The 415,244-nt window shown below is 45.4% G+C and carries 382 protein-coding genes and 1 riboswitch (1 of these 383 running past the window's edge); of the genes, 202 read left to right on the forward strand and 180 right to left on the reverse strand.

All coding sequences use genetic code 11. The features are described 5' to 3' along the window. From MSG36_RS01885 to MSG36_RS01895, 3 genes are all read right to left on the reverse strand, one after another. Positions 1 to 384: the start of a sodium:solute symporter family protein gene (locus tag MSG36_RS01885; protein ID WP_048610233.1), read on the reverse strand. It extends 1,131 nt beyond the left edge of the window; 384 of the gene's 1,515 nt are visible here — the first part of the coding sequence; it begins with the start codon at positions 382 to 384; its stop codon lies off the left edge, out of view. 206 nt (positions 385 to 590) lie between these two features. Next, the gene (locus MSG36_RS01890) at positions 591 to 983 is read right to left on the reverse strand and encodes a RidA family protein (RefSeq protein ID WP_017065166.1); all 393 of its coding nucleotides are present in this window, start codon (positions 981 to 983) and stop codon (positions 591 to 593) included. A gap of 104 nt (positions 984 to 1,087) precedes the next feature. Continuing rightward, positions 1,088 to 2,521: a D-aminoacylase gene (locus tag MSG36_RS01895; protein ID WP_059017843.1), complete on the reverse strand. Its 1,434-nt coding sequence runs from the start codon at positions 2,519 to 2,521 to the stop codon at positions 1,088 to 1,090. 176 nt (positions 2,522 to 2,697) lie between these two features. Between MSG36_RS01895 and MSG36_RS01900 the strand changes: the two genes are divergently transcribed. Together MSG36_RS01900 and MSG36_RS01905 are read left to right on the forward strand one after the other, a co-directional pair. Then, positions 2,698 to 3,972, forward strand: a complete 1,275-nt coding sequence (locus tag MSG36_RS01900; protein ID WP_193841185.1) for an amino acid deaminase — start codon at positions 2,698 to 2,700, stop codon at positions 3,970 to 3,972. A 158-nt stretch (positions 3,973 to 4,130) separates the two neighbouring features. Then, on the forward strand, positions 4,131 to 4,994 hold the full coding sequence (locus tag MSG36_RS01905) for a MurR/RpiR family transcriptional regulator (protein WP_017062019.1): 864 nt from the start codon (positions 4,131 to 4,133) through the stop codon (positions 4,992 to 4,994). 110 nt (positions 4,995 to 5,104) lie between these two features. Here MSG36_RS01905 and MSG36_RS01910 read toward each other — a convergent pair whose 3' ends face one another. Beyond that, the gene (locus MSG36_RS01910) at positions 5,105 to 5,647 is read right to left on the reverse strand and encodes an AAA family ATPase (protein ID WP_248365943.1); all 543 of its coding nucleotides are present in this window, start codon (positions 5,645 to 5,647) and stop codon (positions 5,105 to 5,107) included. Positions 5,648 to 5,699: 52 nt separating this feature from the next. After that, positions 5,700 to 6,239: a hydrolase gene (locus MSG36_RS01915; protein ID WP_059017849.1), complete on the reverse strand. Its 540-nt coding sequence runs from the start codon at positions 6,237 to 6,239 to the stop codon at positions 5,700 to 5,702. A 342-nt stretch (positions 6,240 to 6,581) separates the two neighbouring features. On the opposite strand from MSG36_RS01915, the gene MSG36_RS01920 reads away from it, so the two are divergent. The 3 genes from MSG36_RS01920 to MSG36_RS01930 all read left to right on the forward strand — a co-directional run bounded on the left by MSG36_RS01920 (position 6,582) and on the right by MSG36_RS01930 (position 9,854). Next, positions 6,582 to 7,166 (forward strand): porin family protein, encoded by a 585-nt coding sequence (locus tag MSG36_RS01920; protein WP_248365944.1) that lies wholly within the window; start codon positions 6,582 to 6,584, stop codon positions 7,164 to 7,166. A 248-nt stretch (positions 7,167 to 7,414) separates the two neighbouring features. Further along, positions 7,415 to 7,999 (forward strand): porin family protein, encoded by a 585-nt coding sequence (locus tag MSG36_RS01925; protein WP_048610074.1) that lies wholly within the window; start codon positions 7,415 to 7,417, stop codon positions 7,997 to 7,999. Between the two features lie 232 nt (positions 8,000 to 8,231). Continuing rightward, positions 8,232 to 9,854, forward strand: coding sequence for a phosphoethanolamine--lipid A transferase (locus MSG36_RS01930; RefSeq protein WP_248365945.1), 1,623 nt, complete (start codon positions 8,232 to 8,234; stop codon positions 9,852 to 9,854). Positions 9,855 to 9,920: 66 nt separating this feature from the next. Here the strand turns inward: MSG36_RS01930 and MSG36_RS01935 are convergent, their stop codons facing one another. The 10 genes from MSG36_RS01935 to lafA form a co-directional block, all read right to left on the reverse strand. Beyond that, the gene (locus MSG36_RS01935; RefSeq protein ID WP_082242925.1) at positions 9,921 to 10,640 is read right to left on the reverse strand and encodes a lytic transglycosylase domain-containing protein; all 720 of its coding nucleotides are present in this window, start codon (positions 10,638 to 10,640) and stop codon (positions 9,921 to 9,923) included. 381 nt (positions 10,641 to 11,021) lie between these two features. Beyond that, positions 11,022 to 11,990: an OmpA family protein gene (locus tag MSG36_RS01940; RefSeq protein ID WP_248365946.1), complete on the reverse strand. Its 969-nt coding sequence runs from the start codon at positions 11,988 to 11,990 to the stop codon at positions 11,022 to 11,024. Between the two features lie 10 nt (positions 11,991 to 12,000). Further along, positions 12,001 to 12,873, reverse strand: coding sequence for a flagellar motor stator protein MotA (motA, locus tag MSG36_RS01945; RefSeq protein ID WP_048610084.1), 873 nt, complete (start codon positions 12,871 to 12,873; stop codon positions 12,001 to 12,003). Then, positions 12,861 to 13,568 (reverse strand): sigma-70 family RNA polymerase sigma factor, encoded by a 708-nt coding sequence (locus tag MSG36_RS01950; protein WP_048610086.1) that lies wholly within the window; start codon positions 13,566 to 13,568, stop codon positions 12,861 to 12,863. The genes motA and MSG36_RS01950 overlap by 13 nt, the downstream gene beginning before the upstream one ends. A 9-nt stretch (positions 13,569 to 13,577) precedes the next feature. Beyond that, positions 13,578 to 14,012: a flagellar biosynthesis sigma factor gene (locus tag MSG36_RS01955; RefSeq protein ID WP_048610088.1), complete on the reverse strand. Its 435-nt coding sequence runs from the start codon at positions 14,010 to 14,012 to the stop codon at positions 13,578 to 13,580. 2 nt (positions 14,013 to 14,014) lie between these two features. After that, complete coding sequence (locus tag MSG36_RS01960) at positions 14,015 to 15,313, reverse strand: flagellar hook-length control protein FliK (RefSeq protein ID WP_248365947.1); 1,299 nt, start codon at positions 15,311 to 15,313, stop codon at positions 14,015 to 14,017. Positions 15,314 to 15,315: 2 nt separating this feature from the next. Then, positions 15,316 to 15,615: a hypothetical protein gene (locus MSG36_RS01965; RefSeq protein ID WP_059017864.1), complete on the reverse strand. Its 300-nt coding sequence runs from the start codon at positions 15,613 to 15,615 to the stop codon at positions 15,316 to 15,318. Next, complete coding sequence (fliS, locus tag MSG36_RS01970) at positions 15,599 to 16,003, reverse strand: flagellar export chaperone FliS (RefSeq protein ID WP_048610093.1); 405 nt, start codon at positions 16,001 to 16,003, stop codon at positions 15,599 to 15,601. The genes MSG36_RS01965 and fliS overlap by 17 nt, the downstream gene beginning before the upstream one ends. Before the next feature lie 10 nt (positions 16,004 to 16,013). Next, positions 16,014 to 17,336: a flagellar filament capping protein FliD gene (gene fliD, locus MSG36_RS01975; RefSeq protein ID WP_248365949.1), complete on the reverse strand. Its 1,323-nt coding sequence runs from the start codon at positions 17,334 to 17,336 to the stop codon at positions 16,014 to 16,016. A 96-nt stretch (positions 17,337 to 17,432) separates the two neighbouring features. Further along, entirely contained in the window at positions 17,433 to 18,269 is an 837-nt protein-coding gene (gene lafA / locus MSG36_RS01980; protein ID WP_048610097.1) for a lateral flagellin LafA, read from the reverse strand. 166 nt (positions 18,270 to 18,435) lie between these two features. Here lafA and MSG36_RS01985 point away from each other — a divergent pair, with 166 nt between their 5' ends. Further along, positions 18,436 to 20,523: a flagellar biosynthesis protein FlhA gene (locus MSG36_RS01985; RefSeq protein WP_059017871.1), complete on the forward strand. Its 2,088-nt coding sequence runs from the start codon at positions 18,436 to 18,438 to the stop codon at positions 20,521 to 20,523. Positions 20,524 to 20,550: 27 nt separating this feature from the next. Here the strand turns inward: MSG36_RS01985 and flgA are convergent, their stop codons facing one another. From flgA to MSG36_RS02080, 19 genes are all read right to left on the reverse strand, one after another. Continuing rightward, a complete protein-coding gene (gene flgA, locus MSG36_RS01990; protein WP_048610364.1) occupies positions 20,551 to 21,258 on the reverse strand; it encodes a flagellar basal body P-ring formation chaperone FlgA in 708 nt (235 codons plus the stop codon). A 13-nt stretch (positions 21,259 to 21,271) separates the two neighbouring features. Further along, positions 21,272 to 21,691: a hypothetical protein gene (locus tag MSG36_RS01995; RefSeq protein ID WP_248365951.1), complete on the reverse strand. Its 420-nt coding sequence runs from the start codon at positions 21,689 to 21,691 to the stop codon at positions 21,272 to 21,274. Beyond that, positions 21,681 to 21,968, reverse strand: coding sequence for a flagellar biosynthesis anti-sigma factor FlgM (locus MSG36_RS02000; protein WP_248365954.1), 288 nt, complete (start codon positions 21,966 to 21,968; stop codon positions 21,681 to 21,683). Before MSG36_RS02000 ends, MSG36_RS01995 begins: the two co-directional genes overlap by 11 nt. A 61-nt stretch (positions 21,969 to 22,029) precedes the next feature. Beyond that, on the reverse strand, positions 22,030 to 23,037 hold the full coding sequence (locus MSG36_RS02005) for a hypothetical protein (protein WP_248365956.1): 1,008 nt from the start codon (positions 23,035 to 23,037) through the stop codon (positions 22,030 to 22,032). A 13-nt stretch (positions 23,038 to 23,050) separates the two neighbouring features. Further along, positions 23,051 to 24,055: a FliG C-terminal domain-containing protein gene (locus MSG36_RS02010; protein WP_248365958.1), complete on the reverse strand. Its 1,005-nt coding sequence runs from the start codon at positions 24,053 to 24,055 to the stop codon at positions 23,051 to 23,053. A gap of 33 nt (positions 24,056 to 24,088) precedes the next feature. Further along, positions 24,089 to 25,762, reverse strand: a complete 1,674-nt coding sequence (gene fliF / locus MSG36_RS02015) for a flagellar basal-body MS-ring/collar protein FliF (protein WP_248365960.1) — start codon at positions 25,760 to 25,762, stop codon at positions 24,089 to 24,091. 14 nt (positions 25,763 to 25,776) lie between these two features. Further along, positions 25,777 to 26,151 (reverse strand): flagellar hook-basal body complex protein FliE, encoded by a 375-nt coding sequence (locus MSG36_RS02020; protein ID WP_086968991.1) that lies wholly within the window; start codon positions 26,149 to 26,151, stop codon positions 25,777 to 25,779. A gap of 29 nt (positions 26,152 to 26,180) precedes the next feature. Beyond that, positions 26,181 to 27,083: an OmpA family protein gene (locus MSG36_RS02025; protein ID WP_050651145.1), complete on the reverse strand. Its 903-nt coding sequence runs from the start codon at positions 27,081 to 27,083 to the stop codon at positions 26,181 to 26,183. Next, the gene (gene flgL, locus MSG36_RS02030) at positions 27,080 to 27,964 is read right to left on the reverse strand and encodes a flagellar hook-associated protein FlgL (protein WP_248365962.1); all 885 of its coding nucleotides are present in this window, start codon (positions 27,962 to 27,964) and stop codon (positions 27,080 to 27,082) included. Before flgL ends, MSG36_RS02025 begins: the two co-directional genes overlap by 4 nt. 10 nt (positions 27,965 to 27,974) lie before the next feature. Continuing rightward, positions 27,975 to 29,354 carry a flagellar hook-associated protein FlgK gene (gene flgK, locus MSG36_RS02035; RefSeq protein WP_248365964.1) on the reverse strand — a complete coding sequence of 460 codons (1,380 nt, stop codon included), beginning with the start codon at positions 29,352 to 29,354 and terminating at the stop codon, positions 27,975 to 27,977. Beyond that, positions 29,354 to 29,872, reverse strand: coding sequence for a rod-binding protein (locus MSG36_RS02040; RefSeq protein WP_248365966.1), 519 nt, complete (start codon positions 29,870 to 29,872; stop codon positions 29,354 to 29,356). The genes flgK and MSG36_RS02040 overlap by 1 nt, the downstream gene beginning before the upstream one ends. Beyond that, the gene (locus MSG36_RS02045; protein WP_248365968.1) at positions 29,872 to 30,999 is read right to left on the reverse strand and encodes a flagellar basal body P-ring protein FlgI; all 1,128 of its coding nucleotides are present in this window, start codon (positions 30,997 to 30,999) and stop codon (positions 29,872 to 29,874) included. The genes MSG36_RS02040 and MSG36_RS02045 overlap by 1 nt, the downstream gene beginning before the upstream one ends. Further along, entirely contained in the window at positions 30,999 to 31,634 is a 636-nt protein-coding gene (gene flgH, locus MSG36_RS02050; RefSeq protein WP_048610372.1) for a flagellar basal body L-ring protein FlgH, read from the reverse strand. Before flgH ends, MSG36_RS02045 begins: the two co-directional genes overlap by 1 nt. Positions 31,635 to 31,768: 134 nt before the next feature. Next, a complete protein-coding gene (flgG, locus tag MSG36_RS02055) occupies positions 31,769 to 32,554 on the reverse strand; it encodes a flagellar basal-body rod protein FlgG (RefSeq protein ID WP_048610117.1) in 786 nt (261 codons plus the stop codon). 11 nt (positions 32,555 to 32,565) lie between these two features. After that, positions 32,566 to 33,300 (reverse strand): flagellar hook-basal body complex protein, encoded by a 735-nt coding sequence (locus MSG36_RS02060; RefSeq protein ID WP_048610119.1) that lies wholly within the window; start codon positions 33,298 to 33,300, stop codon positions 32,566 to 32,568. 4 nt (positions 33,301 to 33,304) lie between these two features. Then, a complete protein-coding gene (flgE, locus tag MSG36_RS02065) occupies positions 33,305 to 34,531 on the reverse strand; it encodes a flagellar hook protein FlgE (protein WP_048610121.1) in 1,227 nt (408 codons plus the stop codon). 152 nt (positions 34,532 to 34,683) lie between these two features. Beyond that, positions 34,684 to 35,352: a flagellar hook capping FlgD N-terminal domain-containing protein gene (locus tag MSG36_RS02070; RefSeq protein ID WP_050643541.1), complete on the reverse strand. Its 669-nt coding sequence runs from the start codon at positions 35,350 to 35,352 to the stop codon at positions 34,684 to 34,686. A 36-nt stretch (positions 35,353 to 35,388) separates the two neighbouring features. Beyond that, a complete protein-coding gene (gene flgC / locus MSG36_RS02075) occupies positions 35,389 to 35,817 on the reverse strand; it encodes a flagellar basal body rod protein FlgC (RefSeq protein WP_048610123.1) in 429 nt (142 codons plus the stop codon). A gap of 20 nt (positions 35,818 to 35,837) precedes the next feature. Next, positions 35,838 to 36,185 (reverse strand): flagellar basal body protein, encoded by a 348-nt coding sequence (locus tag MSG36_RS02080; protein ID WP_048610376.1) that lies wholly within the window; start codon positions 36,183 to 36,185, stop codon positions 35,838 to 35,840. A gap of 171 nt (positions 36,186 to 36,356) precedes the next feature. Here MSG36_RS02080 and MSG36_RS02085 point away from each other — a divergent pair, with 171 nt between their 5' ends. The 9 genes from MSG36_RS02085 (at position 36,357) to MSG36_RS02125 (ending at position 43,092) form a co-directional block, all read left to right on the forward strand. Beyond that, positions 36,357 to 37,124: a FliM/FliN family flagellar motor C-terminal domain-containing protein gene (locus tag MSG36_RS02085; protein ID WP_248365970.1), complete on the forward strand. Its 768-nt coding sequence runs from the start codon at positions 36,357 to 36,359 to the stop codon at positions 37,122 to 37,124. After that, positions 37,117 to 37,500: a FliM/FliN family flagellar motor switch protein gene (locus MSG36_RS02090; protein WP_048610127.1), complete on the forward strand. Its 384-nt coding sequence runs from the start codon at positions 37,117 to 37,119 to the stop codon at positions 37,498 to 37,500. The genes MSG36_RS02085 and MSG36_RS02090 overlap by 8 nt, the downstream gene beginning before the upstream one ends. A 26-nt stretch (positions 37,501 to 37,526) precedes the next feature. Beyond that, the gene (gene fliP, locus MSG36_RS02095) at positions 37,527 to 38,267 is read left to right on the forward strand and encodes a flagellar type III secretion system pore protein FliP (RefSeq protein WP_248365971.1); all 741 of its coding nucleotides are present in this window, start codon (positions 37,527 to 37,529) and stop codon (positions 38,265 to 38,267) included. Then, positions 38,264 to 38,533: a flagellar biosynthesis protein FliQ gene (gene fliQ / locus MSG36_RS02100; RefSeq protein ID WP_048610132.1), complete on the forward strand. Its 270-nt coding sequence runs from the start codon at positions 38,264 to 38,266 to the stop codon at positions 38,531 to 38,533. The genes fliP and fliQ overlap by 4 nt, the downstream gene beginning before the upstream one ends. Before the next feature lie 5 nt (positions 38,534 to 38,538). After that, entirely contained in the window at positions 38,539 to 39,318 is a 780-nt protein-coding gene (fliR, locus tag MSG36_RS02105; protein WP_050651150.1) for a flagellar biosynthetic protein FliR, read from the forward strand. After that, positions 39,311 to 40,450, forward strand: coding sequence for a flagellar biosynthesis protein FlhB (flhB, locus tag MSG36_RS02110; protein ID WP_248365972.1), 1,140 nt, complete (start codon positions 39,311 to 39,313; stop codon positions 40,448 to 40,450). The genes fliR and flhB overlap by 8 nt, the downstream gene beginning before the upstream one ends. Before the next feature lie 105 nt (positions 40,451 to 40,555). Next, positions 40,556 to 41,371, forward strand: a complete 816-nt coding sequence (locus tag MSG36_RS02115) for a GNAT family N-acetyltransferase (protein WP_248365973.1) — start codon at positions 40,556 to 40,558, stop codon at positions 41,369 to 41,371. A 114-nt stretch (positions 41,372 to 41,485) separates the two neighbouring features. Beyond that, on the forward strand, positions 41,486 to 42,325 hold the full coding sequence (locus MSG36_RS02120; RefSeq protein WP_248365974.1) for an AraC family transcriptional regulator: 840 nt from the start codon (positions 41,486 to 41,488) through the stop codon (positions 42,323 to 42,325). 134 nt (positions 42,326 to 42,459) lie between these two features. Then, complete coding sequence (locus MSG36_RS02125) at positions 42,460 to 43,092, forward strand: acetyltransferase (RefSeq protein ID WP_050647609.1); 633 nt, start codon at positions 42,460 to 42,462, stop codon at positions 43,090 to 43,092. Positions 43,093 to 43,226: 134 nt separating this feature from the next. Here the strand turns inward: MSG36_RS02125 and MSG36_RS02130 are convergent, their stop codons facing one another. Beyond that, a complete protein-coding gene (locus MSG36_RS02130) occupies positions 43,227 to 44,201 on the reverse strand; it encodes an arginine deiminase-related protein (protein WP_017061193.1) in 975 nt (324 codons plus the stop codon). A gap of 586 nt (positions 44,202 to 44,787) precedes the next feature. On the opposite strand from MSG36_RS02130, the gene MSG36_RS02135 reads away from it, so the two are divergent. Both MSG36_RS02135 and MSG36_RS02140 read left to right on the forward strand, forming a co-directional pair. Beyond that, positions 44,788 to 46,638 (forward strand): ABC transporter ATP-binding protein, encoded by a 1,851-nt coding sequence (locus MSG36_RS02135; protein WP_248365975.1) that lies wholly within the window; start codon positions 44,788 to 44,790, stop codon positions 46,636 to 46,638. A gap of 286 nt (positions 46,639 to 46,924) precedes the next feature. After that, the gene (locus tag MSG36_RS02140) at positions 46,925 to 47,629 is read left to right on the forward strand and encodes a hypothetical protein (RefSeq protein ID WP_017065155.1); all 705 of its coding nucleotides are present in this window, start codon (positions 46,925 to 46,927) and stop codon (positions 47,627 to 47,629) included. Positions 47,630 to 47,739: 110 nt separating this feature from the next. On the opposite strand, the gene MSG36_RS02145 is transcribed toward MSG36_RS02140, so the two are convergent. Further along, positions 47,740 to 48,228 carry an Lrp/AsnC ligand binding domain-containing protein gene (locus MSG36_RS02145; protein ID WP_004732526.1) on the reverse strand — a complete coding sequence of 163 codons (489 nt, stop codon included), beginning with the start codon at positions 48,226 to 48,228 and terminating at the stop codon, positions 47,740 to 47,742. 280 nt (positions 48,229 to 48,508) lie between these two features. On the opposite strand from MSG36_RS02145, the gene MSG36_RS02150 reads away from it, so the two are divergent. Beyond that, complete coding sequence (locus tag MSG36_RS02150; protein ID WP_179946884.1) at positions 48,509 to 48,679, forward strand: hypothetical protein; 171 nt, start codon at positions 48,509 to 48,511, stop codon at positions 48,677 to 48,679. A 61-nt stretch (positions 48,680 to 48,740) separates the two neighbouring features. Here the strand turns inward: MSG36_RS02150 and MSG36_RS02155 are convergent, their stop codons facing one another. The 5 genes from MSG36_RS02155 to MSG36_RS02175 form a co-directional block, all read right to left on the reverse strand. Continuing rightward, positions 48,741 to 48,965, reverse strand: coding sequence for a hypothetical protein (locus tag MSG36_RS02155; protein WP_076650547.1), 225 nt, complete (start codon positions 48,963 to 48,965; stop codon positions 48,741 to 48,743). Between the two features lie 605 nt (positions 48,966 to 49,570). Then, complete coding sequence (gene putP, locus MSG36_RS02160) at positions 49,571 to 51,097, reverse strand: sodium/proline symporter PutP (protein WP_248365976.1); 1,527 nt, start codon at positions 51,095 to 51,097, stop codon at positions 49,571 to 49,573. 149 nt (positions 51,098 to 51,246) lie between these two features. Next, positions 51,247 to 51,951, reverse strand: a complete 705-nt coding sequence (locus MSG36_RS02165) for a 1-pyrroline-5-carboxylate dehydrogenase (RefSeq protein ID WP_048614230.1) — start codon at positions 51,949 to 51,951, stop codon at positions 51,247 to 51,249. An 11-nt stretch (positions 51,952 to 51,962) separates the two neighbouring features. Then, the gene (gene putA, locus MSG36_RS02170) at positions 51,963 to 55,100 is read right to left on the reverse strand and encodes a bifunctional proline dehydrogenase/L-glutamate gamma-semialdehyde dehydrogenase PutA (RefSeq protein ID WP_248365977.1); all 3,138 of its coding nucleotides are present in this window, start codon (positions 55,098 to 55,100) and stop codon (positions 51,963 to 51,965) included. A 181-nt stretch (positions 55,101 to 55,281) separates the two neighbouring features. Further along, positions 55,282 to 56,106 (reverse strand): AraC family transcriptional regulator, encoded by an 825-nt coding sequence (locus MSG36_RS02175; RefSeq protein ID WP_019823315.1) that lies wholly within the window; start codon positions 56,104 to 56,106, stop codon positions 55,282 to 55,284. A gap of 483 nt (positions 56,107 to 56,589) precedes the next feature. Between MSG36_RS02175 and MSG36_RS02180 the strand changes: the two genes are divergently transcribed. From MSG36_RS02180 to MSG36_RS02190, 3 genes are all read left to right on the forward strand, one after another. After that, positions 56,590 to 57,693, forward strand: coding sequence for a PEGA domain-containing protein (locus MSG36_RS02180; RefSeq protein WP_248365979.1), 1,104 nt, complete (start codon positions 56,590 to 56,592; stop codon positions 57,691 to 57,693). A gap of 242 nt (positions 57,694 to 57,935) precedes the next feature. After that, a complete protein-coding gene (locus tag MSG36_RS02185; protein ID WP_248365981.1) occupies positions 57,936 to 59,765 on the forward strand; it encodes an SUMF1/EgtB/PvdO family nonheme iron enzyme in 1,830 nt (609 codons plus the stop codon). A gap of 364 nt (positions 59,766 to 60,129) precedes the next feature. Further along, complete coding sequence (locus tag MSG36_RS02190) at positions 60,130 to 60,912, forward strand: helix-turn-helix transcriptional regulator (RefSeq protein WP_248365983.1); 783 nt, start codon at positions 60,130 to 60,132, stop codon at positions 60,910 to 60,912. A gap of 101 nt (positions 60,913 to 61,013) precedes the next feature. Here the strand turns inward: MSG36_RS02190 and pdxH are convergent, their stop codons facing one another. Next, positions 61,014 to 61,649, reverse strand: coding sequence for a pyridoxamine 5'-phosphate oxidase (pdxH, locus tag MSG36_RS02195; RefSeq protein ID WP_017061203.1), 636 nt, complete (start codon positions 61,647 to 61,649; stop codon positions 61,014 to 61,016). A gap of 167 nt (positions 61,650 to 61,816) precedes the next feature. Between pdxH and MSG36_RS02200 the strand changes: the two genes are divergently transcribed. From MSG36_RS02200 to MSG36_RS02225, 6 genes are all read left to right on the forward strand, one after another. Beyond that, positions 61,817 to 63,739: an ATP-binding protein gene (locus MSG36_RS02200; protein WP_248365985.1), complete on the forward strand. Its 1,923-nt coding sequence runs from the start codon at positions 61,817 to 61,819 to the stop codon at positions 63,737 to 63,739. Positions 63,740 to 63,807: 68 nt separating this feature from the next. Beyond that, positions 63,808 to 65,103 carry a response regulator gene (locus MSG36_RS02205; protein ID WP_248365987.1) on the forward strand — a complete coding sequence of 432 codons (1,296 nt, stop codon included), beginning with the start codon at positions 63,808 to 63,810 and terminating at the stop codon, positions 65,101 to 65,103. 112 nt (positions 65,104 to 65,215) lie between these two features. After that, positions 65,216 to 66,607: an HlyD family type I secretion periplasmic adaptor subunit gene (locus MSG36_RS02210; protein ID WP_248365989.1), complete on the forward strand. Its 1,392-nt coding sequence runs from the start codon at positions 65,216 to 65,218 to the stop codon at positions 66,605 to 66,607. A 59-nt stretch (positions 66,608 to 66,666) separates the two neighbouring features. After that, a complete protein-coding gene (locus tag MSG36_RS02215) occupies positions 66,667 to 67,335 on the forward strand; it encodes a transglutaminase-like cysteine peptidase (protein WP_248365990.1) in 669 nt (222 codons plus the stop codon). Between the two features lie 5 nt (positions 67,336 to 67,340). Continuing rightward, positions 67,341 to 69,251: a LapD/MoxY N-terminal periplasmic domain-containing protein gene (locus MSG36_RS02220; RefSeq protein ID WP_048610189.1), complete on the forward strand. Its 1,911-nt coding sequence runs from the start codon at positions 67,341 to 67,343 to the stop codon at positions 69,249 to 69,251. 18 nt (positions 69,252 to 69,269) lie between these two features. Then, positions 69,270 to 71,384, forward strand: coding sequence for a type I secretion system permease/ATPase (locus MSG36_RS02225; protein ID WP_248365991.1), 2,115 nt, complete (start codon positions 69,270 to 69,272; stop codon positions 71,382 to 71,384). Between the two features lie 122 nt (positions 71,385 to 71,506). Here the strand turns inward: MSG36_RS02225 and MSG36_RS02230 are convergent, their stop codons facing one another. The 4 genes from MSG36_RS02230 to MSG36_RS02245 all read right to left on the reverse strand — a co-directional run bounded on the left by MSG36_RS02230 (position 71,507) and on the right by MSG36_RS02245 (position 77,982). Then, a complete protein-coding gene (locus tag MSG36_RS02230; protein ID WP_061037777.1) occupies positions 71,507 to 73,177 on the reverse strand; it encodes a FapA family protein in 1,671 nt (556 codons plus the stop codon). Positions 73,178 to 73,597: 420 nt separating this feature from the next. Then, positions 73,598 to 75,691, reverse strand: coding sequence for a GNAT family N-acetyltransferase (locus tag MSG36_RS02235; protein WP_248365992.1), 2,094 nt, complete (start codon positions 75,689 to 75,691; stop codon positions 73,598 to 73,600). Positions 75,692 to 75,784: 93 nt separating this feature from the next. Further along, positions 75,785 to 76,759, reverse strand: coding sequence for a ParB/RepB/Spo0J family partition protein (locus MSG36_RS02240; protein ID WP_248365993.1), 975 nt, complete (start codon positions 76,757 to 76,759; stop codon positions 75,785 to 75,787). A gap of 5 nt (positions 76,760 to 76,764) precedes the next feature. Next, entirely contained in the window at positions 76,765 to 77,982 is a 1,218-nt protein-coding gene (locus MSG36_RS02245; protein WP_017061213.1) for a ParA family protein, read from the reverse strand. Between the two features lie 1,261 nt (positions 77,983 to 79,243). On the opposite strand from MSG36_RS02245, the gene MSG36_RS02250 reads away from it, so the two are divergent. Continuing rightward, positions 79,244 to 81,223 (forward strand): replication initiator protein RctB domain-containing protein, encoded by a 1,980-nt coding sequence (locus MSG36_RS02250; protein WP_050632639.1) that lies wholly within the window; start codon positions 79,244 to 79,246, stop codon positions 81,221 to 81,223. 380 nt (positions 81,224 to 81,603) lie between these two features. Here MSG36_RS02250 and MSG36_RS02255 read toward each other — a convergent pair whose 3' ends face one another. The 3 genes from MSG36_RS02255 to MSG36_RS02265 are packed head-to-tail and all read right to left on the reverse strand — an operon-like array spanning position 81,604 to position 83,885. Further along, a complete protein-coding gene (locus MSG36_RS02255) occupies positions 81,604 to 82,122 on the reverse strand; it encodes a transcriptional regulator (protein ID WP_248365994.1) in 519 nt (172 codons plus the stop codon). Beyond that, positions 82,119 to 83,051, reverse strand: coding sequence for an ATP-binding cassette domain-containing protein (locus MSG36_RS02260; RefSeq protein WP_050620252.1), 933 nt, complete (start codon positions 83,049 to 83,051; stop codon positions 82,119 to 82,121). The genes MSG36_RS02255 and MSG36_RS02260 overlap by 4 nt, the downstream gene beginning before the upstream one ends. Positions 83,052 to 83,060: 9 nt before the next feature. Continuing rightward, a complete protein-coding gene (locus MSG36_RS02265) occupies positions 83,061 to 83,885 on the reverse strand; it encodes an ABC transporter ATP-binding protein (protein WP_248365995.1) in 825 nt (274 codons plus the stop codon). Positions 83,886 to 84,247: 362 nt separating this feature from the next. Here MSG36_RS02265 and MSG36_RS02270 point away from each other — a divergent pair, with 362 nt between their 5' ends. Then, positions 84,248 to 84,442: a hypothetical protein gene (locus MSG36_RS02270; RefSeq protein WP_248365997.1), complete on the forward strand. Its 195-nt coding sequence runs from the start codon at positions 84,248 to 84,250 to the stop codon at positions 84,440 to 84,442. 190 nt (positions 84,443 to 84,632) lie between these two features. After that, positions 84,633 to 85,193 carry an NADAR family protein gene (locus MSG36_RS02275; RefSeq protein WP_048614216.1) on the forward strand — a complete coding sequence of 187 codons (561 nt, stop codon included), beginning with the start codon at positions 84,633 to 84,635 and terminating at the stop codon, positions 85,191 to 85,193. A 174-nt stretch (positions 85,194 to 85,367) separates the two neighbouring features. On the opposite strand, the gene MSG36_RS02280 is transcribed toward MSG36_RS02275, so the two are convergent. After that, on the reverse strand, positions 85,368 to 86,126 hold the full coding sequence (locus tag MSG36_RS02280; RefSeq protein ID WP_048614214.1) for a transporter substrate-binding domain-containing protein: 759 nt from the start codon (positions 86,124 to 86,126) through the stop codon (positions 85,368 to 85,370). Between the two features lie 88 nt (positions 86,127 to 86,214). On the opposite strand from MSG36_RS02280, the gene MSG36_RS02285 reads away from it, so the two are divergent. Then, complete coding sequence (locus MSG36_RS02285) at positions 86,215 to 88,647, forward strand: response regulator (RefSeq protein WP_248365998.1); 2,433 nt, start codon at positions 86,215 to 86,217, stop codon at positions 88,645 to 88,647. 150 nt (positions 88,648 to 88,797) lie between these two features. Here MSG36_RS02285 and MSG36_RS02290 read toward each other — a convergent pair whose 3' ends face one another. Then, positions 88,798 to 89,550 carry an SDR family NAD(P)-dependent oxidoreductase gene (locus MSG36_RS02290; protein ID WP_248365999.1) on the reverse strand — a complete coding sequence of 251 codons (753 nt, stop codon included), beginning with the start codon at positions 89,548 to 89,550 and terminating at the stop codon, positions 88,798 to 88,800. Positions 89,551 to 89,562: 12 nt separating this feature from the next. Then, positions 89,563 to 90,258: a sulfite exporter TauE/SafE family protein gene (locus tag MSG36_RS02295; protein WP_048611165.1), complete on the reverse strand. Its 696-nt coding sequence runs from the start codon at positions 90,256 to 90,258 to the stop codon at positions 89,563 to 89,565. Positions 90,259 to 90,620: 362 nt separating this feature from the next. Here MSG36_RS02295 and MSG36_RS02300 point away from each other — a divergent pair, with 362 nt between their 5' ends. Then, positions 90,621 to 91,937, forward strand: a complete 1,317-nt coding sequence (locus tag MSG36_RS02300) for an aspartate aminotransferase family protein (protein ID WP_061038567.1) — start codon at positions 90,621 to 90,623, stop codon at positions 91,935 to 91,937. A gap of 167 nt (positions 91,938 to 92,104) precedes the next feature. Here MSG36_RS02300 and MSG36_RS02305 read toward each other — a convergent pair whose 3' ends face one another. Further along, positions 92,105 to 93,619: a PLP-dependent aminotransferase family protein gene (locus MSG36_RS02305; RefSeq protein ID WP_050653100.1), complete on the reverse strand. Its 1,515-nt coding sequence runs from the start codon at positions 93,617 to 93,619 to the stop codon at positions 92,105 to 92,107. Positions 93,620 to 93,882: 263 nt separating this feature from the next. On the opposite strand from MSG36_RS02305, the gene MSG36_RS02310 reads away from it, so the two are divergent. The 4 genes from MSG36_RS02310 (at position 93,883) to MSG36_RS02325 (ending at position 97,169) form a co-directional block, all read left to right on the forward strand. After that, positions 93,883 to 94,749, forward strand: coding sequence for a transporter substrate-binding domain-containing protein (locus MSG36_RS02310; RefSeq protein WP_248366000.1), 867 nt, complete (start codon positions 93,883 to 93,885; stop codon positions 94,747 to 94,749). 131 nt (positions 94,750 to 94,880) lie between these two features. Beyond that, positions 94,881 to 95,522, forward strand: a complete 642-nt coding sequence (locus MSG36_RS02315; protein WP_017066356.1) for an amino acid ABC transporter permease — start codon at positions 94,881 to 94,883, stop codon at positions 95,520 to 95,522. A 134-nt stretch (positions 95,523 to 95,656) separates the two neighbouring features. Next, positions 95,657 to 96,322, forward strand: a complete 666-nt coding sequence (locus MSG36_RS02320) for an ABC transporter permease subunit (RefSeq protein WP_017066357.1) — start codon at positions 95,657 to 95,659, stop codon at positions 96,320 to 96,322. Next, positions 96,315 to 97,169 carry an amino acid ABC transporter ATP-binding protein gene (locus tag MSG36_RS02325; protein ID WP_282452171.1) on the forward strand — a complete coding sequence of 285 codons (855 nt, stop codon included), beginning with the start codon at positions 96,315 to 96,317 and terminating at the stop codon, positions 97,167 to 97,169. The genes MSG36_RS02320 and MSG36_RS02325 overlap by 8 nt, the downstream gene beginning before the upstream one ends. Positions 97,170 to 97,313: 144 nt before the next feature. Here MSG36_RS02325 and MSG36_RS02330 read toward each other — a convergent pair whose 3' ends face one another. Then, complete coding sequence (locus MSG36_RS02330; RefSeq protein WP_248366002.1) at positions 97,314 to 98,042, reverse strand: UTRA domain-containing protein; 729 nt, start codon at positions 98,040 to 98,042, stop codon at positions 97,314 to 97,316. Between the two features lie 211 nt (positions 98,043 to 98,253). Between MSG36_RS02330 and MSG36_RS02335 the strand changes: the two genes are divergently transcribed. The 6 genes from MSG36_RS02335 (at position 98,254) to MSG36_RS02360 (ending at position 103,652) form a co-directional block, all read left to right on the forward strand. Beyond that, positions 98,254 to 99,357 (forward strand): ABC transporter substrate-binding protein, encoded by a 1,104-nt coding sequence (locus tag MSG36_RS02335; RefSeq protein WP_248366004.1) that lies wholly within the window; start codon positions 98,254 to 98,256, stop codon positions 99,355 to 99,357. A gap of 61 nt (positions 99,358 to 99,418) precedes the next feature. Continuing rightward, positions 99,419 to 100,297 (forward strand): alkaline phosphatase family protein, encoded by an 879-nt coding sequence (locus MSG36_RS02340; protein ID WP_248366007.1) that lies wholly within the window; start codon positions 99,419 to 99,421, stop codon positions 100,295 to 100,297. Then, positions 100,294 to 101,187: an ABC transporter permease subunit gene (locus MSG36_RS02345; RefSeq protein WP_017091956.1), complete on the forward strand. Its 894-nt coding sequence runs from the start codon at positions 100,294 to 100,296 to the stop codon at positions 101,185 to 101,187. The genes MSG36_RS02340 and MSG36_RS02345 overlap by 4 nt, the downstream gene beginning before the upstream one ends. Next, positions 101,187 to 101,972: an ABC transporter permease gene (locus MSG36_RS02350; RefSeq protein WP_004732591.1), complete on the forward strand. Its 786-nt coding sequence runs from the start codon at positions 101,187 to 101,189 to the stop codon at positions 101,970 to 101,972. Before MSG36_RS02345 ends, MSG36_RS02350 begins: the two co-directional genes overlap by 1 nt. Next, entirely contained in the window at positions 101,972 to 102,991 is a 1,020-nt protein-coding gene (locus MSG36_RS02355; protein WP_017078395.1) for an ABC transporter ATP-binding protein, read from the forward strand. The genes MSG36_RS02350 and MSG36_RS02355 overlap by 1 nt, the downstream gene beginning before the upstream one ends. Before the next feature lies 1 nt (position 102,992). Further along, complete coding sequence (locus tag MSG36_RS02360; protein ID WP_248366010.1) at positions 102,993 to 103,652, forward strand: HAD family hydrolase; 660 nt, start codon at positions 102,993 to 102,995, stop codon at positions 103,650 to 103,652. A 94-nt stretch (positions 103,653 to 103,746) separates the two neighbouring features. On the opposite strand, the gene MSG36_RS02365 is transcribed toward MSG36_RS02360, so the two are convergent. Continuing rightward, positions 103,747 to 103,929, reverse strand: a complete 183-nt coding sequence (locus tag MSG36_RS02365) for a hypothetical protein (protein WP_248366013.1) — start codon at positions 103,927 to 103,929, stop codon at positions 103,747 to 103,749. 83 nt (positions 103,930 to 104,012) lie between these two features. Between MSG36_RS02365 and hppD the strand changes: the two genes are divergently transcribed. Genes hppD through maiA form a run of 4 tightly spaced genes read left to right on the forward strand, consistent with a single transcriptional unit; the run spans position 104,013 to position 107,987 of the window. After that, complete coding sequence (hppD, locus tag MSG36_RS02370) at positions 104,013 to 105,086, forward strand: 4-hydroxyphenylpyruvate dioxygenase (RefSeq protein WP_248366016.1); 1,074 nt, start codon at positions 104,013 to 104,015, stop codon at positions 105,084 to 105,086. Beyond that, positions 105,079 to 106,209, forward strand: a complete 1,131-nt coding sequence (locus tag MSG36_RS02375; protein WP_017075602.1) for a homogentisate 1,2-dioxygenase — start codon at positions 105,079 to 105,081, stop codon at positions 106,207 to 106,209. Before hppD ends, MSG36_RS02375 begins: the two co-directional genes overlap by 8 nt. Positions 106,210 to 106,221: 12 nt before the next feature. Then, positions 106,222 to 107,259, forward strand: a complete 1,038-nt coding sequence (locus tag MSG36_RS02380; RefSeq protein WP_050651183.1) for a fumarylacetoacetate hydrolase family protein — start codon at positions 106,222 to 106,224, stop codon at positions 107,257 to 107,259. A gap of 38 nt (positions 107,260 to 107,297) precedes the next feature. Then, positions 107,298 to 107,987, forward strand: coding sequence for a maleylacetoacetate isomerase (gene maiA, locus MSG36_RS02385; protein WP_050651184.1), 690 nt, complete (start codon positions 107,298 to 107,300; stop codon positions 107,985 to 107,987). 212 nt (positions 107,988 to 108,199) lie between these two features. Here maiA and MSG36_RS02390 read toward each other — a convergent pair whose 3' ends face one another. Both MSG36_RS02390 and MSG36_RS02395 read right to left on the reverse strand, forming a co-directional pair. Next, positions 108,200 to 109,129: a carbamate kinase gene (locus MSG36_RS02390; protein WP_248366018.1), complete on the reverse strand. Its 930-nt coding sequence runs from the start codon at positions 109,127 to 109,129 to the stop codon at positions 108,200 to 108,202. Between the two features lie 523 nt (positions 109,130 to 109,652). Then, a complete protein-coding gene (locus MSG36_RS02395; protein ID WP_248366020.1) occupies positions 109,653 to 111,689 on the reverse strand; it encodes an acetoacetate--CoA ligase in 2,037 nt (678 codons plus the stop codon). Between the two features lie 199 nt (positions 111,690 to 111,888). On the opposite strand from MSG36_RS02395, the gene phhA reads away from it, so the two are divergent. From phhA to MSG36_RS02415, 4 genes are all read left to right on the forward strand, one after another. Continuing rightward, the gene (phhA, locus tag MSG36_RS02400) at positions 111,889 to 112,683 is read left to right on the forward strand and encodes a phenylalanine 4-monooxygenase (protein WP_017065113.1); all 795 of its coding nucleotides are present in this window, start codon (positions 111,889 to 111,891) and stop codon (positions 112,681 to 112,683) included. Beyond that, on the forward strand, positions 112,673 to 113,011 hold the full coding sequence (locus MSG36_RS02405; RefSeq protein ID WP_248366021.1) for a 4a-hydroxytetrahydrobiopterin dehydratase: 339 nt from the start codon (positions 112,673 to 112,675) through the stop codon (positions 113,009 to 113,011). The genes phhA and MSG36_RS02405 overlap by 11 nt, the downstream gene beginning before the upstream one ends. Before the next feature lie 251 nt (positions 113,012 to 113,262). After that, entirely contained in the window at positions 113,263 to 113,472 is a 210-nt protein-coding gene (locus tag MSG36_RS02410) for a DUF3283 family protein (RefSeq protein WP_004732615.1), read from the forward strand. A 96-nt stretch (positions 113,473 to 113,568) separates the two neighbouring features. Continuing rightward, a complete protein-coding gene (locus MSG36_RS02415; protein WP_017057670.1) occupies positions 113,569 to 114,285 on the forward strand; it encodes a YebC/PmpR family DNA-binding transcriptional regulator in 717 nt (238 codons plus the stop codon). Between the two features lie 151 nt (positions 114,286 to 114,436). Here MSG36_RS02415 and MSG36_RS02420 read toward each other — a convergent pair whose 3' ends face one another. Continuing rightward, positions 114,437 to 114,688, reverse strand: coding sequence for a DUF2798 domain-containing protein (locus MSG36_RS02420; RefSeq protein ID WP_248366023.1), 252 nt, complete (start codon positions 114,686 to 114,688; stop codon positions 114,437 to 114,439). Positions 114,689 to 114,773: 85 nt separating this feature from the next. Between MSG36_RS02420 and MSG36_RS02425 the strand changes: the two genes are divergently transcribed. The 15 genes from MSG36_RS02425 to rlmJ all read left to right on the forward strand — a co-directional run bounded on the left by MSG36_RS02425 (position 114,774) and on the right by rlmJ (position 134,450). Then, entirely contained in the window at positions 114,774 to 115,676 is a 903-nt protein-coding gene (locus MSG36_RS02425) for a LysR family transcriptional regulator (RefSeq protein ID WP_248366025.1), read from the forward strand. A gap of 12 nt (positions 115,677 to 115,688) precedes the next feature. Further along, on the forward strand, positions 115,689 to 116,564 hold the full coding sequence (locus MSG36_RS02430) for an NAD(P)-dependent oxidoreductase (RefSeq protein WP_017070192.1): 876 nt from the start codon (positions 115,689 to 115,691) through the stop codon (positions 116,562 to 116,564). A gap of 338 nt (positions 116,565 to 116,902) precedes the next feature. After that, a complete protein-coding gene (locus tag MSG36_RS02435) occupies positions 116,903 to 117,583 on the forward strand; it encodes a hypothetical protein (protein WP_248366027.1) in 681 nt (226 codons plus the stop codon). 87 nt (positions 117,584 to 117,670) lie between these two features. Then, positions 117,671 to 118,369 carry an ABC transporter ATP-binding protein gene (locus MSG36_RS02440; protein ID WP_050651191.1) on the forward strand — a complete coding sequence of 233 codons (699 nt, stop codon included), beginning with the start codon at positions 117,671 to 117,673 and terminating at the stop codon, positions 118,367 to 118,369. Next, the gene (locus MSG36_RS02445; RefSeq protein WP_248366029.1) at positions 118,357 to 119,655 is read left to right on the forward strand and encodes an FtsX-like permease family protein; all 1,299 of its coding nucleotides are present in this window, start codon (positions 118,357 to 118,359) and stop codon (positions 119,653 to 119,655) included. The genes MSG36_RS02440 and MSG36_RS02445 overlap by 13 nt, the downstream gene beginning before the upstream one ends. Beyond that, the gene (locus MSG36_RS02450) at positions 119,648 to 120,430 is read left to right on the forward strand and encodes an outer membrane lipoprotein-sorting protein (protein ID WP_248366031.1); all 783 of its coding nucleotides are present in this window, start codon (positions 119,648 to 119,650) and stop codon (positions 120,428 to 120,430) included. Before MSG36_RS02445 ends, MSG36_RS02450 begins: the two co-directional genes overlap by 8 nt. A gap of 9 nt (positions 120,431 to 120,439) precedes the next feature. Continuing rightward, positions 120,440 to 121,732, forward strand: coding sequence for a hypothetical protein (locus tag MSG36_RS02455; RefSeq protein WP_248366034.1), 1,293 nt, complete (start codon positions 120,440 to 120,442; stop codon positions 121,730 to 121,732). Continuing rightward, entirely contained in the window at positions 121,732 to 122,766 is a 1,035-nt protein-coding gene (locus tag MSG36_RS02460; protein ID WP_248366037.1) for a histidine kinase, read from the forward strand. The genes MSG36_RS02455 and MSG36_RS02460 overlap by 1 nt, the downstream gene beginning before the upstream one ends. A 72-nt stretch (positions 122,767 to 122,838) precedes the next feature. Further along, entirely contained in the window at positions 122,839 to 123,669 is an 831-nt protein-coding gene (locus MSG36_RS02465) for a LytTR family DNA-binding domain-containing protein (protein WP_248366039.1), read from the forward strand. A 175-nt stretch (positions 123,670 to 123,844) separates the two neighbouring features. Beyond that, a complete protein-coding gene (locus tag MSG36_RS02470; RefSeq protein WP_248366041.1) occupies positions 123,845 to 126,607 on the forward strand; it encodes a M16 family metallopeptidase in 2,763 nt (920 codons plus the stop codon). Positions 126,608 to 126,901: 294 nt separating this feature from the next. Continuing rightward, positions 126,902 to 129,676 (forward strand): M16 family metallopeptidase, encoded by a 2,775-nt coding sequence (locus MSG36_RS02475; RefSeq protein ID WP_248366044.1) that lies wholly within the window; start codon positions 126,902 to 126,904, stop codon positions 129,674 to 129,676. A 313-nt stretch (positions 129,677 to 129,989) separates the two neighbouring features. Further along, positions 129,990 to 130,454 carry a hypothetical protein gene (locus MSG36_RS02480; RefSeq protein ID WP_048610107.1) on the forward strand — a complete coding sequence of 155 codons (465 nt, stop codon included), beginning with the start codon at positions 129,990 to 129,992 and terminating at the stop codon, positions 130,452 to 130,454. Positions 130,455 to 130,627: 173 nt separating this feature from the next. After that, a complete protein-coding gene (gene secD / locus MSG36_RS02485; RefSeq protein ID WP_017065097.1) occupies positions 130,628 to 132,427 on the forward strand; it encodes a protein translocase subunit SecD in 1,800 nt (599 codons plus the stop codon). Between the two features lie 2 nt (positions 132,428 to 132,429). Then, complete coding sequence (secF, locus tag MSG36_RS02490; protein ID WP_048614133.1) at positions 132,430 to 133,383, forward strand: protein translocase subunit SecF; 954 nt, start codon at positions 132,430 to 132,432, stop codon at positions 133,381 to 133,383. A 200-nt stretch (positions 133,384 to 133,583) separates the two neighbouring features. Then, entirely contained in the window at positions 133,584 to 134,450 is an 867-nt protein-coding gene (rlmJ, locus tag MSG36_RS02495; protein ID WP_248366047.1) for a 23S rRNA (adenine(2030)-N(6))-methyltransferase RlmJ, read from the forward strand. A 258-nt stretch (positions 134,451 to 134,708) separates the two neighbouring features. On the opposite strand, the gene MSG36_RS02500 is transcribed toward rlmJ, so the two are convergent. The 4 genes from MSG36_RS02500 to MSG36_RS02515 all read right to left on the reverse strand — a co-directional run bounded on the left by MSG36_RS02500 (position 134,709) and on the right by MSG36_RS02515 (position 138,861). Next, complete coding sequence (locus MSG36_RS02500; protein ID WP_248366050.1) at positions 134,709 to 135,530, reverse strand: HNH endonuclease signature motif containing protein; 822 nt, start codon at positions 135,528 to 135,530, stop codon at positions 134,709 to 134,711. Between the two features lie 208 nt (positions 135,531 to 135,738). After that, positions 135,739 to 136,827, reverse strand: coding sequence for an alkene reductase (locus MSG36_RS02505; RefSeq protein ID WP_248366052.1), 1,089 nt, complete (start codon positions 136,825 to 136,827; stop codon positions 135,739 to 135,741). Positions 136,828 to 136,886: 59 nt separating this feature from the next. Further along, positions 136,887 to 138,095, reverse strand: coding sequence for an MFS transporter (locus tag MSG36_RS02510; RefSeq protein ID WP_248366054.1), 1,209 nt, complete (start codon positions 138,093 to 138,095; stop codon positions 136,887 to 136,889). 82 nt (positions 138,096 to 138,177) lie between these two features. Next, positions 138,178 to 138,861, reverse strand: coding sequence for an SDR family oxidoreductase (locus tag MSG36_RS02515; protein WP_248366056.1), 684 nt, complete (start codon positions 138,859 to 138,861; stop codon positions 138,178 to 138,180). 125 nt (positions 138,862 to 138,986) lie between these two features. Between MSG36_RS02515 and MSG36_RS02520 the strand changes: the two genes are divergently transcribed. From MSG36_RS02520 to MSG36_RS02540, 5 genes are all read left to right on the forward strand, one after another. Continuing rightward, entirely contained in the window at positions 138,987 to 139,916 is a 930-nt protein-coding gene (locus tag MSG36_RS02520) for a LysR family transcriptional regulator (RefSeq protein ID WP_248366058.1), read from the forward strand. 113 nt (positions 139,917 to 140,029) lie between these two features. Then, a complete protein-coding gene (locus MSG36_RS02525; RefSeq protein WP_017057647.1) occupies positions 140,030 to 140,422 on the forward strand; it encodes a GFA family protein in 393 nt (130 codons plus the stop codon). A 29-nt stretch (positions 140,423 to 140,451) separates the two neighbouring features. After that, complete coding sequence (locus MSG36_RS02530; RefSeq protein WP_248366059.1) at positions 140,452 to 140,919, forward strand: OsmC family protein; 468 nt, start codon at positions 140,452 to 140,454, stop codon at positions 140,917 to 140,919. A 122-nt stretch (positions 140,920 to 141,041) separates the two neighbouring features. After that, the gene (locus MSG36_RS02535) at positions 141,042 to 142,274 is read left to right on the forward strand and encodes a PatB family C-S lyase (protein ID WP_248366061.1); all 1,233 of its coding nucleotides are present in this window, start codon (positions 141,042 to 141,044) and stop codon (positions 142,272 to 142,274) included. A gap of 175 nt (positions 142,275 to 142,449) precedes the next feature. After that, positions 142,450 to 142,794, forward strand: coding sequence for a ribosome recycling factor family protein (locus MSG36_RS02540; protein ID WP_248366063.1), 345 nt, complete (start codon positions 142,450 to 142,452; stop codon positions 142,792 to 142,794). A gap of 144 nt (positions 142,795 to 142,938) precedes the next feature. Here MSG36_RS02540 and MSG36_RS02545 read toward each other — a convergent pair whose 3' ends face one another. The 16 genes from MSG36_RS02545 to MSG36_RS02620 all read right to left on the reverse strand — a co-directional run bounded on the left by MSG36_RS02545 (position 142,939) and on the right by MSG36_RS02620 (position 155,554). Next, positions 142,939 to 143,178 (reverse strand): RNA-binding protein, encoded by a 240-nt coding sequence (locus MSG36_RS02545; RefSeq protein ID WP_017061273.1) that lies wholly within the window; start codon positions 143,176 to 143,178, stop codon positions 142,939 to 142,941. A 131-nt stretch (positions 143,179 to 143,309) separates the two neighbouring features. Continuing rightward, on the reverse strand, positions 143,310 to 143,984 hold the full coding sequence (locus tag MSG36_RS02550; protein WP_248336347.1) for an SDR family NAD(P)-dependent oxidoreductase: 675 nt from the start codon (positions 143,982 to 143,984) through the stop codon (positions 143,310 to 143,312). Between the two features lie 245 nt (positions 143,985 to 144,229). Next, complete coding sequence (locus MSG36_RS02555; protein WP_048610083.1) at positions 144,230 to 144,496, reverse strand: hypothetical protein; 267 nt, start codon at positions 144,494 to 144,496, stop codon at positions 144,230 to 144,232. A 246-nt stretch (positions 144,497 to 144,742) separates the two neighbouring features. Further along, complete coding sequence (locus tag MSG36_RS02560) at positions 144,743 to 145,285, reverse strand: DUF3833 domain-containing protein (RefSeq protein ID WP_017061276.1); 543 nt, start codon at positions 145,283 to 145,285, stop codon at positions 144,743 to 144,745. Beyond that, complete coding sequence (locus MSG36_RS02565; protein ID WP_248366066.1) at positions 145,282 to 145,857, reverse strand: chalcone isomerase family protein; 576 nt, start codon at positions 145,855 to 145,857, stop codon at positions 145,282 to 145,284. The genes MSG36_RS02560 and MSG36_RS02565 overlap by 4 nt, the downstream gene beginning before the upstream one ends. Positions 145,858 to 145,860: 3 nt before the next feature. After that, complete coding sequence (locus MSG36_RS02570; RefSeq protein WP_248366069.1) at positions 145,861 to 146,382, reverse strand: DUF2878 domain-containing protein; 522 nt, start codon at positions 146,380 to 146,382, stop codon at positions 145,861 to 145,863. Then, positions 146,360 to 147,640, reverse strand: a complete 1,281-nt coding sequence (locus tag MSG36_RS02575; RefSeq protein ID WP_248366072.1) for a cyclopropane-fatty-acyl-phospholipid synthase family protein — start codon at positions 147,638 to 147,640, stop codon at positions 146,360 to 146,362. Before MSG36_RS02575 ends, MSG36_RS02570 begins: the two co-directional genes overlap by 23 nt. Positions 147,641 to 147,745: 105 nt before the next feature. After that, positions 147,746 to 148,552: a DUF1365 domain-containing protein gene (locus tag MSG36_RS02580; RefSeq protein ID WP_017061280.1), complete on the reverse strand. Its 807-nt coding sequence runs from the start codon at positions 148,550 to 148,552 to the stop codon at positions 147,746 to 147,748. Then, entirely contained in the window at positions 148,549 to 149,820 is a 1,272-nt protein-coding gene (locus tag MSG36_RS02585; protein ID WP_059017987.1) for an FAD-dependent oxidoreductase, read from the reverse strand. Before MSG36_RS02585 ends, MSG36_RS02580 begins: the two co-directional genes overlap by 4 nt. A gap of 2 nt (positions 149,821 to 149,822) precedes the next feature. After that, positions 149,823 to 150,554, reverse strand: a complete 732-nt coding sequence (locus MSG36_RS02590) for an SDR family NAD(P)-dependent oxidoreductase (protein WP_059017988.1) — start codon at positions 150,552 to 150,554, stop codon at positions 149,823 to 149,825. Continuing rightward, positions 150,554 to 150,985 (reverse strand): nuclear transport factor 2 family protein, encoded by a 432-nt coding sequence (locus MSG36_RS02595; protein ID WP_248366075.1) that lies wholly within the window; start codon positions 150,983 to 150,985, stop codon positions 150,554 to 150,556. Before MSG36_RS02595 ends, MSG36_RS02590 begins: the two co-directional genes overlap by 1 nt. Positions 150,986 to 150,999: 14 nt before the next feature. Continuing rightward, positions 151,000 to 152,415: a deoxyribodipyrimidine photo-lyase gene (gene phrB / locus MSG36_RS02600; protein WP_050632591.1), complete on the reverse strand. Its 1,416-nt coding sequence runs from the start codon at positions 152,413 to 152,415 to the stop codon at positions 151,000 to 151,002. Beyond that, the gene (locus MSG36_RS02605) at positions 152,412 to 153,359 is read right to left on the reverse strand and encodes a DUF523 and DUF1722 domain-containing protein (protein WP_048614107.1); all 948 of its coding nucleotides are present in this window, start codon (positions 153,357 to 153,359) and stop codon (positions 152,412 to 152,414) included. The genes phrB and MSG36_RS02605 overlap by 4 nt, the downstream gene beginning before the upstream one ends. Before the next feature lie 143 nt (positions 153,360 to 153,502). Further along, positions 153,503 to 154,183: a ChrR family anti-sigma-E factor gene (locus MSG36_RS02610; RefSeq protein WP_248366078.1), complete on the reverse strand. Its 681-nt coding sequence runs from the start codon at positions 154,181 to 154,183 to the stop codon at positions 153,503 to 153,505. Beyond that, positions 154,176 to 154,823, reverse strand: a complete 648-nt coding sequence (locus MSG36_RS02615) for a sigma-70 family RNA polymerase sigma factor (protein ID WP_017060967.1) — start codon at positions 154,821 to 154,823, stop codon at positions 154,176 to 154,178. Before MSG36_RS02615 ends, MSG36_RS02610 begins: the two co-directional genes overlap by 8 nt. Before the next feature lie 110 nt (positions 154,824 to 154,933). After that, positions 154,934 to 155,554, reverse strand: coding sequence for an LON peptidase substrate-binding domain-containing protein (locus MSG36_RS02620; RefSeq protein ID WP_248366081.1), 621 nt, complete (start codon positions 155,552 to 155,554; stop codon positions 154,934 to 154,936). A 252-nt stretch (positions 155,555 to 155,806) separates the two neighbouring features. On the opposite strand from MSG36_RS02620, the gene MSG36_RS02625 reads away from it, so the two are divergent. Further along, positions 155,807 to 156,193 (forward strand): tautomerase family protein, encoded by a 387-nt coding sequence (locus tag MSG36_RS02625; protein ID WP_017070218.1) that lies wholly within the window; start codon positions 155,807 to 155,809, stop codon positions 156,191 to 156,193. A 114-nt stretch (positions 156,194 to 156,307) separates the two neighbouring features. Here the strand turns inward: MSG36_RS02625 and MSG36_RS02630 are convergent, their stop codons facing one another. Continuing rightward, positions 156,308 to 157,105 carry a DUF4344 domain-containing metallopeptidase gene (locus MSG36_RS02630; RefSeq protein ID WP_248366083.1) on the reverse strand — a complete coding sequence of 266 codons (798 nt, stop codon included), beginning with the start codon at positions 157,103 to 157,105 and terminating at the stop codon, positions 156,308 to 156,310. 267 nt (positions 157,106 to 157,372) lie between these two features. Between MSG36_RS02630 and MSG36_RS02635 the strand changes: the two genes are divergently transcribed. Together MSG36_RS02635 and gltS are read left to right on the forward strand one after the other, a co-directional pair. Further along, positions 157,373 to 157,729, forward strand: a complete 357-nt coding sequence (locus tag MSG36_RS02635) for a YibL family ribosome-associated protein (protein WP_017060971.1) — start codon at positions 157,373 to 157,375, stop codon at positions 157,727 to 157,729. A 316-nt stretch (positions 157,730 to 158,045) separates the two neighbouring features. Beyond that, positions 158,046 to 159,272, forward strand: coding sequence for a sodium/glutamate symporter (gene gltS, locus MSG36_RS02640; RefSeq protein ID WP_017060972.1), 1,227 nt, complete (start codon positions 158,046 to 158,048; stop codon positions 159,270 to 159,272). Positions 159,273 to 159,474: 202 nt separating this feature from the next. On the opposite strand, the gene norW is transcribed toward gltS, so the two are convergent. The 4 genes from norW to MSG36_RS02660 all read right to left on the reverse strand — a co-directional run bounded on the left by norW (position 159,475) and on the right by MSG36_RS02660 (position 164,251). Then, positions 159,475 to 160,644, reverse strand: coding sequence for an NADH:flavorubredoxin reductase NorW (norW, locus tag MSG36_RS02645; protein ID WP_248366085.1), 1,170 nt, complete (start codon positions 160,642 to 160,644; stop codon positions 159,475 to 159,477). A 1-nt stretch (position 160,645) separates the two neighbouring features. Beyond that, positions 160,646 to 162,145, reverse strand: coding sequence for an anaerobic nitric oxide reductase flavorubredoxin (norV, locus tag MSG36_RS02650; protein WP_248366087.1), 1,500 nt, complete (start codon positions 162,143 to 162,145; stop codon positions 160,646 to 160,648). A gap of 291 nt (positions 162,146 to 162,436) precedes the next feature. After that, positions 162,437 to 163,093 carry an NAD(P)H-dependent oxidoreductase gene (locus MSG36_RS02655; RefSeq protein WP_104216093.1) on the reverse strand — a complete coding sequence of 219 codons (657 nt, stop codon included), beginning with the start codon at positions 163,091 to 163,093 and terminating at the stop codon, positions 162,437 to 162,439. A gap of 291 nt (positions 163,094 to 163,384) precedes the next feature. Beyond that, positions 163,385 to 164,251 (reverse strand): hypothetical protein, encoded by an 867-nt coding sequence (locus MSG36_RS02660; protein ID WP_048610279.1) that lies wholly within the window; start codon positions 164,249 to 164,251, stop codon positions 163,385 to 163,387. A 571-nt stretch (positions 164,252 to 164,822) separates the two neighbouring features. Between MSG36_RS02660 and MSG36_RS02665 the strand changes: the two genes are divergently transcribed. The 3 genes from MSG36_RS02665 to MSG36_RS02675 all read left to right on the forward strand — a co-directional run bounded on the left by MSG36_RS02665 (position 164,823) and on the right by MSG36_RS02675 (position 168,634). Continuing rightward, entirely contained in the window at positions 164,823 to 166,715 is a 1,893-nt protein-coding gene (locus MSG36_RS02665) for a PTS mannitol transporter subunit IICBA (RefSeq protein WP_248366089.1), read from the forward strand. Positions 166,716 to 166,898: 183 nt separating this feature from the next. Beyond that, a complete protein-coding gene (locus tag MSG36_RS02670; RefSeq protein WP_009846102.1) occupies positions 166,899 to 168,047 on the forward strand; it encodes a mannitol-1-phosphate 5-dehydrogenase in 1,149 nt (382 codons plus the stop codon). 50 nt (positions 168,048 to 168,097) lie between these two features. Beyond that, complete coding sequence (locus MSG36_RS02675; RefSeq protein WP_017065079.1) at positions 168,098 to 168,634, forward strand: MltR family transcriptional regulator; 537 nt, start codon at positions 168,098 to 168,100, stop codon at positions 168,632 to 168,634. 227 nt (positions 168,635 to 168,861) lie between these two features. On the opposite strand, the gene nagB is transcribed toward MSG36_RS02675, so the two are convergent. Both nagB and MSG36_RS02685 read right to left on the reverse strand, forming a co-directional pair. Next, complete coding sequence (gene nagB, locus MSG36_RS02680) at positions 168,862 to 169,662, reverse strand: glucosamine-6-phosphate deaminase (RefSeq protein ID WP_019819998.1); 801 nt, start codon at positions 169,660 to 169,662, stop codon at positions 168,862 to 168,864. 606 nt (positions 169,663 to 170,268) lie between these two features. After that, complete coding sequence (locus MSG36_RS02685; protein ID WP_017061517.1) at positions 170,269 to 170,622, reverse strand: DUF413 domain-containing protein; 354 nt, start codon at positions 170,620 to 170,622, stop codon at positions 170,269 to 170,271. Between the two features lie 154 nt (positions 170,623 to 170,776). Here MSG36_RS02685 and MSG36_RS02690 point away from each other — a divergent pair, with 154 nt between their 5' ends. Beyond that, positions 170,777 to 171,667, forward strand: a complete 891-nt coding sequence (locus MSG36_RS02690; RefSeq protein WP_029405267.1) for a LysR family transcriptional regulator — start codon at positions 170,777 to 170,779, stop codon at positions 171,665 to 171,667. Between the two features lie 214 nt (positions 171,668 to 171,881). On the opposite strand, the gene MSG36_RS02695 is transcribed toward MSG36_RS02690, so the two are convergent. Beyond that, on the reverse strand, positions 171,882 to 172,085 hold the full coding sequence (locus MSG36_RS02695) for a hypothetical protein (protein ID WP_048610044.1): 204 nt from the start codon (positions 172,083 to 172,085) through the stop codon (positions 171,882 to 171,884). A 242-nt stretch (positions 172,086 to 172,327) separates the two neighbouring features. Here MSG36_RS02695 and MSG36_RS02700 point away from each other — a divergent pair, with 242 nt between their 5' ends. The 3 genes from MSG36_RS02700 (at position 172,328) to MSG36_RS02710 (ending at position 174,824) form a co-directional block, all read left to right on the forward strand. Next, the gene (locus MSG36_RS02700) at positions 172,328 to 173,704 is read left to right on the forward strand and encodes an AlkA N-terminal domain-containing protein (RefSeq protein ID WP_248366091.1); all 1,377 of its coding nucleotides are present in this window, start codon (positions 172,328 to 172,330) and stop codon (positions 173,702 to 173,704) included. 79 nt (positions 173,705 to 173,783) lie between these two features. Beyond that, positions 173,784 to 174,266, forward strand: a complete 483-nt coding sequence (locus MSG36_RS02705) for a methylated-DNA--[protein]-cysteine S-methyltransferase (protein WP_060980897.1) — start codon at positions 173,784 to 173,786, stop codon at positions 174,264 to 174,266. 171 nt (positions 174,267 to 174,437) lie between these two features. After that, positions 174,438 to 174,824, forward strand: coding sequence for a hypothetical protein (locus tag MSG36_RS02710; RefSeq protein ID WP_248366093.1), 387 nt, complete (start codon positions 174,438 to 174,440; stop codon positions 174,822 to 174,824). On the opposite strand, the gene nhaD is transcribed toward MSG36_RS02710, so the two are convergent. Both nhaD and MSG36_RS02720 read right to left on the reverse strand, forming a co-directional pair. Continuing rightward, positions 174,821 to 176,260, reverse strand: coding sequence for a sodium:proton antiporter NhaD (gene nhaD / locus MSG36_RS02715; RefSeq protein ID WP_248366096.1), 1,440 nt, complete (start codon positions 176,258 to 176,260; stop codon positions 174,821 to 174,823). The genes MSG36_RS02710 and nhaD overlap by 4 nt on opposite strands. A 263-nt stretch (positions 176,261 to 176,523) precedes the next feature. Continuing rightward, on the reverse strand, positions 176,524 to 176,694 hold the full coding sequence (locus tag MSG36_RS02720; protein ID WP_248366405.1) for a hypothetical protein: 171 nt from the start codon (positions 176,692 to 176,694) through the stop codon (positions 176,524 to 176,526). 530 nt (positions 176,695 to 177,224) lie between these two features. On the opposite strand from MSG36_RS02720, the gene MSG36_RS02725 reads away from it, so the two are divergent. From MSG36_RS02725 to MSG36_RS02740, 4 genes are all read left to right on the forward strand, one after another. Continuing rightward, positions 177,225 to 177,962 carry a nucleoside recognition domain-containing protein gene (locus MSG36_RS02725; protein ID WP_048610036.1) on the forward strand — a complete coding sequence of 246 codons (738 nt, stop codon included), beginning with the start codon at positions 177,225 to 177,227 and terminating at the stop codon, positions 177,960 to 177,962. Next, on the forward strand, positions 177,962 to 178,429 hold the full coding sequence (locus tag MSG36_RS02730) for a YjiG family protein (protein ID WP_004737023.1): 468 nt from the start codon (positions 177,962 to 177,964) through the stop codon (positions 178,427 to 178,429). Before MSG36_RS02725 ends, MSG36_RS02730 begins: the two co-directional genes overlap by 1 nt. A 626-nt stretch (positions 178,430 to 179,055) precedes the next feature. Next, on the forward strand, positions 179,056 to 179,442 hold the full coding sequence (locus tag MSG36_RS02735) for an MAPEG family protein (protein WP_050620185.1): 387 nt from the start codon (positions 179,056 to 179,058) through the stop codon (positions 179,440 to 179,442). Positions 179,443 to 179,450: 8 nt separating this feature from the next. Next, positions 179,451 to 179,975 (forward strand): hypothetical protein, encoded by a 525-nt coding sequence (locus tag MSG36_RS02740; protein WP_017061527.1) that lies wholly within the window; start codon positions 179,451 to 179,453, stop codon positions 179,973 to 179,975. 42 nt (positions 179,976 to 180,017) lie between these two features. On the opposite strand, the gene MSG36_RS02745 is transcribed toward MSG36_RS02740, so the two are convergent. Further along, positions 180,018 to 180,653, reverse strand: coding sequence for an START domain-containing protein (locus MSG36_RS02745; RefSeq protein WP_248366100.1), 636 nt, complete (start codon positions 180,651 to 180,653; stop codon positions 180,018 to 180,020). Between the two features lie 225 nt (positions 180,654 to 180,878). Further along, the gene (locus tag MSG36_RS02750) at positions 180,879 to 181,355 is read right to left on the reverse strand and encodes a YHS domain-containing (seleno)protein (RefSeq protein WP_248366102.1); all 477 of its coding nucleotides are present in this window, start codon (positions 181,353 to 181,355) and stop codon (positions 180,879 to 180,881) included. A gap of 110 nt (positions 181,356 to 181,465) precedes the next feature. On the opposite strand from MSG36_RS02750, the gene MSG36_RS02755 reads away from it, so the two are divergent. Then, a complete protein-coding gene (locus tag MSG36_RS02755; protein WP_248366104.1) occupies positions 181,466 to 182,290 on the forward strand; it encodes an AraC family transcriptional regulator in 825 nt (274 codons plus the stop codon). Positions 182,291 to 182,522: 232 nt separating this feature from the next. Beyond that, positions 182,523 to 183,401 (forward strand): 6-carboxytetrahydropterin synthase, encoded by an 879-nt coding sequence (locus MSG36_RS02760; protein ID WP_248366106.1) that lies wholly within the window; start codon positions 182,523 to 182,525, stop codon positions 183,399 to 183,401. A 96-nt stretch (positions 183,402 to 183,497) separates the two neighbouring features. On the opposite strand, the gene MSG36_RS02765 is transcribed toward MSG36_RS02760, so the two are convergent. Together MSG36_RS02765 and MSG36_RS02770 are read right to left on the reverse strand one after the other, a co-directional pair. Continuing rightward, a complete protein-coding gene (locus tag MSG36_RS02765) occupies positions 183,498 to 184,538 on the reverse strand; it encodes an acyltransferase family protein (RefSeq protein ID WP_048663913.1) in 1,041 nt (346 codons plus the stop codon). A 123-nt stretch (positions 184,539 to 184,661) separates the two neighbouring features. Next, positions 184,662 to 185,618 carry an AEC family transporter gene (locus tag MSG36_RS02770; protein ID WP_248366108.1) on the reverse strand — a complete coding sequence of 319 codons (957 nt, stop codon included), beginning with the start codon at positions 185,616 to 185,618 and terminating at the stop codon, positions 184,662 to 184,664. 161 nt (positions 185,619 to 185,779) lie between these two features. On the opposite strand from MSG36_RS02770, the gene MSG36_RS02775 reads away from it, so the two are divergent. Then, a complete protein-coding gene (locus MSG36_RS02775; protein ID WP_050632571.1) occupies positions 185,780 to 186,373 on the forward strand; it encodes a TetR/AcrR family transcriptional regulator in 594 nt (197 codons plus the stop codon). Between the two features lie 260 nt (positions 186,374 to 186,633). Further along, positions 186,634 to 187,482 carry an alpha/beta hydrolase gene (locus MSG36_RS02780; RefSeq protein WP_059018026.1) on the forward strand — a complete coding sequence of 283 codons (849 nt, stop codon included), beginning with the start codon at positions 186,634 to 186,636 and terminating at the stop codon, positions 187,480 to 187,482. Positions 187,483 to 187,618: 136 nt separating this feature from the next. Here the strand turns inward: MSG36_RS02780 and MSG36_RS02785 are convergent, their stop codons facing one another. Next, a complete protein-coding gene (locus MSG36_RS02785) occupies positions 187,619 to 190,153 on the reverse strand; it encodes a glycosyl hydrolase family 18 protein (RefSeq protein WP_248366110.1) in 2,535 nt (844 codons plus the stop codon). Positions 190,154 to 190,553: 400 nt separating this feature from the next. After that, the gene (locus tag MSG36_RS02790; RefSeq protein WP_059018030.1) at positions 190,554 to 191,018 is read right to left on the reverse strand and encodes a DUF2850 domain-containing protein; all 465 of its coding nucleotides are present in this window, start codon (positions 191,016 to 191,018) and stop codon (positions 190,554 to 190,556) included. Positions 191,019 to 191,325: 307 nt separating this feature from the next. On the opposite strand from MSG36_RS02790, the gene MSG36_RS02795 reads away from it, so the two are divergent. After that, the gene (locus MSG36_RS02795; protein ID WP_017057600.1) at positions 191,326 to 191,607 is read left to right on the forward strand and encodes a pyrimidine/purine nucleoside phosphorylase; all 282 of its coding nucleotides are present in this window, start codon (positions 191,326 to 191,328) and stop codon (positions 191,605 to 191,607) included. Between the two features lie 225 nt (positions 191,608 to 191,832). On the opposite strand, the gene MSG36_RS02800 is transcribed toward MSG36_RS02795, so the two are convergent. Then, the gene (locus MSG36_RS02800; RefSeq protein ID WP_248366112.1) at positions 191,833 to 192,705 is read right to left on the reverse strand and encodes a pirin family protein; all 873 of its coding nucleotides are present in this window, start codon (positions 192,703 to 192,705) and stop codon (positions 191,833 to 191,835) included. Between the two features lie 157 nt (positions 192,706 to 192,862). Between MSG36_RS02800 and MSG36_RS02805 the strand changes: the two genes are divergently transcribed. Further along, positions 192,863 to 193,147 carry a hypothetical protein gene (locus tag MSG36_RS02805; protein ID WP_059018034.1) on the forward strand — a complete coding sequence of 95 codons (285 nt, stop codon included), beginning with the start codon at positions 192,863 to 192,865 and terminating at the stop codon, positions 193,145 to 193,147. A gap of 25 nt (positions 193,148 to 193,172) precedes the next feature. Here MSG36_RS02805 and MSG36_RS02810 read toward each other — a convergent pair whose 3' ends face one another. Beyond that, positions 193,173 to 194,363: a GGDEF domain-containing protein gene (locus MSG36_RS02810; RefSeq protein ID WP_248366386.1), complete on the reverse strand. Its 1,191-nt coding sequence runs from the start codon at positions 194,361 to 194,363 to the stop codon at positions 193,173 to 193,175. A 311-nt stretch (positions 194,364 to 194,674) separates the two neighbouring features. Here MSG36_RS02810 and MSG36_RS02815 point away from each other — a divergent pair, with 311 nt between their 5' ends. Continuing rightward, positions 194,675 to 195,013, forward strand: a complete 339-nt coding sequence (locus MSG36_RS02815; protein ID WP_050643617.1) for a DUF1840 domain-containing protein — start codon at positions 194,675 to 194,677, stop codon at positions 195,011 to 195,013. A 178-nt stretch (positions 195,014 to 195,191) separates the two neighbouring features. Here the strand turns inward: MSG36_RS02815 and MSG36_RS02820 are convergent, their stop codons facing one another. Beyond that, on the reverse strand, positions 195,192 to 195,977 hold the full coding sequence (locus MSG36_RS02820; protein WP_248366114.1) for a hypothetical protein: 786 nt from the start codon (positions 195,975 to 195,977) through the stop codon (positions 195,192 to 195,194). 369 nt (positions 195,978 to 196,346) lie between these two features. Between MSG36_RS02820 and uhpT the strand changes: the two genes are divergently transcribed. The 5 genes from uhpT (at position 196,347) to manA (MSG36_RS02845) (ending at position 202,845) form a co-directional block, all read left to right on the forward strand. Next, a complete protein-coding gene (gene uhpT, locus MSG36_RS02825) occupies positions 196,347 to 197,741 on the forward strand; it encodes a hexose-6-phosphate:phosphate antiporter (RefSeq protein WP_048610001.1) in 1,395 nt (464 codons plus the stop codon). A 147-nt stretch (positions 197,742 to 197,888) separates the two neighbouring features. Next, a complete protein-coding gene (gene uhpA / locus MSG36_RS02830; protein WP_017061545.1) occupies positions 197,889 to 198,497 on the forward strand; it encodes a transcriptional regulator UhpA in 609 nt (202 codons plus the stop codon). Next, a complete protein-coding gene (uhpB, locus tag MSG36_RS02835; protein WP_282452174.1) occupies positions 198,497 to 199,993 on the forward strand; it encodes a signal transduction histidine-protein kinase/phosphatase UhpB in 1,497 nt (498 codons plus the stop codon). Before uhpA ends, uhpB begins: the two co-directional genes overlap by 1 nt. Positions 199,994 to 200,001: 8 nt before the next feature. Next, positions 200,002 to 201,342 carry an MFS transporter gene (locus tag MSG36_RS02840; protein WP_248366117.1) on the forward strand — a complete coding sequence of 447 codons (1,341 nt, stop codon included), beginning with the start codon at positions 200,002 to 200,004 and terminating at the stop codon, positions 201,340 to 201,342. Between the two features lie 297 nt (positions 201,343 to 201,639). Then, positions 201,640 to 202,845 carry a mannose-6-phosphate isomerase, class I gene (manA, locus tag MSG36_RS02845; RefSeq protein WP_248366392.1) on the forward strand — a complete coding sequence of 402 codons (1,206 nt, stop codon included), beginning with the start codon at positions 201,640 to 201,642 and terminating at the stop codon, positions 202,843 to 202,845. On the opposite strand, the gene MSG36_RS02850 is transcribed toward manA (MSG36_RS02845), so the two are convergent. Together MSG36_RS02850 and MSG36_RS02855 are read right to left on the reverse strand one after the other, a co-directional pair. Next, positions 202,842 to 203,366, reverse strand: a complete 525-nt coding sequence (locus tag MSG36_RS02850) for a GNAT family N-acetyltransferase (protein WP_248366120.1) — start codon at positions 203,364 to 203,366, stop codon at positions 202,842 to 202,844. The genes manA (MSG36_RS02845) and MSG36_RS02850 overlap by 4 nt on opposite strands. 102 nt (positions 203,367 to 203,468) lie before the next feature. Further along, complete coding sequence (locus MSG36_RS02855) at positions 203,469 to 204,641, reverse strand: DUF5666 domain-containing protein (protein WP_248366122.1); 1,173 nt, start codon at positions 204,639 to 204,641, stop codon at positions 203,469 to 203,471. A gap of 84 nt (positions 204,642 to 204,725) precedes the next feature. Here MSG36_RS02855 and MSG36_RS02860 point away from each other — a divergent pair, with 84 nt between their 5' ends. Both MSG36_RS02860 and MSG36_RS02865 read left to right on the forward strand, forming a co-directional pair. Further along, complete coding sequence (locus MSG36_RS02860) at positions 204,726 to 205,394, forward strand: response regulator transcription factor (RefSeq protein WP_050651245.1); 669 nt, start codon at positions 204,726 to 204,728, stop codon at positions 205,392 to 205,394. Then, a complete protein-coding gene (locus tag MSG36_RS02865) occupies positions 205,366 to 206,637 on the forward strand; it encodes a HAMP domain-containing sensor histidine kinase (protein WP_248366124.1) in 1,272 nt (423 codons plus the stop codon). The genes MSG36_RS02860 and MSG36_RS02865 overlap by 29 nt, the downstream gene beginning before the upstream one ends. Before the next feature lie 81 nt (positions 206,638 to 206,718). Here the strand turns inward: MSG36_RS02865 and MSG36_RS02870 are convergent, their stop codons facing one another. From MSG36_RS02870 to MSG36_RS02890, 5 genes are all read right to left on the reverse strand, one after another. Then, positions 206,719 to 206,976: a YdcH family protein gene (locus tag MSG36_RS02870; protein ID WP_009846137.1), complete on the reverse strand. Its 258-nt coding sequence runs from the start codon at positions 206,974 to 206,976 to the stop codon at positions 206,719 to 206,721. Positions 206,977 to 207,177: 201 nt separating this feature from the next. Continuing rightward, positions 207,178 to 208,167, reverse strand: a complete 990-nt coding sequence (locus MSG36_RS02875) for a rhodanese-related sulfurtransferase (protein WP_048613324.1) — start codon at positions 208,165 to 208,167, stop codon at positions 207,178 to 207,180. A gap of 266 nt (positions 208,168 to 208,433) precedes the next feature. Beyond that, on the reverse strand, positions 208,434 to 208,865 hold the full coding sequence (locus MSG36_RS02880; protein WP_248366126.1) for a GNAT family N-acetyltransferase: 432 nt from the start codon (positions 208,863 to 208,865) through the stop codon (positions 208,434 to 208,436). A 75-nt stretch (positions 208,866 to 208,940) separates the two neighbouring features. Then, positions 208,941 to 209,276 carry a 5-carboxymethyl-2-hydroxymuconate isomerase gene (locus tag MSG36_RS02885; RefSeq protein WP_248366128.1) on the reverse strand — a complete coding sequence of 112 codons (336 nt, stop codon included), beginning with the start codon at positions 209,274 to 209,276 and terminating at the stop codon, positions 208,941 to 208,943. A gap of 154 nt (positions 209,277 to 209,430) precedes the next feature. Continuing rightward, a complete protein-coding gene (locus MSG36_RS02890; RefSeq protein WP_248366130.1) occupies positions 209,431 to 210,579 on the reverse strand; it encodes a PLP-dependent aminotransferase family protein in 1,149 nt (382 codons plus the stop codon). A gap of 115 nt (positions 210,580 to 210,694) precedes the next feature. Here MSG36_RS02890 and MSG36_RS02895 point away from each other — a divergent pair, with 115 nt between their 5' ends. From MSG36_RS02895 to MSG36_RS02925, 7 genes are all read left to right on the forward strand, one after another. Beyond that, a complete protein-coding gene (locus MSG36_RS02895) occupies positions 210,695 to 211,564 on the forward strand; it encodes a GyrI-like domain-containing protein (protein WP_050620166.1) in 870 nt (289 codons plus the stop codon). 246 nt (positions 211,565 to 211,810) lie between these two features. After that, positions 211,811 to 213,148, forward strand: a complete 1,338-nt coding sequence (locus MSG36_RS02900; RefSeq protein ID WP_248366132.1) for an MATE family efflux transporter — start codon at positions 211,811 to 211,813, stop codon at positions 213,146 to 213,148. Positions 213,149 to 213,382: 234 nt separating this feature from the next. After that, positions 213,383 to 214,141: an ATP-binding cassette domain-containing protein gene (locus tag MSG36_RS02905; protein ID WP_248366134.1), complete on the forward strand. Its 759-nt coding sequence runs from the start codon at positions 213,383 to 213,385 to the stop codon at positions 214,139 to 214,141. Next, entirely contained in the window at positions 214,138 to 214,989 is an 852-nt protein-coding gene (locus MSG36_RS02910) for an ATP-binding cassette domain-containing protein (protein ID WP_248366136.1), read from the forward strand. The genes MSG36_RS02905 and MSG36_RS02910 overlap by 4 nt, the downstream gene beginning before the upstream one ends. Before the next feature lie 48 nt (positions 214,990 to 215,037). Beyond that, positions 215,038 to 216,567 (forward strand): ABC transporter substrate-binding protein, encoded by a 1,530-nt coding sequence (locus MSG36_RS02915; RefSeq protein ID WP_248366139.1) that lies wholly within the window; start codon positions 215,038 to 215,040, stop codon positions 216,565 to 216,567. 4 nt (positions 216,568 to 216,571) lie between these two features. After that, the gene (locus MSG36_RS02920; RefSeq protein WP_248366142.1) at positions 216,572 to 218,308 is read left to right on the forward strand and encodes an ABC transporter permease subunit; all 1,737 of its coding nucleotides are present in this window, start codon (positions 216,572 to 216,574) and stop codon (positions 218,306 to 218,308) included. A gap of 151 nt (positions 218,309 to 218,459) precedes the next feature. After that, on the forward strand, positions 218,460 to 218,702 hold the full coding sequence (locus tag MSG36_RS02925; protein WP_248366145.1) for a hypothetical protein: 243 nt from the start codon (positions 218,460 to 218,462) through the stop codon (positions 218,700 to 218,702). Positions 218,703 to 218,823: 121 nt separating this feature from the next. On the opposite strand, the gene MSG36_RS02930 is transcribed toward MSG36_RS02925, so the two are convergent. The 3 genes from MSG36_RS02930 to MSG36_RS02940 form a co-directional block, all read right to left on the reverse strand. Beyond that, positions 218,824 to 221,679, reverse strand: a complete 2,856-nt coding sequence (locus MSG36_RS02930) for an FAD-binding and (Fe-S)-binding domain-containing protein (protein ID WP_248366147.1) — start codon at positions 221,677 to 221,679, stop codon at positions 218,824 to 218,826. Positions 221,680 to 222,121: 442 nt separating this feature from the next. After that, on the reverse strand, positions 222,122 to 223,261 hold the full coding sequence (gene lldD, locus MSG36_RS02935) for an FMN-dependent L-lactate dehydrogenase LldD (RefSeq protein WP_248366149.1): 1,140 nt from the start codon (positions 223,259 to 223,261) through the stop codon (positions 222,122 to 222,124). A 287-nt stretch (positions 223,262 to 223,548) separates the two neighbouring features. Continuing rightward, positions 223,549 to 225,243 (reverse strand): L-lactate permease, encoded by a 1,695-nt coding sequence (locus MSG36_RS02940; RefSeq protein WP_050620157.1) that lies wholly within the window; start codon positions 225,241 to 225,243, stop codon positions 223,549 to 223,551. A 234-nt stretch (positions 225,244 to 225,477) separates the two neighbouring features. Between MSG36_RS02940 and MSG36_RS02945 the strand changes: the two genes are divergently transcribed. The 4 genes from MSG36_RS02945 to MSG36_RS02960 all read left to right on the forward strand — a co-directional run bounded on the left by MSG36_RS02945 (position 225,478) and on the right by MSG36_RS02960 (position 232,324). Continuing rightward, the gene (locus tag MSG36_RS02945; protein WP_048611944.1) at positions 225,478 to 226,395 is read left to right on the forward strand and encodes a LysR family transcriptional regulator; all 918 of its coding nucleotides are present in this window, start codon (positions 225,478 to 225,480) and stop codon (positions 226,393 to 226,395) included. Between the two features lie 11 nt (positions 226,396 to 226,406). Further along, positions 226,407 to 228,461, forward strand: coding sequence for a prolyl oligopeptidase family serine peptidase (locus tag MSG36_RS02950; protein ID WP_248366152.1), 2,055 nt, complete (start codon positions 226,407 to 226,409; stop codon positions 228,459 to 228,461). 373 nt (positions 228,462 to 228,834) lie between these two features. After that, the gene (locus MSG36_RS02955) at positions 228,835 to 230,124 is read left to right on the forward strand and encodes a carbohydrate porin (protein ID WP_248366153.1); all 1,290 of its coding nucleotides are present in this window, start codon (positions 228,835 to 228,837) and stop codon (positions 230,122 to 230,124) included. 181 nt (positions 230,125 to 230,305) lie between these two features. Next, entirely contained in the window at positions 230,306 to 232,324 is a 2,019-nt protein-coding gene (locus tag MSG36_RS02960; protein WP_248366155.1) for a methyl-accepting chemotaxis protein, read from the forward strand. On the opposite strand, the gene MSG36_RS02965 is transcribed toward MSG36_RS02960, so the two are convergent. Next, positions 232,290 to 232,655, reverse strand: a complete 366-nt coding sequence (locus tag MSG36_RS02965; RefSeq protein WP_248366157.1) for a hypothetical protein — start codon at positions 232,653 to 232,655, stop codon at positions 232,290 to 232,292. The two genes, MSG36_RS02960 and MSG36_RS02965, sit on opposite strands and share 35 nt — an antisense overlap. Positions 232,656 to 232,759: 104 nt before the next feature. Here MSG36_RS02965 and MSG36_RS02970 point away from each other — a divergent pair, with 104 nt between their 5' ends. From MSG36_RS02970 to MSG36_RS03000, 7 genes are all read left to right on the forward strand, one after another. After that, positions 232,760 to 233,767: a LacI family DNA-binding transcriptional regulator gene (locus MSG36_RS02970; RefSeq protein WP_061015768.1), complete on the forward strand. Its 1,008-nt coding sequence runs from the start codon at positions 232,760 to 232,762 to the stop codon at positions 233,765 to 233,767. Between the two features lie 18 nt (positions 233,768 to 233,785). Further along, on the forward strand, positions 233,786 to 235,033 hold the full coding sequence (locus MSG36_RS02975; protein WP_050651261.1) for an extracellular solute-binding protein: 1,248 nt from the start codon (positions 233,786 to 233,788) through the stop codon (positions 235,031 to 235,033). A 67-nt stretch (positions 235,034 to 235,100) separates the two neighbouring features. After that, positions 235,101 to 236,087: a sugar ABC transporter permease gene (locus MSG36_RS02980; RefSeq protein ID WP_048614012.1), complete on the forward strand. Its 987-nt coding sequence runs from the start codon at positions 235,101 to 235,103 to the stop codon at positions 236,085 to 236,087. Positions 236,088 to 236,133: 46 nt separating this feature from the next. Continuing rightward, positions 236,134 to 236,982 carry a carbohydrate ABC transporter permease gene (locus MSG36_RS02985; protein WP_170930191.1) on the forward strand — a complete coding sequence of 283 codons (849 nt, stop codon included), beginning with the start codon at positions 236,134 to 236,136 and terminating at the stop codon, positions 236,980 to 236,982. A gap of 17 nt (positions 236,983 to 236,999) precedes the next feature. Next, on the forward strand, positions 237,000 to 238,349 hold the full coding sequence (locus tag MSG36_RS02990; RefSeq protein WP_048611929.1) for a GH1 family beta-glucosidase: 1,350 nt from the start codon (positions 237,000 to 237,002) through the stop codon (positions 238,347 to 238,349). Continuing rightward, positions 238,349 to 239,440 carry a sn-glycerol-3-phosphate ABC transporter ATP-binding protein UgpC gene (ugpC, locus tag MSG36_RS02995; protein ID WP_019826228.1) on the forward strand — a complete coding sequence of 364 codons (1,092 nt, stop codon included), beginning with the start codon at positions 238,349 to 238,351 and terminating at the stop codon, positions 239,438 to 239,440. The genes MSG36_RS02990 and ugpC (MSG36_RS02995) overlap by 1 nt, the downstream gene beginning before the upstream one ends. Before the next feature lie 108 nt (positions 239,441 to 239,548). Beyond that, on the forward strand, positions 239,549 to 241,963 hold the full coding sequence (locus tag MSG36_RS03000; RefSeq protein WP_248366159.1) for a glycosyl transferase: 2,415 nt from the start codon (positions 239,549 to 239,551) through the stop codon (positions 241,961 to 241,963). 59 nt (positions 241,964 to 242,022) lie between these two features. Here MSG36_RS03000 and MSG36_RS03005 read toward each other — a convergent pair whose 3' ends face one another. Continuing rightward, complete coding sequence (locus MSG36_RS03005; RefSeq protein WP_248366161.1) at positions 242,023 to 242,970, reverse strand: aldose 1-epimerase; 948 nt, start codon at positions 242,968 to 242,970, stop codon at positions 242,023 to 242,025. A 64-nt stretch (positions 242,971 to 243,034) separates the two neighbouring features. Here MSG36_RS03005 and MSG36_RS03010 point away from each other — a divergent pair, with 64 nt between their 5' ends. Beyond that, on the forward strand, positions 243,035 to 246,133 hold the full coding sequence (locus MSG36_RS03010) for a GH116 family glycosyl hydrolase (RefSeq protein WP_248366163.1): 3,099 nt from the start codon (positions 243,035 to 243,037) through the stop codon (positions 246,131 to 246,133). 97 nt (positions 246,134 to 246,230) lie between these two features. Continuing rightward, positions 246,231 to 247,244 carry a substrate-binding domain-containing protein gene (locus tag MSG36_RS03015; RefSeq protein ID WP_060980945.1) on the forward strand — a complete coding sequence of 338 codons (1,014 nt, stop codon included), beginning with the start codon at positions 246,231 to 246,233 and terminating at the stop codon, positions 247,242 to 247,244. A 200-nt stretch (positions 247,245 to 247,444) separates the two neighbouring features. Here the strand turns inward: MSG36_RS03015 and MSG36_RS03020 are convergent, their stop codons facing one another. Both MSG36_RS03020 and MSG36_RS03025 read right to left on the reverse strand, forming a co-directional pair. Further along, positions 247,445 to 249,073 (reverse strand): ABC transporter ATP-binding protein, encoded by a 1,629-nt coding sequence (locus MSG36_RS03020; protein ID WP_248366165.1) that lies wholly within the window; start codon positions 249,071 to 249,073, stop codon positions 247,445 to 247,447. 12 nt (positions 249,074 to 249,085) lie between these two features. Further along, positions 249,086 to 249,580 carry a hypothetical protein gene (locus MSG36_RS03025; RefSeq protein ID WP_029235272.1) on the reverse strand — a complete coding sequence of 165 codons (495 nt, stop codon included), beginning with the start codon at positions 249,578 to 249,580 and terminating at the stop codon, positions 249,086 to 249,088. A 240-nt stretch (positions 249,581 to 249,820) separates the two neighbouring features. On the opposite strand from MSG36_RS03025, the gene MSG36_RS03030 reads away from it, so the two are divergent. Next, positions 249,821 to 252,181 (forward strand): ATP-binding protein, encoded by a 2,361-nt coding sequence (locus MSG36_RS03030; protein ID WP_248366168.1) that lies wholly within the window; start codon positions 249,821 to 249,823, stop codon positions 252,179 to 252,181. A gap of 163 nt (positions 252,182 to 252,344) precedes the next feature. Here MSG36_RS03030 and MSG36_RS03035 read toward each other — a convergent pair whose 3' ends face one another. Beyond that, positions 252,345 to 253,091: a flagellar brake protein gene (locus tag MSG36_RS03035; RefSeq protein ID WP_017065025.1), complete on the reverse strand. Its 747-nt coding sequence runs from the start codon at positions 253,089 to 253,091 to the stop codon at positions 252,345 to 252,347. Positions 253,092 to 253,365: 274 nt separating this feature from the next. On the opposite strand from MSG36_RS03035, the gene MSG36_RS03040 reads away from it, so the two are divergent. From MSG36_RS03040 to MSG36_RS03050, 3 genes are read left to right on the forward strand one after another with little or no spacing between them, the layout of a single operon-like run. Then, positions 253,366 to 253,650, forward strand: a complete 285-nt coding sequence (locus tag MSG36_RS03040; protein ID WP_048611915.1) for a GNAT family N-acetyltransferase — start codon at positions 253,366 to 253,368, stop codon at positions 253,648 to 253,650. Positions 253,651 to 253,661: 11 nt separating this feature from the next. After that, positions 253,662 to 254,774 (forward strand): phosphotransferase, encoded by a 1,113-nt coding sequence (locus tag MSG36_RS03045; RefSeq protein ID WP_248366171.1) that lies wholly within the window; start codon positions 253,662 to 253,664, stop codon positions 254,772 to 254,774. Further along, positions 254,764 to 255,945, forward strand: a complete 1,182-nt coding sequence (locus MSG36_RS03050; RefSeq protein ID WP_248366174.1) for an MFS transporter — start codon at positions 254,764 to 254,766, stop codon at positions 255,943 to 255,945. The genes MSG36_RS03045 and MSG36_RS03050 overlap by 11 nt, the downstream gene beginning before the upstream one ends. A gap of 108 nt (positions 255,946 to 256,053) precedes the next feature. Here the strand turns inward: MSG36_RS03050 and MSG36_RS03055 are convergent, their stop codons facing one another. Continuing rightward, the gene (locus MSG36_RS03055) at positions 256,054 to 256,968 is read right to left on the reverse strand and encodes a DMT family transporter (protein ID WP_248366176.1); all 915 of its coding nucleotides are present in this window, start codon (positions 256,966 to 256,968) and stop codon (positions 256,054 to 256,056) included. 331 nt (positions 256,969 to 257,299) lie between these two features. Continuing rightward, positions 257,300 to 258,193, reverse strand: coding sequence for a DMT family transporter (locus MSG36_RS03060; RefSeq protein ID WP_248366178.1), 894 nt, complete (start codon positions 258,191 to 258,193; stop codon positions 257,300 to 257,302). Positions 258,194 to 258,316: 123 nt separating this feature from the next. Between MSG36_RS03060 and MSG36_RS03065 the strand changes: the two genes are divergently transcribed. Next, positions 258,317 to 258,799 (forward strand): MarR family transcriptional regulator, encoded by a 483-nt coding sequence (locus MSG36_RS03065; protein ID WP_017054932.1) that lies wholly within the window; start codon positions 258,317 to 258,319, stop codon positions 258,797 to 258,799. A 99-nt stretch (positions 258,800 to 258,898) separates the two neighbouring features. On the opposite strand, the gene MSG36_RS03070 is transcribed toward MSG36_RS03065, so the two are convergent. Together MSG36_RS03070 and aceB are read right to left on the reverse strand one after the other, a co-directional pair. Beyond that, positions 258,899 to 259,339, reverse strand: a complete 441-nt coding sequence (locus MSG36_RS03070) for a heme-binding protein (protein WP_008220964.1) — start codon at positions 259,337 to 259,339, stop codon at positions 258,899 to 258,901. Between the two features lie 101 nt (positions 259,340 to 259,440). Further along, positions 259,441 to 261,066, reverse strand: coding sequence for a malate synthase A (aceB, locus tag MSG36_RS03075; protein WP_248366180.1), 1,626 nt, complete (start codon positions 261,064 to 261,066; stop codon positions 259,441 to 259,443). A 313-nt stretch (positions 261,067 to 261,379) separates the two neighbouring features. Here aceB and gcl point away from each other — a divergent pair, with 313 nt between their 5' ends. The 8 genes from gcl (at position 261,380) to MSG36_RS03115 (ending at position 273,110) form a co-directional block, all read left to right on the forward strand. Beyond that, the gene (gene gcl, locus MSG36_RS03080; RefSeq protein WP_248366182.1) at positions 261,380 to 263,152 is read left to right on the forward strand and encodes a glyoxylate carboligase; all 1,773 of its coding nucleotides are present in this window, start codon (positions 261,380 to 261,382) and stop codon (positions 263,150 to 263,152) included. 117 nt (positions 263,153 to 263,269) lie between these two features. Beyond that, positions 263,270 to 264,046 (forward strand): hydroxypyruvate isomerase, encoded by a 777-nt coding sequence (hyi, locus tag MSG36_RS03085; RefSeq protein ID WP_048611853.1) that lies wholly within the window; start codon positions 263,270 to 263,272, stop codon positions 264,044 to 264,046. Positions 264,047 to 264,083: 37 nt separating this feature from the next. Further along, positions 264,084 to 264,980: a 2-hydroxy-3-oxopropionate reductase gene (locus MSG36_RS03090; RefSeq protein ID WP_248366184.1), complete on the forward strand. Its 897-nt coding sequence runs from the start codon at positions 264,084 to 264,086 to the stop codon at positions 264,978 to 264,980. Positions 264,981 to 265,167: 187 nt separating this feature from the next. Next, entirely contained in the window at positions 265,168 to 266,478 is a 1,311-nt protein-coding gene (locus tag MSG36_RS03095) for a glycerate kinase (protein ID WP_059018098.1), read from the forward strand. Positions 266,479 to 266,641: 163 nt separating this feature from the next. Next, positions 266,642 to 267,256, forward strand: a complete 615-nt coding sequence (locus MSG36_RS03100; protein WP_248366186.1) for a TetR/AcrR family transcriptional regulator — start codon at positions 266,642 to 266,644, stop codon at positions 267,254 to 267,256. A gap of 351 nt (positions 267,257 to 267,607) precedes the next feature. Then, positions 267,608 to 268,432: an efflux RND transporter periplasmic adaptor subunit gene (locus MSG36_RS03105; RefSeq protein WP_248366189.1), complete on the forward strand. Its 825-nt coding sequence runs from the start codon at positions 267,608 to 267,610 to the stop codon at positions 268,430 to 268,432. A gap of 2 nt (positions 268,433 to 268,434) precedes the next feature. Beyond that, positions 268,435 to 271,461, forward strand: a complete 3,027-nt coding sequence (locus tag MSG36_RS03110) for an efflux RND transporter permease subunit (protein WP_248366192.1) — start codon at positions 268,435 to 268,437, stop codon at positions 271,459 to 271,461. Positions 271,462 to 271,673: 212 nt separating this feature from the next. Next, positions 271,674 to 273,110, forward strand: coding sequence for an amidohydrolase (locus MSG36_RS03115; RefSeq protein ID WP_248366195.1), 1,437 nt, complete (start codon positions 271,674 to 271,676; stop codon positions 273,108 to 273,110). 98 nt (positions 273,111 to 273,208) lie between these two features. Here the strand turns inward: MSG36_RS03115 and MSG36_RS03120 are convergent, their stop codons facing one another. The 4 genes from MSG36_RS03120 to uraH form a co-directional block, all read right to left on the reverse strand. Further along, positions 273,209 to 274,570, reverse strand: a complete 1,362-nt coding sequence (locus MSG36_RS03120) for an 8-oxoguanine deaminase (protein WP_248366198.1) — start codon at positions 274,568 to 274,570, stop codon at positions 273,209 to 273,211. Positions 274,571 to 274,731: 161 nt separating this feature from the next. Continuing rightward, positions 274,732 to 276,183, reverse strand: coding sequence for a nucleobase:cation symporter-2 family protein (locus tag MSG36_RS03125; RefSeq protein ID WP_248366201.1), 1,452 nt, complete (start codon positions 276,181 to 276,183; stop codon positions 274,732 to 274,734). Positions 276,184 to 276,401: 218 nt separating this feature from the next. After that, a complete protein-coding gene (locus MSG36_RS03130; RefSeq protein WP_048611821.1) occupies positions 276,402 to 277,745 on the reverse strand; it encodes an NCS2 family permease in 1,344 nt (447 codons plus the stop codon). Between the two features lie 246 nt (positions 277,746 to 277,991). Continuing rightward, the gene (uraH, locus tag MSG36_RS03135) at positions 277,992 to 278,345 is read right to left on the reverse strand and encodes a hydroxyisourate hydrolase (protein WP_248366204.1); all 354 of its coding nucleotides are present in this window, start codon (positions 278,343 to 278,345) and stop codon (positions 277,992 to 277,994) included. Positions 278,346 to 278,756: 411 nt separating this feature from the next. Between uraH and puuE the strand changes: the two genes are divergently transcribed. From puuE to MSG36_RS03165, 6 genes are all read left to right on the forward strand, one after another. Then, a complete protein-coding gene (gene puuE, locus MSG36_RS03140) occupies positions 278,757 to 279,692 on the forward strand; it encodes an allantoinase PuuE (protein WP_048611817.1) in 936 nt (311 codons plus the stop codon). A gap of 22 nt (positions 279,693 to 279,714) precedes the next feature. Continuing rightward, positions 279,715 to 280,230, forward strand: a complete 516-nt coding sequence (gene uraD, locus MSG36_RS03145; protein WP_017067791.1) for a 2-oxo-4-hydroxy-4-carboxy-5-ureidoimidazoline decarboxylase — start codon at positions 279,715 to 279,717, stop codon at positions 280,228 to 280,230. 123 nt (positions 280,231 to 280,353) lie between these two features. After that, positions 280,354 to 281,340, forward strand: a complete 987-nt coding sequence (alc, locus tag MSG36_RS03150; protein ID WP_050052786.1) for an allantoicase — start codon at positions 280,354 to 280,356, stop codon at positions 281,338 to 281,340. A 14-nt stretch (positions 281,341 to 281,354) separates the two neighbouring features. After that, the gene (locus MSG36_RS03155; RefSeq protein WP_248366207.1) at positions 281,355 to 281,915 is read left to right on the forward strand and encodes an ureidoglycolate lyase; all 561 of its coding nucleotides are present in this window, start codon (positions 281,355 to 281,357) and stop codon (positions 281,913 to 281,915) included. 14 nt (positions 281,916 to 281,929) lie between these two features. Next, positions 281,930 to 283,234 carry a urate hydroxylase PuuD gene (locus MSG36_RS03160; protein WP_248366210.1) on the forward strand — a complete coding sequence of 435 codons (1,305 nt, stop codon included), beginning with the start codon at positions 281,930 to 281,932 and terminating at the stop codon, positions 283,232 to 283,234. A gap of 431 nt (positions 283,235 to 283,665) precedes the next feature. Next, positions 283,666 to 285,288 (forward strand): TIGR04141 family sporadically distributed protein, encoded by a 1,623-nt coding sequence (locus MSG36_RS03165; protein WP_348983437.1) that lies wholly within the window; start codon positions 283,666 to 283,668, stop codon positions 285,286 to 285,288. Positions 285,289 to 285,335: 47 nt separating this feature from the next. Here the strand turns inward: MSG36_RS03165 and MSG36_RS03170 are convergent, their stop codons facing one another. Further along, complete coding sequence (locus tag MSG36_RS03170; protein WP_181360282.1) at positions 285,336 to 285,971, reverse strand: M15 family metallopeptidase; 636 nt, start codon at positions 285,969 to 285,971, stop codon at positions 285,336 to 285,338. A gap of 257 nt (positions 285,972 to 286,228) precedes the next feature. Here MSG36_RS03170 and MSG36_RS03175 point away from each other — a divergent pair, with 257 nt between their 5' ends. From MSG36_RS03175 to MSG36_RS03200, 6 genes are all read left to right on the forward strand, one after another. After that, entirely contained in the window at positions 286,229 to 286,468 is a 240-nt protein-coding gene (locus MSG36_RS03175; protein ID WP_017086627.1) for a hypothetical protein, read from the forward strand. A gap of 16 nt (positions 286,469 to 286,484) precedes the next feature. Beyond that, entirely contained in the window at positions 286,485 to 286,958 is a 474-nt protein-coding gene (locus MSG36_RS03180; RefSeq protein ID WP_248366217.1) for a GrpB family protein, read from the forward strand. Between the two features lie 369 nt (positions 286,959 to 287,327). Further along, a complete protein-coding gene (locus tag MSG36_RS03185) occupies positions 287,328 to 287,831 on the forward strand; it encodes an RDD family protein (protein ID WP_050632518.1) in 504 nt (167 codons plus the stop codon). Positions 287,832 to 288,117: 286 nt separating this feature from the next. After that, positions 288,118 to 288,636, forward strand: a complete 519-nt coding sequence (locus tag MSG36_RS03190) for a hypothetical protein (protein WP_248366221.1) — start codon at positions 288,118 to 288,120, stop codon at positions 288,634 to 288,636. A 32-nt stretch (positions 288,637 to 288,668) separates the two neighbouring features. Next, the gene (locus MSG36_RS03195; protein WP_248366223.1) at positions 288,669 to 289,025 is read left to right on the forward strand and encodes a MerR family transcriptional regulator; all 357 of its coding nucleotides are present in this window, start codon (positions 288,669 to 288,671) and stop codon (positions 289,023 to 289,025) included. 59 nt (positions 289,026 to 289,084) lie between these two features. Further along, positions 289,085 to 289,465, forward strand: a complete 381-nt coding sequence (locus MSG36_RS03200; RefSeq protein ID WP_248366225.1) for a carboxymuconolactone decarboxylase family protein — start codon at positions 289,085 to 289,087, stop codon at positions 289,463 to 289,465. Between the two features lie 111 nt (positions 289,466 to 289,576). Here the strand turns inward: MSG36_RS03200 and MSG36_RS03205 are convergent, their stop codons facing one another. The 10 genes from MSG36_RS03205 to MSG36_RS03250 all read right to left on the reverse strand — a co-directional run bounded on the left by MSG36_RS03205 (position 289,577) and on the right by MSG36_RS03250 (position 301,058). Beyond that, the gene (locus MSG36_RS03205; protein ID WP_248366227.1) at positions 289,577 to 290,458 is read right to left on the reverse strand and encodes an AEC family transporter; all 882 of its coding nucleotides are present in this window, start codon (positions 290,456 to 290,458) and stop codon (positions 289,577 to 289,579) included. A gap of 255 nt (positions 290,459 to 290,713) precedes the next feature. Beyond that, entirely contained in the window at positions 290,714 to 292,048 is a 1,335-nt protein-coding gene (gene guaD / locus MSG36_RS03210; protein ID WP_248366229.1) for a guanine deaminase, read from the reverse strand. A 59-nt stretch (positions 292,049 to 292,107) separates the two neighbouring features. Then, positions 292,108 to 292,989 (reverse strand): xanthine dehydrogenase accessory protein XdhC, encoded by an 882-nt coding sequence (gene xdhC, locus MSG36_RS03215; RefSeq protein WP_248366231.1) that lies wholly within the window; start codon positions 292,987 to 292,989, stop codon positions 292,108 to 292,110. 54 nt (positions 292,990 to 293,043) lie between these two features. Continuing rightward, positions 293,044 to 295,434: a xanthine dehydrogenase molybdopterin binding subunit gene (xdhB, locus tag MSG36_RS03220; RefSeq protein WP_248366233.1), complete on the reverse strand. Its 2,391-nt coding sequence runs from the start codon at positions 295,432 to 295,434 to the stop codon at positions 293,044 to 293,046. Beyond that, positions 295,427 to 296,872, reverse strand: coding sequence for a xanthine dehydrogenase small subunit (gene xdhA / locus MSG36_RS03225; protein WP_282452176.1), 1,446 nt, complete (start codon positions 296,870 to 296,872; stop codon positions 295,427 to 295,429). Before xdhA ends, xdhB begins: the two co-directional genes overlap by 8 nt. A 452-nt stretch (positions 296,873 to 297,324) precedes the next feature. Continuing rightward, positions 297,325 to 298,059: a GntR family transcriptional regulator gene (locus MSG36_RS03230; protein ID WP_248366236.1), complete on the reverse strand. Its 735-nt coding sequence runs from the start codon at positions 298,057 to 298,059 to the stop codon at positions 297,325 to 297,327. Positions 298,060 to 298,252: 193 nt separating this feature from the next. Further along, a complete protein-coding gene (locus MSG36_RS03235; RefSeq protein WP_248366239.1) occupies positions 298,253 to 298,939 on the reverse strand; it encodes a DNA-3-methyladenine glycosylase I in 687 nt (228 codons plus the stop codon). Between the two features lie 97 nt (positions 298,940 to 299,036). Beyond that, on the reverse strand, positions 299,037 to 299,564 hold the full coding sequence (locus tag MSG36_RS03240) for an N-acetyltransferase (RefSeq protein WP_248366242.1): 528 nt from the start codon (positions 299,562 to 299,564) through the stop codon (positions 299,037 to 299,039). 43 nt (positions 299,565 to 299,607) lie between these two features. Beyond that, positions 299,608 to 300,234: an HD domain-containing protein gene (locus MSG36_RS03245; RefSeq protein WP_122082340.1), complete on the reverse strand. Its 627-nt coding sequence runs from the start codon at positions 300,232 to 300,234 to the stop codon at positions 299,608 to 299,610. A 164-nt stretch (positions 300,235 to 300,398) separates the two neighbouring features. After that, a complete protein-coding gene (locus MSG36_RS03250) occupies positions 300,399 to 301,058 on the reverse strand; it encodes an HAD family phosphatase (protein WP_248366244.1) in 660 nt (219 codons plus the stop codon). Positions 301,059 to 301,469: 411 nt separating this feature from the next. On the opposite strand from MSG36_RS03250, the gene MSG36_RS03255 reads away from it, so the two are divergent. Then, positions 301,470 to 302,798, forward strand: coding sequence for an anaerobic C4-dicarboxylate transporter (locus MSG36_RS03255; RefSeq protein ID WP_010432780.1), 1,329 nt, complete (start codon positions 301,470 to 301,472; stop codon positions 302,796 to 302,798). A 99-nt stretch (positions 302,799 to 302,897) separates the two neighbouring features. Here the strand turns inward: MSG36_RS03255 and MSG36_RS03260 are convergent, their stop codons facing one another. From MSG36_RS03260 to MSG36_RS03270, 3 genes are all read right to left on the reverse strand, one after another. Further along, a complete protein-coding gene (locus tag MSG36_RS03260; RefSeq protein ID WP_248366246.1) occupies positions 302,898 to 303,221 on the reverse strand; it encodes a DUF4144 domain-containing protein in 324 nt (107 codons plus the stop codon). A gap of 83 nt (positions 303,222 to 303,304) precedes the next feature. Next, entirely contained in the window at positions 303,305 to 304,096 is a 792-nt protein-coding gene (locus tag MSG36_RS03265) for a CLCA_X family protein (protein ID WP_248366248.1), read from the reverse strand. Between the two features lie 120 nt (positions 304,097 to 304,216). Further along, complete coding sequence (locus tag MSG36_RS03270; protein WP_248366397.1) at positions 304,217 to 304,906, reverse strand: flavin reductase; 690 nt, start codon at positions 304,904 to 304,906, stop codon at positions 304,217 to 304,219. 253 nt (positions 304,907 to 305,159) lie between these two features. On the opposite strand from MSG36_RS03270, the gene MSG36_RS03275 reads away from it, so the two are divergent. Then, a complete protein-coding gene (locus MSG36_RS03275; protein ID WP_248366250.1) occupies positions 305,160 to 306,491 on the forward strand; it encodes a ferric reductase-like transmembrane domain-containing protein in 1,332 nt (443 codons plus the stop codon). A 139-nt stretch (positions 306,492 to 306,630) separates the two neighbouring features. Beyond that, positions 306,631 to 307,038 (forward strand): hypothetical protein, encoded by a 408-nt coding sequence (locus tag MSG36_RS03280; RefSeq protein WP_017061620.1) that lies wholly within the window; start codon positions 306,631 to 306,633, stop codon positions 307,036 to 307,038. A 69-nt stretch (positions 307,039 to 307,107) separates the two neighbouring features. Here the strand turns inward: MSG36_RS03280 and MSG36_RS03285 are convergent, their stop codons facing one another. Further along, a complete protein-coding gene (locus MSG36_RS03285; protein ID WP_248366252.1) occupies positions 307,108 to 308,550 on the reverse strand; it encodes an N-acylglucosamine 2-epimerase in 1,443 nt (480 codons plus the stop codon). Between the two features lie 287 nt (positions 308,551 to 308,837). Here MSG36_RS03285 and MSG36_RS03290 point away from each other — a divergent pair, with 287 nt between their 5' ends. The 3 genes from MSG36_RS03290 (at position 308,838) to MSG36_RS03300 (ending at position 312,968) form a co-directional block, all read left to right on the forward strand. Next, positions 308,838 to 310,316 (forward strand): DUF1214 domain-containing protein, encoded by a 1,479-nt coding sequence (locus MSG36_RS03290; RefSeq protein ID WP_248366254.1) that lies wholly within the window; start codon positions 308,838 to 308,840, stop codon positions 310,314 to 310,316. 118 nt (positions 310,317 to 310,434) lie between these two features. Beyond that, entirely contained in the window at positions 310,435 to 311,925 is a 1,491-nt protein-coding gene (locus tag MSG36_RS03295; RefSeq protein ID WP_248366256.1) for a DUF1214 domain-containing protein, read from the forward strand. A 104-nt stretch (positions 311,926 to 312,029) separates the two neighbouring features. Then, positions 312,030 to 312,968: a LysR family transcriptional regulator gene (locus tag MSG36_RS03300; protein ID WP_248366258.1), complete on the forward strand. Its 939-nt coding sequence runs from the start codon at positions 312,030 to 312,032 to the stop codon at positions 312,966 to 312,968. 82 nt (positions 312,969 to 313,050) lie between these two features. Here the strand turns inward: MSG36_RS03300 and MSG36_RS03305 are convergent, their stop codons facing one another. Next, complete coding sequence (locus tag MSG36_RS03305) at positions 313,051 to 313,698, reverse strand: glutathione S-transferase family protein (RefSeq protein WP_248366260.1); 648 nt, start codon at positions 313,696 to 313,698, stop codon at positions 313,051 to 313,053. 117 nt (positions 313,699 to 313,815) lie between these two features. On the opposite strand from MSG36_RS03305, the gene MSG36_RS03310 reads away from it, so the two are divergent. Beyond that, on the forward strand, positions 313,816 to 314,667 hold the full coding sequence (locus tag MSG36_RS03310; RefSeq protein ID WP_248366263.1) for a LysR family transcriptional regulator: 852 nt from the start codon (positions 313,816 to 313,818) through the stop codon (positions 314,665 to 314,667). An 18-nt stretch (positions 314,668 to 314,685) separates the two neighbouring features. Here the strand turns inward: MSG36_RS03310 and MSG36_RS03315 are convergent, their stop codons facing one another. Continuing rightward, positions 314,686 to 316,473 carry a sigma-54-dependent Fis family transcriptional regulator gene (locus tag MSG36_RS03315; protein ID WP_248366266.1) on the reverse strand — a complete coding sequence of 596 codons (1,788 nt, stop codon included), beginning with the start codon at positions 316,471 to 316,473 and terminating at the stop codon, positions 314,686 to 314,688. A 327-nt stretch (positions 316,474 to 316,800) separates the two neighbouring features. Between MSG36_RS03315 and MSG36_RS03320 the strand changes: the two genes are divergently transcribed. Beyond that, entirely contained in the window at positions 316,801 to 318,321 is a 1,521-nt protein-coding gene (locus tag MSG36_RS03320) for an aldehyde dehydrogenase family protein (RefSeq protein WP_248366268.1), read from the forward strand. Positions 318,322 to 318,447: 126 nt separating this feature from the next. On the opposite strand, the gene MSG36_RS03325 is transcribed toward MSG36_RS03320, so the two are convergent. After that, the gene (locus MSG36_RS03325) at positions 318,448 to 319,185 is read right to left on the reverse strand and encodes an NUDIX domain-containing protein (protein WP_052880423.1); all 738 of its coding nucleotides are present in this window, start codon (positions 319,183 to 319,185) and stop codon (positions 318,448 to 318,450) included. Between the two features lie 225 nt (positions 319,186 to 319,410). Beyond that, entirely contained in the window at positions 319,411 to 319,812 is a 402-nt protein-coding gene (locus MSG36_RS03330; protein WP_017061631.1) for a hypothetical protein, read from the reverse strand. 306 nt (positions 319,813 to 320,118) lie between these two features. Here MSG36_RS03330 and MSG36_RS03335 point away from each other — a divergent pair, with 306 nt between their 5' ends. Next, positions 320,119 to 321,201, forward strand: a complete 1,083-nt coding sequence (locus MSG36_RS03335; RefSeq protein ID WP_052880422.1) for a pyridoxal phosphate-dependent aminotransferase — start codon at positions 320,119 to 320,121, stop codon at positions 321,199 to 321,201. Positions 321,202 to 321,278: 77 nt separating this feature from the next. Here the strand turns inward: MSG36_RS03335 and fghA are convergent, their stop codons facing one another. After that, on the reverse strand, positions 321,279 to 322,118 hold the full coding sequence (gene fghA / locus MSG36_RS03340; protein WP_052880421.1) for an S-formylglutathione hydrolase: 840 nt from the start codon (positions 322,116 to 322,118) through the stop codon (positions 321,279 to 321,281). Positions 322,119 to 322,275: 157 nt separating this feature from the next. Next, positions 322,276 to 323,424, reverse strand: coding sequence for an S-(hydroxymethyl)glutathione dehydrogenase/class III alcohol dehydrogenase (locus MSG36_RS03345; RefSeq protein ID WP_248366270.1), 1,149 nt, complete (start codon positions 323,422 to 323,424; stop codon positions 322,276 to 322,278). A gap of 510 nt (positions 323,425 to 323,934) precedes the next feature. On the opposite strand from MSG36_RS03345, the gene MSG36_RS03350 reads away from it, so the two are divergent. The 8 genes from MSG36_RS03350 to folM all read left to right on the forward strand — a co-directional run bounded on the left by MSG36_RS03350 (position 323,935) and on the right by folM (position 333,098). Beyond that, positions 323,935 to 326,106: a metallophosphoesterase gene (locus MSG36_RS03350; RefSeq protein ID WP_248366271.1), complete on the forward strand. Its 2,172-nt coding sequence runs from the start codon at positions 323,935 to 323,937 to the stop codon at positions 326,104 to 326,106. 220 nt (positions 326,107 to 326,326) lie between these two features. Continuing rightward, positions 326,327 to 326,671 (forward strand): multidrug efflux SMR transporter, encoded by a 345-nt coding sequence (locus MSG36_RS03355; RefSeq protein WP_017069768.1) that lies wholly within the window; start codon positions 326,327 to 326,329, stop codon positions 326,669 to 326,671. Positions 326,672 to 326,903: 232 nt separating this feature from the next. After that, positions 326,904 to 329,201: a formate C-acetyltransferase gene (gene pflB / locus MSG36_RS03360; protein ID WP_248366272.1), complete on the forward strand. Its 2,298-nt coding sequence runs from the start codon at positions 326,904 to 326,906 to the stop codon at positions 329,199 to 329,201. A 383-nt stretch (positions 329,202 to 329,584) separates the two neighbouring features. Continuing rightward, positions 329,585 to 330,466 carry a DUF4238 domain-containing protein gene (locus tag MSG36_RS03365; protein ID WP_248366273.1) on the forward strand — a complete coding sequence of 294 codons (882 nt, stop codon included), beginning with the start codon at positions 329,585 to 329,587 and terminating at the stop codon, positions 330,464 to 330,466. 295 nt (positions 330,467 to 330,761) lie between these two features. Further along, complete coding sequence (folK, locus tag MSG36_RS03370) at positions 330,762 to 331,259, forward strand: 2-amino-4-hydroxy-6-hydroxymethyldihydropteridine diphosphokinase (protein ID WP_248366274.1); 498 nt, start codon at positions 330,762 to 330,764, stop codon at positions 331,257 to 331,259. A 97-nt stretch (positions 331,260 to 331,356) separates the two neighbouring features. Beyond that, positions 331,357 to 331,728, forward strand: a complete 372-nt coding sequence (gene folX / locus MSG36_RS03375; RefSeq protein ID WP_017067658.1) for a dihydroneopterin triphosphate 2'-epimerase — start codon at positions 331,357 to 331,359, stop codon at positions 331,726 to 331,728. Positions 331,729 to 331,746: 18 nt separating this feature from the next. Continuing rightward, positions 331,747 to 332,385 (forward strand): GTP cyclohydrolase I FolE, encoded by a 639-nt coding sequence (gene folE, locus MSG36_RS03380; RefSeq protein WP_248366275.1) that lies wholly within the window; start codon positions 331,747 to 331,749, stop codon positions 332,383 to 332,385. After that, positions 332,382 to 333,098: a dihydromonapterin reductase gene (folM, locus tag MSG36_RS03385; RefSeq protein ID WP_248366279.1), complete on the forward strand. Its 717-nt coding sequence runs from the start codon at positions 332,382 to 332,384 to the stop codon at positions 333,096 to 333,098. Before folE ends, folM begins: the two co-directional genes overlap by 4 nt. A 17-nt stretch (positions 333,099 to 333,115) precedes the next feature. On the opposite strand, the gene mpaA is transcribed toward folM, so the two are convergent. Then, on the reverse strand, positions 333,116 to 333,823 hold the full coding sequence (gene mpaA, locus MSG36_RS03390; protein WP_248366282.1) for a murein tripeptide amidase MpaA: 708 nt from the start codon (positions 333,821 to 333,823) through the stop codon (positions 333,116 to 333,118). Between the two features lie 173 nt (positions 333,824 to 333,996). Here mpaA and MSG36_RS03395 point away from each other — a divergent pair, with 173 nt between their 5' ends. The 8 genes from MSG36_RS03395 (at position 333,997) to ugpC (MSG36_RS03430) (ending at position 343,411) form a co-directional block, all read left to right on the forward strand. Then, positions 333,997 to 335,622 carry an ABC transporter substrate-binding protein gene (locus MSG36_RS03395; protein WP_248366285.1) on the forward strand — a complete coding sequence of 542 codons (1,626 nt, stop codon included), beginning with the start codon at positions 333,997 to 333,999 and terminating at the stop codon, positions 335,620 to 335,622. 172 nt (positions 335,623 to 335,794) lie between these two features. Continuing rightward, complete coding sequence (locus MSG36_RS03400) at positions 335,795 to 336,679, forward strand: LysR substrate-binding domain-containing protein (protein ID WP_046224776.1); 885 nt, start codon at positions 335,795 to 335,797, stop codon at positions 336,677 to 336,679. A gap of 102 nt (positions 336,680 to 336,781) precedes the next feature. Continuing rightward, the gene (locus tag MSG36_RS03405; protein WP_017074494.1) at positions 336,782 to 337,666 is read left to right on the forward strand and encodes a sugar ABC transporter permease; all 885 of its coding nucleotides are present in this window, start codon (positions 336,782 to 336,784) and stop codon (positions 337,664 to 337,666) included. Between the two features lie 23 nt (positions 337,667 to 337,689). Further along, positions 337,690 to 338,637, forward strand: coding sequence for a carbohydrate ABC transporter permease (locus MSG36_RS03410; protein WP_248366288.1), 948 nt, complete (start codon positions 337,690 to 337,692; stop codon positions 338,635 to 338,637). A gap of 6 nt (positions 338,638 to 338,643) precedes the next feature. Further along, a complete protein-coding gene (locus MSG36_RS03415; protein WP_248366290.1) occupies positions 338,644 to 339,924 on the forward strand; it encodes an extracellular solute-binding protein in 1,281 nt (426 codons plus the stop codon). 105 nt (positions 339,925 to 340,029) lie between these two features. Further along, the gene (locus MSG36_RS03420) at positions 340,030 to 341,499 is read left to right on the forward strand and encodes a CehA/McbA family metallohydrolase (RefSeq protein ID WP_248366292.1); all 1,470 of its coding nucleotides are present in this window, start codon (positions 340,030 to 340,032) and stop codon (positions 341,497 to 341,499) included. After that, entirely contained in the window at positions 341,489 to 342,223 is a 735-nt protein-coding gene (locus MSG36_RS03425; protein ID WP_248366399.1) for an HAD family hydrolase, read from the forward strand. The genes MSG36_RS03420 and MSG36_RS03425 overlap by 11 nt, the downstream gene beginning before the upstream one ends. Before the next feature lie 57 nt (positions 342,224 to 342,280). Beyond that, the gene (gene ugpC, locus MSG36_RS03430; RefSeq protein WP_248366294.1) at positions 342,281 to 343,411 is read left to right on the forward strand and encodes a sn-glycerol-3-phosphate ABC transporter ATP-binding protein UgpC; all 1,131 of its coding nucleotides are present in this window, start codon (positions 342,281 to 342,283) and stop codon (positions 343,409 to 343,411) included. 149 nt (positions 343,412 to 343,560) lie between these two features. Here the strand turns inward: ugpC (MSG36_RS03430) and MSG36_RS03435 are convergent, their stop codons facing one another. Continuing rightward, complete coding sequence (locus MSG36_RS03435) at positions 343,561 to 344,301, reverse strand: amino acid ABC transporter permease (RefSeq protein ID WP_050620506.1); 741 nt, start codon at positions 344,299 to 344,301, stop codon at positions 343,561 to 343,563. Positions 344,302 to 344,425: 124 nt separating this feature from the next. Between MSG36_RS03435 and MSG36_RS03440 the strand changes: the two genes are divergently transcribed. Beyond that, positions 344,426 to 345,202: a transporter substrate-binding domain-containing protein gene (locus tag MSG36_RS03440; RefSeq protein ID WP_050651339.1), complete on the forward strand. Its 777-nt coding sequence runs from the start codon at positions 344,426 to 344,428 to the stop codon at positions 345,200 to 345,202. A gap of 75 nt (positions 345,203 to 345,277) precedes the next feature. On the opposite strand, the gene MSG36_RS03445 is transcribed toward MSG36_RS03440, so the two are convergent. The 4 genes from MSG36_RS03445 to MSG36_RS03460 all read right to left on the reverse strand — a co-directional run bounded on the left by MSG36_RS03445 (position 345,278) and on the right by MSG36_RS03460 (position 350,643). Continuing rightward, positions 345,278 to 346,690 (reverse strand): fructose-specific PTS transporter subunit EIIC, encoded by a 1,413-nt coding sequence (locus MSG36_RS03445; protein WP_061037618.1) that lies wholly within the window; start codon positions 346,688 to 346,690, stop codon positions 345,278 to 345,280. 13 nt (positions 346,691 to 346,703) lie between these two features. After that, positions 346,704 to 347,144 (reverse strand): PTS sugar transporter subunit IIA, encoded by a 441-nt coding sequence (locus MSG36_RS03450; RefSeq protein ID WP_054541497.1) that lies wholly within the window; start codon positions 347,142 to 347,144, stop codon positions 346,704 to 346,706. A gap of 266 nt (positions 347,145 to 347,410) precedes the next feature. Further along, on the reverse strand, positions 347,411 to 348,628 hold the full coding sequence (gene manA, locus MSG36_RS03455) for a mannose-6-phosphate isomerase, class I (protein WP_248366296.1): 1,218 nt from the start codon (positions 348,626 to 348,628) through the stop codon (positions 347,411 to 347,413). 110 nt (positions 348,629 to 348,738) lie between these two features. Then, positions 348,739 to 350,643, reverse strand: a complete 1,905-nt coding sequence (locus MSG36_RS03460; protein ID WP_248366298.1) for a fructose-specific PTS transporter subunit EIIC — start codon at positions 350,641 to 350,643, stop codon at positions 348,739 to 348,741. Positions 350,644 to 351,021: 378 nt separating this feature from the next. Here MSG36_RS03460 and MSG36_RS03465 point away from each other — a divergent pair, with 378 nt between their 5' ends. Both MSG36_RS03465 and MSG36_RS03470 read left to right on the forward strand, forming a co-directional pair. Then, positions 351,022 to 351,861, forward strand: a complete 840-nt coding sequence (locus MSG36_RS03465; RefSeq protein ID WP_048611710.1) for an AraC family transcriptional regulator — start codon at positions 351,022 to 351,024, stop codon at positions 351,859 to 351,861. Between the two features lie 564 nt (positions 351,862 to 352,425). Continuing rightward, positions 352,426 to 354,204: a transporter gene (locus MSG36_RS03470; protein WP_248366300.1), complete on the forward strand. Its 1,779-nt coding sequence runs from the start codon at positions 352,426 to 352,428 to the stop codon at positions 354,202 to 354,204. Between the two features lie 196 nt (positions 354,205 to 354,400). Here the strand turns inward: MSG36_RS03470 and MSG36_RS03475 are convergent, their stop codons facing one another. After that, complete coding sequence (locus MSG36_RS03475; protein WP_017070486.1) at positions 354,401 to 355,174, reverse strand: PTS sugar transporter subunit IIA; 774 nt, start codon at positions 355,172 to 355,174, stop codon at positions 354,401 to 354,403. Positions 355,175 to 355,181: 7 nt separating this feature from the next. Continuing rightward, the gene (locus tag MSG36_RS03480) at positions 355,182 to 355,484 is read right to left on the reverse strand and encodes a PTS fructose transporter subunit IIB (RefSeq protein ID WP_017070485.1); all 303 of its coding nucleotides are present in this window, start codon (positions 355,482 to 355,484) and stop codon (positions 355,182 to 355,184) included. A 328-nt stretch (positions 355,485 to 355,812) separates the two neighbouring features. Between MSG36_RS03480 and MSG36_RS03485 the strand changes: the two genes are divergently transcribed. Further along, positions 355,813 to 357,678, forward strand: coding sequence for a fructose-specific PTS transporter subunit EIIC (locus MSG36_RS03485; protein ID WP_248366302.1), 1,866 nt, complete (start codon positions 355,813 to 355,815; stop codon positions 357,676 to 357,678). Between the two features lie 125 nt (positions 357,679 to 357,803). On the opposite strand, the gene MSG36_RS03490 is transcribed toward MSG36_RS03485, so the two are convergent. Together MSG36_RS03490 and MSG36_RS03495 are read right to left on the reverse strand one after the other, a co-directional pair. Next, positions 357,804 to 358,388, reverse strand: coding sequence for a TetR/AcrR family transcriptional regulator (locus tag MSG36_RS03490; RefSeq protein ID WP_050632462.1), 585 nt, complete (start codon positions 358,386 to 358,388; stop codon positions 357,804 to 357,806). A gap of 139 nt (positions 358,389 to 358,527) precedes the next feature. Beyond that, a complete protein-coding gene (locus tag MSG36_RS03495) occupies positions 358,528 to 358,701 on the reverse strand; it encodes a hypothetical protein (RefSeq protein WP_017061661.1) in 174 nt (57 codons plus the stop codon). Between the two features lie 484 nt (positions 358,702 to 359,185). Here MSG36_RS03495 and MSG36_RS03500 point away from each other — a divergent pair, with 484 nt between their 5' ends. After that, positions 359,186 to 361,165, forward strand: coding sequence for a methyl-accepting chemotaxis protein (locus MSG36_RS03500; protein ID WP_086969303.1), 1,980 nt, complete (start codon positions 359,186 to 359,188; stop codon positions 361,163 to 361,165). Between the two features lie 109 nt (positions 361,166 to 361,274). Here MSG36_RS03500 and MSG36_RS03505 read toward each other — a convergent pair whose 3' ends face one another. Continuing rightward, positions 361,275 to 361,697, reverse strand: a complete 423-nt coding sequence (locus tag MSG36_RS03505; RefSeq protein ID WP_050651346.1) for an organic hydroperoxide resistance protein — start codon at positions 361,695 to 361,697, stop codon at positions 361,275 to 361,277. A 128-nt stretch (positions 361,698 to 361,825) separates the two neighbouring features. Here MSG36_RS03505 and MSG36_RS03510 point away from each other — a divergent pair, with 128 nt between their 5' ends. Continuing rightward, a complete protein-coding gene (locus MSG36_RS03510; protein ID WP_248366305.1) occupies positions 361,826 to 362,263 on the forward strand; it encodes a MarR family transcriptional regulator in 438 nt (145 codons plus the stop codon). Positions 362,264 to 362,414: 151 nt separating this feature from the next. On the opposite strand, the gene MSG36_RS03515 is transcribed toward MSG36_RS03510, so the two are convergent. Further along, positions 362,415 to 363,578, reverse strand: a complete 1,164-nt coding sequence (locus tag MSG36_RS03515; protein WP_017061663.1) for an aromatic amino acid transport family protein — start codon at positions 363,576 to 363,578, stop codon at positions 362,415 to 362,417. Positions 363,579 to 364,015: 437 nt separating this feature from the next. Between MSG36_RS03515 and MSG36_RS03520 the strand changes: the two genes are divergently transcribed. Beyond that, entirely contained in the window at positions 364,016 to 365,218 is a 1,203-nt protein-coding gene (locus MSG36_RS03520; protein WP_248366308.1) for an MFS transporter, read from the forward strand. Beyond that, complete coding sequence (yidZ, locus tag MSG36_RS03525; protein ID WP_248366311.1) at positions 365,193 to 366,179, forward strand: HTH-type transcriptional regulator YidZ; 987 nt, start codon at positions 365,193 to 365,195, stop codon at positions 366,177 to 366,179. Before MSG36_RS03520 ends, yidZ begins: the two co-directional genes overlap by 26 nt. Before the next feature lie 71 nt (positions 366,180 to 366,250). Here yidZ and MSG36_RS23885 read toward each other — a convergent pair whose 3' ends face one another. Both MSG36_RS23885 and MSG36_RS03535 read right to left on the reverse strand, forming a co-directional pair. Continuing rightward, positions 366,251 to 366,958 (reverse strand): AraC family transcriptional regulator, encoded by a 708-nt coding sequence (locus tag MSG36_RS23885; RefSeq protein WP_116870972.1) that lies wholly within the window; start codon positions 366,956 to 366,958, stop codon positions 366,251 to 366,253. Beyond that, positions 366,924 to 367,697, reverse strand: coding sequence for an EAL domain-containing protein (locus MSG36_RS03535; RefSeq protein ID WP_248366314.1), 774 nt, complete (start codon positions 367,695 to 367,697; stop codon positions 366,924 to 366,926). Before MSG36_RS03535 ends, MSG36_RS23885 begins: the two co-directional genes overlap by 35 nt. A 659-nt stretch (positions 367,698 to 368,356) precedes the next feature. Between MSG36_RS03535 and MSG36_RS03540 the strand changes: the two genes are divergently transcribed. The 3 genes from MSG36_RS03540 (at position 368,357) to MSG36_RS03550 (ending at position 370,947) form a co-directional block, all read left to right on the forward strand. Beyond that, a complete protein-coding gene (locus tag MSG36_RS03540) occupies positions 368,357 to 369,592 on the forward strand; it encodes a MerR family transcriptional regulator (RefSeq protein WP_248366317.1) in 1,236 nt (411 codons plus the stop codon). Next, positions 369,593 to 370,162: an N-acetyltransferase gene (locus tag MSG36_RS03545; protein ID WP_248366319.1), complete on the forward strand. Its 570-nt coding sequence runs from the start codon at positions 369,593 to 369,595 to the stop codon at positions 370,160 to 370,162. A 236-nt stretch (positions 370,163 to 370,398) separates the two neighbouring features. After that, positions 370,399 to 370,947: a carboxymuconolactone decarboxylase family protein gene (locus MSG36_RS03550; RefSeq protein WP_086969327.1), complete on the forward strand. Its 549-nt coding sequence runs from the start codon at positions 370,399 to 370,401 to the stop codon at positions 370,945 to 370,947. Positions 370,948 to 371,043: 96 nt separating this feature from the next. On the opposite strand, the gene MSG36_RS03555 is transcribed toward MSG36_RS03550, so the two are convergent. Further along, entirely contained in the window at positions 371,044 to 372,471 is a 1,428-nt protein-coding gene (locus tag MSG36_RS03555; protein WP_248366321.1) for a PLP-dependent aminotransferase family protein, read from the reverse strand. A 124-nt stretch (positions 372,472 to 372,595) separates the two neighbouring features. Between MSG36_RS03555 and MSG36_RS03560 the strand changes: the two genes are divergently transcribed. Then, on the forward strand, positions 372,596 to 373,495 hold the full coding sequence (locus MSG36_RS03560) for a DMT family transporter (protein ID WP_048611675.1): 900 nt from the start codon (positions 372,596 to 372,598) through the stop codon (positions 373,493 to 373,495). A 104-nt stretch (positions 373,496 to 373,599) separates the two neighbouring features. On the opposite strand, the gene MSG36_RS03565 is transcribed toward MSG36_RS03560, so the two are convergent. Continuing rightward, positions 373,600 to 374,025 (reverse strand): DUF3010 family protein, encoded by a 426-nt coding sequence (locus MSG36_RS03565; protein WP_017069797.1) that lies wholly within the window; start codon positions 374,023 to 374,025, stop codon positions 373,600 to 373,602. 259 nt (positions 374,026 to 374,284) lie between these two features. Here MSG36_RS03565 and MSG36_RS03570 point away from each other — a divergent pair, with 259 nt between their 5' ends. Then, the gene (locus MSG36_RS03570; RefSeq protein ID WP_050643733.1) at positions 374,285 to 375,922 is read left to right on the forward strand and encodes a methyl-accepting chemotaxis protein; all 1,638 of its coding nucleotides are present in this window, start codon (positions 374,285 to 374,287) and stop codon (positions 375,920 to 375,922) included. Positions 375,923 to 376,077: 155 nt separating this feature from the next. Here the strand turns inward: MSG36_RS03570 and MSG36_RS03575 are convergent, their stop codons facing one another. Next, positions 376,078 to 376,425 carry a DUF3316 domain-containing protein gene (locus MSG36_RS03575; protein ID WP_050653248.1) on the reverse strand — a complete coding sequence of 116 codons (348 nt, stop codon included), beginning with the start codon at positions 376,423 to 376,425 and terminating at the stop codon, positions 376,078 to 376,080. 209 nt (positions 376,426 to 376,634) lie between these two features. Between MSG36_RS03575 and MSG36_RS03580 the strand changes: the two genes are divergently transcribed. Together MSG36_RS03580 and MSG36_RS03585 are read left to right on the forward strand one after the other, a co-directional pair. Then, positions 376,635 to 377,504 (forward strand): LysR family transcriptional regulator, encoded by an 870-nt coding sequence (locus MSG36_RS03580; RefSeq protein ID WP_048611669.1) that lies wholly within the window; start codon positions 376,635 to 376,637, stop codon positions 377,502 to 377,504. A 4-nt stretch (positions 377,505 to 377,508) separates the two neighbouring features. Beyond that, complete coding sequence (locus MSG36_RS03585; protein ID WP_248366323.1) at positions 377,509 to 378,198, forward strand: endonuclease; 690 nt, start codon at positions 377,509 to 377,511, stop codon at positions 378,196 to 378,198. 5 nt (positions 378,199 to 378,203) lie between these two features. Here MSG36_RS03585 and MSG36_RS03590 read toward each other — a convergent pair whose 3' ends face one another. Further along, positions 378,204 to 378,422, reverse strand: coding sequence for a hypothetical protein (locus MSG36_RS03590; protein ID WP_081228951.1), 219 nt, complete (start codon positions 378,420 to 378,422; stop codon positions 378,204 to 378,206). Positions 378,423 to 378,652: 230 nt separating this feature from the next. Beyond that, a complete protein-coding gene (locus MSG36_RS03595) occupies positions 378,653 to 380,314 on the reverse strand; it encodes a methyl-accepting chemotaxis protein (RefSeq protein WP_081228950.1) in 1,662 nt (553 codons plus the stop codon). A gap of 275 nt (positions 380,315 to 380,589) precedes the next feature. On the opposite strand from MSG36_RS03595, the gene MSG36_RS03600 reads away from it, so the two are divergent. From MSG36_RS03600 to dgcA, 5 genes are all read left to right on the forward strand, one after another. Continuing rightward, positions 380,590 to 381,102 carry an RNA methyltransferase gene (locus tag MSG36_RS03600; RefSeq protein ID WP_017111519.1) on the forward strand — a complete coding sequence of 171 codons (513 nt, stop codon included), beginning with the start codon at positions 380,590 to 380,592 and terminating at the stop codon, positions 381,100 to 381,102. Between the two features lie 87 nt (positions 381,103 to 381,189). Next, positions 381,190 to 382,026 carry an SGNH/GDSL hydrolase family protein gene (locus tag MSG36_RS03605; protein WP_248366325.1) on the forward strand — a complete coding sequence of 279 codons (837 nt, stop codon included), beginning with the start codon at positions 381,190 to 381,192 and terminating at the stop codon, positions 382,024 to 382,026. Positions 382,027 to 382,081: 55 nt separating this feature from the next. Next, the gene (locus MSG36_RS03610) at positions 382,082 to 382,972 is read left to right on the forward strand and encodes a LysR family transcriptional regulator (protein ID WP_248366401.1); all 891 of its coding nucleotides are present in this window, start codon (positions 382,082 to 382,084) and stop codon (positions 382,970 to 382,972) included. A 91-nt stretch (positions 382,973 to 383,063) separates the two neighbouring features. After that, positions 383,064 to 384,071, forward strand: coding sequence for an N-acetyltransferase DgcN (gene dgcN, locus MSG36_RS03615; RefSeq protein WP_248366327.1), 1,008 nt, complete (start codon positions 383,064 to 383,066; stop codon positions 384,069 to 384,071). Between the two features lie 57 nt (positions 384,072 to 384,128). Continuing rightward, positions 384,129 to 385,115, forward strand: coding sequence for an N-acetyl-D-Glu racemase DgcA (gene dgcA, locus MSG36_RS03620; protein ID WP_248366329.1), 987 nt, complete (start codon positions 384,129 to 384,131; stop codon positions 385,113 to 385,115). Between the two features lie 132 nt (positions 385,116 to 385,247). On the opposite strand, the gene MSG36_RS03625 is transcribed toward dgcA, so the two are convergent. The 7 genes from MSG36_RS03625 to MSG36_RS03655 form a co-directional block, all read right to left on the reverse strand. Beyond that, on the reverse strand, positions 385,248 to 385,403 hold the full coding sequence (locus tag MSG36_RS03625; protein WP_017061679.1) for a DUF3012 domain-containing protein: 156 nt from the start codon (positions 385,401 to 385,403) through the stop codon (positions 385,248 to 385,250). 240 nt (positions 385,404 to 385,643) lie between these two features. Beyond that, positions 385,644 to 386,000, reverse strand: coding sequence for a ribosome-associated translation inhibitor RaiA (raiA, locus tag MSG36_RS03630; RefSeq protein WP_048611638.1), 357 nt, complete (start codon positions 385,998 to 386,000; stop codon positions 385,644 to 385,646). A gap of 338 nt (positions 386,001 to 386,338) precedes the next feature. Further along, a complete protein-coding gene (locus MSG36_RS03635) occupies positions 386,339 to 386,806 on the reverse strand; it encodes a hypothetical protein (protein WP_248366331.1) in 468 nt (155 codons plus the stop codon). Between the two features lies 1 nt (position 386,807). Next, entirely contained in the window at positions 386,808 to 387,215 is a 408-nt protein-coding gene (locus MSG36_RS03640; protein WP_248366334.1) for a hypothetical protein, read from the reverse strand. Positions 387,216 to 387,275: 60 nt separating this feature from the next. Continuing rightward, on the reverse strand, positions 387,276 to 387,770 hold the full coding sequence (locus MSG36_RS03645; RefSeq protein ID WP_248366337.1) for a hypothetical protein: 495 nt from the start codon (positions 387,768 to 387,770) through the stop codon (positions 387,276 to 387,278). 3 nt (positions 387,771 to 387,773) lie between these two features. After that, positions 387,774 to 388,244 (reverse strand): hypothetical protein, encoded by a 471-nt coding sequence (locus MSG36_RS03650; protein ID WP_248366340.1) that lies wholly within the window; start codon positions 388,242 to 388,244, stop codon positions 387,774 to 387,776. 22 nt (positions 388,245 to 388,266) lie between these two features. After that, entirely contained in the window at positions 388,267 to 388,614 is a 348-nt protein-coding gene (locus tag MSG36_RS03655) for a hypothetical protein (RefSeq protein ID WP_248366342.1), read from the reverse strand. 292 nt (positions 388,615 to 388,906) lie between these two features. Between MSG36_RS03655 and MSG36_RS03660 the strand changes: the two genes are divergently transcribed. Beyond that, positions 388,907 to 389,491: a hypothetical protein gene (locus MSG36_RS03660; RefSeq protein ID WP_248366344.1), complete on the forward strand. Its 585-nt coding sequence runs from the start codon at positions 388,907 to 388,909 to the stop codon at positions 389,489 to 389,491. Positions 389,492 to 389,905: 414 nt separating this feature from the next. After that, positions 389,906 to 391,336: a Na+/H+ antiporter NhaC family protein gene (locus MSG36_RS03665; protein ID WP_050651371.1), complete on the forward strand. Its 1,431-nt coding sequence runs from the start codon at positions 389,906 to 389,908 to the stop codon at positions 391,334 to 391,336. A gap of 117 nt (positions 391,337 to 391,453) precedes the next feature. On the opposite strand, the gene glgC is transcribed toward MSG36_RS03665, so the two are convergent. Further along, the gene (glgC, locus tag MSG36_RS03670) at positions 391,454 to 392,674 is read right to left on the reverse strand and encodes a glucose-1-phosphate adenylyltransferase (protein WP_050651372.1); all 1,221 of its coding nucleotides are present in this window, start codon (positions 392,672 to 392,674) and stop codon (positions 391,454 to 391,456) included. 400 nt (positions 392,675 to 393,074) lie between these two features. Between glgC and ompW the strand changes: the two genes are divergently transcribed. Further along, positions 393,075 to 393,716: an outer membrane protein OmpW gene (gene ompW / locus MSG36_RS03675; RefSeq protein WP_248366346.1), complete on the forward strand. Its 642-nt coding sequence runs from the start codon at positions 393,075 to 393,077 to the stop codon at positions 393,714 to 393,716. 202 nt (positions 393,717 to 393,918) lie between these two features. Beyond that, positions 393,919 to 395,736, forward strand: a complete 1,818-nt coding sequence (locus tag MSG36_RS03680) for a choice-of-anchor I family protein (protein ID WP_248366348.1) — start codon at positions 393,919 to 393,921, stop codon at positions 395,734 to 395,736. Positions 395,737 to 395,842: 106 nt separating this feature from the next. Here the strand turns inward: MSG36_RS03680 and MSG36_RS03685 are convergent, their stop codons facing one another. Continuing rightward, positions 395,843 to 396,562: an SDR family oxidoreductase gene (locus MSG36_RS03685; protein ID WP_004733012.1), complete on the reverse strand. Its 720-nt coding sequence runs from the start codon at positions 396,560 to 396,562 to the stop codon at positions 395,843 to 395,845. Between the two features lie 210 nt (positions 396,563 to 396,772). On the opposite strand from MSG36_RS03685, the gene MSG36_RS03690 reads away from it, so the two are divergent. After that, positions 396,773 to 397,678: a LysR family transcriptional regulator gene (locus tag MSG36_RS03690; RefSeq protein ID WP_248366350.1), complete on the forward strand. Its 906-nt coding sequence runs from the start codon at positions 396,773 to 396,775 to the stop codon at positions 397,676 to 397,678. A gap of 47 nt (positions 397,679 to 397,725) precedes the next feature. Here the strand turns inward: MSG36_RS03690 and MSG36_RS03695 are convergent, their stop codons facing one another. Next, a complete protein-coding gene (locus MSG36_RS03695) occupies positions 397,726 to 398,064 on the reverse strand; it encodes a helix-turn-helix domain-containing protein (protein WP_004733017.1) in 339 nt (112 codons plus the stop codon). A gap of 105 nt (positions 398,065 to 398,169) precedes the next feature. Between MSG36_RS03695 and MSG36_RS03700 the strand changes: the two genes are divergently transcribed. Both MSG36_RS03700 and MSG36_RS03705 read left to right on the forward strand, forming a co-directional pair. Next, on the forward strand, positions 398,170 to 398,937 hold the full coding sequence (locus MSG36_RS03700) for an SDR family oxidoreductase (RefSeq protein ID WP_248366352.1): 768 nt from the start codon (positions 398,170 to 398,172) through the stop codon (positions 398,935 to 398,937). Between the two features lie 135 nt (positions 398,938 to 399,072). Further along, positions 399,073 to 399,726, forward strand: coding sequence for a cupin domain-containing protein (locus MSG36_RS03705; protein WP_248366354.1), 654 nt, complete (start codon positions 399,073 to 399,075; stop codon positions 399,724 to 399,726). Positions 399,727 to 399,824: 98 nt separating this feature from the next. Here MSG36_RS03705 and MSG36_RS03710 read toward each other — a convergent pair whose 3' ends face one another. Next, positions 399,825 to 400,463, reverse strand: coding sequence for an NAD(P)-dependent oxidoreductase (locus tag MSG36_RS03710; RefSeq protein ID WP_248366357.1), 639 nt, complete (start codon positions 400,461 to 400,463; stop codon positions 399,825 to 399,827). A 154-nt stretch (positions 400,464 to 400,617) separates the two neighbouring features. Here MSG36_RS03710 and MSG36_RS03715 point away from each other — a divergent pair, with 154 nt between their 5' ends. After that, positions 400,618 to 401,514 carry a LysR family transcriptional regulator gene (locus MSG36_RS03715; protein ID WP_193841062.1) on the forward strand — a complete coding sequence of 299 codons (897 nt, stop codon included), beginning with the start codon at positions 400,618 to 400,620 and terminating at the stop codon, positions 401,512 to 401,514. Positions 401,515 to 401,638: 124 nt separating this feature from the next. On the opposite strand, the gene MSG36_RS03720 is transcribed toward MSG36_RS03715, so the two are convergent. Further along, the gene (locus tag MSG36_RS03720; protein WP_248366360.1) at positions 401,639 to 402,487 is read right to left on the reverse strand and encodes a hypothetical protein; all 849 of its coding nucleotides are present in this window, start codon (positions 402,485 to 402,487) and stop codon (positions 401,639 to 401,641) included. A gap of 341 nt (positions 402,488 to 402,828) precedes the next feature. Beyond that, positions 402,829 to 403,485, reverse strand: a complete 657-nt coding sequence (ribB, locus tag MSG36_RS03725; RefSeq protein ID WP_017054827.1) for a 3,4-dihydroxy-2-butanone-4-phosphate synthase — start codon at positions 403,483 to 403,485, stop codon at positions 402,829 to 402,831. 186 nt (positions 403,486 to 403,671) lie between these two features. After that, positions 403,672 to 403,822, reverse strand: a riboswitch (FMN riboswitch). 373 nt (positions 403,823 to 404,195) lie between these two features. Here ribB and MSG36_RS03730 point away from each other — a divergent pair. Further along, positions 404,196 to 404,939: a phosphatase PAP2 family protein gene (locus MSG36_RS03730; protein ID WP_248366363.1), complete on the forward strand. Its 744-nt coding sequence runs from the start codon at positions 404,196 to 404,198 to the stop codon at positions 404,937 to 404,939. Positions 404,940 to 404,967: 28 nt separating this feature from the next. Here the strand turns inward: MSG36_RS03730 and MSG36_RS03735 are convergent, their stop codons facing one another. From MSG36_RS03735 to MSG36_RS03745, 3 genes are all read right to left on the reverse strand, one after another. Further along, positions 404,968 to 405,330 (reverse strand): MmcQ/YjbR family DNA-binding protein, encoded by a 363-nt coding sequence (locus tag MSG36_RS03735; RefSeq protein ID WP_248366365.1) that lies wholly within the window; start codon positions 405,328 to 405,330, stop codon positions 404,968 to 404,970. Positions 405,331 to 405,409: 79 nt separating this feature from the next. Next, positions 405,410 to 406,135, reverse strand: coding sequence for a sulfite exporter TauE/SafE family protein (locus MSG36_RS03740; protein WP_248366367.1), 726 nt, complete (start codon positions 406,133 to 406,135; stop codon positions 405,410 to 405,412). A 224-nt stretch (positions 406,136 to 406,359) separates the two neighbouring features. Then, positions 406,360 to 407,571: an MFS transporter gene (locus MSG36_RS03745; RefSeq protein ID WP_048611602.1), complete on the reverse strand. Its 1,212-nt coding sequence runs from the start codon at positions 407,569 to 407,571 to the stop codon at positions 406,360 to 406,362. On the opposite strand from MSG36_RS03745, the gene MSG36_RS23890 reads away from it, so the two are divergent. Together MSG36_RS23890 and MSG36_RS03755 are read left to right on the forward strand one after the other, a co-directional pair. Next, a complete protein-coding gene (locus tag MSG36_RS23890) occupies positions 407,564 to 407,749 on the forward strand; it encodes a hypothetical protein (RefSeq protein ID WP_348983438.1) in 186 nt (61 codons plus the stop codon). The two genes, MSG36_RS03745 and MSG36_RS23890, sit on opposite strands and share 8 nt — an antisense overlap. A gap of 460 nt (positions 407,750 to 408,209) precedes the next feature. Next, the gene (locus MSG36_RS03755; protein WP_248366369.1) at positions 408,210 to 408,824 is read left to right on the forward strand and encodes a YitT family protein; all 615 of its coding nucleotides are present in this window, start codon (positions 408,210 to 408,212) and stop codon (positions 408,822 to 408,824) included. Positions 408,825 to 408,961: 137 nt separating this feature from the next. Here MSG36_RS03755 and sigZ read toward each other — a convergent pair whose 3' ends face one another. Together sigZ and MSG36_RS03765 are read right to left on the reverse strand one after the other, a co-directional pair. Further along, the gene (sigZ, locus tag MSG36_RS03760; protein ID WP_248366371.1) at positions 408,962 to 409,561 is read right to left on the reverse strand and encodes an RNA polymerase sigma factor SigZ; all 600 of its coding nucleotides are present in this window, start codon (positions 409,559 to 409,561) and stop codon (positions 408,962 to 408,964) included. After that, a complete protein-coding gene (locus MSG36_RS03765) occupies positions 409,545 to 409,841 on the reverse strand; it encodes a metalloregulator ArsR/SmtB family transcription factor (protein WP_004733042.1) in 297 nt (98 codons plus the stop codon). The genes sigZ and MSG36_RS03765 overlap by 17 nt, the downstream gene beginning before the upstream one ends. Before the next feature lie 233 nt (positions 409,842 to 410,074). Here MSG36_RS03765 and MSG36_RS03770 point away from each other — a divergent pair, with 233 nt between their 5' ends. Further along, positions 410,075 to 411,175: a permease gene (locus MSG36_RS03770; RefSeq protein WP_048613118.1), complete on the forward strand. Its 1,101-nt coding sequence runs from the start codon at positions 410,075 to 410,077 to the stop codon at positions 411,173 to 411,175. Positions 411,176 to 411,280: 105 nt separating this feature from the next. Here MSG36_RS03770 and MSG36_RS03775 read toward each other — a convergent pair whose 3' ends face one another. Next, the gene (locus MSG36_RS03775; protein ID WP_052880362.1) at positions 411,281 to 412,483 is read right to left on the reverse strand and encodes a hypothetical protein; all 1,203 of its coding nucleotides are present in this window, start codon (positions 412,481 to 412,483) and stop codon (positions 411,281 to 411,283) included. A gap of 382 nt (positions 412,484 to 412,865) precedes the next feature. Between MSG36_RS03775 and MSG36_RS03780 the strand changes: the two genes are divergently transcribed. Then, positions 412,866 to 413,168: a hypothetical protein gene (locus MSG36_RS03780; RefSeq protein WP_050620037.1), complete on the forward strand. Its 303-nt coding sequence runs from the start codon at positions 412,866 to 412,868 to the stop codon at positions 413,166 to 413,168. 105 nt (positions 413,169 to 413,273) lie between these two features. Here the strand turns inward: MSG36_RS03780 and trmY are convergent, their stop codons facing one another. Then, positions 413,274 to 413,873 carry a tRNA (pseudouridine(54)-N(1))-methyltransferase TrmY gene (trmY, locus tag MSG36_RS03785; RefSeq protein ID WP_050643762.1) on the reverse strand — a complete coding sequence of 200 codons (600 nt, stop codon included), beginning with the start codon at positions 413,871 to 413,873 and terminating at the stop codon, positions 413,274 to 413,276. 256 nt (positions 413,874 to 414,129) lie between these two features. On the opposite strand from trmY, the gene MSG36_RS03790 reads away from it, so the two are divergent. Further along, positions 414,130 to 414,654, forward strand: coding sequence for a DUF3087 family protein (locus MSG36_RS03790; RefSeq protein WP_248366372.1), 525 nt, complete (start codon positions 414,130 to 414,132; stop codon positions 414,652 to 414,654). The last annotated feature ends 590 nt before the right edge of the window (positions 414,655 to 415,244 follow it).

Below are 415,244 nucleotides of genomic sequence, written 5' to 3' on the forward strand. Positions count from 1 at the left end.
CGCGATAAAGATAAGCAGACCAACCACGTTTTTAACGATTCGGTTAGCGCCAACATAGTAAGCCAGCTCTTCACTCATGGTCATGAAGTTCAGTTTACGAACCGGAGCAAACCAAAGGGCTAGCAATAGGATGCCGATAGCACCGCCAATTCCGTACAAAGCACCTGCCCAACCATTCGCGTAGCCGAAGCCAACCGCCCCCATACTTGAGCCCGTGCCGACCATAGTCGCGACGGTTGTACCCAGTACTAAGAATAATGGCAGGCCACGGCCGCCTAATAAGAAATCTTCGCCAGATTTTTGATTACGCGAGACAAACCAGCCTAACCAAATTAAAAATAATACGTACACGCCGAAGCCTGTAAGAAAAAGTGTGCTGTTCATTTGACACCTCTCAGTGAAATATTAAGTTCATTCCTGAACTTTATTTATGATTCATTCATTTTATATTTCATATAATTACTTTATTGGTTTTGTATATTTTTAATTAAAGTAATTTTTATAAATGTAGGGTGAGAGTATTAAAGGATAATAACAGGGATGCTTACCCCCTAATACTCTCTAAGTAGGTTATTGTGATTAGGTTATAACTAAACGCGATCAGCGCGGTAGCAAGTCACATCTACTTCAACTTTCACGTCTACCACTAGGTCACAGACCATGCAGATACGTGCCGGTGGGTTAGCACCGAAGAACTCTTTGAATACTTTATTAAAAGATTGGAAGTAACGAGAATCCGTTAGCACAACCTTTACGTGCATTACGTCTTCTAGGCCGTAGCCCGCTTCAGTCATGATATCGACACAGTTTTGGATCGCTAGGCGAGACTGGTCAACAATGCCACCCTCAACCACTTCACCATCTGTCATCGGTGTCTGGCCAGAAACGTACAGGAAACCACCCGCTTCAGTTGCGCGTGCAAATGGTAAATGTTGTCCGCCTGTACCTGTACCGCCTTCAACACCGTAACGTTTAATAGTCATTTTTTAACTCCACTTCTTTATAGATAATATTGGCTATGTTCCAATATATTTAAATTAATTCGTCGTTTTTATATTCACCGTAAATTTAATTTGATAATTAGAATCTAGTTTCGGTAAATAAAAACGCCTGAACGATTATTTTTTACTTTTCCTTTTTGGTAAGTTAACTCACCATTTACAAATACACTTTCTATTCCCTCAGCAACTGAAATAGGATTTTCAAATGTTGCTGTGTCTTTAATATTCTTTGGATCAAATAAAACTAAATCGGCAAATGCACCGCAGCGAACTTCGCCTCGGCCCGCTAAGTTGTAACGCTCTGCCGACATTCCGGTCATCTTGTGAATCGCTTCTGGCAACGAGAACAGTTTTTCATCTCGGCAGTAGTGACCTAAGACTTTCGGAAAGGTGCCCCACAGTCTTGGGTGTGGATGCGGGTCATTTGGTAAACCATCAGAACCGACCATGGTCAGCTTGTATTTCAATACGCGCTTTACGTCGTTCTCATCCATACAGTGATAAACCGCACCTGCTGGTTGAAGTGCTTTCGCCGCATCCATCAGAGGTAGATTCATTTGATCAGCAATCTGCTTAAGCGTTTTTCCTGCATGTTCTGGCTTTGCTTCAGACCAAGTGATGAAGATGTCGAAATCATCCGTCACCTGTTTCAAATCCAGTGTTGAAGAGCTCGCTGAATATGGGTAGCAGTCACAAGACACATCTTGGTGCTCAGAAACCTTGTCCATCAAATCAAGTACTTCAACGGTTCTGCCCCAGTTGCCCGCACCTGCACATTTAAGGTGAGAGATGACAACTGGCACTTTCGCGTATTGTCCTGTCTCAAACGCCTCTTCCATCGCGCTTAAGATCTCTTCAAATTCGGTACGCATATGCGTGGTATAGATGCCGCCGTGGCTAGACAGTACCTTTGCTAACTGCATCACTTCGTTGGCATTCGCTTGTTTCGCACTTGCGTAAGCCAGACCTGAACTCAAACCTAATGCACCTTGCGCCATCGCTAAATCAAGGTTGCTTTGCATCGCTGCGATTTCGTCTTCGCTTGCGGTGCGTTGCAGGTCGTCCATCACTTGGTTACGCAGTGTGGTGTGGCCAACTAACGCTGCTACGTTTACTGCGGGTTGAGCTTGCTCTACCGCTTGTGCATACGCCGCAAAAGTTGGGTATTTAAAATCAGCCTGCGCGCCTAACAGATTCATTGGGTCAGGTGGATCACCAGCCAAAACCGTTGGCGATGCGCTGATGCCACAGTTGCCAACAATCACGGTTGTCACACCTTGGCTGATCTTCGGTAGGCAGTCTGGGTAACGAATTACGTTGGTATCGTCATGTGTATGTACATCGATAAATCCAGGAGCCAATGCTAAGCCTGCTCCCTCAACCAACTGGCCACAATCTTCGTGATCGATTTGACCAATTTCGGCGATTTTTCCATCAAGGATTGCTACATCGGCACAAAACGATTGTTCGCCGGTGCCGTCAAACACCTCTACATTTTTGATTATCGTATCGAACAACATTTTTCACTCTCTCAATCCACTGTGTTGATGGAGCTATATTAAGAATCCAGCCGATTATTTTCAGTGACAAAACACACATAATATTTTAATTTGTGTGATAGTTTCTACCACAAATTAGATTACAGATATATTTAAACATTAAATAACAACAACTTAAATCATGTTAGGAATCAGCAATGAAACATAACCCTGCACAAAAAGATGTTATAAAGTATCAAAAAGATAGTTTCGTCTTGACTGAAAAAGGCCAAAAAGGGAGAGCAGTATCACAATCTGAGAACGGTATTTACCGACTGGTTGATGAAGATATTTCGCTTCCGGTAGCAATTATCAAACAATCTGCCTTGACCAATAACCTGAATTGGATGCAATCATTCGCCGATCACCATCAGGTTAAATTGTCACCGCATGGCAAAACATCAATGACCCCTGCTTTTTTCCGCCAGCAGCTAGAAAATGGCGCTTGGGGTATTACAGTAGCGACACCTGCACAAGCAGAAGTTGCCGCTATGGCGGGTGCAAAACGAATCATCATGGCCAACCAGTTGGTGGGTAAAACCAACATGGCGATCGTTGAACAGCTGATCAGTGAATTTGATGTCGACTTTTACTGTTGTGTGGATTCATCGATAAACGTGCAGCAACTTAGCCAATATTTCGCTAATACAAAGCAGACACTAAAAGTACTGATCGAATTTGGTGTGCCGGGCGGTCGTTGTGGTTGTCGTTCACCACAAGAAGTTCTAGAACTGGCTCAAACCATCCAAGACACACCTGCCCTTTCGCTCGCGGGTATTGAGGTGTATGAGGGTGTGATTCACGGTGACAACGCAGAACAAGACATTCGCACCTTCTTGAAACAGGCGCTGACTTCGGTCGAAAGCCTCACATCAGATGGCCTAATTGCAGGGCAACCTATCATCACGGGTGCCGGCTCTGCTTGGTATGACGTGGTTGCAGAATGTTTAGCGAACCTAACCGATTACTTGGCGATCATCCGCCCGGGCTGTTATGCCATTCACGACACAGGGATCTACCTAGACGCTCAAAGCAAAGTGTTGCAGCGTGCCCAAGTAAACCAAGGTTACGCGTGTGAATTGGGTGGAGATCTGGAATCGGCACTTGAGGTATGGGCGTATGTAATATCTCGTCCGGAGCCTACCAAATTAGTGGTTGGGTTAGGCAAGCGTGATGTGGCCTTTGATGCGGGTTTACCTATTACCGAACGCGGCTATCGCAATGGCAAAGCTATCTCAGTGAAAGGCTTAACCTCTACCGCCGTGATGGATCAGCATACCTTTGTTGAAACGGACGGCTCTTCTGAAATTGAAGTGGGCGACATGATTGCATTCTCAACTTCACACCCGTGTTTAACTTTCGATAAATGGCGCTACATTGCCATCAGCGATGACGACCATCAGGTAACAAACTGGGTGGAAACCTGCTTCTAAATTGAATATTCGATAAGCTAGAATCAGCGAAGCAATAAGATATACTAACGGGGCTAAGGCTTAGTTTTAAATGGATTAGTGCTCATAAAAAGCTAAAGAGCTAGATTCTTAATAACTAGGTAATATCGATTAGCCCCATCAACAAAGGATCAGGATTCTTGAGTTTAGAAGTAGATATCATTTCACAGATAACGGAGCGTTTTCCCGCTCTTCGTGATGCAGAGAAAAAAGTCGCTAAGCTGATCATGGACGACATTGATTTTGCTGCCAATGCCAGCATCACAGAGCTTGCTGAAAGCGCTCAAGTGAGTGAAGCCACCATTACGCGCTTTGCTAAGGCTATCGGCTGTAGCAACGTACGTGATATGAAGATAAAGCTTGCTCAAACACTTACAGTCGGCCAACGTTTTATTCTCGAACCGGTTGACCAAACGGGTTATCAAGGTATCTACGAATCGATCAAGCAGAGCCTAGACATCAACCGCACCTTGTTCAAAGAGCAAGACGTTGAAACCGCAGTCAGCTGGCTGCATAACGCCAGACAGATCATCGCTATCGGCATGGGTGGTGGCTCGACCATCGCTTCTCAAGAACTGCAACACCGACTGTTCCGTTTGGGCTATCCCGTGGTGTCGTACAACGATGGTTTGATGTCACGCATGGTTGCTGCGACAGCAGATGCCAATGATGTGATGGTGATGATCTCCGCGACCGGTTTCACGCCTGTGATCACTGAAACCGCAGAGCTGGCTAAGCAGTATGGACTTAAGATCATCGCGATTACGCCACAAGATACACCGCTGGCAAAAATTGCCGATATCTTGCTACCCATCAAGCATATGGAAACTGACTTCATCTACAAACCGTCGGCTTCTCGCTACGCCATGTTGGCATTAGTGGATGTGCTTTCTATGGGGATCGCAGTCAATCATAAGAATCGTTCGCGCGACAAGCTGCGTCGTTTGAAGGTTGCGTTAGATTCCTACCGAGGTGGGGGCGACCGACAGCCTCTCGGTGATTAATGTTTAAGACGACTAAGTCATCAACTAGTCGATTTGAATAAAAAGCCCCGCAGTATTCACTCAATCGAGTCGATACTGCGGGGCTTTTTTAGTTGTGGCTTTTCTGGAAATCACTCGCCTGAGTCAATCGAAGCTAAGATAAAGTCGACTCTTTCCTCAACAGATAACTTGGGCACTTCCACCAGCTGATAACCAAACTGGGTATAAGCTGTCACCATCTTTTCGTAAGTGGCGATCGCTTCATTGAAGTCTTGTTTACGTTCTTCGTCATTGATGAAAATCGAATCCCATGGCGGGAAGATAAATACCTTGCTGTTGTATTCAAGCTCATTGCATTGATTCAACAGAGATTCAGAAATCGGCAAAGATTCCAACAAGCTGTAACCGTATGAATCTACGATACTTCTATCAAAGAAAACCGGCTGTTCACTTGCCTCAAACACTTGATAATTAACTAACTCTTCTCGCACCATCTCGTCACGGAAGGCTACTTTATCTAACCATGGCAAGGCACTCCCTTGTCGTGCTACTTGGTACTGAATGACTTTACGTCCAACCTCTGGTGCGCAGCGATAGCCGCGACTTTTTAACGCATCGATAACCGAGGTTTTTCCTGATCCCGGGCCACCGGTAAATACGATTAGATTATTCAAACAAACCTCTTCAAAAGGGAAAATAACGAATCGGGCCTTAACGAAACCCAAGTTAACGAATTAAGGCTAGGATCGGCTTAAATTCTGGTGCGCGACAATCTTTCACCAATTCGTATAAGCTCATTTCTAATCCCGTAATTTGGGCACCAGCATCGGTTAGTCGACGGATTGCCAGATCCTTGTTAAGTGCTGTTCGCGAACTAACACAGTCGCCAACTACCTGAACCTTGTACCCAAGATCTAACAACCCCATTGCGGTTTGATAGACACAAATATGAGCCTCAATGCCACACACCAACCAAGTCTCCACATCCTTGGCTTGAACAGTCTCAACAAACTTGGGTTCGTAACACGCGTTAAACGTAAATTTTGGTATCGGATTAACATCGCTCAGCAGGTCATTCAGCTCGTCGACCGTAGCACCTAGCTTCTCTGGATTCTGCTCCAAACGAATAATTGGCAGACCCAAAACCTGCGCTCCTTGAACCAACTTTCCGCAATTAGCAATCAGCACATCACTGTCATCAACAAGGCGTGCGAGCTTACCTTGCACGTCCACAACCACCAAACCTGTGCTTGCTCTGTTTAACATCCAACTCTCCTTGTCATCATTAGAATCAGCGTACTGCTTTGTTCTCAATAACACCGAAATAAATACTACAATAGAACAAATGCGATATTTATTATGTTTTATTTTTCAACAACTTAAACAAACCCCAGCTCACTCCAACCTTAAAAAACATCGTTTTATTTAGCAAATTTAACCATTTGTCAATATATGAATTTTATTTATAAACAATATAACCAAAAAATTTTCTGTTACCCCTTGATAAATCAAGGACCGAAGACAATCACGATATCAATGAAAAAATAGGTTTCATTTGTGAGGGTTTTATAAATCAATTATCAGCGATACCGTGATTTGCATCACAGGATGAGTAAACAAGGTATTATCAAGAAAAAATCAGCATTAGCACTCGGCTTAATCGGTTTAGTTTCACTTCCAACTTTTGCAGCAGGTATCGATGGTGGCGCATACGTAGGTGGCGGGCTGAGCGTCTATCAAGGTTCGGATACTGATGGCGCGCCAAGTCTGGATTCTAGCGGCATGGGCTACAACCTATACGGCGGTTACCAATTCAACCGTATCGTTGGCGTAGAACTTGGCTACAACGATTACGCAAACTACAAAAATAGCTACGAAGACCTATCACCGACGTCTATCTCTGTATCAGCAAACCTCGGTTATACATTCGACAATACCATTCGACCATTCGTATTAGCAGGTTTGAGTTCCGTAGACCTAAACGCAAGTAGTGGTTCAGGGTTTGATGATGACAGCGGCACTGGCTTTCACTTTGGCGTCGGCGTTGAATACTCGCCTATCGAACACTTAACACTTCGAGCTATTTCTCAGGCTGATGCGGTAAGTGTAGATAATACGATTGGTGGCAAGACATACAGTAGCGATACTTTAGCATTCAACAGTGTGAGCTTCGGTGGTTCATACGACTTCTAATATTCTCCCCAAACGACTACGTCGTAAGTAGCTCAAATTCACTTTGCTACTCTGCCCTGTGATAAGGCAGCACAGTAAAGTGAATTTTTGTATCTATGTAACGATTCAGCTTACAAAGCCATACAGTAATGAGCAAAAGACTCAGGGATAATTGTCAACAACGGTCGAGAGGCCAAAAACCAACAACGATTAAAAATCGACAGTGACCGACAATCACATTTGAAGACATGACAGAGTGAGTAACAAAGATGAACAAGATAACAAAATCAGCATTAGCACTGGGCTTAATCAGCGCAGTTTCTCTTCCAGCTTTAGCTGCAGGTACTGATGGCGGTGCATACATTGGTGGCGGACTTAGTGTCTACCAAGATTCTGATACAGACGGCCACGGTAGCTTAGATTCAGATGGCATGGGCTACAACCTATACGGCGGCTACCAATTCAACCGCATCGTTGGTGTTGAACTTGGCTACACAGATTACGCAAACTACAAAAATAGCGCTGAAAAGCTGTCGCCAACGTCTATTTCTGTATCAGCAAACCTAGGTTATACGTTCGACAACACAATCCGCCCATTCGTGCTAGCAGGTTTAAGCTCTGTTGACCTAAACGCAAATAAGAGTGCTGGTTACGCTGATGATAGCGGTACAGGTTTCCACTTTGGTGTAGGTGTTGAATACACGCCAATCGAACACCTAACGCTACGCTTGATCTCGCAAGCGGATGCAGTAAGCGTAGACGACACGGTCCAATTTGGTAACTCTCAGATATCAGCTGGTGACCACACGCTTGCCTTCAACAGCATTAGCTTCGGTGGTTCATACAACTTCTAATGTGATTGAACCACATAGAATAAGCTGAACATACTAATTCACTTTGCTGTTCCACCTTGTCATGAAGGTCACTTAGTAAAGTGAATTTTTGTTTCTACACGCCCTATTGCGTCATGTCACTTTAACCGGTTTATCGCTCACCATCACTTATTGAGCTTTATGCGTTGATATTAGAGCTTTCTTGGTAGCGAGACTAAAATAAAGGGATAAGAGACGCAGGAAAACAAGACCTATGAATCTACCAAGCTTAAACATGTCGATAAACAAGCTGCCTTTTGTGTTGGCCGTGTATTATCTGCTTGTCGTCAACCTACCTCTCTCCCAAGAACTGTTTAGTATTGTTCAGGCATCGAAATCTGAAAGCGTTGCGTTTCTTATCTCCATTCCTATCTTCTTCCTTGCTGCCTTTAACTTCATCTTCCAAGTCTTCAACTGGCCTATCTTCTCTAAGCCGTTTTTCATCTTATTGCTGATCACCTCAACCTTAGTCAGCTACAGCATGTTCAATTACGGCATATTCGTTGACTACGGCATGATAGAGAATGTGTTTGAGACCAATAGCGGTGAAGCAGCCAGTTATATCAGTGGTCACTCGATCTTATGGCTACTGGCTATGGGCGGTATTCCATCGTTCATCCTGTTGTTTACCAAACTTAAAAAAGAATCTTGGAAAGATTTCTTTGTCTGGAAATCGATTGGCTTGCTCTCTTCCTTGATCGTCATTGCGATTATTGCCGGGCTGTTTTACAAAGATTATGTCTCGATTGGTCGTAATAATTCGCACATCAAAAAGATGATCATTCCGACCGAGTATGTGGCATCAACGGTCAAATACATCAATAACACCTACATCAAAGAGCCTATCCCCTACCAAGAGCTAGGATTAGATGCGAAGCAAAAACCGCAAGCCAAAGCAGCAACCAAACCGACGTTACTAGTGTTTGTACTTGGCGAAACCGCTCGCGTGTATAACTACCAATATCATGGCTATGAGAGAGAAACGAACGCTCACACCAAACCTTACAACCCGATATTTTTCTCCGATGTTCAGTCGTGTGGAACCGCCACCGCTGTATCTGTACCCTGCATGTTCTCTAACATGAACCGTAGTAACTACGACCGTGATAAAGCCTACAACCAAGATAACGTGGTCGACATTATGAATCGAGCGGGCATTCACTCCATTTGGAGGGAGCATGATGGCGGAGACAAGGCGGTCGCGCACCGAATCAAAGAGATGACGCTCGTCGCCAAAGACAGCGACCCATTGTGTAATAACGACGTATGCTACGACACAGCGATGCTAGAGAACTTCGAACAAGATACGCAAGATCTCAAGCAAGATAGCATCATCTTCTATCATATTGCAGGTTCTCACGGCCCAACGTACTTTGAACGTTACCCAGAAGAACATAAGAAATTTACGCCTGATTGCCCTCGTGCAGATATTGAAAACTGCACCAAAGAGGAAGTGGTTAACACCTACGACAACACCATCTTGTACACGGATTTCTTTCTCTCACAGGCTATGCAAAAGCTAGAGAAACTCACCGATAAGTACAATGTGGCGCTGATGTACATTTCCGATCATGGTGAATCTTTAGGGGAAAACGGCGTCTACCTACATGGCATGCCTTATTCATTGGCACCGAAAGAGCAAACCCATGTGCCTATGATCATGTGGATGTCTGATGGTTTCGCAGAGCAGAAAGGGATAAACCAAACCTGCTTGAGAAAGGCAGGCAAAGAACAGAGCTTCTCCCAAGACAACCTGTTCGACTCTTTGCTTGGCCTAATGGATGTACAAACCAAAGAATACCGAGAGAACCAAGATATCTTCGCTGCGTGTCGCTAGTTTTATAGGTGACTTATGTAAATTAATTTCCAAAGGTTAGTTTACATAAGCACCATTCGGTCGCCATTACAGCGAAATCAATGGCGGCAAAGGAGTCAAGTTAACCAAAGGAGTACTTTGCCAGTGACTTTCACTGGCAAATAACCACATTGGAGCAACCGTATTCTGTTTGAGTGAAGTAACATCCACTAACACCAACAGGGCGTAAAAACGATGTACATAGTCAACCGTCTCTTTGGGTAACCTTAAATCGGAAAACTGCCGACTACCCGCCTTTTTTACTGCTCGTTGTACCCGTCCTTCTCCAGCGTTATATGCCGCAAGAGTCAGGTTAATATCACCATCAAACTTACGATATAAAAAATCGAGATACTGCATCGCCGCATGAGTGCTAGGCTCAATCTCAAACCTTTGATCTTGCCTGTCATTAACCGTTAAACCAAACCTTTCAGCAGTGGCTGGCATCAGCTGCCATAAGCCTGCCGCCTTAGCAGGGGATATAGCATTGGAGTTGTACGAAGATTCCAGCATAGGCACCAACACAAAGCTATCAGGTAAAGACCGCTCGGTAAGCTGTCTAAAGATTTCGTTAACCAGTGGGTCGAACTCTTCTAGCTTTTTCAGTATTTGGTTTTGGTATGGTTTAAGCGTGTTTATGTGGGGTTGGATGACATTTTGGGATGGACGGTTTTGCGCATAACTGGAGCTACTTTGAAAGCACATAATTAATAACACCAGTCCTAAAAACCAGTGCACCAGAAGTTGAAAGCCAAAGCCTTTAGCCAAAACATCGCTCCATCATCGTATTGTCCTTTATCCTTGTTTAAACCCCAACCCTACCTTCAGTATTAGAAGCACACCTAAAAATCTGTTCACTCAAAGGCTCACCAAAAAAAGGTTAATACCACGATGGTACAACCCAAAAATACCGCGAAACAAATGGGAATAACTAAATGCTTATCCTTCTCGAGAGAGATAAAACCTTGTGGCTGTTGAACGATAAACATGACTAGCAAAATATTGTAGATAGCAATCAGCAAACCTACGATAAAAACATCGAAATACAGCAAACTCGTCGCTAAATAGACGTAATAGCCTATTAAAATGTAATCAATGAGCACTAACCAAGCCAGGCACTTCCGTGAATTAAACATGACGTTGATTGATTCAGTCATAACGACTTAGCACTTCAAAAGAAGTGACAGGTTGGTTCAACTCCGCTTGTCTAACCGCCCTTCTCTTACTGTCGGGCAACACCTTATCCAACTCGTGCTGACCAAGTGGAGAAGCTCTTGTGGCACTGCCTATCGAAAACGACTTATAGACTTTATTCAGCTGCTCTAGGGTATTTTCGGTCAATATATACAACTCTATACGACGGTTGATTCCAGATTTCGTATTCTCATAGTCAACAGGGGCGGTATCACTCATACCCGTGACCTGAAAGATATGGTGCTCTTGAAGCCCCCCTTTATTGAGATAGTAACGCGCGCTGTTTGCCCTATTGCTTGATAGTTCCCAGTTCGTCATGCGGCTACCCTTATAACGACTGGCATCTGTGTGACCAGTAATGATCATCTTGTTCTCGATTTTTTCGAGTAGCCTTGCGAGGTTCAATAACAGGTCTTGATAAAATGGCGTCACTTTAGCTCCGCCTCGGAAAAACATCGGCCCTTTGTCTGAATCAGCAATCACCAATTTGGCTCCCTGAGGCGTAACGAAAACACTGACACTACCTAATGCATCAATACCTGAAAGCTCTTGGGTTATACGTTGTGCCAGCAATTCAAGCTCCTGTTGGCTATTAAACTCGCCTTCTAACACTGAGGTATCATTAATTCGATGAAGATCGGCATCATAGTGAGAGGTCGCGACATGAGGCAGTGGCAGTGGGTTTATGGAATTACCACCACTTTCACTGGTACCTAGGTGCATGATTGGATCATTTCCGTAAGCAAAGTAGTTAAGCAGTTTCTTCTGATCATCCACATCCACCACCTGCAAAATCCACAGCACCAAAAAGAGACACATCAACGAAATCATTAGATCCGCCATTGCGACCTTCCAACCACCATGTTGCAGTTCATTCCGCTTACGGCGACCTTTTTTCTGAATAATAACTTGAGGTTGTTGCATCATCGTCTCCTTAACTTGATGACGGCTGCTGTCTTAATACTTCAACCGCCTTCTCAAGTTCAACAAATGATGGTTTGTAGCGAGTCTCGATATTTTTTCGACCTGCATTAGCACACATGTGAGCCGACTGGCCTTGAGCATAAGCTGACAATATCGACTTAACACAAAACAGTGGCGCGAGCTGATTCTCAGACACATCTTTAATGCTGCTCGACATCGGACCTAACACACAGTAACACCCAAAAACGCCAGTGAAGGTACCCACCAATGCGCCAGCAATGTTCTTACCAATTTCGGTTATCTCACCATCCAGCCCCTGCATAGTGAGGATTATTCCCATCACAGCCGCTAAGATCCCTAACCCTGGCATCGCCTCAGCAGTGGCATGTAGCTTCTCCGACGGCTTAGTATATTCGTCTTCCAAATGTTCGATTTCTTCTTCAAGAAAAGCCTCGAGCAAATGCTGAGATTGCTTGCCCGTAATCACCTGACGAAATGAATCGATAATGAATTGTGTGGTTAACGCGTCTTTGGTAATTCGAGGATACTTCGCGAAAATCTTGCTCGATTCCGGGTTCTCAACATGAATATCCAACGCTTTGATGTTCTTCACTCTCGCGGTATTAATCAGCTCAAACATCAAAGACAGTAACTGCTGATAATAGTCCTTGTTGTAAGGAGTAGAGCGAAACGCAATACCAATCTGTTGCACCATCAATTTGAGGGTTGAAGAGGTCGTAGACATCAGCAAGCTAGCGAAGGCTGCACCAAAAATAATGATGATCTCTGACAGCTTAAAGATGAACTCAAACTTACCACCAAGGAAAATGAAGCCACCAAAAATCACACTTAATACGACAACAATGCCGATTAACTTTTGCATACATCACTCTCCTTAATTCTGCTTTTGAGAATGTCTAAGCCTCGATGTTTGAGCCTGTGAACCTTAATCTCATTGATATCGAGGACTAACGCCGTCTCTTTGGTGCTCAAGCTCTTCACGTAAATCAGATACAAAATCCGCTGTTCCATTGCTGGGAGTGAGTTCAGTACCAGCTTCACCTCGTTAAACAATACTTCTTTATCGGTTTCGGGCACTGCAGTAACTACAGATTCCAACTCAATATCATCAAAGACATCCACGAGGGTCATGGCTTGCTGGTAATCATCCGCTTCTACCCCTAAATGTCGACAGACTTCATTACTGGTTGGCTCCCTGCCGAGTAGCTGGAGTAACTGCCGCTCGGCATGTTTGATGCGGTTGACGAGCTGGCGTTTATCACGCTCCATGTAGTCACGTCGACGCAATTCATCGATCAGTTCACCACGAATGCGTACCGCAACGGCACGGCGAAAGTCATCATTTGCCACATGGTCAAACTTTCTCAGTTCAATCACTAAGGTCATCATGGCGGTTTGTTTAAGGTCCTCAAACGTCCCCTCATCAACCGCATAGCGATATTGATACAACAGCCCATTAATCAACTTAATGTTTTGCTGCAATACCAACTTCTCGAGCTCCTGTAGCGTCGCTTGGTCATCGGTTTGGGTATGTTGATACTTAGGCTGCATTAACATGATGGCGACCTATTGAAATACCGCTTTCGTCACAAGCACATCACCCACTTGTAAGCTGGGTAACTCGTCCAAATCGTCTTTTAAGTCGTCTTGAATGACATAAATAAACTGTTTGTTATAGAAGTAAGACGCCTCCTTCACACTGAATTTTTTTATGATTCGATTTTTGATTCGGCTGAGCTGCTCGTGCACGTAACCACTGTTCCGTTCTGGCGTAAACATAGAGACATCCAATAACAACAGACTTTGTCGGTTACCTAGGTTAATCGGTACGAGTACATTTTCTAACTGAACCTCGATCTGTTGCGTTGCAGCCGGTTCTGGCTCACTTGGGGTTAACCATGAACTCAACAGTCCCATATTCAGTTGATTGGTTTGATAAAACCAAAATCCGGTCACACATAATGCGAGAGTTAAAGCAAAGGTGATGAAAACTTTAATCATGTTCAGACCCTCGCAATATATGCTTGGTATTCCAGTACATACTCGGGTTGATCTTGCGTATGAGCATCACTAGAGGATAGGCGTTCTTGTTCGAACGGCTGATTTTGTTGCTTCGACTCAGGTTGATGGTGGCTAGGTTGGTCAAGACTAATGTTCACCTCAGACAACTCTGAATTTTGCGAAATCAATTCGTGTCGCAAACGTTCCGATGTCGCTAAGATCGCCTCTCTGGTTAGCGCCGATGACGCACTCATTTGGATGTTCACTTTGTCACCATCAACGCGAATGTACATCTCTACCTTGCCTAACTCTGGTGGATCAAAGCGAATTCGAGCCGCCTGATTTAACGTGTCGAACTGAAGCTGAATTTTATCCCTCAATACTTGATGTATCTGCCTTTGACTTTCTAAGCTAAGCTCTTTGGTCGTCTCTACCATCGGAGCCGAAGCCCTAACATAGCTGCTATCACTGGTAGCATTAACCGCTTCAACTATCGGCTGCCCCATTAACAATGGAGTGGTGGAAGTAGCCCCTAACTTGAGACTTGCTGGAGTGGCATTGAACATTGAACTGGCTAGCTGATGATTAAACGACAAGGCCAACTCTGAGCTGGTATACCTATTGGGGGTGTGACCAACAAATGAAGGCGTGCTCGCTTGCCAATCAGCCCCTGAATGATCCACTCCTTTAGAAGATAATAGCGAGCTGCTTTTTAAACTGAATTCAGAGCCCGCTCCCCGTCTTTGATTCATCAATTCCAACTGCTGGGTAACAAAATGAGCAATCGTACTTAACTGCGGCAGTTGAACCTGTGGCTGCTGCACGAAATCTTGTGGCGAGTCGAACGACTGCACTGCTGCTCTATCACTCAGATTCAACCCTTCCGCTGATGCCTCCAATCGAGTTAGAGGTGAGTGAGAGTGAGTAGTATCAAACCCAGGACTCAATAGTTCAGGATTAAATAGTTGTGAGTAAGAAAGTACCGAATGAGAAAAACTAGCCGTGCTTTCAGAGGCACTCGTATTAGGTATCAAAGCGGAATCTGGAGAAATTGCAGACATAGACGAACTCACCTGATCAAGCACCGAAAATAGCGACTGAAAAGACTGCGCAAGCGGCGTCATACGTATCTCGCCTAGTTCTGAAGCCAATGGTTCAAAAGCTAAAGCTTCAGAGGCTAAGGTTTCAGAAGCTATAGGCGTCGCTAACGTACTCGCGGTGTTACTTTTCACTGAAGGACTTGCCATCGACAGTAAATCCAAACTGCTCCTATAAGACGACGTTTGTGCTTGTAATTCCATAATTACTCTCCCGCTCTGACCTGTGTCTGAGCATAGGCTTTGTCACGTTCACGTAGACTGATATTGTTACTAAGCTGCTGTTTTAATAAGGCTTGCTCATGAGTCACTAAGATTCGACATTGCTCATGAGCCGACTTAAGTCGCCTAACGATAGCAACATAATCAGGGTGCGACTGTTCAACCTCTAGCAGCACCTTTTTCACCAACAGATTAAGCTTCACGATCTCAGCAAATTTTTTGCGATTTGCTGCGTCCTCTAACTTACTAACAAGACGTTCTACCTGTTTAGGATTGGGCTTCATCAAGCCACTCCATTGCGCCTTCCCATCCCTCTTTCAGATCGGTCACGACACCAATCAACTTAACGATAAGTTCGGTATTCATCTCTTTCGACGCCTCAAATACAGTCGCAATGGCGTGCTCATACAAGGCGTGTATGTTTTGGATAAGCTCTTCCCCAGTCGATAAATCCAGAGATGCATCGAGCCCAACTAAGATATCAATCGATTTTTGCGTTGCGTTAGATTTGAGCTCCAAGTCTTTGGTTTCAATTGAAAATTTGACACTTTCTAACTCTTGGATCAGTCGCTCGTGTAACATACAAATCAATTCAAAGCTCGACGACACTGAAGCATTAGCCGTCACTTGAACATTGGCATAGTTGGCTTGCTGCTGTTTCCCTAAAAGCATGTGTTGCTCCTTAGATCGTGAAAAGTCCAGATACCGAATCCAATTGACTACTGAGTGAGTTCAGTTGAGTAAACTGAGACAGGTAGCGGTTGTAGTAAGTCTCATAGCGAGTGTCGAGCGCCGCTAAGGCGTCATTAATGCGGCTCTTTTCATTATCGAGCGTATCTATTCGTCGACTCAGGGAGCCGTTAGAGAAGTCGATATAGGTTTCAAGTTTGCTTTCAAAAGCTTCAAAGACTCCACCGCTTCCAGTGAATAGTGTTTCAAAATCGACCGTCGTTGCCGCACTTTCAAATTTGTTGGAGTCGAGGCTAAGCTTGCCATCGCGGTCGATTTCGAGCCCTAACTCAAACAAACGAGTACCGTTGTAGTCATCACGTATAACGCTAGCCAGTTGGTTTTTGATGCTGCGCACTGCGCTATCCGAAGCCAATACGCCCCTTGTCTCATCTTCATTACCAGAAGCGGTTAGGTTAGTGATCTCAGTAACAGCGCTGTTATAGGCATCAACAAATTCTTGTAAGGAAGCGACCGTGGCGGAAAGATCATCGCCAATTTCAATCTTTGTTGCTGAATCTCCGCTGTTGTTCGATTTAGTCACCGTAAGGTCAACGCCATCAATGAGTGATTCAAAGGTATTACTTGAATTAGTAAGTTGAGTGCCAAACTCGCCACCGAGTGCGATCACCGCATCTTGGGCTGTTTGCATTGGTGCGGCGCTTGCTGCTGCCACCACCGTATCCCAACCGCTGGCGGCATCTGCAGACAAAGTAAAAGCAGCGTCAGCGCCTTCATTTTCAGAACCAAACAGCACTTTCATCGACCCTTGCGACTTAACGAGAGTGGCTTGAATAGAACCGTCAAATTGATCATTGAAGTAACTTACAAACTCGCTGTACGTAACATCACCACTTACGTCAGTGTCTGCATCCATAATGTTGATGTCTGTAGTAACGCCGCCTTGAGTGACAGAAAACACGCCTCCCGACGCCATAACATCATTTGAATCGACCGAGTTGGCATCAAAAACTACTTGATGATTGGAAGCCATCTGTTGCACAAAAACATCTAAGTTGATGTCATTCACACCAGAGTCGACGGAGAGAGAGAAATAGTCATCACTCGATGTCGAGGTTGACGTTTGAGTTAGGCTGGACCCAGATTGAGTAAACTCGTAAATTTTATCTTCAAGCGACTGAAGGGCCGTTTTAACTTTACCAATCGCAGAGGTCTTTGAGGTAATCGTTGACAACTTTTGGGTATAGCGCAACTCAAAAGGCTGCACATCTAGACTGGCAAAATTGCTAGCTAACTGAACCGCATCAACGTTCATAACCCTTCCCCTTAACTCGCATAGGAGGTACAGCTCTACCCTCCTGCTATTCGGCTATATGTATAGCCGCTACTGAGTAAATAATTGCTACTCAAACTAGCCCAATAGGCTCATCGCTAATTGAGGCACCATCTTCGATGCACTCAGCATAGAAGCACCCGATTGCATGAGCATTTGCTGCTTGCTCATCATTCCAGACTCAGAGGCAAAATCGGTATCCATGATTCGACCTTTAGAAGACTCTAAGTTTTCCGTCATATTGCCAAGGTTGGTAATAGTGTGTTCAAGACGGTTAATATTCGCACCGAACTCTGCTCGCGCAGTACCCAACAGCTCAATAAGACCACCTGTACCAGATAGAGCATCAATATTAGATGCTGCACTTAAAGCACCGCCACCAGCAGCTAGTGCGTGACCTGTCACCGCACCGACTTCAGTTGATGCATCAACCGATAAGGTTTCCGTTGATGAGGTACCTATCTGAAACACAACCGCACCGGCACCAAAGCTACCTGTAGTGAGCAAATTGGTACCACCAAAATTTGTATTCGACGCTATGTTAGCTAACTCATCACTGAGCGCATTAAACTCAACATCAATCGCAGTTTGGTCTGCTGTAGAATTAGTCCCATTTGCATACTGAACGGCTAGGTCGTTCATTCGATAAGCAATATTGGTCATCTCGTCAAAGGCCCCCTCTGCAGTTTGCATCATAGAAATCGCATCCTGAGAATTACGCATTGCTACATTCATCCCGCGTGATTGAGCTTCCAAGCGGTTAGCAATTTGTAGGCCTGCCGCATCATCGGCAGCTGAGTTAATTCGAAAGCCGGTAGACAGTTTTTCCATGGATTTGGTTAATGCACTGTTGGTCGACTGCAATGTATTTTGAGTCACTAAGCTTGCGTAATTTGTATGTACTGATATAGCCATCTGATGTTCCCCATCTGTGTTTGCTGTTCACTAACTGTTAACGACAGAGGAAAAATTTCATTTCATATTTTTCGGAAAAAAGATCACTAAATTTAAAAATAGCAAGACTCAAAAATGAGAAGTGCGTAAAAGTATCCTAGTATATTAATCAACAATATTCATAATAATGGTTGTTATGAGACACGTATTAAATGCAATAGCTGCTCGGCTAACAATTCCAATTGTGTTACTCATGATCTTGGCGATGGTGATTCTGCCGCTGCCACCAATTTTATTGGATACGTTTTTTACCTTTAATATCATGCTTGCCATCGTCGTCTTGCTGGTCAGCAGTACCGTTTCACGAGTGCTTGATTTCTCTATATTTCCCTCGCTATTACTTGTCGCTACCCTGCTTCGATTAACCCTCAATGTAGCCTCTACCCGTATCGTTCTACTCGAAGGTCACAATGGCGGAGACGCCGCTGGTAAGGTGATTCAGTCTTTTGGTGAAGTGGTTATCGGCGGGAGCTATGTTGTCGGTATCGTGGTGTTCGTGATCTTGATGATCATTAACTTTGTGGTCATCACCAAAGGGGGCGAAAGGATCTCCGAAGTATCAGCGCGCTTTACTCTGGACGCCCTACCAGGGAAACAGATGGCCATTGATGCAGACTTAAATGCAGGCGCTATCGATCAGAAAGAAGCCAAAACTCGACGTTTAGAAGTAGGAGAAGAAGCGGAGTTCTACGGCGCAATGGACGGTGCCAGTAAGTTCGTTCGTGGTGATGCGATTGCTGGGCTATTAATCCTGTTCATCAACTTAATCGGTGGGGTTCTAATAGGGATATTTGAGCACAACCTAACCGCAGAAGCGGCTTTCCAAACCTATGCCCTACTGACCATTGGTGATGGTCTGGTTGCACAAATTCCATCGCTGTTACTGGCCACATCCGCCGCTATCATCGTGACGCGAATTAGTGATAACGATAACGACATGGCACAAACGGTGAAAAGGCAGTTACTTGCGTCACCGAACAATTTATACATGGCTGCGGGAGTCATGTTTGTTATTGGTAGCGTACCAAACATGCCGCACTTAGCCTTTTATACCTTTACCGTATTGTTAGCGTTTGTCGGTTGGAGGCAATCTAAATTTCAGCATGTTACGCCCGATACAAGCCCCGATTTAGATACGCTTCCTCAGCCTCATCAAGAAAATACGATTGATTGGAGCATTATTCCCAACGTGGATGTGATTGCCCTGTCGTTAGGCTTCAAGTTGGTTCCTTTAGCAAGCTCTCAAAAGGGCGGTAACCTGATTAAGAGTATTCGTGGCAGCCGAAAAACGCTCAGTGAACAAATAGGCTTTGTGATGCCAGAGGTGGTGATAACCGACAACCTCTCACTCAAGCCTTCCGAATACGCCATTAGCATTGATGGCGATGAGATTGAGCGTGGCGAGGTTTATGCCGATAAAGCGATGGCAGTAGGCAACCATATTGAGCATCCAGATCTCGATGGCATTGTTGGCATCGACCCAGCCTATCAGCTTCCAGCGCTATGGATTAAAAAAGGGGATAAAACCAAGGCGATCAATCATGGCTTTCAAGTTATTGAGGTGCATGATGTCATCGCCACTCACGTCAGTAAAGTGTGCAGCGAACACCTAGACAACATCTTCAATTATGATGACGTGAAAGCCCTCAACCAGCGACTTGCTATGCAGCATCCTGAGCTTGCAGAGAACCTAGCAAACGTTATTAGTCCGAACCTACAAATGCAGGTCATCCGTCAGTTACTGGCTCAACAAGTGCCTATCATTAACGTGAGAACCATCGCCAACACTATTATTGAAAGCGTCGACACCATAAAGGATCCAATCTTGCTATCTTCTAATATCCGGGTCGCGTTAAAACGAACCATCGTCAATTTGATCTCGCCAAACAGCAAAACCATCCACGCTTTCATTATTGGTGCAACCTTAGAAGGAGAGTTAAAGGGCGCGATCTCTTTGAGTCAGCAAAGCGACCCCAATATTCCTCTAGACTCGATTCCTGTTGAGCCGACGATCTTGCAGAAATTCCAAAATCGCATGCCAACCATAGTACAAACCATGCAGAGCCAAAACCTGCCACCGGTCATCGTAGTGCCTCCCACCACACGCCCTATGATAGCCAAGTTAGCCAAGGCCTTTGCCAAAGAGCTGATTGTGCTGAGTTACAACGAGATCCCAAATGAGTATGGATTAAATGTGTTAGGGGATGTGGAGTAAATAATAATTCGCTCATTGAATCTGATTTTAGAACACACGAACTCTGTTTTTTTCAATGACGACGCCGCGTAGTAACTTTCCAGACTGTCGATTCTTAACAGAGACCGTGTCGCCTATCAGCCCACTTTCTAACGCCATTCCTAACGTTTCTAAACGTATACGATTCGATTGAAAAACCACATCCACAGAGTGCCCCTTTTCAACGTCATAATCCAAATACATAGAGGAAGTGGTCAACAAACCTCCCTTGTTCACTGAGCGCTTAATTTTGCTACCAACGATTTCGCTGGCCTTGAAGAACACTTTTTGGTCTTTGTAGAGTTTGATCGGTTCAATCGTAATATCGTCATGCGTTAGCCGTTGGCCTTTCTTAAGTGCTTTATTAGCTGTCGCAGTCCAGACGGTTATTGTCGACGTTGAGGTCGCAGAAAGGGTCCATCTCTCAGGCGCACAGCGCACATTCCACTTTTGTTTGCCAAGCTTGATCTTGCTTCTATGGGTCACTTCAACAGACTCAGTACAGGGCGGTAACTGATGAATAGCCCGAGAAAAACGCAGCTGAACATCGAGTTGGTACTGTTGGGGATAGCGGTAGCGAATGGTTTGCTCAATGAGCGAATGGATTTGAGTGGAGAGTTGTTGTTCAAGTGCAATGCTATCTGATTCTGCATTCACCTTGGTCACACAACCATAGACGAGCAGCAATGTACCAGCTAGCTTTAATAATCTAACCATACACCGCCTCAGCCTAAACATTGACTCTTAATTGATGCTTACCAAGCGCCTCTTCCATTGCTTGATGCTGCATCACCATGACACTGCCTTGGCGCGCCAACTTGTTTTTACACTGGTTTATCGACTGCTCAATTTCCGCATCCAACGTTTGAACGCGTTGCAGTGCCTTTCCTTTAAGCCGAGCCTGCATGTTTTTTGCGTACTGTCGCTCTTTACAACCGAGCCGTTTGGCCAGAGTAAATCGCTTGGCGTCAGCGTCAGCTAGCCGTTGAGTCAGTGATGTGACCGCTTGATTGAGGGATTCCAGCTTCTGATACTCACGATTCAATATCGCAGCACGAATATCATCTAAACGTGCAGATAACTCGCCCGACAATGCCAGCACATGCTGACCATAGGTAATATAACCAATCAGGTCACTTCTACGTTCCATGATCCAGTCTCGTAATGACTTTCGCTAGCTCATCCATATCAAACACTAACTCTCCCGTGGAAATTTGCGCTTTTATCTGCTCGACTTTAGCCGTATCGATATCGTCTACACCGTCAAAAAGACTCTTGGTATTATCGAGTAACTCCACTTCATGCTGAGAGAGGTTAATCGGCTTCACCTTCGCTTTTTGATCGGGCTCGGTTTTTTTGTTTTGAACCACATCTACCTGAGTATGAGGCACAACGTGTTTCACATTGTCGACCTTAATTTGACTCATCTCTGCCTACCCATTTTGCTGCACTACTAATTAACTATAACGGCAGTATTTCGTCTCTGTTTCACCTTTTTCTTAATAGTTTGATTACATTGTCTCTGGTTGGCCCACTAAAGCCGCGATGAATTGACCTAAGCGACAGCTCTGGGTTACTCACTAACTGATGCTTGAAGCTGCCTAATTTTTGCAACTCGGGGTGTGAACAAAACGCGATAAGCTGGTCAGCTTTTTGTCTTTTCATCTTCAACATTTTCGATAATGCCAAATACAGTTTATTAACCCGTTCAAGCAAGGCGTCGATTTGTTGATTTGAGCCCGGCTCATTGACCAACAAGCGACTGATGTCGTCCAACACGGGATAGCGAGCTTGAGCCGGCACCGCAATAGGAGGCCCTTCAGCATACCGACCACCTTGGCCTGAAACGAAAACCTGCCCATCCCACAAACGCCATTGTTGGTCCCGAATACCGATCACAAACTCTTGTTGTTCATTAATTCTGAGCTGCAAGTGCGCATAAGCAAACATCATCTTGAATTGTTCTAGCAATACCTCTCTGTCTTCTGAACGTTCAAACGCCAACGGTATCAAACGGTTATTGATGTACAGAGAAACAACCTCATCACGAAACCGTTCTCGCTGTAAGTCGAGCCCCGGAATCGTAAATTCGATAAAAGGGTTGTCGCCTTGAATCGGTGCAAAACTTGAGTCCACGACGTAGTCACTAAACAATCTTTTCTGACTCCAAAACACCAATTTTTTCTTAATCACATCAATGTGATTGGCTTGTTCTGGGCTGTACTGGTTCAGTTCTGCTAACTGGCGCAGCTTAATCAATTCGCTCGCCACAGTTCGTAGCACTTCCCCCGCCATCATAAGCCTGCTGTACATTTTGTGAGAATCGGCAACCTCAGCAATCAGCTTAGGCCTTTCTTGCAGGTTCATTTGCACCATTTGCTGCCTAACGAGTGCATTGTTCGGCTTGTTACTGGTTAGCTTTTCCGGCTTCTTAATTTTTCCCGTCGTTGTCGGATTCACCTGATTTTTGCGCTGCGTAATACCCGTGAGTTTCATACCACATCTCCGATTAGGTCAACCTTGGCTCGTTAGCAAAGTTCAGCTTGATGATCTCTTCCGATTGCATTTGTTTGACGATATCAATGATATCTTTACGTGCTTGCTCAACCTGACTGACCGGCACAGCACCAATACGTACCAGGTTTTCTTTGAGCTCTGTCGATACCCGTTGTGGCATAGAGTTAATGATGTAAAGGCGACAATCTTTATTGGTACCTTTGAGGGCATATGCCCATTGCTCCAGGCTGACTCTTTCGTTAATCAGGTTGATGGTTTCTAGGTCTTGATTAAATAAGGTGAAGAAATCAAACATCGCCTCTTCCACCAGCTCTGCGGCTTCAGCGTCTTGATCATGAAGGAATTGGAATAAATTGCTTTTGTCACCGGAATAACGGTTGATAAGGTTCGCGACCACTTTCGAACCTTGCAGGCTGGCAGACCCGCCGCTGTGATAATTGACTTTGCAGCGATCGATAAGGTCTTTTAGTGTCTCCATCAGACCAGAAGTTAACACTTGTGTCTTAGAGATCTGCAGGATTAACGCATGGCACTCTTGTTCCTCATACTTCTCCATAACACGACCGCTATATTCCAAAGGGAGGTGGGCAATCAACAGCGCTTGCAGATTGATGTGCTCTTTCTTGAGATCATTGACCAAAAGCTCCGGAGGGATCCATGCCAGCTTTTCAGCATGTGAGCGGATCTCGTCGCCATAAATCTCTGATACAAGATCTCTCGCCAAATTGCCGTTTAACGTTTTTTCCAACACATTGGTGATGTATTGTCGTGTCCCGCCGAGAATCCCGGAGTGCTTACGAAAATCATCAAAAAAGCCCGACAAAGAGACCAGCGCATCTTTGGCTTTGATGTCCTTCATTTTACTCATGGCATGCGTGATCTGTTTGATCTCTTCATGGGTGAAGCCTTTGAGTACTTCAGAACCGATGTCCTCTCCCATCGTCAACACCAACATCGCGACGCCATCCACTGATTGATAGGTTTGTTTGCCATCCATGCACCTTCTCCCTACTGACTTTTATTTGATTCGTTATGCTTGTATCCAAGTACGTAAAATCTCAGCCACCCTATTCGGGTCTTCTTTTGCGATTAATTTGAGATGTTTAATTTGAACTTCGAGTGGGCTATCCGCAGATGGCAAGTTGTCATCAAGCGCCTTAATACCGGTTGCATCAATACCTAACGATTGCAGTTTGGATTGTAAGGCTGCATCAGCGGCACGCTCTTCTTTGGTAATGACGTCATCGTATTCCATGCTTTCCGCTTCCAGCTCTTCTTGCTCCGCTGACTTAGTAAGGTATTGTGCTAGAGGTCGCAGCACCACCATGATCATCAAGCCACTGAGCATCACTCCAAGTAGATATTTAAGAGGCTGCATAATATGCGTGTTCTCAAACCAAGCAATCGGGGCTTGCTCTGGAATACTGGCAATCACAAAAGGGAAGTGAGTGATGTGAATGCTGTCGCCGCGCTCGGTATTGAACCCTATTGCCGAACGAACCACATTCTCAACATTAGTAAGCTCTTCAGGTGTCCAAGTTTGATTGGGGTTCGCTAAGTCGTTCACCACAATAGAGACAGAAAGGTTCTGCAATACACCTTGCTGATGCTGAGTATGGCGCACCTTGCCACTCACCGCATAATCACGCGATGTTTCACTTCGATTGACCTTGGCGTTAGGCTCTGGTTGAGGCTCTCCATCGGTCACTGGTGGTGTGTTGCTCAATGCCCCCGGAATCCCGAGCGCCATCGACGACTCGTTCATGTCACTCAATAAGGTCTCTTTTCGGACCACAGGATCAGCGTAGATTTCTTCTGTTTCTTCAACCTTAGAAAAATTAATATCACTGGCAATTTGAACTCGAAAGTTGGCTGCACCGAGAATTGGGGTCAGCATGTCAGTCGCTTGAGCGACCAAGTTTTTTTCAAGGTTACGCTTGTAATCGGATTGCTTGCCAGTCGTCACGGTAATGTCCCCAACCGTCGCATCATTTGATAACAAACGACCATGTTGATCGACCACTCGCACATGTTCCGATTTAAGTCCAATAACCGCACCAGACACTAAGTTAATGATGGACTCAACCTGAGTCGGCTTAAGGTCCATCCCATTAATAATATGCACAATCACCGAGGCTCTCGGCTGCTCAGCGTCATCACGCATAAACAAACTTTCCTTCGGTATGGCCAAATGAACTCGAGCCAAGCTCACTGCACTCATGGTGGTGATACTGCGTGCTAACTCGCCCTCTAGAGCATGGCGATAGCGAGCATTCTCCATAAACTGACTCTCGCCGAGGCTCTTTGAGCTATCTAGCGAATCAAAGCCACTCGGCAATTGTTCTTTTAATCCTTTAGACGCCAATATCATGCGGATTTTGGCGACATCACCTTCGGGAACCAGTATTTGCCCATCGTCCTGACTCAACTGGTAACGTATTGATTCCTCATCCAACATTTGCAGTACTTGGCTAGAATCGAAGTTCGCTGATTTGCTATAGAGAGGTCTAAACCGTTCTGATGACGTCCACAACATAATCACGATGATCGCCGCCGTGATCGTCGCAAAAATAGTGATGATAATGACGTTGCGTTGTGAACTCTGCCAAAACCTCGTGAGCCAACTAGAGGCCTCAGTGAGCTTCTCTTTGGCTACTCCCATATTATTGGTCAACGCGGGTTGAGTTTCTGCTTCTGCTGCCATCGCTAATCCCTAGCCTAAATTGGCATTTTTATGATGTCTTGAAAGTTGGACACCATCTTGTTGCGCACTTGCATCAATGCATTAAATGAGAGCTGAGCTTTCTGTGATGCGACCGTCGCTCCCAATAAATCATCGCTTTTACCTAACTCAACGGCGGTGATTTTTTCCGAAGCATGAGATTGGTATCTATCTACGGTATCGAGCACACTTTTCAAGGTGTTGCTGAACGCCAGTGAATTATCGGATACCGGGTTAACCGTGTGATTGTCATGCGTGATGCCTCTCACCATCGCTCCCGTGACAGCTTGGTTAGAGAACGGATTACTGGCAACCTCTTGCTGCTGCTCTATCTTCCCTAACATTGCTTGTTGCATTTGGACTGCAGTCATCTTTTCCATTGTTTACCCTCGCAGTTGCATCACTTGCGCACTAACCGAATCTCTACGCGACGATTCTTATCCCGGCCTTGCTGAGTCGTGTTGTCATACTTTGGATAACGATCACCGTGGCCGCGTATCTCAATCATTTTCTTTGACACGCCATTGCCCATAAACCACTGCGCAACGTCGGATCCTCTCTGCTTTGAAAGTTGTAAATTAGCGACGGAATCACCGGAATTATCGGTGTAACCATCAATCAGGATTCTAATGATTCTCGAGTCTCGTTTGACCAAGGTGCTGATATCATTAATGGTGCGTTTCTGCCCTTCGGTGAGTGACACCGCCCCTTGCTGAAAGCGCAATTCAACTCGACGCGCATGCTGGAAGTTGACCGGTGGCAAGCCATAACGGCACTCATTAAATTGCTCTAAAGCTGGCTTAAAGTTGGTGGTTGGGAAATAGACATCAAAATCCATCGCATTAACGTTAAACCAAGCGCCACTTGCCATATCATCCAACATCAAGGTTGCGCCATCGTCTGTCACCAAAGCGGCCCCTTGCTTATTTACTCTTTCGATGGTGGTTGTGGTGTAAGACTGGGACGTTCCCCAAACAGGCTCTGTAGTATTGAATGACGTTGATGTCGGAAGTGAACGCACACCACGCTTTTCCACTCTGACCTCCATCGGGCTTGCCGCCAACAAAATGAATTGCACAGAAAAGCCGGTGTGGGGATCGAAAGAGTTCAATTCACACTGATCGACAGACTCTGTGAACCGCCACTCGACACTATCGAACGGAACAATGTAGCGCTGCGCCAAAACCTGAGTCGACAGCATCACTCCCCAGCCTATTAGCAATGCGCTCAGCATCTTGCCAAGTACACGGCGAAAGACAGAGGAAGTGCCCAAGCTAACGGTTGCCCAAAAGTACTTATTCATAACAAATCAAACAGTGAAATTCCGGCAACACGCGCAAAGGTTTTTTGCGTAGCTTCTAGCGCGATCATACCTTGGTTAAGTTCAACGGATGCCTCTGCATAATCGAGTTCCTCTAGCTCAGAACGAACGGTTTCTGCAAAGAACACCATATCGATACTGGTCTCTTTCAACCTGTCTAAGGCGTTGTATTGACTCCCAATATCAGTTAATGAAACCAACAAGCTTTGATGAAGCGCTTGATTGGTATTGAGCGCGTTATCTAAAGCAGCAGTAAATCCCCCAGTTGGAAGCTCCAATTCTGCTATCGCATTGTCTAAATCAGTAAAAATTGCACTGCTACCTATGGTGTCGGTGATGGTTAAGTTACTCGGTACGTATTGATTATCACCGATCTTAGTCTCGCGATAATCTGAATTGGGGTTTAAGGCATAAGGCGGTGTTGTAGCGATCGCTGGGGTGCTGATATCCGTTCCTGAAAAGAGATAACTGCCATCATTGGCTTGGTTCAATGTGTTCAACATTTCCGTTTTGAGGGACTTAAGTTCTAGCACTATCCCCGCTCTACTCTGTGAATCAAGCGTACCGTTTTTCCCTTGTAGGAGCAGTTCGTTCACTTGTTGAGAGAGCTCCTCAAGCGTGTTGACGTTAGTTTCGTAGCGCGTCAGTTGTGACTGCACGTTTTCGATATTGCGTTGGTACTGCTGATTGTCAGAGACGGTCTTTTTGAGCCCTTCAAGGCGCACAGCGGCAATCGGGTCATCGGATAAATGATTGATCTTCAGCCCGGTCGACATTTGCTCAAAAACTTTGTTCAAGCGGATATTGTTGTCCATTAATGAACGCTGCATCACCGCGTTAAATTGGGAGTCCGTTACACGCATCACTTTTCTCCTAGAATGCTCTTAGCAAGGTCTGAAACATCTGATTCGCCGTACTAATGATTTTCATGTTGGCCTCATAAGCGTTGAGGTACAGCAACATGTTGGCAGCCTCTTCATCGGAATTAACCGCACTGACACTATCCCTCGCCACTTGTGCGTCTTCCATGCTGACTTGAGCTGCCGTTGCCTCGCTCTGCGCCTGTCGAGTGAAAATACCGATGTCACCGAGTAGCCCTGAATAGGCGCTGTAGGGTGTTTCTCCCACCACAGAGCCATTGGTTAGTGGTGTTTGTGACAACATCGATAAGTCTTTCAACACGTCGCCGTTTCCGGCAAGGGTCGCACTCGATGAAAAGGCTAAGTCTTGTGCAGTGAGGTTAGGATCAATCGCCAAAGATAAGGCTTCACTGCCTGGGGTGTAGGTAAACAAGTTCTGACCAGCTACACCATTAAGATCAAACCCTGAATTCAATGCCGTATTCACTCCATCAGCCAAGCCTTTGGCAAGATCTGCTAGCAGCGTTTGGATGGGATCGTATTGGTTCGTTTTTAGCGCTTCGAGCGCCCCTAACTCTCCACCTAACGAAGCATCAACAGGCGTCGTCATCGACTGAAAGGTAATGTTCAGATCTGTGCTGTAAGGATCGCCACTGGATAGGTCTCGCTCAAGCGATGCGGCATAACCACCAATTACTAAAGGCTGACCGTTTGGTGTCGAGAGTTCGACGCCGCCATTGGTGTAGATCACCTGAACATCGAGAGACTTAGAGAGTTCATTGAGGTGTTTATCCATCGCATCTTGTAAGCCACCAATGCTCTTGCCGAGCAGCGCATCTTCTTGCAGTTTTTGGTTTAGGGAAGCGATGCTTTCTAATTGACTATTCACGTGGGTAACCAGTGCGCCATAACGCTCACTTTGCGCGGCTTCTTGCTGACTCAACTGCGCAGATACGGCGTTAAACTGCTGCGCTAAAGCATCAGCATTTGTCAGTACTTGCTGACGGAAAGCGACGCTTTCAGGTGTCACACTGGCCTCATCAATGGCAGCAAAAAATCCGTTCATTCCCTGTGTGAGGCTAAGCCCATCAGCTCCTAACAAGTTCTCCAAATTGGACAAACCATTAAAGTAGCTTTGGCTATATTGGGCAGATTCCGTCGCTTCTCTTAGTCGATTAATAGACGATTGATCGGCAATCCGCAGGATATCGCTAACCTCAACGCCGGAGCCTAAGTTAATACCATTCACGGCATTGCCAGATAAACTGGCTTCCATCGTCACGATTTGACGGCTATACCCTGGGGTATTCACATTAGCGGTATTTTGTGCCGTTGTATTGAGAGCTACACGGTTGGCGAGTACGCCACTTAATCCAATGTTGGTCATTCCCATTACTGATTCTCCTTATCAAAAGGTCGGCCGATAACTTGTGATGACAACTGTTTAAAAATCATCTCGGCTAATCCAAACGACGATTGACGACTGATTCGTTGTGCAAGCTGAGCATCTAGCATGCCCTGAAACATATCGTCTGATTTCATCGACAACGGATTATCTTTGTCACTAAGCGCTTGGCTGGCAGAGCGCATTCGGGTCAGCATTTGTTGTAAAAACAACGCCTCAAACTGCTGTGAAGCCGCTAATAATCCTGAGGCAGAATTGTCATGCTTCAATTTAGCAAGCGCGTTGTTGTCTAAGTAAAAGTTGGTCATAGCTTGGCTTGAACCTGCGCTGGCTTTCGCCATGTGCACCGTTTCAGGCGCTCTATTCATCATTAATCTTGCAAATGGCAGCGGATGATCAGCATGTTTAACCGACACTGCCATTTTTGGGTTGTCCAGTATTGGCGTCGCTTGGTTACTCGATATCGGTTCAAGCGCCACGTGAGTCAAAGCCGTTAGATTCGTCATTAGATCACCACCAAGTCACCGTTAATGGCACCTATCTCATCGAGTGCCTGCAAGATTTGCATAAGCGCTTCTGGTGTCGCACCAATGTTGTTAATCGCATCAACGATCTCTTGCAGATTGGTCCCTTTCGGCCAAACCATAGTGGTCACATCTTCCTCATCAACACTCACTTGAGAGTTCTGAATAATCGCGGTTTCTCCAGCAGTATTGAAAGCACCGCCAGGTTGAGAAACAGATTGAGATTCCAATATCGTCACGGTAATCCCGCCTTGACTGACCGCCGCTTCAGACACCGTCACGTTCTGGCTGATCACCACAGTTCCGGTGCGAGAATTGAACACGACCTTAGGCAGTCGTCGCCCCTCTTCAACCTCAAGCTCTTGAATCATGGCAACAAACATCACTCGGTCTTCGCTATCAATCGGTGCAGAGACTTGGATCTGACCTTTATTGAGCGCTTTGGCTACCTGCCCGCCGAACATCTTATTAATGGCTTTGGAAACATTGAGCGCGGTTTCGTAATTCGGTTGTTTGAGTTGCAAGCGTATCGTTGGCTCTAAATCAGTACCGGTCGAGACCTCACGCTCCAAGGTCGCGCCATTGGGAATACGCCCGACGGTCGGTGTGTTCCTTGTAATGCTGGTTCCGTTTTCACCGGTAGCATTGAAGCCACCAACAACCAGACTGCCTTGTGCTATTGCGTAAACTTCGCCATCGATACCTCGTAATGGAGTCAGCAATAAGGTGCCGCCGCGTAAGCTTTTTGCGTCTCCCAATGAAGACACCGTCACCGTCAGGGTTTGACCTGCCCCTTGGTGAGGTTCCACCATGGCTGTGACACTAACGGCGGCGACATTTTTCAGTTTAGGGTTGGTGGAATCATCCAGTTGCACCCCAAATTGTTTGATCATGTTAACCACCGATTGTTGCGTGAATTTCACTTGCGATTTATCGCCAGACCCGTCCAAGCCAACAACTAATCCATAACCAATAAGTTGGTTTTGTCTGTCTCCATACACCTCTGCGACTTCAGCAATCGGCCGCGCTGCATCGACCACCGAAGTAAAACAGAGCAAGCACCAAGGCAACGCCAACGAGGTTAAGTAGAAGCGAATTAGGGATTTCATTAGAATGGCATCCATGGCGAATTGAAGAACTGGGTCAACCAACCTGCAGTATTGGTATCAGCAAACGAACCGCGGCCAGCATAAGTGATTCTTGCATCAGCGATTCGCTGGGAGGAGAGGGTATTGTCTGCCTGAATATCATCAACCCTGACATTGCCGGTCAGACGAATATATTCGTCCCCTTGGTTCAGCTTGAGCCACTTTTCACCTCTTACCCTAAGCACACCATTGGGCAAGACGTTGTAAACGGTGACAGTAATAGAGCCTGATAGGCTATTGCCTTGCTTTGAGGCAGCAGCACCATCAAAATCACGCGTGGCATCAACGGAAGCACTCACGTCATCAAACGTCTTGTTGCCCAATGTGGGCGCGGTAATGTTGGCACTGGAATCTTTGCCATATTGAGTTGAGGCACTCTTATCTGACTCTGTCTTTTCATCCAACAACACAGTTAAAATATCGCCCACACGGTACGCTCTTCGATCTTGAAACAGGGTCATCGAGGTGGTGCCCGTATAAAGGCTGCCTTTGCTGACTCTTGTCACTTGATAGTCCAGCTCTGGCGGTGCATACGCTTCATCATTCGGCGATGGTGGAATAAAATCGTCTTGACGACCAGCACAGCCGGCAACCATCACCACCAGCAAGGTAACTACGGTTAGGTAATAAATCACACAGATTGCATGCGCCTTACCCAACCCTGGTTTAATTGACTTTTCCATGTCAGAACTCCCTCACGACCATCGCTATTCGCTCGTTAAAGCGAAAGCTATGATTGTTGCGCGATGTACTGCAGCATCTCATCGGCTGCGCTGACCATCTTGGCGCTCATCTCATAAGCGCGTTGGGTGGCGATCATATCGACCATCTCTTCCACCACCTGTACGTTCGACCCTTCAAGTGCTCCTTGTTTTAATTGGCCTGAACCTTCTGTTCCGGCGACGAGCTCGACCGCTTCACCTGAACCTTCAGTTTCAATAAATAGGTTTCCCCCTTGAGCAGAAAGCCCCGCAGGATTCATGAATTTAACGATGGTGATTTGCCCTAGGTCTTCAGGGTTAACTTGGCCCGGTATCGTTGCGCTGACCACACCATCAGCAGTAATGCTGACTAGGGTCGCTTCTGGAGGAATGACAACTTCAGGAATCAAAGGGTAGCCTTGCGTGTTGACTAGCTGCCCATCAGAGTTAGTTTGAAATTGCCCATTTCGGGTATAAAGCAGTTCTCCTTCTGAGTTCTCTATCTGGAAAAAACCATCCCCCAAAATAGCTAAATCAAACTGTTGATTCGTATTCTGAATATTCCCTTGGGTAAACACTTTCTCGGTGCCGACTACTCGAACACCATTACCAAGCTGAATACCTGTTGGATGTTCATTGAGCTCTGTGGTTTCGGTACCCGCTTGTTTATCGACGCTATAAAAAAGATCTTCGAACACCACGCGGTCACGCTTGAAACCCACCGTATTGATATTGGCAAGGTTGTTCGAAATAGCCGTCATTTTTGCATCTTGTGCGGCCATCCCTGTTTTGGATATCCATAAGGCACTGTGCATAATTCCCTTCCTTAAGCTTTGAGAAGCTTATTGCCTATCTGAGCGATTTCATCTGCAGATGCCATCACTTCAATTTGCATTTCGTATTGTCGAGTCAGCGACATAATGCTGACCAACTCTTCTAAACTGGAGACATTACTCGCTTCTAAATAACCAGAACGAACCTGAACGGTAAAATCTTCAGCCAATGCTTGCCCACCTTTCGGAACAAAATGACCACTAGCATGCATGGTCATTTGCTCATTCTCAGGCTTAACCAGCTTAAGGGCGCCAACCTCTAGCGACGCCTCACCACCAATTGGGGTAATAGACACCAACCCATTCGAGCTCACCGACACAAACTCAAAATCTGGTAACACCATTGGACCTTCTGTCGACATCACCCGACGCTCACCAAGATAGAGTTGCCCATTACCATCCAATCGAAAATTACCCGCCCGGGTAAAGAGCTGAGCAGGTTCATCTTCTAACCCTTCGAGCGTAATAAAGCCATCACCATTGATCGCAATATCCAATGGTCGCTCTGTACGTATATCTTCACCCTGAGCAAAGTTATTAATCGATGAGTTGGTTCTGGAAGTAACGGAAGTCAGAAAGCCTGAGCCCTCAAGGCGCATCGGTGTTGAGTGCTCCATTAAGGCTTTAAAACCTACGGTGTCCGCATGTGACAGATTATTTGCGCGAACGTGCTGAGCGAGCATGGTTCGCTCTGCACCTTTCGCTGCACTAAATAGAATAGGATTCATAACGCTACACCACGTTGAACAAGGCTTGCGTCAGTTGATCCGATGTCGATATCGACTTGGTATTGGCTTGATAGTTACGCTGAGCCGTCATTAAGGCCACCAATTCAGACGTCAGATCGACGTTAGAACCTTCGAGTGCACCAGAAGTCAAATCACCGAATACCCCACTGCCCGCGGTACCAAGAACTGGCGTACCGGAACTGAAGCTTTGCAACCAAGCGGTATCACTGGTTTTGATCATGTTTTGAGGAGAAGCAAAGTCGGCAAGCACCACCTGACCTTGCAATTGAGATTGGCCGTTGGTGTAGGTCGCAAATATACGGCCATCGTTTTCCATACGAACACTGGCATAGTCACCAGAGGTATAACCATTCGGGCTGTTTTTGGAGACAACGAAGTCACTACCAAATTGAGTGACCGCAGCAAGATCAATATTAACCGTAACACTGTTCGCCCCATTCGCAGGGTCAAAACTGACTGAATAATTTCCCCCTGACGAAATGGTGCCATCGGCATTAAAAGTAAAATTTGCTGTGTCTGTTGCAGTTGGTGACGCGGCAGGTATCAAGGCATCAGCGCCATCAATCGCTTTACCATCGACCAAAACATGGACATCCCAATCATTGGATGCACCTTTTACAAAGTACTGACTCACCGTATGTGGGTTACCTAGAGAGTCATAAACTGGAGTGGTATAGGAATGGTTGTAGGTGGATGAATCACTGTAATCAAATGCGGTGGCGGGAACTTGCTCTCTGGCATCTAAATTGGCAACAAACTCAATGGCATCTGTTTCCCTAGCCTGCAAGGATGCAGTACTGATCTGCACGGTGCCTACCGACCCCAACAGCAGGTTATTATTGCCATCAACCGAGTAACCTTGCAGAGCCGCACCACTATTTGCTGTGATCACGCCATCGGCATTCATGTTGAAAATACCAGAACGGGTATAGAGGGTTTGCCCTTTACTGTCTTCAAGCACAAAGAAGCCATTACCACTCAATGCCATATCCAGAGATCGCCCTGTACCTGTAACCGTTCCACTTTTTTCAAAGTTTTGCGAAACCCCAACCACTTCAACGCCACCAGCTTCACTACCGCTATAAACGGAAGCAAACTCGGTTCTCGACTCTTTAAAACCTGTCGTAGAAACATTAGCAATATTATTCGAAATGGTGTTCAGCTCTGAGTTCGAGGCATTAAGCCCGCTCAGTGCAATACTAAAACTCATAATGTCTTCCTCTTCACGCTAAAGAGGCTATCTCCGCAGGTTTACTTAGCTAGCGAAGAACGACAGCCGCCATCTTACTTACTTTAAAAAAACAAACTAAAACCGGCAAAAGCCGAAAAATATAGCGAAAATCTTTTAACCTATTTCAAACTTTACTCATTTGAGAAGGCAGCAACGTCATAAAACGCCACCATGCCAACTCCCTTTACCTGCAAGTGACTGGTACCACCGATTAGAGGTGTCGTCACATGTTCCACTTGGCCATGCTGATAAATCGATGGCTGATAATCTTGTCCACTGTCCAATTTGATACGCATTTGGTACTCACCCGTCAGCCCCATGGCTTGCGCATCCAATGTGTAATCCACTCGCCCTGCACTGTTCGGGCCAAGGTTCATCGACTTAACGTTACCAAGTGAGTCAACTAACTCCAGTATCACGGTATTCGATGGCGCCTGTAACTCAACGTATCCCGCATGCTGATCAACACCCGATGCAGACAAGCGATCACTTTTTACCGTCACTGTTTTATCAATCAGCGCGGCGGTGCTAAGCACTTGTAAGTTATCGAGCATTGTCGAGTTGTTTTGCGTCAGCTGAACAAGGTTTTCTGTACTTTCAACCTGAGAGAACTGCGCCAACTGTGCGACATATTCCGTGCCGTCAGTTGGGTTGAGTGGATCTTGATTTTCAATCTGAGCCACCATTAAAGTAATGAACTCATTCTTTAATGCACTCGCACTATTCGGATTATCTTGAGGGGTGATCGTTGACGCAGACTCAATATTATTGACCTGCGCCGCACCGGATATCGTCGTCATGGTGTAATTCCTCTGGCGTCATTGGCAGCAGTTACATTAACTACGCCAAAGCCCCATCAGTGATTGTTGCATCGACTTTACGTTGCCGAGCACTTCTACGCTGGCTTCAAAACTACGAGTAGCCGATATCATGTCAGCCATTTCGTTAACGACATTAATGCCAGAGTAATAAACATACCCTTCGTCATTGGAGAGAGGATTGTTGGGCTCATAACGGCCTTCCATCATTGAAGAGACTTCAACAACATCGGCAATGCGAATCGGCACCACACCTTGCTGTTGAGTTTGCTGTGCATTGAAGTGGTTATAGACTGCTGAGAAAATCGGTTTCAGCGGTTTATAGACTTTTGATGGGTCACCAGATACTGAATCGGCATTCGCCAAATTACTGGAGATAGTATTAAGCCTGACGGTCTGTGCACTCATCGCTGAGCCTGCCGTCTCGTAGATACCTAAGAAAGCCATGATGTCCCTACCTAATTCACTTATTGTCCCTTGATGGCAGACTTTATCCCGTTGATCTTAGACTGCAAAAACGCAAGGCTCTGATGATAATCCATCACATTTTTTGCGAACCTAGCTTGCTCATTTTCTAGCTCAACAGTGTTGCCATCTCGTGTTCTTTGCACAGGAATCCGATATTGAGCCGTCGTACCTATGTACCAGTCTTTTGAGTGACCAATACCACTGAGTACCGCCTCGAATCTTAGATCCATCGCTTTGTAATTAGGCGTGTCCACGTTAGCAATATTGGAGCTCAATACTGCCGCTCTGTCCAAACGAAACTGCACCATTTTTGGGTGTACCCCAAGTGCATCGTCTAAGTGAATCATTGCCCTAGCCTCGTCGTTGTTTGGCCTTAATCCTTTTAAGAAGTAGGCCTTTAACTTTTTATATTTTCTCTCACAACCGAAGTTGAAATGAGATTGCTTTAACCTATAGTTAGGATTAATTAGCGTGTCAAATTTGAGAATGACCGCAAAAACCAACAATTGGTACTTGACATGAAGAAGTTATCATTGACTGAATTCGGAAATCCGAGCATAAAAATGCGTAAATTTCTGTTAAGACACTCAAGCCATTTCTCTACAGAAATTATTGATATTTTTAAATTTAACTTTGCGGGCCGTCACGTAAAAGCCACGTTTTCAGAAGCTCGTCGACCTCCAGCAAACAGCATCAAAACCGTTCTTCATATTGAGGAATTTGGGCATGTTTTTTTCTTTATTGCGCCACAAGCTGCCGATATTCTGCTACACAAGCACCTCAACAACCCATTACCACTCAAGAAATCAAAGCGTAGCAATAACGACATTGCGCTAACCCAAACCCACCTAAGGCTTTTTCAAAAATTCGCCATGGCGATAACCAACGCGCTGACTGCCGATGCCAATCACTATGCCATTGAGCACACCGACCATCAGCCCTCTGACATTGGTGTCACCATTACGTTTGAGTTCGACGACCAACAGCTCGATCTGACCTTCATGATCGACAACAAATACGTGAAAAAGCTGCGCGACATGATGGAAAGTAACGAAACCTTTGATCGGGAAGAGATACTCGACAACTTACGCTATCAGCCCGTTGAGCTAGGGTGCGTCATGCTTCACCGGCAGTGCACACTCCATGAGCTTTCTCAGCTAAAACCCGGGGATTTTATGCCCATGATCTTGTGCAAAAACCTCACGGTCAAGGTCAACGGACACCCTACTTTTTTTGGCAAACTTCAATCCATAAACTCTGAACTGGGAGTCGAAATCGATGGCTAACGACAAAGAGACACACAACATTGACAGCTCAATGAGCGACTTAAACCTTCATGATGAATTACCAGATCTTGATGACTTAGATTTGGATGATCTTACCGACGACTTGGACTTGGGAGACGACAAAGAGCATATGAGTAACATCTCTCTGCTAAAAAGTATCCCTGTCGACATCACCGTTGAGGTTGCACGTAAGACATTGATATTAGATGAGCTACTGAATTTAAAAGCAGGCAGTGTCGTGATGCTGGAAAAACATGAAGGCGACCCCGTCGATATCAAGATCAACGGCACCGCGTTTGGCACGGGGGAGATAGTATCCAAGAATGGTCAGTATGGCGTTAGATTACTGAGCATCATCAAGAAACCAAGTAAGTAGCTCCTTTGAATAACGCAAAGAGTACGATGCCGAAACGAATATTCTTCACGCTAGCTTTTGCGTTATTCGCGAGTACATCGCACGCAGAAGGGCTGACGATTCTCAGTGAAACAACCACATCTGACGGCACTGAATACAGCATTAAATTGCAGATTCTAATCCTGATGACATTACTGAGCTTCGTTCCAGCTTTCGTGATCATGTGCACCAGCTTCACGCGAATCGTCATTGTTTTGGCCATTTTAAGGCAAGCGCTCGGTCTGCAACAAACGCCACCAAATCAGGTGCTTGTGGGGATTGCACTCATTTTTACTTTGCTGATCATGAGGCCAGTCTGGACCAAGATTTACGATACCGCTTACATTCCATACTCGAACGATGAAATGTCCTTGATGGAAGCGTTAGCCACAGCAGAAAAGCCGCTGCGACGATACATGCTGGACCAAACGCAACGTAAGGCACTCGAACAAGTCTCCAAAATCGCAGGCGAAACCTCCATAGAGTCCGATCAAGATATTCCCTTCTTAGTATTACTGCCGGCTTATCTACTGAGCGAGCTCAAGGCCGCCTTTCAAATTGGCTTTATGTTGTTTTTGCCCTTCCTGGTCATCGATTTAGTGGTGGCTTCTGTTCTGATGTCGATGGGGATGATGATGCTGTCGCCCTTGATTGTCTCTCTGCCTTTTAAACTGCTGGTATTTGTCATCGTCGATGGCTGGGGCTTACTCATGGGGAGTTTAGCCAACAGTTTTTGGATAAGTGGATGAGTCCGGAAGAAGCCGTCACTCTGGTAAGCCAAGCAATCTGGCTGATCATTCTTATGGTGTCGGTTCTTATCGTGCCTAGCCTTGTCGTGGGTTTGGTCGTAGCAATTTTCCAAGCGGTAACTCAAGTCAATGAACAAACCCTTAGCTTCCTTCCTAGGCTATTAGTAACTCTGTTATGCATCATTCTTTCTGGCCATTGGTTATTACAAGAGATCAACGACCTATTCTTGTTTATCTTCAATACAATACCAAGCAAGGTTGGCTAGCCCTGATGCAAATAACCTTTACTGATATCACCCAATGGCTAGGGATACTCTGGTGGCCATTTGTCCGATTTACTGGGCTTTTTCTTATCGCACCATTTTTTGGTGATAACGCGATACCGGTAAGAGTTAAGTTGCTGTTTGCTTTTATTTTTTCTTTGCTTCTCGCTCCCTTAGTGAAGGAGGTTCCTCCATTTAACCCTTTCAGCATCGACACTCTACTGTTCTCTTTTTACCAACTCATATTTGGTTTTTTAATTGGCTTTGCAGTGATGATATTTTTCACTATTTTTTCAATTGCGGGGCAGGCGATTTCCATGCAAATGGGGTTAGCCATGGCAATAATGAATGACCCTGCCAATGGCGTTAGTATCGCCATCATTGGCAGAATCATGTTCATCACCTCTATGTTGCTTTTCCTCTCTTTAGATGGACACCTAGTGATGCTGCTTGTGTTTAAAGAAAGCTTTGAATATTGGCCTCTCAATTCAGCCTTCCCTTTCAACAGCATTGAATACGTCTTGAAAATGGTCTCTTGGATGTTTGCGACCGGCTTACTGGTAGCGGTGCCTGCTATTGTCGTGATGCTATTGAGCAACATCACGTTTGGTTTAATGAACAAAGCGGCACCGTCTCTTAATGTCTTTGCACTTGGTTTCCCAATGACCATGCTACTTGGCTTATTCGCATTAATGGCCTCCCTAACCGGTATTGGCGATCACTATTTTGATCTGGTATTAGAGTTGAACCAGCATCTGCACTATATGTTGAGGCTGCCTAATGTCTGATCATCAAGACTCCGGAGATAAGAGCGAGCAACCCAGTCAACATAAGCTCGCCAAAGCTAGACGAGAAGGGCAAGTACCGCGCGCTAAAGAGTTCGTTTCTTCAATAACCCTTGTCAGCGTCGTTGCTTACTACGTGTTGAATGTAGACATGATTAAACAGACCTTCATTGAACTGTTTCTTGTGAGCTTTCAGTTTGATAGCCAAACGGTCAGCCAGCCAATGGCTATCGTTGAGTTAGTAGGCACCGCGCTTTTTTCGATGATCACGCTATTTTTCCCGCTTCTGATTCATCAAATGATTGCCGCGATCGTCGGCTCAACGCTACTTGGTGGGTGGATATTCAGCCCATCTTTATTGATCCCCAAGTGGGAAAAGATAAGCCCACTCAAAGGACTGAAACGCATATTTTCCTCTCAATCGATCGTCGAACTGTTTAAGAACGTCATTAAGGTCTCTCTGTTCTTTACCCTACTGTATTGGGTAATATCGAGCTACATCTCGGTGATCACCAACCTAGTCAGTGCCCACTTTGATACCGTCGTACTTTCCGTAGCAACCATTACGATTGAGTACTTGGGTTACCTTCTTTTAATCGTCTTACTGTTTGGCTTGTTTGATTTCCCTTATCAGCGGCATGAATTTACAAAACAGATGAAAATGACCAAGCAAGAGGTCAAAGATGAGCACAAAGACCAAGAAGGTAGGCCAGAGGTTAAAGCTCGAATCCGTCAGATACAGACTCAAAATGCCAAGAGAAGTGCCAATGAGCGCGTGCCTAAAGCGAGCGTTGTGTTAACCAACCCAACCCGTTATGCCATTGCCCTAATTTATGATTTAAGCCAAGCAGAGGCACCGTTTGTTGTCGCGAAAGGGCAAGATGATGTGGCGCTTTACATTAGAGAACTTGCGACTAAAAATGAGGTTGAAGTCGTCGAGAGCCCTGCACTTACCAGGGCGATTTACAACACCACTCAAATCGACCAAATGGTTCCAAACCAACTCTTTGTCGCGATAGCGCACATCCTAACTTATGTGAATCAGCTAAAAGCATGGCGCAAAGGCGAAAGAAACAAACCCACCAACTTGCCCCACTTCAACATTCCTAAATCATGGTCCGATCCAAACGATTAGGCCGCTACTCCACTAGTGAAACACATAAAACTGTCGTTTTTATTCAATACCTTCTTAAAGCAGTCGCCTACACTTGCAGCTATCGAAACAACAGGAATTAACGCGATGTTAGACATCAAAAAAATCTCAGCACTTAGCGACTTGAGCGAACTTAAAACGGCTTACTTTGCTGAGTCAACAGCACCACTTGATGGAATGTGGCACTTCGGCTTTGTACCTATGTCTGACCATTACGGCTTTTACGAAGGTGGCAAACTTGTCGGTTATTGCGTATTGAATGGTGAAGGCTACTTACTTCAATTCTATCTAGCACCAACCGCCAACACCAATATTGCAGACTTGTTCACCTTAATCGTAGAAAACAACAGCTCTGTGGTTGGTGAAGTGAAAGGCGCATTCGTGAGCACGGCTGAACCACAATATCTGTCACTATGCTTGGACAATACTGAGTCCTTCAAAGTCAACGCACTGATGTTTCGCCAGCGTCCAACAGCCGTCGAAAACAGCATTGAAAACATCGAGATGACTCTCGCGACGGAAGAGCAACTCGATCAACTAGTCGAATTTGCTTCATCAGCAATTGGCGCACCAAAAGAGTGGCTGACCGGTTACTACAGCAACTTAATTGCTCGACAAGAGCTATGGGGCTACTGGGAAAATAACAATGTTCTCGCAACAGGAGAATGTCGGAAATTTGATGAACACCAAACGCAGTTTGCCGACCTAGGCATGATTGTCGCTGAGCAAGAACGCGGTAAAGGCTTAGCCACGCGTGTTCTTAACTTTCTAAAGCAGCTCGCTAAAAGCCAAGGGTTAGAAGCTATCTGTTCTACAGAAAGCAGCAACATTGGCGCGCAAAAGGCCATCACACGCGCAGGATTACCATCAAAACATCGTATCTTGCAGTTTGATTTTGACTAAATTTCAGAACTAAGCTGAAAGTTCAGTTCTGATAATAGATACTGATAAAAACTGTCACCGATAACGATATCCACATATAGTTGGAGGTGACAGTCATCTGAAATAGAAGGTCTAATGATCAATTGGTTACAGTCTCCAAAATCCCCTCAAGTCGCTAAGTTCATTGATTGCTACTGGCTGATTGAAAAGACACCCGACGCTCAAACTCATCAATTTCCGATACTCAATCCCGATCCATCGGCACACCTGATCTTATCGCCAAGCGAGCAGGCATATCACTACACGATTGAGCAACAGGTCGATCAAGGCGTTGGTTGCCATCTGCTGTTACCACACCATAAAGCCATCGAATTGGATCACTCAAAGCCCTTTGTTCACCTAGGTATTAAATTCCATGTCGGAGCCTTGTACACGTTAGATATTCCAGACTGTCCGCACCCCAGCCTAGACACTGTTAACCCTATCGATCTCGCGAGTTTGTTAGATAATCCTAATGCCGAAGCAATGTCGCTGATCAAGCTTGCTCAAACCGATGTTGAGGCCTGCTGTCAGCAGTTAGATGATTTGCTGCTTCCTTGGCTATCGACAGCTAAAACGGATAGGCACAGCGAACTCACACGCAAGGTGTTGGGTGTGCTTGGTTCGACACCGATTGCAGAGCTTGGCGACAAGCTGTTTTGCTCGCAAAGAACATTGGAAAGAAGCTTCAACAAGGTAACAGGGCTGACATTAAAACAGTGCCAATCGATGAACAAACTCGAAGCGATGTTGGAATACTTGTATAAGCGAAATTTGGATGACATCGACTGGATGGACGTCGCCTTTCAATTTGGGTTTAGCGACCAACCGCACCTGATTCGTTACCTAAAGAAAACCATCGGTCTAACACCCAATACTTACGCCAAACAAGGCGGCTTAACCATAGATGTTTATGGTGGAGTGAGATCGGACTAACCCACCCTTTATCTATAACAAAGGCTCTGTTTATAACGTACACCTCTGTCTTTTGTGTCCCATTAGTCGCAAGTTTTATTGAGTTTAGATTTGCGACTAAATATACTGGTAACATCATCAGACGGAGGACAAAAATGAATAATAAAAACAAACATATAGTTTTAATTCATGGTCTATATATGCCTGCGTTGATCATGCAATATCTGGATAGAAACTTCAAAAAACGCGGCTTTACAACGCACAAGTTTGCCTACAACTCGCTGCGTTTTCCTTCTGCAGCCAAACGCCTCAATCGCTTCGTGAATGCTCGCTTTAATGAGTACGATGAGGTCTATTTCTTCGGTCACTCACTCGGTGGCTTACTCATTCGTCACTACTTTAAGTTTTATCAGCCCAATTTTGCCGACACCTGCATTATTACCGCAGGCACGCCGCACAATGGGGCAACCATCGCCAAAACACTGTCTAATCATGGGCTTGGTTTTATATTTGGTTCGAGCAAAATGATCTTAAGCGATGGCCTGGGTGACTACGATATTGATGTGCCGATTGGCGTCATTACGGGTACCTACGACGCCGGAGTCGGACGTATTGTTCTGGGAAGAAACCCGGGTGATGGCACAGTCACACTCGAAGACGCCAACCTGAGAGGAGCAACGGATACTTACGCCCTCAAGCTCAACCACACGGCGCTTGTCTACTCCAAGGAAGTCGTGACACTGTCGGCTCAGTTCATCGAACACAGGGCTTTTAAGGACGCTTCATAGCTTATTTCCGTTAGCTTTTGCGCGTTGACTCCTGTATCGAGCTCTTGTTGTCTTATTTGTGATAGATAAAAACAAAAATACCACTCTGCGATGAGAGTGGTATTCAAAAATTCATTGCTGGAAATGAATGCTTGTTACAGACGATTCACTCGCGTTGGTAGGAACACCTCACCCAACATGCATCGCACCGAACCACCACCTATGTCTTCTATCGTTTTCACATTAAATGGTAGTAGTTTACCGTGTGTTGAAAGTTGCGCTAACTGGGCTGGAGAAAACGCATCGTAAGCCGATTGAGACATCGCGATCACCTTGTCGCCATTCACCGTCTCCAGTTGCAAAATGTTGCCGCAGAATCGGTTCATCTGATCAATTGAGATAGAGATAACCTGCTTATCTTTAGCAAGCGACTTCACCACAAAGCGGCGTTCAAACTCAGGGATCACTTCATCACAGATCACACAGAAGTTGTCGCCAATCGCCATCATCACATTGGTGTGGTAAATCGGCTGACCAGACGGTAATGCCGTTTGGAATGAAACCACGCGAGAATAACCAATACGCTTCGCGTAGTCTTCTAACACTTCACGGTCACAACGCTGAGAAAGCGCAGCATAGATAGTCTTGTTGATATGGTCGATAACCATCACGCCCGTGCTCTCTAGATAAGAACCTTGCGCGATGTAAGACTCTAGAGATTCACTGTGGTTAACAATGCGACCCGACGCTTCTAACGCTTCAATAAGAGCATTTGGCTTAACTTCATTTTGACGGTTTTCACACGCCATAGGGAAAGTAAATAAGCTTCCATCACTGCAGGTACTGAACCAGTTGTTAGGGAAAACAGCATCCGGAGTTTCAACGCCCAATTCAGGGTAATCAAACTCTACAACTTGCACTCCTTCTTTACGCAACGAAGCGACCATGGCCTTAAATTCGGCCATGGTTTCTACCTTCACCTCAGCTTCGGTCAGATTCACTCTGTGCTGAAATTCGTTATCACGTGCTGTTTCTTCGTTAAATTTAAACTCTTTTGGCGGCACCATAACAACGCAATTGGCGTTTTGAACATTAGTAATGTGAAGTGATTTTTTGTGTAGGTTTAACATTTCAACCGTCCCTATCTTTTATTTACTTCAGAATTGTAAACAACTTGTTACGACAAGATTCACTGAAAAGAATATTGATTTGAATATTTATCCCAAACAATTACTGCAGATCTTAGATTAATCGGTAATTTTTACTGCAAGATAACAGCACATCAGAAAGAACCAACTGTATGCATATTCGTTAAGTCACTTTATGGATAAATATTCTGATTCCATGCTCTCGCCTATCACGAGTTTTGATTACAATTTAATCCATTTAACGTTAGGATTATCACCGTTGCATAACAATCAATTACGTTTGAAATAAGCTTAACTTTTCCTGTCTAATTCAATCTAAAATAAGCGTCATGAAAGACATTCTTTGGACCTTTCCTGCATCGCTTAGACAAAGTTTTAGTGTTTTAAAGCCAAGTGCCTAAATAGGCGCTAGAACAAAATCCATCGAATGACTTAATACTGATAAGAACCCATGGGCGCTTATATAATTTCAAACTAAGACAGTTAAATTTCAAATCAAGACCATAAAAACAAAGCTGCACCAACGATGCAGTCGCTTATAGATGCACTAGTTTATAAAGGGAAATCTATGTACAAGAAATTTGAAGGCTTTACTGAAGCCTTTCCAAAGGGAGAGCCGATACAACCTCCTACTGGCATACTGGCATTCTGCCGCCATTACACTCGAGGTTTCGAAAAACCATTGATTTTGCTCGGGTTGATGAGCATGACCATCGCGATCATCGAAGTCGCGCTGTTCGGTTACATGGGGCAATTGGTTGACTGGCTATCAACAAGCAACCCAGACACTTTCTTAGCAGACAACGAGTCGACATTGATGGGGCTCGGTATTCTGCTGTTGGTTGTGATGCCAATCTTGATCAGTGTTTACTCGCTATTGCTTCACCAAACTTTGCTGGGCAACTACCCAATGTCGATCCGTTGGTTAGCGCACCGCTACCTTTTGAAGCAAAGCCTGTCCTTCTATCAAGATGACTTCGCCGGACGTGTCGCGACTAAAGTGATGCAAACCTCGCTCGCGGTGCGTGAAACCGTGACCAAAATGGTTGATGTGTTCGTCTACGTAACGGTTTACTTCACGGCGATGCTGTTCATGCTTGCTGAATCAGATTGGCGCTTGATGGCTCCGATGCTGATTTGGCTCTTCGTTTACATCGGTATTCAACTGCACTTCGTGCCAAAACTAAAAGACGTTTCTTCAGAGCAAGCGGATGCTCGTTCACTGATGACAGGTCGTATTGTTGATAGCTACACCAACATCGCAACCGTGAAATTGTTCTCACACAGCAAGCGAGAAACCGAATACGCCGAAGAAGGCATGGAAGGCTTCTTAGATACGGTCCATCGCCAAATGCGCTTGGTTACTGGCTTCAACATCTGCGTTGAATTCGCTAACTATCTATTGGTATTCAGCATTGCGGGTATCTCTATCTACCTATGGTTAGACAACGCAATCACCGTAGGTGCGATCGCGATTGCGGTCAGCTTGGCTCTGCGTATTAACGGCATGTCGAAATGGATCATGTGGGAAATCGGTGGTCTGTTTGAAAACCTAGGTACGGTTATTGATGGCATTAAAACCCTATCTAAACCTATCGCTATCGAAGACAAGAAAGACGCGAAGCCTCTGGACGTTCCACAAGGCGGTATCAACTTCGATAACGTGAGCTTTAATTACGGTGAGAATAAGGGTGTGATCAACAACCTAAACCTCAACATCAAACCGGGTGAAAAAGTGGGCTTGGTTGGCCGTTCGGGTGCAGGTAAGTCGACCCTAGTTAACTTACTGCTGCGTTTCCACGATGTAGAAAGTGGTCGCATCCTGATTGATGACCAAGAGATCTCGAGCGTTACTCAAGATTCTCTGCGTAGCAACATAGGTATGGTGACCCAAGATACCTCACTGCTGCACCGTTCGATCAAAGACAACATTCTTTACGGTCGACCAGAGGCATCAGACGAAGAGGTATACGCCGCAACCAAGCAAGCGCACGCGCATGAGTTTATCGAAACGCTAACCGACCCGTTTGGCAACGTTGGTTACGATGCTCAGGTGGGTGAACGTGGCGTCAAGCTTTCGGGTGGTCAGCGTCAACGTGTGGCTATCTCACGTGTTCTTCTAAAGAATGCTCCGCTGTTGGTTCTGGATGAAGCAACTTCTGCACTCGATTCTGAGGTAGAGGCAGCGATTCAAGAGAGCTTAATTGAGCTAATGGAAGGCAAAACGGTGATCGCGATTGCACACCGCCTGTCGACCATTGCAGCGATGGATCGCCTGATCGTGCTCGACCAAGGCAATATCGTAGAAGAAGGCACGCACCAAGAGCTGATTAACCAGAATGGTATTTATGCGCAGCTATGGAATCACCAAACCGGTGGCTTCATTGCCGATGACCTTGAGCAAGCCACGAGCGCTTAATTTTTGTGCTATTTTAAAAGTGCGGCGTGATTCACACCAATTTGTTTATTAGCGGTAAATTACACGTGGCAGAATGTTATGTCGTAATTATATAATGACATTAACACCAAAGACGCCTCGCTTGCGCGTTCTGGAATAAGGCTAGACTTCGGGGGGAGGCTAGCCTTTTTTATGCCTGCTATTTGGTGCTCTTTGTTACCTGTCCAATAAACTTCATCGATCCTTTTGTTTTTTTCTTGGCGTTTTTTTCTTAAAATGCGCGCAATATTCTTTCTAGAGATCAACCATGAACAAAAGTGTCTTAACTAACGTTATTGCGTTAGCACTGCTTGCTGGCGGCTATGCGACAGCAAACCAATACTTGCTTTATGCAGGCCTATTCGCCTTTTCTGGTGCCATCACCAACTGGCTTGCGATTCACATGTTGTTCGAGAAAGTACCCGGCCTATACGGTTCTGGCGTTATTCCAGCGCGCTTTGAAGAGTTCAAGGCAGCCATCAAGCAACTGATGATGGAGCAATTCTTTACAGAAAGTAACATCGATCGCTTCCTAAGCAGCGAGATGACAGGAAAGTCGCTCAATCTAGAGCCTGTGATTCAGAAGATCGACTTTAACCCTGCATTCGACTCACTGGTGCATGTTATCGAGAACTCTCAGTTTGGCGGTATGTTGGCAATGTTTGGTGGCACAGAAGCACTAGAGCCAATGAAAGCGCCGTTTGTTGAGAAGATGCAAGAATCAGTGATTGAAATCAGCAAGAGTGACTCTGTAAAAAATGCCATCAAAGACGAGCTAGAATCGCCTGCGATGATGGATGAAATTAAAGAGAACATTGAGGCGATCATCGATCAGCGCTTGAATGAACTAACACCTAAGCTGGTTAAAGAGATGGTTCAGACCATGATCAAGAAACACCTTGGCTGGCTTGTGGTTTGGGGCGGTGTCTTCGGTGGTGTGATTGGCTTAATCTCTGCGGCCATTACGCTGTAAGCCGGACACGTTTATCGGATTGCTCTTTATCTGACGCTCAACAAAAAATGGAAGCTTATTAGCTTCCATTTTTTATATCTAAATCACCTTGGTAAGGCGAAATCAGGCCACTATTTTAGAGTTGCCAACAACTCAGGGTTCACACCAAAGCCCTTTTTGTGCTCTTCAATCACCACTTCACTGCGTGTCTGAATCACACCAGGTAGAGTACCCAACTTCGTTGCCATAAACGCTTGATACGCCTTCATGTCTTTCACTCGAACCTTGATCATGGTGTCAAAGTCACCCGACAGTGAGTAGCACTCTTCCACCTCAGGCATCATCTCTACCGCTTGGGCAAATTTGTCGAAGATCGAAAAGCTAGTCTGATCGAGACGAATATGGATAAAGACTTGAACATCAAGTCCCAGCTTTTCTGAACAAAGCTCAGCATGGTAGCCCGTGATGTAGCCCTCTTTCTCCAATCGCTTGAGTCTATCAGAGCAAGGTGACGTCGTAAGGTTGACCTGTTTTGCCAACTCAACGACAGGCAAACGCCCTTTCATATGCAGAATTCTTAGTATCTCTTTATCGATACGATCGAGTTGATGCTGAGACATAACATTCCTTAAACATTCTAAGTTCCGCTCAGTATATTCCATACCAAGAGCAATCGAAGAAAACCTCGCTCACACATTTAGAAAACTAAACGTACCATTCGCATTCACGCTAAATATAAATCAACAAACAACGATAGCAACTCTTATAAATCAAGCTCTAATTATTAACAAATTATTATAGAAATGACCCGATTAACAAACAAGTTGAGCCAGAAACGAAAGAAAGGACATAGGTCAAAGTGAATAATAGAATTATCAAAGAGAAAGGATAACTCTAATTATGAAAACACAAGAACTCGCATACAAGCCTTACGGTATTGGTTCATGGACACACGTAACGGTATCAAAAGATGTTGCTCAAGCACTAGCAAGTGAATACTCAAACTATGGATGGGAAGTGAGGATTGATGGCGACGCCATTGACGTTGAGCCAGCGCTCAAAGCCGCATAGAAACACAAAAACCTCCTAAAACGGAGGTTTTCTCTCTAAGTTAGTGAGCGCTTACTATTAGCTATGCTAAACCAACTTGGGGGACAGTACTTCCTGTTTCGCAACGGCAGTTACACGTTCGACAAAAGTGCTGAGTTTCCATATCGTAATACAGGTTTCCACTAAATAACTTTGACGTCCATTGCATCATACGTCCAGAGGCTGTCTCAGGCTCTGATTCACAACGTTTCATTATAGACTTATGTAGTGTTGTTTTTTTACATCCTTTGCAATAGAGATCAGGCATACCTTTGTCCTATAGGTCTTTAGTGGTTACTGACAATTGACACATCATGTCCAATTCAGTTCAACAATTCACCGAGCTAATGACAAAAGTGAGCGCTAAGTTCAAAAAACAGCCAATTTTCCCTTTGTTTTTTGATATCAAGCGTCATCAAGATCCTTCTTCTTCTATTTATCCCCCCTTTAATCATTCGGTTTCGATTTACATTGTAAAACCCGATAACGGCAGTACTTCACCCGTATTCACCCGAATTTGAAATAAGACAAAAGTCGCACCCGGATAAAGAAAACTCGGCTTTTAATGATCACAAAAAACATATTGATCGAGCACGAAGCAATAAACACCAATATTGATAAAGAACGCTAGGGTCACGTCATGGAGAATTGCGGGGGCAATGAAAAATACATGTACAACTGATACAGGCTGTTTGAGATGATGGAGCCAAGTGCCCATCAAAAGAGTTTGGAGTCATTGAAGATAGACCAGCACGAGGTCGAAAGCATTAGGGAATGGTCAAAAAAATAGAGCCACCGAAGTGACTCTATTGTTTTTATCAATTGGTTGTTGCCAATGTTCTTAGCTAATTCACATCTGCTTTACAATGTAAATTAGTCTAGCTCAACTAGGTTCTTCTCGAACTCAGCATGTTGCTTCTTAACTTCATCTTCTGGCTCGCCAGTAATCAAGCTAACCACAATGATAGAAATCGTTGATAGGATGATTCCCGGTACGATTTCGTACACATCGAACCAACCGCCTGTGAACTGTTTCCAAAGTACAATCGTAACACCACCAACTACGATACCCGCTAGAGCGCCGTTACGGTTCATACGAGACCAGTAAAGGCTCAATACGATAGCTGGGCCAAACGCAGCACCAAAACCAGCCCATGCGTAAGACACAAGGCCAAGTACTGAACTGTCTGGCGTCATCGCTAGCACAAGTGCAATGAGAGAGATTAGGATTACCGCGAAGCGGCCGACACGAACGATCTCTTCAGACGTCGCATTTTTCTTAAGCACTTGCTTGTACAAATCTTCTGCCATTGCAGATGAAGAAACAAGAAGTTGTGAATCCGCAGTACTCATGATTGCCGCTAGGATTGCCGCCAGTAGGATACCTGCGATTACTGGGTGGAACATCGCGTTCACAAGAAGCATGAAGATCTTCTCGCCATCGTCTAACTTAGGCGCGCCAGAGTTCGTTACGTAGATTAAACCAACCAGACCAACCAGCATTGCACCAATCATAGACAGTGCAGTCCATACCACCGCGATACGACGCGCGGTTGTTAGGTCTTTATTGCTACGCGTTGCTTTGAAACGAGCAAGGATGTGTGGCTGACCGAAGTAACCTAGACCCCATGCTGCTAGCGAGATGATCGCGATAGCAGAAAGAGGCTCACCTTTCGCATCATTCCATAGCGTGAGTAGCTCTGGGTTGATGTTATGAAGGTCTGTAGATAGCTGGCCAAGGCCGCCATTCATTGCTGCGATTGGTACAATCAATAGCGCAGCAGACATTAGCAGGCCTTGAACTAAGTCAGTCCAAGATACCGCTAGGAAACCACCAAACAGGGTGTACGAAACCACACATACGGTACCGATGATTACCGCCGTTGTGTAATCTAGGCCGAATACCGTTTCAAACAATTTACCACCTGCTACCAAGCCTGAGCTTGTGTAGAAAAGGAAGAATAAAAGGATAAAGAAAGCAGAAATTGTTTGGATCAGCTTAGAGTTATCGTTGAAGCGACGAGATAGGAACTCAGGCAGCGTCAGTGATTCAGTTGTAATACTGTAAGTACGTAGGCGTTTAGCACTGATTAACCAGTTTGCCCAAGTACCAACCAGTAGGCCACCAGCAAGCCAGAATGCCTCAAAGCCAGCAGCGTAAGCGTAACCAGGCAGGCCAAGTAGCAACCAACCACTCATGTCTGATGCACCAGCAGAAAGTGCAGCAGGCCATGGGCCTAACGAACGACCACCTAGGAAGTAGTCAGTTGAGTTAGATGTACGTTTGTAAGCAATAACACCGATCGCTAGCATCATAATTAGATACGCAATGAACGTCGTCGTTATTGCAAAACTGTTTTCTATCATTTGATAGTCCTCATTTTGTAGAAAGCCTTCCATGCCTAATTCAATGCAAGGCACTCACCGTAAAGGCAAGCAAATGCATTGAGTTAGGTATTCAGGCTCCAAAGCACTAAGGGTTAAATCCAAAAATGGAAAAAACCAACAATGGAGAAACCAAAAGTGCTTAGAGCCAATTTTACTGAAGGTTAGTGAGCTTCGCTTCCAAGTTCGAGCAAGGTCGCGTTACCGCCCACGGCTGTTATATTTATAGTTCGCGTACGCTCGGTAATGAAGCGCAGCGATAGGTGTGGATCATTAGCAACATTCATTGTCGCCAGATCCGTTTCAGCCACTAAACCGACGATTGCACCGTCACGCTTAGCAAGCTGTAAATTGATAGCTTGTGCCGTTTGTGAATTACCCACGTAACCTGCACTTCGTACATCGCAAGACAGCAGCTGTTGAGCAGCGTCGTACGATGAAACCTGTACTAAGTTGGTTGGTAGATTCGCTTGTTTTGCAGCATCAGCAATTAAGGTGTTGAACTGCACGTCATCACTGCACAATTGAACGCTGTTACCTGCCAATAGTGCTGCAGTAATCATCGCCGTTGCAGTTTGCAGTGCCGGCAGCTTCTCTTCGCAATCATCAACAATCACCAAAGCCACACCGCGGCCAGCGGCATACAGCTCATTGGTTTCGCCCGTAGGACCCGCCATTAGATGATGCTCAGAAAGCAGCGCAGACGCTTGCTCTAGGTGATAAGTCGCCACTGCAGCCAAAGGCGCAGATTGGCTTTCGATCTCTGATTTAAATGAAAGTACCTGAGCACTCTTATGATCAAAGTCGGTAAGATTCCATTGTTCCCACGCTAACAAAGCATCAGAAAAACCTGTCACTTGATGAACCATGATACTGCTCCTTATGCCTTGTCTTGTGATTGAGAAAAATGAACATCTGTAAAGCGGTATAGGTAGTGAGGACCACCCGCTTTAGGGCCAGTACCCGACAAACCTTGACCGCCGAATGGTTGAACCCCAACAACAGCACCCACTTGGTCACGGTTGATGTAGCAGTTACCCACACGAATGTGTTTCTCGATCCAACGATAAGTTGTTTCGTTACGGCTGTGGATACCCATAGTTAGGCCAAAACCAGTTTGGTTGATTTGATCGACCACTTGCGCTAACTCACTCGCTTTGAAGCGAACAATGTGCAGCACAGGGCCAAACTGTTCTTCTTTCAAGCAACTGATGTCATCAATTTCAAACGCACTTGGTGGAACAAAGTCACCATGTTCACAATCCGTACCTAGAGAAAGTTGAGCCACCTTCTTCTGGGTATTGGTCATGTTTTCTAAGTGTGCCATTAGCTTCTGTTTCGCGTTTTGGTCGATAACAGGGCCGACATCGGTTTTATGAAGATGTGGAATGCCAACACTCAATTCGTCCATTGCACCGTGAATCAATGCAATCACACGGTCTGCGATGTCTTCTTGGATGTAAAGCACACGCAGTGCAGAACAACGTTGACCTGCTGAAGCGAATGCCGAACGAATAACATCACGGACTACCTGTTCTGGCAGTGCGGTACTGTCGACGATCATCGCATTCTGACCACCGGTTTCCGCGATAAACGGAACAGGCTTAGCGTTACGACTCGCCAATGACACGTTGATACGTTGTGCTGTTGGTGTTGAACCCGTAAAGGCAACGCCCGCAATCGCATCATGACTGGTTAGCGCACTGCCGATCTCAGCGCCACGGCCCGGTAGTAACTGAATCGTGCCAGCAGGGAAACCCGCTTCATTCATCAGTTCAACGGCGCGAGCTGCAATTAAGCTTGTTTGTTCTGCAGGCTTAGCCACAACCGTATTACCCGCAACCAAAGCTGCTGTAATTTGGCCAAGGAAGATCGCGAGAGGGAAGTTCCAAGGGCTAATACAAACGAACACACCACGACCTTGTCGAGAAGCGATACGTGTTTGGCCATCAAAACCTTTTAGTTCGAAACCTTGTAGGTTATCCGCTTGTTTTGCGTAGTAACGACAGAAGTCGACTGCTTCACGCACTTCATCAACACTATCGTGAATCGTCTTACCCGCTTCTTGATGACAAATCGCCACCAGCTCAGCTAGGTTGTCTTCCATCAGGTCAGCTAACTTATCAAGTGCAGCCGCTTTGGTTTCAACCGAAGTTGCGTTCCAATCAGCGAATGCAGCATCTGCGCCAGTGATCGCTGCGGAAACATGATCAAGGTTAGCAAAAGCCACCTGACCCACATTAATACGACGATCATAAGGTGCAGTCACTTGTTCAACGTTCTGATCAGCCTTGATCATGCTTTCGGCAAGAGATTCACCGTTGATCACAGGGCCAGCAGTCCATTGATTGTTTAAGAAGCCTTTTACTTGCTCTTCAAACTGATGCGCTTCGCTTTCGATATCAATGTTCACACCGTATGAGTTTTTACGCTCAGGGAATACCGCTGGAGGCAGAGGAATCTTAGTGTTGTTCAATGTATCGAACGCCAGAAGCATATCGACAGGGTGTTGAGTCAGCTCTGCCACTGGGCAACGAGCGTCAACCAAACGGTGTACAAACGAGCTGTTTGCGCCGTTTTCTAGCAAGCGACGTACTAGGTATGGCAGTAGATCTTTGTGGCTGCCAACCGGTGCGTAAATACGTACAGACTGTTGGTAAGCTTCCATCGCATGGTTGTAAAGAGAATCACCCATACCGTGTAAGCGTTGGAATTCAAAGTCTTTATGATCGGTCATTACGGCAATAGCAGAAACGGTGTGAGCATTGTGGCTCGCAAACTGCGGGAAGATATTGCCACGAACACTTGGGCTCAACAGGTAACGTGCACACGCAAGGTAAGCTACGTCTGTCGCTTCTTTGCGCGTATAAACTGGGTAATCAGTAAAGCCCGCTTGTTGCGACCATTTGATTTCGCTGTCCCAGTACGCACCCTTCACTAGGCGAAGCGGGATTAAATCACCCTGCTCTTTCGCTAGGCGGTTTAACCATACTAGAACCGGTAGTGCACGCTTTGAGTAAGCTTGAATAACCAGACCAAATTTACCCCACCCTTTTACAAGGTCAGTGCGGTACAGTTTTTCGAATAATTTAAGAGAAAGCTCTAGGCGATCCGCTTCTTCCGCATCAATCGTAATTGCAACGTCTAGCTCTACTGCACGGCGCAATAGCTGTTCTAGCGTGTCGCAAAGTTCCGTCAATACTCGGTCTTCGTTCGCCACTTCATAACGTGGGTGAAGCGCAGAAAGCTTGATAGAAACAGACGGTGCTGGGCTCGATTTTGAAGAGACGTATGTGTCTCGACCTACGGCTTCAATCGCCATTAGGTAATCTTTGAAGTATTTGTTTGCGTCAGCAGTGGTCAGTGCCGCTTCACCTAGCATGTCATATGAGTAGGTAAAACCTTTATCACGCATAGACTTACCGTTCTTTTGCGCTTCAGCAATGCTGCGGCCAAGAACGAATTGATGACCCATGACCTTCATTGCTTGGTGCATCGCTTTACGAATTACCGGCTCAGAAAGCTTGTTCACTAAGCGGTTAACCGCTTGACCTGCACTCTGCTCTTTAGATGAAAGCCCAACTACCTTACCCGTTAACATTAATCCCCAAGTGGATGCGTTAACAAACACTGAGTCAGAATTCTTTAGGTGAGATTTCCAATCCGCAACGCTGAGTTTGTCGCGAATCAATGCATCAGCCGTTGCTGAATCAGGAATACGCATCAAGGCTTCCGCCAGACACATCAGCAAGATGCCCTCTTGAGTATCTAAGCTGTATTCAAGCAACAGTGCATCGATCATCTGGATAGAAGTCTTATCCGCACGGATAGCTTCGATCAATGAGGTCGTTTTCTCTGAAATTTGCTGCTTTTCTGACTCAGAAGGGGTAGCTAGCGGCAGAAGTTGCTCTAGCCATTGGGTTTCATCCACCATATATAATGGTGAGATAAGCGACCATAGATCAGTAAGCGACTGCTCATTGAATTCTGGCTTTAACACATCAGTAGCTGTAAACATGCGTTTTCCTTAATCTCACACCCGGAATTAGCCCGGGATCTCTACAATGGCTGCAGTGTATTTAGAGTATATAAGGATTACTTGTCAAAAACTCCGAGTTTTTTGCTAAAAACTCGCTTTATTAACAAAACAAACACAACGTCACATATGAAACTTTAAAATAATATGCCGTTTTGTTTCACTATTTAACAGAAATTTTCTTTTTGTATTGGGATGGAGACATGCCTTGAAGGCGTGAAAAGGTGTGAGTAAAAGAGGATTGACCGGAGAAACCAGCCAGCTCAGCGACCTGGCCAAGGCTAAGATTACCTTGTTCAATTAAACGGCGAGAACGGTCGATACGCTTACCAAGAACATATTGGTGAGGGGTAATGCCCATTTGCTCTTTGAACAGCATATGGAACTGGCTTTCGCCCAAGAATACGCTGCCCGCAAGCTGAGCGACAGAGATCTTATTCGCGAGGTGTTGTTCGATGTAGCGATCCAGTGCTTCAAGATCAAAACGCGAGTCTTTAATTGAGGTTTCAAATGCCGAGATGTGCCTTTGCATCAGAGCGATCACCGTGTCATTACAGGCACGGCTTAACAATAGATCATCCGGGCTCGCCTGCATTTCTTGCACCAACATATGGATAAGCTTTTGAATTTGCGCGTCTAATTGGAAGTAGACGTTCGATGATTCTAACTGGTTAATCTTCTCTAACATCAGAGGGTCATCATCGGTTGGCACTGGCATATTGAGCACTAGGATATCCGACTGACCGACTACCCCACCGAAAGCATGATCAGAGCTCGCTGTTACCACACAACCTTGACCCGGCCCGATAAGATTACCTTTACCGCAAACTTCAAATTCTGCCTGACCTTTTAAACCAATCACGACCTGAGAATAATGGTGATCGTGACAATCCATATGCGAAGGCAAAGTAATGATCTCCGCAGGGCGAGGGCCAGTAAGGCCTAGCGGGGACAAGTCTAGGTTTGGAAAGGGTAAAGGTTTTGGCATGACAGCAAAATACTCAGATCGACATAGTAAGAATAATACTCTGAAATCCGCATAAGATGAATTTGTAAATGATCATGAGAGTCATTTCCTCGCGTTAAACAGAAGATCATTACCGCGATCGTCTTGATCATGCCTCCGGAAAGATGATCAAGAGTGTACAAACTACGGGCATTGTAAAACCAATCGTTCCGGCGAGTTTAGGGGCTTCACAAGCAATCACACAAGCGCGAAAAACCATGTGGTCAATAAATGCTTCTTCACGCCAACATAATGAATAAATTTTCTTATATAGCTCAAATAATTGACTATAAACCTGTAAAAAGTGTATCCGAAGTACCGAAACTTGGCTTTTGAGTAGATTGGATAGCAATAAAACGGTATAAAGACGGGTACTGTGTTAATTGCTAATAACTAGTGACTCACAACTAGGAAGTAGACACTTTATTAACGAGCCAATTTTCAATCTACAAGTTGCAGGGACCTATGACTAACTTTCGAATTTCAGCGCTTTTACTTGCGCTATCCCCACTTTGGGTATCTGCATCGGTATCCGCTGAAGAACTGAATCAAGTCGATCCCGTTTCAGCTATCGATGCAAAGCTAACAGAGAAAAACTCAGATATTGAGCGTATTTCAGCAACCAAAGTATCGGCGACTGAAAACCTAAAACAACTTCAAAACAAGAACAGCAAGTTGTTACGCGAAGGTGAAGAACTTAAGGCAAAACGTAACAGAGCCAAGTCTGTACTCGACAAACAGTACAGTCGCTTGCTTGAAGATCCAGAAACGGATTTGGTCTCTTTCCAGAAAAGTTACCAAGACGCTTGGTCTGCGGTTAAAGAGAACCAATCGTCTCAACTAGATAACGAACAAGCGATCAACGAGAGCGAAATTCATCTTTCTCAAATCAAGCAAAAGCAAGCTCGCCTGAATAATGAGCTGGCAAACTTGAGAGAATCAAAAGTTGAAGCTCGCGTAAAACGTATCGCAACAGAACTGCGTGAAAGTGCGGTACTTGAAACCAACTACACCACCACATGTTCATCAACAATGACACTGGGTGAGTGTACTGCACAGGGTAAACACCTGACCAATCAAAAAGCTGTGCAAACGTTCAAGAGCAAATTACTTGAGCAGCTCACAGAAAGCACACTTGCGAAGCAAAACTTACAAGGTGTTCAGCTGAATATCCATGTTCAAGACAGCCAAGCGATCAAGAGCGGCTTCTCTGGTAACAACTCTTACTTCATGCAGATGCAAGCTCAACTTCAAGCAAAACCTGAAGCAGTGGCAGCGTGTAACCTATTGAATGTTTCGACTCGCTACTGTTTAACAGGCAGTGACGCAGCAGTCGTTAAGAAGAGTGACAAACAGTGGGCTAACGTGACGGTACGTTCTGATCAGTACAACGACTCAGTAACCATCAACGGCATTAAGTATGGCAGCACCCCTCTTGAGGTTGCGCTACCAAGTGGTCGTCACCAAGTAACCATTTCAAAACAAGGTTACGAGTCTTACAACCGCACAGTTACCATCAACGGCAGCGACACGATTTGGGTTAAGCTTCTTCCTAGCAAAGAAAGCTAAACACCCTTTCTATATAGAGCTGAGCCAATTCAAACGCTTAGCTCTATATCAGATAGCCGTGCCTATTTCACAAAGCTGAATGAACACTCGCCATTTTGTTGATAGTTATAAACTGTATGATCGTTACAAACTTGTATGGTCGTTATAACCTTATTTTATCGTTATAAACAATAGCTGCAGACGAAATGGCGTTCTCGTTTAGAATATTCGATTAACCTAAATTACGATTGAAGTAGCCCATCATGCGCCAAGGTCTTCCTACTCTATTATTTGCACTTGCTCCCTGCTTAATGACGCCAGCTGTTTTTGCTGAGGCAACACCACCAGCGATCGCGTCATCTGTCACCGACATTGAAAGCTCACTTTTCGAAAAGCATGCCGACTTAACGGCTGTTGAGAAGAAATTGGCTGACAAACAAAATGAAGTCGACAATCAGGCGCAGCAAACGGCACGTCTAGCTGAGTTATCAGCTCAAGCAGAGCAAACACTCACAAAAGCGAAAGCCAGCCTAGAGCAAGATTACACGCGCATGATTGATGAGCCCGATTTCGATATCTCGCTTGCTCAAAACCGCTTCCAAGACGCTTGGAAAACCGTAAAAGAGGGCAAGCTTGCGATTTCAGACTCAGAGCAGAAGCAGCAGGGCTTGGTGATGGAGCTTGAGGCTATCCAAGCCGAGAAAGCCGCGGCAGAAGCTTCAATCGCAAACCTGAACCAAGATAAGCTAAGAGCAAGAGCAGAGCGACTAAGAAACGAAATCACTCAGACGGAAGAGCAAACCGTTAGCTTTACCAACCGTTGCAGCAGCGATATGACACTGGCGCAATGTTCAGACCAAACGGTGACATTGGCACTTCAAAAAGCGGTAAAACAGTTCCAGCATAGCCTAGTGGACAACGCGACTGAATCGAAAACAGTGAAAGAGCACCTTGCGTCTGCTTCGCTGAACATTCACGTTCTGCAACACAAAGTGAAATCCTCTGGCTTCTCTGAAGATAACCGTTACCGAGCGGTGATTGCGGCGAACCTAGAAACTCGTCCAGATAAGAACACCCCTTGTCGCCTACTTGGTATTCAGTCATCAAATTGTTTCTCTCAAAGCGAGCAACAAGCCAACGACCAACAAAAAGAAGTCGCTTGGGTTAACTTGGTGGTTCGTTCAAATCAATACAACGACAATGTCTCTATCAACGGCGTAAACTATGGCAGTACACCGGTTGAAGTGATGTTACCGACAGGCCAACACATGGTCACGATCGAAAAAGAAGGCTACCTTTCTTTCCATCAAGAGCTGAAGATAGCCCGCGATCACAACCTACGAGCCGTATTGCAAGCCAAACAAAATTCATTGAATGTCGGCACCAAGTTTGCCGATCCGATGGGTAACGACATTCAGAGCCCTGAAATGATTGTTGTCGGCTCGGGTCGCTACCTACTGGGTGAAAACAACGCACAACAAGTGACGATCAAACAGCCGTTTGCATTAGCAGCAACGCCAACCCGTGTTCAAGACTTCAGAGCATTCGTAAAAAGCACTGACTACCAGACAGACGCTGAGCTGATGAATACCTGCGATACGTTCGTCAATGCAGAGATCACAACCGTTTCAGATAAAGACTGGCAGAACCCAGGCTTTAAGCAAGCTGATAACTCACCGGTAGTTTGTGTTAGCCAAAACGATGCCAAAGCTTATACACGTTGGTTATCTAAAAACACCGGCTTCACTTACCGCTTGCCAACACCACAAGAGTGGGAAGCTGCAGCAAGAGCAGGCCAAGACACCAACTTCTGGTGGGGCAGTGAATTCCGTTCAGGCAAAGCCAATACTGGCTGGGCGGGTACACCTTGGTCAAACGTTAGCACATCTCCAGTTAAGTCATTCCTACCAACGCCAACAGGCTTCTACGACATGGTGGGTAATGTATGGGAATGGACAACCGTTCAGAAAGGCCTAGCGAAGGGTGGCGCGTGGAGCTTCTCTCCTGAAGAGGCAAAGGTGTTTAACGAACTGTACGTACCGCCTTCAACGGCAGCGAACTATCTAGGATTCCGAGTAGTACGAGAGCTGTAGGCTCTCAATCACAAGCTCAGAATCCCAAATATTTACTCTAGGTTCTCAATTATCACATTGAGCAGCATTTATAGGGGAATTCCCCCCTTATGCATAAGCACTCCTAGGAGTAGATTCGTCGATAGAGTAGTAAGTCACTCTGGGTATCAAATTGATGCCTCAGTTTAATTTACCTGACCCTCGTAAATTAGACTGAAAATCTTCTACATGTCGACAAGGCATATCTTGTCTTTAGCCAGCCCCTCTTCAGGCTGGCTTTTTTTTGCCTGATTATCACCCTTTATGCCCATCGATTCTCCGTGATTGACACAGTTAAACAGCAGTCCGTTTAACTGTCAGTCACCCCTTATTTTTCGTACTCTAATTGCCATTGCAGCGCTATAAGAAACTGATATTATTGCCATACCTCAGCTTACGAGATAAAACCTTGCCAGATCCACTCAACTCCATACATCGTTCTTTATTCGAACAACTTCCAGGCTGCTGGGGCTGCAAAGATACTGACTCGGTCTTCGTGTACGCCAACCTTGCTTACAACCAATTGATTGGCTTAAAACCCAATGAGACTTGTACTGGCTTGACCGACTTCGACATGCCCAGTCAAACCACTGAGTGCGCACAAGATTTCAGAGCTCAAGACAAACATGTGATGGATACACGCAGTACCCTTAAGATCCTCGATATTCACCCCTATCCAGACGGACGCTGGCACGCCCATATCTTTACCAAAACCCCTTGGCTTGATGATGACGACAACGTCCAAGGCACCATCTTCTATGGCCAAGAGCTTACCGATACCGCGATCTTAGAGGTCGGTCATTGGGTTTGTCAGGCCACAGGGACAAAAGGCGATCAGGCATCGCTTGCGGGGTCAGAGCCGCGCGTGTCTAAGCTGCAAAAGCGGCTGACTTCGAGAGAATCAGAGGTGCTGTTCTTACTGCTTTTCGGCAAGAAACCACAGTACATCGCGTCGACGTTAAACATTTCAATCAAAACGGTCGAAGGTCATGTCGCCAGATTGAAACAGAAGTTCGATGCACGCAGCAAAAGCCAATTGATTGAGTATGCATTGGATTCAGGATTGGGCTCAGTGATCCCAGAAACTCTGCTCAAAAAACAGATATCTGTTGTTCTACACAGTGATTGATTTACTAATCAGCTGAAAATTCAGACAAAAAAATGCCGTTGATTTGATAAGTCTAATCAACGGCATTTTTGGATCTGTTAGCAGCTAAGCGATCAAGCAGCCTAAGGTGCTAGGCGATCAATATCCCAACTATTGTCTTGGCGAGAGAACAAGAAACGGTCGTGCAAGCGGTGTTCACCACCCTGCCAAAACTCGATGCTATCTACACGTACACGGAAGCCACCCCAGAAAGAAGGCACAGGAATCTCGCCTTTGGCAAACTTCTGTTTAAGCTCTAGATACTTACCTTCTAAAATCCCACGAGCTGAGATGCGGCTACTCTGCTTACTTGCAATCGCGGCCAATTGGCTCTCTTTTGGACGTGACGAGAAGTATTTCATATTTTCCATAGCGGTCAGCTTTTCAGCCGTGCCCGTAATATGAACTTGTCGCTCAAGTGGATGCCAAGGGAAGTGCAAACTGATTTTGCTGTTGTGCTCAAGCTGGTGCGCTTTACGGCTACCTAAGTTGGTGTAAAAAACGAACCCGTCTTTATCAACATTCTTCAGCAGAACAATGCGTTGGAATGGCTGACCATTTTCATCAACCGTAGCAACTGTCATGGCAGTAGGGTCCGTCAACTTCGCTTCAATGGCTTGCTCTAGCCATAGATTGAATTGCTCAATCGGGTCTGCGGCCAAGTCTTTACGTCTCAATCCACCCTTAGCGTATTCGCGACGAATATCTGTCAGTTCCATTTGGTTGCTCCTTTTAATTTTTTTGTGATTTTGCGCCGTAATCCTTTGAAACACAAGTCTAAGCCATGGTTTTGTCTCACAGAAGGTGCTCTGTGTTAACAAGATCTCGGTACTCTCTCCATCATATTGATAATCTTTATACAAACCGATGACAAGCAGAGATCCGAGTGACCAAAATACTGCCTAACCTAATGACGCCCTTTGTTTTATTCTCATTGTTATTGGGAGCTGCAGGGCTGACTGCAACCCACTTTATGGCAGTGCAATTCCAAGAAAAAATCGTCACTCAGCAACTCGATGAAGCGGCGAATAAAGCCAATCTACAAATCGATTCTGAACTGGATAAATTCAAACAGATCCCAGATTTACTCAGCCATGACCCACGCTTGCTCTCTTATTTTGACTCATCACCGCAAGCAGACAAGATTTCCGCTGCGCAGCTCAATCAATTGCTGTTTGAATGGTCGAATCAAAGCCAAGCCGACACCATCTATATTCACGACCCGAGCGGTACTGTGGTCGCTTCCAGTAATTACCAAAAGCCTCGTACTTTTGTAGGTGAGAACTTCTCGTTTCGTCCCTACTTTGCTTCTGCCATTCAAGGTAACAACACACAATATGTCGCGCTAGGCGCTCGCTCGAACGTACGCGGTTATTTTCTATCTTCACCTCTGTATATCGACAAGGAAATTGTTGGCGTTATCACCGTAAAAGTGAGTTTAGAGAACCTCGAAAACATCCTGACCAGCGACGACTTTGAGATCGTAGTACTCGACTCTAACCAAGTGGTCTTTCTATCAAGCCAAGCTCCATGGCTTTATCATTCATTGTTGCCACTAACGCAGCAACAACAAACGGATATCGCACTTCAACGCCAATACGGTCAAAGTGAAATTTCGATCATCGAAGCCTTTCGTTCTTCAAGCTCTCAGTCAGAAGCTAGCAACGCCAATCAATCTAGCAACCTTCAATCCAATGAAATCCGAAAAGAGCTCACCGCCAACCAGTTATTCAAGCTTGGTGCATTTAATCTTTACCCCGCTACCATCAGCAACAATCAGTACCAAGTTGTCGCCCTAAAAGAGACCAAAGCTGAACTTATTAAAATCTTTCAGATCGATGTCATCTTCGTAGTGATTTACAGCTTGGTGATGCTCATCGCTTGGTCGTGGCGCCAGACTTATCTCGCGAAAGTGGCGTTGACCCGACTCAACCAAAACCTAGAGCAAACCGTTGATAAACGTACCCACTACTTGAAGCAATCCAATCAACAGCTGCAACAAACCCTTTTTCAATACCAAGAGTCGCAATCCAAGTTAAAGCAGACAGAACAAGAGCTGACACAAACCGCGAAATTAGCGGTACTCGGCGAGCTGTCAGCCAGCATTAACCACGAAATCAACCAACCACTAGCAGCACTGCGAACCTACAGTGAAAACAGCTTAAAGCTACTGGAAATGGAACGAACCGATTTAGTGAAAAGCAATCTTGAGAAGATGATTGGCCTCAACAACACCATTACCGACATCATCGCGCGACTCAAAGTCTTTACTCGCAAGGTCACCAAACAAGAACATCATGTGGCGAACCTGCATCAAGCGGTCAATAACGCCACCAGCATTCTCAGTGCGCTGATGATCAAGCAAGGTATTACGCTGAGGCTAAGCACGGTGCCAGATGATATCAATATTGCGATTCATCCAACCGAACTAGAACAAGTACTGGTGAACCTGATTCACAACGCGACTCAAGCGCTTCAACAGCAAGTTCTTGAACAGAAAATCTTGCAGGAGCAACAAAACCTGGAAAGCGTTGACCAACAGGCTAGCCCACAGATAGGCATCGAATGGCAACTGCATCATGACGCTTGTCAGCTGATCATTTGGGATAACGGAATTGGCATGCCGAACGATAAGCTAGATCAGCTGTTCGACCCGTTTTTTACCACCAAACCGGAAGGCTTAGGGCTAGGGCTTTCAATATCGAAACGGATTATTGAAGCGTATCACGGCACGATCAGCGCGAACCGGTTAGAGCCTTCAGGCATGGTATTCTCGCTAAACATCCCGTTATATAACGATAAGGGCTAACACGCCGTTGTTATCGCTGATTAGAAAACGAATCTCACATACTGCTAAGGACTCGACTTTTGCACTCTATGCCTAAACTCTACTTTGTCGACGATGAACCCGCCATTCGAGACTCCGTAGAACAAGCCATGCTCATTGAAGGCATCGATATTGTCTGCTTTCCCAATGCTATTGAGGCATTAAAGAAAATAGATACCACGCAAGCCGGAATTGTCGTCACCGATATTCACATGCCGGTGATGGATGGCATTCAATTGACGCAAAAGTTACTGAGCCAAAATCCTCATTTTCAGGTCATCGTACTTACCGGACATGGTGACGTGCAAACCGCGGTGTCCTCGATGAAAGCCGGCGCTTACGATTTTCTGGAAAAGCCCTTTGTGGTCGATGCCCTACTCACTGCCGTTAAAAAAGCCGCAGATAAACTCGCACTGGTTGAAGAGAACAACCTATTGCGTAAAGAGTTGGCAATGCAAAATCAGGTTGGCCCAAAACTGATTGGTCAATCGCCATCGATGCAGGCATTACGCCGAGAATTGATCACCCTAGATACCAAAACCAACCCACTTCTATTGTTTGTTGGTGATTTAGGGACGGGGAAAAGGGTCACTGCACAATACACCCATGATTTACACAGTCATCAAACCGCAGAGCTTTGCCCTGTCGCAGCATTTAATTTACCACGCAGTGACGAAGCAACATTCCATCAGTTTATTTTGCAACTGTTCTTGAAGCATCAAGGTGGAACACTCTATATCCATGAAACAGAAGCATTAACTCAGGATCAATGGCAGTGGTTAGCGAATCTAAAACCCACTCTACTTCGTGAAAACTCATGCAAGACCAATGCAACTTGTATCATTATCGCAACTACAGTAGTTCCGACTACAATTACAGGTGAACTGCGCCGATTTAATTTACTACCCTTGGCGCAAAGAACGGAAGATATTGGCTCTTTGTTTAAACACTTTGCTCGCGGTGCAGCCAGTCGCTATCAACTGCCGCCACCCGTCATTACGGAAAAAGAGGTTCAGCGACTCATTGCAACGCATTGGACGGAGAACATTCGCCAACTTCGCCAACATGCCGAACTAAGAGTGCTGACTCAAATTAAACAGCCGTCGCTCGACAGCGATACTAATGAGCCAAATGACGACAATGAACTCGATATAAGCATTGAAGAGCAACAACAGTCGTTAAACCAACGCACCGATAGCTTTGAACAAATTATCTTGATTGAGGCACTACATCGCCATCAAGGTCGTTTAAAAGAAGTACAACAAGAGCTGCAGGTATCGCGAAAAACACTGTATGACAAACTAAGAAAGCACCAGCTCGATAAAACGGATTTCAAGAACCGATAGGTCTTAAAAAATATATAAATTCAAAGATTTAAAGGAACAAAATCTTAACATTTATCAGAAGTAAGAATACACTCAATAGGCTTGCACTTTTATTTAGCGAACAAGGACTGTTATGAGTCAGAAAAATTTCAGCAAATTGAACGAGACCGAGCTTGAGTATGTCGATGATAAAACAGCGGCACTGCTCCTCAATACGCCCACCAGTGCGCGTATTATGTTGTGGGTGATCGTTCTGTTTTTTATTGCTGCTATTGGGTGGTCTGCCTGGGCAGAGATCGACAAAGTTACCGTTGGCCAAGGCAAAGTCATCCCTTCCTCTCAGATCCAAGTGGTGCAAAACCTTGAGGGTGGCTTGGTTAAAGAGATCTTAGTTAGAGAAGGCCAAAGCGTTCAAAAAGGTCAACAACTACTATTGATCGATGACACACGATTCCGTTCTGACTTCCGCGAACGTGAACAACAAGTCGCGAACTTGACCGCCAACGTGTTAATGCTTTCCGCTTCCCTGACCAGTGTTGTCATCAACGAAGAGTTCTCTGAAAAGGAATGGAAGAAAAGTGTCACTCTCGATTATGGCAAGCTTGCGTTCCCACCTAAATTCTATGAACTTCAACCTCAACTGGTTAATCGTCAAAAAGCAGAATATCGTCAAGATCTCAATAATCTGAGAAACCAGCTTTCCGTTTTTGATCAACAAGTTGAACAGAAACAGCAAGACCTAGTTGAGATTAAAGCGCGTGTTCGAAACCTAAAACAGAGCTACCAGTTTGCTCGCCAAGAGCTGGATATCACCAAACCTCTCGCCGATGAAGGGGTGGTACCACGAATTGAATTACTTAAACTGCAAAGACAAGTGAACGATACTCGCCGAGAAATGACCTCAAGCGAACTAAAAATTCCTCTTTTACGCTCAGCAATCAAAGAATCCATGCTCAGCCGTATTGATGCCGCACTGAACTTCCGCTCCGAACAACAAGAAAAACTCAATCAAGCCCAAGACAAGCTCTCTGCAATGACCGAATCGGCCGTTGGCCTTGAAGACAGAGTAAACCGTACCGTGGTGGTTTCTCCTGTAACAGGCACCGTTAAAACATTGGGTATTAATACTGTCGGCGGTGTTATCCAGCCGGGTATGGACATCGTTGAGATTGTACCGACAGAAGACTCTCTATTGGTTGAAGCGAAAATCGCCCCGCAAGATATCGCTTTCCTACGCCCAGAATTGACTGCCATCGTTAAATTTAGTGCCTATGACTTCACTAAATACGGTGGTCTAGAAGGCGTGCTAGAGCACATCAGTGCCGATACCACTCAAGATGAAGAAGGCAATAGCTTCTATATCGTGCGCGTGCGCACCGAAAAACACAATTTTGGACAGAACGAAGAGTTGCCAATCATTCCAGGTATGACCGCCTCTGTCGATATCATCACGGGTAAAAGAACCGTGCTTGAGTACATGTTGAAGCCACTATTAAGCGCTCAAAACAATGCACTAAAAGAGTAAGGACGTTTGATGTTTGATAACGCCTTTCAATACACAGTAAATAGACAAGAGCAGAGGCTATGAAGTCTCGGATTTCGCTATTGCTGCTGGTCCTCACCTCTTTTACCTCAGTGGCGCTCAACAAGAGTGACCAACGGTGGATAGATGCGGTGACCAAAACCTACGGCGACAGAGCCGGAAAGCGAGTGGCAACATGGCGCTCAAATATGACGTCATACGACGGGTTAAGTGAACAAGAGAAGCTCAGGTCGGTGAACCAGTTCTTCAACCAGATGTACTTTGTCGATGACAACATACTGTGGGGAAAGAATGACTACTGGGCAACACCACTGGAATTTTTAGGCAGCAACGCCGGTGATTGTGAAGACTTCACTATCGCAAAATACTTCTCTTTACTTGAACTGGGCGTCCCAGATAAGAAATTACGATTGGTGTACGTAAAGGCACTTGAGCTAAATCAGTTCCACATGGTGTTGGCGTACTACTCAACACCGAGTGCAGAGCCACTAATTTTAGACAACTTAAACCCTGAAATTAAACGCGGTTCCAAACGCCCAGATCTACGACCAATTTACAGTTTCAACGGTAAAAACCTTTGGTTGATCAAGTCGGCGGCAGGCAGCGGCAAGTTAGCAGGGAAATCTTCAAGATTGAGCTTATGGAACGACTTACGTTCCCGTGAGCGCTCTCTAAAATTAAACAAACCCATTATCAATTACGATGAGTAGGTACAATGACTTTATATAAACAGCTTGTGGTCGGGATGGTTGCAGTGTTCATACTGCTGATGACGTCAGTTTTTATGATCGAATTTAATACCACCCGTGGATACTTAGAGGAGCAGCAACGCTCTGAGGTAAGTAATACCATTAATACTGTTGGACTGGCTCTCGCCCCTTACCTAGAAGAAAAGGACAAGGTGGCAGTGGAGTCTGTTATCAACGCCTTGTTTGATGGCAGTTCTTATTCCGTCGTTCGATTAATCTTTCTCGACAGCGGTGAAGACATTCTCCGCTCATACCCTGTAAAGCCAACCGGCGTACCAGAGTGGTTTACCAACCTAAACCTGTTCGAACCTGTTCATGACCGCCGCGTGATCACCAGTGGCTGGATGCAATTGGCCGAAGTCGAGATCGTAAGTCATCCAGGTCCTGCCTACGATCAACTTTGGCAAGCATTCATCCGCTTACTGAGCATCTTTGGCACGATCTTCTTGCTCGGTTTGGTATCTATTTCTTGGATCCTTAAGCGCGCTTTACGCCCGCTCTCGTTGATCATTACCAAAATGGATCAGATCGCCAAAAATCAGTTTGGTGAACCTCTAGCTCGTCCAAAGACAAAAGATCTGACCTTGGTTGTCGATGGTATCAACCACATGTCGACTCAAGTTGAACTGGCATTTAAAAACCAAGCGAAAGAAGCTCAGAAGTTACGTGAAAGAGCGTATATCGACCCTGTATCTCAGCTAGGTAACCGTGCTTACTACATGTCTCAGTTGACTCAATGGTTAGAAGAGTCGAGCTTAGGTGGTTTAGCGGTACTTAAAGCGGAGTTTATTAGCGAAGAGTACGATGAAAAGGGCTATCAAGAAGGTGATGCCTTGGTTCATCAACTGGCTGAACAGCTGCAAGCTTCAATCTCATCACCAGATATCACCATCGCTCGTATTTCTAGTGACGAGTTCGGTTTCATCATGCCAAACATTGATGAGAGCGAACTGAAACTTGTCGCGAGCAGCATCGTAAACTGTATTCAGAGCCTAGGTTCAGACCCAACAGGTACTGCGAACCCACACATTGCTCTTGGTGTGACATACAGCAACAAGCGTAAGACCAGTACTGAAATCATGTCGCTGGTGGATAACGCGCTTTCAAGTGCCAAGGCGAATCGAGAACTTGCTTACGGCTACGTAACCGCAGACGATCACGGCGCTGTGATGGGCAAACAACAATGGCGTATGTTGGTTGAAGAAGCGATCATTAACGACCTCATTACCTTCCGTCTGCAGGCTGCAAACAATGCCTTTGGTAAAACGTATCACCAAGAAGTATTCTCTGCGATTGAAAAAGATGGTGTGCGTTACGGCGCCAACCAGTACTTATACGCGCTAGAACAGCTTGAAATGAGCCACATTCTCGACCAATACGTTATCGAGAAGATGATTGAAAAGCTCAATGCAAAAGAAGTAACCAGCCCTGTCGCTATTAATATTTCGCCAAGCAGTATTTCTCAACCAAGCTTCATCCGTTGGATCGGTAAGACGCTTGAACAGAATGCTTCAATCGCTCACCTGTTGCACTTTGAGATTCCAGAAAACTGCTTCATCAACGTTCCGCACTACACGGCACTATTATGTAACACCATTCGCAACGCTGAAGCGGTGTTTGGTGTCGATAACTACGGACGTAACTTCCAATCACTGGATTACATCAACGAATACCGTCCAAGTTATGTGAAACTAGATTACCTGTTCACACATAACCTTGATGACGAAAAACAGAAGTTCACCTTAACATCGATCTCTAGAACCGCTCACAACCTAGGCGTCACCACCATCGCGTCACGAATAGAAACTCAGACTCAGCTAGATATCCTGTCTGATAACTACGTAGAAGTGTTCCAAGGCTTCATTGTTGATAAATAGTTGTAAGGGTTATATCACATGCAAGATCCACTATTGAACTCACTGATCTACGTTAGTCGGTATTACGGGTTAGCTAACTCGCCCGAAGCGTTGATCAATGGGCTACCACTATCAGACGGAAAGCTAACCCCTTTCCTATTCCCACGTTCTGCTGAGCGAGCGGGATTAGTGGCGAAAGAAAACCGTTCCGACTTAGAAAAGATTCCTCACCTGATTCTGCCTGCAGTTTTACTGCTTAAACAAGGTGAGGCGTGCGTTCTCAACAGTATCGATTTAGAGAAGCAAGAAGCGGAAATCATTACAGCGGAAAGCGGAATGGTGCCAATCATCATTCCTGTCGAAGAACTGAAAGAACAATTCATCGGTCGCTACTTCTTGGTAAAGAAACAGTTCCGTTATGATGAACGTTCACCAGAGGTTCTAAAAACACGTAAAGGGCATTGGTTTTGGAGCACCATTTGGGAATCTAAAAACATATACCGAGATGTGTTGATCGCCTCCATTCTGATCAACATCTTCGCAATTGCCGCGCCGATGTTCACTCGCTTGGTGTACGACAAAGTAGTCCCTAACCTCGCCTTTGAAACCTTGTGGGTGCTAGCGAGTGGTATCTTCGTCGTATTCCTATTCGATTTGCTGCTCAAATTGATGCGCAGCTACTTCATTGACGTTGCCGGTAAGAAATCCGATATTCTCATTTCCTCCAAGCTGTTTAGTAAGGTGCTAGGGATTCGCATGGAAGCAAAGCCTGCTTCTGTCGGCGCTTTCGCTAAAAACTTGCAAGAGTTCGAATCCATTCGAGAATTCTTTACCTCTGCAACCATTGGCTCGTTAATCGACTTACCCTTCGCACTGATGTTCTTAGCACTCATTTGGTTAATGGCAGGAAACCTTGTGTTCGTTCCCGTTGCTGGCGTGGTTATTTTGATCATCTACGCGTTGCTAATCCAAGGCCCACTGCGCCGTACCATTGAGGAAGGCTCTCGTCTTGCTTCGCAGAAGTACGCGAACTTAATCGAGAGTTTGGCAGGGTTAGAGACGGTTAAGCTGTTCAGTGCGCAAAGCCAATTCCAATTCCGTTGGGAAGAAGCTGTTGCTCACATGGCGAATTGGAATATCAAAAGCCGACGCATCACAGACAGCATCCAAAACACCGCCGGCTTTGTTCAGCAAAGTACTAACGTTGGTATGATCATCTTTGGCGTGTATCTAATTGCAGAAGGTGAACTTACGATGGGTGGCTTGATCGCTGCAACCATGCTGAGTGGCCGAGCGATTGGTCCGCTTGTTCAGCTGTCGCTACTTTCGACTCGTTACAACCAAGCGAAGTCATCAATGACTCTGATTGAGCAAGTGATGTCGATGCCTGATGAACAAGAAGAAGGTAAACGCTACATCCACCGTCCAATTATTCAGGGTCATATCGCGCTAGATAAAGTGACGTTCCACTACCCTGATTCACCAGTGGCCTCTATCAGAGACTTAACCCTCAATATTAGTCCTGGTGAGAAAGTAGCAATCATTGGTCGTATTGGTTCAGGTAAAACCACACTAGAACGTCTGATTATGGGCCTCTACAAGCCCACAGAAGGCCATGTACGCATTGATGACACGGATATGGAGCAACTGCATCATGTCGACGTACGACGTAATATAGGGTGCGTGCCGCAAGACAGTAACTTGTTCTACGGTTCGGTAAGAGACAACATCACCTTAGGTCGCCCTTTGGTGGATGACCGTGACGTGATGGATGCAGCGAACCGTGCAGGCGTAACTGCGTTTACTCAGCAAGATCCTGCAGGTTTAGAACGCCAAGTCGGTGAAGGTGGTGCCTTGCTGTCTGGTGGTCAACGTCAGTCAATTGCCATTGCGAGAGCCTTTCTAGGACGCCCGCCAGTATTGCTAATGGATGAGCCGACCAGTGCTATGGATAACCGTTCAGAGATGCACATCAAACACCAACTAAACCAATTGCTACCAAGCGAGACGTTAATTCTAATTACACACAAAACGTCGATGTTGGACATTGTCGATCGAGTGATCGTAATGGAGAAAGGCTGCATCATTGCAGATGGTCCAAAAGCACAGGTTCTTTCAGACCTTAAACAAGGCCGAGTGAGAGCCGTTAGTTAGAGCGCTCAAGCCATCTAAATAAATCATTATCAGTAGAAACCAAAAGGGGAGCATTAGCTCCCCTTTTTCTATTTGTCAGTATCGTCACCTAAGCCACACATCACTCATGTTCAACACAAAACCTACAAAGCAATATCCTCTTGCTCCATCTTGAATGAACATTGGATCTCGTATTGGTTGAATGAGAAAACACTTCCGCCGTGAGTTCGCTTGGTTGTGACTGTCTCATCACCAAATTGAATCGTCACTCGGGTATACACTTTTTCGTGTACCTCTACCGTGCATTCAGCAAGGTTGGTTTCAAACTCCGCTTCGAGTGTATCTAACTGCGATTTTGTATTTTCAATTGCGAGGTTGTTCTTCTCTCGTTGCTGCTCAATTTCTAGAGCTTGCTCTTCGCTTCTCTCGGCTTTCGGACGCTTCTTAAATTCTAATTCTTGGCGAATCACACCCATGGTTTGCTCTTGCGTATGTTTATAAGTTTCCTTCAGCTCAGCTATCTTCTGTCGGTAACCATCGTATCGCGCAAAGCCATGTACTTTAGTTGCGGTGTCTCCCTCAACGCCTAAGAAGACACATTCTACTTTCCCGCCGACTTTGGCTTCACCACCGCTGAGCGTGCCGTGTTTTTTCAAACTGTCCATCACGATAAGGTTGTTACCACAGCGAATGTCATTACTCATACTGTGCACACCAAGTCTAAGGTCGTTGGCCGTTTGTAGCTCGGCATTCTGTGCGTAGCTTGCTGTGATAGAGCCTTTGCTAAATACCTTACAACTTTTTGGCTCACCCTCTTTGGTCGTATGGCCGATAATGCCTTTGGCGACTTTGATATCCCCCTGAGCTTGAACTTCGGCCGATTCGATAAAGCCACCAACCGTAACACTTCCGGTCGCCTTGACGATCATCCCCGGCTCGATGTTGCCAGAGACAAACACATTACCTTTAAATTTAACGTGCCCAGTTGAGACATCGACGTTGCTGACACATAAGGCGTCGTCCACTTCGATGGTTCGATCTTTAATGATGGGCAATCCAGGGTGTGAGGCGAGTAGTAAGTTGGGATCTTCAGGGGAGATATAGGTGCCCTTTCCAGGCTTGATTAAACTGTCTTGTCCAGGAAGCGGTGGGATAATTCGGCCTTGAACGGTAAAGCCAGCTATACCTTTGGTAGCGGGGGTACGTTTCATTAAGTGATCATTTTGACCAACGGTAATGGTTTGTCCCAAGTCTCGCATATCAATCTTGCCTTCGTCCTTACTGCGAGGCTTCAATACTTGACGAGTAATATCTTCAACCAAAGCGGCAAACTTAGCGTCTTTACCTTTTACTGGTTGTGTCCCTTTAGCGACTGGCTGAGTAAACTTTTCACCGGGCTTAAGTTTGCTACTCATCATCAGAACTTTTCTGAGCGCTAACTTATTTATTCCTTTTGTTATTTGAGCTTGAGATAAACAATGAATGATGTCGCTGCCACGCAGTGGGTGTCCATCGTATGGACCAGTGACCACGAGACTCGCCAACATCTCATCATCAGACAGTTCGACCGCAACAGTGGCATTTCGAACTTCGGCAATCAAGATTCCTTCATAAGCTTCACCCTTACCTTCTTTAGCAAGAGTAACGAAACGCAACACCTCTTCTTCGAAAAGAAAATAGTTTGATGCATTCAAAGCTTCCAAGGTTGGTGGCAGCGTCTTGTTATCAAAGCTTGCGTCAACCACAGTCCCGGTTGGCAGACATGCCATTACTTGTTGCTTGTCTTCCGACAATGTAACGATGTTATCCCACATTCGAGTTGAGTATCCCTAATGACTCAGTTGTTATTCAGTCTATATAATTCATTCTGCGCTGAGTATCACATTATTAGAATAATCAGCGTCACATCACTTACTTTCGATTCTGCAAACATGACTCATAAATAAGACTTACACATTTTATGATCTGCTTCGCCTTTACAAATACATAGGAAAATTTTTTCAGAATATTTCGTGTGATTGAATGTCGATTCGATATTGGTGCAAGATAGTAAAGGCGAATAGCTTTAGAAGATTAAAGGCTGTCATGGAGAGATGAAACGGAAGTGATGAAACAGATAATCAGGGTAAAAACGGATTTCAATATGGAGCTTCAGTTTACAGTGTAAATCCAACATTCTAATTTACACTGTAAATCTAATTTGTAGCGATCAGTCTATTTAAATGATGGCTAGCCTATTTACACTGTAAATTTGCTAACAGAGCATCGACATCTTTACGAAACTGAATCTCTGCTTGTTTACGACCAACCAGATTAAACTGTTCGACACAAGCCCCCCACTCTTTCTGCTGAACAACCTTTGCGATGAGTAAGTCAGAAATACCTATGTTTCGATCGTTACTGAGTAGAATCAAGTTCAGTACGCTGAAGCTGATCGCATCATAACTGTTGCCACCGTTCACGTAATTTCTAACTAACTGAGTTTCAAACTCGCTAACAGTTTGGACACTCTTTGGCAGCAGAGCTTGCACCATATCGGTTTCAAGTGAAACCAAAGAACCTGAAACAAGAAAACAGTAGCTACGCTCGAAGTGATTTTGAACTGGATTTATCCAACTTTGAGAGTTTGAGTTAAGCGCCTTAACCATCAGAACCGAGTGACAGCCACTGGCCTGATCTCGCTGGTGGCCGATGTGCACAGCTTCAAAATCACTACCACGCCAAAAAGAAATCAACTCGCTGGTCGCGCCAAAGCTTGTCGCCAGATAATCTGCTTGGCTGGTTTGATGTGATAACTGAGCCAACATCCAACGACCAATACCCAAACCTTGATGACGCGTTGAAACAGCAATGCGCATAATTCGAAGGCAACAACTGGTCGCCGCATGAGTACAGCCAAGTTGGTTTGCCAGTAATACAGGAGCAAGGTGACCTTGAGGCCTACGTTTTCCAAGTTGAATTTGAGCAATCAACTCGCTATCCAAACCACCCTCTTCCGTCACTAACATACAACCTAAACATTCATTTTGCTGCCAAGCGGCGTACAAACGGATTGCTGGATTGTTGAGAAACTGCATTAAGTCATTTGGCGACGTCTGATAGTGCGCATCCACAAGAAGAGAAAAACATTGTTGTAGCTGCTCAGGATTAGCCAAGCATTCTGCTTTTGATAACTCGACCAAGTTTAATTGGTTGATTGCGTCAGCAGAAAAGCCTTCGATTACATCAACCGTTGATTCAGTGACTGATGCGTCATTACCAAGTAGGAAGCAATCAAACAACCAAGCTTCTAGCGGATCGTTGTTATTCCAACGAATCGGCTGTTCGAGCTTAAAGCCTTTCCACCCCGGACGATGCTCAGAAAGCCAAGATTCAAACTTAATTCCGAACCCTCGCCCACTGCCTTCGTAACCATGTACCGTGGTTGAAAAGACCATACGGTGATAGATGTCGACCATGGATTTAAGCATCGGAATTGGAATTGCAGCTGCTTCATCAACCAATAACAGATCGCAATCAGGCTTAGATTTAAGTAATTCATCTGCTGCGACGAATCTTAAACTGCCACCTTGATGACGAATGTGAGTAGCGTTTACCACTTCGCAAGATTCTAACCCTTGGCTAGCATGAGAAAATACCGGCTCTACCGCTTTCACTGAAGGCGCGGTAACAATAATATTAAACCTGTGACGCTCAACTAACAGCTGCGCTGCGGCAATACCCAATGTCGAGCTTTTACCACGCCCTCTATCCGCAGTGAGAATCAAAGGACGTTTACGATGTCCAGACACTACCTTTTTAACTAATTCAACAGCCGTGTTTTGCTGTTCAAATTTATCCAATCCGTTTTGGGCGCTTTGCATCTCAGGAAGAGCGTGAGTTGCTTGAACTACATCGCCGACTTCATTGTGCTGTGAAACAGAAATCAGTTTATCGAAATGATGTTTTAGCCAACGTTGACCAAAGCTCTCGCTATCTTCAGAGGCATCAACTTTTGGCGGCAACACCAACAGCAGCCCACCACCGACTAACGAACCCAGCGCAGCACTAAAACCATTCGCATCAAACTGCTCTCTAAAGTCACAAACCAGAACTTGGCACTCACGACCAAGCAGTTGTTGGCCTTTTTTTACTGGAGCATGAATCACACCTTCAAATGGCGTACCGCCGATCTGGAAGGTGCTCGGAATGAGTGAGTCTTGAAGGAAGGTAAAAACAGCAGAGTTTTGCCAATCAAAATCGCCATCAAAGACCACGCCGTAACGGTGATCATTATGTTGAGCAATATTAGAAAGTGTATGCAAAAAAGTGTTGGTTGGGTTTGTCATAGTTAGCGTCCAGATTCATCTAAACACAGTTTATCACAGCCAAATAAAAAGCCGCATAAAGCGGCTTTAGAGGAGTAATGAAAAGTCGTCGACTTAGTCGAGCTTCGATTGAACGAAGGCGAGGATTTCTTCCATTGTTGCATCATCAACTTTCTTAAGGTTCAACGCCAAGTTTAAACCCTTGCGGCTGTATGATGCACGGCCCTTAATAAGCTCAACTTTTGGAGAAGCTTTCTTCGCTGGCGCTGGCGCCAATTCAAGAATCCAACCTTCCAAAGTTTCTGTCACGTCTTTGGTTAGACGAGTTACGCCTTGAGCTTCACTACGCTGCCATACAAAACCTTCAGAAGCATCACACTTAGTAAGCAGTGTTTGCTGCTGTTCACTCGTCAATCCACCAAACTGCTTGTGCAGTTTAACAATAGTTGGACGACCAAGGTCGCTCACATTTGGGTAAGCTTGTAGCAATTCAAGTGGCAAAGCGGCCGCTTTCAATGCACCACTCACCAAAGCTTCACTGCACTGGAACATTTTCGCCAGTGCTTTCTGGTCTTCAGCTTCGCCTTTATCGAGCTTCGCTTGCATCTCTTTACCCTTCTCATAAAGAGAAAGCGGTTTATGAGCGTTAGCTACGTCTGATAGGAACTTAGCGTGTTCGCCGTTAATGTTTTCAGCAACATAGATTAGGAATTCTTTGTCAGCCAAAATACATGACATACGACGACGGCTACCATCAAGAACTTCAATCTTACCGTCTTTGTTCTTACGACCAACCGCAGGGTATTGCTGACCACGTTCTTTCAATGTTGTAAGAACATCAGAAAGCGCGTGCTCGTTTAAGAAAGATTGCTCACGAGCGTTCTCTTCAAAAACAACCGTTCGAGTTGCCACTTCAGCCGCGGGGATTCGAACCAATTCAAATGAAACCAGATCTTCTCCAGCAACAGAAAGCTCGATCACTTGAGCCTGTTCTTTTGCCGCGGTTTGCGCTTCTTGTGGTGTTGCTACGCGACGTTTGTTTGCTTTACCAAATAGCTTTGCATTTAAGTCAGATGTTTTAATTGCCATTGTTGTTATCCCTGATTAAGTGAAGGCCAGTTGCTATGTAATACGCGCTCTAATTCTAGAGCACTTTTTTGTACTGCGTCTTGAGCAACAGCTAGAGTTTTCTTACCGCCCTCAAAGTCGCTCACCGTTAGATCGAAAACCGTGCTGTAAGTATCGGCACAGGTTTCAAAAGCACGGCTTCTTGGAATGGTTGCCATCATTACTTGGTCATTCAACAGGTAGTTCATTTCAGTCAGAACTGACACCTGTTTCTTGTTATCGTCTTCAAACATGGTTGGCATTAGACGAACAAATTCTAGCCCTTTCCAGTCATCCGGGAACATTTCGTAAACCGTTGGTAAGTGCTGGAAGAAGTTAACCGTTGAAGCCCAATCCAAACGCTTAGCAGCACATGGAATAAGAAGTGCGTTCGACGCGTACATTGCATTCCATACTAGAGGGTCAACGTGCGGGCCGGTATCAATCATAATCACATCGAAATCATCGGCGATTTTGTCGATAAGCTTCTCTTTTAACAGACGAACAATATCAAGTGACTGATCTTGTGAAAGGCTTTGCCACGCTTCAGCGTTAAACATCGCATCTTCTGGGAAAGCAGAAATTGTCTTCAGGTTTGGATACTGAGTTGGCAATAGTACGTTCTTACGAAGAAACTCTAGATCGACGTCTTGGCCTTCAGGCACGTTGTCCAACATGATATCGACAGCAGAATAGATGCTGTCGTGCTCTGCCCCACTAATTTGTGGATTTAAGAACAGACGCAAAGAGCCCTGTGGATCCAAGTCAATCAAACAGATACGGTAGCGCTTATCTAAATTCAGAGACAAACAAGCAGCTAAGTGAACCGCTGTCATTGATTTACCCGTACCACCCTTCTGGTTTTGTACGTTGATAATCCATGGCTTATTGTCAGCGTGCTGCTTACGCTCATGGAACTTTGGCACTTCTGCCGCGTCCATCAGCATGTGAGCTTCTGTCAATGAAATCGAGTAATGATTGGCGTTGTTCTTTGTAAACTGATGGCCATCAGCTTCAAGTTTAGTGATCGCTTCATCGAGTTTACGACGCGTTAAACCAGAACGAGTCTCCATCATAGCTTTAGACATTGGAGGGAAATGTTCATCACTTCGCTCTTCCAAAATAATCTCAATTCGGTCAGCCTGAACTTGTTGAGTTTGTTCGGCTAGCTGATAGAGCTTATCAATCGTTTGTTCTCTTTTCATTGCCAGTTTCCGTAATGATTAACTAAGTACAAATTGTACAGCGATTAACAACAAACACAACAAAAACATGAACATACATTTATGAGTAAAATCACATAAAATAGACCGCGTTTTTACAATTTGATGAAACATCGCCTTAGACAAACACAAAAATCACCGTTTTTATCATGCATAACCATGTTATTTCCACCCTACATTTAAAATGTTACAGCATCACTTATTTACAATGTAAATGGAATTTCAGAGAAAAACCTTCGGAACGATTGAAATACAACCGTAGATTACGGTTGGTGTGATTTGCATTCGAATTTATAGATTTTCAATACAATAAAAATAAAAAAACGCTCAATGAACAAAAAGATTCAAAACAGAAGAGAAGACGGGGTGTCAAAAAACAACAGAGGATTGAAGCCTAACCGGAAGAATGATCATGGAACACATCCAGTGTAAGATAATTAATAACGCCAAATTATGAAGCATGATCAAGGCGTAAACTGAGCAATATTGATCCGAGCAACTGCACATTGGAAATGATCAACTTCCGGAAAAATGATCAAGTAAACATAGTTCCGGAAGCATGTAATTTATGAGCTAAGTTACGGAGAAATGCTTTTGGAATGGGGATTCAACGCCTATAAGGGCTCAATGATTGAAAATTCAATCGACACAGACCGAGAATACATAAACATGACAATTTCATGATCATGCTTCCTAGTTAAGACCCACCAGCGCTAAATACATCAAAGCAATCCATTTCCAGCGGATACAGACTAAATTTTGCACTCAATAGGGTAGGAACGATAAAAAAGTATGCTCTCTTGATCATTGTTCCGATAGATTGGCCACCACAAGTGTCCACATAGACAAGTCAAAAGCGACTTAGAAACCGATGTTGAATTCCGATCTGTGGATAAGCTGTATAAGTATAATGATCATGCTTTCGAACCAATAATGATCATGCTTACAATGACTTAATGATCATCGTTCTGATGTTCTGTGATCATGCTTTCTTAAGTTTAATGATCATAGTTTCGGAACCTTTATGATCATGCTTTCCAAGGCGATTTATTTTAATACTTTAAATTCAGCCACTTAAAAGCAAAGCTACGTCCAGATCATTAGATCACTTAATCATTTAAGATCATATTAATCAAAAAGATCAGTTATTTAAAAGCCAATAAATTCTCTTTATTTATGATCATTCTTTCTTTATCATTCAGGAACTATAGTGAAATTACGGTTAGTGTGATACGGATCAAAAATGAAACCAGAAGAGAAATTGTTAATTAAGGCACGAAGCCACAAAGATGGTCATTTATTTGAGGTATCTGAAACAGCCGTTGAATGGATAGAACAATATCAACACTTCAAAGGTGTCACCAAAAGCATAGTTGAGCTTCTTAACCTAATTTCACTTCGTGGGTTTAGCAGCAAAGACGGATACGTTTCCACCACTGAGATTATTGAATCAACCGATGGTCAAGTCACTCGCGCGGCCTTACAGCAAAGGCTGAGAGCAGCAGTCAATATCGGGTTGTTCAAACAAATCCCCGTTCGCTTTGAAGAAGGCCTTGCTGGTAAAACCATGTTGCATCGCTTTGTGAACCCAAACCAATTGATATCGGTACTGGGTGCCACCAGCTTAGTGACAGAAAGCGTGAAGCAAAATGAAAAGCAAAAGCGCTCTAAAGCCCTAGCTCAAACCAAAGTAAACAAGCGCTTACTGAATGAACATGGACTGAATACCCCGCCAACGATGAAAGATGAAGCGGACCAATTCATTGTTTCGCCAACCAATTGGGCGGGGATTATTGATCAAGCGTTAGCGCCACCTAGAACTCGTAAGAGCTACCAGAAATCCATGGTTTCGATCTCTGGTACTCGAGCTGTGATCGAGACAAGATCTTCTAAAAATATCATGACCGTTGACGATCTGATGACGCTATTCGCGCTATTCACACTCACCGTTCAATATCATGATCATCACCAAGATGATTACCATCTAGACGCGAAACACACGCCGAACAAAACACCACTCTACATCACTGATATTTTGTCTTTACGTGGCAAGAAAGACAGCGGCCCAGCTCGTGATTCGATCCGCGATAGTATTGATCGTATCGAATTCACGGATTTCCAACTGCACGAGCTTACAGGCCGTTGGCTTAGTGAGAACATGCCAGAAGGCTTTAAGAGTGATCGTTTCCGATTCTTAGCTAGAACCATTACCGCATCGGAAGAAGCGCCTACAGAGGGCTCTGACGGCGAAATTCGCATTAAACCGAACCTATACATCCTGGTTTGGGAACCTTCGTTCTACGAAGAGCTGCTGACGCGTGATTATTTCTTCCTATTTCCGCCAGAAATCCTGAAACAACATACCTTGGTCTTCCAAATGTATTCGTACTTTAGAAGCCGCATGGCACGTCGCCATTCAGATAGCATGTTGCTCAGTGAGCTCAACCAGAAATTGGCGCGTAACATCGATTGGCGTCGTTTCTCGATGGATCTGATCCGCGAGCTTAGAAAGCTGGGTGAAGTCGGTGAGCAAGAAGATACCTTCCTGGTTAACCTTTGGGGTTATCACTTGACGATCACCGCGTTGATCGAAAAAGGGAAAACGACCGATTATCAGGTAGATATCAAATGTAATGTGGAAGAGGTCTTACGTTACTCAAGAGCGCGTACCACTAACGCTGGTAAGCGTAATATGGCACCAACGCTGCCGAACCCACTTCGTAACGAGATGGTGTCTAAGCAGAAGCTGGAAGAGCTGTCTGAGATTATCGATGGTGAGTTTGAGCCAATTCAGCGTAAAGCACCGTCGCCAAGAGGCAAATTGGGACGTCGAGTTAAGCAGCGTAAACACTCCGTTGAGATCAACGCTGATGAGATCATGATTACCCTCTCTAAATATACCTCTGCAGAGGCTCTAGAACGCAGCATAACGGCTTTATCTGCTATGACAGGGCACTCACATGCCTCAATCAAAGAAGAGTGCTCAGAGCTCATTGAGAAGCTTGATTGGTTGAGAGTAGGGGAGGACGTTATCCCATACGAAACACTGAGTCGCTTGATTGAGCTATACAACGACCGAGATAGCACCAGCAATCGACATCTGTCCATTGAACGTTTGATCTCTGGTTTAGCGGTGCGTCGTAAAGTGTGCAAACAAGTTCATGAAGGTCATTTAGACGAAAACGTGTTCCTTGCGCTCGATGAAATGGCGATTGGCCACTAGTGATTATCCTATCGCAATAAGCCTGTTTTATCGTGGCTGAATGGATAGTTTTGAACACATTAGGTGCTGATTAAAATCGCACCTAACGCTGACAAAGTGATGACAATGTAACGCATCTAGTTGATTATTATTTATCCCGAATAGACAACCTTTGTCCTTTCTTATGATTAATAGATTGGCTCATATTTTGTTACATCATACTGAATAGATTTTTGCGAGTTCCTAAGGGACTCGCTTTTTTTTGCCTGAAACTCAGCAAATCATTAAAATTCAATAGCTTACATAATTAAACGCCGAAGCATGATCAAGGCTAGATCATGCTTTCTACGGATCTAGCTCTGATGAGATTTTGATTTGATGTTTGATCGAGAAGGGCTTGATCAGTGCAGATGGCGTTGAATGCTGCCTTGATCATCGTTTCGGGGATGGGTTGCCATAAAGCGTACATGCGATTCGATCAATTTCTCTGATTCTGCTTTCCAACGTGGTTCTTGCTGTTGGTTCGTAAACTCCAAAGCCAATACACACAAGTGTTGTAGCCGCTGTGTACACCATTCTTGCAATCCTGCTTCTGATTTTGGGTCGCATGACACCGCTTGCAGCTTACTGTAGGCAAACATCAGGTATTGATAGGCTTTATCTTGATGGCTTGAGCTGCTGGTCTTCTGCGAAGCCAACTCCGGATCCGATGAATCCGCGAGGTGGCGATAGAAAGTAAAGATTCTCAGGCACCCGTCTAGCCAACATGCGATGCCTTTACTCTGCTCATCTGTGATCAATGGCCCCCAGAGCGCATCTGGAGGCGTTAAGATCAAAGGTTCTAACCGGTCCACTTGATCATGCTTTCGGTTTTTGTACCAATCTCCGATCCGCTCTAACCAAGTGTCTAGTTCATTCATGCAACGTTATCCCACTGTTTTACAAAGTGATTATCAGCAACTTGTTTGATTTCATGCTGTATTTCACTGCTCTGCTCTCGAATACGATCAGCATCTATTGAATAGTTTGGCTCATTTTTGACGAGTTCGCCAAATGGCAGATCGGGATCAGGGACGGCAGAGATCAACAACTTAGTGTACGGGTGTTGTGGATTGGTTAAGATCGACTGGGTTGATCCCCATTCAACGATCTGCCCTTTGTACATCACCGCTGTCTCTTCTGCGATGTAATGTGCCGTGGCAAGATCGTGGGTTATGTACAAAAAGCCAATCCCCAACTCTTTTTTCATTTTTTGCATTAGGTTCAACACGCCAAGTCGAATCGAAACGTCCAACATCGAGGTGGGTTCATCAGCAAGAATAACCTCAGCGCCAACGGCCAGTGCTCTGGCTAGGTTAACCCTCTGTCTTTGGCCTCCACTGAGCTCGTGTGGGTATTTAGCGAGCGTTTCGATGGGTAACTCCACCAGCGTTAATAACTCTTTGAGGCGCTCTGTGAGAGCCTGTTTAGTGGCTACCTGTTTATGGATCTTAAGTGGGCGGGTTAAATGGTGCTCAATGGTGTGGGTTGGATTGAGTGAACCAAAGGGGTCTTGAAAAACCATTTGCACACGGCTGCGATAATCCAAGATATCTTTACGGCTTTTCAGCGTAGAGATGTCTCTGCCTTTGAACAGTATCTCTCCCTCTGTCGCAGGGTAAACCTTGGTCATCAGTCGTGCGCAAGTGCTTTTCCCGCAGCCAGATTCGCCAACCAGTGCCAGTGTTTTGCCTGCATGTAAGTCAAAACTCACACCATGCAGTGCTCTAAAGATCTCTTCTTTGCCAAATCCACCACCAACAGTGAATTCTTTAACGAGGTTTTTTACTTGAAAAATAGGTTGTGACATGGAGCTCTCCTAGCACGCCGTCGCGTGAGCATGTTCATGAATATTAGGGAAAGAACTCCATAGCTTTTGGGTGTAGGAGTGTTGTGGGTTGTTACGAATCTCATGGGCGTTATTGACCTCAACTATCTTGCCGTGGCGCATGATGGCAATGCGATCGCACAGCTGGCTCATTAGTGCGAGGTCATGGGTGATAAAGAGTATCGAGAAACCAAACTCCTCTCTGAGTTGGTGTATCTGCTGCAATATTTCGCGCTGTACAACCACATCCAGCGCTGTGGTTGGCTCGTCCATGATGATCAGCTTTGGGTTAAGGGCGAGAGCAATGGCAATCACCAAACGCTGACGCATGCCGCCACTGAATTGATGCGGGTACTCTGTTAGGCGATGGCGTGGAATATTCACAAGGTCGAGCAGTTTCTCGGCGCGATCTTTGGCCTGTTCATTACTCATGCCTTTGTGGTGGCGCAATACATCAGCAAACTGCTCTTCGATGGTTAATACGGGGTTGAGTGAATTCATGGCGCTTTGGAACACCATCGCGATCTCACTCCAACGCAAGGTATTCAAATGGCTGTCCGATAAGCTCAGTAGATCTTGCCCACCAAACAGTATCTGGCCTCCTGAGATGAAAGCTGGCGGCTTATGCAGGCGGTTAATGGCAAATGCGATGGTGCTTTTGCCACAACCGGATTCTCCGGCTAAGCCGAAAATCTCGCCTTGCGCTATGTTAAAGCTAACGGATTTGACTGCATTGAAATCACCGTCATCGGTGATGTAGTCGACACATAGATTCTTCACTTCGAGAAGTGGTTTCTCTGAATTTCCCACAGACATGATAAATACTCAGTTATGATATTGATAACCATTATCATTAGCGTATGTTGGATTTAGTGGAAGCGACGAGCACGAAAAGGATGAAGTGCCTCGAAATTTATCTTGGGTTATTTCACGAATTTTCAGCAGAAGAGAAGCATTGAAAGCGGGGAAAATGAGAGTTGGATCAAACCACATTTCTTATGGGGAATCTTTTAAATGTAATTGCAGAAAATGGCTTTGGCAAAGTTTAAATGAGGCATTTATTAATTAGCTTTGTGAAGCGTCGGAATCATCACACTTCAGTACAGAATTTCTTAACAAGCGAAAAAGCATTTGCTACAGATTACCTGTCCATTACATGGTGCTTTTCGGAGGAAAACATGTCCATTAATTCTATCAACCATAATGAAATGACAAATATTGCAAACAAGTGGGATGCTGAAGAAGAAGTATCTTTCAAACCAGAAAAGAAAATGAAGTCTGCTGAAGCTCGTCGTCGTATCGAGACTCTAAGAGAAATTAGAGAAAGCGGTTTGAGTCTGGAAGAAGCGAGGGAGCTAGGTCTTATTCACTAATAATCCCCATTGCATTTAGAAGGGTGGTACAACGCCACCCTTTGATTTATAAGTACTTTTTCATGGTTCCTATCTCGATTGAATCAACCCCTTGATTCTTTAGCTCACTGTCCCGTTTAGCCTATCCCTTTTGACATTACGCTTTATTAGATGAAAAACACGTACATGGCATACTCTTGAACTAAGTTGTTTGACAGTAATATTCAACGCCACTAATTTTAAAGTTAAAGCAAAAATATGCGATGTCGTTGGTAAGGAGAAGGCTATGTCTAATTCTGTGGCTCAAGCTAAAGAAGTGCTGTTTTACGAACCCGAAGATCCGAACGGATACCTGTCAAATTTTGCCGCTTGTCCTATCAAGGTGGGTGATCAAGTTTGGGCAACCAGCGAACATTATTATCAAGCGATGAAGTTTGCCTCCGAAGCGCTACGCAATACCATTTTGGAAGCCAGTACACCTGCTGAAGCGTTCTCTTTAAGTCGTGACTACGAAGACCAAGTTCGCGACGATTGGTATGATATTCGTGTTGAAGTGATGCAGTTTATTGTGACGGAGAAGTTCAGACAGAATCCACAGTTTGCGCTGTTTCTTACCAACACCGGAGATTCGGTGATCAAAGAACATTCGCACAAAGATCACTTCTGGGGCGATGGCGGCGATGGAACCGGCGAGAACCATTTGGGTAAGATTCTGATGGCAGTGCGTCACCAGCTTCGTACTCAGCAACTGCATTTGATTGCTTCGCACTGATTCGTCGATTCAGATAGCGGCATGCTTATGATTACCCCTAAGACGCATTTAAAAGGCCGCCCTGCTATCTAGTATTAAGTAGGGCGGCCTTTTAGGTTTTAGAGAGTCAGGCATCAACGAGAGTTAAAGTGCGTTATCAAGCTATCCGTTGCTAAGTTCGACGTAACGCTGGTGCTACAAGTAACTCTGTACGATGTCGTCGAGCTGTCCATCGTCTTTCATTGTGTCTAGCCGTTGATTGATGAAGCTTTGCAGCTTAGGATCCATCTCAGGGTCAAACGCCAAATGGATAGGGTAGTTATTGATTACAGAACCAAACTCTTGCATCTGGTAATCATCAATACTCAGTTTTTGCTCGTTTAGGTTGTATTTGATTCGTGATTCCATTTCCACAAACACGGTATCGCCAGGTGCTCGGTTCAGGACACGAAACGCAGCAGTGTAATCTTTTACTCGAATCTCGTTGAGCTTGCCCTGTTGGATATAAGGTTCCAAGTTCGGATACTCAAATCCCACCAGCAATACCACGGCTTTCCCGTCTAGATCATCGATTGTGTTGAACTCAAATGGCTTTTTACCACTACTCAGTAACACGTGTTTTACATTGTAAATCGGATCTTCAGATAGGTTCACAGATTGGATGTTTCCCCAACTAGGGCTGCCATAGGTAACCCAGTTAGGGTTCTCTCTCGCATCGAGCTTGTCGATCATTCGATTAAAAGGGTAGGTGTGGTAGTTGATCTCATATTGGCTGTCATCAAACACGGCTTCCACAATATCTGAAACGATTCCTCTGTGAGATGACCCGTCAGTTTCGATCTGAAAAGGTTGCGCTTGGCTCGCAATAATGTAGTAGTGAAGAGGTTCGCTTGCAAAAGCATAACTGCTTGAAAACAAACTGACTATGGATGCAAAGATAAGATGTTTTTTCATAACCTTCCCTAGTTATTTGATGAATGACTACTATTATACTAGTTGAGTAATTGTAGTTTGCTAGGATAACAATAATGGTAATTTGTGTATGGTGACAAAAGGAAAACGCTATATTGGACTCTCCCGACAGTTGATCGGGGTAATCATCGCAATCAGCACCTTATTCACTGTTATAGTGACAGGTCTCGGGTTGTATGTGGAGTACCAAAATCGAGTTTCTTTTATCAGCTCTCAGGTCGAACAGGTTAAGGCCGGTTATCTCTCCGGTTTAACGTCCAGCTTGTGGGTCGAAGACCGTGCTCAACTGTTTGTGCAAGCAGAAGGCATCTTTCGTCTGCCGTCTGTGAGTTACCTTCTGATTGAAAGCCCCGATGAAAAAATTCTAGAGTTAGGTCAAAAGACCGAAGGCCAATCTTATTCCCAGTCTTGGGAAATGGTGCACCAAATGGGTGGTACAGATTTCCCATTGGCAACGCTCACGGTGCAATCTGATTTAAGTATGATTCTCAATGACTTTGAAGAACGAGTGCTACTGTTGCTCGCCTTCGAAGCCGTCAAAATATTCTTGCTGTCTCTTGTATGTTTAACCATAGTCTATCGCCTTGTCGTAAAACGTTTGATGACCATGTCTTCTCAGATCAACCAGCAACAGGTCGAAGACAACAAACCGCGCTTCTTAACGCCAACTGACTCTATTTACAAAGATGAGATCTCGACACTCGAGAGCAGTTATAACCAGTCTATTGAACGTATTCGTCAACAGTACAAAGAGCTGGAAAAAGCCAAAGACGTTGCTGAGGTGGCCAACCGCAATAAAAGTGAATTCCTTGCCAATATGAGTCACGAAATCCGTACCCCAATGAATGGGATTATCGGGTTGTCGTCTTTGCTTTCTGAAATGGATATGCCGAAAGAGCAAAAAGAGTACATCAACATGCTCAACACCTCTTCGCTTACTTTGCTCGACTTAATCAATGACATTCTTGATTACTCGAAGATCGAAGCGGGGCGACTAGAGCTTCAGCAAGAGCCGATGAAAATGATGGGCATTGCGGCCGACGTTGAATCAACCTTCCGAGTGAAAGCGGAGCAGAAAGGGCTTCGATTCCAATTAGCGATCGACCCTAAGATCCCAACTATGGTGATTGGCGACGGTACTCAACTAAGACAAGTCCTAAATAACTTAGTAGGCAACGCGATTAAATTTACCGAGCACGGCCACGTCACGCTCTCGCTTCGTTTGGAAGAGGTGGTTGAGCCTGAGCAAAAACTCAGAGTGAAGTTCGAGGTTGTCGACAGCGGTATCGGTATTGCAGAAGACAAACAGAAATCGGTGTTCGATAAGTTTCAACAAGCCGACGGCAGTACCACACGTATTTACGGAGGCACAGGGCTTGGTCTAACAATATGCGAGAAGATCGTGACATTGATGGGCAGCAAGCTTGAACTCACCAGTGTTGAAGGTAAGGGCAGTACATTCTTTTTTACGGCTGACTTTGACCCGTGTTTAGAAGCCGATGAAAGCAATATCGATTTCAATAAGGTTTCGGTTCTGCTTGTGGATGATAGCCAGCTGAACATGCGTATAACGTCTACACAGCTTCAATCTTTCGGCGTTAAGTCTGAGTGCTGTGAAACGGCAAACCAAGCGTTAGAGTTGGTTTCAGAGTCTGTGGCTAAGTCATCACCTTATGATCTCGTGCTGATAGACAAAGTAATGCCGTCCGTTGATGGCTTTCAACTGGCGAGAAGCTTAGTTGAACGCTTTGGTAGCGAGTGTCCTAAGTTAGTGATGATCTCTGCTGACCCTAGAAAGCAAGATGAAGCTCGTGCTAAACAAGTCGGTTTTGTTGCCTACATTGCGCGTCCTTACCAAGATAATCAGCTTAAATGGACCATCAGTGAGGTACTCGCGAGAGCCGCTGATACTTCAGTCTTTACTTATCCGAACAGAGGAGAGGTTGCGTTTAAAGACAATGAGCCTGTGCCGCTAACCAAACCTGCGGCGGTTGGTAAAGAGGCTCCCACTGTTTCTGTAAACGCCCCACAAGCCGGTAAACAAGCTCCAATTGAAGCAGAGTCAAAACCTGTCGCGGCTGCCGGAGAATTTAGTGGTACGGTTTTGGTTGTTGAAGACTCTCGAGTGAACCAACAAGTCGCCAAGATGATGCTCAAGAAGCTAGGCTTTGAAGTTGATATTGCCGACAACGGTGAAATTGGTGTCGATAAATTCAAGGCCAACGAATACGAGATGATCTTTATGGATTGTCAGATGCCGGTTCTCGATGGCTTTGAAGCGACCAAGCAGATCCGAGCGCTCGAAGAAGGGTCTTCAAAGCACATTCCAATCGTTGCGCTGACAGCCAATGTCGTACAGCGAGACAAGCACCTATGTTTTGATGTGGGTATGGATGAGTTTTTACCTAAGCCTGTTAACCAGGGGAAACTGAGAGAGATCGTAGCCAGTTTCTTGTCGAAAGAGACCGAATCAAGCAAGGAACACGAGCAGAAAATCGTTTAGTTGAGTATCTCTAATCTTACTTTCATTAAAAGAGTAATGAGGCGAGTTAGACATAGTCTTTTATGCCGTTGGTTATATTTGAAGTATCGTGTGAAAGAAATGATAAAGGTGGCCTGAAAGACCACCTTTTTTGTATGTGTCGGTTTGAACTTAATCTCTATCGATTGCGAACGCAGACCATGCTTGACGTGTCGGCATTACTTCGACTCGGTTAATGTTGATGTGATCTGGCAAGGTTGCGATATAAAACATCTGCTCGGCAATATCCTCTGCTGACAACGGTGTGGTACCTTGGTAAAGATTGTCTGAAGCCGTCTGGTTACCTTTGGTTCTTACAAGAGTAAATTCCGTTTCTGCGATGCCTGGAGAGAGGTCAGTTACACGCACTCCAGTGCCTTGTAGGTCGCAACGTAGGTTGTAACTGAACTGCTTTACGAATGCTTTGCTGGCACCATACACATGGCTTCCTGGGTAAGGCCATTGTCCGGCGATTGATCCAACATTGATGATCGAGCTTCCTGCGCCACTCTTAATTAACGTTGGCAACAATGCATGAGTGACATTGACCAAGCCAGTGACATTGGTATCGATCATTGTGTGCCAGTCTTTCAAGTCTACATCAGGCGAGCCTTCTGGTGCCAAAGCTAACCCAGCATTATTAACCAATGCGGTAATCGATGAGAATTCAGCAGGTAGTGAATCAATGGCTTGTTTTACGGCGTCTGCGTCTCGAACGTCGAGTTGAATTACATGTACAGGCACCGTTAATTCTTCCTTTAGGTCGAGTAACCTTTCGATTCGGCGACCAGACAACACTAACGACCAGTTATCTTCTGCAAAACGTTTTGCTGCCGCTTTGCCGAAACCAGAGGTTGCCCCTGTAATGAACGCTATCTTATCCATAAATACATCCTTCTAATTTGAAATTAACATAAGTAGTGCCATGCCGATCAAAATCGGCGCGGTCGTTGTTTTTGCAGACAAGTTCGGTACTGATAGGTACAGCTTTTGCCCCAGTACATTGCCAATCAAAGCTGCCGGTAATAGCCATAAACCTGTGATGAACGATTCTTGGTTAAATGCGCCAATCCATATGAAGCCAACCAGTGAAATTGCTGAACTCAGCAGAAAAAACACAATCGCGGTGGCTCTCTGTTCACTGGTTTTAATGGTTAGGTTCATCAAATACGTCACTAATGGCGGCCCTCCCGAAGAAGCGGTGGTCATGCTAAACCCCGAAATTGCTCCCGCCCAAAACGCGTGTCGTTGGTGTAGCCAAGTGAGGCGTAAGTCCAAAATAATCAGCGTGCCAGCGACCAAAGACATCATCGCTATAAAGGCCTTCAAGCCTGATTCCGATATCGTGCTAATGAAATACAGCGAGAAAGGCACCGCAACCAACATGCCAATACACAGTGGTGCAATAAGCCGGATATTGATGGTGGTTTTACTTCGCTTGAGCAGGGGAAAGGTACTTAAAAAGTCCAACAGGATAGCGATGGTTACCGCTTGCAATGGTGGAACAATAAAGCTGAGGGAGAGCGCTGCGATAATCGCAAACCCAAACCCTGAATAGCCTCGAACTACTCCTGCAAACAGAATCAATGTCATCGCTAATCCTAATTCCACTCTTGCTCACCTCTTTGCTTTTGATATTGCTGCTGCGTTAATTAGCGTTCGATGAGACTTGTCTCGTCTGCCTTTCAATCTATTCACACCTAAGAATTTTGAATAGAGCCAGATCGACGATTGGATTGGGTCAGGCTGTTGGTTGGATCGGGGAGCAGGTTTGGGCTGATTCACTGGCCCACGATTTTGTTGAAACTGACACTATGACCTCCGCCCTGTTTGGGATGAAGATTATTCCATCCGATAGCGCAGCCTTTTCAATGTCGTGTTTTGTGTCTTTCATTCTCGAAGACGAGCCAAGCACGAGCGGCTGTGAATCTAGTGTTGTTAATGGAGACGATGAAATGGAAGTATCAACAGAACAGCTTGTGAACCAAGATATTATCGACCTCGACAAGAGCGTATTTCATTCTTGGTCGATTCAAGAAGCAGCGGAGCCTATCGCCATTGCGGGTGGGCAAGGATGCAAAATGTGGGACTACGAAGGTAAAGAGTACCTTGATTTTAGTAGCCAACTGGTTAACACCAATATTGGTCATCAGCATCCACAAGTGATCAAAGCGATTAAAGATCAAGCGGACTCATTGGTAACCGTTGCCCCTGCGACTGCCAACCTCACTCGCGGTTTGGCGGCCAAGCGCATCTTGTCGAAAGCGCCAAGCACGTTTAAGAAGGTGTTCTTTACCAATGCCGGCGCAGACGCTAACGAAAATGCGATTCGCATGGCGCGACAATTCACAGGGCGTGACAAGGTGCTATCTGCTTACCGTTCTTACCATGGTAATACAGGCACTGCGATTGCTGCGACGGGGGACTTTCGTCGAATTCCAAACGAGTATAGCCGTGGGCACGTTCACTTCTTCAATCCATTTCTCTATCGAAGCGAGTTCAACGCGGCGACTGAGGCAGAAGAGAGTGAGCGTGCCCTGCAGCATTTAGAGCGAGTGATTGAATGCGAAGGGCCAACGGCGATTGCGGCGATTATCCTAGAGACCATTCCGGGAACGGCTGGCTTTCTCATTCCGCCCAAAGACTACCTTATCGGCGTGCGTGAGCTAGCAACCAAACATGGCATTCAACTGATCTTTGATGAGGTGATGGTCGGCTTTGGCCGCACGGGTAAGTGGTTCGCGTTTGAACACTTCAATGTTGTACCGGATCTGATTACTTTTGCTAAAGGGGTTAACTCAGGTTACGTGCCGGCTGGTGGCGTGGTGGTCAGCGAACCGATCGTTGAGCACTTTAAGTCAAACTTCTTTATGGGCGGCTTAACGTATTCTGGTCACCCTTTGGCAATGGCCTCTATCGTTGCAACGCTCGATGTGATGGAGCAAGAGGGCATTGTCACACATGCTGATAACGTCGGTAACAGCGTTCTAGGGCCGCTCCTACTGAGTCTTCAAGAGTTGCACCCTATGATTGGTGATGTGCGCGGTAAAGGGATGTTCTGGGCGGTAGAGCTGGTGGAAGATCGTGAAAGCAAGACACCTTTGAGCAATGAAAAAATGGGGCAATTGAAAGCGCAATTGACCAAGCGAGGCCTGTTGACCTTCATTGTGAATAATCGCATTCACGTTGCGCCACCTTTGGTTATTCAGCCAAGCGAGATTAAGAAAGGCGTTAAGATCATTGATGAAGTGTTGTTTGAACTCGCTTCTTAATTCTTCAATAAGATAGCCAGCACAGCAACCAAGGCACTTTGGCAAAGGATTCCCCGTTCTTTTCAACGTGCCAAACCTAACCTTCAGAAACGACAAAAGAGCATCGATTGATGCTCTTTTTACGTTTATTCACTAAATCACTCTGCTCAAACCGCTCTTAAGTGATGCTAGATCTTCATCACCTCTGACAGCTCTTTGATACCGGGTGCGATCAGATCTTTGTCGATGGCGTGAAAGCCCAATCGAAAATAGGAGTTGGGATCATATTCTGACAATGCTTCACAGCCCGATTCCGTCTCGGTATTAGTCATGAAGTGTGAATACCCGGTTTCAATCAGTATTCCTTTTTGTGCGGCTCGCGATGCTAAACGTTGGCTATTGATGTGGCTGGGCGTTTGTAACCACAGAGAGTTGGCCTGCTCGCTTTGAGCCAGTCGCTTGCAGTCAGGTAGGTATTTCAAGACGGCATCGTTGATCAGCTTCCAGCGTTGACGTGTGTTTTCCCTAAAGCGCCTCACAAAGCTGTCGTAGTAGCCTTGTTCAATAAAGTGCGCCACTTCCATCTGAACGCGGCTTGGCGCGTGTCGATACATCAAGCGACGCAGTATTCTAAGGTCGTAGATCAACTCTTCAGGTGCCACGATGTAGCCTAATCTTAAGCCGGGTGCTAATAGCTTAGAGAAGCTGCTGACGTAGATGACGCGTCCTTCCTTGTCACTGGCTTTTAGCGCGGGTTTAGGGTTCCACTCCACGTTGCACTCGGCGTCATAGTCGTCTTCGATAATCACCGCGTCGTTGGCTTTGGCCATTTCCAGTAACTGAGTTCGACGCTCGTCACTCATGGTGACGCCAGTTGGGGCTTGATGGCTAGGCGTGACATAGAAGTGATCGCACAGTGAAGAGTGCTCATTGAATCTCAATCCTTGTTCATCCACTTGATGCGGGTGTAACTGCGCGCCAGATAGATTAAAGATGTGATTCGCTTCTTTGTAGCCGGGGTTCTCGACTCCGACTCGGCTCTGATGGTTCATGAGCAAAGTCGAAATCAAATACAGCGCATTCTGCGAACCTAAGGTTATGAGGATCTCATCACTTTGGGCGTGAATACCACGCTGAGGAAGCACCCTTGTGCGTATCTGTTCGACCAGCATGTCGACGTCTTTATCGACCTTGTCACACAGCCAGCGGTGGTCATTTGGATCTGAGGTGACCTTTCTTGTGGCTTCCCGCCATTGCGCTAACGGAAAGTCATTGATAGAGGGTTGGCCAAAAATAAAGGGGTACTGATAGCAGCTCCAATGCGAGGGTTTGACGATGCGAGGGTATTGACTCAATTGCAGTTTAACTCGCTTGCTCCAATCCGGTGCATTGTCGTTGTCTGTTGATTCAAAATGATCCAAGTTCGCGTCTATTTCTTCGCTCGGATTTTGATACTTTTCTGACAGGTAATAACCACTGCGAGGCTTGCTGATGAGATAACCATCATCGAGCAAACTGTCGTACACCAACGAGACCGTATTGCGTGAAACGCCCAATTGGCTAGAGAGCTTGCGACAAGACGGAAGCGCTTGTTCCGCAGGAAAAATACCATTCAATATCGCCGTCACCAAATAGCTACGCACTTGTTCTTGCAGGCTTCTTTTGGAATCAAACTCGATGAAACAATTGTGATTTATCGCCATGAGATACAGTCCTTATTCTCAGTAAACCTCGGTCCTATTTGTATAAAAGAGCAAGAAGTGAGCCAGAGTTCATATGGATGTTCTAAGGACTGGCTTTTGAACGGTATCTAATGAGAAAGGTGCCCTGTCCCAAACCCGAAAGTTACTTTGTCCCAAACTAGAAAATTGCTCTGTCCCAACCCGAAAATTAAATTGGCTCTACGTCTTCGAGGCATTCCGTTCATAAAGTAAAGGCAGGCAAATAATCTCGATAAGGAAAGCGTATGAAACAGGGAATGACGATGAAGGCATGGGTTTCAGCAGCGGCAGCAACAGTCGTACTGGGTTGTTTTGGTATCGCACAAGCATCCGAGCTTGCAGCCATCGAAAAGCAAGGTTTTATGAAAGTGGCGACAGAAGACAACTATTCGCCATTCAACTACATCGATCGTGGTAATCCGGCTGGGATTAATAAAGATCTGCTTGATGAACTGCGTGAATATTCGAAGTTCGATATTGAACAAGAGATCTTACCTTGGACTGGGCTACTCGCGTCAGTATCCGCAGGCCAATACGATGTGGCGTTAACCGGAGCAATCATTACCGACGCCCGTTTAAAGGCCTTTGACTTTACGCCGCCTATTGCTTCCGCGCAGCACTACTTCTTAACCCGAGCAGGTGATGACGACATTAATACTGTCGCGGATCTAGACGGTAAAACTGTTGGCTTACAAGCGGGTAGTGCTTTGTTAGAGCGACTTCCTGAGCTGGAAGAGATGCTAGAAGCACAAGGCAAGTCTTTGGGCAAAGTCGTTCAGTATCAATCTTATCCAGAAGCGTATTCCGACTTGGCAATCGGTCGTATCGACTATGTGATCAACAGTGTGGTTTCAGTTAACGAGGTAGTGAAGTCCAAGTCAAAGGTATTCAAAAAAGGCGAAGCAGTCTCTGGCCCAGGTTTCGTTAGCTGGCCAGTTCCTAAAGATAATCCTGAGCTTTTGGCTTACCTAACGGAATTCTTCCTACACCTTGAGCAAACAGGAAAAATGGCAGAGTTGCAGAAGAAGTGGTTCGGTGAATCGTTCGACCAACTCCCTTCAGAAGCCATCACTTCGGTTGAGCAGTATCACAAGCTAACAGCCGTTCAATAGATGAATAAGCATGCGCCGACACAAACAGTTAGCGGCTGTTTGTGTCCATGCCAATGGGTTCAAAGCGGTTTAACCCATGAGTCATTGGCGCACAATCTATCGAAAGAAGTCGCTGATCAAAGAGGTCGTTTATGGATTATTACGCTTGGGAACAGTTACTACAGGGCGCGTGGGCAACGGCATGGATATCGGCAGTATCGATTGTATTAGGTGTCGTCATTGGCTTAATGATTGCCTTGGTTAGAATGATGAAAATCCCGTTTGTGGATCAAATGTTGGGCATTTATGTTAGTTGGGCACGAGCAACGCCTTTGGTTACGTTGGCTCTGTTTATTTTCCTTTCTTTTCCGTCATTTGGCATCAATTTAGATAAACACGTTTCTGCCATTTTAGCTCTCACACTCAATACATCGGCATTCAATGCAGAGATTTGGCGCAACGCCTTTCTTAACTTTTCAAAAGGGCAAATGGAAGCGGCTGAAGCCATTGGTATGAGACGCATCACTTACTTTCGCCGCATCATGTTCCCGCAAATGGTGATCATGAGCCTACCTGCGCTAGTCAATGAGATGTCGTTCTTAATTAAGGGCAGCCCAGCGATTGCGGTGATCGGTATTGTCGACCTAACTCGTGTCACCAATCGAATCTCTGCGGTTACCTATGAACCACTTGGGCCGATTCTGTGTGCCGGCGCCATATACATGTTGATTATTGGCGTGTTGGTGAAGTTGCAAGCGGTGGCTGAAAACCGAGCCACTTATCTGCAGCAGTAAGTGTGGCTAGCAGTCATCTACCTCAGTCACAGCTATCAACAACAGCCATAGTTTAGCCGTCACGGCTACTTGGTCAGAAGCACCATTTACCTGCTTGTGATGCGTTATTGAGCGGGTAAGTTTAAGGAGTAAATATGGAAGAATGGAATATTATCTGGCAACAAAAAGAGCTGTTTGCTTCAGGGTTTGTGACCACATTTTATCTTTTTGTTTCGTCTTCAATCTTGAGTTTCATCATTGGCATCAGTTTGTTGTATTGCCTCGAAAATTCAAAACTTGGTGTGAAGTACACCATCAATAGTTTGATAGGCATGATGCGCACCTTGCCGTTTCTTATCTTAGCGTACCTGCTCTATTACGGGCTGCCGCAGGTTGGTATTCGACTCGATGCGATTACAGCGGGAATCATCGCGCTAAGTCTCTATCATGGTACCTATTTTTGTGAGATTTTCCGAGGTGTTCGTAAGGGGCTAGAGCCAGGTTACATCGAAGCAGCGCACGCTTATGGCTTCTCTAAATTCAAAACCTTTACCCGAGTTATTACCCCAAATGTGTTGTTTAAATCGGTTCCGCTGATCACGAACCAACTCATCATCTGCTTAAAAGACACTGCGTTTCTTAGCATCATCACTGTCGCAGAAATTACCGCGGCCGCTAACAGCATTCAATCGACCTACTTTATCCCATTGAATGCGTTCATCATTGCTATCGCGCTCTACTGGGCTGTGAGTATTGCACTTGAAACCATCACCAAACGAATCCAAACCAAAGTTGAACTTAGAGGGCTTAGCCATGCTTAAACAATCAGAGATTATTGAAACGGAAGCACCGATTAACCCTTCTTCGAGCGTGAGTTTGGAAGTGATTGAGTGCGAGCCACTATTGGAAGAACGAGAGACGATCATCAAGGTTGAAAACCTGTCGAAACAGTTTGATGGCATAGAAGTACTGCGAGACATCAACCTCAACATCAACAAAGGCGATGTGGTGAGTATTCTCGGTTCGTCAGGTTCGGGGAAATCGACGTTATTACGTTGTATGAATTGGCTAGAGCAGCCAGAGCGCGGCATGATCTTTATGGGTGATGAACGCATTGGTATCAACTCTGAAACGGGTAAACCACTCAAATATAAAGAGCTGGCGAAACTCAGAGAGCGCCTTGGTATGGTTTTCCAAAGCTTCAACTTGTGGCCACATCTAACCGTGTTGCAAAACGTCATGGAAGCGCTCGTTCACGTTAAGAAGATAGCGAAATCAGACGCCGAAGAGATGGCTCGTAAGCAACTCGATAAGGTTGGGATGTCGCACAAACTAGAGAACTACCCGAGTATGTTATCGGGTGGGCAAAAGCAACGTGTCGCCATTGCCAGAGCACTCGCTATGGAGCCGGATGTGTTGCTGTTTGATGAACCAACGTCAGCACTCGACCCGGAATTGGTCGAAGAGGTGTTATTGGTGATGAAGAAACTGTCGCAAGAGGGCTACACCATGGTGGTGGTGACGCATGAGATGGAGTTTGCGCGTCAGGTGTCGGATCAGGTGGTGTTTCTTGAGAAGGGCATATTGATTGAAAAATCCAACCCAGAGAAGTTTTTCACTAACCCAGATTCATCAAGGGTAAGACAGTTCCTCAAGCTTGATTCATGAGTTGATAGCTTGCACAGCTTCAAGGTTCGACCGTTAAAAAACTCCGACAGAATTTGTCGGAGTTTTTGTATGTTAGCTTTTTCTTCCTAAACCTAAACCTAAACCTAAACCTAAGTCTAAAACTAGGCAAATGGTCATGTGATGTTAACCAATACTGTCAATATGAATGACCACAGAGTCCGGTCGCCAGTATTCCAGTTCGCAGTCCATCAACTCGCCATCTTGTTTGTAGTTCACTCGGCAGATCTTCAAAACAGGTTGGCCCTCTGCCAAATTCAGTGCTTTGGCGACATGCGCAGGGGCGGAGGTGGGAATCACATCAAAGCGTGAGCGCTTGGTCTCGTAGCCGTATTTTTCTCGGTAGATGCCTGTCAGTGACATGGTGAGGTTTTCCGACAAGACACCATCAAACAAGGGCGCTTTCAGTACATTTTCAACAAACAGCACCGCTCTGCCATCAATAAAACGCAAGCGCTCAATCACGTGTATCGGGGTGATCTGTGCTATCTCTAATGCTTTGGCGTAATCGCCTGCCGCCATCTCTGTGCGGGTGCTGAGCAGTCTGGTTTCTGCTATGCGGTGTTGTTCACGAATCATTTGATGAAAGTGAGAACGTGACAATGGGTTATAGCGAACACGTTCGGGTGACACATACCAACCTCGGCGCTCTTCTCGATATATCAAACCTTCGGTTTCTAATGATACCAACGCATCTTTGAGCGTGATTCGTGTGGTTGAAAACAGCTCGCTGAGCTCTCTTTCGGATGGCAGTTTTTGCCCTTCGGTGAAGATGCCTGATTGAAGCTGTTCTCTGATGCTTGCCTTAATTCTGCCTAGCTGTGTCCCTGATTGCCCTGTGGCCAATGTTCTCATTGCTGATCTAGTCCATAAGTTCGTGTGCCCAATAAGGTAAACCACGGAGTTAACAGGAATGTGACAGTAAACAAAGGCTTATTGTCATATGAGTGAAATATAACTGCCACGGAAATGCATCCTAACTGTCAAATAACTTGCGCGAAAGCGTCACACTCCGGCGATAGCATACAAAACGAACTTACTGACCTAGTCCAGAGGGATAGAGACAATGAAAACTTTGCTTAGCCGTTCAACTGTATCGCCAGCCAAACTTATGGGTTCATCCACAAAGCTAATCGGCGCAACGTTAATAACGGCAACACTTTCAATGCCAGCGATGGCGAAGGATGCTGATCTTGAGTCACTGATTGAAGCCGCTCAAAAAGAGGGTGCGGTTTACAGTGTGGGTATGCCAGACAGTTGGGCAAACTGGAAAGGCACATGGGCTGACCTGAAAGCAAACTACGGTTTGAAGCATCAGGATACAGACATGAGCTCGGCTCAAGAGATCTCGAAATTTGAAGCAGAGAAAAGAAACGCAACTGCAGATATCGGTGACGTCGGTTTCGCCTTTGCACGTGTCGCTGTGCAGAAAGACGTAACGCAGCCATACAAGCCAACGACTTGGGATGACATTCCAGACTGGGCGAAAGACAAAGATGGTCACTGGGCTCTGGCTTACACAGGTACTATTTCGTTCATTTCAAACAACAACCTTGTTGAAGATGCACCAAAATCTTGGAGTGACCTACTCGAAGGCGACTACAAAGTCACAGTCGGTGATGTAGGCGTAGCCGCGCAAGCAAACAACGCAATTCTAGCGGCTGCATTTGCTAACGGCGGTGACGAGTCGAACCTAAAACCAGCGATTAAATTCTTTGGTGAGCTAGCGAAGCAAGGCCGCCTGTCTTACACAGATCCAAGCATCGCGAACCTTGAAAAAGGCGAAGTGGAAGTAGCAATCATGTGGGATTTCAACGCACTGAATTACCGTGACAAGATCGACCGTGAGCGCTTTACGGTAAGCATTCCACAAGATGGTTCAGTGATCTCTGGTTACACCACCATCATCAACAAATACGCGAAAAACCCGAACGCGGCGAAGCTGGCTCGTGAATACATCTTCAGCGACCAAGGCCAAATCAACCTAGCAGAAGGTTACGCACGTCCAATCCGTAGCAGCGTTACGTTACCTCAATCAGTACAAGACAAGCTGATCTCGAACGAAGAATACAGCAACGTGCACCCAGTATCTGACTTCTCAGCATGGGAAAAATCAGCACGTCGTTTGCCACGTCAATGGCAAGAAAGCGTATTGATTCACCAGCAATAACCCCGCTTAACACGCCACCTGTAACGGGTGGCTTATAGAAACAAGCAATAGAGAATAGACCATGAGCAATAAGGTTATCCTTGTTGTTCTAGATGGACTGAACTATCAGGTAGCCCGTGATTGCATGGGCTACCTGAACGGTCTTCTAGAACTAAGCGATTTGCAGACAAAACAGGGCGGTTTGCAGAATAAACAGAGCACTTCGCAGAGCACGCAAAAAAACAAGCTGCGCGCCACGCTTTACCCTGTGCAGTGTGAGCTGCCATCCATGTCACGCCCACTGTATGAGTGCATTTTAACTGGGGTTCGCCCTGTCGAGAGTGGCATTATTAACAATCAAATCGTGCGTCTGTCGAATCACGAGTCGATCTTTAGCTTGGCTAAGTCACAGGGCAAAGTGACGGCTGCAGCCGCATATCATTGGGTGAGTGAGCTGTATAACCGAGCGCCATTTGATGCTGTACGCGACCGTTTCACTAACGATGAAACCATGAACATTCAACACGGCTGTTTCTACCATTGGGACCACTACCCTGATGAAGCCTTGTTCTTGGATGCTGAGCACCTGCGCGTGACTCATCAGCCTGATTTCTTGCTGATTCACCCAATGAACATTGACGACATAGGGCACAAGCACGGGCTGGATTCTCGCCAATACCGCAATAGTGCTCGTGGCGCGGATATCTACCTGTCGAACTACCTAGAGAAATGGGTAGACGATGGTTATCAAGTGATCATCACCAGTGACCACGGCATGAACAATGACTTGTCTCACGGTGGCATTCTGCCTGAAGAGCGTGAAGTGCCTTTCTTTGTGATTGGCGATAAGTTTACACACCAAGAATGTTCAGTGAAACAGACCGACATCTGCGGCAGCGTGTGTCAGCTACTCAACCTTGAACACGATAAATCTTACACTCAGGAATTGTTGGCCCTATGAGCAGTTCTGTAATCACGCAGACCGATGGCTCTGCGCTTAAACCCAAAACCAAATCTTTGTTTCAACGCTTCAAGCCCGCCTTGTGGCTTGCGCCTTTCGCACTGTTTTTCTATCTGTTCCAACTGGCACCTATGGTTTGGGTGCTGATCAACAGCTTCTTCTACGATGATGAGCTCTCTCTCGAAAACTATTCTGAAATATTCGACTCTGCCTTCATGATGCAGGCTTTTGGCAACAGTTTATGGCTGTCGATTTGGTCGAGCATTGTTGGCTTGGCGATTGCGACTCTGCTCGTTTCTTCATTGCGCCGCGTTGATTCTAAAATCCGCGATGCGGTGATTGCGTTTACCAACATGAGCAGCAACTTCTCAGGTGTGCCTCTGTCATTCGCCTTCATCATCATCTTGGGCACCAACGGTGCTATCACCTTATTGCTCAAACAGTATGGATTGCTGGGTGATTTCGACCTGTACGGCAAGTGGGGCTTGCTGGCGATTTACATCTACTTCCAGATCCCATTGGCGGTGTTGTTGCTGTATCCAGCGTTCGATGCCCTGAGTGACGACTGGCAAGCAGCTTCGGCATTGCTTGGCGCGAAAACTTGGCAGTATTGGACCAAAATCGCGCTGCCTGTGTTATCTCCTGCCTTGTTTGGCACCTTCATCATCTTGATTGCTAATGCGATTGGCGCCTATGCGAGTGTGTATGCGTTGACCTCGGGCAACTACAACGTGATTACGATTCGAATTGCGAGCTTGGTATCGGGTGACTTGTTCTTAGAACCCAACCTAGCCGCTGCAATTTCTGTGATTCTGATGGCGATGCTAGCCTTCATCACCGTGATTAACCAATGGCTGATCAGCAAAAGCTACGCAGGGAAGAGAAAGTAATGAACACCGTCAATACTCGCTTTCATAAAACGGTTGTCTATTCGATTGTCGGCATCATGATGATCCCGATCTTGGCGACCTTTATCTACTCGATCTCTTCTCGTTGGGGCGCGACGATCCTGCCGGATGGCTTCACGTTAGATTGGTACATCAACCTGCTGACCGATCCTCGCTTCTTACAAGCCTTTGGTCGTTCACTGTTTATCTGTGTGGCTGCGCTGTCATTGAGTGTGGTGTTGGTTCTGCCTGCGATTTTCGTGGTGTTTTACTATTTCCCGAAGCTCGACAAGGTGATGAATATCTTGATCTTATTGCCATTCGCTGTGCCACCCGTGGTGTCGTCGGTTGGCTTGCTTCAGCTATATGCCGATAGTGAAATTTCCTTGATAGGCACACCGTGGATCTTGATTGGTACTTACTTCACCATCGCGCTGCCATTCATGTATCGCGCGATTGCCAACAGCTTTGAAGCGATTAACTTGCATGACTTGATGGATGCAGCACATCTGCTCGGTGCAAGTACCACCAAGGCGTTCTTGTTGATTATTCTGCCAAACCTTAAGAAAGGCTTAATGGCGTCATTGTTCTTGTCGTTCTCGTTCCTATTAGGCGAGTTCGTGTTCGCCAACATCTTGGTGGGTACACGCTACGAGACACTGCAAATCTACCTATACAACATGCGTCAAACCAGCGGCCACTTCACGTCAGCCCTTGTGATGACGTACTTCCTGTTTATTTTCTTACTGACTTGGTTGGCAAGTCGTTTCAGCCAGGGAACAAAATAATGAGCTATGTAAATGCAAAAAACCTCACCAAGAGCTTTGGTGACAACACGGTGTTTGAAGATATTGAATTTTCCATCGAGAAGGGCGAATTCATTACTCTGCTTGGCCCAAGTGGCTGTGGTAAATCGACTCTATTGCGCAGCTTGGCAGGCCTGAATCCTGTTGATGGTGGCGAGATCTGGGTGAACGGTGAAGAGATTACTCACCAAGTGCCACAACAGCGTGGCATTGGCATGGTGTTTCAATCTTATGCGCTTTTCCCGAACATGACGGTTGAAGGCAACATTGCGTTTGGTCTTAAGATGAAAAAGCTTGCTGCTGACGAGATTAAACGTGAAGTCGCGAAAGTGATTGGGCTGGTGGACTTAACGGGCAAAGAGAAGTTCTACCCGCATCAGTTATCGGGCGGTCAGCGTCAGCGTGTCGCCTTGGCAAGAGCCTTGGTGGTCAAGCCGCGTATTCTATTGCTCGATGAACCGCTTTCGGCGCTGGATGCGAAGATCCGTAAACACCTACGCCAACAGATCCGAGATATTCAAAAAGAGATGAACCTGACCACGATCTTCGTGACCCACGATCAGGAAGAAGCGATGATCATGTCTGACCGCATCTTCTTGATGAACAAAGGCGAGATCGTCCAAGCGGGGACACCCGAAGAGATCTACACTCAACCTGCCAATGAGTTTGTTGCTGGCTTCATGGGCCACTACAATCTGGTGCAAGCGAACAAAGCCAAGCAACTTTTCAACATTGAAACCGAGTGGAAAGTGGCGATTCGCCCTGAATCTATCTACGTTAAAGAGCAAGGCCGACAATATGGCGAACATATCTCTGCGCCGAAAACGGGCACTATTCGTAACCACCAGCTGCTGGGCAATGTGATTCGCTACCAAGTGGACGTTGATGAATGTGAATTAACTGTCGATTTACTTAACCGCTCCTCTGAACGACTGTTGGCAAACGGCAGCCAACTTGAACTCCTGTTTAACCTTAACGAAATTCAACCTGTGAGAGCCTAAGATGTTCAAACCTTTGTATGTATTTGATATGGACGAAACGCTGATCAATGCCGATGCCGCGATGCTATGGAATGAATTCTTGGTTGAAAAGGGCATTGCTACTGCGCCCAACTTTATTGAAGAAGACCAGCGCTTAATGGGCCTGTATTCGGAAGGTAAGCTGAACATGGAAGATTACCTCACGTTCGCTATGCAGCCACTGGCTGACATGCCAACAGAGCAAGTGACTGCCTTGGTGGAAGAGTGTGTTGAACAGCATATTTTGCCTAAACAGTTCAAACAGTCGAAACCTTTGATTGAGCAGCTAGAGAATGATGATATCGATATGTTGATCATCTCTGCCAGCGTGACTTTCTTAGTAGAAGCGGTCGGTCGTAAGATTGGTATTGAGAACGCACTCGGTATTGATTTGATTGAAAACCAAGGCCGTTTCACGTCTCAAATCTCAGGTGTGCCAAGCTACCGTGAAGGCAAAGTGACGCGTTTAAAAGAGTGGTTAGACAATCAAGAAACTAACTACTCAGACATTCACTTTTATACGGATTCAATCAACGACTTACCTTTGTGTGAGCACGCTGATTTTGCTTACCTAGTAAACCCATGCCCGCGTTTGAAAGCGTTAGCCGATCAACCGAATTGGTCGATTCTCAACTGGGATTAAATTGAATCTTATATTCGAATTAGGTTCGTTCTAGAACTCATCAAGCCGCTGACTACAGCGGCTTTTTTGCATCATCAATCTAATGTTCGATTTATCACCTTAGCTGATAAAATTGCGTATGTAACAATTCGATAACATCTCTTGCTCTGCTGTAAATCAAACCACCATCTTTCAATCCCTTGATAGCACTCACTTTGTTGTTGTGAGGTTTTGTGTGTAACAAATATTTTACAATTTGACGGGTTTTTAGCGTTATTGCCCATTTCCTTCTATCCATTCCAATCTTTCCGCTTGTGGGCCAAATTTAATTAAGGACAAAAACCACGTAATACAAAACCAATAGGTACAAGGAGAAAGTTCATGGTGGATACATACAACCCGCTTGGCACGGATGGATTCGAGTTTGTTGAATACACGGCCGTTGACCACAAGGGAATTGAGCAACTTAAAGCGCTGTTTGTGTCACTTGGTTTTGCTGAGATCGCCAAGCATCGTTCAAAAGAGGCTTGGCTGTATCGACAAGGTGACATCAACTTTATCGTTAATGAACAACCACACAGCCAAGCGGAGGCGTTCGCCAAGGTGCATGGGCCATCGGTCTGTGGCATGGCTTTTCGTGTCAACGAAGCAACCGCTGCCATGGAACAAGCGTTTAAGGGCGGTGGTGAAGAGTACAAAACAGAAATAGGGCCAATGGAGCTGAGCATTCCTGCTATTTACGGTATCGGTGAAAGCCTGCTCTATTTTGTGGATCGCTATGGCAAGCAGAGCATCTATGACGTCGATTTCCGATTCTATGATGATGCTGAAGAGCGTATGGCCAAAGCCAATGTTGGTTTGTATGAAATCGACCACCTCACGCACAACGTGAAGCAAGGCAATATGGATGTGTGGTCTGGGTTTTATGAGCGCATCGGTAACTTTCGCGAAATTCGCTACTTCGACATTGAAGGTAAGCTGACAGGCCTTGTGAGCCGCGCCATGACCTCACCGTGTGGTAAGATCCGAATTCCAATTAATGAATCTTCAGATGACAAATCACAAATTGAAGAGTTCATTCGCGAATACAACGGCGAAGGTATTCAACACATCGCACTCGCCACAGATGACATCTACAAAACGGTGAAAACTCTGCGTGATCGCGGCATGGACTTTATGCCAACCCCTGATACCTATTACGAGAAAGTCGACGAGCGTGTGAAGGGCCACGGTGAAGATACCGACTTGCTGCGCGAGCTTCGCGTTCTGATTGATGGCGCACCGACCAAAGACGGCATCTTGCTGCAAATTTTCACACAGACGGTAATTGGGCCTGTGTTCTTTGAAATCATTCAGCGTAAAGGCAATGAAGGCTTTGGCGAAGGTAACTTCAAGGCGCTGTTTGAATCGATTGAAGAGGACCAGATTCGTCGAGGAGTATTAGACGATGCATAAATGGATCTCGTTTCCTCATCGGGAGGGTGTGTGCTCTAAACAAGCGCATGCCGACTTCCCTGAAGAGGCAATCTATGAGCGAGAGGCGGGTCGGAGTGGTTTCTTCGGTCCTGCCGCTCACTTTCATCACCAACATGCCCCAACAGGTTGGTCGGAGTGGGAGGGCGATTTACGCCCTCGCGCTTTTGATTTCACGCTGGTGGAAAAAGCCAGCCAGATAACCCCTTGGGCGGTGCCTCATCTTTTGCACAATGCAGACTGCAAAATCCGCGTATGGCGCATGGATGAGAAGATGGATTTCTTAGTGCGTAATTCCGATGGTGATGAGCTGCTGTTCATTCATCAAGGCAGCGCCGATCTCTATTGTGACTATGGTCATCTAGCCGTGAGTGAAGGGGATTACGTGATGATCCCGCGCTCGACCAACTGGCGTTTAGAGCCAAGCGAGCCGATGTTTATCTTGATGATTGAGAACACAGACGCGGCTTACTCCTTGCCAGAGAAAGGCATGGTTGGCAATCACGCGGTGTTTGATCCGGCGGTGCTCGACATCCCTTCTATCAATGATCAATTCCGCGCTCAGTATTCAGAAAACCAGACTCAGGTTCAGGTGAAGCGCCACGATAAAGTCAGCGTGATCACCTATCCGTTCAATCCATTGGATGCAATTGGCTGGCATGGCGACTTAGCGGTGGTGAAAGTGAATTGGCGCGATATCAGACCGCTGATGTCGCATCGCTACCACTTGCCACCCTCAGCGCATACAACGTTTGTGGGTGCTGGCTTTGTGGTGTGCACCTTTGTACCACGCCCGATTGAGAGCGATCCTGGTGCGTTGAAAGTGCCGTTCTACCACAACAATGACGATTATGACGAAGTGCTTTTCTATCACGCTGGTGACTTTTTCAGTCGCGATAATATTGAAGCGGGTATGGTGACTTTCCACCCTGCGGGCTTCACTCATGGGCCTCATCCTAAAGCCTTTAAGGCTGGGCAAGCGCATAAGAAGAAGTTTACCGATGAAGTGGCGGTGATGATCGATACTCGCCATGCACTGCAGTTCTCTGACGAACTCGATAGCGTTGAGAACAAAGAATATGTTTACAGTTGGCAAGAGAAGTAAGGGGCAACAAGGATGAAATTAGCAACCAAGAAAAATGGTACTCGCGATGGTCTATTGATGGTCGTGAGTAAAGATCTTAAACAATGTGTAGCTGCCACTGAAATCTTCCATGCGATGCACCTTGCCCCCACCATGCAGGTTGCGTTGGATAACTGGGACAGCGTTGCACCTCAGTTAGGGGAGCTATACACCTCGTTAAACAACGGGCATGTGACAGGCAGTGAAGTGTTTGCTTCTCAGTATTGTGAATCACCATTGCCACGAGCTTATCAATGGGCTGATGGCAGCGCCTATGTAAACCACGTTGAACTGGTGCGTAAGGCGCGTGGTGCTGAAATGCCAGAAAGCTTCTGGGTCGATCCACTCATGTATCAAGGTGGCTCAGATGCCTTTATTGGCCCTCGTGACAACATCGAATTTGCCAGTGACGAGTGGGGCATCGATTTCGAAGGTGAGGTCGCGATTGTCACCGGTGATGTGCCTATGGGTGCCAGTGCTAAGCAGGCGCACGATTCGATTCGCTTGCTGATGCTGGTGAACGATGTGTCGCTGCGCGGCTTGATTCCGGCAGAGCTTGCTAAGGGCTTTGGCTTCTTCCAGTCTAAACCGTCTTCGGCGTTCTCCCCCGTCGCCGTTACACCTGATGAGCTTGGTGAACAGTGGAAAGGCAGCAAGGTGCATTTACCCCTGATATCGACCTACAACGACCAGCCTTTTGGTTGCCCGAATGCGGGCGTCGATATGACCTTCAATTTTGCCGAGCTAGTTGTGCATGCAGCGAAAACTCGCCCGCTGTCGGCAGGCGCGATCATTGGCTCAGGCACGGTATCGAATAAGCAAGGCACTGACCACGGCACCTCAATTGCAGAGGGCGGCGTGGGCTATTCATGCATTGCCGAGGTACGCATGATAGAGACGATTCGCGATGGCAAACCTTCGACTCAATTCATGTCGTTTGGCGACTCGATCAAGCTTGAGATGTTTGATGCGGCGGGTGACTCGATTTTTGGCGCTATTGACCAAAAAGTTAGCCAATATCGAGCGTTATAGCCCATATTATAAAGATTCAGCTCGAGCGAGATCATTGTATGAATCAGAACATGACACTTTACGGTTACTGGCGCTCTTCGGCCGCCTATCGGGTGCGTATTGGATTGAACCTAAAGCAGCTCAACTATGAATCTAAATCGGTGCATTTGGTGCGGAATGGCGGCGAGCAGCATGAGCCACAATATCGTGAGCTCAATGCCAGTGAATTAGTGCCTGTGCTAGTGGATGGTGAAGTTAAACTCAATCAGTCGCTGACTATCTTGCAATACTTGGACGAAAACTATTTATGTGAGAGCAGCCCAGACTCCTTGTTGATTCCAGAGCAAACACCATTGCGCTATCAAGCGTTGGCAATGGCTCAGGATATTGCGATAGAAATTCACCCTCTTAATAACCTGCGTGTGCTGCAGTATTTGGAGCGAGAATTATCGTGCGAGCAAGAGGCAAAAATGGATTGGCTTCACTATTGGATGAGCCAAGGTTTTTCGGCATTAGAAGAGAAGCTTTCTAAGCATCGTCAAACACACGGTGACTCGGTGTATAGCCTCACCGATTCACCATGTATTGTCGATATCTGCTTAGTGCCGCAAGTTTACAACGCGCTGCGCTTTGATGTTGATATGTCACCTTATCCGCTGATTAACTCAATTGTCGAAGCGTGCAATCAGTTACCCGCTTTTATCGACGCGATGCCAGAGAACCAAGCGGATGCGAATGAGTCCATGTAGATTCACTGATGTAAACGAATATACTCTTCCCTTGGGCTACCAAAACCGTTTCTTGAAAGAAGCGGTTTCCAAAATTAAATATATTAAATGCAGTAAGCGTATGAATATTTATCCCGTTTAGCACTAATATGGACCTAATAAAAAAGCCTCGTTATTAAATAAGAGGCTTTAACCCAAGGTTTTATATTAGTGGTGATTATCATTCGATAATATTAATAATAAACAATACCTTCGCCTTTCGTAATCAGAGTACCAGCTTCATTGGTGATTATTTTATCTAAATCAAATAATGAACCAATCGCCGCATTACCCAATCCAGCTTCAACGAATTTACAAACGGCATCAATTTTTGGCCCCATAGAACCAGCAGGGAATGAAAATTCTGCTAAACCAGCAGGCGTTGCTTGCTTCATTTCTGCTTGGTCTTCTTTACCATAGTTACGGAAAATCGAACCATCGGTTAAGATAATAAATAAGTCGGCATGGATTTTTTCAGCCAGTAATTCAGCCGTAAGATCTTTGTCAATTACGCACTCTACGCCAGTACTCTTACCCTGTTCAATACTCACGGGAACACCGCCGCCGCCACAAGCGATAACAAGATTTTCTGTATCTAGAAGAGTTTCAATTTGCTGAATTTCAACAATGTTTTTTGGCATAGGAGAAGGCACAACACGACGGTAGTACTCGCCATCAGCTTTAAACTGCATTGTGCTTTGAGCCATTAACTCTTTAGCTCGTTGCTCTGTATATATAGGGCCAACAAATTTAGTCGGGTTAGCAAACGCAGGGTCTTTTTTGCATACTTCAGTTTGCGTGACTAGCGTCGCTACGTCTAATTCAGGGTCAATGTTTCTTAGTTCTTGCTGTAACATGTAGCCCACCATGCCACAGGTTTGAGAGCCTAGTACATCCATTGGATACGGGGTCGTCTCTGGTGAATATTCGTTATAAGCCGCGTTTTGTTCCATCAACAAACCTACTTGTGGGCCATTACCATGAACGATAACAATCTCATGCTCGCGTGCGATCGCGGCAATACTCGCCGCTGATTTGATTATATTTTCACGTTGGTTTTCAGCCGTTAATGCTTGGCCTCTTGCTAAAAGAGCGTTACCGCCAAAAGCTAATACTATACGCATGATAATGTCTCCGATCATTTAATAATGATTTTATTTTACGTAGGGATTAACCGCTTGTTTCTAATTAAATTCAAGCTTGTTAATAACAGTGACTAAGTTTTTAATTACTCTTAAGTAATTAACATGCCGAGATAGTATGGGAAAATAACCGTCCTAAATGTGATAGTTATCAAATTATTATTTCACTAGAAATGGAGCTGTGGAAATGGGAGTTATTGCAATTCGATTAAATATCCATAAGCTTGGATACAATCTAGCGGTGGAGTCTTTTTTGGAATAAATGATTCGTCTTTAGTGAATATTATCTCAGGCTATAAAATGATTAATTTTCTATTTTTGTTTTAAATATGATGAGCAGATCGCATTAAGAGCTTTAGAAAAAGTACGGGGCTATACTGAGGCGAGGGTTCACAAGCTTAAATAGAAGTTTAGATTCGGTTTTCAATCGGCTGCCTTTACTCTAGGTGTTATCTGACAGCCAAATGAAAATCGGAGATAGTTAGTCACTTTCTAAGGTTCAACACTAAAGCGAAACAACACTCTTTATCTCTTCCAAAACCTCGGCGTTAGCGATAGCCCCGAGGTTTTCTACACTCTTACTATTGATCACCTGTTTCACCGCCAACTCCACCAGTTTTCCTGAGCGTGTTTTTGGCACGTCGCTGATCGCAAATATCTGGCTTGGTACATGCCTTGGTGAACAAGATGATTTGAGCTTGTGCTTAATGGCGGCCAATAGCGTTTCATTTAGAACCACACCTTTCTGCAGTTGGACGAACAACCAAATCTGCTCATTGCGGTCGACATCTTTACCGACGGCGATGGAATCTATGATGCCCTCAATGGTGTTCACTTGCTGATAGATCTCGGCTGTACCAATTCGCACGCCACCGGGGTTGAGTGTGGTGTCGCCTCGCCCGTAGAACAGGTAGCCGCCATGTGCGCTCTGTGCGACTTCATCTCCGTGATGCCACACATTATCAAACCTATCCCAATAGGTGCTGTGATAGCGCTCTCCGGTGTCATTCCAGAAGCCAACAGGGAAATTGGGTAGGGAATTTGTACACACCAGTTCGCCACGTTCGTGATCGACCTTGTGACCAGAAGAGTTGAACACCTTGATGTCGACGCCGAGCCCGGCCTGTTGGCACTCTCCGCGATACACCGGCGAGATAGGGTTGCCTAAAACAAAGCAGCCACAAATATCCGTACCGCCAGAAATTGACGCTAAATGCAGGTCTTGCTTTATGTGCTTGTAGACGTAATCGAACTGCTCTGGGTAGAGCACAGAACCCGTCGAGCACAGTGTTCTTAATTGAGGCAGAGAGTGGCTGTCGAGCGGTGAGAGTTCGGCTTTCTCAATCGCTTCTAGGTACTTAGCTGAGGTGCCAAATGTCGATACGTCAGCACGCTGTGCTAAATCCCATAGAACGTTAGGTTGCGGGTAAACCGGGCAACCATCAAAGATAACCAAACAAGCACCGCTCGCGAGCGCAGAGACGTGCCAGTTCCACATCATCCAACCACAAGTGGTGTAGTAGAACACGCGATCTCTTGGTTTAATATCGCAATGAAGCTGATGCTCTTTTAGGTGGTTGATGATAGTGCCACCGACAGAATGCACAATGCATTTAGGCTTGCCCGTTGTGCCGGAAGAGTAGAGTACAAACAGTGGTTCATTGAAGCCGACACGCACAAATCGTACAGGTTGTGGCTGATAGTGATGAATGATGCTGTGCCAGCTTAGAATCGACACATCATGTTCAACTTTTTTCTTCTTTAAATCGCTCTTCTCTAAGTCATTACTCGGTTTCAAATAACCGATCTCACACACCTGTTTTAATTCGTTTAAGTGTTCGATGATTTCACGGTTCTTGTCCGTCATATCGAACGTTTTTCCATTGAAGGTGTAGCCATCACAGGTAAACAGCACCTTGGGTTTCACTTGGCCAAATCGCTCAATCACACTCTCGACGCCAAAATCAGGCGAGGTTGACGTCCAAATCGCCCCTAAGCTGGTGGTTGCCAACATCGCGACCACGGTTTGCGGCAGATAAGGGGTATAAGCGGCGACCACATCGCCTTGTTGCACGCCACATTCCACGAGCCATTGTTGAATGCTAGAGACTTCCTCACGCAAGGTTTGCCATGTGTAGCTTTGCTGTTCGCCATGCTCGTTCTCAAACCAAATCGCTAGTTCGTTTGGCAACGCTTTTGCTGAATGCAGCAAGTTTTCGGCGTAGTTAACTTGAGCATTCGGAAACCACACCGCATCGCGATTCGATTTCGGCTGCTGCCAGCGGCTTTCACCTTGAGTTTTGATGTGCTCGCTTTCTACCCTGTTAATACAGTCTTGCGAACCCACCATTCCACAAAACAGCCACACGTTATGCCAAAACGACTCCGGCTGATCCACAGACCATTGATGAAGCTCCGTGTAGTTTTTCAATTTCCGCTCGAATACGCCCTGCTGATCGAGGTTATTCATAAATCGGGTTACGTTGGCGTGTGCGATACGCTGGTCACTGGGTTGCCAAATTGGCTTATTGCTCTCGTGCATTCCTTTACCTTTAACAAAAAGTTAACGATTTCAGTCTGGTATTTAGGTTTTACAAAGTCAAAAGATCAGCAAAATAAGGGGTTGTCGGAATTGTGTAAATAAAATGTTACACGATCGCCTGTTTCGAAAAATCGTGCAAATTGGCGGATATAAGGAGTGGAGATAGGCTTAAAGTGAGACATTCGAAAGGAGGTGTGTAATGACTCAATATCATTCTAAGCCCGTGAGCCAAGAGGGATGGGTTGAGTGGAGCCTCGAAGAAGACGCCATTTGGCACGACTTAGTGAAAAGGCAACTGGACGTGATTAATGACCGCGCATGCGATGCTTATTTGCACGGTTTGACCCTGCTGGATCTGCCATTAGACAGAGTTCCCCAGCTGCCAGAGATAAACAAAGTGCTAATGGAAACAACAGGTTGGCAAGTTCAGCCTGTGCCTGCATTGATCGATTTCGACCGTTTCTTTGATTTGCTCGCCAATAAGAAGTTCCCAGTTGCGACATTTTTGAGAACGCGAGACGAGTTCGATTACTTACAAGAACCTGATTTCTTTCATGAAATTTTCGGTCACTGTGCCATGCTCACTAATGCCGATTTCGCAGCATTCACTGAGCATTATGGAAAACTAGGCCAAGCCGCTACATCCAAACAGCGCGCTTATCTTGCCCGTTTGTATTGGTTTACGGTCGAGTTCGGTTTAGTAAAAGAAGGCCAACAACTAAAAATCTATGGCGGTGGCATTCTCTCGTCTCCGGCGGAAACCATGTACGCATTAGGCGGTGATTTGGCGGTTCGTGAGCGGTTCGATCTGCAAACGGTGTTAAGAACTCCTTATCGTATCGACATCATGCAGCCGAAATATTACGTGATCGACGAGCTATCTGAGCTCTTCAAAATCAGTCAGGAAAACCTATTACAGCAAGCTGATCTCGCCATCGACGCGGGGTTACTACCACCACTTTTTGAACCCAAGGAACCAACACATGTTGAATGAACAAAAATGCGAAGCCTGCAGTATCGACGCGATTGCCCTAAGTAAAGATGAACAACAATCTTTACTGTTGGAGTTGTCAGACTGGCAGGTCATCGAAAGAGACGGCATCCCGCAGCTTGAGAAGGTGTTTAAGTTTAAGAACTACAAACAAGCATGGGCATTCAGCAACAAAGTGTCAGAGTTAGCAGAAGAAGAGTTCCATCATCCATCGATCTTACTGGAGTGGGGCAAAGTCACCGTCACTTGGTGGAGCCACTCAATCAAAGGCCTGCACAAAAATGACTTCATCTGCGCTTCCCGTTGTAATGTGTTCGCGGTGAGTGAGTAGTCTTGTTGGGTTAGGAGTTACTCTTGCAACCTCTGTGATGCGATTAACTCATTATTCGACTCATTAGGTGAGTCGAATACGTGATACTTTCTCCTCAAGGGGCGTCACTTCTCTCAAACTAGCTTGACCTGCATCAGCGACTTGCTTGGTTTCTTGTCTCATAAACCCTTTCTGTTACTCATAGTATTGGTTTTATGAGGCTGCTCTATGATATATTTCTCGGCCAAGTGTATTACAGACGAAGGCTAATAATGTCTATCAACCTTTCACTCCTTCCACCCAGCGAGAAAAATAAAATCGAACTGGATAAGCAAGCATCGTTTCTTGTATGGAAACTGAAGCAAGCGAAATGTGGCCCTGAAGCCATTGTTGAAGAAGCAATGAAGCTAGGTGACCCAGAAGAAAAGGCTTGGTTTGATCAGTCTGTAGAAAAATACAAACGGGTAATGGGTGTCGCATAAACGCAGACAAACCTTGCCCAGCATTGCTGTAGAATTGAAATGACACAGTAATTTGCTAGAATTTGCACCGTTAATTGAATCAGAGAGAAGATCCCGATGGGAAGAAGTTTTGAAGTGCGCAAGGCCTCAATGGCGAAAACTGCAGGCGCAAAAATTAAAGTTTATTCTAAATACGGTAAAGAGATTTACGTACTGGCTAAGAACGGCAGCTCTGACCCAGACATGAACCTACCTCTTAAGCACCTGATTGCTAAAGCGAAGAAAGACCAAGTACCAGCTCACGTTATCGACAAAGCGATCGATAAAGCGAACGGCGGCGGCGGTGAAGACTTCCAACCAGCTCGTTACGAAGGTTTTGGCCCAGGTGGCACAAGCGTAATCGTTGACTGTCTAACTGACAACGGCAACCGTACTTTCCAAGACGTTCGCCAATGTTTCGTTAAGACTGGTGCGAAAATCGGTGTTGAAGGTACTGTTTCTCACATGTTCGCTCACCAAGCTGTATTCCAGTTCAAAGGCGAAGACGACGAGATCATCCTAGAAACGCTAATGATGGAAGACGTAGACGTGACTGACGTTGAGCTAGAAGACGGTGTTATCACTGTATTCGCTCCAACGACTGAGTTCTTCAAAACGAAGACTGCACTAAACACTGCGTTCCCAGAGCTAACGCTAGACGTTGAGGAAATCACTTTCGTTCCTCAAACAACTACGCCAGTAGCTGAAGAAGATTCTGAGAAATTCCAGAAGTTCTTAGACATGCTTGACGACTGTGATGATGTTCAGCAGGTTTACCACAACGCTGAGCTGTAATCTTTACAGTAACAACAGTTATTAAAAAACCGAGCCTAGTGCTCGGTTTTTTTATGGGCGTAATTCAGGCGTTTATCCATGAACAGAGTTTTTTGATCGAGCTCTTTGGTGGCAGAACCTAGGTTATAGCGCCTTGGTCATAAGTCCTTGATCATCGTTCCGTGATGTCAGGTTCGCAAAGCGTTCTCGGGCGACAAATCCATGCTGATAGTTTTCTGATCAAAGGGAGCACGGTGAGGTTGAGCACGATGGCACACGGCCAAGCGATGAAAAAGCTTTGCATCCAGATTGGCGGCCATTCGTGGCTAAATCCCATTTTGTAGCCAGAAATTAACCCAGACATGATGGTCGCCATGGTCAGTGAAGATAAAATCGCGGTTACCCAAAATTGTTTGTTGTTCATACTGTGTTTCTCCCGTGATTTTCTGATGTTGATGAGATAAGGTTATATTTATCCATTAATGAGAAAAATAGGTACATGTAGAAGTATGAATTCCATATTTGGAAACATTGATGATCTGTTCTTATTCTGTGCAGTGGTTGAAGAGGGCTCTTTGCTATCGGCCTCGAAACGGCTGCAACTGCCTGTGTCGACTATGTCGCGTCGGTTAACCGCATTGGAAGATCGCCTCAATATCCGACTTTTAGAAAAGAAAGGTCGTGAGCTGGTGGCCACCAAAGATGGTGAAGCGGCCTTTGCTGCACTGAGCAGCGGCATGGAGTCGATTCATCACGGTTTTAATAGCTTGCTGGAAGAGCGTGACGCTATCCAAGGCAAGATAAAGCTTGCCGTGCCTCATAACTTCTACAGTGGCTTTCTACGGTCGACGGTAGAGCAATTCCTCACTCAATATCCAAACGTTAAGCTCGACCTTACCTTGAGCCAGCAGCAGCTCATTCCACAGACCGACCGTGACTTACTGATCACGTTTAAGATCTCGGACATGGAAGGCATGATTGCTCGACCGCTGTTTAAAGCCAAACACGGGTTTTATGCAAGCCCAGAATACTTAGATTCGCGTGCAGCAATAGAAAAGCCGGACGACCTGGAGCTACAAGATTGGATTAACGTCGATGATGTGTTTGATATGCCGCTCTACAAATCCGACCGCTTAGAGCAAATGATCACGATTAAACCTAAGTTCATCGTTAACGATATTCATGCGGTGGCGGCCGCAGCGCAAAAAGGCCTAGGGCTCGCGTCATTGCCTTTTCGTCATGTATCCCCAGAGATGAATCTGATTCAAGTGCTCCCTGAGTATCATCGGGGTGATCGCCAAGCGTATTTAGTGTACAAAGAAAGAAAATATCAGCCAAAGGCTTTGACCCTGCTTATTGATGCATTGATTGAGAGTGTTCGATCTTTTCATAGCGATGGTTTGGTCAAATAAAAGGAGAAAGAAATGAAAGTAAGTTTTATCGGGCTAGGCGTTATGGGTTTCCCAATGGCAGGCCACCTAGTCAAAGCCGGTTTTGAAGTAACGGTATTTAACCGCACTCACAGCAAAGCGCTAGACTGGGCTGATAAACACCAAGGTAAAGCGGCAGAATCTGTGGCTGAATGTGTAGCGGAAGCTGACGTGGTATTGGTTTGTGTTGGCAACGATGATGACGTACGCAGCATGACAACCAGCGAAACAGGCGCATTGGCAGCAATGAAGCCAAACGCGATTCTTGTCGACCACACTACAACGTCTGCAGTTCTGTCTGAAGAGCTTGAAGTAGCTGCGAAGCAAGCCGGTATTCGCTTTATGGATGCACCTGTGTCTGGTGGTCAAGCGGGCGCAGAAAATGGCGTGCTAACCATCATGTGTGGCGGTGAACAAGCGCTTTTCAACGACCTTCAACCTGTGTTCGAAGCTTACGGTAAGTCGTCAGTTCTGATGGGTAAAGTCGGCCAAGGCCAACGCGCGAAAATGGTTAACCAGATCTGCATTGCAGGTGTATTGAATGGTCTTTCTGAAGGTTTAGTTCTTGCTGAAAAATCAGGTTTGGATATCCCAACTCTGGTTGATTGCCTTAAAAACGGCGCTGCTGGATCATGGCAGATGGAAAACCGTGCTACCACAATGGCACAAGATAAGTTCGATTTCGGCTTTGCAATTGATTGGATGATCAAAGACTTAGGTTTCTGCCTAGATGAAGCTGAGCGCCAAGGCATCCAGCTTCCACTAACTGAAAAGACCAACAACGCATACAAGGCATTGTCTGCCGAAGGACAAGGCCGCATGGATACATCAGTATTGATGAAAGCCGTGGTTGAAGAGACAAAGAAGTAGAAGCTAGAAGTAATAGAAGCTTCGCTTGGATAATTAAAAATAGCCGCTGATTAGCGGCTATTTTTGGGTTTGAGCTCTGCCGAGTGCGTTAATCCAAAATAAATCCCCTCCTAGCCTCCCCTTGATTCATATTTTTGATCCCTTGCTGCTCGAGGAAAGGGGAGGAATTGTGGCTAATTATGCGAATAGTGTTCGTCTAGTTCCTATAAGGTTGAAACTCCACTCACACCACCTCTTAACCATTCACTCCTCATTATTACCATTCGTCGCATTGATAAAACGGCATGACAAATTCTAGTTAACCTTTCAACGTCAACATTTGAAAGGGATTAGAAATCATGACTACTTCACACTCATTTAATTCAGGCTCTACCACCTCTCTGCTTAAGCGTTCATTACTGATTGCGCTTGTTTCGTTTGCACCGTCGTTAGCTTTAGCGAACCCGAGTTCAGACGTGCTCGATATCTATAACCAAGCCGCGCAAGGCAATGAAGACTTGGTTGAGGTGGCGTATGAACGCCTTAATGACACGCTGCAAAAAGATGGCGCAACACCACTGACTTTGGTTTACCTAGGTAGCACAGAAACCCTGATGGGGCGTGATGCGTTCTTGCCTTGGAACAAGATGAAGTATGTGGAGAAGGGCTTATCAACCATTGATAAATCACTGGTGCTGCTGAAAGACGAAGACCAACCGATTCATGAGCAACCTCGTGTTCAAGGGCTGCCAGATTCTTACCTAACTCGCGCAATGGCTGCGGTGACTTACACCTCGCTACCAGACATGTTTAACCATTTTGATCGTGGTTATGACCTGTTCCTCTCGTTACTCGCGGAAGATGATTTCCAGCAACAGCATTTCGCTGCAACCTCGTGGATTTACCGTTATGCCATTACCGCATCGATTCGTGCTGAAGACTTCGAGCAAGCACAGGTGTGGCTTGAAAAAATGGAAAGCACCGATGCCGGAAACATCGAGACAATGACGGCTAAAGCCCTAATAGCGAAAGCCAAGTAACAGTTGCCAAAGCCAAATAACAGCTGTGAAAGCTCAATTGCGGCTTACGAGAGCTTGATAATGGATTGGTAATAAGAGGACAACGAAATGATTGAATTTAAAGATATCGGCAAAGCATATGTCACGGGCGGTCAACGTGTTGATGCATTAAACGGGGTCGATGGACACATCCAACGTGGTGAAATGGTGGCGTTATGTGGGCCATCAGGTTCTGGAAAAAGCACACTTTTGAATATTCTTGGTTTGTTGGATATGAGCTATCGAGGGCAGATCGATATTGATGGCCAACCGTATCCGACAGAGCAAATCGCCGCTGCACGTTTTCGTCGTCAGTCGTTGGGTTTTGTGTTTCAGCGCTTCAATCTGGTTCCTGTAATGACAGCGTTAGAAAACGTCGCTTACCCATTGATGTTGAACCAATACTCTAAGCAAGAACAGCAGAGCAGAGCGCAAGACATGTTAGAGCGTGTTGGGCTAGGGGATTACGTTCATCACCGACCAGACAACCTTTCAGGTGGCCAGCAGCAACGTGTCGCGATAGCCAGAGCGCTGATCCACAACCCAAGCTTAGTGATTGCCGATGAGCCGACCGCAAGCCTAGATAGTCACACCGCCAACCTTGTGATCGACATTATGAAAGAGCTCGGCCATGAAATGGGCACCACCTTTATCGTCGCAACACATGACCCAAGAATGGCGCAGCGTTGTGACCGAGTGATTGAATTAATCGACGGTCAACTGGCTCCACAAGCCACAACAACGGAGGCGATCTCATGGGCAAGCTAACACAAAAACTGAGCACTTTTTTGCTTCCTACCTCGGTGCGTTTGGCGTGGCTTAATCTATTAAGAAATGGTCGACGAAGTCTGCTCTCGGTGTTGATCATCGCCATCGCGGTATTTGCGCTGACCTCGGCTGGAGGTTATGGGCTTTACACCTATGAATCTCTGCGTGAATCGACCGCGCGCGATACTGGTCATCTTACTTTGAGTACGCCGGGATATTTTGAACAAGACGAAGACATGCCGCTGAGCAATGGTCTGGATAACGTTCAAGCGCTCACAAAGAGCATTATTGGCGACAGCGATGTGCGCAGCGTTCAACCACGAGTCTATTTCAGCGGCTTGGTTTCTAACGGCAGTAAGTCGACCATCTTTATGGGAACGGGTGTTAATGAGCGTGAGTTCGACATGAAAGGACCGTTTCTTGATGTGCGCAGTGGTCAAACTCTCTCTGATGTGAAATCGCTAAGATACGACAGCCAAGAACCCCAAGTGATGCTGGGAACTGACCTTGCTCGTAACCTCAAAGTTGCCGTTGGCGACTGGGTCACATTGCTCGCGACTACCAGTGACGGTGCTTTGAACGCTTTTGATTTTAAGGTGCAGGGTATCTATTCGACGGGTGTGCCTGAGCTGGATAAGCGTCAGCTGTATGTTCATATCACCACTGCTCAAGAGCTTTTGGCTTCAGACAAAGTCAGTACCTTGTCGGTGTTCCTATTTGAGACAAGCAAGACCTCGGCCGTTCAACAGCGCATCCAAACTGCTTTAGAACGAAATAGGGCGAGTCAAAGCGATCAAGGCACAGAGATCGAGATTACCCCGTGGCAAGATCGTGCGTTTTTCTACACCAAGGTTAAAGATCTTTACGACCGGATCTTCGGCATCATGGGCGCGGTGATGGCATTGGTAGTGTTTGTGTCGCTGTTTAACACCATGACGATGTCGGTGACCGAGCGCACTCGAGAAATTGGCACCTTGTCGGCACTCGGCAGTTACCCTTCTGAAATCGTTGCAGGCTTCTTAAAAGAGGCGGGATTGCTGGCACTGATTGGCAGCGCGATTGGCGCTTTAGTGAGTGGCTTAGTGTCGGTGTTATTGCTGGTGGTTGATATCCAAATGCCACCACCTCCCGGCAGAACCGAAGGTTACCCACTCAACATTTACTTCTCATTGGAACTGGTTGGTTACGCCACTTTAGGCGTGCTGACAATCTGTTTGCTGGCTGCTTATTTTTCTGCTCGCAAAGGCGTGAATAAGCCAATCACGGAGGCGCTGGTTTATGTATAAATTTACTCGTTCACTCACTGTTTTAGGTTCTGTATTGGTTTTGGTTCTAGCATCGATACCAAGCTGGGCATTCGATTCACAACAAGTCACAGAGATGATCGCTAAGGCGGATAGTTACCGATTGAACAGCGCACAAGCCTCTAAGGTAGTGTCTCTGGTGGCGCTGTATCAAGACGATCAACTGGATAAAACCCGTGAATACAACGTCTATACAAGACCAAACCGAGAGTCATTAGTCGTCTTTAAATCAGCCGTCGAGGCAGGTCAAAAGATGCTGATGATTGAAGATAACTATTGGTTGTTGATGCCTAAATCGCGCCGTCCAATTCGTATCACACCGATGCAAAAACTATTGGGTGAAGCCTCGGTGGGCGATATCTCGACACTCACTTGGAGCGAAGATTACCAAGGTGAGTGGGTTGCTGAGCAACGAGTTGAGATACCAAGTGGCGAGACGCTCGATACCCATCACCTAAAGCTAGTGGCGAAAACCAAGGGTGCGAGTTATCAGTCGATTGATCTGTGGTTAACGACAGACCGAGCGTTTCCAGTTAAAGCGGATCTGTATCTGCGTTCTGGAAAACTGGCGAAACAAGCGTGGTTTACTGAAGGCGTGCGTGATGGATTACCCACAGTGATGTCGATGACCTTGCTCGATAAGATTCAGCCAAGCAAGAAAACCGTGATTGAGTATCGCGAGGTGAGCGAACAAAGCTTGGAAGACAAGTATTACAACCCTGCTTACTTATCGCGTAACAGCGTGTCTGGGCTGTAGGTGAGTACCATGAAAGCTTCCAATCGTCGATTCCACATTAAGTCTTCAATCGCTACTTTGCTTGCCTTGTCTTGTGTGAGTCACCCGATTCAAGCGGACGATCTGAGCTTGGCGTGGGATTGGCAACTCAGTGCAGAAGCGATTGAATCGCGAGAGTCGCCATTTAGCCCTTTACCATCTGATAATCGTCAGTCATTCAATGGCTTGCTGGATCTTGAGGTTGGATATGGCAATTGGCTTGGTCTGTTCGCAGTGAAAGCCAACGATATTCTAAGCAATAACCCTCAACAACAAGACGCGAGCTTTGAGTCGGAATTCATTGTGCGTGAGTTGTTTTGGCAAGGTGGTGTCGAGCTGTCGAATTCAGTCATTGGTGACCACTATCTTGATATCACGCTTGGCAAGGTTCGCCTAGATTGGGGTGTCGGTTATGGCTACCGACCTTTAGACATCATCAAGCCTTATCGACAAAATCCAGTAGGCATTGTCGCAGAAGAGGGCGCAGGTGTTGCCTCAGCGTCACTGTTCGATATGACGGGCGAGTGGACACTTCTTTACAGTGATTCTTCGTGGACTTCTCAGGACGTGAATGAGTTCGAAAAGCAGAATCAGCAACAAGGCTTTGGGGTACGTCGTTACAACCTAGTGGGTGATCACGAATATCAATGGGTCGCTTATTATGACGATGTGCGACATAGCTTATTTGGGGTGAGTTTGGTTTCAGTATTAAACCTCGCTTGGGAGTTTCATGGTTCGATGGTTTATCAGCGACAAAGCCTTGGCTACAGTCAGCCGGATTCAATGCTTAAACCGGTTTATCTTGAAGAGCAGGGCGAGGCCTATCAAGCGTTAGCAGGATTAACATGGGCCAATGACACCGGCCACAATGTGGTACTGGAATATTGGTTTGATAGCCGAGCGTGGAGTGATTCTGAGTGGCAAAGCGCAATAGAAAGTGCAGAGTCTTTGTCGGTGAATCCGATGACAGCATCACTGGCTGGTTCTTATGCGCAAGGCTATCAGCACGCCAATTTGGTTCAACACAACATCATGTTTCACTGGTCTCTGGATTCGACACATGGCTGGCTTGAAGATATCACGCCAACATTCGATGTAATGTTGTCTCCACAAGATGGCGGTTTTATTGCGACTCAGTGGCTCAATTATCAGGCTTTAGATAATGGCGATTCATCGTTGGATTTGGAACTTGCTGCACGCTTTCTAGGCGGTAAAAGTGATTCTGCTTACGCCAACTTACCCGATAGTCATATGATTCTTTTAAATATCAAAGGACGATTTTAATGAGCACTTCTTCAAACAGTCAGTTTTCATGGATTAAGAGCTTCACGCTCACCACTCTGTTTTGTTTCGTCATTGCCATCACCACTCAAACGATTTGGGGCGGAGACCTTGTGGTTAACCTCGCGATCAGTTTTGGCTTTGGTTACAGCGCAGTGGGTTCTTCTTTCATCTTAGTGAAGTTGTTCAAGAGAACATCCAGAACGCTTGAAGTGGGTATCTCAATGGTGATCGCGATGACCTTTGGTACCTTGAACGCCCACTATTGGTTGAACGGATATTTCGGAGCCAATATTTCTGACCTTAAATCCGTAGTCTTGCTCGGTGTGATCTTCTGTTCGGTTTGTTATTACTATTTCTATACCCGAGAGCAACAACTACGCGCTGATAACGAATTGGAAGTGGCCAAGCGTCGTCAGGCCGATCAAGAAAAGGTTGTAGTGCTGAGTCAGCTTAAGCAACTGCAAAGCCAAATTGAACCGCACTTCTTGTTCAACACACTTGCGACCATCAATGTGTTGATTGAGAGTGATAGCGAGAAAGCTAAGTTGATGCTCGAAAAACTCACCGACTTGTTACGTGTGACTTTGAAAAACAGCCGCACCGAGCAATCGACCATCGCACAAGAGGTCGACTTGTTAGATGCTTATCTTAATATCCAAAAGATACGTTTGGGGGAGCGCTTAACGTTCTCGATTGAAACACACGAGATTAGTGATTTGCAGGTGATTCCACCGTTCTTGATTCAACCTTTGGTCGAGAATGCACTCACGCACGGCATCGAGCCCAAAGCCGCTGGTGGCCAAGTCAATATTCGTATTACTCAACAAGCCCAGCAGCTAAAAATTGAAGTGGCTGATAATGGCGCGGGGTTGAAAGCGCCTTCTTCGAATACGGGGCACGGTGTTGGGTTAAGCAATATTCGTCAAAGAATCGAAACCCTGTATGGTGATAAGGCGAGTCTAACGATTACTGAACACGCTAAAGGCGGGGTAGTCTCGACGATCTTGTTACCGCTGATTGACGCAGCCGCCTAGAATTACAGATCAGAAAGCACCGAACAGTGACGAAAAATAGACGATTTACAGTGTGAATTTAAAGGACTAACCATGAACAACCCAGCAGTACAGCCGAGCGTAACGGCGATTATCGCAGACGATGAAGCACTGTTAAGGCACCATCTCGACAATAGCCTTGCTGAGGTTTGGCCGGAGCTAGAAATCGTCAGCAAGGCACAAAATGGTTTGGAGGCGATGCAGAGTATTCAGCAGCTTAAGCCCGACGTGGCTTTTCTCGATATTCGTATGCCTGAGCTGGATGGTATCTCGCTGGCGAAACAACTCAACAAGCTAGATTCACCGCCATTGATTGTGTTTATCACGGCTTATGACGAATACGCGGTCAAAGCTTTTGAGCACAATGCGATGGACTACCTGCTGAAACCCATCAACGAAGAGCGCTTACTAGCCACATGTCAGAAGGTGCAAGCGCGTCTGTCGAGCAATCAAACACAAACAGGTAGCACTCCGGAACAGCCCGATATCACAGCGTTAATGGCTCAGCTTCAACAGCTATCACAATCGACTTCCCAGCAAAACAAGCAACAGTATCTCACGTGGCTCAAAGCCAGTGTCGGAGAAGACATCCATCTTATCGCCGTCGATGATGTGGCTTACTTTAAAGCGGAAGACAAGTACGTCTCGATATTCAAAAAAGGCCAAGGCGGTTTGCTAGAGGAGTTTATTCTTCGCGTGTCTCTAAAAGAGCTGATCGCCCAGCTTAACCCGGATGAGTTCTGGCAGATCCATCGCTCGGTGGTGGTGAAAGTGTCGGCCATTGATAAGGTGAAGAAAGGACTCTCTGGTCAGATGTCGGCTTATGTGTCAGGGGAAAAACTACCGATCAGCCGTGCCTCGCAAGGGCTCTTTAAAGGGATGTAGCGAACAAATAAAAGGCGCTACATATCGGCTTTACAATTAATTCATGTAATTTATAAATTAAACACTTTCATACTTATATCGAGTGACTCTAAAATTTTAGTCGTTTGATTTAATGGCGAATTATTACACTTTGGCGATCGGATATATTGGAGGAAAGCCCTTCAAAGAGATCGTTATGAAAGCATACTATTTAGTCGTCGTATTGAGCTCCACATTGCTAGGTTGCAGTTCTACTCCTCAGCAACAAACGTTATTGAAATCCGATCCATATTGGGTCACGGGTGAATTAGATAACGGTTTAACCTACCATGTTTACCCTGACCGAGAACAACCAGTATCGGTACGCTTACTTGTGCATGCCGGCTCTTTTCAAGAGAGCGGTCAACAAAAAGGTTATGCCCATTTTGTTGAGCACATGGCGTTTAATGGCAGCAACAATTTTTCAGGGAATGATGTAGTAGAGTTATTTGAGCAATCTGGTGCTAGCTTTGGCGCTGACTTAAATGCTTATACCTCTTATCAAGAAACCCTCTATAAGTTAGATCTACCCGACAACAAGAATCTAGATAAAGCGTTGGCATGGTTTAGAGATATTGGCGATGGTTTACTGCTGTCCGGAGCTGAGATCGAAAAAGAGAAAGGAGTGATATTAGGGGAATTTCGACACACACTAGTTGAAGATAAGCCTCTCTCATTTAAATTCTACGATCATATGGTTGAAGGCACGAATTACCAAACCAACGATCCCATTGGCAATAAAGAATCCGTTTCTAATGCGAATGTTCAAGAGTTAAATAATTATTACCAAACCTGGTATCAACCTCAGTTAACTGAGGTGATTGTCTCTGGTGATATCACTCTGGCAGAAGTGATCCCTTTGATTGAAGATACTTTCTCTGATTGGCAAAGAGGCACAACACCGGTTCCCGTGAAGAACACGTCAGCGGATTACAATACTCAAGATTTTGTGGCGTATGGATCTGGGAGCGAGCCACCGAGCATCGGGATAGTGATTGAGCGTGGGCAAAGAGTGACACAGAGCCATGAGCAACAACATCAGCTTTGGCTAGATGATATTGCTCAACAACTCATCCAGCAAAGGTTGAATTCAGATTTTGTTGACGCTGCATTGCCAGTGCAATGGGTTGCTTCGACTCCCTATTTCTTAGAGTACCAAAGGTATTCCATTACTACGGTTGGCTTTCCTATCGATAGTCGAGAGCAAAGCCAGCAGCAGTTTATCTCTACTCTCGCCTCATTGCGTGATCATGGTGTGAGCGAATATGAATTTACGAGTGTGATACAGCAATACCAAGCGAACCTTGATGACATTCAAGCTAACTGGGAGAGAATGGACGCAGTAGCTCATGCTGACGGTAAGTCGACGGCACTGGTGATTAACCAAACGGTTCAATCACAGCTTGATTATAAGTCGAGCTTGAAAGAATTTCTTTCGAGTACGGATCTGGAAGCCGTAAATGATAATTTAGATGATTTACTTTCTAACCCATATATTTTGGGATTAGGCTTATCGTCTAAAGAAGACTTGCAGGCAATGAATAACGAGCTAACAGGTGTCAGAAAAGCCTATAAAAAGACAGGCAACAGGCCATTGCTCGTTACTGCAAGCTCGGCGTTTAGTGTGCCAGCGTCTCAAGGCGAAATTGTAAAACAAGTTCAGGTGAGTGACGATCCTAATTTGAAGCAGTGGACATTAAGCAACGGTATTGAAGTTTTGTATCTCCGTAACTCTGAGGCAGGTAATAGTGTCGGGGTTTACTATGCAAGTGAGGGGGGAAAAGCGGCGTTGGATCCTTCGCTGTTTCCTGCTGTAGAGATTGCCCTGCCAGCTTCGATTCGTAGTGGTGTTGGTAAATTTAGTGGTTCGGAGTTAACCGCTCACTTGAGACGCGAAGACATTGAAATCTACCCCTTCATCAATTTTACTCATCATGGCTTAGAAATAAGCGCCAAGAAAAAGACGCTTGCAGAGGGTTTAGCTGCGCTCCACACCATTGTAACCGAACCTAAAATAGACAGTGCCCAGCTTGAGGCTGTGAAGTCTGAATTTGATCAAGATCGTACAGCATATTTAGAAACACCTGTTGGTCAGTTTATTCAGATGGTTAATCGCAATAGCTATCAAACAAGCAGCCGTCACATGATGCTTGAAAGTGATGATATCAAAGCTGTCACGTCGCAAGATATACTAGACGTACAGCATCAACTCTTTCAAAAATTAAGAGACAATACATTGGTTATTGTTGCTGATATTAATCCCGCTGAAATTAAGCCTCTTGTGCGTCAATATGTTGCATCATTGCCATTAGAAGCCGCTGTGTCTCCGGATTATCAGGTGGCTTATAGTACTGATTCGAAAGAACGAATGGATATATCCGTCAATAATGAAGACAGCAGTCAGTATTTATTGCGTGTGATTTCCCAGCAAGCTCGGGATAAAACCGCAAAAGATGTGTTTATGGACGACATGCTTCAGCGTGTATTGTCGAGCCGTTTAACGGCTTATGTTCGTGAAGAGTTAGGTTTGGATTATGCGCCTTATGTGTACTCGGTCGCGCAAGACAGTGAGCCTAGTTATGATTGGCTAATCGGCTCTTTAACGGCTCCAGAAAACTCAGATAAAATTGAACAGGCGATTGATAAGGTCATCGCTGAAGCGGCAAAAGGGATCTCTGAAGATGAGACTCGCACAGCGGCTAAACAGCTAGTAGCAGACCTCACTCCACTAAAATATAAGCCCACTCAACAAGCTTGGTTTATTTCTCGTTATTTGATTCATGATTATGGTTTTGAGGCGTTGTTCGACCTACAGGGAACGGCTGACTCAATTTCTAGCAAAGACATGACAGAGTACGCTGAAGAAATTTTTGGTGATAACAGCTATCAATTGAAGAACTTGTTAAGACCACAAGGGTAAGTCTATTGAGGTAAGTGGTTTTTCATGAAAGCCGCTTCTACTCTATATGTGGATTCACTTAGAAGCCAAATGTTCAAGCATTTGGCTTTTTATTGCACTGATAAGCAAGTCTAAAATCGATGTAATAGGCTCTTATCAAAACCCTGCTTTAAATGAGCACCGGCGATCTTACATAACGATTGGTGATTTATAAAATAAAGATCCAGATCACAAAGATACTCATCCGGTTCAATATTAAATAATAATCGTTAGCTCAATCTGTATATTGTCGATGAATGACATTAAGAGGTTGTTATGAAAACATATTATTTAGCCACGGCTCTATGCCTCACCTTAGTTGGCTGTAGCTCAACATCAAAAACCATCGAAACGCCAATCCAGCCGGATCCGGCATGGATTTCAGGCCAACTAGAAAATGGCCTTACTTATCATGTTTATCCAGATCATGAAGAATCCGTATCTGTGCGTTTAGTCGTGCACGCGGGCTCAATTCAAGAGACTTCTCAACAAGAAGGCTACGCGCACTTCTTGGAACACATGGCATTCAATGGCAGTAAAAACTTCTCTCAGAACGATGTGATTCGCTTATTCGAAGACGCAGGCGCTAGCTTTGGTGCTGATATTAATGCCTACACCTCTTATGAAGAGACGGTCTACCAGTTAGATTTGCCAGATAATATCCAATTGCAGTCTGCTTTGACGTGGATGCGCGACATTGGTGATGGTCTGGATCTATCAAGTTCAGAAGTCGAAAAAGAAAAAGGCGTGGTTCTTGGTGAGTTCCGTATGGCTCGCCTCGATGATAAGTCATTCGGAGATATATATTACGATTACTTCATTGAAGGCGGCCCGTACGAATCGCAAGATGCATTAGGGACTAAATCGTCGATCGTGAATGCCACTCCTCAAGGCATCACCAACTTTTATCAGACTTGGTATCAACCTCAAATAGTTGAGCTGGTCGTTTCTGGTGATGTGGACATCAAAACCGTGATTCCACTCATTGAAGAAAAGTTTTCTAGCTGGGAGCGTGGTGATACGCCGAGACCAGAGAAACAGAAAACGACGTCATTCAATGAAGATGATTATGTTGAGTACGCAGGAAGAGAAGCGCCAAGCATCACTCTGACGTTTAACCGAGGTTTAAATAGAGTTGAAAATCATGCTCAGCAGCATCAACGCTGGTTAGATGAAACCGCTCAACAATTGATTCGACAACGATTAGAAGCGGTATTCAATGATGCTGCGCTGCCGACTCAATGGATAGCATCTGATGGCTATCAGATGGGCGCTCTGCACTATTCATCAATAAGTGTTGGGTTTCCGGCTGGAGACCGTGAAGTTATCCAACAAGATCTGCTTTCTACATTGGCATCATTGCGTGATTTTGGGGTTTCGGAAACGGATATTGCTGGCGAACTGTACTACTACCAAGACTTGCTGGATAACATCGAGCATAACTGGGATAAAATGGACAGCGTTGAACACGCGAATTACAAAGTGAGTGCGTTAGTCAATGATCGAATCGTCCAATCACAGAAAGATTATCAAGCTAGCTTGGAAGCTTTCATCGCTAACTTGAGCCTTGAAGTGATCAACGACAACATCAAGAATCTACTTTCTGATGATTACTTTATTGTTATTGGGATGGACGACTCTGAAGACAGAGCAGCGATCATCAACTCTCTCGATAGTTTAAAAGCCACGTATAGCGAGGCGGGAGTTGCACCGCTTGCGATTGGAACAGCCAGTGCTTTTGCTGTACCTAGCTCGCAAGGCGAGGTTGTACTTGCTGAACAAATGTCTGTCGACCCATACATCCAAAAGTGGACGTTAAGCAATGGCATCGACATGTGGTACCTGCGTGATTATGAGGCAGGTGATGATGTTGGGGTGATGTACATGAGCCTCGGCGGAAAAGCCGCTTTGGATCCGAGCTTGTACCCAGCGGTTGAGGTTGCGTTACCTACCTTCGCTCGAAGTGGTGTCGGTGAATTTACGGGGTCTGAGCTTTTAGCGCATTTTGATCGTGAAGATATTCGAGCCGATTCCTTTATTGGCAACACCCGCCATGGTGTTGAATTTAGTATTAACAAAGATGGGCTCAAAGATACGTTTGCTGCGCTGTATACCTTCATCACTGCGCCTAAAATTGTTCCCGAGCAGTTAGAGGCAGTGAAGCAGGAATTTGTACAAGGTCAAGAATCTTTCTTGAGTAGCCCTGTTGGTCAGTTTGAACGAGCGGTAAACCACAATATTTATCGTCAGGAAAGTGGTCATTATCTTGTAGATAAAGAGCGTGTTGAAACGGTTTCTGTGGAAGACGTCGCTAATCTTCATCAGCAGCTGTTTGGCCAATTGAGACATAACCAATTGGTGGTCGTGGGTGATATCGACCCAAGTGAATTAAAGCCTTTGGTTGAGCAATACTTGGCTTCGATTCCATTAGAAAATGCCGAGGTTCCGGACTTTAAGGTGGCTTACAAGCAGCCATCTGAATCACGCATTGATTTGGCGATCAACAATGTGAATAGCGCAGAGTACGTCCTAAGAGTTATCTCTGAACCTGAAGCCGAAACCAACCAAGGCGTAACGGCAAAAGATATCTTCACGGAAAACTTGCTAGAACGACTGCTGGCGGCGCGTTTAGATGCTTATATTCGTGAAGAGTTGAGCTTAGATTACTCGCCATATACGTATTCAGCATCCGCAGATAGTGAGCTGAGTGGTGAGTGGGTTATCGGGGCGATGGTAGCGCCGGAGAACGTTGACCAAGTTGAAGTGGCGATCGATAAAGTGATTGCAGACCTTTTACAAGGCGTCTCAGAAAAGGAAATGCACGCAGTCGTGAAACAGTTTGAAGCTGACTTCACGCCTCTGGAGACGAGCTCTATTGACCAAGCATGGTACCTGTCTCGTTATTTACTTCATGGTTACGATATCGAAGCTTTGTCTCAAGTTGAGCGAGTGGCGAGGTCGATCACTGCGGAAGACATGAATCAACTTGTCCAACGCATCTTTGGTGAAAATAGCCGTAAGGTTAAGAACATCATGCGTCCTAAAGCCTAAAGCCTAAAGCCTAAAGCCTAAAGCCTAAAGCCTAAAGCTTGAAGCCAACAGAAAGAGACAGCTGAAAGCCAAGCGAGCACCGCTTGGCTTTCTTGTTTTTCTACTATTCATAACATCTATCCATCACCAGTTGTTAAGCCGTTTTAGATCTATGTAAATCTAAATTGCGAGGGTGCTTAATCGGTTGCATCGAATCATTTTCTAAAAAAATGTTTTAAATCAAGACAGCGTTTCATTTGTATTGTAGATTGACGATCTACGAGAATGTTGTTTGGATATTAGATTGCTTAAACTGGGTACCCGATTAGTCTTAATGTTGTTTTTACTGAGCTTTGGCTTAGTGAATTCTAACGGCTATTCGTTTCCTTCTAAGCCATTTCAAATATACTCAGCTCAAGAGCAATCTTCACAAAATGATCTTTGTAAACAAGCCGCTACGGATAATCCGTCGAGCTACTTAGAGTGCGATAAGGCTCAGTTTGGCACCGTGCCTTCTGGTGACAGTTCCAACTATCACGACACCGAATCAAGCCTTCAAGCAGCAAACTTCAGACGTATGCTCAGCAACGAGCAAGAAAGCGTGGCCGATCTTGAGCCTGCTTATCACCTACTGATCGACTTCTCTCCCCCTTCATTACTGGCTTCTCTGCTTTTCAACACACCGTTGTTGGATTCCAAGCAGCACTGGACCAGCATTGTGAGTTCTCCGTCCTCCCGGCTTGCTGGGTGGAAAGAGGGCAACATCCAATACTCGCATTTCCGAGAACTTCTTAGCTAATCGTTTGACCCTAAATTGGTCGTATCGATGGTCACTTGTGCCCGTTGAACTCGCCAGTTAATCAAAACAAACATAGCGACATCAGCTTTAGCATCACTATCTTTCAATCAGCTTGTTCTGGTTGTGATTAGCCATTGCTCGTGTTCGCAAAACATTAGTTCAAAGAAGAGATCTTGACTGTGAAAAAACGCATTCAAAGAAAACAAATAAACCACTACTCAAAGTGGAAATACGTGGTGCTTATCGCCACTATCATCATTATGGTTCTGAGTGCTTTACCTTCTTGGTATGGCGAGAATGCATCGGTTCAAATTAACAATCGTTCTGAACAGACCATCGATGCGAGTCAAATTACCCAATACCTTGCGAGCGAAGGCATCCAAGCCAAATCTGCATTTCAAAAAGATCAACGTTTAGTCGTGATCTTGGAAGACGCAGAACAACAAGCGAAGGCTAAAGAGGTGCTGAATGAGCGCCTATTGGACAACGCGACGGTTGCACTAGCGATGGAGCCAGCAGCTCCGAAATGGCTGACTGACATGGGCTTCGCACCGATTCAGCTAGGTCTTGATTTACGCGGTGGTGTGCAGTTCCTACTAGAAGTAGACATGGAACCGGTTTACCACGCACAAGCGCAATCTGTGGTCGACGAGATCACCAGCCAAGTGCGTTATGCACGCGGTAAAGTGGTGAACAACCAAGTTGAGTTTAACTTCCGTACTGATGCCGATTTCGAAAAAGCACAGAAACTGATTCGTGAAGAGTTCCCACAATGGCAACGTGACCGTTCAGATAAATCGCTAACGTTAACTCAGTCTGAAGAAGAACAAAGAACGCTACGCAACCTAACGGTTCAACAAAACCTACAGATCATGCGCAGCCGTATTGAAGAGCTAGGCATCACTGAGGCATCGATTCAACGCCAAGGTGAAAGCCGTATCCGTATCGAATTACCGGGTGTACAAGACCCTGCAGCTGCGAAAGACGTGATTGGTGCTACGGCTTCATTAGCGTTCTACTCTGTGTACGACAACGCAACGCGCAATACTCAAACTCTGAAAGATTCAGATGGTAATCGTGTCGTGGTTGCTCGCAAAGCGGTATTAAGCGGTGAACACATTATCGATGCACGCAGTGGCATTGGTGAGATGGGCAGTGCAGAAGTAAACATTACGCTGGATTCTTCTGGTGGTAAGAAAATGTCTGAGTTTTCTCGCCATAACATCGGCAAGCCAATGGCGACCGTTTACAGCGAATACAGCCGTGATAGAGCCGGTAACAGCGAGAAAACCAGTGAAGTGATCAGTGTGGCGAACATCCAATCTCAACTGGGTAGCCGCTTCAGAATCACTGGTGCAGGCAGCATGGCAGAAGCACAAGAGCTTGCTCTACTGCTACGTGCGGGTTCATTAACAGCGCCTGTTACCATCATTGAAGAGCGTACCATTGGCCCATCTCTGGGTGCTGAAAACGTAACGAATGGCTTTGCTGCTTTGGCTCTTGGCCTTGGTCTTACTCTAACGTTTATGGCGCTATGGTACCGCCGCCTTGGTTGGGTCGCGAACTGTGCATTGGTGGTTAACATGACCACGTTGTTTGGTTTGATTGCCTTGCTACCGGGTGCGGTATTAACTCTGCCAGGTATTGCGGGCTTGGTACTGACCGTCGGTATGGCGGTAGACACTAACGTGCTTATCTTCGAGCGTATTCGAGACAAGATGAAAGAAGGGCGCAGCTTTGCTAGCTCTATCGATCGTGGTTTCGATAGTGCATTCTCGTCAATTTTCGATGCTAACGTCACCACCATGATCGTTGCTGTGGCTCTATACACAATCGGTAATGGACCGATTCAGGGCTTCGCTCTGACACTGGGCTTAGGTCTTCTAACCAGTATGTTTACGGGCATTTTTGCTTCACGAGCGATCATCAATTTGGTTTGGGGGCGTGACCAACGCCACGATGTAAGGATTTAAGCATGAGTACTTCAAAAATGACTATTTCAGACCGCTATTTTTCAAATAGCTATATTTCGGATAAGAATATGACTCGCCTTCGTAAGGTGATGTCTGTGATTTCTATTGTGCTGTTCATGAGCTCTGTGATGCTGGTGGCGGTGAAAGGTTTTAACTGGGGCTTGGACTTCACAGGCGGTGTGGTTGCCGAGGTTCAGCTCTCTGATCAAGTAACCAAAGATGCGTTAAAAACAAAACTTGATACGGCTTTCCAACAAGACGTGCAAGTGGTTGGTATGGCAGAACAGGATCGTTGGACAATCCGTTACAGCCAACTGACAGACGCTCCACAGCCAAACTTAGTGGATGCTTTGTCTTCTGTAAGTGACCAAGTAAAAGTGCTTAACAGCAGTGTGGTTGGCCCTCAAGTCGGTCAAGACATGGTTGACCAAGGTGGCTTGGCGGTATTGGTGTGTTTCCTAATGATCATGCTGTACCTGAGTGTACGTTTTGAATGGCGTTTAGCACTCGGCGCCCTTGCAGCGATCATCTATGACGTGACGCTTATCTTGGGTCTGTTCGCTTTTACTCAGTTTGAGTTCAACCTGACCGTATTGGCAGCCGTGCTAGCGATTTTGGGTTACTCATTGAATGACTCGATCATCATTGCTGACCGTGTTCGTGAAATGCTGCGTGGCAATCCAAATGGTGACACTGATAACCTGCTTAACGAATCGGTTAAAGCGACCTTCTCACGCACCATGGTGACTTCAGGTACAACGCTAATCACCGTATCAGCGCTTTGGCTACTGGGTGGCGCTGCGCTGCAAGGTTTCGCGATTGCACTGGTTGTAGGTATTGTCAGCGGTACGTGGTCTTCCGTTTCGGTAGGTATCACACTGCCTAAGTTACTTGGCCTACAGCCTTGTCACTACCAAGTGAAAGCGCCGGTAGAAGTTGAGGGCGAGTACCCTTAAGCTCTCCATTGGTTAACTGTACGACTTAGTCAGTAACGTCAACAAGCCCTTCGTTTATAACAAAACGAGGGGCTTTATTTTTTATAAGAGTCAGACAGTTACAGAAAAGAGAGCCTATTTCAAAAAACGATGGATTGAGTAGGCAAGCCCTCATGATATGAAGTATGTTTAGATGACGTTCGTAGAAATGAGGCAAGGGAATGGAATATCGACATCAATGTCATGTAGGCGACCATGGTGATGCGCTAAAGCATCCAGTATTGAGTGCACTTGTTCAGTCATTAATGCAGCAGCATTCACGTCTCAATGTTATCGACACGCACTCTGGTACAGGGTGTTATGACCTCACTACTGCACCCAGTAATCATGCTGGTGAGTTTGCTGAAGGGGTCGGGTACTTGTGGCGAAACAAGGCTTATCTACCGCCAGCATTTAGCTCTTTTATGTCGGTGCTGGAATACTACAATCCGAATCAACTTATCTCTCTCTATCCGGGCTCAGCAGCCATCACCTACCAACAAGGCCGCAGCCAAGATAGCTTCTATTTTTCAGACATTCAGCAAGATGAAGCCGACCTATTACAAACCAACATTGAGAAGCTGCAACGCGATCTTGATGTCTCAAGTAAGCTCACCATTACCGCGGGCGATGGCTTGAAAGCACTGCCTGATGACATAGCAAAACACGACAACCATCACCTGATTGTTATCGACCCGCCCTATGAAACCGATACTGAATATCTCGCGGTGATCGATGCCTTGGTTAAGGCTTATCAACAATCTGAGAAAGTCTCTGCGCTGATTTGGTATCCGCTTTACACGGATGATAAGAGCTCACTGATTCTGAACCATTGCGTGACAGCGGTGAAAGATGGCTTGCTACCAAGTCCGATTAAGTCGGAGCTTCGCCTTCGAGATCCCAAGGGTGATGATCGCCTGATCGGCAGTGGCTTGCTGTTGTTCAATCCACCACAAGGCATTGCGGGAACGGTGGCAGATACGCTCGATTATTTACACAGCCAACTCGCGACTAATGGTGAAGGTTACTGGCAAATGAGAAGCTTATAGGTCTGATTTTTATGGGTTTTATGATGGTTTTCTAGACATCAATCACTAAATCACTGTTATCTATGTGGTTTAAATTGACCAAACGCTAACTTTTATCGATTGATTAATTGCAGTGAATCATTTAAAAATAGAATATCAATGCGCACAAGTGCATAATGGCTCATAAGTTAAATAATTAAACTAGATTGTGGTTTACCCCCTAAACTGCATTAGGCTCGCACTAGTCATGCGAGCCTTTCTTTTGCCTGAAGGAAATGTTTACAACAGTTGCTCTTCAATCTTTAGCGCTTTCTTGATGAGTTTTGCATTGAAATCTGCGGCTCCCACCGAGTAGTGTGCTTCTCGATGACAGGTAGGACAAAGTGCGATCACATTTTCAGGGCAATCAGCGCCGCCATCTGCTAACCGTGTCAGGTGGTGTACTTCTAGGTAAGGACCTGACTTGGTCTCAAAAGGTGAGGGCACTCCACAACCTTCACAGATACCATTTGCCCTCTTTTTTGCGTAAAGCTTAATGGCTTCACTGCGATACTTCACATGCGTGAGTTGTTCTTTGGGGTCAGCTTTAAGTGGTGTTGAAGCTAAGGCGATGTCTCGTAATTGCTTCAATGATTTACTTTTAGTTGGCTTCGTTAAGTATGAAGTTTTTGGTGTTTGAATGCTATTGCCGACACTTTGTGGGACGATATCTAGATGGAAGACTATTGCATCACGAAGTTGGTCGTTCTTGTCGGGGCGTTGCTCAATGTGATGACAGATGTAGTTGCAGACTCCGACGAATCTAACAAAACCAGTTGAGACAGATTCAAATAAGAGAATCTCTTTAAGGTTGCTTTGGTGTTCAAAGATGGCCAAGTTTCCTTTAACCATCTGCATATCACCTTCTTGCCCTTCTCCTGTATATCGGAAAGTGCCGTCTGCACTAAAACCATCAGAGTAGCCAAATTCTTCACCAGCATCGCTAGTGAAGATAAATACATATGGATGGGCTGCAGGTGTAGCGATACCACCATATTGCTGACCTTTGTAACGACCGTGTATATCTGTGCGTCGATTGTAAACCTGTCCTACGTTGAACAATGGAGAGTCCTCGTTTATTCGTCTAAATTCTAATTATTATTGATATTTCTATAATTTAAATTTCATATAAAGTTCAAATATAACAGTGATTTAGGTCAAAATATGCAAGTGGATTATTGGGTGTGAAAAGGTATCGGATTGGTCACGTTTCTAAAGAGGCAAGCCTGCAGGACTCATGCAGGCTTGGTGCGTGTTTAATGCTATACAACTACAACGCCGGATAATCGATATAGCCTTTTTCGTTGCCGCCGAATAACGTAGCGCCATCAAGTTCTGATAGTTCGCTGCCGTTTTGTAAGCGTGATACCAAATCTGGGTTTGCAACGAATGGGCGACCGAATGCGACGAGATCGGCGTAGCCTTTGCTTAACACTTCTTCGGCGCGTTCTGGTGTGTAGCTGCCAGCAACGATGATGGTGTTAGAGAACAGTTCTCTTAGTTCCACACGGAAGCTTTCCGGTATCACAGGCGCATCATCCCAATCGGCTTCTGATAGGTGTAGATAAGCGATATTACGAGCTTGCAGTTCCTTTGACGCTTCTAAAATCGTTGGAACGATGTCTGGGCAGTTCATGTCTTTGAAGGTGATGAATGGGGCTAAACGTACGCCCACTTTGTCAGCACCAATCGCTTCAATTACCGCATCCACGACTTCAATTAGAAAGCGAAGTCGGTTCTCACGGCTGCCACCGTAGTTGTCGGTGCGTTTGTTTGAGTTGGTTCTTAGGAACTGATCAATAAGGTAGCCATTACCGCCGTGGATCTCGACGCCGTTAAACCCTGCCTCGACCGCTTTTTTCGCTGAGTTAGCAAAATCTTTAACAACACGGTCGATGTCTGCTTGGGTCATCTCTCTTGGTTGGATGCAATCGACCATGTTGCCGTTTCCATTCTCATCAGAGATCCAAACCTGAGTTTCGATTGGCGCCAGCGCTGAAGGGGCTATCGGCAACTCGCCTTTTTGAAACGTAGGGTGTGATACTCGGCCTACGTGCCATAGTTGGCAGAATATCGCGGCACCTTGTGCTTTTGCTGCGGTTGTTACTGACTTCCAACCTTCGATTTGTGCATCGGTATAGACGCCGGGTGTGAATGAGTAACCTTGAGAGTCATCTGAAATTTGTGTCGCTTCAGTGATGATAAGCCCTGCACTTGCGCGTTGCTGGTAATAGGTTGCCATCATGTCGTTTGGCACGTTTCCTGGTTGGCTAGTACGAGCGCGTGTCATGGGTGCCATAACCACGCGGTTTTGCAGTTCTAGGCCTTTCAGTTCTGATGTTTCGAATAGTTTGTTCATGGTTTCTACCTTGTTTTAATGCTGTGATCTTTCTTTTTGTATTGGGGCGATAAGTCGTGTTATTTGCTTTCTGCTGGGCTGAAAATAGAGTTGCTCTGTGGCTTTTCAGCTCGGTTGGCTTTGGCTATTAGCAGCAAACCAATCACTGGGACAACAACGGCTGCGAATGGAATCATGCCTGCGCCTAGTTGGCTGTCGAGAACCATGCCGCCAAGGAATCCACCAAAGGCATTGGCTAAATTAAACGCTGAGATATTCGCGGTTGCTGCTAGCTCTTGGCCTTCGCCACCGTTGTTCATCACTCGAAGTTGCATGGCTGGAACGTTGGCAAATGATGCAATACCAAAGATAAATGCCGCGGCAACGAATAGGATTTTGTTGTCTACCACAAGGCCAACTACAACCAATGAAACGATCATTGCGACGGCCCAAAACATTGAAGCTTTGCCTAGGTTTTTATCTGAAGAACGTCCGCCCAAGGTGTTACCGATGATTAAGCCGACACCCACAATCACCAAGATCCAAGTAACAGACTCTTGACCGTAGCCGGTGATGTGCATAGCGATTGGCGCAAGGTATCCGTAAAGCGTCATGAAGCCAGACCAAGCAAAAGCAGTGATTGCCAAGCTGATCAGCAGCATTGGGTTTTTGAACGCTAACAGCTGAGTTTTGATGTCTTTTGCTTCAATGTGACCGGTCGATTGGATCGATGTCAGGATTGAAATCATTGCGATGGTGCCAAGAGCTGCCACTGTGAAGAAGGTGGTGTGCCAGCCGAATTGCAAGCTAACCCACGTACCCGCTGGAACGCCAAGAACGTTAGCGAGCGTTAAGCCTGCGAACATTTGGCCAACGGCACGGCCTGCCATTTTTTCAGACACTAAGTTGGTCGCAACAACCGCACCGATGCCATAGAAAGGGCCTTGCACTAAGCCTGCGATAACACGGCTCGCCAGTAGTAATGGATAGCTTGGCGCTAACGCGGATAATACGTTGCCGATGATGAACAGTGCCATTAAGCCAATCAGCACCATCTTCTTGTTAAAGCGCGCAAGGTAGATGGTTAAGATCGGACCGCCGATAACGATAGCCAACGCGTAAGCACTGATAAGGTAGCCAGCTTGACCTTCTGTGATTGAAAGTGATGTGGCGATCTGTGGGAGAATGCCTGCGATAACAAACTCAGCGGTGCCGATTGCAAATGCTGCGAGTGTCAGTATCCAAACTTGGAATGGCATCTTTTCTTGTGTCATGGCTTTTGATTTCATGATGAGTTACCTATGTAAATTCTTGTTTGTTAGGACGTTGAGATAACACCCTAACGATTGTTCTTTATGTCTTTGCGGGGTGTTAGCCGAGTAGAGCGCCGCCATCGATGTCGATGATTGACCCTGTTACGTATGGGTTGTTAATCGCGAATAGGTAACCCATAGCCACCTCTGAAGGCTCGCCAACCTTGCCTGCAGGTAGATTGTTTTTGGCGTTGTCGTACATGCTTGCACGAGCAGAGTCGTCCATGTTTTTGTAGGCTTCCGTCATGGTCAGGCCGGGGCTAATGGCATTGACGCGAATGGGTGATAGCTCTTTCGCCAGTATTTTGGTTACGCTTTCTAGCGCGGCGTTGATGGCGGTTTTTACGTAAGTGCCAGCTACTACTTTGCGTGACAACATGCCCGTCGTGAGCGTTATAGAGCCGTTTGGCGTCATGTAGCGTGCGGCATGTTTGGCTACGTTTAAGCTGCCCCAAAACTTAGTGTCAAAAGCTGTCTTAGCGTCTGCGGTTGCTACGTCTGTTACTTTTCCTGCGGGAGCGGATGAGCCAGCCGTTACGATTAAGTGGTCAAACACGCCAATCGATTCAAAGTATTCACAAATTGATTTTTCATTGCTGATATCAAGGCCTGTATGTCGGCTAGCGACGTGCACTGTGTTGTTTTCGTTTCTCAATTTCATCGCGAGTGCATTACCGATGCCTGATGTGCCACCAATGATGACGAAAGTGCGTTGCTCTTGATTTGTCGATTCGTTAGTCATGCTCTGAATTCCTGCGTTGTTCTGCTGATGGTTGTCATTATATTTATTCGATTAATTTTGATAATTGACTAAAATATGAATTCATTATTCGGATGAAGTGAACAATGTAGCGAGGAAGAAGTAGCATGGATAAGTTTTCAGACATGGCGATGTTCGTCAGTATCGTAAAACATCAAGGTTTGGCTGCAGCAGGGCGGGAGCTAGGCTTATCACCTGCGACCATGACGGCAAGGCTGCAGGCACTGGAAGAGCGATATGGTGTGAAGTTGTTGAATCGAAGCACGCGACATGTGTCTTTAACTGACTCCGGCGAGCTGTATCACAAGGCGTGTCTGGAGATATTGGATAATGTCAGCGAGGCTGAAAACCTAATTCAAAATGGCGTCAAAGAGGTCAAAGGTCCACTCAAAATCGCTGCACCGAAAGACATTGGAAAGCAGTACATTCTTCCTATTCTCTCTGAGTTCTGTCAGCAATATCCCGACGTGATCCCTTACCTCTACTTGAACGATAACCTCTCGAACATTGCTGAATCTGGCATGGATATCGTGGTTCGTTATGGTGAATTGGTCGACAGCAGTTTGATATCCAGACGCTTGTCACCAAGCCGACGTGTGCTGTGTGCTTCTCCTGAATATCTTGCCAAGCATGGAACACCGTTAACACCACAAGATTTGGTTGATCACGATTGTTTAGCCATGCTGCGCAGCAATGAAGAGCTCAAGACATGGCACTTCCAAGATCATGATATGAAGAAGTCGATTACCGTTGTTCCGAAGCGATTTTCAGACGATGGCGAAGTGATCCGTTATTGGGCATTAAAAGGCGAGGGCATTGCTCTTAAATCGGTGCTGGATGTGCAAGACGACATCAATAACCAGCGCCTTGTGACGCTACTCAATGGCTACATGAAGAACTTCAATACCGCGATGTCGGTGTCGAGTGCCGATTTGAATGTGGTGTATATCAGCAAGAAGTATCAGCCGAAGCGTATCCGGCTGTTTCTTGATTTTCTGTTTGAACGCTTTAACGATTTGGTTGAAAAGTCTAGTTAGATTAGTCGAGAAGCTGCGCATGACAGATCTCTCGAACTCAGCACCCGGCTACGGACAGAGGACATTGAACTGGTTATGATACGACCAACATAAGGATGTGATTGGAGAGAGAAATGAAAGTCGTCGGAGATACGGTCATCCAACCTTTTCACAAGGCAACCTGCCATTGCGGTGCGGTTGAACTAGAGCTCAGCTTACCTAACGGGATAGAAAAACCACGCCGCTGTGATTGCTCTATCTGTCGTCGCAGGGGAGCGATTGTGGGCTCTGTTGCGCTGGATGGCATCAAGATCCTCAAAGGTGCAGAGCATCTCAAGCTTTATCAATTTAATACCAATACCGCGAAGCATTATTTCTGCTCAAACTGTGGCATCTATACCCATCACCAACGCCGTTCTAGCCCAAACGAATACGGTTTTAACATCGGCTGTTTGGAAGGGGTGAATCCTTTTGATATTGGTGATGTGGTGACCAACGATGGTGTCAATCATCCAGCTGATCGTTAATTTATTGAGTATTAAAAAGGGAAGAAATTATGTCTGAATATGGAGCGATCATTCGCTGGAAAAAAGCAGAAGATGAAGCCTTTAGCGACAATCAATACAGTCGCGGTCATACGTGGGAGTTCGATGGTGGTGTTACTGTGCCAGCTTCGTCCTCTCCACATGTTGTGCCACTGCCGTTTTCGGTGGAAGCGAATGTTGACCCTGAAGAAGCGTTTATTGCGGCACTTTCTAGCTGTCATATGCTGACGTTTTTGGGCATTGCCGCAAAGCAGAAGTACGTGATCGACTCTTATGTGGATGATGCGATTGGTGTGCTGGAAGAAGATGAATCAGGCCGCTCGTCTGTCACTAAGGTGACTCTGCGACCTGACATTGTGTTCTCCGGATCTAAGATACCAACCGCCAAACAACTCGACAAACTGCATCACTTGGCACACAAAAACTGCTTTATCGCGAACTCAGTAAAAACAGAGATTGTGGTCGAGATGAGAGATTGATTTAAAACAATCACAAGATTTCTTTAAAAGCTTCGTCCTTTTTATCTCGCTATCGTCTTAAGGGTATTCATGCAATTTCGTTGATTGCAAAAAGACCGAACACACTATTTGAGGACACCTCCATGACAGCGTTTAACAGTGCATCGAATTACGGTGAAAATGCGTTTATCAAAAGCCAACCAGAGATGCTAGAGAGCATTTACAACACCACCGATGTATTTCCTTACTGGGTTGCCGATATGGATTTTCAGGTAGCGGAACCGATCACTCAAGAGCTTAATCGCTTGGTTAAGCGCGGTGTGTACTCTTATGAGTTCAATGAACAGGCAGTGTTTGAGGCGCTATCACAATGGTATTCAAAGCGTCATGGTTTAAGCCTGTCTGCTGATAAATTCGTTCAGGTTCCGGGAGTCTTACCAGGCATAGCGTTGTTACTGCGCCAGTTTACCAATGAGGGTGATGGTGTGCTTATTCATACGCCGGCTTACCATCAGTTTGCTAATTTGGTGAATAAAGCAGGTCGTCAGGTCGTGAATAGCCCGTTGACTAATGACGGACAGCGTTATCAGATTGATTTCGATGGTATGGAGCAACAGATCATCGAACAACAAGTGAAGACGATGATTTTCTGTAATCCGCATAACCCGACTGGGCGAGTGTGGACAGCTCAAGAGCTTGAACAAATCATCGAAATCGCCAAGCGCCACGACGTGCTGATCATCAGCGACGAAGTCCATTCCGACATTATTTTTGAAGGTCACGCTTTTACGAGCTTAACCAGCTTCGATTACGACAAGGTCATTGCCTTGATTGGTTCTCCGGCGAAAACCTTCGGCATGCACAGCATCTCAAACGGCTATGTGTACACCAACAATAATGAGTTGTTTGAAGCGTTCAAAACCAATGTGGTGGCGATGTATCTTGATCATGGTAATGCGTTCAGCACGTTTGCAACCGTGGCGGCCTTTGAGAAAGGTGGAGAGTGGCTAGATGGCATGTTGGTGTATCTGCAAGACACGGTGAAATGGATCACTGAGTTTGCGGAGCAGCGCATTCCTCAGTTAAAGGTCTTCCAACCGCAAGGCACTTACCAAGTGTGGTTTGATTTCTCAGGCTTGGATTTTTCGGAAGAAGAGCTAAAAAATGTGGTGTTTGAGCAGGCTAAAATGGGCTTAACCCCAGGTGGTTGGTTTGGTGCGCAAAGCCCTAACTTCATGCGAATGAACATTGCCACTTCACGCGATAATATCGAGCAATCATTTACGGCTTTAGCAGACGCGATTGATGGCTTTGAGCGAGGAAATCAGACTTCTTCAACTTGTTGTGATAGCGGCGCTTCAAAAAGCTGCTGCTGAATCGAGCGTTAGGCTCTAAAGAACGAAAAACCGTGAGGCTGCTTAGTGCATCACTGGCGGTTTTTTTGTGTCTGTGTAATCCTATGTACGGTTTTAATTGAGTGACAGTTAGAAAGTTCTGAGAGATAGGTAGAGAGCTCTTGAATGGTAGGAATAGATTGGTTAGCAGAGAGTTATGTTTAGCGTCCCATTGAATAGTTTTGTACATCGTGTGAGTGATAAAAGCCAAGTGATGGCGAATGCTGCGGAATGTGGATGTCAGTTGAAACGAGTTCGTCGTTCGCGTAATTGGCTGTTGGTCGCTCAAGAGCATCAACTCGTTGAATTTAAAACGATGTTAACCCATGAAAAAGACGGTTGGATAGCAATTGCAATTGACAAAGTGCTGCCTAACCCCGTGGTGTGTTTGGCATCTCTGTTGGCCGCTACACCTTCAATGACTGTCGCCCAGCTGGTGATGGAATCTGGATGTTCAATGGTAGAAGCAAGACGTGCTATTGATGAACATGAAGGTCTGTAGGCGTATTCAAATCGTGTGAAAAGAGAATTGCGAGCAGCAAAAAGCCCGTAACGATATTGCGCTGGAAAACGTCATATCGTTACGGGCTTTATCATCTGTGCTGCTGTTAAGCTAAGCCATGCGGCTTATGAAGCATTGACTCGATTAAGAGTTCGCTACTTTTACACGAATCGTGTTTTTGCCAAGCTTTGACAAGTTCAGCTTGTTTAGTGCTGCTTTAGCTTCTTCTTGCTCTGGCATTTCAACAAAAGCAAAGCCTTTTGAGTCGCCAGTTTCTTGGTCTAAAACTAGGCTGCACTCTTTTACTGAGCCAAACTCAGAAAATAGCACACGGATGTCTTGCTCAGAGGTAGAGCGCGATAGGTTACGAACTAGAAGTTTCATAATAAACCTTGAATATGAATTTACGCCGAGCATTGTCGCACACTTTCATGCTCACCCTCACAAATAATTACTCTAATCATTTCTTTGGTAACGCGTCGCTCTATTTACCGATTAAGCGAGCTGTTTACCTGCTAGCCGCGGTTTATCGTGATATCTGATACGAATCCATGCTCTGTGCTGGTCAATGCCTGTTGCAGCATCTGAGCGGCTTCTTGCGCGGTCATAAAGCTCGAGGTATCCATGTCTTTACCGCTTGTATTCCAAAACTCGGTCGCCATTCCTCCAGGATAAACCGCGACGATTTTCATCGGATGACCTTTTAGCTCCAACCTTACCGATTCGATAAAGCCTTTCACGGCCCATTTTGCCGCGCAGTAGGTGGACTCTTCCGCTTTAGCACCTTGTGCCGCCGTCGACATCACCACAGCAATGGTGACCGATTGATCTTTGTAGCGCTGCACAAGCTCGCGAATCAAAAAGATCGAAGACTCGATATTGTTCTTCAGCATGTCGCTGATGGTGGCTGGGTCTTGCTGTTCTATTTTACCGAAGTAGCCACTGCCAGCACTGTGGATCACCAGCTTCGGCATTTCAGGTAACGCATCCAATAACTCGCTCACTGAGTGCGGGTCACAGAGATCACACGCTTGGCTAATGGTATTCGCAGGCAGGCCTTGCGCCACTTCTGCTAAACGTTGTGCATTGCGACCTGTGATGGCTACGCGCTGAGCGTCTGTTGCGGCGTTAGCATATTGTTTCGCGAGAGCTGCACCTAAACCGCTGCTTGATCCGGTAATTAAAATCATACTGTCTTAAATTTGTAGAGTTGATTCGAGATAGTAAGGGGCTAGGCTAAGATTTTCTGAGATCTATGGCTAAAGTTGATCGATAGCCTGGTTGATAGGTTGAACGGTAGGGTTGAAATAATAGTGTGGGGAAAAGTCGTTAAGAATCGACGGGGTTGGTCAGAAATAACACCGCTACAAAGTAGCAGAACTAATAAGTAAAAGCGCCGGCATAAGAGCCAGCGCTTTTGAGTAATCATAAGTGATTATTTTTCGTCGTCGAACTGTTTGATCGTGAACGCGTCTTCGATTCGGTTAAGCTCTTCTTGTTCTTTCACTCGCTTCTCTTCTTGCAGAGTCGCTCTCGTTTCGTTGAAACGTTTTTTCTCTGACTTAGTCAGGAATTTTACAGCTTTTTTGTTGGTCAGTGCGTAAGCAACTACGTCTTCACCTTTTTCTCTGCGGTCGTTTACGCGTTGTGAGAAACGTTCATTGTCGCGAGCTTTACGCTCCGCTGAGGTCAACTTGCTCATGCTTTAAAGCCTTTTCAATTATTCATGGTAGGGAATCTACGCTTAGCGAAACAAATGGGAACTGCTTAGTGTCAGTTTAGTCCATTTGTATGCTGGTGGCGCATCTTAGCACAATGGCTTGAGCATGCAGGTATGCTATTCGAGGGATCAAACAAAACAGCCCACAATTTTCGTTGTGGGCTGTTTCGCTACGTACTGTAGATGTAGTCATCGATTTAAAACTAAGAATCAGAAACCGCAGCTAAATCAAATCTTCTCGATGTATAAGATGACTTCTCCGACTTTAAAGCCAAACTTGGACATCTCAGTCTTGTTGAACAAGCGCTTGTCGTCCATCAAGAACATCCAATCGTCGAGCACCACTTCATAGGTGCTGCCGTCTACTTCAATTTCTAGATCATATTTCCAATACAGCGCTGAACCTTGGGTCTCACCATAAGCGGTTCCAACGACATCGTTGGCGGTGCCTGAATAGGTGTTTTCGCCTGTTTTTATCAGATTCCAAACGCGAGTTGAGCGCTCGCCATCAGCAAAAGAGAACCACTCTTTTATCTCTCCGTTGTCGCCGTCCCAAGTCGCGATCAGTTTGGCATCGAAGCGGCGCAGTAGGTTACCAGAGCGGTCGAGCACCATGCCGTAGGCCATGAGCTCGCCATTAAAAAAGGTTTCAAGCTTGAGCTCTGGCGTAGTGTCGACATGGTCTTCTAAACTTGCAGAGCCACAGCCCACTAGCCAAGTGAGTGAAAAAAATGCCAGAGCGAATTTTATTATTGTTGTTTTTGGATTCATTTGTTCAAACCTAAAAGTTGTTTACGGAGACCGGGTTCAGAGGTGTTTTCAGATAACCAAATCGCTAGAAACGCTTCACCAAATTGCTTGTCTTGGATAGTGCCGATCGGTTGTTCATCGAAATAAAAACGACTTACGTTATCTTCAGCGACACGAATCGTGAGTGTGCTTCCTTCTTCCACGTTCGGCCACATCGCGTACAAGGGTTTCAACCAACGTTGAATGTTGCTGTTAGAGTAGCCAAGCTTGTTCCACTGATCTTCGGTCGCGTCTACGAGGTCTTTGCTATCGATAGAGCGGTAATACTCAAGCTTCAAAGCTCGTTCGGAGTTGGTTGGAGTCGCGTAGAACTCTGCGGAGTAGAGAGTCCAAAACAGGTAACTCATTTCACCTTCCCCACGTTTGCTTAAATCATCGACAGCAGAGGCTTTAGCGTTTCCGGCAAGTAACAGCGCAGCAAAGATTAACGAGAGAGTAATAAAGCTTAAAAGTGTGTTTTTTGCTTGCTGATGAGGGCGAACAATACCTCGCTCAGGTTTGAACGTTTGTGTCGGGTTGCGTGGATAAGCCATAAGTCACCTCGTTATTGCCATTTTAGGTTGTATTAAGTTGGAGTAGCCGGCCACCAGTAAGGGCAACAAAATCCCCCAACTTATTGCAAGGGCAGCAACTACCGATGCATCTGGCCAAGTAGTAAGAAGAGCACCTGCTTTGATGCCTCCCCAATAACTACTAGTACCTGCTACGAACCCTATGACAAACAAGATCACTTTCGAGCATTTTACTAGCCAATTTAGGCTGTGGTTAAAACTGATTAAGAACATGATCCACAGGCAAACAAGCCACACAGGGAACCACGATTGATTAGCAATTTCAGAGTCGACGGCAAACACGCCGAAGTGAAGTAAGAGGCTATCAAGCAATAGCCCCAATGGTAATAAAATGAGTATCTTCAAATCGCTACTGCGAGTCGGTGATAGAAGGAAGTGAACCACTACAATCAGTGGTGTGACGAACGGGGCTTGCGCGGTAAAGAAGGCACTGCAAACCCAGGTCGCTTGAAACAGTACGAGATTAATAATCCAAAACCGCTTCATCTTTTGCTCCAAAGTAACGAGGTTTTCTTGCGACGACATGATGAGTGCTGATCACGCGCTCTTTGAATGCGCCTTCACAGTAGCAGAAGTAGAAGATCCACAAGCGCTTAAACTCTTCCGAATAGCCGAGGGACTCTAACTCTTCCCAACTATTTTCAAAGGCGATGTTCCAATCATTCAGCGTTCGAGCGTAGTGCAGGCCAATGTCATCAATTTCTTGAACCACAAGGTCTGTACTGGTCGCAAGGTGTTGGGTCATCACTGAAACTGAAGGTAAACAACCGCCGGGGAAGATGTACTTTTGAATAAAGTCGACACCCTTACGGTATTTATCGTAGCGGCTGTCAGCAATAGTAATTGCTTGAATCAGCATCTTGCCTGAGGGCTTAAGTAGCGACGAACATTTTTCAAAGAAGGTTTGTAGATACTCATGGCCGACCGCTTCTATCATCTCGATCGAAACCAACTTGTCATACTCACCGGTGAGGTTGCGATAGTCCTCTTTAAGCAAGGTGATTTTGTCGGTTAAACCAAGTGCTTCTACTCTCTGTTCAGCAAGCGCATGTTGGGCATCTGAAATCGTGGTAGTGGTGACATGGCAACCGTAGTGTTGTGCCATGAAGATGGCTAAGCCGCCCCAACCTGTGCCTATCTCGACCACGCTATCTTTCTCAGACAGTTCTAGTCGCTCACAGATAGTTTTCATTTTGTTTTGTTGAGCCTTCGACAAGGTTTCTGCGTCTTCGCTGTAGATAGCGGAAGAGTATTGCATCGAGCTGTCTAAGAAGCGCTCATACAGTTCATTGCCAATATCGTAGTGTGCGAGAATGTTGCGCTTAGAGCCTTGTTCGGTGTTGGCATTCTTACGACGCAGCAAGAGGTTTTTGATGCGAGAAATCCACTGTGTCTTGTCATCAAGCTCATCTAATTGGGCTTGGTTACGAGCCATGATTTGAATCACACGCGTTAGATTTGGGCTGGTCCATTTACCATCGATGTACGCTTCAGATGCGCCGATACTGCCGTTGATGACGACATCTCTAAAAAAGGTCGCATCATGAATCACGATTCGACCTTTCAGTTCGGCTTCTCGATCACCGAACACCGAATGCTGGTCGCGCTCAATGATCTCAAGCGTTGCGAATTGCAGGCTTTCTAAAACCTTAAAGATTAAAGCTCGATATTTACAGTTGCTTGAAACAGCAACGGCTTTAGCTTGTTGTTCAATATTGTTGTTTTGTTTGGCAAGCTGTTCCATGTAAACCTCGCTGATAACTCATTCTAATATTTTGTGCCAACTAAGCTGAGTTCTGCTCCTCGGCTGGAGCGAACCCAAGCTAGAATCGATTTCTGTTTTAAGCGCTTAAGATGTTGAGTCTGGATGCGCCACAAACGGTACTTTTTTCAGGAATAATTTGAGAGCCTGATAATAAATTCCCATCACGACTTTTATCGTCATCGCCGGAATCTTGAATACCGTTCGTCTAATGTTTGTCTTGGTTACTGACTGCTTCGTCAGAGCCAGTGTCGCATCGAAAAGCTTGTCGTCTCGGCGGCTTTCGATGTGAACTAACGTGCGTTTCGCTGGTGGCTTAATTTTCCAAAAATAAGTCATGTTCAAGTCCATGAACGGCGAAACGTGAAACTCTTTTTTTACCTTCAACTCTTGGTGCATGTCGATGAGATAGTAGTGTCTTTCTCGCCAAGGCGTATTACTCACTTCAGCCAACATGTACTTACAATCTCCAGTTTCGTCATAACAGAAGAAACAGTTAATTGGGCTGAAATAGATGCCTAAACAGCGGCACTGGGCCAGCATCGTCACACGGTTTGAATCAGACCAAACCCCACCAAGTTGTTGCACTTTGGAAGCTATACGTTGCTTAAGTGATTTTGGTTCATCCGTGGTGACATTTTCTTTTTTTTCAGCGAGATAATCCGATTCGACAAAGCGAATCGGGTTGTACCATCGAGTTCCGAACAGCGCACTGCGCGCTGTGGTTTGGGGCAGCTCATCAAGATCTAACCCCATCATATACAGCTGATAGCTGAACTCATGGGTGATGTCACCAAATCGGCGATGTCTGACGTTACCCCAATAGATACCGCTGAGCTCTTCACTCTTTTCGGATGCGATCCCCATCTCGGGTGTCAGGGTTTGACTGTTCATAGCGCGGAACTCGTACTCAAATCTAAACCGAAGCGTTTGGTCACATCGAGTGCACTGTGGACACCGTCTTCATGGAAGCCGTTATACCAATAAGCCCCAGCAAAGTGCGTCTGGTTTTTGCCACAGATCTGCTCACGCTTGTGCTGAGCTTCGACCGTGTTCGAATTAAGTACCGGGTGATGATAAACAAAGCTGCGAATGATTTTTTCTGGGTTGATGGCTTCGCTTTGATTCAAGGTGACACAGAAGGTGTCTTGGCTTTCAATGCCTTGCAGAATGTTCATGTTGTAAGTGACACAAGCAGGTCGTTTACTGTCACCATCCAACATGTAGTTCCAGCTTGCCCAAGCCAGTTTCCTGTCTGGTAACAAGCGAGTATCGGTGTGCAGAACCACTTCATTGCGACTGTATGGGATCTCGCCCAGTACCTGTTGTTCTTGTTCTGTTGCATCACCAAGCAAGCGTAAGGCTTGGTCTGAGTGGCAAGCAAAGATTATTTCGTCGAAGTCTTGTGTGCTGCCATCTTCAAATTCAATCGTGACGCCTGTTTCTTGGCGAGTCACTTGTTTAATCGATGTATTGAGTGCAACGGGTTTGTTTAAGCGTGAAAGGATGATTTCAACATAAGAACGCGATCCCTTTGGAATCACATACCACTGAGGACGGTTGGCGATATCGAGCAATCCATGGTTGTAGAAAAACTGGATGAAGAACTTTAGCTCAAACTCTTCCATCTCTTCCAAGCTTGTCGACCAAATCGCCGCGCCCATCGGTAGGATATAGTGCTGGCTGAAAAAATCGGAAAATTGATTATCTCGTAGGAAGCTGCCAAGGGTAACGTCTGGTGTGAATTTATTGCTTTCAAACTGAGCCTTACACAGTTTGTTGAATTTCAGAATGTCAGACACTAAAGACCAGAACTGAGGTTTGAAGATGTTACTCCTCTGCGCGAATAGCGAATTAATGCTGTGGCCGTTGTACTCAAACTTGGTGGTGGTGTTGTGGACGCTGAAGCTCATCTCGGTCGGTTGCCTTTCAACACCGAGTTGTTCTAGAAGCTGATTGAAATTTGGGTAGGTTCGATCGTTGAATACGATGAAACCTGTATCTATCGAAAACGCCGAGCCTTGATGTTCAATATCAACGGTCGCGGTGTGCCCCCCAACGTAATCATTCTTTTCGAATACTGTTACGTCGTGGTGCTTATCTAATATATGCGCGCAAGTGAGTCCAGAGATACCTGAACCAATAATGGCGATTTTCTTCATTGTTATACCATCCTTGAAGCGAGTTTCTGCCAAACTGGAGTTGGAAGCATTCTTAGTAGCTTCATCAACATGATGAATCGTCTTGGGAAATCGATTTCACTCTTTCCTTGAGCGATACCATTTACGATTCGCTGAGTTGCGGCCTCACTACTAATAATCATAGGCATAGAGAACGTATTTCGCTCGGTTAATGGCGTTTCAACAAAGCCTGGGTGCACAATTGAGACATGAATGTTGTGCGTTGCCAGATCAACCGAAAGTGTTCTGCCTAAGTAGGTGAGGGCTGCCTTTGAAGCGCCATAAGCCTCGGCTCTTGGCAAAGGTAAAAAGCTGGCGCTGGAGCTGACTAAAACCAAACGGCCGCCGGGCTTGATGTTTTTTAACCAGGCTTTAAGAGCGTAGCCAATTGAAATTAGGTTTATGTTGATGACGCGCTCGAACAGCTCGGCATCAAAGTTCACTGGGTCGTCGATGTACTCACAATCACCCGCATTTAAAATCAGCAGATCGAGCGGTTTGTCTTGGTCGAGTTCTGGGAAGTTGTGGTAATCAGTCAGGTCGAAACAAAGCGGCGTAATGGATGAATGCGCGACGTCTGTCTCGTGCGAATCAACTAAGGCTTGCAGCTTTTCTGGGTTACGGCCACAAGCAATCACCTGATGCCCTTGCTGAGCATAATCTTTAGCGAGGGATTGGCCGATACCTGAGGTCGCGCCTGTAATCATAATACGCATTATCGGCTCGCCCTCTTTTTGATGGATTTGATCGCGCAGCCCAGCACTGGAATGTGTTCGTACAACATAGAGCCGACGTCGAGGTAGTCTCTGTGGTAGACCACTTGACCGTCGAGCATCTTAAGGTGGCTGTGTCCTTGTACTTCGATCGGCTTTTGCCCATTTAATTGCTTGTGAGCAAATTGCATCGTCCAGTAAACAGAAGCTTCGTCGTTCGCTTCGAAAGTGTGTTCGATATGAAAGTAACAGTTGGTTACTTGGGTGTAGAGGTTCTCGAAGTAGTGCGTAAGCGCCGAAATACCGCTGACATGATGCAGCGGATCTTGGAATTCAATATCAGGGTGATAAACCGTCTTAAGCACGTCGAAATTGTCGGTTCCGAGTTCTCGATACATGTTGAGAAAGTTATCAAGCCATAGAGAGTTATCCATAATATTCACTCTAATTATTTGAAGAAGGCTAAGGCTCTCAATCGTGCTTCTTTATGCTCAACGATGGGTTGCCAGTATTCGCTGTCTATTCCGTTTTTTGCGATAAATTCATGTGGGAAATGCACATGCTTATCTGGGATATTTTGCAGCTCTGGTATGTACTTACGAATAAAAATTCCTTTTGGATCAAACTTTTCACTCTGGGTGATTGGATTGAAAATTCGGAAGTAAGGTTGAGCATCACAGCCAGTACTTGAAGCCCACTGCCAGCCACCATTGTTGGCACTAAAGTCACCGTCGATAAGGTGTGACATAAAGAAACGCTCGCCCCAACGCCAGTCAATAAGCAGGTGCTTGGTTAGGAAGCTTGCCACCACCATTCTTAGCCTGTTGTGCATCCAGCCCGTTTCAACCAGTTGACGCATTGCTGCATCGACCAATGGATATCCTGTTTTTCCTTCGCACCAAGCTTTGAAGCTAGGGTGATCGTGATACCAATCTAAACCATTGTATTTTTGCTGAAAGTTAGCGCCTTTAACCAGTTTAGGATGGTGGAACATCAAATGCTTATAAAAATCTCGCCAAATCAATTCATTGAGCCAACAAAAGGCCGGTAATTGCGTATCAAATAACAGATCGGGTTGTTGCTGAATCAATTGAATCGCTAACCAACGTGGGCTCACGGCGCCAATCGCTAAATAAGGTGATAGCCCCGATGTCCCTTTAACCGAGGGAATGTCTCTCAGACGTGCGTAGTCGTTGACTTTATTGCCTAAGAAATTGGGGATCACATTGCCCAATACATCTTGGCTTAATGGCCAGCGACTTGAATCAACACGAGGAAAGTCGAAATCATAGTCAGCGGAGAGGGTTAAGGTTTGTAAGTTGTCAGGAAGCTGTGTTTGTGAACGTTCAGCTGACTCGACAGGAGCTGGACTGCAGATGATGCCTTTCACCTGAACTTCTTTTAGCCAAGCGTTCTTAAAGGGCGTAAAGACTTTGAACATCTCGCCTTGTTTGTTGAGAACGCTACCGAGTGGCAACATAACGTCACAATCGCTCATCTTGAGGTTTAAGCCGCTTGAAATTAGCTTTTTATCGCGAGCCTGTTCATCGACCTCTGGCTCAGAGTTAGCGTAGACGCACTTGGCATCAAGCTGCTGGCATAAGTCGATGAGCTGTTTGGATTGGTCATCAAAATCGGTCGCTTTCAGGTGAAGCAAAGTCATCCCGAATTCAGCGAGCTGGGAATCGAGTTGTTTTAGATGACGATAGATGAAATCAGCTTTGATTGGTGCAAGGTGGTGTTGCTGCCATTGCTGTGGGGTTGAAATAAAAACGGCGATAGATACGCCGTTTTCAATTGCTGCGACGAGCGCTGGGTTATCGTGAATCCTCAGGTCTCGTCGTATCCATAAAATGTCGCTCAATATCCGTATCTCAGCTTAAGTTCTTGTGGGTGAGGGTTTAGGTAAACCTGTGATTCCAAGTACTCGTTTGGGTATTCCATTAGGTAGTGATTGATCAGTGTCAGCGGTACTAGCAGTGGAATCACGCCCTCTCTGAAAGAATCGATCTGGTTGGTCAGCTCTTGCTTGTGAGCGCTACTCAGTTGTTTCTTAAAGTAACCTTGCAAGTGATGCAGCGTATTGGCGTGACTGCCTCGATTAGCATGATGCGATAACGCCTTCATCAAACCTTCGATGTATTGAGCCGCCAATTCGTCGATGTCTAACTCATTACCCGCTAACAGTTTGCCTAAACTTTTGTATCCCTCAACGTGGTGACACATGACTAAGTACTTGTGAGCGCTGTGGAACTGAATCAGTTTGTGTTTGGTTATGCCTTCATCAACAAGATCGAGCCATTTTTGGTAAGTGAATACTCTAGTCATGAAGTTTTCACGCAAAATTGGGTCGTTAAGGCGGCCGTTTTCTTCAACGGGAAGTAACGGGTTACCGTCCATAATTTGTTGGGTGAACATGCCTACGCCAGTCGATTCAGAGCCGCGACCATGGTGGTGGTACACCTTCACGCGTTCCATGCCACAGGTTGGGCTTTTCTGACACACAATAAAGCCAGCAATGTGTTGGTTGTTCTTTGAGTAGTTTTGACCGAACTCGATCAGTTCGTTGGTCACATCACCTGAACCATCTGGGCGAGAAACGTGAATGATGTCATCTAACATTCTTGTTTGACGAATGGTTGGGCGAGGAGTTGGAAGGCCGACGCCCATTTCAGGACAAACCGGTTCTAACTCTACATAATCTGCAAGATCGTCTGTGCAGAAGCGAGAACGTTTGTGTCCTGTATCGAACCGAACTTTATGACCGGCGACACATGCACTAATGCCTATTTTTATTTTTTTATCCATTGGTCAATTCCTTACGATCATTGCTCATCGTTATTCTTATATTATGTGGTTTGTTGCTTATTCCACATTACTTTAGTTCGGTTTTTACTTTTCTACCTAGCCAACTGTGCAAGTCTTGTGACGAGCCCAGTAAATACTTCAATCTAATAAATGTATTTACCTAGTGGGTTGAACAGTTGACTCACGCCTTTAGTGAAGTACAAGGCATCACTTGAAACGGTTAAACAGACACAACCCTCTTTTGTTGCAGGTTGATGTGTGTGATTGCCATCCAACCAGATGAAGTCACCTTTGTTGTAAACGCCCATTTCGTCTTCGAAACTGCCTTCTAGAAGAAGCGTGATCTCGAAGCCTTTGTGGGTGTGGCAAGGCACTTGTCCATCTTTGTCGATGTGCAATAAGCTGGTGTGGTGTGCTTCGTCAGCAAAATCGAGTCTTGCTCGTGAAATTTTGCCTAGGTTCATCCAGTCCTTTCTCGCGACTGAGTTAAGGGCGCGAGGGATTGTGAATGTCGTGTCGGCGACGGTTACTTTCTGAACCTCTGGAGTCACTTCAACAGACTGAGAAGCATCGGCTGTGATTTGATCTATCGCGTCAAAATCGAAGTCCATGTCGTCCATTAGGAAGCTGTCTGGGTCTTCGTTTGAGAATACTGGCTCTGCGTCAAATGCATTATTAGCTGCTTCAGCGGTAAGCTGCTTGACTTGTTGTTGGCAGTGTTCACACAGTTCTACATGGCTAGAAACAATCAAAGAAACTGAATCAGCCAGCGTGCCATCGACGAAGTCTTTCAAGATTGCCGCGTTTGGGTGATGTTTAATCATGGTCTTGTTCCCCCATGTGAACTTTTAATTTGGCTAAAGCGAGTCTTAAACGTGATTTCACCGTTCCAAGTGGGACGCCAAGTTGCTGAGCGAGTTGCTCTTGAGACAGCTCTTGAAAATAAACGCCTTTGACGATGGTTTTCTGAGCGAGAGGCAACTTTTCTATTTGAGTCATTACGTGTCGGCTCATCAAATGGTCACCGAATGGCAAATCTTCGCTTTGAGACTCGGCTACCATCGCATCGATTGGCCAGATATCGTCGGCTATCGTTTGTTCGGCTTTCGCTTTCACTTTGCGCAACATATCGAACGCTGCATTACGCATTACCGTATAGACCCAAGTGGTCGCAGCGCCTTTATCTACATTGTAGAGATGCGCTTTCTTCCAAACGTTAGTCATCGTGTCTTGAACTAGCTCGTTGGCAGCAGCTTCGCCACCCAACTTACTAATACCAAAACGCTTAATCTTAGGAGCGAAGAACTTGAACAAACAGGTGAACGCCTGCTTGTCTCGGTCTGTACCAACCAACACCAACCAGCTCGAGAGCTCTGTCGGTACTTTGTTGTCTGTAGGTACTTTGTTATCGGGAATAATGACATGCTCCTTGCCGTTCCCTGAACTTCTGCTTTCCACTTGCATAGTAACTAACCATCATGCGAATTTGATAGGCACTACGTGAAAGGAGAAAGTCGGGATCACTTTAATTTAAATTAATTTCTACTATACAAAATTATAGTGAAGAAAAGTGCTTATTGCCCCGTAATGATTTGATTCAAAAAAGGAACTAGAGACGGAAAACTGGCTGGCTCAGTAAATTCTGTTTTCTTTTCCATTGGGATAGGCATCATTTCGAGCAATCGCGCACAAATCCATTGTGGGTTCTCGAAATCTGGAGTGGGATAGAGTGTTCTTATCGAATCGTGGTCGCGAAACAACTGAACCAAAAAAGCGGTAAACACGTTAGGCACTTTATATTCATGAGCTGGCCAGTGTGGCAACGATCTGAACTTACTTTTAATCAGGTCATCGTCGTCTCGAAACGACCCATGCAATTGCACCAACTTTTCGCCTTCAACATCAATTTCTAAGATTTGGTCATCCGACATATTGAAGTCGACGATGGTCACCTTTGTTCCCCAAGAACTGAGATGATCAGAGTTAGAGTTGTCTTGAGTGGCAATAATGAAACCATCGCCTTGCGCTGCGTGAGCGACCATCGCGAGATACTTAGGCTCAAAAATGCGCAGTCTTTGTCTGCCTCCCGGTAGAAGGAAGATGGGGAGAGGAAACACAGCGAGCTCCAGAGAAGACTCTACGGGTGTTTCTGGTTCGGCGTTTGTCCGCGTGGTCTTCCTAGGTGAATTCGGCACATAGCCCTCCTTAGTTCAAATGTGATTTGAGAAGATATACGCGGGGAGGGTGGTGTTCGATCAATTCGCTTCGGCTTATGTTCGCAAAGGGATAGGTATTTTGTTGCACCTGTTCATAAATTCATTGTTTTTACCTTTTCTCATACGCGTCATTAGGTAATATATGAACAAATAGTAAGCGAATGGGTAGTCGCCAGACGATGCTTCTATCTGACGTTCTTCTATACCTAACATCGCATCAAAGGAATGGTCATGATTGTTATTTATGGTATCAAAGAGTGCTTAAATCCAATTAAGTTGCAGCTTTCTAATGTGTTGCAGCAGTGCTTAAACAGTGAAATGGGTTTACCCGATGACAAGCGAGCACATCGGTTTGTGCCATTGGAACGAGATGACTTCTTTTACCCGGAAGGAAGAACAGAAGCTTATACCGTCATTGAGATAAATATGATGGAAGGTCGAGCGGTAAACACCAAAAAGCGCTTAATTAAGAAGATATTTTCTGAAATAGAAAAGCAGTTAGCTATCTCTCCAATTGATATTGAAATCACCATTAAGGAACAGCCATCGCACTGCTGGGGATTTCGAGGCATGACCGGCGATGAAGCTCAAGATCTGAAGTATAAAGTGAAGGTCTAGGGTTTAAACTCTTAGCTCCTAACACGTAAGACTTAAGCTTACCTATCGAGTGACGGCTTTGGAATTTGATACCAAAGCCGTTTTGTCTCGTTCTCGACACTAACTTTTAAGCATTTAAGCATCGTCACTCTCTTTTAAATACTGGTGCCAATTTTCATTGATCACATCAAAGTGCTCAACGCAGAACTCTTTTCTGTCTTTCAAATAGTCGTTTTCCACTTCATCGAGCAAGTTCTTATAGGCATCAGGATCGCTGCCATACACCAAGCATAATGTGGAGAAGTAACGCTGCAGATCGAAACTGTGCTCGTCGATGTATTCCCCCAAGTCGTAATACTCTGGGCGGTCTTCTGACTCGAAAGCGAACATGTCTGCAGCGCTGATAGCGGCATCAGCCCCATGCTCTACGTAGTTAAGCAATAGCACGGTTGCTAGGTTATCAACCGCATCTTCTTCTTTACCCAATATGGCAATGTTCTGATCTTCGATATACGCATGCCCAGCTTCGTGCAGCAGAGTGTGCAGCAAGGTATCAATAGCGCCGGTTTGTGCAGATTTCCCATACTCTTTTTCGTATTGGTTCTTCTCAAAGTAATGGAGTGACTCAGCGTAAAAACTGTAAGGGATCAGCACTTGATGCGTTTGTGGATCGTACAGCGGCCCTTCTTCCCCGCCATATTGAATGGTTAATGGCTTCTCAAACATGAACAGTTGGTTTGATAGGTCGACCACGGTGTCATTAACGCCACTGCTTTGAATCTCTCGTTTGAGCTGCTCTTCTTCGGTATTTTGCGGTGTAGAGTACTCGACGAGCAGGTTACTTTGGGTGGTTTGTTCACTAGATGCATAAGTTGTGGCAAACATTGCACTTAAGGCTAGGCTGCAGGTCAATGTTCGTTTCAATAATGTCATCGGCTATCCTGATTTAGTTATTGCGTTAGAGTATAAGTTTAGACGGAATTTTGATGCATCGAGGACTGCAATTTTTGATGTAGGCGCTATCCTATCAATGAATAATCCGCTTAGCGTTTCGCCACAAAGAATAGGTGAGCTGAATGAGCGGTATCTATGTGATTCGTTTCTGTTGGTAATTAACAGATAAATTTCGGTTCGACAGAACCCTTGTGCTATACTCCGCGCCCCAATCCGAATTGGCTTGTTTAATCTTAGGAAATTATTATGAGTGTTAAAAACGAACTTCAACAAATTAACAACCGTCTAGACAAGTGTCGCCACAAGTTAGATGCTGCTAAAACTCGTAATGATCGTCCTGTTGTTCGTCAGTTCGAGGAAGAGATTAAGAAGCTAACTAAGAAAATTGCCCAGCTTAAACACAAAGAAAGCTACGATGTGAACCAAGAGCGTAAGTCTCTGGTTGATATGCCATTTAGCCGTGAAATCACTAAGGCTGAGCAAGCGGATATGGGTAAACTTAAAAAGTCTGTTAAAGGACTCGTAATTGTTCACCCAATGACGAAGATCGGTAAAGAACTTCGCATTGAGGTTATGACTGGTTACGCACCGAAAAAATTCTAATTACCAGCGATGGTGATGAAAGAGGAGCTAGAAATAGCTCCTTTTTGCTTTTTTAGGTATTAAGAAAGCAGAGTCAGCGGCATAGATACTCACGCCGTTTTCAACTTTTAGGAGGTGATTGTTGTCACAAATCCTTTTATCTCCTATAAAAGTTAACGTGCTACTAACATGGCACTAAGCGATCGCAGTAATGTGTTCGCTTTTCGAATCCACACTTTCTCTCCAGTTTGTATAAATATAGGTAGAGCAGCACAAATAATTACAGATAAAACTAGACTCATTAGGGAAGATGAGAACGTAAAAAAATAGAGGTTATATGAATCAATTAATTTCAATTGGACCATTAGAATCCTTCCTAATCGCGATTAGTGTTTTGTTTCTAGGTCATTTCGTCAATGCAAAGCTTCCGATTCTCAAAAAGTACAACATTCCAGAGCCCATTGTCGGCGGCTTGATTGTCGCTTTTGCTATTACAGCCCTGCACTTTAACGGCCTTGACCTTGAGTTTTCTTTGCCCCTGCAGAACACGTTTATGTTGATGTTCTTTGCAACGGTCGGCCTTGCGGCGAACTACACGCAGCTGATAAAAGGTGGTGCTAAGGTATTCTTATTCTTAGGGGTAGCGTCGGTTTACATCATTATCCAAAACGGTGTAGGCGTAACCTTAGCAACGGCACTAGGCCTTGAACCCTTGATGGGTTTGATTGCTGGCTCTATCACGCTTTCGGGTGGTCACGGTACAGGCGCGGCTTGGTCTCAAACTTTTGCAGACACGTTTGGCATTGCAAATACGCTAGAAATCGCAATGGCTTCAGCGACCTTTGGTTTGATCATTGGTGGTATTATCGGTAGCCCAGTGGCGCAAAAGCTGATTGATAAAAACCAGCTTGAGTCTGAGTACGGTACTGGTACGCAAACGCACGAACGCTTCCCTGAACTTGTTACTTACAACGAGTATGAAGAAGATAAAGTGACGGCGAAGAAGGTGATTGAAGTGTTGTTCATCCTTCTTATCTGTATCACGGGTGCGAAGTACCTAGAGCAGTGGGTGGCGACTTTTGAAATTTCTTGGTTGATGATTCCTGACTTCGTTTACGCGTTGTTTATTGGTGTGTTCATCACTAACGTGTTTGAAGTGACTAAGCTGCATAAGACTGACAGCGAAACGGTCGATATTCTTGGTACGGTGTCATTGTCACTGTTTCTAGCAATGGCGCTAATGAGCCTTAAGCTTTGGAACATCTTTGACCTTGCGATTCCGTTCTTGGTTATCCTTGCGGTTCAGGCGGTGGTGTTAGGTATCTTCTCTTACTTTGTGACGTTTAAAGTAATGGGTTCTAACTACGACGCAGCGGTTATGGCAGGTGGTCACTGTGGTTTCGGCCTAGGTGCAACACCAACAGCGGTAATGAACATGGGCTCTTTGGTGAACCGTTTTGGTCCATCGCCACAAGCCTTCATGGTGGTGCCAATTGTTGGTGCCTTCTTTATCGATATCGTTAACCTGATTATCCTTCAGGGTTACATCTCGTTTATCGGTTAATGTTCGCCTGTGCTTAAATGCGATGAGCTCATCGCACTAAGATGAACACAAGAAAGCCAGTCTGTTGACTGGCTTTTTTATTGCTTGCTTATACTCGAGTTGCTCTAGTATAAGCATCAAATTTTCCCGAATTTGATGTGCATTTTTGCGTTTAACACAGCCGAACATATGTAATGAGTCGACGGCTTTTACACCTTTGTACTTATGATGGTGAACTGATTTGCAACTCCTTTAGTAAAGGAAATGCAGCCTTGATGTGCTCCCCCGTGACAATGAATCCAACCAACTGGTTATCTTCATTGAAGCCCTTAGCGACAATGCCTTTAGGATCGAATCGAGTTTCCCAGCTCTGAGCTGTGTGAATATCGCGCCCTGCGAGCTGAATAGGATAACTCGGTGTTTTCACCTTTGTGATCATATGAGGCAAGCTGAGCTTTGCTTCGCCCACTTTGATGTCGCCTTTATCCATAGTCAGCTGCTTCGCCAACACGTTTGCCGACAAGATTGCTGGCTGTAAATAGGCCATCACACGACCTTCAATTTCAGCGCAATCACCAATCGCATACACATTGTTGGCACTGGTTTTCAGGGTGTCATCGACCACAATGCCTCTGTTGACGTCTATTCCCGCTTGCGTGGCTAAAGCCGAATTTGGCCTTAATCCTGCTGCGGCAATCACGATATCTGCTCGTATTAATCGAGAGGCGGTAGTTTGTAGCCTGACTCCATCGTGGAGGTAAGTCGCTCGACAAATCGCAGAGTCGGTTTCGACGGTAACCCCTGCTTTTGCCAGTTCCCTTTCCAATTCAAGTGAAACGAAAGGTGGCACTAGGTTATTCAATAGATAACTTGCGGGTTCGATAATCGTGACATTTTTGCCCGCAGTTTGAAGGTCGAATGCAAGCTCGACCCCAATCAAGCCTCCACCAATCACAGAGATGCGTTGTGCGTCATCAACCTGAGCCTTGTGTTTCTCGAACTCTTCCAAGCTATTGAGAGTAATGGTCGCGCTGCGTTTTAACCCTTCCGCTGGTGGTATGAAGGGCGTTGCGCCAGTCGCTAATACCAACTTCGAATAGTGGATAATTTGCCCGTCAACATGAACACACTGCTGCTTAGTATCGATTTCACTGACGAAAGCCTTGGTTTTGATGACTACGTTGTACTGCTCAGCCAATTGCTGAGCGTTATTAACGGCTAACGACTGTGGTGTTTGAGCCTGGCTGAATACGTGTGAAAGATTCGGCTTACTGTACTCAACCCCTGCATCTGCCGTGATCATGGTAATCGCGACATCTTGGTCAATTTTACGTACCATCTTTATGGTTTGTAGGGCGGCGAAACCACCGCCCACAATCACAATGTTCGACATGTTACTTCTCCACAAACACTTCTTTACCTAAATGGCATTCAGGGCAAAGGAAATCATCTGGCACTTGTGCCCAAGGTGTTCCCGGTTCAACGCCTTGGTAGGGTTCACCTAACTGTGGGTCGTACACCCATTCACACACAGTACAGCGCCAGCAAGTGCAATCTGCGCTATGTACAGGCTTATCTTGCGCTTCTTCTGACTTCTGCTCTGTCGTGTCTTTTAGCTCTGTTGGGGTGCTTGTCGGTGCTGATTCAATACGTTGAACGTTGCGCTCAACTTGTTTAGGCTCACTAACCTTGTCCGCATCGGTGCGCCAAACCTCGGCCAGTGTCATCCCGTAATCAATACATTGACGAAGTGCGTCTGTATCTGGTTTCCAGTGGATGTGCTGAGGTGCGCTCACCTCGAAGTTGGCTTCACGTAAGCGAGCATCGATGCGCTTTACTGCGCCGCCAGTCCAACCTGAAGATCCAAATGCTGCGGCTCTTTTTCCTGCAAAGCGCAGGCCGTGTATTTCTTCAAGTAGCGCGGCGATTTGCGGCATCATCACGTTGTTCATGGTCGATGACCCAACAAGCACACCCTTTGAACGGAAGATATTGGCAAGGATGTCATTCTTGTCGTGCTTAGAAATATTGAAGACCTTGATTGCCGTTTCTGGGCTGCCTTTACGGATACCCTTTGCGATCGCGTCAGCCATCATGCGAGTGTTGTTGGACATGGTGTCGTAGACAATCGTGATACGATCTTCTTTGTAGGCTTTCGACCACTCGTAATATTGCTCAACGATTTGAGTCGCGTTGTCGCGCCAAATACAGCCGTGAGAAGTAGCAATGACATCGATCGGCACACCTAAGCTCAGTACTTCTTCAATCTTTGCTTTAACCAGCGGCGCAAACGGCGTCAGGATGTTCGAGAAGTAACGCAGACATTGTTCATGCAGCTCAACTTGGTCTAGTTGGTCATTGAATAGGTTTTCGTCGCAGTAGTGTTGGCCGAAAGCGTCGTTACTAAACAGGATTTCATCTCCAGTTAAGTAAGTCGCCATTGAGTCTGGCCAGTGCAGCATTTTCATCTCTACGAAGATAAGTTGCTTTCCGTTACCGACATCAAGGGTGTCACCGGTTTTGACGGTTCTGAAATTCCAGTCTGGTTGGTGGTGGTGACCAACAATGGAGTTTACACCCGCTTCAGTGCAATAAACCGGCGTGTTCGGAATTTTAGCAAGCAGCGCAGAGAGCGCGCCTGAGTGGTCTTCTTCAGCGTGCTGACAAATGATGTAGTCGATCTCATTGATATCGATTTCCATCTCTAGGTTTGCAAGGAATTGCTCAGTAAAGCGATGATCGACAGTATCGACAAGCACTGTCTTCTCTTCACGGATCAGGTATGAGTTATAGCTCGTACCTTTGTTCATGTGGTATTCCTTACCGTGGAAGTGCTCGGTTTCCCAATCGTGGACGCCGACCCAATGAACATTTGATTTAACGTGAATAGTCATAATGATAATACCTTATTGAAATATCTAAGGCTCTCATTGCACTAGTCATGCCATGCTTTTAAGTGTTTGTTTTTATGTCGTTTGTTTGGTTTTTAATCGCCATGATGTGTCTTTATGACATTGTAGTTTGTGTAATCGAAATAAACACAGTGTGTCTTTATGACTAAGTGGTTGGTGGTTGATGGTTGGTAGTTGCTTGGATAAATAACAGATACAAAAAAGGCCAGACGAGCGTCTGGCCAAATAAAGCAGTGCGATTTGTTTGTGTCAGCTATTACAGATCAGTGTCTATTACAGCGTAGTAATGACTTCATCAAGAGCTAGGCGCGCTTTTGGTTTGCCGTAGTTGTAGTCTTCGCCGTCTTTGTGGTAGCCGATAGCTAGCGCTACATCAACAACGTGACCTTCTAGTTCGTCAGCAAACTCTTCGCTGATCATAGCTGCATCTACACCTTCCATAGGTGTTGAAGCGATACCTAGACGAGCTAGTGTGTGCAGTGTGTTACCTAGTGCGATGTAAACTTGAGACTTAGTCCAGTTACCGTTGAAACCTGTTTCGTCTGTGTTCATTTCTGCGAATGCGTAAGCACCTAAGAATTGCTCGTACATTTCAGCTGGTAGGTGACCAGAGCTTACTTCTGTATCTGCACGCTTCGCGAATTTCTCTTTTGTGTACTTAGGATCGTGAGCAAACAGGATCGTGTGTGACGCTTCTTTCGCATGTGGTTGGTTAAACTGGAACATGTTTTCGAAAGTATTGTGGAAGCGTTGTTTTGCTGCGTCGCTCTCAATGATGATGAATTTCCAAGGCTGAGAGTTGATAGAAGAAGCTGACAAGCGAAGTGCTTCTTTGATTACTTCCATGTCTTCCGCAGAGATGCGTTTTTCTGCATCGTATTTTTTAGCTGTGTAACGAGTGTTTAGATCAGTAATGATTGGATGAGTCATGTTGAATCCTAATATCTATCAATAATAAATGTTGTAGGGTTTTATGTTCAGTCACGTCAACAATAAACGGATAACGAATTTAAACGAATTTCAATAGATTGAACGTCTAAATAGTTATCGAACATGCCCCAATAAATCGAGTATCTGCGGTAGCTCAAGTCGATGGGTGTAAGATAATAGAAGAATGACTCGGGAAAAATAGCGAACATATCAAATCACTATGGTTAATAATGTCCATAATGACTCGATAAATGTGATCTTAATGGAGGTGGAATCTCTAGATTCAGTAGCTTAGTACGCCTTGATACCATATTGGCGCAATAATGGCGGAAGTACGCTGTCTAGGTTGGGGATATCTTCTGGCGTGATTTCGATTAAACCAAAACCATGCTCTTCATAGATTTTTCTCGTCGCTTCACGTTTATCTTCGGCGATGGGCGCAGAATCGGTTCCCCAGAACTGGATGTACACTTTGCCACTTGGTAGATAAAAATCGCTGATCACTTCTTTTGATATTGGCAGCGGACGCTCGTACGCATGAACCACTCCTGCCATATAAAGCCAGTTATCGATGATCAGCTCTCCCTTTGAACGTACGTAATGCCCATCTAAGCTTCGGTGCTTCGCCTCAAATTTCTGACGAAAACTGGAGAATGACACATCGGTCGAGTGGCTTTCAGCATCATGCCCTAGGAATTCAACAACAGACTGCTTCAAACGTTTATTGCGAACCAGTGAGTCGTGCCATACCACGAATAAGTTTTGAGTCGCTTTATCTTCTCTTTGTTCACCACCGGCTTTTAAGCCTGTAGAGGTGACATGCCAACCGTCTTCTTCTTTTGTTATCCAACCAAGTTCATTGAGCAATAAGTTGATCTTCTTTGCGCTAAGTTGAAAAGCACTACCCAGTTGAGTCGCAGTTAGTGTTTTTCCTGAGAATGAGTCCAAATCGATAAGTAGTTTCTCTGGCCAGACAATAAAGACACCAAACTTCTTGTGTTCGACATATTCCCCACCAAAGCTTTCTCCCCGTTCTGTGAGAATCCAACGCTCTTGTGAACGCACTATATAGCCCGCTGTTTTTAGATCGCTAAATAAAGCTTTAGCTTCTATGCCTTTTTGTTTAGCGAGTGCGGATGTGGAAATTTTGTCTGACATAGTCTTTTCTCAAATAGCGGAGTCATCAGCTTATGGGTGTTGGAGATATATATGATGCGATAGCGTTGGTAAATACCATATCACATCTATCAATACTAACTGCAGTTCAGTGGTCTATGTTTTTAGTAGAGCGTTAGGTCTCGTTTTGTATTTTTAGCAAAATGTAGCCCAGACTGTAATTAAATTACATTTATAGCGATTTTGCTCATCTGGGTGCATATTTTATATGCGTGACACGATGTTCTTTTATACGGTTTATATAGATCTCAGATGCTATATTTTACTAAGTGTGATTTTGATCACTGTTTATTTTTAAGTATTACAAAATAAAATGTGATCTTGATCGTGTGTTAATGATATCTATTCTCATTAATTTGGCTTTGTAATTTAAATTCATGGTGTTTTTGTGATCTAAGATGTGCTTGTTAACCCGAAAGTGTTTTTCGTGTGTGATGGCCATCACGAAAGTTGGGCTAGGGTGCATTTTGGAAATGTTGTGATACATTTTAATCGACTTTTGAGTACACACTTTCGGTCATTTGACCAACCAATACACTACGGGGTTCTACCTATGTTATCACCAGAAGCAAAGATTAAGGTTCAAAACTTTGGTCGTTTCTTATCCAATATGGTAATGCCAAACATCGGCGCATTTATTGCGTGGGGTTTCATTACTGCACTATTCATCCCAACGGGTTGGTGGCCTAACGAAACGTTAGCATCAATGGTTGGTCCTATGATTACATACCTACTGCCACTATTGATTGGTTACACCGGTGGTAGAATGGTTGGTGGTGACCGCGGTGCGGTAGTGGGCGCTATCACAACAATGGGTGTTATCGTAGGTACTGATATCCCAATGTTCATGGGTGCAATGATTGTAGGTCCACTAGGTGGTATCGCAATTAAGAAATTCGATGAAGCTGTTCACGGTAAAGTGAAGAGTGGTTTCGAAATGCTAGTGAACAACTTCTCTGCGGGTATCATCGGCATGATCTGTGCGATCATCGCGTTCATCGTGATTGGTCCTGCGGTTAAGATTCTGTCTGGCGGACTTGCGGCTGGCGTAAACGCAATGGTAGAAGCGGGTGCACTACCTCTAGCATCTATCTTTGTTGAACCTGCGAAAATCCTATTCCTAAATAACGCAATCAACCACGGTATCTTCTCTCCACTAGGTATCCAGCAATCTGAAGAGATGGGTCGTTCAATCTTCTTCCTAATCGAAGCAAACCCAGGTCCTGGTTTTGGTCTTCTACTTGCTTACATGGTGTTTGGTAAAGGTAGCGCGAAGCAATCTGCTGCTGGTGCATCTATCATCCACTTCCTAGGTGGTATCCACGAAATTTACTTCCCTTACGTTCTAATGAACCCACGCCTAATTCTTGCGGTAATCGCAGGTGGTATGGCTGGCGTATTCACTAACGTAATGTTCGATTCTGGCCTTATCTCTCCAGCATCACCAGGTTCTATCTTCGCAATCTTACTGATGACGCCAAAAGGCTCTTACATCGGTGTTGTATTGTCGGTTATCGCAGCAACAGCAGTATCTTTCGTAGTCGCTTCAATCCTGCTTAAGACTTCAGCTCAAGATGATGACGAAGACTCTCTAGAAAAAGCTTCAGCACAAATGAAAGACATGAAAGCGTCTTCTAAAGGTGCAGCAGCAGAAGCAAACGTAAACCTAGCGGATGTAAAAGCAGTTTATGTAGCGTGTGATGCGGGTATGGGTTCAAGTGCAATGGGTGCAGGTCTACTACGTAAGAAAGTAGCAACAGCTGGCCTAGACATTGAAGTGACCAACTACGCAATCAACAACCTACCGGCTGATTCGCAAATCGTTATTACGCATAAAGACCTAACAGACCGTGCTCGTAGCACTGTGCCAGGTGCGATGCATATGTCTCTAAGCAACTTCCTAGACGGCGGCGTATACGACCAACTAGTTGCTGAGCTTGTCGATGCTCAAAGTGGTGAAGCGAAAGTAGAAGCTCCGGCTCCTGCAGCAGCTCCAGCGCAAGAAGGCAACAAGCTTGCACTTACTGACGACAGCATCTTCCTTGGCCTTAAAGCGACTCAAAAAGAAGACGCAATCAAGTTTGCTGGCGAACAATTAGTAAAACTTGGCAACGTATCACCAGAATACGTAGATGGCATGTTTGCTCGTGAAGAGCTTGTGTCTACTTACCTAGGTGAGTCTATCGCAGTACCACACGGCACAATCGAAGCGAAACAGTACGTACAAAAAACCGGCATCGTTTTCTGTCAGTACCCTGAAGGTATTCAGTGGGGCGAAGATGAAGATGATATCGCGAAGATGGTTATCGGTATTGCCGCACAAGGCGATGAGCACAACATGGTGCTGATGGCTATTACCAATTCACTCGATGATGAAGAAGCTGTGGAATGCCTACAGAACACAACAAACCCTGCTGATGTTCTACGTATTCTCAACGGAAACTAAAAAGCTCTAGTCAAGCTCCTGAGTGAAGGAGGCCGGTATCCCCCTACTGGCCTCATTTTCGGTCTTAATCTTTCTAACAAGATTCAGTCTGAATAGCTTACTGCTTAATGCCTAGGGCACATCGTCAAGGCATGTTGTTGAGCAGTTAGCTATCTAGATTCAAATATTTATAAGGTCAAAATTATGAAAGCGTTACATTTTGGTGCAGGTAATATCGGTCGTGGTTTCATTGGTAAGCTTCTTTCTGATGCTGGTATGAAGGTTACGTTTGCTGACGTAAATGAAACGGTTGTAAATGCGTTAATTGAACGCCAAGAATACCCAGTTAAGATTGTTGGCGAAGAGTGTGTTGTCGAAGTTGTTAAGAACGTGACAGCAGTAAACTCAGCAACAAGCGCAGTAGTAGATTGCATTGCTGAGTCTGATCTTGTGACGACTGCAGTGGGCCCTACGGTTCTTAAAATCATCTCTAAGTCTATCGCTCAAGGCATTGAAAAGCGTGCAGCAGCAAACAACACTGCACCAATGAACATCATCGCGGCAGAGAACATGGTTCGCGGTACTAGCCAATTAAAAGCAGCAGTGTTAGAGCACCTTTCTGATGAAATGAAAGCGTTCACTGAAGAGCACATTGGCTTTGTTGATTCTGCGGTTGACCGTATTGTTCCACCGGCAGAAGCGGGCGAAACAGACCCACTAGCGGTAACAGTTGAAACGTTCAGCGAGTGGATCGTAGACCAAACACAATTTAAAGGTGAGATTCCAAACATCCCAGGTATGGAATGCACTGACAACCTAATGGCTTTCGTTGAGCGTAAACTGTTCACGCTAAACACGGGTCACTTGGTAACGGCATACCTTGGTGTGCTTGCAGGTCACGAGACAATCAAAGACTCTATCGAAGATGATGTAATCCGCGCTGAAGTAACGGCAACGATGGAAGAGAGTGGTGCGGTTCTGATTAAGCGTTACGGTTTTGATCCAGAAGCTCACGCTGCCTACATCCAAAAGATTCTAGGTCGTTTTGCTAACCCGTTCCTACGTGATGAAGTAGACCGCGTTGGTCGTCAGCCAATTCGTAAACTGAGCCCGCAAGACCGCCTAGTTAAGCCTCTAAACGGTACATTAGAGTACGGCCTACCGAATGCTCACCTAGTAAAAGCAATCGCTGCTGCGTTCCATTACAAGAACGAAGACGACCCACAAGCGGTTGAACTTCAAGCAATGTTCGCAGAAAAAGGCTTTGCTGAGACATTAGCGCATTATTCTGAGCTGAATAGTGACTCAGAAGTTGTTAAACTAGCGGAAGAAGCTTATCTAGCATTGAAATGATAAACCATCAAAGTGCCACACCAGTGGCACTTTCTTATTGTCGAGCCGTTATGCCAATACAAACAAGCCATGAAACTGAATTACTCGAAGCCCTTTCGGAAGCTGAGAGTGCTGGCGCCTGCCTAATGGCTGCTTACGATGCATTGGACGACACGGTAGATGCCGTATTAAAAAACATCTTTAAGAAAGACGACACTGCAATTAAGTTCGTTGTCGAACCACTTCTCAACAGTGGTGGGCCGTTAGGCGAGATCATGATTCGTGCTAAGTTGCTACTCGGACTTGGCGTGATCAGTAAAGAACTCTACGACGATCTCGAGGTTTTCGTTACCTTGAAAGAGTGGGCGAAAATACAGGGTGAAGACACCAGCTTCACAGAAGTTGATGTGATATTTGAGCTCAACAAGGTGCACGCGATTCAGCGTATTATGCCTATCGAATATGACGCGGAGATGGTGGAAACCATGTCTGGCCCAATGCTTGAAATGTTCTTGGGGCGACATAATCAAAAGGTGAAGTCGACGATCGTATTGGCTATCACTGACATTATCACCACCTTATGCCGAGATAACGCGCTGAGCTCTTAGCTCTAGTTTGTAGCTCTGCTTATCTTGTTTCACACCCTACATATCTTGTAGCTGTTCGTTCGTTTCAATACAAAGTTTAAAATGATGGCGGTTTCTCTCGTTGGAGAAATCGCTTTGTTGTTTTTGTGCTTCTAAAAAATATCCGAAATATCTTCCCATTAAATACAAAAGCAGCAGGCACAAAAAAAGCCACATTCAGTGGCTTTTTCTATTCAAGACTATAGGAATTATAGGTCTTGGATGTTCTCAGCTTCTAGCTCTTGGAAGTAGCGTAGAGTCTTAACTTTTAGCTCTTGTTGAGCTGGCTCATCAGCAACGATGATAGCTTTACGGTGCATCTGTAGAGCTGTAACAGTCCACATGTGGTTTACAGAACCTTCGATAGCCATTTGAAGCGCTTGAGCTTTGTTGTGGCCTAGAGAAAGGATCATCACTTCTTCTGCATCTAGAAGAGTCGCAACACCGATAGTTAGTGCGTATTTAGGAACTTGGTTGATGTCGCCATCGAAGAAACGAGAGTTCGCGATACGAGTGTCTTCAGTCAACGTTTTGATACGAGTGCGTGAAGATAGAGAAGAACCTGGTTCGTTGAATGCGATGTGACCGTCGATGCCTACGCCGCCCATGAACAGGTTGATTTTGCCGTATGAACGGATTTTCTCTTCGTATGCTGCACAGTGAGCATCGATGTCTTCAGCTTTGCCGTCTAGCAGGTTGATGTTTTCTGCTTGGATATCAACGTGGTTGAAGAAGTTCTCGTGCATGAATGTGCGGTAAGATTCTGGGTGGTTTGGTTCGATACCAACGTACTCATCCATGTTGAATGTTACAACGTGCTTGAAGCTTACTTCGCCAGCTTTGTAAAGTTCAATTAGCTCAGCGTAAGTAGTTAGAGGTGTGCTACCAGTAGGAAGACCTAGTACAAATGGACGCTCAGCAGTTGGAGCGAATTTGTTGATCGAATCTGCGATATGACGAGCAGCCCATTTACCTACTTTTGCTTTGTTGCTTAATGGAATAAGTCTCATTGATTTTGCCCCTAGAAATAAAATTTTATAGTGTTCTGAAACATTAATTCGCATTATAAAATAAGTTATCCAGTTCCGCTATTGTTTTAGGTCAAGTTTTTGCTTTTTTCGTCGTAACTGTGACTGGAACTCTCAAAATTGCACAATTATTGTATGGATATTTGGTGGCGTTAAACAAGATTAATACGTTTGTCATATACAGCAATATTGATCTAATTCAGCACCTGAAAGGGTTGGTGTGTTTCTATGCCTTGATACGATTGTTGCAATAATGGCATCGCTCGAACCATTGACGAATTTTGGTGCATTAACGTGTTTCGCGTATAAACAAGCGTTGGAAGTAAAGTTGAAACTAGAAAAATAATGATGGCAATGGAGCGCTATCGTGATAAAAGACAGGGGCAGGATGAAGAACGATGAATCTCAGTGGGATGAATACCCATAAGATTGAACGAGAGCTGTGTTTTAGTCACGCTATCGCTATGAATTGTATGTAAATATTGGTAAAAATGGACAGGTTGGCTAAACTTACCAATTACAAAGAAGATGTGTGTTTGAAGGCAAAAAAAAGCCCAAAGTGATGAGGTATCACTTTGAGCGATTTTACTAATCTTCTAACACTAACTCACTTTCGTATTCTTCCCTAGATACGTCGCCGCGTTTGCAGCCGTTTAGGGTGTGAAAGCGACGGCGTCCACGAGCCAGTTGAATGTACTTCAACCAAACACGCTCTAACTTGGACTTTGCCTTATGAGGGTGAGACAACACTTTAATGAAGTGTTTTTCTTCTGCATTGATTGGTGCTAGTTCACCAGTTTCAAGTGCAAGCATAGTGTCACCAAACAAGGTTAGGATTTCCTCTTCCGAAAGAGTAAAATCACCCGACTTAGCGAACCCTCTCGGGAATTTAATGGTGTCATAAAAACGTTTTTTTCCGTGTCGGAATTCGGTCTCAGACATATCAGCCTCAGTAATGTGGTTAGATAGAAATTAGTGTTTATTGCTCACGCGAAAATATTGTTAAAAGGCTAAAATAGGAAACAAAACGTTTTTGCCTTTACGATAAACAATCCTAGATCGGCTAGTTAGCAGATTTATTACAGAGATGTATTTGATGGATGTGAAAGTATTTAGAACCTTTCTTGAGGTTGCAAGGGTGCGCCATTTTGGGCGTGCAGCTGAAAACTTGTATTTAACACAAGCGGCGGTGAGTGCGCGGATCAAACAGCTTGAAGGCTATTTTGATACTCAGCTCTTCATCCGTGACCGCAATAACATCAAACTCACATCTTCCGGTGAACGTTTGATTGGTTATGCCGAAGTGATGGTGTCCACCTTACAACAAGCCAAATTTGAGCTGTCGTTAGAGAGTGGTAAAGCTTTACAGCTAACGCTGGGCGGCACGCCGAATATTTGGGATGCGTATCTGCAAAACTGTTTAAGTGTGGTGACCGACTCTTTTGGCGGTTACGGCTTTATGGCAGAGGTGATGGGGCGCGAGCAACTGAACCGCAATTTGTTAGAACGAACCTTAGATATGGCTTTTGCGTTCGATCAGATCAAAGCAGAAGAGCTGAACTGTAAAAAAGTCGCTGACTTGGTTTTGGTGTTGGTATCAACGCAGCAAGATGACCTGGAATCTGTATTCCAACACAAGTATGTGTATGTGGATTGGGGAACGCGTTTTGGTTCTGAACACGCAGAACGTCACCCTAAAGTGCCAGCACCTTATTTACGCACCTCTACAGCGCGTATTGCCCTCGATTTCATTTTAGAGAAAGGTGGCAGTGCGTATCTTCCGGTGTCTCTAGTCGAACCTTTTATCGATTCGGGTCAGCTGCATAAGGTGAAAGGGGTTGAAGACTGGTATCGCCCAATTTATCTGAGCTACCGTAAAAGCAGTACTTCGGTTGATGCGATCATGCAGGTTGAGAAGTTGGTTAATGAGATTGACCCATCGACTGCTTACACATTGCAGCAAGCCGCTGAACAAGCGCCTGAGTAACGGCATTCGCGGTAAGCAATGGCTTTGTTGATTAGATTCAATAAAAAATGGCTCCCAACTAGTTATATAGTCGGGAGCCATTTTTGTTTTAAACCAGAGATGATTTTCTTTTCCAAATCAGAGATAACCCTAACTCGGATAAAACCGTTTAAGCCTGGTATGCGTAACCTTTTTTAAAAGCCCTATCACTTCAAAGCACTATTCTTCGAAAATTCTAGAGATTCATTAGATTCTCAATAGACTCTTCAAGAGAGTGTGACATGTACGAATGGATTTGACTGCCATCCGTTGCGTCAATCTCAATCATAGAAATCCCGTTGTCCGCTTTGTCTTCAAGAAAGCTTAGAGACTGCTCGACTGATTGACTGGTGAGAACCTGTTGGTTTGATAAAACAATACGACATGTGTGAAGAACCATAGCCTTTTCCTTTTTATATTTATATTCGATCGGTCTCTGCATCTTGGCGTGCTAAGTACCGATCGTTGACGTTGTGAGAAGATTGCCTTCTCTAGGTTAAATTTAGTCGAATTGAATAAAATTAAAACCCTTTTTTGTGATTTATCTGACCTTCGCTTCCGAAAGTGGCTAGCGACAATGGTGGTTCACGGTAAACTTTTAGGTATCGGATCAAACGCTATTGTAAATGGGAAGAGTACGGCATGTCGAAAAAGATCAATCACAACAGCACCTTAACCAGTGAGCAGTGCCATTTGGCTCGATATGCGCGAGATGCTCGCTTTGATGGGATGTTTTTTACAGCGGTGAAAACGACAGGAATTTTTTGTCGCCCGATTTGCCCAGCAAGTCCGCCCAAAGAAAAAAACGTCGAATATTTTTCCCATCAAGCTCAAGCATTGAAAGCGGGGTATCGTCCTTGTTTACGTTGCCGACCAGACAGCGCGCCTTTTTCGCCGGCTTGGAAGGGCGTCGAAACCACTTTCTTGCGTGCGATGCAGCTGATTGATAATGGCGCACTGAATTCAGGATCTATCGTCGACCTTGCAACGCGGTTAGGTATTTCAGATCGTTATTTACGAACCCTATTCGACAATTACATCGGTGTGTCACCCAAGCAATATAGTCTGTACAGCCAATTGATGTTTGCCAAGCAGTTGCTGCACACCAGCAGCATGAGCATTACGGATGTCGGCTTTGCTAGTGGCTTCAATAGTACGCGCCGTTTTAATGATGCCTTTCAAAAAGAGTTGCAGCTTTCGCCAAGCCAAATTAGGCGAGCGAAGCCAAGTGACACTCTGAGTAATCATATTCAGCTTGGTTTTCATGGGCCTTTAGATTGGAACCACTTATTGGGTTTCTATCGACGAAGAATGATTGAGGGCTTAGAAGATGTTGGCGAAGATTATTATAAGCGCACGGTAAATATGAACGGATCAAAGGGTTGGTTTAAGGCGACGTTAGCCAAAGAAAACCGCTTGGATATTGAATTTGAGTTGGACGATATAAGTCAATTAAGAAGCTTGATTGCGAATATCCGCCGTATGTTCGATCTTGATGTCGACATCGCCAAAGTCGAAGCTTTTTTTACGACTATCGATCCTAACTTGGTGGCTAAGAGTGGTATCCGTATTCCCGGCGTATGGAATCCTTGGGAAGCAGGAGTGAGAGCGATCCTCGGGCAGCAAGTCTCGGTAACCGCAGCGATTGGCCAGCTCAATTTATTGGTTAAAGAGCTTTCTGATGCATCTGAGAAAGCGTATTTCCCAACGCCTAAGCAGATAGCGGAGGCTGATGTTAGCTTTTTAAGAATGCCGGGAAGCCGCAAAGAGACCCTAAAGCGTTTTGCCGAATACATGGTCGACAATGAAACTGAGCATCCTTCTAAATGGATTGAGCTAAAAGGCATTGGACCTTGGACAATTCAATACGCGCTGCTTCGCGGGTTAAGCGAGCCTAACCATTTGTTGGTTGGTGATTTGGTAGTGAAGAAGTTCATCGAGTATCGTCCTGCCATTAATACAGAGAGTGTTTCACCTTGGGGGAGCTACGCCACGTTCCATTGCTGGAATCAGTCTTAATAGAAGCAACCCGCGAACATGAACAATCCACAAACTGTTGCAATCCACAAACATTTGCAGTACCAGGCTAGGAGATATTATGGCTAACCGTTTTACATATTATGAGAGCCCATTGGGAACCGTAACTTTACAGGCGAACAATGAGGGCTTGCTCGGCCTTTGGTTTGAAACGCATACCACTAAACCTGAACAGTTAGGCGTTCAAGATGATAGCTTTCCAATCTTTGTAGTGGCGATCGAGCAGCTTAATCGCTATTTCTCAGGCGAAGCTATCCAATTTTCTGTGCCGATCGCAGCCAAAGGCACTCCATTTCAGCAGTCGGTTTGGCAGGCGCTGACTACCATTCCTTATGGAGAGACTTGGAGCTATGCACAACTGGCTGATGCGATAGGTAATCCGAAAGCCGTTCGTGCTGTTGGCTTAGCGAATGGCAAAAATCCGGTTTCTGTGATTGTGCCGTGTCACCGTGTGATTGGCAAAAATGGCAAGCTGACGGGTTATGCGGGTGGTGTAGAACGCAAACAGCGCTTATTGGTGATAGAGGGCAGAGAGCAAGACTAGTAAGCGATTTGGCAACGAGCCTGTCGCGATGCTGGCTGAGGATCTCGTACTACTCAATGGTGAAGGCGAGTGGTTCTTAAAATGTGACTTTGCATTAAAATCAACGCTTTCTGGAAAATGTCGATTTGGTTGCATATTCTTTGACTATGTTCTCTAGGCAAGGATGCCCAAATGAATAGTCACCATTCACTTATATTCAGCTGCACTAGCGCGTTATTGCTGTCTGGTTGCTTAACTGACACCAGCCAGCCCTTCGAAGTACCACAACTTGTTTTTTTCAAAGGTATGTATGAGAACGCTGATAATGGCAGCTATTTGCTTTTTGAGTCAGGGGAAGTGATTTATCAAACAACGGATAACACGGTTACGCGTAACTACAGTATCGACGATGATTTGATCACTATTGAGTTGAATTCAGGAAATAGTCGAACCAAGTCTGGCTTGGTTATGCGAATTCAACAACAAGGTAACGTACTAACCTGTAATCAGTGCCCAGCGATGCAGTTAAGCAACGTCTGGACACGCGTTGAACAACCTTTGAAAGGATCATCGAATTAGAAAAGCCCGCCATTTAGCCATAAGTGAGCAGCGATACTGACGGCATAGCCAATCATGATCACTGGCATCCATTTCAAGTGGCCAAAGAAGGTGTATTTGCCATGCGCTGCCCCCATTAATGCTACTCCAGCTGCACTACCAATAGATAATAAGCTACCACCAACCCCAGCGGTTAAGGTGATCAGTAGCCAGTTGCCCATCGACATTTGTGGCTCCATGGATAACACGGCAAACATCACCGGAATGTTATCGACAATCGCAGATAGAATCCCGACCATAATGTTGGCCCAAATTGGATCCCATTGGCTATACATCACACCAGACGCGAGTTCCAAGTAACCAAGCAAGCTTAAGCCACCGACACACATCACCACGCCGTAGAAGAACAGCAGGGTGTCCCATTCGGCATGCGACACTCTTCGAAATACATCAAAGGGCACGACTGAACCGAGTCGTTTCAATGCCCCCTCATCATTATTGGCAATCGCCACTGCCTTTTTCTTCGCTAGTGAATTCGGTAAGGTCTTACGTAAGAAATACCCAAAGAACTGTAGATACGCCAGCCCCATCATCATGCCGATCACTGGCGGGAAGTGGAGCACGGCATGGAAAGCAACCGCAGTTGCGATGGTCATGATGAACAAGAACACGATGCGTCTAGCACCGCGTTTTAATTCAACGTGTTGATGAACCGTATCGGGTTGGGTTGTTGGTACAAAGTAGGACATGATCAATGCGGGGACGAGGTAATTCATCACCGAAGGAATAAATAGGGGAATGAACTCACTGAAACTCACATAGCCAGCCTGCCATACCATTAGCGTTGTGATATCACCGAAGGGACTGAACGCGCCGCCAGCATTGGCGGCGATCACGATATTCACACAGGCTAGGTTAACGAATTTAGGGTTAGAACCTGCGACCTTAAGAACTACTGCACACATCAATAGAGCTGTGGTGAGGTTGTCGGCGATAGGTGAGATAAAGAAGGCCAGAATACCGGTTAACCAGAACAGAGAGCGGAAATTAAAGCCTTTGCCCACCATCCACGCTTGCAGTGCATCAAACAGTCTTCTCTCTTCCATGGCGCTGATGTAGGTCATGGCGACGAGTAGGAAAAGTAACAGCTCGGCGTATTCGAGTAAGTTGTGTTCGAGCGCTTGTTTAGCCACTTCAACAAGGTTGTACTCTTGGTAGGTAAAACCGATGATTATCCAGATCAATCCAGCTGCAAGTAACACAGGTTTGGATTTCCGGAGCTTTAGGTACTCTTCCATCATCACCACAATGTAGGCAATAACAAAAATGGTCAGTGATAGGTAGCCAACAAATGAGTTAGTTAGCTTGAGAGGCTCTCCTAACTGAGAGGTAGTCGCGCCCGCTACCGAAGAAAAGAAGAATAAAGAGAGAACAGCAGAAAGCTGGATACCTAACATGGATTACGCTCCGAAGTTAATAAGTTATTAACACGGGTAAAAGCGTAGACCTAAATAATCATGTGCAGTGTGATAGATATCTTAATAATTCAATAGATTATAGTGAAAGCATTAGACTGTGATGAAAACGAAATACTTGTTTGAAGAGAAAAGAGAAAAGAGAAAAGAGAAAAGAGAAAAGAGAAAAGAGAAAAGAGAAAAGAGAAAAGAGAAAAAGCCCTATCGGACTCAGTGCCGATAGAGCTTACTCGGAATTGCCAATACTATGCAGCATTGAGATCAAACGTCAGCGTTTGTTCTGCAGCACATACTTCAACAGGCCAGCCATAGGATCGGTATTCCAGCGCAAGTTTGTCCGCTACTAGGCGAGATACCGTTGCTGTAATCCACATGCCTTTGCCCATTACTTGATATTTAAGCGTTCTCATTTCCATTGTAATCACCGTTTCCTTTAATATTGGCTGCGCGAAGTCTATAGCACCTCTGAGGGCTGAAATTTCGAATCAAGCTCAAATTCTTTATAAACGGGCTCACCGTTTTCGCTAGGCTCAAAACTCAATCAACTAAGGGTAAACGGTTGCATTTTGGAAGCGAACTCACTCTTTAAGTCTCTGTATTATAATTGAATTAAAATTAAACAAAAAACCATGTAAGAGATCACTTACATCATTATCAGAGATCTGATTAGGTAAAAAACTCTCACTAGAATCCTGATTTGTGTGTTGATTGTGTGCGTTTTTGGTTGCGGTGTTGAAGCAAGATTTGTTTAGTTTTGTATGTGAAATATTCTAATTTATTTAGCGTATAGTCCTGCTTTTAAATCCAAATCACAGTTTTATATGTTGCTGTGCTTCTTTTATTCAAACCGATACGCTATTTGATTTTGGTCATTAACCTTTTGCTCATTAGTTTGCACTATCTATACGTGTTCTGTTCCACATAAACGAGATGTATAGAGGTCCTTATGACTAATCCAACCAAAACCGATCGTAAAGTCACGATCGGTAGCTATATCGCACTCGCATTCGCGATTGTGTTCTTTTCAGGCTTAATGCAGTCCAATGAATGGTATGGAGTGTTCGATTTTACAACGCTCAACGGTTCATTCGGTAAGGTTGCTTACGATGTGAGTGAAACGGCTGATGGTATTCAAGCGGCAACGACGTCACTGCGTGGTAAAGGTGGTAGTGGTGCTCGCGACGGTTTCATTTTTGCTTTGACACTTATTCCGACCGTGATGTTTGCACTGGGTATGATCAACGTACTTGAGCATTACGGTGCACTGGATGCAGCTCGTAAACTGCTGACACCTCTGCTTCGCCCTCTGATGGGTATTCCGGGTAACTCAGGCTTGGCATTGATCGCTTCTTTGCAAAGTACCGATGCGGGTGCAGCGATGACACGTCAGTTGAAAGACGAAGGGCATCTAACTAAGCGCGAAACTGATGTCTTCACCATGTTCCAGTTTACGGCGGGTGCAGCGATCGTTAACTTTTTCTCTTCAGGTGCGGTGCTGTTCACTCTAACGGCGATGGATGGCTCTTTAGCGGTAACATCGTCAATTGGCTTGGCTGTCGCTGTGATGTTCATCTTTAAGTTTGTCGGCGCGAACCTGTTCCGTATCTACCTGAATATTACCGAAGGCAAAGAAGACAAACCAAAATCAGACAAAGAACAAAAACTGGAAGAGGAAGTAGCATAATGAGCGAAGTGAAAGCAAAGAAACCAATGGTTACTGATATTTTCGTTGAAGGTGCTAAGAAAGGCTGGGTTATTGCGACTACCTCTACGGTACCGAATGTTCTGATGGCATTTGTGATCATCAAGGCATTACAGATAACTGGTGCGCTGGATTTGATGGGCAGTGTATTTGCTCCAATCATGGCGGTATTTGGTTTACCTGGAGAAGCGGCAGCGGTATTGATCGGTGCGTGGATGTCGATGGGGGGCGCGGTGGGCGTGGTTATCACGCTGTTTGACCAAGGCATTCTGAACGGCAACCATATTGCAATTTTGGCACCGGCTATCTATTTGATGGGTTCTCAAGTGCAATACATGGGTCGTATTATGGGGCCAATTGGTACTGAAGGTCGTTACATCCCAGTTATGATCGCGATTTCGGTATTGAATGCTTTTGGTGCAATGTTCTTGATGAACATTATTTTGTAACGTGCCTTTGAACGGTTAGCTGCTAATAGCTTTTAGACGTTACAAAAAAGGAAACCCCGTTTGGCTTTCACCAAACGGGGTCTATTCTTTTCGTAGCCATCCTGCTACTGCGCATTACTTATCTTTCAATAGGTAACTGGTGCTCCCTGCATCGTTCCTTGACGTGGCTAAATCCTTTAACCTATCCAATTCATCGCCGTCCTAGCGGTGTCCTTGCTAACTCATCATCCTGATAAGTGACTCTATCCTAGAGTATAACTTCCTTGCTGATAACTCATCCTAAGTCATCAAATCTTCATCCTGAAGATACCTAATCCGTTAGGCTTTTTCCTGTTCCTGCCAACTCCCTGTCGACATGTGTATTAAACACTGCAGAGGCTTTACTCACAATCTACCTCAAGAAATAAATGTGCTCATAAACCAGAAGAAATATGCGTGGATTCATACAAAACAAGGGCTTGGGTTTGTATTTTAGGAATTTTCTGCGAAGCTTGATTGTGATCTCTTACGTTCGGTGTAAGAGATCTCTTACAAGTGCTCGGGCGTGATTTTCATTTTATCTCGGCGGTTATTGTCGAACAGATAAGAAAGAACACTGAGTAAATACAAAATAATAGGGAAATATGATGGTTACAGCACTTTACGCAGCCTTGCTGACGGTCGTAATGATTTGGTTAGCAATAGAGGTGATCAAGCAAAGGCGAATCAATCTTGTTGCTCATGCTGATGGCGGTGTTGAGTCGTTACAGATAGCACGTTCGGCACAAAGTAACGCTATGGATTACATCCCAATCACCGTTATTTTGATGGGATTGTTAGAGATGAATGGTGCCGGTGTGTGGCTGATTCATGTCATTGGTGTGGCGTTTATTGTGGGGCGTGTGATTCATGCGAAAGGGATCTTAGCGAAGAATTTCAAAGGTCGAAAAGTGGGGATGGTGTTAACGCTTGTCTGCATGATCTCTTTGATTGTCCTAAACTTAGCTTACCTACCTTTTGATAAAATGTTCTAGGGAGCATTATGGCGTTGCGTCTTCCTCCTGCTTGGGCGATTGTCCTTGCAGGTTTGATACTCAACATCATGGCGATTGTCATGTCGAGCTTGGTGCTCGATAAAATTGAAGCTGAGAAAGCGGAATACAACGATCGAAAATACGGCAATGTGTACTCAATACAGCTTGCTTGGAATACGATTGAAACCCTAGAGCGCAAGCGTGAAGCGATTTTGATTCACCTTGATAAACCAGAAACGGTGCAGCCAACCACAGTTCTCGATGAAGCACTGCGTGGGCAACTTAGGCGTTGGGTGAGTAGCGAAGTGCCAAGTATCTCTTTGGCTCACCTACCGAAACTGATGATGCTGATAAACAGTGCGCAAGAAGCGCAACGAACTCGAATCGATGACTACTATTTGGATAACCTGACCTTGGTTGAGTTAATCCAAAGGCTTGATGAGAAAATGGCTTTCTATAAGAACATAGCCCTGTTTCTTCAAGTATTTGGCTTGGCGCTTATCCTAGCGCGCGATCTTGCTAGAAGACCTTAATCTTTAACCTTACTTCCTCCATTTACTTATCGACTTGTATCGTTAGCGAGACTCATTTGGCAAGTTAGGGTGCTGTTGGCCTTGGTACTTTGGTAACTGTTCTTTTAGCCCCTTAAACGTGCTCAGTGCACTGCCTATCGATAACTTGTTCATCAACCAATTTGGCAAGATGCCACCTGCGTTCGCATACGCGGTGTAGGTGATGTAGGTATTGCCATTAGTCAGCGGTTGTAGCGTCCAAAGTGCGTCCACATCGTAGATTCGAATGTACCCCGACTCTTTCGCCAAATAGTTCGACGCATCCTTTATCGACAAAACAAACTGCCCATCCTCGATGCTGTATTTTGAGTAGGTCACCATGTCTCGATCTCTGGCAGGCCACGGTGCTTTGAATTGGGTATAGACGATGTTTTCCGCCTCAGATATCTGCATCAACACACGGCTTTGCGACACGTTATCTATCCAGTTTGGCACGTTCTCGCTGTCTTCCAGCAACAACAGAAAACCGGAATAAGTGGTGGGCGTTTGCATCTGTGCTCGTATTTCGACCAAGCCTTCGCTGTGTGGCCTTTTATCAATCATTATGCCATCTTCACTTTTGACGAACTGCCACGGGTTGGCATAACTCAGTGTCGATAGGGCGCAGAGGCCGAGTACCAAAATCCTAGGTAATGTCATTATTCTTCCGTAAAAAGAAAAGCTTATCTGCTAGGAGTATAGAATAAAAATGGGCTTAGTAGGTGTTGCCTATCGTTTTGGGTTTACCTACTTGGGGAAGGTCACAGTGAAAACGGAAACGTTCGGTCGCTTCCGTTTTTGTTGGTGGGCAATGGATAAGCGCTGTAGGCTAAAACTTAAAACTTAAAACTTAAAACTTAAAACTTATAGCTTATAGCTTATAGCTTATAGCTTATAGGCTTCTACGGTTTTGATGGTTGTCCAGTTGTTGTTGGCATCTTGGATGAATTCTTGGGTATTCTCTAGCCAGCGTTTTTGAACCGATTTGTCTAAGTTCAGATACAACTTCCCATCTTCCACCTTCCAAGCGAGAGGGTCGGTTTCAAACTTCTTACCCATCGCTACCCCAAAGGCGCAGTAACCGCCATATTGAGGGGCATAGGCTTCTGGATTGGCTCGAAATTCATCTCTGTTTTCACTGCTTGCAAAGTTATAGATCGCATTCTTATAGGTCGCTGTGAACTCAGATGTGCCTTTAACTGGCCCTTCATTGGCAAAGTAAGCGACAGGGTCATAGCCTTTGATCGCGAGATCATTGCTGTCGACACTCATATCAAGGTCTGCTGCCATTAACGAAAAGCTAGTGCCTAGTAACGCGGCCAATAGAGTGATTTTTTGACTGGTCGATTTCATGTGTGACATATCAAGTTCCTTGTCAGTGTTGGTTATCTTGTTTGAAATAATTTAGCCCACTCGTCCGGTCTATAGAGGGACAAAAGAACTAAAAACTAAGCGAATCGTTCGGAGGGTGCATGGATCTGCTTTCACAACTAATGAAACACTTCTCGATACGTACCGGCGTTTTCTATTCAGGAAACCTGTGTGGGGTGTCGTCATTTAACGCGCAACAAGCTAAAGAGGGGCATCTTCATGTATTGAGCGCGGGGGAGTTGAGCTTGTCTAGTGCTCACACGGAACACCGGCATTTGTCGCGGCCTTGCATTGTTTATCTGCCGAATAGCACACCACATGTGATTGAAGGTGTGGGAGACGGCGCGGAAGTCGTGTGCGCGAATGTGGAGTATCGTTCAGGACAGATGAATCCTTTATTGTCGGCTCTGCCTGACGTGATAGTAATTCCGTTTGAGGAGGCACCGAATTTGATGCCGGTGATTGAGGTGTTATCTAACGAGTCGAGACAAGAATCGTCGGGGCAGCAGTACTTAATGGATAAGTTGAGTGATGCCTTGATGGCTTTGATTTTCCGTCATCTCATCGAAAAACAGAAAATTGATAGCGGCGTTTTCTCGGCTCTTGCTCACCCACGATTGGCTTCTGTGGTGACGGCTATTCACCGATTGCCTGCTCGTCATTATTCGATTGCCGAAATGACCTTACTGGCCGCGATGTCTCGCACTCAGTTTATTGAAGCGTTCAAACGGGAAGTGGGTGAAACGCCGGGAGATTATGTGCAAAAGTGGCGAGTCTCTGTTGCTCAATCTCTGTTATTGCAAAATAAGCCGATCAATTGGGTCGCTGATGAAGTGGGTTACAATAGCTATTCAGGATTCTCACGTGCTTTTCAACATGTTGCCGGAGTGTCGCCACGCCGTTGGCTAAAGCAAAATGCGTCGTGAAACGCCGGGCAATCCCTACTTGGTTTATGGCTATTCGCATCAGGCTGGTCTATGTTTTAGCGGAAATTGTATGTAGTTTGTTCTTTTCTCGGAACAGGGTGTAAAAAGGTGGACTTTATAAGCTCGTTGTAACATCCTGCCCGTCCTATTTTATCTAGACACCAATGAGACGAAGTGCCTGCTGAACATTATTCAGCCTCCCGTATCTCATTAAAGTATTAAGGAGTTCAACTTGAACCTATTTGTAAGAGACCTTACCGTTATCGATTCTTCATACATCTGTGAACACAGAGGGGTCGTAGGAGACAGTTGGATTTTAGATGTCACCATGTCTGGTGAACTTAATGAAATGAGCATGGTGCTGGATTTTAGCAAGGTCAAAAAGCAGATCAAACAGCTTGTCGATCAGCTCGTTGATCACCGTTTGCTGCTGCCAATGCAAAGCGCTGCAATTGTTCTTCAAGCGAGCAAAGCGGGCTACTCTAAGGTTGATGTGTTGCGTGGTGATAAGAGCCTTCATCTACATTGCCCTGACGAAGCTTATTGCCTGATTGATGCAGAAGCGATCACCATCGAGAGTGTGACCGCACACGTTTATCATATTCTTCGCGATAACCTACCAAGTAACGTCACAGGGTTAGAGATCACCCTTCGTCATGAGAACATTAATGGCGCGTTCTATCACTACACCCATGGTTTGAAAAAGCATGATGGCAACTGCCAACGCATCGCGCATGGTCACCGTTCTCCAGTAGAAATCTTGGTCGATGGTCAGCGTGACGAACAACGCGAGCAGGCGTTTGCTCAGCGCTGGGAAGACATCTATTTAGGCTCTAAAGAAGACCAAGTTTCAGTTTCATCACTTAACCTGAGTGAACACGCGAAAAGCGTTAATGATGAAAGCCACTATGGTTTTAGCTACACGGCGCCACAAGGTGAGTTTGAGTTAGCGATTGCTAAGAGTGAAACAGAGATCTTGCCAACCGATACCACGGTGGAATTATTAGCAGGTTACATTGCGGATCAAGTTGCTCCAAGTTTGACAGAAAACCAATCACTACAAATTGTGGCTTATGAAGGGGTAGGTAAAGGCGCGATGGCGTTCCGATAACACCTCATGAAAGGCGTAGGTTCACTCTTTATCTGAACAAAAAGGCAAGATACTAAGTTATCTTGCCTTTCTTTTTTGTTGCTCTTTAAAACTGATTTAGCGAAGTAGCACGCGTCGTAATGGTGTTTTTTCGATCCCAACAACTAACCCGAAGCTCAACAATACGGTGCCAAAAAATACGGTCACGTCTTTTGCTAACTCAGTGATACCCAAAACTCCGCAGACGTTGAACAGCACGATAATGATCAAAAGGTGGCAAACGTAGATACCCAACATACGATTCGAGATCGCGCGAACCCACGCATAGTCGCCGATGTTTGGATTAGCCAAAAGCCACATAAACACGCCCATTCCCCATAGTGCCGTACCAAACAAGAAATCATTCATGTTGAACCCGACGTCGAACGTGGTGAGCCATGCCGCCTCAGCAAAGTGAATCAACATGCCTAACACTAATAACACCAACGCTTTGGCTGACGACACCTTCCATTGATTCTGACGAATGAGGAAACCTAAGGTCACCATTAACGTGCTAAAGAACGGGCCGTTACGAGTAAAGAAAGGTGCGCTCAGGTCGGTTAAGTTCGCGTAGCTGCCCGCTAAAACACCATAGACGTAAAGCAGAATAGCCGTTGGTAATAGTAGTTTGTCGAGTTTCATTTCGACCATTAGAGCGATGATCAAAACGGCACACACAAGTGCAGGAATAAACCACAAGTGCACCAACCCACCCTCTAAGAAAGAGTTGAGCGGGGTGTTCATTAAAAAGCCCCAATAGCCTTGGCGTTCGCCTAAGTAACCGAACTCTTCCACCTTCGCGAGGTTGAATGGCATGACTAGGCAAATGATGCTCCAAACTAACCAAACCTTGAGTAGTGGCTTGGAGTAGTTGACCACGGTTGTCCAAGGCGATGCGGTCAGCTTAGGTTGAATCAGATACCCTGAGATAAGGAAGAAAAGAGGCACAGCGAAGCGAGCGGTTTGGTTAAGTACATAGCCAATCCAAGGCACTTCATCGATTTGCCAATAAGTAAGTGCCATTTGGCCATGTAAGCCGATGATCGCCAAGATAGCAATCACTCGACCCAACTCAATACTGGCGATGCGTTGTGAAGGCGTATGTTGAACGGAAGACATATCAGATCTCTTAGTAAAATTTTTACGAAATCTAGCAGTCTTTATGCCCAACTAGTTAGTCCTAAATCAAGGCTTATGACCTTTGTTTCAAGGCTTGTGTTGGTTTTTTGAAGCCTGTCGCAGCTATATTAAATCCATTGCAGTAAGCGCAAAGATGCCAAGTGTACAAGTGATAAGCGAAGCCATAGTTGTGAGCGCGATAATATTGGCAGCAAGCGTTGCATTTCCACCCATTGCACGTGCCATGACATAACTCGCGGCTGCGGTTGGTGCAGCACTCATCAGGAAAATTAGGCCCAGATCGAGACCTTCAAAGCCTAAGGCCAATGCTGCTAATGTGATAAGTAAGGGGGAAACAATTAATCGGTAACTTGAGGAAAACCAAGTAGCGAGTTTCTCTTGTTTGAGAGAGCTGATATCCAATGAGCCGCCTGTACAAAGTAAAGCCAAAGGCAAGGTCAATTTTGCCAAGTATTGCCCGGCGTCAGTGACCATTTTTGGGATAGGAATCGAAAGTGCATAGAAGACGACCGCTAAGAAAATAGCGATGATCAATGGGTTTTTGGTAATCGACTTGGCGATTACTTTAATCGCTTTCGCGCCAGTGTCTTCGCCTTTGGGTGTCAGTGCAATCACGGCTTGAATGTTATACAGCACGGTTAGAGATGCGACATAGATAGCCGCCAATGCCACGCCTTGGTTGCCATAGATATTAGCCACATAGGCGAGGCCGATGATCGCGGTATTAGCGCGAAATCCACCTTGGACAATCACACCTTGATCTTTCGAACCTTTGAATACCAACTTGGTCGAGAAAATCGTGAACAAGAAAAAGATAAAGTTAGCGATGACGCCAAAGGCAACTAACGCGCTACTGGCTGAAAAGTTGTGATTCGATTGAACAATACTCAGAAATAGCATCGCGGGCAGGGTGACTTGAAAGACCACCTTAGATGCGACATCAATGAAATTGTCATTGATTAAGCCGATTCGCTTGAGCATCACACCAAGAAACAGCATTAAACAGATAGGGCCTGTTACTGACGCCGAAAACGCAAACTGTTCCCAAAGTGTGTTCATTCTTCTTCCTTTGTTAGTTGATTTCAATTTCCTTTGAATACTGTCGCATTTTTCCATAATTCTTTGATAAGACAAAATGAATACCAAGGGTTAAGTAAAAAATCTTGAAAAAAAGAACGAACGTGCTAAAAGTAATGTATCAGATTTATTATTGGTGAATAATGAGCAAGGGAAAGATAACCAAAGAGTATATTTTGAGCCATGCATTCGCGCTTGCGAGTGAGAATGGGCTTGAGAGTTTGACGATTGGCGAGTTAGCCAAGCAGTGTGGCATGTCTAAGAGTGGCTTGTTTGCACACTTCAACTCTAAAGAAAACCTGCAACTCTCTGTACTCGAGTATTCCAACGCCATATTCACCGAAAGAGTCATCATTCCCGCAAGAGAGCTGGGAGATGGTGATATTGAAGCGAAATTGAAGCAGCTGCTCGATAACTGGCTGGGTTGGAATCATTCTTTCCAAGGTAGCTGCATGTTTATTGATGCATGGAAAGATGCGGGCAGTGAAACGTCTGTGATTCAGAAAGCACTGCAGAAAACCATTTCAGTGTGGATTGACTACTTGACGATTCAGGTAGCAAAAGCGGTTGAGAGCAAACAGTTCAGAGCCGATTTAGATCCTAAACAGGCAACTTTTGAGTTATACGGTCTCTATTTGAGTGCGAACTTGTTCTACTCTTTACGAGGCCAACAAGCGAGCCATACCCATTTTTGGAGTGGTGTAGAGCGCTTAATTGCTAGCTGGAAAGTGGTTTAACTCGCCAAGCCACTTGGTTCGGAAAAAAACCATAGAGTTCGCAAACCAGTTAGTTTGCAAGCTTCTTAGCCCGCAAACTATTGAGCTCGCAAAGCATGTGACTTTGCTTAACTAAGTTTTGCAAAAGATTTGAAGAGAAGTGGCGGCAAGCAGTCATAAAAAGCGCTATCGCCATTTTTTATACTAACAAATAGCACGGTCGTTCGATTTTTAGGGCCGAGCTCGATCCGCCAATGATAATGGCGATACAAGGAACGGTCATGAGTGACAAAATCTACTTTAATACATCGAACAAATTCAGCTTCAAGCGCAGCTTGATTGGCGCAACAACCAACCTGCATTACATTCTAGCGCCGAGCCATGCGAAGAAAACGGCACGTAAGCTGCTGCTCACTCCAATGCGTACCGAGCAAAAAAATGCTGATCCCCAAGGGCTTATCAAGAGTGAAATTGAAGGTCGTGATGGCGTTTTAAAAACCTATTCTTTAGGTACGGGGCCTGTTTGGGTGCTGACTCATGGTTGGTCTGGCACCGCGAGTCAGTTCTTCCCTCTGATGGAACACATCGCCGCCAAAGGTTTTACGGCTCTGGCTTACGATCATCCTGCTCATGGTGGCAGCGATGGTGTACATGGTCATATTCCTGCGTTTGTGAACGGTCTTGAAGCCATTCTCGATTCGGTGGGTGAGGTAGCTGGTTTGGTCGGTCACAGCATGGGTACCGCTTCTGCGTTGGAATGCAAGCACGTTAAATTGGAAAACAAGCCATTATTACTGATTGCACCTGTACTGGATTATCTAGAAAACCTATTTGGCAGCGTCGCGCGTTCAGGTTACTCAATGAAACTGTTTGAAGCGGTAGTCGGAGAAGTCGAAGAGCAGTTTAACTACCCAATTCAGTCTGTTGATCCCTATGGAAAGCTAGCGCTTCGTGAGTCTCAGACGATCATCGTTCATGATGAGCAAGACAAGTTTACTAAGTTTGATGTGTCTCAGCGTGCTGCTAATGAAATGGGTCGCGTTACTTTAGTTGCGACTCAAGGACAGGGCCACGGTCGAGTAATGAAGTGCCCAGAAGTATTTGAGAGCTTTGATAACTTGATTGGTTAACTTTAACTAATCAAGCCAGTAGAACGCAGGTTAAGAAAACAAACACTAAAAAGGCCAACCAGACATTATCTGATTGGCCTTGCTTTTAGGTGTTTATTTGACGCTTAGTTCGCGTTTAGCTCAACCCTATTTTTAGTTAGCAGCTTGCAGGACCGATCTCTTTCCACACGCCCCATTGGCCTGTCGTTGTTGGATCTTCACCTGTTGTCCACCATTTCGCTTCCCAAACCTTACCGCCTTGAGTCACTTGGTCGCCGCCAGTGTAAACCGCGCCTGAATCCCAAGCGTTAGTACACGTACCGCCGCCTGTGGTTTTCTTAATAACTTTCACTGAAGTAGCCGCTACTGATGTCTCTGTGCCATCGCTGACCGTTACAGAGAAGTTCAGCGTTGTATCTTGCGTGTATTCCGCCGCGACAAAGCTCACTGAAGAACCTTGAACCGTTGCATCAATACCAGCAGGTACATCCCATGTGAAGGTCAATGTGTCTTGGTCTGCATCGCTTGAAGCCGAAGCATCAACTACGACTACATCACCCGCATTAACTTCAGCCGGAGCCGTAACCACAGCAACCGGTGCTGTATTGACTGGGCCTGTGTCCTTAGGAGTTACGGTTACAACAGCGGTGTCAGTAGAAGTAGCGCCTTCGTTGTCAGTTACCGTCAGGCTGAACGTGAGTACTTCTTGTTGCGCGACTTCAACCACATCGAAGCTTGCAACAGCGGCATTAGCGTTGGCTAGCGTTACTGCTGTGCCGCTTACTTGTGACCAAGCATAGCTCGCAATCGTACCGTCGCTGTCTTTTGAAGCGCTGCCATCTAGAGAAACAGAAGCTGGGCCTTCAACCGATTGGTCTGCACCTGCAGCTGCCGTTGGTTTGCGGTTGACAGGATCTGTTGTACCGCCAGCAAGGCCTTCATGCATTGCATTTAGGATATCGCCGTTATCTGCATCAATTTCCCAAGAGAATAGACCTGCAAGGCCAAGGCTACGAACGTACGCGCCTTTTGCTTTTGCCGAGCGGTCATCATCAAATGTGATCAGCTGACCTGAAGTGCGGTTCCATACGTAAGGCGCTTCTGCCATTTCGTCGTAACCGTATTCGAAGCCATTGATACCTTGGTTATTCGCACCAAGCATGTTCGCCTTAATGCCTTTGTAGTCGATAACGCCATCTTCCCAGACGCCTTGCGCAGAGCTACCTTTCAGTTTGCCGTTACCAACACCTGTCATAGGGTCGCTAGGATCCGAAAGTGATGAGGGTAATACACCTTCCCAACCACGACCGTACATTGCTGCACCTACGACAAGCTTGTTAGCTGGAACGCCTTGTTCGAGCAGCAATTGGATGCCGTTGTCCGTTGTGTAAGCTGGGCCTGTGTATGGTTTGCCATTTTCATCAATGCCTGAGCCATCACACTGACCAGGGCGCATGAAGTTACCGCAGTGTAATGCTGCTTGGTGACCTAATACGTTGTTCCAACCGCCGTAGAAGTCGTAAGTCATCGCAAAGATGTAATCCATGTATTGGATAGCATCGCCGTAGTTCACGTCTTCAATTTTATCGTGGCCAACACCTATCGCAGATGTTAGCTCGTAAGTACGGCCATTTTCTGCTTCTAGCTCATCGAGCATCGCACGTAATTCTGCCATCAGTGCAATGTAGGCTGGGCCATCATTTTCTGGGTCACCAAGCTCTGGCGCAGCACCGCCACCACCTTGGTATTCCCAGTCGATATCTACACCATCGTAGAATTTCCATGTGTTTAGGAATTTTTTAACAGATGCAACGAAGGTGTCACGGTTGGCTTTGGTTGTAAAATCAAAGAACGGGTCAGATAATGTCCAGCCACCAATTGATGGGATGATCTTCAAATCAGGATTACGCTGTTTGAGCGCCATCATCATTGCGTAATTACCCTTGATCGGTGAGCTGTATTCGTGACCCGCTTGAGGGAAGCTCTTCTGGAAAGCCGCCCAAGGGTCATGGATCACCACCTCGTAATCGTTAACGCCCTGACATGCCGTCATGAGTGCGTTGTAGCTGTTACCACCTACTGATTTAACTGATTCGTTCGGACCACAAATTGGGATGAAGCCATAAAGGATATGGGTCAAGTTGTCAGCGGGTAGGTTATCTACCGTGTAGTCACGACCATAAATACCCCATTCAACAAAGTAAGTACCTACTACCGTGTTTGGATCTGTGTTGTATGACTTGTTGTTTGGATCCACATTCATCGCAAGTGGCGCTAAGTGGGAGCCATCGGTATCTGCGATGGTGATTTTAGCGGGTGCGCTCTTGCTACAACCAGTTTCGTCACACGCTTCAATTTCCATATCGAATAAGCCGCCTTGGCCGTATTCGAATGAAGCCGTGGTTTGGCTGCCAGTGATTGGGCCGGTGGCTACTTTAACGCCATCAAAGTAGATGTTGTACGTGTTTCCTGACGTTCCGCTCCATTGGTTGAACTTGACGTCGACCTTTGCTTTATCGTGATATTTCACCATCTGGTTGTAGCCAGAGGTGGTTTCCATCGCGAGTTCAATTTTGGAAAATTGCAGGTTGTTGGAACCGTACATGTCGATGCTAGGTGCTGTTGGAGCAGCTAATGCTGTACCAGATAGCGCTAGAGCAATGCTCGCAGCACAGGTATTTATACGAATCATACTATTTCTCTCATTCCTTGAAGATTACGAGAACCAATTGGCCCCATAAACGGCTCCAATCAGTTTTGAAGGAGCTTCCCAGTCAGTATTCGAGAGAGTTTTAATTTCATAACTGAAAATAAATCCGTTTTCGATGGACAACTAAAAAATTGTATCTTGTTACAACTCTGTTGCTTAACGAATGAGAGGCTGAGTCCATGTTTTATAAAATAAAACATCCTTCAGTAGGAAAATCTCACAAGTGAAAATTCACGACATGAAGTTATGAAAAGGTGCGACAAACTATAAGAAAATACTGTGGATTGAAGCAGAATCACAAAGTGAAGTCTGTTGAGTGAGCGAGGTCGATCGAAGAGTAAACTTGAAGGCGAATGCTGTTCTGAGTATGGAGAAGCGAGGTCTATCTTTTGAATTGTTCAGCTAGGGAAGCGCGTCGTTGTTGCATGACACTATGGGTATCACCAGTCGCAGTATCTTCGTAGCCTTCTTTAATAAATTGCTGAGATGGTACGCTTGGCTCTAGTCGCTTTAAGCGAGGCGAATCGTAAGTACCACTGATGGTGTAAACGGTGGTTCCAGAGCCAGTGTTGATCGTGACGATCTTACCGTCAAAATCGAATGAGGTAGTGATAAGACGATGATTCATCATCACACCGTTCTCTGAAAGTGTCAGGATATCGGTGTTGTAAGGTGGCGCCGCAATCTCTATCCATGTGCCATAGACGTTACTTGGGCTGACAGATTGCTGGTGGGCTTGGTAAGCAAAATAGCCGGCGGTGAGGGCAACCATAAAGCCAACTAATAGGAAGCCGTAGAGTAACGAGTTGGCAAATAGATCTCTGCTTTTAGTCGGCTTTTTTGCCATTATCTCTTCATTTTTCGACTGATATTGTTTTAGATTCTATTAACTAAAACCTTAGTTTGCAAAAATTGTTCTAAGAGTTAGAAGCAGGATCGAATGTTCTAATAAATGTGGTTGCGTTAGTGGTTTTTAGCCTTGCTCCTCAGTATTTACGCTATCAATGAAAGCGAATTCCAGAAATGCTTAAGCTATGCGTATTTATTTCTTGTAGGAAAGTCTCGAATTGGTTAAAACAATTATCACCTAAATTTACGCATAGGCTTACTCGGTGAGCTCAATAATTGCAATTTGAAGATAACAAGGAAGTACAATGATTAAAGAAAACACATACTTTGAAGGTGGCGTTAAGTCGTTAGCGTTTAACCAATCTGGTGCTGATGTGAGTGTTGGTGTAATGGCGGCTGGTGAGTACACTTTTGGTACTGCGGCTCCAGAAAAGATGACCGTTGTTAAAGGTGCTTTGATTGTAAAGCGTGTTGGCGATGATGATTGGACGACATACCAATCTGGTGAGTCTTTTGACGTTGCGGGTGATTCATCATTCGACCTACAGGTAAAAGAAGCGACGGCTTACCTGTGTGAGTACTTGTAATTAGATCTAAATTTGTTCAATCAGGGCATCGTTTGTCTCTGATTGAATAGAAAAAAACCACGCTCTAGGAGCGTGGTTAAATAAGTGATAGTAACCGGCAGTGGATAGTGTCACTTGTTTTTGTAGTCATCAAATGGATGACCAAATCGTTGTTCGTTGCAAAATCTCTTCAATCTTCAATCTTCAAAGCTCAAAGCTCAAAGCTCAAAGCTCTAAGCCAAGACATCAGTAAGTCTCAAACACACCGTTGTTGTAGTCTTGAATTGTCTGTTCAATCTCTTCCATCGAGTTCATGACAAACGGACCATAGTGCACAACAGGTTCATTAATCGGTTCGCCAGAAAAAATCAGTACCCCTGAATCTTCCAAGCTACTCAAAGACAGCAAGTCAGCTTTGGTGAGCAGGGCAAGTTGACCTTGGTTGATCACTTTGTCGCCGATCTTAATACTACCCTTGTACACGTAAGTCATGGCATTGTGATTAACATTAGTCCCTAACGTGACTTTTTGCCCAGAATGAGAGCGCCAATCCGCAACGCTTAATGGCACACCTGTTTTCTGTAATGGACCCTGCGCTCGTAAAGCCTCTGCATCATCGTCAGTTTGGTTGTACAGCTCAAACCCTCCGGCAATTACTCTTAACAAACCACTTTGTTCACTTTGATGCTCTGCGATGCTTTCACTTTGGAAATCGTGATACTGCGCTGGCTGCATTTTGTGTGTCGCAGGTTGGTTTATCCAAATCTGGAAACCATGCAGCGCACCTTCTTCCATCATTGGCATTTCACTGTGAATGACACCGCGGCCTGCGGCCATCCATTGCGCGCCACCGCTGCGTAGCTCTCCAACATTCCCCATATGGTCTTTGTGTTGGAAGTGACCTTGGAGCATGTAAGTGAGCGTTTCTATCCCACGGTGAGGATGTGGAGGAAAGCCGCCAACATAGTCTTTGCTTTCATCCGACTTAAGTTCATCAATCATTAAAAATGGAGAGAAACGTGCGTTATTAAAACCTGCGAGTCGTTGGATTTTGACGCCATCACCATCTGAGGTGGCATGTGCTGTAATCACATGATCTACTGCTCTTACATTCGTCATTTTGAAACCCTCATAAACTTGAATAGCTGTAGTTTATGTAATTTGATTTAAAAAGAAGATGGCACAGCGTTGAGTGACTTATTCGAAAATCTTGAACAGGTAACAATATGAAATTATGTCTATACTCAATAGAGAGTATATCGCCAAGGAGGCCGCTATGGCAGTTCAGCAAAAACATGGCGAAAGGCATAGTCGGATGGGTTTTGATAACGACTTTACAACGGAGCAAAGTCAGCGCTTTACAGAGGTTGCAAACAGCGCAGTTAAACGCCGCGTGAAAAAACGTGAGATAGAAGCGCCGTTTATTCAGTCAGCTAAGCAAGCCGCTTTTAAAACCGTGGTGAGGCGACCTAAAGGGAATAACCCAAACCGAACACGTCAAGTCATATGGATTATTATGATCGGGTTAGTGAGCCTTTGGCTTATGTACTTAGCAGGTTAGCAGCGCCGCTCCGTTATAGGAATGGCTAGCGTTGACGCGCTTTTAATAGCGTAACATTGTTCCCTTCGATCTTCGCTTCAAAGCAATCTTCAAGTTCAGATGAATCCGGTGCTGAGCTAACAACGCTCGTTGGTAGTTCTTCTATCAAAGTCGATACTGGGTTGTCGTGGTAATAAGCGTAGCGGTTTTTTCCTGAATGCTTGGCAACATACATCGCTTTATCAGCACATCTCGTCAGCTCATGTAATTCTTGGGCATCTTGCGGGTATAAAGCAACCCCAACACTTAATGTCAATTCTTTGATTCTCTCGTTTGTTTGGCAGCCGCTTTCGAACAGCCCGCAAATCCTATCTAGAATGCCGTCTAGATCTTTACGTGTAGGGATATCGTAGAGCATCAGAACAAACTCGTCTCCAGCAAAGCGCGCGATGGAATAATCGTATTCATGGCTTTTTCTGTCTCTGGTTCGAATGTTGTTGCTCAAGCGATTGGCAAAATGCTGTAAGACACTGTCTCCCACATCGTGCCCGTAGCTGTCGTTAATGCCTTTAAAGTCATCTATATCCAAAAAGACCAATGCCGTAAGTGACCGCTCACTATCGACTGTAGCTAGTTTTTCTGTCGCCCAGCGTTCAAAGCTCCAACGGTTTGCCAAGCCAGTTAACTGATCTCTGTAAGCGAGATCTTCAATGCCTTCTTTATACAGACGCTGAATATAACTGACGGCTTTTGTGTAGTAATAGGCGGATGTGTGGCACACCAAGCTCATGGTAAACAGGCTAAGGACAAATCGGTGTGTGCTGTTAAATGGTAAAGAAAAGTTGCTAGGCATTGCTGTGATCAAGGTGCTGATGAACAGGCAAAACGAGGTGCTGAAGATAATGCCAATTCGGAAATCATTAATGAAAATGACCGCGGCTAGGATTGGGTAGAGCCAAAGTATGCGATCTGGGATGGCGTGACTGTACAAGAATAGGATGACGCCTTGTACTAGAAGAACACCACTCAGAATCAATTCGGAATATTCAGGATTGACGACTTTTCTTACATATAAAGCGTTAGAGATGGCAATGATGGCGAAGCACAATTCGAACATTGACAGCGTGTAATGCTGACCTTGGAAGTAAGCCCAAATATAGAAAATGAATAACGCAGCGGCAGTCAGTGAAAAGGAGTGGACAATTTTTTGCTTGCGGGTGGATCGTATGTCCGCCATTTCTTCTAGGTGTCTGCCGACGAGCCTTTTCATGTGATCTGTGCCAAAGTTTTTGATAATGGTGTTAATAGTAGATTAAATAACAAGCTATGCAGAGGTTTAGATGTCTATTTAGTGTGACTACTATCAAGGTTTCATATGAAAGACTGTTTAACCAATTCCAAATAGTGATGTATATCACCGATGGTGCTGGTCATCTCTAGAAGATTAGATTTAAGCATCAAACTTGTAACCGTTGTTTGATATCTACTTGCTTTCCAGTGAGTTACTCCACATAGTTTGTAAACGACCAAAATTAAGAAAGGCTCATTATGTTAATTACCTTTAGTTGTAAAGCTCATGCTAGCGTCACGATGTTTGGTGAAGTTGGCCTTCAGTTTATCAAGATGCTTGGGCATAGCGGTTCCATCCCAGGCGCTATGGATGCTTCAGAGGTTCCTAAAGCTCTGGATAATCTACGTGCTGCGATTGCAGCAGAGCAGAGCAAACCCGTAGAGCAAGAAAATACTGATGACGACAATGAAGAAGAGGTGGTTGAAGCGCCTGTTAATATCGGTAGCCGAGCGTTCCCACTGGTTGAATTATTAAAGGCCGCCATCAAGGATGAATGCGAAGTGATGTGGGAAGACGGTAGCGGCAAGCGACTGTAGTACGATTCGCGCGAAACGTAACAAGCCTATTGAATCTATTTTAATAAGAATGAATGTTGAACTAGTATCGGTCACACCATGGAGTTTTATGGTGATGAACCGATACTGGTGTTTTATTTGATCAGCGATTTAGAAGCTAATAACTAATAATTAATAACGAACCGCTCATAACGAAAAGCTAGCTGGCTTTGTTAAATCGAATCGATTGTATTTTCTTTTCACTACCATCTAGGTAAGCGTAACTTTCTAAGATCCAAAGTTGGCTATTGAGCATACCCAATTCAATGCGAACATCAGCACTATTTACACCCTCATAGATGACATCTTGGATGTTAGTTGGATAAAAATTGTAACGATTATTTTGAGATTGAGGCTCGCCAGCAAAGTTGACATTCACCTGGGTAGCTTGGTTAGTGACATCCATTTGGTAGCCTTGAGCTTCATCGTAAGAGAACTGAGCCGTTAGGTTGACTCCTTGTGAATTAGCTACGCTCACCTCTGCTTGACTAATGCTGTTCAGTTTTCCTGTCGACTCTAAGTCCGAGATAGTATCCAGAGTGTTAACGTGATTGTGGATAGTGACATCCCATTCGCCAATGAAATTATTGAGCTCTTCCCAATTTTGTTGCTTCGTCTCTGTGGGTGCTGTTGCTGTTACTGCTGCGGCGTTCACGTTGGTATGCGCAATGGCTTCGTTACGGCTATCGTGACGGATGTTGTCTCGATTACTTCTAATGTCGTTACCTGCACCTGCGACCCCGCCGGCTACTCCGCCGACAACGGCACTTTTCATTGCTAGCTCTGCATCACCAGTTAATGCACCTATCGTGAGTCCTAGCAGTGCGCCACCGACTGCGCCTTGCTTGGTGCTCGCATTGGGATCATCTTCACCGGGTGTCACACACCCAGCCAGTAGTGGAAGACTAATAGCAATCGCAAGTGATGATTTGACCATTGAATTCATAGTTGGAACCTAAAAATGTGTTTATAAAAGGATCCAAACTTTATCAATGCAATGTCAGGCAACCATTATGAATAATGCTTTGTTTGTTGCGAAGTGTTTCACTTGTTTCTGTTTGTTTACAAGGTTCGTCCGCCTTGAAATGAGAGACTTTTGTTATCGATATATCAATACATAACAGACCGTAAACAAAGTGATGCTGTTCACGCTTTCTTGACTCCCAATTCTGAACTAAGAATTTTTCCTAGTTATTCTAAGACCCTCTCTCATGCGGTCGATTTTTAGACTCCTTATTATTTCCCTGTCAAATAACAAACAATGCATGGTCGCAATTATGCCGTGCAGACCTCATAAATAATAAGAGAGTTCACAATGTTAAAGTTCCTAGATCAGGTTCGAAAACCGACGCTGGATCTTCCGGTCGAAACTAGAAGAAAAATGTGGTTTAAACCATTCCTACAATCTTACCTAGTCGTATTCATTGGTTATCTAACCATGTATTTGGTCCGTAAGAACTTCAATGTCGCGCAAAACGACATGATTTCTACTTATGGGTTATCGATGACGGATCTAGGTCTTATCGGTCTGGGTTTCTCTATCACTTACGGTATCGGTAAAACTGTTGTTTCCTATTATGCCGATGGTAAAAACACCAAGCAGTTCCTGCCATTTATGCTTGTCCTTTCTGGTATTGCCATGTTGGGCTTCAGCTTCAGTATGGGTGGCGGCAGCGCTAGCTTATTTTTGATGGTTGCCTTCTATGCGTTGAGTGGTTTCTTCCAAAGTACCGGCGGTCCTTCAAGCTACTCGACCATCACTAAATGGACGCCTCGTAACAAGCGTGGTTCTTATTTAGGCCTTTGGAATATGTCACATAACGTGGGTGGCGCAGGTGCGGCTGGTGTTGCTCTGTTCGGCGCTAACTACCTATTTGATGGCAACGTGATCGGTATGTTCGTGTTCCCATCAATCATTGCGATTGTGGTTGGCTTTATTGGTATGCGCTTTGGTAATGACTCTCCAGAAGCCTATGGTCTAGGTACGGTTGAAGAGTTGTTTGATGAAGAAGTCAGCGAAGAAGATACGGCTGCTGAAGAAAATCAAATGACTAAGAAAGAGATCTTTGTTGAATACATCCTAAAAAACAAAGTGATCTGGTTGCTCTGCTTCGCGAATATCTTCTTATACATTGTTCGTATCGGTATCGATCAATGGTCTACCGTTTATGCGTATCAAGAGCTAGGTCTATCAAAGGAAACGGCGATTTCAGGCTTCACTCTGTTTGAGGTTGGTGCACTGGTCGGTACGTTAATGTGGGGTTATCTGTCAGACCTTGCGAACGGACGCCGTGCTTTGGTTGCTTGTGTGTCGCTTGGCCTTATCATCGTTTCTCTAGAGTTCTATCAACATGCAACTAGTGAGTTCATGTACTTAGCATCATTGTTCGTACTTGGCTTCCTAGTGTTTGGTCCTCAGTTGCTGATTGGTGTTGCTGCAGTAGGTTTCGTGCCTAAGAAAGCAATCAGTGTTGCAGATGGTGTGAAAGGCACATTTGCTTACTTAATTGGTGACAGCTTTGCCAAACTTGGCCTAGGTATGATTGCAGACGGCACGCCTATTTTTGGCTTAACGGGTTGGAAAGGCACGTTCGCAGCGCTTGATACGTCAGCTGCCATTTGTATCGTGTTACTGCTCTTCGTTGCGGTTGCGGAAGAGAAGAAGATTCGCCACGCTAAGAAAATGCACTTAGCGTCTCAAAACGCGTAGCGAGTCTCACGTGCTTTATCTGATTAAAGCACGTGAGATCATACCAATCGTTAGTTCGATTCAGTATCATCTCTATCAATAAACTTAATTTTAGATAGCTCCTGTTGGGGCTATTTTTCTTTCTTACTCTTAATTCTGGTTAATATCATGATTAATGTTGCGCTTGTTGATGACCACGTCATTGTTCGATCTGGCTTTGCTCAATTACTCAGTCTTGAAGCTGATATTACGGTCGTGGGGGAATTCAACTCTGCGGCAGAAGCGCGCCTAGGATTGCCAAGCTGTCACCCTGATGTCGTGATCTTGGATATCTCAATGCAGGACGAAAGTGGCCTGAGCTTATTGGAAGAGATTCCATCTGGCATTGCCAGCATCATGTTGAGCGTTCATGACTCTCCGGCGATGGTTGAGAAGTCATTAGAGTTAGGAGCCAAAGGTTATCTCAGCAAGCGCTGTAGCCCTGATGAGTTAATCCAAGCCGTACACACGAGCGCAAATGGTGGCTGTTATCTCACGCCCGATATCGCTATAAAGCTTGCGACGCCCATGAAGAATAAAGCCTCTTTAAATCAGCTCACCCGCAGAGAAAGCGAAGTGTGTCAGCTATTGGCAACAGGGCTCGATGTAAAATCTATCGCTGTTGAGCTAGGGGTTAGCCATAAAACGGTGCATGTACACCGTGCCAATGCGATGGACAAACTCAATGTTAAGAATAACGTCGAGTTAGCTAAATTGTTTACACAAGACCAGTACTAATGCGTTCTTACCTAGCCACCTCCCTGTGTGGGATTTTTATGGCTGGCTGTGCATGGTTCTGTTTGTGGGTTATTGCCTTCTATTTCATTAATGACCCTGAGTTAGCCATTCTGCTTTTCCCATTTTCACTTCGATTGGGAATGACGCTGCACACTCGCACCCACTATTGGCCTGCTATCTATATTGCAGAGTGGGGGCTTGCGATCGCTTTAGCTTTACTGCTTGATGAGCCTCAATGGCTGACGATACTCATCGCTAGTGGGTTGAGTATTCCTGCCACTCTCATTGCTAAGCGTTATTATTCTGGTGACCAGAATCGTCACTTGTTAGTGATGGCGAGCTTAATCATGGTCACAGCATTTATTAACGTTGCCGTGGTGGGTTCTCATGTTCCGGCTGTTTACATGGTGTGGTTGGTGAGTATTACTGGCGGACTGATGCTGGTACCGATGTGTTATCTAGTCTGGAACTATCTATTCCAAAACAAGTGGGCGCCACTGAGCTCTTACTTAATCCATAATGTTGTAGAGTTCAAAATCCGGCATATCGCTTTATATAGTGTGTTGTTGGTGGCCAGTATTTTAATACAAACCAGTTTGCCTGATGAACTAAGGCGCTTCGCCCCGTTCTGTATGGCTATCCCTATTATCTTGCTCGCCGTTCGTTACGGATGGCAAGGCGCTCTGCTTGCAACAATGTTAAATAGTGTCGCGTTGATTGCAGCCCACAGCGGAACGTCAAAACTTGAAATTACCGATTTGCTCTTGTCTCTATCTGCTCAAACCATCACAGGTATACTGCTTGGTTTAGCGGTTCAAAAGCAGAAAGACCTCAACTCGAAATTGCGGAGCGAGCTCTCTAGGAATCAAAACCTTTCACGTCAGTTAGTGACGGCTGAAGAGTCGGTTCGTCGTGATATTGCGCGTGAGCTGCATGATGAAATCGGCCAAAACATCACGGCAATTCGTACTCAGGCAAGCATAATTAAACGCGTCGATGCCGCTGAAATGAGCGTTCGCTGTGCGGGTACGATTGAGTCATTGTCTTTGAATGTTTATGACACCACCAAACGACTTCTTACAAAGCTAAGACCTAAGATGTTGGACGATCTTGACCTAAAAGATTCCGTGGAACAGCTTATTCGAGAGATGGAGTTTTCGGATCACGGCGTTGATATCCAGTTAAATTGGCAAGGTGATTACTCGTGTTTGAGTGACACGCTCAAGGTCACGATCTTCAGGCTGTGCCAAGAATCTCTAAACAATGCCTCTAAATACGCCAACGCGAGCGAGATTAAAATTGAACTGATTTTAGGTGACCAAGCTGACCTTCGGATCACAGATAATGGCGTTGGTTTTACAGCGCAAGATCTTCTCAAAGGAATGGGTGTTCGCGGTATGCAAGAGCGTGTTCAGGCGCTCGGCGGCAAGATGACAATCAACGCTAATGGCTCATCTTCGGGTACCAATATCAGCGTTACATTACCTAAAGTGTGAGAACGAATATGTTTGGATTTCTGCGCTCAACAACGTCCAAGAGTCATGCTCTAACTGATGATGAGGTCAACCAGAGTTATCGCTACTGGCGTCTTCATATCATGATAGGAATGTATGTCGGCTATGCAGGTTTTTACTTCACTCGTAAAACCTTTAATTACGCTGCGCCTGCAATGATCACCGATCTTGGTTTGGACAAAGGCGATATCGGCTTAATTGGTACGCTCTTTTATCTTTCTTATGGCTTATCGAAATTTATCTCAGGCACGATATCGGATCGGTCGAACCCTCGTTACTTCATGGGGCTTGGCCTAATCGCGACTGGTCTGATAAACATCGCGTTTGGCTTTTCGAGTTCGTTAGCGGCTTTTATCTCGCTATGGGTACTGAATGCATGGTTCCAAGGTTGGGGCTGGCCATCGTGTTCCAAGTTATTGACGACTTGGTATTCTCGCTCCGAAAGAGGCTTTCGCTGGGCAATCTGGAATACAGCGCACAACGTTGGTGGAGCGCTTATCCCTATTCTTGTGGGTTATCTAACGCTGCAGTTCAGTTGGCGAGCTGGGTTTATCTGGCCGGGTGTGATTGGTGTTTTTATCGGTCTTATCGTTTGCTGGCGCTTACGTGACAAGCCCACCACCATGGGACTTCCGACGGTAGGGAAGTGGCGTAATGATCACCTGGAATTAGCGCAAGAGAGCCATGGGCAAGGGTTAAGCTATCGAGAGATCCTGAAAACTTATGTGTTCAGCAATAAGTACATTTGGTTGCTCGCCTTTAGCTATGTGTTGGTTTACATAGTAAGAACGGCAGTTAACGACTGGGGCAACTTATATCTCACCGAAGAACACGATTACAGTTTGATAAACGCCAACGCTGCGTTGTCTCTGTTCGAGATTGGTGGTTTTGTTGGTTCACTTGTTGCTGGATGGGGATCAGATAGGTTGTTTGGTGGTAACCGCGGCCCGATGAACATCCTGTTTGCGATTGGCATCTTCCTTTCGGTATCGGCTTTATGGCTTATGCCTTTAACCAACTTTGTGTTTCAAGCAGCTGGGCTGTTTTGTGTAGGCTTTTTTGTTTTTGGCCCTCAAATGCTTATTGGCATGGCGGCGGCGGAATGTTCACATAAAGACTCTGCCGGGGCGGCGACAGGTTTTGTTGGCTTGTTTGCTTATATGGGAGCAGCACTTTCTGGTTACCCATTAGCGCTCGTTCTAGAAACTTACGGTTGGAGTGGGTTCTTCATTACCATCTCCACTTGTGCGGCCGTTATTGGCTTGCTGCTACTGCCTTTCTTGCAAGCTCAATCACCTCAGAAAAGTGCAGAGGTTCGTTCTGGTTTTTAAGGATCTTTCTCGATAACAAGAGAGTCACTAGTGTCTGTATTCATATGCTTGTATCGCTGCTGTAACCAGTGTGATACAAGCCGCTATCTTATTCTCAGCGCTTTCTAAACGTGATATTCAAATGTGACTCTTTTCACGCTTTTCATCGTTCTCACCTGTTTCTAGGAATTTTTCCTATTGCGTCTAAGACCTCATCTCATGTGGGTTCTAGCTGCGCTCTGTAGTCTTTCTAATCATTTACGTTATTAGAAATCAGCTCTCTGAATTGTGTTCAAAGGGCTCACTATGGAAAACGCCATGTCATTCAGCCACTTCTCAGAACACTCATTTTTCCCAATGGAAAACACCATCCAAAATTATGCATGGGGGAGCATTTCTTCGATACGTGAACTGTTTGGCTTTAAGAATGAGTCACAAGAGCCGCAAGCGGAAGTTTGGATGGGAGCGCATCCGAAGGGCTGCTCAATGGTCAAGCTGGACCAACATTTAGTGCCTCTATCTGAGCTGATTAACAAGAACAAACCCGCTTATCTATCAAGCGATATTGCGCAGGAGTTCGGTGAACTGCCGTTCTTATTTAAGATCTTGGCAGCAGAAAAAGCGCTATCTGTTCAAGTTCACCCAAACAAGCAGCAAGCAGAGGTTGGTTTTGCAAGAGAAGAGCAAGCAAGAATCCCTCTAACAGCAGGGCATCGTAATTACAAAGACTCAAACCACAAGCCTGAATTGGTTTACGCGATCACTGAATATCAAGCAATGAATGGCTTTCGAGAATTCGATGAAATATTAGGGTTGTTCAGAAAGTTGGATTCGAGTGAGCTGGCTGGTTTGGTTGAAGAGTTTGGCAATAACCTTGATTCTTTAGGTTTAGAGGCGTTTTTCCGTGATTTGCTAACGCTAAATGACCAACGTAAACACCGAGCATTAGAGCAACTTCTGGCTTACGCTGCATCTCATCAAGACCAAGCTGAGTTTGCTTTGGTTACTGAGCTTAGTCAGCAGTACCCGAACGATATCGGTCTGTTTTGTGTTTTGCTGCTTAACTTGATCACACTGAAGCCAGGTGAAGCGATGTATTTGAATGCGAACACTCCGCATGCATACATCAAGGGAACTGGGCTCGAGATTATGGCCAATTCAGACAATGTGCTGAGAGCTGGCTTAACGCCAAAACACATTGATGTCGCTGAATTAGTGGCGTGTACAGAGTTTACGCCAATCCCGTTCGAACGCTTGTTGTTAGCTCCCTCAAAGTTAGGTCAGTGTGATCGTTATGATATCCCGGTCAGTGATTTCAATTTCAATATCTTTCATCGCCCTCAGCGAGAAGAAGTCATCACAAGCGGTGCTGAAATCTTAATGGCAATCGATGATGATTTATCGCTAATGAGTCAGAAAGGTGAGCATTTAACCCTTACTAAAGGGCAATCGGTATTTATCCCAGCCTATATTGGTCATTATGAATTGAGCAGTAAAGGACGAGTGGCTAGGGCGTTTAATTAGAGATGGTGTTTGTGGTCTAGATTGAGCTCCATCCCTACGAAGTTATCATCACTATCATCGCCGACTTGATAGCCAAGCGATTGATAAAAGTTAATAGCACGAGCATTACTTTTAAAACTCGATAGAGTCACTTGGCTTCGTTGCTCTTCCATGGTTCTCTTATGTATGAGAGCCATGACTTGCTTGCCAAGCGAACGACCTTGGTATTTAGGGAAAATGATCAGCAGGTGAATATGGTATGCGTTGTCATAAGGCTTAAAGCTGGCGAGTCCTACTCTTTTATTTTCGCGATATACCCAATGAAACCAAGATGGATGGTATTCGTTTAAAAGTCGTTGGCGTTGGAAGTTGTCATCCCAGCCGAAAATGTCATCTACGTGTATGAAAAGACCTTGTTTAACACACGCAAATAGTTCATCGAATTCAGAATTTGAAACACGTTGGAACTGTATATTTTCTTCTGTTATTGCCACTTTACTCGCTTCCTTATCAAACGCCTTTGAATAAGCAAACAGTAACATAATTGAAGAGGTAGGCTGCACTTAAGGTGCGGGTTGTTTTGATGCAAAAAAGCCACGCGTAGAGCGTGGCTTCTGAACTCAATAACAAGGATGTTCTATGCGTTAGTCGTTGTCTTCTGCTTCGATTTCACTCGTGATGTACTGGTTGTTAACCTTGTAAGCTTCAGCCTCAATACGTTGACCATGTAAAGTATGGAAACTTAGACCATCTTCATAGCGAGTGTTTTGGTTAACGTAGACAGTTTGATTGCCAGATTGCGTTTGAATGACAAAGCTCAATGCATCGTCATTTGTGCTCTGAACTTCACCTTCAAAATCAACGTCATTATTATTCCAATCTTGTGAATCATCGTCGTGTTCAAATTCGATTTCGGTAGCAACATTTTCGCCGTTGGCTTGTTTCGTTGTTACTTCAACTTCTGTACCTACGGTCAAGTTTGACTTATTGCCGTCTTCGTAACGAGTATTGTCATTGACAAGAAAGCGACCTTTGTAGCTTAAATCAAATGATGATTTGTCGTTAGCTACCCAAGTAATAATGCCTTCGATTTCAGTGTCATTATCGATTTCGTCAAAATCTTCGACTTCCACTTCATCTGCTTTCAATACAGAGCCTACCATTGAGCCTGTCACTTCAACCCAAAGACCGTTAGCTAATCTATTGCTGCTTCCATTGTTGTCGACATGGGCAATTGAATAATCAACACTTAGATTAGCACCAAGTTTGAAAGTCGATTCATTTAAATCGCTTATTAGCCCTTCAACTTCAACGGATTCAGTTAAGTTAGAGTACTCAAACTTAACAACAGACAATACTTTGTAACCTGCATTCGCTGTCGGTAAAGAAGAAACCATCACCCAATCACCATTTTCAATTTCACGTGACAGATCTGTAAAGGTCAATTCGATGCCATTGACTTTAAATGTGCCATTATTGTGGTTGGTGTCTGAAATAAGACCAACGATGGTCGGCTCAAGACCAACTTGAGTCCCGCCAGTGTGAGTTGAAGCGCTACGAGCAATAGATGAAATAGAGACCATCATGTTTTTTTCTAGGTCTGCAATTGCCACGTCTTCGCCTGCATAGTTCGCACTGTCTACTTGATAGCTATAGCCATTTACAACAATGGTGTTGCCAGAAACAGAGTCAATAGTACCTTGAACTGCTGATGGAGCTTGCGTGTTGTTATCGTTGCTTCCATTGCTATTACTGTCACTACCGCCACAGCCAGTTAGAATTAAACCGACAACCGAAATCAGCGCTAACTTTTTCATCTATATACTCTTTATTTAGTTTATTGAGGGTGTATCTTATAAACTCAAACGTGAAGCACTCGTGAAGAAAGGTGAAATAAATCGATGAAAGTTTTGATCGTTGATGACAGCCACAATGTTGCAGAAACCATTGCCGATTACCTAGAGTTAGAAGGGATGGTGATCGATTGTGCTTATCATGGTGAAGCGGCGTTGAAGTTAGCATCTGATAATTATTATGACGTGATTATCATGGATATCATGATGCCTAAATTAGACGGCATCTCCGCAGTTAGAAAGTTAAGAGAAGAGGTGCAGTGCCCTACGCCAATTCTATTTTTAACCGCTAAAGATAGGTTGGACGACAAAATTGCGGCTTTTCAAGCGGGCGGAGATGATTACTTGGTTAAGCCTTTCGCCATGCAAGAGCTCAGTTTAAGGCTCAACGCATTGGCAAGCCGAGGACCACGCCAAGATATCGGAAAGCTGAGTTTTGCTGATATTACTCTCAACTCGCAGACCGACGAGGTTTATCGAGAAGGGAGGCTTATTAAGTTGAGTCGAATCCAGTTAAAAATACTAAAAGTCCTTATGCGTCATGCGCCATCAATTGTTTCAAGAACTGAAGTTATTGATTCCGTTTGGGGTGATGAATCGCCAAGCAGTGATGCACTTCGAAGTCATATCTATGGACTGCGTAACGCGCTTGATAAAGGGTTTGAACATTCACGATTAGAGACTATTCATGGACAAGGTTACCGACTCAAAGCATAACGGTTTAAGCCACGGCGATTACCCGAGCATCTACCGAAAAATCCGTCGCAGCTTTGGTTTGATGACCTTGGTCATGTTCGGCCTTTTCTGGACAGTTATTTATATCGCTGAAAACCAGATGGAAGTGATCAGCCTGCACCACTGGCTAGACACTGAAGCTAATCGTTATACGTCAGAATATCAGTTGCTTGGCGAAGAAGCGCTGTTGCCGAATAAAAATGAGTTTTCAACCTATTGGAGTGAAAGAGAACTGCCCAATTGGTTAGCTCGGTACAAAGAGCCCGGTTTCTATGAACATCTGTTGGGTACGGAAGATAAACATTTTTACGTATTCGAACACCCGTCAGGCAAAGGGCTGATGTATATCTTGTTTCAAGATGACGCCGACGACTACCTCGACGAGTATGAATGGAGCCTCCACAACTACACCCTCATACTCGGTGGCTTAACCTCAATCTTCATGGTTTTGTATGGGATCTATGTTGTCCGCTCGCTGTCGAGGCCACTTAATCAGATAGAAAAGAAAATAGGGCAAATGCACCCTGAGCAGCCAAGTTTTGAAGTCGAGACGTCTTACGCTGAAACACGACATATTGAGCAAACACTTTTAGATTCAAAGAATCATATTTCAGGATTTTTTCAGCGGGAAGAGGAGTTCAATCGATTTGCATCTCACGAGCTACGGACCCCGATTATGGTGATTAAAGGGTCGGCTGATCTGCTAACTAAAGTACCCAATCAACCTCCTGTTGCGTTAAAAGCGATTAACCGCTTGCAAGAAGCGAGTGAACAGATGCGAGTGCTGACTGAAATGTTTTTGCTGCTTGGTAAAGAGAGTATCGATGAGCACCATTTCGGTCACTATGACCTGGTAGTCGAAGTTCAGAAGCAGCTGCTTGAAATGGCGCCTTTGTTTGCCAAGCAGGATGCGAGTTATAACCTAGACGTAAAAGGGACTGTCACTGTGTATGCGCCAGAGAGCTTTATTACTATTGTATTGAATAACTTAATTAAAAATGCGTTTAGCTACAGTGTTGGCGATGTTGGAATTGTGGTGACAGGTTCTCAATTAGTGATCACTAACCGTCATGATGGCAATGATACTTACAATGCAGGCTATGGTTGTGGTTTAGTGATTGTGCAACGAATCTGTGAGCGAATGGGTTGGAGTTTTGAAACTCAAGATGATGGGCTTCAATTCAGTACTTACTTAGACTTTTCAACGAATAATCAAGTTGGGTAGCAGGTAGTTTCGATTTCAAACAAAGAACTCTTTGAGAAGGAGAGCAGTGTGGCTAAGTTAGCCACACCAGCATATGAGTCGTTATACGATCTTAAGCGCGTGATGGCGTGTGAGTTGTTTGTGTAGCGAGTCTTTTAGCTCCATGCGTTCTACTTTGAGGTTGTGCATGCTGTCGTCATCGATAGGGCTGCCAGAGATTTCTAGCTGACGGATGTCGTAGTCGAGTTGGTGGTACTTCTGCATGTCTGCTTTGAATTTTTCGTCGTCGTGGTTGAGCTGAACAATGTCTAATTTAAGATCTGGGAAATCTAAGATAAAGGCATGGTTTTCATTGAGCATTGGCACTTCCTCACTTGTCTAATTAACTTCAGTATAGAGCCTATTTTTGAAGATAAATGTGTTCCTAAACACAAAGCCTTAAAGCGATCAAAAAAGGGCACAAACTCGTGGTATTATCCTCGAACTTGCGCTCTTTTGTATGTATATAGCTAACTATTTATAGTTATATGTTTAGAACTATAAGAGTTTAAAGCAGAAAGTTTACTTTGCTTTCTTGCCAGAGCGTTGCTGCTCTTTGTGTGCAAGCTTTTCTTTTTTGCGTTGCTCGATAAGGTGAGCAGCTTCGCCGCCTACGTGGGTTTCGCCACGAGCATTCGACAGTTGAACTTGCTTTTCACGTTCACGGAAACGGGCTTTTTGCTCGTCGCTGTGCTTATCAATACACTTAGGGCAGCTTACGCCTTTTTCGAAGTGTTCAGAGGCTTTGTCTTCGTCAGTGATTGGCAGGCGACACGCGTTACACACATCGTAACCGCTCTTTTCTAGCTGGTGGTTTACTGCAACACGACCATCAAATACATAGCAGTCGCCTTCCCACATGCTCTCTTCTTCAGGCACTTCTTCTAGGTACTTAAGAATGCCGCCTTCAAGGTGGTAAACCTCATCAAAGCCTTGCTCTTTCATGTAGGCTGTTGATTTTTCACAACGAATGCCGCCAGTACAGAACATCGCGACTTTCTTGTGTTTCTTAGGATCAAGGTTGTCTTCAACGTATTGAGGGAATTCACGGAAGGTTTCTGTGTTTGGGTTTACAGCATTTTTGAAGGTGCCGATGTCCACTTCGTAGTCGTTACGAGTATCAACCAGAATCACATCAGGATCAGAAATCAGTGCATTCCACTCGTTTGGTTTCACGTAAGTGCCGACAACGTGGCGTGGGTCGATGCCCTCAACGCCCATGGTTACGATCTCTTTCTTAAGCTTAACCTTGGTGCGGTTGAATGGTTGTTCTTCGTTGAATGATTCTTTGTAAACAACATCCGCCAAGCGAGAGTCTTGTTTGAACCATTGAAGAAGGGCGTCGATAGATTCGCGCTTACCTGCAACGGTGCCGTTGATACCTTCACTCGCAAGTAACAAAGTACCGCGGATTTGGTTGGCTTCTAACACGTCGGTTAGTGGCTGGCGAATTTCTTGGTAATCATCAAGTGCTACGAATTTATACAGAGCACATACAACATATTGAGACATGGTTTTTCCTTTCTGCGAGCTGGAACGTAAATCCAGAGCGGTTGCCTGTTGTGATCAGAACTGAGTATTTCAACTCGGTTCTGTCTTGTTGGCTTATTAAAATCAGGCGCAGTATAACCAAGGCGGTGCGGGACAAAAACCAACCAAACGTAGGGCTATATAACACCATTTTTGGTGTGGCTTTAGGTGTGGTGAAAAGGCCGTTATTTGATAAGGAATGTTAGCTCAAATAAGCAGTGGTGTTTTGTTGCCTATTGAATATTCGGCTAAGAACTTATGTAGTATCTCATCTCAATGAGTTGATGTTCTCCGACGATTTCCACTTCACGAATGAACTCAAAGCCGAACTTTTCATAGTAACCCTTTAGGTATTGATGGGCGTGGATTTCAATGACTTTGGCACCATGTTTAGAGGCGTGTTTTAGAAGTGCGCGAACAATTTTAGACGCGATACCAGATCCTCGATAAGGCTGCAGAACAGCAACACGTGCCATGGTTGAATGTCCTGATTCATCAATGTGCAAGCGTGCCGTCGCGATTAAATTATTTTCATCGGTGATGAGTGCATGATGTGAGACAGGATCGAGCCCATCAAGATCCAACGCATGGGGAATACCTTGTTCAACAACGAATACTTGATGACGAATGGACTGTGCTTTCGTTATCAATTCTGGGTTGTTACCAATCACCAATTCCATTTCATTGCTCCATGCTGTTAACGAATGTTTTTAAAATGCCCTATTTTTGAGGGGCTGTACGCTTGTGATTTGCCTTTAAACTAAGGCTTTTGAATAGCTGATTGTCTCAATATCAATGATCTCTACGGTCAGCGAAGCATTGTTTAATGGAAGAGTCAGTAATTGATCCAAAATGGACTTGGAGAGCATCGCTTTAACGCTTTCGTTACGCCCAGACAAAATACGCACAGAGACATGCACGAAGTCTTCTTTTACTTCACCGGTTTGGTAATGCTGATAGGCAAGGCTGCGTACTTTGATGTCTTCCCCTATTGGTGAGAACAACTGAGATTCCATTGCGCCGAGAAACACTTGTTGGTTGAGTTGCTGACCATCAATAGTGGATGAGTGTTCGATAATACAATGCGGCAAATTGATGTCCTTTCTGTGCTTTATGGAGACCTAAAATTAAGGCCAATGTGACTCTCTTGTTGAGAATGACATTGGCCTTTAATGCTGACTTATGACGGCTTTCTCGGTAATAAGCCGATCAGGCAGTCACCAAAGCGGTCAGTCTAGTCAGCGATTACGCTTGGTTAAGTACTTCTGTTAAGCGTTTTACCGCTTCCGTCAATTCTTCTGGATTGGCATTAGTGAAGTTTAAGCGCAGTGCGGCTTTGGCTTCATCGGCCTTTGGATAAAATACTGGGCTTGGTACAACCGCTACACCATTCGATAGTAGAGTTTTAGCCAATTCGAAGGTGTCGCACTCTGGGATCTCAACCCAAATGAACATCCCGCCATCTACGGCTTTCAGTACACAGTCAGCAGGCAGTTGTTTCTCTAGCTCTGAGAACAGCACCTCATAACGAGACTTGTACAGGGTGCGAATGTTTTCCATGTGTACGCCAAAGTCTTCATGTTTTAGAAGACCAACAAGCAGTGCTTGCATTGGTACACTTGAGTGTAAATCCGCGCCTTGCTTCACTTTGATCAGTGGTTCAAGGTAGCTGCGTTTGCCTGTTACTGCGCCAATACGTAAACCTGGCGATGCGATCTTAGAGAATGAACGAAGAACGATAGAGTTGTCAGGGCAGAACGAAGAAACCAACGGCAGTTCTGTACCTGTGAAACGTAGCTCACGGTATGGCGCATCTTCAATGAATGCCACGTTGTATTTGATACACAGCTCAGCCACTTTTTGACGAGTTTCTGTTGCCCAGCACACGCCGGTTGGGTTGTGGAAATCAGGAACGGCATAGAACATCTTCGGTGATTGCTGTGCAAAGCACGTTTCCAGTTCATCTAGGTTCGGGCCAAATTCAGTTTGAGACACGGTCGCAATGTTTGCTTGAACTAGGCCAAACACCTGCATCGCACCTAAATAGCTTGGCGCTTCCATCACAACCACATCACCCGGGTCGACATATGCACGCGCAATCAAATCCAAACCTTGCTGAGAGCCAGTACAAATCATTGCCGTGTGTGACTCCGGCAATTGGTAGCTTTGTGTTAGGTGGTCAAGCAACGGGCCGTAACCGGCAGTAGAACCGTATTGGAAAACTTCAGGCATGTTCGCTAGGTTTTCTAGCGTTGGCTTCATTAAATCGATAGGGAATGTTTTCTCGTCCGGTAAACCACCGGCCAATGAGATGACATTTGGATCACTTGCGGCTGCGAGGATCTCTCGAATGTATGAAGATTGAATCTGTTGTAATGACTGTGCGATTTCCATGTGTTGTGTCTCGTCGTTTATCGTTTTTATTCTATCGCTTGATATTACACGGCAATTGTAAAAACAAGCGTGTCCGTTTATGCTCTTAAACATGTCCATTTATGCTATTTAAACGATGTCACGTCAACACATATCGAGAATCAATGATGTCTTGTTCCATATTCACCAAGACATCAGTCAGCCTTTGTCTGCCAAAGAGTTATCTGAGATAGCGGCCTATTCAGAACAGCACTTTCATCGCACCTTTAAAAGCGTGGTCGGGGAGTCGTTGCATCAATATATCCGACGCACTCGAATGGAGTATGCGGCCAACCAATTGATGTTCGATACCAGTTCGTCTGTGGTTGAGATCGCCCATAAATGTGGCTTTAGTTCTGTGTCTTCGTTTAGTCGAGCATTTAAAGCGACCTTTAATATGTCGCCCGGAGAATGGCGTAAACACGATTTACAAGTAGCAGAAAAACCCTATTTGAAAGATCCCGAAGTGGCGGCGGGCTATTTGAATGTGGCGCAGCGAGTATTGCCCGAACCTAAGATCGTTGAAGTGCCTGAACGCATGGCGGCCTACGTTCGACATACGGGCTATAACCGATCCATTCGTAATGCTTGGTTGATATTGAAAGCGTGGGCGAATTCAGAACAGCGTGATTTTTCGAGTCAATTTGGTTTGCATCACTCAAACCCTGCTTGGGTTGAAATGGATCAGTGTCGTTATGTGGCGTGTATCGCGATTGATGAACCGATTAAGTATCGCAGTGTCGTGAACCAGATGGTGATTCCGGGCGGCTTACACGCTGTGTTTCGACTTAATGGCCGCTATGGTGAGCTGCTACCACAGATCAGTATGGTGTTAGAAAAGTGGCTACCCACATCTGGTTTCAAACAGCGCTCGACTCCTGCGTATGTGCATTATCATCAGAATCACTTTCTTAATAGTGATGAAATATTCGAGCTCGATTTCTACCTTCCCGTGAGTTTTTACTAAGCCTTTACTAGTCTAACCATTGAGTTGGCGCAGTAATTGGTTTTGTTGTGTTTTGTCGAGCGTGGCTTTACTCATTTGTTGTGGCTAATTTGCTTGCTCAATGACAGAAAGGCGTCTTATGTTGATGGTGCGATGGGAGAGAAGCTTGTTGATAATCTACTCTAAGTAAATGATGACAACGTACGGATTAAACGATAGCATCCCGCTCTAATTGCAAATAGTTCTTAATATCACCCGCTAGAATATATGACCATTACCCACAAAGATTATCTGAAAATTGCCTTCCCTTTCATCATCTCAACGGTGACACAGCCTCTGCTAGGTGCGGTGGATACCGCTGTTATTGGCCAACTTGGTATTGCTGAACTGATTGGTGGCGTGGCGATCGGCACCATCATTATGAACACCATGTATTGGTTGTTTGGCTTTTTCCGTGTTAGTACCACGGGGCAAAGTGCGATGGCACTGGGCAAGGGAAATCGCTCTGATTTGGCGGGTAGTTTGATGCGTCCGTTTGTGCTGTCTGGTTTGGTGGGTTTGATCTTTATCTTGATACAGCCACTCATCTGGCAAGGTGCAATGTGGGTGATAGAGCCTAAAACCAATGTGGCCGAGCACGCGCATATCTACTTCAGTATTTTGATTTATGGCGCGCCTTTTGTGTTGCTCAACTACACCATTATTGGTTGGTTAATGGGGCAGGCGAACGCCAAAGAAGTTCTTTATACACAAGTGTTTGGTAACGTGTTGAACATTGTTTTAGATGCGGTGTTTGTACTCTATTTCGATCTGGGTGTAGCAGGTGTGGCTTACGCAAGTTTGATTGCACAAGTTACCACCTTTGCGATTGGTGTGACCTTGGTGATGAAGACCAGCAATATTTCGATCTCTGAGTTCTTGCAAGGCTCGAAGATGACCAAGAAAGACCTATCGACAATCATCTCATCGAATACTGATTTATTGCTTCGTACCATTTGTATCTTGGTGTTCTTCAACATGATGGCGCGTACTGGCTCTAAACTGGGTACGGATGTTCTAGCGGCTAACGCGATCTTGATGCAGGTGACCTTCATAGTCAGCTATATGTTTGATGGTATTGCCAACGCATCGAGTGTGTTTGCAGGTAAGGCGGTAGGTCAGAAGAACCCTTCAATGTTGGATCGTGTTTTAAGACTTAACTTCCAATGGACGGCCGGTTTTATTGCTGCGCTGACGCTGTTGACCTTGGTATTTAAAGACAGCATTGTTTTCTTGTTTACCGATATTCCAGCGCTAGTCGCTCTATATCAAGAGATGGCTCCGTGGTTAATTGTGTTCCCGCTAGTGGCTGGCTTTGGCTTAACGGTTTACGGCATCTTTACCGGAACGGGAACCACGCGTCCGGTTAGAGACTCAAGCATCGCGACTTTGTTGGTATTCTTAGCGGTACAGGCATTCACCATCGATATTTGGGGCAATCATGGTTTGTGGTTGGCGTTTACCTTGTTTTATCTTGGACGTATTGCCTTCTTGTATCCGTTCATCGCACAAGTTAAGCAGAAGTGTTACCCAGTCGAAGATGCCGCTCAGGGTGCCATTAACTAAGTAACCTAATCACCACCTGTAATACTTTATGAAAGCGCTTTACTATTTTTACACGATAAATTTAGACAGCGCTTTTTTGTACCTGTAAAAATCACCTCGAAAGGTCAACACGCCCTAATAAAAATTGGTCAATCGAACAGCAAATAAAATACGATACAGTTCAATGTTCTCTTTTCATCATGTCGGCTAAATGATAGAGTTGTTATGTTATAACATTTATATATGAGTATCTGCGTGAACGCCCCACTTTTGTCTGTTGACCACCTAACGATCAAAACCTCTTCGAGAACCCTTTTCCAAGATATCCACTTCGATGTTTATCGCGGTGAGCTGTTGGCGATCATGGGTCCTTCAGGCATTGGTAAGTCGATGCTTTCTCGCGCTATTGCGGGGTTTCTGCCAGAGACGGTTGAAGTTGAAGGTCATATTTCTCTATCTGGTGAAGCGGTGTGTGGTTTACCTATGTTGCAAAGAACTGCAGCACAGCGCCCCGCAGTTATCTTCCAAGATTCGCTTCAAGCGTTAAATCCTCTAGTTTCAATAGAAGGCCAACTCAGCCTTGCCTTGACGGGAACTCGCACCAAGCTTAAATCAAAAGACAAAATCAAAATTACCGAGTTGCTGATTCAACTTGGTTTTCCTAATCCAGAAACCATCTTGCGGTTGTACCCGAGCCAAATTTCGGGCGGGCAACGCCAACGTGTGTGTATTGCGATTGGCTTGCTGAGTAACGCCGATATTATCATCGCCGATGAACCAACCAGTGCGTTAGATCCGGTGACAGAGCAAGAGATACTTAAGCTGATTCGACACAATGTTAAACAGCGTCAAATTGGTGGTTTACTCATCACCCATGACCTGCATAGCGCGTTGGCGTGTGACAAGCTGTTGGTCATCGATGATGGTGGTGTGGTGGCTTACGGTGCACCAAAGCACGCGCTTGAGTCGAGTTCCCATGCGTTTTGTTGTTCATTGAGAGACTTAATCGAATGAGCTCTACCTTACCACTAAACTCAGAAGCCTCGCCATTAATGCCAGTGACTGATTCAGAAACACAAACATCGACAGAGATTAAGTTCGACAATGTGAGTGTTCACTACTATTCCGTACCAAGTTGGTTGGGTGGAAAGGCGTTTAAAGCGCTACAGAACATTGACCTTAAGGTTGAAGACAAAAGCTTAGCGATTGTTGGGCGTTCTGGTGCGGGGAAATCAACGTTGATTGAACTGCTATTTGGCCTTAAATCGCCAACCGTTGGTCAAATAAACTTGTTCGGTTATTCGCTCCCAATTCGCGATAGCAAAGCGCAAGCAACGGTGTGCCGTTTGATTCAATTGGTGCCACAAGAGCCCCACACTAGCCTCAACCCTTACTATACCGTTCGACAGATTTTAGCCGAACCGCTAAGCAACTTAGATGTTTCGGGTAATCATGAAGCCATCATTGAAGAAGCGCTTTCAGACGTTGGATTGCCTGCCAGTCTGCTCTTACTGAAACCTAATCAGCTTTCTACAGGTCAAGCTCAACGTGTGGCTATTGCTCGGGCTCTTGTCGTTAGACCCGCAGTGCTGGTGGCCGATGAGCCTACTGCCAGCCTTGACCCGGTGAATCGCCAAAGGTTGTTGGACTTGATTAATTCATTGAAAAAGAAGCGTGATATGCGCCTTATTTTGGTTACGCATGATCTCGGTGCGGCAAAAGCCCTTTGTGAAGAAATACTGGTACTCGACCATGGTGAAATGGTCGAGCACGGACCGACCGATCAAGTGATGAGTAAACCTGCTCATCCTGCGACTCAGATGCTGATCGAGTCTCAGCCTCTTTCGAAATCTACTTGTTAAACACAACCTTATTTATTAAAAAAATACAGCTACAGAGAAAAAATAATTATGCGTTTTAATTCAATCAAACTGGCTTGCGCGCTTGCGTTGGCTCTGCCTTTGACGGGCTGTTTTGACTCTCAACCAGGGTCTAGCGATGCCGCAGTAAAATCTGAAATTCGAGTTGCGATGATGCAACCACCAAGAACGGGTTTATCGCCACTTTCTGATGACGCTTTTAAGTTATCTCGTTGGAGCACAGCAGAAACTCTGGTTAACCTGAGCCCAACCTCAGAAGCACAACCTATGTTGGCAACGGATTGGAAACATCTTGATCCTCTGACTTGGCAGTTCACGATTCGCCAAGGCGTTAAATTCCATGATGGTTCGACATTAACGGCAAACTCTGTAGTGAACTCTCTACAAAAAGCGCTTGAAGCAGCACCTAAGCCGCGCATCCTAGATGGCGTAGAGCTAGAAGTGAAAGCGATGGACAACTACCGTATAGAGATTAAAACCAGCTTTGATGACCCTCTTTTACCAAGCCGTTTATCAAGCCCTCAATTAGCGATTCTTGCAGCAAGTGCTTATCAAGAAGATGGCCGTGTTAGTCCAATTGGCGCAGGTACTGGCCCGTTTGAGTTGACTGAAATAAACGGCACAACCAGCGCGAAACTGAAACGTTTTGATGGCTACTGGGGCGAAAAAGCGCAAGTTGAATCTGTAATTGCAGAATACGTTCCTAATGGTTTTGCTCGCGCTGCAGCGTTGAGAACCGGCACGGCTGACGTCGTTGAAGCGGTACCCGTTTCACAAATCGCGACTATTGATCCGAACCTACTTTACGAAGTGGCAATGCCTCGTACTAATACGCTTTACCTGAACAACAAGTCAGGCGTATTTAGCGATATTGAACTGCGTAAGGTAGCGGCAGCTGCAGTAGACCGTGAGCAGATCGTGAATACTGTTTATGAAAACCACGCGGATATCGCGCAAGGCCTATTAGGTCCTGCACTTGCTTGGGCTGAGCCGATTCGACCTGAAGGTCAGACTGTAGACAAAACGCTAAAAGCAAACGGTGAAAGCATTGTTATCGGTACCTTTACCGACCGTGCAGAGCTTCCAGAAGTGGCAGCGCTACTGAAGCAACAACTTGAAGCGGCTGGTTTCAAGGTTGAGCTGGATATTCGTGAATACGCTCAGATCGAGAACGATGCGCTATCTGGTAAGTTCGACGCGTTTATCCTTTCTCGTGCAACGGTTCTAGATTCGGGTGACCCAGTGGCTTACATGATGAGCGACTTTGGTTGTAAGGGTTCATTCAACCTTGGCCAGTTCTGTTCTCAAGAGGTAGATAAAGCACTGAATCACGCTGACCTACAACCGCTAGGTGCGCTGCGTCACCAAGCGATCATCGAAGCGGAACAAAAAATCCTTAACGATTTCGCGGCTATCCCGCTGCTTCACGAACGTGTGATTCAAGGTGAAAGTGAGCGTGTAAGCAATGTCGTTCGTGACCCAAGTGAACGTCGCTTGGTTGATCAAACTACACAGGTCAAAAAAGCGACACAAGTTAACCCGGCAACACAGGCTAACTAAATAAATGTTATCTGCTGAGACTCTGCGTCGAACTCTATTTATCTTGACGCCTTGGCTATCAAGAATCGCCTCACTGATTGTGGTGGTGATTCTTGTTGGTTTGATGCCTGACATTGCAGGCATCGATCCAAGCCAATCTATTCTGCGGGCTAGGGCGGGGCAACAACACCTGCTTACGCCTGAAGCTTTAGCGGCGGTACGTGCTGATCTTCAGCTGGATCGTTCAGCCATTGAGCGCCTGATCGACTGGGTAGGAAGTGCTTTTTCAGGTGATCTAGGTAAATCATGGATTGATGGTTCCTCGGTTGCATTAAGCATTCAAAAAACAGCATCTACGTCTCTGTTTTTGATGTCTAGCGCACTTGTGATGACTTTCGTACTGTGTGGTGCAGGCTTACTGGCTACCTTACGCAGTTGGAAGAAGGGCAAACTGGGGCAGAGTTACAGCAGTTTAAGCACCGTATTAATATCGTTGCCAGAGTATGTGGTGGCCTCGGTATTAATATTGGTGTTCTCTATCTGGTTAGGTTGGCTACCACCGTATGGTTGGCAAGGTTGGCAAGACATATGGCTACCGAGTTTAGCGCTCGCACTGCCCGCAAGTGGCTTGTTTAGTCGCCTACTCAGAGACAGTTTACAACGCGTTCTCAATGAACCTTGGGTGATCACTTGGCTCAGTGCCAACGTTCATTCCAATCAAATTATTCGCTTTGCGCTGAAAAGAGCGCTGAGCAGTCTGATCCCGCAAATCGCGATGATCGTGATTGGCTTAACTGGTGGCGCAGTCGCGGTTGAGCTTATCTTTTCGATCCCTGGCATCGGGCGCATGATTCTTGGTGCAGCCAAGGCGCAAGACTTACCAACGCTGCAAGGCGGCTTATTGGTGTTGCTGCTATTTTCAATTGCCGTGAGCAGCATGAGTTTGTTTGTTCAGCAATTGATTCTTGGCCACAGCCTGAAAAGCGGCAAACTCATCAGTAGCCACTCTTCGTTTCGTTTTACCCAGAACCGCGCTAAACGTGTCACTGCTTTTGCGATCTTCTCTTTCCTAATTGCTATCGTAGTTTGGGCAGCATTTCGTGACCCATACACTAGCCAGTTTGCACGCTTAGCATCGCCGAGCTGGCAAGCACCTTTGGGAGCGGATGGCATTGGCCGAGATCTACTGGCGAGAATCGGTTCTGGTATGGTTGCAACCTTCCAAGCCGGTATATTGGCAACGTTCTTGAGCTTGGTGACGGGCATCATCATGGGTTTCAACACCCGCTTTAGCCAAGGCCTTATCGAGATCACTAAGGGTATCCCATACATCATTGCAGGCTTGCTTGTTGCAGGTTTAACGGGGATGAATCCGAACAGCGCCTTAATCGCGATTGTATTGGTGTCGTGGGCGCCGCTAGCTGCACACTGCTCAAGCTTGATCGTAGAAGCTAAGGCGCAACCTTATACGCACCTCGCGCCACTATGGGGCACCAGTAAGCTTAGAATCTTCCGTTTCTACTTGCTTCCGTATGTGTTGCCACCGTTGTTAAGACACGCGATGTTGAGGCTACCGGTTATCACTCTAAGTCTGACCTCGCTAAGCTTCATCGGATTGGGGGCTAAGCCACCGACACCTGAATGGGGTTTGATGATCGCAGAGAACCTTCCATACATTGAGCGCGCGCCATTAGCAGTCATGGGGCCAATTGTTGGGCTGATCTTGTTGGGTGCAGCCATTAACATGATGTTTGATGACTAACGAAAAGAGCCGGTCGCTGAGGTTTCTAAATTGACGATTCGATTGGGTATTCGATTTAGTATTTATGATGTAACCTTAGCCCTGCTTTTAGAGACGCTTTTTGATCGGCTCAAAAGTTACACAGACCCTAGTTAAGTGTTAAGGATTCAACATGTATCTCGTTTTGTATTGCCACAATATTGGTATGACCGACTTTTCCTTCTTTGAAACGGAAGATTTCGATAAAGAAGATGGCTATATCGTGCGAGGTAAATGGCCGAACGAGAAAGCGTTCCGTGATTACTTAACCAAAGAGTTTGGTGACATGAGCGAGTTCCAAGTGATCGACTTAATCGCCAAAGGTGCAGAAGCAGAACACTACTCGCCAGAAGAGTTGGTGTGCCTAGCTCAGTAGCCGTTAGTTCAGTAATATCTAGCTCGGTAATACGGTTTAAATCGAATAAACAAATGGCAGCCGGATTGGGCTGCCATTTTTCGTTTTAAGCTAGAGCACGTTGCTCGCAGTATGAGTGGAGCTACTGCGCGACTTCGTCCACCAAGTACAAGATTGATTGATACGGAATGCCACTGTGGTGCGATAAACCGATCTCACAGGTTCGGCTGTTACTGAAGCCACGAGTACAGTTGCTCGGAACTTGTTCCTTGAGTGGATGCACAGCTGCCTCATTCAACTCTGGCGTAGTAAAGCCTTTGTCACCCGCCCAACCACAACATTGGATATGCTCAGGAACGATGACCTCTTCGGTACAGGCTTTAGCAAGGTTTAACATCGCACCTTCTAAGCCCATACGACGAGAGCTACAGGTGACATGCAGCATTACGGTTTCTTGCAGCGGCTCAAGTGTCAGGTGCTCAAGCAAGTATTGGTTCACAAACCCTGTCGGCTCTAGCACTTCTAATGGCTTGGTGAACTGTTCAATACTGCGTTTGGCACATGGGCTGGTGTCCATCAATACTGGGTATTCACCCTGACGACTGGCTTGCCACAACACTTCTTCGAGTTGTTGCGCTTTCGATTGGGCTAAGTCGGTCATACCTTTGCTGTCGTAAGGCATCCCGCAACATTGGTCATCTAGCTTCTTCGGTAGAATCACCTCGAATCCTGCTTTTTTAAGCAGAGACATGGTCACTTCAGTTAGAGGACGTTGGTCGCCCGCATCGCTTTGTTGCCCCATGGTTCGACTGGCACAGGAAGGGAGGTAAACCACCTTCTTATGATTGCTTGAAGATTCTGCCGTCACGGGTGATGAGGTTGGCGAGTGACTATTGGATTGCGGCATCTCAGGCATCCAAACCGGTGTCGCGCCTTTAGTCATTGAGCGCAAGCCATTGGTTAGCTTGCCGACTGTATTCGCACCTAGAACCTTACTCGCTACTTGATTAGTTTTGAGGCCAGCCTTAGTCAGCTTGGTGGTGGTCGAGAAGTGCTCCGCTGTCCACTTAGCAATTGGTGTGAACTTCTCATATTTGGCGATACGAAGCTTCTTCACTAAATCGCCAGTGTTGATGCCCACTGGGCAACGCTCCGCACATAGGCCTGTTGCAGCGCAGGTATCAATGCCTTGGTATTCAAACGTCTTCTCTAGCTCGCTTGCTTCTATCTCTTCTCCTGCCGCACGGCGGCGTTGTAGCTCGCGATATAAAACAATACGTTGGCGAGGTGATAAAGTCAGCGTGCGAGAAGGGCAAACAGGTTCACAGAAGCCACACTCAATACAGCGGTCGACTAGATCATCGGCAGCAGGCATCGGCTTCAGGTTTGTGATGTGGGAGTTTGGATTGTCGTTGATGATAACGCCGGGGTTAAGCAGCCTTTCTGGGTCGAACAGTGCTTTGATCTGTTGCATTAAGGCGTAGCCATCTTTGCCCCATTCTAATTCAACATAAGGTGCCATGTTTCGGCCCGTGCCGTGTTCCGCTTTCAAAGAGCCTTGGTATTTCACCGCGACTAGCTCGGCAACGTCGTCCATGAAACCGCCGTAACGGTCGATCTCTTCTTGGCTATCGAAGCCTTGGGTAAACACAAAGTGCAGGTTGCCTTCGAGTGCATGGCCGAAAATGATCGCCTCGCTGTAGTCGTATTTATCGAACAGCTCTTGCAGCTCTCGAATGCCGTTAGCGAGGTTTTCAACAGGGAAAGCAACGTCTTCAATGATGACTGTAGTGCCGACTTCACGCACTGCGCCAACTGCTGGGAACATGCCTTTTCGGATGCCCCACAGAGTCGCGACTGTCTTCGGATCGGACGTGAAAGGGACTGATTCAACAATCGTGTAATCAGCCAATGCATCCAAAATTGATTTACATTGTAAATCTAAGTCCTGCTGGGAGCTGGCGTGTGATTCAACCAAAATAGCAGCGGCTTCCAAGTCCAAGCTTGGCATAAATGCTGGCATACCCGGTTTATCAGCCACTGAACGAAGTGCTCTACCATCCATCAACTCAACAGCAGCAACCGGTGTTTTGGATAGCGTAGTCACGGCTTTACTGGCTTGTTCGATGTCGGCAAACACCAGCAGAGCCGAAGCCTTGTTCGGATGTTCGATAACCGTGTTGTAGGTGATCTCTGCGATGAAGCCTAGCGTGCCTTCAGATCCAATCATCAGGTGTTTGATGATCTCAATTGGGTCGTGGTAATCAACTAGAGCATTGAGCGCGTAGCCTGTGGTGTTTTTAAGGCGGTACTTGTGGCGGATTCTGTCTGCGAGTTCTTGATTTGAACTAGTCTGGCGGTGTAAATCAATAATGCCCTCAAACAGGGCTTTGTGTGATTGCTTGAAAGCCTCAACGCTGGCGTTATCTGCTGTATCAAGCAGGGAACCATCACTCAATACGATTTTCATGCTCTCGACGGTGCGATAGGAGTTTTGCGCAGTACCACAACACATACCGCTGGCGTTGTTCGCGGCAATACCGCCAATTTTACAGGTGTTGATAGACGCTGGGTCTGGGCCGATTTTACGTTGGAAAGGGGCGAGGTATTTATTAGCATCGGCACCAATCACACCGGGTTGCAGGATGATCTGATTACCGTTATCGACGATTTCATGGCCGCGCCAGTCGTCGGTTAGAGTGATGAGTACCGAGTCTGAAACGGCTTGTCCTGAAAGGCTTGTGCCAGCGGCACGAAAGGTAAAATGAATACCCAGTTCGCGACAGCTTTGAATGGTGAATATCACTTCGTCTAAGTTTTTCAGCCTTAGAACCATTTTCGGCACCAAGCGATAGAAACTCGCATCGGTGCCGTAAGCCAAGCGCTTTGCCTCTTGCGTGACAATGCGTTCTGTTTCTATTTTTTGAGCCAGTATCGATTCAAGCTGCAGATAAGCTTGTACGTCTACTACTCGCTCATAGGATGTGTTTGTCTCCATCTTTGCTTCCTTGTGCTTCTATTTGGCACTGATCAGGGCGTGTTGACCTTTCGTGGTTAAATTTTGTTCGCATGGGGCCGCCTAGTCAAAAGCGTTTTAATCGCGGCGAGGGGGAAGTAGCCTAGTCACTCTAAGCAAATCCCCCTCAACAAAGAGTAAAACGCTTTTTGCGGGGGCGCCCAGCTCGAACCCTTCGGGCAGCGTTTGCTGGCCATTTCTACTACGTTATCGGCTTCTCATGTAGGCTAGCTACACATCGACGCCTCTGCCTTGTATAAATACCCAGCAACTCGCTGCAAAAATCAGCTCGAAAGATCAACACGCCCTCGTTTTTTATATTATTTTCCAGTGCTTAAACGGTGTCACAACGGCAGTGGAATTGCTGTGACACCGATTGAACTTCAGTCTAAGTAGACCAAAGCATTACAGTGAATCAACGGACTTAATCTAATCCCACCAAAGATTCACGAGTTAAGTCTTTGATTGTCTTGGCGCCTGTCAATGTCATCGCAACGCGCATCTCTTTGTCGTAAAGGTCGAGTAGGTTTTCAACACCTGCTTGTCCTTGTGCCGCTAATGCGTATACGAATGAGCGGCCAAGTAAGGTGCAATCTGCGCCCATCGCCATCATGCGCACTACATCTAAGCCAGTACGAATACCAGAGTCGACCAGAATCTTGGTGTCGCCTTTTACTGCGTCTGCAATTGCAGGCAGTGCTTTGGCACTTGATAGAACACCATCAAGCTGACGACCGCCGTGGTTTGAAACTACGATACCGTCTGCACCAAATCTCACGGCGTCTTTTGCATCTTCTTCATCAAGAATGCCTTTGATGACCATAGGGCCGTCCCAGAAATCACGGATCCACTCTAGATCTTTCCATGAAATTGATGGGTCAAAGTTGTCGCCCAACCAACCGATGTAGTCTTCCAGTTTGGTTGGAGAGCCGCGGTAAGTAGAGATGTTGCCAAGATCGTGAGGCTTACCGAGTAGGCCAACATCAACTGCCCAGCTAGGATGACGCATTGATTGAAATACACGACGCATTGCTGCATTCGGGCCACTCATTCCTGAGTGCATGTCACGGTAGCGAGCGCCGGGTACTGGCATATCCACGGTGAAGACTAGTGTTGTAACGCCAGAGGCTTTTGCGCGTTCAAGAACGTTCTTCATGAAGCCGCGATCTTTTAATACGTAAAGCTGAAACCACATTGGGCGTTCAATCTTAGGTGCCACTTCTTCAATTGGGCACACTGACACGGTCGACATGGTAAAAGGGATGCCTTTGTTGTCGGCGGCTTTGGCTGCTTGTACTTCACCACGTCGTGCGTACATACCTGTTAAACCAACAGGAGCCAGTGCGATTGGCATTGCTAGCTTTTCGCCAAACAACTCGGTTTCCAAATTTAGGTCCGACATGTCATTAAGCACACGCTGCTTGAGCGCGATCTCTGCCAGATCGGCCGTGTTGCGGCGTAGGGTATGTTCTCCGTAAGAACCGCCGTCAATGTAGTGGAAAAGAAACGGTGGCAATTTCGATTTTGCTGCGGCGCGGTAATCAGTCGATGCGGATATGATCATAATTTCAGTCCTAAATTCTTGGGATGTTGCCCTTCTATGAGAGCTTGGTTTGGGCTGCTTTAATTCTTGAAAGTCAGTGTTCGATCTTGCTTAATATTTGAAGCTGTAAACGATAAAACGATAAAACGATAAAACGATAAAACGATAAAACGGGAAAATGGCGTTAATACCCGAGGGTGTTGATGTGTTTCAGTATCCATTCCGAAACTCATCAACTGTCTTATTAGACGGTGTTGCAGTCGGGGAATTGAGTATTAACGCCAAGTGCTTTTGTAACGACTTATGGTTTACATAAGTGCGTCTGTCATTTTGAAGCCGTAGATAACCACTAGGCCGATGATTCCTGTCATCACCAAGTAGTAGAACGTTGGGATGATTGTTTTACGTAGCGTTGCACCTTCACGTCCTAGTAAGCCAACGGTTGCTGATGCCGCTACTACGTTGTGAATCGCAATCATGTTACCTGCTGCTGCCCCAACCGCTTGCAGAGCGACAACCACCGCACTAGAGATAGTCAGAGTTTGTGCCACTTCAAACTGGAATTGGCTGAACATCATGTTTGAAACTGTGTTCGAACCTGCAATGAAGGCACCTAACGCGCCAACCGTTGCACTCAGTGCTGGGAATGCGCCGCCAACTAGGTCAGCTGCAAAGTTCGCAGTCGTTACCGGCATACTTGCCAAATCAGCGCCGTTCACACCAGAGTTAATGAAGATACGTACCATCGGGATGGTGAACACCAACACAAAGCCTGCGCCAATCAGTGTTTTACTTGATTCACCAAAGGCTTTAGCCAGTGGAGCTGCGCTGCGAGATTGCATTAGAACCGCAACCAGCGCGACGAAGACTAAGATGCCGCCCGGTAGATATAGAGGTTGAATCGCTGTGCTTACGCCTGTCTCGCCTAGGATGTTGCTGAACGAAAGGCTCACGCTCTTAAGCAGGCCTTTGAACTCAGGGCTTACACGGCTAGCAACTAGAGTGACAGCAAGCAGCACGTAAGGTGCCCATGCCATCGCCATGCTCATTTTCTTATGGTTTTGATTGTTGTCATCAAGGTCGATTTTCAGAGAACCTAGCCATTCTGCTGGCCACTTGTCTTCGCTTTCAAAATCCCATTTTGATTTTGGTACGAGGAAGCCACGTTTTGCTGCAGTAACCACAATTGCTAGGCCAACCAAACCACCAATCAGTGATGGGAATTCAGCGCCTAGGAAAACACCTGTTAGTGCGTAAGGAATAGTGAAAGCAGCACCTGCGAAAAGTGCGAATGGCAGGATATCTAGACCTTCAGTCCAGCTTTTGTTTTTACCGAAGAAGCGAGTCAGCATCATCGCCATCAATACAGGCATCATTACACCAACAGAAGCGTGAATCAGCGCAACGCTTGACGTGATTTGTTGTAGGTAAGCATCCCATGTTGAGCCATGAGCAATCAGGCTTTCACCGATGTTGTGCGTGTCCAAACCTTTGTTCACACCAACGATGATAGGTGTACCAACCGCGCCGAATGATACTGGCGTAGATTGGATCATCATGCCCATCAGTACCGCAGCAAGCGCAGGGAAGCCGATAGCAACCAGCAGTGGTGCAGCGATGGCAGCAGGTGTGCCGAAGCCAGATGCGCCCTCAATGAATGAACCGAAACACCAAGCAATGATGATTGCCTGAACACGACGGTCAGCGGATATATCAGTGAATCCATTACGGATAGTGGTGATGGCTCCGGTGTGTTTCAAAGTGTTTAATAAGAAGATGGCGCCGAACACAATCCAGAGAACCGACACGGTAATGCCGAAGCCTTGGAATACAGAAGCCAGCACGCGAGTGCCAGACATGTCCCAAGCAAGTAGGGCGATAGCAACGGTTAAGGCAAATGCCACAGGCATCGCTTTTTTTGCTGGCCAGTTAAGACCAACCAGCAGAATCGCTGCAACAACTATTGGTGAAAATGCCAATAGGGCTAGTAGAGTTTCACTCATGGGTACTTCCTCGTACTGTTTTCAAACGTTCATGTTTGAAGTAAAGATCACGTTATGGTTTGTCATTATTTGAATCGCTTTGGCCTCTAAACGGGAACCTTCTTTGGGCGACTCTTGTAATTGGAATGACTGTTTTTGTAATTGTTTTGTTAATTTGGCGTGAATTTACCCCTTTATTTTTTATTGATATAGGGAAATAATGAAAATAATTAATTCCAAAATTGGCATAATCAGATGCGAGCAGACGATTTGATCCTGTTTTCACAGGTGGTAGAACTGGGCAGTTTCAGTAAAGTGGCAGAGCAAAATAACCTTACAAATTCGGTAGTTAGTAAAAGAATTGCGCGTTTAGAGGAAGAGATCGGCGTGCAATTATTATATCGAACCACGCGTAAATTGACCCTGACTGAGGCGGGTAAGGCAATGTTACACGGGGCCAAAAATGTGAAGCAGGCAGCTCAAGAGGCTATGGACGCAGTTTCAGGCTTTGGTGAAAATGTCAGTGGTCATATCAAAATGTCAGTGCCTACTATCTCCGGAGATTTGATTCTCGCAGACGCGGTGGCTGAGTTTTGTAATATGCACCCAGGTTTAACGGTCGATATGTCTCTGAACAATCGCTTTGTCGACTTGGTTGAGGATGGTCTCGACTTGGTGATTCGAACCGGCTACTTGGAAGATTCAAGCCTCATTGCTCGTCATATATTGGATTCACAATGGGTGGTGTGCGCTTCGCCGTCTTATATCGCTAAGAACGGTAAGCCGATGCTACCTAAAGACTTAGTGCAACATAACTGTCTGCAATACGCGTATCAAACAACGGGTGCCAGTGAATGGCAGTTCCTGCATAGTAAAGACGGATGTACTGACAACGACAAATACATAGTGCGTGTCTCGGGTTCATTTTCTACCGATAACGCCACGGCACTTCGTAAAGCTGCGTTGGGCGGCCATGGTGTGGCGTACGTGCCACGTTGTCTGGTGTATCACGATATTCGCAACGGCCAGCTGGTGGACATCTTCCCTGATTTAGTCGGTAAAAAGCTGGGTATTTATGCGGTGTACCCCTTTACGCGCCAGCCACCGAACAAGATTAAGTTATTGATTGAACACATCAGAACCCGTTACCTGACGATTTCACATTATTTTTAATAAGGATCACGATGAGCTATCTAAAAGAGTATCCAGTCACCAACAAACAGATCGTCAGCGATGACTATTTTGGCCAGATAATCGAAGACCCGTATCGTTGGTTAGAAGATGATAGAAGTGACGAGACCGCGCAGTGGGTAGCGAGTCAAAATGAGGTCACGTTTGATTACCTTGCTCAAATTCCGTATCGCGCTGAACTGCGAGAGCGATTGGCGAAAGCGCAAGACTACAAAAAGAGCTCGCAGCCGTTTGTGCGAGGTGATTACACCTATTTCTATAAGAACGATGGCCTGCAGAATCACAGTATTCTCTATCGTCAGAAAGAGGGGCAGCAGGTTGAAGTCTTCTTAGACCCGAATACCTTCTCGGAAGACGGCACCACATCTCTAGGCTCGGTGTCGTTTTCTAAAGACTACAGCTTAGTGGCGTACAGCATTTCTGAAGGTGGTAGCGACTGGCGCAAGATCTTCGTTATTGATACCGAGACTAAACAGCAGCTTGAAGCCGAAATCACTGACGCTAAATTTACTGGTATTTCTTGGTTGGGTAATCGCGGCTTTTATTACTCTAGCTATGACAAGCCAGACGGCAGCCAGCTTTCGGCACGTACCGAGCAACACAAGCTTTACTTCCATGAGTTGGGAACAGAGCAAGCTAGCGACAAGGTAATTTTTGGTGAGAGCGACGCTGAACAACACCGTTATGTGTCGGGCTACACCACGGAAGACGATCGTTACTTAATTATTCTTGGGAAAGAGTCGACATCAGGTAACAGACTGTTCTATATCGATTTAGGTTCAGAGTCGCAATCGCTGAATACGCTGATTGATCATGTGGATAGCGACACTTACCTCATCGATAACCAAGACCAAGTCTTCATCTTATACACCAACTTAGATGCGCCAAACGGCACGGTGGTGAGCTTTGATACTCGCGATGGACAGTGGCTTGATATCATCCCTGAGAAGCCACAGCCATTGGACATCAGCACTGGTGGTGGTTACTTGTTTGCTCATTACATGGTCGATGTGGTGTCTAAAATCGATCAGCTTGATTACCAAGGTAACTTAGTTCGAGAACTTCACATGCCTGGGATGGGAACGGCCAGTGGCTTAGGTGGTAAAAAAGAGCAAACCCAGCTTTATTACACCTTTACCAATTATGTCACGCCGCCAACGATTTTCTCATTCGATGTCGAAACTGGCAGTTCTGAAATCTATCAGCGATCTGAGTCACCGTTTGAATCGGATAAATTTGAGTCTAAACAGGTCTTCTATACCTCAAAAGATGGTACACAGATTCCGATGCTTATCTCTTATAAGAAGGGATTAAAATTAGACGGTAGTAACCCAACCATTTTGTACGCTTATGGCGGCTTTAACGTGAGCCTAACCCCTTCTTTCTCGGGTACGGTTGGCAGTTGGTTAGAACTGGGTGGTGTGTATGCCGTGCCGAACCTGCGTGGTGGTGGTGAATACGGTAAGGCATGGCACAAAGCGGGTACGCAACAACAAAAGCAGAATGTGTTTGACGACTTCATTGCCGCAGCGGAATTTTTAATCGAAGAAAACTACACCAGCAGTGATACGTTAGCGATCCGCGGCGGTTCTAACGGAGGTTTGCTAGTAGGCGCTTGCATGACACAAAGGCCTGAGCTGTTCCAAGTGGCTCTGCCTGCCGTTGGGGTGTTGGACATGTTGCGTTACCACACCTTCACGTCTGGTGAGGGCTGGGCGTACGACTACGGCACATCAGCACAAAACAAAGAGATGTTTGAATACTTACTTGGCTATTCTCCCGTTCACAATGTGGTACGTGGCGTTGATTATCCGGCGACTCTTGTTACGACGGCTGACCATGATGACCGCGTGGTGCCTGCTCACTCTTATAAGTTCATTTCAGAGCTGCAAGATAAGCATGAAGGTGGCGCGCCCGTGATGATTCGTATTGATGTTAATGCGGGCCATGGCGCTGGAATGCCGCTGAGTAAAGCGATCGATCTCACCGCCGATATCTATGCATTTACTCTGTTCAATATGGGGATTGAGTCTCTAGATTCACTTTAGCGAATGCTTGATTCTAGATAACGGGGTATTTTACTCAGACCAAAAAGCCTCAAAATCTGCCTTAGATTTTGAGGCTTTTCATATATATGAAAACCAATCAAAGCTGCACCATATTCCCCTCACTTTCACACACTGTTTTCCGTGATAGCCGCCACCATTACTGATGAAATGAAAGCGATTTCAAGCTGACATTTCACGGATGTTTGTTCATAACTTATTGATCTAAATGCAGTAGTTTTCTCCGTGAATTTTCTAAAGGTTTCATGACATTTAAGCTGATTTATCAGTGTGAACAGCGACCAACTTTTCAACGCTTTCATTGCTTAATATTTCCCTGTTCGATGAAAACTCAAAAAAATAATAGGGAATTACAATGCAAAAATTTAAGCTTTTGCCAATAACAGTCGCAGTGGCGGCGTCGCTTGCTTCACTCTCTTCTTTTGCTGATGATACTGATATAGAAGCATTAGAAAAACGAATTCAAGAGTTAGAATCTAAGGTTGTGGATATTGATTATGTTAACGATCAACAGCCCGCTGTCCTAACTGCAGAAACTAAGGTGCCAGAAGGCATCGTCTTCTCTGGTTATGCTCGTTACGGCGCTCACTACAAGAGCGGTGATGAGCGTTACGTAGACATCGGTACAACAGGTCGTTCTGTCGGTCGTTTGGGTAACGAAGCCAATGGTGGTGAGGTTCAGTTAGCTAAGCTTTTCCAAGCTGACAACGGCGCGATTTGGGACGTCGTATTCATGGCTGACCACTGGGAGGCAGACGCTTGGGCTGACGACGGCGGCTTGAGCATGAAAAAAATGTACGCTGGTGTAACCAATGTATTTGAAAGCCAACCTGAGCTTTATATGTGGGCTGGTCGCGACTTCCATCAACGTCCGCAACAAGGTTTGAACGATTACTTCTGGATGTCTCACGATGGCCAAGGCGCTGGTTTTAACAACCTAGATTTCGGTGGTGCCAAGCTAGACATGGGCTTTGTTGGCCAAGTGAAAGGCGGCCTCGTTAACGACAACGGTCGATACGCAATCACTTCTAAACTTCACTCAATTAACGCGGGTATCGGTCAACTAGACCTATATGCGAACTATGGTTTTGCTTCAGATGAAGCAGACTCAGACGTAGCGGGTGATCCAAAAGTCAGTGATGAAACGGCATACCTAGTAGGTGCAACATTAGGCTTGGGTGAGTCTAACAAGTTAGTTGTTAAGTACGGTGACGGTGCAGATTCATCAGTATTCGACCTAAAAGGTGACTACCAAACTTTGTACGCAAGTGTGGAAGGTAGCTACGCAGCATCAGACAACTTCATCATCGATTACTTAGTGTCGTACAAAGACAACTCCGGCTCAGACTTAGATCGCGAGAACACGGAATACGCAGGTATCGTTCGTCCCCAATACCAATGGGATGATGTTCACTCTACATGGTTAGAAGCTGGCTACGGCATGGTTGATTACGATGATGACGGTGAAGAGAACGCGTGGAAAGTAACGCTGTCTCAAAACGTTTCTCTAGGTGGCTTACCTTGGAGTCGCCCAATGCTTCGCTTCTACACAACTGTGGGTGATGTAGAAACGAAAGGCAACACAGTGAAGACAACCAATGTTGATACATTGTCGTTCGGCGCAATGTTTGAAGCTTGGTGGTAATCATAAGCTAGTAACAGCGGCTCTTTGAATTAGGCATATTTTCAAAGAGCCTGTGTTTGAAAGTAGTAAAGACTGTCCATTTTAGCCCTAAAGGCAGATTAATTAGGGCACGTTTCAATTAACTCCATTCTTGGGCACATTCTTTGTGCCCTTTTTTTCGCCACTAGATCAAGGATTCACCATGAGACTTTCTTCCATCGTGTCTCGAGTATATTTAGGTTTCTTTGTACTGATTGTGATCATGCTGGGCTCTGCATGGTTAAGTATCAGTAGCAATAAAGACATAACGACTCGAATCGAAAACATCACCCAGCAAGCCACCCCATTAATGCTTCAATCATCTACGCTGACGATTCGATTCTTGGACATTAATCGCAGCACCACACCCTACTTGTCCGCTAATTATGTTGATGAACTGGAGCCACTGAAGCAAACTTTCTTAAACAACATCAAGCAATATCAGCAGCAATTGAGCTGGTTCGAAGGCAAGGGTGAGGCTGGTTCGCAAATGGAAGTCATGCTCAACAACATCACTCAAACTGGCGTGTCGACGATCGATAAGATAGAGCGGGTATTGGAGCTTTACGTTGAGTATTTGGATAGCAAAGATCTCGGTTCGATGGAGCAGGCGCAATTTCAATCTGTGGTGGGGCAGCTTAACAATACCTTGGTGAATCAACTCGCGAGTGCAGATTCGGAGCAGACACAAAAGGCAGTCGAAGCTCTGTTGGTGCAATTGAGTTTGATCGCATCGGAAGCTAACGAAGCGTTTTCACTGCAAACGTCATCGGAAGTACGCGGTGTTGAGCGCCGCCTGCAAAGTCGCAAAGAGCGATTCGAACAAGCGGTAGCAGATTTAGACAACCTAGATTCATCTTTGCTGCGCCGCAGTAAACAGTCTTTATCACTACTCGCTTCACATGCGTTTTCAGCCAATGGTTCAGTATCTACCCATAAAGAAACCGTTAAACTCGATGAGTCTATCTCCCTCCAAAAGCAGGAAATTGAACAGTTGATTGATGTTCAGCTAAGTCACTTTGATGAGCTGTCTACGTACGCTGAAGATACTGCGACGCGCTTGTATCATGAGTCGATGGACTCTTCACAGCAAGCCCTTGTGATGCAGAGCGTTATTGCACTTTCTTCCGTACTTATTGCACTGTTGATTGGGTTGAATATTGCCAAAGGGATCCGTAAACCAAGCAAGCTGCTGCAAAGTGCACTCGACCAAGTTGCCAATAAAGACTTGAGCACGATGGTGCAATATCAAGCCAATAATGAGTTCGGTTCAGTTAACGACAAGGTCAACTTAGTGATCAGCCACCTGACTCAAATGATTGATAACATGCGTCAGTCGTCTACACGCTTAAAAGAGGCGTCTTTAGAGAACCAAAGCACTAGCCGCTCTTTGAGTGAGGCGATGCAAGACCAAACCAATCAAACGGTGATGGTGGCAACAGCTATGGAGCAGATCGAGTGCTCGGTGACAGAAATAACTCAAGCCGCGAATCAAACGCTAACGCTTGTGACCGAAGCGGTGTCGAGTTCCAGTGATGGCCAGAAGACGATGGATAAAAGCGTCGAGTTGATGGGCAGTTTAGAACGTAAGTTGGCAGAATCAACAGCGACCATTGGCCAGCTCGAAAGCGAAAGTGCCAGCATTGGCTCCATTTTGGATGTGATATCTGGGATCTCCGAACAAACCAATTTGTTGGCATTGAATGCCGCCATTGAAGCCGCTCGAGCGGGAGAACAAGGGCGCGGTTTCTCTGTGGTGGCTGATGAAGTTCGCGTGTTAGCGGCCAAAACCAATGCGTCAACGCAAGAGATACACAATAAGATTGAACAGCTGCAAACCAGTTCTAAATTGGCGGTGGAACAAATCAATCAATGTGTGGTGGGGATGGTTCAATGTGTTGAGCAAACGGGCGAAGTGAATCATTCAATTTCAACGGTGTCTGATCTGCTTAATGAGGTTGAGCAAAGGAGTCATCAAATCGCGACTGCAACCACGGAACACCAAGTGGTTGCTTCTCAAGTCACACAAAACATCAGTCAGATACACACCTTGGCAGAGGACAACTCTCAACGATCTCAGGTTTTGTTTTCTCATGGTCAACAGCTTGAAACCATGTCGCAGCAGCAATTCTCACTAACTCAAGAGTTTAAGCTCGCCGAGCAATCAGAAAATACGGTTTAGAGGAGACTCTACCCTCTTCCATGCCCAGCTTTTGCTGGGCATTTTTGTGTCGGGTCAACGGAGCATTAATGTGAGTGCTCATGAGAGGAAATGTTCTCATACAATTTCGAAAGGCCATTGAAATAACAAGGTCACTTTCCCCGTGTATATTGCCGTCAGCTGCGGATTCATCATCAAATGACGCTTTAAAAAAATGAATTTTGGCGTACTTCTTTGATCTGACGAGCAAGTAATCGAACGTCATATTGATAATATAAACAATAATCTCATGAAACAGTTTCATGGCGTAAAGTGAATCTGTAAGCGCTTTCATGATTTCCACAACTGGCATTTTTACCTCCAACTTTAGTGTGATGACACTCACTTCAACTAAAACGTAATTTCTTAATAATCGTTTTGTAAGCGGTTACAAGCTAATGAAGTATCGAGGTTCGAGTGGCGACAATTAAACACGTATCAGAGCATGCAGGTGTGTCTCAAGCGACAGTGTCTAGAGTGATCAACGGCACTAGTAGAGTGAGTCATGACAAGAAATTAAAGGTTGAAAAAGCGATCAAGGAGTTGGGTTATCGTCCGAATTCTATCGCTCAAGCCTTGGCTTCAAGTCGTACCGGTAGTGTTGGCGTTGTTGTTCCAGAGCTTGGTGGCTCTTTCTATTCAGGCATCTTGCATAGCATAGAAGAAAACCTACGCCGCTTTGGTTACCACGCTGTTGTTGCGGCGGGCTCGAACACCGAACAAGGGCAGCGCGAGTCGGTGGAGTTTCTGTTGGGGCGTCGTGTTGATGCTTTGATTCTTCACACTCAACTGCTCAGTGATGACTATTTAATTGAATTGGAAGAACAGGGGACCCCTGTGGTTTTAATTAACCGCTTCATCCCAGAAATGGCGATGAGTTGTATTGATATTGATAACGAAGTCGGGGGGCTACTCGCTACTCAATATCTTTTGCAAAAGGGACATACAGATATCGCGTGTATTACCGGGCCTTTAGATAAAGCAGACGCTAGGGGGCGTTTGCAGGGGTATCGAAAGGCCTTGGAAGAAGCGGGTGTGCCTTACGATGAAGCTTTAGTCTCGGAAGCGGGCTTTACTGAAGAGACGGGCATCAGTGCTATGAAGAAGCTGATCAACCGTAAGTGTCACTTTACGGCGGTGTTTGCTTCGAATGATCACATGGCGTTTGGTGCCTTTGAGGTGCTGCATCAAGAGGGACTGTCTGTTCCAAAAGATGTATCACTGGTGGGTTTCGATAACACCATCTTCGCGCGCTATCTGACCCCTAGTTTGACCACCATTAATTTCCCAATCGAAGAGATGAGCACTGAAGCAGTACAGCTCACTCTTCAGAAGCTAAAAAAAATTAAACATGACGTGAACTTTAAATTGCTGCCGACGTTGGTCACAAGAAACTCGGTATCGGATTTACTCGTTACCCTATAAAAACATTAAGGATAGAACATGAAATTTAAGACCTTAGCGCTCTCGTGCGCGGTTGCTTTAGGATTAGGTACAACGGCTGTTAATGCGGCTGACAAAGAGATTCGTTTCGATGGCTTCCCTGATTTCGATAGCAGCTTGAAGGTGTTACTGCCTGATTTCGAAAAGAAGACAGGGATTAAAGTTGATTACCTTATGAACAACCATGGTGACCACCACACGAAACTGACAACGAACCTTGCAACGGGTTCTGGTGCAGGTGATGTGATTGTTGTCGACGTTGAGAAAATTGGTCCATTCGTTGGCTCTGGTGGTCTAGTTAACCTGTCTGAAAACTACGGTGCAGATAAATACGAAGAACGATTCGCACCTTACGCATGGGCACAAGGCAAAGGCGCTGATGGCGATATGTACGGCATTCCTGTCGACCTAGGTCCAGGTGTTATGTACTACCGTACCGACGTATTCGAAAAAGCGGGCATTGATGTAGAAGAAGCAATCAAAGATTGGGATTCATACATTGCTGCTGGTGAAAAACTGAAAGAGCAAAACGTACAACTTATTGCTTCAGCAGCCGACGTAGCACAAGCAATTATCTTCACGACGGTTCCTGAAGGTGAAGGTCTGTACTTCGATAAAGATGGCAACCCTGTTGTGACATCAGAGCGTTTTATTCACGCTTTTGAAGTAGCAAAAGAGATTCGCGACAAAGGTTTAGACGGCCGTATCCTAGCTTGGTCTAACGAATGGTACGAAGGCTTTCGCAACGGCACATTTGCAACTCAACTTTCTGGCGCTTGGCTTCTTGGTCACCTAAACAACTGGATTGCACCGGAAACTAAAGGTAAGTGGGCAGTAGAAAACCTACCTGATGGTATCTATGGCAGCTGGGGTGGTTCATTCCTTTCAATTCCAACTCAATCAGACAACCCAGATGAAGCTTGGGCGCTTATTGAATACATGACGACTGACCGTGAAGTACAGCTTAAGCACTTCGAAACGATTGCTGCTTTCCCAGCGAATACAACAACGTATGACGATGAGCTTTTCCAAGAAGAGATGGAGTTCCTAGGCGGACAAAAAGCCCGTCTTATTTTTGCTGAAGTTGCGCAAAACATCAAACCAGTATCTCCAGCACAAGGCGACCACGTTGCACGTTCTATCATCTTAGAGAACGCATTGATGGAAGTACTTGATGAAGGTAAAGACATCGAGACAGCGCTTAAAGAGGCTGAGCGTCTAATCAAGCGTCGCACGCGTAATCTTTAATTTGTTATTACTTTGAGTAAGTGAGGAGGCGCGGATAGCGCGCTTCCTTTTTTAAGAGGTCGTTACTATGAATCATACAGCGAGCACAACGATAGAACCTTCGGAGCAAAGCTTTTTTTCTCGTCTGAATTTGAAAGCGCTTACACCGTATGGATTTCTTCTACCGTTTCTGATCATTTTTTCTGTATTTGGGATCTTCCCGCTGTTGTTCTCTGTTTATCTTTCGTTCCATGAATGGAACCCTGTGAAGGGCATGGATGCGATGGAGTTTGTGGGTTTTGAGAACTATCACATTGCTTTAACTGACCCATGGTTATGGCGCTCATTAAAGAACACATTGTGGCTAGCAATCACGTCAGGTGTGGCTCAGCATTTAGTTGCTATTCCAGTGGCTTACATGTTGGTTTCGATGGGTGACCGTATGCGTCACTGGCTAACATCGGCGTACTTTCTACCGTTCATCACATCAACGGTCGCAGCGTCACTGATTTTCTTCAACATGTACTCTCCTAACTCAGGAATTATTAACCAAACGCTGATGGCTCTGGCTGATAGCACGCTGTTTGGTTGGGCATTTGCTTGGGTTAATGATTTTCAACCCATCCGCTGGTTAGACGATGCCACTATGGTGAAGCCGTCTATCGCGATCATGGTTTTCTGGAAATACACCGGTTTTAACATCGTCCTTTACACCACGGGTTTAATGACGATTCCTAAAGACATTTTAGAAGCTGCTCGTATGGATGGTGCCAATGCCTTCCGCCGCTTCTGGAACATCTCACTACCAATGATTCGTCCATTTATCTTCTTTGCAATTACGATGACCATCATCGGTAACCTGCAAATGTTTGAAGAACCGTTCGTACTAACGCGTGGCACAGGTGGTACAGGCCAATCTGGTTTAACTATCTCTATGTACCTCTACAAAGTGGGTTGGGAATGGCTAGAAATGGGCACGGCCTCAGCGATTTCATGGCTTCTGTTTGCACTCATCGCAACGTGTACCTTGGTTCAATTTTTATTCTTCGGTAAGAAAGGCTTAGGGGAACATTAAGATGTCGACATCAATTAAGACAAATACTTCACCACTAAGTGGCCTAATGCCAAGCGAACGCACCATGTACATCATGACTAAGATCTTGATGGTGATGCTCGGCATATTACTGGTTGTTTCTGCAATCATTACGGTGTTTCCGTTTGTGTGGTCAGCTCTGCTTTCAACACGTGATCGTTCGGAAATCTTTGGTTCGGGCATCAGCTTTGCCATTGGCGATAGCTTGGCAATCAACTATGCAAAACTGCTTGAAATCATGCCGTTTTGGAAAGCGATGTTTAACTCGATTTACGTGGCTTTCTTAGGCACCACCATCTCGCTGTTGTTCTGTAGCATGGGTGGTTACGCATTTGCTGTGTTTAAGTTCCGCGGTAAGAACGTGTTGTTCGGCATGCTGGTTGGCTCGATGGCGATTCCGCCTGTGCTTAGCTTGATCCCTTACTTCATGATCGTGAAATTCTTAGGCTTGCTGGATAACCATATGGCGGTATGGCTACCGTTCACCACCACACCATTTGGTATCTTTTTGATGCGTCAGCACGTGATTGCATCGATTCCTAAAGAGCTATTAGAAGCGGCGAAACTGGATGGTGCAGGCGAGTTCAGAACGTACTGGAGCGTGGTACTGCCACTGATGAAACCAGCATTAGCAACGCTTGCGATTGTTCAGTTCGTCTTCTTCTGGAACATGTTTATGCAGCCTCTCGTGGTGCTAAACAACCCTGACAATTACGTCATCACACAAGCACTACGAAGTGTTCAAGGCATTCCGAATACGCCATGGGGCGCGGTAATGCTAGGTACCACAATTTCTATTTTACCACTCGTGATTACATACCTGTTCGCATCGAAACAGATGATCAGTGGTTTAACGTCCGGCGCAGTTAAAGGTTAGGTTTAAGGGTTATAACAATGAATAAATTTCAACTTCCAAGTGATTCAAAGTTACGCAGTAAGGAATTTGTATTCGGTGTCGCGACATCTTCATACCAAATTGAAGGCGGCGTTGAAGAGGGCGGTCGTACACCGTCTATCTGGGACACTTTCTGCAAGAAGCCGGGCAAGGTAGATAACGGCGACAATGGTGATGTGGCGTGTGATCACTACCACCTATGGAAACAAGATATCGAGATGATTCAAGGCTTAGGCGTTGATGCTTACCGCCTGTCAATTGCATGGCCACGTATCCTGCCGCAAGACGGTGTGGTGAATCAGCAAGGCCTTGAGTTCTACGGTCAGATCATCGATGAGTGTCATGCTCGTGGTATGAAAGTGTATGTGACTTTGTACCACTGGGATCTACCACAATACCTTGAAGACAAGGGCGGCTGGTTAAACCGAGAAACGTCTTACAAATTCGCAGAATATGCAGAAGTGGTGAGCAAGTACTTTGGCGATACCATCGACGTATATACCACACTCAATGAACCGTTTGTGTCTGCATTCCTAGGCTACCGTTGGGGCGAACATGCGCCAGGTATCAAGGGTGAGAAAGAGGGCTACTTAGCATCTCACCACCTAATGTTGGCTCACGGTTTGGCAATGCCGATCCTTCGTAACAATGCACCTCACGCTAAGCATGGTGTGGTATTCAACGCGACGCCGGCTTACCCACTGACGCCACAAGATCAAGGTGCGGCCGACTACTGCGAAGCGGAGAACTACCACTGGTTCATCGACCCAGTATTAAAAGGTGAGTACCCACAGCTGGTGGTTGAACGTCAAGCGATGAACATGCCAATGATCCTTGAAGGTGATTTAGACATTATCAGCGCACCTGTCGATTACATCGGTATCAACTACTACACACGTAATGTCGCTCGCTTTAACGAGAATGGCGATATTGAATCGGTGAAACAAACCGATGCTGAACACACCTACATTGGCTGGGAGATTAACCCACAAGGTCTAACCGATTTATTGGTCAGACTGGATGCTCGCTACGAAAACATGCCACCTATCTACATCACAGAGAACGGTGCTGCAGGTAACGACGAGCGTATTAACGGACAAGTGATGGACGACCAACGAGTTCGTTATTTCCAAGGCCACATCGAAGCGGTTCACAACGCAGTTGAAGCTGGCGTGAAAGTCGATGGTTACTTCGCTTGGAGCCTGATGGATAACTTTGAGTGGGCATTCGGCTACTGCCAGCGTTTTGGCATCGTCCACGTTGATTACACCACCCAAGAAAGAACATTGAAACAGAGCGCAATTGCGTACCGAAATATGCTTCTAGAGCGCGCTGAGGAGAACAGATAATGGCTAAAGTAGAATTTAAGAACATCAAAAAATCATTCGGTGATGTTGAAGTTGTAAAAGAGTTTGATTTTACGGTTGAAGACGGTGAGTTCGTGGTTTTTCTTGGCCCATCTGGCTGTGGTAAATCGACTACGCTACGTATGCTTGCTGGCCTTGAAAGCATAAGCTCTGGCGACATTGTGGTTGGCGGTAAGTTGATGAATAAAGTCGATGCGAAAGACCGTGACTTGGCGATGGTATTCCAAAGCTACGCTCTGTACCCACACATGACGGTTTACGAGAACATCGCCTTCGCACTAAAACTGAAAGGCATGCCGAAAGCGGAAATCGACGTAGAAGTACTAAAAGCGGCGAAAATGCTGGAGCTTGATCCACTACTGAACCGTAAGCCAAAAGAGCTTTCTGGTGGTCAACGCCAGCGTGTGGCAATGGGGCGTGCGATGGTTCGTACCCCTAAGGTTTTCTTGTTCGACGAGCCGTTATCTAACCTAGATGCAAAACTGCGTGGTGTGATGCGTGAAGAGATCAAACACCTACACCGCGAGCTTAAAACCACCACGATCTACGTAACACACGACCAGATCGAAGCGATGACACTGGCAGATCGCATTGTGATCCTGAAAGACGGTTATGTCGCTCAAGTGGGTACGCCAACAGAGGTGTTCCAACGCCCGGCTAACAAATTTGTTGCGCAATTTATCGGTAACCCGTCAATGAACATGTTGGAAGCTAAGCTGATTGAAAAAGAAGGCGAATACTTCGTTGAACTTGGCGATGTTCATATCCCATTGCCGGAGCGCTTTAAGTCTCTGGCCTCTAAAAATCTAGCGCTGCATTTTGGTGTTCGTCCAACAGATATTCACCTACGTGCCGAGCAAGTGGACCACGACCGTGTACTGCCATTCCCTGTGAAAATCAAAGACAAGGAACTGCTAGGCGCGAGCATTCTTCTGAAAACAGAAATCGGCGGCCAACCGCTGATGGTTGAGACCCAAGCCGCTGAAGTGGATGTGAAAGAACTGACACTTTACTTGGATTTGGATGCCTTCCACCTGTTTGACGCACTTAGCGAGAACTCGCTAGCGAGCTAGTCAATTACGAGCTAACCAGTCAACTTAAGTCAGCCATTGAGCTGATACCAATCTACTTACAACAAATTGTTTTGGCTCCTCCTGATTTGGGAGGGGCTAGGGATAGTGATGATGAAATTCGGATATTTTGACGATAAAAACAAAGAATACGTAGCAACCACACCGTGTACGCCGATCAAATGGTGTAACTATGTCGGCACATTAGATTTCGGTGGCATTGTTGATAGCAACGGTGGCGTGTTGTTATGTAAGGGCGATCCTGCGCTCAACCGTATCACTAAGTACATTGCACAACTGCCAAATTCAGATTTTAAAGGCTCGACCCTATACCTCAAGGTGCGTGATGAAGCGGGCAATGTAGAAATATTCTCACCTTTCTATACGCCAACCTTGAAGCCGCTAGATAAGTTTGAAAACCACACCGGTTTGTCATACACCACAATCATTGCAGAAGCTTTTGGTGTACGTTGTGAAGCGACTTTCTTCGTACCAAAAGCTGACCAAGTACTGCTACAAGACATCAAAGTCACCAACATTTCAGACAAAGCGCTGCACGTTGATGTGGTGCCTGTGTACGAATTTACGCACTTCGATGCGCTTAAACAGCTACTCAATGCGGACTGGGTTCCACAAACCATGACGCTGAAAGCGCATCAGCAAGAGTCGGGTCATACCGTGCTTGAGCAGTATGCTTTCATGAAGCGTGACTACGCGGTGAATCTGATGACCGCAGATCGCCCTGCGACTTCATTTGACGGTGATCGCCAATCGTTTTTAGGTAATTTGGGCTACGGCACATGGGCAGCGCCACAGGCATTAGACAACGACGAGCTTGGCAATACAGAATGTCTGCGTGGCGATAACATTGGTGCACTCAACCTACGCTTAGGATGGTTATCTCCAGAGCAGACAGAACGTACGGTTGTACAAATTGCACAAGAAGAGAGTGTTGAAGCAGCGCTGCCATTATTGGCTAAATATCGTGATCATTCTGTTGTCGATGCTGCTTTTGCTGAGTTATCTGAACACTGGGATTCTTACCTGCAAGCCGTTCAGGTTGAAACGCCAGACCCGGCTATGAACTCAATGCTTAACGTACACAACCCACGTCAATGCCACACAACCAAAAACTGGTCTCGTTACCTGTCTCTGTACCAGCTTGGTTATGGTGCTCGTGGTATCGGTTTCCGTGATTCTTCGCAAGATACTTTAGGCGTAATTACTCACATGCCGGAAGAGGCGCGTGAGTTCATTGAGCGTCTGTTGTCTGTTCAGAACGCCAACGGTTCTGCGATGCACCAGTTCTTCCCATCAACGATGGAAGCGAACGCGGGTGACTCACGTGAAGAAGAAGATCGCCCTGATTACTACGGTGATGATCACCTGTGGATCATCTACGCGGTGACGCAATATGTGAAAGAAACGGGCAATGCAGACTTTTTGAATAAAGAGATCCCGTTCTATCAAAAAGACAAAGCGGGCAACCCAGTTGAAACTGGAACGGTTTGGAATCACCTGTGCCGCGCGATTGAATTTACCTACACCAATACTGGTGAGCACGGCCTACCGCTGTTAGGTTTTGCCGACTGGAATGACACGGTAAACCTGCCAACGGGTGCTGAATCGATGATGGTGGCTAATATGTACGGCAAAGCACTGCTCGACATGTTGGATTTGTGTGAGTTGCGTTGTGAAGCGCAACTGACGGCTAAGTTTAACGATCAGTACCAACAGATGCAGAGTACGGTGAATGAGTGCGGCTGGGATGGCGAATGGTTTGTTCGTTACTTTGATGATCAAGGTTTGCCAATCGGCTCTCATAAAAACGAGCAAGGGCAGATTTACACTAACGGTCAAAGCTGGCCTGTGATCTCTGGTTTCGCGACGCAAGAACGTGCTACTCAGGCTCTAGATTCGGTCTACAACAAACTGAACACGACCAATGGCATCAAGCTTTCAACACCGGGCTACAACGGTTTTGATCCACAGCTAGGTGGCGTATCAACGTATCCACCAGGTGCTAAAGAGAATGGCGGTATCTTCCTGCATTCAAACCCTTGGGTGATGATCGCAGAAGCGAAAATGGGCAATGGTGAGCGTGCTTACGAGTACTACCGTCAAATCAACCCAGCTTCGAAGAACGACGACATAGATACCTTTGAGTCTGAACCCTACTGCTACCCACAAAATATCTTGGGTGACGAACATAAACAGTTCGGTTTAGGACGTAATGCGTGGCTTTCTGGTACTTCATCTTGGACATACGTTGCAGGTACGCAATGGATTCTGGGTGTTCGACCTGAAGTGGATGGTTTGCTGGTGGATCCTTGTATTCCGGCGGAGTGGCCTGAATTTAAAGTCCGTCGTCAGTTCCGTGGAGCGACTTATCATATTCATGTCACTAACCCGAATAACGTGTGTAAGGGCGTGGTTGAGATGAAGGTTAACGGTGACCTGATTTCAGGTAATAAAGCACCGGTATTTACATCGGGTGAGCACACCATCGAAGTGATTTTAGGCTAGCAAAGAGAAGGGCGCTTTATGCGCCCTTTATTGCTTTTTGGTTTCGCTTTAGTGTTGCTTTATTTTGGTTGATAGCTGGCCTGGCATTGCCAAGTAAAGGTCTGAGATTGGTTCGGATTAAGCGTCAGTAGGCCAATCTGGTTATTTAATGCATCAGCAGGGCAAGTCATTGGTTCTATCGCAATGCTTTGCTCACTAGCGGGCGTGTACAGCTGAACAAATGGGTAGCTTGCATCTTGCTGATAGTGAATCTCAGCGGATGAATCTGAGCGCGTCAAAGTCAGCTGGTTGGTTGCTTTCGAGTCAAATTCAAAGCAGTGATTTAGGCTTTGATTCGCTAGGGAACCACCCAAAGACAAACGGTCAAAAGCGCGCTTTTGACCATTAGGCAGATCGTTCTCGTGCATGACCTCAGCACAAGGCGACATGATTAGTTCACACTGTTCTAGCTCGGTGCCGAGCGAGAAGTAAGGATGCCAAGCATCACCGAATGGGAAGGCAGAATCCCCAAGATTAGAAGCGGTTGTTGAGCAAGAGAGCTTGCCTGCTATGTCGATAATGAAGGTGACTTCAAGGTTAAAAGCAAACGGGAAAGCAGGGTGCAAAGAAGACGTTTGATACTGAAGTGTCACACTGGCTGACTCTTCATTGGCTACGCTGTTTGTGATTGAAAAAGGTTGGTTGTAGAGCAGGCCATGTACGGCGTGCTCAGACCAAGGAAAGTTAGCTGGGAGTTGATGGTTTTGGTTATCGAAACTGTAACGACCTAAGTTTAAACGGTTTGGAAAAGGGAATAATTTAGCACTGCGGGAAAAGAACGGATGTTGGTTGATCAGTTCATCATAATTCTGATAACCACAAATAAAAGAGAATGGGCTGTTATTTACAACGTATTTATTTATAACAGAACCAAATCCATTGATTATTTGAAGTTCTATACCGTGTTGCTTATTTATTAATGTGACAGAGTCAATATTTCCAAATTTTTCATTTATAATTTTAAACATGTTGATGTCTCCATTTTTTAAAGATATTAACAAGAAGAAAAAAATATTCAATGGCGGTTTTAAAATGAATAATAAAATTCCATATACAAGCTATTCAGGAAATTCAAAACACCTGTGTGAAAAAGGTGATGCAGTTGAATTTATTCAACCTTGGTACACGCCAATTTCTACGACACCAGAAAATACCGGCATGGCAGTGGGTGGTATTGGTAATACATTTACACTGACGCCAAATGGCAACACGCCAAACTTTAGCTTTATCCCTGGTATATTTGTGGATTGTTCAGAACAAGTTGTTAATTTTAATGATTTTTATGCTTCTGTGATGAATGTGCCAACCATCGATGCGCTGCAAGTCATTAATGAACAAGAGCTGAGCGTTCATCTGAACTTTTATCCTGCTTTGTTCGATGGCAAGAAGATTGAAAGTGTAGAAATGTCGAATGCGATTAACCATATTCGCGCGGCATTAAAAAATGGTCACTTTTATCAAGAAAATAAAACTAACTTTGCAAAGTGGAACGTTGAGTTTTCAAATAAGACTCGATTATTGATTGACTCAGATTCATCTTCAATTATTTGTCAATTATACGTAGCCTTGGATTTCTTTAATGGTTTATTAGTAAATGATACAACGAATTTATTATCCCTTACTGCAGGTGATGATAATTATATGGATAGTCTCAATGGCAGTGATATAGATAGCGTTAATGGCAGTGATATAGAATATCAAGCTTTGTATCCACTGGCTGAATATCAATATAATAGTTTTGATGATATTAAAATAAAGCGCAAGGTAGTCTCGCCGATCGTTAAACAGGACAAACGCTTGTGTTCTTTACCGATGCACTGGAATCACTTCGAATTAACCAATAATTCATCGCAAACACGCGTGATTACGCTTGCTCAGTCGCTACAAAACCTGATTGGCTCAACCTACCAAAAAGGTCGCGATGGTATTCAAGACTCGGCGTGTACTTTGTCTCAAAATCCAATCGCTCAGCAGCATCAAGCGGTAAAATTAAAGGGTGACGGTCGCAGTTTTACGGGGGTTCAACTGACGAGCGAATCGCCTTATCAAAGTGATATTGAAGGTGAAGTCGTGTTTGGTGTTCAAGCAGACAATCACTTGACGGAATCTGGCAAGGTATCGGTGTCTGTTAAGCCAACGCTTTATACTTCTAAGACTGCTCAGCAAACAGAGTTTGCACTGAAAACAGGTCGCACTAACGCTGAATTCCAAACGGGTATCTACACGGGGCGTGAAGCACTGAGCGCATTGGTTGTGGTTCAGGTTGAGTTAGAACCTGGAGAGTCTGCTGACCTACGTTTTGCACAGGTAATGGCACACAGCAAAGTGATGCTTAATGGTTGGCATTCAGACAAGGCTTACACGCAATTCTACCCTCAAACGCAACCAGCACTGCCGATGTTAGAAGATGTATTGCCAAAGCTTGAGGTGATTGAGCGACAGATCGTCGAACAACAAACGGCCTTCCTAGAGCAAGCTCAACGCAAAGTTTCACAGCCTGAATCGGCACTGCGCTATGCGACGATGGCGATGAACTCATTGTCTTTCCTAGCAGAATCAACGGTATGGGATAAAGAGGATAAGTTCCTAGTCAAAGAGTGTGTTGATTACCCATTCTTTAACTCTCTGGATGTGTATTTTTACGGTTCATTTTCGCTGCTTTATTTGTTGCCCGAACTTGATGGCTGCGTGATGAAAGAGTTCTCAAAAGCGATTTTGGCTGAAGACTTTACTCAGCGCCGATACTGGGAATACGAAGCGACGCCGAATGCTGAACTGATCGATGACAAGTACCAAGGTGTGCGCGCTATTCGAGGTGCGGTAATCCACGATTTGGGCAGCCCATTCGACATCCAGCCAGATGCGTATAGTTGGCACAATGTGAAAGAGTGGAAGGACTTAGCGCCGAAATACATTCTGATGGTGTACCGCCATTATCAAAACACACAAGATATTTCTGTGGTTAAAGAGTGCTGGCAGGCCGTAACAGAGAGCATCGATTTCTTATCGAACTTGATCGCTGAGGGCGATGAATTACCGCTAACCCGGGGCACAGACGATACCTTTGATAACCTAGCGTCTCACGGCATCTCGATTTACTGTGCTAGCCTTTGGGTGGCAGGGCTACAAGCCGCGAGTGAGCTTGCAAAGTTGATGGATGAGAACGAACTAGCCGCGAGTTATTTAGCGCGTTCGAAAAAGGCGTTAACAACGGTTGAGCAAAGCTTGTGGGATGAAAAAGAAGGCTACTACCATTTCTTCGTCACTCCCGTTCAAGCTAAGCATTTAACGGGTCAGGGCTATCAAGCGTTGGAAGTATTAGGACTTTCATTGACCGGTGACGCGATTGCTGACAAGAGCGCTCTTAACGACTATCTCAATGAGACCGATACTTCAATCAACATCAGTAAGGTGTCTCAAAGAGTCTCTAAGAAACGCTTACTAAGTGAAACTGCACCACAAGTCTTTACCCAAGAATACTTAGATTTAGTGCCAGATTCTGACAACAGCTTTGGCGATGCCCTGTTGGCTGATAGCTATCTAAAGTTGATCGGACTCGAGGGTATTTTCCCGCAACAGAATATCCAACGCGCACTAGACTATGTTTATAAGCACAACTTTGAGATCAATAGCCCTAAGCTTGGTATCGCGAATATGACGCTGGCTGACGGCTCACCGCATGAAGCGTTCCAAGCGCAAGACGTGTGGATTGGCGTGCAGTTTAGTGTCGCGACAGCGTTGAGTCTGGCGGGTAAATCTCAGCAAGCGGAAACATTGATGGATACCGTGTATACCGCGCTGTATGAGTATTCAAAAATTCCATTTGCAGCACCAGAGGGATTCAACTGCTCAGTCTCATTTGATGAGAAAGATCTTTCAGAATCTTTTAAATTGTCACAAATTGATGCGAAAAAGTGGCTTACTGCGCTTAAATTACAAAAGTGTGTGCTATCTGACGGTCGAGTGAGTCCTAACCTGACGAAAGACAGTGATAAATTTGTTAGTATGCTGCAAGGCGAGATTTCAGCGGATCAAGCCATCGCTCTTCACAAATGGCTATTGAGCACTGGGTTGAAATATACCGCAGGTCGCTATTTCAGACCGGGGATGATCTTCGCCTACATGTATTAACTTAATGACACGAGTTTCAACAAAAGCAGTGGTATGCAGATTGAAACGGGTGGGGAGCTTTCGGGCTCCCCAAATGTCACTGGATTAGGGTATCGAGATGCGCACTAAAACTAAAAAAACCACCGTATACGATGTAGCGAGGCTCGCCGGCGTTTCTCCAAGCACGGTTTCTCGTTTTCTTAATCGAACAACATATGTATCGGATGATAAAAGCCAGAATATCGAGCAGGCAATCAAAGACACTGGCTACAAACCTAATTTTCAAATGCAGGAAAACATTAATCGCCGTTCATTAACGATTGGTGTATTGGTGCAACACCCTGACAGCCCCTATACCAGTCGTATCCTTAACGACATGGAGAAAACTCTGATAGCCCAAGGCTACTCATTGGTGATTGCGACGGGGCACTGGCAAAAAAAGCTCGAGATACACGCGCTAGAGTATCTGGCTAAAAGTAACGTGGATGGCATGATCATCGTGACGGGTAGTATTACTAAAGAGGATATCGCCAAGTACGCTCAAGACATTCCGGTCGTGGCGGTGGGTTATGACATCGTTGAAGATAATGTACGCTCGATCAATATCGATAATGTGTTGGGTGGCTATATGGCGACTTTGCATTTGCTTCAACAGGGGCATGTGAACATTGCTCATATCAAGGGGCTTTCAAGCCAACCGGATGCGGGGAGTCGCTTTGAAGGTTACAAGAAAGCGCTTCAAGAGGCGGGTATAAAAGTAATGCCAAAACTCGTCAAACAGGGTGACTTCAGTAGCGAATCTGGTTATGAAAAAACCGTTGAATTGATCGAGTCGAAGGTTCATTTTTCTGCTCTGTTCGCGGCTAATGATCAAACCGCTTATGGGGCGATTAAGGCGCTACACGACCACGGATATAAAGTTCCAGAAGATGTGTCAGTGATTGGGTTTGATGATCTACCAACGTCGAAATATTTTACGCCAGCGTTAACAACACTGAGGCAACCAATTGAAGAGATTGGTGAGGTGTGTGCTCAGTCGATTTTGAATTTGTTGTCTGGCGAGAGGCATGAAGCACGATTGCCACCGATTGATTTAATCGTTAGAGAGTCGACCAAGTCTTTGTATCGCTAGTGTGTAAAGAAATGATTTGATGACAGGGAATGACATTTCAAGACCAGTTATTTCCCTTCAGAAACGAAAAATGTCGCATCCATGCGACATTTTTCTTTTGGCGGCCAAACCAGTTTTGCTATATCCATTCTAGATTTCAACCCATTAGGAGATTATTCAGAATGTACCTATAAGACGCTGTTAATCTTGATTAGTTCCCTTTAAGCGGCATTTTTTTCTGATTTATTTTCTAAGTCGAATGACGCAGCGATCAGTTTCTTGGTGTAGTCGTTTTTCGGCGCATTGAAAATCTCTTCTGCAGACCCTTCTTCCATCACTTCGCCCTTCTGCATCACCAATACGCGATCCGACAGTGCTTTTACTACCGAGAGATCGTGGCTGATGAATAGGAAGCCGATATTGTGCTTAGCTTGAATGTCTTTCAGTAGGTCAATCACGGTCAGTTGTACTGAGCGATCGAGTGCCGAAGTTGGCTCATCCAGCAAAATGAAAGAGGGTTCAAGAATCAGCGCGCGAGCAATCGCGATACGTTGTCTTTGTCCACCAGAGAACTCATGCGGATAGCGGTTAATAGAGTTCGGTTCTAATCGAACCTCAATCAATGCTTTGCGCGCTCTTTCTAAACGTTCTTGCTTGGATAGATGAGGTTGATGCACCGTTAAGCCTTCGGTGATGATCTCCCCAACCGTCATGCGTGGTGATAAAGAACCATAAGGGTCTTGGAACACCATCTGTACATCTTTCTTGAGCTTGTGACGCTCTTTGTCGTTCAACAAGCTAACGTCCTGGCCTTTGTAAACAATGCGTCCGCTGCTTGGCAGCAAGCCGATTAATGCACGCCCAAGGGTCGATTTACCTGAACCAGATTCACCAACAATGCCTAGCGTTTCGCCTTGCTTAAGATTCAACGAAATGCCTTTTACGGCTTCGAAGTATTGGCTTTTACTCTTGATGAAGTGTGATTTAACCAAGAATTGAACTCGGATGTCGTCAGCACACAATAGTTCTGGGGCTGTCGCCTCAACAGGAATCTTAGCGCCTTTCGGAATAGAGTTAATCAGCATCCGTGTGTAATCGTGCTTAGGGTTATCGAACAGCTCTTGCGTTTGCCCTTCTTCAACCAATTCCCCTTTACACATGACAAGTACACGGTCGGCAAAGTGTTTCACGACACCTAGGTCATGGGTGATGAACAAAATCGCCATACCCATTTTGCCTTGAATCTCTTTGATAAGAGAAAGTACTTCCGCCTGAACGGTCACATCCAATGCAGTGGTGGGTTCATCGGCAATCAGAATATCCGGTTCATTGATCAGTGCCATTGCGATCATGATGCGCTGTAACTGACCCCCTGAAAACTCATGCGGATACTTGGTGTAAGCCTGCTCTGGCATGGGTAAATGAACCAGATTGAAGAGCTCTAGTACGCGCTGTTTTGCTTTTGATTTCGATACATTGCGATGACACATAATGGCTTCGGCCACTTGAATGCCAACACGAAGGTAAGGGTTGAGAGAGGTCATCGGCTCCTGAAAGATCATGCCGATTCTATCGCCACGAATCGACTGCATTTCTCGCTCGGTTTTGCCAAGAATCGATTGCCCCTCAAACTCTATGTTTGATTGCTGATCAATAATCGCGTTATCAGGAAGCAAACGCATAAGCGCGTTGGAAGAGACGGATTTACCTGAACCTGATTCACCAACAATGGCCAAGGTTTCGCTTGAGTTAAGGGTAAAGTTAACCTTTTTGACCGCATCAATGATTCCATCATTGGTTGTGAAGCTAACGGAGAGGTTATTGACTTTAAGTATGGCCCGGTCCGACATGATATATCCTTATCAATTTAAGACATTAGGTGAAGATTGAACTTCTGACGTTGTTTTAAGTTGCCCAAAATGGTGATGAGCACGTTGAATTTGTTCTAGTTCGAGCATCCAATGCGAACTGCGCTGAGCGCTACAAAAAGCGATCAGGTGATTGAGCAAATCTTCGCTCTGCTTTTCCAATAACCCAAAGGTACGTTGAATCAGCTCAGTGTTCTCCAGAGAGATAAATTGCATCAGAGCGTAAGATTGATTCAAGGTATCGAAGGCTTGTTGATGCTGACCTAATCGGTTGAGTATCTCTGATTGAGCGACACTTGCGTCTCTCAACCCGGCAAGCAGGCAGGCAAATTGGCAAGGCTTAATATCGCTTTGGTATGCTGCATCTTGGATGTGATGAGGAAGTGAGGTTAGAACATCACCATACAGGCGCTGTGCTTCAGGCCAGTGACCTTGTTCCATTAACTGTTCAGCTTTTAGGTAGTGCATCCAGCATCGTTCAATTTCCATATCCACATCCTCAATTTATAATATCTGAAAATGTTAATGATATTTATTATCAATTGCAAATTAAAATCATTCACACGTTAAGTTGGTGAATTAAATGACGAGCTATTCCCAAAAATGGCTTAAATTGTGTGTTATTTGTTCAGTTGAACAGCTGTGTAGCGTAAGTCACTAAATTTGTAGGAAATTACATCTACACTGATTTTATCTACACCCAAGTAATGAAGGACTAAGGAGGCGGCGATGGCGATGCAAAGACTCAATACAGAACAGCTGTATCAGGTAGCGGATTTAGACAAGCTACCATGTAAGTCGACCAAAGAACTGGCTCCAATTGACGAAATCGTCGGGCAGGAACGGGCACAAAAAGCCGTTGAGTTCGCGATGTCAATCAAGGAAAAGGGTTACAACATTTATGCGATAGGGCGAAATGGTCTGGGTAAACGCACCATGATCTTGCGCTATCTGAACCGTCACCCTCAAGAAGTGCAGGAGCTTTTTGATTGGTGTTATATCGCGAACTTTGAAGATATTCGTACACCTAAGGTACTGAAATTGCCGCGTGGCGTTGGCAGCAGCTTAAAGCAAGATATTGAAAAATTGATGCGTAAACTGCTGAAAGGTATGCCTCTCGCGTTTGATAACGAGATGTACTTTAGCCGTGCTGACAGGCTTAAAAACCAATTAGCAGCTAAGCAACAAGCCGCGTTAGAAAGCATTAGCCAAGAAGCGAAAGACAAGGGTATTAACCTGACAATCACCACTCAGGGTGATTACCAGTTTGTGGCTATGAATGGTGATGATCTTCATACCGAAGAGAGCTTCGATCTGCTTTCGCCGGAAGAACAAGACCAGTTCGATAAAACCATTGATGGGTTGGAAGTCGGACTGCGAACCATTTCTCGTGAATTAACGGAACTTGAAGAGACGTACACTGAGAAAATTCAAAAGCTGAATGATGACACAGCACGAGATGTGATTACTCACTTTATCAAGCAGTTGAAGCAGGACTATAGTCAATATCCAGAGATCAAGAAATACCTCACTGCATTGCGTAAGGATATCGTTGATAACGCAGATATTTTTCTAGAAGAGAGCACAGAGCAAGCAGAAGTTGCAACGGCCTCTTTGGATAAGAAAATGCCGCGTCGCTACAAGGTTAATGTGATTGTTAGCCAGAAGGAGGAGGCGATGCCGATCGTGGTAGAGGAGAACCCAAATTACCACTCTCTGTTTGGCCATGTGGAAACCGCGACTTTTAAAGGTACCGTATTTACCGATTTCTCCTTGATTCGCGCAGGTAGCTTGCACAGAGCAAACGGCGGCGTATTGTTGATGGATGCGGTCAAGGTACTTGAACAGCCGTACGTTTGGGAAGGTTTGAAGCGAGCGCTACGCTCACGTCAACTGAGCTTCACTTCACTAGAGAAAGAGGTAACCTTAACGGGGGCTGTATCGCTTGATCCTGAGCCTATTCCGTTGGACGTTAAGATCATCCTGTTTGGCGACTACCGAACTTACCAGCTGCTGCAACATTACGATGCGGAGTTTGGTGAACTGTTCCGTGTGACAGCCGACTTTGAAGATGAGATGAAGCGCACCGCGGATTCTGAAATGCATTACGCGCGCTTTATTTCAAGTATTGTGCACGACAACAACATGTTGCATTGTGACCGCAAAGCGATTGCTCGCATCATCGAGCACAGTTCTCGTCAGGCGGGTGACCAAGGCAAATTGTCTCTGCACTCTGCACACATTGCTAATCTGCTTCGTGAATCAAACTACGTGGCGAGAGGCTCAAAATCGAACCTGATTCGTGCAACGCACGTTGATCAAGCATTGTCTAACCAACAGATGCGTGTCGGACGATTGCAAGACAGCGTAATGGAAACCTTCACTAACGGCACCACGCTAATCCATGTTGATGGTCAGGCGGTTGGGCAAGTGAATGCGCTTTCTGTACTTAGCACGACGGATCATATGTTTGGTGCGCCGAACCGGATCACGGCAACCACCGCTTACGGTGATGGTGAAGTGATTGATATTGAAAGAAACGTAGACCTAGGTGGCAGTATTCACTCAAAAGGCGTGATGATCTTGTCGGCTTACCTTTCTTCCGTATTTGGTAAGACAGCCAAAGTCCCGCTCACCACTAACATCACCTTCGAGCAATCGTATGGTGGCGTCGATGGTGACAGTGCGAGTATGGCCGAGTTCTGTGCGGTGGTGTCAGCGTTTTCTAAGCAGCCAAACCGTCAAGACATAGCGATTACTGGCTCGATGAACCAGTTTGGTGAGTCTCAGCCAATTGGTGGCGTGAACGAGAAAATTGAAGGTTTCTTTGATGTGTGTGAAATCAAAGGGCGTTCAAACGAACAAGGGGTGATCATCCCACGTTCTAATGTTCACAACCTGATGCTGCGCAGCGATATCGTGAAAGCGGTTGAAAAGGGTGAGTTTAATATCTGGGCGATTGACCATGTAACAGAAGCAATTGAGCTGTTCACAGGCAAAGCCGCTGGTGAAGCAAGTGATGAGGGTAGCTATCCAATTGATACTATCTTTGGTATCGCCCAAGCTAAACTGAACGCACTGCGTAAATAGTTTGAATATCTAGATAGCTAAACAAATAAACAAACAGCCAAAACGCAAAAGCCATCGATTCTAGAGTCGATGGCTTTTCTGTTGGTTACGATTTGGTTTGCCAGTGAGCTATTTGTATTTGGTCAGCTTGCTGTATTCGGTGAAAGTCGCGTGTTAAAAGGCGTTACCCGTTTCGCAAGCAGAGCTTGGTGCCATCGAACTTCAATTTGGCCAATAAGTGTTTGGCGTTAGCTCGGCCAATATCATCAAATTCGACACCGTATCGAGCGTAGTGCGTCGATTTCTGTAGATTACAGACGATGCCTCGCAATGGCGGAATCAATGGGCCATTGTAGTTCTCAGGGGTTATCTCAATAGACACTCGATCGGCAATCTGAATCGCACGGGAGGTTGGTGAGGTAACGAAACGACAACCACTTTTCGATAAGTCTCTTATCTCACAGTTTGCTCGCTGGTCATTGAAGATGATTCTTGAAGCCAGATTCACTTCATAGCGTGTTTCTTTACGCAGCTGAGTCACTTGCATCGTGCTTGGTGTCGAAAGCACAAGAATAGGGAAGGGTTCACCAATCTTGTGGTGAATTTGGCTTCTAAAGTGGATAAGCGCGCCTTCACCTCGTAGAGAATACGCACGAGCGGTCATCCAAAAACCTTCTTGAAAGAAAAAGTTCAGATCTTCATTGGATACCTCGGGAACCTCAACCACAATACAGTTATCACTGTGCGTACCGATAAACTTGGTAGTGGCGAGAAACTTCGTGCCAACGGGAGTCGAGACATTTAATGTCAGTTCACTGCCGTGCTCAATCATGGCCAGCGCATCAGTGCTATTGATGGTGGAAACGGTGCGATTACGAGGGTCTTGAAGTGCCTGATTATGCTCCAAAGGCTTCTTCAGGGGTGCGTTCATTATATGTTCTCCATGCGCCAACATGCGTCTGTTAGTTATATTGGTAACTTGCTAACAAGGGGTTATTACGTGCTAGATTAAGTGGACGTACTCACATAGATTTATAGAGTGCCTTTTATCATTGCTGATTTTATATTAAGCCGATTGCACTGAATTATTTGCTGTGTTTGTAAGTACTTAGTTTTATTTATATGCACTTGCGTTAGTCTATTACAAGGAACTCATACTTCAAACTTTTATTGTTTGTCGTATCAATTATTTGCAGGAGTTGAGAATGCAGGCAGTAAAATGGGATCAAGAAGTGAACCAGATCACGGTAGAGCTAGAACCCAACCAGTTCGCGGTCGTTAAGTATCAAAAGGACGGAGATGTACTACATATCACGTCGACACGCATTCCAGATGAACTGCAAGGCAAGGGCTTTGGTAAGGTGATGATGGAGTCGGTATTGCCTGAAATCGAACAAGCGGGCTTCAAAATTGTGCCGGTTTGTAGCTATGTGGTTCACTACATGAATAGGCAGACACAGTGGTCACATCTTCTATCCGATAAAGCATAACAACGAGTAATATGTCTCAATCAATATCGTCGAATAATCGAGCTCAAGCTACAGCAAGCTCAAGAGAAAATCAGCTTTATCAAAAAATAGCGACCTCATTGGGTTGTCATGAAGGATTTGATGTCCAAGTGATTCAACGCCTATGGGGTGGATATGGCGAGTTAGTTCGCTTGGTCTTTTCTCAAGCAAGCCGTGCTGAACTCAAGAGTGTGATTGTTAAACATGTCGCGTTGCCAGATAAAGCCGAACACCCCAGAGGCTGGAACACCAAACTCTCTCACCAACGAAAGGTACACTCTTACCAAGTGGAAACGGCTTGGTATCAGTCGTTCACCCAACAATGGGATGAGCGCTGCCCTGTACCTGTTGGGCTGCAATGTGAACAAGAAGAGAATGAGTGGCTAATTGTGATGCAAGACTTAGCGGATATAGGTTTTCCGTTAACCTCTCAGTTTGATGTGCTTGCTGCTTCTGACTATCAGGTATCTAGTTACACAAGAGAAGAGCAAAAACAACGCGATGCTTGCCTTAAATGGCTTGCTAACTTTCATGCAAAGCACATCAATATCAATCAACAACAGTCGTCATCATTGTGGCACGTCGGTACTTATTGGCATCTAGATACACGTCCTGATGAGCTCAATGCCTTGGCTGATTTACCATTGAAGAACCAAGCCAAGCACATCGACCGTTTATTAAAAGAATGTCCATATCAGACCTTGGTCCATGGCGATGCCAAGCTCGCTAATTTTTGTTTTGATTCTGAAAGCGAGCGCGCGGCTGCGGTCGATTTCCAATATGTGGGTCACGGCTGTGCGATGAAAGACGTGGCCTTGTTCATGAGCAGTGCGGTGAGGCCGCAAGATTGCTCAGAGCTTGAATCAGAAGTCCTGAATGCTTACTTCCAGCACTTGAAAGAAGCACTCACGCACTATCAGCCACACCTTTCATTCGATGAGATAGAAGCTGCATGGCGACCCATGTTTTACGTGGCGTGGGCTGATTTCCACCGTTTCGTAAAAGGCTGGAGTCCAGAGCATTGGAAGATTAACCCTTATACTGAGCAGTTGACCTTACGAGTGCTCACTCAATTAGACGAACAGGAGTCCGTCAATGTTCGATAGAACCGCGAGCTGGAAAACGCCGCAAAACTTTTTATTACTGATTTCGATTGTTGTACCGATCGCGTTTTCGAGCTGGATGGCTTTGCTTAATAACTTCGTGATTGAGAAGGCGAACTTTGATGGTGCGGATATTGGCTTGCTGCAAAGTGTGCGTGAGATTCCGGGCTTCTTAGCGTTTACGGTGGTGTTTGTTTTAGCCTTCATTCGTGAGCAACGCTTTATGTTGATATCGCTGGCGATGCTCACTGTGGGCACCGCGATTACCGGTTTATTCCCTTCACTGACAGGCCTTTTGCTTACCACTATTTTGATGTCGACGGGTTTCCACTATTTTGAAACGCTGAAGCAATCTCTGTCATTGCAATGGCTAAGCAAAGAAGAAGCGCCAGAGATGCTAGGTAAGATGATCTCAGTCGGCGCACTGGCATCTTTAATCACTTACGGATCTATCTGGGTGATGCTAGAACAGCTGAAGCTCGACTTTGCTTGGGTGTACGGTATTACTGGCGGGATTGGTTTTATTCTAGTTTTGGTGATGACCTTTGGCTTCCCTGAGTTTCAGACCAAGACGCCACAGAATAAAAAGTTGGTACTGCGTAAGCGTTACTGGCTCTACTACGCGCTAACGTTTATGAGCGGCGCGAGACGACAAATCTTCACCGTATTTGCAGGCTTCTTGATGGTAGAGAAGTTCGGTTATTCGGCGGCCGACGTCACATTGTTGTTCTTGGTTAACTACCTATTTAACTTCTTGTTTGCAAAACGCATTGGACGATTCATCGGTGTGGTTGGTGAGCGCAAAGCGTTGATCTTCGAGTATGTGGGTTTGATTGGTGTGTTTGTCGGTTATGGTTTGGTGCAAAGCGCGGAATGGGCGGCGGCACTTTACGTGGTCGATCACCTGTTCTTCGCATTGGCGCTGGCGATCAAAACTTACTTCCAGAAAATCGCAGACCCGGCAGACATGGCATCAACCGCTGGTGTCTCTTTCACCATCAACCATATTGCTGCGGTTGTTATTCCAGTCGTGTTTGGTGTGATTTGGCTGTCTTCCCCTGCAACGGTTTTTTACATTGGTGCAGTGATGGCGGCGGTTTCTTTGGCGCTGTCTTTAAATATTCCTAAAAAGCCTGAAGAGGGCAATGAAGTTCGGTTGTTCAGCTGGCGCTAAATTGGTTTCAATCTGATGAGATAAACAAAAAGCTCCAATAGCGATATTGGAGCTTTTTTATATGTGTTAGGTCGAGAGAGCTAATCGATCAAATAGGTTCCAGTAGGATTAGCTTCTTACGGTTTTTAATCCTGTGCGTAACTTGAAGATTCCCTTTGGTGCCTTGGTCAGTAAGATGCCACAAAGTAGAGGGATCATCATAAGCAGAGACTGTTCAGATAGAACTTCACCATTGATGTAACAAGAGATCAGCAGCGCAACCACTGGGAAAATAAGGAAACAAATTGATGCTTGGAACGGTGTCGAAACCTGCCCTAGTTTAAAGTAAGCCACAATGCCACCGACACTCGCCACAAAACCTAGATAAACTACAGCTGAAATTGAATCCCAAGTGAAAGATTCAACATTCACGTTTTCACCTGCTGCCGACACAGTAAACAAGAAAATCGCAGCAATAAAACTCGGCACAGCGTTGTAAGTTAGTACCTCGATGCCTTTACAGTGCTTTTGAACCAACACGTACATCACCGCGTGAATCGCAACCGCAAGGCCTAGGCAAACTGTGCCGATAAGGTAGTCGTCGCCCCCCATCTGCATTTCGTTGCCAAGGATCAAACATAGACTCACAACCGCAGCGATCAAACCGAATATCTGGTGCTTCGCCAGTCGTAGACCTAAGAATAAGCCAGACATCAGCATCACAGCCACAGGCATGTTGGCGAAGATGATCGACGCTAAACCTGAAGAGATGTATTGCTCGCCATAGATCATCAACGTAAACGGAATCGCGAAATACATCAACGCAACAATAAGCAGCCATTGGCGCTTACCTTTAGGGAACAGCAGTGGTTGGTTGAAGACTTTCGCCAATACCGCAAGCAGAGGGGCTGCAAGTAAAAAGCGCAACGCAGTAGCAAAAATAGGTGGGATAGAATGCAATGCTACTTCCATAGCGAACCAAGTGGTTCCCCAAATTAAGCAAACAGAGACAAAAAGCAAGATAGTTAGCGACTTCGAATTCATGGTGACTACTCATTAATAATTATTTTAGATCATAGGCTTGTAGCGCCTTAATGACGTGGCACAGTATAGAAAGGTAGTCGGAGAAAAGTTTTGCCTTTTTATCTCTAATTAGAGTTTTTTGTAGGAATAAAATCTCTAATGTAATTATTTTATAGAAAATAAATTCACTTTAGATAGCTTAAGTAAAGTCATTATTCTTTGTGAGGTCTAATTTTGTTCAGGAAGTAATCAACTCGCGAGCATGGCTGTTGGGTTATTGCTATCAGCATAGCAACAAAAAACGCGCCTACAATTAGGCGCGTTTTTGATCAATATATTTAAGAGACGGTATCTATTGCGTAACAGGCTTAACTTGTTTGGACTGCCTGACTGCCAGAATAAGTTGCGGCAGCAGCGACATCACTATCATGCCGGTCATTAGCGAGTATTGTACTGCTGTGAATGATTCACCCATTAACACCATGCCTGTCACGATGCCAGCCACTGGGTTTGCGATGCCACCGAAGGTGAAATCAACCACCGACATACGTTGTAGCAACCACACATACATGCCGTAACCCAGCGCTGTGTTCAGCCCAATCACCCACAATAGCCCCATAGCATTACGAGAATCGAAATGAGTGACAGCGTTAACATAAGGCTGCGGGTCGATGAATGCATGAACGGCAGACGCGATAGACAAAATCGTACCGCCTAAAATCAGCTGCCACGTTAATACCTTCCACCAATGCATACGATTACCCAGTGATTTAGTAATGCTGCTGCCGATAACGATACACATAATCGCGGCGAACATTGCGCCTAAACCGATTGGGTTCAGAGCAATTTGGCTTGGGTTAAATAGCACCCACGCCAACGAGATCAAACCAATACCAGACAAGGCTTGAATCAAATGTGGGCGTTGCTTTTTCACTACCCAGTGGAAGATCATCGCGAACACTGGCACAGAGATCATACCCACGCCAGAGATTGCCGAAGGCAGCGTTAGCGCCATCACGAAGATTAAGCCAAAGAAGGTCGCAATATTGATAAGGCCCAGTGTGAAAATGATCTGCCACTCGCCTTTTTTAGGCAGTGTTGGCTTTACTGCTAGCAATAACAAACCAGCAGGCAACGCACGCAAAGCACCCAATAATAATGGTGGCCACTCCTGTAGCGTAAATTGCGTCACTGCATAGGTTGTTCCCCAAAAGAACGCGGGGATCATTGCTAATAATATGTTCATTTAAAATATCTTTACGTTAAGATAACTATTGTGTGAACTGTATACTGAGAACTAGTGGTTGTAAAGTATCTTTATGTTAAACTAGTTTAAAGTAATCAGACTAACAACGGAGCGAGATTGCAAATGGATGCTATCGACCGCGTAGTAGAGCAATGGGCAAAGGAAAAGCCCGAACTAGAAACTGAGCCTATGGCAATGATGGGTCGGATTATGCGTATTGCCAAGTATATGGAGACGCAAGTTGCCGAGCTTCATAAAAAATACGACATGAAGCTGGGTGAGTTTGATGTGCTGGCGACGTTGCGACGTTCTGGAAAGCCTTACCGACTGACGCCATCAGAACTGATTGGATCCATGATGCTGACATCTGGCGCGATGACTAATCGCCTTGATAAGCTAGAAGCCAAAGGGCTGATCAGCCGTGAACACAGCAAAGAAGACAGACGCAGCGTGAGTGTCCAGTTAACCAAAGATGGTCTTATTCTGATTGACCAAATGATGACTGAACATGTCGAAATGCAGAAAAAACTGGTTAAATCATTGTCTGCGAGTCAGAAGAAGAACACCAACCAACTTCTGAAAACATGGTTGAGCGCGTACGAGTAGTTTTGCTGATATTCCTTTAGATTCAATAAAAAACCGAAGCCTAATCGCTTCGGTTTTTTTGTTCTTGTTTAAGAACTTCAAGTACAGCTAATTGGCGAGTTAAGCTTGCAGCATCTCGTCGCTAAACAATTCTGCGCAGCCAATCCCGTTGATGGCGCAGCTCTCGTCTATGTCTGAGATGTCACCGCTGACACCAATCGCGCCAAGTACCGTTTTGTCCTTATCTCGAATCAGTAGGCCCCCTGGCACTGGCACCATGTTTCCGTGTGCGAGTACGTTTACGGCGGAGATAAATGCTGGTCGGTTGTCAGCATCTTGGGCGAGTTTTCTAGAGGAACAGCCCAGTGCGAGTGCTCCCCATGCTTTAGCGATCGCGATGTCTGGTCGCATCATGCTAGAGCCGTCTTGACGTTGCAGAGAAATCAGCTTGCCACCGCTGTCTAAGACGGCGACCGTCAAAGGTTCTGTGTGGATCTTGTTTCCTGCTTTTAAGGTGCCATCAATGATGGTTAACGCTTGTTGTAGAGTCAAACTTCCCATGTTATCTCCTAGTTTTTCAAGGGGCCATGTACCAAGCTAAGCCAGCCAATCATTACTCTTGTTGTGAATATCATCGACTGATTCAGCTCGGTACAAGAGTCCTAACTGGACTCTTGTAATAGCCCATAGCTGGGTAAAGTTAGGAAGGCAGCGAACTCGTCGGCTGTAGAAAGTTGATAGAAAAGATCGGCTGTCTCTTCAAATCGACCTGCTGCATAGCGCGAGTCTCCGACTTCATGTTTTATGGTGTCTAGCTCTTGGTAAAGCCAAGAGTGGAATAGTGATTTGGTAAAGGTTTGGCCATCATCGAGCGTTACCCCGTGGTGGATCCATTGCCAGATATTGGCTCTCGAGATCTCAGCGGTCGCGGCATCTTCCATAAGGCCGTAGATAGGTACACAGCCGTAGCCTTGGATCCAAGCCTCAATGTAATACAGCGCGATGCGGATATTCTTACGAACGCCGGCTTCGTCGCGGCTGCCTTCACAAGGTTTTAGCAGAGAGTCTGCATTGATCACATGGTCTGGGCTTTGGAAGTCCATTTGGTTTACTTTGCCATCGAGGTGCTTATCGAATATTGACATCGCTAAATCAACCAATGCAGGGTGCGCGACCCATGTGCCATCGTGTCCGTTTTGAGATTCTCTCTGTTTGTCTTCAATGACTTTGGCCGTCACTCGTGCCATCTCTTGCGGGTCTTTCGCTGGAATAAAGGCTGACATACCACCCATCGCCAGTGCGCCGCGAGCGTGACAAGTACGCACCAACAGTTGGCTGTAGGCGTTAAGGAATTCTTGATCCATGCCGATGCCGTGTCGATCTGGCAGGATGCGGTCTTTATGGTTCTTCAGCGTTTTGATGTAGCTGAAGATGTAATCCCAACGGCCGCAGTTCATCGCTACGATATGATCGCGCATTGCATACAAGATCTCTTCCATCTGGAACACGGCTGGTAGCGTTTCGATCAATACTGTCGCGCGAATGGTGCCTTTTGGTACATAGAAATAGTTTTCGGTGAAGCTGAAAATATCGTCCCACCATTGTGCTTCTTCCATGCTTTCAAGTTTTGGAATGTAGTAGTAAACCCCTAAACCTTGTTGTGCACGTGATTGATAGTTGTGGAAAAAGTATAAGGCGAAGTCCATCAAGCAACCGCCGATAGGCTGATTATTGAATTGAATGGACTGCTCAGGAAGGTGGATCCCTCGTGGGCGAGCGATCAGCAGTGCAGGATCGTCGTTTAATTGGTAACGCTTCTGTTTCTTCTCATCGAAATAACTAATGGTGCCAAGGTTAGCGTCTCTTAGGTTGATTTGCCCTTCGACCATATTGGCCCAAGTCGGGGAAGACGCATCCTCAAAGCAACACATGAAGACTTTCGCGCCTGAGTTTAGCGCGTTGATCACCATTTTTCTTTCGATAGGCCCGGTGATCTCTACGCGGCGATCAAGCAGTTCTGGTGGAGGCGTTGCCACCTTCCACTCTTTATTCTGACGAATGGAAATGGTGTCTTTTCTGAAATTGGGTAGCTCTCCCTCGTCATACTGAGCTTGTTTTGTGTCGCGGTCACTTAGCAGGGCATGACGGCGATCTCCAAACTTATTGACGAGAGCTTCTAAGAATTTTAATGCATCTTTAGACAAGATCTCTTTGTACTCGGAGTTGTCCATATTCCCGAGTACCTGCATACACTGTACTTCTTCTCTCTCTTTTACGTCATTCATCATTGTTGTCTCCTTTGAACAATACGATGTCACTTTGTATACAAAATGCTCTTTTTAAGGATATTTATATTGCATAAATTGTAAACAAGCAAAGGGTATTTAACATTTATTTATCATTTGATCTTTTTGTGATTTATTTTCACGTAAAGATATTTTATGTAAAGCAATGAATTGTAAGCTTTTCAGGGTGGGTGCTTACTCAGGATGGCAGCGGTATGTAACTAAATTGTTTCATTTTGGGGTTGATAAATGGCGAGGATGGTTCATAGTACACAAAAGTTAGTTTAATTGTATACAATCTGAACTGGAGGTTCGAATGGCAATTATGAAAGCGATTGAAGCAGCGGTAGAGGTGCTTAAACGTGAAGGTGTAGACATCGCATTTGGTGTTCCCGGCGCAGCAATTAATCCTATGTATGCGGCTATGAAAAAGCTCGGAGGAATCGACCACGTCTTAGCTCGTCACGTAGAGGGTGCATCCCATATGGCTGAAGGGTACACGCGCACTAATCAAGGCAATATAGGTGTGTGTATTGGTACTTCTGGTCCTGCGGGAACGGACATGATCACGGGTCTTTATTCTGCGACTGCAGATTCGATTCCAATTCTATGCATCACAGGCCAAGCGCCACGTGCTCGTCTTCATAAAGAAGATTTCCAAGCGGTCGACATTGAATCTATCGCTAAACCAGTGACTAAGTGGGCAACCACGGTGCTGGAACCTGCACAAGTGCCACGCGCATTCCAAAAAGCCTTTCATTTGATGCGTTCGGGTCGCCCGGGTCCAATCCTGATTGATCTACCGATTGATGTTCAGCTGGCTGAAATTGAATTTGATATCGATACCTATGAACCGCTAGAACCTTACAAACCACAAGCAACCCGCGCGCAGGTTGAGAAAGCATTAACCATGATGTCTCAATCGGAAAAACCGCTGATTGTATCGGGTGGTGGCGTGATTAACGCTGGCGCATCTGAATTGTTACAACAGTTCGCCGAAATCACCGGTGTGCCAGTGATCCCAACCTTAATGGGTTGGGGATCGATCCCGGATGATCATGACTTAATGGCGGGCATGGTGGGGCTACAAACGTCCCATCGTTACGGTAACGAAACCATGCTCAACTCTGACTTTGTGTTTGGTGTCGGTAACCGCTGGGCAAATCGTCATACCGGCTCTGTGGATGTTTACACCGAAGGCCGAAAGTTCGTACATGTGGACATTGAACCAACCCAAATCGGCCGCGTGTTTTGTCCAGATTTAGGCATTGTTTCTGATGCGAAAGCAGCACTAGAGCTAATGATCGAAGTGGCGCAAGAGTGGCGTGATGCAGGCAAGTTGCCGAACCGAAATGCTTGGGCAAGTGAGTGTCAGGAACGCAAATCGACCATGCTGCGTAAAACCAATTTCGACGAAGCACCAATGAAACCGATGCGTGTTTATGAAGAGATGAACAAGGCATTTGGTCGTGACACTTGTTATGTGAGCACCATTGGTTTATCGCAAATCGCCGCCGCTCAGTTCCTGCATGTTTATAAGCCTCGTAACTGGATCAACTGTGGTCAAGCAGGCCCGCTAGGTTGGACAACACCTGCTGCATTGGGCGTACGAGCGGCCGATCCAAATCGCGATATTGTCGCTATCTCTGGTGACTACGATTTCCAATTCATGATCGAAGAACTGGCCGTTGGCGCGCAATTTAACTTGCCATACATTCATGTGTTGGTGAACAACTCATACCTAGGCTTGATTCGCCAAGCGCAACGTCAATTTGATATCGATTACTGTGTACAACTGGCGTTTGATAACCAGAACGCGCCAGAGCTTGAAGGCTACGGTGTTGACCATGTTGCGGTTGTTGAAGGCCTAGGCTGTAAGGCGATTCGAGTTCGTGAACCAGAGCAAATTGCCGCTGCGTTTGAGCAAGCAAAAGAGCTGATGAACAAGCATAAGGTACCAGTGGTTGTTGAGCTGATTCTTGAGCGAGTAACCAACATAGCGATGGGCGTAGAGATCAACGCTATCAACGAATTTGAACCGCTTGCCGAAAGCCGCGGCGATGCCCCAACGGCGCTGGCGTACAAGTAATCATTAAGTCATGTCTATCCGTAGAGCTGAGGCTTAGCTCTACGGAAAAGCCTCCAATAGAGCGAGGCTCCACTACAAATAACCAGATTTTCAAAAATAAAGAATAAGGACAGAGTCATGGCAAAATTTGCAGCAAACTTGTCAATGTTATTCACGGAAGTTGATTTTATGGATCGCTTTGAAGCTGCCGCAGAAGCTGGCTTTCAAGGTGTGGAATACCTTTTCCCTTACGCATTTGATGCTCAGGCAATCAAAACAAAGCTCGACGCTAATAACCTAGAGCAAGTGCTATTTAACCTGCCTGCGGGTGATTGGGACGCTGGCGACCGTGGTATTGCGGTCGACCCAGCGCGAGTTGAAGAGTTTCAAGCGGGTGTACCTAAAGCCATCGCTTACGCAAAAGCGCTCGGTTGTACCCAAGTGAATTGCTTGGCTGGGATTGTTCCGCAAGGTGTGACCCAACAAGACGCGCAATCGGCGTTTGTGATTAACCTGCATTACGCGGCGAACGCACTCGCAGCAGAAGGCATCAGCTTAGTGATTGAAGCAATCAATACTCGCGATATTCCGGGCTTCTTCTTGAACACGACTGAACAAGCCAAAGCGATCATCAAAGAGGTAGGGAGCGATAACCTTTCTATCCAATACGATATTTATCACATGCAAATTATGGAAGGCGATCTTACGCCGACCATGCAACAAAATATTGGCCAAATCGCACACGTGCAACTGGCGGATAATCCAGGCCGACACGAACCGGGGACCGGAGAAATCAATTACCCATTTGTGCTCAATTATCTTGATGAGCTTGGCTATCAAGGCTGGGTTGGCTGCGAATACAAACCGAAAACAACAACGACAGAAGGCCTTGGTTGGCTACACCAGTACCGTTAATTGCGTCTGGTAACCCTCAAACGTTAAGGAGAACAACATGTCTAAAATTGCATTTATCGGAACTGGCATCATGGGGAAACCTATGGCGAGTAACCTTCAAAAAGCAGGTCACGATTTGATTCTGTCGGATCACTTTAATGCAGCACCTGCTGATCTTGTGGCAGCAGGCGCAACGGTCTGCCATTCACCCGCAGAAGCGGCAGAGGCGGCGGATGTCATTATCCTAATGGTGCCGAATACACCTCAAGTGGAAGACGTCCTGTTTGGTGATAATGGCGTAGAGCAAGGCCTTACCGCCGGTGGCGCTGCTGGAAAACTGGTTATCGATATGAGTTCAATCTCGCCAATCGCGACCAAAGCCATTGCAGCGCGAATCAACGAAGGCGGCGCTTCATACCTTGATGCTCCGGTATCAGGTGGCGAAGTAGGCGCTATCAATGCAGCGCTGACTATCATGGTGGGCGGTGAGCAAGACGCCTTTGATAAAGCCCGTCCGCTATTTGAAATCATGGGTAAGAACATCACGCTGGTGGGTGATAACGGTGCAGGTCAAACGTGTAAAGTGGCTAACCAGATCATCGTTGCTCTGAATATCGAAGCCGTGTCTGAAGCGTTAGTTTTTGCTTCGAAAGCCGGTGCCGATCCAGCACGAGTTCGTCAGGCGCTACTAGGCGGTTTTGCTAACTCTAAGATCTTGGAAGTGCACGGTGAGCGCATGGTTGAAGGCACCTTTGACCCTGGCTTTAGAATCTCACTTCACCAGAAAGACCTGAATCTTGCGCTAACGGGCGCTCAAGAATTGGGTGTCGCGCTGCCGAATACGGCTAACGCTCAAGAGCTGTTTGGTGAGTGCACCGAAATGGGCGGTGAAGGTTGGGACCACTCTGCGCTTATCCAAGCGATTGAGAAACGTTCTGATCACTCGATTCGTTAATTAATTAGGGCTGCTATCGATTCGTAGCCCAACAGTTTGTTTATAAATCGCGTAGTTTCGTCTCCTTTTATACGCGTTCCTGATACGAGGCAAAGGTTGAAGTTGTTCCTTTCCAACTTGATCTTAGCAGGCACCCTTTCGCCTTGTATTGGGGTTCTTTTTTTCTCCGTCAACTAAGGAGTGGCTGATGGACATTGATGCTAAGCAGTTTCTGCAAACCCTTTTCTCAAGTGCTGTTAATCAGGCGCTACCTAAAAATCACATCGAACCTTTTCTTCCTCAAGATATTTTTTACCGCTCTGCTAATCAAGCTGGGCGAACTGTGGTGATAGGAGCAGGAAAAGCGGCCGCGTCAATGGCAGCAGAGCTTGAAGCGGTTTGGCAGGCAAAGAAACAACAAGACCTTGCACTGCGTGATCTTGAAGGCTTAGTGGTGACTCGTTATGAGCACACCGCACCTTGCGAACACATTGAGGTGATTGAAGCGGCGCACCCAGTTCCGGATGCGATGGGCTTAGAAGTAAGCCAACGTATGCTGCAATTGGTGAGTGACTTGAGCGCTGACGATACGGTTATTTGCCTATTGTCTGGCGGCGGCTCTGCTTTGTTAAGTCTGCCCGGTGGTGACATCAGCTTGGCAGAGAAGCAACAAATCAATAAAGCACTGCTTAAATCTGGCGCGGCTATTGATGAGATGAACTGTGTGCGTAAGCATTTATCGTTAATCAAAGGTGGGCGACTAGCAAAGGCCGCTTACCCAGCAAGAGTCGTCTCATTGGCGATTTCAGATGTGCCGGGCGATGACATCAGTGTGATTGCATCGGGCCCAACCGTACCAGACACCACCACCCGCTTTGATGCGATGGCAATACTGGAACGTTATCGAATTGAAACACCACCTTCGGCATTTGAATGGTTGAACAACCCAGAATCAGAAACCGTGAAACCAGATGACGCGTGTTGGAAAAACGCCGAGCACCATATTATCGCCACACCAATGTCGGCATTGGAATCCGCTGCTGCAGAAGCTGAAGGCTTGGGCATTCCGGCTTATGTGTTGAGTGATTGCATAGAGGGGGAAGCGCGAGATGTCGCGAAGGTTCACGCTGCGCTGGCTAAGCAAGTGGCCAATCATAAGCACCCATTTGAGGCGCCTTGCGTGATACTTTCTGGTGGCGAAACCACAGTAACCGTTAAAGGCAATGGTCGCGGTGGGCGTAACTGTGAGTTCTTGTTGAGCCTATATAACGAGCTCAAAGGCCAAGACAATATATTTGCATTGGCTGCCGATACCGACGGGATTGATGGTGTGGAAGACAATGCGGGTGCGTGGATTACACCTCAAACATGGCAACAAGGTTCGAGCCTGTCGCTTAAAGCGCAAGACTACCTCGATGCCAACAACAGTTACGATTTCTTCAAGCAAGTCGATGTGCTTCTTACCACGGGCCCGACGTTGACTAACGTGAATGACTTCAGAGCGATATTGATTCTTTAATTTGGACAGTTCAAACGCAGGGTATGGAATGGTCGCTTCTTAACAAATAGAGCGACCATTTTATTGTTATCAATGCTGTGACCTTGAGTTCTGAAATTATCTTCTGGACTAATGAAGCACGTTGATTACTATGATTTCAGTAACGAGCTGTAAAGGATGCAATATGTCTAGGATCAGACAAAAGAATCAAGATTTAATCATCGAAGTCGCGTGTGAACAATTCGCCACTCATGGTTATGCCGCAACAAAAATGGCCGATATCGCAAAAGCGGCCGACATTCCCAAACCTAACGTATTCTATTATTTCAGCTCTAAAGATAAGCTCTACAACGCTGTGCTTGAAACCGTCACTCAGCCCTTACTAGAAGCGTCTCGTCCGATTGAAGAACTCAGCGATCCTGTTGAAGCCTTGTCTCAATATATTCAAACCAAGCTGATCATTTCTCGCGACCATCCACACGCCTCTAAAGTGTTTGCCAATGAAGTGATGTCTGGCGCGAAAGTGTTACCAAAAGAGATCGGTGACGAGCTGTATAAACAATCCCAGATGATCCTCGATAAGTTCTCAACTTGGTCGGCGCAAGGTCTAATGGACGATGTCCCCGCACACCACTTGATGTTTACCATTTGGGCGGCCACTCAAACTTACGCCGACTTTGGATGGCAGATTTGCAGTGTAATGCAGAAAGAGCAGCTCGATGATAAAGACTACGAAGAAGCCGCTGAGTTTATCACCCAGTTAGTGATTAAAGGCTGTGGTGTGAAAGGAAAAGCTTAGTTAGCTAGTCGAACTCAATTTCATAAAAATAAGGACATCACTCGATGTCCTTTTTTGTATGCGTTGCTTTATGGAAGAGTGACCTTTATAAATCGGCAATAATGCGTTGTCGTTCGATATTGTCTTCAACAACCAAAATACGACTGCGTTCAAGCCTCTATCCGATCCAAAGACCTGCCCCTATCCCAAAATGTAGCCAACCTAAAATCATGTCGAATTTATCTCTAATGGATAGCGTTGATCAAAAAAATGAAATTTCATCAAATTTTTTATAAATCTAGCATCGACTTTGACTTTAATTCGACAAAGCCAGTTCAATAATAGATCACATCAATAGGTGAGGGTCGAATTATGAAAACTAAAATCATCGCGCTTGCAGCACTTCTCGGAGTTTTTACAACTCAAGTATCAACAGTTCAAGCAACAGAGCTGATCGGCCATGTTCAAGGGTTGAACAAACACAGTATTGTGGCTGAGGTGCCTGGCGTTGTTGAGATGAATAACCTTGAAGTGGGAGATGCTGTAAACCAACGGCAACTACTTGCTCAAATTAAAGCCGATGATTTTAAGTTTAGTGTTAACAAAGCGAAGGCCAATCTTGCGCTTGCAGAAGCGGATCTTGCATTACGGAAAGCAACCTATAACCGCTATCAAGCACTCATCAAAAAGAACAGCCTTTCAATAGGAGAGTTAGATACAGCACGTGCCGAGTTTCTTAGTGCCAAAGCGGCTGTTTCTGTTGCTCAAATTGACTATCAACAATCTCAGGTCGATCTCGAAAATACGCAAATTGAGTCTCTTATCTCGGGTTATATCTCTAACAAACCTGCGCAATCAGGCGCTTGGGTGAGTGAAGGTGATTTGCTCTATGAGGTGGTCAACATTGATAAAGTCACCTTGTCATTCATGGCGAGTGAGTATGACTTAAAGCATTTCACTGTAGGTCAGGAAGTGGTGGTGTGGTCTGAAACCAACCCAGAACTCAAGATGGAAGCGAACGTGCAGCGCATTGGTGTCGAGATGCAAAATTTGACCTACCCAGTCTTGGTCGAGATCACCAACCAAGGTCATCAATTTAAGCCGGGTATGTCGGTGTACGCCTCGACAGATCTTGCGGTGAAAAATATCACAACGGCTCAAGCAACATCGAACTCGATCCAAGGTAAAGGGCAGTAGAGATGAACTTTTTAGCATACTTCGCGAATCGTCAATTTTTAGCTCGAATCATTACGGTAATGGTGTTGCTGACGGGTGCTATGTCGTTAATGCAGCTCAATTTACAAGAGTATCCCGATGTTGCGATGGACACGGCGGAAATCGAAACCATCTATCCCGGTGCAACGGCTCAAGACATTGAACTCAACATCACCAACCCGATAGAGAAAGAACTTCGCTCAGTGGATGGCATTGCCTATTTTTCGTCTGAATCATCAGAAGGGCGCTCTTTTATCGAGGTCGAATATCTACCCGGTGAAGACTCAGCAGTGATCTTGCGAGATATTCAGCAAGCGGCCGATCGAGTCGGAAACCTACCGAAAGATATAGATACGCCACCGGTTGTGACTCAGCAGAAAACCTCTTCTTTGGATGTGTACCATTTTGGCGTGAGCCTATCAGACAGCAACACCGATCCCGCTTCATTACAGCATTACGCGTATCAGTTAGAAAAGAGAATCAACAACCTGGGTGGCGTTGGTGCTATCAAGCTTTCTGGCTTTAACGATCGAGAGTTTTGGGTTGAAGTTGACCCGGAAAAAGCACGTCGTTACCAAGTTGCCTTCAATGACGTCAGTACCGCGATAGAACAACACAACCTATCGCAATCGGGTGGTTTTGTAGAGTCGTGGAGCCAAGAGCAGAAGATCGTCACCATGACCAAAGTCGCGTCTACTAGTGATATTTCTGACATCGTAATCAAGGCGCTGGATTCTGGTCAGGTTGTGCGTGTGTCTGATGTGGCAACGGTGATTGATACCTTTGCGCGCGCAACTGAAGATCCTGTTTTGAGCGGGAAACTGGCGGTGATCTTCTCAATCACAAACAGTGGCAGCGCCGATGTGACTGCTACCATCGATAGTATCAAGGCTATGTTAGCCAAAGAAAGCGAACGTATTGGTGATCAATTCATCTTCCAGACCAGCCTCGATCTTGGTAAAGATATGGGCGAGAAGTTTTCGATTGTAGCCACCAATGGTGCAATCGGTCTGGTGTTGGTTTTGCTGATCTTGAGCATGATTCTGCAACGTCGCATCGCCTTTTGGGTGTCGGTTTCTATCCCGTTTTGTGTGTTCGGTGTGATGATCGTTTTGCCGATTATGGGGCTGAATTTAGACAGCATCACATTGGCTGCACTGTTGTTGGTGATCGGTATTATCGTTGATGACTCGGTGATCATCGCGGAAAGTATTTTTCAAGAAAAAGAAGCGGGCAAGAAAGGTGTCGATGCTGCGGTGTCGGGGACGCTAAAGGTGATCAAGCCATTGATGGCGAGCCTAGTGACCACGGCTTTGGTGTTTATCCCAATGATGTTTATTCCGGGCACTATGGGCAAGGCGGTTGCGGTGATTCCGATTACCGTAATCGCAGCGCTCGTGTTCTCATTCATTGAATGTACGCTGACGCTGCCTGCACACTTGGCTTCTGCGAAAGAGAGCAACCAAGAATCTCAAGAAAAGGATCGATTTGAATGGATAACGAACCACTATCGTTCGCTGCTCAATTTCGCCCTGAACTACAAGAAGTCAGTGATTGCATTGGCGTTGGTTGGCTTCGCCGTTTCTGGCTTTTTGGTGTCTTCGTTGAAAGTGGATATCTTCCCGACAGAAGCGGGTAAATACATTGAGGTGTACACCGAAGTGAAGGCAGGCACGCCGCTAAGCAAGGTGCGAGAAGCCCATCTGTCGATAGAGCAAGCGATCGAATCCCTGCCGGAAACGGAACTGGTTAGCTATGAATTGGTTTACTCATCACCGGTGTCGCAAGGCGTCATTAATTTAACGAACTTTGACCAGCGCAGCCGTTCAGCAGAACAGATTATTGCGGCACTTAATGAAGAGTTGAAAGTGGTGTCTGAAGGTATGTTTATTAAGTTCTCAATTGATGCTGGTGGTCCGCCTCCCGGTGAGCCTGTCGAGGTTCGAGTACTTGGCGGAACCGAGAGCGAACGCAATCAAACCGTGGATTTGGTGATGGCTTGGCTAAAAGATTACCAAGGAGTGACAAGCGTCAATCACAGCGAAGCACTGAAAGATCCTCAGCTGAATATTGTTCCTCAATATCACTGGCTAGCGAAATACAACTTAACGGTGAGTGACTTATCGAATGCACTGCGAGTCGGCTTTGATGGTAACAGCGTGACATCCACTTGGCTTGGTGATCAAGAGGTCGATATTCGTGTGGTACTGGATGAGCAATTTCGCGATATCGAGAAACTGAAAACGACAAAAATCTACACTGCAGGGGGGCAGCAAGTACCGCTGAGTAGATTAGCAACGGTTGAACAGATAGAAATCCCCCGTCTGATTAAGCATTACAACGGGGAGCGTGAAGTGACGGTATCAGCGGCTTTATCTGACGAGAGCATTAGCCCTGTCGCGTTATCCGATGAGCTAGTCACAGAGCTCAATGGTCAATACCCATCGAACGTGACCATCAGCGTTGGCGGCGAAGCAGAAAGCACCAACGAAACCATGAGTGGCTTTATGGTGGTGTTCCCTGCGGCGATGGTGGCTATCTATTTCGTGTTGGCGGTGATGTTCAATTCACTGTTGCAACCACTGCTTATTATGGCGGTTATCCCGTTTGCGATCATGGCGTCATTGATGGCACTCGTGATTCACATGCAGTCGATGTCTTTGTTTGGTTTGATTGGTGTTCTCGGCATGACAGGCGTGGTGGTCAACAACTCACTAGTGCTGATTAACCGAATCAACGAGCTAAGAACCGAAGGTTTAGAGGCAATAGACGCAGTAACTCAAGCCGCGGCCAGTCGCCTGCGCCCGATTGTGATGACATCAGTGACCACGGTTGCTGGCTTACTTCCTCTGGCGTATGGGTTAGGCGGAACGGACGTGTTTATGGGGCCAATGTCGCTTACGCTGGGCTATGGCCTGCTGTTCTCATTGCCAGTCGTACTTTTGGTGATTCCAGCCATGTATGCGTTGTTCTTTTCTAAAGGTTCGGCTGAACGAGCGAAGAGCAGTTGACAAGCTGAGCTCAAGGCTAATCACAAAGGTTCGTGAAGCACGATTTTGTGACCTGTTGTGCAATAACTCATTTATCTTGAATTTGGCTCGATTAGGTATGCCATTTTATTTAAATGTAAGGTTATAGTGTCGCAAAAATTTAGCGGTGCTCTTTTTTAAAGGAAAAGGCTAACCTGCTAACAATATTACACGCACAACATATAGGTTTAGCAATGACGCTTAAAAGCTTGGCATGCACCATCAGCGCAGTTTTACTGGCTGGCTGTGGTTCGACAGTGGCAACTCAAACATACAACGCCGATCTGATCATCACCAACGGACAGGTTCTCACCATCAATTCAGAAATGGATGTGATTGAAGACGGTGTGGTAGTGGTGAAAGACGACCAGATTATCGCAGTCGGTAACGAGGATTTGATCACTCAATACCGCGCTGAAAAAGTAATTGATGCTCAAGATGGAATCGTCATGCCGGGTATGGTGAACGCGCACAACCATTTACCGATGATTGCGTTTCGTGGCTTAGGCGAAGAAGGCATTTCGAATCGTCTGTTCGCTTACTTCTTCCCACTCGAAGCCGAAAAGCTAAGCCGTGAGCTGATTTACAACGCGACTAAGCTTGGCTCTATCGAATTGGCACAGAGCGGTGTAACCACTTACGCCGATATGTATTACCACATGGACGAAATGGCCAAGGCGACCAAAGAAGTCGGCTTACGCGCCGTGCTTGGTGAAACCGTGATTAAGTTCCCTGTGGTCGATGCCAAAGAACCTTACGGCGGTATTGAATACGCCAAAGGTTTTATTGAGCAGTATAAAAACGATGAGCTAATCACACCTGCTTATGCACCACATGCGGTGTACACCGTGAGCAAAGATAAGCTGCAAGAAATCAACAAGCTGTCTGCTCAATACGATGTGCCGGTGCTGATTCACGTTGCTGAATTCCCTAATGAAGAAAAGCGCATCAAAGATGAAACTAAAGCAACGTCGCCAGTCGAATACATGGATGAAATTGGTGTGCTAGACGAGCGCGTAGTGATTGCTCACGGTATCCACCTTTCAGAGAACGACCAAAAGCTTCTCAAGCAAGCTGACGCGGGTATCTCATACAACCCAATGGCGAACGCTAAAGGCGCGACGGGAATCGCACCTGCTTGGGAGATGTATCGTGCTGACATGCGAATTGGCTTGGGAACAGATGGCCCAATGAGCTCTAACCAAGTCGATATCATGCGTACTCTAAGTTACGCAGCTAACATGCAACGCTTAAAGCATTCAGATCGTACCATCATGATCCCTGAGCAAGTCATTGAGATGGCGACATTAGGTGGTGCAAAAGCCTTACACATGGAAGACCAAATTGGTTCTCTTGAAGTGGGTAAGAAAGCAGATATCGTGATTGTAGAGACACAATCGGCGAATATGATGCCAAGTTACGATCCATACGCGACATTGGTTTACCAAGCGAACCCAAGCAACATCGACACCACGATTGTTAACGGCCAAATCGTAATGGAAAACCGCGTGATGCAGACGGTTCAATTGGATGAAATCCGCCAAAGCGTCGATGAATTCGAAGCAGACATCACTGAGTTCGCGAAAGAGCTTTCTAAGAAAGCGATTAAGTCTAAGAGCTTGATGGATTAAGACATAAATCGGATTCTAAAATCGAATAGAATGAATAAACAAGAAAGGCCGACATTAAGTCGGCCTTTTGTTTTCAGTGAGTTCAAAATATCGAAACTCTAGTTATTCATCGCCAACTTACCAAGCTTCATTGCGGCAGCGTGGTGGCGGTGCATCAGTTGCTCCATGTCTACGCCAATCACAGCACCATCATTCACTCGCCATTTTCCGGCTACCATCACTTTATCCGCTTGTTGAGCACCACAAAGTAGTAGTGCAGCCAGTGGGTCGTGGCTACCAGAGAAACGAATATCATCGAGCTTGAACATCGCGATGTCGGCTTGTTTACCGACCTCTAGCGTTCCAATGTCGGTTCTGCCCATCGCTCGTGCGGAGCCTGATGTTGCCCAGCGCAGTGCGTCGAAGTGAGATACGTTTGCCGAGCCATATTGCAGACGTTGTAGATACATCGCCATACGCACTTCGGCAATCATATTTGAGCCGTCATTGGAGGCCGAACCATCCACACCTAGGCCGACTTTAACGCCAGCGGCTTCAAGATCGTTGTTCTTACAAATACCAGAAGCTAGCATCATGTTGGACGTCGGGCAGTGGCTGATACCTATTCCTGCTTTACCCAAACGCTTGATCTCTTCTGGGTTGAAGTGAATACCATGTGCGAGCCAAGTGCGCTCATTCAGCCAGCCTACATCTTCTAGGTAATCGACAGGGCGTAGACCAAACTTCTCAATACAGAAGTCTTCTTCATCAAGCGTTTCGCATAGGTGCGTATGCATCATGACGTTCTCACGCTCACTGATCTTGGCGGTCTCTTTCATTAGATCGGTAGTGACTGAGAACGGCGAACAAGGCGCGAGTGCGATTTGAATCATCGCGCCTTCATCACGCTGGTGGTAATCACGAATCAAGCGCTGGCTGTCATCAATGATGGTTTGTTCGGTTTGAATGGTGTGTCGTGGAGGTAGCCCACCTTCATCTTCCCCAAGACTCATTGAACCACGTGTGAATATGGCTCTAACGCCCAGCTTCTCTGCGGCCTCGACTTGTAAATCAATAGCGTGCTCAAGCCCATTAGGTAGCAAGTAGTGGTGATCAGATGCGGTAGTACAGCCCGACATCATTAATTCAACCAGCGCCAGCTCTGTAGCTAGGCTCATCATCTCAGAATCGAGGTTGGCCCAAACCGGGTAGAGGCTTTGTAGCCAATGGAAGAGTTCTTTATTGAGTGCGCCGGGGTAGGCACGCGTCAGGGTTTGGTAGAAGTGGTGGTGCGCATTGATAAGCCCAGGAGTCACAACATGACGAGAGGCGTCGACGCTGTAATCTACGGGTAAGGTTGGCTCTTTGTGTTTGCCAACCAATTCAATGACTTTATTACCTTTAATGACAATGCCGCCTTCTGCATCAGCGTGTGAGCCAGTGTAGATTGCGAGAGGATTCTTAATCCAGATGGTTTCCATTCATAGTAGTCCTTAGCCATCTCAGCCTTTTCAGGGAAGAGGGTCTTTATTTGGTATTTGTTGTTGAAAGATAAATTCGAATCAAGGGCGATGAAACAATTAGTGTTCTAGTTACGCCCGTGATTCTACGGAAATCGTTTTAACGCTAATTAGCGAATCATCTAGTTAGTTTTTGGCTCAGGGTTTTCTGATGCCGTTTGAACGTCAGGTTCTGTTGTTGCTTGTTGAATCTCTGATTGCTCGTTTGAGTGTAGTTCTTCTTCAGCTTGTTCTTTCATTTCTAGTTCAACTTGTGCTTGGCTTTCTGCTAGCGCTTCTTGCTCTTCTGCACGTGAAGATTTTGGCAGAATAAGGTTTAGCAGTACCGTCATAATAGTACCGGTAGTAATGCCTGAGTGAAGAAAGTTCGCTAGATCATGCGGTAAGTGTTGCAGCAACCTAGGTTCGAAAGTTACGGCCAAGCCAGACGCCAAACCTACACAAATTACCAAGGCATTTCGCTTGGTGTCTGCAGCTTTGATCAACATGCGGATACCCGCGTAAGCGATCATACCGAACATCACAAAGCCTACACCACCCAGAACAGGTTTCGGAATTGTGACGGCAATGGCGGCTAATTTCGGGAATAAACCACCTAAAATCAACAAACCACCGGTAGCTGCTACAACATAGCGACTTGCTACGCCTGTGATACCCACAATGCCGACGTTTTGACTGAATGACGCCAATGGCATCGCTGTTAAAATAGAAGAGAGCGTACTGCCAAGGCCATCGCCTAGAAGACCACGTTTTAAGTCTTTACCGGATACTTGGGTTTGGCAGTTGTTACCGAGTGCCATGAAATCACCGGTTGCTTCAGCGATAACCACTATGTACACCAAGCTCATACTGATGATGGCACTCGCAGAAAAGGTAAAGCCATATTTGAAAGGTTCAGGTCCGCCCACCCAAGCGGCAGAGCTGATTTGCTCAAGGTCGACCATGCCGAGCGATAGCGCCACAATGTAACCGCCTGCTAAACCAATCACGATAGCTGAAGCAGCAACCGCGCCTTTACAGTAAACCGATACGCCGACCACAATCCCTAAAGATACAAGGGCTAGAAACAGCTTTGGTAAGGTTGCGAATTGTTCCGTGTTGGCAGGGGAGTCTCCGACCCAATTCATGGCAACCGGTAAAATGGTTAAGCCGATTAAGGTAACCACCACACCACTTACCACGGTCGGGAACAGCTTTCGAACCTTGTCCATGTAGAAGCTGGCACCAATTACCACGAATGAGCCGATAAGTGCTGAGCCCATAATAGCGGCGACGCCACCTTCGTTACCAATCGAGATAGCGACACCCAAAAAGGCAAAGCTTGAACCCATTACAACGGGCAGTCGAATACCGACAGGGCCGAAACCAAGACATTGAGCGACGGTCACAATACCTGATGCCAGTAGCGCAGCATTGATCAGTGAAACGATCTCTGTGTTAGGCAATCCGATAGAAGCGCCGACAATAAGGGGAACAGCGACGATGCCACCAATCGAGGCGAGCATGTGTTGCAGTGCGAGTAGGAGGGTTAGCCCATGAGGCGGTCTTTCATTTAGGGTGTACAGAAGTTTCATTTGATATTCCTCTGCCTGCGTTTCCGTTTACAGGCGATTGGCGGTCAAATAATGACTTCTACAAACTGCGTAGGGTCATAAAAAAGGTGCACTAAAGGTACGGATTGCTTGTGCGTTCCGCTGATTAGCACAATTAGCTTTTTCTTAAAAATGTTGTTGTAACCTGTTTCTTGATAGCTCGGCCTGCGAACAGGCCAAGCGATAGTTACGTTTGGTGATTAGCCGATGAACACTAGCTTGGCGATGAAGATCGCCGCTAGGAAGTACATCGAAATTGATACGTCTTTTGTTTTACCTGTCGCCAGTTTCAGTACTGTGTAGGTAATGAAACCCAGTGCGATACCATTCGCGATAGAGAACGTCAGTGGCATCATTAACGCGGTAATGGCTGCAGGTGCACCGTTGGTGAAGTCTTTCCAATCAACGTGTTGCATGCTGCTCATCATCACGAACGCCACGTAAATCAGCGCGCCAGAGGTTGCGTAAGCTGGGATCATTCCTGCAAGTGGAGATAGGAAAATCGCCGCTAAGAACAACACACCAACCACAATCGCCGATAGGCCAGTTCGTGCGCCTGCTGCAACGCCCGCTGCACTTTCTACGTAACTGGTTACTGGCGGACAACCCACACACGCACCTGCCACGCTTGAGATACTGTCGGCTTTCAGCGCTTTGCTTAGACCTTCGATCTTGCCTGTTTCTGGGTTGGTAAGGTTTGCACGCTCAGCCACGCCCATCAAAGTACCCGCGGTATCGAACATGTTTACAAAAAGGAAAGCCAAGATAACGCTGATCATCGAAACATCTAGCGCACCCATAATGTCCATTTTTAGGAATGTAGGCGCTAAACTTGGTGGCGCTGCGAAGAAGCCGTTGTAATGCACTAAGCCAAGCATCATACCGACCAGAGTTACACTCAAAATGCCGATTAACACCGCACCAAATACTTTACGCTCACTGAGTACTGCGATGATAAGGAAAGCGATAGCGGCCAGTAGCGCTTCAGGTTTAGTGAAGTCACCTAGTGATACCAAAGTTGCTGGGTTTTCGACGACGATGCCTGCTGTTTTTAAGCCAATCAGACCCAAAAACAAGCCAACACCCGCTGTCATGGAGTAACGCAGACTCACTGGGATACTTTCAATGATCCATTGGCGGACTTTGTAGAAGCTCATCCCGACGAACAAGATACCGGAGATAAACACCGCACCCAGTGCCACTTCCCAGCTGTAGCCCATTTCGCTTACTACTGTGAACGAGAAGAAGGCGTTCAAGCCCATGCCCGGCGCAAGTCCGACAGGCCAGTTCGCAAATAGCCCCATTAACAAACAACCGATCGCAGCACCAATACAGGTCGCGACGAATACCGCGCCTGAATCCATGCCTGAAGCGGCCATGATTTGTGGGTTAACGAAGATGATGTAAGCCATGGTTGCGAAGGTGGTGACACCACCGACTAACTCATTTTTTACGCTACTTCCGTGGGCTTTAATTTTAAAAAACTTCTCTAAAATTCCGTTGTTCGCATCTTGGTTGAGTATTTCTGTTTTACTCTCACTCATGTCAGCAAGTCCTTTTATGTTGTGATCCATTTATTGAATACAGCGAGATTTCAATATTAAGTTTTAAGGTTTTTTCCTAGCCGCTATTTCTTTAGTTATCTGTTGTTTAGTCATCAACTTCTAACTAATAACGTTGTTAGTATTTTTATATGAGCGTGTTTAGTGGGTGCACACCTTTTGGGGTGTACACGTGAATCTGTTTAATATTTGTCGGTTGAGCCTAGTTCGAAGTTCTAGGTCACGGGACTAACTGCCCCGATAGGTTGAGAAACTGTAAGGCGAGACGAGAAGAGGAACGTGGTAGTGCGCGTCTGGATCATCTAGACCAAAGCGAATAACCACATCATCTAGGAAGGGCACGCCATCCAGCTCCACGCCTTTGCTTCTGTAGTAATCGGCGACGTAAAACACCAATTGGTATTTCCCCGGTCGGAAATCATTTCCTGCCAGAATCGGCGCATCGGTTCGGCCATCGGAGTTAGTGAGTACCGTCGCCAGCTTTTCTGTTGAGCCTTCCTTGACCTTATAAAGCTCTACCTTGATCTCTGCACCCGGTAAGCCGTGAGTAGTGTCTAATACGTGTGTTGTTAGTCTTCCCATAGTCCTTTAATAGCGCTTTTGGCGCTCCTCTGTTCCGTGGTTTATCTGTGTAATTCGACCCTGCAAAGAATGCAACTGGTCACTTTGTTATCACTAACTATGTACGAACTGTATACAATTAGTAAAGCGAATTGTTGGAAAAATGTTAACTATTCAGTCGTTTTTTCTGACTTTTTAGATGTGGGTTATTGGTTTTTGGTCGAGGGTTGCATTGTTAAGATATTGTTTTCAAGGGGGTTTAGTGAGGAAAATTAACTTGAATAACAAAATCTTTACATTGAGATAAATAATTGTATACAATAAATGTACAGGGGTAAGGTTGCTCGTTTTTTGGAAAATCCATTCACTGATTCATTTTGATGAACCAGTGAAAGAGCGGCTAAGCCAACCACTTATGTTAGGAGTACTTGGATGAATAAGGATTATTCAAGAAATTTGATCGGTTACGGAGCTAATCCTCCCAACCCTCAATGGCCAGGTAATGCGCGCGTCGCGGTTTCTTTTGTATTGAACTATGAAGAGGGCGGTGAGCGTTGTTTGTTACATGGAGACGACGAGTCTGAAGCTTTTCTTTCAGAGATCCCGTCAGCACAGCCGATCAAAGGCGAACGTCACATGAGCATGGAATCCATCTATGAATATGGTAGCCGTGCGGGTGTATGGCGTGTTCTTCGCTTGTTCGATGAATATGAAATCCCACTGACCGTCTTTGCGGTTGCAATGGCGATTGAGCGTCACCCAGACGTAGCCAAAGCCATGGTCGAAGCGGGTCACGAAATCTGTAGCCACGGTTATCGCTGGATAGACTATCAATACATTGATGAGTCTGAAGAGCGCGACCACATGACCAAAGCGATTGAGATCATCCAACAAGTGACGGGGCAACGCCCACAAGGTTGGTACACAGGTCGAACTGGGCCGAATACGCGTCGCTTAGTGGCAGAAGAAGGTGGCTTTCTTTACGACTCCGATGCCTATGATGATGACCTGCCTTATTGGCACACCGAGACTGGTCATCCACAGCTAGTGATCCCTTATACTCTCGATGTGAACGACATGCGTTTTTCAACAGCGCAAGGCTTTAACTCTGGTGAGCAGTTCTTCCAATATCTGAAAGACACGTTTGACACCCTTTATATGGAAGGCGAAACCGCACCGAAAATGATGTCGGTTGGGCTGCATTGTCGTCTGATTGGTCGTCCCGGTCGTATTGCTGCATTAAGACGCTTCTTAGATTACGTCAAAGAACACGACAGTGTGTGGCTATGTCGTCGAATCGATATTGCCAACCACTGGCACCAGCACCACCCTTATCAACCGAACAACGTTCATCAACAACAGAAGTAGCAGTGAAGCAAGGAGGCTTAACGTGACTGAATTTCGATCATGCCAACCAACAACCATGGACCGCGATACCTTTGTCGCTCACTTCGCTGATGTTTACGAGCACAGCCCATGGGTTGCAGAAGTGGTGTATGACCAAGGTTTGAATGCCGAAGACGACCATATCGAGAATCTTCATCTGAAAATGGCATCGACCTTGTTAAGTGCAGACCAAGGCAAACAGTTGGCTTTGATCAATGCTCACCCGGATTTAGCCGGTCGAGCTGCAGTAAATGGCGAACTCACCGAGTCGTCGACCAAAGAACAAGCGGGGGCGGGCATCGACCAATGCAACGCCGAAGAATTTGAAAAATTCACTTCTTACAACAACAGCTACAAAAGTCGCTTCAATTTCCCTTTTATCATGGCGGTGAAGGGAGCCAATCGTTACCAAATTCTTGAGTCGTTCGAGATGCGATTAGGAAATGATAGTGAAACTGAGTTTGCTACGGCGATTCAAGAGATCAACAAGATCGCGATGTTTCGTCTCTGGGATATGTAAGTTAACGGAGTTAACAGCTATCTCAGCCCAGTCTTAGTGCGCTAAGAGCCCGCTTTATAAGCGAATAAGCCACTGAGTTCTCATTTTATTATTACTTGATTAATTGGATAGGATTACACGGACATGACCCAAACATTTGAACAATACATAAACCTTGCAGACGAAAAACTCGGCGCAGAAGCTACCTTCGCAACAGACGATTTTTTCGCAGATAAAAGCCGTCTTCTCAGCCACGCAGCGCCAGAGTGGAAAGACGACTTATACGACGATAACGGCAAGTGGATGGACGGTTGGGAAAGCAGACGTAAACGTGGTGAAGGTTACGACTACTGTGTCGTTCGCCTTGGCCTAGCTGGCACCATTGCTGGCGTTGATATTGATACCTCATTCTTCACAGGTAACTTCCCACCTTCGGCATCAATTGACGCGTGTTATTCACCACAAGGTGAGCCAACAGACTCAACAGAGTGGCAAGAAATTCTGCCTTCAATGGCACTACAAGGTGATCATCATCATCTTGAAGCAATCGAAAGTGACCAAGTATTTACGCACCTACGTTTGAACATTTACCCAGACGGCGGTGTCGCACGCCTACGAGTTTATGGCCGACCAAGTGTAGATTGGGACGCAATTGATTCTCAGCAACAAGTTGACTTAGCAGCCGTTGAGCATGGTGGTCGAGCACTGGCATGTAGTGATGAACACTACGGCAACAAAGCCAACATCTTAGGCCCAGGCCGCGGTGAAAACATGGGTGATGGCTGGGAAACAGCGCGTCGTCGTACACCGGGTAACGACTGGGTTATCGTGGCATTAGGCCACCCAGGCAACATCGAACGCATCGTTGTTGATACAGCCCACTTCAAAGGTAACTATCCTGACAGCTGCTCGATTCAAGCGGCTTATGTGAAGGGCGGTACCGACGACCAAGTAGAAACACAAAGCCTATTCTGGCGTGAACTGTTGCCTGCACAAAAGCTGCAAGCGCACGAAATTCACGAATTCATTTCTGAGGTAAACGACCTTGGTGCGATTACCCACGTACGTGCAAACATATTCCCAGATGGTGGTATCAGCCGTTTGCGTCTGTTTGGTACGAAAGCGAAATAGGTAAGGAAATGAGTATGAGTAATGGAATACGTCGTTTATCCATCGAACCGTTAACCAAGCAGGCTTTTGGAGAGTTTGGCGATGTTATCGAGTCCGATAATAGTGATTTCTTCATGATCAACAGTGGATCAACACGTCGCTACCACAAGCTAGCGACAACGGATGTGCAAGACCAAGATGGAGAAGCCATCATCAGCATCTTCCAAGCCACACCGTTGAGCTACCCACTGACCATCAAAATGTTAGAGCGTCATCCACTTGGCTCTCAGGCATTCATTCCATTACTTGGTCAACCCTATTTAATTGTTGTTGCGCCAAAAGGCGACGATCCAACATTAGCCGATAGCCGAGCTTTCTTGAGCAACGGTCGTCAAGGAGTGAACTATCACAAAGGGGTGTGGCATCACCCAGTTCTCGCCCTCACCGATCAAGACCAGTTCTTGATCGTCGATAGAGGCGGCGAAGGGCATAACTGTGACGAAGTTTATTTCGACAGCGACCGAGTAGCATTGCATTTGGACGACTTGCCAACGGACGACAATAAGGAAGAGCAACGCTTAGCTAAAGCGTTGTGATACAGGAGTTTATTATGGATCCGCATATTACAGAATGGTTGAACTTAGCAATACGCTGGGCTCACATGATTGTTGGTGTTGCGTGGATAGGCGCATCATTTTACTTTGTTTGGTTAGAGAATAACCTTAACCGAGTAAACCCAAAAACGGGCCTTTCAGGCGACTTATGGGCAATTCACGGCGGTGGTATTTATCACCTAGAGAAGTACAAACTTGCGCCACCAGAGATGCCAGAGCACCTGCACTGGTTCAAATGGGAAGCTTACTTCACGTGGATCACCGGTGTGTGTCTATTGGGTGTGGTTTACTACCTTAACGCTGAGATTTACCTGATTGCACCGGGCTCTGGCCTTGATTCAACAACGGCAATCGCGATTGGTATTGGTTCATTCGTTGCTGGTTGGTTTATCTACGATCTACTGTGTGACTCACCATTAGGTAAAACCCCTGTGTTGCTTGGTGTTGTGCTGTTTGTGCTGCTTGTTGCTGCAACATATGGCCTAACTCAAGTGTTCAGTGGTCGTGGCGCTTACATCCATGTTGGTGCGATCATTGGTACCATCATGGTGGGTAACGTATTCCGCGTTATCATGCCTGCGCAGCGTAACTTGGTGAAAGCGATAGAAGAGAAGCGCGAACCGGATCCGGCACTGCCAGCGAAAGGCTTACTGCGTTCTCGTCACAACAACTACATGACACTGCCAGTGCTGTTCATCATGATCAGTAACCACTTCCCAAGCACTTATGGCTCGGAATACAACTGGCTGATTCTTGCTGGCTTAGCGATTTTCAGTATCTTGGTGCGTCACTACTTCAACACCCGTCATGGTAGTCAGAAGTTCGCATGGACAATACCAGTAGCAGCATTGGGTATGATCACGCTTGCGTTTGTTACCTCACCTTACGCGAAAAAACAGATGACTCCGGTTGTGCAAGCACCAGTGGTTCAAGAAGTGCAAGTCAGCGCGACTGAAGAACTTGCTGCAAACGACACCGCTTCAACGACTAGTTCTCAAGCTGCACCAGCGGATCACTCAATGCAAACTGCTAGCGCAGGCGTCAGCTTTGAAACCATCAACAAAGTCATTCAAGAGCGCTGTTCTGTGTGTCACTCATCAACTCCTAGCCATGCTGCTTTTGCTGCTGCACCTGGTGGTGTGGTGTTTGATACGCCAGAGGAGATTAAAGCTAACGTCCCAAGGATTGTTGCTCAAACCGTAACAACCAAGGTGATGCCGCTCGGCAACATGACTCAAATGACCGACGCAGAGCGCGCACTGATCGGCACTTGGGTAGAGCAAGGCGCTACGCTTCAATAATGATGTGAATCCTTTACCTAAGAGCATGAGTCTTAGGTAAGGCTTGGGGAGAGTTTGGTTTACGGGCACGCGCCAAACTCATCCCACCCTGCTTCCCCGGTTCCTATAACCGGGGCTTTTTGTTTTTGGACAAAGGAAAATAATGTCTTGTTTGGTTAATGACTATGTGTAGAAATATAATTTAATAGACTCTTTCGGTTTTAGTGTTAAATGCACCAATCTCAATGTGATTTTGTTTGTTGTGGGATTGGGATGGCTTTCCCTTACATTTGAGTTAATTATCAATTAATAGGATGAAAACTAATATTTAGATCACGAGTTACTAATATTAATCGAGCACTATGCTTAAAGTAGATGCCATGAATATAACTAGTCAAATACAATCGATGGGTTAAATTATCATAAGGTTTTGCAATGAGTGATATAACTCAATATCAACATCTGAATGTTTTTTAGCTCATGAGGCTCACAAAAACGTTCCTTTTCACAAATTACTAAAAGCTAGTGCAGACTATGAGACCTATAAACTAAAGTCTTCTTTGGAAGTGCCTGGTGTCCTATACGTTAAAAATCCGAAGGTAAAGCCTCCTAGTTGGGCTAAATTTGCAGAATCATTAACTTCAACTTCAATTGATGAGCTACAAAATCGATCAAGTTCAGCTGTTTTGATTATTCGGTCACATAAAGCAACTATGGCTATTACCTTTGGCTATGGTCGGCACCTGCTTGATATGGGATGTTTTGTTACTGATTTTGGGATAAAAACGGCTCTTAACACACTGAATCACGATACCCTTCGTAGCATAGATGTTATCACGTTGGATGAGCAGGGCGTTCAGAAAAAATCCCAAGCAGCTCGCTCGACGAGTGTGGATGTGTTTGGTATTGATATATCCAAAGATCTTCTTAGAGGTGTGACGGGTTCACCTAAACTTGGCATTGGGTTATTTAACATATCAGGAAGTGGTACTACATTTTCGTTCGGCAAAGACATTGATACAAAAGAGATGCCAGCTCTGGTAGATAAAATATATGATCACTATAAAAGCCAAGATTATAAAAACTCTTTTGGCTGGGTGGACAATATAAGGCGTTTAGAAGAGAAAAAGGATATAGATCCTCTAAACCAAAAATTACTTGATGAGTTGAAACTAACGACCCCTCAAGTAGTGATATCAATACCAGAAATGCTCGATTGGGACTTGGTCAGTGGCTTTAGTTTCACTAGGGGTAAGCCAAATATTAAGCCGACCATAGAAAGTGATGATTATTTCGTAAATCTAGACAAAGTAAACCTGACGGTTGACTCTCTAAAAAGAGACCGCTTGTTCGTGTTTGATTCAACTGAAGAAGACACAGAGTATAAGTTATACGACTGTTTGTACTTTGAGATTAAAGAGTCAGAAAAAACGTATATATTATTTTCTGGCGTATGGTATGAGATTGCAGAAAGCTTTGTTGGCACTATCGATAAAATACTTTCAAATATTCAAATAACATCCCTTTCTTTTCCTAAAGTTTATACTTGGGAGGAAACTACAACGAAAGGAAAAGTAGTCGAAAAAATCGAAACGGAAGGTGACTATAACGACCGCGCTGCAATTGAGAAAGGTTACTATGTTCTAGATAAGAAATTGGTCAAAAGTGATAGGACTACCACATCAATTGAGCTTTGTGATTTACTTACAAAAGATAGACAATTTGTCCATGTAAAGCATCGTAAAGGTGGCTCTGCGGGGTTAAGTCATTTGTTTGCACAAGGGAATGTTGCCGCTGAAATTATGCTCGGCGACCGAAAATTTCGAAAAGCAGCTCGTTCTGTTATTCGGAATAAAGTATCCCCAAAAATTATTGATACCGTGCCTTTGGAAAGGTTAGATAGCTCAAAAGTTGAAGTGGTTTTTTTAATCCTTGGTGAGGACTCAAATGATCTTAAAGGTAATTTACCATTCTTTAGTAAAGTGAATTTGACCAAAGCTTATGAAAATTTAAGCCAAAAAGGCTTTAAAGTGACGATTGCAGGTGTTGGGAAAGTAGCTAAGCCAACGCCATAAAGGGTAACTTAGAATAATATGTAGCGCATGGTATTAGCTACCATGCGTTAATTAATTTTGAGTATGCCTATTTCTATAGCTGAATAGATAGCGTGTGGGGCTTCAACCACTCTAGCCCAATATTTATCTCCATAAGACCAGTGCCACCACTCAAATGGGTAATTGATGAATCCCGCTTTCTCCATGCACTCGAATAGCACTCTTCTATTTTCAATGACATCAGCTTCAAGTGAGCCACAAAATGAATAGCACCTCCCTTGTGAGATCGTTGCATCTTCATCATATTGACAGCCAAGGTCAATTTCGTTACCTAGACGGTCAACTAAAGACACGTCGACAGCTCCTCCAGTAGGATGACCAGCTACATTCGGTGGAGCTATATATTCCGCAGTGATCCCATGAACTTCTTGAGATGAAAGGTTTATATGTTCCTCTAAGCAAAATAACTGAATTAACCTTCGATTATAAATAAAGCTTTGAAAAGACTTCGGTCTGTATGTTTCTTTTACAGATAAGTAGATACCCTCAGGTAAGCATAGTGACGCGTCACTTAATCGTTTGGCCACGCTTTCTCTAGCTATAAATTGATTTTTGTAACCGAGTTCAACATCATAATCGAGGACTATTTTTGTTCCTTTCGGATTAATGGATACGATGGGTTCTTGGTTCTCGATTACGGACATGTTTTGTACTCGAGGGTCTAATAAACTTATGCTTTTCAATGAAAACTGCCTATGGGAAATGTAGTCTTATATAGACGATTATTATGTAAATATCTGAGTGTTTGTCTTGTTAAGGTTAGTCTTTTGTTCAAAAACCTAAATGTTGAATCTAACACTAGATCTAACCGTTTTTGCGTGCGCAGTCCTGTATATGGTTCTTGATATGAATCTCTACCCATGGCATTTTTAGTCCGAATTGACTTTAGTTAGGACAAAAAATGGAAGACTTGATAGTCGCGTATTTTAGGGCATTGAGCTCATTCTTTAGGTATCTGTTTCAGTCGATCTTGATTGAGTTTATTGGTTACGGAGCTGGCTGGATAGTCTGTAAAGTATTCACATTAGGGCGCTTCCCCCCATTGATTCCAACTGAAAAAGAGCGAACCAGAATCTCTTATATCGGAGCTATTAGCATCGTGTTGCTTCTGTTAGCAATTGGTGTGTTCAATAGTTTGTGATTCGGAGTAAGGCTATATGAAATTTTACCCCGCAGAACAATACCAAGCGGCTTGCAACGAGCTGTTTGTCCGATACGAACGTGACATCAAAAAGCTAATCCTTAACGCGAGAGTTGAGCACATAGGCGCATCTTCTATTCCATCTGCCGTATCTAAGGGCGATTTGGATATCTTTGTAGGTGTTGAGCTTGGCGAACTTGAGGATGTCATTGGGAGACTCACAACACTCGGCTTCAATGAGAAACTCGATACCTTAAGAACGCCGGAGCTGTGTATGTTGGAATCTACATCCGCTGATGATGTGGCGTTGCAAGTGGTCGCCAACGGTTCTGAGTTCGAATGCTTTCTAAGGTTTCGTGACAAGCTACGTGCGAATCCGGCATTAGTTCAGCAATACAACACCCTCAAAATGTCTTGTGAAGGTTGGTCTCAAGAAAAGTACCGTGCAAAGAAGTCGGCTTTTATCCAGCATGTGTTGGCTTTGAAATAGCATCAGTGCCCCTCACCTCCAATTGCCCAATTGCCCAATTGCCCAATTGACAAAAGCCTTACTAATACAAATCGTTAAGTCAAAAATCATTACCTCTGGAAATTTACCTTCTTAAATTCCCTTCAACCTATCTTATTGCGTTTTATAGTCAAAATTTAAGCAACTAAGCTCACATATATTGCATGGTGTATTAGTTTTGGTATTTGCCTGTGTTATGTTTTTATCGATTTTATAAAGCGTGACTTATCTATTGAAAGCAAAGTGTTTTCTTTCGAATTAATTTCAAGATTTGTCTATCAGTACATCAACCTAACGCTATCAAAAATCGATTTCTCGACGTTCATAATCAATATCACCTTAGGAAAGGACATGTCTGAAGTAGTAGAAAATACACCCGAAATTGTGCTCGCATCTCGATGGTCTCGCTTTTGGGCGTTTGTTATCGATGGCCTCATTTATGCAGCTGCTATGATTCCGGTTGTTCTATATACCGATTTGTTCGATCGAGCCGTTTCTAATGGAGGCATAGAGTTAAATGAACAAATCATGATGTTTGTTTATGGCTGGGTGGTATTCCTCTTGTGTAATGGCTACTTATTGCAAAAGAAGGGACAAACGATCGGTAAAAATGTAATGGAAATTGCGATTGTTGATATGGATGGCAAGCAACTAGGGTTATTCAACATAATGATCAAACGAATTTTACCTATGAACATCTTTGTTTATATTCCTGTTATTGGCCAATATATATCGATTATTAATTACCTGTTTGTTTTCCGCAAAAATAGACGCTGCTTGCATGACTTAATAGCAGGCACTCAGGTTGTTAGTGTAGCGATACCTAGAAACCTAGATTTCAGTACTATCGAATAATTCCGAAGTAAGTTCTGTCTCGTTAGCTACATGCTTAAATAAACAGCGCCAACGCCAATGGTTGGTGCTGTTTTTACTTTCCCCTTACACTCTTTACTAATATCGAACCTAGTATCAAATTTCTCTTTGTTATACAGGCAAGTCTCTCATTATGAAGAACTTCTTTGATAGCGAACTCATGCTCTCTAGCTCCTTGAATTTCGTTTTGCTATCGCTTGGGCTAACGCTCCTTTTTCATCTTCCGATTTGGTGTGGGTTCAACTTGAGCCGACGAAAGTGGAAGCTCATGGATTATTTATGGCCGTTTCTAGCGGGTATCGGGATGCTGGGTGCAGTGTCTGAGATTCGTGCGAAAGTAGCGGGTGATTGGGTTGAAACCGAACAAACCAGAGCGGTTGCGATTATAGAATCGGTTCAGCAGTTTTCTTTGGATAAATTAAGAAGTGATACCTGCACCGGTCAGCCATCTTTAGATAGTCACGCTCAGCACCACGAAGCATGTTTGTGGTATTTGAATACGGCGATCACGTTCAAAGATGTCGATTTCACCTTGTTACCCAACGCATCGGATTTTACGGTTCCTGCGCCGAGCGTGTCGCTGGTTGAAAGTGATGCGGTGTGGGTGAGTGGCATGCTGAGTCAGTATGAAAAACAAAAGAACCAATACATTAAAACCAGAGAAGCGCAGGTGAAGCAGCCATTAGAAAGCCTGTTCTGGTATGTGAGTCCTTACTTAGTCTGTTTCGCAATAGCGTTGCGTTTGACGAAAGTGACCGCAGAGCTCAAATTAGATAAGTGCGCATAGTTTTCCTATACCCAGATAGAAAAGGTGAAGTCATGAATGTGAGTGAGTTTTCTCGGTTGGTGGGTTTGTCAGCCCATACGCTTCGCTACTATGAAAAAATCGGCTTGTTGAAAAATATTCAACGGAACAGCAGCGGTCATCGAGTCTATACATCGAAAGACGTTACCTGGATTGAGTTTGTGAAGCGGTTGAAAGACACTGCGATGCCGCTGGATGAGATTCTAGAATACGCAAAGCTCAGGGAGTTGGGGCCAGAATCGGCCTCACAACGCCAAGTCTTACTCGAACAACATCAACAGAATCTGCGAGCCCATATCGAAGAGCAACAAAAGCATCTGGCAGCGTTAGAGCATAAAATTAGTTTGTATCGAGATGGAAAAGTCCGTTGACTTAGAGTCGGCTCTAACTTGTAAGGTGTTCCTGTAATCCCAAAAACAGGAACAAACCTATGAATCAATCACGTTTTGAAACTGGCTTAGAAAGACTGAATCATATCGACGGAGAAGCAGGGCAAAAGGTTATCGACAGCCTGCAAGACATCTGCCCTGATCTTACCAAATATACGATCGAATATCCCTTCGGTGACATCTATTCACGCCCCGGTTTGGATTTGAAATCACGAGAGATTGCGACCGTGGCAGCTCTCACTGCTCTTGGCAATTGTGCGCCTCAGCTTAAGGTGCATTTGAATGCCGCGCTTAATGTCGGCTGCAGTGAAGAGGAGATCAAAGAAGTGATATTACAGATGTCGGTCTATGCGGGATTCCCTTCAGCACTCAATGGTATGTTCGCTTTTAAGGAAGTGCTTGCTGAGAGAAATACTGCTTGAGATAAACAGAAAATATAGTCTGAAAAGGGAGCGTAAACTCTGCTAAGTTGCGATCCCTTTTTATTGATGGGTTAATTCCTCAAGGTCGTAAACCTGTGGGTTCGTGGTTCTTTAAGACGACAAAGACAGCGCGAACGATAACAAAATAGGCAAGGTAACCACGCTCAGGAAGTTGCCGAACAACACCATAGACGCAACCTTAGGTGGCTCTACATTGAAGCGTTCTGCGAACAGGTAGTTCATCACGGCGGGTGGCAACATGGTGAACAGCACCATCATTTGTAGGTGCAGCGTAGGCAGCGGGATAAAGAAATAGATGATGGTAAAGGCGATGGCGCCAGTAAACAGCGATTGAGCCGTGCACAACAAACCGACCTTTAATCCGCTTAGCCTCAAGTTGACCATTTGCGAACCCAGCGACAGCAGCATAATTGGGACAGCAGCTTGTCCAAGCAGTGAAGTGGCTTCGTAGATTGGATTCCAAACCGCAATGCCAGATAGGTTCAACGTCATTGCTAATGCGGCGGCTAAGAATATCGGCATTTTGAGGATCTGTTTGATCGGGTTACCTTCGCTTAGGAGCGCCAAACCTACACTAATATGAACACACGCCGATACCACAAACAACAGTACTGCTGGGGCTAGTGCACTCTCACCAAAGGTATAGGTGAATAGAGGAATCGCTAGGTTACCGCTGTTACGAAACATGTGTGGCGGAGCCCAAGCTTTGAAATTGAGCTTAAAGATCTTACAGATTGGTATCATCAATAAAGCGGGCACCAACACCGCGACCAAAGAAGCGGTGATGAGTGGCAATTGTTCGGTGTCGAGAGGCATCGTGGTCAGCGATGCAAACACCAAAGCAGGAATACATACATCCATATTGATGCGATTGATCGGTTTGAAATCGGGCTTGAGCCAACGACCGACCGCAAAGCCAGCACTGGCTAGAGCAAAAACGGGAAACAGAATGCTGACGACCTGTTCGAACATAGAATTCCTTTCTAAGCGAGAGTGATGATTTGTTTTAAACGGACAAATTACGACCTAATGCCATTAAACCTAACCTATCAACATAAGGCAGCCGCGTCATGGGTGTGGAGCACACCACGAGCAATTATTTGTATTTCTTTGAATTAGGGACAAAAAAAGACCAGCGGCGTTAACGGCTGGTCTTTAAAAGCTAGGCGAATCTGGACGGGTTCTTTAACAACAAAGGTTACCTAGCGTGTGTTCATTGTTAGCAAACTAGCTAACGAGCTTCTTGTAATCTTTGAAGTTTACGTCGTAGGCCTTTTCGCCATAGATGTAAGTCTCGCTAACGGTTCTGTCGTCACCCAAGCTCATCAGTACAAACAGCTTCTCTTCCAGTTTGGTGGCTTGTTCCATTCTAAAGCGCATCAGCTGAGTTGCGTGTAGATCCAACACCACGAAATCCGCTTCTTTACCGACTTCCAAGTTACCAATCTTGTCTTCTAAATGCAGTGAACGTGCACCACCTAATGTGGCTAAGAACAGTGATTTGGCTGGGTGCAACTTCTTATGTTGTAGTTGCATGATCTTGTAGGCTTCACTCATGGTTTGCAGAATCGAGAAGCTAGTGCCTGCGCCTACATCGGTACCCATACCAACACGAATGCCGTGCTCTTCCATTTCGGGTAATCGGAATAAACCTGAGCCTAAGAACAGGTTAGAGGTCGGACAGAAAGCGATGGCAGATTCGGTATCCGCTAGACGCTTACATTCGCAGTCAGACAGGTGAATACCATGGGCGAATACGGAGCGTTTGTGCAGTAGACCATAGTGGTCATATACATCCAAATAGCTGTCGCGTTCAGGGAACAGTTCTTTTACCCATTCAATCTCTTTCTCGTTTTCAGAAAGGTGCGTGTGCATGTACACATCTGGGTATTCTTCAAGAAGTTTACCAACGGTCGCCAATTGCTCTGGTGTGCTGGTTGGCGCAAAACGAGGTGTCACCGCGTAAAGCAAACGGCTGCGGTTGTGCCATTTCTCAATCAGTTCCTTGGAGTCTGCGTAGCCAGATTCTGGCGTGTCGGTGAGGTAATCTGGCGCATTGCGATCCATCAATACCTTACCTGCAATCATGCGCAGGTTACGCTTCTCGGCTTCTTCAAAGAAAACGTTAACCGACTCTTTGTGCACGGTACCGAACACGAGTGCCGTGGTGGTGCCGTTGCTTGCTAGTTCGTCTAGGAATAGCTTCGCCACTTTGTGTGCGTAGACTGGGTTTTTGAAGCGTTTCTCTTCTGGGAAGGTGTAGTTCTCTAACCAATCGAGTAGCTGCTCACCGTAAGACGCGATCATCCCTGTTTGAGGGTAGTGGATGTGCGTATCAATAAATCCAGAGGTGATCAGCTTGTCTTTGTATTCTTTTACTTCGAGTGTTTTAGGCTGACGAGCTAATACCTCATCGGCATGGCCTAAGTCGACGATATGGCCGTTCTCTACCACTAAAACACCGTCTTCAAAATAGTCGTAAGACTCATCGATACCGACGTCTTTTGGGTCGGCTACGCTGTGTAAAATACTGGCGCGATAAGCTTTGCGTTGCGTTGTCATGTTTACTTCCTTTTAATGACTTCAGCGACGTTATGGCCACTGAAGCTTTGCGACTTTTATTAGGCGATCTTCTCTTCCAATGGTGGTTCGCCTACGTCGCTTGGTTGACTGTGTTGATCGGTCAAATCCTGATTTCGATATTGTTTGGTTGGGCGCTTTTGTTCAAGTGCTTGGCCTTGATAGTGTGCGATCAGTTCACCGGCAACCGATACTGCGATTTCCGCAGGATGTTTGCCATTCACCGCACTAATACCAATAGGGCAAATCATGGTTTCAATTTGCTCTTGGCTGTAGCCGCGTTGCTCTAAGCGGAAGTCGAACTTCTTGCGTTTAGTAAGCGAGCCAATCATGCCGAAGTAACGGCTATCTTCACGGTCGATAATGGCTTTGGTTAGGTCAAAATCGAGCTGGTGGTTGTGCGTCATCACTAGGTAATAGCTGTTCGGTGGCATGTGTTTTACTTCACCGACTGGATCGTCTGAGACAAGCTTTTTCACTCCGTGTGGCAGTGTTTCAGGGAACACTTCTTCACGCTCATCAATCCAGGTCACACGGAAGGGTAGGGTCGCAACAACATGGAGCAGCGCTTTGGCAACGTGGCCAGCGCCAAACAGTACGAGATGGTTCTGTTGAGTGCCAATCGGTTCAAAGCTTAATGTTGCCATTCCGCCACAACATTGGCCTAAACGAGCACCTAGATTGAAGCGTTCTACTTTGAGTGATTTTTCACTGGCAATCAGCATTTCGCGCGCCATTTTAGTGGCCACATGTTCAAGGTGACCACCACCAATCGTAGCGATGATTCGGTCACGAGTGACAAGCATTTTGGTGCCCGCATCACGTGGAACGGAACCTCTGTCTTCAAGAACCGTCACCATCACACACGGTTCGTAGTTCTCTTCCAGTTTTGCCAGTTCGTGAATCCAATTATCCTTAAACATATGTCCTCCTAAATCCCTTTTTGTGCTTCCTAAGCTAAACGAACGATATAAGTCCTAAGCCGTTTCTGATTGAGCATCGACCGAAGTCGGAGCCGTTTCAGTGACTTCCTGAATCGCCATCAGAATGCGTTCTGGCGTTGCAGGTGTGTTCAGCTTAGGAATCGCGCCATCGACAGCGACATAGCTAATCGCATCTTTCAGTGCGCTCCATACCGACATACCCAACATGAAAGGTGGCTCACCCACGGCTTTCGAGTTGAAGACTGTGTCTTCTGGGTTGCTGCGGTTTTCCAAAAGGTGCGTTCTGAAATCAATTGGCATATCAGCAATCGCCGGGATCTTGTAACTCGCAGGGCCATTGGTCATTAAGCGGCCTTGCTGGTTCCAAACCAACTCTTCCGTTGTTAGCCAACCGACACCTTGCACAAAGCCACCTTCGACTTGGCCGATATCAATCGCTGGGTTCAGTGAAGCTCCTACGTCATGCAAAATATCAACACGTAGAATCTTGTTTTCACCGGTTAGGGTATCGACGATAACCTCTGAACAAGATGCGCCATACGCGTAATAGTAGAACGGGCGACCGCGCGCTTTCTCGTGATCGTAATAGATCTTCGGAGTGCGGTAGAAGCCAGTGCTAGACAGCGAAATTTGGTTAAACCAAGCCAGTTCAACAAATGAGTTGAAGGTCATGATCTCGTCGCGAATTTGCACCATGCCGTTCTTAAATACGACCTCTTCAGGCCACACTTTGAAGTGCGAAGAAGCGAAGTCGATCAGGCGCTGCTTAATGGTTATTGCGGCGTTTTGCGCGGCCTTACCGTTGAGGTCGGCGCCCGATGAGGCTGCGGTTGGTGATGTGTTCGGAACTTTGTCTGTGTTTGTAGCGGTGATCTGGATACGTTCGACATCGACTTGGAACTCCTGTGCAACGATTTGTGCCACTTTGATGTTCAAGCCTTGCCCCATTTCCGTACCGCCGTGATTCAAATGAATACTGCCATCGGTGTAGATATGGATGAGCGCGCCTGCTTGGTTCAAGAAAGTCGCAGTAAACGAGATGCCGAATTTCACTGGTGTGATCGCAAGGCCTTTCTTCAAGATAGGGCTCTGCTTGTTGAACTCAGCGATTTCTTTACGACGTGCGTGATAGTCACTGCTGCGTTCAAGCTGTTCGGTTATCTCAGGTAAAAAGTTGTCTTCAACGGTTTGGTAGTAATGGGTCACGTTACGGCCTTCTTCGCCGTAGTAGTTCGCCTTACGTACTTCCAAAGGATCTTTTTTCAGGTAACGCGCAATCTCGTCCATGATGTGTTCAATCGTCATCATGCCTTGCGGGCCACCAAAGCCACGGTAAGCGGTATTCGATGCGGTGTTGGTTTTGCATCGATGACCCACTACAGTTGCATCACCTAGATAATAGGCGTTGTCTGAGTGGAACATCGCGCGGTCGACAATAGAACTTGATAAGTCTGGTGAGTAGCCACAGTTACCTGCAACGGTAATGTCGGCACCTTGAATCACGCCATTGTTGTCAAAACCGACGGTGTATTGGTTGTAGAACGGGTGGCGTTTACCAGTTTGCTGCATGTCTTCATTGCGCAGCAAACGCATTTTTGTAGGTCGGCCTGTAAGGTGAGCTATAACCGCAGCCATACATGCTGGAGAGGCTGCTTGGGTCTCTTTACCACCGAAACCACCACCCATACGACGCATATCAATCACGACTTTGTGCATAGGTACGCCAATCACTTCTGCAACCAGCTTTTGAACTTCGGTCGGGTTTTGAGTCGAGGTGTACACGATCATGCCGCCGTCTTCGGTTGGCATCACGCTACTGATTTGAGTTTCTAGGTAGAAGTGCTCTTGGCCGCCGATCTCTAGATCGCCAGAGATCACGTGCTTCGCTTTTGCCAGTGCGGCTTTCGAGTCACCACGTTGTTGCGTGTGGCTTTCTGTTACGAAGTGCTCTTTCTCTAGTGCTTCTTTTACATCAAGAATCGCAGGCAGTTCTTCATATTCAATGATTGCAGCGTGTGCGGCTTTACGTGCGGTTTCTAAATCGTTAGCTGCCACGGCAATCACAGGTTGACCGTAGTATTCTACTTTGCCATCAGCAAGCAGTGGGTCACCCGGAAGAATTGCACCGATATCCAGTTCACCCGGTACGTCTTTGGCTTGAATGGCAATCGCCACACCTTCAAATTCGTAACACGGTGATAAATCTATCTTGGTGATGTTGGCGTGTGCTTGAGTGCTCAGGCGTGCGTAAACGTGCAGCTGATTTGGGAACTCTAGGCGGTCATCAATGTATACCGCTTCGCCCGTGACTTGCTTGGCTGCACTGTCGTGTTTAACGCTTTTACCTACGCCAGTTTTTAGGTCTTGTTTTGCAATGGTAACCATCTCTTCGTGGGTCATCGCATGCTCGTGTGATTTAGACATAAGACGTTACCCTTGTTTCGATTTGGTTGTTTTTGTTCTGTTGTTCAATGAAGTAACGACGCAGCATGTTGGCCGCCGACAATGAACGGTATTCTTGGCTTGCACGGAAATCAGAGAGCGGTTCAAAGTCGTTATACAGTTCCTGCATTGCTAACTTAATATTAGCGTCTGTCCACGGTTTGCCTAATAACGTATTTTCACATCGCGCCGCGCGCTTAGGTGTTGCAGCCATACCGCCAAAGGCGATACGAGCGTAGGACACCTTGCCGTCTTCGATTTGAATATCAAACGCACCACACACTGCAGAGATGTCATCATCTAAACGCTTAGACAGTTTGTAAGCTCGAAAGCTGTCGTTAGTTGGCTTAGGAATGATGATCTGTTCAATGAATTCACTCTCTTTTTGAGCCGTCACTTTGTAGCTGATGAAGTAATCTTCAATCGGCATGGTGCGTGACTCGTCGCCGCAACGAAGTTTGATCTTCGCGTTCAGGGCAATCAGCAGAGGAGGGGTGTCACCGATAGGTGAAGCATTGGCAACATTACCGCCAATGGTGCCTTGGTTACGTACTTGCAGGGAAGCAAAGCGGTGCAGTAGCTCACCAAAATCTGGGTAGTGTTTTTTCAATAGTGAGTAAGAATCACTGATAGGCAGGTTGGCACCAATGATTAAATCGGTGTCTGTCTCTTCGCATACCTTCATGTCTTCAACAAGGTTTACGCTGATCAGTGTTTCAATTTCACGATGGAATTGCGTCACTTCCAGAGCTAAATCCGTACCGCCAGCAACCAGCTTAGCGTTCGGGTGGGCTTGAAAAAGCTTGGCCAGCTCATCGGTACTTTTAGGGGAAAAAGCGGTGAGGTGACCAAGGCGTAAGTTGGCCTCGGTGTCTTGAATACTTTCTAGCTTCTTGATGGTGTTGCGTTCGAGCTCTGCGAACTGGTCGATCAAAGGTTGGTCTGTTGAAAGCGACATCGCAGCATCAACAATTGGTCGGTAGCCCGTACAGCGACATAGGTTACCCGCCAGTGATTCCATGACGTCTTCTTTGCTCGCATCGGGTTTGTTTTTGCCTAGTGCAAACATCGACATGATGAAGCCCGGTGTGCAGTAACCACACTGTGAACCGTGAAAATCAACCACCGCTTTCTGTACAGGATGCAATGACTTATCTCGGTTTTGTAGATCTTCTACTGTGATTAGCTGTTTTCCGTGCAGCGCTGAAACGAACGTAAGGCAAGAGTTCACCGAGCGGTATTGCAACTGTCCATCAACCACTTCACCTAAAACGACGGTACATGCGCCACAGTCACCAGACCCACAACCTTCTTTGGTACCAGTTTTATTAACCTTGGTACGAAGGTAGTTGAGCACTGTCATATTCGGCGACAGATTGTCTTCACGTCTTATTTCCTGATTGAGCAAAAAAGTAATCAAGAGACCTCCTTGTATATCGACATATTTCCATGTGTATTCTTTTTGACTTCTAGGTCAATAATTATCCATCCTGACCCTGTGGTCAACTATTTATTTACAAAAATGCAACAATGAGGTGTTGTTATGAATTGTATACAATTTATTTAATTGTCTATTTGTTTGTTTTATAAGGATTTGGTGGTCTTTTGGTAAGTTTAATCGTGTGAATGTGTTTTTAGCTATGTATACAAAAATTGTAGGGTTTTAAGGAAGCGAGTACATCGGTGTTATTCAGTTCTATAGCCTCATTCAGGCAAGTAATAACAAGGCGAACAGGGGAGGTAGTGGCGATTTTCTAACGATGGAAAAGGACTTTACGCATAAAAAAGAGAAGTAAACGCTGAGGCTTACTTCTCTTCTGTTTTGTTAACAAAAAGTTGTTAACAAAAGATTTGGCTATCTAGTTAACAGAACTATGACTTGCTCTTGAGCAGATCAGAGAACACCACATGCAGATCGCTCGAAGCTGTGTTGCTGTCTAGGTTTAGCTTGGAGCGAATGTGGCTTAAATGCTCTCGCATTAGGGCAACAGCTTGCTCTTCATCGCCAGACTCTATCGCATCCAGCAATCCTTCATGCTCATCCAAAGAGCAGTTCGAGTGGCTACCGGTTTCATACTGGGCAATAAGCAGAGAGGTTTGCGATACCAAGCTGCGTTGGAAAGCCAGCAGTGGCGCGTTCTCAGCCATTTCAGCCAGTTTGATGTGGAACTCACCAGATAAACGTAAGCCAGAACCATAGTCACCTTGGTCAAAGGCGCAGTTCTCTTTCGCGACCAGTTTTCTACACTCGTCGATTTGGGCTTTGGTTGCGTTTTTAACCGCTAGCTCAGTGATAGCAATTTCCATCACTTCACGTGCTTTAAATATCTGCTTGGCTTCGTCTACTGTTGGGGCTGCAATCACAGCACCTCGGTTAGGACGGATCACCACAACTTGTTCTAAGGAGAGGCGCAGCAAGGCACGGCGGATAATAGTACGGCTAACGCCAAAGATTTCTGCTAGTGCTTCTTCGCTTAATTTCGTGGCTGGTGGCAGCCTTTGTTCTAGTATCGCGTCGAAGATATGGCAGTAAACAACATCGTCTTGAGTCTGGCCTGTTACTTTCGTTTTTACACCTTTGGAGACAGAGTTTTTGAGAACTGTCATAGAGATAAGGACCCTTGTTTAGTCGAGTTGGGTTGGTCGAGAATAATTCATGAGTGTTACTCTATATTGTATACATTTATCTATACAATGCCACCGGATGAAAGTGCGATGCACGCTTATTTGTTAATGACTTATAACATTTAGTTTGCAGTGAACTGTGTGCAATCTAAAGCTGTAAGTCATTCTTCTTGAACTAGACGCGATTATCGCCACAGCTGTACGCGACGATCTGGCTTATTTCGCTCAGGGTACGACCTGATTGCTGCTGCCACTCGTTGAAAGCCTTACTTGCCGCAACTTGTGCTCGCTTAGTGTTGCGACCGCTATCAACCACATCGGTACTGCGCAGGTGCGCTTCCACGTCAGAAGATAAGATAAACGTGTCTTTGCCCATTTGGCGCAAGGTGTAAGCACCGGTGTTTCCGCCCAATCGCTTACCGTGTTTCTTCAGGTAATCCCACAGCTCTGTAATGCGTTCTGATGGCCAGTCGGCAACCATTTGCGAGAATGAATCGGCTTCACGCTTGGCGTTGTGGATCATGGTGGCGTTCGCAGGGATGGTCATTACCTTGGTGAGGTGGCGAATAATACGCGGGTCTTGTGCTTTCTGTTCCCACATTTCATTCGGCAGCATCAGCATTTTTTCGATATTGAATTCAAAGAACACTTCTTCAAATTGCGGCCACTTCTTTCTCACCACATTCCATGAAATACCACATTGGAATACCTTTTCGGTAAAGGCTGCTAGCCAACGGTCGTCGGTGATTTGCGATAACTCGGCTTGGGAAAGGGGCGCGCGAACAATCTTTTCGAGCTCGGTAGCTCCGCCTTTACGGTGAGCCGCACGTTGATAAATAGTGTCGAATTTTTCTTGGGTCATTGGAGGTTCCAAACTAAAGCGATTCTTTATGATATGGGGACTAATTTCTATATGAAAAGGAGCTTAAGCCATTGTCTTCAAATCAAATGAAAGCCAACTAAGAGAGTTTCAATTCCATTTGATACAAGGGCCATATTTTACCATTGAACTCTTTCACGCTCGGCTCTTTGTCGACAACCTCAAAGCCCGCTTTGTCGTAGCAGCGTTTTGCGCCGTGGTTTTGTTTGAATACGGCCAAGGTGATGGTGGTGACATTCGGTATTTCTTTCGCCGCCTCTAAGGCCGTTTCAAGCATCGATTGTCCTAACCCTTTGCCTCGTTGGTTTGGGTGAATCGCAACTCGGCAAAAGCGAAGTTCATTGTCTGACATGCGTTGAAATTCCATAAAGCCAAGCAAGTCCCTGGCGTTTGAGTTGGTGTTTGAATCGGCGTTCGGCTCAGAGTATGACTTAGGGGTAGAGAAGGTATATAACTCGACATGTGGCTCTTGAGAGCGTTCGATGATAGAGGCGGCTTCTAATGACCAACCAAATGTTCGCCCACCCCATAAAACGTAGTCTTCTAGGGATGTAAACCAAGTGACGATCTCTTCGGCGTCGGATGCTTTAAAGCGGTTTATTTCCATATCCTTCTCTATTCCTTATCGCGTGTTTCTTTTTTCTAAGCCGTTAAACTTCTGCGCCCAATTGCTCAAGAAAACCACGCATGTAGTCGGTGCGCTTGTTGGCTTCTAATTTGGCGGATTCTGTATTCATGGTTTCAGCCAGCTTGAACAGTTTCACGTAGAAATGGTCGACGCTGTAATGCTTGTCATCTAAGTCACGCTGCTTCGCGAACGGGTCTTCGTGGTTATAAAGCTCTGCGTTAAAACTTTGGCCAACGTATAGGCAGCGAGCAATGCCAATCGCACCGAGAGAGTCTAGGCGATCAGCATCTTGAACAATCTGAGCTTCCAAGGTTTCTGGAGTGATGTTGGCGCTGTAACTGTGCGTGACAATGGCATGATGGATCTCGTCGAGATAGGACGCGGGATACTCGATAGATTTGAGGAAAGAGATCGCCTTGTCTGCCGCCATTTTTGAGCTTTTGGCTCTGTCTGGGTGGTTCTTGGGAAAGGTGAAACAATCATGAAGGTAAGCAGCAGGCAGAACGACCTCAAGCTTAGCTTGTTCTTGAGTACATAAAGCCTTAGCAGTTTTGACTACTCGCTTGATGTGGCTGATATCATGCGCCGCATCTTGTGTCATTTCTTGTTGTGCAAAATCAAGCAGTTGGCTTTCAAATCTTTCAATCACGCGTCTCTTTCTCCATTATCAATATTGCTTCTCGATTTCCATCGTTTCACATCGACTGTAACAGTTTCTAGCGCGATTTTTTATCTTTTATAAAAGGAATACCCACAAAAAAACCGACTCAGTGAGTCGGCTTAATATTGGTCTTTATTTGCTGTGATGAGCTTTTAAGCGGCGGCCTGTTGCAGCTGCGCCAATACATGATGCAGTGACGGGCTGATCGTGTGACCAAGCGCTTTAACTTCTTCGCAAGGTTCAACCAAATCTGGAATTTGGAAGCTGATCATGTTCGCTGCCATTGATGCACGAATACCGTTGTTTGAGTCTTCAAACGCTAGGCAGGTTTCAGGTGCAACACCTAAGCGTTCTGCCGCTAGCAAGTAGATCTCTGGGTGAGGCTTACCGTGAGTCACTTCACAGCCAGTGCTTAACGAGGTGAAGTACGAGTCTAGGCCAGCCAGCTCAAGCTTCTTCTTGGCGATATCAAGCTGAGTGGAGGTCGCCACCGCGATTGGAATGTCATTCGATTTTAGCCATTCAAGCAGCTCAATCACGCCATCTTTTACTGGGATTGCTTGGTTTTTAACAATTGCACTGTAGCGCGTGCGCCATTCATTATTCAGCGTTGGGTAATCTAATCCTTCACCGTAACCGTTTCGAAAAATCTGTTCGATGGTTTTTGCGTTACAACCAATGATGCCTAGGTAGACATCTTGCAAAAACGGAACACCTTGCGCGTGACATGCTTCTTCAAAAACCTGCATACAAAGTCGCTCAGTGTCGAGCAGCAGTCCATCCATATCAAAAATAGCAGCTTGAAAATTCATATACGTGGTTCTTTCTGTGTTGTCGTCGTGAGGGCGGGTATTTTGACATAGTGTCTAGTGATAGGCGAGTCAACGTTCAGTAAGAATATATCCAATCGGCTCGGCAATATGCTTCTGAATGACTTTAAATGTGATTAATTGTGGTTGAAATAATATCGTTAAGTTATGAGCCTAATATTTTATAGGCCATCCAGATCTAACAGAAACAATTATGATTATTCCAAATAACAAATCTAGCTTGTGCGTCTGGCTTCTTATTACATTTCATAAACTTACGGGCGTGTTAGCGTGACCATAATCTTATAAAAAACAATTACCGGGAGCCTGCAATCATAGTGTGACCAAGCAATAAGTAAATGGCTGAACTTAGGGAGAAAATAACATTAGTCCACATTTTTAGCAGGGTTGCTTATGTTGTATTTTGAGTTTCTATTTTTATTAGTCGTCCTTTATATCGGGTCTCGGTATGGCGGTATTGGCTTAGGTGTTGTTTCTGGTATTGGTTTGGTTATCGAGGTGTTTGTCTTCAAGATGCCACCAACGTCTCCACCTGTCACCGTAATGCTGATCATTCTCGCCGTTGTTACTTGTGCCTCGATACTCGAAGCGGCTGGTGGCTTAAAATACATGCTACAAGTGGCGGAAAGGGTGCTAAGAAAGAACCCGAAACGCGTCACCCTGATAGCTCCGTTTGTGACTTACTCGATGACTTTCCTATTGGGTACTGGTCACGCGGTTTACTCCATCATGCCGATCATCGGTGATGTCGCACTGAAGAACGGTATTCGTCCTGAGCGCCCGATGGCAGCTGCGTCTGTCGCGTCTCAACTTGCTATCACAGCATCGCCAATTTCAGCGGCTGTGGTGTATTACCTCGCACAGCTTTCTGATATTCAACACTCTATTACTCTGCTTTCTATTTTGATGGTGACGGTACCTGCAACGCTGTTTGGTACGTTTTTACTTTCTTTGTACAGCTTGAAACGCGGCAAAGAGCTGAACGATGATCCTGAATATCAAGCGCGCCTAAAAGATCCGGAGTGGAAAAAGCGTATCGAAAGCACCACAGCGACGTCTTTGGATGAAGTGCTGCCAACTTCGGCTCGTAATGCGGTATTGATTTTCCTACTTTCAATTGTCGTGATTGTTATCGTGGCGATGGTGCCTGAGATCAGAACTATCGTAGACGGCGACAAGCCAATCAAAATGTCGGTGATCATCCAAATGATGATGCTCTGCTTCGGCGGTATCATCTTGCTGGCGACCAAAACTGACCCTCGAGATGTGCCAAACGGCGTGGTATTCAAGTCTGGTATGGTGGCGGCGATTGCTATCTTCGGTATCGCATGGATGTCGGATACTTACTTCCAATACGCAATGCCTCAGTTCAAATCTGGTATCGTGGAAATGGTGACCAACTATCCGTGGACGTTCGCACTAGCACTATTCATCGTATCGGTTGTGGTGAACTCTCAAGCGGCTACAGCACGTATGATGCTACCGGTTGGCCTCGGCTTAGGATTAGACCCAGCACTGCTTATCGGCTTGATGCCAGCGGTTTACGGTTACTTCTTCATCCCGAACTACCCATCAGACATCGCAACGGTTAACTTCGATGTCTCTGGCACCACCAAGATTGGTAAGTGGTACTTCAACCACTCATTCATGTCGGTTGGTTTGATCGGTGTAGTAGGCGCATGTTGCTTAGGCTACGCACTGGCACAGATTTTTATCGCTTAATGAATTAGTTAAATAACAAACAAAAACAGCGCCTGAATTGGCGCTGTTTTTGTTTAATCTGTCTTGGGAATTAGCTTTGATACGAGCTCTTAAGCAGTATTAGCGAGCCTCAAAAGCCAAAGACTGAATCGCTTCTTCTATCGTTAGGAAGTGGATCTTCATCAGGCACACTTCAGCCTTCTGGAACTCGTGGTTTCGAATCAGTTTAGTCACGCTTTCAACCGAATACTGCTCGTCTCGTTTAGTTAAACCCAGTTGGTTTGAGTTTGATTGAAGCGAGTAGCTGTCGCCAACTGAATCTATGAGGTAATCATCTTCGCCCAAGATCATATCTGAGCATTCCACCTGGAAATCTTGTTCTGACGCGACGTAAATAAGCTCATCGTCACCGTCGAGTTTTACCAAAGATGGCCAACTGATCATTACTGCCTCTAAATCATGCATATTGAAGTGTGTATCTGGACTATAAACGCTTTCGAAGCTTTGGTCATGTGCTGTCCTAAGCGCTATTTACTCAAAGATCGCCCTAATGGTGCGAAGTAACCTTGTAGTGCTTGGTATATATCTTTGCGATGCGCCATATCTGGATACACGGGGTACATATCAGGCTTGGTTGTGCCATCCACCAGATAAGCGTTCTTGATATCGGAACACGATTCAATCACGGATTCAAAAGCGCGCGCCATCATCTCTGTGGGTAGTGAGAAGTAACGGGCAGACATCGCCTTGTCGGCAATAACACTGCGAGCCACGTAATCGTGTTTGTCTAGGTTATTGTTGCTAAGCAGTGTGACATCGAACAGTGACATCAAACTCTCGTTTAATGGATGAGGTCGTACTTTTCTATCGTGCAACCAACAGTCACTGGCGAACAAGATTTGCTTGCGAGGACCGGAGGTGTCACCAATCTCAAACGCCTTTTCGGCGATGTAGTGGTCAAATGCATGCCAAAACTCGTGTGCGAGCGCGCCAGCTCCAGCGTTCTTGGCGAGGGCTAATTCTCTCTGGTTTGGGGCGTAGTGTGCTTGTACGCCTTTTCTGCCACCACTGCCAAACGCTAAGCCTAATGTGCCACGTAAGCCAATTGCTTCTGGTGGCAAAGCCAAGATGTAAGCCAAGTCGGCTAGCGAGTCGAATATCAGATTTGCGGCCAACTCTTTTTCTTCTTTCGTGACCCAAGCCCCCACACGAATGCTGCCCATACCGAAGGTCTGTTTGATGTCCATAAAAGACACCTGGTCGCCGTGCCGGTAGTCTGGGCCTTCGCGCGTTTTGTATTTAAAGTGAGTTAACTTCAAAAGGGTCCTTGGAAACAGACGTAAGAATGAATGGGGTGCTCAGCGAGATGCACTTGTGTGAGATGCATCTCTTGGAATTAAAGGACGTTAGCACTTTTGATAGCAAATTGCCGAACAAAATTAGTCTAGATTAAGCTCGAACGCTTCCCATGAGGTTGGGTTACCTTCGCGAGTGAGTGGAAAGAGTGGCTGTTGTGGTTTTGCATAGCTTAATCGGTGCAGTCTTTGAGTTACGTGGTAGCTATCAAGCCCTGATACCGTGACCAAATCCAACGCTTCTAAATCAAGGTAGCCATCCGGCATCACGGCGCGTTTGGGTGCGTGAATCGTTATAACTTCACCGATCAACATTTGCGTTTGATTGCTTTCGATTGTGATCTGTTCTTTGAACGCTAACCCTACCTTTAAACTGCTCTCCAAGACGAAAGGAGCGGGGAATTTGTCGTCATAATAGGCCGTTAAGCCGACCGCGTTGAATTCTGAGACTGGTTTAGGGTAGCGAGCCGAGGTTTGATGGGCCTTTTTAACAAAGTCAGCACCAATGCTGTTAACGGTGAAGTACTTTGTTTCTAGAATGTTTTCTAGCGTATGACGGCGGCTTTGATCTGGGCGAACAATAAAACCAAGCAGCGCCGGATCAGACCCTAGGTGAATGACAGAGCTTACTATCGCAAGGTTTTCAAACCCCTGTTTATCACAAGTGCCAATTAGGTTGGCGCTTTTAAATCCAGACAAGGAATTAACTAAACGAATGCGGTGGCGCGGATCCATTGTTTGGATATCTTGTTTAGAAAGGGTCATATCCTTCATATCCTTCATATCCTTCATATCTTCTCTTCTTCTCATTTATTGTTATCTTCGAGCATGCTCACTAACGGACTTATATGTACGAAGAATCCGCTTTTATCGATCAAAGAGCGCTTAGTTTGGCCGTGGGCAGCTTGTCTCTTTTATCTCTGCTACAGCACAATGAACGAGATCCTTTGCATAGATTTACGCGCGTTGACGTCCCTTTACATCACAGGAGCTAAAGTAATGATGTCGTCTTTATGAGTGTTAAAAAATGAAAACAGTCCGCAATATCATTTGGGCAATGATTGCCACAATGTCAGCCTTTTGGTTTGCGATGGAACCGCAATTATTCGCTTCAAGCGATGTCTTTGAATGGCGCTCAGCCATGATTCAGTACTCAGGTATTTTGTCTCTGATGTTAATGTCCATCACCATGATCTTGGCGATGCGTTTACCTATGGTTGAGAATTGGCTGAAAGGTATGGATAAAGCATATCGAGTCCATAAATGGCTCGGTATCGGTGGTGTTGCACTGGGTGTGACACACTGGTTGTGGTACCAAATTCCTAAGTCATTGGTGGTGTCTGGCGTGTTAGATAAGCCTGTTCGACACGATGGTTCAGGGCCGCAAGCTGTTTTGACTGGATGGGAGTTATGGGTCAGTGAATTGCGCGGAATTGCTCAGAGTATTGGCGAATGGGGCTTCTACTTATTACTCATTTTACTTGTGGCGTCACTATGGGCGGCAGTGAAGTACAAACCGTTCAAATTGTCTCACCGTTTGATGTCGGTTGCGTACCTGTTTATCGCTTTTCACTCAGTAATACTGCTTAAACGAGCGTATTGGGGAGAGCCTATTTATTATCTAACTGTGGCATTTGCTTTGGTTGGGTCTATCGCAGCGATTTACAGTTTGTTGGGCTTGGTTGGGCGTCGTAATCGTCACTCAGCGGCCATTACCTCGACTCGTTATTTTCCACAAGCTGAGGTGATGGAGCTAGTCTTAAAACCTGATGCATCTTGGCATGGTCATAACGCTGGGCAGTTTGCATACCTGCGTTTTGGTAATGAAGATCCTCATCCGTTTACCATTGTTTCTGGCAGTGAAGATTCAGAGCTGCGCTTTTTGATCAAAGAGCTGGGTGATTTTACTAATGGCCTTTATGAACGAGTGAAAGCGGGCGATGCGGTTACGGTTGAAGGTCCCTATGGTCGACTTGATTTTGACCTAAGCAAGCCACAAATTTGGATTGCTGGTGGCGTCGGGATTGCGTCGTTTTTTGCAACACTTGAAGCGCTCAAAACAGAACGAGATCATCCTCGTATTGAGTTGTTTTATTGTACTCGCGGTGTTGATAAGCAATTAATCGATGAGTTGTGGCACCTTGCACACGCGGTTGGTGTGAAGTTGACCGTGATAGACACCTTACATTCACCTCGACTGAACGCCGGAAGAATTGTCAATCAATGTGGCTACCTCAACGAGTACGAGATTTACTTCTGTGGGCCGGAGTTGTTCTCTACATCACTGAAAAAAGAATTAGACACCTATCAATTTGATATTGAACAACACTACCACGAAGAGCTGTTTGTGATGCGTTAAAGCCAACTATTGGTGCTGTGATTGTTAAATGAGTCAATCGGCACAGTGCAAAAAGGCGTAAAGTCACTCAATTTGTTATTGCAGCGGTTTGCTATTGAGCGATACCATATAGGGCTGTTTCTTTGGTAAAGATGTAATTATGTCAGATGAAAAACTCGCACTCGAATGGATGCGCCAACAAGCTCATAAAGTTGACCCATACGTTATCGATCCATCGTTTGATGAATGCGTTGAGTTGCTTGATCCTGCCTTCAAGAAAGGCAAGAGTGTTGCTCAACTCAAGTATCTGTTATCAGAAGCAGATCGCCGAGCGGGCGCGGCAGAGCGTAAGCATGCAGCCTTAAAGTATGCCAAAGAAAAAAGCCCAAATGCTGGTCAGATTCTGCGTCTGCAAAGCAAACTTCAACAAGTCCAGTTGGCGTTGAAATTGGCGACTGGCGACAACAACATGACTATCTCTCAGTTCTGTTCAGAGTATGACGTGACTAAGCGTGACGGCAATACGGCATGGAATGAAAAGTTGGTGGAGCAAGGGAAGAGAAAGTAGCCATTAAAAAGCCTGAAAACTGATTTCAGGCTTGGTTGTCAATCCGCTTAATCAGAACCAATACCAGCGCTAAGGTCGAATGTCATTGAAACTGACCTTTTGTGTCCCATCATCTAGGTTCTCCAACTTAACCACATCCCCTTGATAGTAATACGGTTCCATTGGCATCTGGCTGTTGGTCGGCCTTGCGTAATGTAATACTGCTGGCTTTGCGCCAACTTGCTGAGCGAACAAATAGCCAATCAGCGCATGTTCAAACTGGTGATAACCGTTGCCCCAATGGAAAGCTTTGGTGCGCTTAGGATCAAGCCCCACGCCGCCGTATTTGTGGTCGACCCATACATCATGAAAGGTCGGTAGGGTGTATTGCAATACGTCTTTCATTGAACCATCGACAAGTGAAACCGTCATTGCTGCTTGATCAAGCTCCGCCCATTCCCATGATGAAGCCCAATTTGTGTTTGGCCTGCTTTGCCAGCCAGTTATCTCTTTTCCTTTCCACGCTTTCTGAAGTTCCTCGCCATAATATTGGGAGACGCTGGCGAATTCTTTCTGATATTGCGCCTGAGCGAGAGTGTATTTCATACCGTCTAAACCAAACTCCGACCATTCAGAGTTATTCAATGTTTGGCCTGTAAGGTAAGTCATCCAATACGCTTTGATGGTGTGCCCAAAATCATTGTGATTGGCATTCGACATCATCGCCGCTTTGTCGTGAATTGCACCGAAGAAGCGTTGTTCATCTTCAGAGTGGTATTGGTCAATCATGGTTTGCGTGAGCCAGTTTAAGTCATCAAGCCATTTTGTTTTGACGGGCTCTTTGAGCAGAGGTGCGACGAGCAACATGTAGCCGTTTATCTGATCAAGTTGCGCGACTAGCTCACGTCGTTTTGCACTGCCATCTTCACCGTCAGCAAGCACCCAAGCAAGACCACTATTGTCGCTAAGTCGATATTTATCAAAGATAAAAGCTTGTTGTGCGATGAGTGCTTCTTCTACCTTTTTGTCTTGAGTCAGGTAGTAGTACATGGCGAGGCCAACCAGCGCATACGCTTGATCTTGAGAGGTACGTTGCTGCCAATCCTGGCCTACTTCTCCCTCTTTTGTGTAGCCGATAAAGCCGCCGTTTTGCTTATCTTCTAGCTGATCAATGATGTAGTAGGCACCTTGTTTGGCAAGCGCTAACGCCTGCTTATCGCCAGTAAGATGGTAGAGCACGCCATAGGCATAAGTTTGACGTGACTTCATCCGCGTAAACTCTTTGCCAAAGTGTGGCGTGATCCAGCCTTTGTTCAGTTCAGGGCACACATCAGAAACATCGAGCAAGGTACCGTCATCACAGCGGAAAGTAGGGAAGTTGCCTACCGGTTCTCCTTTAGCGCTAGGCATCAACCAGTAAGGTGCAAGCCCTTCAGTAGCATGATTGAGCCACTCTGCTCCAGAAGGAAGAGGGGCGTTGGCAGATACGGCGAAGCTAGTAACACTGAGTAATGCGATCGTTGCTCGTAACATGATGTTTATCTTAACTATTTGAATTTCGTTGAATATAAACAATCACATCTGCACATTGTGATTCGGTGATCACAATCGACCAAATTATTGCAGAGTAGATTAAGGTTTACAGATCATTGAGTCGTACCCGGATAGTCGAATTGTATGTAGAATTATCCAAAATTCGAATAATTCATAATGATTATAAGTCATTGGATGGGATTTGGTCTCGTTCGTATACTGGGTTCAAACAAAGGATGTTTTTTAAACAATTGAATGTTTCACCTTTACGAAGAGATATGCTCAACATGAAAAAACTTCTATTAGCTTCGCTACTCGCTATCAGCACAATGCCGGTTTATTCCCAATCATTCGATGATACCGATGACATCCTTAATCGCGCATCACAGATTGAAAACCTTGAATACAAAATGATGGTGCAGCGCGCCACTCAAACAGCAATCCATTATATGCCGGCTGTGACTCAAATCGATTTTCTAAAAGCGACTCGTCGTGACCTTGATGGCGACTTTAACGATGTGGTTTACGTGAACGAACCTTTTGGCTCAGAAAAGGGGTTTCTTACCGCGAACGATACCACCGCTTACGCTTGGGCAACGATAACGTCGAAGAACGGTCCGGTGGTGATTGAGGTTCCAGCAGCAACAGACAAAGTGAATTACTTTGGTTCAATCGTAAACCAATGGGAGGTTCCGATTGCTGATGTTGGCTACAAAGGTGCTGACGAAGGCAAAGGAGGGAAGTATCTATTCCTGCCACCAGGTTACGACAGTAAATTAGGTACGAAGCAGGAACTCGAAAGTAAGGGTTACCTTGTATTTGAAACGGATACGTACCTGTATGGCTTTTCATTCAGACCGTCATTAACCAATGGGGCGACAGATTTGGATGCGGGTAACTACGCGAAGCAAATCAAAATCTACAACTTAGCCGATGCAGAAAATCCACCTAAGACAGATTACTTGGACGCAACAGATGTCGCTTATGACAGCCTCCCTTATTACAACGAGACGTTTTTTCAAGACATTAATGACGTCATCCAAGAGAACCCGGTCAGAACGCAAGACAAAGCAATGGCGTCGTTACTAAAAGACCTTGGTATTGAAAAAGGGAAAAAATTCGACCCAACAGCTGAGCAGAAAAAAGCGATGAGTGAAGGTGTGCTGATGGCCTATGCGCACATGCAATCAAAGTTCGTTGAACCGGATCAAACGGTGAGTGCGCTATGGAGAGACGAAAACGGCAAACCTCTGTCGCAATGGTCCTTCTGGAATTTTGGCCTTCAAGCTCAGCTTGGTTTCCCATTTGTGGATGAAGATGAGGTGTTAGTTGATAAGCGTGCGGCGTCGTACTTCTACGTGACTTACTTGCCTAAACAACTCGGTGGTTCAACCTTTTATCTAACGGGTTTACGTGATTCAAAAGGTGAGATGTTAGATGGCAAAGCGACGTACAAGCTCAATGTACCAGCCGATACGCCTGTCGAGGACTTCTGGTCAGCGATTGTTTACAACATGGAAACCAAGAATTTTGTTAAAGGAGTCGATCGAGTAGGACTATCGTCTCGAAACGCTGACACGATGAAAAAGAATCCAGATGGTTCGTATGATCTGTATTTCGGCCCTGAAGCACCAAAAGGGCAGGAGGAAAACTGGGTTCCTACAGGTGGTGAAGATTACTTCTTATTGTTCCGACTTTACCGTCCAACATCGAAGACTTTCTTTAAAAACTGGATGCTAGAAGACATGGAAAAAATCAGTGGCTAGCAAGCAATAGAGACTCAACCGTCTCTGCAAGTAAATAGCTTAATGCGTGCCCCTAAGTGAAGCATACAAATTGGGGCCGGTTAGGCGATGAGAATCATTTTAGACAAGAGAAAATATTATGAAAAAATCGATTATTGTTACGCTGCTGATTACTTTAGGTTGTTCATCTGTGGCGCTCGCTGAGCCTAAATTTAGTGCGCAAGTACCAGATAGTATCATTACGCCAAATAAGGTCGAATCTGCCTATCTAGGTGAGCTCAACTATACCGATGGTGCCCCGACATTAGAAACGCACGCCAAGGTGCAAGATTTTGTTCAAGTCTCTAATGCTGTTCGTGTTTTTCTATCCGGTATTCCAGTTGCTTCAATACAAGGGTTATTGTTGGGGCATGAGAGTATCGGCATGAAGCCTAATCAAACCATCGCAATTTCTGAAGACAACTTAGACGCCAATAGCCTTTGGTTAACAGCAAACACGACGACACCTTATGTCACTTCGGAAATTGATGTAAAAAATGGCCCGGTGATTCTAGAAGTTCCTACTCCGGTTATGGGTTTACTCGACAATGCTGCATTTAAATACGTTGATCGAATTGGTGTCACTCACCCAGACAATGCAGCTAAATCAGGCAAGTATTTTATCCGTCACTCTTCGTGGAAGGGCGAGGTTCCCGAAGGGTACATTGAGGTTGTCAGCGAAGGGTATCAACATTGGCTGTTGCTGCGTTTGGTGAGCTCGCCAGAGAGTATGGAACAGAGCATTACAACATTAAAAAACACCACCAAACTGTATCCGTATGGCAAAGAAGATAAGACAGAGTTCATCAATATTTCTGGCGTCGATTACAACACCATTCATGCTATGGACGAGACGTTCTACGATGAGGTGAATGCACTCATTCAATACGAACCCACTGATATTTTTGATGCTGAATGGTTGTCGTTGGCTAAAGATATTGGAATAGAAAAAGGGCAAGAGTTTGTACCAAACACACGTATGCAGCAAATACTGTCGGAAGCTGCAAAAATAGCGACTGCTGAAGTACGCTCAAGCTATTTCCACCCTAAAGAAGAGATGTTTCGCTACGATGATAGACAATGGTTCACTCCGTTAGTCTCAGGCCATGAATTTAAAGATGCAAATGGCGTAATTGACTCCGATATGCGAGCAACATTCCACTTCATGGCAACCGGGATTACACCAGATATGGTGACGAAAACCGTAGGAAAAGGATCGGATTATCTGTTGGCGACACGTGATGCCAACAAGGAAGTGTTGGATGGCAGTCAGCACTACACGGTGACTTTGCCACCGAATGCACCAGTAGAGCAGTTTTGGTCATTTATGATCTACGATAACCAGACTCGCTCCATGCTAGAGACCGACCAAAAATCTGCTGGTCTTGATGGTTTGAGTGAAGATATTAAGAAGAACAGCGGTGGTTCTATCACTGTCCATTTTTCGCCCAATGCTCCCAAAGGAATGGAACATAACTGGGTTCAAACGACGGAAGGCAAAGGGTTTAATATCATCTTCCGCATGTATTCGCCGACAGAAAAGTGGTTTGATAATTCATGGAAACCAAGTGATTTTGTTAAGGTGAAATAGAAGGTATCGCAAGTTTGAATGCACCCTATAAATGGGTGCATCTTTTCATGTTAAGGTTATTCAGCGCTTAGCACTGTGATTGCTCAAAGATAGCTAGAGGATTTATGCGAAAAGACATGTCATATCAGTTGAATCGAGTCGACCTAAATTTGCTGGTGGCCTTTGATACATTGCTTAAAGAACGCAACGTAACCAATGCTGCAAAGGCGTTATTTGTGTCACAGTCGGCCATGAGTCGCAGCTTAAAACGGCTGAGAGAAACCTTTGATGATCCTCTCTTTATCAGAACATCTACGGGCCTAACACCAACATCAAAAGCACTAGAGTTAGGCCAAGAACTGCAACACATTCTGCCGCAGCTAAACGCGTTATTTCAGCGCAATCAATTTGATCCTCGAGAGTGCAACGATACGTTTTCGATCTCTTTACCGACCTTTCTAGGGAGCACCATTCTTCCCAATCTAGCCTTGGGATTATTTGAAGAAGCACCGGATGTGAACTTGATAGAGATGGCTGCGAAAAGTAACCCTTATGACTTGCTCGACAAAGGTAAGTTAGACTTTGCGATTCATTATGCAAGCTCGTTAGATCAAAAATACCAAGCCACCAAAATAGGGACCATTTATCCCAAATTGTTTGTTAGAAAGGAGCACCCTCTGGTTGGAAGGGCATCAACGTTAGATGAGATCATGCAATACCCAGTGCTTGCTATGAACGTTGAAGAAGACCACAAGCAAGCATTCAATACCCCTTTACAACAGATCTTATTGGAGCTTGAAAGTGATAAACGCCCAAAGCTTCGAAGTACTCAAACTCATGTATTAATGGAAATCGCTTCTCGTTCTGATGCGGTGATTTTTGGCATGAACGCCTTAAATGCTTTGTCAGATTTCGATCATCGGTTTGTCGATATTTATGATTTTGTAGATAGCAAGCAATATCACGTAGACCTTTATTTATTGCAGCATCAACGTACATTTACATCCGCTTCGCATCAGTGGATAGCGTCTAGGTTTAATGAGCTGTTGAAGACCATACTCTGAGAAAATGCTCTCTAGTGAAATGTCTCTAACCGCCTAATCTTGATTGAGTCTCGATGCTATATCGAGACTCATCGCTATCGACTTATACTGGCTCACCCGCCTCGTCTTCTTCGACCACATCGGTTTCTAAACTTGCCTCTGCCAGCCATTTTCGTATTGATGGGCTGTTAAGCACATGTTGTTGATACTGCGATGCCTTCTCTGAAAGCTCGATACCATAGGTTTCTACACGTAAGGCCATAGGTGCAAACATCGCATCGGCAATCGACCATTCACCAAACAACCATCCTTCAGGGTATTGTTCCATTTGTGCTGACCATATTGCATCAATTCGTGCGATGTCTTTCAATGCGTCTTCACTCAGTGTGAGCTTTCTTTTGGCGCGGCAGTTCATCGGCATTTCATTTCTGACGGCAAAAAAACCAGAGTGCATCTCGGCGGAAATGGCTCTTGCACGAGCGCGCTCTTTGGTGGATTTTGGCCATGCTGCACCGTGCAAGTGGGCGTCGTTAACGTATTCCAGAATCGCCAGTGAATCCCACACCGCAACGTCGCCGTCAACTAGGGTTGGAACTTTGGCCGTTGGCGTCACTTTCGCCAGAGTGTCGTAAAAATCAGAGGTGAATAGCTTGAGCTTGATGACTTCTGCATTCAGGTTGTAGTTGTCGAATATTAGCCATGCGCGCAGTGACCAAGTTGAGTAGTTCTGGTTTCCAATATAAAGCTGCATCGTTGCTTCCTTTCGTTTGGTGAGTAAGCTTTGAGCCTAGGGACATGCATTTGAGCTTAGGGGATTGTATTGCGGCGCACTAACGGATAATTTTGATGCAATACATTAATAAAAACGATGGGTGGTGATTTCAATATGGATATTGATGCTTTGCGAGGCTTTCTCGCGTTCGTAGAAACCAGCAGTTTCACTCGTGCAGCGAAACAGATAAATCGCACCCAATCGGCATTCAGTGCGCAGATGCGTAAGTTGGAAGAAGAGCTCAACGTGACTCTTTTCCAAAAAGAAGGGCGTAACTTAATACTCACAGAAGCAGGCTTAGCGTTGCGTTCTCATGCGGAACAGTTAGTCGCCCTTCACAATACAGCCCTTAAGCAAGTAAAGCGTTACGAAGACAAACAACCTCTGCGACTCGGCTGCCCTGAAGACTACAACGACACTATTCTGCCAAAAGTGATTCGCCTATTGCAGAAAGCAGAACCCACTTGTTCAATTCAAGTATTCAGCCTGCCCAGTATTACACTGAGAGAATGGTTGGATGATGGCAGGCTTGATGCGGCGATTGTCACCCGAGCGCCCGATAGTGAAGAAGGTTACTGGCTCACTCATGATATCGGAGTATGGATAAGCAGCCCTGATTATGCGTTCGATCAGTCTAAACCAATCCCATTAGCTTTGTTTCAGACCGATTGTAAGTATCACGCAGCGGCAGTGAGTGGTTTGGCCAAGCAGGGTACGCCTTATCAGTTATTGGCGTGTAGCAATACCGCTTCAGCGCAACGTGCCATCGTCAAAGCGGGTTTAGCCATTGGTGCAATGGGTAAGCTCAGCGTGACTCCGGATTTGAAAATACTTGAAGATATGCCGCCACTGCCTTCGGTCGATATTGTGTTGATCTTAGCGAGCAAACACCATCCAGTGTTGGACAAAGAAGTGCTCAATCAACTTGTGGAGTTGGGTTCTGATTAGTTTAGATTCCTTTTCCTACTACAGGATTCCCAAGCTTTTCAGTTTTCGATAAATGGTATTGCGGCTGATACCGAGTATTCGTGAAGTCTTGCTGATGTTGCCTTGGTTCGCTTGATACGTTTGCAACAAGGTTTCTTCAACGGTACTTCTTAGATCGTTATTCGTTGCACCTTTGATGGTATTAGGAGTCGTCAGTTGATGCTGATTGTCTTGCGCTAATGACGTGAGATATTGAGCAAGGTGGCTTGGCACATGTTCTAGCGTGAGTTGTGGTTCATCACTCGCCAGTAAAGCCGCGACCTTGAGTAGATTATCTAATTCGCGAATATTGCCCGGCCAAGCGTAAGCGCACAGTAAGCTCATCAAGTGAGGGCAGATTGTTTGCTCATCTTCGGCGTATTTACTATGAATGTGCTCGATTAAGGCGTGCTTGTCTTGTCGGTGTTGTAGGCTTGGCAAGGTGAAGGCTAAGCCGTTCAGGCGGTAGTACAAGTCTTGTCTGAACTCTCCTGTCGCAACTAACTGTTCTAGGTTTTTATGAGTGGCAGCGATGATCTGACAATCGACTTGGTAGCTTTGGTTCGAACCCACGGGCACCACGGATTTATCTTGCAGAACATGCAGTAATCGACACTGAGCCTCTAACGGCATGTCGGCGATCTCATCCAAAAATAGAATGCCCTTGTCTGCTTGACGGATCTTGCCTTGGAACCCTTTGTGGCTTGCGCCAGTAAAAGCGCCCGGCGCGTAGCCAAACAGCTCAGATTCGATAAGATCTTTCGGTAGTGCTCCACAATTTACCGCCACCAAGGGCGATGATTTACGCTGGCTTTGCTTGTGCAGCGCCTTCACAAATTCGCCCTTACCAACCCCTGTTTCACCTAAGATCAACAAGCTGATCCCTTTGTCGATAACCTTATTGGCTTGCTGCCAAGCGTGTTCTATTTGTTGTTCGCCATGGTGCAAATCACACGATGCCGAAATAGAGCGAGTGCGCTTTGCAGTTGCTTGTTTGAGGCGTTGTTTCTCAAACACAAAAGGCGTATCTAATGAGGTTCGGTTGAACAGGGTATCTATGCATTCGCCGACGATCGAGGTTTGATCCAGCAGCTGAGAGGCGACCTGATTGTGCGCGACTACCTCACCAGCTTCGTTCGCTATCACTATCCCTTGCCAGCCACTGTGTAGTAAAGATTTCTCACACGCAAGATCGATTCGAGTGGTGCCTTGTGGGATGTGGCTCAGTAGCTGGTTCTCAACAAGCTGAACCATATTTTGAACCAGCAATTGCACCGAACTGTCGTGTTGCTGCTGCTCACTGGTGATGTCCAATACGCCAACCATTTGCCCTTGGTGATCAAACACCGGGCTTGCTGAACAGCTGATAAATCGATGCTGGTGGATGAAGTGTTGTTCGCCAATGATGGATACTGGCTTGGCTTCAACAATCGCGGTGCCAATCGCGTTGGTGCCTTTCAGTTGTTCCTGCCAACAGGCTCCAGAGCTGAGTGCTATTGATGTCAGCTTCTCCTTAAACCGCTCCTGTCCCCAACTCGCCAGAATCACCCCTTCAATATCCGTCAGAATCAAACGACTGTCGGTACGAGCAAACATCTGATTAAACAAAGGCAGCGCATTGCGTTCGACGATGTGGATCAAGTCAGAAGATTGATGTCGTCGCTGTTTAAGAATCGATTGAGGCAGGCGAATATCTTCGGGAAGTCGTCTCTGTTTTAGACCCGCTTCTGTGCTGCGGTGCCAAGAGGACGAAAGCCAATCTGAGGTGTTTGCTTGTTGAAGGTGCATGACTGTTCCATGTCGTAACAGTGAGGGTGTACCAATTTGGAACAGTTGAACACTGGAGTGGTTTCCATACGTCCGTTCAATGCCAACTCACTTTGGGTTGTAAACGTTTGGTAATCATAGTTTTACAATTTATTAACAACAAGTTTTGAAGTTCTGGCGTGTGATTTGCGTTGTTACTGTTGTGAAGAAAACACGAAGTATCAGTGTTTTAAACAGAAAGTATAAACATGGGCGTCTCGTCGTGAGTTCTTTTCTCAAGAGGAGCCGCCATAAAAATAAGACAGCTCTCGCTCAATAACGAATAACAAATCTAAGAAGGATCTAACTATGATTTACGCACAGCCAGGTAGTGATAACGCAGTGGTGAACTTTAAAGCGCAATACGATAACTTTATCGGTGGCGATTGGGTGAAGCCTGTCAGCGGCGAGTATTTTGATAACACTTCCCCAGTGAATGGTCAGGTATATTGCCAAGTGGCACGCTCAACAGAGGCCGACATTAGCTTGGCACTTGATGCGGCGCATGCTGCTCGTGCAAGTTGGGCGGCGACCAGTGTGACAGAGCGTTCGAACATCCTACTTAAAATTGCCGACCGTATTGAAGCTAACCTAGAAGAAATCGCGGTGGCGGAGACGTGGGAAAACGGCAAACCAGTTCGTGAAACTCTGGCGGCAGACATCCCTTTGGTTGTCGATCACTTCCGTTACTTTGCGGGCTGTATCCGAGCGCAAGAAGGCAGCGCAGCAGAGCTAGATTCAAACACCGCAAGCTACCACTTCCCTGAACCAATTGGTGTAGTCGGCCAGATCATTCCTTGGAACTTCCCGATTTTAATGGCGGCTTGGAAATTGGCACCTGCGCTAGCGGCGGGCTGTTGTGTGGTGATGAAGCCCGCGGAGCAAACACCGACATCGATCTTAGTGATGATGGAGAAGATCGCTGATCTTCTACCAGCAGGCGTAGTCAACATCGTCAATGGTTTTGGTAGCGAAGCAGGCCAAGCATTAGCAACAAGCGATCGCTTAGCGAAGTTGGCGTTTACTGGCTCAACAGAAGTTGGCCACCATATTCTGAAATGTGCCGCTGAAAGCTTGATTCCATCAACGGTTGAGCTTGGCGGTAAGTCTCCAAATATCTACTTCCCAGACATCTTTAGTCATGAAGATGAATACCTCGATAAGTGTGTTGAAGGTATGTTGCTGGCGTTCTTTAATCAGGGGGAAGTATGTACTTGTCCATCACGTGTGTTGATCCACGAATCGGTATACGACAAGTTCATCGCCAAGGTGGTCGAGCGTGCTCAAACTATTAAACAAGGTAACCCGCTGGATACTGATACCCAGGTTGGCGCACAAGCTTCAAAAGAGCAGTTTGATAAGATCTTGAGCTACCTTGAGATAGGTCGTCAAGAAGGCGCTAAAGTGCTGACTGGTGGTGAAGTTGCCCAGCAGTCTGATGATCTCGGTAATGGTTATTACATCCAGCCAACCATGTTGGAAGGGCACAATAAGATGCGTGTATTCCAAGAGGAGATCTTCGGTCCTGTTATCGCGGTGACGACGTTTAAAGACGAAGCTGAAGCGCTAGAGATTGCCAACGATACCGAATATGGCTTGGGTGCAGGTGTATGGACGCGTGATGCAAACCTAGCGTATCGCATGGGTCGCAACATTGAAGCGGGACGTATTTGGGTGAACTGCTACCACGCTTACCCAGCACACGCCGCGTTTGGTGGTTACAAGAAATCTGGCATTGGCCGTGAGACACACAAGATGATGCTCGACCACTACCAAAATACCAAGAATCTACTGATCAGCTACGATACGAACCCGTTAGGCTTTTTCTAAAATAGATATGCTCTAGAGCTGTGTATTAGGAAGTCACTAGCAACGAGATGGCTTAAACAATACAAGTAAAATGAAAAGCAAAACGCCAAGTTCTTATGAGCTTGGCGTTTTTATATTTGAATCGCTCTAGTTTTGCGAAAAGAAGATCTCGGGCTTGTGGACTGGGCCATAGTTGCCTTCTAACTGAGTGAGTTCTAGCCCTTGTTTTCCAATCAGAGTACCGACTAATTGGCGGTTGAACGGGTAGCTGTCGGGGTTGTTAATGTACTCTTCAACATCAATCCATTTAGCTTCTGCAATTTCATCTGTGTCTTGAATCGCGATATCTTGAGTTTGAGCGATAAGGTGACAAATAAAGTAGAGGTTTGATTTACCAAACTGGTATGGGTGCCTTGTCGCCATGCCGACCACAGACACGAACGTGGCTTCGATGCCAGTCTCTTCTAAGGTTTCTCGAACCACCGATTCTTCAATGCCTTCACCCAATTCAATATGGCCGCCCGGTAATTTGTAGCCTGTCATACCGTGCTCTTTAATCATCAGAACTTGGTTGTGTTCGTTAGTGATTAACGCGCCAGCACCCAAGGTGTGGGTTGGAATGAAAGGCACAAACTCCACAATCTCGGATTTGTGGATCAGCGTAATTTCGTCTTCCAAACAATTGTGAAACACAAAGCCAAGCTCAGTCGCCACCGGAATAAGGTGCGAGAGTGAAATAGGTAAGCTAATCCAAATAATGCCTTTGCTATTCTGCTTTGAAAATTCGGTGATCTCGCTGAGTTCTGCATTGAATGAGTCAGCATTGTGAGGGATTGTTGCTGGGTCGATGATGATGCCGTTAAATTTGTCGAGCGTAAATTCCACGGGTGATCCTTTATTGTTTTTGATTTATTGGGCGTCGAGCATAGTCTGAGCTTATCGTATCTAAAGAGCTTATAACACCTTGAGAGTAAGGGCAGTAGTGAATCAAAAGTAGGCAATGCAGTTTATGTCGACTGGGTCGGTATAAGTGGAGGGTGTTGCTAGAAACAAAAACTGCGCTTGGAAGCCAAAGCGCAGTTTTGAAATGAGGTCTATTTAGATTCGACTCTAACGAATATAGTTCGCGTTAATACTCACGTACCAGTGTTGAAGCTTGCCATCAGATTTCTTGATCCACAAATCGTTGGTGTAGCTATCAATCTTGCCGTTAACCGTCAGGTTGAATGTGTTCTCGTCGAATTCGCCAAGCTTCACGAACTGGTCCGTGGTAATCAGGAACGGGTCCATGTCGTCCACACCAACCACATCTGAAATTACATAGTAGTGGTAAGTCAGCGGCTTGCTCGCATCATTCGGGTTGCTGCGATACGCAACAAGCTTGAATGGTTCCGTTAATGGAACGTCGAGCGTTTGCTTGTCCATGGTCGCTGGAATCGGGATAAACAGCCAAGCGGTAAATAGACCGCTCAATAAAACCATCAGGAAGAAAAGAGTTTTAATTGCTTTCATAGCAACCTTCAAAATATGGGGGATGTTAATGGGGCTATGGTAACTAGGGAGAGTAAAGATGCAAGCTCTGTTATTACCCTATTTTATCTCAGCTTAATCTAGCGCAAAGAAAGCGGTTTGGTTAACTCGAAATGGAAACACGAGTGCTTAACTCATGATTATGGCTTAAGAGAATTCGTTATTTGAACCAATCTTTGTTTTTAACCAGTCTCTCGAAACAAGGCGAAGAACTGTCGCGAAATGACCTATATAGATAAAACTTAGTACGATAAGAATAGCGCATGAATATTTTTTGAGCGTTTTCTTATGCATTTAAACCCAAGGTTAAGCGGTGACTACCATTCTTATGTCGATCATTCATTCCGCATCGATTGCTCACTCGGCTCTAATCCATTTGGCGCACCAGAAATCCCTGAACATGTGGTTAAAGAGATAATTCACGGTATTGATAAATACTACTGTCACAGGGAGCTTTCAGAGCTGACTTATTTAACTCGTCAGTTTATTGGAATTGAAGACTGTCGTATTACTTACACTACGGGCTCTCTCGGGGCGCTAGAACTTATCTTCAATAAACTTATCGATCACAACAATCGCACCATGATAGGCATTGGCCCTCAGTTTGTTGAAGCAGTATCAGAGTTCACTTTAGTGGGCGGGAAGTACCAGTCCATCAACATGTTGGATTATCAAAACGAGTCTGATTTGTTCGGTGTGTTGGCCTCAAAAATAAGCAGCCAAAAGCCAGCCTTGGTGTATATCGACAATCCCAACAACCCAACGGGTCGAATCTACGATCGAGCTTATCTGGTCGAGATAGCGAAATTATGTGAGCGTTCTGGCGCTATTTTGATTGTCGACGAGGCCTATGGCGAATACCTGACTCCTGAACAGTCTATGCTCGATCAAACCTTGGTCTTGGACAACTTAATTGTTTTACGAACTTTTTCTAAAGGTTTAGGACTCGCAGGGATTCGACTCGGTTACTTAGCCAGCAGTGAAAACCTGACTTCTGCAATCGAAGCTGCGGTGAGTGTGTTTACGCCGACTTACCCTTCAATAAAAATCGCATCGGCGACCTTACCCAATGCGAAACACTTCTTAGAAATGAACCGCAGCAAAACTGAATACTTTAAGCAGCAAATGATCGGCTTGTTGTCTGAGCACAATATTGAGGTGGTTGGTACGTCAATATCGACGCCCATTATGTTGCTGAAAAAGACAGGAACCAACCTTTCAAAGCTATTTGAGAATATCGGTATTAAGACGTGCTCCGGTGTCGATTTTGCAATTACATGCGACGCGATGACTGAAGAGTATGTTCGATTACGAATTGTTGGCAATGATATAGATTTAGAGGCGTTAAAGCAGCGTATTCAGCAGTTATAAAAGCAACCGTTATAAAATCATCAGGCATTAAAAAGCCCGCACCTTGCGTTTACAAGGTGCGGGCTAAATTCATCTGGCTACTTGTTTAAGTAAGCTGCGTGGAACTCAATGTGTTCATCAATAAAGCTAGAGATGAAGTAGTAGCTGTGGTCGTAACCTGGCTGCATACGTAGCTCTAAATCGGCATTGGTTACCTTAGCGGCTTCGACTAATTGCTCAGGTTTAAGTTGTTCAATCAGGAAGTTATCGGCTTCACCTTGGTCGACCAACATTGGCAGTTTAGTGCCTTTGGTTTTTAGAAGCTCAGAAGCGTCGTAGTATTTCCACTCTTCAATATCTAAGCCTAGGTATTGGTTGAAGGCTTTCTGTCCCCAAGGGCATTGCATTGGGTTGGTAATTGGGCTGAATGCCGAAATAGAACGGTAGCTATCTTCGTTTTTGATGCCAATCGTTAGGGCACCGTGTCCACCCATGCTGTGACCAGAAATCGATTTCACAGAAGTCACTGGGAAGAATGATTCAATCAGTGCTGGGAGCTCTGTTACCACGTAATCATACATATGGTAATGGCTGTCCCATGGCGCTTGAGTAGCATTCACGTAGAAGCCTGCACCTTGGCCGAGATCGTAATTTTCATCGTCGGCAACGCCTTCGCCGCGTGGGCTGGTGTCTGGTGCAACAATCGCAATGCCTTGCTCAGCCGCGGCTTTGAAAGCGCCGGCTTTTTGCATGAAGTTTTCATCGGTACAGGTTAAGCCTGACAACCAATACAAAACAGGAACTGGGTTTTCTTTGCTTGCGTTAGGTGGCAAGAAAATCGCAAAACGCATATCGCAGTCAAGCGTTGCAGAAAAGTGGGTGTATTGTTTGTGCCAACCACCAGCAACCTTTGCTTGGCTAATGTTTTCGATTGTCATCTATTGTGCTCCGTTAGGTTGATGGTTTTGGGGAATAACATGTCTATATCATTTAAAGGTTCACCACCCACCGGGCAGGAGGTGGTGAAGACAGTTTCGCTCTGATGTTTAAGTCAGAACTGCGGTCTCGACACCTAAGTATCGAGACCAAGGGGTATTATCTATCCATGTGTAGAACAGTACGGATAGATTCACCTTTGTGCATTAGGTCGAATGCTTCGTTTACGTCTTGCAGACCCATAGTGTGAGTGATGAACTCTTGAAGACCAAACTCACCCGCCATGTAACGGTTAACGATTTCTGGAAGCTCAGAGCGGCCTTTAACACCACCGAAAGCAGAACCACGCCATACACGACCAGTTACTAGTTGGAATGGACGAGTAGCGATCTCTTGACCTGCACCCGCAACACCAATGATGACTGATTCGCCCCAACCTTTGTGGCAGCACTCAAGTGCTTGACGCATCACGTTTACGTTACCGATACACTCGAAAGAGTACTCAACACCACCGTCTGTCATCTCAACGATAACGTCTTGGATTGGTTTATCGAATTTAGTTGGGTTGATGCAGTCAGTCGCGCCAAGCTGTTTTGCTAGCTCGAATTTGCTCTCGTTGATATCTACACCGATGATGCGGTTAGCACCAGCCATGCGAGCACCAATGATTGCAGAAAGACCGATACCGCCTAGGCCGAATACAGCAACGTTGTCGCCTTTTTCAACTTTAGCTGTGTTAAGTACCGCGCCCATACCTGTTGTTACACCACAACCTAGAAGACAAACTTCTTCAAGCGGTGCTTCTTTGCTTACTTTCGCTAGCGAGATTTCTGGAAGTACAGTGTACTCAGAGAAAGTCGAGCAACCCATGTAATGGAAAATTGTTTCGCCATTGATAGAGAAGCGGCTTGTACCGTCTGGCATTAGGCCTTTACCTTGCGTTTCACGAACCGCTTGGCATAGGTTAGTTTTACCAGATTTACAGAACTTACATTCGCCACACTCAGCGGTGTAAAGTGGGATAACGTGGTCGCCAACTTCGACACTTGTAACGCCTTCGCCGATCATCTCAACGATACCGCCACCTTCGTGACCAAGGATTGAAGGGAAGATACCTTCTGGATCGTCACCTGATAATGTGAATGCGTCAGTGTGACAAACACCAGTAGCAACGATGCGAACTAGAACCTCACCAGCTTTAGGAAGTTGTACATCAACTTCTTCCATTTTTAGTGGCTCGCCAGCTGCCCATGCAACCATTGCTTTTGATTTGATATGAGTTTGACCAGGTTTAATTTCGATTGTCATTGGATGTTTCCTATATATGTCAGTACAGCGGATAACCGTGCAATTTAGCTTCAACCCGTTAAGCGTAGTTGAGCTTAATTGTTTCCGCTCTCTCGTTTTGTTGGAGCTAGTATAGGTGCGAGTGCATGTTTTGATAATCCCCTTAAATAGAAAATGATTATTACTTATTTGTAATAATAAGTATGGAGCGGTCAGTTTTCTTATTGGCAACTATCTTAGCTAGAGCGACTCAGGTTTGAGGACAGGCGACTTATCCAAACGGTCTGAATACATTTTCTTTACTGATGTTTGGGTGGGGATTTCATGGCGATTTGTATATTAACCTCCGATTCGTATTATTGAACTATCAGTTTTTAAGATGGATGGTAGCTTGTTGAATTTTAACGACTGAAGCAATGTCGCATAAGCGTTCGTTGTGCGACGTTTTGTAAGATATAAGAAACAATAGTGTCATTTTTCTCATCTAGTCTCCTCGCCAAATTTTGAGTTCTAACTTTTTGGGAAGAGAAAATGAAAAAGAGTACATTGACCGTACTGTCAGGCTTGATAGCAGCCACATTAGCTGGTTGTAATTCAAGTTCACCAAGAGACGACAGCGGCAATCTAGATAGCGCAGTGCAAGTCGCATTCATGCCTGATATCCATTTCCATGATGTTTACGGTGATTTTCAAGACGGCTCGTTCGCTGGCTTACCGAATTCCATGAGTGGTAAAAACGCTACGATAAGAACGATGGAGTCTCAGATGAACTCCACGCGTCTATTTAATGAAAACTACTTTGCGATGATAGCGGCGCTTGATGATGTGGTTGAACGTGGCGTTAAATACGTAGCCTTGCCAGGTGACTTTAGTGACGACGGCCAGCCGATTCATATGCGTGGATTGGTTAGCATCTTTGATCACTACCGCGACACGTACGGTCTTGAGTTTTTTGCAGCACCGGGCAACCACGATCCAGTACGTCCATTTACCATCCCTGCAGGTAAATCTGATTACCTAGGCGAGGGTGGCAAGAAGCAGCGTATTTATAGCCGCGGTAAAGAAGAGTGTGTTGGTTATGACGATGAGTGGACGACTATTCCCGGTGAAGGTGACAACTTAGCAACCATCTGTACTGAAGAAGTACGTGAATGGGGTTATGAAGAGATCATGAGTATCCTAGGCACTCACGGTTTCTACCCTCAGCAAGATTATCTCTACTTTGAAACGCCTTACAGCAGCGACCAAGCTCGAGCTAGTTACAGCTATGATTTAGCGAAAGAAGAAGCGGCTTTTGATAAGCGCATGTACGAAATCTGTTATGAAGGTACGGGTGGCAGTTACAAAGAAAGTGGTTACTCAAGCTGTTCTGAAGTGCCGGATACCAGTTACTTAGTAGAGCCAGTGAAAGGGCTTTGGTTGTTGGCGATCGACGCGAACGTTTATCGCCCGAAAGAAAACTCGTCTGATAGCTCTGTCGATGGAAACACGTTTGATGGTTCAAGCAGCGCTGGTTATAACATGATGCTGACTCACAAAGAACACGTGATTGATTGGATCTCTGATGTTGTAAAAGCAGCGAAAGAGCAGAACAAGACGCTGGTGTCTTTCTCGCACTTCCCAATGACCGACTTCTACAACGGCGCTTCTGAAGAGATTGAAGATCTGTTTGGCGAAGGAAGCCATCAACTGGCTCGTGAACCGGATGACGATACCAGCCGCGCATTAGCTGCTACTGGTCTAAATATCCATGTTGGTGGCCACATGCACTTTAACGATACGGGTAAGAAGAGCTTCAATATTGATGGTGTACAGCACACTCTATTTAATATCCAAGCACCATCGCTAGCGGGCTACATTCCGGCCTACAAACTGTTGAACATTCGCCCTGATAACCAGATTGAAGTTGAGACGGTGGTCATCGATCAAGTTAAACGTTACAACGAGCTATTCAGTCACTATGCAGAAGAGCATGAATACCTTACTCAAGCTGCGAATGGAGATCCTGATGCAGAAGCTAAGATTTGGAACAAAGATATTCTGAATTCAGAGAGCTACTACGAACTGACCGATTGGCACATCCGCGAACTAACGCGCCTGCGATTCCTTCCGGATGACTGGCCGCTAGAAATGCGCGCTATGATCATGGAAATGAACGGCGAAGAGATGATGATCATGTCTCAACTGGAAACGCAGTTCACGGTTTGCCAGTTAGCTGATGAAATGAATTATCCAGTCGAGGGTTGTGTTGCAAATGGAGTAGACGACTACGAACAATTTCAACAAGACTGGGAAGCAGCGAAAGTTGAAGCTGACGCTATTGCCTCTCAAGAAGGTCTAGTGCTTGAAGATTTTGCAGAATGGAGTGGTGAGTTGCTAGCGACTGACTTCTACCGCTTACGTAATGCAGACGAACTGGCATTCCGTGATATCGGTGAAACACAATTGCGCCAATATGAGTTGCTGAGTCGTGAACTTTCAGAGTTCGATGGCACGGTGGATTCAGAACTGGGTGACCTTGGCCAATATACCGTTGGTGAAGTGTTCCGCTCTCGTTTTGGTAGCTTGTTCGTGATTCTTGAAAAATTCGCAACAGGCCAAGCAAGTGACCACTTCTTGATTGATATCGACCAACAAACCCTGACCGATCTGAAAGGTGAAGTGAAGCGCGATATCCTAAGAGGCTCATCATCAGCAAATTAAGCTATTTAGATTGTTAGCGGGTTAACCTATTAGCTGATTAAAAAAGAGCTCTACACATGATGTTGTAGGGCTCTTTTTGTATTTCTGTTCTTCGATTGAACGAACAATCACACTTAAGAATTTTTAAGGTACGTCATAATAATTGCTTACTGAAAATCGCATGAATTGGAAATAAAACTACAATATTCTGAGCGCCGTATTTAATGTTGTGGACTCAAACATGCTTTTATCTCTTCCGCCTCCAGTGATGCTGTCACTCGCCATCGTGCTTGAAGTTGTCGCGACTTCTCTATTGCCTAAAACGCAGCAATTTACTTCCCTTCCTGCGACCGCCGCAGTACTAGTCGGTTATGGCTTTGCTTTTTATCTGTTGTCTCTCACGGTTCAAACCATGTCGTTGGGTGTTGCCTATGCGATTTGGTGTGGGGCAGGGATAGTGTTGGTCGCGGCGTTGTCTTGGTTGGTCTACGGGCAAAAGCTAGACATCTACGCGATCATTGGCATCGCTTTGATTCTGTCTGGCGTGGTGATCATCAACCTGTTTTCAACGTCGGTGAGTCACTAAGAGTCGACTCCCTACTTCTGAAACAACAAACTAATTGGAATCTAGAGTTGTTAACCTTCAACTTAAGATATTGAATATAATATAGTAATCCTAACAAATGCATTTTGTGCATGTATTTTATGAAAACAGCTCACTTTACTCATAGATTGGTCGGTTTAGTATAGCCAGCAGAAACCAATGATTATAAATAATCATCGATATTGTCTGTTTATCAATAACTTAGGAGGTCATTATGACTATTCCGACAACCGATATGATGGAAGCTTGGGCGGGATTCCAAGCTGGCGAGTGGCAAACATCCGTGAATGCACGTGATTTTATTCAGCGAAACTACACCCCTTATGAAGGCGATGAGTCTTTTCTTGCGGACGTGTCGGAGTCGACGACACAGCTATGGGAATCGGTGCTAGAAGGTATTAAAGAAGAAAGCCGCACTCATGCCCCTGTCGATTTTGATACTGATATCGTTTCCACTATCACCTCACACGATGCAGGTTACATTGCAAAAAACCTCGAAAAAATCGTGGGTCTACAAACCGATAAACCCCTAAAACGCGGCATCATCGCTAATGGCGGAATTCGAATGGTGAAAACGTCGTGCGAAGTGTACGGTCGTGAATTAGAGCCACAAATCGAAAAGATCTTCACTGAATACCGCAAAACGCATAACCAAGTAGCGTTCGATCTTTATACCGATGAAATTAAAGCATGTCGCCGTTCTGGCATTATTACTGGTCTGCCAGATGCTTATGGTCGTGGACGCATTATTGGCGACTACCGTCGTCTTGCTTTATACGGTATCGACTTCCTAAAATCAGACAAAAATGAGCAGTTCAAATCGACTCAGAAGATGCTTGAAACGGGTGGTGATTTAGATAAGACATTGCGTTTACGTGAAGAGCTTTCTGATCAAATTCGTGCCCTTGATGAAATGCGAGAAATGGGTTTGAAGTACGGCATTGATATGTCTTCTCCTGCTCGTACTGCGCAAGAAGCAATCCAATTTACCTATTTTGGCTACTTAGCTGCGGTTAAGTCTCAAAATGGTGCTGCGATGTCGCTAGGCCGTACATCAACCTTCTTAGATGTTTACATCGAACGTGACCTTAAACTTGGTCTGATTGATGAAAAACAAGCGCAAGAGTTGATTGACCATTTCATCATGAAGCTTCGTATGGTTCGTTTCCTACGCACTCCTGAATACGATTCATTGTTCTCTGGCGACCCAATTTGGGCAACAGAAGCAATGGCAGGTATGGGCGTTGATGGTCGTACACTTGTTAGCAAAACGACTTTCCGCTACTTGCACACATTGCACACGATGGGCCCTGCGCCAGAGCCGAACATGACGGTTCTATGGTCTGAACAACTGCCTATCGCGTTTAAACAATACGCGGCTAAAGTGTCTATCGAAACCTCATCACTTCAGTATGAGAACGACGATCTAATGCGTGCGGATTTTGATAATGACGATTACGCGATTGCGTGTTGTGTGAGCCCGCAGGTGGTTGGCCAACATATGCAGTTCTTTGGTGCTCGGGCAAACCTTGCCAAAGCGCTGCTTTACACCATTAACGGTGGTGTTGATGAAAAATCTAACATGCAGGTTGGCCCTCAAGTTGCTCGTATCGAAGATGAAGTTCTCGATTTTGACCGCTTAATGCCTCGCTTTGATGAGATGATGGATTGGCTTGCAACGCAATACGTCACTGCGTTGAACGTGATCCATTACTCGCATGACCGTTATAGCTATGAAGCATCGTTAATGGCATTAATGGATCGCGATGTTCATCGCACAATGGCTTGTGGTATTGCAGGGCTGTCGGTTGTTGCTGACTCGTTAGCAGCTATCAAATACGCGAAGGTAACACCAGTACGCAACGAAGATGGCATCGCTGTCGACTTTGAGATTGAAGGCGAATATCCAAAATTCGGCAACAACGATTCACGTGTCGATGATATTGCTTGTGATTTGGTTGAACGTTTTATGAAGAAAATTCAGAAAATGAATACCTACCGTGAAGCGGTTCCAACTCAATCTATACTTACGATTACTTCAAACGTTGTATATGGTAAAAAAACCGGTAACACGCCAGATGGTCGCCGCGCAGGTATGCCATTTGGCCCGGGCGCAAACCCAATGCACGGTCGTGATGAGAAAGGTGCGGTGGCTTCACTGTCTTCGGTTGCCAAACTGCCGTTCGAGTACGCTAAAGATGGTATTTCTTACACTTTCTCAATCGTACCAAATGCACTAGGTAAAGATGACTTAAGCCAAAAAGTGAACCTAGCAGCGTTAATGGATGGTTATTTCCACCATGAGGAAAGTGCAGAATCGATTCGTGTTGAGGGTGGACAGCATCTTAACGTGAACGTGCTTAACCGTGACATGTTGTTGGATGCCGTAGAACATCCAGAAAAATACCCACAGTTAACCATCCGAGTGTCGGGTTACGCTGTGCGATTCAACTCGCTAACACGTGAGCAGCAACAGGATGTAATTAGCCGTACGTTTACAGCTAAGATCTAACCGTAAACTTCAAGTTCCACGGTTCTAAAAAAGCGCGAGAATGACATCCGTCTCTCGCGCTTTTTTGTGTGTTGAATATGGCGGTAATTGGAATTACTTTGATTCTGTCTGGCGTGGTGGTCACTAGGACCTCTAACTTACTTTTGCCCCTTTATGGTTTAGGGTAGAAGCTCATACACATTCTGTTAATGAACTTTTGCCCTACAAAAAGTTATCCAAACTCAGCAAGTTCAGAAATTATGCACTCACAGTGCATTCTAACTTTTTAACACCCTCACTAAGTTATTGATTTTCTGTTGAATACTTAAACGAAAGACCGCATTATATCTATGCAAAGAGCGGCTTAGCGCGGTGTAGAAAGTGTTATATTTATGAGGTAAGTTTTGAGTTCAATTAATCATCACTATGTCCCACAATTGTATTTACGAGGCTTTATTGCTGAGTCTGGTCGTATTCAAGTATTCGATAAAAAGTTGGAATCATTCAAGAAAGATAAGCAAACACCTCGAACAATATTATTCGAAAAACATAGAAATACAATCACACATCGAGGTGTGCGAACTGATGCACTAGAAAAGCTCTACGGGACAATTGAAGCACCATTGGGGCAATTTTTTGATTTAGTTCGCAAGGGCCTGTCGGAGAAAGAACTAATATCCAAAGAAGGCATTTATCTTCTAAAGGTATTTGTAGCGTTTCAATTTTGGCGAATGCCTTTGTTAGATCCCTTTGTAGAGCAGTACATTAAAACTCTAGACTTAACACGGTTTGGAGACAGAATTACACTGAATGGGGTCAATATTGGCGATTGTGATCAAATCAAAAACGCATTAGAAAATGACTCAGGGTTCAGGCATTACTTTCGTAGCTTTATGCTGCCTCTACTAACGTTTGATTTTAGGGTACATGATAGTGACTATGAATCATGGAAAGTCCATCATGTTTCGCCAGAATACGGAGGTTGGAACAACTTTTTAACGGGAGATAACCCGCTACTCTTTGACGATTTGACTCAGATGTTCGCATTTAAGTCTAAGTTTATTATGCCTTTATCGAATAATCAGTTGATCACCTTTTCGCCAGTTCAAAATCACGCTATGAACCTAGATCCGCTTTTTACAACTTACTTAGCAATGGCTACATATAATCAGTGTCATCGATATGTTGTAGGTACAAATAAAGACTATATTGAGCAAATAAAGTTATTTTTGGGTTCAGAAGTGGAACCTTCAGATTTGAGGGCGGAGTTATTTACATACATATAACGATTGAGCAGTGCAATAAGGTTTGGTCGTGGAAATAACCGATTTGCTATACCTGAAGCTATTCATTAATTGCTGATGTTCGATTCTCCGAGACGGATAATTGTCCAGAACCTTCATAAGCTAAATTTTTACCTGTGGTACTTTCTAGTTTAAAAGTCCCCCTTTCCGACTTAGAACCGATCTCTATATGAGTTGTAGGGAGATTCTCTTTTACCCTCCCGGTATCAAACGGATACATAGCTGATCTTCCCAGCGACTTACAACGTAAGAGGTTCGTTAAAAGGGAGAAAACAATATGGCCACCGTCTATGTCAGCATTGGAAGCAACATTAACCGCGAACATCACGTCACAGAATCTCTCAAAGCATTGAATAGCCGCTTTGCACCTCTACACATTTCTAATTTCTACGATTGTGAGCCTGTTGGTTTTGAAGGAGACAACTTCCTAAACCTAGTCGTTGGGTTTGAATGTGACCTTTCTATCGCTGAACTGGCTAAGGTTCTGCATCAAATCGAATTAGAGAATGACCGAAAGCGTGAAACTAAAGAATACGCTTCGCGCACTATGGATATCGATATCCTTCTTTACGGTAACGAAGTGGGCACTATCGATGGAGTAGAGCTGCCGCGAGGTGAAATCACTGAGTACGCTTTTGTGCTTCGACCGTTAGTTGATGTTGCCGCGCAAGAACGTCATCCCACTCTAGATATCTCTTTTCAGCATATCTGGAACAATTTCGATCAGCTGAGTCAGAAAACCGAACTTATACCTTTTAAGATCAGTTTCACTTAGTCCCTTCAACTGCTTTAAACAGAACGCTTGAGCTTTATTGATCTTTTCCTCTAACAGGCACGTAACTCACTCTACCTTCTAAGGATCGGAAACTGTTATGAATCACAATGCGATTATCACCATCACAAATCTCAGATTAAGAACCTTCATCGGCTTCAACGAAGAAGAAAAAACTAAGCAGCAAGACATTGTTATAAATGCGGAGATCCATTACCCCGCAAACAACCTTTGCCTCTCTGATGATGTGGAGAACGCACTTAACTATAAAAATATCTGCAAAAAAATTATTGAACATGTTGAATCTGGACGGTTTCTGCTTTTAGAAAAGTTAACCAGTGACGTACTCGGTATTTGTATCGACCATTCATGGGTCCGATACGCTCAAGTGAGAATCGACAAGCCTCATGCTCTACGTTTCGCCGATTCCGTCTCGCTCACCCTGAGCTATGAAGCAGAACTTGAAGATTAATTCATAAGGAGCGACTCAATGCTAACCACAGAAGCTGAAAAAGTAAGAGAAGCTTTGCTCAAAAAGGGGCTAGAAACCCCGATGACATCGAGCGAAATGAACTCCGACCAGAAGTACAACCGTATCAAAGGACTTTTGACGGAAGTTGTCAGTACGCTTGGGCTGGATTTAACCGATGACAGTCTTGCTGAAACACCTCATCGCATTGCAAAGATGTACGTTCACGAGATCTTTTCAGGGCTCGACTACAATAACTTCCCAAAAATCAGTGTTATCGACAACAAAATGTCAGTTGACGAAATGGTTAAGGTATCGGATATCGATTTAACTTCTACGTGCGAACATCACTTCATTACCATCGATGGCTTAGCACAAGTGGCTTATATCCCTGAATCCAAGATTCTCGGGTTATCTAAAATAAACCGCATTGTTCGGTTCTTTGCTCAGCGTCCGCAGGTTCAAGAGCGCCTTACCCAGCAAATCTTGGTCGCGATACAGGCTCTGGTTGAAACAGAAAATGTGGCTGTGACGATTAAAGCAACTCACTACTGCGTTAAATCGAGAGGCGTTATGGATGCAAACTCTGAAACCACCACAACCGCGCTTGGTGGCAGTTTCAAAACTAACCCTCAAACTAGAGCTGAGTTTTTACGATGAGTGAGACGATTCTAATAACCGGTGTGGGGAAGCGTTTAGGGTTCGCACTGGCGCAGCAACTTTTATCTGACGGATACAAAGTGATTGGCACTTACCGAAGCGACTATCCTCAGCTGCAATTACTGCGCGACCGTGGAGCCGACTTGCAACAGGTAGACTTTTATCAACAAAGCAGCCTAGAGGGTTTTCTTCATTACGTTGGACAAGAATATAAGGTGATCCGAGCCATCATTCATAATGCTTCCGACTGGCAACCTGAGAACAAAGAAAATCCCAGTGAAAACGCATTACAAATCATGAACCAGATGATGACGGTTCACGCTACCGTGCCTTATCTGGTTAATTTAACGCTCAAAGACCAACTAATGTCTGGCGATAAAACGTCGGACATCATCCACATCAGTGATTACGTTGCGGAAAAAGGCAGTAAAAAACACATCGCTTACGCGGCCAGTAAAGCTGCGCTCAACAACCTGACGTTGTCGTTCTCGGCGATGCTGGCTCCCAAGGTGAAAGTAAATACTCTCTCTCCAGCCATGATTAAATTCAATGAACATGATGATGAGGCGTATAAGACTAAAGCTCTGAAAAAAGCACTGATTCCAACAGAGGCAGGCTTTGAAGAAGTGATCGATGGCATTACGTTTGTTTTGGCTAGCCACTATATGACAGGAAGGACTTTGCACCTTGATGGTGGTAGGCATTTGAAGTGAAGCTCATGTATTTTGGGCTAGCTTCCCTCACACCCCAACACCTCCACAAACGCATCCAAATACTTCTCTATAGTTAAATCCGCAGAAACTGGCGGTAGTTCTACGGTAATGCATGGCAGGTTTCTTTCTTGGCACCATGTGCCGAATGAGCCTGGGGTCTCGTAATCGACGTCTTCGACGAGCGGTAGGTTGAACTGCTTACCTAGCCAAATGGCGAGTTCTGATTGATCGGGATCGTCGACCATGGCGAGTGGCTCGTGGAAAGAGATGACGAATTTAGGTTGGCGTTGTTCAATGAGGTTGATGAGCGATTGCACTTCAGGTTCGAGGGGATCGGCTTGGCCGGTTTTCACTTTTACATCTCTGACTGGTGTGTGGGAGCTCCAGCGATACACGGTGCCGTTTGCTGTCCAATTTTGCGTTGGGAAGGCGCGGTTCAGATCGACTTGATTGGCGTTGGCGCGAGTGCCTAATTGATTGCCATCTGGGTTCATCGACAGAATCACATCGTGTCGTAAATTGGCGGCGGGCAAGCTTCTCAGGGCACAAGATAACCCTGTAATAGAAGCGGTCTCATCGCCGTGTGTACCTGCTAAAATCAGCCCGCGAGATTCGCTTTCTATTTGCGCGGGGAAATAGAGCAAAGGCGCACCCAACCCTGATTTGCCATATGACAGCGGCTTTATTGAAAACGCAGCTCTTTCCGTTCTTGGAATTAAACTCACCTTAATCTCCTGATTGATCAAGTACTATCAAGTATTCACTATTGGCTATATTAATCATTAACTAAGTCCATTAGATGAACCCCTTTAAATAAACCATAGCGTCAAAACTCGTCAACCGTCGCATTGTTAATTTTATTACTTGTTTCAAAGATAGGCTAGGAGAGCAAACAAACATGGATTTTAAAAAACATTCAACGGCTTTACTCATTTCATCTTTATTGACCCCTTTTATATCAGTAACTGCCGTTGCTGAAACCTTACCTGCTGGTGTTTCACTGGCAAAAGACCAGCATTTAGTTCGCGCGAACGATGCAGAAGCGGCGACGCTTGATCCTGCGAAAGCAGAAGGCCTGCCAGAAATGCACATCCTACGTGACCTATTTGAGGGTTTAGTGATCCAAGATCGCGATGGCAATATCACTCCAGGTGTCGCGGAATCTTGGGAAACCGAAGACAACCAGACGTTTGTATTCCACCTGCGTAAAGACGCGAAATGGTCGAATGGCGATCCGGTGACGGCCGATGATTTCGTGTATGCGTTAAGACGCGCGGTCGACCCGAAACTCGCTTCTCCAAACGTGTGGTACCTCAAGCTCACCAAAATCAACAACATTGCTGACGTAGCAGAAGGTAAGAAGCCCGTTGAAGAGCTCGGTATTTCCGCTGTCGACAAGCACACGGTGAAGTTCGAGCTGGATAGCAAAGTGCCATACTTTGTTGCGATGACGGGCCACACATCCATGATGCCCGTTCATAAGGCTACGCTAGAAAATAGCGATAAGCCGTGGAGTGACCCTAAGCAGTTTGTCGGTAATGGCGCGTTTGTGTTGGACGAGTGGGTGGTTAACGAACGTATTGAACTGAAGAAGAACCCTAACTACTGGGACAGCTCAGATACCAATCTAGCCCAAGTGACTTACATTCCGTTCGAAAACCAAAATGCTTCGATTAACCGTTATGCAGTGGGTGAGGTCGATATCACGTCTGATGTGCCGACACATATGGCGCAGCAGCTTAAAAGCAAATACCAAGATGCGTTTACCGCGGTGCCTCTGCTGTGTACTTATTACTACGCGTTCAATACCACGCGACCTCCATTCGATGACGCGCGAGTGCGTAAAGCGGTGTCGTATTCGATGATGCGTGACGTGATCACCAATGGCGTCACTCAGGTGGGTAACCTACCGGCTTATACCTTTGCTCATGAGTACACGGCTGGCTTTGATGCGACTCAGCCTGAATACAGCACATGGACTCAAAAGGAGCGCGACCAAAAGGCAAAAGAGCTACTCAAAGAAGCGGGCTACGATGCAGCTAACCCATTGGATTTCAAACTGCTCTACAACACCAGTGAGTCGAACAAGTCGATTGCTGTGGCTATCGCTTCAATGCTCAAAGGCAACCTAGGCGCGCAAGTTGAGCTGGAAAACCAAGAATGGAAATCTTATCTAGTATCACGTCGCCAAGGTGATTTTGATGTGATGCGTGCTTCTTGGTGTGGTGACTACAATGAAGCGTCGACCTTCTTGAGCTTATTGCGCTCTGAGTCTTCGGGTAACTTTGCCCGCTACAACAATGGCAAATACGACGCAGCAATGGACAGTGCACTGTCAGCAACCAACGAGCAAGATCGCCAAGGCTTCTATGATCAAGCGGAGCAGTTACTGGCTGAAGATATGCCTATCGCACCTATCTATTACTACATGCAGGCTCGCCTAGTACGACCAAGTGTTGGCGGCTTTGCGAAGAACAACGTGGAAGGGCGCATCTATTCTAAAGACCTCTACATCAAAGAATAGATAGGCCGGATGCGAGTTCTGGCATTTCGCATAACAATATGAAATAGAAGAAAAGGGACGTTGATCATAAATATCTGATCAACGTCCCTTCGTCATTAATCTGTAACTGGAACCGCAAAAAACTGAAACCTGATTGAAGTATTTTTCACTTTTATTTCAATCAGGTGAAGCCATGTTACCCCCTCTACGCGCTCTTGTTGCGTTCGAAGCTGTTGCTCGTCTTGGTTCCATTGGCGCGGCTGCCCGAGAGCTTTGTGTCACGCAAGCAGCGGTGAGCCAACAGCTCAAAAGTTTAGAAACCTTCCTCGATACCACCTTGTTTGAACGCAGTTCTAAAGGCGTAAAGCTGACGTCAGCGGCTCAACATTATCAACCGATTGTGGCAGGTTCACTTGCTCACCTTAAATTGCAGACTCAGATCTTGTTCGGAGAAAAAGAAACCGATGTGTTGAGCCTGCGTGTAAACCACACCTTTTGTCATAACTGGCTACTACCTCGCCTGCCATCCTTCTATAAAAAATACCCTTTTATCAGGCTTGATATTCAGCTGGTGGACTGGCCATCAACTAACCCTTGTCAGAATGTCGATATCGAGCTGACCAACGGCAAGGTTGAAAGCGAGGACACCCATTGCGAGCGACTGTTTCAAGAACACTGGCAGTTAGTGTGCAGCCCTCAATTCAAATCCGAGCATCAAGAATTACTCAGCAAGCATGACTTTGCAGCTCTGCCGACGGTTCAGGTCAAAGGCTATCGAGAGAACTGGCTGCAATGGCTTGGGCATAACCAATTCGAGATGACATTACCTAAGGTTCTGCTCGAAGTGAGTAACTCTCTACATGCCTTAGAAGCAGTTAAACATGGTATTGGAATGTTGCTAGTGCGTTCGCTCGCGGTGTCTGAACTACTCAAGAAAGAAGACCTTGTATTGGCAAGCGAATCCTCGATGCCAGCTGAATCTGCTCACTATTTGATTACTAAACACAGTCGCAGCGCCAAGGTGAATTTCTTCTGTGATTGGCTTTATCACCAGATGGAAGACGGTGAACTGGAGTAAAGATTTTCTTATGGATAGCCATAAAAAAAATGAAGGGCACTCTTACTAACCTGTCATAAAAAACACTTAGTTTAACCGCATACAAATAAGGACGAGGTCACCATGAGTGCTTTCTCACAACCAATGAAAAACCGCTTAAAGGTACTGTTATTTACCGCACCGTTGTTGGTGCCACTGTTTACTTTTTGGCTCGTACCATTTGGTTATTCAATTTATATCAGCTTCACCGATTGGGATTACATCTCGCCAGATTATTCGTTCATCGGTTTAGAAAATTACGAGTACATGGTTGAAGACTATGAGTTCATTCAAGCGGTGCTCAACACGTTTTGGTTTTCGGTCGGAGTGGTGATTCCAACCATCATTCTTGGTCTTGTGTTTGCGATGTTGCTGCACAAAAACTTCAAGGGCAGCCAGTTCTATCGTGCGGTGATCTTCTCTCCTTGGATCACGCCAACGGTCGCGGTGTCGATTGTTTGGTCTTGGGTGTTCGAGACTAAATCGGGCTTGGCAAACCACTTATTGGAGTCGGCAGGGTTTAGCGCGATTCCATGGTTAGAGAACGGAAACACAGCCTTGATTGCCGTGATTATCGTGACGGTTTGGCAGGCGATTGGTTGGACGATGCTGTTTTACATCAGTGCGCTCAACAAGATCCCTGAATCGCTTTATGAGGCGTCTTTGATTGATGGCTGCAGCAGCTTAACGCGTTTTTTGAAGATAACACTGCCGCTGATTTCACCAACCACGTTCTTCTTGGTGGTGGTCAATATTATTACGGCAATGCAGGCGTTCGATCAGTTCCAGATCTTAACGCAGGGCGGGCCAGGTGGTGAGACTCGTACCTTGTTGTACTTGTTCTACCAACAAGCCTTTGAGCGTTACGAAATGGGACCGGCAGCCGCGACATCGTTAGTGATATTCCTGATTACTGGATTGTTGGCACTTATTAATACCTACATCGGCAAGCGCTGGGTGTACTACTAGTCGATTTTTGAAAGGACAGAATTATGACCACGCAAGTATTGGATGCCAATCAAGTCTTAAATCAAAGAGCGGCTGAATCTAAAGTCACAGCCCAAACGAAAGCGACCAAATCAGAGGTTGTGTCAAAGAAAAGCTCAGTGGATCGCCGTTCGTTTATCGCACTGGCTAAGCACCTTTTCTTAGCGACCTGCGGAACCATTATGGTGTTCCCGTTCTTATGGATGCTGTCAGGTTCGCTGAAAACCAATGATGAGATTTTTGCTAGCCCGCTGAACTTGATTCCAGAGCAGTTTCGTTGGGAAACGTTTGTCGAAACCTTTCACAGCGCGCCGTTTGGTTTGTACATCTTCAACAGTTTTAGTGTGGCTTTGTTCACTACGCTGTTGGTGATTGTGAACTCGGCGATGTTTGCTTATGCACTCACGCAGTTGAAGTTTCGCTCGAAGACGGTGCTCTATTTTATCGTGATGGGCTGTTACATGCTGCCGGGCGCAGTGACGTACATTCCGTCTTACATCACCTTGGCAAGACTGGGTTTGTTGGATTCGCACATGGGCTTAGTGGCGTCGAACGCGGCGTCGGTTTTCGGTGTGTTCTATCTACGCCAAGTGTTTATCAAGGTGCATCCGTCGCTGATTGAAGCGGCACGAATTGATGGTGCAGGTGAGCTCAAGATCTTATGGGCAATCATCTTACCGCAATGCCGAGCAGCAGTCGCAACACTGTTCCTCATCACTTTTATTACCAATTACAACAGCTACATGTGGCCAAGCTTGGTTATTACCACTCAGGATCTTAACCTGATTGCGACCGGGATTCGTCACTACTTTATTGCCGAAGGTAACTATGGATTGAACTGGTCGCAAATCATGGCGGCGAGCACCATTGCAGTATTGCCTTTGTTAATTCTATTCGTCATTTGTCAAAAGACGATTCTTTCAGGTATCGCCGATAACGGCGTAAAAGAGTAAACGGAAATGAAATTAAAAACTCTCGCACTAGTGTGTGCTGGCGCAGCAAGCGCGTCTATGTTCTCTAGCAGTGTTCTTGCCGCAACCGAAGTTAACTTCTGGTATTCCGGTGGTACTAAGCCACAGCAAATGATGACTAAGCTCATCGAAGAGTTCAACGCGAGCCAAGATGAGTATGTGGTGAAGCCTGCGTTGCAAGGCAACTACACGGAAACCTACCAGAAGCTGCAAGCAGGTCTAGCGTCTAGAACTGCACCTGAGCTTGTGCTGCTAGATTCAGGTCGTGCGGAAGCAATGTACGGACGCGGTTTGAGCCGTGACCTAACACCGTTCATGGATGAAGAGTTCAACTTCTCTGATTTCATCGGTGCGTTTAAAGACCAAGTGACGGCAGACGACGGCACTATCATTGGCTTGCCTGCTTACGGCACAACTCAAGTGTTTTACTACAACAAGCAAGTGTTGGCAGACAACGGTTTTACTGAGCAAGACCTAAACACATGGCAAGGCGTGGCTAAGGTCGCGGAGAAAGTTACCCAACGTGATGACAAAGGCAACGTGACTTTTTACGGATGGGAGCCAATGTGGGGTCAAGACAACATGATTGACGCGGCTTTCTCTAACGGCGCGAAGATCATCAGTGATGATGGCAAAACAGTGCTAATTGACTCAGCTGAATGGGTTGAAGTGTGGGACAGCTTCCGTAAGTGGATCCACGATGATCAAATCATGCGTATTCACTACGGCGGTCAAGGTTGGGAATATTGGTACAAAACCATCGATGACGTCATGAAAGACAACGCGTTGGGTTACACAGGTTCATCGGGTGACCAAGGTGATTTGGACTTCACTAAGCTTTCAGCAACCACACAGCCAGGTTGGGGATCAAACCCTTCTGCGCCACAAGCGGGTGCGCTGGTTTACGTGATGCCAAAAGGCACAGACGAAGCAGCAGCAAAAGGTGCGTTCGAATTCGTTGAGTTCTACACCAATGCGAAGAACACGGCGGCATGGTCAATGTTCACGGGTTACATCCCAGTGCGTAACAGCGTTTCTGAAGTACCAGAATACCAAGCGTTCACTAAAGATAACCCGCAAGCTCTGATTCCATTGAAGCAAGCGAACACGGCGACCAAAGACTTCCTAGACCCTACCAACGGTAAGATCATGGATGCGCTGAAGGTAGCTGCGGACCAGATTCAAATCCAAAACGTGCCTGCTGACAAAGCGCTAAAACAAGCGGCTAAGAAAGCGCAACGTGCACTAGACCGAGCGAATCGTTCTTAATCTGCAAAGTGGATTAACACTATCTTTGCATGCATAAAGGCCCATCTACTCGGGTGGGCCTCTTTTTGACCCAGTCCTTCAATTAGGACGAATTTGGTGATGACAATGACCCAATTTCAAGGTGAGCTGCCGTTTGGCAGAGTAAGTATCCCCTTTGATGTGCCAGCAGGCTCTAAGAGCGTAGTGATTACCGGCACGACGGTGAAAAAAGGATTCTTATACGCAGCGGCGTATGATGCCAACCAAGCATTTCGTGGCAAAGTGCTGTTTGAAAAAGCGCACAAGTCACTCACTATCCAACCGGAAAACTCAGGCCTAGGCGCGATTGATGGTGTGATTCCACCGGGTGAATGGTTCTTAGAGCTTTACAACCTTGAGGGTGAGTTTCGCACCGAACGTGCGATGCAGTATCAAGTCGATGTGCTTTGCTCTGATGAGTTAGTTAATAGCGATGCTGAGTTAGAACTGACCCCAACGGTGACAAGTGATCACGATATCGAGTTTGATTACAGTCACATGCTGACTTCTGATTCTCGTTGGTATCGTGGCGATTTACACGCTCACACTCAGCTTTCTGATGGTCACAATACCTTGGCTGCTGCTAAAGACATTGTGGAATCACAAGGGCTCGATTTCTTTTTCTTCACAGAGCACAACATCTGCCAACCTACGTTGCCTGTATCAAATCAGTGCTTGTTTCTACCAGCGTTAGAAGTCACTACCGATCTCGGGCACTTCAATGTGCATGGTCCGGTTAAGTCATTAGACCTTAGAGACGTTGAACACAGCAGCCAAGCGACGATGGAAGCCGGATTGAGTTTAGCTAAAAGTGGACACAGTTCCCTTGGCATTAATCACCCGATGATGAAGCCGTGGCATTGGCATTACGATCAAGTGGATCTCAGCCAAGTGTCTACGTTTGAAGTGTGTTGTGACCCAACTTGGTCGACCTCGCCGAAAGCGACCGAAGAGGCGTTATTGGTTCTCAATGAAATGTGGAATTGTGGCCAGCGTATTACGGCGATTGGCGGCAGTGATTCACACCTTGAGCCCCATGAACGTAATCCTAAATCGGATGAGTCTTCTATCTATGGTGACCCATCCACCTTCGTTTACAGCCATGGTTTGAGTGGTGAAGGCATCTTGTCTGGTATGCGTAACGGACAAGTGTATTTAGAGCGTCGTTGCGGCTTGAAGTTTGATATCAATTTGGGTGACTTGCTGCCGGGTAACGACTCTCAAGGGCAGGCGCTTAGTTATCGTATCGCAGTCACTGATTCAGAAAACCCTTACTACGCGGAGTGCGTGGTGGATGGTGAGATTGTCGATCGAATAGCTTTGAGTGATGAGCTACAAAGTATCCATATTGAGGAAGGGTACCGTTGGTGTCGTGTCGATATCCGTCGTGGGGAGCTTTCTTCAGCATTAATGAACACTACTCAACCTTCATCTAACGAGCATGAATTTGAAGGCAGCATCAATGCCGTATTCGACGGCAAACAACCAGAATTTAACCAACCCCTAGTGCGTACTTGGGGAGAACTAATGGAGCGAATGAGCCGTGATGAAGTTTAAGGCGATGTTATTTGATAAAGACGGCACATTGTTAGAGTTCCACAAGATGTGGCTTAACGTTTCTCGTGGTGCTTGTGAGTGTGTGAAATCTTACAGTGACCAGCACCAAGGTAATCAAACTGTCACAGCTGTTGAGTTACTCTTGGCCATCGGTGTTGAAGGTGATGTGGTTGATAACTATGGGCTATTAGCCTCAAACCCGGTGGAAGATACCGCAACAGCGTGGTTCAACATGCTGCAACCGAATGTCTCGCTCGTTGAATTCACCAAGGTGACCAAAGCGGCGTTCAATGACGAAGTGGAAGAAAACCCAAGCTGGATTGAAGCCCTACCGGGTGTGACCGAAAAGCTCGGTCTGTTCAAGCAGCAAGGCATGATTTTAGGCATCGCGACCGCAGATACCAAAGACTCAACCATCTACACGTTAGAGCAATCAGGTTTGAGCGAGATGTTCGATTATATCGGTTACTCCGACGGTGATATCGAACCTAAGCCAGCGCCCGCATTACTTAACGCATTCTGTGAAAAGTGCGGCATTGAGCCACACGAAGTGATCATGTTTGGTGACACGGTTTCGGATATGGAATTTGGCCGTAACGCAGGCGCCAGCAATGTTGGCGTGCTGACAGGTACTGCTCAACACAGCGAGTTAGAGCCAGTAGCGGATCTGGTTATCGCATCGGTAGCCCATTTTGAGCTCAATCAACTGCAAGAACGTGGCTAAAACGTTTAACGACAGATTGCAAAGATAGTATTTAACGAATTGATTTAAGGACAGGTTATGGCTGAAGTCACACTGAGAGGGGTTGAGAAAACTTACCCAAATGGTTTTAAGGCCGTGCATGGTGTCGATCTTAATATTCGCGAAGGCGAGTTTATGGTGTTTGTTGGGCCGTCTGGCTGCGCAAAATCCACGACACTTCGTATGATTGCGGGTCTTGAAGATATCTCAGAAGGCGATGTCTACATTGGCGATAAACGTGTAAATGAGCTGCCACCCAAAGATCGAGGTATCTCTATGGTGTTTCAGAATTACGCGCTTTATCCGCACATGTCGGTGTACGACAATATGGCTTTTGGCCTTAAACAACAGAAGCTGCCAAAGCATGAAATCAATGAACGTATTGAAGATGCAGCCAAGACTCTGGATATCGAACACCTGTTGAACAACAAGCCGGGTGAAATGTCTGGCGGACAAAGGCAGCGTGTGGCTTTAGGTCGTGCGATGGTGCGTAAGCCAGATGTGTTCTTGTTTGATGAGCCCTTGTCTAACTTAGATGCAAAGCTGCGCGTGTCGACTCGCGTCAGCATTGCTCAGCTGCACAACAACCTAAAACAAGAAGGGCAGAACGCCACCATGATCTACGTAACACACGATCAGGTGGAAGCCATGACTCTTGGCGACCGTATCTGTGTATTGAATCAAGGTGAGATCATGCAGGTCGATACGCCAATGAATCTTTATCAGTATCCAGCGAACAAGTTTGTCGCGGGCTTTATCGGTTCTCCAGCGATGAACCTTATCAAGGTGAGAGCAGATGAGATTGACGGCGTGATGAACGTGGTATCGGAAAGTGGTGCACGTTGGACGCTACCACAAGATAAGCAAGCTATCGCTCGAGAGAAACTCGGTGAGTGGTTGTGGTTTGGCGTTCGTCCTGAGCACATTCAACTGGCTAATCACGATGCGCCTTTGTCTGAAGTGAATACCCAAACGCACAGGCTTGATGTGGTCGAGTCGATGGGTAATGAGCTGTATCTCTATTTCAAACTCGGTGCTGACAAGCTGGTGGCACGAGTGCCTTTTGATGCTGACCGAATGGCGGAAAGTGGGCAAGAGACAATGCTTCATTTCAATACCTCACAATGTCATTTGTTTGACCTAGAGACAGAAGAAGTTCTAACTGAATAAGTCGATGTGTCGAATAGTCAAAACAAAGAAATCCCCGCTCAGATGAGAGTGGGGGTTTTTATTACAGGGGGGAGTATCACCAGGATCTCGGGCCTGTGCTCGAGGCTTTTTGTTGGAGATAGCTGAACGATCTTGAGGGTTAGCACCATTTAATGGCTCGGAATCGCAATCCTTTTTTCTAGCCAACGAACCGCTTGCGATACCACCAAAATAAGAACAAGGTACTCCAAAACCAGAAACGTATAGATCTCTAAAGGTAAATATTCGTTCACCACCAACTCATTGGCTCGCCTTGTTAAATCACTCAGACCAATTACACTCACTAGCGAGCTCATCTTGAGGATATAAATAAACTGATTGCCCAAGGGCGGCAGTATTTGACGGAATGCCTGCGGTAGGATAACCAATCGCATTTTTTGCCAATAGGTCAATCCCAAGGATTCGGCCGCTTCATGTTGCCCACGATTAATCGCTTGAATCCCCCCACGGAACACTTCAGCCATAAAGGCGCTCTCGGCAATGGTCAATGCGATTACCCCTGCCCAGAAGTGGTTCAAAGAGACATCGAGTAATGTCGGCATTCCGTAATACACCCACAATAGCAATACCAGCACAGGGATAGAACGAATCACCTCTACGTAAAGTCGATTAATTCCCTTGAGTACTGGTGAGCTTGAAAGCGCAGGAAAGGCGACCAATAGACCGAGAGCCATGGCAAAAAACATACTTAAAAACGAAACCTGAATAGTCTCGCTAAAACCAGCCATCAAAAACTGGATATTAGTTCGTCCCTGCTCCGTCGACGGGTCGAGTACATACCATCCCCATTGGTAATCTGAACATCCTGTCAGAAACAACAGAGAAACTAACGATAAGTGACGATAGTTCACATTTACTCCAAAAAACTCCATTTGTTATTACCATGTTAACAACCAAATCTGTTTAATGGTTAATAATTAAGAAGAATATCTACATTCATCACTTAGAAATCAGCATTCTTTAAAGGAATAAAAAATGAAAAAAAGCTTAATCGCATTAGGAATGTGCCTGCTTGCTTTTACACAGATCGCACATGCACAAAGTCGTTTGCAGGAGATACTGGATGCGGGAGTTCTTCGCGTTGGTACTACGGGGGATTGGAACCCAATGACAATGAAGGATCCTGCAACCAACAGCTACCGCGGCTTTGATATCGATGTCACGACTGAGTTGGCTAAAGACCTAGGCGTAAAAGTGGAATACGTCGCAACAGACTGGAAAACCTTGGTGAATGGCATCACGGCCAACAAATACGACGTGACTGGCAGCGCTTCGCTCAACATGTCTCGAGCAAAAGTCGCTGGGTACAGCCAACCGTACTTCTATCTGGCTTTTGTCCCTGTTGTGCAAAAGAAAGACATAGAGAAGTTCTCCGATTGGAGTGACTTTGACAAAGCAGAAATCAAAGTTGCCGCCACGCTCGGCACAGTACAAGAAAAAATGGTGAAGGACTTCTTCCCATCGGCACAACACATCGTGATTGAAGCGCCGGCACGGGATTTCCAAGAGCTTTTAGCTCGCCGCGCTGATGTCTCCGTGACTTCAAACGTAGAGGCTGCAACCTTAGTAGAGAAGTTTAAACAACTCGCGATTGTTCCGGTGAAAGAGCCACGTAAACCAACTCCAATTGCGATGCTCCTACCACAAGATGATCAGGTTTGGATTAATTACATTAACCACTGGGTTGAATTGAAAAAGACGCAAGGTTTCTTTAAGCAAACAGCTGAGAAGTGGGGACTGAAAAGCATGTAACGAGCTCATAGAGAAGAGAAAAATAGAGCCCTTAGGGGGAAGGGCTCTTGAGGTAGGAGCTTGCTTTAATTTGGGTTACGCGACCACTAACGTCGCTGCTTTTTTCATTGCCTCTTTGGTTGAACACTCAATCACGTTCGCATTGGCAAAGCGGTGTGCGTCTTTCACTTGAATATCGTGAGCCAAGATAACCAGTTTCGCGTTCGTTACATCTAGGTCGGTGATGCGATTCTGAATACCGTTTTGACCTTGTGTTTCTACTTTGATTTTCAGACCTGCTGCCGCACCTGCTTTCTCTAGTGCTTTCGCTGCCATGAAGGTGTGTGCAACACCAGAAGGGCAACATGTTACTGCTACGATGTCGTACTCGCCTTCGCCTGCTACAGGAGCGGCTTGTGCTTGTACTGGCGCTTCAACTATGTCTTCTTCCGTTTCTACTGCGACTGGTTTCCAGAAGCCTACGATAACGGCTGTGGTTAATGAGCCAAGCGCAATACCGACTACGTACATTGGAATGTTGCTTGATACTGGCGCAGTGATTAGGCCGCCCCACGGTGCGTGCAGTAGAACGTCTGTCATGAAGCCAAACACACAACCAACGATACCACCGGCTACGATTGAAGGAAGTACGCGCATTGGGTCATTCGCTGCGAATGGGATAGCACCTTCAGAGATACCGATAGAGCCCATGATTGCTGCTGCTTTACCTGCTTCTTGCTCTTGTTTAGAGAACTTGTTTTTGAATAGGAAAGTCGCCAGAGCCATACCTAGAGGTGGAGTACAAATCGCGATGCCTACACCGCCCATTAGCCAAGGTTGCGTGTCTACTTGAGTTTGAGCAAATAGGGTCGCGACTTTGTTGATAGGGCCACCCATATCAAACGCTGTCATACCGCCAAGGATTGTGCCCAGAACCATCTTAGATGCACCAGCCATTGAAGCTAGGAACTCGTTCATAGAAGACATGAACAGTTTGATTGGCTCACCGATCCCCCACAGTACGATACCTGCAGAGATTAACGTACCTAGAAGAGGGTAGATGAAGTATGCACCTAGCGCCGTCATGTTCGCAGAAAGTGGGATCTTCTTAAGTTGGAACACCACGCCACCGGCGATAAAGCCTGCCACGATACAACCAAGGAAGCCGCCGCCCATGTCTGCCATGATGCCAGAAGAGATCATCGCAGGTGCAAGTGCTGGTTTGTCTGCAATGGAGTAACCAATAAAGCCGCCAAGAATGATTGGGAAAAGAACAAGGCCTTTGATACCGATATTAGAGATGTCTGCCAGCAAGCCGTCTGCCGGTACAGCACCTTTGCCTGATGCCATTACCGCTAACGCCAATAGAACACCACCGGCTACGATGAAAGGTAGCATGTGTGAGGTTCCGAAAAGCAGGTGGCCTTTCATGGTACTAAGGATTTTTTTAAAGTCGCTACTACTATTTTTATTATTGGTATTCGTAGCTTGAGTTGTTAGGGTGCTCATAATTTTCTACGCCTTATGAATTAATTAAAATATTAAGGATTTGTTGTTCGTCTTTTGCGTTATGGATATCTTGAATAAATTCATCGCTGAATTTTCCAAATAGTTCTTGTAGTACATAAATATGATGGTCAGCACCGTTATCGGGTGAGGCAATCATAAAAAACACGGTTGGATTGATGCCGTCTTCATCGCCATACTCAATACCTTCACGCTTAACACCGACAGCAATCGCAGGCTCAGTTACCGCCTTGCTTTTTGAGTGTGGGTAAGCGATGCCGTCCATTGAGGTGATGCTTTGAGATTCACGAATTTCGATGTCTGCCAAGAAGGCTTCTTTATTACTGATTCGGTTGTTCTCAAATAACATGCCTGCCAATTCTTCAAACAGTTCTTTTTTATTATTCGCTTGAAGATTGTTATTAATTAAGTTGACGTTAGTTAGCTGTGTGATCATTTATTAACTCATTCACTATTGAAGTTCTTGAATTAAAATTAATGGATTAACCCGATTCGCGAAATAGCAAATAAAAGCCCTTCACTGTACATTTGTACCAAGCAAAATTAAGTGTGATTTGCATCATTCATCCAGTGTGAGATGAGTCATATTTGATGGTGTATTTCGGTATTGAAATAACTTTCTGTAGGAAGAAAAATGCCCCGCAAAGCAGGGCATGATCAGTGTTTGTATCTACTCGGGAGAGCTAGATTTACTTGATAGAGCTAGCTGTAAGCACGCGCCACGCGTCCAACGCAATCGAGTTTGTAACTCTCAGCGTAAGCAGGAATGAATACCGATTGGCCTTTCTCAATTATGCAGGTTTCACCACATTGATGAGTGAGCACCATGGATTCGTCGAGTGGTAATAGGATCTCGGCGCCTTCGGTTGTGATCTGTCGTTGCTGCGAATTTTGTACGATAGAGAACTTAAAATCCTCGACTGGAATTTGGTATTCCATCACATCACCTTGCTCAATAGGGCTGAGCAGTAGCCTATCTGCAGGCTTTTCATTGAATTGAGTACAAGAGACTAATTCATTGATATCCATATACTTAGGCGTCAACCCTGCGCGGAGTACATTGTCTGAATTCGCCATCACTTCTAAGCCCGTGCCTTTGATGTAAGCGTGCGGTGTCTCGGCATCAAGATACATGGCTTGACCCGGTTTTAGCGTGATCACGTTCAACAGCAGCGGAGCAAACAGGCCGACATCTCCCGGATATTGATGTTCCAACTCTGAAATCAATTGGAACACAGGGGCATCTGAAAGCTTGGCCTTCATCAGTAACATAGTCAGCGCCATGCCTTTTTGTTCACCTTGCAACGACAATAAGCTCGCGAAGAAGCTGGCTAATCCATTAGGCGTTTGATCGCCCGCGAGATCGTTGACCATCGAATGAAGCTCTGGAATGTCGAGATAATGGAAGTGCTCTAGGATCTCGCTGATCGACCTAAAACCATTCATCGCGGTGTAGTCGGTTAGGGCATACACCAGTTCTGGCTTGTGGTTGGGATCCTTGTAGTTACGGTTGCCAGCCGTCATCGGAATGCCTTGCTGCTCTTCTAGAGCATAGCCAGATTCGGCTTGCTGCTTGTTCGGGTGAACTTGAACAGAGAGCGCTTTCTCCGCCGCTAACACCTTAAATAGATACGGAAGTTCACCAAAACGGCTCGCGACTTTCTCGCTCAGAAACAGGTTTAGGTTCTTGGAAATAAGGTTCGACAACGTGGTTTGCTGCCCGTTGTCGTTCACCATCGAACAACCATTAGGGTGAGCGCCCATCCAGATCTCCGCTTGTGGCTCACCTGATTGGTTATCAATACCAAACAATTGGCTGAACGAAGAAGGGCTACCCCATGCGTAGTTTTGAATCACGTTAGTCATAGGGTAGAAAAAGCGTTGTACGAACGAGTCGTTCGCTAATGAAAAATCAGACATCGAAATCACCATGAAGGGAAACATGGCTTGAGCTCTATTCGTTCCAAAAAAACTATTAGCTACTAAAAACAGTAGGGTAGAGGGGCTCAAGCCATTGGAGTTGAAATGGCTTAAGCCGCTGCTGTCGTTAGCTTGGCTTTGCGTAGATTTTTAAGCGCGATACAAGTAACCGCAGTCACGCCCGCACCTGATGCCATGCATAGTAGTGCCAGCATTGGGTAATTCATTGCGCCGAGCAGAGCTACAACTGGGCCACCGTGAGCAACGCTGTTGGTAATCCCAAACGAGAACGCCATTACCGCAGCCGTCATTGAACCAAGCACGTTGGCTGGGATAACTGACATCGGATCTTGAGCTGCGAAAGGAATCGCACCTTCTGAGATACCCACCAAGCCCATCGCACCAGCTGCTTTACCCGCTTCAATTTCAGAAGATTCGAACAGGTCGAACTTGCGGCCAAGTCTGGTAGCGATAGCCATACCCAATGGAGCCACAGGAATTGCACACGCCATTGCACCCATGAACTGAGTTTGACCGCTGGCAATCATGCCGACTGAGAATAGGAACGCCACCTTGTTGAACGGGCCGCCCATATCGAAACCAGCCATACCACCAAGGACAATACCAAGCAGAACCACGTTGCCTGTACTCATGCTGGTTAGCAGTGCTGTAAGAGCATCCATCAGTCCAGCGATAGGTGCGCCGATAACAAAGATGAACAGACCCGCGATGAATAGAGAGCCAGTGATCGGAGCGATCATGATAGGCACAAGTGGTTGAACGAATTTGTGGTAGTTAAACGAAGTAATCCATTTAACGAAGTAACCCACTAATAAACCCGCGATGATTGCGCCAATGAAGCCTGTACCTGCGTCAGCGCCGTAGAAAGAGCCGTTGTTAGCAATCCAACCACCGATAAGGCCAGGGGTTAGGGCAGGGCGGTCGGCAATCGCGTAAGCAATGTAGCCAGCCAAGATTGGGATCATCAGGGTGAACGCAACCACACCGACTTCTAGAATTTGGTTCCACATGCTGCCAGCAGGAATCGCCATGCCAGATTCGCTTGGCTCACCGCCAATGGCTAGTGCTAGGGCAATCAAAAGGCCGCCAGTCACCACGAATGGGATCATGTGAGATACGCCATTCATCAAGTAACGATAAAGGTCTGAACGCGCTTGTGAGGCTTTTTCTACAACAGATTGGTTGGTCGGCGCTTGTTCAGCTTGGTAGCTAGGTGCATTGAGCGCTTGCTGAATCAAGCCTTGCGCGTCTTTGATTGGCGCTTTTACGTTGGTGCTGATAACGCGTTTGCCAGCAAAACGAGCCATGTCGACCTGTTTGTCACAAGCCACCACAATCGCATCTGCGCGTTCGATCTCTTCTTGAGTCGGGCTGTTTTTAACACCAATAGAACCGTTGGTTTCGACCTTGATATCGTAGCCAAGAGCCGCCGCGCCTTTCTCTAGTGCTTCGGCTGCTAAATACGTGTGTGCAACGCCAGCTGGGCAGCCTGTCACACCAATGATGAAGCCTTGTTTCTCAAGGTTGGTTTCCGTTTCTGGCTGTTCAGGTTTAGTAAGCAGTAGTTCTAATGCTTCTTGTTGAGATTGAGCATTCATGAAGCTTTCGATAAAGCCTTCTTCAATCAGTTTTGAAGAAAGTTCTGCCAGTACTTCGATATGGTGATTATCGCCGCCATCAGGAGAGGCAATCATGAAAAATAGTTTTGATGGCTGGCCGTCATCTGCGCCGTACTCGATACCCTGTTGATGGACACCGATAACAACCGCGGGTTTGATGACCGCAGCGCTTTTCGCGTGTGGCAGTGCAATACCTTCTTCAAACCCGGTATTACCTTGTTCTTCACGAGCCTTAATGTCGGCAAGAAACTGTGCTTTGTCTGAGATTCTGCCTTGTGCGTAAAGCACGTCTATCAGCTCTTTAAATACGTCTTCTTTTGAATTAGCGCTAAGCGAAAGCTTAATCAAATCTTGATTGATCAATGTCGTGATCATAATGAACCCCTACTCTGTTTTTATTTTGTTAGGGGTATTCTGGAATCTACGGCTTGCCTTCTGTAGTGAAGAAAAAATGCATTTACTGGATGATTGTTGCGTTATAAATGGAGTGTGATTTTGATCGGTTGAACGGGCGTTTTTAGCCCTGTATTGACAGGGTTTGTCGTGCATTGAAGCTTTTATTTATAAGGGCTACAGCGTGTTTTGTTATCTGGGAAATTACGTGCTTCATCGGTTTCTGCACTGGAGATTTATTTCTAAGACTGGATTTTTGTAACCTAGATCTCAAATTGTGATTTTGCTCAATAGCGCTATGTTTCAGTTACAGGTATATCTATTTCCGTAGCCTTATTGCTGCCCATAAGAGTTCGAATAATGATATTTCATGACTTAATCTCGTCGGTGTTAAATGAGCGAGAACCGTTTCATAACATCTGGTTTGCTGGAGATTTTCACACGCCTTCAGCGTGCAGCTATCAGGTGAACTTTCCGCGCTTAGAGTTGGTGTTAGACGGAGAGTATATTAATGAAATGGAGAGTCATGATCGCAAGATCACCAACGTGATTGCCAAAGCCGGAGACGCGATTTTCATCCCACCCAACTGCTGGAATAAACCTAATTGGGATACTGACTGCTCGGTGTTGAGCATGTTGTTTGGTCGTCGTCAGCTTGGTTTAAGCTTGGTGAGCAAGCGCAAAGGTGAAGAGAGCTTTTACGATATCCAAAAGCACAGTATTCAGACTCGCTCTGGGTTTGCGATTGATAACATCTTGGAGGCGCTTAGCTCGTTAGCGAGAGAGAGCAACAAGCAGCCGATGGACGAATTATTGCTGCAAGCTCTGCTTCAATACAGCAAGACGATGTTGGATGCGCCTGTCGAGAAATCTCACAGCCGCGTGCAGGATGTGTATCAAGGGATTTGTATCTACATTCAAGAGAATTTCCACCGTCAAATCACCCGAGACAGCATTGCCTCACGCTTTAGCATTTCATCCAATCACTTGTCGCGAATGTTCCGTCAACAAGGCCACATGACGCTAGCAGAATACATTACCCGCGTGCGGGTCGATCGCGCTAAGTTCATGCTCAAAAAGTACAACTTCAAGCTCAATGAAGTGGCGTTACGTTGCGGCTTTAAAGATGTGAACTACTTCTGTCGCGTGTTTAAGAATCGCACAGGAAGAACGCCGACTGAATATCGTGGTTCAATCTAATATCCCTTCAAATTCCCTTTTCTGACCAGAGCTTATACGACCGAAATTTGTATGACTAGATCACCACAGTGAGCTCTGTGTTGTGGTGATCAATTTGCTTTGTGTTTTCCTCTGCTGTTTATTTCTACACCTTATTTCCAAACCTATCTTTAGGCACGTTCTCTATTTATCCCGTTTCACTAAATAAACCCAATTAATAACATTAAGGGTTCGCTTTGCGAGTTGCTTATTATTTTTCGTTGCCTATTTGTTGAATTAAACGTGTGAGATTTGATGTATTAACGCGATGCATTTAATGAATGCTAAGTAAATTAAAAACAACTTATCGAGACGATAAAACCTTGTTGTCGTTGTCCGGGTTACTGATCTAAATGTTTTTAAGTTATTGATTTTAAATGTTTATTTAGCTTCGGCTTATTCTTTATTTACTAACGTGTAATTCATGCCTCGAAATCAAATATTCAGGTTTATACGCCCCATCACAACCTTGACTTATAATACTACAAATTAAAAAATCTATAGATAATATGCTCTTCAGATATTCATCATAAAGAAGACTTATACATGGAACTCAATACTCTGATCGTAGGAATTTATTTCCTTTTCCTTATCGCAATAGGTTGGATGTTTAGAACGTTCACCAGTACAACCAGTGACTATTTCCGCGGGGGCGGTAACATGCTTTGGTGGATGGTTGGCGCGACTGCGTTTATGACTCAGTTCAGTGCTTGGACCTTCACTGGCGCAGCGGGTAAAGCGTATGCCGATGGTATGGCTGTCGCGGTTATCTTCTTAGCGAACGCATTTGGTTACCTGATGAACTACCTGTACTTCGCTCCGAAATTCCGTCAACTACGTGTGGTAACGCCAATTGACGCGATTCGTATGCGTTTTGGTAGCTTCAACGAACAAGTATTTACTTGGTCTGGCATGCCGAACAGTATTGTTTCTGCAGGTATTTGGCTGAACGGTTTGGCGATCATCGCATCGGGCATCTTTGGCTTCGATATGACAACCACCATCGTTCTGACTGGTCTTGTTGTACTTGTTATGTCGGTGACAGGCGGCTCTTGGGCGGTTATCGCGTCTGACTTCATGCAGATGGTTATTATTATGGCGGTAACCGTAACGTGTGCTGCTGTGGCTATCGTGCAAGGTGGCGGTGTTACTGAAATCATCAACGATTTCCCTGTAGCAGAAGGCGCGTCATTCGTTTCTGGTAACAACTTGAACTACGTAAGCATCTTCGGAATCTGGGCATTCTTCATCTTCTTCAAGCAGTTCAGTATCACCAACAACATGTTGAACTCTTACCGTTACCTAGCGGCAAAAGACTCTAAGAACGCGAAGAAAGCCGCTCTGCTAGCGTGTATTCTGATGACCATCGGTCCAATCATTTGGTTTATGCCACCTTGGTTCGTAGCAGGACAAGGCGTTGACCTTGCAGCACATTACCCAGATGCAGGTTCTAAAGCAGGCGACTTCGCTTACCTTTACTTTGTAGAGCAATACATGCCAGCAGGTATGGTAGGCCTTCTAATCGCAGCAATGTTTGCGGCAACTATGTCTTCTATGGACTCAGGCTTAAACCGTAACTCTGGTATCTTTGTCATCAACTTCTACCAACCGATTCTTCGTCCAAACGCGACAGAGAAAGAGCTGATGATTGTGTCTAAGTTGATGTCTACCTTCTTTGGTCTTGCTATCATCCTTATCGCGCTGTTTATCAACTCGCTAAAAGGCTTGAGCCTGTTCGACACCATGATGTACGTGGGCGCACTCATCGGCTTCCCAATGACCATTCCAGCATTCTGTGGTTTCTTCCTTAAGAAGACTCCGGACTGGGCAGGTTGGGGTACGCTAGTGGTCGGTGCGATTGTGTCTTACATCGTTGGTTTCGTGATTACCGCTGAGATGCTACAAAACTTGTTCAACCTAGAGCCTCTAACAGGTCGTGAATGGTCTGACTTGAAAGTAGCGGTAGGCCTAATTGCACACTTAACATTTACTGCTGGCTTCTTCATTCTTTCGACTCTGTTCTACAAACCACTGGAAGCGTCTCGTCAGAAAGATGTTGATACCTTCTTCAACAACCTAGCGACACCATTGGTTTCTGAATCAACAGCACAGAAGAAACTGGATAACAAACAACGCCACATGCTGGGCTCATTGATCGCAGTGTCTGGTGTGGCAGTGATGGCGATGTTTGCTCTACCGAACCCATTCTGGGGAAGAATGATGTTCGTACTGTGTGGTGGTATCGTGTTCATCGTTGGTCTACTGTTAGTGAAAGCTGTAGACGACTCGGTTGAGGATGCGAAACAAGCGAAAAAAACAGCTTAAGTAACTAAACCTACAAGATAAGCCATTTAGAATAGAACGGCTGAGCGTAATTGCTCAGCCGTTTTTTATTGTGTGAGCAAATGAGCATAGAAGGGTTGGATAGGTGTCATAACCGGAGATAAATGAATTCGCTGAACTTGACCAGAACAGTTGAATTAGATGGGGATGAATTAGATGGGGTGAATTAGAAGAAAAATTAGATAAGACGAGATGAGATATACATCAACAAGGCTTGTAGGTCGACACTGCTTCGGGTCTTTTGCAGACGCTCATTGACCTGATCGTGAAGTAGGTTTCGAGTTAGGTTAGTCGCCGCCACAATGTGCTCACGCTGTGGTTTGGTTGGCAGAACAAGAGCAATGGCTACATGTACTTCGCCGATACGTGATGCCCAGTCAATCGGGTCGTCACTGACGATAACCGCAATCGAGAGATCTTGAGTCGATTCAAACATCACATGCGGCAGTGCGATACCCGGTGACACGCAGGTTGAAGAGCGTTCCTCTCGCTTAATAAATGCCAGAATCAGTTCATCTGGGTCTTCTGGATAAACAAGGTGAGCGAGCCCTTTTAAGCACTCAAATTTGGTCAGTTGGGTTTGCGCCTTAGCGTGGTGCCATTTGATGTCACAAGGCGGGCATATTTGTGGCATTCGCTGGATTAAATCTTTAGAGAATTCATGGTTCACTTGTGAGCCAACCATGTCGTAATGCTCAGCAATTACATCTTTGAGAACGAAACAGGCCAGCTCCGCATCAATCCCAACCGCGGTTATCTGACACAAATCACCACGAAGTAAACCTACTTGCAGCATCGCGACGGATTTGGAGAGATCAGCGGTTCGATTTTGGGTGATGTTGATAATGCGGATGTTGCTTTTGAACTTCTTCGCTAATCGAGTCAGCGGTTGCGCGACATGTGAGTTCGCGGCAGGATCGTTAACGAAGAAGGTGATCTGGTATTCGTTCATCAAAAGTTTAAGTTCGACAATGCTTAATAAAGACTTTATCGACACTCAACAATACCTCTTCCATTGGAACAAATACGGTTTTAGCTGGGTCAAATCGGCTTGGTTGTTCGATGTCGATATCAGAGACGATCAACACTTTGTCTGCGAGGGTAATATCTTGGGCGGTCAGTAAGTTTTCAATACCCATAGCACCTTGCGTCTCTACCTTTATTGAAACGTTGAACTTAGGGGCTGTTTTATTTAGAGCATCAGCTGCCATATAAGTATGCGCAATGCCTGTAGGGCACGCAGTTACCGCTACAATTCTCATTATTATTCTCGGCTTAATCTCGTCCCTGTTACGTTACATAAGCTACCTTTCAGAAGCTACCCGGCAAAAGCTATCTTGCATGGGAACTCCAGTATGGAAAGCTCGCATGGGAGAGGGACGATATTGTTATGGGTTCTGTGGATTTTATGGATTGGCGTTTTTTATTCCAAGGTGAAAGTCACACTCTGAGTTCTTGGTTACAATAATCCAGTTAATGCACCTTTCGTCCTATATATTGAGTGCCTTCACACCGTTAATCTTTTCATCTTATTAACCTTATCACTTACGTAATTACTTCAGTCTGAAATCAGGCGAGGCAGAGCAGCATATGGATATCACCAACATTATCGAGCCCGAGATCATCTGCTTAGATTTACAAGCAGACTCAAAACCGGCGGTATTTGAAGAGCTTGTTGAACTGCTCGACCGTGCGGGTAAGCTCTCCAATAAACGTGAATTCCTTGATGACATCTGGAAGCGTGAAGCCATCGGCAATACTGGCTTTGACGATGGTATTGCGATTCCACACGCGAAAAGCACTGCCGTAGCTAAACCTGCGGTGGCGGTAGGTATCAGCCGCTCTGGCATCGATTATGGCGCAGACGGCGGCGAACTGTCGGATGTGTTCTTTATGCTCGCTTCCCCAGACAACAACGACGACCACCATATCGAGGTGCTAGCTCAGATTTCGACCAGACTTATCGAAGATGGCTTTGTTACAAAATTAAAGGCGGTGGAGTCGGTCGAGGAAGCTCAAGAGCTGTTTCTTGAAGCCAATTCAGAATCGTTCGATAGCTACGCCTCTAGCCATCATGAAGTGTATGTCGAACCACTCAGCCCTTGGGCACAATCTCTTAATCGCCTCAAAGAACACTTGTTATACGGCACCTCACACATGATTCCTTTCGTGGTTGCAGGTGGTGTGCTTTTGTCTTTGTCGGTGATGATGTCTGGTCATGGCGCAGTACCTGAAAGCGGTGTGTTAGCAGATATCGCACAGATGGGCATCGCGGGGTTAACCCTGTTTACAGCGGTGCTCGGTGGTTACATCGCGTATTCAATGGCCGACAAACCGGGTTTAGCACCCGGCATGATCGGTTCTTGGGTCGCGGTCAACCAATACAATACCGGCTTCCTGGGCGCGATTGTGGTCGGCTTCTTCGCGGGCTTTGTGGTTAATCTACTCAAGAAGATCAAACTGCCAGACAGCATGATCTCGCTGAGCTCGATCTTCATCTATCCACTAGTCGGCACCTTTGTCACTTGTGGTGCGGTGATGTGGGTGATTGGCTCACCGATAGCTCAAGTGATGCTTGAGATGAACCAAATGCTGACTGGCATGGCAGGCTCAGGAAAAGTGGTGCTCGGTAGTATTTTAGGTGCGATGACTGCCTTTGATATGGGCGGCCCAATCAATAAAGTAGCAACGCTGTTTGCCCAAACTCAGGTGAATACTCAACCATGGTTGATGGGTGGCGTTGGCATTGCGATTTGTACGCCACCACTAGGCATGGCACTGGCGACTTTCTTATCGCCGAAGAAGTTTAAGCGAGACGAGCGTGAAGCGGGTAAAGCTGCAGGCATTATGGGAATGATCGGCATCAGTGAAGGCGCGATCCCATTTGCAGCCGCCGATCCTGCGCGGGTTCTGCCTGCGGTTGTTGCTGGTGGCATTGTCGGTAACGTGGTTGGCTTTATGTTCCATGTAGTGAACCATGCTCCATGGGGCGGCTGGATAGTATTGCCAGTGGTTGATGGCAAGATTGGCTATATCGTCGGCACACTCGCGGGGGCTCTAACGACAGCCCTGATCGTGATTCTTCTGAAGAAAAATGTGGTCGAAGGTGAAGTGAATTCTAATCAGTTTACGGGTGGTTCGGTAACGGAAGAAGGGCAAGCGGATGTATTGGCGATCACTTCTTGTCCATCTGGTGTTGCCCACACTTTCTTGGCTGCGAAATCGTTAGAAAAGGCGGCGCATCATCTTGGGGTTCGGATTAAAGTCGAAACCCAAGGTGCTAACGGAATCGGCAATCGTATTACTCAGAAAGACATTGAAAGGGCGAGGTTGGTGATCTTTGCTCACGATGTGGCGATTAAAGAAGTAGAACGCTTTGCGAACGTGAAAACCTTGGATGTCAGTACTAAGGAAGCGATGCTTAATGCGCAAGCGTTGATCATGAGAAAGGTGTAACTCTTTAAACCGCAAAGTTTATCATCTATAAAGTTAACTAGTTCTAAACTAAAAAGACTCCGCTCAGGCCGATTAAGGTGAAAGTGGAGTCTTTTTGTATTGTGCCCAATTAATCGGGTCAGACGCTAAAAAGGGTGGTACTTAAATACGTCTTCAACCATTGAGTTGAGTAAATCGATATCGTCACAGGTTTTGGCGTAGGTACGCAGGCCTGCGATTTGAACCTGAACATGACGAGCAAGCTGAGTCGGTTCGCGCTCTTTGCTTATCTCACCCAATTCTTGTGATTCTGCAATCAGCTTAGCGAACTCACCTTCCATGATTTTGAGTGATTTCTTTGCTTCTGCTAATAACTCTGCGTGTTCATCAGTTAGCTCTGCGACCGTTTTAGCCAGCATACACATGCCGTTTGGCGCGCTCTGTTTCGATTCGACAACGGCGCGTTTTACGAAGTTTTCCAGCGCTTTGATAGGCGATTCGGTTTCACCGCGGAAGCGGTTCAGGTTGAGGATGCCAAGTTCGGTATAGCGAGCAAGCGTCTCTTTAAACAGACCTTCTTTGCTGCCGAACGTCGCGTAGATGCTGCCCGGACGCATATCAATCACGTCTTGCAGGTTGCGCATAGAAGTCGCATGAAAGCCCTTTTCCCAATACAGGTTCGTTGCTTTATCTACTACGTCTTGTCTATCGAACTTAGCGGTCTTAGCCATAACATCTACTTCATTAATCTGAACATATGTTCAATATTTTATGCTGAACGCCCGTTCTAGTAAAGGTGTGTTTAGCTGCTTTGCGCAGGCTTAGAACATCAAAGAGTTAATAAAACATCCCGATCATCAGGAAATAATCTTAATCATCAATAACTTCTACGGTCTTGTGCTGAGCGCCGTAATAGGTGCCTTCATCGATGGTGTACATCAATGTTGCTTCGCACTCTGGACAATCGAATTCCTCATTGGGCTCAATGGCCGCTTCTTCTACCCATTCCCAACCGATATGTTCTTCGCAAGCGGGACAATCCATACAATATCTCTCAGTTGTTGTCGCATATTTATTGCGAATCTCTACTTTAATAATTCGGCATTATACATATTTAGTTAACGAGGAATAGACAGTTAATCAGTGCAGAATAGGGATGTGAATCAATCTCTGGTGAGCGTTGAATCTATAGATGGTTCTGAATATATCGTTTTTTCTGAGCACATAATTGGTGCAGATCTACCCCTTTTGGGTAGTTAAAATGTGTCATATTTCAGTCGCTTACGTCAATAAAATGTTGTTGCACGTGTTTTTGGTATCGTTAGGTCGCTTAGCTAACAGTTTTATCGGTAAATCAATGAATTTTATAAGGTTAAATGTTACCTTCATCGCATCGCGATCTGTGTGGCACGGTAATTGATGCACATTGATCAAGTTGAATAATTATACAGTCACAATTGAGGCGCATCTTATTAAGGATGTGCGAGTTAGATGACTGAAAAGATTTGTTAGCTGCTAGGAAATAAAAATGAAATTAACCGATATGTCTTTTAAGCAAAAAATCATCGCTTTGCTTATTTTACCGATCTTAGGGTTTCTCTGGCTCAGTGTTTCAGCGATATCCAAGGGCGTGGAAACTAAGACTGAAATGTCTTCATTAAACCAACTGACACGCCTTTCGGTTGTATACAGTGAGTTAGTGCATGAGTTACAAAAAGAGCGAGGCATGACCGCTGGCTTTATTGGTTCTCAAGGAACCAAGTTTGTCAGTGAATTAGCCTCGCAGAGAACCAGTGCTGACAACCGACGTAATGAAAGAAACGATTACTGGCAGTCTGCCAATATCAATCTGCCACAGATAAATCGCCTGAACACAGAGATAAGCCAAAGCCTTAATCAGATAACGACGATTCGAAATCGAGTGGACTCTCAATCGATTCCACTTTCTGAGGCTTTGGGTTACTACACTCAACTGAATGCAAAGCTGCTGAGCGTATCGGCGTTAATTGCTGAGCTTAGCTCTGATGCTGCCATCACCACAGAAACCATCGCATACTACAACTTTTTACAAGGTAAAGAGCGTGCTGGTATTGAGCGTGCGGTTCTCAACAACACCTTCTCTAAAAATGAATTTGGCCCAGGCATGTTGGTTAGATTCATCTCTTTGGTGACACAGCAAAATACTTATTTCTCTAACTTCGAAGTGTTGGGTAACCCAGAGAACGTTCGTTTCTTTGAACAGCAATTGAATGATCGTTCGGTGGCAGAAGTAGAAAAGCTTCGTGGTTTGGCTGAATCTAAGATGAGCGGCTTTGATGTTGATCCTGTTTACTGGTTCTCGCAATCTACCGCTCGTATTGTTCAGCTAAAGAAAACAGAAAACCACCTAGCAGAGTCACTTATCGCACTGACAGAGAAAAAAATGTCAGAGGCGCAGTCTGCGATGATGATGAGTATAGGTCTGTTTGCCTTGATTACTTTGTTTGCGACCTTCGTGAGCTATAAGGCGATCAGCGACCTGACGATGAGAGTAAAAGATCTTACAGTGATGTTGTCTAAGGTTCGTAATGACAACGACTTAACAGTTCGCGCTAAGTTCGTTGGCAACAGTGAGCTTGGACTGATCTCTTCGGCACTCAACGAAACGTTAGAGAAGTTTTCGAATGTCATCGATAACTTGTCTCAATCGAGTTTGACCTTAGCTTCAGCTGCTGAAGAAACCTCACAAACTTGTCACTACAACTCGAATACGCTGGTTCAACAACAAGACCAAATTGGCTTAGTTGCAACGGCGACAGAAGAGCTATCGGCAACGGTGAACGAAGTCGCGGCGAAAACACAGCAGACGGCAAGCTCCGCTAAAATGGTCGATGAGCAGTCGCAAGAAGGTTTGAGCACAGTCCAAGACTCTTACCACTCGATTGAAAAACTGGCATCTGAAATTAATGATCTAGCTGAAAAGATCACGCACCTACACGAAAGCAGCAACAACATTAACAGTGTGATTGATGTGATTAAGTCGGTAGCAGAACAAACCAACTTACTTGCGTTGAACGCGGCAATTGAAGCGGCTCGTGCGGGTGAGCAAGGCCGTGGTTTCGCCGTCGTCGCCGATGAAGTTCGCACGCTAGCACAGCGTACTCAGCAATCGACAGCTGAAATTGAAGGTTTCATCAGCTCGCTACAGTCTGATGTGCAAACCGCGTTTAATGTGATTGATAACAGCCAGAAGATGTCGTCTAAAGCGGTTGAGGATTCAAAAGAGGTGGAGCACACCTTACAAGGAATCTCAGCATCGGTAAGCGAGATCTTTAGCATGACTGAGCAGATCGCAACCGCAACCGAAGAGCAAGCGGTAGTTACTCAAGACATCGCTCAGAACGTGATGGCAGTAGAGCAGAAGTCGACCGAGTCGACCACTGGTGCAACTCAAATTGCAGCGACAGCCAAAGAACAAGCTGAACTGGCAGCTTCACTGAAAGATATCGCGAGTACTTTTAAGAGCTAAGAGAAGAGCTAAAGTTAAAGTTGAGAGTTATATAACGAAATGTCCCGCCTGGTGCGGGACATTTTTTTAGCGGGGGACTTTTTCTTTTTTTGTGGGGGGGATGAAGCGGCTAAAGCGCTTGTCCGTTAACCGACAATTTTACATCAATGTTGCCACGAACTGCGTTTGAGTAAGGGCAAACTTGGTGCGCCGTTTTCACAAGCGTCACAGCTTGTTCTTGCTCTAAATCGAGTTCAATCGATAGAGCAACAGTTAAAGCAAAGCCACCGTTTTCATTTGGTCCAATACCGACTGTTGCAGTCGTTGGCGCCGATGCGATTTTGATTTTCATCTCTTTTGCAACGTGAAGTAGAGCATTTGAGAAACACGCAGAGTAGCCCGCAGCAAACAGTTGCTCAGGGTTGGTCGCTTCACCTGTACCGCCCATTTCTTTAGGGTAGCTCAACGCCACTGAAAGCAGATTGTCATCAGTAGAAACTTGGCCGTTACGACCCGCCGTTGCTGTAGCAGAAGTTGTGTAGAATGTTGTCATTGTCTTATCCCTTAATTATGATTTTGTGCAATTAAATTGTGCGCAACTTAATTTTAAAGCTAGCTTAATTGATAAAATTTGAGCGCGCAAGTATATTGTGCACAATTTAATTTATTGGTGAGGTGGTTATGAGTGACCAAGATGACTATCTAAAGCTGGATAATCAGGTGTGTTTCGCGCTGTATAGTGCGTCGAATGCAATGAGTAGAGCGTATCAACCTTTGCTGAAAGCACTTGATCTTACTTACTTGCAGTACATTGTGATGATGGTGCTTTGGGAAGAAAAAGAGATAAATGTCAAAGCGCTAGGTGCAAAAACGCATTTAGATTCTGGCACCTTGACGCCACTACTCAAGCGTTTGGAAGTGAAAGGTTATGTGCTTAGAACTCGCAGTATTGAAGATGAGCGAGTTCGAGTTATCACGTTGACACCAGCCGGGGTCGAACTCAAAGAACAAGCGCAGATCGTGCCAGTAGAAATGCTGTGTCTTTCTAAGATGAATGAAGATGAGCTTAAATCACTAAAAGCCCAGTGTGAGCAATTGCTTGGTAATTTGACCAAGTAAGTACTTGTAGTTTCGGCAATGATAATAAGAAAACAAAAAAGCCCGTTAGTCCTACTGTTAATTAGTTACGATTGCTAATTCGAGTAAGACTAACGGGTTATTTGTATCTGCTGTCTTCTAAATTGCAACAGATAGTCCATTCAATGGGGATCTACCCCATAAACCAAGACACGAAAATCAACGCGCCAAAACCGAATGTCGCCATTAGTGCCGTGTCGCCACCGGCTGCTGTGTAGCTGCCTTCAGTTTGCAGGTGAGGGAAGTCAGGTCTGCGCACCTTAACCACCATTGCGAGTGGGCCCCAGATAGCAAGGAACACCAGCACCATGCCTGCGTAGTCCAACATGCTTACAAACTGGCTAGCGAACAGCTCTGCTAATACCAAAGGTAAGATGAAGGTCAGCGCATAAGCCAACGCTTTGTTGTTGGTCACCGCATCTTTGTTTTGGTCGTAAAGCGCCATCGATACGCCGAGGAAAGAAGTCACCAAGGCTAAAGCAGAGAACAGCGCAATCACCACTTTCAACCAAGCAGATTGGCCGCTGAACGCAGAGATCAACTCAGAGATATTGTGGAACTGGCTTATCGCGTCTGTGCCAAGGTTGCCGATAATCGCGAATAACCAAGTTAGGTAGCAAATTAATGGAATCACTGAGCCTAGCAGAATCATATTGCGGATCTGCTTTTGAGTTGCTTCACGGTTGTAGATAACCAGTGACGGGATCACCACCATCGAGGCAAAGCTAGTAAAGATAACTGCGCTGTATTGCACCACGTCGTTGGCCGTGTATTGGCTGGTTTGAGTTAGGTAATCAAGGCGAATGTTGCTAAATAATGACGCGATAACGATAAACAGCATCACGACCATCAAGATGAATAGCCCGCGATTCAGTTTGTCGATATAAGACTTGCCCGAGACTACGATAGCACCCATCAATAGGCTGAAAATGGTATACGCAACGGATGCTGATACATCGACACCAACGTCGAGCAGTAGCTTATGAATGATGTCACCGACACCCAAGATATAAGCGATCAACATGCATACTAGCAGCAGGTAAAAGAGTGCATTGATAAAGTGTTTACCTTTGCTACCCAGAGTGAGGTAAGCAACACTGCTCATGCCACTGTTGTCTTTAGTTTTGGTACACGCTTCTGCCAGGAGGAGTGCAGAGTAGGTGGTGCCAATAAAGATAAGTAGCATCAGCACTGAGCTGATCATGAAGCCAAATTGGGCCAACACCATGGGAATAGCAAGCATGCCAGCCCCTAATGCAGTTCCTGACAGAATCAAAGAACTGCCGAACAATTTCATATTCAAGAAAGCAACCTCAAAGTATCCAATTAATTTTTTTGTTGGATTGTAAATATTTGTTGCCAAGCCTAACAAATTACTCAGTAAAGTTAGGGTTTAATTTCTAATAAATTTTGAATTTTTCTAAAAAATTTAAGCAGGAATTTCTGGTGTATATGTGTGGTTGATTTAAGTATTCACTGAGTGACTGGTTTTAGCGTTCTGATAACTTTTACAAATTATTCTCTGCTTAATAACCTGCAGTTTATGACTGACAAATCTGCCTCTTAATTTCATCGAAATACGATCAAAACCTTGCTTATTTCGTTAATTCTTGTATGTCGCCTGTGCCACATACTGATGGTTTGTCGTAAATGGAAAGATCCGTTGTCGTAGATGCCACTCGGTAGTTTGGCGTTTCGCTCTTATTATCCTCACATCAATTATGTGGGGGTGTTATGTATCGTTTTCTATTTTGTAGTTTCGCACTTGTGCTTTTGTATCCAACGGCCATTGATCTGTATTTGGTTGGGTTACCTCAAATTGCCGCGGACTTAAATGCTTCTGAGGCTCAGCTCCATGTGGCGTTTTCTATCTATCTTGCGGGCATGGCAACCACCATGCTGTTCGCCGGTAAATTTGCCGACAATGTAGGAAGAAAGCCTGTCGCGATTTTCGGTGCGATTGTCTTTGCTATCTCTTCAATGTTAGGTGGAATTGTGACTAGCGCGGAGCCGTTTCTAGCGGTGCGCTTTTTCCAAGGTGTTGGCGCGGGGTCATGTTATGTAGTGGCATTCGCCATTTTGCGAGATGTGTTAGACGACCTAAAGCGCGCCAAGGTGCTGTCGATGATGAATGGTATTACCTGCATCGTGCCAGTGCTTGCGCCTGTGTTCGGTCACTTAATCATGACCGTATACCCTTGGCCGAGTCTCTTCACGACCATGGCGAGTATGGGAGTAGTGGTGTGTTTGTTGTCGGTGTTAGTACTAAGAGAAACTAAGCTGAATAGAAAAGATTCGGAAGTAGCACAGGCTTTTGTGTCTCAATCATCTTCAACCGAAACTTTTAAGGAACCCTTGTTTATCAGCCGAGTGATTATGACCAGTTTGGGAGTGACGGCGATTCTGACTTACGTAAATGTTTCTCCAATGCTGATCATGACCGAGCTTGGCTTCGACCGTGGTCAATACTCTTACACCATGGCTCTCACTGCATTAGTCAGTATGCTGGTGTCGTTCTCTGCGCCGTTTGCACTGAATGTGTTTAAGCAGACAAGCCTGATGTTGACATCTCAAGCTTGCTTTGTGATAGCGGCTATCCTGCTGCTTGCATCGATTGATGGTGGGTTAGGGCATTATGTAACCCTGCTAGGCTTTGCTTTTGTGTGTGGTGGTTTCTCGCTAGGTTTTGGTGTCGCGATGAGCCAAGCATTGAGTTGTTATTCACAACGAGCAGGTGTCGCGAGCTCGATATTGGGCGTCTCTCAGGTGTGCACGTCGGCACTGTTTATCTGGTTGATGGGCGTGATCGGGTTCAGTGCATTGAATATGTTGGTATTTATACTGGCTGCTGGTGGAGTTATCAGTATTGCTCTAATACTATGGGTAAGTCCTTCCCAAGTTAAAAGTGATTATGAAGAAGCCACTAGCTCGTCTTGATCTGAATCTGTTATTCACTCTGCAATTGCTGCTGCAAGAGCAGAGTGTTTCAAAAGCTGCCAAAAAGCTTAATGTCACGCCTTCAACGGTAAGTAAATCACTGACCAAGCTTCGAGATTGGTTCGATGACCCCTTGTTTGTGAAAACACCAAGAGGTTTAACGCCGACACCACTTGCGCTAAGCATGGTGAAAGATCTTCAAGACTGGCTGCAGATTGGTAGCCAAATTCTCACGACTCGTGGTGACGATGCGCCGAAAGATGTGCGATTGAATCTAGAGGCGGAATCCCCACTGTCGTTAATCATGCTTAACGAGCTGACGCAAAGCGTGTATCAACGCTATCCCAATGCGAAGATTAAAATGCGTAATTGGGACTACGATTCGATAGATTCCATCGTACGTGGCGAATCAGATATTGGCTTTTCAGGACGAGAAAGCCATCCTCGCTCAAAAGAGTCCTTAGACGCGCTGCCATACTTCATCGATTTCGAGGTTCTGTTCCACGACATGCCAGTCGTGTATCTCAGAAAAGATCACCCAGCCTTACAGGAAGAGTGGAACCTTGAGGCTTTCCTCAAATACCCTCATATCAATATTGTGTGGGAAAAAAGCGAAACGTGGGCACTGGATGAAGTGCTTACCGATCTGAAACTAGACCGAAACATTGCCCTTACGCTTGCAGGTTTCGAGCAGTCTCTGTTTATGGCGGCTCAATCCAATCACAGCATGACGACGGTTGCGCCCAACTACTGCCGACGCTATGCAGAGCAACTTCACCCCAATCTTACCTGCTTACCCATCCCGTTAGACGAAGAAAATGCCAATAAGCTGCTGATCCCATTCACTATGATTTGGCACAAACGCAATGCCTACAATCCGATCGTTCTATGGTTAAAAGACACGCTCAGAGAGCTTTACCAGTTTCAAGTGGTAGATGCTCCCGAACATTTTGTGTTATAAAAATTTAATCTGGTTAGAATTGGGAGAATATCTAGTACAACGAGTGCGTACTTTTCTTCCTTCGAATAAGTTTAACGCATTAAAGTCATAAACTGTTTAGGAGAGCTTCCGTAAGTATCCTTAAATTTTTTACAGAAATATGACGTACTAGAAAAGCCGGTAAGGTAGGCAACTTGCTTTATGCTATAACTTTTGTTGAACATTAGACACACGGCCCTATGCATTCTTGCTGAAAGAATTAGCTCTGACAGTGTCGTATTTTCTTGTTGGACTCGTCTTACCAGTGTTGCTTTTGATAAGTACAGGTGCCTACAGATTTCGTTAACGGTCCAATGATTTTGAGGGTTTTTGGATATCAAATCGTAAACTTTGTTTGATAGGTAGTTATCTTCTTCTCGTTTTGACTTCTTATAAACTCTCTCTGCATCTTTGTTTATTAACCTAAATAAAAAGTCAGCGTCTTCAACACTATTTTCTATGATACTTAGCATTGAAATTATGTGAGGTGAAATCTGATTGTATAAATTCACATCACATATAACCTTTGTTTTTATAAGGTATATGGAAAAATTGTCGGATAGGTCTTTTTTTGTTGAAAAGTTGACTATCGTATTTTCGGGAATATTCAGTATCTTTTCACCCTCTACCAAGACAACATTTCCAGGATAGGATATAGCTCCATAGAACCCATATATTTTGATAATGTGCCTTGATCTAGATACGAATCTCCCAGTTTTCATTTGATTAATGTTGCTCTGTAATTTTCTTATTTTTATCATATGAACTGTTTTTATTCAGAAGAAGTAATTTGTTAATCTCATCCCAACTTTGTGGTGGAGAGTAGTAAAAGCCTTGAACTAAGACATCGAAATTCCTTAAAGCTTCGTGTTGAAGAGCTGTTTCTACTCCTTCTAAAATAAGGCGCTTATTAGCATAAGGAGAGATTACACTCATAAGGTGATCTAACGATCTCACATCGTCAAAATTGTAATATAGAAATGACTTGTCTATTTTTATGTAGTCCCAATCAATAAAACCAAGAGTTAGATTAGCAGCATCATTTTTATGGAAATAATCATCTAAAAATAAATTAACATTGTGTCGCTTTAAAAATTTTAAATTATTCTTAAGTCGGAGAGAACGGAGATCACAGTTTATTTCAGTTATTTCTATACCAAAATTAACTTTATTTAATTCTGTGACTTGCTTTAAAAACGAGCGATCCTCTAAGCATGATAAAGTTAGATTTATTGTTACAGGTACTCTTATCTTTTTGATAGAACAGTATTTCAATTGATGAAGAGATACTAGCTTAATAAATTCATCATCAGCATTAGAAAAAAACTCCTCATTATTGTAGGTTTCTCCTGATTCGCTCAAAACCTTGGACAAGATCTCAAGATGTTTTATTTTTTTTGTTTTTAAATCAACAATAGGCTGAAATAAGAACTCTAATTGGATAAATGCATCACTGTCGTAAATAGTAATTTTATTATTGTTTGATTCTAGCTTTAACATAACTCACATCAATCTTTTTATTGTTTTGGTTTATCATCCATATGGGTGTGCTTTCTGTCTACTGATTGCGTAAATTTTATAAAAAAATGAGTCAATTTTGTAATTAATGAAAATCGCCATAAATTTGACTTTCGAGTATCTATATAGTTGAACCTGTATGTTGCACACTTGTTTGTATTTCTTGTCATAAACCGATCGTTATACAGACAGTTTACTTTTGGTGATCTATGTCACGCTGTAATTTAGATTTATCTAAATCATAATGTGATTTTGGTTCAAAATGTAAATTTATAAAGTGCTGAGCTTCACATTTTTGAGGTCTTGGCTTCTTTTTTAGAGGTTAAATTGTTCTGAAATTGAATCTTGATCTTAAGACGTTCGTTTGAAGCAACCGTTTACCCGAATGGTAACACTTAACAGTTGGCTGTTCCGTTATCGTATTTGTGTGTATTTTTTGTTAAATCCACTGGAAGGGGGCGCAATAATTGAATTCTATTTAGGTAACCCGGTAGATTTCTAAGAATTATTAAACTGCCGCGGTTTATTATATTGTCCGAAAAATTTGTTGGGTACATTCCATACGCGAATATAATCTAGTAAGTGTTGACCTGACTACAGCTTCATAGTTTATCTTATAAATAGAAATGAGGGAGAAGTGCATGTATCGCATATCTGAATTAGCGGAGCTCGTTGGCCTGAGTCGTTCAACGCTTTTGTACTATGGAAAGTTGGGTTTGATTGAAGATCAACGTACCAGTAATGGTTATCGAAGTTATTCCGAACGCGACTTGCAGCGTGTGAAGTTGTTGCAGCAGTTACAAGCGGGTGGCCTGACGTTGAAGGAGTGTCAGGCGTGTTTGGATGCCAAGGTTGACCGCTCCTTGTTACAAAACCGACTCGAACAATTGGATGAAGAGATCGCTCAGAAACAGCGTTCGAGAGATCTTTTATCGGCCCTGTTAGGCGAGAGTGGTTTGCAAGATTGGCATGAATCGATGGACAAGGTGGCGCCTGATGCGCATCTCGATTGGCTCATTAAGCAAGGCTTTGATGAGAAGCAAGCACTGCGACTGAAATGGCTTTCAAAAGACATGAACGATCATGACCAGTACATGGCGGATTTTGAGGTGATCTTTGCGGGTTTACAGCGTTTAGGGCCAGGAACCGCGGAAGATACTCTAGAGGCGCTGGCACAAGTTCCAGTTTCTCCCAAACATGTGCTTGAGATCGGTTGTGGTAAAGGCATTGCCACCTCTGTGTTAGCGAAAGCCATAGTAGAACATCAAGCGGATGTGCACATAACGGCGGTAGATAATGATCAACCGAGCTTAGATATTCTGACTCAGCAAGCACAGGCTCTTGGCTTAAAAAGCAACGTCCAAACCGTGTGCGCGAGCATGATGGATCTGCCGTTTGAAGCTAAGTCGTTTGACCTAATTTGGTCGGAAGGCAGCGCTTACATCATGGGTGTTGAAAAGGCGCTAAAGCAGTGGCGAAATTTACTCAGGGATGACGGCATATTGGTCGTTAATGATTTGGTGTGGAATACCGAACAACCTAACGAATCGAGCAAAGCGTTCTGGCAGAAAGAGTACCCAGACATGACGACGGTTTCCGAGCGTATTAAACAGGCAAAAGCAGCGGGTTATGAAGTTTTGGATCACTTTGCAATGAGTGTCGCTGGTTGGCTTGCGTATTACCAGCCCTTTCAAAAGCGAATAGAAGCGCTTAAAGCAACGATGCCGAACTCAAAAGCGCTCGTCGATTGCGACAATGAAGTTAAACAATTTTTCGATAGCAGCACATCAAAGAACGGTTTGGGTCAACAGCCTTCTAAAGTTTCTGATCAACGTGATTTTGATTATCAGTTCTTTGTGCTCAAGAAATTAAAGTAAGTGAGTAACACCATGAAATTTAGGCAATATAATTCAAACGAAATCGAAACGATCACTCAAGTTTTCACTCAAACCTTTACGGATTCAGAAGGCGAGAACGAAGGTAAAACAGTGGGTAAACTTGCCTACGATCTTTTAACGACTACAGCTCCGACAGAGCTACTTTGCTTTGTTGCTGAAGACGATTCTAGTGAGTCGGATACGGTTAGCACTATTGTGGGCGCGATTATCTTTACGCCGCTTTCATTTGATGATGAAACCAAGGCATATTTGCTTTCGCCAGTGGCGGTGAGCACTCAGGTGCAAAAGCGTGGTATTGGTCAGCAACTGATTAACTTCGGTTTGCAGGTTCTGACTGAACAAGGTGTTGAGCTTGCAGTGACGTACGGTGATCCTGATTACTATTCAAAAGTGGGCTTTGGGCAAATTACCGTTGAGCAGCTCCCAGCGCCCTTTGAATTGAGTTTCTCTCACGGTTGGTTAGCTCAATCGTTGACTGGTGGTGAAATCAAAGTAACAAGTGGCAAGTCGAGCTGTGTTGAAGCTTTGTCTCACCCCGAATATTGGTAGTCGCTTGCAAAAAATTGAGAAAAAGAGAGAGCCCATCAGGTGTTGCCTGTTGGGCTTTCTTGTTATGAACAAAAGATATCCGTCAGGCTTCAATGTATAATTTGAACGAATGTTCAAAATAATACTTGAACGATCGTTCTTGTTTGATCTATATTGTTTTCACACCAACGGAGAACATTCATTAATTGCTCCGTGATTGAATAACTTTAGAACCGTAAATTGATAGGGATAGAGCAATGAGCAACTTCAAAATTCACTCAGTAGAATCCGCGCCAGAGCAAAGCCAACCTATTCTTGAAGGCGCTAAAAAGCAGATGGGCAGAGTGCCGGGCTTGTTTGGTGTGTTGGCTGAATCTCCAAACACACTTAAGGCTTACACTCAGCTTCATCAGGCGTTTAGTGACTCATCTTTCGATGCTGAAGAGCTAACGGTTGTTTGGCAAACCATCAACGTTGAACACGAGTGTCACTACTGTGTTCCTGCACACACTGGCATTGCACATTCAATGAAGGTTGATCCTGCAATCACCGAAGCACTGCGTAATCGCAAGGCTCTACCCACTGAAAAGCTGCAAGCACTGCATGACTTTACGCTGAGCATGGTGCGTAACCGCGGCAATGTACCTGAAAGTGAAATGTCAGCATTCTTCGACGCGGGCTACGGTCAACAACAGGTACTAGAAGTGATTCTTGGCTTGTCTCAGAAAGTGATCAGTAACTACGTAAACCACGTTGCTAAAACGCCCGTAGACAAAGTATTTGAACAGTTCGCTTGGCAAGGTTAATCGCATTTAACTAATTAAATGGTAAGAATGATGAAAGCCCCACTCGGTTGAGTGGGGCTTTGTTGTTTGGGTTGAATATGGAATTAACAAGGTTACCTAACGTACGTGCCTAGCGATTATCTTGGCTAGTGTCATAACCCCTTCTTTCCACTCTTTGCTCTCTTCAATATTGGCGACAGTGAAGCGCAGGCAATGTTTATATTGGTCGTTGGTGCCAAATACTGTTCCGGGTAAAATCCCCAACTTATGCTTCAAACAATCTTGATAGACCGCGTAGCTATCGACCGATTCAGGCAGTGTTATCCAGTTTAAAAAAGAGCCTTCCGGTTTTGATAGGTGGTATTGCCCGACAAGGTGAGGATAGCTATCTAGTGCTTGTATTAACAGGCTTTGGAATTGCTTTTGATTGGTTTGGTAGAGCCGCTTCATCTTAGACAAATGGCTGCGATATTTACCGGTAGTGAGAAATTGCCCCACCGCGGATTGCATCAGGTTTGAGCTGCCCATGTTGTCGCATAAAAGGTACTTTTCGACCAAAGGTTGGTAGCGCCCCGACAGTAACCAACCGATTCGCAAGCGTGAGTCTAAGGTTTTAGACAATGAATTGACGTAGATGACTCTATCTTGGTCATCAAGCTCTTTGAGGCTAGCGATTGGTGTATCGAATGCCAAGCTACCGAACACATCGTCTTCGATAATTGGTAAAGATCCGGTGATCTCCAGTAACGCTTTTCGATTCGCCAATGGCATTCTTGAACCGGTTGGATTGGTAAAGTTTGGCGTTAGCAGTAAGGTTTTCACTTTCCATTTTTCCAACGCGCTCTGTAGTGATGGAATGTCAATGCCATGGCTAACACTGCTTGGTATTTCAAGGGCTTGTAAGCCAAGCGATTCAAGTAAAAGTAGATTACCGAAGTAACACGGTGACTCGACTGCCACGATGTCACCGGGCTTGGTGAGCGCACGCAGAGCTAGACTGATCGCTTGTTGAGCACCATGAGTAATCGCAATCTCTTTCGATCCCGCAGGCACACCAAGATCATGGGTGATCTTTAACAATTGCTTTACTAATTGCTCGTCGCCGGGGGGTAATTGGTAATAACCGGGAAGTTGAGTTTGCAAACGGCTATGGCGACCGATTTCGGCGTACAAGCTACGAATCGCAGGGTTGTTTATGTTCGGGTGCGCAGAACCTGCCAACAGTTTCAGACGACCTTTCGGGCGAGAGAGTACAGATTTGGTGACAGATAAGAGGTCCACTTTTTGAGGTTGGCTTGGTGTATCCCAGTTGGTGGTGTTCGGTGCTTTCACGCGATAGCCAGATTTAGGTACTGAATATACCCAGCCTGTTGCTTCCAGTTCTTGGTAGGCGCGAATCACGGTGTTCTTGCTCACGCCAAGCTGTTCGCTTAGTTGACGGATTGAGGGAAGACGATCGTCTGGATGAAAGAGTCCCTTATCGATCTGAGCCTTAATATGTTGTTCGGTAGCAAGGTATTTATTGCCGCTGAGTTCTGCTTCCACGTTTTTCTCCCTCGTTGCTCACTCTCAATCTGTAACCATTCAAAGTGTTATATCTGTATCTTTATTAGTTATCTGTACCCAACTAAGGTAACAGCATTGATGAAGAGTTGACCAGAGGTTTGTAATGCTGATTAAAATGATTCCGTTTGTGTTTGTAATATTGTGGTCGTCAGGTTTTGTCGGCGCACGTCTTGGTGTGGAATACGCGGAACCCGCAACATTACTTTCACTAAGGATGGTAGCCAACGTGGCGCTGTTCTTGGTTTTGATTGCAATCCTTAAGCGTCGTATCCCTCGTGGTCGAGCATTCTTCCACGCAAGTGTGGTCGGCATCTTGATTCATGGTTTCTACCTTGGTGGTACCTATCTGGCGATTGATATGGGTATGCCCGCCGGGTTGAGTTCTCTACTTGTTGGCTTACAACCGATTCTTACCGCATTGATTATGATCAGCTGTACTTCGCAGCGTTTTAATTTCGCGCAGTGGCTGGGCTTAGCGCTTGGTTTTGCGGGTATCAGTTTGGTGTTGATGGGCAATATTGAATGGCAGTCAGATGACCAAAAAGGCTTGGCAACGTTATTGTGTTTGGTTTCTTTGGTGGGTATTACCTGCGGCACTCTGTATCAGAAGCGCTTTTGTCAGGGGACAGATATGGTAGGCGGTGCGATGGTGCAATACTTGGCTTCGGCGGCGCTGTTTCTGCCGTTCGCAATGCGTTACGAAACGATGCAAGTGAACTGGACTGTAGAATTCACGCTGACTCTAATCTGGCTGGTGGTTGTTCTGTCTTGTGTTGCCATCCTCTTGCTGCTTTATATGGTAGAACATGGTGCATCTTCAAGTGTGGCCTCAGTGTTCTATCTCGTGCCACCGACGACAGCAATTCAAGCTTGGCTTATTTTCGGTGAGTCGTTCGACATCTATGGCGCGATGGGCTTCGCCTTGTCTGCCGCCGCGGTTTATTTGGTGGTGAGGAAGCCAGAATGGATTAAGGCTCGCAGGCGAACAGTGTTAGAGCGGTAGTTTGTATACCAAAACTCATTCTACTTAAAGCTGATGACTAGAAACAAAAAAGAGCCTGAATATTCAGGCTCTTTCTGTATCAAATATTGGCTAGCGACTTTTGATTAGCGCTTCATCAAGCAAGCGTATGCCGTTGTAAACGGTGCTTCTTGGTATTGCTTAAGGCCTGTTTCTTTGAACTTCATCATTAGAGGGTTACGCTTAAGGCTCTCTTTGATGTCTGCTGGTGATACAACGGTTACGTCTAGGCCGTCGATCAGTTGAATTGCTGCTTCTAGTTTGAAACCAAAGCCACCGCCAGCAAATTTGCCTTTAGTTTGGCGTTGACGAATCACAACTTTGTCTACTTGGTAATCTTCCATTAACTTTGCAAAAGAGAATTGAAAGTCTTTCATATTCTGTGTGTCGTTTGCGTCGCTAATTGAAACTTTAGAAACTCGGCAATCAGGAATGTTAAATACACCATCTGATAGAGAAAGAAGACAGATGACTGCATCGTTACCTTTGATTTCAACACCACAAATTTTCATGTTCTTACCTACTTATTTTAGAGCCCTACATTATGGTGTTATTTCTAACACTTCTCCAGTATTTGCGCGTATCAGCAGCAAATAAGTCTAAATCAGAGTGTATTTTAGTCGTCGAAAGTTAACCTTTGATTGAAAAAACATCACACGAATTTACGGTATCGTTTGCTATGAGATGGGGCTCACAAATCCTTAGTGAGATTGCATATGTGTGCTGTATATTGCGCGCGCATCCCTATTTGAAGTGTGGTTATTAATCCCAATGAATATCAATAATCTTTCGATTAAGAGTAAAATCGCGATCCCGCTGTTGGTGATTGTGATTGTTTTTTCTACCGTTACTGTGCTCAACGTTATCAGATCAAATGCTCAAGCTGCGATTAATAACGAGCTCAATAATGTGGTTCAGCCAGTGCTAGATAACCTAGAAGATGGCTATCGAGATATCTACCAAATAATCGCTTCGGCACAAGGCCTGTTGCTTGCTAAAGACCAAGCGGCGATCGAGTACCAAAAGTTTGAATTTAAAGACAACGCTTACAAAGCGGTTCCTCGTTTCCAAAGTGTTGAAACCTTGTATCAAGCGGGCGTGTTGGATCCATCTTCACGTGGCGAGCTGTCAAAGCTTGTTAACGCGATGAGCAAGTGGGTGGCACTGCACGAGCCAATGTTCGCTGATCCAGCAAACGCAGACCAATACAATATTGATTACTCGACAGCGCTCGATGCTGAGTTTGCGATCATTCGTACTCAACTGCGCGATATCCGAACTCTGATTGAACTGAAACAGAAAGAGCTTCGTCAGCAAGCCGATGACTCTATTGAATCAAGCAAGTTGATCATTGAAGTGGGTATGGCAGTTGCTGTTTTCGCTGCACTTTTCGCGATGTGGTTATCAAATCGCTTTATCGTTCAGCCAATCCAGAACGTAGAGAAAGCAATGAATGAGATCGCATCGGGAGACGGTAACTTGTCTCAACGTATGAAGGTCGAAGGTAATGATGAGATCGCTCGTTTGAGTTCCGCTTTCAACCAGTTTGTTGGCAAGATCCATGTTACCGTCGAGCAAGTGATCTTCACATCGAATGCGGTACGCGCTGAGATGGAAAACATTAAATCGTTAACGCAAAGTGTTGCTGAATTTTCATCGAACCAACAGCGTGAAAGTGAAGTAGTCGCGGCGGCGGTTCATGAGATGCAAGCAACCAGTGAAGTGGTGAGTGGTAATGCATTAGACGCAGCAACCGCAAGTAACGTTGCAAACCATGAAGTAGAATCGGCTGATACCACGCTTGGTTTAACCGTGACCTCGATTGAACGCCTGGCGCAAGATATCGAGAACGCGGGTGGTGTGGTTCAAGAACTGGACACAGACGTGAAGAACATCGCCTCAATCCTTGGCGTGATCAAAGGCATAGCGGAGCAAACTAACCTACTTGCATTGAATGCGGCGATTGAAGCGGCACGAGCGGGTGAACAAGGTCGTGGCTTTGCGGTTGTGGCTGATGAAGTTCGTGCGCTTGCGAGTAAAACACAAGACAGCACTGGCGAAATCCAATCAATGATTGAACGCTTAGAAGTGGGTGCTAAACACGCGGTTGGTGTAATGACTGAAAGCAAAGTGAGTGGCGAGAAAACCATTGTTCAAGCAGGAACTGCAGCGTCTTCATTGAGTGAGATTCGAAACTCAATCGGCAAGATGAATGACATGAACACACAAATCGCTACGGCGGCTTCGCAACAGTCCCAAGTGTCTGAAGAGGTGAATAAGAATGTTCAACGCATCGCAGAAAGCACCATGCAAATGGTTGAGATGGCAAGCAGCGCAGAAAATGCATGTATGGCATTGGCCGAACAGTGTGAAGCGCTTGATAGCCTTGTGTCTCAGTTTGAAGTGTAATTTTCAAAATTAGACAGACGAATATGAGCTGATAATGGTTGCTCATTTTGAACTCCATTAATCAGCGTTGAACGACAAAGAAGCCCGAATTCTATGAGTGCGGGCTTTCTTTTTGACTATGTGATCGGTTTTTAGACCAAATCAATCATTCAGTGTTAGCTGCTACGTCCGTCTTTGTATGTGTAACGGTAGTCAACTTTTACGTTCGCTTGGTAATGGATGTCGCCGTTCATGTTAGTGATTTTTTTCACTTCCATATTCGCATCGTCAATCTTGAACGAATCGTATTTGGTTGTCTGTTGGAACTGTGGCAGTTCTCTTGAAAGCTCAAAAGGTGTTTTTGCGCTTAACTCATCCATAAGGTTGGTGCCTGCATCGTATGCTTCGGCTTCACTAGCATATGTGTCAGATTTTAACGTTGTTTCTTGAATCGTTGTTTTAGTTGCTGCAAACGCTGTGGTGCTGAGTACAAGAGTTGATGCAAGTATGATTAATTTCTTCATAGGGATACCTTACCTTGTTGTACCAGTGTTTTAGAGGTTCTCACCCTAGCAATAGGGGATGAGATTAATGTTAGGACAAAAATATGTTTCTGTAAGGGAATGATTATAGGTGCTGAAGATTAATGCCCGGCGCATATCAAGCAAGGTGACACTGATATCTAACTTCAATACACTGTGTGGGTAATCAAAGTTAAGCATAAGGTAAAGGCATGGCCAATTGGGAAGGGGTAAGTGAGTTTGTTGCAGTGGCAGAGCGTGAAAGCTTTACTGGTGCGGCGCAGAAGCTCGCTACGTCGGTGGCTCAAATCAGTCGTAGAGTAGCAAACCTCGAAGAACGACTCGCGGTGAAACTGCTCAATCGAACGACGCGTAAGGTTTCTCTTACAGAGGCTGGGCAACTCTATTACCAACAATGTAAGTTGCTGGTCGAGGGCTTAGAAATTGCTGAGCTTGCGGTCACGCAGATGCAATCCACACCCAAAGGCCTACTGAAAGTCACCGCGCCTGTGACTTATGGTGAGCGCCAACTCGCCCCAATACTGCATCAATTCTTAAAGCTTCACCCGCAAGTAGAGCTTGAGCTGATGCTGACCAATCAAAAGCTCGATCTTATCGATTCGGGTGTTGATGTGGCGATTCGTCTTGGCCGATTAGAAGACTCAAGCCTTGTGGCAAAGAAGCTCTCTCAACGCCAACTTTATGTATGTGCCAGCCCTGAATATATTGAACGTTATGGTGAACCGCATACATTATCAGAATTAAATAATCACCAATGTTTAGTCGGTGGATTTGAACATTGGCGTTTCAAAGAAAATGGGCGACCTCGCTCAGTTCGTGTTAACGGACGCATTAAGTGCAACAGTGGTTTAGCCTTGTTAGACGCCGCTAAGCAGAGCATTGGCTTGGTGCAGTTGCCTGAATACTATGTGAGTGAAGATCTTGATTCTGGTGAGTTGGTTGAGGTGTTGTCCGATTATCGAGACGACAAGGAAGGCATATGGGCGCTTTATCCTCAGAACCGTAACCTATCTTCAAAGGTTCGTTTGCTCGTCGATTTCCTTTCTGAGCAATTGGATTAGTTCTATGACTGAAATTCAGCGTCATTCAACAAGTCAAAGTGAGTTGATACTCAGTGTGTTCGACACACTCGAACAGCATTACGGCTATTTTGATTGGTGGCAAAGGAATGATCCTTACGAGATCGTTTTAGGCGCTATTTTGGTTCAGAACACCAACTGGAAGAATGCAGAGAAAGCACTCATCAACTTAGGCGATAAGCTCGACCCAAGGTCAATCGCTGAGATGGATCTTGATGATCTTGCCCAAAAGATTCGTTCGAGTGGCTACTACAATCAAAAAGCCATTAAGTTGAAGGCTGTGACTGAGTGGTTTTCGAAATACCAATACGATATTTTGGTGGTGCGAGAACAGGACAAAGATCAGCTCCGACAAGAGCTATTAGAAGTCAAAGGAATCCGTGGTGAAACGGCTGACGCGATTCTGGTTTATGCGATAGGTAAACCGTCTTTTGTGATTGATACCTACGCAAGAAGGATATTCACTCGTAATGGACTCGATGTACCTAAATCGTATGAAAAATTTCGAGCTTTGATGGAAAGCGTAATCCCTCTGGATACCAAAAGGTACGGCTACTATCATGGTTTGTTAGTCGAACATGGTCAGCAGTTTTGTAACCCTAAACCCAAGTGTCAAGATTGCCCGCTTAACGACTCCTGTCTAGAAGCTAAAACTCAAACTCAGACTAAAATTTAGCGAGCTTATGGTTCAATTTCTCCTATGGAATATAAAACCAACTCATCTGGGTTGGTGCCTTCGCCAAGAGTTCGAATGTCTTCGCCTTCTTGTTTGAGCTGAACAATACACTTCATCGCTTTGTTCTGCTCTACACCAATAATGGTTTTCATCTCCGAAGCCGATACGCCAAAGCGAGTGGCTATCAATAAATCGCGAACCTTCTTCTTATCTGAATTAAACATGCAACGTCCCTCTACTCGAATCGATGATTTAGACCAACTCAATAAGCTTAACCAACTTCTGAAAATAGGTACTTAAAACTTATGATGAATAGTGAGGGAGAGGGGGACTTTTCTGTTGGTCTTAAAATTGAATAACTCAAAAAGTTCGGGCTTCAGAATAGAGATTCTGAAGCCCGACGTGTTTTAGGGTTAAGTCGCGTTTGATTGCGGCTTACTAAACCGAAAATGTATTAGACGGTGAAACGATCTACTAAGTGGTACAGCTCATTTGCACGACTGTTGAGGTTTTGGCTACCTGTACGGTTTTGATTCGCGAGTTCGGCCGATTGTGAGCTTTGGTCAGAAATCACCACGATGCGTTGAGATATCTCTTGTCCTACAATATTTTGCTGTTCAGTGGCTGTCGCAATAAGCGAGTTCATGTCCATGATGGTATCAATCGACGCTTGGATCTTCGCCAGTGCTTCGGCTGCGGCATTCGCTTCTTCCACGGTTTGCGCACTTCGGTTTTGACTTGAATCCATCGCTTTCACAGCAGCATCTGAGGCAGCTTTAAGTTGCTCAATCATCTTGTGAATGTCGCCAGTGCTCTCTTGAGTTCGGCTTGCCAGTTTACGAACCTCATCGGCAACCACAGCAAAGCCACGCCCTTGTTCGCCTGCACGCGCCGCTTCAATCGCGGCATTCAACGCGAGTAGGTTAGTTTGCTCGGCAATGTCTTGGATGACCGCCAATGAAGAAGAGATGTTTTGTACATCGCCTTCTAAACGAGACACCACGGTGTTGGCTTCTGAGACTTCGCTCGCTAGGCCTGCCACCGAATCTGCAGCGGCGTTTACGATCTGTTGCGCTTCTTTGGCATTGCCCTCTGCAAGCTTTGCGGAATCCGCCGCTTGGCTAGCGTTGCTCGAGATCTCTTGAGCCGTTGTGGTCATCTCAGTCATCGCTGTTGCAACTTGTTCTGTCTCTTCACGTTGCCCTGTAGCAATCTCGTCGACCTGCGCAGCGCGAGAAGACATACTAGATGTCTCGGCTACTACTTGTTGCCCGACATCACTTACGCTGCGAATGATGGTTTGCAAGCTCGCTACAAAGGCATTGAAGTTCTCGCTGAGCTTAGTGAACTCGGGCGCTTTGAAGGTTTCCATTCGAGCGGTTAAGTCAGCTTCGCCACTCGCGAATGCGCTGATTGAACGATCAAACTGTTCGAGTGGTTGCATGATGGTACGGTTGACGGCAACGGCAAACACAGCAACTACTAGGGCAATCAAACCACAGAATATAGCGATGGCTGTCAATGAGCTTTGTAACGCGGCATTTGAGCTCTCTTTCATCTCTGCGATGACCGCATCGATGTCGTCAGTATAGAAACCTGTGCCTAGCATCAAGTCCCACTGGGGAACGAATATCGAGTAGCTCAGTTTCGGTAGGGCTTCTGATTGACCAAGTTTTGGAAAGTAGTAGGTGGTGAATTCACCAAGCTTTGAGTTCTTGATCAAATCACGAATAAGGTAGTTGCCTTTTTTGTCTTGCAGGTCGTAGTAGTTTTTACCAATACCATCGTTATTTTGCCCGACAACGACTCGAACACCTTTCGAGTCATAACCAAAAATATAGCCAGACTCACCATATTCTAACGTTCTTAATGTTGGTAAGGCTTCTTCTAATGTTGCACCTCTATCCAAAAATGGGCTGATCGAAGAGTAGGCCATTTGTAGATACGCTTTGAGTTCCTTTTCTTTCATCGCCATCATATTGCTACGCGTCGATTCAACTTGCTGTGCGGTTAGCTCGGTGCTCTTCATATACGTCACGCTCATCATGCCAATTGCCATTAGTAGCAAAGGAATGAAAGAGAGAATATAAAGGCGGTTTTTGATGGTTAGGGTCATGTCACGCTTCCTGTGTGATTATCTCATGCAATTTTCAACACATTATTAATGTGGTTTTAAAATGTAAATGGACTTGTTGTCGAATTGTTATCCAGAAATGTTTTTGTTTTATAAACATGATGGCGGTTAGGTTTTTGATGTTAGAAGCCTTGCAACTAGGGGCTTAATGACAAAAAGAGTGGTTTTTTACGATGCTTTTGAATTTGCCGCTGCTTTGGTAGAATGCGACGCTTTGTAGCACCCTGCTATGTCTATTCGTTAAGTGAGAAAGATTCATGAACAAAAGCCATGTGACTATTGGTTTAACTAATCCAAAGAGCCCGACAAACGTTGGTGCTGTTATGCGCGCGGCTGGTTGTTACCAAGTCGACGAAGTTAAATACACAGGGCAACGCTACGAAAAAGCCGCTAAATTTCACACCGATACCAAGAGTGCTGCGCGTACTATCCCACTAACGGGTGTCGAGTCGTTTTTGGATAACCTTGATTCAGAAACGAAAATTGTTTGTGTAGAACTCGCAGAAGGTGCAACACCACTGCCGCGTTTTAAACACCCAGAAAATGCCATTTATATCTTTGGGCCTGAAGACGGTTCAATTTCTCAAGATGTCGCCGACAGAGCAGATCACGTTGTGTATGTACCAACGGTTGGTTGCATGAACTTGGCTGCGACAGTTAACGTGTTGCTTTATGATCGCCTTGCTAAGTCTGATGAAATGGATGAGAGCAACGAGCTGATCAAGAAAAGCCGTGATAACCGTAATCATCTATTAATCAAAGAAAAGTAATTCTCTGCTTCTAGTGTTATCTATCCCGTACGCAATCGGATATTATCTTGAGTTCATCATCAGATAATTGAAGGGTTAGATAACACCATGGAAGACAAGCAATTACTTGCCGCGCTACAGCAACACTCTGTCCTCGATCTCTATCAGTTATTCCAAGAAGTTGGTCAAAACCGCTCTCTGTATGCATTACTAGAGAGGTTATCTTCCCTTAAAGAACATCATCAATTGAGCACTCGTCTTAGCCCTTTTAAGCCTCATATCGAAGGATTGCTGGCTCAATTTGATAGCGCCACGCCAGATAGCGAGATCCTCAAAGCGGTCGCTCTTCAGTCTGAGATTCAGCAACGAGGGCACAGTATGAGTCGTTACATCATGACATCAGATAATCATCGCCATTTTTCTCCAAATGCAGACCTAGTGATGTTTGGTGACTCGATCACCGAGTGGGCACCGTGGGCGGATATTTTCCGTGATATCTCGATGGTCAATCGCGGTCTAGCGGGTGATAACACAACAGGTATGTTACGCCGTATTGATACGACGTTGAATGTGAAGCCCAAGCTGGTTTGCTTTATGGCAGGGATAAACGATTTAGCTCAGGGTTATGATGTCGACCATATCTACCAGAACTACATTGATATGCTTAAGGTGTGGCAAGAAAATGATATTCGAATCTTGGTGCAATCAACGCTTTATGTTGGCTCTAAACTGCAAGGTTTAAATCCGTCGGTTGAACTGCTCAATCGCAAGCTAAGCGAGTACTGTTCCCAGCAAGGCATTACGTTCTTAGATGTGAATTCTGTATTGTCACCTAATCAGCTTCTTTCGAACGAATACTCATGTGATGACCTACATTTGAATGCTAAGGCTTATCAAGCTTGGGCTGAGATACTCCAACCTACGATAGAAGAGCTATTAAAATAAACTCACGCTAAAAGCCAAGCCCTAGATTTGTTTCGTGAACCATAAGGACATCAATGTGAACCTAAGACAGTTGGAAGTCTTCTACGCCATTATGCAGACCGGAACTGTATCTGGAGCCGCGCGCAGTTTGCATGTGTCCCAGCCTAACGTGACCCGTATTCTGGCGCACACCGAGCAACAACTCGGGTTTGGTTTATTCGAACGAGTTAAAGGTCGATTGGTACCAACGGTTGAAGCGAAGACCTTGCTACCAGAAGCGGAAAAGGTCTATCAGCAACTGGGTCAATTTCGCTCTTTGACCAATAAAGTAAAACAAGGCCATCAGCACCTGCGTATTGGTGCGCCTCCAATTCTGGCGACCAAATTGCTGACGCCAGTGATCGCCCAAATGTCTCGTGAACAAGAACTCTCTTTTGAGTTACTGACAGCCAATCGCGACGAACTGTGTGCAGGGTTGCTAAAACATGAGCTCGATATTGCTATCGCGTTTGGCGATGAAACGCCGCCTGCTATATTAAGTGAAACGCTATTAACCGAATCACTTAAGGTTTTGGTTCCTTCCAATACGGTTGATCATTTAGCCGCGGAATTAACGTTAGATGATCTGATCAATTATCCACTACCAATCATCGGGCTTGATAGCCGCGACCCATTAGGCCTCCTGTTACATCAAAGCCTTATTGCGAGAGATGAGCATTACCACCATCCGATATCTGTACGTGGGTATAGCGCAGCTGCAGAACTGGTCAAGTACCAAGCAGGTTTTGCGATTGTTGATCCGTGGACGGCAGAGCAATATCAAAATGACGACTCGGTTTGTGTGTCGCCACTTCAACCAGATATCCAATTTTCGGTATCGATGCTTTGCGCAGAGCACACCCCTCAGTCGATTTCCGTTAAGCAATTTATCGCTTCATTGAAGAACCATACTCACCCTATAACTTAAGGTTATAGGCTCGCCATAAATAGGCATTCGGCAGCTTCTAAGTTCTTAATTAAAGTAAATCCATACAAGGACTTATTAATTAGGAATGCTCATGTCGATCGCTCAACCTTACCTTCTTTTTCTTGGGGATGTTACTGACCTACTCGCCGCAAAAACAGCTCGCGGTATTCATCAATGGCGACCAGAAATCTGCTTAGGTCAACTGCGTTTAACTGACGATACCGTTTCACTGGGGTTAACGGACATGACCCTGCAAGAGGCACAAGCGCAGGGTGCGAAGACCCTAGTGATTGGCACCGCAAATCCGGGTGGTGTAATTCCTGATTCTTGGCAGTCAACCATTATGGCCGCTGCAGAAATGGGATATGAGATTGCATCTGGCATGCACCAACGATTGAGTGAATTTTCACCGCTTGCTGACATGCAGCAAAAAGGATTGACTAAGCTTCATGATGTACGCCATTTTGACGGTGTTCTTAATGTTGGTAACGGTAAGCCTCGTCAAGGTAAGCGCCTGCTTACTGTCGGAACAGATTGCTCAGTCGGCAAAATGTTTTCAGCTTTAGCTATCGAAAAATCGCTTAAAGAAGCGGGAACATCTGCTCAGTTTAAAGCGACAGGGCAGACGGGTATCTTGATTGAAGGCAGCGGTATTTCGATTGATGCTGTGGTTGCGGATTTTATTTCTGGCGCAGTTGAAGCAATTAGCCCTGATTTTACCGATCATGATTGGGACATCATTGAAGGGCAAGGTTCTTTGTTCAATCCTTCGTTTGCAGGCGTGAGTTTGGGTCTTTTACATGGTGCACAAGCTAACGCCTTAGTGTTGTGTCATGAAGTTGGGCGACCACATATTCGTAACCTTCCTCATGCTCAATTACCAAGCATAGAACAGACGATTGAAGCCAACTTGCAAGCGGCACGACTGACCAATCCAGACGCGAAGCTGGTGGGTATCTGCTTGAACACATCGGCGATTAGCATTGAAGATGCTGAGACATTGTGCCAAGAATGGACCACACTCTATCAAGTGCCGGTGACAGATCCAGTGCGCTTTGGTGTACAACACATTACTGATCATTTGCGACATTCACTTTAACGACTTCATCATTTCTACGTTTCCATTTGTTAAAGCGAACATCAACCGAGTGAAATTATGAAGATTACAGCAGAACCTATTACTATCGCGATGCAAACGCCTTTTCGCATCTCTCGAGGCAGCCGAACAGAGTGTCATGTTGTTCGCGTTTACATTGAACATAATGGCAAACAAGCGCAAGGCGAGTGTACACCTTACCCGCGTTATGGTGAGTCATCCGAGTCAGTGTTGGCGCAAATTCAACAAGCTGCTAGCTCTCTTGAAACGGCTTTTGAGCGTGGTATGACCGATCCTGAAGAATTACGAGATCATCTTCAGTCTTTATTGACTGGAGGGGCTGCACGTAATGCTATCGATTGTGCGCTTTGGGATTATCAAGCGCAGCAAAACGCACAGATCTTTCCGAATAGCTTGTTCGAGTTACCTAAGCAGATTGTTACCGCAATGACAGTTTCGATTGGCACACCAGAAGCGATGGCAACTCAAGCTCGAGATTATGTGGCGAACGGTGCGAAACTTCTAAAAGTGAAGCTTGATGGTGAGCAAGTGGTAGAGCGTGTACGCGCTGTCCGAGAAGCAGCACCAGAAGTTAAAATTGTACTGGATGCTAATGAAGCTTGGACTGGATTGAACCTCGAAGAGCTGTTCAATCAGCTGACTGAGTTTGATATCGCGATGATTGAGCAACCTTTACCACAACAGCATGATGCCTCGCTGGCACACATCAAGCATCCTATCCCACTGTGTGCTGATGAAAGCTGCCATACCACTTCACAGCTCTCATCGTTGTTGGGCAAGTATGAAATGGTCAACATCAAACTCGATAAAACGGGCGGCCTGACTGAAGCATTGGTACTTGCAGAAGAAGCCCAAAGGCTCGGGTTTACTCTGATGTCGGGCTGTATGCTCGGTACATCGTTGGCGATGCGTGCAGCTCTGCCTATTGCCGTTCAATCTGAGATCGTCGACCTCGATGGCCCAGTCTTACTTGGCCAAGATGTAACACCAGCACTGACTTATCGAGATGGGATGATTATTCTTTAAGTTCCTAACAAATTAGTTAGGTGTCTCTTCATACAAAAATCGCATAAGCGTTAACTTATGCGATTTTTTGTTTGCTTCATTTAGCAATTACGGTTTCGGGCGATATACTCTGAACAGCCCAATACAACCCGCCTAGAAAATACAGTGCTTGGCAAAATCGCCCGCTTCATTAGCCGTCCAGTCACCTTTAGGCTTTTCTTTCATATCGGCACACCAAGCTTCACTGCCCACTTCTGTACAAGCCATTAGTTGAGTGGCAAGGAAAAGTATCAACGCGATTTTCTTCATAATAAACATTCCGTTGTGGTCTAAATTTCTGCTTATAACTGTATCAAATACCACAAGTGATTGTTATAGCTGCTACGAACTTAAGGGCGTTAATAATGATGTGGGGTTGAGCTGAATTCGAGAGACGGTAAAGAAGGGAAGGTTTGCGTGGCTTTAAGATCGAAAAAGCCAGCAACATGTGCTGGCTTTGAAATTCTTAATAAGTTTCTATTCGTTATTTCGCTTTAACTACTTATCGAGTTAGACCAATTTCATCTCTTGGATGATGTCCGAAGCAATCTCTGGCTTCGTGCTTGTTGGTTTCTCGTGTAGGTCGGCTTTCAATTGTCCCTTACGGTTACTTAGGCCTGCTTCAAGTTTCTTGAGTGCTGAAGCGATAGCTGGGTACATAACATCGTCTGTAGATTTTGCTGTTACTCGTACACCTTCGTAGTTGGTGAATACTTCAACCTGATGTTGACCGTGTTCTTTAGTAATGATGATGTCGCAACTGATCAGTGATGGGAAATGGTTAGATATCTTCTCGAATTTACCTTCGATGTCTTTGCGTGACTCGTCGTTAATTGATACATGATGTGTTTGAACATTTATTTTCATAAATCATACCTTTCCAATGACTGTGTCATTTAAACGTAGCAAACATCGGATAGATTAACCAACTGAGAATTAGCACATGTGTGATTGACTTCAGTGTTATCAAATATTCTCTTGTTACTCCCTTGAAAGTCCGATGAACTGATCGCATATTATGTTTCGTGTTTTAGAGACATGTTCAAAAAAACTCCATCCTTGATAATTTGAGCTAACCTACAGCGAATTCCCAGTGAATCTCTCTTTATCGGTTTTATAATTCCGAACTTGTCACTCCATTGATTTTCTTTCCAGCTCACTCACTTTTTTCTTCTTTGATTAAAAACTCAGCTTAAGTTACTAATTTATAGACACTCAACTGCCCACTCCATATTGAAGTGAAACTCTCCTGCTGTGAGTTGAGACTCGGGTATAGTAATACGTGCTCGAATATCGACTTCTTTATTGGATGCAAGTTGATCGACAGGAAACTCGACGCCCTGACGCCAATAATTAATGTCGCCTTCATAACGAACCGGCGTCTCGACTTTGAATCGCACAAGTTCTGAAATACGAGACTCATCAATTGAGCCTAGGTCAATATGTTGCAGTTTGAGCAATAATCGAGAATCTTTGCGATTGGACTCCAGCTTGAGCGTGATGGCTCTGCCATCGTATTCTCGACCAAAACTCATCTCACCTTGGTTATTGATCACTTCTAAACCGCAGCGTTCTCTCACATGTTTTTTAAAGCTTAATGTTGAGTGGTTATTGGATGCCAATGTACAACTGGATAAGCTGATTAAAGTGAATGCGACAATCAATCGTAGCATGTTAGTTCACCATAACGCGGACAATAAAGTCCGTGACCGCTTGTTCAGTAACCGCCACATTACTGATGGTTTGCTTATCTTTGAGAGAGACCTGATAGCTTGAGCTCAGTACAATATCGGCATGATGATATTTGTATTCGACAATAAGATCGCACGTGACACGGTCGGTTTGCTTAATTTCGACGGTAGTATCGGTGTAGTTAACGCGACTTTCGGTGTCGATTAATTCGATACTCGACCAATCGATGTATTCAGAATTCGACAGTGCATCAAAGATTCGGCGTTGGTGGTTGTATGAGCCATCGACGCACATTTGATTGAAATGTTCGACTTCTTTCTTATCAAACCCGGTGCTCACGGCATAGGGCGCGATAAACAATATCGCCAAGAATAAAACTAGAGTTTTCATAGTGCCTCTGGGTCAGTAAGCCCTCGTGATTAAAGGGCTTACCGTGGGAGAGATGATGGGTTAGTTACACTCAATCTTCCATTTTGTTTTTACTTCGTAATCATCACTAGCATCGAGATTGCTTTCATCAACCGCAACACGAGCGAAAAGATTCATATTGTTATCTTCACGAATTTGATCCCGAGTGATGTCTACACCCGATTCCCAACTAACTGCAGATTGATCTAGCTCTGTTGTCCCCGTTGACTGGAAAAACACATCGCCTTTTTGAATTTGGCCGTTAAACGATTCGATTTTGATTTCTTCTGCTCGAACTTTGATTCCGTTTCTGTTGCTGACTAACTTTACAGTCGCGTGAGATTCATTGTAACTTTCGCCAAAAGCCAAGTCGGCTTGGTCTTCTGTTGCTTCTATCCCACATTGAGACTCGACAGATGCTGAGAATACAACATCACCTGTTTTGTCATCTTGATGGTCTGGTGGTTTGGCAAACGCCGAACCAGTGGCAAATACAGACATGGCAGCCAGGCCAAGTAATGGTTTTCTATTAAGCATTTTTTACTCCGAAAAAGTGGTATTGTTTTGTTCCATCTTCAGCAGACGATATTTCTCTGCTTCGATTTGTAATAGCTTTAGCTCATGTTCCGCTTGAGCTAGCTCTTCTAAACGTTCTCGCTCACGGAGCTCGAACTCGTAGAGTCGACGACAGTCAACTCGATCCTCACCACCAAATTGAAATGTTACAGCCGCGTATACGCCTGCCTCATCCTGATTTTGGTAGTAATAATTGTTGTAATAGCTGTCGCTATCTTCATTGCCGGTTGATCCATAGGTTCCGAACTGAACGGTTTTACCTGTGGAAATTGCTTGCTCACATGAAGCCCCTTCAGAGGTTCGAACTCGGTCGGTACCTGAAGGGTTAGATACACTCGGTATTGGGTTTGCCAATGCCGGGCTTGTCAGTGAAGCAATGGCCAATGAAGCGACAGCAAATAAAACGCTAAGTAACGCTTTGATTGTTCTCCGCATAATTGATACCGCTTGAATGTCGTTAATATCGTTGGAATTTAAGGTTTGTGCATACTTCGTAGCTGTTCGGGGAATCCGTCACCATGCGCGTACAAATCTTCTTCTTGGTTGTTTGAGTGGCTGGCGTCTTAACATTGATATCCAGCTCTATCTCTTGGTTTGCATCCAATTGGATCTTGTTTGGAAACTCTTTGTCATCAATTCGTAGGTAGTAATCCGCTTGTTTGGTGTAACGGTTTACCAATAAGAACCTGACTTGTGTTTTGTCGGAATAGGTTTGAAATTCGGTATTTTTCCACTTGTGCACATTTGCGTTTGCTAAGGAACTGCTCAGCAACAACGCGGCAGCAATGATGTAAATAGCCTTCATGAGAACCTCAAAATGATGATCGAGGTCTCATTTTAGGTTCGTTCAAAGACAGGACTTACCATTTTGCGCCACTGACATAAGGCTGACAGTACGGTAAAAATGAGTGATATTTTTTAGGTTGAAACTGAAGAGCAGCGAAACTAGGCGGGCCGAGCTGAAGTGGAAGGGCAAAGTAACTATTTATGATTTCATCACTCAGTATCACAATTACAAATATAAGACGCTGCAGTTTATTGAGGTATTTGTTAGTACGGGATACTCTAACAGCCATCTTCTATTTGGATCCATTATCATGAAAATGCCTGTTAAATTCGCTGCAATTGCAGCTTCCCTTTCTTTCGCTTTTAATGCTTTTGCTGCCCCAGTTGAATTTCAGAAGATCCCTGAGATCATGCAGCAATTTGAAACGGCAGAACTGTACGTTAAGAAGTCGGTCACCTTAGGCCGTTTACCAGCTGAGTCTGAAATTGGCATTGATTTTCCTACTTATGTTTCGGACGGAAAGGGCGGTTACAGCCTAGAGACAAACAACGTAATGGCAGATTCTGTTGTTATCGCAAGCATGCCGAAAGCGATTGTTGATGATGTTTTCAACCAATGGCTAGTACCTAAAGAGACGTGGATCAGCAGCTACGGTTCTTTGCCAACCTCGACCACTGAATTTAAGCCGTTTAAGCGTATTAAAACCATCAAAGCCATTAAGATTGATGCAGAAATGCTGGAGCTGTTAGGCAGTGAAGATGGCAACACGGCGATGATCAAAGTGAGCTGGGATGAGAAGGGAATGAAGGTCTATAAGGATGGCTACTTAGCAGATTATGAGTACGGGATTGCCCCTCATGAGATGCAAGAAAACTACGAATTAGCACCTAAGTAACTCGATTCGATTGCAGGAAAGCGCCTTGCTTATTAGTGGGCGCTTTTTTGTTGCTCACCAAAATATGACGAAACTCACACTTTTCTGACAATTAATGACTCGTTGTGCTAGTATGCGCCGCTTGTCTTTGTAATTGATAAAAAACGCATTACCAAAACAGACTTTTCTGTTTACCTGCTTGTAATGACCTCATTCAGTTTGGCCTGACTTGGCTAAACATCTGCATTTTGCTCGGACGCAAAGAGAGTAGTACTCACTACTTCACTATGTACATTTGAGAGCACCATCTATCAAAGGCCTTTTTGAAACAGCCTAAATTAGCGCGAACTTAGTTCAGCGTGAAGGGTTTCGTTTTTCCAAAAATCCCTCTCGGTGGCTAAGTGATCCTTAGTTGCTGACAAATAAGGAGTCTATATGACGACTACGGTATCCACATCCGTACCTACATCTCAAGCTGGTAACGCAGCGCCGACAGAGAAAGAAGTAAACCACCCGTTTCTCTCTTTGGTTATCATGGTGATCGTTGCTGCAATCGCAACTTACTTCATCCCTGCTGGTGAATTCGAGCGAGTGGTCATGAATGGCCGCACGGTTATCGACCCAGACAGCTACACACAATTGACCAGCAACCCAACAACATTAGCCTCTTTTTTCGAATCATTTTTTAAAGGCTTCAAATCCGCTTCTGGCGTGATGGGCGTTGTGGTATTTGTGGGTGGTGCTTTTGGCATTATCAAACACATGGGTCTATTAGACGCATCCGTTGTTGCACTAACCACTAAGCTAAAGAAGCAAGGCTTATACGTGATTGCACCTGTGATCATGACGGCGATCTTCTTCAACGTCACCTTCACCGGTATGCGTGAACTTGATGTCATCTTTATCTCTTTGATGATCCCGATCTGTATCAAGCTTGGTTATGACGCGATCACGGCACTTGGTGTTGTTTTACTGGCAAGTTGTGCCGGTTTCGCCGCCGCTTTGGCTAACCCTTTCTTTACGGGTATCGCACACACTATCGCTGAACTGCCTATGTATTCAGGCATGTGGTACCGCTTTATTGTTGGCATGTTCATGTTGCTAACGGGTGCGTGGTATGTACTTAACTACGCGCGTAAAGTTAAGCAAGATCCGACCAAAGGCTTGTTGCACGGTACGGGTTACCACTACGAATCTAACGTTGAAGCGAAAACACTGACCACACGTGAAAAGCTTGCGGGCATCGCGTTCTTGGGCGTGTTCGCATACATGATCTTCGGCACGTTGACGATGGGGTTCGGCTTCACTGAGATTGCGGGTGCATTCGTGGCGATGGCGATCATTCCGGGTTTGGTGGCGGGTTTATCTCCGAACAAGATCTGTGAGTACTGGACCAAAGGTGTTAGCGACGTATTGGTCGCGGTACTGATCATCTTTTTCGCTCGTTCAGTGCTAACCATTATGGAAGACGCGAAGATTGTTGATTCAATTATCTTCTATCTTGCACAGATCATTTCTGGTAGCTCTAAACTTGTGGCAGCTGCAGGGATCTACTTCTCGCAGGCTGCGATCAACCTGTTTATTCCGTCGGGCAGTGGCCAAGCGGTGATCACCATGCCAATCATTATTCCATTGGCAGATATTGGTGAAGTGACTCGTCAAGTGGCGGCACTGGCTTCTCAATTGGGTGATGGTATCTCTAACTATATTTACCCAACCAATGGTGGCTTGTTGGCGGTATTGGCTATAGCAAAAGTACCTTACACCAAGTGGGTTCGTTTCTTCTTACCACTGTTCTTGTTCTGGTCGGTAGGCGCTTTGATTTCAGTTGTGATTGCTCAAATGATTGAGCTAGGGCCTTTCTAAGGTTTCTGTTTAATCGAATACATGGACAGTTAAGGCTTAACTGAAGCCGTGTGAGTAAATAAGAAGGCAGCGAATTCGCTGCCTTCGTTTAAAGAAAAGCTACGCCAATGTCAAAGATTACTCTTCAAATTGGTAAGAAGAGGGCACCACAATCACGCCTTGTTTTGATATGTGGAAGCGTTTCGCATCGGCAAGGCTATCAACACCGATCTGGGTTCCATCTGGCACCTTAACGTTCTTATCGATGATGCAGTTTTGTATGTGGCAATTTTTTCCAATCTCAACATCTTCAAACAAAATACTATCAATCACAATCGCGGCATTACTGACTTTCACTTTAGGGAAGAAGATAGAGTTTTGCGCCGAGCCGCCTTCAATTACAACGCCATTCGCTATCATCGAGTTGATGAATATTCCTTGGTTACCTTCAACTGAAGCAATGGTTCGTGCGGGTGGCAGCTGCGGTTCGTAAGTACGAATTGCCCAATCAGGTTGATATAAATCGATAGGCGAAGCTGGCTTTAACAGGTCCATGTTGGATTGGTAATAAGAGTCGATAGTACCAACATCTCTCCAGTACGCATCTTGGGTCACTCGGCCTTCTTCATCCCCAAACTTGTATGCGTAAACACTGTTGTTGCCGACCAATTTCGGAATGATGTCTTTACCAAAATCGTGGCTTGAGTTCGGATCTTCGGCGTCCGCCAGTAGCGCTTGTGTTAGTACTTCTTTATCAAAGACGTAAATGCCCATTGAAGCCATGCTTCGAGTTGGCCTACCAGGCACACATGCAGGGTAACGTGGCTTCTCGGTAAAGTTATTGATCTCTAGAGATTCGTCTATCTCCATCACACCAAACTCTTTAGCTTCGTCAATCGAAACCTCCATGCAGGCCACGGTTAGGTCGGCCTCGTTCTTTTTGTGCTGCTTGAGCATTGGTGCGTAATCCATGCGATAGATATGGTCACCGGATAACACCACCACATGCTTGGCTTCACTCCGCGAAAGTAGATACAAGTTTTGATAAATTGCATCGGCAGTACCGCTGTACCAGCTATCACCGGTTCGCATTTGTGGGGGAACATTGGTGATGTATTCGCCGAGCTCGGGGTTAAGCACCGACCAACCATCTCTCAAATGTTTTTGCAAAGAGTGAGACTTGTACTGAGTCAGTACCAAAATTTGGCGTAGCCCGGAGTGTAAGCAGTTCGCGAGAGTGAAATCGATGATTCGATATTTGCCACCAAAGGGTACCGCAGGTTTTGCACGGTTATCAGTGAGAGGGGAAAGCCGAGAGCCAACACCGCCGGCCAGAACGATTGTTAGAGTGTCTTGCATGGTCAGAACCTCAATGTATTTATGATTATGAACATAGACTTGCAAGCACTAAGCCAAATGTAACTCATTGAATATTATACGAGGCGAGGTTGATTCTTGTTGCTCTGCACCAAAATGAAGCGTTCGAGATATTGGCTTGCTCTATTTTGATCCAAAGAGAGCTGAGCAAAGTGACGTGATTGAATTAACAAAATGACGCACGGAAAAGTTGCATTACAAAACTGTCAATAAAATGAAGGAATAAAGTGATCGGGTCGATATAAATTTACATAAATAATCACAATTTTTCACAAATTGATTTCCATCAATAAAGTAGGGTTATTCTATGCTACCTTGCACGCAAAATAAGAAATGATTACTCATTCACCAATAAAGATTAAGCCCCCAAAAGGAAATTATAATGAAAAAAACAGTATGTGGTATTGCGGTTATTGCGGCTCTTATGTCAACCAATGTTCTTGCTCATAAAGAAGGTGATTTCATCATCCGTGCAGGTGCAGCAACGGTATCTCCTAACGATAGCAGTGGCGCTGTGTTGAATGATCCAAATACAGAATTCTCTGTAGACTCAAACACTCAACTTGGTTTGACTTTTGGCTACATGTTTACAGATAACATCAGCTTTGAAGTACTAGCGGCAAGCCCATTTTCTCACAACATTTCTGCAACTGGTCTAGGTGAAGTTGCTGATACTAAACACCTACCACCAACGTTTATGGTTCAGTATTACTTTGGCCAAGCGAACAGTGACTTCCGCCCTTACGTAGGTGCTGGTATCAACTACACTGTCTTCTTCGATGAGTCACTAAATCAAGGAGCGAAAGATCTAGGTTTAAGCGACCTATCTCTTGATGACTCTTGGGGCTTAGCAGCAAACATTGGTATGGACTACATGATCAATGAAGACTGGTTCCTGAACGCATCGGTTTGGTATGCAGATATCGGCACTACAGCAAAATATAAGTTTAATGGTCAACAGTTCTCAACAGACGTTGATATCGACCCATGGGTATTCATGATTGGTGGTGGTTACAACTTCTAATCTCCCTATTCAGTTTACTAAAGGCGCTCAAGCATCAGCCAGCTTGGGCGCTTTTTTTTGCTTACTTGTTAATCGATCGCTCAACTTAACTCCCTGTTGTTATGAGTGAAAGAAACCTATTGTCATCATTTATTATTAATAAAAGAGAAAGATAAGTGTCATTAAAGCCTTCTATGATCGCGATTCAAATCATGGAGGATATATGAATCGTAAATTTAATAAGCTGACACTATTACTGCCTATCGCGGTAAGTTCTGCTCTAGTTGGGTGTTCTCAATCAACTTCAACATCACCAACGACTGCTACGCCATCTCAAACATCACTTGATGCTTTTAGCCTTCAATGCCAATCCATCGAGCAGCCAAGCGCTTCCAATGCTGAGGTAACCGGAATCAGCCTAGTTGGCCGTTCAATCGCCGACGCCCCGTTTGATACTTCTGCAGCCGAAATCGTCAGCTACGATTCATGTACCGACAAGCTTTATGTTGTGAACGCTCAAGCTCAGAAAGTTGATGTTTTATCAATGAACTCAGCTAGCGAACCAACATCTTCGGGTTCGATTGATCTTCAATCAGCGGCTGCAGCTTCTGGTATTGATATTGGTGCAGCGAACAGTGTGTCGACTCATCAAGGATTAGTTGCTGTCGCGATTGAAAATGCCGACAAGCAGCAAAACGGCATCATTGCACTTTATCGTTCAGACACATTAGAGCTGATCACTACTTATACGGCTGGTGCATTACCGGACATGGTGAGCTTCTCGAAAGATGGTCGCTACATTGCTTCTGCAAATGAAGGTGAGCCGAATGCGGATTACACTATTGACCCTGAAGGTACAGTAACGCTGGTGGATTTAACCAAGGGCCCGTTGCAAGCGACAGTCACTCAAATTGATTTCAAGGCATTTAATCAAGGTCAGCCTCGTCATGCAGAGTTGACCGACAAGGTTAGAATCTCTGCGCCGAATGCAACCGTTGCTCAAGATCTTGAACCGGAATACCTAACGTTTGCGGATAACGGAAAACTCTACGTTGCCCTTCAAGAGAACAACGCTTTGGCTGCGATTGATGTGGCGAGTGCACAAGTGGATGCGATTCTTGGGCTAGGCGGAAAGCCTTGGGATAACGCTAAGCTAGATGCGTCAAACAAAGACAAAAATATCGGTAATCTACAAAGCTACGCGATGTTAGAAGGCCTCTACATGCCAGATAGCATCACTAGCTACAGTGTTGATGGCAACACCTACATCGTGACTGCGAACGAAGGTGATGGTCGTGAATATGGCATCAAGACTACGCAAGAAATGTGTGATGAGAAAGGTTTTGAGTGGGATGGCGATGACTATCAAGGCACCGAAAACTACACCACAGAAAAAGACTTTAGTATCGCTTATGTCGATGAAGTGCGTGGCAAGAAGTTAGACGTTGACGCTAACCACCCATTAGCTGGCGCATTGAAAGACAACAAGCAACTTGCACGTCTTAAAGTGATTAAGCCACAAGAGACACTCGCTGCTGATCAAAAGGTTCAAGCATTCGGTAGCCGTTCTTTCTCTATCTGGGATGAGTCAGGCGAGCTAGTGTTTGATAGCGGCGATGATTTTGCTCGAATCGTACTTGAGCAAGATCCTGCAAACTTCAACAGCACCAATGATAACAACCAAAGCGGTGACGATCGTAGTGATGATAAAGGCGTAGAACCTGAAGCGATCGAAGTGGCTGAGATCAACGGCAAGCACTATGCATTTATTGGGCTTGAACGCCAAGGTGGCATCATGGTTTATGATGTAACTCAGCCTAAGAGCGCAAGTTTCATCAGCTACTTGAACAACCGAGATTTTACACAACCAGTGTGCACCAAGGTTGATGAAGACGGTGATTGCGACAACGATACTTACAACGCTAAAGCGGGTGATTTAGGCCCTGAATCAATTAAGTATTTCACTCGCTCTGGTAACCACTTTATTGCGGTTGGCAACGAAGTGAGTGGTAGCACATCAGTTTACCGCGTTGAGTTCTAATCTCGCTTATCGCTAACAATTAGATTGAATCAAAACAAAAGCGCCACTACTTATTCAGTAGTGGCGCTTTTTGGTTTATCGCTTATTTAGTAGCGATAGCAAAGGCCTATGGCTGTTGCTTAGTTGGTGCTAGAGCAATCTCACGGATACATACGTTCTGTGGTTGTTGGTAAGCGAATGATACAGCGCGAGCGATATCGTCAGCTGCCAATACGCCGCCCATGTCTTCTTTCCAAGAATCGTAACCGTCTTTGATCTCTTGAGATGTTGTGTGAGACAGAAGCTCAGTTTCTACAGCACCCGGTGCGATAGTGGTAACACGAACATTTGAAGCCGCCACTTCTTCACGAACGTTCTCAGAAATAGCGTGTACCGCGAATTTAGTACCGCAGTAAGCCGCGTGGCTTGGGAATGTTTTCTTACCCGCGATAGAGCTGATGTTGATGATAGTACCTGTGTTACGTTCCATCATCGGAGCAAGTACAGATTGCATGCCGTTTAGCAGACCAATTACGTTCACGTCGAACATTGTCTTCCACTCTTGAGCGTCTTGAGTATCGATTTGACCAAGAAGCATTGCACCAGCGTTGTTGATAAGCGCGTCCACAGGGCCAAATTTCTCTTCACCTTGTGCGATTGCTGCATCAAAAGACGCTTTGTCTGTTACGTCTACTTTCACTGATAGTGAGTTTGGTAGATTCAGCGCTTCAAGGCGGTCAACACGACGAGCTAAAAGTAGAAGAGGGTGACCTTCATCGCTTAGACGACGAGCGATTGCTTCACCAATACCAGAGCTTGCACCTGTAATTACGATTAGTTTTTTCATTTTATTTCCTCTGTACTTTTATTGCGTCGGTTGGCTACGACGTGTTGTTTAAGTGCATTCGAATCAAGTGCTTGTTGCCTTGCTTCGTTGCGATGGAGGTATATTAAGGAAAATAGTATTGTTGATATATAGCTCTTTACTTGAAACACTGTTGCTGTGGTGCAACAATAAAAGCGTCTATCTCATAACTTCATTAGTAAGCTGGCGACTATGCTCAATCAAATTAACCTGTCTGATATTCGCTCCTTCGTGCTTATCGCTCGCTTAGGTAATTTCACCAAAGCGGCTGAGGAGTTGGATGTGTCTCGTTCCCACGTATCACGCCAAGTGAGTAGCCTAGAAAAACAGATGGGAGTGACTCTGTTTATCCGCACCACTCGAACTTTAAGGCTGACGCACGCGGGGCAAGATCTGTACGCGAGATGTGAACAAGCCTTAGATAATATAGACCAAGCTCTGATTGCTGCTGTGGATGATGTCGAAGAAGTACGTGGCGACATAAAAGTAAACTGTGTTGGCGGTTATTTGGGTGAGGTGATCATCGCGGATCTGGTCAATGAGTTTATGCAGCTCTACCCAGACATCAGCATCAGCCTTGATTTCAGTAGTAACCGAGTCGATTTGATTGAAGACGCCTTTGATATCGCTTTTCGTATGGGGAGCCTAGAAGACGCGGGCTTTATCGCACGAAAGCTTTTGGACATTGAGATGGGAACACTCGCGAGCCCTGAGTATTTCACTCGCAAAGGGAAGCCAAACCATCCTAAAGACCTCATCCACCATGATTGCTTAACGGGGTCTGTGCGTAAGTGGAGCTTTCAAGCTTTGGATGACACTAAGAAAACGGTCGATGTTCATGTGACGGGCAGACTGCAATGTAAAAATGGGCGAGTGTTAGTACAAGGCGCTAAGTCGGGAAATGGGATTATTCGTGTTCCAACCATCTATTGCTTACAAGAGCTCAATGATGGGCAACTGGAGCAGGTGTTTGAAGAATGGGTGGTGCCTAAGGTCGACTTTTCAGCGATCTATCATCGAGACCGCTATCAACCGAGCCGAATTCGAACCTTCATTGATTTTGTAAAAGGCCGTTTTGAGCAAATGCCAGTCAGCTAAATGGCGCATGCAGTCCATTATTTGAAATAGAGCGGATTAGCGTGGGCTTACATCTCATCGATTTCGTTTTGTAGATTTTCCAGTTGATCCAGAATCAGTAAGAACTTCTCACCAAAGGGCGTCACTTGATACTCAACTCTTGGTGGCAGTTCGTTGAACATCTGCTTATCCAAAATCCCAAACTCCACATTTCGCTTCAAGCATTCATTCAATACCTTGGTCGATAACCCTTCGACCGAGCGCACCATTTCACCAGGGCGATTAATGCCATTTGCCAGTAATTGATAAACCGTTAGCGACCATTTACAGCCGTAGATGGTTTCGACCATGCGAGCGGAACGCTCTGGTGCAGATTTTCTTGAAAAAAAGTTTTCCTGATTTTTCATAAAGATGTACCAATAAGTACCTACCTAACCGATTTGTACTTACTATTCATAGTGTTAGTTCAAAGCCTAAGATTACCACGTTCACATGACTTAGGAGATAACAAAATGAACTTCACTAAAAATGGTATTGCAGTAGTAATCGGTGGCACAAGTGGTATGGGCTTTGAAACAGCGAAGCAGTTAGTCGCTCAAAATATCCATGTACTGGTTGTCGGCAATAACCCAACTAAGTTAGATAAAGCGGTGTCAGAATTGCAATCGTTGGGCCACGCTTCTGGTTGGCAAGCTAACCTTTATGATGATGCAAGTGTGTCTCGCCTTATTGCGCATTTAGAGTCGCTCGAAGAAGGCATTGGCTACCTTGTGAATGCTGCGGGTTACTTCAACCCTAAAGCGTTTATTGAGCACCAAGAATCTGATTACGAGCAGTATATGCAGCTTAATAAGGCAACCTTCTTCATCACTCAAGCTGTTAGCAAGTTGATGATCAAAAACGGTGGCGGAAACGTGGTAAATGTAGGCTCTATGTGGGCGAAACAGGCAATCAAAGCGACGCCATCTTCTGCCTATTCAATGGCTAAAGCTGGCCTGCATGCTTTAACGCAACACATGGCGATGGAGCTTGCAGACTACAATATTCGTGTGAATGCGGTTTCTCCAGCAGTCGTTAAAACGCCGATTTACGAATCTTTCATCAAACCTGAAGAAGTGGATCAAGCGCTAGAAGGGTTCAACGCGTTCCATCCTATTGGTCGAGTTGGTTTGCCGAAAGACATCGCTAATAGCATCTCTTTCTTACTGTCAGACAGTGCAGATTGGGTAACGGGCGCAATCTGGGATGTTGATGGCGGTGTGATTGCTGGTCGTAATTAATCAGGATTCTTTTTAGGTGGCTGTCGCGCAGGCAAAATAGCAGCGAGATAGCCTCCTTGATCAGTATTCGCGTAGAATAGAAACGAGAAAGACAACAATAATAATTAAAACGATAACAAGAGTAAGGTCGCCAATATGTTCAACATGGACTTTTCAAAGAGACTGGTTATAGAAACCGAGACATTAGATTGGGTCGCGAGCCCGGCCAAAGGGGTTTGGCGTAAGCCGTTAGAAAGAGAAGAGAAAGAATCGGGCCACACGACCAGCGTGGTGAAGTACGATCCTGACTCTTCGTTTTCTGAGCACCCACATCCGCAAGGTGAAGAGATCTTCGTATTAGAGGGTGTTTTCTCCGATGAAACGGGTGATTTCCCTGCTGGCACTTATATCCGTAATCCGCCGGGCAGCGCGCATTCGCCATCCAGCAAAAATGGCTGCAAGATCTTGGTTAAGCTCAACCAGTTTGACGCGAGAGACTTAACTCAAGTTCGCATTAATACTTTGGAAACCGAATGGCTTCAGGGTATTGGCGGCTTACAAGTGATGCCACTGCATGAGTTCGAACACGAGCATGTCGCGTTAGTGAAGTGGCCGGTTGGCGAACGTTTTCAGCCGCATCGCCACTTTGGCGGTGAAGAGATATTTGTACTTTCTGGCACCTTTAAAGACGAACATGGTGAGTATCCAAAACACACATGGATGCGCAGCCCTCACATGAGCGAGCATTTCCCTTATGTGGAAGAAGAGACGGTTATCCTAGTGAAAACAGGTCATTTGCCACTGATATGATGATTATCTCGATAAGTAAAATAGAAAGCCGCTTACTAAAAGTCAGCGGCTTTCTGCTTTCTAGTGCCTATTGAGCTTACCTAATACACATTTGAGCATTAGTAAGCAACACCAATACGTTGGCGCGGGAACTTGCCAGCTTCGAGCTCATCAATCATCGCAATAGCGTAATCGCTGACTGAAATTTTGCTGTTACCATCTTCGTCGGTGAGCAGTTGATCGCCACCAGTGCGGTAGGTCGATAGTTTCTCGCCCGGGAATATTTCTGCGGCAGGGCTAACGAACGTCCAGTTAACTTCGCTATTAGATTGCTTGAACACTTCAAGAGCTTCGCCCTGTGCTAGCGCTTCGTTTTTGTAATCCGCAGGGAAGTCAGGAACAGTCACTAGCGGTACGTTTGGCGCTACTTCTAATGAGCCAGCTCCGCCAACCCAAAGTAGGCGATCGATACCGATGCTCGGTAATGTTGCGAGCAATTTAGTTGCTGTGCTTTTTACGATGTCGTGATTACCTAGAGCGCGTCCGCCAATCGAAGTAATTACTGCATCAACGCCGAATAGTGCGCTTGCTAGATTTGCGGCTTCGTCTTGTAAATCAAATGAACGAACTTCAATGCCTTGGGTTTCTACGCGGTTTGCATCTCTTACAACAGCAACAACTTCATGTCCGCGAGCTTGAGCTTCTTGAGCGATGTGACTACCAATCCAACCTGATGCACCTAATACTGCAATTTTCATAATGTTTCTCCAATTATCTAATTTATTGAGTCTGTTTCTCGACAGCCATTGCAGTCTAATAGCTCACTAGATTGCGATAAATATCGTAAAATGATGTAGATTGTATCTATATAGTTAACTAATAGGCTTGGTTCAGTGGATAAGGGAAAGTGTGATGGATAGATTGACGGCGATGCGTAGCTTTGTTGAAGTCGCAAATTGTGCCAGTTTCACTCAAGCAGCAGAGCATTTGGACATGAGTCGGTTGCAGGTTTCGCGTCATGTTCAAGAGATAGAAGGGTGGTTAAAACAGCGGTTGTTGCACAGAACGACTCGTAAGGTGAGTTTGACGGCGGCAGGGGAAATTGCGCTGCAACGTTGCGAGAAAATACTCCATGAAACGGCGGAGTTAGAAGTGACCGCGCTTAATCAAACCGATGCTCTTTCCGGAATTATTCGCATAGCTGCTCCGATTGGTTTGACTCAGCACATGTTGTTGGATGTGGTTGAACAGTTCACAGAACTTCATCCCAATATCACGGTAGAACTTTTTGCTTCTGACCGTTTTGCTCAGCTGGTGGATGACAGAATCGATATTGCGCTGCGTTATACCGATCAACCTGACGATAGCTTGATTGCTCGTAAGCTAATGGAAATTGATTCGGTGGTGTGTGCATCGCAAGCTTATTTAGACAAACATGGTCAACCTAAAACAGTCGACGAGCTTCGACAGCACAATTGTTTCCGCCATTTGAGTGTTTCTAAGTGGGATTTCGTTAAGGATAATCAGCATTTTTCGGTTGAGGTGTCTGGCACTATCAAAGCTAATGATGTTGGGGTATTAACCCGCGCTGCACAGCATGGTAAAGGGGTTGTTCGATTGCCCTGTGATTTAGCCAATCCACTGATTGCGGATGGCAAATTGAAACGAATTTTGGATGATTTTGTTTCACCGAGTAGTGTGCTGTGGGCGGTGTATTTGTCTCGTAGTTATCAGTTGCCTGTAGTTCGTCAGTTCATTGATTTTGCCGCAGAAGCTTGGTCTAGTGATATCAAGTCTGGCGATGTTTGAAGTGGCATAAATGCTTACCCACATAAATCTACAACCCATAAATACAAAAATCCGATATCAATGGTGATATCGGATTTGAACTCAATAATTCAGAGTTCCAGCACGCTCTCCTCTCACGAAGTCTTTACATGTAATGATGTACGGATAATCGGGTATTTATCACCTTTTCGTTTACGTCTGGTAAAGGCTGATACAAGCTTCTAGTAATGTCGGATAATACTTGGTCGTAAACTTGCGACACGACGCTAGAAATATCACTGGTTAATTCGTACATGCTATCTGCTGGTTGGGTCGCTTCAGTGCTTGATGCAATCTCGGTGAGTGCATGCATCGCACGTGTGCAAATAGGTGATCCACTGCTGATAGGGCAGATAATCGATAATTGGTTAAGTTTACGGTGTGTCTGAGATGCGTAGAATTTGAATCTCGCGTACTCCTCAGGCCTTTCCATATCAGGTATGCACATGCGTAACTTGGTCAGGATCTCCATGCAGTCTAAGATCTGTTGCCAATTCATGTGATACTCACGGCTCATGTCTTCTCGTTCAGACTGAATCAGCCAGATGATCATCACTTCATCCATTAAGAACATGCTGTGACGTATCGTTTTGCCATGAATCGATTGGTTACGCACCAAGCTACGGTTTTGCCAGTCGCTGTGCATGGCGATGAGCTTGAGGTGATAGATGCGATACATAGGGCGGCTATCAAACGACACATGGGACTGAAGCAGTTCAGATACTTCAAGTATGTTGTCGTAAATCTCGTTCACTTTACGAATCGAGTCACTAGACAATTTATATGCTAGAGCGTAATGCGTTGCTGCGCGGTGTTTGCGTGATAACAACAATAATTCTCTAAGCAGAACTAAGGTTTCAAACCGGTGTGATAGCGCTGTTTGTCTCTTCCTTGAGAAATGAAACAGGGCCGCAAGTACTAATAGGGATAAACCCACTGAAATAACTACAAACATATTCAACTCCTAATATTTGTATACCTACTTAGTGGTAGTGCAGACACCGTGCCAAAATAAATAAATGTTACATTTCAGTTGCTTATGATTTATCTGTAATTATGGATGATCAATAATGGTGCATGAGTTCACCATTCGAGTGAATGTTTCTCATATTTTGCAGGATTTTTTGAGAGGTTAGTCGTCGGTGGGGAGATGGAACTTAGATTTCAGTGTAGGAAATGAAGAAGGCCTCACCCTTTATATACTTTTAACTAGAAAAAGCAGTAAGAGTGAGGTCTTTCAATGTTCATTTCTGAGTTTCGTTAGCTTAAGTGCTAAGAAGCGTTTAGCACTAAACGTTACGCAAGCTTAAGATCGAACTCAGTGCGGTACATCACCATGTCTTCAATGGTCAGTACTGGCATGTTGTGTAGTTTACCGAAAGCAACGATCTCTGGCGCTTTTGCCATTGTGCCGTCTGGGTTGGTTACTTCACATAGTACGCCAGCTGATTGAAGACCAGCCATTTGCATAAGATCCACAGTACCTTCTGTGTGACCACGGCGAGCAAGTACACCACCTTTACGCGCGCGTAACGGGAATACGTGGCCAGGGCGAGCAAGGTCAGTAGGCTTAGCTGTTGGGTTGGCAGCTGTCTTGATCGTTGTTACACGGTCAGCGGCAGAAACACCTGTTGTTACGCCAACTTTTGCTTCGATAGTTACGGTAAACGCAGTTTGGTTTGCGCTGTTGTTATCAACAACCATAGGTGGAAGTTCAAGTTGGTTTGCTTGCTCGTCGGTTAGACACAAGCACACAATACCGCTGCATTCGCGGATCATAAGCGCCATTTGAGCATTGGTTAGGTGTTCTACTGAGTAGATGATGTCGCCTTCGTTTTCACGATCTTCATCGTCAAGTAGAAGTACGCCACGACCTTCGCGCAGAGCTTGCAGTGCGTTTTCAACGCGAGTGATTGGTTCGCCAAATTCGGCAAGTAGTGAAGACTGATTCATGGTTAAACTCCTAAAATATCACCAGAATCAGGGCTGTATGAGGGATCTCAACCGAGCACGACAAAGCCTACTCATTACAAGTCGACTTTAGCTCATTATGGTTTTATCCAAAACGAAATGCACCCGTCTGAGTTGGAGGCATCAACCCAATAGATAGGTGCGCCTTTCCAACTTAAACGAGTGTGTTTCCATTCTCTCTCATCCGGACTATAACCGTCGGCTCTGGCATCTCACCAGATCTGCTGACCTCGACGAATCGAGCGCTCGCGGGCTTATCTTTAGATTTTGCTAAGGACATACCGCCGGTGGGGAATTTCGCCCCGCCCTGAGAATAAAAATTAATAATTTGTTTTGCTTTGAAAGCAGACCAGATGGTAATCCTTTCGATAGTGGATTTAAAGGACTGACAGCAAAGTTTTTCAGATTCTGGCCTTATAATCCGGTAAGTGTTCACTTTATCGGCAGACCTTGGCGTGTGGTGTTTAGCCGAGCGCAGGTTATGTTTAGCGGGTTTTGATGTCTATATGTGCACAAGTGGATGGTCTGTATTATTGGTGATGAAGTGACAGTTCATCAGCTCAATACTTAAGAGGCCCTTTAATCGATTATTGTTACACCATGACGGCTTACTGACCGTTTTGACATAAAATTGATATTGGCGATGCTAAGCTGCGATAGCATCCGACCACTTTATCTCAAAGATCTTAGCCATGACTTCTCTGTTCTCTAACAAATCCAAAGGCTTATTACTGCTCGTTTTAAGCTTGTATTCTCTAGTGCCTTTTTTGATCTTTGGATCTGACTTCGACCTTGGAAGCGCGGTTCTGCCTTTCTACGGTGCTTTTATGACGTTCGTGACTTACTCGGCAGGTAATCAAGGGTTCTTGGTAACGCTCGCTGTTTTGTCTTTAGTCCTGCTCACGATGAAGTTTTCTAAAGCTAAGTTAGTCAGCCTTTGTCTGCAGCTCGGTATCTTGTTGGTGCTCAGCTTTGCAGCGAAGACCTTCTTAAAGCATTCAACAGAGAGCCCGCGTCCTTATTCTGAGTATTTGGTAACGCAGGAAGTGGTTGAAATGCCAGAGCTATTTTATGAGCTGCCTTTGGTAGAAAAGAATGCCGCGATTGAATCTGTGCAAGATAAGGTCAGCGAGTGGCGAACTCGTCATTGGCATGGCGAAACGGACTACTCTTTCCCATCTGGACACATGATCTTTGTCGGTGTGTGTTTGGCATTCTTTGGCGGATTGTTCCTAGAGGCGAAACGCTTTTACCTAGTCGGCGGTTTGTTGGTTTGGGCTGGTGGTGTCGCCTATAGCCGTGTTTGGCTTGGTATGCATCGACCTGAAGACTTGGCGGCGTCTATCGCCTTTGCGGGTTTAATTTATTTATTGGTGCCACTGATTCCAACGCAAAAGATAGAACCTTTATTGCCCAAGTTTTTAAGAAGTGCATAATTCTATATTTAACAAGCAGAGATTCTGGCTACTGATTGAGCCCGAGTTCTGCTTGTTTCTTTTTGGTAAGCCCCAAAGACACAATTCGGTGTGACTCCGTGAGGTAGTATCTCAGCTCCTCATCCCTTTCTGATGTGCTCTCAAAAAGCTGAATCCATTTCATGCCACGTGAAGCAAAGTAGGGGGCGGGTTTATAGCCCGGCTCTTCTTTGAGAAAGTCGAAATTCTGATCGGACGCCTTGAAGATAAAAGCAGGCTCATCTTTTGGTCCCCAACCACCAATCGCAAACACCTTGCCACCCATTTTCCAAACGTGAGAGTTATTCCACTGCATCACATAACTGGTTGCAGGCAGTGACTCGCAGAATGCATTGAATTCGTCGTAAGTCATAGAACGTCCTTTTATCTGTTGGGTGTTTGATCTGTGGTTTTTAAGATGCCTTTCTTCTTCTCGTTTTTATCGCTAATAACTAGCCAGCTAACCCCTGCCAGATTGCCGTAAAGCCACTGATAGAACATAGCAGTAAAGAACCGATACGTATTTTCTCTTTAGGGATGCTTTGTGTCGTCATCAATGCCACTTTATAGCCCAACCAAGCCGCAGGCAGCAAAGGGATGGTAATGATCAAATGGTGCATGGTGAAGAAGCCAATCGGGATCTGTACCAGTAACGAGATGATCGAACTAAACACGAAAAACGCAGAAAGGTTACCACGAAGCTGATTAGCGTCTTGGTGTTGCAGTAGCAGTGCCATCGGCGGACCACCAATACCCGAGCTGGTGCCAAAGAACCCAGAGAAGAAACCCGCAATACCCATCTTAGTTGGGGTTGGTTCGAGTCTAAAGGGCAGTAGGCTAACAATCACGGCAAATACTACCAATAAGCCCAACCATAGTGATAACACGCTCGTTGAAACCATAACCAACAAAGCACCACCTGCCAGTGACCCCGGAATACGGCCCAGCAATGCGATTTTTAATCCGCCAATCGAGATATTCGCTCGATGTTTAAAAGCGTTGAATAACGAGATAAACAGACCGATTAAACAGATAGGCGCAGGTACATAATCTGGAGAGACCAAAAACAGCAGTGGGGCTGCAACAATGGCCAAACCAAAGCCGATTGCGGTTTGCACAAACGAGCCGACAAAAATGAGTGTCATTGCGATAAGGACAGTCTGATCTATGTATTCCATAAGCCTGCGGATTAGTTTTAAAGGAGCGGGTGGATACTATAAATGAAAACCAAAAGAATAGTCTTATTATTCAGTGAGCTTTATGCCAGTTTCGCTAGTTATAATTTCTATTATAACGACCAACAAAAAAGCGAGTGAGTATCTCAGGATGCTTCCTTTCAATACTCACTCGCTTTATTGGAACGACTTGTTGTTTACGCTAGTGGGGGAGTCAGCATAAAACGTTAAGCCATTGCCAATTTCAGTCGCTCAATTGGCTTGTCATTGATTGGTAAATGGATAAGTGCTGCTGCAAATGCCAGTACCACCGTTGACCACCAGATTGGCTCGTAAGAACCGTAGTAATCGTAAATACGACCGCCAACCCAAGCGCCTAAGAAGCTACCCACTTGGTGAGTAAAGAACACTAAACCGTACAACGTCGATAGGTAACGAGCACCGAAGATCTGACGAACTAAGCCAGAAGTTAGCGGAACCGTACCCAACCAACAAAAACCAATGGCTGCACCGAAGATAGCCGCGGTTGACTCAGTAACAGGCAAAGTGACAAACGCACCGATAACTACGGTACGCACTAAGTACAGTGCCGACATTACATGACGCTTGCTGAACTTATCGCCCATCACACCCCAGAAGTAAGACCCGAAGATGTTGAAGATGCCAACGTAAGCCAGTGCCATCGCCGCGCTGCTAGCGGGTAGGTCTTTGTCTGCTAAATAGCTCGGTAAGTGTGTTGCGATAAACATTACGTGGAAACCGCACACGAAGAAGCCCGCGTGAATCAACCAGTAACCTTTGTGAGCAAACGCTTCAGACAGTGCTTCTTTGAGTGTTTGGTTCTCTTCAGCTTGCGCTTGTTTGTTTGAGGCTGCTTTAGGCGCTCGCATGAACAGCGCAAAAGAGATCATCAAACAACACAGTACGCCAAACACTTGCATCGCACTTTGCCAATCAAACTCGTTCAGCATGTATTGTGCGCCCGGAATTACCGCGAACATACCAAATGAACCTGCAGCCGTGGTCAAGCCAAACGCCTTAGCCGCGTGCTCTGCTGGTACAACTTTCGCCACTGCACCAAGCACGATCACATAACTTGTCGCACTTAAGCCAAGGCCAACGAGTGCACCCAATGAAACGTAAAGCATGCTCGATTCGGTAGAAATTGAGGTAAGAAGTAAACCCAAACCGTAAGCACATGCACCCGCGATAATGATGCGTCTTGCTCCCCATTTGTCAGCTGCCATACCAACAAAAGGTTGGAACACGCCGAACAATAGGTTTTGTAGCGCAATCGCAAAGCTGAAAAACTCGCGACCTGTACCGAAATGCTCTGAAATTGGCATCATAAAAATGCCGAATGATTGTCTGATCCCTAGACTGATAATAAGTGTGCCTATCCCAAGCCATACCAGTAAAGGAAAACGGAAAATGCTCATTCTAATACTCTTAATTAATGGTGGTGATGTGAGTGGTCTTGCGCTGACATGTGTTGGTCAGTCATCTCATGGTGATGTTCGTGCCCAGAATGCTCATGCGCTGATTGCTGGTGGCAGCCACTGCTCACGGCATGCTGAGCCAAGAGATCAATCAATGGCTGACTGTGATGCACAATAACCAAACTAATGACGAGAAATAGCGTCATTCTGGCCAATTGGGCAAAAAGAGATTGTGAAAACATACGGTGTTGACATGCGCTCAATGTTGTAAGAAGTCGCGCATCATAGTGATGAGTAGGTTATGTATCAAATGACCATTTGTGATGTAGTCTATGCGTTTTATGCATAGATTATCGCTTGATTGGAATTGGGACAAAACGTGTTCAATAAATAAGAAAACTTGAAGCTCGTTGGTTAATACAAACAACTATCTAATTAAGAATGAAAGCCTAAATTCAGGTTTATAACTATATGTTTAATAGCAGTTTTCACAAAGCTGTAAAAACTAATATACAAACTAATCACTAAGCAACATTGATCGTTCACTCGACTTATCTGTCAAACATCGTAAATTTGGGCATAAATCGTTTCAAGACTACTGAAACGCGATGTTAAAAGATTCAGGGAGAGTCATTCACATGGATAAAGATCATAACCTTCGCGAAAACTTACTGGCACTGATCTTAGGTAGCGCACTGGTTTCACTCGGCGTTATCTTTTTCAACCAAGTCGGTTTGCTCACCGGAGGCACGGCTGGTCTAGCGATCTTCATTACCAAAGTAACAGATTTGAGCTTTGGCCAAGTGTTCTTCGCACTTAACTTACCTTTCTATATTTTGTCGGTTGCTCGTATGGGCAGGCGCTTCACCATCAATACGTTTATCGCTGTTTCGATTGTTTCGTTCGCTGTGGATCACTTGTATCACGTGATTCAAATTGCCGAAATTCATGCATTGTATGCAGCTTTACTTGGTGGTGGCTTGATTGGTACCGGCATGCTGGTGATTTTCCGTCACAAGATGAGCTTAGGTGGCTTCAACATTCTGGCGTTGTTCTTACAAGAACGTTTTGGAATTCGAGCAGGTAAGGTTCAGATGGCATTAGACTGCACGATTGTTGTGCTTTCTCTGTTCATTGTTGATGTGTCATTGGTTCTTCTATCTGTGCTTGGTGCGATAGTCACCAACTTGATTCTAGCAATGAATCATAAACCGGGGCGCTATCAACCTGTGGTAAAAGCGGAAGCAGCATAGTTCGGTTCGCTCAAGCACCCGATTCGCTTAAGCTCTAGATTTGCTCAAGTAAAGAGTGATTTACAGGTTCTGAAAACAACAAAGCCAGCATCAATTGCTGGCTTTGTTCTATTGAAATAACGGATTCGATGTAGCGATTAACACTTGCCGCAGCTGGCGTTCGGCTTAAGCTCGCAATCAATCACGTTGCCTTGTTGATCAAGGGACAAGTTACAACACTCTTCAAACAGGTTCTTAAGATCAGCACGGCTTTTTTGCACGCGAGATTTTACCGTTGAGTAGCTGACGTTCTGCGCTTCTGCGATCTCTTTTTGGCTTTGGCCTTTAATGTCGACGGCAAGCAGTAGCGATGAACTTTGTCCTGGCAGTGCCTGAATAAAAGGTTCAATACACAATGAAAGCTTCTGCTTAAATTCAGAGTCGTGGTCTAAATCGTTAAACCACAGATCTTCAGCATCAATTTGGCTATCGCGTTGTTGGCGTGCATGCTTACGGTAGAAGTCGATAATGGTGTTGTTGGCTAACTGGAACAGCCAAGCCTTAACACTGCTCGCATTTTGTACCTTATCTAAGTTCTGATAGGTCTTAATCAAGATATCTTGGAGCAAGTCGTCTACATCCGCAGAGTTGTTGACCTTTGAATGCAGGAATGACTTTAATGCTTGCTGATACTCGGCCCAGACTTGTTCGAGCTTCAAAGGTGCCCCGTTCAAATGTGCATCAGTTGCACTGTTCATTTACGCAACACTCGTCTTGTAAGAAATCAATCACACCTTCTAAGCACTCATACTCCGCCACGCAGAATAGAGTTCTTCCTTCTCGTCTTTGGCTAATTAGGCCAGCAGACGCCAAGCTTGATATGTGGTGAGACAAGGTAGAACCGGGAATGCCTAGCTCTTCTTGTAGGCCGCCAACTGCAATGCCTTGGTAGCCAGCTTTAACGACACTCTTATAAATGGTTAGGCGAATAGGGTGCCCCAACTCTTTAAGTGCTTTCGCAACGACTTCTAAGTTCATATTAACTCCTCAAGATTTAATTTCGATGTTAGTCGAAATGTATGTCGAATTCAAATTTAAAAACGGTGTCTGTGTAAGTCATTGAAAAACTGTGTTTTCGAAAATCATTTCGATTTTTATCGAAATAAAGCTTGATCTGGAACTGTTTATTTCTATAATTCGAGAATATTCGAAATTAAGGGTTGGTTACTTTTCTCATAGAGCCCGACCTTCAATCCAGTTTGGAGTTAATTATGAGCAATGAAATGTTAACAATGCTAAAAGACGCACTTGATATGTTCGCTTTTTTAGCAGTAGAGCTAATTATCCTTTTCTTAGCGATCAGCTACATTGTTGGGATTCTTCAAGAGTTCCTTACACCAGAAAAGATTCAATCTATCCTGAGCTCACGTAATGGTAAGGGCTATGTGGTTGCAGCACTATTGGGCGCAATTACGCCTTTCTGTTCATGTTCGACCATTCCTTTCCTAAAAGGATTGCTGCGTGCAAGAGCGGGTTTCGGCCCAATGATGGTGTTCCTGTTCGGTAGCCCACTATTGAACCCAGTGATCATTGGTTTGTTTGTGATTACCTTCGGTTGGCAAGTTGCTGTGTTCTACTTCCTTGTAGCAATGACGGTATCTGTAGTGGCTGGTTACGCACTTGAGAAGCTTGGCTTTGAGCGTTACGTAAAACCTGAAGCGTATGAATCAACAGGTTCAGCTTCAAGCTGTGGCACTAGCTGTGGTGACTCTGCTCCTAAGAAAGCAGCACCGGCTAAAGCGGAATCTTCATGTGGTACAAGTGCATGTGGTGAACCTGCACCCGTAATGGCGAAAGAGACATCTTGCTGCGATTCGAAAAAAGAAGAGCCACAAGTAACGGTTTCATGCTGTTCAGCGGATGGAAGCGCAACAGCTGAAATCGTAGAGAAGAAAGAACCTAGCCGTTGGATGAGAATTTGGTTCTCAACTTGGAAAGACTTTAAACAAGTTTTCCCTTACCTAATGATGGGTATCGCGATTGGTTCATTCATCTACGGCTTCATTCCTACAGACCTAATTGCACAGTACGCTGGTGAAGGTATGTGGTATGCGATTCCAGTAGCAGCCGTGATTGGTATTCCACTGTACATTCGTGCTGAAGCGGTAATCCCACTAAGTGCAGCTTTAGTACAGAAAGGTATGGCGTTGGGTTCAGTAATGGCATTGATTATTGGTAGTGCAGGTGCAAGTTTGACGGAAGTTATCCTGCTTAAATCAATCTTCAAGAACCAAATGATTGCAGCATTCCTATTCGTTATCCTAAGCATGGCGATGGGTGCAGGCTTCCTATACAGCTTCATCTTTGGTTAATCAGGCTTGATTCTGAGATAACACCATCGATACCAAGAGATAGATAATAAAAAGAGCTCACTTAGTTGAGCTCTTTTTTGTTTAACTGCTTATCAAATAGGAATATCAGACTGGGCTTGGTAGTGCGGCAGAAGTACCGTGCGCAGCGAAAGCATTGGTAGCTAACACATCGCAGTGGTGTCGATTAATTGCATCGCCGTAGTTGTTGGTTATGCCAGGAAACTGAAAACGATACATTGGAATACCATAACGGCGTTCTCTCTGCTGGCCGATTCTATCTTTACTTGTCCATAGTAGTCGGTTCTTAGCTGTGTAAGTCATACCGTGCATTTTATTGAAATACTCTTCATGACTGCGCATTTGCTCGTACAGTTCGATAATGCGTTGTCGAGAGAAGTTCAATGTCGTACTTGGTTTAAGCTGCGTGCCCCAACCGGTTAATACCTTTTCCATGAAATCTCTTGTCACCAGTCCTGGGCCGGTAAGTAATCCCGCGCCTTTGCTTCCGCCGGAAGTATTCGCATTCCCTACCAAAGTGCCGTGTCGGCCGGGCATGTAGGTGGTGTAATATTGAGTAGAAGGGGATAAGCGAGGCATTCTCGCCTTGAAAGCCAATGAACGTTCGTCTTCAGCAAAAACACACACGATCTGTTTGACGTTTTTGCCCAGTAATTTGTAATCCTTGAATGCGTTCATTCCGCCGGGCACAGGGTCACACGCAAAGATGTTGACGGGAATATGGCTGAGCTTGGGATCTTTGAGCATTCGGTTCGCCAATTCAAAGCAACTCACACCACCACGGCTCCAACCTACGATGTTAACTTGGCTAATGGGCTTGGTTTGGCGTTCAATCGCTATGTTCTGTTGGCGAGCCGCGATACCTTGTTTTAGATCGGCTGCCAGTGCTTGTGAGTCTTTCAACCAATCCTGATATTTTTGGTTGGTTGCGAAAGGCCAAGCTGATTTTTCTGGGCGAGATTCACTGAGCAGGCCTTTAGCTCGCTTCATGTAGTCATTCTTATCTTGTTGGCTTCCGCGCAAGATATTCAGCACATGGCGCATGTTGCTGTCGATACCTTTGCCTAGCAACGTTCCCTTAACTCCGGAGTACGTGTCATCTTTGCCTTGCTTCAACCATTCGTTTTGATTCCCACTGCCGACGCCATCCACTTGGATGTAGTCAATCATGTCTCTGCCAGTCGTATTCTTCGCTAACGTAGAAATCAACTCACCTGAAACATAGTTTTTATGATTGTTGTCTTCTGAGTTTGATCCTGTACCACAGAAGAATACGGTAAAAATTGACATATATTCCCTTAAAATAATTCACCGAAATTATCGGAAGTATAACTGTAGAATCATAAGCTTGGAGCGGAATCTCCATTAATTGGTAAAGGTCAGACCAACAACGGGCAGAAATGGAACGAAGCGCAAGTTTTATAAATTGCATGCTTTGTGGTTTTTTGGAGATGTTGAGATGGGTTACGACCGTCAAGAAATATCAATCTAAGTGTCACAATACTCATCGTTATTTTGTCTAGTATCAAACAGCAGGCTGATTTTGCCCTAGCGCTAAAATCTAATGCCTACACTTTGTATAAATACGTGCTGTCTAAGGGTTACAACCTAAGGAGCAGGTAATTTATAACAGATCGCTTTCGAGCTTAGATTAAGGTTGATAGGAGGGAGTATGTTCGCAATACACAGGGAGTATGAGTTACAGAATCAGCAGCATTTTCATGCACACATTCAAGTAAAGCCAACAGGGAATCTAGAGTTTGAAATTTTAGAGTCTCATGAACACCACGATACGGATTTTAGTCATTTATCGTTTGAGACTGAACAAGGGAACACCAAAGTGCTTGGGCGAGATGAAAGTGGTCAACAGACGGATTGGCAACTTTTACTGGCAGAGGAAGATGCAAAAGAACTTAATCACTTGGTGGTTTTGGTGTCTGAGCAGTATGAGACGTTAATGCGAGACCTGATGTGACGAGGCAAGTTTGCAATAAGTTGAGCAAAGCAAATATCGGTAATCCAAAAATCAAAAGCCCGGCTAATAACCGGGCTTTGCTAATTATGGCTGTGTCTCGTCGGGCTAGAAACCGCGAATGTCCAGCTCATTATTGATCAACACAACACACTGAGAAGCAAACAGCATGTTCGGGCCTAAGCTGATCTTTTCTGTCCCTAAGCGCTTTAAGCTGTTGTAGCTTTTCTTCGGCATAGGGATGTGGTCAGTCAGAAGGAAACATGGGTTTTCAGCAATCTCCGCATCACGGATAAAGTCACCTTTCTTATCCATCATGTATAGCTGGTGGTCTTCAGCCAGTTCTTTGACTAGTTTTTCAAAGCTCATAGTGCGAACGATGATTCCCGGTTCAACCTGACGAGTCTGCTCTTTGGTCATACCTTGAGAAGCATCAACCGCTCTTACTACCGCTGATAACAATGCCGATTCATGAAAGCCACCAATGTTGGTGATCTCATTTGAATCGAAAGTGATCGTACGTGAGAAGTCTTTAGTACTTTCTAATACAAGGTGCACGGTGACATTCTCACGATGAGATTGAGCGACGAAGATCGTGTTCATAAGAGTATGAGCCAGAATCTCAGTATGAGCGTCTTGCCCAACACCTTCTAAGATAAGTTTGCTCTCTGTAGGGGCTGCGCGAGCGCGTAATACAAATGAACGCATGGAATGTACCTTGTCAGTATGTGATAAAGCGAAACGGACTTTATCAACATGAATTGATGAATAACCAAAATTGTGGCGGTATGTAACTCTTTTCTATTAATGAAGTCAAATGGAGTTGCACTTAGCACCAACCCGCGAACTTTGAGTATTAAATAGAGAGTGACCACATTACAAGACGGTAAGGGTTGAAGCGACCCAATGTTTACATAGATAGTATGCGCAAAGTTATAAAGTGACTTACATAAGGAAGCTGTCGGTGAAGTTACAGAAGATTAATAAAGAAGAATATAGAAAGAAGATGAACCTGTTGTTGGTCTCGTTAGTTGGGTCACTTGCATTGTTTGCCATTGTATTTGGCAGCATTCTGATCGAATTGTTTGGCTCGGCGACTTCAATTACTGGTGAATCGACAGGGAACTTTCATTTGAACGTACTTGGGGTGATTTTATCTGTCGCTTTGAATGCGTTTATCGCAAGCCGAGTGAAAGGGCATGAGTATTTCAAAGAAGCGCTTTATGTTTGGAACCTCAAACAAATCCACAATCAAATCTATCGTAAACTCAAGCGCATTCAGCCAAAAGCGGAACAAGGCGACCGAGATGCGCTGACCATTCTTTACTTCTATTACACTACGCAAAAACAGGTATACGACCTAGACAACAATACTTTGACGATAAAAACGGTTCAGCAGTCGCTAGATAACATCGTAGAGCTGAGTGATAAATGGAGTATTGAACTAGATATAGAGGCATTTTCGAAAGATTTAATCGCGAAATTTTAAGTGATATGCCTGTAATTGTATGAGCTTTGACCTGTGAAAGAGGCTTTTGACGTAAAAGTAGACACTTAAGCAACTTTTTTGAATTTTTATCAAAAAAGGGGTTGCCATGTTTTCGATGATCTCTATAATGCCGCCTCACTGACACGGCAGACGCCACAAGGCTTCAGCGGTAATCAGTAAGACGGAAAGTTCGAAACAAATTAATTTAAAAAAGTGTTTGACACTTAAGATTAAATCGCTAGAATTCACGTCCGCTTTCAAGGGTTTCTTTGTAAAAAGAAAGTTTTGATAAGCAAAGCTCTTTAACAATTTAAACCTATCAATCTGTGTGGGCACTCGTTGATGAATATCAAAACGTTATTACTTAGGTAATAGCAGTTACTTCGGTAACAAAATTGATTTCAATGAACTGAGTGACCAATACGTTTAACTACTTGTAGTTATTCGGCACAGTCAATTCATTACCATTCTGTTGGAATGGTAATAGCTTTAGAATTACATGTTCATGTTTACATGAATATTAGTTTTGAAGTCAGTATTCGTTGAGTCACAAAATCTTAAATTGAAGAGTTTGATCATGGCTCAGATTG

The organism is Vibrio sp. 1CM8B (assembly GCF_023161685.1).
Taxonomy (GTDB): Bacteria; Pseudomonadota; Gammaproteobacteria; order Enterobacterales; family Vibrionaceae; genus Vibrio; species Vibrio coralliirubri.

Bases quoted from the DNA above. Each gene is read 5' to 3' on its own strand.
- MSG36_RS02345 (WP_017091956.1), top strand. From the start codon at position 100,294: ATGAGCAGTTCTGTAATCACGCAGACCGATGGCTCTGCGCTTAAACCC.
- secF (WP_048614133.1), top strand. From the start codon at position 132,430: ATGAGTACTTCAAAAATGACTATTTCAGACCGCTATTTTTCAAATAGC.
- MSG36_RS02020 (WP_086968991.1), bottom strand. From the start codon at position 26,151: ATGACTGCAGTCCAAATGCAACAAGCAATGTTAGGGAAGATAGAGCAG.
- uhpT (WP_048610001.1), top strand. From the start codon at position 196,347: ATGTTAAAGTTCCTAGATCAGGTTCGAAAACCGACGCTGGATCTTCCG.
- MSG36_RS03115 (WP_248366195.1), top strand. From the start codon at position 271,674: ATGACGCTTAAAAGCTTGGCATGCACCATCAGCGCAGTTTTACTGGCT.
- MSG36_RS02350 (WP_004732591.1), top strand. From the start codon at position 101,187: ATGAACACCGTCAATACTCGCTTTCATAAAACGGTTGTCTATTCGATT.
- MSG36_RS02165 (WP_048614230.1), bottom strand. From the start codon at position 51,951: ATGGTTCATCAAGTGACAGGTTTTTCTGATGCTTTGTTAGCGTGGGAA.
- MSG36_RS02705 (WP_060980897.1), top strand. From the start codon at position 173,784: ATGGCTAACCGTTTTACATATTATGAGAGCCCATTGGGAACCGTAACT.
- MSG36_RS03660 (WP_248366344.1), top strand. From the start codon at position 388,907: ATGAAAATGCCTGTTAAATTCGCTGCAATTGCAGCTTCCCTTTCTTTC.
- MSG36_RS03175 (WP_017086627.1), top strand. From the start codon at position 286,229: ATGGAAGACTTGATAGTCGCGTATTTTAGGGCATTGAGCTCATTCTTT.
- flgA (WP_048610364.1), bottom strand. From the start codon at position 21,258: ATGGTTAGATTATTAAAGCTAGCTGGTACATTGCTGCTCGTCTATGGT.
- MSG36_RS02805 (WP_059018034.1), top strand. From the start codon at position 192,863: ATGGCAGTTCAGCAAAAACATGGCGAAAGGCATAGTCGGATGGGTTTT.
- MSG36_RS03470 (WP_248366300.1), top strand. From the start codon at position 352,426: ATGGAACTCAATACTCTGATCGTAGGAATTTATTTCCTTTTCCTTATC.
- MSG36_RS01960 (WP_248365947.1), bottom strand. From the start codon at position 15,313: ATGGAATTACAAGCACAAACGTCGTCTTATAGGAGCAGTTTGGATTTA.
- MSG36_RS02180 (WP_248365979.1), top strand. From the start codon at position 56,590: ATGACTAACTTTCGAATTTCAGCGCTTTTACTTGCGCTATCCCCACTT.
- MSG36_RS02260 (WP_050620252.1), bottom strand. From the start codon at position 83,051: ATGTCACAACCTATTTTTCAAGTAAAAAACCTCGTTAAAGAATTCACT.
- MSG36_RS03765 (WP_004733042.1), bottom strand. From the start codon at position 409,841: ATGAACTTAGAAGTCGTTGCGAAAGCACTTAAAGAGTTGGGGCACCCT.
- fliP (WP_248365971.1), top strand. From the start codon at position 37,527: ATGCCGAAACGAATATTCTTCACGCTAGCTTTTGCGTTATTCGCGAGT.
- MSG36_RS02360 (WP_248366010.1), top strand. From the start codon at position 102,993: ATGTTCAAACCTTTGTATGTATTTGATATGGACGAAACGCTGATCAAT.
- lldD (WP_248366149.1), bottom strand. From the start codon at position 223,261: ATGATCATATCCGCATCGACTGATTACCGCGCCGCAGCAAAATCGAAA.
- MSG36_RS02865 (WP_248366124.1), top strand. From the start codon at position 205,366: ATGGACAAGGTTACCGACTCAAAGCATAACGGTTTAAGCCACGGCGAT.
- MSG36_RS02895 (WP_050620166.1), top strand. From the start codon at position 210,695: ATGTCACGTCAACACATATCGAGAATCAATGATGTCTTGTTCCATATT.
- MSG36_RS02580 (WP_017061280.1), bottom strand. From the start codon at position 148,552: ATGAACAGTCAAACCCTGACACCCGAGATGGGGATCGCATCCGAAAAG.
- MSG36_RS02090 (WP_048610127.1), top strand. From the start codon at position 37,117: ATGGCTAACGACAAAGAGACACACAACATTGACAGCTCAATGAGCGAC.
- MSG36_RS02785 (WP_248366110.1), bottom strand. From the start codon at position 190,153: ATGATTCGTATAAATACCTGTGCTGCGAGCATTGCTCTAGCGCTATCT.
- MSG36_RS03735 (WP_248366365.1), bottom strand. From the start codon at position 405,330: ATGACTTACGACGAATTCAATGCATTCTGCGAGTCACTGCCTGCAACC.
- MSG36_RS02475 (WP_248366044.1), top strand. From the start codon at position 126,902: ATGAAAACATATTATTTAGCCACGGCTCTATGCCTCACCTTAGTTGGC.
- sigZ (WP_248366371.1), bottom strand. From the start codon at position 409,561: ATGAACAGTGCAACTGATGCACATTTGAACGGGGCACCTTTGAAGCTC.
- MSG36_RS02455 (WP_248366034.1), top strand. From the start codon at position 120,440: ATGAAAGCTTCCAATCGTCGATTCCACATTAAGTCTTCAATCGCTACT.
- MSG36_RS03540 (WP_248366317.1), top strand. From the start codon at position 368,357: ATGTATCGCATATCTGAATTAGCGGAGCTCGTTGGCCTGAGTCGTTCA.
- MSG36_RS02135 (WP_248365975.1), top strand. From the start codon at position 44,788: ATGTACAAGAAATTTGAAGGCTTTACTGAAGCCTTTCCAAAGGGAGAG.
- MSG36_RS02775 (WP_050632571.1), top strand. From the start codon at position 185,780: ATGAGCAAGGGAAAGATAACCAAAGAGTATATTTTGAGCCATGCATTC.
- MSG36_RS02220 (WP_048610189.1), top strand. From the start codon at position 67,341: ATGACTTTATATAAACAGCTTGTGGTCGGGATGGTTGCAGTGTTCATA.
- MSG36_RS02250 (WP_050632639.1), top strand. From the start codon at position 79,244: ATGAAACCAGAAGAGAAATTGTTAATTAAGGCACGAAGCCACAAAGAT.
- MSG36_RS03720 (WP_248366360.1), bottom strand. From the start codon at position 402,487: ATGTTTGTAGTTATTTCAGTGGGTTTATCCCTATTAGTACTTGCGGCC.
- MSG36_RS03400 (WP_046224776.1), top strand. From the start codon at position 335,795: ATGTTACCCCCTCTACGCGCTCTTGTTGCGTTCGAAGCTGTTGCTCGT.
- uhpB (WP_282452174.1), top strand. From the start codon at position 198,497: ATGCGTTCTTACCTAGCCACCTCCCTGTGTGGGATTTTTATGGCTGGC.
- MSG36_RS02285 (WP_248365998.1), top strand. From the start codon at position 86,215: ATGGTGACAAAAGGAAAACGCTATATTGGACTCTCCCGACAGTTGATC.
- MSG36_RS02230 (WP_061037777.1), bottom strand. From the start codon at position 73,177: ATGTGGGATAACATCGTTACATTGTCGGAAGACAAGCAACAAGTAATG.
- pflB (WP_248366272.1), top strand. From the start codon at position 326,904: ATGACTATTCCGACAACCGATATGATGGAAGCTTGGGCGGGATTCCAA.
- MSG36_RS03490 (WP_050632462.1), bottom strand. From the start codon at position 358,388: ATGGCTAAGACCGCTAAGTTCGATAGACAAGACGTAGTAGATAAAGCA.
- MSG36_RS03685 (WP_004733012.1), bottom strand. From the start codon at position 396,562: ATGAAAAAACTAATCGTAATTACAGGTGCAAGCTCTGGTATTGGTGAA.
- MSG36_RS02150 (WP_179946884.1), top strand. From the start codon at position 48,509: ATGAAAACACAAGAACTCGCATACAAGCCTTACGGTATTGGTTCATGG.
- MSG36_RS03250 (WP_248366244.1), bottom strand. From the start codon at position 301,058: ATGAATTTTCAAGCTGCTATTTTTGATATGGATGGACTGCTGCTCGAC.
- MSG36_RS03740 (WP_248366367.1), bottom strand. From the start codon at position 406,135: ATGGAATACATAGATCAGACTGTCCTTATCGCAATGACACTCATTTTT.
- lafA (WP_048610097.1), bottom strand. From the start codon at position 18,269: ATGGCTATATCAGTACATACAAATTACGCAAGCTTAGTGACTCAAAAT.
- MSG36_RS02585 (WP_059017987.1), bottom strand. From the start codon at position 149,820: ATGAAGAAAATCGCCATTATTGGTTCAGGTATCTCTGGACTCACTTGC.
- MSG36_RS03415 (WP_248366290.1), top strand. From the start codon at position 338,644: ATGAAATTAAAAACTCTCGCACTAGTGTGTGCTGGCGCAGCAAGCGCG.
- MSG36_RS02890 (WP_248366130.1), bottom strand. From the start codon at position 210,579: ATGGAAATCGCACAGTCATTACAACAGATTCAATCTTCATACATTCGA.
- MSG36_RS02290 (WP_248365999.1), bottom strand. From the start codon at position 89,550: ATGGATAAGATAGCGTTCATTACAGGGGCAACCTCTGGTTTCGGCAAA.
- MSG36_RS02540 (WP_248366063.1), top strand. From the start codon at position 142,450: ATGTTTAGCGTCCCATTGAATAGTTTTGTACATCGTGTGAGTGATAAA.
- MSG36_RS03655 (WP_248366342.1), bottom strand. From the start codon at position 388,614: ATGAAGGCTATTTACATCATTGCTGCCGCGTTGTTGCTGAGCAGTTCC.
- MSG36_RS03170 (WP_181360282.1), bottom strand. From the start codon at position 285,971: ATGTCCGTAATCGAGAACCAAGAACCCATCGTATCCATTAATCCGAAA.
- MSG36_RS02700 (WP_248366091.1), top strand. From the start codon at position 172,328: ATGTCGAAAAAGATCAATCACAACAGCACCTTAACCAGTGAGCAGTGC.
- MSG36_RS03100 (WP_248366186.1), top strand. From the start codon at position 266,642: ATGTCTAGGATCAGACAAAAGAATCAAGATTTAATCATCGAAGTCGCG.
- MSG36_RS02610 (WP_248366078.1), bottom strand. From the start codon at position 154,183: ATGATTAAACATCACCCAAACGCGGCAATCTTGAAAGACTTCGTCGAT.
- MSG36_RS03645 (WP_248366337.1), bottom strand. From the start codon at position 387,770: ATGCTTAATAGAAAACCATTACTTGGCCTGGCTGCCATGTCTGTATTT.
- MSG36_RS02070 (WP_050643541.1), bottom strand. From the start codon at position 35,352: ATGACGACGATATCCGGTGCGGCGCAGGTCAATAATATTGAGTCTGCG.
- MSG36_RS02125 (WP_050647609.1), top strand. From the start codon at position 42,460: ATGAATAATAAAAACAAACATATAGTTTTAATTCATGGTCTATATATG.
- MSG36_RS03680 (WP_248366348.1), top strand. From the start codon at position 393,919: ATGAATCGTAAATTTAATAAGCTGACACTATTACTGCCTATCGCGGTA.
- MSG36_RS02860 (WP_050651245.1), top strand. From the start codon at position 204,726: ATGAAAGTTTTGATCGTTGATGACAGCCACAATGTTGCAGAAACCATT.
- pdxH (WP_017061203.1), bottom strand. From the start codon at position 61,649: ATGGAACTGACAGATATTCGTCGCGAATACGCTAAGGGTGGATTGAGA.
- MSG36_RS02740 (WP_017061527.1), top strand. From the start codon at position 179,451: ATGGCGTTGCGTCTTCCTCCTGCTTGGGCGATTGTCCTTGCAGGTTTG.
- MSG36_RS03280 (WP_017061620.1), top strand. From the start codon at position 306,631: ATGTCAGATGAAAAACTCGCACTCGAATGGATGCGCCAACAAGCTCAT.
- MSG36_RS02305 (WP_050653100.1), bottom strand. From the start codon at position 93,619: ATGGCGATAAATCACAATTGTTTCATCGAGTTTGATTCCAAAAGAAGC.
- MSG36_RS02675 (WP_017065079.1), top strand. From the start codon at position 168,098: ATGCCAATACAAACAAGCCATGAAACTGAATTACTCGAAGCCCTTTCG.
- MSG36_RS03450 (WP_054541497.1), bottom strand. From the start codon at position 347,144: ATGATCACACAGCTAACTAACGTCAACTTAATTAATAACAATCTTCAA.
- MSG36_RS03350 (WP_248366271.1), top strand. From the start codon at position 323,935: ATGAAAAAGAGTACATTGACCGTACTGTCAGGCTTGATAGCAGCCACA.
- MSG36_RS03290 (WP_248366254.1), top strand. From the start codon at position 308,838: ATGAAAAAACTTCTATTAGCTTCGCTACTCGCTATCAGCACAATGCCG.
- MSG36_RS03665 (WP_050651371.1), top strand. From the start codon at position 389,906: ATGACGACTACGGTATCCACATCCGTACCTACATCTCAAGCTGGTAAC.
- MSG36_RS02480 (WP_048610107.1), top strand. From the start codon at position 129,990: ATGTTGTTTTTACTGAGCTTTGGCTTAGTGAATTCTAACGGCTATTCG.
- guaD (WP_248366229.1), bottom strand. From the start codon at position 292,048: ATGACAACGCAACGCAAAGCTTATCGCGCCAGTATTTTACACAGCGTA.
- MSG36_RS03260 (WP_248366246.1), bottom strand. From the start codon at position 303,221: ATGATCAGTTGGCCATCTTTGGTAAAACTCGACGGTGACGATGAGCTT.
- phhA (WP_017065113.1), top strand. From the start codon at position 111,889: ATGACTCAATATCATTCTAAGCCCGTGAGCCAAGAGGGATGGGTTGAG.
- MSG36_RS03160 (WP_248366210.1), top strand. From the start codon at position 281,930: ATGGATCCGCATATTACAGAATGGTTGAACTTAGCAATACGCTGGGCT.
- hyi (WP_048611853.1), top strand. From the start codon at position 263,270: ATGGCAAAATTTGCAGCAAACTTGTCAATGTTATTCACGGAAGTTGAT.
- MSG36_RS02000 (WP_248365954.1), bottom strand. From the start codon at position 21,968: ATGAGTCAAATTAAGGTCGACAATGTGAAACACGTTGTGCCTCATACT.
- MSG36_RS03600 (WP_017111519.1), top strand. From the start codon at position 380,590: ATGAACAAAAGCCATGTGACTATTGGTTTAACTAATCCAAAGAGCCCG.
- MSG36_RS03155 (WP_248366207.1), top strand. From the start codon at position 281,355: ATGAGTAATGGAATACGTCGTTTATCCATCGAACCGTTAACCAAGCAG.
- MSG36_RS03625 (WP_017061679.1), bottom strand. From the start codon at position 385,403: ATGAAGAAAATCGCGTTGATACTTTTCCTTGCCACTCAACTAATGGCT.
- MSG36_RS02525 (WP_017057647.1), top strand. From the start codon at position 140,030: ATGAAAGTCGTCGGAGATACGGTCATCCAACCTTTTCACAAGGCAACC.
- uhpA (WP_017061545.1), top strand. From the start codon at position 197,889: ATGATTAATGTTGCGCTTGTTGATGACCACGTCATTGTTCGATCTGGC.
- MSG36_RS03020 (WP_248366165.1), bottom strand. From the start codon at position 249,073: ATGTCGGACCGGGCCATACTTAAAGTCAATAACCTCTCCGTTAGCTTC.
- ugpC (WP_019826228.1), top strand. From the start codon at position 238,349: ATGGCTAAAGTAGAATTTAAGAACATCAAAAAATCATTCGGTGATGTT.
- ompW (WP_248366346.1), top strand. From the start codon at position 393,075: ATGAAAAAAACAGTATGTGGTATTGCGGTTATTGCGGCTCTTATGTCA.
- MSG36_RS03635 (WP_248366331.1), bottom strand. From the start codon at position 386,806: ATGCTACGATTGATTGTCGCATTCACTTTAATCAGCTTATCCAGTTGT.
- MSG36_RS02365 (WP_248366013.1), bottom strand. From the start codon at position 103,929: ATGGATAGAAGGAAATGGGCAATAACGCTAAAAACCCGTCAAATTGTA.
- MSG36_RS03285 (WP_248366252.1), bottom strand. From the start codon at position 308,550: ATGTTACGAGCAACGATCGCATTACTCAGTGTTACTAGCTTCGCCGTA.
- MSG36_RS01890 (WP_017065166.1), bottom strand. From the start codon at position 983: ATGACTATTAAACGTTACGGTGTTGAAGGCGGTACAGGTACAGGCGGA.
- MSG36_RS01920 (WP_248365944.1), top strand. From the start codon at position 6,582: ATGAGTAAACAAGGTATTATCAAGAAAAAATCAGCATTAGCACTCGGC.
- MSG36_RS02625 (WP_017070218.1), top strand. From the start codon at position 155,807: ATGATTGTTATTTATGGTATCAAAGAGTGCTTAAATCCAATTAAGTTG.
- MSG36_RS02330 (WP_248366002.1), bottom strand. From the start codon at position 98,042: ATGAGAACATTGGCCACAGGGCAATCAGGGACACAGCTAGGCAGAATT.
- MSG36_RS02510 (WP_248366054.1), bottom strand. From the start codon at position 138,095: ATGAAATCAAAAGCCATGACACAAGAAAAGATGCCATTCCAAGTTTGG.
- MSG36_RS03055 (WP_248366176.1), bottom strand. From the start codon at position 256,968: ATGAATTCGAAGTCGCTAACTATCTTGCTTTTTGTCTCTGTTTGCTTA.
- flgK (WP_248365964.1), bottom strand. From the start codon at position 29,354: ATGGGAATGACCAACATTGGATTAAGTGGCGTACTCGCCAACCGTGTA.
- MSG36_RS03185 (WP_050632518.1), top strand. From the start codon at position 287,328: ATGTCTGAAGTAGTAGAAAATACACCCGAAATTGTGCTCGCATCTCGA.
- MSG36_RS01930 (WP_248365945.1), top strand. From the start codon at position 8,232: ATGAATCTACCAAGCTTAAACATGTCGATAAACAAGCTGCCTTTTGTG.
- MSG36_RS02130 (WP_017061193.1), bottom strand. From the start codon at position 44,201: ATGTTAAACCTACACAAAAAATCACTTCACATTACTAATGTTCAAAAC.
- MSG36_RS02755 (WP_248366104.1), top strand. From the start codon at position 181,466: ATGGATCTGCTTTCACAACTAATGAAACACTTCTCGATACGTACCGGC.
- MSG36_RS03130 (WP_048611821.1), bottom strand. From the start codon at position 277,745: ATGAGTGAGAGTAAAACAGAAATACTCAACCAAGATGCGAACAACGGA.
- gltS (WP_017060972.1), top strand. From the start codon at position 158,046: ATGAATCAATTAATTTCAATTGGACCATTAGAATCCTTCCTAATCGCG.
- nagB (WP_019819998.1), bottom strand. From the start codon at position 169,662: ATGAGACTTATTCCATTAAGCAACAAAGCAAAAGTAGGTAAATGGGCT.
- MSG36_RS03120 (WP_248366198.1), bottom strand. From the start codon at position 274,570: ATGGAAACCATCTGGATTAAGAATCCTCTCGCAATCTACACTGGCTCA.
- MSG36_RS02790 (WP_059018030.1), bottom strand. From the start codon at position 191,018: ATGGCAAAAAAGCCGACTAAAAGCAGAGATCTATTTGCCAACTCGTTA.
- MSG36_RS02810 (WP_248366386.1), bottom strand. From the start codon at position 194,363: ATGGCGGACATACGATCCACCCGCAAGCAAAAAATTGTCCACTCCTTT.
- flhB (WP_248365972.1), top strand. From the start codon at position 39,311: ATGTCTGATCATCAAGACTCCGGAGATAAGAGCGAGCAACCCAGTCAA.
- MSG36_RS02750 (WP_248366102.1), bottom strand. From the start codon at position 181,355: ATGTCACACATGAAATCGACCAGTCAAAAAATCACTCTATTGGCCGCG.
- MSG36_RS02795 (WP_017057600.1), top strand. From the start codon at position 191,326: ATGATTAAAGAAAACACATACTTTGAAGGTGGCGTTAAGTCGTTAGCG.
- MSG36_RS03640 (WP_248366334.1), bottom strand. From the start codon at position 387,215: ATGAAAACTCTAGTTTTATTCTTGGCGATATTGTTTATCGCGCCCTAT.
- MSG36_RS03535 (WP_248366314.1), bottom strand. From the start codon at position 367,697: ATGTTAAAGCTAGAATCAAACAATAATAAAATTACTATTTACGACAGT.
- MSG36_RS02085 (WP_248365970.1), top strand. From the start codon at position 36,357: ATGAAGAAGTTATCATTGACTGAATTCGGAAATCCGAGCATAAAAATG.
- MSG36_RS02205 (WP_248365987.1), top strand. From the start codon at position 63,808: ATGCCTAAACTCTACTTTGTCGACGATGAACCCGCCATTCGAGACTCC.
- MSG36_RS02245 (WP_017061213.1), bottom strand. From the start codon at position 77,982: ATGAAAAGAGAACAAACGATTGATAAGCTCTATCAGCTAGCCGAACAA.
- MSG36_RS02545 (WP_017061273.1), bottom strand. From the start codon at position 143,178: ATGAAACTTCTAGTTCGTAACCTATCGCGCTCTACCTCTGAGCAAGAC.
- MSG36_RS02255 (WP_248365994.1), bottom strand. From the start codon at position 82,122: ATGAATGAACTAGACACTTGGTTAGAGCGGATCGGAGATTGGTACAAA.
- MSG36_RS03105 (WP_248366189.1), top strand. From the start codon at position 267,608: ATGAAAACTAAAATCATCGCGCTTGCAGCACTTCTCGGAGTTTTTACA.
- MSG36_RS02880 (WP_248366126.1), bottom strand. From the start codon at position 208,865: ATGGAATTGGTGATTGGTAACAACCCAGAATTGATAACGAAAGCACAG.
- MSG36_RS01965 (WP_059017864.1), bottom strand. From the start codon at position 15,615: ATGAAGCCCAATCCTAAACAGGTAGAACGTCTTGTTAGTAAGTTAGAG.
- MSG36_RS03520 (WP_248366308.1), top strand. From the start codon at position 364,016: ATGTATCGTTTTCTATTTTGTAGTTTCGCACTTGTGCTTTTGTATCCA.
- MSG36_RS02140 (WP_017065155.1), top strand. From the start codon at position 46,925: ATGAACAAAAGTGTCTTAACTAACGTTATTGCGTTAGCACTGCTTGCT.
- MSG36_RS02595 (WP_248366075.1), bottom strand. From the start codon at position 150,985: ATGGATAACTCTCTATGGCTTGATAACTTTCTCAACATGTATCGAGAA.
- MSG36_RS03395 (WP_248366285.1), top strand. From the start codon at position 333,997: ATGGATTTTAAAAAACATTCAACGGCTTTACTCATTTCATCTTTATTG.
- MSG36_RS03255 (WP_010432780.1), top strand. From the start codon at position 301,470: ATGTTGTATTTTGAGTTTCTATTTTTATTAGTCGTCCTTTATATCGGG.
- MSG36_RS03570 (WP_050643733.1), top strand. From the start codon at position 374,285: ATGAATATCAATAATCTTTCGATTAAGAGTAAAATCGCGATCCCGCTG.
- MSG36_RS01995 (WP_248365951.1), bottom strand. From the start codon at position 21,691: ATGGAACGTAGAAGTGACCTGATTGGTTATATTACCTATGGTCAGCAT.
- MSG36_RS02690 (WP_029405267.1), top strand. From the start codon at position 170,777: ATGGATGTGAAAGTATTTAGAACCTTTCTTGAGGTTGCAAGGGTGCGC.
- MSG36_RS02120 (WP_248365974.1), top strand. From the start codon at position 41,486: ATGATCAATTGGTTACAGTCTCCAAAATCCCCTCAAGTCGCTAAGTTC.
- MSG36_RS03420 (WP_248366292.1), top strand. From the start codon at position 340,030: ATGACCCAATTTCAAGGTGAGCTGCCGTTTGGCAGAGTAAGTATCCCC.
- MSG36_RS02155 (WP_076650547.1), bottom strand. From the start codon at position 48,965: ATGCCTGATCTCTATTGCAAAGGATGTAAAAAAACAACACTACATAAG.
- MSG36_RS03240 (WP_248366242.1), bottom strand. From the start codon at position 299,564: ATGGAAATAAACCGCTTTAAAGCATCCGACGCCGAAGAGATCGTCACT.
- MSG36_RS02855 (WP_248366122.1), bottom strand. From the start codon at position 204,641: ATGAAAAAGTTAGCGCTGATTTCGGTTGTCGGTTTAATTCTAACTGGC.
- MSG36_RS02430 (WP_017070192.1), top strand. From the start codon at position 115,689: ATGAAAGTAAGTTTTATCGGGCTAGGCGTTATGGGTTTCCCAATGGCA.
- nhaD (WP_248366096.1), bottom strand. From the start codon at position 176,260: ATGTTAGGTATCCAGCTTTCTGCTGTTCTCTCTTTATTCTTCTTTTCT.
- MSG36_RS02420 (WP_248366023.1), bottom strand. From the start codon at position 114,688: ATGAACAACAAACAATTTTGGGTAACCGCGATTTTATCTTCACTGACC.
- dgcA (WP_248366329.1), top strand. From the start codon at position 384,129: ATGAAGATTACAGCAGAACCTATTACTATCGCGATGCAAACGCCTTTT.
- MSG36_RS02265 (WP_248365995.1), bottom strand. From the start codon at position 83,885: ATGTCTGTGGGAAATTCAGAGAAACCACTTCTCGAAGTGAAGAATCTA.
- dgcN (WP_248366327.1), top strand. From the start codon at position 383,064: ATGTCGATCGCTCAACCTTACCTTCTTTTTCTTGGGGATGTTACTGAC.
- MSG36_RS03480 (WP_017070485.1), bottom strand. From the start codon at position 355,484: ATGAGAATTGTAGCGGTAACTGCGTGCCCTACAGGCATTGCGCATACT.
- MSG36_RS02295 (WP_048611165.1), bottom strand. From the start codon at position 90,258: ATGACATTGATTCTGTTTGCAGGAGTAGTTCGAGGCTATTCAGGGTTT.
- MSG36_RS03180 (WP_248366217.1), top strand. From the start codon at position 286,485: ATGAAATTTTACCCCGCAGAACAATACCAAGCGGCTTGCAACGAGCTG.
- MSG36_RS02440 (WP_050651191.1), top strand. From the start codon at position 117,671: ATGATTGAATTTAAAGATATCGGCAAAGCATATGTCACGGGCGGTCAA.
- gcl (WP_248366182.1), top strand. From the start codon at position 261,380: ATGGCAATTATGAAAGCGATTGAAGCAGCGGTAGAGGTGCTTAAACGT.
- folK (WP_248366274.1), top strand. From the start codon at position 330,762: ATGGCCACCGTCTATGTCAGCATTGGAAGCAACATTAACCGCGAACAT.
- MSG36_RS03580 (WP_048611669.1), top strand. From the start codon at position 376,635: ATGGCCAATTGGGAAGGGGTAAGTGAGTTTGTTGCAGTGGCAGAGCGT.
- MSG36_RS02570 (WP_248366069.1), bottom strand. From the start codon at position 146,382: ATGAAGCGGTTTTGGATTATTAATCTCGTACTGTTTCAAGCGACCTGG.
- MSG36_RS02875 (WP_048613324.1), bottom strand. From the start codon at position 208,167: ATGTCTCAATATGTTGTATGTGCTCTGTATAAATTCGTAGCACTTGAT.
- MSG36_RS02445 (WP_248366029.1), top strand. From the start codon at position 118,357: ATGGGCAAGCTAACACAAAAACTGAGCACTTTTTTGCTTCCTACCTCG.
- MSG36_RS02270 (WP_248365997.1), top strand. From the start codon at position 84,248: ATGTCCATTAATTCTATCAACCATAATGAAATGACAAATATTGCAAAC.
- MSG36_RS02175 (WP_019823315.1), bottom strand. From the start codon at position 56,106: ATGCCAAAACCTTTACCCTTTCCAAACCTAGACTTGTCCCCGCTAGGC.
- MSG36_RS02615 (WP_017060967.1), bottom strand. From the start codon at position 154,823: ATGCAAGTGGAAAGCAGAAGTTCAGGGAACGGCAAGGAGCATGTCATT.
- MSG36_RS03025 (WP_029235272.1), bottom strand. From the start codon at position 249,580: ATGGAAATTGAACGATGCTGGATGCACTACCTAAAAGCTGAACAGTTA.
- MSG36_RS03230 (WP_248366236.1), bottom strand. From the start codon at position 298,059: ATGACAGTTCTCAAAAACTCTGTCTCCAAAGGTGTAAAAACGAAAGTA.
- MSG36_RS03500 (WP_086969303.1), top strand. From the start codon at position 359,186: ATGAAATTAACCGATATGTCTTTTAAGCAAAAAATCATCGCTTTGCTT.
- MSG36_RS02505 (WP_248366052.1), bottom strand. From the start codon at position 136,827: ATGAACAAACTATTCGAAACATCAGAACTGAAAGGCCTAGAACTGCAA.
- MSG36_RS02665 (WP_248366089.1), top strand. From the start codon at position 164,823: ATGTTATCACCAGAAGCAAAGATTAAGGTTCAAAACTTTGGTCGTTTC.
- MSG36_RS03780 (WP_050620037.1), top strand. From the start codon at position 412,866: ATGTTCGCAATACACAGGGAGTATGAGTTACAGAATCAGCAGCATTTT.
- hppD (WP_248366016.1), top strand. From the start codon at position 104,013: ATGGTGGATACATACAACCCGCTTGGCACGGATGGATTCGAGTTTGTT.
- MSG36_RS02530 (WP_248366059.1), top strand. From the start codon at position 140,452: ATGTCTGAATATGGAGCGATCATTCGCTGGAAAAAAGCAGAAGATGAA.
- MSG36_RS03205 (WP_248366227.1), bottom strand. From the start codon at position 290,458: ATGTTCGAACAGGTCGTCAGCATTCTGTTTCCCGTTTTTGCTCTAGCC.
- fliS (WP_048610093.1), bottom strand. From the start codon at position 16,003: ATGCTTTTAGGGAAACAGCAGCAAGCCAACTATGCCAATGTTCAAGTG.
- MSG36_RS02450 (WP_248366031.1), top strand. From the start codon at position 119,648: ATGTATAAATTTACTCGTTCACTCACTGTTTTAGGTTCTGTATTGGTT.
- MSG36_RS01985 (WP_059017871.1), top strand. From the start codon at position 18,436: ATGGTTGTTATGAGACACGTATTAAATGCAATAGCTGCTCGGCTAACA.
- MSG36_RS03050 (WP_248366174.1), top strand. From the start codon at position 254,764: ATGTTCGATAGAACCGCGAGCTGGAAAACGCCGCAAAACTTTTTATTA.
- MSG36_RS01895 (WP_059017843.1), bottom strand. From the start codon at position 2,521: ATGTTGTTCGATACGATAATCAAAAATGTAGAGGTGTTTGACGGCACC.
- MSG36_RS03005 (WP_248366161.1), bottom strand. From the start codon at position 242,970: ATGTTTAAAATTATAAATGAAAAATTTGGAAATATTGACTCTGTCACA.
- MSG36_RS02980 (WP_048614012.1), top strand. From the start codon at position 235,101: ATGAATCATACAGCGAGCACAACGATAGAACCTTCGGAGCAAAGCTTT.
- MSG36_RS02215 (WP_248365990.1), top strand. From the start codon at position 66,667: ATGAAGTCTCGGATTTCGCTATTGCTGCTGGTCCTCACCTCTTTTACC.
- folM (WP_248366279.1), top strand. From the start codon at position 332,382: ATGAGTGAGACGATTCTAATAACCGGTGTGGGGAAGCGTTTAGGGTTC.
- MSG36_RS02060 (WP_048610119.1), bottom strand. From the start codon at position 33,300: ATGAATCCTATTCTATTTAGTGCAGCGAAAGGTGCAGAGCGAACCATG.
- MSG36_RS03410 (WP_248366288.1), top strand. From the start codon at position 337,690: ATGACCACGCAAGTATTGGATGCCAATCAAGTCTTAAATCAAAGAGCG.
- MSG36_RS03040 (WP_048611915.1), top strand. From the start codon at position 253,366: ATGCAGGCAGTAAAATGGGATCAAGAAGTGAACCAGATCACGGTAGAG.
- aceB (WP_248366180.1), bottom strand. From the start codon at position 261,066: ATGATGAATGACGTAAAAGAGAGAGAAGAAGTACAGTGTATGCAGGTA.
- putA (WP_248365977.1), bottom strand. From the start codon at position 55,100: ATGTTTACAGCTACTGATGTGTTAAAGCCAGAATTCAATGAGCAGTCG.
- MSG36_RS02080 (WP_048610376.1), bottom strand. From the start codon at position 36,185: ATGATTCACTTAGACGATGCACTTGGGGTACACCCAAAAATGGTGCAG.
- fliD (WP_248365949.1), bottom strand. From the start codon at position 17,336: ATGAACGTTGATGCGGTTCAGTTAGCTAGCAATTTTGCCAGTCTAGAT.
- MSG36_RS03605 (WP_248366325.1), top strand. From the start codon at position 381,190: ATGGAAGACAAGCAATTACTTGCCGCGCTACAGCAACACTCTGTCCTC.
- MSG36_RS02145 (WP_004732526.1), bottom strand. From the start codon at position 48,228: ATGTCTCAGCATCAACTCGATCGTATCGATAAAGAGATACTAAGAATT.
- MSG36_RS02465 (WP_248366039.1), top strand. From the start codon at position 122,839: ATGAACAACCCAGCAGTACAGCCGAGCGTAACGGCGATTATCGCAGAC.
- yidZ (WP_248366311.1), top strand. From the start codon at position 365,193: ATGAAGAAGCCACTAGCTCGTCTTGATCTGAATCTGTTATTCACTCTG.
- MSG36_RS02375 (WP_017075602.1), top strand. From the start codon at position 105,079: ATGCATAAATGGATCTCGTTTCCTCATCGGGAGGGTGTGTGCTCTAAA.
- MSG36_RS02045 (WP_248365968.1), bottom strand. From the start codon at position 30,999: ATGAAATCCCTAATTCGCTTCTACTTAACCTCGTTGGCGTTGCCTTGG.
- MSG36_RS02025 (WP_050651145.1), bottom strand. From the start codon at position 27,083: ATGAATAAGTACTTTTGGGCAACCGTTAGCTTGGGCACTTCCTCTGTC.
- MSG36_RS02575 (WP_248366072.1), bottom strand. From the start codon at position 147,640: ATGGAACAGCTTGCCAAACAAAACAACAATATTGAACAACAAGCTAAA.
- MSG36_RS02460 (WP_248366037.1), top strand. From the start codon at position 121,732: ATGAGCACTTCTTCAAACAGTCAGTTTTCATGGATTAAGAGCTTCACG.
- MSG36_RS02985 (WP_170930191.1), top strand. From the start codon at position 236,134: ATGCCAAGCGAACGCACCATGTACATCATGACTAAGATCTTGATGGTG.
- MSG36_RS03320 (WP_248366268.1), top strand. From the start codon at position 316,801: ATGATTTACGCACAGCCAGGTAGTGATAACGCAGTGGTGAACTTTAAA.
- MSG36_RS02310 (WP_248366000.1), top strand. From the start codon at position 93,883: ATGAAACAGGGAATGACGATGAAGGCATGGGTTTCAGCAGCGGCAGCA.
- MSG36_RS03425 (WP_248366399.1), top strand. From the start codon at position 341,489: ATGAAGTTTAAGGCGATGTTATTTGATAAAGACGGCACATTGTTAGAG.
- MSG36_RS03560 (WP_048611675.1), top strand. From the start codon at position 372,596: ATGCTGATTAAAATGATTCCGTTTGTGTTTGTAATATTGTGGTCGTCA.
- alc (WP_050052786.1), top strand. From the start codon at position 280,354: ATGACCCAAACATTTGAACAATACATAAACCTTGCAGACGAAAAACTC.
- MSG36_RS02325 (WP_282452171.1), top strand. From the start codon at position 96,315: ATGCTTAAACAATCAGAGATTATTGAAACGGAAGCACCGATTAACCCT.
- MSG36_RS03070 (WP_008220964.1), bottom strand. From the start codon at position 259,339: ATGGGAAGTTTGACTCTACAACAAGCGTTAACCATCATTGATGGCACC.
- MSG36_RS02380 (WP_050651183.1), top strand. From the start codon at position 106,222: ATGAAATTAGCAACCAAGAAAAATGGTACTCGCGATGGTCTATTGATG.
- MSG36_RS02940 (WP_050620157.1), bottom strand. From the start codon at position 225,243: ATGAGTGAAACTCTACTAGCCCTATTGGCATTTTCACCAATAGTTGTT.
- MSG36_RS02335 (WP_248366004.1), top strand. From the start codon at position 98,254: ATGAAAACTTTGCTTAGCCGTTCAACTGTATCGCCAGCCAAACTTATG.
- MSG36_RS03585 (WP_248366323.1), top strand. From the start codon at position 377,509: ATGACTGAAATTCAGCGTCATTCAACAAGTCAAAGTGAGTTGATACTC.
- MSG36_RS03060 (WP_248366178.1), bottom strand. From the start codon at position 258,193: ATGAACATATTATTAGCAATGATCCCCGCGTTCTTTTGGGGAACAACC.
- putP (WP_248365976.1), bottom strand. From the start codon at position 51,097: ATGGAAGGCTTTCTACAAAATGAGGACTATCAAATGATAGAAAACAGT.
- MSG36_RS02555 (WP_048610083.1), bottom strand. From the start codon at position 144,496: ATGAGCAAGTTGACCTCAGCGGAGCGTAAAGCTCGCGACAATGAACGT.
- fliR (WP_050651150.1), top strand. From the start codon at position 38,539: ATGCAAATAACCTTTACTGATATCACCCAATGGCTAGGGATACTCTGG.
- MSG36_RS02735 (WP_050620185.1), top strand. From the start codon at position 179,056: ATGGTTACAGCACTTTACGCAGCCTTGCTGACGGTCGTAATGATTTGG.
- fliQ (WP_048610132.1), top strand. From the start codon at position 38,264: ATGAGTCCGGAAGAAGCCGTCACTCTGGTAAGCCAAGCAATCTGGCTG.
- MSG36_RS02560 (WP_017061276.1), bottom strand. From the start codon at position 145,285: ATGAATCCAAAAACAACAATAATAAAATTCGCTCTGGCATTTTTTTCA.
- MSG36_RS01940 (WP_248365946.1), bottom strand. From the start codon at position 11,990: ATGCAACAACCTCAAGTTATTATTCAGAAAAAAGGTCGCCGTAAGCGG.
- MSG36_RS02655 (WP_104216093.1), bottom strand. From the start codon at position 163,093: ATGACTCATCCAATCATTACTGATCTAAACACTCGTTACACAGCTAAA.
- MSG36_RS01925 (WP_048610074.1), top strand. From the start codon at position 7,415: ATGAACAAGATAACAAAATCAGCATTAGCACTGGGCTTAATCAGCGCA.
- MSG36_RS03705 (WP_248366354.1), top strand. From the start codon at position 399,073: ATGTTCAACATGGACTTTTCAAAGAGACTGGTTATAGAAACCGAGACA.
- MSG36_RS02745 (WP_248366100.1), bottom strand. From the start codon at position 180,653: ATGACATTACCTAGGATTTTGGTACTCGGCCTCTGCGCCCTATCGACA.
- MSG36_RS03305 (WP_248366260.1), bottom strand. From the start codon at position 313,698: ATGCAGCTTTATATTGGAAACCAGAACTACTCAACTTGGTCACTGCGC.
- MSG36_RS03235 (WP_248366239.1), bottom strand. From the start codon at position 298,939: ATGACCCAAGAAAAATTCGACACTATTTATCAACGTGCGGCTCACCGT.
- MSG36_RS02355 (WP_017078395.1), top strand. From the start codon at position 101,972: ATGAGCTATGTAAATGCAAAAAACCTCACCAAGAGCTTTGGTGACAAC.
- MSG36_RS03335 (WP_052880422.1), top strand. From the start codon at position 320,119: ATGCATTTAAACCCAAGGTTAAGCGGTGACTACCATTCTTATGTCGAT.
- ribB (WP_017054827.1), bottom strand. From the start codon at position 403,485: ATGAATCAGTCTTCACTACTTGCCGAATTTGGCGAACCAATCACTCGC.
- MSG36_RS03590 (WP_081228951.1), bottom strand. From the start codon at position 378,422: ATGTTTAATTCAGATAAGAAGAAGGTTCGCGATTTATTGATAGCCACT.
- MSG36_RS02565 (WP_248366066.1), bottom strand. From the start codon at position 145,857: ATGGCTTATCCACGCAACCCGACACAAACGTTCAAACCTGAGCGAGGT.
- MSG36_RS03190 (WP_248366221.1), top strand. From the start codon at position 288,118: ATGGATTATTTATGGCCGTTTCTAGCGGGTATCGGGATGCTGGGTGCA.
- MSG36_RS03510 (WP_248366305.1), top strand. From the start codon at position 361,826: ATGAGTGACCAAGATGACTATCTAAAGCTGGATAATCAGGTGTGTTTC.
- glgC (WP_050651372.1), bottom strand. From the start codon at position 392,674: ATGCAAGACACTCTAACAATCGTTCTGGCCGGCGGTGTTGGCTCTCGG.
- ugpC (WP_248366294.1), top strand. From the start codon at position 342,281: ATGGCTGAAGTCACACTGAGAGGGGTTGAGAAAACTTACCCAAATGGT.
- MSG36_RS03755 (WP_248366369.1), top strand. From the start codon at position 408,210: ATGGATAAAGATCATAACCTTCGCGAAAACTTACTGGCACTGATCTTA.
- MSG36_RS02315 (WP_017066356.1), top strand. From the start codon at position 94,881: ATGGATTATTACGCTTGGGAACAGTTACTACAGGGCGCGTGGGCAACG.
- MSG36_RS03460 (WP_248366298.1), bottom strand. From the start codon at position 350,643: ATGATCACGACATTGATCAATCAAGATTTGATTAAGCTTTCGCTTAGC.
- MSG36_RS03775 (WP_052880362.1), bottom strand. From the start codon at position 412,483: ATGTCAATTTTTACCGTATTCTTCTGTGGTACAGGATCAAACTCAGAA.
- MSG36_RS03125 (WP_248366201.1), bottom strand. From the start codon at position 276,183: ATGAAACTTCTGTACACCCTAAATGAAAGACCGCCTCATGGGCTAACC.
- MSG36_RS02415 (WP_017057670.1), top strand. From the start codon at position 113,569: ATGGGAAGAAGTTTTGAAGTGCGCAAGGCCTCAATGGCGAAAACTGCA.
- MSG36_RS02945 (WP_048611944.1), top strand. From the start codon at position 225,478: ATGCGAGCAGACGATTTGATCCTGTTTTCACAGGTGGTAGAACTGGGC.
- MSG36_RS02040 (WP_248365966.1), bottom strand. From the start codon at position 29,872: ATGACGAATCTAACGGCTTTGACTCACGTGGCGCTTGAACCGATATCG.
- MSG36_RS03295 (WP_248366256.1), top strand. From the start codon at position 310,435: ATGAAAAAATCGATTATTGTTACGCTGCTGATTACTTTAGGTTGTTCA.
- MSG36_RS02605 (WP_048614107.1), bottom strand. From the start codon at position 153,359: ATGGATAAAAAAATAAAAATAGGCATTAGTGCATGTGTCGCCGGTCAT.
- MSG36_RS03300 (WP_248366258.1), top strand. From the start codon at position 312,030: ATGCGAAAAGACATGTCATATCAGTTGAATCGAGTCGACCTAAATTTG.
- MSG36_RS02425 (WP_248366025.1), top strand. From the start codon at position 114,774: ATGAATTCCATATTTGGAAACATTGATGATCTGTTCTTATTCTGTGCA.
- MSG36_RS03505 (WP_050651346.1), bottom strand. From the start codon at position 361,697: ATGACAACATTCTACACAACTTCTGCTACAGCAACGGCGGGTCGTAAC.
- MSG36_RS02520 (WP_248366058.1), top strand. From the start codon at position 138,987: ATGGATAAGTTTTCAGACATGGCGATGTTCGTCAGTATCGTAAAACAT.
- MSG36_RS02670 (WP_009846102.1), top strand. From the start codon at position 166,899: ATGAAAGCGTTACATTTTGGTGCAGGTAATATCGGTCGTGGTTTCATT.
- folE (WP_248366275.1), top strand. From the start codon at position 331,747: ATGCTAACCACAGAAGCTGAAAAAGTAAGAGAAGCTTTGCTCAAAAAG.
- raiA (WP_048611638.1), bottom strand. From the start codon at position 386,000: ATGAAAATAAATGTTCAAACACATCATGTATCAATTAACGACGAGTCA.
- MSG36_RS03010 (WP_248366163.1), top strand. From the start codon at position 243,035: ATGAATAATAAAATTCCATATACAAGCTATTCAGGAAATTCAAAACAC.
- MSG36_RS02975 (WP_050651261.1), top strand. From the start codon at position 233,786: ATGAAATTTAAGACCTTAGCGCTCTCGTGCGCGGTTGCTTTAGGATTA.
- MSG36_RS03035 (WP_017065025.1), bottom strand. From the start codon at position 253,091: ATGAACGCACCCCTGAAGAAGCCTTTGGAGCATAATCAGGCACTTCAA.
- MSG36_RS23885 (WP_116870972.1), bottom strand. From the start codon at position 366,958: ATGATAAAAATAAGAAAATTACAGAGCAACATTAATCAAATGAAAACT.
- norV (WP_248366087.1), bottom strand. From the start codon at position 162,145: ATGACTATTCACGTTAAATCAAATGTTCATTGGGTCGGCGTCCACGAT.
- MSG36_RS02960 (WP_248366155.1), top strand. From the start codon at position 230,306: ATGAGACTTTCTTCCATCGTGTCTCGAGTATATTTAGGTTTCTTTGTA.
- fghA (WP_052880421.1), bottom strand. From the start codon at position 322,118: ATGACAATCGAAAACATTAGCCAAGCAAAGGTTGCTGGTGGTTGGCAC.
- MSG36_RS03090 (WP_248366184.1), top strand. From the start codon at position 264,084: ATGTCTAAAATTGCATTTATCGGAACTGGCATCATGGGGAAACCTATG.
- MSG36_RS02920 (WP_248366142.1), top strand. From the start codon at position 216,572: ATGTTATCTGCTGAGACTCTGCGTCGAACTCTATTTATCTTGACGCCT.
- MSG36_RS02950 (WP_248366152.1), top strand. From the start codon at position 226,407: ATGAGCTATCTAAAAGAGTATCCAGTCACCAACAAACAGATCGTCAGC.
- MSG36_RS02910 (WP_248366136.1), top strand. From the start codon at position 214,138: ATGAGCTCTACCTTACCACTAAACTCAGAAGCCTCGCCATTAATGCCA.
- flgL (WP_248365962.1), bottom strand. From the start codon at position 27,964: ATGCGTGTAACGGACTCCCAATTTAACGCGGTGATGCAGCGTTCATTA.
- MSG36_RS03270 (WP_248366397.1), bottom strand. From the start codon at position 304,906: ATGAAGGATATGACCCTTTCTAAACAAGATATCCAAACAATGGATCCG.
- MSG36_RS03745 (WP_048611602.1), bottom strand. From the start codon at position 407,571: ATGAGCATTTTCCGTTTTCCTTTACTGGTATGGCTTGGGATAGGCACA.
- MSG36_RS02005 (WP_248365956.1), bottom strand. From the start codon at position 23,037: ATGAAACTCACGGGTATTACGCAGCGCAAAAATCAGGTGAATCCGACA.
- MSG36_RS02800 (WP_248366112.1), bottom strand. From the start codon at position 192,705: ATGACGAATGTAAGAGCAGTAGATCATGTGATTACAGCACATGCCACC.
- MSG36_RS03065 (WP_017054932.1), top strand. From the start codon at position 258,317: ATGGATGCTATCGACCGCGTAGTAGAGCAATGGGCAAAGGAAAAGCCC.
- MSG36_RS03000 (WP_248366159.1), top strand. From the start codon at position 239,549: ATGATGAAATTCGGATATTTTGACGATAAAAACAAAGAATACGTAGCA.
- MSG36_RS03495 (WP_017061661.1), bottom strand. From the start codon at position 358,701: ATGGATTGTCCCGCTTGCGAAGAACATATCGGTTGGGAATGGGTAGAA.
- MSG36_RS03045 (WP_248366171.1), top strand. From the start codon at position 253,662: ATGTCTCAATCAATATCGTCGAATAATCGAGCTCAAGCTACAGCAAGC.
- MSG36_RS02965 (WP_248366157.1), bottom strand. From the start codon at position 232,655: ATGCCAGTTGTGGAAATCATGAAAGCGCTTACAGATTCACTTTACGCC.
- xdhC (WP_248366231.1), bottom strand. From the start codon at position 292,989: ATGTTTAAGGATAATTGGATTCACGAACTGGCAAAACTGGAAGAGAAC.
- rlmJ (WP_248366047.1), top strand. From the start codon at position 133,584: ATGGAATATCGACATCAATGTCATGTAGGCGACCATGGTGATGCGCTA.
- motA (WP_048610084.1), bottom strand. From the start codon at position 12,873: ATGCAAAAGTTAATCGGCATTGTTGTCGTATTAAGTGTGATTTTTGGT.
- MSG36_RS02240 (WP_248365993.1), bottom strand. From the start codon at position 76,759: ATGGCAATTAAAACATCTGACTTAAATGCAAAGCTATTTGGTAAAGCA.
- MSG36_RS02280 (WP_048614214.1), bottom strand. From the start codon at position 86,126: ATGAAAAAACATCTTATCTTTGCATCCATAGTCAGTTTGTTTTCAAGC.
- MSG36_RS02410 (WP_004732615.1), top strand. From the start codon at position 113,263: ATGTCTATCAACCTTTCACTCCTTCCACCCAGCGAGAAAAATAAAATC.
- MSG36_RS01955 (WP_048610088.1), bottom strand. From the start codon at position 14,012: ATGATTAAAGTTTTCATCACCTTTGCTTTAACTCTCGCATTATGTGTG.
- MSG36_RS02730 (WP_004737023.1), top strand. From the start codon at position 177,962: ATGAGCGAAGTGAAAGCAAAGAAACCAATGGTTACTGATATTTTCGTT.
- MSG36_RS02010 (WP_248365958.1), bottom strand. From the start codon at position 24,055: ATGGATGGCAAACAAACCTATCAATCAGTGGATGGCGTCGCGATGTTG.
- MSG36_RS02340 (WP_248366007.1), top strand. From the start codon at position 99,419: ATGAGCAATAAGGTTATCCTTGTTGTTCTAGATGGACTGAACTATCAG.
- MSG36_RS03275 (WP_248366250.1), top strand. From the start codon at position 305,160: ATGAAAACAGTCCGCAATATCATTTGGGCAATGATTGCCACAATGTCA.
- MSG36_RS02470 (WP_248366041.1), top strand. From the start codon at position 123,845: ATGAAAGCATACTATTTAGTCGTCGTATTGAGCTCCACATTGCTAGGT.
- MSG36_RS03515 (WP_017061663.1), bottom strand. From the start codon at position 363,578: ATGAAATTGTTCGGCAGTTCTTTGATTCTGTCAGGAACTGCATTAGGG.
- MSG36_RS02725 (WP_048610036.1), top strand. From the start codon at position 177,225: ATGACTAATCCAACCAAAACCGATCGTAAAGTCACGATCGGTAGCTAT.
- MSG36_RS03195 (WP_248366223.1), top strand. From the start codon at position 288,669: ATGAATGTGAGTGAGTTTTCTCGGTTGGTGGGTTTGTCAGCCCATACG.
- MSG36_RS02870 (WP_009846137.1), bottom strand. From the start codon at position 206,976: ATGCTCAATGAAAACCATGCCTTTATCTTAGATTTCCCAGATCTTAAA.
- MSG36_RS02955 (WP_248366153.1), top strand. From the start codon at position 228,835: ATGCAAAAATTTAAGCTTTTGCCAATAACAGTCGCAGTGGCGGCGTCG.
- MSG36_RS02820 (WP_248366114.1), bottom strand. From the start codon at position 195,977: ATGAATTCAATGGTCAAATCATCACTTGCGATTGCTATTAGTCTTCCA.
- MSG36_RS03445 (WP_061037618.1), bottom strand. From the start codon at position 346,690: ATGAGCACCCTAACAACTCAAGCTACGAATACCAATAATAAAAATAGT.
- MSG36_RS03695 (WP_004733017.1), bottom strand. From the start codon at position 398,064: ATGAAAAATCAGGAAAACTTTTTTTCAAGAAAATCTGCACCAGAGCGT.
- MSG36_RS02405 (WP_248366021.1), top strand. From the start codon at position 112,673: ATGTTGAATGAACAAAAATGCGAAGCCTGCAGTATCGACGCGATTGCC.
- MSG36_RS02185 (WP_248365981.1), top strand. From the start codon at position 57,936: ATGCGCCAAGGTCTTCCTACTCTATTATTTGCACTTGCTCCCTGCTTA.
- MSG36_RS03330 (WP_017061631.1), bottom strand. From the start codon at position 319,812: ATGAAAGCAATTAAAACTCTTTTCTTCCTGATGGTTTTATTGAGCGGT.
- MSG36_RS02990 (WP_048611929.1), top strand. From the start codon at position 237,000: ATGAATAAATTTCAACTTCCAAGTGATTCAAAGTTACGCAGTAAGGAA.
- MSG36_RS03690 (WP_248366350.1), top strand. From the start codon at position 396,773: ATGCTCAATCAAATTAACCTGTCTGATATTCGCTCCTTCGTGCTTATC.
- MSG36_RS02720 (WP_248366405.1), bottom strand. From the start codon at position 176,694: ATGGAAATGAGAACGCTTAAATATCAAGTAATGGGCAAAGGCATGTGG.
- MSG36_RS23890 (WP_348983438.1), top strand. From the start codon at position 407,564: ATGCTCATTCTAATACTCTTAATTAATGGTGGTGATGTGAGTGGTCTT.
- flgE (WP_048610121.1), bottom strand. From the start codon at position 34,531: ATGAGTTTTAGTATTGCACTGAGCGGGCTTAATGCCTCGAACTCAGAG.
- MSG36_RS03575 (WP_050653248.1), bottom strand. From the start codon at position 376,425: ATGAAGAAATTAATCATACTTGCATCAACTCTTGTACTCAGCACCACA.
- MSG36_RS02840 (WP_248366117.1), top strand. From the start codon at position 200,002: ATGTTTGGATTTCTGCGCTCAACAACGTCCAAGAGTCATGCTCTAACT.
- MSG36_RS03315 (WP_248366266.1), bottom strand. From the start codon at position 316,473: ATGCACCTTCAACAAGCAAACACCTCAGATTGGCTTTCGTCCTCTTGG.
- MSG36_RS02390 (WP_248366018.1), bottom strand. From the start codon at position 109,129: ATGCGTATAGTATTAGCTTTTGGCGGTAACGCTCTTTTAGCAAGAGGC.
- MSG36_RS03310 (WP_248366263.1), top strand. From the start codon at position 313,816: ATGGGTGGTGATTTCAATATGGATATTGATGCTTTGCGAGGCTTTCTC.
- MSG36_RS03465 (WP_048611710.1), top strand. From the start codon at position 351,022: ATGATATTTCATGACTTAATCTCGTCGGTGTTAAATGAGCGAGAACCG.
- puuE (WP_048611817.1), top strand. From the start codon at position 278,757: ATGAATAAGGATTATTCAAGAAATTTGATCGGTTACGGAGCTAATCCT.
- MSG36_RS02770 (WP_248366108.1), bottom strand. From the start codon at position 185,618: ATGAACACACTTTGGGAACAGTTTGCGTTTTCGGCGTCAGTAACAGGC.
- MSG36_RS02320 (WP_017066357.1), top strand. From the start codon at position 95,657: ATGGAAGAATGGAATATTATCTGGCAACAAAAAGAGCTGTTTGCTTCA.
- MSG36_RS03475 (WP_017070486.1), bottom strand. From the start codon at position 355,174: ATGAACGAATACCAGATCACCTTCTTCGTTAACGATCCTGCCGCGAAC.
- flgC (WP_048610123.1), bottom strand. From the start codon at position 35,817: ATGGCTTTCTTAGGTATCTACGAGACGGCAGGCTCAGCGATGAGTGCA.
- MSG36_RS03405 (WP_017074494.1), top strand. From the start codon at position 336,782: ATGAGTGCTTTCTCACAACCAATGAAAAACCGCTTAAAGGTACTGTTA.
- MSG36_RS02435 (WP_248366027.1), top strand. From the start codon at position 116,903: ATGACTACTTCACACTCATTTAATTCAGGCTCTACCACCTCTCTGCTT.
- MSG36_RS02550 (WP_248336347.1), bottom strand. From the start codon at position 143,984: ATGATTTTAATTACCGGATCAAGCAGCGGTTTAGGTGCAGCTCTCGCG.
- MSG36_RS03030 (WP_248366168.1), top strand. From the start codon at position 249,821: ATGGCGATGCAAAGACTCAATACAGAACAGCTGTATCAGGTAGCGGAT.
- MSG36_RS02300 (WP_061038567.1), top strand. From the start codon at position 90,621: ATGGAAGTATCAACAGAACAGCTTGTGAACCAAGATATTATCGACCTC.
- MSG36_RS03345 (WP_248366270.1), bottom strand. From the start codon at position 323,424: ATGACAATCGAAATTAAACCTGGTCAAACTCATATCAAATCAAAAGCA.
- MSG36_RS03095 (WP_059018098.1), top strand. From the start codon at position 265,168: ATGGACATTGATGCTAAGCAGTTTCTGCAAACCCTTTTCTCAAGTGCT.
- MSG36_RS02815 (WP_050643617.1), top strand. From the start codon at position 194,675: ATGTTAATTACCTTTAGTTGTAAAGCTCATGCTAGCGTCACGATGTTT.
- MSG36_RS03485 (WP_248366302.1), top strand. From the start codon at position 355,813: ATGGATATCACCAACATTATCGAGCCCGAGATCATCTGCTTAGATTTA.
- MSG36_RS03550 (WP_086969327.1), top strand. From the start codon at position 370,399: ATGAGCAACTTCAAAATTCACTCAGTAGAATCCGCGCCAGAGCAAAGC.
- norW (WP_248366085.1), bottom strand. From the start codon at position 160,644: ATGTCGAACATTGTGATTGTGGGCGGTGGTTTCGCCGCCCTACAAACC.
- manA (WP_248366296.1), bottom strand. From the start codon at position 348,628: ATGTCTGATTTTTCATTAGCGAACGACTCGTTCGTACAACGCTTTTTC.
- MSG36_RS02685 (WP_017061517.1), bottom strand. From the start codon at position 170,622: ATGTCTGAGACCGAATTCCGACACGGAAAAAAACGTTTTTATGACACC.
- folX (WP_017067658.1), top strand. From the start codon at position 331,357: ATGAATCACAATGCGATTATCACCATCACAAATCTCAGATTAAGAACC.
- fliF (WP_248365960.1), bottom strand. From the start codon at position 25,762: ATGGCAGCAGAAGCAGAAACTCAACCCGCGTTGACCAATAATATGGGA.
- MSG36_RS02235 (WP_248365992.1), bottom strand. From the start codon at position 75,691: ATGACAAACCCAACCAACACTTTTTTGCATACACTTTCTAATATTGCT.
- trmY (WP_050643762.1), bottom strand. From the start codon at position 413,873: ATGCGTTCATTTGTATTACGCGCTCGCGCAGCCCCTACAGAGAGCAAA.
- MSG36_RS03110 (WP_248366192.1), top strand. From the start codon at position 268,435: ATGAACTTTTTAGCATACTTCGCGAATCGTCAATTTTTAGCTCGAATC.
- MSG36_RS02710 (WP_248366093.1), top strand. From the start codon at position 174,438: ATGAATAGTCACCATTCACTTATATTCAGCTGCACTAGCGCGTTATTG.
- MSG36_RS03700 (WP_248366352.1), top strand. From the start codon at position 398,170: ATGAACTTCACTAAAAATGGTATTGCAGTAGTAATCGGTGGCACAAGT.
- MSG36_RS02535 (WP_248366061.1), top strand. From the start codon at position 141,042: ATGACAGCGTTTAACAGTGCATCGAATTACGGTGAAAATGCGTTTATC.
- MSG36_RS03770 (WP_048613118.1), top strand. From the start codon at position 410,075: ATGAGCAATGAAATGTTAACAATGCTAAAAGACGCACTTGATATGTTC.
- MSG36_RS03565 (WP_017069797.1), bottom strand. From the start codon at position 374,025: ATGAAAATTTGTGGTGTTGAAATCAAAGGTAACGATGCAGTCATCTGT.
- MSG36_RS02590 (WP_059017988.1), bottom strand. From the start codon at position 150,554: ATGCGTATTATGATTACAGGCGCGACCTCAGGTATCGGCCAATCCCTC.
- flgH (WP_048610372.1), bottom strand. From the start codon at position 31,634: ATGGTTGCCGGCTGTGCTGGTCGTCAAGACGATTTTATTCCACCATCG.
- MSG36_RS02850 (WP_248366120.1), bottom strand. From the start codon at position 203,366: ATGTTACTGTTTGCTTATTCAAAGGCGTTTGATAAGGAAGCGAGTAAA.
- MSG36_RS02210 (WP_248365989.1), top strand. From the start codon at position 65,216: ATGAGTCAGAAAAATTTCAGCAAATTGAACGAGACCGAGCTTGAGTAT.
- xdhB (WP_248366233.1), bottom strand. From the start codon at position 295,434: ATGTCTAAATCACACGAGCATGCGATGACCCACGAAGAGATGGTTACC.
- MSG36_RS02695 (WP_048610044.1), bottom strand. From the start codon at position 172,085: ATGGTTCTTCACACATGTCGTATTGTTTTATCAAACCAACAGGTTCTC.
- MSG36_RS03355 (WP_017069768.1), top strand. From the start codon at position 326,327: ATGCTTTTATCTCTTCCGCCTCCAGTGATGCTGTCACTCGCCATCGTG.
- flgG (WP_048610117.1), bottom strand. From the start codon at position 32,554: ATGCACAGTGCCTTATGGATATCCAAAACAGGGATGGCCGCACAAGAT.
- manA (WP_248366392.1), top strand. From the start codon at position 201,640: ATGTCATTCAGCCACTTCTCAGAACACTCATTTTTCCCAATGGAAAAC.
- MSG36_RS01950 (WP_048610086.1), bottom strand. From the start codon at position 13,568: ATGTTAATGCAGCCTAAGTATCAACATACCCAAACCGATGACCAAGCG.
- uraH (WP_248366204.1), bottom strand. From the start codon at position 278,345: ATGGGAAGACTAACAACACACGTATTAGACACTACTCACGGCTTACCG.
- MSG36_RS03715 (WP_193841062.1), top strand. From the start codon at position 400,618: ATGGATAGATTGACGGCGATGCGTAGCTTTGTTGAAGTCGCAAATTGT.
- MSG36_RS02780 (WP_059018026.1), top strand. From the start codon at position 186,634: ATGAGTGACAAAATCTACTTTAATACATCGAACAAATTCAGCTTCAAG.
- MSG36_RS02630 (WP_248366083.1), bottom strand. From the start codon at position 157,105: ATGACATTATTGAAACGAACATTGACCTGCAGCCTAGCCTTAAGTGCA.
- MSG36_RS02225 (WP_248365991.1), top strand. From the start codon at position 69,270: ATGCAAGATCCACTATTGAACTCACTGATCTACGTTAGTCGGTATTAC.
- MSG36_RS02930 (WP_248366147.1), bottom strand. From the start codon at position 221,679: ATGGAGACAAACACATCCTATGAGCGAGTAGTAGACGTACAAGCTTAT.
- MSG36_RS03595 (WP_081228950.1), bottom strand. From the start codon at position 380,314: ATGACCCTAACCATCAAAAACCGCCTTTATATTCTCTCTTTCATTCCT.
- MSG36_RS02635 (WP_017060971.1), top strand. From the start codon at position 157,373: ATGAGTGTTAAAAACGAACTTCAACAAATTAACAACCGTCTAGACAAG.
- MSG36_RS02915 (WP_248366139.1), top strand. From the start codon at position 215,038: ATGCGTTTTAATTCAATCAAACTGGCTTGCGCGCTTGCGTTGGCTCTG.
- MSG36_RS02115 (WP_248365973.1), top strand. From the start codon at position 40,556: ATGTTAGACATCAAAAAAATCTCAGCACTTAGCGACTTGAGCGAACTT.
- MSG36_RS02765 (WP_048663913.1), bottom strand. From the start codon at position 184,538: ATGTCTTCCGTTCAACATACGCCTTCACAACGCATCGCCAGTATTGAG.
- MSG36_RS03015 (WP_060980945.1), top strand. From the start codon at position 246,231: ATGCGCACTAAAACTAAAAAAACCACCGTATACGATGTAGCGAGGCTC.
- MSG36_RS01915 (WP_059017849.1), bottom strand. From the start codon at position 6,239: ATGTTAAACAGAGCAAGCACAGGTTTGGTGGTTGTGGACGTGCAAGGT.
- maiA (WP_050651184.1), top strand. From the start codon at position 107,298: ATGAATCAGAACATGACACTTTACGGTTACTGGCGCTCTTCGGCCGCC.
- MSG36_RS03730 (WP_248366363.1), top strand. From the start codon at position 404,196: ATGACTTCTCTGTTCTCTAACAAATCCAAAGGCTTATTACTGCTCGTT.
- MSG36_RS02900 (WP_248366132.1), top strand. From the start codon at position 211,811: ATGACCATTACCCACAAAGATTATCTGAAAATTGCCTTCCCTTTCATC.
- MSG36_RS03650 (WP_248366340.1), bottom strand. From the start codon at position 388,244: ATGCGGAGAACAATCAAAGCGTTACTTAGCGTTTTATTTGCTGTCGCT.
- MSG36_RS02395 (WP_248366020.1), bottom strand. From the start codon at position 111,689: ATGCACGAGAGCAATAAGCCAATTTGGCAACCCAGTGACCAGCGTATC.
- MSG36_RS03440 (WP_050651339.1), top strand. From the start codon at position 344,426: ATGAAAAAAAGCTTAATCGCATTAGGAATGTGCCTGCTTGCTTTTACA.
- MSG36_RS01900 (WP_193841185.1), top strand. From the start codon at position 2,698: ATGAAACATAACCCTGCACAAAAAGATGTTATAAAGTATCAAAAAGAT.
- MSG36_RS02925 (WP_248366145.1), top strand. From the start codon at position 218,460: ATGTATCTCGTTTTGTATTGCCACAATATTGGTATGACCGACTTTTCC.
- MSG36_RS03200 (WP_248366225.1), top strand. From the start codon at position 289,085: ATGAATCAATCACGTTTTGAAACTGGCTTAGAAAGACTGAATCATATC.
- MSG36_RS03710 (WP_248366357.1), bottom strand. From the start codon at position 400,463: ATGAAAATTGCAGTATTAGGTGCATCAGGTTGGATTGGTAGTCACATC.
- MSG36_RS02515 (WP_248366056.1), bottom strand. From the start codon at position 138,861: ATGACTAACGAATCGACAAATCAAGAGCAACGCACTTTCGTCATCATT.
- MSG36_RS02660 (WP_048610279.1), bottom strand. From the start codon at position 164,251: ATGTCAGACAAAATTTCCACATCCGCACTCGCTAAACAAAAAGGCATA.